Annotated in this window: 438 protein-coding genes, 6 tRNA genes, 8 pseudogenes, 3 riboswitches and 1 other annotated feature (1 of these 456 running past the window's edge); of the genes and pseudogenes, 249 read left to right on the forward strand and 203 right to left on the reverse strand. The window is 54.6% G+C overall.

The window, feature by feature from the left end; genetic code table 11:
• Positions 1–164 precede the first annotated feature (164 nt).
• The gene (locus FQ179_RS00005) at positions 165–452 is read right to left on the reverse strand and encodes a hypothetical protein (protein ID WP_149395248.1); all 288 of its coding nucleotides are present in this window, start codon (positions 450–452) and stop codon (positions 165–167) included.
• Positions 452–778: a helix-turn-helix transcriptional regulator gene (locus FQ179_RS00010; RefSeq protein ID WP_149395249.1), complete on the reverse strand. Its 327-nt coding sequence runs from the start codon at positions 776–778 to the stop codon at positions 452–454. Before FQ179_RS00010 ends, FQ179_RS00005 begins: the two co-directional genes overlap by 1 nt.
• Positions 779–1,043: 265 nt before the next feature.
• Between FQ179_RS00010 and FQ179_RS00015 the strand changes: the two genes are divergently transcribed.
• Both FQ179_RS00015 and FQ179_RS00020 read left to right on the forward strand, forming a co-directional pair.
• The gene (locus FQ179_RS00015) at positions 1,044–1,826 is read left to right on the forward strand and encodes a 3-hydroxybutyrate dehydrogenase (RefSeq protein WP_149395250.1); all 783 of its coding nucleotides are present in this window, start codon (positions 1,044–1,046) and stop codon (positions 1,824–1,826) included.
• A 92-nt stretch (positions 1,827–1,918) separates the two neighbouring features.
• The gene (locus FQ179_RS00020) at positions 1,919–2,299 is read left to right on the forward strand and encodes a VOC family protein (RefSeq protein ID WP_149395251.1); all 381 of its coding nucleotides are present in this window, start codon (positions 1,919–1,921) and stop codon (positions 2,297–2,299) included.
• 185 nt (positions 2,300–2,484) lie between these two features.
• On the opposite strand, the gene FQ179_RS00025 is transcribed toward FQ179_RS00020, so the two are convergent.
• The 8 genes from FQ179_RS00025 to ykgO all read right to left on the reverse strand — a co-directional run bounded on the left by FQ179_RS00025 (position 2,485) and on the right by ykgO (position 11,667).
• On the reverse strand, positions 2,485–4,041 hold the full coding sequence (locus FQ179_RS00025) for a glycosyltransferase family 39 protein (RefSeq protein ID WP_149395252.1): 1,557 nt from the start codon (positions 4,039–4,041) through the stop codon (positions 2,485–2,487).
• Positions 4,025–5,140 carry a glycosyltransferase family 2 protein gene (locus FQ179_RS00030; protein ID WP_149395253.1) on the reverse strand — a complete coding sequence of 372 codons (1,116 nt, stop codon included), beginning with the start codon at positions 5,138–5,140 and terminating at the stop codon, positions 4,025–4,027. The genes FQ179_RS00025 and FQ179_RS00030 overlap by 17 nt, the downstream gene beginning before the upstream one ends.
• On the reverse strand, positions 5,124–5,594 hold the full coding sequence (locus FQ179_RS00035) for a GtrA family protein (protein ID WP_149395254.1): 471 nt from the start codon (positions 5,592–5,594) through the stop codon (positions 5,124–5,126). Before FQ179_RS00035 ends, FQ179_RS00030 begins: the two co-directional genes overlap by 17 nt.
• A 473-nt stretch (positions 5,595–6,067) precedes the next feature.
• A complete protein-coding gene (locus FQ179_RS00040; RefSeq protein ID WP_149395255.1) occupies positions 6,068–7,351 on the reverse strand; it encodes a HAMP domain-containing sensor histidine kinase in 1,284 nt (427 codons plus the stop codon).
• Positions 7,351–8,058 carry a response regulator transcription factor gene (locus FQ179_RS00045; RefSeq protein ID WP_149395256.1) on the reverse strand — a complete coding sequence of 236 codons (708 nt, stop codon included), beginning with the start codon at positions 8,056–8,058 and terminating at the stop codon, positions 7,351–7,353. Before FQ179_RS00045 ends, FQ179_RS00040 begins: the two co-directional genes overlap by 1 nt.
• Before the next feature lie 139 nt (positions 8,059–8,197).
• Positions 8,198–9,730 carry an MDR family MFS transporter gene (locus FQ179_RS00050; protein ID WP_149395257.1) on the reverse strand — a complete coding sequence of 511 codons (1,533 nt, stop codon included), beginning with the start codon at positions 9,728–9,730 and terminating at the stop codon, positions 8,198–8,200.
• 257 nt (positions 9,731–9,987) lie between these two features.
• On the reverse strand, positions 9,988–11,367 hold the full coding sequence (gene dbpA / locus FQ179_RS00055) for an ATP-dependent RNA helicase DbpA (protein WP_149395258.1): 1,380 nt from the start codon (positions 11,365–11,367) through the stop codon (positions 9,988–9,990).
• Positions 11,368–11,520: 153 nt separating this feature from the next.
• A complete protein-coding gene (gene ykgO, locus FQ179_RS00060; RefSeq protein ID WP_149395259.1) occupies positions 11,521–11,667 on the reverse strand; it encodes a type B 50S ribosomal protein L36 in 147 nt (48 codons plus the stop codon).
• Positions 11,668–11,843: 176 nt separating this feature from the next.
• On the opposite strand from ykgO, the gene FQ179_RS00065 reads away from it, so the two are divergent.
• Positions 11,844–12,479: a bifunctional 2-polyprenyl-6-hydroxyphenol methylase/3-demethylubiquinol 3-O-methyltransferase UbiG gene (locus FQ179_RS00065; protein ID WP_149395260.1), complete on the forward strand. Its 636-nt coding sequence runs from the start codon at positions 11,844–11,846 to the stop codon at positions 12,477–12,479.
• Between the two features lie 66 nt (positions 12,480–12,545).
• Here FQ179_RS00065 and FQ179_RS00070 read toward each other — a convergent pair whose 3' ends face one another.
• From FQ179_RS00070 to FQ179_RS00080, 3 genes are all read right to left on the reverse strand, one after another.
• A complete protein-coding gene (locus FQ179_RS00070) occupies positions 12,546–13,469 on the reverse strand; it encodes a cation diffusion facilitator family transporter (RefSeq protein WP_149395261.1) in 924 nt (307 codons plus the stop codon).
• 20 nt (positions 13,470–13,489) lie between these two features.
• Positions 13,490–15,568, reverse strand: coding sequence for a methionine--tRNA ligase (metG, locus tag FQ179_RS00075; RefSeq protein ID WP_149395262.1), 2,079 nt, complete (start codon positions 15,566–15,568; stop codon positions 13,490–13,492).
• 243 nt (positions 15,569–15,811) lie between these two features.
• Complete coding sequence (locus FQ179_RS00080) at positions 15,812–16,066, reverse strand: hypothetical protein (RefSeq protein WP_149395263.1); 255 nt, start codon at positions 16,064–16,066, stop codon at positions 15,812–15,814.
• Positions 16,067–16,302: 236 nt separating this feature from the next.
• Here FQ179_RS00080 and apbC point away from each other — a divergent pair.
• The 9 genes and pseudogenes from apbC to gcvP form a co-directional block, all read left to right on the forward strand.
• A pseudogene (gene apbC, locus FQ179_RS00085) lies at positions 16,303–17,148 on the forward strand (iron-sulfur cluster carrier protein ApbC); the annotation flags it as partial.
• A gap of 4 nt (positions 17,149–17,152) precedes the next feature.
• Entirely contained in the window at positions 17,153–18,928 is a 1,776-nt protein-coding gene (locus FQ179_RS00090; protein WP_149395265.1) for an autotransporter assembly complex family protein, read from the forward strand.
• A 5-nt stretch (positions 18,929–18,933) separates the two neighbouring features.
• Positions 18,934–23,343 (forward strand): translocation/assembly module TamB domain-containing protein, encoded by a 4,410-nt coding sequence (locus FQ179_RS00095; protein WP_255474762.1) that lies wholly within the window; start codon positions 18,934–18,936, stop codon positions 23,341–23,343.
• Between the two features lie 91 nt (positions 23,344–23,434).
• Positions 23,435–23,998, forward strand: a complete 564-nt coding sequence (gene dcd, locus FQ179_RS00100; RefSeq protein WP_149395266.1) for a dCTP deaminase — start codon at positions 23,435–23,437, stop codon at positions 23,996–23,998.
• Between the two features lie 14 nt (positions 23,999–24,012).
• On the forward strand, positions 24,013–26,274 hold the full coding sequence (locus FQ179_RS00105) for an arginine/lysine/ornithine decarboxylase (RefSeq protein WP_149395267.1): 2,262 nt from the start codon (positions 24,013–24,015) through the stop codon (positions 26,272–26,274).
• A 176-nt stretch (positions 26,275–26,450) separates the two neighbouring features.
• A complete protein-coding gene (locus FQ179_RS00110; RefSeq protein WP_370459847.1) occupies positions 26,451–27,686 on the forward strand; it encodes an NAD(P)/FAD-dependent oxidoreductase in 1,236 nt (411 codons plus the stop codon).
• Positions 27,687–27,930: 244 nt separating this feature from the next.
• Positions 27,931–28,019: riboswitch (glycine riboswitch) on the forward strand.
• Between the two features lie 18 nt (positions 28,020–28,037).
• A riboswitch (glycine riboswitch) is annotated at positions 28,038–28,149 on the forward strand.
• A 49-nt stretch (positions 28,150–28,198) separates the two neighbouring features.
• Positions 28,199–29,347, forward strand: coding sequence for a glycine cleavage system aminomethyltransferase GcvT (gene gcvT, locus FQ179_RS00115; protein ID WP_149395268.1), 1,149 nt, complete (start codon positions 28,199–28,201; stop codon positions 29,345–29,347).
• 48 nt (positions 29,348–29,395) lie between these two features.
• The gene (gene gcvH, locus FQ179_RS00120) at positions 29,396–29,773 is read left to right on the forward strand and encodes a glycine cleavage system protein GcvH (RefSeq protein ID WP_149395269.1); all 378 of its coding nucleotides are present in this window, start codon (positions 29,396–29,398) and stop codon (positions 29,771–29,773) included.
• A 140-nt stretch (positions 29,774–29,913) separates the two neighbouring features.
• Positions 29,914–32,808 carry an aminomethyl-transferring glycine dehydrogenase gene (gene gcvP, locus FQ179_RS00125; RefSeq protein WP_149395270.1) on the forward strand — a complete coding sequence of 965 codons (2,895 nt, stop codon included), beginning with the start codon at positions 29,914–29,916 and terminating at the stop codon, positions 32,806–32,808.
• Between the two features lie 179 nt (positions 32,809–32,987).
• On the opposite strand, the gene FQ179_RS00130 is transcribed toward gcvP, so the two are convergent.
• Entirely contained in the window at positions 32,988–34,313 is a 1,326-nt protein-coding gene (locus FQ179_RS00130) for an aspartate aminotransferase family protein (protein WP_188074461.1), read from the reverse strand.
• Between the two features lie 212 nt (positions 34,314–34,525).
• Between FQ179_RS00130 and FQ179_RS00135 the strand changes: the two genes are divergently transcribed.
• A complete protein-coding gene (locus FQ179_RS00135) occupies positions 34,526–35,956 on the forward strand; it encodes a PLP-dependent aminotransferase family protein (protein WP_149395271.1) in 1,431 nt (476 codons plus the stop codon).
• Positions 35,957–36,198: 242 nt separating this feature from the next.
• Here FQ179_RS00135 and FQ179_RS00140 read toward each other — a convergent pair whose 3' ends face one another.
• From FQ179_RS00140 to FQ179_RS00150, 3 genes are all read right to left on the reverse strand, one after another.
• Positions 36,199–36,696 (reverse strand): dihydrofolate reductase, encoded by a 498-nt coding sequence (locus tag FQ179_RS00140; protein WP_149395272.1) that lies wholly within the window; start codon positions 36,694–36,696, stop codon positions 36,199–36,201.
• Positions 36,697–37,107: 411 nt separating this feature from the next.
• The gene (locus tag FQ179_RS00145) at positions 37,108–37,902 is read right to left on the reverse strand and encodes a thymidylate synthase (protein ID WP_149395273.1); all 795 of its coding nucleotides are present in this window, start codon (positions 37,900–37,902) and stop codon (positions 37,108–37,110) included.
• A gap of 10 nt (positions 37,903–37,912) precedes the next feature.
• Positions 37,913–38,335, reverse strand: coding sequence for an OsmC family protein (locus FQ179_RS00150; RefSeq protein ID WP_149395274.1), 423 nt, complete (start codon positions 38,333–38,335; stop codon positions 37,913–37,915).
• Between the two features lie 501 nt (positions 38,336–38,836).
• On the opposite strand from FQ179_RS00150, the gene FQ179_RS00155 reads away from it, so the two are divergent.
• The 14 genes and pseudogenes from FQ179_RS00155 (at position 38,837) to FQ179_RS22860 (ending at position 54,639) form a co-directional block, all read left to right on the forward strand.
• Positions 38,837–40,510: a cbb3-type cytochrome c oxidase subunit I gene (locus FQ179_RS00155; protein ID WP_149395275.1), complete on the forward strand. Its 1,674-nt coding sequence runs from the start codon at positions 38,837–38,839 to the stop codon at positions 40,508–40,510.
• Between the two features lie 2 nt (positions 40,511–40,512).
• Positions 40,513–41,091: pseudogene (locus FQ179_RS00160) on the forward strand (cbb3-type cytochrome c oxidase subunit II); the annotation flags it as partial.
• 241 nt (positions 41,092–41,332) lie between these two features.
• The gene (locus tag FQ179_RS00165) at positions 41,333–41,923 is read left to right on the forward strand and encodes a cytochrome c (protein WP_149395277.1); all 591 of its coding nucleotides are present in this window, start codon (positions 41,333–41,335) and stop codon (positions 41,921–41,923) included.
• A 53-nt stretch (positions 41,924–41,976) separates the two neighbouring features.
• Positions 41,977–42,600, forward strand: coding sequence for an SCO family protein (locus FQ179_RS00170; RefSeq protein WP_149395278.1), 624 nt, complete (start codon positions 41,977–41,979; stop codon positions 42,598–42,600).
• On the forward strand, positions 42,597–43,502 hold the full coding sequence (locus FQ179_RS00175; RefSeq protein WP_149395279.1) for a hypothetical protein: 906 nt from the start codon (positions 42,597–42,599) through the stop codon (positions 43,500–43,502). Before FQ179_RS00170 ends, FQ179_RS00175 begins: the two co-directional genes overlap by 4 nt.
• Before the next feature lie 93 nt (positions 43,503–43,595).
• Positions 43,596–44,279, forward strand: coding sequence for a 2-polyprenyl-3-methyl-6-methoxy-1,4-benzoquinone monooxygenase (coq7, locus tag FQ179_RS00180; protein ID WP_149396828.1), 684 nt, complete (start codon positions 43,596–43,598; stop codon positions 44,277–44,279).
• 433 nt (positions 44,280–44,712) lie between these two features.
• A complete protein-coding gene (locus FQ179_RS00185; protein WP_188074542.1) occupies positions 44,713–45,858 on the forward strand; it encodes a glycosyltransferase in 1,146 nt (381 codons plus the stop codon).
• Positions 45,859–45,920: 62 nt separating this feature from the next.
• The gene (gene tviB, locus FQ179_RS00190; RefSeq protein ID WP_149395281.1) at positions 45,921–47,195 is read left to right on the forward strand and encodes a Vi polysaccharide biosynthesis UDP-N-acetylglucosamine C-6 dehydrogenase TviB; all 1,275 of its coding nucleotides are present in this window, start codon (positions 45,921–45,923) and stop codon (positions 47,193–47,195) included.
• Between the two features lie 83 nt (positions 47,196–47,278).
• Entirely contained in the window at positions 47,279–48,304 is a 1,026-nt protein-coding gene (locus FQ179_RS00195) for an SDR family oxidoreductase (RefSeq protein ID WP_149395282.1), read from the forward strand.
• 1 nt (position 48,305) lies between these two features.
• The gene (gene murJ, locus FQ179_RS00200; RefSeq protein ID WP_149395283.1) at positions 48,306–49,655 is read left to right on the forward strand and encodes a murein biosynthesis integral membrane protein MurJ; all 1,350 of its coding nucleotides are present in this window, start codon (positions 48,306–48,308) and stop codon (positions 49,653–49,655) included.
• 101 nt (positions 49,656–49,756) lie between these two features.
• Entirely contained in the window at positions 49,757–50,851 is a 1,095-nt protein-coding gene (locus FQ179_RS00205) for a glycosyltransferase family 4 protein (protein ID WP_149396829.1), read from the forward strand.
• A gap of 142 nt (positions 50,852–50,993) precedes the next feature.
• A complete protein-coding gene (locus FQ179_RS00210; protein ID WP_149395284.1) occupies positions 50,994–52,133 on the forward strand; it encodes a glycosyltransferase family 4 protein in 1,140 nt (379 codons plus the stop codon).
• Positions 52,123–53,145 (forward strand): annotated as a pseudogene (locus tag FQ179_RS22855) (glycosyltransferase family 4 protein); the annotation flags it as partial. The gene FQ179_RS00210 and the pseudogene FQ179_RS22855, both read left to right, overlap by 11 nt.
• A 330-nt stretch (positions 53,146–53,475) precedes the next feature.
• Positions 53,476–54,639 (forward strand): glycosyltransferase family 4 protein, encoded by a 1,164-nt coding sequence (locus FQ179_RS22860; protein ID WP_370459848.1) that lies wholly within the window; start codon positions 53,476–53,478, stop codon positions 54,637–54,639.
• Positions 54,640–54,981: 342 nt separating this feature from the next.
• Here FQ179_RS22860 and FQ179_RS00225 read toward each other — a convergent pair whose 3' ends face one another.
• Positions 54,982–58,545 (reverse strand): indolepyruvate ferredoxin oxidoreductase family protein, encoded by a 3,564-nt coding sequence (locus FQ179_RS00225; protein WP_149395285.1) that lies wholly within the window; start codon positions 58,543–58,545, stop codon positions 54,982–54,984.
• A gap of 110 nt (positions 58,546–58,655) precedes the next feature.
• Between FQ179_RS00225 and FQ179_RS00230 the strand changes: the two genes are divergently transcribed.
• Positions 58,656–59,618, forward strand: a complete 963-nt coding sequence (locus tag FQ179_RS00230; RefSeq protein ID WP_149395286.1) for a LysR family transcriptional regulator — start codon at positions 58,656–58,658, stop codon at positions 59,616–59,618.
• Positions 59,619–59,628: 10 nt separating this feature from the next.
• Here the strand turns inward: FQ179_RS00230 and FQ179_RS00235 are convergent, their stop codons facing one another.
• Entirely contained in the window at positions 59,629–60,933 is a 1,305-nt protein-coding gene (locus tag FQ179_RS00235) for a phospholipase A (protein WP_149395287.1), read from the reverse strand.
• A 461-nt stretch (positions 60,934–61,394) separates the two neighbouring features.
• On the opposite strand from FQ179_RS00235, the gene FQ179_RS00240 reads away from it, so the two are divergent.
• Both FQ179_RS00240 and FQ179_RS00245 read left to right on the forward strand, forming a co-directional pair.
• Positions 61,395–61,471 (forward strand) — tRNA-Arg (locus FQ179_RS00240).
• Positions 61,472–61,670: 199 nt separating this feature from the next.
• Entirely contained in the window at positions 61,671–61,931 is a 261-nt protein-coding gene (locus FQ179_RS00245) for a DNA-binding transcriptional regulator (protein ID WP_255474764.1), read from the forward strand.
• Between the two features lie 74 nt (positions 61,932–62,005).
• Here the strand turns inward: FQ179_RS00245 and FQ179_RS00250 are convergent, their stop codons facing one another.
• Positions 62,006–62,551: a hypothetical protein gene (locus tag FQ179_RS00250; RefSeq protein WP_149395289.1), complete on the reverse strand. Its 546-nt coding sequence runs from the start codon at positions 62,549–62,551 to the stop codon at positions 62,006–62,008.
• Between the two features lie 350 nt (positions 62,552–62,901).
• On the opposite strand from FQ179_RS00250, the gene FQ179_RS00255 reads away from it, so the two are divergent.
• A complete protein-coding gene (locus FQ179_RS00255) occupies positions 62,902–63,963 on the forward strand; it encodes an acyltransferase (RefSeq protein WP_188074462.1) in 1,062 nt (353 codons plus the stop codon).
• A gap of 45 nt (positions 63,964–64,008) precedes the next feature.
• A complete protein-coding gene (locus FQ179_RS22525; protein ID WP_255474765.1) occupies positions 64,009–64,143 on the forward strand; it encodes a hypothetical protein in 135 nt (44 codons plus the stop codon).
• Positions 64,144–64,178: 35 nt separating this feature from the next.
• Here FQ179_RS22525 and FQ179_RS00260 read toward each other — a convergent pair whose 3' ends face one another.
• Positions 64,179–65,003 (reverse strand): TauD/TfdA family dioxygenase, encoded by an 825-nt coding sequence (locus FQ179_RS00260; RefSeq protein WP_149395291.1) that lies wholly within the window; start codon positions 65,001–65,003, stop codon positions 64,179–64,181.
• Positions 65,004–65,136: 133 nt separating this feature from the next.
• Entirely contained in the window at positions 65,137–65,871 is a 735-nt protein-coding gene (locus FQ179_RS00265) for an IclR family transcriptional regulator (protein ID WP_149395292.1), read from the reverse strand.
• 279 nt (positions 65,872–66,150) lie between these two features.
• On the opposite strand from FQ179_RS00265, the gene dctP (FQ179_RS00270) reads away from it, so the two are divergent.
• From dctP (FQ179_RS00270) to FQ179_RS00285, 4 genes are all read left to right on the forward strand, one after another.
• Positions 66,151–67,167: a TRAP transporter substrate-binding protein DctP gene (gene dctP, locus FQ179_RS00270; RefSeq protein ID WP_149395293.1), complete on the forward strand. Its 1,017-nt coding sequence runs from the start codon at positions 66,151–66,153 to the stop codon at positions 67,165–67,167.
• Positions 67,168–67,191: 24 nt separating this feature from the next.
• On the forward strand, positions 67,192–67,689 hold the full coding sequence (locus FQ179_RS00275; RefSeq protein WP_188074463.1) for a TRAP transporter small permease subunit: 498 nt from the start codon (positions 67,192–67,194) through the stop codon (positions 67,687–67,689).
• Complete coding sequence (locus FQ179_RS00280; protein ID WP_149395295.1) at positions 67,686–68,996, forward strand: TRAP transporter large permease; 1,311 nt, start codon at positions 67,686–67,688, stop codon at positions 68,994–68,996. The genes FQ179_RS00275 and FQ179_RS00280 overlap by 4 nt, the downstream gene beginning before the upstream one ends.
• Positions 68,997–69,065: 69 nt before the next feature.
• Positions 69,066–69,989: a ketopantoate reductase family protein gene (locus FQ179_RS00285; RefSeq protein ID WP_149395296.1), complete on the forward strand. Its 924-nt coding sequence runs from the start codon at positions 69,066–69,068 to the stop codon at positions 69,987–69,989.
• Between the two features lie 71 nt (positions 69,990–70,060).
• Here the strand turns inward: FQ179_RS00285 and FQ179_RS00290 are convergent, their stop codons facing one another.
• Entirely contained in the window at positions 70,061–70,567 is a 507-nt protein-coding gene (locus FQ179_RS00290; RefSeq protein WP_149395297.1) for a GAF domain-containing protein, read from the reverse strand.
• 286 nt (positions 70,568–70,853) lie between these two features.
• On the opposite strand from FQ179_RS00290, the gene FQ179_RS00295 reads away from it, so the two are divergent.
• The 4 genes from FQ179_RS00295 (at position 70,854) to FQ179_RS00310 (ending at position 75,047) form a co-directional block, all read left to right on the forward strand.
• Positions 70,854–72,314 (forward strand): FGGY-family carbohydrate kinase, encoded by a 1,461-nt coding sequence (locus FQ179_RS00295; RefSeq protein ID WP_149395298.1) that lies wholly within the window; start codon positions 70,854–70,856, stop codon positions 72,312–72,314.
• Positions 72,311–73,267: an ABC transporter permease gene (locus FQ179_RS00300; protein WP_149395299.1), complete on the forward strand. Its 957-nt coding sequence runs from the start codon at positions 72,311–72,313 to the stop codon at positions 73,265–73,267. Before FQ179_RS00295 ends, FQ179_RS00300 begins: the two co-directional genes overlap by 4 nt.
• 61 nt (positions 73,268–73,328) lie before the next feature.
• Complete coding sequence (locus FQ179_RS00305) at positions 73,329–74,276, forward strand: sugar ABC transporter substrate-binding protein (protein WP_149395300.1); 948 nt, start codon at positions 73,329–73,331, stop codon at positions 74,274–74,276.
• 6 nt (positions 74,277–74,282) lie between these two features.
• Positions 74,283–75,047 carry an ATP-binding cassette domain-containing protein gene (locus FQ179_RS00310; protein WP_149395301.1) on the forward strand — a complete coding sequence of 255 codons (765 nt, stop codon included), beginning with the start codon at positions 74,283–74,285 and terminating at the stop codon, positions 75,045–75,047.
• Here the strand turns inward: FQ179_RS00310 and FQ179_RS00315 are convergent.
• On the reverse strand, positions 75,037–76,227 hold the full coding sequence (locus FQ179_RS00315; RefSeq protein WP_149396831.1) for an MFS transporter: 1,191 nt from the start codon (positions 76,225–76,227) through the stop codon (positions 75,037–75,039). The two genes, FQ179_RS00310 and FQ179_RS00315, sit on opposite strands and share 11 nt — an antisense overlap.
• A gap of 247 nt (positions 76,228–76,474) precedes the next feature.
• On the opposite strand from FQ179_RS00315, the gene FQ179_RS00320 reads away from it, so the two are divergent.
• A complete protein-coding gene (locus FQ179_RS00320) occupies positions 76,475–77,266 on the forward strand; it encodes a helix-turn-helix domain-containing protein (protein WP_188074464.1) in 792 nt (263 codons plus the stop codon).
• Here FQ179_RS00320 and FQ179_RS00325 read toward each other — a convergent pair.
• A complete protein-coding gene (locus FQ179_RS00325; RefSeq protein WP_149395303.1) occupies positions 77,263–77,826 on the reverse strand; it encodes a LuxR C-terminal-related transcriptional regulator in 564 nt (187 codons plus the stop codon). The genes FQ179_RS00320 and FQ179_RS00325 overlap by 4 nt on opposite strands.
• 167 nt (positions 77,827–77,993) lie before the next feature.
• Between FQ179_RS00325 and FQ179_RS00330 the strand changes: the two genes are divergently transcribed.
• Entirely contained in the window at positions 77,994–79,520 is a 1,527-nt protein-coding gene (locus FQ179_RS00330) for a class I adenylate-forming enzyme family protein (RefSeq protein WP_149395304.1), read from the forward strand.
• A gap of 257 nt (positions 79,521–79,777) precedes the next feature.
• On the opposite strand, the gene FQ179_RS00335 is transcribed toward FQ179_RS00330, so the two are convergent.
• Together FQ179_RS00335 and FQ179_RS00340 are read right to left on the reverse strand one after the other, a co-directional pair.
• Positions 79,778–80,986: a PLP-dependent aspartate aminotransferase family protein gene (locus FQ179_RS00335; RefSeq protein WP_149395305.1), complete on the reverse strand. Its 1,209-nt coding sequence runs from the start codon at positions 80,984–80,986 to the stop codon at positions 79,778–79,780.
• 431 nt (positions 80,987–81,417) lie between these two features.
• Positions 81,418–82,701, reverse strand: a complete 1,284-nt coding sequence (locus FQ179_RS00340) for a serine hydrolase (protein WP_149395306.1) — start codon at positions 82,699–82,701, stop codon at positions 81,418–81,420.
• 403 nt (positions 82,702–83,104) lie between these two features.
• Here FQ179_RS00340 and FQ179_RS00345 point away from each other — a divergent pair, with 403 nt between their 5' ends.
• From FQ179_RS00345 to FQ179_RS00365, 5 genes are all read left to right on the forward strand, one after another.
• On the forward strand, positions 83,105–83,623 hold the full coding sequence (locus tag FQ179_RS00345; protein ID WP_149395307.1) for a pyridoxamine 5'-phosphate oxidase family protein: 519 nt from the start codon (positions 83,105–83,107) through the stop codon (positions 83,621–83,623).
• A gap of 220 nt (positions 83,624–83,843) precedes the next feature.
• Positions 83,844–84,095 (forward strand): AbrB/MazE/SpoVT family DNA-binding domain-containing protein, encoded by a 252-nt coding sequence (locus tag FQ179_RS00350; protein WP_149395308.1) that lies wholly within the window; start codon positions 83,844–83,846, stop codon positions 84,093–84,095.
• Positions 84,089–84,439, forward strand: a complete 351-nt coding sequence (locus tag FQ179_RS00355) for a type II toxin-antitoxin system ChpB family toxin (RefSeq protein ID WP_149395309.1) — start codon at positions 84,089–84,091, stop codon at positions 84,437–84,439. Before FQ179_RS00350 ends, FQ179_RS00355 begins: the two co-directional genes overlap by 7 nt.
• A 307-nt stretch (positions 84,440–84,746) precedes the next feature.
• A complete protein-coding gene (locus tag FQ179_RS00360) occupies positions 84,747–85,247 on the forward strand; it encodes a MarR family winged helix-turn-helix transcriptional regulator (RefSeq protein ID WP_149395310.1) in 501 nt (166 codons plus the stop codon).
• A 51-nt stretch (positions 85,248–85,298) separates the two neighbouring features.
• Entirely contained in the window at positions 85,299–86,510 is a 1,212-nt protein-coding gene (locus tag FQ179_RS00365; protein WP_149395311.1) for an MFS transporter, read from the forward strand.
• A gap of 144 nt (positions 86,511–86,654) precedes the next feature.
• Here the strand turns inward: FQ179_RS00365 and FQ179_RS00370 are convergent, their stop codons facing one another.
• On the reverse strand, positions 86,655–86,894 hold the full coding sequence (locus tag FQ179_RS00370; RefSeq protein WP_149395312.1) for a hypothetical protein: 240 nt from the start codon (positions 86,892–86,894) through the stop codon (positions 86,655–86,657).
• Positions 86,895–87,079: 185 nt separating this feature from the next.
• Between FQ179_RS00370 and FQ179_RS00375 the strand changes: the two genes are divergently transcribed.
• Positions 87,080–87,484: a Rid family hydrolase gene (locus FQ179_RS00375; RefSeq protein ID WP_149395313.1), complete on the forward strand. Its 405-nt coding sequence runs from the start codon at positions 87,080–87,082 to the stop codon at positions 87,482–87,484.
• Positions 87,485–87,670: 186 nt separating this feature from the next.
• Complete coding sequence (locus FQ179_RS00380) at positions 87,671–88,639, forward strand: SDR family NAD(P)-dependent oxidoreductase (protein WP_149395314.1); 969 nt, start codon at positions 87,671–87,673, stop codon at positions 88,637–88,639.
• A 151-nt stretch (positions 88,640–88,790) separates the two neighbouring features.
• Here the strand turns inward: FQ179_RS00380 and FQ179_RS00385 are convergent, their stop codons facing one another.
• Positions 88,791–89,702 carry a LysR family transcriptional regulator gene (locus tag FQ179_RS00385; protein ID WP_149395315.1) on the reverse strand — a complete coding sequence of 304 codons (912 nt, stop codon included), beginning with the start codon at positions 89,700–89,702 and terminating at the stop codon, positions 88,791–88,793.
• A gap of 180 nt (positions 89,703–89,882) precedes the next feature.
• Between FQ179_RS00385 and FQ179_RS00390 the strand changes: the two genes are divergently transcribed.
• From FQ179_RS00390 to FQ179_RS00405, 4 genes are all read left to right on the forward strand, one after another.
• Complete coding sequence (locus FQ179_RS00390; protein ID WP_149395316.1) at positions 89,883–90,875, forward strand: MBL fold metallo-hydrolase; 993 nt, start codon at positions 89,883–89,885, stop codon at positions 90,873–90,875.
• A 129-nt stretch (positions 90,876–91,004) separates the two neighbouring features.
• Positions 91,005–91,532 (forward strand): M48 family metallopeptidase, encoded by a 528-nt coding sequence (locus tag FQ179_RS00395; RefSeq protein WP_149395317.1) that lies wholly within the window; start codon positions 91,005–91,007, stop codon positions 91,530–91,532.
• 193 nt (positions 91,533–91,725) lie between these two features.
• Positions 91,726–91,980, forward strand: a complete 255-nt coding sequence (locus FQ179_RS00400; RefSeq protein WP_149395318.1) for a type II toxin-antitoxin system Phd/YefM family antitoxin — start codon at positions 91,726–91,728, stop codon at positions 91,978–91,980.
• Positions 91,977–92,405, forward strand: coding sequence for a type II toxin-antitoxin system VapC family toxin (locus FQ179_RS00405; protein ID WP_223146174.1), 429 nt, complete (start codon positions 91,977–91,979; stop codon positions 92,403–92,405). The genes FQ179_RS00400 and FQ179_RS00405 overlap by 4 nt, the downstream gene beginning before the upstream one ends.
• Positions 92,406–92,508: 103 nt before the next feature.
• Here the strand turns inward: FQ179_RS00405 and FQ179_RS00410 are convergent, their stop codons facing one another.
• The 3 genes from FQ179_RS00410 to FQ179_RS00420 form a co-directional block, all read right to left on the reverse strand.
• The gene (locus tag FQ179_RS00410) at positions 92,509–93,078 is read right to left on the reverse strand and encodes a c-type cytochrome (RefSeq protein WP_255474766.1); all 570 of its coding nucleotides are present in this window, start codon (positions 93,076–93,078) and stop codon (positions 92,509–92,511) included.
• Entirely contained in the window at positions 93,062–94,447 is a 1,386-nt protein-coding gene (gene soxC / locus FQ179_RS00415; protein WP_149395319.1) for a sulfite dehydrogenase, read from the reverse strand. Before soxC ends, FQ179_RS00410 begins: the two co-directional genes overlap by 17 nt.
• A gap of 298 nt (positions 94,448–94,745) precedes the next feature.
• On the reverse strand, positions 94,746–95,378 hold the full coding sequence (locus FQ179_RS00420; RefSeq protein ID WP_188074465.1) for a TetR/AcrR family transcriptional regulator: 633 nt from the start codon (positions 95,376–95,378) through the stop codon (positions 94,746–94,748).
• Positions 95,379–95,507: 129 nt separating this feature from the next.
• On the opposite strand from FQ179_RS00420, the gene FQ179_RS00425 reads away from it, so the two are divergent.
• Genes FQ179_RS00425 through FQ179_RS00435 form a run of 3 tightly spaced genes read left to right on the forward strand, consistent with a single transcriptional unit; the run spans position 95,508 to position 99,272 of the window.
• On the forward strand, positions 95,508–96,731 hold the full coding sequence (locus FQ179_RS00425; RefSeq protein ID WP_149395321.1) for an ABC transporter substrate-binding protein: 1,224 nt from the start codon (positions 95,508–95,510) through the stop codon (positions 96,729–96,731).
• A 1-nt stretch (position 96,732) separates the two neighbouring features.
• The gene (locus FQ179_RS00430; protein WP_149395322.1) at positions 96,733–98,196 is read left to right on the forward strand and encodes an NAD-dependent succinate-semialdehyde dehydrogenase; all 1,464 of its coding nucleotides are present in this window, start codon (positions 96,733–96,735) and stop codon (positions 98,194–98,196) included.
• A 17-nt stretch (positions 98,197–98,213) separates the two neighbouring features.
• The gene (locus FQ179_RS00435) at positions 98,214–99,272 is read left to right on the forward strand and encodes an alcohol dehydrogenase (RefSeq protein ID WP_149395323.1); all 1,059 of its coding nucleotides are present in this window, start codon (positions 98,214–98,216) and stop codon (positions 99,270–99,272) included.
• Positions 99,273–99,498: 226 nt separating this feature from the next.
• Here the strand turns inward: FQ179_RS00435 and FQ179_RS00440 are convergent, their stop codons facing one another.
• The gene (locus FQ179_RS00440) at positions 99,499–99,885 is read right to left on the reverse strand and encodes a hypothetical protein (RefSeq protein WP_149395324.1); all 387 of its coding nucleotides are present in this window, start codon (positions 99,883–99,885) and stop codon (positions 99,499–99,501) included.
• A gap of 490 nt (positions 99,886–100,375) precedes the next feature.
• On the opposite strand from FQ179_RS00440, the gene FQ179_RS00445 reads away from it, so the two are divergent.
• From FQ179_RS00445 to FQ179_RS00455, 3 genes are all read left to right on the forward strand, one after another.
• Positions 100,376–101,173 (forward strand): hydantoinase/carbamoylase family amidase, encoded by a 798-nt coding sequence (locus FQ179_RS00445; protein ID WP_149395325.1) that lies wholly within the window; start codon positions 100,376–100,378, stop codon positions 101,171–101,173.
• A complete protein-coding gene (locus FQ179_RS00450) occupies positions 101,160–101,498 on the forward strand; it encodes a hypothetical protein (RefSeq protein WP_149395326.1) in 339 nt (112 codons plus the stop codon). Before FQ179_RS00445 ends, FQ179_RS00450 begins: the two co-directional genes overlap by 14 nt.
• Before the next feature lie 245 nt (positions 101,499–101,743).
• Positions 101,744–102,427: a GntR family transcriptional regulator gene (locus FQ179_RS00455; RefSeq protein ID WP_188074466.1), complete on the forward strand. Its 684-nt coding sequence runs from the start codon at positions 101,744–101,746 to the stop codon at positions 102,425–102,427.
• Between the two features lie 95 nt (positions 102,428–102,522).
• Here the strand turns inward: FQ179_RS00455 and FQ179_RS22865 are convergent, their stop codons facing one another.
• Complete coding sequence (locus FQ179_RS22865) at positions 102,523–102,927, reverse strand: LysR substrate-binding domain-containing protein (RefSeq protein WP_149396834.1); 405 nt, start codon at positions 102,925–102,927, stop codon at positions 102,523–102,525.
• Here FQ179_RS22865 and FQ179_RS00465 point away from each other — a divergent pair.
• Positions 102,886–103,140, forward strand: coding sequence for a hypothetical protein (locus FQ179_RS00465; RefSeq protein ID WP_149395328.1), 255 nt, complete (start codon positions 102,886–102,888; stop codon positions 103,138–103,140). The two genes, FQ179_RS22865 and FQ179_RS00465, sit on opposite strands and share 42 nt — an antisense overlap.
• Positions 103,141–103,155: 15 nt before the next feature.
• Here the strand turns inward: FQ179_RS00465 and FQ179_RS00470 are convergent, their stop codons facing one another.
• The 3 genes from FQ179_RS00470 to FQ179_RS00480 all read right to left on the reverse strand — a co-directional run bounded on the left by FQ179_RS00470 (position 103,156) and on the right by FQ179_RS00480 (position 106,386).
• Positions 103,156–103,857: an IclR family transcriptional regulator gene (locus tag FQ179_RS00470; RefSeq protein WP_149395329.1), complete on the reverse strand. Its 702-nt coding sequence runs from the start codon at positions 103,855–103,857 to the stop codon at positions 103,156–103,158.
• A gap of 103 nt (positions 103,858–103,960) precedes the next feature.
• On the reverse strand, positions 103,961–104,848 hold the full coding sequence (locus tag FQ179_RS00475; RefSeq protein WP_149395330.1) for an NAD(P)-dependent oxidoreductase: 888 nt from the start codon (positions 104,846–104,848) through the stop codon (positions 103,961–103,963).
• Between the two features lie 62 nt (positions 104,849–104,910).
• Positions 104,911–106,386: an aldehyde dehydrogenase gene (locus tag FQ179_RS00480; protein ID WP_149395331.1), complete on the reverse strand. Its 1,476-nt coding sequence runs from the start codon at positions 106,384–106,386 to the stop codon at positions 104,911–104,913.
• A 272-nt stretch (positions 106,387–106,658) separates the two neighbouring features.
• On the opposite strand from FQ179_RS00480, the gene FQ179_RS00485 reads away from it, so the two are divergent.
• Entirely contained in the window at positions 106,659–107,627 is a 969-nt protein-coding gene (locus FQ179_RS00485) for a tripartite tricarboxylate transporter substrate binding protein (RefSeq protein WP_149395332.1), read from the forward strand.
• On the opposite strand, the gene FQ179_RS00490 is transcribed toward FQ179_RS00485, so the two are convergent.
• From FQ179_RS00490 to tcuA, 10 genes are all read right to left on the reverse strand, one after another.
• Positions 107,624–108,379 carry an N-acyl homoserine lactonase family protein gene (locus FQ179_RS00490; RefSeq protein ID WP_149396835.1) on the reverse strand — a complete coding sequence of 252 codons (756 nt, stop codon included), beginning with the start codon at positions 108,377–108,379 and terminating at the stop codon, positions 107,624–107,626. The genes FQ179_RS00485 and FQ179_RS00490 overlap by 4 nt on opposite strands.
• 65 nt (positions 108,380–108,444) lie before the next feature.
• Entirely contained in the window at positions 108,445–109,158 is a 714-nt protein-coding gene (locus tag FQ179_RS00495) for an ABC transporter ATP-binding protein (RefSeq protein WP_149396836.1), read from the reverse strand.
• On the reverse strand, positions 109,145–109,924 hold the full coding sequence (locus FQ179_RS00500; RefSeq protein WP_149395333.1) for an ABC transporter ATP-binding protein: 780 nt from the start codon (positions 109,922–109,924) through the stop codon (positions 109,145–109,147). Before FQ179_RS00500 ends, FQ179_RS00495 begins: the two co-directional genes overlap by 14 nt.
• Positions 109,921–110,901, reverse strand: coding sequence for a branched-chain amino acid ABC transporter permease (locus tag FQ179_RS00505; RefSeq protein WP_188074467.1), 981 nt, complete (start codon positions 110,899–110,901; stop codon positions 109,921–109,923). The genes FQ179_RS00500 and FQ179_RS00505 overlap by 4 nt, the downstream gene beginning before the upstream one ends.
• Before the next feature lies 1 nt (position 110,902).
• Positions 110,903–111,772 carry a branched-chain amino acid ABC transporter permease gene (locus tag FQ179_RS00510; protein WP_149395334.1) on the reverse strand — a complete coding sequence of 290 codons (870 nt, stop codon included), beginning with the start codon at positions 111,770–111,772 and terminating at the stop codon, positions 110,903–110,905.
• 15 nt (positions 111,773–111,787) lie between these two features.
• Positions 111,788–112,951, reverse strand: a complete 1,164-nt coding sequence (locus tag FQ179_RS00515) for an ABC transporter substrate-binding protein (RefSeq protein WP_149395335.1) — start codon at positions 112,949–112,951, stop codon at positions 111,788–111,790.
• 25 nt (positions 112,952–112,976) lie between these two features.
• On the reverse strand, positions 112,977–113,843 hold the full coding sequence (locus FQ179_RS00520) for an alpha/beta fold hydrolase (RefSeq protein ID WP_149395336.1): 867 nt from the start codon (positions 113,841–113,843) through the stop codon (positions 112,977–112,979).
• Complete coding sequence (locus FQ179_RS00525; RefSeq protein ID WP_149395337.1) at positions 113,840–114,226, reverse strand: hypothetical protein; 387 nt, start codon at positions 114,224–114,226, stop codon at positions 113,840–113,842. The genes FQ179_RS00520 and FQ179_RS00525 overlap by 4 nt, the downstream gene beginning before the upstream one ends.
• A 174-nt stretch (positions 114,227–114,400) precedes the next feature.
• A complete protein-coding gene (tcuB, locus tag FQ179_RS00530; protein WP_255474890.1) occupies positions 114,401–115,549 on the reverse strand; it encodes a tricarballylate utilization 4Fe-4S protein TcuB in 1,149 nt (382 codons plus the stop codon).
• A 64-nt stretch (positions 115,550–115,613) separates the two neighbouring features.
• Complete coding sequence (gene tcuA / locus FQ179_RS00535) at positions 115,614–117,050, reverse strand: FAD-dependent tricarballylate dehydrogenase TcuA (protein ID WP_149395339.1); 1,437 nt, start codon at positions 117,048–117,050, stop codon at positions 115,614–115,616.
• Between the two features lie 641 nt (positions 117,051–117,691).
• Here tcuA and FQ179_RS00540 point away from each other — a divergent pair.
• From FQ179_RS00540 to FQ179_RS00580, 9 genes are all read left to right on the forward strand, one after another.
• Positions 117,692–118,678, forward strand: a complete 987-nt coding sequence (locus FQ179_RS00540) for a tripartite tricarboxylate transporter substrate binding protein (RefSeq protein WP_149395340.1) — start codon at positions 117,692–117,694, stop codon at positions 118,676–118,678.
• 75 nt (positions 118,679–118,753) lie between these two features.
• A complete protein-coding gene (locus FQ179_RS00545; RefSeq protein ID WP_149395341.1) occupies positions 118,754–120,301 on the forward strand; it encodes an acyl-CoA carboxylase subunit beta in 1,548 nt (515 codons plus the stop codon).
• A gap of 2 nt (positions 120,302–120,303) precedes the next feature.
• The gene (locus FQ179_RS00550; protein WP_149395342.1) at positions 120,304–121,662 is read left to right on the forward strand and encodes an acetyl/propionyl/methylcrotonyl-CoA carboxylase subunit alpha; all 1,359 of its coding nucleotides are present in this window, start codon (positions 120,304–120,306) and stop codon (positions 121,660–121,662) included.
• A 40-nt stretch (positions 121,663–121,702) separates the two neighbouring features.
• Positions 121,703–121,918: an acetyl-CoA carboxylase biotin carboxyl carrier protein subunit gene (locus FQ179_RS00555; RefSeq protein ID WP_149395343.1), complete on the forward strand. Its 216-nt coding sequence runs from the start codon at positions 121,703–121,705 to the stop codon at positions 121,916–121,918.
• A gap of 2 nt (positions 121,919–121,920) precedes the next feature.
• Complete coding sequence (locus FQ179_RS00560) at positions 121,921–124,011, forward strand: 3-hydroxyacyl-CoA dehydrogenase NAD-binding domain-containing protein (RefSeq protein WP_149395344.1); 2,091 nt, start codon at positions 121,921–121,923, stop codon at positions 124,009–124,011.
• Positions 124,012–124,067: 56 nt separating this feature from the next.
• Positions 124,068–124,466 carry a Zn-ribbon domain-containing OB-fold protein gene (locus FQ179_RS00565; RefSeq protein WP_149395345.1) on the forward strand — a complete coding sequence of 133 codons (399 nt, stop codon included), beginning with the start codon at positions 124,068–124,070 and terminating at the stop codon, positions 124,464–124,466.
• Complete coding sequence (locus FQ179_RS00570; protein WP_149395346.1) at positions 124,463–125,638, forward strand: thiolase; 1,176 nt, start codon at positions 124,463–124,465, stop codon at positions 125,636–125,638. Before FQ179_RS00565 ends, FQ179_RS00570 begins: the two co-directional genes overlap by 4 nt.
• A gap of 21 nt (positions 125,639–125,659) precedes the next feature.
• Positions 125,660–126,352: a 3-oxoacid CoA-transferase subunit A gene (locus FQ179_RS00575; protein ID WP_149395347.1), complete on the forward strand. Its 693-nt coding sequence runs from the start codon at positions 125,660–125,662 to the stop codon at positions 126,350–126,352.
• Positions 126,345–127,016: a 3-oxoacid CoA-transferase subunit B gene (locus FQ179_RS00580; RefSeq protein ID WP_304654074.1), complete on the forward strand. Its 672-nt coding sequence runs from the start codon at positions 126,345–126,347 to the stop codon at positions 127,014–127,016. The genes FQ179_RS00575 and FQ179_RS00580 overlap by 8 nt, the downstream gene beginning before the upstream one ends.
• Before the next feature lie 428 nt (positions 127,017–127,444).
• Here the strand turns inward: FQ179_RS00580 and FQ179_RS00585 are convergent, their stop codons facing one another.
• The 4 genes from FQ179_RS00585 to FQ179_RS00600 all read right to left on the reverse strand — a co-directional run bounded on the left by FQ179_RS00585 (position 127,445) and on the right by FQ179_RS00600 (position 129,935).
• Positions 127,445–127,744 (reverse strand): CcdB family protein, encoded by a 300-nt coding sequence (locus FQ179_RS00585; protein ID WP_149395348.1) that lies wholly within the window; start codon positions 127,742–127,744, stop codon positions 127,445–127,447.
• Positions 127,744–127,992, reverse strand: coding sequence for a type II toxin-antitoxin system CcdA family antitoxin (locus tag FQ179_RS00590; RefSeq protein WP_149395349.1), 249 nt, complete (start codon positions 127,990–127,992; stop codon positions 127,744–127,746). Before FQ179_RS00590 ends, FQ179_RS00585 begins: the two co-directional genes overlap by 1 nt.
• A gap of 268 nt (positions 127,993–128,260) precedes the next feature.
• The gene (locus FQ179_RS00595; RefSeq protein ID WP_149395350.1) at positions 128,261–129,187 is read right to left on the reverse strand and encodes an alpha/beta fold hydrolase; all 927 of its coding nucleotides are present in this window, start codon (positions 129,185–129,187) and stop codon (positions 128,261–128,263) included.
• 103 nt (positions 129,188–129,290) lie between these two features.
• Positions 129,291–129,935: a GntR family transcriptional regulator gene (locus FQ179_RS00600; RefSeq protein WP_255474768.1), complete on the reverse strand. Its 645-nt coding sequence runs from the start codon at positions 129,933–129,935 to the stop codon at positions 129,291–129,293.
• 131 nt (positions 129,936–130,066) lie between these two features.
• On the opposite strand from FQ179_RS00600, the gene FQ179_RS00605 reads away from it, so the two are divergent.
• Both FQ179_RS00605 and FQ179_RS00610 read left to right on the forward strand, forming a co-directional pair.
• Entirely contained in the window at positions 130,067–131,056 is a 990-nt protein-coding gene (locus FQ179_RS00605; RefSeq protein WP_370459822.1) for a quinone oxidoreductase, read from the forward strand.
• Between the two features lie 12 nt (positions 131,057–131,068).
• Positions 131,069–131,851, forward strand: a complete 783-nt coding sequence (locus FQ179_RS00610; RefSeq protein WP_255474769.1) for a glutathione S-transferase family protein — start codon at positions 131,069–131,071, stop codon at positions 131,849–131,851.
• A gap of 353 nt (positions 131,852–132,204) precedes the next feature.
• On the opposite strand, the gene FQ179_RS00615 is transcribed toward FQ179_RS00610, so the two are convergent.
• The 4 genes from FQ179_RS00615 to FQ179_RS00630 all read right to left on the reverse strand — a co-directional run bounded on the left by FQ179_RS00615 (position 132,205) and on the right by FQ179_RS00630 (position 135,992).
• A complete protein-coding gene (locus FQ179_RS00615) occupies positions 132,205–133,188 on the reverse strand; it encodes a tripartite tricarboxylate transporter substrate binding protein (protein ID WP_149395352.1) in 984 nt (327 codons plus the stop codon).
• A gap of 46 nt (positions 133,189–133,234) precedes the next feature.
• The gene (locus FQ179_RS00620; protein WP_149395353.1) at positions 133,235–133,984 is read right to left on the reverse strand and encodes an enoyl-CoA hydratase/isomerase family protein; all 750 of its coding nucleotides are present in this window, start codon (positions 133,982–133,984) and stop codon (positions 133,235–133,237) included.
• Positions 133,985–134,055: 71 nt separating this feature from the next.
• Positions 134,056–135,258, reverse strand: coding sequence for a CaiB/BaiF CoA-transferase family protein (locus FQ179_RS00625; RefSeq protein WP_255474770.1), 1,203 nt, complete (start codon positions 135,256–135,258; stop codon positions 134,056–134,058).
• A gap of 35 nt (positions 135,259–135,293) precedes the next feature.
• Positions 135,294–135,992 (reverse strand): glutathione binding-like protein, encoded by a 699-nt coding sequence (locus FQ179_RS00630; protein WP_149395355.1) that lies wholly within the window; start codon positions 135,990–135,992, stop codon positions 135,294–135,296.
• A 91-nt stretch (positions 135,993–136,083) separates the two neighbouring features.
• Here FQ179_RS00630 and FQ179_RS22530 point away from each other — a divergent pair, with 91 nt between their 5' ends.
• Together FQ179_RS22530 and FQ179_RS00635 are read left to right on the forward strand one after the other, a co-directional pair.
• Positions 136,084–136,218 carry a hypothetical protein gene (locus tag FQ179_RS22530; protein WP_255474771.1) on the forward strand — a complete coding sequence of 45 codons (135 nt, stop codon included), beginning with the start codon at positions 136,084–136,086 and terminating at the stop codon, positions 136,216–136,218.
• Between the two features lie 284 nt (positions 136,219–136,502).
• Positions 136,503–136,862: pseudogene (locus FQ179_RS00635) on the forward strand (transposase); the annotation flags it as partial.
• Between the two features lie 9 nt (positions 136,863–136,871).
• Here FQ179_RS00635 and FQ179_RS00640 read toward each other — a convergent pair.
• Together FQ179_RS00640 and FQ179_RS00645 are read right to left on the reverse strand one after the other, a co-directional pair.
• Positions 136,872–137,255, reverse strand: a pseudogene (locus FQ179_RS00640) (transposase); the annotation flags it as partial.
• Between the two features lie 27 nt (positions 137,256–137,282).
• Positions 137,283–137,990 (reverse strand): GntR family transcriptional regulator, encoded by a 708-nt coding sequence (locus FQ179_RS00645; protein WP_370459849.1) that lies wholly within the window; start codon positions 137,988–137,990, stop codon positions 137,283–137,285.
• 113 nt (positions 137,991–138,103) lie between these two features.
• Here FQ179_RS00645 and FQ179_RS00650 point away from each other — a divergent pair, with 113 nt between their 5' ends.
• From FQ179_RS00650 to FQ179_RS00665, 4 genes are all read left to right on the forward strand, one after another.
• Positions 138,104–139,090 carry a tripartite tricarboxylate transporter substrate binding protein gene (locus FQ179_RS00650; RefSeq protein ID WP_188074470.1) on the forward strand — a complete coding sequence of 329 codons (987 nt, stop codon included), beginning with the start codon at positions 138,104–138,106 and terminating at the stop codon, positions 139,088–139,090.
• 40 nt (positions 139,091–139,130) lie between these two features.
• Positions 139,131–140,369, forward strand: a complete 1,239-nt coding sequence (locus FQ179_RS00655) for an aconitase family protein (protein ID WP_188074471.1) — start codon at positions 139,131–139,133, stop codon at positions 140,367–140,369.
• A gap of 35 nt (positions 140,370–140,404) precedes the next feature.
• On the forward strand, positions 140,405–140,938 hold the full coding sequence (locus tag FQ179_RS00660) for a hypothetical protein (protein WP_149395360.1): 534 nt from the start codon (positions 140,405–140,407) through the stop codon (positions 140,936–140,938).
• 94 nt (positions 140,939–141,032) lie between these two features.
• Positions 141,033–141,752 (forward strand): RraA family protein, encoded by a 720-nt coding sequence (locus FQ179_RS00665; RefSeq protein WP_149395361.1) that lies wholly within the window; start codon positions 141,033–141,035, stop codon positions 141,750–141,752.
• Between the two features lie 366 nt (positions 141,753–142,118).
• Here the strand turns inward: FQ179_RS00665 and wrbA are convergent, their stop codons facing one another.
• The 4 genes from wrbA to FQ179_RS00685 form a co-directional block, all read right to left on the reverse strand.
• Positions 142,119–142,712, reverse strand: coding sequence for an NAD(P)H:quinone oxidoreductase (wrbA, locus tag FQ179_RS00670; RefSeq protein WP_149395362.1), 594 nt, complete (start codon positions 142,710–142,712; stop codon positions 142,119–142,121).
• 129 nt (positions 142,713–142,841) lie between these two features.
• Entirely contained in the window at positions 142,842–143,813 is a 972-nt protein-coding gene (locus FQ179_RS00675; protein ID WP_149395363.1) for a glutathione S-transferase family protein, read from the reverse strand.
• A gap of 201 nt (positions 143,814–144,014) precedes the next feature.
• Positions 144,015–144,737 (reverse strand): pirin family protein, encoded by a 723-nt coding sequence (locus FQ179_RS00680; RefSeq protein ID WP_149395364.1) that lies wholly within the window; start codon positions 144,735–144,737, stop codon positions 144,015–144,017.
• A gap of 52 nt (positions 144,738–144,789) precedes the next feature.
• A complete protein-coding gene (locus FQ179_RS00685) occupies positions 144,790–145,200 on the reverse strand; it encodes a DoxX family protein (RefSeq protein WP_149395365.1) in 411 nt (136 codons plus the stop codon).
• Between the two features lie 122 nt (positions 145,201–145,322).
• On the opposite strand from FQ179_RS00685, the gene FQ179_RS00690 reads away from it, so the two are divergent.
• Positions 145,323–146,213, forward strand: a complete 891-nt coding sequence (locus tag FQ179_RS00690; RefSeq protein WP_149395366.1) for a LysR family transcriptional regulator — start codon at positions 145,323–145,325, stop codon at positions 146,211–146,213.
• A gap of 276 nt (positions 146,214–146,489) precedes the next feature.
• Here FQ179_RS00690 and FQ179_RS00695 read toward each other — a convergent pair whose 3' ends face one another.
• From FQ179_RS00695 to FQ179_RS00710, 4 genes are all read right to left on the reverse strand, one after another.
• Entirely contained in the window at positions 146,490–147,284 is a 795-nt protein-coding gene (locus FQ179_RS00695) for an enoyl-CoA hydratase (RefSeq protein WP_149395367.1), read from the reverse strand.
• A gap of 580 nt (positions 147,285–147,864) precedes the next feature.
• Positions 147,865–149,064, reverse strand: coding sequence for a CaiB/BaiF CoA-transferase family protein (locus FQ179_RS00700; protein WP_149395368.1), 1,200 nt, complete (start codon positions 149,062–149,064; stop codon positions 147,865–147,867).
• 24 nt (positions 149,065–149,088) lie between these two features.
• Positions 149,089–149,550 carry a MaoC family dehydratase gene (locus FQ179_RS00705; RefSeq protein WP_149395369.1) on the reverse strand — a complete coding sequence of 154 codons (462 nt, stop codon included), beginning with the start codon at positions 149,548–149,550 and terminating at the stop codon, positions 149,089–149,091.
• Between the two features lie 29 nt (positions 149,551–149,579).
• On the reverse strand, positions 149,580–150,548 hold the full coding sequence (locus tag FQ179_RS00710) for a tripartite tricarboxylate transporter substrate binding protein (RefSeq protein WP_149395370.1): 969 nt from the start codon (positions 150,546–150,548) through the stop codon (positions 149,580–149,582).
• Positions 150,549–150,706: 158 nt separating this feature from the next.
• Here FQ179_RS00710 and FQ179_RS00715 point away from each other — a divergent pair, with 158 nt between their 5' ends.
• Positions 150,707–151,621 (forward strand): LysR family transcriptional regulator, encoded by a 915-nt coding sequence (locus FQ179_RS00715; RefSeq protein WP_149395371.1) that lies wholly within the window; start codon positions 150,707–150,709, stop codon positions 151,619–151,621.
• 341 nt (positions 151,622–151,962) lie between these two features.
• On the forward strand, positions 151,963–152,313 hold the full coding sequence (locus FQ179_RS00720; RefSeq protein ID WP_149395372.1) for a DNA cytosine methyltransferase: 351 nt from the start codon (positions 151,963–151,965) through the stop codon (positions 152,311–152,313).
• 202 nt (positions 152,314–152,515) lie between these two features.
• On the opposite strand, the gene FQ179_RS00725 is transcribed toward FQ179_RS00720, so the two are convergent.
• Positions 152,516–153,394: a MurR/RpiR family transcriptional regulator gene (locus tag FQ179_RS00725; RefSeq protein WP_255474772.1), complete on the reverse strand. Its 879-nt coding sequence runs from the start codon at positions 153,392–153,394 to the stop codon at positions 152,516–152,518.
• Positions 153,395–153,415: 21 nt separating this feature from the next.
• Entirely contained in the window at positions 153,416–154,753 is a 1,338-nt protein-coding gene (locus tag FQ179_RS00730; RefSeq protein WP_149395373.1) for an aspartate aminotransferase family protein, read from the reverse strand.
• A gap of 148 nt (positions 154,754–154,901) precedes the next feature.
• On the opposite strand from FQ179_RS00730, the gene FQ179_RS00735 reads away from it, so the two are divergent.
• The 5 genes from FQ179_RS00735 to FQ179_RS00755 all read left to right on the forward strand — a co-directional run bounded on the left by FQ179_RS00735 (position 154,902) and on the right by FQ179_RS00755 (position 160,588).
• A complete protein-coding gene (locus FQ179_RS00735) occupies positions 154,902–155,720 on the forward strand; it encodes a carbon-nitrogen hydrolase family protein (protein ID WP_149395374.1) in 819 nt (272 codons plus the stop codon).
• A 65-nt stretch (positions 155,721–155,785) separates the two neighbouring features.
• On the forward strand, positions 155,786–156,805 hold the full coding sequence (locus tag FQ179_RS00740; RefSeq protein ID WP_255474773.1) for a tripartite tricarboxylate transporter substrate binding protein: 1,020 nt from the start codon (positions 155,786–155,788) through the stop codon (positions 156,803–156,805).
• On the forward strand, positions 156,802–158,298 hold the full coding sequence (locus FQ179_RS00745; RefSeq protein ID WP_149395375.1) for a M81 family metallopeptidase: 1,497 nt from the start codon (positions 156,802–156,804) through the stop codon (positions 158,296–158,298). The genes FQ179_RS00740 and FQ179_RS00745 overlap by 4 nt, the downstream gene beginning before the upstream one ends.
• Before the next feature lie 780 nt (positions 158,299–159,078).
• The gene (locus FQ179_RS22870) at positions 159,079–159,339 is read left to right on the forward strand and encodes a helix-turn-helix domain-containing protein (protein ID WP_370459850.1); all 261 of its coding nucleotides are present in this window, start codon (positions 159,079–159,081) and stop codon (positions 159,337–159,339) included.
• Complete coding sequence (locus FQ179_RS00755) at positions 159,326–160,588, forward strand: type II toxin-antitoxin system HipA family toxin (RefSeq protein WP_255474775.1); 1,263 nt, start codon at positions 159,326–159,328, stop codon at positions 160,586–160,588. The genes FQ179_RS22870 and FQ179_RS00755 overlap by 14 nt, the downstream gene beginning before the upstream one ends.
• Before the next feature lie 138 nt (positions 160,589–160,726).
• Here the strand turns inward: FQ179_RS00755 and FQ179_RS00760 are convergent.
• Positions 160,727–161,252, reverse strand: a pseudogene (locus tag FQ179_RS00760) (IS3 family transposase); the annotation flags it as partial.
• Positions 160,889–161,005, reverse strand: a sequence feature (AL1L pseudoknot). (Overlaps the previous pseudogene by 117 nt.)
• 303 nt (positions 161,253–161,555) lie before the next feature.
• On the opposite strand from FQ179_RS00760, the gene FQ179_RS00765 reads away from it, so the two are divergent.
• From FQ179_RS00765 to FQ179_RS00780, 4 genes are read left to right on the forward strand one after another with little or no spacing between them, the layout of a single operon-like run.
• The gene (locus FQ179_RS00765; RefSeq protein ID WP_255474776.1) at positions 161,556–162,539 is read left to right on the forward strand and encodes a tripartite tricarboxylate transporter substrate binding protein; all 984 of its coding nucleotides are present in this window, start codon (positions 161,556–161,558) and stop codon (positions 162,537–162,539) included.
• Between the two features lie 8 nt (positions 162,540–162,547).
• Positions 162,548–163,366 (forward strand): alpha/beta fold hydrolase, encoded by an 819-nt coding sequence (locus FQ179_RS00770; RefSeq protein WP_149395379.1) that lies wholly within the window; start codon positions 162,548–162,550, stop codon positions 163,364–163,366.
• Positions 163,353–164,552 (forward strand): CaiB/BaiF CoA-transferase family protein, encoded by a 1,200-nt coding sequence (locus tag FQ179_RS00775; protein WP_149395380.1) that lies wholly within the window; start codon positions 163,353–163,355, stop codon positions 164,550–164,552. The genes FQ179_RS00770 and FQ179_RS00775 overlap by 14 nt, the downstream gene beginning before the upstream one ends.
• Complete coding sequence (locus FQ179_RS00780) at positions 164,542–165,324, forward strand: enoyl-CoA hydratase-related protein (RefSeq protein WP_149395381.1); 783 nt, start codon at positions 164,542–164,544, stop codon at positions 165,322–165,324. Before FQ179_RS00775 ends, FQ179_RS00780 begins: the two co-directional genes overlap by 11 nt.
• Positions 165,325–165,339: 15 nt before the next feature.
• Here the strand turns inward: FQ179_RS00780 and FQ179_RS00785 are convergent, their stop codons facing one another.
• Positions 165,340–166,020 (reverse strand): GntR family transcriptional regulator, encoded by a 681-nt coding sequence (locus tag FQ179_RS00785; RefSeq protein ID WP_149395382.1) that lies wholly within the window; start codon positions 166,018–166,020, stop codon positions 165,340–165,342.
• Between the two features lie 243 nt (positions 166,021–166,263).
• On the opposite strand from FQ179_RS00785, the pseudogene FQ179_RS00790 reads away from it, so the two are divergent.
• From FQ179_RS00790 to FQ179_RS00835, 10 genes and pseudogenes are all read left to right on the forward strand, one after another.
• Positions 166,264–167,375: pseudogene (locus FQ179_RS00790) on the forward strand (IS3 family transposase).
• A gap of 120 nt (positions 167,376–167,495) precedes the next feature.
• Positions 167,496–168,296, forward strand: coding sequence for a hypothetical protein (locus FQ179_RS00795; protein ID WP_149395383.1), 801 nt, complete (start codon positions 167,496–167,498; stop codon positions 168,294–168,296).
• A gap of 178 nt (positions 168,297–168,474) precedes the next feature.
• On the forward strand, positions 168,475–169,920 hold the full coding sequence (locus tag FQ179_RS00800) for an IS1182 family transposase (RefSeq protein WP_149395384.1): 1,446 nt from the start codon (positions 168,475–168,477) through the stop codon (positions 169,918–169,920).
• A gap of 644 nt (positions 169,921–170,564) precedes the next feature.
• Entirely contained in the window at positions 170,565–171,302 is a 738-nt protein-coding gene (locus FQ179_RS00805; protein ID WP_149395385.1) for a GntR family transcriptional regulator, read from the forward strand.
• A 2-nt stretch (positions 171,303–171,304) separates the two neighbouring features.
• Positions 171,305–172,627 (forward strand): malonyl-CoA decarboxylase domain-containing protein, encoded by a 1,323-nt coding sequence (locus tag FQ179_RS00810; protein ID WP_255474777.1) that lies wholly within the window; start codon positions 171,305–171,307, stop codon positions 172,625–172,627.
• Complete coding sequence (locus FQ179_RS00815; protein WP_370459823.1) at positions 172,618–173,427, forward strand: enoyl-CoA hydratase/isomerase family protein; 810 nt, start codon at positions 172,618–172,620, stop codon at positions 173,425–173,427. The genes FQ179_RS00810 and FQ179_RS00815 overlap by 10 nt, the downstream gene beginning before the upstream one ends.
• Position 173,428: 1 nt before the next feature.
• Positions 173,429–174,961: a malonyl-CoA synthase gene (locus tag FQ179_RS00820; RefSeq protein WP_255474778.1), complete on the forward strand. Its 1,533-nt coding sequence runs from the start codon at positions 173,429–173,431 to the stop codon at positions 174,959–174,961.
• A 137-nt stretch (positions 174,962–175,098) separates the two neighbouring features.
• The gene (gene dctP, locus FQ179_RS00825; protein WP_149395388.1) at positions 175,099–176,103 is read left to right on the forward strand and encodes a TRAP transporter substrate-binding protein DctP; all 1,005 of its coding nucleotides are present in this window, start codon (positions 175,099–175,101) and stop codon (positions 176,101–176,103) included.
• A gap of 86 nt (positions 176,104–176,189) precedes the next feature.
• Complete coding sequence (locus FQ179_RS00830; protein WP_149395389.1) at positions 176,190–176,678, forward strand: TRAP transporter small permease subunit; 489 nt, start codon at positions 176,190–176,192, stop codon at positions 176,676–176,678.
• Positions 176,675–177,991: a TRAP transporter large permease gene (locus tag FQ179_RS00835; RefSeq protein WP_149395390.1), complete on the forward strand. Its 1,317-nt coding sequence runs from the start codon at positions 176,675–176,677 to the stop codon at positions 177,989–177,991. The genes FQ179_RS00830 and FQ179_RS00835 overlap by 4 nt, the downstream gene beginning before the upstream one ends.
• Positions 177,992–178,187: 196 nt before the next feature.
• Here FQ179_RS00835 and FQ179_RS00840 read toward each other — a convergent pair whose 3' ends face one another.
• Positions 178,188–179,645 carry a phospholipase D-like domain-containing protein gene (locus FQ179_RS00840; protein ID WP_149395391.1) on the reverse strand — a complete coding sequence of 486 codons (1,458 nt, stop codon included), beginning with the start codon at positions 179,643–179,645 and terminating at the stop codon, positions 178,188–178,190.
• 532 nt (positions 179,646–180,177) lie between these two features.
• Positions 180,178–180,534, reverse strand: a complete 357-nt coding sequence (gene tnpA, locus FQ179_RS22540) for an IS200/IS605 family transposase (RefSeq protein ID WP_370459824.1) — start codon at positions 180,532–180,534, stop codon at positions 180,178–180,180.
• 13 nt (positions 180,535–180,547) lie between these two features.
• Between tnpA and FQ179_RS00855 the strand changes: the two are divergent.
• Positions 180,548–181,306: pseudogene (locus FQ179_RS00855) on the forward strand (RNA-guided endonuclease InsQ/TnpB family protein); the annotation flags it as partial.
• 284 nt (positions 181,307–181,590) lie between these two features.
• Here FQ179_RS00855 and FQ179_RS00860 read toward each other — a convergent pair.
• Positions 181,591–181,666 (reverse strand) — tRNA-His (locus tag FQ179_RS00860).
• 391 nt (positions 181,667–182,057) lie between these two features.
• Here FQ179_RS00860 and FQ179_RS00865 point away from each other — a divergent pair.
• Positions 182,058–182,435, forward strand: coding sequence for a hypothetical protein (locus tag FQ179_RS00865; RefSeq protein ID WP_149395393.1), 378 nt, complete (start codon positions 182,058–182,060; stop codon positions 182,433–182,435).
• 32 nt (positions 182,436–182,467) lie between these two features.
• On the opposite strand, the gene FQ179_RS00870 is transcribed toward FQ179_RS00865, so the two are convergent.
• Positions 182,468–183,325: a neutral zinc metallopeptidase gene (locus tag FQ179_RS00870; RefSeq protein ID WP_149395394.1), complete on the reverse strand. Its 858-nt coding sequence runs from the start codon at positions 183,323–183,325 to the stop codon at positions 182,468–182,470.
• A gap of 150 nt (positions 183,326–183,475) precedes the next feature.
• On the opposite strand from FQ179_RS00870, the gene FQ179_RS00875 reads away from it, so the two are divergent.
• From FQ179_RS00875 to bamC, 4 genes are all read left to right on the forward strand, one after another.
• On the forward strand, positions 183,476–184,102 hold the full coding sequence (locus FQ179_RS00875; protein WP_149395395.1) for an L-threonylcarbamoyladenylate synthase: 627 nt from the start codon (positions 183,476–183,478) through the stop codon (positions 184,100–184,102).
• A 70-nt stretch (positions 184,103–184,172) separates the two neighbouring features.
• A complete protein-coding gene (locus tag FQ179_RS00880; RefSeq protein WP_149395396.1) occupies positions 184,173–184,823 on the forward strand; it encodes a site-2 protease family protein in 651 nt (216 codons plus the stop codon).
• A 119-nt stretch (positions 184,824–184,942) separates the two neighbouring features.
• A complete protein-coding gene (dapA, locus tag FQ179_RS00885; RefSeq protein WP_149395397.1) occupies positions 184,943–185,848 on the forward strand; it encodes a 4-hydroxy-tetrahydrodipicolinate synthase in 906 nt (301 codons plus the stop codon).
• Positions 185,849–185,863: 15 nt separating this feature from the next.
• Positions 185,864–186,976, forward strand: a complete 1,113-nt coding sequence (bamC, locus tag FQ179_RS00890; RefSeq protein WP_188074472.1) for an outer membrane protein assembly factor BamC — start codon at positions 185,864–185,866, stop codon at positions 186,974–186,976.
• On the opposite strand, the gene cysG is transcribed toward bamC, so the two are convergent.
• From cysG to FQ179_RS00920, 6 genes are all read right to left on the reverse strand, one after another.
• Entirely contained in the window at positions 186,960–188,429 is a 1,470-nt protein-coding gene (gene cysG, locus FQ179_RS00895; protein WP_149395399.1) for a siroheme synthase CysG, read from the reverse strand. The genes bamC and cysG overlap by 17 nt on opposite strands.
• A 10-nt stretch (positions 188,430–188,439) precedes the next feature.
• Positions 188,440–190,170: an assimilatory sulfite reductase (NADPH) hemoprotein subunit gene (gene cysI, locus FQ179_RS00900; protein WP_149395400.1), complete on the reverse strand. Its 1,731-nt coding sequence runs from the start codon at positions 190,168–190,170 to the stop codon at positions 188,440–188,442.
• A gap of 11 nt (positions 190,171–190,181) precedes the next feature.
• Positions 190,182–191,981 carry an assimilatory sulfite reductase (NADPH) flavoprotein subunit gene (locus FQ179_RS00905; protein WP_149395401.1) on the reverse strand — a complete coding sequence of 600 codons (1,800 nt, stop codon included), beginning with the start codon at positions 191,979–191,981 and terminating at the stop codon, positions 190,182–190,184.
• A 166-nt stretch (positions 191,982–192,147) separates the two neighbouring features.
• Entirely contained in the window at positions 192,148–193,335 is a 1,188-nt protein-coding gene (locus FQ179_RS00910; protein ID WP_149395402.1) for a cupin domain-containing protein, read from the reverse strand.
• An 88-nt stretch (positions 193,336–193,423) separates the two neighbouring features.
• Complete coding sequence (mutS, locus tag FQ179_RS00915; RefSeq protein WP_255474779.1) at positions 193,424–196,048, reverse strand: DNA mismatch repair protein MutS; 2,625 nt, start codon at positions 196,046–196,048, stop codon at positions 193,424–193,426.
• A gap of 493 nt (positions 196,049–196,541) precedes the next feature.
• A complete protein-coding gene (locus FQ179_RS00920; RefSeq protein WP_149395403.1) occupies positions 196,542–197,465 on the reverse strand; it encodes a pyridoxal-phosphate dependent enzyme in 924 nt (307 codons plus the stop codon).
• 129 nt (positions 197,466–197,594) lie between these two features.
• Here FQ179_RS00920 and FQ179_RS00925 point away from each other — a divergent pair, with 129 nt between their 5' ends.
• Complete coding sequence (locus tag FQ179_RS00925) at positions 197,595–198,998, forward strand: amidase (protein ID WP_149395404.1); 1,404 nt, start codon at positions 197,595–197,597, stop codon at positions 198,996–198,998.
• Positions 198,999–199,198: 200 nt separating this feature from the next.
• On the opposite strand, the gene FQ179_RS00930 is transcribed toward FQ179_RS00925, so the two are convergent.
• The 10 genes from FQ179_RS00930 to FQ179_RS00975 all read right to left on the reverse strand — a co-directional run bounded on the left by FQ179_RS00930 (position 199,199) and on the right by FQ179_RS00975 (position 211,681).
• The gene (locus FQ179_RS00930) at positions 199,199–200,476 is read right to left on the reverse strand and encodes an MFS transporter (RefSeq protein ID WP_255474780.1); all 1,278 of its coding nucleotides are present in this window, start codon (positions 200,474–200,476) and stop codon (positions 199,199–199,201) included.
• 424 nt (positions 200,477–200,900) lie between these two features.
• Positions 200,901–201,947 carry a nucleotidyl transferase AbiEii/AbiGii toxin family protein gene (locus FQ179_RS00935; protein WP_149395405.1) on the reverse strand — a complete coding sequence of 349 codons (1,047 nt, stop codon included), beginning with the start codon at positions 201,945–201,947 and terminating at the stop codon, positions 200,901–200,903.
• Entirely contained in the window at positions 201,910–202,335 is a 426-nt protein-coding gene (locus tag FQ179_RS00940) for a DUF6088 family protein (RefSeq protein ID WP_149395406.1), read from the reverse strand. The genes FQ179_RS00935 and FQ179_RS00940 overlap by 38 nt, the downstream gene beginning before the upstream one ends.
• A gap of 286 nt (positions 202,336–202,621) precedes the next feature.
• A complete protein-coding gene (locus FQ179_RS00945) occupies positions 202,622–205,477 on the reverse strand; it encodes an adenosylcobalamin-dependent ribonucleoside-diphosphate reductase (RefSeq protein ID WP_149395407.1) in 2,856 nt (951 codons plus the stop codon).
• Positions 205,478–205,651: 174 nt separating this feature from the next.
• Positions 205,652–206,386 (reverse strand): ABC transporter substrate-binding protein, encoded by a 735-nt coding sequence (locus FQ179_RS00950; RefSeq protein ID WP_149395408.1) that lies wholly within the window; start codon positions 206,384–206,386, stop codon positions 205,652–205,654.
• Between the two features lie 56 nt (positions 206,387–206,442).
• Entirely contained in the window at positions 206,443–207,549 is a 1,107-nt protein-coding gene (gene mnmH / locus FQ179_RS00955; protein ID WP_149395409.1) for a tRNA 2-selenouridine(34) synthase MnmH, read from the reverse strand.
• A complete protein-coding gene (selD, locus tag FQ179_RS00960) occupies positions 207,549–208,583 on the reverse strand; it encodes a selenide, water dikinase SelD (protein ID WP_149395410.1) in 1,035 nt (344 codons plus the stop codon). The genes mnmH and selD overlap by 1 nt, the downstream gene beginning before the upstream one ends.
• Positions 208,584–208,623: 40 nt before the next feature.
• On the reverse strand, positions 208,624–209,376 hold the full coding sequence (locus tag FQ179_RS00965; RefSeq protein WP_149395411.1) for a YggS family pyridoxal phosphate-dependent enzyme: 753 nt from the start codon (positions 209,374–209,376) through the stop codon (positions 208,624–208,626).
• Positions 209,377–209,388: 12 nt separating this feature from the next.
• Positions 209,389–210,375: an LLM class flavin-dependent oxidoreductase gene (locus FQ179_RS00970; protein WP_149396846.1), complete on the reverse strand. Its 987-nt coding sequence runs from the start codon at positions 210,373–210,375 to the stop codon at positions 209,389–209,391.
• A 616-nt stretch (positions 210,376–210,991) separates the two neighbouring features.
• Positions 210,992–211,681 (reverse strand): PRC-barrel domain-containing protein, encoded by a 690-nt coding sequence (locus FQ179_RS00975; RefSeq protein ID WP_149395412.1) that lies wholly within the window; start codon positions 211,679–211,681, stop codon positions 210,992–210,994.
• Positions 211,682–212,098: 417 nt separating this feature from the next.
• On the opposite strand from FQ179_RS00975, the gene FQ179_RS00980 reads away from it, so the two are divergent.
• Positions 212,099–212,314 (forward strand): glycine zipper 2TM domain-containing protein, encoded by a 216-nt coding sequence (locus FQ179_RS00980; protein WP_188074473.1) that lies wholly within the window; start codon positions 212,099–212,101, stop codon positions 212,312–212,314.
• Positions 212,315–212,351: 37 nt separating this feature from the next.
• On the forward strand, positions 212,352–212,498 hold the full coding sequence (locus FQ179_RS00985) for a lmo0937 family membrane protein (protein WP_149395413.1): 147 nt from the start codon (positions 212,352–212,354) through the stop codon (positions 212,496–212,498).
• A gap of 132 nt (positions 212,499–212,630) precedes the next feature.
• Here the strand turns inward: FQ179_RS00985 and FQ179_RS00990 are convergent, their stop codons facing one another.
• Positions 212,631–213,401 (reverse strand): IclR family transcriptional regulator, encoded by a 771-nt coding sequence (locus tag FQ179_RS00990; protein ID WP_149395414.1) that lies wholly within the window; start codon positions 213,399–213,401, stop codon positions 212,631–212,633.
• 158 nt (positions 213,402–213,559) lie between these two features.
• Here FQ179_RS00990 and FQ179_RS00995 point away from each other — a divergent pair, with 158 nt between their 5' ends.
• Positions 213,560–214,489, forward strand: a complete 930-nt coding sequence (locus FQ179_RS00995) for a tripartite tricarboxylate transporter substrate binding protein (RefSeq protein WP_255474891.1) — start codon at positions 213,560–213,562, stop codon at positions 214,487–214,489.
• 282 nt (positions 214,490–214,771) lie between these two features.
• Here the strand turns inward: FQ179_RS00995 and FQ179_RS01000 are convergent, their stop codons facing one another.
• A complete protein-coding gene (locus FQ179_RS01000; RefSeq protein ID WP_149395416.1) occupies positions 214,772–215,578 on the reverse strand; it encodes an RNA methyltransferase in 807 nt (268 codons plus the stop codon).
• A gap of 151 nt (positions 215,579–215,729) precedes the next feature.
• Between FQ179_RS01000 and FQ179_RS01005 the strand changes: the two genes are divergently transcribed.
• Genes FQ179_RS01005 through FQ179_RS01015 form a run of 3 tightly spaced genes read left to right on the forward strand, consistent with a single transcriptional unit; the run spans position 215,730 to position 218,987 of the window.
• Entirely contained in the window at positions 215,730–216,518 is a 789-nt protein-coding gene (locus tag FQ179_RS01005; protein ID WP_149395417.1) for an inositol monophosphatase family protein, read from the forward strand.
• Positions 216,519–216,540: 22 nt separating this feature from the next.
• Complete coding sequence (locus FQ179_RS01010; RefSeq protein ID WP_149395418.1) at positions 216,541–218,109, forward strand: TerC family protein; 1,569 nt, start codon at positions 216,541–216,543, stop codon at positions 218,107–218,109.
• Positions 218,110–218,111: 2 nt separating this feature from the next.
• On the forward strand, positions 218,112–218,987 hold the full coding sequence (locus FQ179_RS01015) for an undecaprenyl-diphosphate phosphatase (RefSeq protein WP_149395419.1): 876 nt from the start codon (positions 218,112–218,114) through the stop codon (positions 218,985–218,987).
• Here FQ179_RS01015 and FQ179_RS01020 read toward each other — a convergent pair.
• From FQ179_RS01020 to FQ179_RS01030, 3 genes are all read right to left on the reverse strand, one after another.
• Complete coding sequence (locus FQ179_RS01020; RefSeq protein WP_149395420.1) at positions 218,962–219,768, reverse strand: UDP-2,3-diacylglucosamine diphosphatase; 807 nt, start codon at positions 219,766–219,768, stop codon at positions 218,962–218,964. The genes FQ179_RS01015 and FQ179_RS01020 overlap by 26 nt on opposite strands.
• Positions 219,761–220,270, reverse strand: a complete 510-nt coding sequence (locus tag FQ179_RS01025; protein ID WP_188074474.1) for a peptidylprolyl isomerase — start codon at positions 220,268–220,270, stop codon at positions 219,761–219,763. Before FQ179_RS01025 ends, FQ179_RS01020 begins: the two co-directional genes overlap by 8 nt.
• 228 nt (positions 220,271–220,498) lie before the next feature.
• Positions 220,499–221,263, reverse strand: a complete 765-nt coding sequence (locus FQ179_RS01030) for a tetratricopeptide repeat protein (protein ID WP_255474781.1) — start codon at positions 221,261–221,263, stop codon at positions 220,499–220,501.
• Positions 221,264–221,479: 216 nt separating this feature from the next.
• Here FQ179_RS01030 and cysS point away from each other — a divergent pair, with 216 nt between their 5' ends.
• The 6 genes from cysS to FQ179_RS01060 all read left to right on the forward strand — a co-directional run bounded on the left by cysS (position 221,480) and on the right by FQ179_RS01060 (position 227,251).
• A complete protein-coding gene (gene cysS, locus FQ179_RS01035) occupies positions 221,480–222,928 on the forward strand; it encodes a cysteine--tRNA ligase (protein WP_149395422.1) in 1,449 nt (482 codons plus the stop codon).
• 14 nt (positions 222,929–222,942) lie between these two features.
• A complete protein-coding gene (locus FQ179_RS01040; protein ID WP_255474782.1) occupies positions 222,943–223,587 on the forward strand; it encodes a DNA-3-methyladenine glycosylase in 645 nt (214 codons plus the stop codon).
• 33 nt (positions 223,588–223,620) lie between these two features.
• Positions 223,621–224,583: an acetyl-CoA carboxylase carboxyltransferase subunit alpha gene (locus FQ179_RS01045; protein WP_149395423.1), complete on the forward strand. Its 963-nt coding sequence runs from the start codon at positions 223,621–223,623 to the stop codon at positions 224,581–224,583.
• 7 nt (positions 224,584–224,590) lie between these two features.
• Positions 224,591–225,610 carry a tRNA lysidine(34) synthetase TilS gene (gene tilS / locus FQ179_RS01050; RefSeq protein ID WP_149395424.1) on the forward strand — a complete coding sequence of 340 codons (1,020 nt, stop codon included), beginning with the start codon at positions 224,591–224,593 and terminating at the stop codon, positions 225,608–225,610.
• 178 nt (positions 225,611–225,788) lie between these two features.
• On the forward strand, positions 225,789–227,054 hold the full coding sequence (locus FQ179_RS01055; RefSeq protein WP_149395425.1) for an aspartate kinase: 1,266 nt from the start codon (positions 225,789–225,791) through the stop codon (positions 227,052–227,054).
• A gap of 104 nt (positions 227,055–227,158) precedes the next feature.
• Positions 227,159–227,251 (forward strand) — tRNA-Ser (locus FQ179_RS01060).
• Positions 227,252–227,491: 240 nt separating this feature from the next.
• Here the strand turns inward: FQ179_RS01060 and FQ179_RS01065 are convergent.
• Entirely contained in the window at positions 227,492–227,950 is a 459-nt protein-coding gene (locus FQ179_RS01065) for a hypothetical protein (protein ID WP_149395426.1), read from the reverse strand.
• Positions 227,951–228,236: 286 nt separating this feature from the next.
• On the opposite strand from FQ179_RS01065, the gene FQ179_RS01070 reads away from it, so the two are divergent.
• The gene (locus FQ179_RS01070) at positions 228,237–228,773 is read left to right on the forward strand and encodes a DUF2058 domain-containing protein (protein ID WP_149395427.1); all 537 of its coding nucleotides are present in this window, start codon (positions 228,237–228,239) and stop codon (positions 228,771–228,773) included.
• Between the two features lie 115 nt (positions 228,774–228,888).
• Here FQ179_RS01070 and FQ179_RS01075 read toward each other — a convergent pair whose 3' ends face one another.
• From FQ179_RS01075 to FQ179_RS01090, 4 genes are all read right to left on the reverse strand, one after another.
• Positions 228,889–230,817, reverse strand: coding sequence for a TRAP transporter fused permease subunit (locus FQ179_RS01075; protein WP_149395428.1), 1,929 nt, complete (start codon positions 230,815–230,817; stop codon positions 228,889–228,891).
• 22 nt (positions 230,818–230,839) lie between these two features.
• On the reverse strand, positions 230,840–231,832 hold the full coding sequence (locus FQ179_RS01080; RefSeq protein ID WP_149395429.1) for a TAXI family TRAP transporter solute-binding subunit: 993 nt from the start codon (positions 231,830–231,832) through the stop codon (positions 230,840–230,842).
• 76 nt (positions 231,833–231,908) lie between these two features.
• Complete coding sequence (locus FQ179_RS01085) at positions 231,909–232,268, reverse strand: hypothetical protein (protein ID WP_149395430.1); 360 nt, start codon at positions 232,266–232,268, stop codon at positions 231,909–231,911.
• Positions 232,268–233,632, reverse strand: coding sequence for an acyclic terpene utilization AtuA family protein (locus FQ179_RS01090; protein ID WP_255474783.1), 1,365 nt, complete (start codon positions 233,630–233,632; stop codon positions 232,268–232,270). The genes FQ179_RS01085 and FQ179_RS01090 overlap by 1 nt, the downstream gene beginning before the upstream one ends.
• Before the next feature lie 130 nt (positions 233,633–233,762).
• Between FQ179_RS01090 and FQ179_RS01095 the strand changes: the two genes are divergently transcribed.
• The 4 genes from FQ179_RS01095 to FQ179_RS01110 all read left to right on the forward strand — a co-directional run bounded on the left by FQ179_RS01095 (position 233,763) and on the right by FQ179_RS01110 (position 237,805).
• Entirely contained in the window at positions 233,763–234,704 is a 942-nt protein-coding gene (locus FQ179_RS01095; RefSeq protein ID WP_149395431.1) for a LysR family transcriptional regulator, read from the forward strand.
• Between the two features lie 267 nt (positions 234,705–234,971).
• Complete coding sequence (locus FQ179_RS01100; protein WP_149396851.1) at positions 234,972–235,934, forward strand: TRAP transporter substrate-binding protein; 963 nt, start codon at positions 234,972–234,974, stop codon at positions 235,932–235,934.
• A gap of 130 nt (positions 235,935–236,064) precedes the next feature.
• Positions 236,065–236,493 (forward strand): TRAP transporter small permease, encoded by a 429-nt coding sequence (locus tag FQ179_RS01105; RefSeq protein WP_370459826.1) that lies wholly within the window; start codon positions 236,065–236,067, stop codon positions 236,491–236,493.
• Positions 236,494–236,527: 34 nt separating this feature from the next.
• Positions 236,528–237,805, forward strand: coding sequence for a TRAP transporter large permease (locus FQ179_RS01110; protein ID WP_149395433.1), 1,278 nt, complete (start codon positions 236,528–236,530; stop codon positions 237,803–237,805).
• A 418-nt stretch (positions 237,806–238,223) separates the two neighbouring features.
• Here FQ179_RS01110 and otnI (FQ179_RS01115) read toward each other — a convergent pair whose 3' ends face one another.
• The 4 genes from otnI (FQ179_RS01115) to denD are packed head-to-tail and all read right to left on the reverse strand — an operon-like array spanning position 238,224 to position 241,912.
• Positions 238,224–239,003 (reverse strand): 2-oxo-tetronate isomerase, encoded by a 780-nt coding sequence (otnI, locus tag FQ179_RS01115; RefSeq protein WP_149395434.1) that lies wholly within the window; start codon positions 239,001–239,003, stop codon positions 238,224–238,226.
• Positions 239,004–239,043: 40 nt separating this feature from the next.
• The gene (gene otnC / locus FQ179_RS01120) at positions 239,044–239,676 is read right to left on the reverse strand and encodes a 3-oxo-tetronate 4-phosphate decarboxylase (RefSeq protein WP_149395435.1); all 633 of its coding nucleotides are present in this window, start codon (positions 239,674–239,676) and stop codon (positions 239,044–239,046) included.
• A complete protein-coding gene (gene otnK / locus FQ179_RS01125) occupies positions 239,673–240,941 on the reverse strand; it encodes a 3-oxo-tetronate kinase (RefSeq protein ID WP_149395436.1) in 1,269 nt (422 codons plus the stop codon). Before otnK ends, otnC begins: the two co-directional genes overlap by 4 nt.
• Positions 240,938–241,912, reverse strand: a complete 975-nt coding sequence (gene denD, locus FQ179_RS01130; protein WP_149395437.1) for a D-erythronate dehydrogenase — start codon at positions 241,910–241,912, stop codon at positions 240,938–240,940. The genes otnK and denD overlap by 4 nt, the downstream gene beginning before the upstream one ends.
• Positions 241,913–242,081: 169 nt before the next feature.
• Between denD and FQ179_RS01135 the strand changes: the two genes are divergently transcribed.
• The 10 genes from FQ179_RS01135 (at position 242,082) to FQ179_RS01180 (ending at position 254,379) form a co-directional block, all read left to right on the forward strand.
• Entirely contained in the window at positions 242,082–242,870 is a 789-nt protein-coding gene (locus FQ179_RS01135) for a FadR/GntR family transcriptional regulator (protein ID WP_149395438.1), read from the forward strand.
• Positions 242,871–242,928: 58 nt separating this feature from the next.
• Complete coding sequence (gene otnI, locus FQ179_RS01140; protein WP_149395439.1) at positions 242,929–243,711, forward strand: 2-oxo-tetronate isomerase; 783 nt, start codon at positions 242,929–242,931, stop codon at positions 243,709–243,711.
• The gene (locus FQ179_RS01145) at positions 243,704–244,510 is read left to right on the forward strand and encodes a fused MFS/spermidine synthase (protein ID WP_255474784.1); all 807 of its coding nucleotides are present in this window, start codon (positions 243,704–243,706) and stop codon (positions 244,508–244,510) included. Before otnI (FQ179_RS01140) ends, FQ179_RS01145 begins: the two co-directional genes overlap by 8 nt.
• Positions 244,511–244,850: 340 nt before the next feature.
• Positions 244,851–246,203, forward strand: a complete 1,353-nt coding sequence (locus FQ179_RS01150; protein ID WP_149395440.1) for an NAD(P)H-dependent oxidoreductase — start codon at positions 244,851–244,853, stop codon at positions 246,201–246,203.
• Positions 246,204–246,392: 189 nt separating this feature from the next.
• Complete coding sequence (locus tag FQ179_RS01155) at positions 246,393–247,775, forward strand: chloride channel protein (RefSeq protein WP_188074475.1); 1,383 nt, start codon at positions 246,393–246,395, stop codon at positions 247,773–247,775.
• Between the two features lie 150 nt (positions 247,776–247,925).
• On the forward strand, positions 247,926–250,814 hold the full coding sequence (locus FQ179_RS01160; protein ID WP_149395441.1) for a xanthine dehydrogenase family protein molybdopterin-binding subunit: 2,889 nt from the start codon (positions 247,926–247,928) through the stop codon (positions 250,812–250,814).
• Positions 250,811–251,365, forward strand: coding sequence for a (2Fe-2S)-binding protein (locus FQ179_RS01165; protein WP_149395442.1), 555 nt, complete (start codon positions 250,811–250,813; stop codon positions 251,363–251,365). Before FQ179_RS01160 ends, FQ179_RS01165 begins: the two co-directional genes overlap by 4 nt.
• Positions 251,362–252,621 carry a cytochrome c gene (locus FQ179_RS01170; RefSeq protein WP_149395443.1) on the forward strand — a complete coding sequence of 420 codons (1,260 nt, stop codon included), beginning with the start codon at positions 251,362–251,364 and terminating at the stop codon, positions 252,619–252,621. The genes FQ179_RS01165 and FQ179_RS01170 overlap by 4 nt, the downstream gene beginning before the upstream one ends.
• Positions 252,621–253,763, forward strand: coding sequence for an XdhC family protein (locus FQ179_RS01175; RefSeq protein ID WP_255474785.1), 1,143 nt, complete (start codon positions 252,621–252,623; stop codon positions 253,761–253,763). The genes FQ179_RS01170 and FQ179_RS01175 overlap by 1 nt, the downstream gene beginning before the upstream one ends.
• Entirely contained in the window at positions 253,753–254,379 is a 627-nt protein-coding gene (locus FQ179_RS01180) for an NTP transferase domain-containing protein (RefSeq protein WP_149395444.1), read from the forward strand. The genes FQ179_RS01175 and FQ179_RS01180 overlap by 11 nt, the downstream gene beginning before the upstream one ends.
• Positions 254,380–254,417: 38 nt before the next feature.
• Here FQ179_RS01180 and FQ179_RS01185 read toward each other — a convergent pair whose 3' ends face one another.
• From FQ179_RS01185 to FQ179_RS01195, 3 genes are all read right to left on the reverse strand, one after another.
• Positions 254,418–255,320 (reverse strand): NAD(P)-dependent oxidoreductase, encoded by a 903-nt coding sequence (locus tag FQ179_RS01185; protein ID WP_149395445.1) that lies wholly within the window; start codon positions 255,318–255,320, stop codon positions 254,418–254,420.
• A gap of 470 nt (positions 255,321–255,790) precedes the next feature.
• Positions 255,791–256,357, reverse strand: coding sequence for a YceI family protein (locus FQ179_RS01190; RefSeq protein WP_149395446.1), 567 nt, complete (start codon positions 256,355–256,357; stop codon positions 255,791–255,793).
• A gap of 278 nt (positions 256,358–256,635) precedes the next feature.
• On the reverse strand, positions 256,636–256,818 hold the full coding sequence (locus FQ179_RS01195) for a hypothetical protein (protein WP_149395447.1): 183 nt from the start codon (positions 256,816–256,818) through the stop codon (positions 256,636–256,638).
• A gap of 236 nt (positions 256,819–257,054) precedes the next feature.
• Between FQ179_RS01195 and FQ179_RS01200 the strand changes: the two genes are divergently transcribed.
• Complete coding sequence (locus FQ179_RS01200) at positions 257,055–257,423, forward strand: hypothetical protein (protein ID WP_149395448.1); 369 nt, start codon at positions 257,055–257,057, stop codon at positions 257,421–257,423.
• 47 nt (positions 257,424–257,470) lie between these two features.
• On the opposite strand, the gene FQ179_RS01205 is transcribed toward FQ179_RS01200, so the two are convergent.
• Positions 257,471–258,031 carry a transglycosylase SLT domain-containing protein gene (locus FQ179_RS01205; protein ID WP_149396854.1) on the reverse strand — a complete coding sequence of 187 codons (561 nt, stop codon included), beginning with the start codon at positions 258,029–258,031 and terminating at the stop codon, positions 257,471–257,473.
• A 261-nt stretch (positions 258,032–258,292) separates the two neighbouring features.
• Here FQ179_RS01205 and FQ179_RS01210 point away from each other — a divergent pair, with 261 nt between their 5' ends.
• The 3 genes from FQ179_RS01210 to FQ179_RS01220 all read left to right on the forward strand — a co-directional run bounded on the left by FQ179_RS01210 (position 258,293) and on the right by FQ179_RS01220 (position 261,350).
• Entirely contained in the window at positions 258,293–259,267 is a 975-nt protein-coding gene (locus FQ179_RS01210) for a hypothetical protein (RefSeq protein WP_149395449.1), read from the forward strand.
• Between the two features lie 123 nt (positions 259,268–259,390).
• Positions 259,391–260,323, forward strand: coding sequence for a carboxylating nicotinate-nucleotide diphosphorylase (nadC, locus tag FQ179_RS01215; RefSeq protein WP_149395450.1), 933 nt, complete (start codon positions 259,391–259,393; stop codon positions 260,321–260,323).
• 73 nt (positions 260,324–260,396) lie between these two features.
• Positions 260,397–261,350: a tripartite tricarboxylate transporter substrate binding protein gene (locus FQ179_RS01220; RefSeq protein ID WP_149396855.1), complete on the forward strand. Its 954-nt coding sequence runs from the start codon at positions 260,397–260,399 to the stop codon at positions 261,348–261,350.
• A 163-nt stretch (positions 261,351–261,513) separates the two neighbouring features.
• Here FQ179_RS01220 and FQ179_RS01225 read toward each other — a convergent pair whose 3' ends face one another.
• The 3 genes from FQ179_RS01225 to FQ179_RS01235 form a co-directional block, all read right to left on the reverse strand.
• The gene (locus tag FQ179_RS01225; protein ID WP_188074476.1) at positions 261,514–262,674 is read right to left on the reverse strand and encodes an alpha-hydroxy acid oxidase; all 1,161 of its coding nucleotides are present in this window, start codon (positions 262,672–262,674) and stop codon (positions 261,514–261,516) included.
• 160 nt (positions 262,675–262,834) lie between these two features.
• A complete protein-coding gene (locus FQ179_RS01230) occupies positions 262,835–263,767 on the reverse strand; it encodes a phosphoribosyltransferase family protein (protein WP_149395451.1) in 933 nt (310 codons plus the stop codon).
• A gap of 151 nt (positions 263,768–263,918) precedes the next feature.
• Positions 263,919–265,319, reverse strand: a complete 1,401-nt coding sequence (locus FQ179_RS01235; protein ID WP_255474787.1) for a nucleobase:cation symporter-2 family protein — start codon at positions 265,317–265,319, stop codon at positions 263,919–263,921.
• Between the two features lie 344 nt (positions 265,320–265,663).
• On the opposite strand from FQ179_RS01235, the gene FQ179_RS01240 reads away from it, so the two are divergent.
• The 9 genes from FQ179_RS01240 to FQ179_RS01280 all read left to right on the forward strand — a co-directional run bounded on the left by FQ179_RS01240 (position 265,664) and on the right by FQ179_RS01280 (position 275,105).
• Positions 265,664–265,987: a type II toxin-antitoxin system RelE/ParE family toxin gene (locus FQ179_RS01240; protein ID WP_149395452.1), complete on the forward strand. Its 324-nt coding sequence runs from the start codon at positions 265,664–265,666 to the stop codon at positions 265,985–265,987.
• Positions 265,984–266,259: a helix-turn-helix domain-containing protein gene (locus tag FQ179_RS01245; RefSeq protein WP_149395453.1), complete on the forward strand. Its 276-nt coding sequence runs from the start codon at positions 265,984–265,986 to the stop codon at positions 266,257–266,259. The genes FQ179_RS01240 and FQ179_RS01245 overlap by 4 nt, the downstream gene beginning before the upstream one ends.
• Positions 266,260–266,918: 659 nt before the next feature.
• Complete coding sequence (locus FQ179_RS01250; RefSeq protein ID WP_149395454.1) at positions 266,919–267,896, forward strand: ABC transporter permease; 978 nt, start codon at positions 266,919–266,921, stop codon at positions 267,894–267,896.
• Positions 267,897–267,900: 4 nt separating this feature from the next.
• Complete coding sequence (locus FQ179_RS01255; protein WP_223146176.1) at positions 267,901–268,731, forward strand: ABC transporter permease; 831 nt, start codon at positions 267,901–267,903, stop codon at positions 268,729–268,731.
• Between the two features lie 7 nt (positions 268,732–268,738).
• Positions 268,739–269,767 (forward strand): ABC transporter ATP-binding protein, encoded by a 1,029-nt coding sequence (locus FQ179_RS01260; RefSeq protein ID WP_149395455.1) that lies wholly within the window; start codon positions 268,739–268,741, stop codon positions 269,765–269,767.
• Positions 269,764–270,780 carry an ABC transporter ATP-binding protein gene (locus FQ179_RS01265; protein ID WP_149395456.1) on the forward strand — a complete coding sequence of 339 codons (1,017 nt, stop codon included), beginning with the start codon at positions 269,764–269,766 and terminating at the stop codon, positions 270,778–270,780. The genes FQ179_RS01260 and FQ179_RS01265 overlap by 4 nt, the downstream gene beginning before the upstream one ends.
• Before the next feature lie 37 nt (positions 270,781–270,817).
• On the forward strand, positions 270,818–272,485 hold the full coding sequence (locus FQ179_RS01270; protein ID WP_149395457.1) for an amidohydrolase: 1,668 nt from the start codon (positions 270,818–270,820) through the stop codon (positions 272,483–272,485).
• Positions 272,478–273,452, forward strand: coding sequence for a GTP-binding protein (locus tag FQ179_RS01275; protein ID WP_149395458.1), 975 nt, complete (start codon positions 272,478–272,480; stop codon positions 273,450–273,452). The genes FQ179_RS01270 and FQ179_RS01275 overlap by 8 nt, the downstream gene beginning before the upstream one ends.
• 45 nt (positions 273,453–273,497) lie before the next feature.
• Positions 273,498–275,105 carry an ABC transporter substrate-binding protein gene (locus FQ179_RS01280; RefSeq protein WP_149395459.1) on the forward strand — a complete coding sequence of 536 codons (1,608 nt, stop codon included), beginning with the start codon at positions 273,498–273,500 and terminating at the stop codon, positions 275,103–275,105.
• A gap of 443 nt (positions 275,106–275,548) precedes the next feature.
• Here the strand turns inward: FQ179_RS01280 and FQ179_RS01285 are convergent.
• Positions 275,549–275,625: transfer RNA gene (locus tag FQ179_RS01285), tRNA-Arg, on the reverse strand.
• Between the two features lie 183 nt (positions 275,626–275,808).
• Entirely contained in the window at positions 275,809–276,390 is a 582-nt protein-coding gene (locus FQ179_RS01290) for a DNA-3-methyladenine glycosylase (RefSeq protein ID WP_149395460.1), read from the reverse strand.
• 148 nt (positions 276,391–276,538) lie between these two features.
• Between FQ179_RS01290 and FQ179_RS01295 the strand changes: the two genes are divergently transcribed.
• Positions 276,539–276,748 (forward strand): cold-shock protein, encoded by a 210-nt coding sequence (locus FQ179_RS01295; RefSeq protein ID WP_149395461.1) that lies wholly within the window; start codon positions 276,539–276,541, stop codon positions 276,746–276,748.
• A gap of 245 nt (positions 276,749–276,993) precedes the next feature.
• On the opposite strand, the gene FQ179_RS01300 is transcribed toward FQ179_RS01295, so the two are convergent.
• Entirely contained in the window at positions 276,994–278,040 is a 1,047-nt protein-coding gene (locus FQ179_RS01300) for an adenosine deaminase (RefSeq protein ID WP_149395462.1), read from the reverse strand.
• A gap of 12 nt (positions 278,041–278,052) precedes the next feature.
• Positions 278,053–278,733, reverse strand: a complete 681-nt coding sequence (locus FQ179_RS01305) for a GntR family transcriptional regulator (protein ID WP_149395463.1) — start codon at positions 278,731–278,733, stop codon at positions 278,053–278,055.
• Between the two features lie 193 nt (positions 278,734–278,926).
• Here FQ179_RS01305 and FQ179_RS01310 point away from each other — a divergent pair, with 193 nt between their 5' ends.
• The 4 genes from FQ179_RS01310 to FQ179_RS01325 all read left to right on the forward strand — a co-directional run bounded on the left by FQ179_RS01310 (position 278,927) and on the right by FQ179_RS01325 (position 282,489).
• Positions 278,927–279,709 carry an SDR family oxidoreductase gene (locus FQ179_RS01310; RefSeq protein WP_149395464.1) on the forward strand — a complete coding sequence of 261 codons (783 nt, stop codon included), beginning with the start codon at positions 278,927–278,929 and terminating at the stop codon, positions 279,707–279,709.
• A 17-nt stretch (positions 279,710–279,726) separates the two neighbouring features.
• Entirely contained in the window at positions 279,727–280,665 is a 939-nt protein-coding gene (locus FQ179_RS01315; protein WP_149395465.1) for a 3-hydroxyacyl-CoA dehydrogenase, read from the forward strand.
• A gap of 126 nt (positions 280,666–280,791) precedes the next feature.
• Positions 280,792–281,724 (forward strand): 3-keto-5-aminohexanoate cleavage protein, encoded by a 933-nt coding sequence (locus FQ179_RS01320; protein WP_149395466.1) that lies wholly within the window; start codon positions 280,792–280,794, stop codon positions 281,722–281,724.
• A 9-nt stretch (positions 281,725–281,733) separates the two neighbouring features.
• Entirely contained in the window at positions 281,734–282,489 is a 756-nt protein-coding gene (locus FQ179_RS01325) for an SDR family NAD(P)-dependent oxidoreductase (protein ID WP_149395467.1), read from the forward strand.
• 27 nt (positions 282,490–282,516) lie between these two features.
• Here the strand turns inward: FQ179_RS01325 and FQ179_RS01330 are convergent, their stop codons facing one another.
• From FQ179_RS01330 to zwf, 3 genes are read right to left on the reverse strand one after another with little or no spacing between them, the layout of a single operon-like run.
• Complete coding sequence (locus tag FQ179_RS01330) at positions 282,517–283,491, reverse strand: glucokinase (RefSeq protein ID WP_149395468.1); 975 nt, start codon at positions 283,489–283,491, stop codon at positions 282,517–282,519.
• Positions 283,469–284,143, reverse strand: coding sequence for a 6-phosphogluconolactonase (gene pgl, locus FQ179_RS01335; RefSeq protein WP_149395469.1), 675 nt, complete (start codon positions 284,141–284,143; stop codon positions 283,469–283,471). Before pgl ends, FQ179_RS01330 begins: the two co-directional genes overlap by 23 nt.
• 1 nt (position 284,144) lies before the next feature.
• Complete coding sequence (gene zwf, locus FQ179_RS01340) at positions 284,145–285,605, reverse strand: glucose-6-phosphate dehydrogenase (protein ID WP_149395470.1); 1,461 nt, start codon at positions 285,603–285,605, stop codon at positions 284,145–284,147.
• Between the two features lie 231 nt (positions 285,606–285,836).
• Here zwf and FQ179_RS01345 point away from each other — a divergent pair, with 231 nt between their 5' ends.
• The 7 genes from FQ179_RS01345 (at position 285,837) to FQ179_RS01375 (ending at position 294,136) form a co-directional block, all read left to right on the forward strand.
• The gene (locus tag FQ179_RS01345) at positions 285,837–286,874 is read left to right on the forward strand and encodes a LacI family DNA-binding transcriptional regulator (protein ID WP_149395471.1); all 1,038 of its coding nucleotides are present in this window, start codon (positions 285,837–285,839) and stop codon (positions 286,872–286,874) included.
• Complete coding sequence (locus FQ179_RS01350; RefSeq protein WP_149395472.1) at positions 286,874–288,367, forward strand: sugar ABC transporter ATP-binding protein; 1,494 nt, start codon at positions 286,874–286,876, stop codon at positions 288,365–288,367. Before FQ179_RS01345 ends, FQ179_RS01350 begins: the two co-directional genes overlap by 1 nt.
• Before the next feature lies 1 nt (position 288,368).
• Entirely contained in the window at positions 288,369–289,373 is a 1,005-nt protein-coding gene (locus FQ179_RS01355; RefSeq protein ID WP_149396858.1) for an ABC transporter permease, read from the forward strand.
• Between the two features lie 130 nt (positions 289,374–289,503).
• Positions 289,504–290,469 (forward strand): substrate-binding domain-containing protein, encoded by a 966-nt coding sequence (locus FQ179_RS01360; protein ID WP_149395473.1) that lies wholly within the window; start codon positions 289,504–289,506, stop codon positions 290,467–290,469.
• A gap of 210 nt (positions 290,470–290,679) precedes the next feature.
• A complete protein-coding gene (locus FQ179_RS01365; RefSeq protein WP_149395474.1) occupies positions 290,680–291,741 on the forward strand; it encodes a sugar phosphate isomerase/epimerase in 1,062 nt (353 codons plus the stop codon).
• 55 nt (positions 291,742–291,796) lie between these two features.
• Positions 291,797–292,918, forward strand: coding sequence for a Gfo/Idh/MocA family protein (locus tag FQ179_RS01370; protein WP_149396859.1), 1,122 nt, complete (start codon positions 291,797–291,799; stop codon positions 292,916–292,918).
• A 153-nt stretch (positions 292,919–293,071) separates the two neighbouring features.
• Positions 293,072–294,136, forward strand: coding sequence for a LacI family DNA-binding transcriptional regulator (locus tag FQ179_RS01375; RefSeq protein WP_149395475.1), 1,065 nt, complete (start codon positions 293,072–293,074; stop codon positions 294,134–294,136).
• On the opposite strand, the gene FQ179_RS01380 is transcribed toward FQ179_RS01375, so the two are convergent.
• The gene (locus FQ179_RS01380; protein WP_149395476.1) at positions 294,104–294,415 is read right to left on the reverse strand and encodes a hypothetical protein; all 312 of its coding nucleotides are present in this window, start codon (positions 294,413–294,415) and stop codon (positions 294,104–294,106) included. The two genes, FQ179_RS01375 and FQ179_RS01380, sit on opposite strands and share 33 nt — an antisense overlap.
• A gap of 127 nt (positions 294,416–294,542) precedes the next feature.
• On the opposite strand from FQ179_RS01380, the gene FQ179_RS01385 reads away from it, so the two are divergent.
• The 5 genes from FQ179_RS01385 to FQ179_RS01405 all read left to right on the forward strand — a co-directional run bounded on the left by FQ179_RS01385 (position 294,543) and on the right by FQ179_RS01405 (position 298,645).
• Positions 294,543–295,214 carry an amino acid ABC transporter permease gene (locus FQ179_RS01385; RefSeq protein ID WP_149395477.1) on the forward strand — a complete coding sequence of 224 codons (672 nt, stop codon included), beginning with the start codon at positions 294,543–294,545 and terminating at the stop codon, positions 295,212–295,214.
• Entirely contained in the window at positions 295,214–295,867 is a 654-nt protein-coding gene (locus tag FQ179_RS01390; RefSeq protein WP_149395478.1) for an amino acid ABC transporter permease, read from the forward strand. The genes FQ179_RS01385 and FQ179_RS01390 overlap by 1 nt, the downstream gene beginning before the upstream one ends.
• Before the next feature lie 66 nt (positions 295,868–295,933).
• Positions 295,934–296,737: a transporter substrate-binding domain-containing protein gene (locus tag FQ179_RS01395; RefSeq protein ID WP_149395479.1), complete on the forward strand. Its 804-nt coding sequence runs from the start codon at positions 295,934–295,936 to the stop codon at positions 296,735–296,737.
• A gap of 24 nt (positions 296,738–296,761) precedes the next feature.
• Entirely contained in the window at positions 296,762–297,553 is a 792-nt protein-coding gene (locus tag FQ179_RS01400) for an amino acid ABC transporter ATP-binding protein (RefSeq protein WP_149395480.1), read from the forward strand.
• A 150-nt stretch (positions 297,554–297,703) separates the two neighbouring features.
• Positions 297,704–298,645, forward strand: coding sequence for a sugar kinase (locus FQ179_RS01405; protein ID WP_149395481.1), 942 nt, complete (start codon positions 297,704–297,706; stop codon positions 298,643–298,645).
• Between the two features lie 196 nt (positions 298,646–298,841).
• On the opposite strand, the gene FQ179_RS01410 is transcribed toward FQ179_RS01405, so the two are convergent.
• Both FQ179_RS01410 and FQ179_RS01415 read right to left on the reverse strand, forming a co-directional pair.
• Positions 298,842–299,456, reverse strand: a complete 615-nt coding sequence (locus FQ179_RS01410) for a bifunctional 4-hydroxy-2-oxoglutarate aldolase/2-dehydro-3-deoxy-phosphogluconate aldolase (RefSeq protein ID WP_149395482.1) — start codon at positions 299,454–299,456, stop codon at positions 298,842–298,844.
• Between the two features lie 130 nt (positions 299,457–299,586).
• On the reverse strand, positions 299,587–300,519 hold the full coding sequence (locus FQ179_RS01415; RefSeq protein ID WP_149395483.1) for a LysR family transcriptional regulator: 933 nt from the start codon (positions 300,517–300,519) through the stop codon (positions 299,587–299,589).
• Between the two features lie 257 nt (positions 300,520–300,776).
• On the opposite strand from FQ179_RS01415, the gene FQ179_RS01420 reads away from it, so the two are divergent.
• From FQ179_RS01420 to FQ179_RS01435, 4 genes are all read left to right on the forward strand, one after another.
• Positions 300,777–301,991 (forward strand): ABC transporter substrate-binding protein, encoded by a 1,215-nt coding sequence (locus FQ179_RS01420; RefSeq protein ID WP_149395484.1) that lies wholly within the window; start codon positions 300,777–300,779, stop codon positions 301,989–301,991.
• 35 nt (positions 301,992–302,026) lie between these two features.
• Positions 302,027–303,520: a CoA-acylating methylmalonate-semialdehyde dehydrogenase gene (locus FQ179_RS01425; protein ID WP_149395485.1), complete on the forward strand. Its 1,494-nt coding sequence runs from the start codon at positions 302,027–302,029 to the stop codon at positions 303,518–303,520.
• 73 nt (positions 303,521–303,593) lie between these two features.
• The gene (locus tag FQ179_RS01430) at positions 303,594–304,544 is read left to right on the forward strand and encodes a CysB family HTH-type transcriptional regulator (protein ID WP_149395486.1); all 951 of its coding nucleotides are present in this window, start codon (positions 303,594–303,596) and stop codon (positions 304,542–304,544) included.
• Between the two features lie 824 nt (positions 304,545–305,368).
• On the forward strand, positions 305,369–305,770 hold the full coding sequence (locus FQ179_RS01435) for a DUF2325 domain-containing protein (protein WP_255474790.1): 402 nt from the start codon (positions 305,369–305,371) through the stop codon (positions 305,768–305,770).
• A gap of 349 nt (positions 305,771–306,119) precedes the next feature.
• Here FQ179_RS01435 and FQ179_RS01440 read toward each other — a convergent pair whose 3' ends face one another.
• Positions 306,120–306,800, reverse strand: a complete 681-nt coding sequence (locus FQ179_RS01440) for a C40 family peptidase (protein ID WP_149395487.1) — start codon at positions 306,798–306,800, stop codon at positions 306,120–306,122.
• 404 nt (positions 306,801–307,204) lie between these two features.
• Between FQ179_RS01440 and FQ179_RS01445 the strand changes: the two genes are divergently transcribed.
• The 4 genes from FQ179_RS01445 to FQ179_RS01460 all read left to right on the forward strand — a co-directional run bounded on the left by FQ179_RS01445 (position 307,205) and on the right by FQ179_RS01460 (position 312,054).
• The gene (locus FQ179_RS01445; RefSeq protein ID WP_149395488.1) at positions 307,205–307,612 is read left to right on the forward strand and encodes a heme-binding protein; all 408 of its coding nucleotides are present in this window, start codon (positions 307,205–307,207) and stop codon (positions 307,610–307,612) included.
• Positions 307,613–307,623: 11 nt separating this feature from the next.
• A complete protein-coding gene (locus FQ179_RS01450) occupies positions 307,624–308,973 on the forward strand; it encodes an MFS transporter (RefSeq protein ID WP_149395489.1) in 1,350 nt (449 codons plus the stop codon).
• A gap of 110 nt (positions 308,974–309,083) precedes the next feature.
• A complete protein-coding gene (gene acs, locus FQ179_RS01455) occupies positions 309,084–311,069 on the forward strand; it encodes an acetate--CoA ligase (protein WP_149395490.1) in 1,986 nt (661 codons plus the stop codon).
• A gap of 97 nt (positions 311,070–311,166) precedes the next feature.
• Complete coding sequence (locus FQ179_RS01460; protein ID WP_255474791.1) at positions 311,167–312,054, forward strand: DMT family transporter; 888 nt, start codon at positions 311,167–311,169, stop codon at positions 312,052–312,054.
• A 186-nt stretch (positions 312,055–312,240) separates the two neighbouring features.
• Here FQ179_RS01460 and FQ179_RS01465 read toward each other — a convergent pair whose 3' ends face one another.
• Complete coding sequence (locus tag FQ179_RS01465) at positions 312,241–313,887, reverse strand: electron transfer flavoprotein-ubiquinone oxidoreductase (RefSeq protein WP_188074477.1); 1,647 nt, start codon at positions 313,885–313,887, stop codon at positions 312,241–312,243.
• A gap of 243 nt (positions 313,888–314,130) precedes the next feature.
• Between FQ179_RS01465 and FQ179_RS01470 the strand changes: the two genes are divergently transcribed.
• The 5 genes from FQ179_RS01470 (at position 314,131) to FQ179_RS01490 (ending at position 320,024) form a co-directional block, all read left to right on the forward strand.
• Positions 314,131–314,511, forward strand: a complete 381-nt coding sequence (locus FQ179_RS01470) for a thioesterase family protein (RefSeq protein WP_255474792.1) — start codon at positions 314,131–314,133, stop codon at positions 314,509–314,511.
• A gap of 121 nt (positions 314,512–314,632) precedes the next feature.
• Positions 314,633–315,340, forward strand: coding sequence for a CoA transferase subunit A (locus tag FQ179_RS01475; protein ID WP_149395492.1), 708 nt, complete (start codon positions 314,633–314,635; stop codon positions 315,338–315,340).
• 2 nt (positions 315,341–315,342) lie between these two features.
• The gene (locus FQ179_RS01480; protein WP_149395493.1) at positions 315,343–315,996 is read left to right on the forward strand and encodes a CoA transferase subunit B; all 654 of its coding nucleotides are present in this window, start codon (positions 315,343–315,345) and stop codon (positions 315,994–315,996) included.
• Between the two features lie 101 nt (positions 315,997–316,097).
• Positions 316,098–317,891, forward strand: a complete 1,794-nt coding sequence (locus tag FQ179_RS01485) for an aminopeptidase P family protein (RefSeq protein ID WP_149395494.1) — start codon at positions 316,098–316,100, stop codon at positions 317,889–317,891.
• Positions 317,892–318,362: 471 nt separating this feature from the next.
• Positions 318,363–320,024 (forward strand): CTP synthase, encoded by a 1,662-nt coding sequence (locus FQ179_RS01490; protein ID WP_149395495.1) that lies wholly within the window; start codon positions 318,363–318,365, stop codon positions 320,022–320,024.
• Between the two features lie 45 nt (positions 320,025–320,069).
• Here FQ179_RS01490 and FQ179_RS01495 read toward each other — a convergent pair whose 3' ends face one another.
• Entirely contained in the window at positions 320,070–320,768 is a 699-nt protein-coding gene (locus tag FQ179_RS01495) for an HAD family phosphatase (protein ID WP_149395496.1), read from the reverse strand.
• Between the two features lie 629 nt (positions 320,769–321,397).
• On the opposite strand from FQ179_RS01495, the gene FQ179_RS01500 reads away from it, so the two are divergent.
• From FQ179_RS01500 to ftsB, 4 genes are all read left to right on the forward strand, one after another.
• On the forward strand, positions 321,398–323,023 hold the full coding sequence (locus FQ179_RS01500; RefSeq protein ID WP_149395497.1) for an MFS transporter: 1,626 nt from the start codon (positions 321,398–321,400) through the stop codon (positions 323,021–323,023).
• Positions 323,020–323,508, forward strand: a complete 489-nt coding sequence (locus FQ179_RS01505) for a MarR family winged helix-turn-helix transcriptional regulator (RefSeq protein WP_149395498.1) — start codon at positions 323,020–323,022, stop codon at positions 323,506–323,508. The genes FQ179_RS01500 and FQ179_RS01505 overlap by 4 nt, the downstream gene beginning before the upstream one ends.
• A gap of 276 nt (positions 323,509–323,784) precedes the next feature.
• A complete protein-coding gene (eno, locus tag FQ179_RS01510; protein WP_149395499.1) occupies positions 323,785–325,071 on the forward strand; it encodes a phosphopyruvate hydratase in 1,287 nt (428 codons plus the stop codon).
• A gap of 42 nt (positions 325,072–325,113) precedes the next feature.
• On the forward strand, positions 325,114–325,440 hold the full coding sequence (gene ftsB, locus FQ179_RS01515; protein WP_149395500.1) for a cell division protein FtsB: 327 nt from the start codon (positions 325,114–325,116) through the stop codon (positions 325,438–325,440).
• 297 nt (positions 325,441–325,737) lie between these two features.
• On the opposite strand, the gene FQ179_RS01520 is transcribed toward ftsB, so the two are convergent.
• The 13 genes from FQ179_RS01520 to rpmB form a co-directional block, all read right to left on the reverse strand.
• Entirely contained in the window at positions 325,738–326,823 is a 1,086-nt protein-coding gene (locus FQ179_RS01520; protein ID WP_149395501.1) for a TadE/TadG family type IV pilus assembly protein, read from the reverse strand.
• Positions 326,824–326,890: 67 nt separating this feature from the next.
• Complete coding sequence (locus FQ179_RS01525) at positions 326,891–327,808, reverse strand: Hsp33 family molecular chaperone HslO (protein WP_149395502.1); 918 nt, start codon at positions 327,806–327,808, stop codon at positions 326,891–326,893.
• 96 nt (positions 327,809–327,904) lie between these two features.
• Positions 327,905–329,578 carry an acyl-CoA synthetase gene (locus FQ179_RS01530; protein WP_149395503.1) on the reverse strand — a complete coding sequence of 558 codons (1,674 nt, stop codon included), beginning with the start codon at positions 329,576–329,578 and terminating at the stop codon, positions 327,905–327,907.
• Positions 329,579–329,695: 117 nt separating this feature from the next.
• Complete coding sequence (locus tag FQ179_RS01535) at positions 329,696–330,214, reverse strand: RDD family protein (protein ID WP_149395504.1); 519 nt, start codon at positions 330,212–330,214, stop codon at positions 329,696–329,698.
• A 148-nt stretch (positions 330,215–330,362) separates the two neighbouring features.
• Complete coding sequence (locus tag FQ179_RS01540) at positions 330,363–330,545, reverse strand: hypothetical protein (protein ID WP_149395505.1); 183 nt, start codon at positions 330,543–330,545, stop codon at positions 330,363–330,365.
• Positions 330,546–330,670: 125 nt separating this feature from the next.
• Complete coding sequence (locus FQ179_RS01545) at positions 330,671–332,146, reverse strand: THUMP domain-containing protein (RefSeq protein WP_149395506.1); 1,476 nt, start codon at positions 332,144–332,146, stop codon at positions 330,671–330,673.
• A gap of 11 nt (positions 332,147–332,157) precedes the next feature.
• Positions 332,158–332,574: a CopD family protein gene (locus FQ179_RS01550; protein ID WP_149395507.1), complete on the reverse strand. Its 417-nt coding sequence runs from the start codon at positions 332,572–332,574 to the stop codon at positions 332,158–332,160.
• A gap of 8 nt (positions 332,575–332,582) precedes the next feature.
• A complete protein-coding gene (locus tag FQ179_RS01555; protein ID WP_149395508.1) occupies positions 332,583–333,875 on the reverse strand; it encodes a glutamate-5-semialdehyde dehydrogenase in 1,293 nt (430 codons plus the stop codon).
• A 73-nt stretch (positions 333,876–333,948) separates the two neighbouring features.
• Positions 333,949–335,010 (reverse strand): DNA polymerase III subunit delta, encoded by a 1,062-nt coding sequence (gene holA / locus FQ179_RS01560; RefSeq protein WP_149395509.1) that lies wholly within the window; start codon positions 335,008–335,010, stop codon positions 333,949–333,951.
• 6 nt (positions 335,011–335,016) lie between these two features.
• Positions 335,017–335,676, reverse strand: coding sequence for an LPS assembly lipoprotein LptE (gene lptE, locus FQ179_RS01565; protein ID WP_149395510.1), 660 nt, complete (start codon positions 335,674–335,676; stop codon positions 335,017–335,019).
• 9 nt (positions 335,677–335,685) lie between these two features.
• Complete coding sequence (leuS, locus tag FQ179_RS01570; protein ID WP_149395511.1) at positions 335,686–338,343, reverse strand: leucine--tRNA ligase; 2,658 nt, start codon at positions 338,341–338,343, stop codon at positions 335,686–335,688.
• 227 nt (positions 338,344–338,570) lie between these two features.
• Complete coding sequence (gene rpmG, locus FQ179_RS01575; protein WP_003810296.1) at positions 338,571–338,738, reverse strand: 50S ribosomal protein L33; 168 nt, start codon at positions 338,736–338,738, stop codon at positions 338,571–338,573.
• 35 nt (positions 338,739–338,773) lie between these two features.
• Positions 338,774–339,007: a 50S ribosomal protein L28 gene (gene rpmB, locus FQ179_RS01580; RefSeq protein WP_137236881.1), complete on the reverse strand. Its 234-nt coding sequence runs from the start codon at positions 339,005–339,007 to the stop codon at positions 338,774–338,776.
• Positions 339,008–339,683: 676 nt separating this feature from the next.
• On the opposite strand from rpmB, the gene FQ179_RS01585 reads away from it, so the two are divergent.
• Entirely contained in the window at positions 339,684–340,940 is a 1,257-nt protein-coding gene (locus FQ179_RS01585; protein WP_149395512.1) for a class I SAM-dependent methyltransferase, read from the forward strand.
• Positions 340,941–341,207: 267 nt separating this feature from the next.
• Here the strand turns inward: FQ179_RS01585 and FQ179_RS01590 are convergent, their stop codons facing one another.
• From FQ179_RS01590 to FQ179_RS01620, 7 genes are all read right to left on the reverse strand, one after another.
• Complete coding sequence (locus FQ179_RS01590; protein ID WP_370459851.1) at positions 341,208–342,632, reverse strand: MATE family efflux transporter; 1,425 nt, start codon at positions 342,630–342,632, stop codon at positions 341,208–341,210.
• A complete protein-coding gene (locus FQ179_RS01595; RefSeq protein WP_149396863.1) occupies positions 342,632–344,350 on the reverse strand; it encodes a glycosyltransferase family 39 protein in 1,719 nt (572 codons plus the stop codon). Before FQ179_RS01595 ends, FQ179_RS01590 begins: the two co-directional genes overlap by 1 nt.
• Positions 344,351–344,500: 150 nt before the next feature.
• On the reverse strand, positions 344,501–344,761 hold the full coding sequence (locus tag FQ179_RS01600) for a type B 50S ribosomal protein L31 (protein WP_149395513.1): 261 nt from the start codon (positions 344,759–344,761) through the stop codon (positions 344,501–344,503).
• A gap of 191 nt (positions 344,762–344,952) precedes the next feature.
• Positions 344,953–345,804 (reverse strand): tryptophan 2,3-dioxygenase, encoded by an 852-nt coding sequence (gene kynA, locus FQ179_RS01605; RefSeq protein ID WP_149395514.1) that lies wholly within the window; start codon positions 345,802–345,804, stop codon positions 344,953–344,955.
• 7 nt (positions 345,805–345,811) lie between these two features.
• The gene (kynB, locus tag FQ179_RS01610; protein WP_149395515.1) at positions 345,812–346,459 is read right to left on the reverse strand and encodes an arylformamidase; all 648 of its coding nucleotides are present in this window, start codon (positions 346,457–346,459) and stop codon (positions 345,812–345,814) included.
• A gap of 56 nt (positions 346,460–346,515) precedes the next feature.
• Entirely contained in the window at positions 346,516–347,193 is a 678-nt protein-coding gene (gene radC / locus FQ179_RS01615) for a DNA repair protein RadC (RefSeq protein WP_149395516.1), read from the reverse strand.
• A 114-nt stretch (positions 347,194–347,307) separates the two neighbouring features.
• Positions 347,308–347,817, reverse strand: coding sequence for a DUF1993 family protein (locus FQ179_RS01620; protein ID WP_149395517.1), 510 nt, complete (start codon positions 347,815–347,817; stop codon positions 347,308–347,310).
• A gap of 270 nt (positions 347,818–348,087) precedes the next feature.
• Here FQ179_RS01620 and FQ179_RS01625 point away from each other — a divergent pair, with 270 nt between their 5' ends.
• From FQ179_RS01625 to maiA, 3 genes are read left to right on the forward strand one after another with little or no spacing between them, the layout of a single operon-like run.
• On the forward strand, positions 348,088–348,564 hold the full coding sequence (locus FQ179_RS01625) for a peptidylprolyl isomerase (RefSeq protein WP_149395518.1): 477 nt from the start codon (positions 348,088–348,090) through the stop codon (positions 348,562–348,564).
• Positions 348,564–349,538 carry a 4-hydroxy-3-methylbut-2-enyl diphosphate reductase gene (ispH, locus tag FQ179_RS01630; protein ID WP_149395519.1) on the forward strand — a complete coding sequence of 325 codons (975 nt, stop codon included), beginning with the start codon at positions 348,564–348,566 and terminating at the stop codon, positions 349,536–349,538. The genes FQ179_RS01625 and ispH overlap by 1 nt, the downstream gene beginning before the upstream one ends.
• The gene (maiA, locus tag FQ179_RS01635; RefSeq protein ID WP_149395520.1) at positions 349,535–350,182 is read left to right on the forward strand and encodes a maleylacetoacetate isomerase; all 648 of its coding nucleotides are present in this window, start codon (positions 349,535–349,537) and stop codon (positions 350,180–350,182) included. Before ispH ends, maiA begins: the two co-directional genes overlap by 4 nt.
• A 345-nt stretch (positions 350,183–350,527) precedes the next feature.
• Here maiA and FQ179_RS01640 read toward each other — a convergent pair whose 3' ends face one another.
• On the reverse strand, positions 350,528–351,136 hold the full coding sequence (locus FQ179_RS01640) for a 2-hydroxychromene-2-carboxylate isomerase (protein WP_149395521.1): 609 nt from the start codon (positions 351,134–351,136) through the stop codon (positions 350,528–350,530).
• Positions 351,137–351,281: 145 nt separating this feature from the next.
• Here FQ179_RS01640 and FQ179_RS01645 point away from each other — a divergent pair, with 145 nt between their 5' ends.
• A complete protein-coding gene (locus FQ179_RS01645) occupies positions 351,282–352,730 on the forward strand; it encodes a YdgA family protein (protein ID WP_149395522.1) in 1,449 nt (482 codons plus the stop codon).
• Between the two features lie 49 nt (positions 352,731–352,779).
• Here the strand turns inward: FQ179_RS01645 and FQ179_RS01650 are convergent, their stop codons facing one another.
• The gene (locus FQ179_RS01650) at positions 352,780–353,160 is read right to left on the reverse strand and encodes a DUF4168 domain-containing protein (RefSeq protein WP_149395523.1); all 381 of its coding nucleotides are present in this window, start codon (positions 353,158–353,160) and stop codon (positions 352,780–352,782) included.
• Between the two features lie 428 nt (positions 353,161–353,588).
• Positions 353,589–355,490: a sodium:proton antiporter gene (locus tag FQ179_RS01655; RefSeq protein ID WP_149395524.1), complete on the reverse strand. Its 1,902-nt coding sequence runs from the start codon at positions 355,488–355,490 to the stop codon at positions 353,589–353,591.
• A gap of 415 nt (positions 355,491–355,905) precedes the next feature.
• On the opposite strand from FQ179_RS01655, the gene FQ179_RS01660 reads away from it, so the two are divergent.
• Both FQ179_RS01660 and FQ179_RS01665 read left to right on the forward strand, forming a co-directional pair.
• Positions 355,906–356,781 (forward strand): DUF4922 domain-containing protein, encoded by an 876-nt coding sequence (locus FQ179_RS01660; protein WP_149395525.1) that lies wholly within the window; start codon positions 355,906–355,908, stop codon positions 356,779–356,781.
• A 25-nt stretch (positions 356,782–356,806) separates the two neighbouring features.
• Positions 356,807–357,649 (forward strand): uracil-DNA glycosylase, encoded by an 843-nt coding sequence (locus tag FQ179_RS01665; protein ID WP_149395526.1) that lies wholly within the window; start codon positions 356,807–356,809, stop codon positions 357,647–357,649.
• 412 nt (positions 357,650–358,061) lie between these two features.
• Here the strand turns inward: FQ179_RS01665 and FQ179_RS01675 are convergent, their stop codons facing one another.
• Both FQ179_RS01675 and FQ179_RS01680 read right to left on the reverse strand, forming a co-directional pair.
• On the reverse strand, positions 358,062–359,234 hold the full coding sequence (locus FQ179_RS01675) for a thiolase (protein WP_149395528.1): 1,173 nt from the start codon (positions 359,232–359,234) through the stop codon (positions 358,062–358,064).
• Entirely contained in the window at positions 359,227–359,637 is a 411-nt protein-coding gene (locus FQ179_RS01680) for a Zn-ribbon domain-containing OB-fold protein (RefSeq protein ID WP_149395529.1), read from the reverse strand. The genes FQ179_RS01675 and FQ179_RS01680 overlap by 8 nt, the downstream gene beginning before the upstream one ends.
• Positions 359,638–359,803: 166 nt before the next feature.
• Here FQ179_RS01680 and FQ179_RS01685 point away from each other — a divergent pair, with 166 nt between their 5' ends.
• Positions 359,804–360,601: an enoyl-CoA hydratase-related protein gene (locus FQ179_RS01685; RefSeq protein ID WP_149395530.1), complete on the forward strand. Its 798-nt coding sequence runs from the start codon at positions 359,804–359,806 to the stop codon at positions 360,599–360,601.
• Positions 360,602–360,670: 69 nt separating this feature from the next.
• Here the strand turns inward: FQ179_RS01685 and FQ179_RS01690 are convergent, their stop codons facing one another.
• Together FQ179_RS01690 and FQ179_RS01695 are read right to left on the reverse strand one after the other, a co-directional pair.
• Complete coding sequence (locus FQ179_RS01690) at positions 360,671–361,384, reverse strand: 3-oxoacid CoA-transferase subunit B (RefSeq protein WP_149395531.1); 714 nt, start codon at positions 361,382–361,384, stop codon at positions 360,671–360,673.
• Between the two features lies 1 nt (position 361,385).
• The gene (locus FQ179_RS01695) at positions 361,386–362,051 is read right to left on the reverse strand and encodes a 3-oxoacid CoA-transferase subunit A (RefSeq protein ID WP_149395532.1); all 666 of its coding nucleotides are present in this window, start codon (positions 362,049–362,051) and stop codon (positions 361,386–361,388) included.
• Positions 362,052–362,490: 439 nt separating this feature from the next.
• On the opposite strand from FQ179_RS01695, the gene FQ179_RS01700 reads away from it, so the two are divergent.
• The 3 genes from FQ179_RS01700 to FQ179_RS01710 are packed head-to-tail and all read left to right on the forward strand — an operon-like array spanning position 362,491 to position 365,463.
• The gene (locus FQ179_RS01700) at positions 362,491–363,378 is read left to right on the forward strand and encodes an SDR family NAD(P)-dependent oxidoreductase (protein ID WP_149395533.1); all 888 of its coding nucleotides are present in this window, start codon (positions 362,491–362,493) and stop codon (positions 363,376–363,378) included.
• 19 nt (positions 363,379–363,397) lie between these two features.
• Positions 363,398–364,261, forward strand: coding sequence for a MaoC/PaaZ C-terminal domain-containing protein (locus FQ179_RS01705; RefSeq protein ID WP_149395534.1), 864 nt, complete (start codon positions 363,398–363,400; stop codon positions 364,259–364,261).
• Positions 364,258–365,463, forward strand: a complete 1,206-nt coding sequence (locus tag FQ179_RS01710; RefSeq protein WP_149395535.1) for a CaiB/BaiF CoA-transferase family protein — start codon at positions 364,258–364,260, stop codon at positions 365,461–365,463. The genes FQ179_RS01705 and FQ179_RS01710 overlap by 4 nt, the downstream gene beginning before the upstream one ends.
• Before the next feature lie 143 nt (positions 365,464–365,606).
• Here the strand turns inward: FQ179_RS01710 and FQ179_RS01715 are convergent, their stop codons facing one another.
• The gene (locus FQ179_RS01715; RefSeq protein ID WP_370459827.1) at positions 365,607–366,578 is read right to left on the reverse strand and encodes a Bug family tripartite tricarboxylate transporter substrate binding protein; all 972 of its coding nucleotides are present in this window, start codon (positions 366,576–366,578) and stop codon (positions 365,607–365,609) included.
• A 51-nt stretch (positions 366,579–366,629) separates the two neighbouring features.
• Positions 366,630–368,168: a class I adenylate-forming enzyme family protein gene (locus tag FQ179_RS01720; RefSeq protein WP_149395536.1), complete on the reverse strand. Its 1,539-nt coding sequence runs from the start codon at positions 368,166–368,168 to the stop codon at positions 366,630–366,632.
• A gap of 407 nt (positions 368,169–368,575) precedes the next feature.
• On the opposite strand from FQ179_RS01720, the gene FQ179_RS01725 reads away from it, so the two are divergent.
• Positions 368,576–369,766 (forward strand): acyl-CoA dehydrogenase family protein, encoded by a 1,191-nt coding sequence (locus FQ179_RS01725; protein WP_149395537.1) that lies wholly within the window; start codon positions 368,576–368,578, stop codon positions 369,764–369,766.
• 43 nt (positions 369,767–369,809) lie between these two features.
• On the forward strand, positions 369,810–370,931 hold the full coding sequence (locus tag FQ179_RS01730) for an acyl-CoA dehydrogenase family protein (RefSeq protein ID WP_149395538.1): 1,122 nt from the start codon (positions 369,810–369,812) through the stop codon (positions 370,929–370,931).
• A 267-nt stretch (positions 370,932–371,198) separates the two neighbouring features.
• Here FQ179_RS01730 and FQ179_RS01735 read toward each other — a convergent pair whose 3' ends face one another.
• The 4 genes from FQ179_RS01735 to FQ179_RS01750 form a co-directional block, all read right to left on the reverse strand.
• Positions 371,199–372,521 carry a hemolysin family protein gene (locus FQ179_RS01735; RefSeq protein ID WP_149395539.1) on the reverse strand — a complete coding sequence of 441 codons (1,323 nt, stop codon included), beginning with the start codon at positions 372,519–372,521 and terminating at the stop codon, positions 371,199–371,201.
• A gap of 139 nt (positions 372,522–372,660) precedes the next feature.
• Positions 372,661–373,488, reverse strand: a complete 828-nt coding sequence (locus FQ179_RS01740) for an alpha/beta fold hydrolase (protein ID WP_149395540.1) — start codon at positions 373,486–373,488, stop codon at positions 372,661–372,663.
• Positions 373,489–373,784: 296 nt separating this feature from the next.
• Positions 373,785–374,711: an ion transporter gene (locus FQ179_RS01745; protein ID WP_149395541.1), complete on the reverse strand. Its 927-nt coding sequence runs from the start codon at positions 374,709–374,711 to the stop codon at positions 373,785–373,787.
• 321 nt (positions 374,712–375,032) lie between these two features.
• Positions 375,033–375,108 (reverse strand) — tRNA-Thr (locus FQ179_RS01750).
• Between the two features lie 146 nt (positions 375,109–375,254).
• Between FQ179_RS01750 and FQ179_RS01755 the strand changes: the two genes are divergently transcribed.
• Together FQ179_RS01755 and FQ179_RS01760 are read left to right on the forward strand one after the other, a co-directional pair.
• Positions 375,255–375,629, forward strand: a complete 375-nt coding sequence (locus FQ179_RS01755; protein ID WP_149395542.1) for an MAPEG family protein — start codon at positions 375,255–375,257, stop codon at positions 375,627–375,629.
• 107 nt (positions 375,630–375,736) lie between these two features.
• On the forward strand, positions 375,737–376,090 hold the full coding sequence (locus tag FQ179_RS01760; protein WP_149395543.1) for a RidA family protein: 354 nt from the start codon (positions 375,737–375,739) through the stop codon (positions 376,088–376,090).
• A 64-nt stretch (positions 376,091–376,154) separates the two neighbouring features.
• Here FQ179_RS01760 and FQ179_RS01765 read toward each other — a convergent pair whose 3' ends face one another.
• Positions 376,155–377,225: an AI-2E family transporter gene (locus FQ179_RS01765; RefSeq protein ID WP_149395544.1), complete on the reverse strand. Its 1,071-nt coding sequence runs from the start codon at positions 377,223–377,225 to the stop codon at positions 376,155–376,157.
• 155 nt (positions 377,226–377,380) lie between these two features.
• A riboswitch (yybP-ykoY riboswitch) is annotated at positions 377,381–377,556 on the forward strand.
• Positions 377,557–377,568: 12 nt separating this feature from the next.
• On the opposite strand from FQ179_RS01765, the gene FQ179_RS01770 reads away from it, so the two are divergent.
• Complete coding sequence (locus tag FQ179_RS01770) at positions 377,569–378,249, forward strand: manganese efflux pump MntP family protein (RefSeq protein WP_149395545.1); 681 nt, start codon at positions 377,569–377,571, stop codon at positions 378,247–378,249.
• Between the two features lie 417 nt (positions 378,250–378,666).
• On the opposite strand, the gene FQ179_RS01775 is transcribed toward FQ179_RS01770, so the two are convergent.
• The 10 genes from FQ179_RS01775 to FQ179_RS01815 all read right to left on the reverse strand — a co-directional run bounded on the left by FQ179_RS01775 (position 378,667) and on the right by FQ179_RS01815 (position 383,794).
• Entirely contained in the window at positions 378,667–379,041 is a 375-nt protein-coding gene (locus FQ179_RS01775; RefSeq protein WP_223146177.1) for a hypothetical protein, read from the reverse strand.
• An 84-nt stretch (positions 379,042–379,125) separates the two neighbouring features.
• Positions 379,126–379,908: a DUF3108 domain-containing protein gene (locus tag FQ179_RS01780; RefSeq protein WP_188074479.1), complete on the reverse strand. Its 783-nt coding sequence runs from the start codon at positions 379,906–379,908 to the stop codon at positions 379,126–379,128.
• A gap of 695 nt (positions 379,909–380,603) precedes the next feature.
• Positions 380,604–381,665: a tyrosine-type recombinase/integrase gene (locus FQ179_RS01785; protein ID WP_188074480.1), complete on the reverse strand. Its 1,062-nt coding sequence runs from the start codon at positions 381,663–381,665 to the stop codon at positions 380,604–380,606.
• Entirely contained in the window at positions 381,640–381,906 is a 267-nt protein-coding gene (locus tag FQ179_RS22195) for a DUF4224 domain-containing protein (protein WP_188074481.1), read from the reverse strand. Before FQ179_RS22195 ends, FQ179_RS01785 begins: the two co-directional genes overlap by 26 nt.
• A gap of 16 nt (positions 381,907–381,922) precedes the next feature.
• On the reverse strand, positions 381,923–382,102 hold the full coding sequence (locus tag FQ179_RS01790) for a hypothetical protein (RefSeq protein ID WP_149395547.1): 180 nt from the start codon (positions 382,100–382,102) through the stop codon (positions 381,923–381,925).
• Positions 382,099–382,692, reverse strand: coding sequence for a hypothetical protein (locus tag FQ179_RS01795; protein WP_149395548.1), 594 nt, complete (start codon positions 382,690–382,692; stop codon positions 382,099–382,101). Before FQ179_RS01795 ends, FQ179_RS01790 begins: the two co-directional genes overlap by 4 nt.
• Positions 382,689–382,976 carry an ASCH domain-containing protein gene (locus FQ179_RS01800; RefSeq protein WP_149395549.1) on the reverse strand — a complete coding sequence of 96 codons (288 nt, stop codon included), beginning with the start codon at positions 382,974–382,976 and terminating at the stop codon, positions 382,689–382,691. The genes FQ179_RS01795 and FQ179_RS01800 overlap by 4 nt, the downstream gene beginning before the upstream one ends.
• Before the next feature lie 2 nt (positions 382,977–382,978).
• Positions 382,979–383,299: a hypothetical protein gene (locus tag FQ179_RS01805; protein WP_149395550.1), complete on the reverse strand. Its 321-nt coding sequence runs from the start codon at positions 383,297–383,299 to the stop codon at positions 382,979–382,981.
• Complete coding sequence (locus tag FQ179_RS01810; protein WP_149395551.1) at positions 383,286–383,537, reverse strand: hypothetical protein; 252 nt, start codon at positions 383,535–383,537, stop codon at positions 383,286–383,288. The genes FQ179_RS01805 and FQ179_RS01810 overlap by 14 nt, the downstream gene beginning before the upstream one ends.
• Entirely contained in the window at positions 383,534–383,794 is a 261-nt protein-coding gene (locus FQ179_RS01815; protein WP_149395552.1) for a hypothetical protein, read from the reverse strand. Before FQ179_RS01815 ends, FQ179_RS01810 begins: the two co-directional genes overlap by 4 nt.
• Before the next feature lie 265 nt (positions 383,795–384,059).
• Here FQ179_RS01815 and FQ179_RS01820 point away from each other — a divergent pair, with 265 nt between their 5' ends.
• A complete protein-coding gene (locus tag FQ179_RS01820; RefSeq protein ID WP_149395553.1) occupies positions 384,060–384,314 on the forward strand; it encodes a hypothetical protein in 255 nt (84 codons plus the stop codon).
• Here the strand turns inward: FQ179_RS01820 and FQ179_RS01825 are convergent.
• The 5 genes from FQ179_RS01825 to FQ179_RS01845 form a co-directional block, all read right to left on the reverse strand.
• On the reverse strand, positions 384,292–384,543 hold the full coding sequence (locus tag FQ179_RS01825) for a hypothetical protein (RefSeq protein ID WP_149395554.1): 252 nt from the start codon (positions 384,541–384,543) through the stop codon (positions 384,292–384,294). The two genes, FQ179_RS01820 and FQ179_RS01825, sit on opposite strands and share 23 nt — an antisense overlap.
• On the reverse strand, positions 384,515–385,192 hold the full coding sequence (locus FQ179_RS01830) for an HNH endonuclease signature motif containing protein (RefSeq protein WP_149395555.1): 678 nt from the start codon (positions 385,190–385,192) through the stop codon (positions 384,515–384,517). Before FQ179_RS01830 ends, FQ179_RS01825 begins: the two co-directional genes overlap by 29 nt.
• 27 nt (positions 385,193–385,219) lie before the next feature.
• Positions 385,220–387,034 (reverse strand): DNA cytosine methyltransferase, encoded by a 1,815-nt coding sequence (locus tag FQ179_RS01835; protein WP_149395556.1) that lies wholly within the window; start codon positions 387,032–387,034, stop codon positions 385,220–385,222.
• A 61-nt stretch (positions 387,035–387,095) separates the two neighbouring features.
• Entirely contained in the window at positions 387,096–387,851 is a 756-nt protein-coding gene (locus tag FQ179_RS01840; protein WP_149395557.1) for an N-6 DNA methylase, read from the reverse strand.
• A 353-nt stretch (positions 387,852–388,204) separates the two neighbouring features.
• The gene (locus FQ179_RS01845; RefSeq protein WP_149395558.1) at positions 388,205–389,104 is read right to left on the reverse strand and encodes a recombination-associated protein RdgC; all 900 of its coding nucleotides are present in this window, start codon (positions 389,102–389,104) and stop codon (positions 388,205–388,207) included.
• Between the two features lie 60 nt (positions 389,105–389,164).
• On the opposite strand from FQ179_RS01845, the gene FQ179_RS01850 reads away from it, so the two are divergent.
• Entirely contained in the window at positions 389,165–389,470 is a 306-nt protein-coding gene (locus FQ179_RS01850) for a hypothetical protein (RefSeq protein WP_149395559.1), read from the forward strand.
• Between the two features lie 224 nt (positions 389,471–389,694).
• Here FQ179_RS01850 and FQ179_RS01855 read toward each other — a convergent pair whose 3' ends face one another.
• From FQ179_RS01855 to FQ179_RS01900, 11 genes are all read right to left on the reverse strand, one after another.
• A complete protein-coding gene (locus FQ179_RS01855) occupies positions 389,695–389,949 on the reverse strand; it encodes a helix-turn-helix domain-containing protein (protein ID WP_149395560.1) in 255 nt (84 codons plus the stop codon).
• A 22-nt stretch (positions 389,950–389,971) separates the two neighbouring features.
• A complete protein-coding gene (locus FQ179_RS01860) occupies positions 389,972–390,298 on the reverse strand; it encodes a KTSC domain-containing protein (RefSeq protein ID WP_149395561.1) in 327 nt (108 codons plus the stop codon).
• 31 nt (positions 390,299–390,329) lie between these two features.
• Complete coding sequence (locus FQ179_RS01865; RefSeq protein ID WP_149395562.1) at positions 390,330–392,066, reverse strand: YqaJ viral recombinase family protein; 1,737 nt, start codon at positions 392,064–392,066, stop codon at positions 390,330–390,332.
• Positions 392,067–392,075: 9 nt separating this feature from the next.
• Complete coding sequence (locus FQ179_RS01870) at positions 392,076–392,954, reverse strand: RecT family recombinase (RefSeq protein WP_149395563.1); 879 nt, start codon at positions 392,952–392,954, stop codon at positions 392,076–392,078.
• Between the two features lie 81 nt (positions 392,955–393,035).
• Positions 393,036–393,185, reverse strand: coding sequence for a hypothetical protein (locus FQ179_RS22200; protein ID WP_188074482.1), 150 nt, complete (start codon positions 393,183–393,185; stop codon positions 393,036–393,038).
• Complete coding sequence (locus FQ179_RS01875; RefSeq protein WP_149395564.1) at positions 393,182–393,418, reverse strand: hypothetical protein; 237 nt, start codon at positions 393,416–393,418, stop codon at positions 393,182–393,184. Before FQ179_RS01875 ends, FQ179_RS22200 begins: the two co-directional genes overlap by 4 nt.
• A 136-nt stretch (positions 393,419–393,554) precedes the next feature.
• Positions 393,555–393,995: a hypothetical protein gene (locus tag FQ179_RS01880; RefSeq protein WP_149395565.1), complete on the reverse strand. Its 441-nt coding sequence runs from the start codon at positions 393,993–393,995 to the stop codon at positions 393,555–393,557.
• 121 nt (positions 393,996–394,116) lie between these two features.
• Positions 394,117–394,350 carry a hypothetical protein gene (locus tag FQ179_RS01885; RefSeq protein WP_223146178.1) on the reverse strand — a complete coding sequence of 78 codons (234 nt, stop codon included), beginning with the start codon at positions 394,348–394,350 and terminating at the stop codon, positions 394,117–394,119.
• Between the two features lie 553 nt (positions 394,351–394,903).
• Entirely contained in the window at positions 394,904–395,236 is a 333-nt protein-coding gene (locus FQ179_RS01890; RefSeq protein WP_149395566.1) for a hypothetical protein, read from the reverse strand.
• Complete coding sequence (locus tag FQ179_RS01895; RefSeq protein WP_149395567.1) at positions 395,233–395,646, reverse strand: hypothetical protein; 414 nt, start codon at positions 395,644–395,646, stop codon at positions 395,233–395,235. Before FQ179_RS01895 ends, FQ179_RS01890 begins: the two co-directional genes overlap by 4 nt.
• A 271-nt stretch (positions 395,647–395,917) precedes the next feature.
• A complete protein-coding gene (locus tag FQ179_RS01900) occupies positions 395,918–396,139 on the reverse strand; it encodes a hypothetical protein (RefSeq protein ID WP_149395568.1) in 222 nt (73 codons plus the stop codon).
• A 1,091-nt stretch (positions 396,140–397,230) separates the two neighbouring features.
• Here FQ179_RS01900 and FQ179_RS01905 point away from each other — a divergent pair.
• Positions 397,231–397,455: a hypothetical protein gene (locus FQ179_RS01905; protein WP_149395569.1), complete on the forward strand. Its 225-nt coding sequence runs from the start codon at positions 397,231–397,233 to the stop codon at positions 397,453–397,455.
• A gap of 38 nt (positions 397,456–397,493) precedes the next feature.
• On the opposite strand, the gene FQ179_RS01910 is transcribed toward FQ179_RS01905, so the two are convergent.
• The 4 genes from FQ179_RS01910 to FQ179_RS01925 form a co-directional block, all read right to left on the reverse strand.
• The gene (locus tag FQ179_RS01910; protein WP_149395570.1) at positions 397,494–398,243 is read right to left on the reverse strand and encodes a DUF1828 domain-containing protein; all 750 of its coding nucleotides are present in this window, start codon (positions 398,241–398,243) and stop codon (positions 397,494–397,496) included.
• A gap of 509 nt (positions 398,244–398,752) precedes the next feature.
• Positions 398,753–399,118: a hypothetical protein gene (locus FQ179_RS01915; protein WP_149395571.1), complete on the reverse strand. Its 366-nt coding sequence runs from the start codon at positions 399,116–399,118 to the stop codon at positions 398,753–398,755.
• Between the two features lie 328 nt (positions 399,119–399,446).
• Positions 399,447–399,752 (reverse strand): TM2 domain-containing protein, encoded by a 306-nt coding sequence (locus FQ179_RS22875; RefSeq protein WP_149395572.1) that lies wholly within the window; start codon positions 399,750–399,752, stop codon positions 399,447–399,449.
• A gap of 72 nt (positions 399,753–399,824) precedes the next feature.
• Positions 399,825–400,259, reverse strand: a complete 435-nt coding sequence (locus FQ179_RS01925; RefSeq protein ID WP_149395573.1) for a helix-turn-helix transcriptional regulator — start codon at positions 400,257–400,259, stop codon at positions 399,825–399,827.
• A 73-nt stretch (positions 400,260–400,332) separates the two neighbouring features.
• Between FQ179_RS01925 and FQ179_RS01930 the strand changes: the two genes are divergently transcribed.
• Positions 400,333–400,551 (forward strand): helix-turn-helix domain-containing protein, encoded by a 219-nt coding sequence (locus FQ179_RS01930; protein WP_149395574.1) that lies wholly within the window; start codon positions 400,333–400,335, stop codon positions 400,549–400,551.
• 148 nt (positions 400,552–400,699) lie between these two features.
• On the opposite strand, the gene FQ179_RS01935 is transcribed toward FQ179_RS01930, so the two are convergent.
• Positions 400,700–400,909 carry a hypothetical protein gene (locus FQ179_RS01935; protein WP_149395575.1) on the reverse strand — a complete coding sequence of 70 codons (210 nt, stop codon included), beginning with the start codon at positions 400,907–400,909 and terminating at the stop codon, positions 400,700–400,702.
• Positions 400,910–400,977: 68 nt separating this feature from the next.
• On the opposite strand from FQ179_RS01935, the gene FQ179_RS01940 reads away from it, so the two are divergent.
• The 11 genes from FQ179_RS01940 to FQ179_RS01985 are packed head-to-tail and all read left to right on the forward strand — an operon-like array spanning position 400,978 to position 405,567.
• Positions 400,978–401,496 carry a hypothetical protein gene (locus FQ179_RS01940; RefSeq protein ID WP_149395576.1) on the forward strand — a complete coding sequence of 173 codons (519 nt, stop codon included), beginning with the start codon at positions 400,978–400,980 and terminating at the stop codon, positions 401,494–401,496.
• A complete protein-coding gene (locus FQ179_RS01945) occupies positions 401,496–401,954 on the forward strand; it encodes a DUF1367 family protein (RefSeq protein WP_149395577.1) in 459 nt (152 codons plus the stop codon). The genes FQ179_RS01940 and FQ179_RS01945 overlap by 1 nt, the downstream gene beginning before the upstream one ends.
• Positions 401,955–401,968: 14 nt before the next feature.
• Positions 401,969–402,457, forward strand: a complete 489-nt coding sequence (locus FQ179_RS01950) for a hypothetical protein (RefSeq protein WP_149395578.1) — start codon at positions 401,969–401,971, stop codon at positions 402,455–402,457.
• A gap of 17 nt (positions 402,458–402,474) precedes the next feature.
• Positions 402,475–403,221, forward strand: a complete 747-nt coding sequence (locus FQ179_RS01955; RefSeq protein ID WP_255474796.1) for a helix-turn-helix domain-containing protein — start codon at positions 402,475–402,477, stop codon at positions 403,219–403,221.
• On the forward strand, positions 403,208–403,888 hold the full coding sequence (locus FQ179_RS01960; protein WP_255474797.1) for an ATP-binding protein: 681 nt from the start codon (positions 403,208–403,210) through the stop codon (positions 403,886–403,888). Before FQ179_RS01955 ends, FQ179_RS01960 begins: the two co-directional genes overlap by 14 nt.
• The gene (locus FQ179_RS01965) at positions 403,885–404,064 is read left to right on the forward strand and encodes a hypothetical protein (RefSeq protein WP_149395581.1); all 180 of its coding nucleotides are present in this window, start codon (positions 403,885–403,887) and stop codon (positions 404,062–404,064) included. The genes FQ179_RS01960 and FQ179_RS01965 overlap by 4 nt, the downstream gene beginning before the upstream one ends.
• Positions 404,061–404,387: a DUF1064 domain-containing protein gene (locus FQ179_RS01970; RefSeq protein ID WP_149395582.1), complete on the forward strand. Its 327-nt coding sequence runs from the start codon at positions 404,061–404,063 to the stop codon at positions 404,385–404,387. The genes FQ179_RS01965 and FQ179_RS01970 overlap by 4 nt, the downstream gene beginning before the upstream one ends.
• Positions 404,384–404,623, forward strand: coding sequence for a hypothetical protein (locus tag FQ179_RS01975; protein WP_149395583.1), 240 nt, complete (start codon positions 404,384–404,386; stop codon positions 404,621–404,623). Before FQ179_RS01970 ends, FQ179_RS01975 begins: the two co-directional genes overlap by 4 nt.
• On the forward strand, positions 404,620–404,955 hold the full coding sequence (locus FQ179_RS01980) for a hypothetical protein (RefSeq protein WP_149395584.1): 336 nt from the start codon (positions 404,620–404,622) through the stop codon (positions 404,953–404,955). Before FQ179_RS01975 ends, FQ179_RS01980 begins: the two co-directional genes overlap by 4 nt.
• On the forward strand, positions 404,952–405,080 hold the full coding sequence (locus FQ179_RS22545; RefSeq protein ID WP_255474798.1) for a hypothetical protein: 129 nt from the start codon (positions 404,952–404,954) through the stop codon (positions 405,078–405,080). Before FQ179_RS01980 ends, FQ179_RS22545 begins: the two co-directional genes overlap by 4 nt.
• A gap of 19 nt (positions 405,081–405,099) precedes the next feature.
• A complete protein-coding gene (locus FQ179_RS01985; RefSeq protein WP_255474799.1) occupies positions 405,100–405,567 on the forward strand; it encodes a hypothetical protein in 468 nt (155 codons plus the stop codon).
• Positions 405,568–405,955: 388 nt separating this feature from the next.
• On the opposite strand, the gene FQ179_RS01995 is transcribed toward FQ179_RS01985, so the two are convergent.
• A complete protein-coding gene (locus FQ179_RS01995) occupies positions 405,956–406,294 on the reverse strand; it encodes a hypothetical protein (protein ID WP_149395586.1) in 339 nt (112 codons plus the stop codon).
• Between the two features lie 400 nt (positions 406,295–406,694).
• Here FQ179_RS01995 and FQ179_RS02000 point away from each other — a divergent pair, with 400 nt between their 5' ends.
• From FQ179_RS02000 to FQ179_RS02130, 27 genes are all read left to right on the forward strand, one after another.
• A complete protein-coding gene (locus FQ179_RS02000) occupies positions 406,695–407,261 on the forward strand; it encodes a terminase small subunit (protein WP_149395587.1) in 567 nt (188 codons plus the stop codon).
• The gene (locus tag FQ179_RS02005; protein ID WP_149395588.1) at positions 407,248–408,726 is read left to right on the forward strand and encodes a DNA-packaging protein; all 1,479 of its coding nucleotides are present in this window, start codon (positions 407,248–407,250) and stop codon (positions 408,724–408,726) included. Before FQ179_RS02000 ends, FQ179_RS02005 begins: the two co-directional genes overlap by 14 nt.
• Positions 408,727–408,951, forward strand: a complete 225-nt coding sequence (locus FQ179_RS02010; RefSeq protein ID WP_149395589.1) for an aldehyde dehydrogenase — start codon at positions 408,727–408,729, stop codon at positions 408,949–408,951. It abuts the gene before it with no gap.
• On the forward strand, positions 408,948–410,306 hold the full coding sequence (locus tag FQ179_RS02015; RefSeq protein WP_149395590.1) for an anti-CBASS protein Acb1 family protein: 1,359 nt from the start codon (positions 408,948–408,950) through the stop codon (positions 410,304–410,306). Before FQ179_RS02010 ends, FQ179_RS02015 begins: the two co-directional genes overlap by 4 nt.
• Positions 410,290–411,216 (forward strand): phage minor head protein, encoded by a 927-nt coding sequence (locus FQ179_RS02020; RefSeq protein WP_149395591.1) that lies wholly within the window; start codon positions 410,290–410,292, stop codon positions 411,214–411,216. Before FQ179_RS02015 ends, FQ179_RS02020 begins: the two co-directional genes overlap by 17 nt.
• Before the next feature lies 1 nt (position 411,217).
• A complete protein-coding gene (locus FQ179_RS02025; RefSeq protein ID WP_149395592.1) occupies positions 411,218–412,528 on the forward strand; it encodes a hypothetical protein in 1,311 nt (436 codons plus the stop codon).
• A 2-nt stretch (positions 412,529–412,530) separates the two neighbouring features.
• Positions 412,531–413,220 (forward strand): hypothetical protein, encoded by a 690-nt coding sequence (locus tag FQ179_RS22400; RefSeq protein WP_223146179.1) that lies wholly within the window; start codon positions 412,531–412,533, stop codon positions 413,218–413,220.
• A 10-nt stretch (positions 413,221–413,230) separates the two neighbouring features.
• Positions 413,231–414,316 carry a major capsid protein gene (locus tag FQ179_RS02035; RefSeq protein ID WP_149395593.1) on the forward strand — a complete coding sequence of 362 codons (1,086 nt, stop codon included), beginning with the start codon at positions 413,231–413,233 and terminating at the stop codon, positions 414,314–414,316.
• A 10-nt stretch (positions 414,317–414,326) separates the two neighbouring features.
• On the forward strand, positions 414,327–414,737 hold the full coding sequence (locus FQ179_RS22205; protein WP_188074483.1) for a hypothetical protein: 411 nt from the start codon (positions 414,327–414,329) through the stop codon (positions 414,735–414,737).
• A 161-nt stretch (positions 414,738–414,898) separates the two neighbouring features.
• On the forward strand, positions 414,899–415,426 hold the full coding sequence (locus FQ179_RS02045) for a Rha family transcriptional regulator (RefSeq protein WP_149395594.1): 528 nt from the start codon (positions 414,899–414,901) through the stop codon (positions 415,424–415,426).
• 34 nt (positions 415,427–415,460) lie between these two features.
• Complete coding sequence (locus FQ179_RS02050; protein ID WP_149395595.1) at positions 415,461–415,868, forward strand: hypothetical protein; 408 nt, start codon at positions 415,461–415,463, stop codon at positions 415,866–415,868.
• Positions 415,865–416,203 (forward strand): hypothetical protein, encoded by a 339-nt coding sequence (locus FQ179_RS02055; RefSeq protein ID WP_149395596.1) that lies wholly within the window; start codon positions 415,865–415,867, stop codon positions 416,201–416,203. The genes FQ179_RS02050 and FQ179_RS02055 overlap by 4 nt, the downstream gene beginning before the upstream one ends.
• The gene (locus FQ179_RS02060; protein WP_149395597.1) at positions 416,204–416,599 is read left to right on the forward strand and encodes a hypothetical protein; all 396 of its coding nucleotides are present in this window, start codon (positions 416,204–416,206) and stop codon (positions 416,597–416,599) included.
• Complete coding sequence (locus tag FQ179_RS02065) at positions 416,589–416,969, forward strand: hypothetical protein (RefSeq protein ID WP_149395598.1); 381 nt, start codon at positions 416,589–416,591, stop codon at positions 416,967–416,969. Before FQ179_RS02060 ends, FQ179_RS02065 begins: the two co-directional genes overlap by 11 nt.
• Before the next feature lie 45 nt (positions 416,970–417,014).
• Positions 417,015–417,749, forward strand: a complete 735-nt coding sequence (locus FQ179_RS02070) for an Ig-like domain-containing protein (RefSeq protein WP_149395599.1) — start codon at positions 417,015–417,017, stop codon at positions 417,747–417,749.
• Positions 417,750–417,835: 86 nt separating this feature from the next.
• Positions 417,836–418,303 carry a hypothetical protein gene (locus FQ179_RS02075; protein WP_149395600.1) on the forward strand — a complete coding sequence of 156 codons (468 nt, stop codon included), beginning with the start codon at positions 417,836–417,838 and terminating at the stop codon, positions 418,301–418,303.
• Between the two features lie 76 nt (positions 418,304–418,379).
• The gene (locus FQ179_RS02080) at positions 418,380–418,973 is read left to right on the forward strand and encodes a DUF6246 family protein (RefSeq protein ID WP_149395601.1); all 594 of its coding nucleotides are present in this window, start codon (positions 418,380–418,382) and stop codon (positions 418,971–418,973) included.
• 1 nt (position 418,974) lies between these two features.
• Positions 418,975–421,893, forward strand: coding sequence for a tape measure protein (locus tag FQ179_RS02085; protein ID WP_149395602.1), 2,919 nt, complete (start codon positions 418,975–418,977; stop codon positions 421,891–421,893).
• On the forward strand, positions 421,890–422,354 hold the full coding sequence (locus tag FQ179_RS02090) for a hypothetical protein (RefSeq protein ID WP_149395603.1): 465 nt from the start codon (positions 421,890–421,892) through the stop codon (positions 422,352–422,354). Before FQ179_RS02085 ends, FQ179_RS02090 begins: the two co-directional genes overlap by 4 nt.
• Positions 422,351–422,833 carry a DUF1833 family protein gene (locus FQ179_RS02095; protein WP_149395604.1) on the forward strand — a complete coding sequence of 161 codons (483 nt, stop codon included), beginning with the start codon at positions 422,351–422,353 and terminating at the stop codon, positions 422,831–422,833. The genes FQ179_RS02090 and FQ179_RS02095 overlap by 4 nt, the downstream gene beginning before the upstream one ends.
• On the forward strand, positions 422,830–423,231 hold the full coding sequence (locus FQ179_RS02100; protein ID WP_149395605.1) for a hypothetical protein: 402 nt from the start codon (positions 422,830–422,832) through the stop codon (positions 423,229–423,231). Before FQ179_RS02095 ends, FQ179_RS02100 begins: the two co-directional genes overlap by 4 nt.
• Complete coding sequence (locus tag FQ179_RS02105; RefSeq protein ID WP_149395606.1) at positions 423,209–425,974, forward strand: host specificity factor TipJ family phage tail protein; 2,766 nt, start codon at positions 423,209–423,211, stop codon at positions 425,972–425,974. Before FQ179_RS02100 ends, FQ179_RS02105 begins: the two co-directional genes overlap by 23 nt.
• Before the next feature lie 68 nt (positions 425,975–426,042).
• On the forward strand, positions 426,043–428,139 hold the full coding sequence (locus tag FQ179_RS02110) for a hypothetical protein (RefSeq protein ID WP_149395607.1): 2,097 nt from the start codon (positions 426,043–426,045) through the stop codon (positions 428,137–428,139).
• Positions 428,140–428,213: 74 nt separating this feature from the next.
• Positions 428,214–428,576: a putative holin gene (locus tag FQ179_RS02115; protein WP_149395608.1), complete on the forward strand. Its 363-nt coding sequence runs from the start codon at positions 428,214–428,216 to the stop codon at positions 428,574–428,576.
• 3 nt (positions 428,577–428,579) lie between these two features.
• Complete coding sequence (locus FQ179_RS22880) at positions 428,580–428,846, forward strand: phage holin family protein (protein ID WP_149395609.1); 267 nt, start codon at positions 428,580–428,582, stop codon at positions 428,844–428,846.
• A complete protein-coding gene (locus tag FQ179_RS02125) occupies positions 428,843–429,439 on the forward strand; it encodes a lysozyme (RefSeq protein ID WP_149395610.1) in 597 nt (198 codons plus the stop codon). Before FQ179_RS22880 ends, FQ179_RS02125 begins: the two co-directional genes overlap by 4 nt.
• The gene (locus FQ179_RS02130; RefSeq protein ID WP_149395611.1) at positions 429,436–429,681 is read left to right on the forward strand and encodes a hypothetical protein; all 246 of its coding nucleotides are present in this window, start codon (positions 429,436–429,438) and stop codon (positions 429,679–429,681) included. Before FQ179_RS02125 ends, FQ179_RS02130 begins: the two co-directional genes overlap by 4 nt.
• Before the next feature lie 298 nt (positions 429,682–429,979).
• Here FQ179_RS02130 and FQ179_RS02135 read toward each other — a convergent pair whose 3' ends face one another.
• The 8 genes from FQ179_RS02135 to FQ179_RS02170 all read right to left on the reverse strand — a co-directional run bounded on the left by FQ179_RS02135 (position 429,980) and on the right by FQ179_RS02170 (position 437,362).
• Positions 429,980–430,867, reverse strand: a complete 888-nt coding sequence (locus tag FQ179_RS02135) for a DUF6236 family protein (protein ID WP_149395612.1) — start codon at positions 430,865–430,867, stop codon at positions 429,980–429,982.
• 193 nt (positions 430,868–431,060) lie between these two features.
• Positions 431,061–431,291 (reverse strand): hypothetical protein, encoded by a 231-nt coding sequence (locus tag FQ179_RS02140; protein ID WP_149395613.1) that lies wholly within the window; start codon positions 431,289–431,291, stop codon positions 431,061–431,063.
• A gap of 184 nt (positions 431,292–431,475) precedes the next feature.
• Positions 431,476–431,551 (reverse strand) — tRNA-Asn (locus tag FQ179_RS02145).
• Positions 431,552–431,629: 78 nt separating this feature from the next.
• A complete protein-coding gene (locus tag FQ179_RS02150; protein ID WP_149395614.1) occupies positions 431,630–432,178 on the reverse strand; it encodes a ferritin-like domain-containing protein in 549 nt (182 codons plus the stop codon).
• A 112-nt stretch (positions 432,179–432,290) separates the two neighbouring features.
• Complete coding sequence (locus tag FQ179_RS02155; protein ID WP_149395615.1) at positions 432,291–433,901, reverse strand: DHA2 family efflux MFS transporter permease subunit; 1,611 nt, start codon at positions 433,899–433,901, stop codon at positions 432,291–432,293.
• Positions 433,888–435,138, reverse strand: coding sequence for an HlyD family efflux transporter periplasmic adaptor subunit (locus FQ179_RS02160; protein ID WP_149395616.1), 1,251 nt, complete (start codon positions 435,136–435,138; stop codon positions 433,888–433,890). Before FQ179_RS02160 ends, FQ179_RS02155 begins: the two co-directional genes overlap by 14 nt.
• Before the next feature lie 17 nt (positions 435,139–435,155).
• Entirely contained in the window at positions 435,156–436,649 is a 1,494-nt protein-coding gene (locus tag FQ179_RS02165) for an efflux transporter outer membrane subunit (RefSeq protein WP_149395617.1), read from the reverse strand.
• 182 nt (positions 436,650–436,831) lie between these two features.
• Positions 436,832–437,362 carry a MarR family winged helix-turn-helix transcriptional regulator gene (locus FQ179_RS02170; RefSeq protein WP_149395618.1) on the reverse strand — a complete coding sequence of 177 codons (531 nt, stop codon included), beginning with the start codon at positions 437,360–437,362 and terminating at the stop codon, positions 436,832–436,834.
• 218 nt (positions 437,363–437,580) lie between these two features.
• Here FQ179_RS02170 and FQ179_RS02175 point away from each other — a divergent pair, with 218 nt between their 5' ends.
• The gene (locus tag FQ179_RS02175; protein WP_149395619.1) at positions 437,581–438,516 is read left to right on the forward strand and encodes a DMT family transporter; all 936 of its coding nucleotides are present in this window, start codon (positions 437,581–437,583) and stop codon (positions 438,514–438,516) included.
• Here FQ179_RS02175 and FQ179_RS02180 read toward each other — a convergent pair.
• The gene (locus FQ179_RS02180; RefSeq protein ID WP_149395620.1) at positions 438,513–439,409 is read right to left on the reverse strand and encodes a LysR family transcriptional regulator; all 897 of its coding nucleotides are present in this window, start codon (positions 439,407–439,409) and stop codon (positions 438,513–438,515) included. The two genes, FQ179_RS02175 and FQ179_RS02180, sit on opposite strands and share 4 nt — an antisense overlap.
• 102 nt (positions 439,410–439,511) lie before the next feature.
• On the opposite strand from FQ179_RS02180, the gene FQ179_RS02185 reads away from it, so the two are divergent.
• The gene (locus FQ179_RS02185; protein ID WP_149395621.1) at positions 439,512–441,212 is read left to right on the forward strand and encodes an acyl-CoA dehydrogenase family protein; all 1,701 of its coding nucleotides are present in this window, start codon (positions 439,512–439,514) and stop codon (positions 441,210–441,212) included.
• 164 nt (positions 441,213–441,376) lie between these two features.
• Positions 441,377–442,534 carry a CaiB/BaiF CoA-transferase family protein gene (locus FQ179_RS02190; protein ID WP_149395622.1) on the forward strand — a complete coding sequence of 386 codons (1,158 nt, stop codon included), beginning with the start codon at positions 441,377–441,379 and terminating at the stop codon, positions 442,532–442,534.
• A 43-nt stretch (positions 442,535–442,577) separates the two neighbouring features.
• On the opposite strand, the gene FQ179_RS02195 is transcribed toward FQ179_RS02190, so the two are convergent.
• Together FQ179_RS02195 and FQ179_RS02200 are read right to left on the reverse strand one after the other, a co-directional pair.
• Positions 442,578–443,759, reverse strand: a complete 1,182-nt coding sequence (locus tag FQ179_RS02195; RefSeq protein ID WP_149396869.1) for a patatin-like phospholipase family protein — start codon at positions 443,757–443,759, stop codon at positions 442,578–442,580.
• 776 nt (positions 443,760–444,535) lie between these two features.
• Positions 444,536–445,438, reverse strand: coding sequence for a LysR substrate-binding domain-containing protein (locus tag FQ179_RS02200; RefSeq protein ID WP_149395623.1), 903 nt, complete (start codon positions 445,436–445,438; stop codon positions 444,536–444,538).
• Between the two features lie 103 nt (positions 445,439–445,541).
• On the opposite strand from FQ179_RS02200, the gene FQ179_RS02205 reads away from it, so the two are divergent.
• A complete protein-coding gene (locus FQ179_RS02205) occupies positions 445,542–446,618 on the forward strand; it encodes a YeiH family protein (protein WP_149395624.1) in 1,077 nt (358 codons plus the stop codon).
• A 287-nt stretch (positions 446,619–446,905) separates the two neighbouring features.
• Here the strand turns inward: FQ179_RS02205 and FQ179_RS02210 are convergent, their stop codons facing one another.
• Entirely contained in the window at positions 446,906–447,280 is a 375-nt protein-coding gene (locus tag FQ179_RS02210; protein WP_149395625.1) for a SirB2 family protein, read from the reverse strand.
• Positions 447,281–447,443: 163 nt separating this feature from the next.
• On the reverse strand, positions 447,444–448,310 hold the full coding sequence (locus tag FQ179_RS02215) for an MBL fold metallo-hydrolase (RefSeq protein WP_149395626.1): 867 nt from the start codon (positions 448,308–448,310) through the stop codon (positions 447,444–447,446).
• 433 nt (positions 448,311–448,743) lie between these two features.
• Between FQ179_RS02215 and FQ179_RS02220 the strand changes: the two genes are divergently transcribed.
• The 6 genes from FQ179_RS02220 (at position 448,744) to FQ179_RS02245 (ending at position 457,022) form a co-directional block, all read left to right on the forward strand.
• Complete coding sequence (locus tag FQ179_RS02220; RefSeq protein WP_188074484.1) at positions 448,744–450,078, forward strand: porin family protein; 1,335 nt, start codon at positions 448,744–448,746, stop codon at positions 450,076–450,078.
• Positions 450,065–451,660 (forward strand): FecR domain-containing protein, encoded by a 1,596-nt coding sequence (locus FQ179_RS02225; protein ID WP_149395628.1) that lies wholly within the window; start codon positions 450,065–450,067, stop codon positions 451,658–451,660. The genes FQ179_RS02220 and FQ179_RS02225 overlap by 14 nt, the downstream gene beginning before the upstream one ends.
• Before the next feature lie 29 nt (positions 451,661–451,689).
• Positions 451,690–453,936: a CHASE2 domain-containing protein gene (locus tag FQ179_RS02230; RefSeq protein WP_149395629.1), complete on the forward strand. Its 2,247-nt coding sequence runs from the start codon at positions 451,690–451,692 to the stop codon at positions 453,934–453,936.
• On the forward strand, positions 453,936–455,459 hold the full coding sequence (locus FQ179_RS02235; RefSeq protein WP_149395630.1) for a mechanosensitive ion channel family protein: 1,524 nt from the start codon (positions 453,936–453,938) through the stop codon (positions 455,457–455,459). Before FQ179_RS02230 ends, FQ179_RS02235 begins: the two co-directional genes overlap by 1 nt.
• A 55-nt stretch (positions 455,460–455,514) precedes the next feature.
• Positions 455,515–456,315: a 3',5'-cyclic-AMP phosphodiesterase gene (gene cpdA, locus FQ179_RS02240; RefSeq protein ID WP_149395631.1), complete on the forward strand. Its 801-nt coding sequence runs from the start codon at positions 455,515–455,517 to the stop codon at positions 456,313–456,315.
• A gap of 332 nt (positions 456,316–456,647) precedes the next feature.
• The gene (locus tag FQ179_RS02245; RefSeq protein ID WP_149395632.1) at positions 456,648–457,022 is read left to right on the forward strand and encodes a tautomerase family protein; all 375 of its coding nucleotides are present in this window, start codon (positions 456,648–456,650) and stop codon (positions 457,020–457,022) included.
• A gap of 6 nt (positions 457,023–457,028) precedes the next feature.
• On the opposite strand, the gene norR is transcribed toward FQ179_RS02245, so the two are convergent.
• Positions 457,029–457,139, reverse strand: partial view of a nitric oxide reductase transcriptional regulator NorR gene (gene norR / locus FQ179_RS02250; RefSeq protein WP_149395633.1) — the 3' end only. Its footprint extends 1,557 nt past the window's final position; 111 of the gene's 1,668 nt are visible here — the last part of the coding sequence; the start codon falls outside the window, past its right edge; it ends in the stop codon at positions 457,029–457,031.

The following is a 457,139-nucleotide window of genomic DNA, read 5'->3' on the forward strand; positions in this document are numbered from 1 at the left end:
GAACCTTGTAACCTGAGACTCCTTTCAAGTACTCCTCAACTATTGCCTGCTTAAATTCCTCGTCATATTGCGCCATAAAAAACACCCCGAAGGTTGGATGGGTGTCCAACTTTTGGGGTGCAGTTCATAAAGGGGATGGGCATTCATCACATGGCGTAACCCTGTTACCGCCCAAGCAACGCAGCAGTCGCATCCATCTGCGCATGTTCGAAAGCTGCCGCAAAATCATCCAGCTCAAACGCATTAAGCCCCACCTCTTTGCCAAGAGCCACCTCCCGCCAGTTCACAATAGTGGCATAGACCTCGTTCAAGACGGCCAGCCAGGTTTCCTCAAAGGCGAAAGCACTGCTATCACGCCGGCCATGGCGTACGTACACGAGCGATCCGAGCGGCAAGCCAGCGTTGCCGATACATACTCGAACTTGTTGGCGGGTAGGTGCGGCGGTTGCCATCACATTGCTCCTGAAGAGCCGCCTGACTTATTGCGCACTCGCTTGGGCAAGTGCTCGTCCATCAGCGTTAGCCCGATCTCGTCGTTGGGCGTATCTAGCAGATGCTCGAGTGCCTGGATTTCGCCAAATACATGTAACGCACGGGCGAAGAAGTGAATGGGTACGCGCATGTCGCCTTTCTCCATGCGGCGTACGGTGGACAGGGAGGCTCCCATGCGCTCGGCCAGCGAAGCCTGGGAGATGTGACGTCGTCTACGGGCGAGGGAAATGTCGCTGCCTAGTTTAGCGATTGCGCGTTCGACAGGTAGTGGCGTGAATGATTTCATAATAATAACTCTCGTAAGAGTCTTATTATAGTTTAAGAGTTCCATTTAGAGTGCTTAAATACAAATAATGAACCGCCTTGAGACTGTTGCTGTGGCGGCGAGTTTGTCAGATACACTTGACCATGAGCGTGTGCTATATGACTAAGGTCTTGTTTAAAGGCTTCTGCGAGCTATCTGCCCGGCCATACCGTTTCGTCAACTGCAGGTTTCTGATCATCACCTACCGCACTGACCCCTAAAGACTAAATTTTACCGAGGGAACACCATGAAAATGCAAGACAAGGTCGCCATTATTACCGGTTCGGCTGCCGGCATCGGTAAGGAAATCGCCATCACTTACGCGCGTGAAGGTGCCAAGGTGGTAATCGCCGACATGAACAAGGCGGCTGCCGAAGCCACTGCTCAAGAGTTGCGCGATGGCGGCGGACAGGCCATGAGCGTGGCCATGGACGTAACAGACGAGGCGGCCGTCAATGCAGGTGTGGACGAAGTTGTTAAGGCCTGGGGTGGGGTCGATGTGCTGGTGAGCAATGCAGGTATCCAGATCGTGCATCCTCTGCAAGATTTCACGCTGGCTGAGTGGAAAAAACTGCTGGCTATTCATCTTGATGGTGCCTTTCTTACTTCCAAAGCCTGCCTGCCGCATATGTACAAAAGCGGCCGCGGTGGCAGCGTAATCTTTATGGGCTCGGTGCACTCCAAAGAAGCGTCCATGCTCAAGGCACCTTATGTCACCGCCAAGCACGGGTTGATCGGGCTATGCAAGGTCATCGCCAAGGAGGGTGCCGAGCATGGTGTGCGTGCCAACGTAATCTGCCCAGGCTTTGTGCGCACCGCGCTGGTGGAAAAGCAGATTCCCGAGCAGGCCAAAACCCTGGGTATTAGCGAAGCCGAAGTTATTAAAGACGTAATGCTGAAAGAAACCGTCGATGGTGAGTTCACCACAGTGCAGGATGTGGCTGAGGTGGCGTTGTTGTTTGCATCGTTCCCGAGCAATGCGCTCACCGGCCAGTCGCTGGTGGTGAGCCACGGCTGGTTTATGCAATAAACTCGGGCTGTTTATAAAGCGTGGCCTGGCAGCGAGTGCTGCTGGGTGTCACTCCTTGTTATCGTTATTTGGTTTTTGCAGCGGGCAACATCATGATCGACCACCTGGACCATCTCGTACTGACCACTTGCGATGAGCAGGCGTGTATTAAGTTTTACACCGAGCTTTTGGGCATGCGGCTTGAGGAGTTTGGCAATGGGCGAAAGGCGCTGTGCTTTGGCAATCAAAAAATCAATATTCATGTCAAAGGCCGGGAGTTCGAGCCCAAAGCGCATACGCCAGTTCCGGGCGCGCTTGATCTGTGTTTTATTGCCAGCCAGCCTCTTGATGACGTTATCGCGGCATTACAGCAGCGCGGGGCCACTATTATCGAGGGGCCTGTGATGCGCACAGGTGCTACCGGCCCCATCCGGTCTATCTATTTGCGCGATCCCGATCTGAACCTGATCGAAGTATCAGAGTTAAGTCTGTAGCCATGAAGTACGGTTTCCGCAATGCCGCATAGGCCGGTATCCGTAAACGGCGGGTTTCGGGGTTTTGGAGCTTAACGCGTTGCAGACGGAACTGGCCCGGTATCAACAGATACTGCATGAAGCCATGCCGTATCTGTTTTCGGATACTAAAACCTATACGTCGCTGTCATGCAGTGCGCGCAACGTTACCGCGATGAGACCGTCCTGGTTGCCTGTTGCGATAACTGGCAATTATGCTGGTCTCCTGTGACCTTAACGAGTACATATCGCTTATTGGCGTACAGCTGTTCAAGCGGCTTGCCGATGATGCCTGCGGCTTCCATTTGGGTTTTCTTTGGAATCGCCAAGTAAAATGGTGCAGCACACTCAGAGGCCAGCTTCAGTTCGTTTTTCTTTATTTCGTGTACTTTTCCCGCCGAATAAAATTCGGCAGAAAATGGCGGCTTCGACAGGTAAAGCAAAGGTGCTTCAGACGTGTCGTGTTGCTTTACGTAGTGAACCAGGCCGCGCTCAGAGTTGCGCAAATCAGGTTTAACCCACACGACCACACTAAAAATCAACACTACAGTTGGCACAATCGCTGCAACACCGAACAGATTCCGCCGAGACACAACAACTTGTTGGCTTAATTGGTCTGCAAAAATCGCAGCAATTACACTAAGCCCGGCCAGCGAAGGCAGTAAATATGTCCAGAGAATGTTGGCAGAAAAGGTAAAGAATAAGGGCGTGAACAGCACACTGGCCAGCCAATAGCATAAAAATGGATCGTTGCCCACAGCCTTGGTGGCCGAACGCAGGCGCATATTGCGCAGCGCGCCCAGCAACCCTGCCAACAAAGCAATACCCCACGGAAACGAAGCCTGCAACCAGAACAGCCATATCTCGCCGTAGGGACGCCTGTGGGCCGTACCATACAGGTCGCCTTTCCAGCCTGCGTCCAGAAAGCGGCGAAAGTGTTCGCCCACAATAAAGTAATCGAGAAAGCCGGGAGTTTTGATTTCGGCCAAGATGTACCAGGGCAGGCTAAGTGCGGCGGTTAGCACCAGCCCTTTTACCCAAGGTAGCGCCGCCCATAGTGTGGCGGTTTTGCGGGTGAAGGCATACCAGACCACGATGGGCGCAAAGCTCACCACGACGGCCAGAGGCCCTTTGGACAAGAGGCCGATGACTAGGCCTAAGAAGAAGCCATATTGCCACCACAGTGCGCCCCATTTCTTGAACGCACTGCTGGCTTGCGCGGGCTGATTGCCTGTGCCCGCTGCTATCAGGGTGTGATTGTGCACCGCCATGGCAAACGAAATCAGTGACAGCGTGGTTCCAAGTGCCAGAAACGGGTCGGTAAGCACGGCGCCCGAGCTTACGTATACAAGCCCAAACGTGCTGTAGATAATGGCGGCCAGTAGGGCAACACGCGGTGTTTGCAGTGTGCGCAATCCAGCAATAATGATGGCGTTGGATAAAAGCAGACATAGCCATGATGGGAAGCGCGCGGCAAACTCGGTGTAGCCGAACGCCTTCATGGACAGGGCCTGTGCCCAGAATGAAAGCGGTGGCTTGCCCCAGAAGGGTACACCGGGGCTGAACCACGGTGTGATCCAGTCTCCGGTCTGCGCCATGATGCGGGCTATCTCCGCATAGCGTGGCTCGCTGGTGTCATAAAGCGGCACAATGGTCATGGAAAGCAGTGGCAGCAGCAACACGGCCGTCAGCAAAAGCCACGCTGTTTTATTTGTACGTGGCATACGACTTTGTTCCTGCTGTGCTTGCTTTTGCTGTTATGGCTGCGGCTGCTGCGGCGACGGCAGCGGCGGCCGTTGCTGCTGTTTGCGCTTCGGCGTTTGCCGAGGCTGCAGCGCGTGCTGCGTGGCGTCGGCTCACGATGTCACGCACAAGGTAAACAGGGCGTTGCTTGGCCTCGTAATACGTTTTTCCTATGTATTCACCCAGCAAGCCGATGGACAGCAGCTGGGCGCCGCCAAGTATTGTGATCATGGAAATTAATGATGGATAGCCCTGCACAGGGTCGCCCAGTACCAGTGTTTTGATCACTATCCAAAGTGTAAACAGCACTCCGAACAACGCCGTCAGCAACCCGACACCCATCGCGATGCGCAGGGGGACAGTGGAAAATGATGTAATACCCTGAAAGGCCAGGTTAAACAGGCTGAGGTAATCCCATTTGGTGGTGCCTGCCGCTCGCGGCATGCGGTCATATTCAATAACCGTGGTTGGCAAACCGATCCAGGCAAACAAACCTTTCATGTAGCGATTGCGCTCGTTCAACTGCTTAAGCATGTTGACCGCCTTGCGGCTGAGCAAGCGAAAGTCTCCGGTGTCTGCTGGAATGTCCACGTCACTGATGGCATTGAGCACCCGATAAAATTGGTGCGCACTGTATCGCTTGAACCAGGTCTCACCTGCTCTTGACCGGCGACGCATGCATACCACGTCTGCGCCATCTTTCCATGCCTTCAGCATTTTTGGGATGAGCTCAGGCGGGTCTTGCAAGTCGGCGTCCATGATAATGACCGCCTCCCCCGTAGCATGCTCCAGCCCTGCGGTAAGCGCAGCTTCCTTGCCAAAGTTTCTGCTCAGAAACACAGCCGTAACGGCTGGGTCTTTTTTGGCCAGGCTGTTCATCATATGAGGTGTGCCGTCGCGACTGCCGTCATCCACAAGCACCAGCTCATAGCAGACGCCAAGGCTGATAAGCACGCCGGTTAATCGCTCGTGCATCATCATAATGACTTCGTGTTCGTTGTAGAGCGGCACCACAATTGATACTTCTACCTTGCGATCAATGTGAAACCCGGTGCGCCAGTTCTCAATTAATGCATTCATGGAACACCATCCTCTTATAAATGATGAAATTGATGATTGCGACGACAGCAGTCGCGCAGATTTGCGCCATATACAGGCCAAAATGAGCAAACGAAATCAAAAGATAGAAAATGCCTGCATTGACACACCAACCCAAGATCACGGCACAGACATACGCGGGGATGGCCTTGCCGTGCATGCCGTTGCCGCGAAACGTCCAATAAAACTGAAGTACGTAGTTCAAGAATGAGCCTGCAACGGCACCGATGGAGGTCGCCCAGACAGGCTGCATGCCTGCTTTGGCCAGTGCAGCCATGACTGCCCAGTGCAGCAGCGTCGCGAAACCGCCCGATATCAGGAAGTTAAGTACTTGGGTTGCAAGTGATGCGCCCTCGGTCGTGGTCAGACCGGGTTGTTTCTGTGTGTCGCTGTGCGCCGAGTACGCGGAAGGCGAAACAGGTTTCAATGCCGACATTCATTTCTTTTATTAATGCGTTGATGCAAGAATACGAATACGGGCAACAAGAAAGTGTCAATAAATTATCAAGATTTTGTCAAAATCCGATGGCGCACAACATTTTTTGTCTATGGCCCTTAACTGTGCGTATCTTTGAAAGGCTAGATAGGCGCAACATATGGATTGGTGCAACATTGGGCGTTGCAGCTATCGCTGCCCGTCTGGTGGCAGGCTGGAAGGCGAGCAATTGCGTGTGCGCGCTTGCTGGCCGCCCGCCCGCCCGCCCGGCAAGCGGGCGCGTTACGCGCAGCTATCGTGCTGCATCATCGCGCAGATGGAATGCGTATTTGATTCGCTTGTTTGGCGTGGGTGGCGAATAAGTGTGGTCGATGGTCGTGAGCCTTCCGCCGTTAAGCGGCAACGCATGCCAGGCACTGAGTCAGCTGGTGTGCGATCGCCCGTTGATCAACGAAATTAGTCTCTGACGGCTATCAAGACTGCCAGTCAGTCACTGCACCTTCGGGTGTCAGCCGTATTCTTGTTCCGATGGTGTCAGTTTGCGCGATTTCTAGCCCCCAACCCAATCTTTCAGCCATCAAGGTCACAATATAAAGACCCAGGCCGCTAAGCATTAAACCGTCAGCAGAGAGGTTTTTTTCTCCGCGAAGTATTGCTTGCTGCGTGGTGGTCAGCCCTGTTCCTTGGTCTTCAATTTCAACAATGCCTGCCGATATCGTGACCCGGATATTCCCTTTCGTGTGCTGGATGGCATTTTGTATGAGGTTACGCAGCAGCATGCGCACCATGGTGGGGTCGCTGTTCACCGTAAGCGCACCCCTGGCATCAAGTGTTACACGGTCTGCCGCATGAAGGCTGACCTTCAGATCGTCAATAACCTGTTGCGCGGTGGTAATTATGTCAAATATTTCGCGTACCTGGTTGCCCTGCTCACGGCGAGCCAACTTGAGCAAAATATCGACGTTGTCTCTCATTTCGTCGCACGACCTGCGTACCCGCGTCAGTGTCGCGCGGTCGTTTGGGTTTAACTGATCGCGTACTTCCAGAATATCCAGTGCGCCTGACATGACGGCAATAGGCGTGCGCAGCTCATGGCTGGCCAAGCTTAGCAGCGACTGTTCGCGGCGTACGTAAGACTCCAGTTCATCAAGAAAACGGTTAAACGTCGTGGCGATGGAGTTCAACTCGGCATCAACGTAATCGGTTTCCATCCGTGGCATGTTGGCCCCGACTGGAATCCTGCTTATTCTTTCTGAGAGCAGCGTCAGAGGTCTGACAATGCGGCGGCTGCTTAATAATGCGAGTAAGAAGCTCAGCGCAATAATGATCAGTGCAATAAAAACTAGCGCCAGTTGGAATAGCGTCTCGCGCTTTTCAAAGTGCGTAATGTTTTTTGCAACATACAACAGACCGGTGTCGACCGTGCGTATAGTGATCAGGTAGGTTTCACCCTCAAGTTCGATTTCTTCTGAGTAATTGTCTGGAAGACCACGAAATACACGCGGCAACACAGCAGGGCGGGGCTTGTCGTTGGGCACAAAAACAACTGCAAGATTGGGCGATTCCCACTGCAGCACGTCATCGCCTGTGTGGTTCATTAATATGAAGTCGCGTTCTTGTGCAAACTCTACCTCTAGCATGGTGCTTTCAAGGTCTTCGTTGACCAGCATCACGGTCACAACCATAGCAATCATGCTGATTACGCTTACCGTTAAGATGGCGCGATAAATTCTGAGCGAAATCGATTTTCGAGTCATCAGCTTTCTGTGCCCGGCGCAATAAGCCTGTAGCCCCGGCCATGCAAGGTTTTGATCATGGGGTAGTTGAACGTCTCTTGCAGCAATTTACGAAGCGAGTACACATGTGTGCGCAGTGTATTCATGTCGACCTCGCGCTCACCCCATACGCTGTCCTGAAGTTGGGTGTAGGAAACAAAATCAGGATACGTCTTGATCAGCACTTCGAAAATACGGGCAGCTGTGCCGGATAGCTCGATTTTAATACCATTGTCGGTGCGCACCGCGAACGAACCGGGGTTAAAGTGAATGCCGGGTATGCCAATTTCTGGTGTCTTGGAAAAACCCGCTTTGCGCCGGTAAAGCGCATCCACCCTTAATTGCAGTTCGCGCAAATTGAACGGTTTGACCAAATAATCATCGGCACCCACCGTAAACCCCTGCTCTTTATCCTGCATCTGGTCTTTGGCGGTCATCATGATGATGGGGGTAGAGCAGTGCATGTCGCTGCGGATGCGGCGGCATACCTCAAAGCCCGAGACGCCAGGCAGCATGACATCGAGAATGATGACGTCGTATTCGTTTGTGGCGATTAAATGTATCGCCGTCAAACCATCTGAGGCAAAATCAAGTATGTATTGGTTGTCGTCAAAATACTCCAGCAGGTTGGCTGCCAGGCCGGCATGGTCTTCTACGATGAGCATGCGTATAGAGTGCTTTAGAGACATGAATAAGTTTTCTGGGTGATGGGGGCGTCAGGTGAAGAAAGACCAAGCCCGGGTGCGAACTTAAGACGTGGCCTCTCGCAGTTATATACCAATAGATATCAATTGTTTATCAAATCAATATCAAAATATTTTCAAACTGTCAGGCTTTTTGCGCTGACTCAGGCACTTTCTCGCTCAACGACTCGTTCTTCAGAAGCAGCGTAAGAACAATCGACAGCAAGGCGATGGCAGCAGCAAGCATGTACACATTTTGAAATGACTGTTCGGCGATCTGCAACAGGCCGGTGCTGTCAATGTTGCTGTTGTCTGCGCCCGCATGAGTGATCAACGAGTTGATGATATCGGCGCCGTTCAGCTTGTCGCCAAACGCGTTTGCGCCGGCGCGCAGCCAGCCCAGTAAAAAGGCCATCAACAGCGCAATACCCATTGCGGCGCCCAGCGAACGGCAAAATGCGGATACCCCCGTCGCCACGCCTACATGGCGGAAAGGCACGGCGTTTTGTATGGCAACGGTTGATGTGGGTAGTTGCAGGCCTATGCCTAGACCAATAAAGGTCAAGCATAGTGCCGTGAAGAAGGTGGAGCTTGGCGATGAGAGGGCCAACAAAAAGGTCGCTACCGGTGCCATCAGTGCGCCCGTTAGTTGGATATGCTTGAACGTACCCCAGCGCGTCATGAGCCTGCCGCCGATTAAGGCGCCCAGAGGCACAGAAAGCGACAAAGGTATAAGACGCAGGGCGGCACCGTCAGCCCCGACTGAGGTCAGCATTTGAAGCTCCAGTGGCACCAGCACAGTTAGCGCGACTAGCTGCACAAACGCGATAAACAGAATAAGGCAGGAAATGGTAACTGTTCTGATGCGGAAAAGGCCCAGCGGGATAATAGGTTCGGCCGTGCGTCGTGCATGCCAGACAAAGGCAGACAGGCTGACAAGCGTGATGACGATCAGCCATGTGTTGATATTATCGAACCACGGCGTACCCTGACCGGTGCGTGTGATCGCCAGCAGCATGGCGCTTAGCCCTGCCGTGAGCAAGCCGGCACCCAGGTAATCAACCGCGCGTTTAACGTGGGGCACATGCAGTTTGGCCAAGGCGCGACGTGAAATCAGCAGCGCTACCAGGCCTATGGGCAAGTTGATCCAGAATACCCAGCGCCACGACAGATAGGTGGTTAATACCCCACCAAGAACGGGCCCGGAAACGCTGGCCACCGCAAACGCACCGCTTATATACGCCTGGTAACGACCCCGGTCGCGCGGGCTGACTACATCAGCAATCGTAGCCTGAGCCACTGATATCAAGCCGCCTCCGCCCAGGCCCTGCAGAATGCGGGCCCCAACCAGAACTGGCATGGTGGGTGCCAGCGCGCAGGCTACAGAGGCCACCAGAAAAAGCACAATGGCGCTGGACAGTACGATACGTCGTCCATAAAGGTCGCCCAGTTTGCCGTAAATGGGCGTAGCAACTGCCATGGCGATCAAATAACCCGATACCACCCACGCCAGCAGGCTGATGCCATCCAGATCGGCAGCCATTTTGGGTAAGGCGACCGAAATAATTGTCTGATCCAGCGCACCCAGCAAAATCGCCAGCATTAAGCCAATGATGATGGAGCGGATGTCATCATGGTTTAGAGATTGAGGAGGGGAAGAAGAGGCTGCTGATGACATGGGCTACAACGTGATTAATGTGGGCGAAGTTGATCAGTATATGCTGGCATGTTGCTTTGGAGGAGTAGGCCACCGCAGGCAGCCCGTGTAAGTGCCTTGAGAGCGGCTGGGTAAGGGGCGGCGTATGCGTCAGTGTGGGGGATCGACAACATGGTCGCAACCACTGATGCTAACTCTGATCGCCGGCGGTGGCGCTCCACGGGCATTGGGCATTCAGCACATGGTGCAAGCCGCCTGCAACTCGCCCTTGGCCTTAATTAAAGCAGCTTGATACGCTGGTTCTTGCCCTTTACTGTCAGCATGCCCAGGCGGCGAACCGTTGCGTGGGCGATTTTGCGGTCGAGCGCCACGTAGCTGACTTGTTCGGTAACATTGATTTTGCCGATTTTGCTGGGATCAACGCCGCCTTCTCCGGTAAGCGCACCCAATAGGTCACCCGGGCGCAGCTTTGCTTTCTTGCCACCCAGTACCAGCAGGGTTGCCATGGGGGCTTGCACAGCATGGTCACTTGTACGCTTTAGCGCACTAAGCTTGCTCCAACGCAGTGGCATGCCTTGGTATGCCTCAATTTTTTCGGCCACATGTTTTTCTTGCGGTGCACACAGGCTAAGGGCCAGACCGTTTTCGTTGACGCGGCCAGTGCGCCCTATGCGATGTACATGTACCTGTGGATCGCGGGCCAGTTCAACGTTGATGACGGCGCCCAGCAAGGGGATATCAAGCCCGCGCGCGGCGACATCGGTGGCAACCAGCACGTTACAGCTCTGGTTGGAAAACTGCATGAGCACGTCATCGCGGTCACGCTGGTCTTTGTCGCCGTGCAGGGCAAGCGCGCTAAAGCCTTGCGCCCGCAGGTAGTCGGTAAGCTGCGCGCACTGAGCCTTGGTATTGCAAAATGCCAGGGCCGACTCTGGCCGGTAGTGGCCAAGCAGTTGCGCGGTGGCCTGGTAGCGGTACTCGTCGTCAACTTCGAAAAAATGCTGTTCGATTTGTACTTCGGTGTGTTGCGTGTCGACTGTGACACGCACGGGGTCGTTAAGAAAACGGTCGGCATCGTCGCGAATGGTGGCAGGGTAGGTGGCCGAGAACAACAGGGTTTGGCGCTTTACGGGGCAGGCGTTAACAATGTCGACCACGTCGGGGAAAAAGCCCATGTCAACCATGCGGTCGGCTTCGTCCAGCACCAGGGTGTGTACGCCAGACAAGTCCAGGATTTGCCGGTCGAGCAGGTCAAGAATACGGCCTGGCGTGCCAACGATAATGTGGGCGCCATGTGCCAGCGATTCAATTTGAGGCCGGGCCGAGGCGCCACCCGTTAAGGTCAGTACTTTGACGTTGCCGTGGGCGCGAGCCAGACGGCGCAGCTCTATGGCAACCTGTTCGGCAAGCTCGCGAGTAGGGCAAATAACCAGTGCTTGAATCGAAAACCTGGCGGGGTTCAGCCTGTGCAGTACCCCAAGCCCAAACGCAGCTGTTTTGCCACTGCCTGTTTTGGCCTGTGCAATGAGGTCGCGGCCCTCGAGAATGGCCGGCAGGCTTTCGGCCTGTATGGGTGTCATAGCCTCGTAACCCATTTGCGTCAGGTTGGCGAGTTGAGCCGGAGATAACGGCAGGGTAGAAAATGCGGGCGAAGACACGGTACGGACCACCAAATTAGACAATATGAAAGTCTAGCACTGCTTTGGTGGTAGCCGTGCCCGCGTAGGCCTTCTTTGTGTAATACATAGACATACGCGGTCTGTATTGTGGTTTCAGGCCACGTATGCGGGCCGGAGGTAAGTGAACGGGCTTTACGATTTTTTGTTACGCGCGCCGCCTTGGCGGGCTTTGAAGCGGGGGTTGGATTTGCATATAACATAAATGCGACCGCGCCGTTTTACAACTTGGCAGTCGCGGTGGCGTGTTTTGGCGTCTTTGAGGGAGGAGAGAACCTTCATGGCGAGTATGTGTAAGAAGAAAAGGACGTTGCAAGGAGCTTGGGCGAAACTGAAAGAGAAACACTGCGGCTGGGGTTATAACTAAGCATGCTCGTTTTTTCAGCATCTACGTGATGTTATAACATAACAATTACTAGCTGAGTCTGTTTTCTTAATCTATATGAACGGAGTTTTTAATGATCATCGATGACAGTCTGCGTCAGATAAGCACACAGACGCTGGGCCACTATGGCGATAATGCAGAAAGTTTTCGTGCAGGCACGCTTGGTCATGATGTCAGCCAGAATATCGACGCGCTGTTGCGCCACATTACTGCTGCCGCCCCATATACCGTGCTTGATCTTGGTTGCGGGCCTGGGCGCGATCTGAAAACGTTCTCGTCTCTGGGGCACAAGGCCATTGGCCTGGATGGCTGCCCACGGTTTGTAGAGATGGCGCGGGCTGATTCAGGCTGTGAGGTCTGGCATCAAAACTTGTTTACGCTTGATCTGCCCGCCGGCTATTTTGATGGCGTGTTTGCCAACGCCGTGCTATTTCATGTGCCGGCACAGGTGTTACCGCGTGTGCTGCTTGAGCTGCACGCCACCCTCAAGCCAGAGGGCGTTTTGTTCTGTTCCAACCCGCGTGGTCAAAATCAGGAAGGCTGGAACGGTGACCGTTATGGTGCGTACCATGATTGGCCCAGATGGAGCGCATTATTGATAGAGGCCGGGTTCCAGCCTATTGAGCACTACTATCGCCCGCCAGGGTTACCAAGAGACCAGCAGCCCTGGCTGGCCAGCGTTTGGCGGCGCCCGGCGCAAGCGCTTTAAACGTTAACGCCTCTTGGTTTGCAACCGTCTACGGTTTACACAGAGCCTGTATACATGCCACTGTGTTCACTCCGGCGACTCTGCCTTCGCCGGATCGGTGGTACAGGGGGGCTTGACGGGGTCAAAGTGCGTCATTACATCCAGCACATGTTCGTGCGCCATAACACGCTCACGGGCGCGCACCGCAATAGCATGGCCTTGGGCAATGGTTAGCTGCCCATCCATTTCAAGGTCTACTTCAACCAGAATCATATCGCCGCTACGACGGGTTTTCAGGTCATGAATACCCTGTACGCCGGGCGTGCCTACCAACTGCTCATGGATACGTTCGACGGTTTCCTGGTCGACGGAGCCGTCCACCAGATCATGAAACGACGCGTAGGTAAACTTCCACCCCATGCGGGCAACCATGAGCCCGACAATAAGGGCGGCGAGCGGGTCGGCCAGGTGCAGGCCTGCCAGGTTGGCCACAATGCCCACTGCGACGACCAAGGAAGAGGCGGCATCTGAGCGGGCATGCCAGGCGTTGGCGGCCAGCATTGATGAGCGAACGCGCTTTGCTACACGCAACATGTAGCGAAACAACCCCTCTTTGGCGACCAGCGCGACCAGCGCGACAGCCAGGGCAATACCATGCACTTCGGGTATGGCCTCGGGGTTTTGCAGTTTGGTTAAGCTGTTCCAGAGCAGACCAATGCCCACGGCCAGCAAAATTAAGCCAATAGACAGTGAGGCAGCGGTTTCAAAACGCAAATGCCCGTGGGGGTGATCGGCGTCAGGCGCTTTCTGGCTGTGCTTGTTGGCGACCAGCACCACGCCGTCAGAGACCAAGTCAGAGAACGAGTGCAGGGCATCGGCGATAAGCGCCTGAGAGTGCGCAAATATGCCGATGAGAAGCTGCAACACCGATAAAACGATGTTGACGGCGACGCTGACCAGGGTGCTTACACGCCCTGCAGCCTGGCGATCCAGACTGTTGTGCGCATTCATAAATGACACCTGCCTCTTAGTTAATTGATGCGCATACCGGGTTGCGCACCAGGCCATGGCTCAAGTACATAAATACCTGCATCGGTCTTGTCATCGGCATGGCTGGCGGCCAGTACCATGCCCTCAGAAACGCCAAACCGCATCTTGCGCGGTGCCAAGTTGGCCACCAGTACGGTCAGCTTGCCGGCCAGATCAGCCGGTGCATACGAAGACTTAATGCCCGAGAAAACCTGGCGATGGCGGCCTTCGCCCACATCAAGTGTGAGTTTTAGCAGTTTGGTGGAGCCTTCAACTTCTTCACATTGCACAATACGCGCGATGCGTAGGTCGACCTTGCCAAAATCTTTGATGTCTATGGTGTCGGCAATGGGCTCACCACCCGGCACAATGGCAGGCGTTGCGTCGGCGGGTGGCTCAAACAGGTCATCAAGCAGCTTGGGCTCTACACGCGTCATAAGGTGCTTGAATGCGTCAATATGTGTGGGCAGAACGCTTGCGTCAGCCCACAGAAAGCTGCGCGGCCCACCAAACAGCTCTTTGGCTACGCGCTCGGTAAGAACGGGAAGCACTGGCGTTAGCATGACTGAAAGTGCTTTGAAGCCTGCCAGGGCGCGCGAACACACGTTTTGCAGCGCGGCCTTTTGCTCATCGCTGGCGGTAGCGATGCCTTTGGCCATTACCCACGGCTGAGCGGCATCAAACGCCTGGTTAATCTGGTCAGCCAAGGCCATGATGCGGCGTACGGCTTTGCCGTACTCGCGGCTTTCAAGCTCTTCGCGAACGTTGTCGGCCACTTGCTGGCACTCGTTTTGCAGGGCCTGCACGTCGCCTGTATAGGCCAGCTTGCCATCGAAATGGCGGCTGATGAAGCTTGCAGCGCGGCTGGCAATATTTACGTACTTGCCAATAAGGTCGCTGTTGACGCGGGCGATGAAGTCATCGGGGTTGAAATCGATGTCTTCGACATGCGAATTGAGCTTGGCAGCGATGTAATAGCGCATCCATTCGGCGTTCATGCCGATTTCCAGGTAGCGCAGGGGCGAAATACCCGTGCCACGGCTTTTGGACATTTTTTCGCCGCTGACAGTAATGAAACCGTGAACATGCAGGCCGTCAGGCGTTTTACGACCCGAAAACTTAAGCATGGCAGGCCAGAACAAGGCGTGGAAATAGACAATGTCTTTGCCGATGAAATGGTATTGCTCGGTGTTGCCGTTGGGGTCGAGCAAGGCGTCATAGTCAATGCCTTGCAGGGCGCAATACGCTTTGAGCGATGCCAGGTAGCCTACGGGCGCGTCAAGCCAGACATAAAAATACTTGCCGGGCGCATCAGGAATGGGAATACCAAAATATGGCTCGTCACGAGAGATATCCCAGTCGGCCAGGTTGGCTTCGCTGTCTGCATCGCCGGTGCCCAGCCACTCGCGGGTTTTGGCCAGCACTTCGGGCTGCAGGTGTTTGCGGCCTTGTGCGTTGCTGCCGGTAGTCCATTGTTGCAAGAATTCAACACAGCGCGGGTCGGACAGCCTGAAGAAAAAGTGCTCAGATGTTTTCAGTATGGGGCGGGCGTTGGTGAGCGTGGAGTAAGGCTCTATGAGTTCGGTGGGCGTGTACACGGCGCCACACGACTCACATGAATCACCGTACTGGTCTTTGGCATGGCAGCGCGGACACTCGCCCTTAATGTAACGGTCAGGCAGAAACATGCCTTTTACCGGGTCGAAAAACTGCTCAATTTCGCGGGTTTCGATCAGGTCTGTCGCTTTGAGGGCACGGTAAATGTCTTGCGACAACGTCACGTTTTCGGGGGTGTCGGTCGAGTGCCAGTGATCGAACTTAATGTGAAAACCGTTCAGATACTGTGGGCGCTCGCTGGCGTAGCGCTTGACCAGTTCTTGCGGGGTAATGTTTTCGGCTTCCGCCTTGAGCATGATGGGCGCACCGTGCACGTCATCAGCGCCTACGAAATGTACCGTATGGCCTGCCATTCGCATCGCACGCACCCAGATGTCGGCCTGGATATATTCCATGATATGGCCGATATGAAAGGAACCGTTGGCGTAGGGCAGGGCAGTGGTTACAAAAATCGTACGCGACATGTTTGTGATTTCAGCTTTTTGAGGGTGAAGAGAGGGTAAAGCTGGATTTTAGGGCTTTCCCTCAGATTGTGCTTGGGCGCGCCATGAAACCGGACGCGTTCGTATTGCTTTCATATACAACTTTGCCTCGGCCACGTGCGCAACGGTGTGCGCTCGTGGCCGAGGCAAGGTCAGGAAATGTGAATTTTGGCGGTTGGGTCTTGTGGCCCGCTCCGCTAGGCGGGACGCCGTACTGGTTTTGCGCTAAGGTATTTCGCGCATTTCGATGTCAGTGACATCTTTGGTCGGGAATATGGGTTTGCGCGCGGCTGGCGCAGCCTGGCGCCGTTGCTCCCAGTAAGCACGGGCACCGAAAGGGCGGCCCTTAACGCGGGCGACGATATACAGGATGCCCACTGCAATAGCGGTGGATATCATGAATATAAATGCCATCGCCATTCCGAATAGGGCGAGTGCAAAAAACAAGATGCCGCGGATAATTTGGTTAAATGTATTCATCGTATTTATGTTGACCATGATTGTGGAAAAAGATTCCTTCAATCCGTAATTCTTGACCTCTCAGTGTATTCTTCAGGGCGGGGTCTGTCGAACTCAGGGTAAATTCGTGGTTTCTTCCACTGTACATCCCGGCTTCTAGTTCTACAACAGCCAGTGACCACTACAGAAACGTACTGAAACGATTTTGGCGCCCAAGTGGCGTTACGCTTGTTTATTGATTTGGAGCAGTTATGCAGATTATCAGCCACGCGGTGCAACCCGGCCTCAGACCCATGCCTAATGTGCGCAATATTATTGCCATTGCCTCGGGCAAGGGTGGTGTGGGCAAAAGCACAACCGCCGTCAACATCGCTCTGGCGCTGGCGCGCTCGGGTGCGCGCGTCGGGCTGCTGGATGCCGACATATACGGCCCCAGCGTACCCATGATGTTGGGCCTGTCTGGCAAACCCAAGAGTGTGGACGGCAAATTCATGGAACCGCTTGTTGGCCATGGCTTGCAGGCAAACTCCATTGGCTTTCTGATCGACCAGGACGCCCCTGCCATCTGGCGCGGCCCTATGGTCACGCAAGCGCTGACGCAGTTGCTTACGCAGACCAACTGGCATGATCTTGATTATCTGATTATTGACATGCCCCCAGGAACAGGTGATATTGCACTGACCATGGCACAAAAAGTGCCACTAACCGGCGCTGTCATTGTGACTACCCCGCAAGATCTGGCGCTGGCCGATGCCCGCAAGGGGTTGCGCATGTTCCAAAAGGTTAACGTGCCGGTTCTGGGCGTGGTCGAAAACATGTCTACGCATATATGTACGCAATGCGGGCATGTCGAAGCCATATTTGGCGAGCACGGTGGGCGTAACATGGCAGCCGAATTTAACCTACCCTGGTTGGGAGCATTGCCGCTGCAAATGCGCATTCGCGAGCAGACCGACTCAGGCACACCCAGTGTAGTGGCCGAACCTGAAGGTGAAGCCGCCCGTGCCTATGTTGAAATTGCACAAAAGCTGGCTGCCAATGTAGCGGCATTGCCGCCCGATACGGCATCCAGTGGGCCCACCGTCATATCACGGAAGACCTGATTGCATGCAGAAAGAGGTAGCCGCTAGTTTGCTGGTGTTCGCGGGCGTACTGCAAGTCGCCCGCGCTGACGTTCCTGAGGTAATCATCGACCCTGGTGGTGTACCTCCGAAGGCACTGCAATCTATACAGAATGCGGTGGATGCCATCACGCGCCTGGCGGCTGATCAGGATGGCGGGGAGGTAACGCGGTTGCGCAGGCGCGCCTATCAGGCCACCCTCTCGGCCCTGGAAACCCAGGGCTATTTTTCGCCCGTTGTTACCTTAGAGGTGGGCGAGGACGTGGGCGGTGAAACCTGGGACATCACCATCGAGCCTGGGGAGCGCACCAAAGTCAAAGATGTGCAACTGGTGTTCAAAGGGCAGATCAATCAGCCTCAATTTGAATCCCGAGTCAAAACCCTGAAAAACGATTGGCCGCTAGATAAAGAAATGCCTTTTATCAACCAGGAGTGGCGCAATGCCAAGGTTGAGTTGCTCGATGGCGTAAGTCGCAAAGATTTTTACTTTGCACGTATTGGCAATAGCCAGGCGACTGTTGACGCCGAGGTGGCGCAGGCCGACCTGTTTGTCGAAGTCGACAGCGGCCCGCGTGTAACCTTGGGCCCCGTGAAGGTTAATGGGTTGAAACGGGTTCCGCGAAAGCTTATAGACCGCTATTTGCAGTACCACGTGGGTGACCCGTACAACCAAGATACGCTAGATGATTGGCAGCAAGCCTTGCAGTCAACGGCTTTTTTTCGCGGCGCGTTTGTTACGCTTGATGCCAGCGATGAAGCGCAGAAAGTAGGGGCAGATGGCGAGGTGCAGTTGCCCGTTCAGGTGCAGGTATCCGAGGCACCCGCCCGGCGCGTCACGGCCTCCCTCGGGGTCGACAGCGATTACGGCATACGTGCCGAAGGTTTGTATCGGCAAAACGTCGTATTCGGGCAGCCGGTCTGGATCGAAACCGGGGCCGGGGTCGACAAAGACCGGCAGCGTGCATTCTTTGATGTACACCTGCCGCCCACCCGAAAAGGTTATGTAGACAGTGTGGGTGTGCTGTTCGAGCACTCCGACATCGAAGGCCTGGATAACCGACGTGTCGGTATGGGCTGGAACCGCACGCACGCGTGGAAGGCGAAGGATGGCAGTCGCGTTGATTATGAAACAGAATATGGCGTAGTGGCCGCGCACGACCGCACCCGGATCAGCGGCGCTGACGGTTACGACGTACCCACCATGGTCGGAACCGCGCGCTGGATGCGACGCGATGTTGATGCCAAGTACGATCCGCGTGAGGGTAACCTGATCGAAGTGGGCTTGGGCGCGGGTGTCACCCTCGACAAAGGAGAAACCTTTTATCGTGCGGGTGTTCGCGGCCAGAAGTGGTGGCCCGTGGGGCCACGCGATGTGCTGACCGTAAGGGCTGAAGTCGGCCATGTCTGGACTCAAACCGATCGCCTGCCGCAAGATTTTGGCTATCGTACTGGTGGCGCGCGCAGCATACGCGGTTATCGTTACAAGAGCATAGGTCTGGATCGTGGTGATGCGGTGATTGGGGCAAATGCGCTGGCGGTTGGCAGTATTGAGTACACCCACTATTACACCGAGCAGCTCGGTATGAATGTATTTCTTGACGTGGGTGATGCGGCGCAAAGCTTCCGCGACATGCATTGGGCATTTGGGTATGGCGTGGGTTTGGCGGTGCGTACACCGGCCGGTCCGTTTTTTGTTGACCTCGCGTATGGGCAGCGTGATAAAAAGCTGCGAGTGCATTTTTCCCTGGGTATTGCGTTTTGAATGTAGTGTCACGTTGGCTGCGCACAGTCGTTATCTGGCTTGGGCCCCTCATCGTGTTGTTTACCATGGTGCTGTGCGGTTTCCTTTATTGGGTTATTGCCTCGCCTTCCGGTACGCGCTGGGCACTCGTCACTGCGGCACAGCAGTTCGACGGGCAAGCCAGCCAGGTCTCCGGCACGTTATGGGATGGGGTGAGCGTGGGCAGTTTTTCTGCAACGTTGCCTGATGTAGTGGTGAAACTAGAAGGGTTTCATCTGCAAGTCGACTGGCATGATTTGCTTAATCGCCGTCTGCATGTGCTTGAGCTTTCGGCGGGCGTGGTTGATGTTGACCTCACCGGCCAGGCTGAACCAGACCAGCCCAAGCAACCCTTTAGCATGCCCGAGCTTCCTGTAAAAATAATCGCCGACAATGTCGCGGTTGGGCAAGTGCGCGTTAGCCAGAACGGAGAGCCTCTGCTGCCCGTCGAGCTTTCAAAGATTGCGACCGCACTTTACCTGGACCAAGAAGGCGCTCAACTCTCACTTCGCAGCCTTGACGTTACCCATGAACAATTGGCCACATCCTTTGAGGGTGAGGCCCGCGTTTTGAGCCTGCATGCGCCATGGCCCATGCAGGTAGATCTCGATGTGCAGGCCACCGGCCGTACGCAAGACTCACCACTATGTGCCCGAAACTATCTTGCTACGCTGCCTGTAGAGCAGACCAAAAGTGCAGCGTCCAAGCCTGATGACAAGCGGGCAAACGGTGGGAAGCCAGGCTCCATCGGGAAGCAGGTCACTAACGGAAAACAAGACTCCAACGGACACTCGGCCTCCAACGGACACTCGGCCTCCAACGGAAAGCAGATCAATGACGGCAAACAGGCGAACGACAGCAAACGGGTCGCTGAAGAACAGCGAGCAGTAAGTAACAAGACGGCGCAACCTGCCAGATCCGCTGCAGACAGCAAAGCTTCAATAAACGAGAAGCCAGCTGCAGGCAGCAAGAATTCTCCTGGCGAGAAGCCAGTCGCAGGCAGCAAGAAATCCACCGGCGAGAAGCCAGCTGTAGAAAGCAAACCGTCGGCAGGCACTAAACCATTGGCGGGTAGTGGGCAGGGTAATGGTTCAGTCGAGGACAAGCGTATTGTCGATTCCGCTGCACCGAAGGTGGACGGGAAAACAAAGGCCGCTGCGGGGGAGGTGACGCAAAGCTTTACACCTTGCGTCCTTGACTTGCACACAGAAATAAAGGGCGACCTGAACGCGCTTGATATCACGCTGCGTGGCAGTGGCCAAGGCATGCATGTCAATGCTGACGCCCATATAACGCCTCAAGCCGCGTTTCCGCTGAAACACGCGGTGGCCGATCTTGAGCTGGCCGACGGCTCGACGCTGCGCGGTAAGGTCGACTGGGAGGCAGGCGTGCAGGGCGATGCCACGCTAGACCGCCTGTTTGGCTCACTGAATACGCTCAATCTCAACGTGGGCCAGCTGGTTGGCCCCGTCATCCCCGACGCCCTGCTTACGGTCGATGCTGATTTTGACCTCCTGCTTCAGAACCGCAGTGCGGTGCAGTCTGCCAAAGTGGCGATGAACATTGCACAAGGCTCACGCTGGAACAAACAGGCCTTAAGTGGCCACCTGAATACTCAAATAATCAGCAATAAAAAGACGTCACCCTCCCAGACAGCCGCGTCAGCCGAGACAGGCGCGCTATCCCAGACAGCTACAACGGCTGAAACCGCTGAGGCGTCTAATGGGGCCACGGCAGCGGAGACGGCTGGTCCATCCCGGACAGCCAAGACAGCGCCATCTCAGCCCGCCGCGCCGCCCACCCGTGCTCAGCCGATCAACCCTGCGCAGGCAGAAGCAAAGACGCCGTTTACGGCAACGACGGCTGGCAAAACCCCTGCGTCTGCCGGGCAGGCATCTCAAGGCCTTGAGCTGACGGCAATGCTTGACGGGCTGCAACTGGCCGCGCTCGACATGGATCTGACACTGGGCAAAAACCACGTGAAGGCCAAAGGCGCCCTCGGCGTTGCCGACAACAGTCTTGATCTGGATGTGGTGGCTCCCCAGCTTGACGCTTTCTGGCCCGATATACCGGGCGGCGTTACGGCAAAAGGCGTGGTGGCAGGTACGCTCGCCGACCATAAGGCTGATTTAAAGATCGTATATACGCCCAAAGACAGCAAGGCGAATGAGCTCGGTACGGCACCCGCCGATGTGCACGTTGTGCTGGATGGTCATTGGGGCAAGCGGCCAGGCTCGGATCGCGCCCCTGCCGCGGTCTCAGGGGGCGGCGGCACTTCGCCTGCTCCAAGTGCCAAGGCTAATAAGGCAGAAAAAGTTGTGGCCGCGTCAAATAGCGCCAGTGAGGCACGATTGCCGTCGAAAACGGCGGCGTCAGCTCTGGAGGGTTGGCGTGGCACCCTCAGCAAGCTCGACATCAAGCATGCCAAGTTTGCGGCTGATCTGAAGGCGCCTGTTGCTGTCAGCTTTTATCCCGGTACACAACCGCCAGCATGGGAATGGGAAGTGGGCGCTACAACGCTGGAGCTGTTTATGGGCTCCCGCAAGCTGGTTACTGTGGACCATGCTGGCTCGCGCGGTGGCGCCGGGCGCTGGGAAACCCGTGGCGATGTTAACCATTTGGTTGTGTCGCGTAAGCTTGTGGAAGAAGTGCAGCAGGCCTTGGGTACTTTGGTGGAAACAGCTGAAACCAAAGGCGGCATCAAAATACGCGGCGCAGCCAAGGCCAGCACGACTGAAATCGATCTTGCACTGGATTGGGATCTGAAATTTGCCGGCGCGCTCGAAGGCAGTGCTCACGTCAAGCGTGTTGCGGGCGACGTGATTGTGCCCGCTGAACCTCCTTTCCCGTTAGGCCTCAAAACACTTACACTAGGCATTGAGGCCAGCCGTACCAACAACTCAACCAGTCAAATTCTTCTTGACCTTGACGTTGACACCAAGAAGATGGGCAGCATTTCTGCCAAGGCCAAGACCTTGCTGCATGCTGATGGCATGCGGCTTTATCTGGAACCCAAAGATCCCAAGGCGGTGCAGCTCAAGGCCAACGTCAATGATCTGGGCTGGCTTAGCCTGTTCACCGGTGACGCCATGGAGTTTGGCGGCACCCTTACTGCCGATGTGCAGATGGATAGCAAGCCTGACGGAAAATGGGCGAGTAACGGCACCATTCGGGGTGACAAGTTGCGCGTTGTTCGAATCGATGACGGCATTCGGCTGCTCGATGGTACGTTGCTGGCCAGGGTCACTGATGACAAATTGGTGCTTGAGTCGCTGAAATTTCCTGCACGCCTGCGTACAACGCCTAAAGAATGGCGTACGGCCAAATGGGTCAGTAGCGATCCCGATGCCAAAGACGGCAGCCTGACAATTACGGGCGACTGGAATCTGTTCGAGTCTACCGGCGATATTGACGTGGCATTTCATCGCTACCCACTGCTGCAGCGCTCAGACCGCTACGCCATGATTACCGGCGATCTCAAAGTCGCCCTCGCCATTCCCAAAATTGACGTCACGGGCTCGCTGGTGGCTGATGCCGGCTGGGTAGACCTGGATATGCTCAGCTCAATCCCCACGTTGGATTCTGACGTCGTGGTGATTCGGGCGGGTGATGACAGAAATAAAAAAGAGTCGGCCTCACCCGTTCAGGTTTCTCTGGATATTGATGTCGACCTGGGGCCGCGTTTTTACATTACGGGCTATGGCGTCAACTCGGGTTTGGTCGGCAAGCTGCACATCACCATGATAGGTGACAAGCTCACGGCAATAGGTGCGTTGCATACGCGTGGTGGGGCAGTCGAGGCCTATGGCCAACGCTTGCAGCTGCGGCGAGGGACTATTACCTTTCAGGGCGACATTACCAGCCCCGTGCTCGATATCGAAGCGTTGCGCACAGGGCTGGCCGTCGAAGCCGGAGTGCGGGTCGCAGGCACTGCGCGGCGACCCCGTATTGATCTGGTGTCTTACCCGGCGGTCAGCGAGATCGAAAAGCTGTCCTGGCTGCTGATGGGGCATGGCCCCGATGACTCGGGGGGCGACGCCGCGCTGTTATTCTCGGTGGGCAGCTCCTTCCTCAGTGACGGTGAGCCGTTTTATCGTCGTTTTGGTATTGATGAGGTCACGATGCGCTCGGGCGAGCTTGGCGGCGCCGGCAGCATTTTGCCCGCCGACAGCGTGGTCAAAGGTATGGACTCAGGTAACAGTAATATTGAGCAGCGTTTTGTTGTGGCCAGCAAGGCGTTGTCGTCCGGCTTTACCGTCAGTGTGCGTCAGGCTTTGTCCGATACAGGTACGGTAGGTCATATCAGTTATCGCTTGGCGCGCGGTCTCACGGCTGAGCTCAGCGTGGGTACAGTTAATGGTCTTGCTTTGGTGTATCGCTGGTTCTCGCGCGATTAGCCAGGCAGGTCTGCGCGCTCTGTAGTGAGAGCTATGCGTGGGTGGCCTTATAAGGGGCTAAAATACGCGCCAACATATAAAAGGTAAGGTTATGAGCATTAAGAATGATCGCTGGATCCGGCAAGCCGCCGCCAACGGTATGATCGAACCCTTCGAGCCGGGCCAGGTGCGCTCTGTCGATGGCAAGCGTATTGTCAGCTACGGAACCAGCAGTTACGGGTATGATGTACGTTGTGCAAATGAATTCAAGATATTTACCAATATCAATTCAACGATTGTCGACCCCAAGGCTTTTGATGAAAAATCGTTCGTCGATTTCAAAGGCGATGTCTGCATCATTCCGCCCAATTCATTTGCCCTGGCCCGCACCATAGAATATTTTCGTATTCCGCGCACTGTGCTTACCATATGCCTGGGCAAAAGCACATACGCCCGCTGCGGCATCATCGTCAACGTTACGCCCCTTGAACCCGAGTGGGAAGGCCATGTAACGCTGGAGTTTTCCAATACCACGCCCTTGCCCGCCAAAATTTATGCGGGTGAAGGCTGCGCACAAATGTTGTTCCTGGAAAGCGATGAAGAATGCGAAACCTCGTATAAAGATCGTGGCGGTAAATACCAGGGGCAGACTGGGGTTACCCTGCCTCGCACATAGCTGGAGCAGTACTGATGAAATTTCGCTTCCCCATCGTAATTATCGATGAAGATTACCGCTCGGAAAATGCATCCGGGTTTGGCATTCGCGCCCTGGCGTCGGCCATCGAGGCCGAGGGCGTTGAAGTGCTGGGTGTTACCAGTTATGGTGACCTCAGCTCGTTTGCCCAGCAACAAAGTCGTGCCAGTGCGTTCATTTTGTCGATAGATGATGAGGAGTTCGTGGTGGCGTCGCCTGAAGACGTAGCCAATGCCATCAAGAATTTGCGCTCGTTTATTGGCGAACTGCGTTTTCGTAACGCCGATATCCCCATCTACCTGTATGGCGAAACGCGTACCTCGCAGCACATACCCAATGACATCCTGAAAGAGCTGCACGGCTTTATTCATATGTTCGAAGACACGCCCGAGTTCGTGGCCCGGCATATCATCCGTGAAGCGCGTTCGTATCTTGATAGCCTGGCGCCGCCGTTTTTCCGCGAACTGGTCAAATATGCCTCTGACGGCTCGTACTCGTGGCATTGCCCCGGGCACAGCGGTGGGGTGGCCTTTTTGAAAAGCCCGGTCGGGCAAATGTTTCACCAGTTTTTTGGTGAAAACATGCTGCGTGCCGACGTCTGTAACGCGGTAGACGAACTGGGCCAGTTGCTTGACCATACCGGCCCCATCGCCGAGTCTGAACTGAACGCCGCGCGCATTTTTCATGCCGATCACTGCTTTTTCGTTACCAATGGCACCTCTACGTCGAACAAGATTGTGTGGCATGCCAACGTCGCCAACGACGACGTGGTCGTGGTTGATCGAAACTGTCACAAGTCGATTTTGCACGCCATTACCATGACGGGTGCGATCCCGGTGTTTCTGCGTCCTACGCGCAACCACCTGGGCATTATTGGGCCGATTCCGCTCGAAGAGTTTGAGCCAGAAAATATCCGCAAAAAAATCGAAGCCAACCCGTTTGCCAGTCAGGCGCCCGACAAGAAGCCGCGCATTCTTACGCTTACGCAAAGCACGTATGACGGCGTTATTTACAACGTCGAAATGATCAAGGAAAAGCTGGGTTCAGAAATTGACACCCTGCACTTTGACGAAGCCTGGCTGCCGCATGCGTCGTTTCACGAGTACTACAAAGACATGCACGCCATTGGCGAGAACCGCCCACGTTCCAAAGACGCCATGGTGTTCGCCACGCACTCCACACACAAGCTGCTGGCCGGCCTGTCACAGGCGTCGCAAATTACGGTGCAAGATTCTGAAACGCGGCAGCTTGATCGCAACGTGTTTAACGAAGCCTATTTAATGCACATGTCGACCTCGCCACAGTACGCCATTATTGCGTCTTGTGACGTGGCCGCTGCCATGATGGAGCCGCCCGGCGGTACCGCGCTGGTCGAAGAAAGCATTACCGAAGCCCTGGATTTTCGCCGTGCCATGCGCAAGGTCGAGTCTGAGTTCGGCAAAGACGACTGGTGGTTCAAGGTATGGGGCCCCAACCGTTTGGTGGCTGACGGCATAGGCGAGCGTGACGACTGGCTGCTCAAATCGGGCGACAAGTGGCACGGCTTTGGTGACCTGGCCGAAGGCTTTAACATGCTTGATCCCATCAAGGCAACGGTGGTAACGCCGGGTCTTGATATCTCTGGCACGTTTGCCGACACGGGCATCCCGGCGGCGCTGGTTTCCAAATACCTGACGGAACACGGCGTGGTGGTTGAGAAAACCGGGCTTTATTCGTTTTTTATTCTGTTTACCATCGGCATTACCAAAGGCCGCTGGAACACGCTGCTGACAGCGCTTCAGCAGTTTAAAGACGACTACGACCGCAACAACCCGCTGTGGCGCATACTGCCTGACTTCTGCAAACAGCATCGTCGCTACGAAAAGCTGGGTCTGCGCGATCTGTGCCAGCAGATTCACGAGGCGTATCGCAAATATGACTTGGCACGCCTTACCACTGAGGTGTACCTCAGCGATATGGTGCCTGCCATGAAGCCGTCGGTGGCGTATGCCAAGATGGCGCACCGCGAGTCTGAGCGCGTTAGCATTGATGCCCTTGAAGGGCGTGTCACTGGCGTGCTGCTCACGCCGTACCCGCCGGGCATCCCGCTGCTGATACCGGGCGAGCGCTTTAACCAGCGCATCGTCAGCTATCTGCAGTTTGCACGCGAGTTCAACGCCACCTTCCCAGGGTTTGAAACCGATGTGCACGGGCTGGCACGTGACGTGCAGCCAGATGGTGAAGAGCGCTACTACGTCGACTGCATCAAAGAAGACTAACGGCCGTGGCGATCAGGCAAGGTGGGGTGGTGCAGGCCACCACCCACGACCCCGCCTCTGGGGGCGTACGGGCGAGCGCGAAAAAAACCGGCAATCGGGGCGCTCGCGGTTCGGCGTCGGGCGGTTCGCTTAATCAGGTGTTTGATGTGGCAGTGGTGGGTGCTGGCGCGGCCGGAATGATGGCTGCGGCCGTGGCAGGGCAGCGGGGGCTGCGTGTGGTGCTCATTGACCATGCCAAAAAGCTGGCTGAAAAAATTCGCATCTCTGGTGGTGGCCGCTGCAATTTTACGAACATCAACACCAGCCCTGCCAATTTTATTTCGCAAAACCCGCATTTTTGTCGCTCGGCGCTGGCGGCCTATACCCCGCAAGACTTTATCGATATGGTCGTCAGGCATGGCATAGCCTGGCATGAGAAACACCGGGGACAGCTGTTTTGTGATGAATCCAGTGAAGACATTATCACCATGCTGCAGCATGAGTGCGATGATGGTCGCGTGTCATGGCGCATGCCCTGTGCGGTGGAGCGCATTACGCGTGTCGATGACGACGTGTTTGTGCTGCATACGTCGCAGGGCGAGGTGCAGGCGCACCAGCTTGTGATGGCGACGGGCGGCATGGCCATCCCGCAATTGGGCGCGACTGATTTCGCCTTGGGTGTGGCGCGGCAGTTTGGGCTGAAGGTGATTGAACCCCGGCCTGCGCTGGTTCCGCTTACTTTTGATGCAGAGGCCTGGAAGCCGTTTTCTTCCCTGAGCGGTGTGGCGCTGGAAGTGCTGGTGCGCGCTGTCGGGGCTGGAGCGGCTGCTGCGAGAAAGGCGAACGGGCGTCAGAAACCCGGTGGCAAGGCGGCACAGACTGAGTTTCTTGAAGACCTGCTTTTTACACACAGGGGTCTGTCTGGCCCAGCTATTTTGCAGATATCCAGTTACTGGAACCCAGGCGAGGCGATTTCTGTTGATCTTGCGCCGGGGCGGGATCTTGCCCGCGAACTGCTTGAAAGCAAGCAGGGCAGCCGACAGAAGCTGGGGTCGGTGTTATCCGGTATGTGGCCCAAGCGTCTGGCTGACCAATGGCTGGCCAATGCGCAAACTACTGGTGATGGTTTGGGCGAGCAACGCCTGGCCGATGTGCCGGACAAGACTTTGCGCGAACTGGGCGCGTGCATCAATGCCTGGCAGCTGTTCCCCAGCGGCACGGCGGGTTACAAGAAAGCGGAAGTGATGCGTGGCGGGGTTGATACACGCTGCCTGAATCAAAAGACCATGGAGGCCAGTGCGGTTTCTGGCTTGTACTTTATAGGTGAAGCCGTGGATGTTACAGGCTGGCTGGGCGGCTATAACTTTCAGTGGGCGTGGGCTTCTGGTGTGGCCTGCGGCAAGGCATTGCTGCAGCATGGCGGCAAACGCTAGCCGACATTAAACTGCTTTTAACGCAGGGCAGAAGGGTGTAGCCCGCGGCAAGGCATTGTTACAGCACGACGGCAAACGCTAGCCGGCATTAATATACTTTCAGTGCAAAGCACGCAGGTGCCGTCTGCGGCAAGGCGTTGTTGCAGCACAGCGGCAAACGCGAGCCAACATTAATATATTTTCAACGCTGGGCCGAAATCTGTTTGTGGCTGCCTGGCTTTCGGGGTATGCTCTCGTTTGCTGTCGTCACACAGTGGGAGAGCGTCGATTTTTCGACCGCCGAAGGCGCAATTCGCCCGAAATCGCTCAGGCACCCCGTACCGCTCGTGTGTTGTCGCCAATTGGCTGGCAAGGCAGCATTCTGGAGAGACTCGTTCCATTGGCCCGCAGGCCTGGCATCGGGCGCCGAAGGTGAACCCCCTATATGGGGTCAACTCTCAGGCAAAAGGACAGAAGGGCGGCGCAAGGGCCAGGTGGCTCGGCGTCGTCGTTTCGTTTCCGGAGCCTCTCTCATGTCTACAGCACTAAAACATACCCCTCTGCATTCTGCCCATCTTCAGGCCGGCGCCAAAATGGTCGACTTCGGTGGCTGGGATATGCCTGTTTCCTATGGCTCGCAAATTGAAGAGCATCACACCGTACGCCGCGCCGCGGGTATGTTCGATGTTTCGCACATGCTCAATGTTGATGTACGTGGCAAAGTAGCCGCCGCGTCAACGTCAGCCGAGGCTCAGGATGCCGCCACGGGCGAACAAGGCGTGCGTGCCTTTTTGTCACGCTTGCTGGCTAATGACGTGGCCAAGCTTACGGTGCCAGGCAAGGCCCTGTACGCGTGCATGCTCAAGCCTGACGGCGGCGTCATTGACGACCTGATTGTGTACTTTTTTGATGAGACCAACTGGCGACTGGTGGTAAATGCCGGTACGGCAGACAAAGACATTGCCTGGATGCAGCAGGTTGCGCGCGATGAGGGCTTTGAGGTTCAAATTGAACCCCGGCGTGATCTGGCCATGATTGCGGTGCAAGGGCCCCAAGCCCGCGAAAAGCTCTGGGCAGCGCGCCCGCACTGGAAGGCACCCACCGAGCAGCTGGCGGCCTTTAACGGTGTTTACATCGATGCCGATACGCTGGTTGCACGCACAGGGTACACCGGTGAAGACGGCTTTGAAGTTGTACTGCCGGCCACCCAGGTGGGTGCTTTCTGGGATGACCTCGTCAGTCAGGGCGTGTTGCCTTGTGGTCTGGGCGCGCGCGACACACTGCGGCTTGAGGCGGGCATGAATCTATACGGGCAAGAAATGAACGAGCAGGTTAACCCACTGATCTCGGGCCTGTCATGGACGGTTTCTTTTAAAAACCCCGATCGTCGTTTTATTGGCCGAGACGCCCTTGAAGCCATTACCCCCGACCAAACGCTGGTGGGCATCAAACTGCTCGAGCGTGGTGTTATGCGGGCGCACATGAAGTTGCGCAGTGCTCAGGGCGACGGTGAACTCACCAGTGGCTCCATGTCGCCTACCATGGGTGTTTCCATCGGTATGGCGCGTGTGCCTCTGGGTCTGCAGCCTGGCGATGCCGTCGAAGTCGAGATGCGCGGCAAATGGATGCCTGCAGAAGTGGTAAAAATGCCTTTCGTGCGCAACGGCAAAATTTCGGTCTGATGCGCGCGCTCACTCTTATAACGAATACTGATTTTCACGGGGTACACCATGAGTCTTCCAACTGATCGCAAATACACGTCTTCCCATGAATGGGTCAAGCCTGAAGGCGACGTCTTTCTAGTGGGCATTACCGATGCCGCTCAAGACCAACTGGGCGATCTGGTTTTTGTGGGTGATGTTAACCCCGGTGCCAAGCTGTCTGCTGGCGATACCGCGGGTGTGGTTGAGTCAGTCAAGGCCGCTTCTGACATTTACGCGCCCGTCGATGGCGAGATTGTGGCCTTTAATGAGGCGCTGGGTGATCAGCCTGACCTTATCAACCAGGCAGCCTTTGATACGTGGATCTTCAAGATTAAGCCCAATAATCCTGACGACATCGATGACCTCATGGATGGCGACGACTACGAGGCGCTCGGCGCCAGCTAAGTGCCTTAAGGCGCCTGCCGGCGCCTTTTGGTGTCTGTCTTTTTGTGGCGGTCGGCGCTCTGAGGCGTAACGCGACCTCAGCGGGCCAACCGCCCTGATCATGCCCACATGCCCCGCATTTCTTTCTGTTTAGGTTGATTATGTTGCGAGATTTAGACCCTCACTCTGACTTTATCCCCCGGCATATAGGCCCGGGCCAGGCTGATCAGGCCCGCATGCTGGAAGCCATTGGGGCACAAAGCCTCGAGAGTCTGGTGCAACAGGTGGTGCCGGCCAGCATTCTCGACCGCAAGCCGCTTGATCTGCCGGCCTCGCGCAGCGAAACTGATGCGCTGGCTGGCCTGCGCGAAATTGCAGGGCGTAACCAGGTTTATCGCAACTATATTGGCCAGGGGTACTACGGTACGCATGTGCCGCATGTGATTTTGCGCAATATTCTTGAAAACCCGGCATGGTATACGGCGTACACGCCTTACCAGCCCGAGATCTCGCAGGGCCGGCTCGAGGCGCTACTTAATTACCAGACCATGGTCGCTGATCTGACCGGGCTGGATATCGCCAACGCGTCGTTGCTGGACGAGGGTACGGCCGCTGCCGAGGCCATGGCGCTTGCGCGTCGTAGTTCGCGTTCAAAAAGTAATGTGTTCTTCGCCTCGCAGCATTGTCATCCACAAACGCTTGAAATCCTCCGCACCCGCGCCAGTGGGCTGGGTATTGATCTGTTGGTCGGTGACGAGGCTGCCAGCCTGCCCGCTTGTTTTGGCGTACTCGTGCAGTACCCGCATAGCCTGGGCGATATTGCCGACTATCGTGCGCTGGCTGAGCAGGCCCATGCCATGGGCGCAGTGGTCTCTGTTGCGACAGACTTGCTGGCACTTGCTTTGCTGACACCACCGGGTGAGTGGGGCGCTGATATTGCTGTCGGCTGTGCCCAGCGCTTTGGCGTGCCCCCGGGCTATGGGGGCCCACACGCAGGCTTTATGGCGTGTAAAGACAGTTTTAAGCGTAGTATGCCGGGCCGTCTGGTGGGTGTGTCTAAAGACAGCCAGGGCGCACCCGCCTTGCGTCTTGCGCTGCAAACGCGGGAGCAGCATATTCGCCGTGAAAAGGCCACTTCCAATATTTGCACGGCACAGGTGTTGCTGGCTGTCATGGCCGGCATGTATGCGGTATGGCATGGGCCCGCTGGCCTTACCCGCATTGCCGAACGCGTGGCCACGCTGACCAGTTTTCTGAAAGGCGCGCTGGAGCAACTGGGCGTTACCGTCGTTAATAAACAGTATTTTGATACGCTGCTGCTCAATACGGGCGACGCTACGCAGGCAATTGTTGACGCAGCAAAGGCTGCACGCATAAACCTGCGCCAGCCTGGTGCAGGCCGCCTGGCCGTGTCGCTGGACGAAACCGTTACGGTGGCAGATCTTGACGTGCTGCTGTCCGTGTTTGCACAGGGCCTGGGTAAAACCTGGGACGCCGCCGCACAAAAAGCCAAACCTACCGCCTTGGGCATACCTGCAGGCTTGCGCCGCCACGGTGCAATTTTGTCGCACGCCATCTTCTCGCGCATTCAGTCAGAAACCGACATGCTGCGCTACCTGCGCAGCCTGGCTGACAAAGACCTCGCGCTGGATCGCACCATGATCCCACTGGGTTCATGCACGATGAAGCTAAACGCCACGGCCGAGATGATCCCGGTTACTTGGCCCGAATTCGGCAATATGCACCCGTTTGCGCCCGCTGATCAAGCACAGGGTTATAAAGAGCTTGTCGACCGTCTGTCATCTGCACTCTGCGTTATTACAGGGTATGACGCGGTCAGCCTGCAGCCTAACTCGGGTGCTCAGGGCGAATATGCTGGCCTTCTGGCCATACAGGCCTACCATCACGCCAACGGTCAGCCACAGCGTAATGTGTGTCTTATCCCCGCGTCAGCCCATGGCACTAATCCAGCCTCGGCGCAGCTGGCAGGCATGGATGTGGTGGTGGTGGCTTCTGACAGCAATGGCAATGTTGATGTTGAAGACCTTAAGGTTCGTATCGCTCAGGTGGGCGACCGTCTCGCGGCTTTGATGATTACCTACCCGTCTACCCATGGCATGTTTGAAACCGCCGTGCGCGAGATCTGCGCGCTGGTGCATGATGCGGGCGGGCAGGTGTACATCGATGGGGCCAATATGAATGCCATGGTGGGCCTTGCCCAGCCTGGCAAGTTCGGCGGCGATGTGTCACACCTTAATCTGCATAAAACATTTTGCATTCCTCACGGGGGCGGTGGGCCGGGTGTAGGTCCGGTAGCCGTGCGTTCGCACCTGGCGCCCTATTTGCCGGGTCTGGTCGATGAGACCGGTGTGCTGCCCGAAGGCGCGAAAGTCGGGCCGGTGTCTGCGGCACCCTATGGTTCGGCCAGCATTTTGCCTATTTCGTACATGTATATCTCGATGATGGGCGCTGAGGGGCTTAGAGAAGCGTCAGAAGTTGCTATTTTGAATGCCAACTACATTGCTGCGCGGCTGCGCGAGCATTATCCGATTTTGTATGCAGACAGCAACGGGCACGTAGCGCACGAGTGCATTCTGGATATCCGTCCCATCAAAGACCGTTGCGGTATTTCGGCTGAAGATGTTGCCAAGCGTCTGGTTGATTATGGCTTTCATGCGCCCACCATGAGTTTTCCGGTGGCGGGTACGCTCATGGTTGAGCCGACCGAGTCGGAAGGGCTGGCGGAGCTTGACCGCTTTATTGATGCCATGATTGCCATCCGCGAAGAAATTGCACAGGTGGAGCGCGGCGAAAAAGACGCAGAAGACAATGTGTTGCGCAATGCGCCGCACACGGCACAAATGCTCTTGGCTTCAGCGTGGCATCATGATTACACGCGTGAGCAAGCGGCCTATCCGCTTGCCAGTCTGCGCCACAACAAGTACTGGCCACCGGTATCGCGTGTGGACAATGCCTGGGGTGATCGCAACCTTATGTGCTCATGCCCCCCGGTGGAGTCTTATCTTGATGATGAGGCGGTTGTAAAGGTCGAGTAGTGGTTTAGGGCGTTTGTGGCAGGCGCTGTGGTTACGGGCGCAGCCGCCGCGACCGTATCCGCATGCCCCACGACCGTAAGCACAGCAGCCGCCTCCGTCGCAACGGCATAAAGCCTAAGCGCCCCGTATACCTCGAGATATTTTTGGGGTGTACGGGGCGCTGCCGTTGCCCGCTGGGACTATGCTACGGTATCAAGTACCTTTTTGATGGTGTCGAAGATATGCGCGATCTGCTCTTCTTCAATGATGAGTGGTGGTGATATTGCAATGATGTCGCCGGTATAGCGCACCATAACGCCCGCATCAAAGCACTTCCCAAACACTTCAGCTGCACGGGCACCCGGCGCGCCTTCACGCGGCTTTAATTCAATTCCGGCAACCAGGCCAAGGTTACGCACGTCGATGACGTGACGCGCGTCTTCCAGCCTGTGTGCGGCGTCTTCAAACGTTTGCGACATATCTTTGGCACGTTTGAAGAGGTGGTCACGCTCGTAGATTCCCAGCGTTGCAAGCATGGCTGCCGTGGCGAGGGGGTGGGCTGAGTAGGTGTAACCGTGGAAAAACTCGATGCCGTTGGCTGCTGCAGCCAAAATAGTGTCGTGGATCTCGCGCTTGACGGCGACGGCACCGGCTGGCACGGCGGCGTTGCTAATGCCTTTGGCCATGGTAATGAGATCAGGCGTAACACCAAACAATTCGCTGGCGGTATTGGCACCCAGGCGACCAAAGGCGGTAATGACTTCGTCGAAAATTAGCAAAATGCCGTGCTTTTCGGTGATGGCCCGCAGCTTTTGAAGATAACCTTTTGGGGGAAGAAGTACCCCGGTCGAACCCGCCAGTGGCTCGACGATGACGGCGGCTATAGTCGAGGCGTCGTGCAGTGCGACGATACGCTCGAGTTCATCGGCAAAATGCTCACCCCAGGCGGGCTGGCCGCGAGAATTGGCATTTTTCGACAAATCATGCGTGTGCGGCATGTGATCGACGCTGGGCAGTAGGGCACCTGAGAAGGTTTTGCGGTTGGGTGAAATACCGCCCACCGAAATGCCGCCAAAGCCTACGCCATGGTACCCGCGTTCGCGACCGATAAGACGCGTGCGTTGGCCTTCGCCGCGGGCGCGGTGGTAGGCCAGAGCGATCTTGAGCGACGTGTCTACCGACTCTGACCCCGAGTTGGTAAAGAAAATGCGGTCCAGGCCTTTGGGCATCAGTTTGGCTACAGCGGTGGCGGCCAGAAAAGAGTCTGTGTGGCCCATCTGGAAGCTTGGTGCATAGTCGAGCTCAGCCGTCTGCTGCGAGATGGCGTCAATGATTTCCTGGCGACCATGCCCGGCATTGACACACCACAGCCCCGCCGTAGCATCCAGAATTTGCTGGCCTTCGGTTGAGGTGTAGTACATGCCCTTGGCTTTTGCCAGCAGGCGCGGTTTGTCTTTGAATTGGCGGTTTGCCGTAAACGGCATCCACAGATTCGAGAGGTCGGGAAGATTGGCTTGGCTGGTCATTATCACCTCTGCACTGAAATAAAACCATGTTGGGGCTCCCTGCCGGTGGCTGGCCGCCCCTTACGAGGTGATGGCGCAAACTGTGCAGGAGAGAAAAGATTCTTGTGGAGCTATTCTCGTCCGTATATGATCAGGTTTAAATATACAGATAGATAATATCGACATGGCTGTATAGGCATTATTCATAAAACTGTACAGTTCAGGAGGCAACAGTGCGATTCTTCGAGCCCGTGCGTGATCGTACCGTGGGCGAAACGCTTTCAGATCAGGTGGTTGCAGCGATAGAGCTGGCAATACGTCAACAGCAACTCAGGCCCGGCATGCAGGTGCCATCGGTACGACAATTTGCGCGCACGCATGCCGTTAGCACCTTCACTGTATCGGCAGCCTACAGTCGTTTGGTTGCACGTGGCCTGCTGGTAGCGCGGCCAGGTTCTGGCTACCGCGTGCCGTCGTCGGCCAGGCAGGCACCGGTGCCAGAACGTGCGCCCGATTGGGAGCCTCCACGTCTGGGGGCGGCGTGGCTACTTGCCGACGTTTTTGCCGATCATTCCATACCCATTAAGTCAGGCTGCGGCTGGTTGCCGCCAGAATGGCTTAATGAAGCCGGCCTGCAGCAGTCAATACGGCAGGTGTCACGTACGCCCGTCACGCAATTGGGCGGGTATGGGCATCCTTACGGTTACCACCCCCTGCGCGAGTATGTGCGTCAGGCGTTGGGTCAGCATGGTCTGCAGTTGGATATCCGACAGGTGTTGCTGACTCACGGCGCTACGCAGGCGCTTGATATTGTTATACGCACACTGTTGCGGCCTGGCGATACGATTGCAGTAGAGATCCCCTGCTATGCCAACCTGTTGCCTGCGCTAAAGCTGGCCGGGTTGGTGGTGCGTGGGGTTGCGCGTAATGAAGACGGAATTGATCTTTATGCGCTCGAGGCCTTGGCCCAAGAAGGTGATGTCAAAGCACTGTTTGTAAATACGGCGCTGCAAAACCCTACCGGCACTACGCTGAGCATGAGTAACGCCTTCCGTCTGCTGCAGCTTGCCGAACGCTTTGATTTTTACATTATTGAAGATGATGTCTCGCGTGCTCTGCTGCCGGGGTTAGGGCCAATGCTGGCCGCCATGTCTGGAGCCGGCCGCGTCGTGTACGTGTCGGGCTTTTCAAAAAGTATTATGCCGTCGATGCGGGTCGGTTATGTGGCTGCCGACGCGGCGCTGACGCAAGAGTTTGCCAAAACCAAAATGGCACTGGGGCTGACGACACCAGAGATGATGGAGCGCACGGTGTATCAGGTACTGCGCCAGGGTAAGCATCAGCTTCATTTGCAGCGTGTGCAGGACAAACTGCGGCAGGCGCACGAAGAATTGGCTGGCTTGCTGGATGAGCACGGTTTTGAGGTGTTTGCGCGACCCCAGGCGGGCCTGTTTCTTTGGGCGCGCCCTGCCGGAAAATGGCGCGAACGCGGTAGCCGGCAACTGGCAGAGCTGGCGCTGAAAGATGGCATCTGGCTGGCGCCTGGCTCGTATTTTTACCCTGACCAGCCCGATACCGGCTGGATACGCTTTAACGTAGCGTATTCCCTAAGCCCAGCGCTCTGGGCGTTTATGCGCAAGGCAGGTGCTTGCAGCGAAAACTAGACAGCGCTTGAAACCGGGCGCAAACTCCTGCGCTTGGGCGGGTTTCGTAATAGGGCATGCTGCGTGGCGGGCGCACAGCAGTGTGAAGCAGCGCCATTACGAAGCTACAGAATGCGCCAGAAATAGCAGATGCTGGCCGAAAACAGCAAAACCAGCAAAAACAACAAAAATAGCAAAAATAGCAAAAATAGCAAAAATAGCAAAAATGGCAGAAAGCAGCAGATGCCTAGCCGTTTCGCAGATTAGATCTTGCGCTCATAGGTGACATAGTCGAAGGAAAGATCGTTTTCTTCGGGTTGAGTCAGCCGTTCGGTGACTTGCCATTCGTTGGAGTCTAGCTCCGGAAACCAGGCGTCGCCTTCAAATTTGGCATGGATCTCGGTGGCAATAATGCGATCGGCTATGTCGAGGGCGGGGCGGAAAATCTGCTCGCCGCCAATCACACTGATTTTTTCGACTGCGGCTTCTGCGCATGCAGCCAGGGCGTCGTCGAGCGAGGTGTATACGCTGGCGCCAGGCGGTTGATAATTGGGGTTGCGGCTGATGACGATATTAAGCCGGCCCGGCAAGGGGCGACCTAGTGATTCCCAGGTATTGCGCCCCATGATAATGGGGTTGCCAAACGTGGTGCGTTTGAAATGAGCCAGATCGCTGGGCAGACGCCAGGGCAAGGCATTGTCGAGTCCGATGACGCGGTTGTCAGAGTAGGCGACGACGAGCTGAACAAGTGGCATGGACATAGGCGTAGGTATAAGAGTGAAAGTTGGGGATGCTTCTTTATACCAGAACGATCCAAGCACAGTGATTTAACGAGAAACCAAGTCTTGGTATGAGCAGTGATTTGTCTGGGTCTGTTCGCGAGCCAAAGCAAAGCCAGAGCCAAAGCCAAACCAAAGCCAAAGCAAAGCCAGGGTCAAAGCAAAGCCAGGGTCAAAGCAAAGCCAGGGTCAAAGCAAAGCCAGTGCCAAAGCAAAGCCAGGGCCAAAGCCAGAGCCAAACCAAAGCCAGAGCCAAACCAAAGTCAAGGCCTAGCTATAGCTGCACCGAGCCCGAGCCCGAGCCAAACCTGGGTTGACGCAAGCATGAGGGCTGGTTAGCCGCCCGCACTCTCCGCCCGCATCAGCGGGAGAGAGTAAGGCGTGAGGCGGGTATCAGACGGCTACAGGCGCTTTGATGTGCGGATGCGGGTCGTAGTCAGTGATCTCGAAATCTTCGTATTGGTAATCGAAGAGCGAGTCGGGTTTGCGATGAATGACTAGCTTGGGATAAGCGCGCGGTTCGCGCGACAGCTGCTGTTCAACCTGTTCGAAATGATTGCTGTAAAGATGGCAGTCGCCGCCAGTCCAGATAAAGTCACCCACTTCAAGGTCGCACTGCTGTGCAATCATGTGGGTGAGCAGGGCATAGCTGGCAATGTTAAAGGGCACACCCAGAAAGATGTCGGCACTGCGCTGATACAGCTGGCATGACAGCTTGCCTTCGGCAACATAAAACTGAAAAAAGGCGTGGCAAGGCGGCAGGGCCATGCGCGGTATGTCGGAGACATTCCAGGCAGACACAATAAGACGTCGCGAATCGGGGTTTTGGCGGATCTGCTCGACCAGCTGAGATATTTGGTCAATGTGGCCACCGTCGGGCGTGGGCCACGAACGCCACTGCACGCCATAAACGGGGCCCAGTTCGCCGTCTGGCGCGGCCCATTCGTTCCAGATGCTTACTCCACGCTCCTGCAGCCAGCGCACATTGGAGCCGCCCTGCAAAAACCACAGCAGTTCAATGAAAATGCTTTTGGTGTGCAGTTTTTTGGTGGTGATGAGCGGAAAACCTTCGGCCAGGTTGAACCGCATCTGATAACCGAATACCGAACGCGTACCTGTGCCGGTGCGATCAGCTTTGTGAACGCCGTGCTCATACACATGACGCATGAAATCTTCGTATTGACGCATAAGGTAAGGCTCAGCCCTCGAGGACGGTAACAGAATGAGTGATCTCGGCAGTTTTGGCCAGCATAGCTGACGCCGAGCAGTATTTTTCGTGTGACAGTTGTACGGCGCGCTCTACGGCCGCCTGTGGCAGGTTTTTGCCGCTGACGGTAAACGCGAAATGAATCTTGGTGAATACTTTGGGGTCGGTGTCAGCCCGCTCGCTGGTAAGCTTTACTTGGCACTGCGTTACCTGGTGCCGGCCTCGCTTGAGAATGAGTACCACGTCATACGCCGCGCAGCCACCTGCTCCGGTAAGCATCATTTCCATAGGGCGCGGTGCGAGATTGTTGCCGCCGCCATCAGGGGCGCCGTCCATGGCTGTGACATGGCCGCTTCCCGTGCGTGCCACAAACAGCATGCCTTCGGAGCCACCCCAGTCGATCGTGCATTCCATGATTTTTCCTGGATTGAAGTAAGTCTCAATGATACCGAATAAATGTTACCGAATACGGGCACAAGTATTGAGCCGCAGAGTAAGAAGGCTTGACTGTTGCCTGGTGTAGTGGGGGTTTGCCGTGCAGCATGGGGAACAATGACGTCGATTTCACAGCGTTTGTTGGCGATGGACGTGTGCTTTTCACTGCTCCATGCTCAAGCATGCGCTGACATGGCGTTGGATACTGACCACAGTACCTCTCTGCCCCAATGTTGCCTTTTAGTACGCTCGGTTAACCGCGCTCTGCAAAGTGCTAATTTGTAATGAGCCCGCGCGCATGGGCGCGAAAATAACTGAATACGCCGAAAATTACTAGAAAGACAATATATATATCAGGGTTTTCACTCAGTACATCAAGCTGATAACGTATTATCTTAAACGTTTCAATCCAAAACAATTCCATATGTGCGTGCATGGCGCACCGGCTTTTGTTTTTCAGCCTCCGCCCGGGAATTCCACATGAATACCATCACCATACTGTTGCTGACCTTTATTGTGTCCGTAACAGGCTTATTCATCTTCATCTGGTCGCTGCGGCATCAACTATTTGATGACAATCCAGCGGCCGCCAACGTTATTTTCTCGGAAGGGGAAATTGGCCAGATCGAAGAGCCGGCTGCGACAGCCGAGCAGCATCGTGCACTACAAAAAACAGTCGATGCCACGCATACGGCTGAAATTGAGCCGGTGACAAAGGCGCAAGCCGAGGCGGAGCTGGCCGCGCGTGTGGAGGCTGACCAGTCATCCGCCTGGGTGGTTTTTGTGTTTTTGTCCTGTGCGGTGGTTTGGCTGATCTTTGCGTCAGCGGCCGGCCTAATCAGCTCGATCAAACTGCATTCGCCTGACTTTTTGACCGAGTACGCTTGGCTGACGTTTGGTCGTATACGCACATTGCATCTAAATGGTGTGGCGTATGGCTGGGCGCCTATGGCGGCGTTTGGTATCTCGCTGTGGATTATTCCTCGCCTGCTCAAGACCCCGCTGGTTGGCGCGCGTTTCGCGCTTCTTGGTGCCATGCTATGGAATGCGGCACTTATTGCCGGCCTGGGCAGTATTGCCGCCGGTTTTAACGACGGCCTGGAGTGGCTGGAAATCCCTTGGCAGATCGATATTCTGTTTGTAATCGGTGGCGCAATGATTGGCTTGCCGTTGGTGTTTACGCTGGCCAACCGCAAGGTTAAGCATTTGTATGTATCGGTGTGGTACATGGGGGCGGCGCTGTTCTGGTTTCCGGTGCTGTTTCTGGTGGGTAACTTGCCGGGCGTGCATTTTGGCGTTGAGCAGGCCACTATGAACTGGTGGTTTGGTCACAATGTGCTCGGGCTGTTTTACACGCCTATCGCGCTGGCCTCCATCTATTATTTTCTGCCAAAAATTATTGGGCGCCCCATACAGTCGTATAACTTGTCGTTGCTGGGCTTTTGGGCGCTGGCGTTTTTCTATGGCCAGGTTGGCGGGCACCACCTTGTGGGTGGGCCTGTTCCCGGCTGGCTGATCACGCTGTCTATCGTACAGAGCATGATGATGATTGTTCCGGTTTTGGCTTTTTCGGTGAACCAGCACATGACCATGCGGCATCATTTCAAAACGCTTATTTATTCACCCACGCTGCGTTTCATTGTGCTGGGCGGCATGATGTACACGCTAAGCTCGCTCGAAGGCTCTTTTGAAGCACTGCGCGCCGTCAGCACAATAGCCCACTTTACGCACTTTACGGTGGCCCATGCCCACCTGGGCTTGTACGCGTTTTTCTCACTGACCATGTTTGGGGCGATTTACTTTGTAATGCCACGCGTTATGTCCTGGGAATGGCCTTACCCAAAACTCATTTCCCTGCATTTCTGGCTTGTGGTCTTAGGTTTTGGCATTTATTTCGTGGGTCTGTCTATAGGCGGCTGGCTGCAAGGCCTGGCCATGCTGGATTCCACCCTGCCATTTATGGAGTCAGTCAAAATCACCATCCCTTATCTGGAAGCGCGCACGCTGGGCGGTAGCATTATGACGTTGGGTCACCTGGTGTTTGCCGTACACTTTGCGACCATGGCACTGCGATACGGCCGCAAGCGTATTGGCCCTGCAATGTTTCATGCACGCAGACTATCTTCTGACCACACAGTGGCTGGGGAGGCCTGATAATGGAAAGCGAATACAAACTTCTTAGTGGCGCCATGGTGACATTGGCGCTGGCAACCGCCACGCTGGTTGTGCTGCCGTATATGCAATTGTCTGACGTTAAACCGCCCGAGGGCCTCAAGCCCTACACCTCGCAAGAGTTGCGCGGGCGCCAGCAGTACATTGATAACGGCTGTGTTTACTGTCATACGCAGCAGCCGCGCTCGCAATCGCAGGCGCCTGACTTCAAGAGGGGATGGGGGCGCGCGCCGGTAGCGGGTGACTACTATTACGATCATCCTCATTTAATGGGTACCATGCGTACGGGGCCTGATCTGTTCAATATCGGAGCTCGCCAGCCCAGTGTTGACTGGAATCTTGGCCACTTGTATCAACCCAGGGCCTATACGCCAGGCAGCATCATGCCTTCGTATCCATTTCTCTTTGAAATCAAAGATAAGGCGGAGAAGGGCGATAAAGTCATCAACCTTCCACCCGGCTATGAGCCGCCTGGTAAGGTCGTTGTAGCCAGGCCAGAGGCGCTGGATCTTGTGGCTTACCTGATATCGCTTGACCATACTTACCCGATTGTTCCGCCTCCCGGCCTTATGGAACAGGCTCCGGCAGATAATGCAGAGGACGCCGAAAAGGCCGATAAGCCTGCGGAAGCGGGCAAGACGCAGGGTGCCGCCGAGCAGAACGAGGCGGGTCAGAAAAAGCTGGCGCAACAATCCGAAGGCGCGGTGAATCATAGCCCCGCTGCAGCGAATGCAGCCGGCACGAAGACGGCAGGCACGGACACGCCAGCTGCCGATAAACCGCTGGCAAGCAAGGGGTAACAAGATGTCTGATAAGTCTAAAAAAATTGATGCCCAGCGCCGCGAGATGCCTGAGCCATACGAGGGCAATCGTCCGGTTCCATGGGTGGTTATTCTTATCGTGTCTGGCCTGTTTATCTGGGCGATTTCCTATCTGGCCATTAACTATCAGAATGTGCCGGCACAGTATGGCGACAACCGCATCGCAGCTGATTTCCATGTGGCAGCGGCCGGCGGCAAGGTAGATGGTGGCCAACTCTACACGGCGCACTGTGTCGCCTGTCATCAGGCAACTGGTAAAGGCCTGCCGGGCGTGTTCCCGCCGCTGACTGCCTCCGAGTGGGTCACCGGCAAGCCCGAGCTAACGGTGCAGATTGTCTTGCACGGTATTACGGGTGAGTTGACGGTAGAAGGTACTAAGTACAACGGCACAATGCCGACCTTCAAAGATAAACTCAGTGACGCTGAGATTGCAGCTGTCGTCAGCCACGTGCGAACCAGTTTCGGCAATAGTGCGGATACGGTTGATGCAGATATGGTCAAGGCCGAGCGCGAGAAAACTGCCAGCCACGACGCTCCATGGAACGGCGATGCCGAGCTTGACGCAATGAAGTAGGCGGTTTTGGGTGGTGGTACGCACTGCGTGTCACCACCTTGCAGGGATATGTCATGAAGATGTTGATTGCCGTGCTGCTGGCGTGCCTGATGGGTATTGGCGCCCTGTATGCCCAGACAGACGGTTTTTCGGTACTGACGACCGAGGCTGCACGTCGTGCTGATGTTCGACGCCATCCACGACCGGTGCCGAACGCCGCATTGGTCTTTGCCGACGGCAATCATACTGACCTGGCGCAGGCCTTGCGTGATGATGGGCGAGTGACTGTCATCAACTTCATGTACACGCGCTGCTTTTCCATTTGTCTGGCCATGGGTTCGGAGCTCCAGCAGTTGCAAGATGAGCTTCAAACATTAGGCTTGGATAAGCGCGTACGTATCCTGAGTCTCAGTTTTGATCCGGCTGATACGCCTGACTATCTTGCCCGTTATCAAGCCAGCCAGCGCGCCAATTTACAAATCTGGTCTTTCGCCACGCTGACAGATGCTGCGCAACGCCAGGCTGTGCTTAAGGCGTTCGGTATTATTGTTGTGCCGGCGGCAATGGGTCAGTTTGAGCACAACGCGGCTTATCACGTGGTGACATCTGAGGGCAAACTGGTGCAGATTGTGGATATCGGCACTACCGACGCGCTTCTGACCTGGATTGAGCGCTACTTCAAAAAGAGAAGCCAATGAGACGGCCGGCGTGGCAATGGTTGCAGAGTGTGTGTGAGCTTATCGACAGGCTGCGTATAGCGGTCGGCGTCAGTCACCATGCAGCGGTACGCAGCAAGGTGCTCCTCTGGGGCGGTTGCGTAGTCCTGATTGTTGCTCTGCTGGGCAAGCAGTGGCTCACGCGTTCAATGTCCCTTCATATGCTGGTGCATATTCCGCTTATCTTGATAGCCGGCATCATGCTGGGGCGCGGCTGGGCGTTACGGGCGTTTCAGCTTGGGCTGCAGAGTCAGCAGAGTCAGCATGGGCAGCAGGGTCAGCAGGAGCCACAGAGACGGCAGGGACAGCTGTTACGGCATGAGGCGGCAAGGCTGGATGCGGAAGTAGGCCTGGCGGAGCAAACAGGGCAAACAGGGCAAACAGGGCAAACAGGGCAAACAGCGCGACAGGCGCCTACAGGTTTGTTGCTCAGTGCGTCTCGAAGATCTGCGACTGATGCATCGCAGGCTAGCGGGCCTCAGGCAGGGGGGCTGTGGGCACAGCTGAACCAGCACGGTCTTGCCGGGCTGTTGCTGTGTTCCTTTATTGGTGCTTACTGGATGATTCCCAAGGCGCTTGATGATGTCTTGCTCAGCGGGCAGGCTGATGTGTTCAAGTTTGTCAGTGTTCTGGCTGTCGGCTGGCTGCTGCAAGATTCGGCGTTGCGGGCCAACAACGTGATTCAGCTTTTTTTCCTGGGCAACTTTTGCTGGATGAGTGCCATTGTGGGCATGCTTTATCGCGAGAACCCCCAGCGCCTGTGCAACTTTTACTTGCTGGGTGATCAGGAAATCGCGGGTACAGGCCTTATCGTGCTGGCGATTCTTCTGCCCGTGGTGTGGCTCTGGATCCGTCGTCGCTACATCTGGCGCTTTTTGCAATAATGCAGGTATGCGTCGTACTGGCGTAAGCGGTTCAAACCGCAAGACGACACCCGCGTGTGTGAAACTAATTTATCAAGGAAAGCAGACATGGCCATGGAAAATGCTGCGCCAACTCAGTCTCCGGTTCGGTTCGAGCGCCGCCTTAATCCACTTGATCTTATGTTGGGCGAGTTGGGAAGGGCGGCACAGGTATTGAGCGGAGCGGCGGTTGCCACGCGTCCTAACCCGGCAGGCAAGTTCCCTGCAGCCGGTCAGGCTGAACTCACGCCCCAAGAGGCTCGTCACGCCGCTGGGCTTATGCGGGTAAACCATGTGGGTGAAATCTGCGCGCAGGCTTTATATCGCGGTCAGGCCGTTTTTTGCGGCGATGCAGCAATTAAAAACGTGCTGTATGCAGCGGCTTCTGAAGAGGTCGATCATCTGGTCTGGTGTGCCGATCGCATCGGCGAACTGCATAGCCGTCCTAGCTTGCTTAACCCCTTGTGGTATGTCGGTTCGTTCTCGCTGGGCTTGATCGCCAGTCGAGCAGGAACAGGAAAGAACCTGGGGTTCATGGCCGAAACCGAAAGACAGGTGGAGCAGCATCTTGACCGGCATTTGCACGAGCTGCCTCCGACAGATACCCGCTCACGCGATATCGTGTCGCAAATGCGAGACGACGAAATCCACCATCGCAACACGGCTGAGGAGCGCGGTGCCCATAAACTGGCCTGGCCGACACGGCTGGTAATGAAGGCGATGTCCAAAGTGATGACCGTAACGGCCTACCGTATTTGACGGCGCGTTAGCTACGCGCTAGTATGTAACATGTTCAAGGGTTAACCCCTTATTGCTTTTTTTGATGGGTTTGTAGCAAATACCCAACAAAGCAAAATTGTTACACATTTTTAGCTCTTTTATCTTGCATCGCACAATAGTCAGCTATACAATTCAGTTATCGGATGTCGCAACGTGATTGCAGCGGGTAAACCCCAGTCACACGGCTCAGGCAGCAAACAACTGCTTTCGTAGCCCGGCATGCCAAGGTTGTCTCCTCCACCCTCCTCCTTTGGTGGATTTAGCCCGAGATCTTACGATCTCGGGCTTTTTTTTTGTTTTTCTCCACAATTAGGTATTGTTACCTTTATTTCAGGCATCTACGGCAAATTGTTGCAAATGCAGCCGATAATAACGGCAATAGCTTATAACGACAGGTTTACATAGGAAACCCATCATCTTGCCCCAGCTTTCTGAATCTTTCACCTGGCTTTACATTTGCGTCGTGGCGTTCACAATTGGTGGCCTAATTGTGGCCTCCGAACGTTGGCATGGCGTATTTACCGGCGATAGCGATTTAAGCAAACCGCAGGCCAGTCATACACGCTCCACGCCCCGTGTAGGCGGGCTAGCGGTCGTGGCGGGCAGTCTGGCTGGGCTTTTGGTTCTTGGCCCCAGCAATATGACGCTAACCTGGCTTTGGCCTGTTCTGTTTATCGCAGCAATGCCAGTATTTGTGGCAGGGTTGCTTGAAGACATTACCAAAGACGTGGGCGCCGGCAAACGCCTGCTTGCCGCCTTTGCATCGGCCGCCATTGCATGGTGGCTGCTGGGTGGGGTGTCACGTGTAGGTATTTCATGGGTAGACGCCGTACTCGCTTTCTGGCCCATATCACTGTTGTTCACCATGGTCGCAGTGGGTGGGTGCACGCACGCACTTAATATCGTCGACGGCATGAACGGCCTGGCGGGCATGATTGCCACGTTAATGGCTATTTCGCTGGCGCTAGTGGCAATACAAGTACAAGACATTCCGATTTTTCTGATTTCTACCTCGCTGGCTTCGGCAACGCTCGGGTTTCTGGTCTGGAACTTTCCCTTTGGGCGCGTGTTTCTTGGTGATGGTGGGGCTTACTTTCTGGGTTTCATGCTGGCAGAGCTGGCAGTACAGTTGGTAGTGCGTAACCCCAGTGTGTCGCCGTTCTATGCTCTGGCAGTTCTTTTTTACCCGGTGTTTGAAACCCTGTTCTCTATATGGCGTCGGCGCTTTAAGCGCGGCACGCCGGTTGATCAGCCCGATGCCCTGCATCTGCATCAACTGGTGTTTCGCAGGCTGGTTCGGGTTACCTTTAGTCGTGACCGGCGCCATGCCGTACCGGCACTGTGTAATGCCATGACATCGCCGTATTTGTGGGTGCTGGCACTTATCGGCCTGGTGCCTGCAACCATTTGGTGGGATAACGCGTGGATGCTATGCGCGAGTATCTTGGTGTTCTCATTTGTATATTTGTGGCTGTATTCCAGGCTGGTGTCGTGGCGCCGTCCTTCATGGCTATTGCTGCCATCGATGGGACGTGATCGTGATCGAGGTCGCAAATAGCGACGGCCATCGAGAAACCAGCATATCAATTGTTCAGTTTGTTGTAGCGTGGGAGATACATTTTGCAGATTCAAGACGTGAAACTTGCAGTTATTGGCTTGGGCTATGTGGGCTTGCCGCTGGCTGTCGAGTTCGGTAAAAAACGGTCCGTACTGGGTTTTGACATTAATGCGCGGCGTATTGCCGAGCTCAAAGATGGGCGCGATCACACGCTTGAGGTCAGCACCGAAGAGCTGGGGGAGGCCAAGCACCTTGAGTTCTCCAATGAGGTCGAGCATCTGGCACAGGCCAACGTGTTTATCGTGACAGTGCCTACGCCTATTGATGAATACAAAAAGCCAGACCTCACACCGCTGGTGCGGGCCAGTGAGACCATTGGCCGGGTACTCAAACGTGGTGACATCGTAATTTATGAGTCCACGGTTTATCCAGGTGCGACCGAAGAAGAGTGTGTTCCTGTACTCGAGCGCATGTCAGGCTTGCGTTTTAATGAAGACTTTTTTGCCGGCTATAGCCCTGAGCGCATTAATCCTGGTGATAAAGAGCACAGAGTTGCCAATATTAAAAAGGTGACATCTGGCTCAACGCCCGAAATCGCCGACCTGGTCGATGCCATATACAAAGAAATTATCGTGGCGGGCACCCACAAGGCGCCTTCCATTCGTGTTGCAGAGGCTGCCAAGGTTATTGAAAACACCCAGCGTGACGTCAACATTGCCTTGATCAACGAGCTGGCGCTTATTTTCAACAAGCTGGGCATTGATACCGAGGCTGTTCTGACCGCCGCCGGAACAAAATGGAATTTTTTGCCTTTCCGTCCGGGCCTGGTCGGCGGGCATTGTATTGGCGTCGATCCTTATTACCTTACGCATAAGGCACAAGCCATTGGGTATCACCCCGAGATCATTCTGGCGGGGCGCAGGCTCAATGACTCCATGGGCAGTTATGTGGTCTCGCAGCTGGTTAAGGCAATGACCAAACGACGCATCCAGGTGCAAGGCTCCAAAGTGCTGGTCATGGGGCTGGCTTTCAAAGAGAACTGTCCTGATCTTCGTAATACGCGTGTGGTTGATATTGTGCGTGAGCTGGGCGAGTACAGTATTGATGTAGATGTTTACGACCCGTGGGTCGACGCAGATGAGGCCGTTCACGAATACGGCATCCGGCCCGTCGATAAGCCGGCTGATGGCGCCTACGATGCCATTATTCTGGCGGTGGGCCATGGGCAGTTTCTCAAGATGGGCGCCAAAGCCATCCGCGCACTCGGCAAACCTGAGCATGTGTTGTATGACCTGAAGTATTCGCTGGCGCCTGACGAGTCTGATCTGCGCCTGTAAGAGGCGCACCGCAATACATACATAGCGCGCCTGCGCATAGCGCGGGCGGTTTAACCAGAATGGCTTATACAAAAGGTTTATATATGAGTACGCGATATCAGGACATCACATCCAGTCTGCAGTCCGATTCCAAGGTATGGCTGGTAACAGGTTGTGCGGGCTTTATTGGCTCCAACCTGCTTGAGGCTTTGCTGCACTTTGGCCAGACCGTGGTTGGCCTGGACAATTTCTCCACCGGCCATCAATACAATCTGGATGAGGTTAAAAGAGTTGTTACGCCAGAGCAATGGGCCAAGTTCACCTTTCATGAGGGTGATATCCGTGACCTTGAAACCTGCAAAAAAGTTACGACGGGTGTTGATTACGTATTGCATCAGGCAGCGCTGGGCTCTGTGCCGCGCTCCATTCATGACCCCATTACCACCAATAATGTCAACGTCGATGGCTTCCTGCACATGCTGGTTGCCGCCCGCGATGCTGAAGTGAAATCGTTTGTTTATGCGGCGTCCAGCTCGACCTATGGTGATAATGAGGCCCTGCCCAAGGTTGAAGACCTAATCGGTCGCCCCTTGTCGCCCTACGCCGTTACCAAGTACGTCAACGAACTTTACGCAGACGTGTTTGCGCGCGCCTATGGTTTTGGCAGCGTAGGCCTGCGTTACTTCAATGTGTTTGGCAAACGCCAAGACCCTAACGGTGCCTATGCGGCGGTTATCCCCAAGTGGATCGCGGCCATGATTAAGGGCGAGGATGTCACCATTAATGGCGATGGCGAAACCAGCCGCGACTTCTGCTTTATTGAAAACGTGGTGCAGGCCAATATTTTGGCGGCACTGGCTCAGCCTGAAGGGGTCAACCAGGTTTACAACGTAGCCTACAACGCACGCACCAGCCTGAACGAGCTCTTTGAGTACCTGGCAAAGTCTTTGGCCAATAACGGCATTGTCTATGACAAGCAGCCGGTGTATGCAGAGTTTCGCGCGGGCGACGTACGGCATTCGCAGGCAGACATCAGCAAGGCGCAGCGTCTTCTGGGCTACGACCCTCTGCATGACATTGTGGAGGGGCTGGAAGTCTCCATGCCTTGGTACACGCAATTTTTGCGTTAACTTGAAGCCGCTTAAACAGCGACTCGCCAGCCTGCATTCTGATCACAGGCGCATCGCCCAAGGGGCCATGCGGGTTGCTTTCTTTTTGCTGCTGGGCAAAGCGGCCGGTGCCTTCAAAGAGATGGCAGTGGCGTATCGCTATGGCGTCAGTGATGTCGTGGATGCCTATCAGTTCACCATGGTCATGGCCAACTGGATCCCGGCAACGGTAGTTGGTGCGCTGTCTGTGGTGTTGATACCGGTGCTGGTGCGCATGCGCTACCAAAGCCGGCCTAGCAGGGCGCATTTTCTGGGTGAGCTGCAGGCCTGGATTATTCTCTTTGGCACGCTGTTCGCCGTCGCCTTGTACGTGGCCTGGCCCTGGGTGCTTGAACTGGCAGGGCGAGAGCTTTCGGCCGATGTGCGCCAGATGAGTAGCCAGTTGATGCTGGCCTTTGCGCCTGCCGCTGTGTTTACCTTGATGACGGGCATTAGTGCGGCCCGGCTGCGCTCCCATGAGCGTCATATCAATACCTTGCTCGATAGTGTGCCGGCAGTTGTTATTCTTGTCTGGGTCATGTTGGCCACGACTGTTGATGGGGTGGGGCCGCTGCTTTGGGGCACACTGGTGGGTTATTTTATCCAGTCGGTGTGGTTGCTCAAGCTGGCCGCGCGTGCAGACGGCATGTGGGGCAGGCCCCGTTTTAGCTTTAGTGCCGAGCAATGGCCTGCTTTGGTCAAGGCCGCAGGCGTTATGCTTGTGGGGCAGATAGCCATGAGCTTTGTCGGGCCAATCGATCAGTATACGGCCGCCAATCTGGGCAACAATGCCAATGCCACGCTGGGCTATGCCAGTCGCCTGCTATCGCTGCTATTGGGCGTTGGCGCTGCCTCGGTGGGGCGCGCTGCCTTGCCGGTGCTGGCCGATATTCAGGAACGCGGTGATGCCTTAAGGGCCCGCAGCACGGCGTTGAAGTGGTCTGTGTTGATGGTGGCGGCCGGCGTTGGCGTGACAGTGGTGGGATGGGTGCTGGCCCCGTGGGGCGTTGCGTTTCTGTTTGAGCGGGGCGCATTTACATCGCGAGACACACTCATTGTGGCCGATGTGCTGCGCTGGGGTATGCTGCAACTGCCCTTTTATTTTGGCGTGCTTATTCTGGTGCAATTGCTCGCCAGCCAGAACCGCTATCGCATCATGGCAGCTATTGCAGTGGCCAATTTCGGTGTCAAGGCCATCTTGAACCCCGTGCTCGCTCCCGTAATGGGGCCTGAGGGCATTATGCTGGCGACCAGTCTTATGTATGTCTCGTCATATACCTGCTATGTGCTGGTGGCGTTGCGCAAGCCTCCGCCAAGCTCGGCCGTGCCATAACATCGCCGCCGCGCCAGGGTTTTTTTCTACGATTTTTTTCTGTTAAAGAATTCCATCTATAGGTATTTGTCTTGAGTTACTCCCGTATTCAACCGCATCTGATGATCGTGATTCACTCGCTTGCGGGTGGTGGCGCTGAACGGGTTGCTGCTGATCTAAGCGCCTACTGGGTGCAGCGGGGCTATCGGCTTACTGTGGTTACACAAGAAGCTGAAAATACCGATGCGTATACCTTACACCCCAAAGTGCACCGTTTTGTATTGGGGACGGCGGGCGATAGTGCCGGCCCCGTCAGTGCAGCATGGTCGAACTTGCGCCGCATCTGGCGTTTGCGACGTTTAATGCGCAAAGAACGGCCCACGATTGTGTTGGGCATGATGACGACGTCGTCAGTGCTGGCGATTATTGCAGCGCGTGGCTTGAAGTGCCGGGTGCTGGCCACAGAGCATACCCATCCACCGGCTCAAAAACTGCCGCAGATCTGGCAGCGGCTTCGGCGTTGGGCCTACCCCAAGGCGACTGCTGTTGTGGCATTGACGTCGGGCACGGCATCGTGGCTGGAGCAGCACGTGCCGGGCTGCAGGCTCACTGTCATACCCAATGCCGTACGCTGGCCGTTGGAGCGTGTCGACCCGATTGTCGAGCCGCCACCGCGCCGCGGGCGGTTTAGGCTCCTGGCCGTGGGCCGACTTCATGAGCTTAAGGGCTTTGATGTGCTCATACACGCTTTTCAAGAGATTGCGGGCCATTTTACCGGCTGGGATCTCGTCATTCTGGGTGAAGGTGGGCTTCGCGACAGCTTGCAGCAACAGATTGATGAGGCAGGGTTGTCTGACCGCATCAGCTTGCCGGGGCGCGTAGGCAACGTTGCCGACTGGTATCTGCAATCTGACCTGTATGTGCTGAGCTCGCGCTTTGAAGGGCTGTCAAACACGCTGATTGAGGCCATGGCCAGTGGCCTTGCACCGGTGTCGTTCGACTGTGAGACCGGTCCGCGCGAAATCATACGACATGGCATTGATGGTGTGTTGGTTAGCCCGGCCAGTGACAGTGAGGCGCTGGCAGCCCACTTGTCTGACATGATGGCCCATCCAATACAACGCGAGGCCTATGCCCGTCGGGCTGTTGACGTACGCGATCGCTTTTCGGTTACACGCGTCATGGCGCTTTGGGGGCAGCTTTTTGAAGGCCGCTGAATGCGCGCCCCTGACGGGTGTGGGTACTGTTTCGGATGATGCAAAAACCTCGCGTTAAGTTGTCTGACTGGGCTTTCTTTTTTGGGAGTGTATTGATGACCCAAACCGGGCTTGAGCCTCACGGTTTACCGGGCGTGCAGCCATGAAAATTCTTTTTTTTGTCAGTTCCATGCACGCAGGCGGTGCGGAGCGGGTAGCCGCCACCTTGGCCAATGGCTGGGCGCAACGCGGCGATACCGTCATGCTTGTGCCTACGTATACGGGCCGGGGTGACTGCTTCTATACGCTGGACGAAGGCGTGCAGCTGACCTGGCTGGCGGATCAAATGAGCAAGCGATGCCCGGGTGTGCTGGCGCCTTTTGCCAAATGGTTTGCCATTCGCAAGCTGGTTCGCGACTTCAGGCCTGATGTCATCGTATCGTTTCTTACCAATGTCAACGTCACTGTTCTGATGGCGGCGCGGGGGTTGAACGTGCCGGTTGTCGTGTGCGAACGTACGAATCCGGCTTTTAGCAATAGCTCTGGCGCGGTGCTCAAGCGTTTGCGCAAACTAACCTATCCCTCGGCGTCGGTTGTGGTGCTTCAGTCTGAAGACAGCGTTGACCTTTTTCACGACATGGTGCCCGGCCTGGATGTGCTTGAGGTCATGCCCAACCCCTTGCCTCCCGATCTTCCCGATGCCCGTTATCGTACGCGCAGCCCGGGCGATAGCACGCGATTCCGGCTGATGGGCATGGGGCGGTTGGTTGCCATCAAGCGTTTTGATGTGCTGATCCGCGTGTTTGGCACACTTGCGCCACAGTTTCCGGATTGGGATCTGGTTATATGGGGCGAAGGCCCTTTGCGTGAAAAGCTTGAAGCGCAAGTGCGTGAGGCAGGCTTGGCGTCTCGGGTTAGCTTGCCGGGACGCACTTCTCAGCCATGGGAAGAATTGAGCGCCGCACACGTGTTTACCATGGTTTCGCAGGTTGAGGGCTTTCCCAACGTGCTGCTTGAGGCCATGGCGCTCGGGCGTGCCTGCGTGACGGTGGACTGTCCCAGCGGCCCACGTGAGATGACGCTGGATGGCGAGTATGCAGAGCTGGTTCCTTTGGGTGACGACACCGCATTGAGTGATGCACTGGCGCGACTGATGGGGGATGCGGTTTTACGCGATGTTCTCGGTCGGCGCGCGGCGGCGTCGGTGCGTGAGCGTTATGGGTTGCCAGATATCATGTTACGTTGGGATAAAGTGTTTACGCGTGCCGGCGTAAGGCCGCAGAGGAAGGTGAATGCAGAGTAGCGAGTTTGGCCGTAAAAAATTGAATGTTGTTCACATAATTTCGGGTCTGGGGCAGGGCGGTGCAGAAACGGTGCTCCATCGTTTGCTGACGGCACCTAGCCAAACTGATCATCATTGTGTAATTTCCATGGGCGATGAGGGCCTCTTTGGTCCTCGGCTGCGTGAAGCAGGCATCACGCTATACACGCTCAATATGCAGGGTGTAAAGGGCATGGCGGCCGGGTTGCTGCGCATGCACCGCCTGTTGCGCGAGCTAAATCCCGATGTGGTGCAAACGTGGATGTACCATGCCGACCTCATTGGTGGCATTGTTGCCCGCATGGCCGGCATACGTGCCGTGTCGTGGGGTATACGCAATTCGGGTGCTGACCTTGGCCTGAGCAGCCGGTCTGCGCGTATGTGCCTATGGGCGTGCGCGCGGGTGTCCGGCCTAGTGCCGGGGGTTATTGTGGCGTGTGCCGAAAACGCACGTGTGCGTCATAGGCAGTGGGGTTATCGTGATGATCGCATGCTGGTCATTCCTAACGGCTATGACTTGTCGCGCTGGCGGCCAGACCCCGACGCGCGCACCGCGATGCGGCAGCAGCTTGGCGTAGCAGATGGCACACCCGTAATCGGCAATGTAGCGCGTTGGAATCCACTTAAAGATTATGAAAACCTGATCGCCGCGTTTGCTATTGCCCTGCGGCGTTACCCGCAGATGCGGGGTGTGTTGATCGGCGAAGGTCTGGTTGACACCAATGCTGACCTTACCAGCATGCTTGATCGTTATGGTGTGCGTGAGCAATTTATATTGCTGGGTCGGCGTGATGATGTGCCGGCTCTCATGAACGCGTTCGACGTGCATGTGCTCGCCAGCCGGGCAGAGGGCTTTCCCAATGTGGTGGCCGAGGCCATGGCAACGGATGTGCTGTGCGTCGCGACCGACGTGGGCGATGCAAGGCTGATGGTGGGCGATGCCGGCTGGGTTGTTGCCCCTAAAGATGCAAAGGCTTTGTCACAAGGCATCGAGCAGGCGGTAGCCGTTCTGGGTACGTCTGAACATCGCGAGAGGGCTGAGCGAGGACGTGCCCGTGTTGAAAACCTGTTCAGTCTTGATGCCATGGTTAGTGCGTATCAAGTGGTATGGCGCAGGCTGGCGCAAGATTACCCCGCTGGCAGGGGCGTTGCTGGTAGTGGCCAAAAGGCAGCTTCAGGCATGTCGGGTGTGGCTGGGGCTGCAGGTGCTCGAGATGCCTCACGTACTCCAAATACAACCAGTACAGCCAGAGCTTCTAATGCCTCAAATGCATCCAGTGCATCCAGTACCTGGGATGCGTCGGGTACATCGAGTGCATCGGCTGTGCCGCCGCAGCAACGCAAAAAGCGCTTGTTGATCGTGGTGAACAACCCCTTGTTTTTTCTTTCACACCGACTGCAGCTGGCGCTTGATGCAAAACAGGCAGGCTATGACGTGCATATCGCCACCATGGATGGTTCCGCCGTGGCGGATGTTGTAAGCCATGGGCTTGTTCATCATGTGATTCCCATGTCGCGCAGCGGCAAGAACCCGCTGGAGGAAGCGCACACGCTTTACGCGCTGTGGGGGCTTTTCCGGCGCCTGCGCCCTGATGTGGTGCATGCTGTCACGATCAAGCCGGTGCTGTATGGCGGCATAGCCGCCCGTCTGGCTGGGGTAAAGGCGTATGTTGCGGCGATTTCGGGCCTGGGGTTTGTTTTTACCCGACAGAAGCAGGGGTTTGACTTCTTGCGGGTTGCCGCCATAGGCCTGTACCGCTTGGCTTTGGGTCACCCCAACAGCCGGGTCATATTTCAGAACACCAATGACCGAGATGTATTGCAGAATGCGCACGTGGTGCGAGCCGGCCAGGCGGTAATGATACGAGGGTCGGGGGTGTCGCTTGACGCATTCCCCGCCCTGCCTGAGCCCGAAGGCCCGATCGTGGCCATTATGGTGGCGCGCCTGCTGCGTGACAAGGGCGTCATGGAGTTTGTAGAGGCGGCGCGTATTGCATCGCGTCGCAGCGATGTGGCAGGTGGAAGAGGACTGCGCTGGGTGCTGGTTGGGGCGCCAGACCCAGGGAATCCGGCCAGTGTGTTGGCACACGATGTTGAGCGGTGGCGCCAGGAAGGCGTGGTGGAGTGCCTGGGCGAACGCTCAGATATCGCCAGTCTTTATGCAGACGCTCATATTGCGGTGTTGCCTTCCTACCGCGAAGGCTTGCCCAAGTCGTTGGTTGAAGCGGCGGCATGCGGTCGTGCTGTGGTTACCACGGATGTGCCAGGTTGTCGCGATGCGATCGAGCCTGGCGCGTCTGGTTTACTGGTGCCTGTACGCGATGCCAACAGCCTGGCAGAAGCCGTACTGCGCCTGGCAAATGATGATGCCTTGCGGCAACAAATGGGCGCAGAGGGCCGGCGCTTGGCAGAGCGTGAGTTTGATATTGAGCAGATTATTTCGGCGCACCTGGCTATCTATGATGCGCTGACTAATCGGACTGCTTGAGTTAGTTTCTTCGGTTTTAGTCTAGATGGCCGGCCTGAGTTCAACCCAGGCCGGCTCCTCGCACCCCGAACTCGATACAAGCAACGGCTGAAATCGAGGCCCAAGCCCCGAGCGCGAACCCAGACCCGAACCCGAGCCCGAGCCCGAGCCCGAGCCCGAGCCCGAGCCCGAGCCCGAGCCGGAACCCAGACCCGAACCCGAACCCGAACCCGAACCCGAACCCGAACCCGAACCCAGACCCGAACCCAGACCCAGACCCAGACCCAGACCTAAGCTGATGCCTCGGCCTACGTCGTTGCCCTATCTCAGCGCCTGCCGACGTCGGCGCTGAGGCTTCGCGTGTCAGGCCACGCGATCCAGCTGCTTGCCGCTGCGGTAAACGTCGAGCAATTCTTCCCGCCGCGTTTGTGCGGCCTGCATGTTTTTCTCTTTTACATGACCGAACCCACGTATGGTGTCGGGCAGTTCAGCGAGCTGGATGGCGCTGGCCAGGTTGTGTTCCGACAGGCTGTCTGCGAACTCGTCCAGCAGTTCAAAATAGTGCTGCACCAGTAAGCGTTCTTGCTGTCTTTCTTCTGTTTTTCCAAACAGATCCAACGGGGTGCCTCGCAGCCCTTTGAAGCGTGTCAGCATGGAAAAGGCTTTCATCATCCACGGGCCGTAGGCTTTTTTGACCAGTTCACCCTTGTCGTTTTTCTTGGCGAGCATGGGCGGTGCCAGGTGAACGTGCAGGGCATAGTCGCGACCAGGTTCACCTTCAAACTCATTGCGTAGCTTCTCAAGAAAAGCCGGATCGGTGTAAAGACGGGCAACCTCATACTCATCTTTGTAGGCCATCAACTTAGCGAGGTTGTTCGCCACAGCCTTGGCAAGCCGCTGGCTTTTGCCCGAGGGCAGGGTGGCTTCTTTTTGCTGGATGCGTTCGACAGCCTGTTGATATCGTCGTGCATAAGCGGCGTTCTGGTAGGCGGTGAGGTGGTCGATATTGCGCTGTATGCTTTGTGCCAGCGGTTCCGGCATGCTTACTACTTCGGCCTTGGCGCGCTGGCGTGGCAGGCCGCTGCTTACAGCGGCTGCGCCGTGATGGGCAACCGCACGGCCCCATTCAAAGGCAGCCAGGTTCTCTTCTACCTTGACGCCATTAAGCTCAATGGCGCGCAATAGGCTTTCGTAAGCCAGTGGCACCCAGCCTTGTTGCCAGGCAAAGCCCAGCAACAACGGGTTGGCGTAAATGGCATCACCCAGCAGCCCCAACGCCAGGGTGTTGGCGTCCAGAAACTTGCACGCATCGCCCATGGCGTCAGTAAGCTGGCGTACAGCTGACTGTGCCGGAAACTGCCAGTGAGGGTTGCTGATGAATTCGGCGGTGGGGGTAGGTGCATTGTTCACGGCTGCATGAGTCGTGCCTTTGAGGGCTTTGGACAACACTTCGGATGAAGTCGTGACCAGTGCGTCGCAGCCTATGATTAGCTGCGCCTCGCCTGTGGCAATGCGCGTAGCGTGAATATCTTCAGGCCGTGCCGCGATCTGCACATGGCTGAGCACCGCTCCGCCTTTCTGGGCCAACCCCGCCATATCGAGTACGGTTACACCTTTGTTTTCAAGGTGTGAGGCCATGCCCAGCAGGCCGCCTATGGTTACCACGCCGGTGCCGCCTATGCCGGTAACAATCACACCGTACGTGGTGTCAATGCTTGGAAGCTCAGGCATGGGCAGGTTGGCGGTTAGCGAGGTGTCAGCGCTGGCCTTCTGGCGTACGGGCTTTTTGACCTGCGCGCCTTCTGCCGTCACAAAGCTCGGACAAAAACCGTTGACGCAGGAAAAATCTTTATTGCAGGACGACTGGTTGATGCGACGCTTGGTACCGAAAGGCGTTTGCAGCGGCTCGACCGAAAGACAGTTAGATTTTACTGAGCAGTCGCCGCAACCTTCACACACGGCATCATTGATGAATACCCGACGGGCAGGGTCTGGATACGTGCCGCGCTTGCGCCGACGGCGCTTTTCAGTGGCACAGGTCTGGTCGTAGACCAATATAGAGGTGCCCTCGACTTCGCGCAGCTCGCGTTGCACGCGGTCGAGTTCATCGCGATGATAGACGGGCGGGTTGCCTGTCAGTTGCATGCCTTTGTATTTTTCGGGCTCGTCGGTCACCACAACGATTTTGCGTGCGCCTTCTGCATGCACCTGCGCGATAACGTCGGTGACTTTGAGCACACCGTCGACGGGCTGACCACCCGTCATGGCAACGGCGTCGTTGTACAGAATTTTGTAGGTGATATTGGCATTGGAGGCAATGGCCGCGCGTATGGCCAGCAAGCCTGAATGAAAATACGTGCCATCGCCAATATTGGCAAAAACATGTTTTTCAGAGGTGAAGTGATGCTGCCCTATCCAGGCTGCACCCTCGCCACCCATATGGCTGAATGTTTCCGTCTTGCGGTCCATCCAGATCGTCATGTAGTGGCAACCAATGCCTGCCAGGGCCCGTGAACCCTCAGGAACGTTGGTCGACGTGTTGTGCGGACAGCCTGAACAGAACCATGGCTTGCGCTCACCCACTTGTGAAGGTGTGCTCTGCTCCCGTTCCTTTGCCTCAATAATGGCCACGCGCGCATCAATGCGCGCTCTTAGCGCCGCCGGAAGATCAAGCTTTTTAAGGCGGGCGGCGATGGCCTTGGCAATGAGTGCAGGTGACAACTCGGCATGGGCAGGCAGCAGCCATTGGCCGCGTGGCACAGACCATTCACCGCCTGCATTATCTTTTTCATTGAACTTGCCGAACACCTTGGGGCGAACAGCGTCGTTCCAGTTGTACAGCTCTTCTTTTAGTGCGTATTCCATGATCTGGCGCTTTTCTTCGACGACCAGGATTTCATCAAGACCATGTGCAAAATCATGCGCATCCTGGGCGTTCAGTGGCCAGACGCAACCCACCTTCATGACACGTATGCCAGCCAGCGCACAGGCTTCGTCATCCAGACCCAGGTCGCCAAGTGCTTGCCGGGTATCAAGATAGGCCTTGCCCGCCGTCATGATGCCAAACCGCGGTGTGGGTGAGTCAATGACGATACGGTTTAATTTGTTGGCACGCACATAGGCCAGCGCCGCGTACCACTTATAGTCAACCAGCCGGGCTTCTTGATCTAACGGAGGGTCGGGCCAGCGTATATTTAGCCCGCCTTCGGGCATCTGAAAATCAGCGGGGATGACGATCTGTGCCCGATCCGGGTCAATGTCGACCGAGGCGGTAGATTCAACCACCTCAGTGACGCATTTCATGGCAACCCACAGGCCGGTGTAGCGGCTCATGGCCCAGCCATGAAGCCCGTAGTCGAGATACTCTTGTACGTTGGAGGGGTAGAGCACAGGGATGCCGGCTGCGATCAGGTCATGTTCTGACTGGTGGGCCACAGTGGATGATTTGGCACCATGATCGTCACCCGCCAGCAAGAGCACACCACCATGGGGGGCTGTACCTGCGGCATTGGCGTGTTTGAATACGTCCATGCTGCGGTCTACGCCTGGGCCTTTGCCGTACCACATGCCAAACACGCCGTCGCGGGTCGCGTCGGGGTAAAGCGTTACCTGCTGTGTGCCCCATACCGAGGTGGCAGCCAGGTCTTCATTAAGGCCCGGCTGAAAGACAATGTCGTTTTCTTTCAGGTGTGACTTGGCTTTCCAGAGCGCCTGATCAATGGCACCCAACGGTGAGCCACGGTAGCCCGAAATAAAACCGGCGGTGTTAAGGCCTGCCGCACGATCCCGGGCTTTTTGCAGCATGGGCAGGCGTACCAGAGCCTGCGTTCCGCTCATGTAGGCTCTGCCGCGTTCGAGGGTGTATTTGTCGTCCAGACTGGTCGTGGCGAGTGCCTTGAGCACCGCAGGGTCAAGAGGGGCGTTCATGAGACCTGTCTCCTGTGTTCGGTCATTTCTATTTGAGTATGGCCCAAGTGTATGAGTTTGCGGTGTTATCGTAAAATCAAATTTTCAGCTATCAGGTATCAGAAAATCAGATGAAGGACGAAGTAACGCTCCGGCAATTCCGGTATTTCATTGCGGCTGCGACGACAGGGCAGTTTTCCTCTGCGTCAGTGGCCGAGAACGTGTCGCAGTCAGCCATTACAGGCGCGGTGCAGAGCCTGGAACGCCAGCTTAAGGTCAGGCTTTTTGAGCGGCTGCCGCATGGCGTCGCTCTGACAGCAGAGGGCCAGGCTTTTTTCCATCATGCTCGCCATGTGATGGATTCGGTCAACGATGCCATGCGGCATGCAAGTCTGTTGCCCCAGTCTGCACAGGGCACCTTGCGGATCGCGGCAACCTACACGGTGCTGGGTTATTTTTTGCCCGATCTGCTCAGTCGCTTCAAGCGCAGTTACCCTCAGGTTGAAATTGATCTTGTGGATATGGACAGGCCCAAGATCGAGGCGGCGCTACTTGAGGGGAGTATTGATCTTGGTATTGGGCTGCTGTCCAATATTGAAAACGTGGATCAGTATGGGCACCGGCTGCTGGTGCGCTCGCGCCGCAGGCTTTGGGCGGGTGTAGGGCACCCGCTTGCCTCGCAGGCTGTGGTCAGTTTGGATGATATAGCGCAGCACCCACAGGTTTTGCTAACGGTCGACGACGCAGACGTGGCCATTAGCAAACTTTGGCCGCAAGGTGAACAAGGCCTTAACGTTGCCATGCGCACCAGTTCACTCGAGGCGTTGCGCGGGTTGGTTGCTTACGGGTTTGGTGTGGCGATACTGTCTGATCTGGTGTACAGGCCGTGGTCGCTTGAAGGCAAGAAAATTATGGCGATACCGGTGTCTGATCCGGTTACCGCCATGGACGTTGGGCTGCTGTGGCCTAAACACCATGTGCCTGTTGGGCTGGCAGATGTATTCAGGCAGTTTTTGCTCGATGCCTGCGAAGGCATGGGTGAGGGCCATCAGGCCGCCTCACCCACAGGCCGCAGCCGTCGACTGCGGGGGTAGGCAATGGCACTTAGGGTATGAGTGCCAGGCCCACTCTGAACTGCGAGCCGACCTTCTGGTTATACCCCAATATGGTTTCGCCATATCCCTTGAAGTACTGCACATGCAAGTAGCCATTCATGTTCAGAAAGGTACGACGCAGCGGCCATGCCGCCTCGATCTGGGTGCTGTTGCGCCCGGCCGTGCCCTGGCGATACAAGCCTGACAGCACCAGGCCGTTATCTTGAGCAAAGCGCAACTTCCAGTCTACGTGACCTGCATAGTCGGCGTAGTCGGGGTTTTTGTCGCCGCTACCAAAGTAAGCCTTGATCTTTGGTGCAAAGGTAAGTGTGCCGCCGCCATCAAATCGGTAGTTGAACTCAGGTTGGATGTAGCCAAAATTTATAGCACGCGAGTCGTCACCGTCTTTGCCGTTAGATTCATGCTCTACGCCTGTGGCCAGGCCAAGAAAGGCACTTTTTTCTGGTGAAAAAAACAGTGCATCTTTGCGCCAGAACAGGCTTGGTTTGAATGACGTGTCTACAAAAGGATGCGACTCGGCTGACAAATCCCACAGCGATGTTTGTGTGTACCCCAAATAGAAGTTGTCGATGAAGTCGGGGTTGATCGGGTCTTTGGGCTGAAACAATCGGTATTTGAAGCTGATCTGAAACCGCGCATCGGTACGCCCGTGGTTTCTGCCCGCGTCAAAATAAATGGGCTCATATGGTGAGATCGCATTACGAAACCGGTCGAATCCATCCGACGACGAACTTGCCATGGCCACGCTATTGTTGGGCGCTGGCCCCTGATTGGGCGACGCACCTGCTGCCACGACAACATTGGTGGGCAGCACGGGATCGGTCTGGCCCTGAACTCGGGCTGCCCCTGCGTCCACGACAGGCACGTCAGCCGCCGTACCGGCGATTGCACTCTTATCAAGCGGGCTGGTGTCCAAAGCCAGCATGGTGGGCGTACCCTCGATGTTGACGGCCTGAAGCCCGTGCACCGTGCTGGGTACGACGGCTTTCCAGGCTAGCTTCACAAAGGTGTTGACGGGCACCGTCACCGAACCGCCACCGCCAGCCAGGTAGGCGAGGCTGCGAATAGGCTGACCATTCTGGTTTCGCCACTGAACGACGAGGTTTTTGGGTGCGGTGTATTCGAGCGCGTTGTCGCCGTCATTAAACAGCACTGCCGTAATATCGACGGTTTCTCCCGCCGATGCGTGTGCCTGTTCGAGCTTGTAGGTAATGCCGCCGAGAGCGGGGCCTGAACCCAGGAGGGCGGCCGACAGCAACAGCATTCCTGAAAAGTGTTTGAGTGAAATCGCCATATGGTTTTTGCTTTGTTAGGTGGGCAAAACGTTAACATCCGCCTTCGGAGTTGAAGGCAGGGTATTGTAAAGGGGTTTGAACACTGCCCCGGGAGCCAGCACAGCGTGTGTAGTGCTCAAGTTGTAAGCAAGTAGCGAGCCCGGTAAGCGACGGTTTCTGAATAATCGGGCTGCATGGCATGCGTGGGGCCCCATTTTTTTGCGTTAACGGGTTAAACTGCGGCGCCGGTTAGTCATATAGCCAAATAGCTAGGTATCCTGTTAGCCGTTAGCAGGTGAACCCGTTAACCGGTCAGTCAGCCAGTTCGCGAGTGAGTCAGTCGGCTAGCCAGCGGGCCTTGGCTTTTTGTAAACGTATTGTGGCTGCACCTGCGGACTGTGTATGATGTGCCCGTCGTAGGCGCATGCGCAAGCAAACTTGGCAGCACATTATAATTACGCGTTGTACTGGTTTTTTCATCCCGCCCTTAGCTCAGCTGGATAGAGCAACGGCCTTCTAAGCCGTAGGTCGCAGGTTCGAGCCCTGCAGGGCGGACCATAAAATCTTGTTTTGTTTCAATGTTTTATGGCCGGTTCAATCAGTAGTCTTTAGCTGTTCTAGCTACGGCTGTGCCCTGAACGTGGCAGCATTTACGCGCTGCGCGACGTGTCCAACAGGCAACTCGCCCGGCTTTTTGTCATTTCGATAATTCTCCAGTCGCCCAATACTTTCAGTACGAAACACGGTACTCCACCGGGTGCGTTGCCTGTTGGGCATGTCGCAAAAACGCTTGGCTGACATGCTTGGCTCGACTGAGCAAACCGTTTCATTGTGGGAGCGGCATGGGCGTATGCCGGTTGGTTATGACCGCTTGATGCGTGCGTTCTACCTGGGATTTTTGGATGGAAACGTAAAGCTGCGAGACATGGTGGACCGGCTGGTCAACTTGGATCGGCCCTATCGGGACGAGAAGGCCGTGTTTGAAGATACCGACATTGGCTGGAAGATAGTCGCCTGATTATTTTTTGATGAGTCGGCCTTCCCATCCGTAGGTCGCAGGTTCGAGCCCTGCAGCTCGGTCCATTCCGGTCCTTATCTTCCGAACTTCTCTTCTAGAGCGGCTCGGTGCGGTGCCAAGGCGGGCAAGTCTTGCTCGGCATTCTGTCGTAGTGCAACGTTTCGTGCGTGGCCTTTTTCCATGCCTGCCAGCACAGCTCGTTTACTGGCTTCCGATAGCTTAGGGTCTTTATTTACATTGGCGATGCCTTGTTGATAGCCCTGTTCGACCTCGGCAAGCGTCAACTTTGAGCTAAGAATCACATAGCCATTCATGACGCGATCCCCGACGTCTGCCCACTCTTCGGGGCTCGAAAAGCCATGCGCTTTGGCTAGATTGCCCAGGTCTTCGTAGGCAGGCCCTGCCTTTTCCATCAACTCGATCCCAGAAGCCAGTGGGCGGGTGCGATCGATCTTTTTCCGTTTGCCATCATCGTGTTTCGCTGACAGCGCCTGTGCTTCTGGCATGCTGTTAAGGTAGCGTTCAACCTGTTGTTCTGTCAGGGGTGTAGCTAAGGCTGTGCCGATTGATTGGCCAAACAGAAAAAGACACCCAGCAAGAACAATAAGCTTTCTGATCATGTGAAAAACTCCGTGGATGCAACCGGTAAAAAAAGGTTGGAGCTTGGCAAGGCTCGTTGTGCAGAGACTGCAAGGCAGAACAAACTGGCAGTATGGTAAACGTTTGCCTACCTCGCGGCACCGTCTGTATGAACGGGCAACGAAATTGTAGCTGCCACAGGCCACGTTTGTCGCAACGGGCTCGGGGAGTGTGGCGTATGTTGCAGTGTGATGGCTGATGCGCACAAAGCTTTTTTGTCTTACTGGCCGTAACACGTTGAAAACTGCACTCGCACACCTCTTGCGCCGCTATGTTACTTATATACAAGCTTGTTGTGCCCAATATTCCGGGTGCGTGCATGAGGGAGTACATGAGTCAGAGCAAGAAAAATTTTAGCGTTGCGATAGATACAGCCAGGGTGGTGGCCTGCTTTATGGTCGTTGTGCTGCACGTGGCCGCCATTAATTTTTATTCGTTTGATGACCACGGGCAGTGGTGGGCGAGCAATTTTTATGATTCGCTCACACGCACCTGTGTGCCGCTTTTTTTGATGATTACGGGTGTGCTCTTAATGCGTAAGCAAGAGTCGTTACCCCAATTTTTCAAGAAACGGTTTGTACGGATTATTCCGCCCTTGCTGTTCTGGTCGCTGTTTTACATGGCGTGGAACAGTTGGCAGGGCGAGCATTATGGTCGCTGGTATGAGTGGATCACGACGATGGCCAATGGCCCGGTCACCTTTCATCTCTGGTATTTGTACGCCATTGTAGGCATCTATCTGTTCGTGCCATTTTTGCGAAAAATATGGCATGCTACAAAGCAATCTGAGCGCAAGCTTTATCTGGCGCTGTGGGCGGTTGCTTCCTGCTGGCCCACGATCAAAGTGTTGTTCGATATCGACGTAGATGCACTTGAGGTCTATGGCATTGGGCCTTTCTTTGGCCTGGTCGGTTATCTGTTTCTGGGGGCCTACGTGCATGATGTTTATGTAGAGCATCCTGCGAAGCGCCGGTATTGGCTGCTTAGCCTTGGCCTGTTTATGCTCTTTAGCGTACTCACCATGTTGGCCACGTATGTGTATTCTGCCCGTGAAGGCGAGCCTGATCCTTTGTTTTATGACTATCTGTCGCCGTTTGTGCTGGTGTCGTCGATCTACGCGTTTAACGTGCTTTATGGTTTGGGCATACGGTTGGGTAAGTCGTTGGATGTCGGTGTCGACGTGCCCGGGCTAAAGCAATTGTCTGCCTGCACGCTGGGTGTTTATTGCCTACACATTTTTATTTTGCATCGTTTTGACGCCGCTACGGGCATTATGGAAGGCGATGCGTCGTCGTGGTGGGCCATCCCGGTGACGGCTGTTGTTGTGTTCAGTGTGTCGATGGGGGCCATTATGTTGCTGCGCCGCTTTCGGGCGTTTGAGTATGTGACGTGAGGGGCTGGGGGCAGCAACCTTAAATTACTACCTTAGTGCTCGAGCATGGCCACCACACCACACCACACCACACCACACCATGCCAAGCTTAGCGACGAGTGTGCCGCTGAACGCGTCAATCGCATCGCCGAACAGGTCTGCGGAGACATTGTTCTTGCACGACGCATGCAGGCCACTTAACGCCAGCTTGCGTGACCATGACAGGTGCGCCTACATCAATAAGGACGATCCCCTTTGAGGGTAATGCGGTACATGGAACGGCGAAATCCGTGGTAGTCGTTGACCGGGTTGTGCATTGCACAGCGGTTGTCCCAAAAGGCAATGGCGTGAGGAGTCCAGGCAAAGCGACAGGTGAATTCGGGTTTTACCTGATGCTTGAACAGAAACTCTAGCAGCGGGGCACTTTCTTCGTTGGTCATGCCTTTGATGCCAGCCGTGTGTGCAATGTTCACGTACAGGCTTTTGCGGCCGGTTTCGGGATGGGTACGTACGACAGGGTGCTCTGCTAAGTAATCTTGCAACTTTTCATGCTTGCCGTCAGTTCTGATGCGGTCTTCGCGTGTACGTGAAACGTCGGCCTTGGCCGATGTACTGATGCCGATCAGGCCATCAAGCAATTTTTTCATGGTGTCGGACAGGGCGTCGTAGGCCAATTGCTGATTTGCAAAAAGAGTATCGCCGCCATAGGGCGGAACCTCCCGAGACAGCAGCATAGACCCCATTGGCGGCTCCTGCAGGTAGGTGGTGTCGGAGTGCCATATGCCCCCGAAGTTGATTGTTTCGGTTTCGAGTTTCTTGACTTCGATGATCTGCGGAAAGTTCTCTAAGCCCCGGACGAATGGATATTCGACGGGCTCCCCCATTGCATTGGCGAAGTCGAGAAAGCGTTGGGGTGAAATATCCTGATTTCGAAGAAAGATGACCTGGTGATCCAGCAGAGCCTGACGCACAGCCTGCGCCTGATCCGCAGCAAGTGGAGAAGACAGATCTATGCCGGAAATTTCGGCACCCAATGCGCCAGCGATTTGTCGTGTTTTCATGTGAACTCCAGTCTGTTGGTTCGTTATGTCTCTGTTCTTCAGCGCGGTTTGTATCCGACTGTCATCCGTTGAAAACATAGGGTGTCGTTGTCATATGCGTACGCCGGTGCGCAAACCATTGGTGTCGACAAACTCAGGGCTTGAGGCCTGCGGTGGTCGAGAGTAATAGCTGTGATATTTTTTCGGCGTTCTGCTCCACGCGCTGGCGCGGGCCCGCAACAGCTACGCCCAGCGTCATGGCACCAAAAGTGATGGGCGCTGCGATCGCCATGACGTCTTCCACGTTTTCTCCCCTTGTGATGGTGTAGCCGCGTTTTCGGCTGTCATCCAGGTCAGCCTGCAAGCGTCCGGCATCAGTAATGGTGTGTGGCGTGGCTTGCAACAATGCATGCGCTGTTAGCCAGGCCTGGCGTTGTTCGTCTGTCGCCCAAGCCAGCATTACTTTTCCGATGGAGCTCGAGTGCAGCGGCTTGAAGTCGCCCGCGCGGGACGAGTACCGTATCGTCTGCCCGCTTTCCAACACCAGGAGATAGAGCACGCGGTCGTCCTGACGCGTGCCCAGAATGACGGTTTCATTGGTGGCGTCACGCAGCGCCATCAGGGCGGGCTGGCATCGGATGGCGATGGGATCGTGGGCATTAATTTCGCTTGCCGTATCCCATAACCAGCGTGTGGGATACGACTCGCGGTTCGACAGGAAATACAGCAAGCCGTACTGCTCGAGTGAGCGGATCACGCTGTGGCAGGTTGACATTGGAATGCCGGCCATTTGAGAGATTTCAGACAAAGAAAGCGGCCGCTTTGCTTTGCGGAATGCTTCCAGCACGTAAAAAGGGCGTAAGGCAGAACGACTCAGTGTGGTGGTCATAGTTGCAGATGGTGTGCTCTACATAAAAAACTAGTCGGGACCATAATTCTATATGCAGAAATATAAGTGATAAAAATTCAATATACAGAATTCAAAATAACCATGTCAAGAAGTCTGGGCGGATGGGCAGGCATTAAGCCAGACAGGCGATCTCGTCGTATTCTTCCAGTTGTCACCAAGAATATTGCATGTATGAAAATTCTAAAGGTAAAATAAAAATCAATAATAATTCCGTATGCAGAATAAATGCACGGAAAAATCATAAAATTGGAGACAGACATGGATGCGAGCAAGAAACGGATTGTGGCACTTGGGGTAGCTGTCGGCGTGGGAGTATGTATGGCAACGCCCGCATCGGCCAAGGCAGTAACCTTGAAATTGGCCCATCAGTGGCCGCAGGCCGAATCGGATTACGTAATCGCCACGGCCATCAAGTTTGCGCAGGAAGTCGAAAAACGTAGCAATGGCGATATCAAGATCCAGTTTTTTCCTGCCGAGTCGCTGGTCAAGGCCAGTAATACGCATACGGCCCTGAAAAACGGTGCTGTGGACCTCGCTATTTATCCCTATATCTATGCCGCAGGCGCCATCCCCGAGATGAACCTTCTGTTGATGCCTGGCGTGTGGAAATCACATGATGACGTCTTCAACTTCCGGACGACGGCGCCGTGGCAGAAAATTGAAGCCAAGGCCGAAGCCTACGGATTCAAAACATTGTCCTGGATACAGATCTCAGGAGGTGTGGCGTCGACCAAGAAACCCATCGTGTCATCGGCAGATGTGGCCGGCGAGAAGGTGCGTGCGGCGGGCAAGTATATGTCGTACGCTCTGCAGCAGGCCAAGGCCAGCACGGTGTCCATGCCCTCTTCGGAAAACTACAGCGCCATGCAAATGGGGCTGCTCGACGCAGTATGGACTTCGTCCAGCTCATTTGGCGCCTACCGACTTTATGAAGTGAGCAAGTTTTACGTTTCGCCGGAAGAATACAGCATCTACTACACCATTGATCCTATCGCGATCAGCATGAAAACTTGGAACAAGCTGACCCCTGACCAGCAGCAGATACTTTCAGAGGTTGGAAAAAGCCTGGAGCAGTCAGCATTGGAAGGGGCGAAGAACGAAGACTCCCGCGTTGCCAAGCTGTTTGCCAGTAACGGCGTAGCCGTGCAACAGATGACGCTTGAAGACTGGAACCAGTGGCACGCTCTCTTCGAGAAATATGCCTTCACAAAGTTTAAGGAAGACAATCCATCCGACGCCGCCTTGTTGGATGAAATTCTCGCTTTGTACAAATAAATGGGCGTGGGCAGCAGAGGCCACTTGCGACGCGGCATTTTCGGTAGGCTCGTTGATATCTCGGGGATCTCGGTGGGCGTGGCCACCTTCCTGATTGGCCTGCTTGTGGCCTACGACGTCATTGCGCGAAGCTTGTTCCGCATGACGAATTCGTGGATATCTGAGGTAACGGTATACCTGATGGGTTATATCGCTTTCATGGGTGCAGCGTACGCACTCAGGGAAGGCGCCCACGTCAGCGTCGACATGCTGGTGCAGAAGCTGTCCGCGCGTCCCCGCGCCATCGTAGTGGCCATTGCCGATCTATGCATGGTGCTGATCATCTCAACCTTGACCTGGCTTAGCTTCGGGTTTTTTCTGGAAGCCTGGGCTAGTAACGAGGTCTCGGATACGATTTTTTCCATCAAACTGTGGATTCCCTATCTGTCCTTTTTCGTGGGCATGGCCTGGCTGCTGCTTGTTTTGATCGTCCAAATAGCCGGGAAGTTTTGCCATTGCGAGAATGACAAGGACATTGCATGATTGAGTTGTGGATAGGGCTGGCGATGTTTGTCGCGCTGCTGGGTGCCTTGCTAATTGGGATTCCCGTCGCCTTTGCCTTGATCGCCGTCGGTTTAGGGTCTCTTACTATCCTGGGTGGCGGGCTTGATGCGCTTGGGTTGGTCGCGCCTACATTATGGTCGTCCGTCGCCAGTTTTACGTTGACTGCTGTTCCGCTTTTTATTCTGATGGGTGCGATTATCTCGGCATCAGGAATGGGGGCGCGTCTTTATGGGGCTCTGGCGACATTGATGCATGGGGTCCCGGGCGGGCTGACCGTGGCCACTACGCTGGCCTGTACGATTATGGCTGCCGTGTCAGGCTCCAGTGTCGCCACTGCCGGCGCTATCGGGCGGTTTTCCGTGCTGGAGATGCGCCGTTTTGGCTACAAAGATGAGACTGCCTGCGGAGCGGTTGCCGCAGGAGGCACGCTGGGTATTCTGATTCCACCAAGCATTCCGTTGATTGTCTATGGCATCATCGCCCAGGAATCAATCGGGGCGCTGTTCATTGCAGGCATTGTTCCGGGCATCCTCATGGCGCTTGCCTTTGTTGCCTATCAGGTGTGGATTGCCCGGCGCGAATTGAAACGTCTTCCCGTTGTTGTGAGTGAACACGTTACGCTGCGTCATCGTCTTAATGCGTTGAAGCACATCGTGCCGGTGGCGGTTCTGATTTGGATCATTCTGGGTACTATTTATAAAGGTATTGCCACGCCTACTGAAGCTGCGGCGCTTGGCGTGATCGCAAGCTTGTTGTTGTCAGCGGTGATTTATCGGGAGCTTTCCTGGGCCAAGATGGTATTGATATGTCGAGAGTCGGCCAAGGGCAGTGTCATGGTGCTGATGATCATCGCCGGTGCGATGCTTTTTGGATACGCAATGACGACAAGCAACGTGGCACCGACGCTTTCGCGCGTGGTGGCCGATCTCGACGTTCCGCCGTGGGTCGCTTTCATCACCATCAACCTGTTGCTGGTGTTCTTGGGCTGCTTCATGGAGACACTGTCCATCATCGTGATCACCGCGCCCATACTCATTCCTATCATTATGGCGCTGGGCTGGGACCCTCTCTGGTTCGGTATTATCATGGTCATTAATATGGAGATGGCATTGATTACACCGCCTGTGGGTCTGAACCTGTTTGTCGTCCAAGGGGTGGTGGAGGATGTGCCGCTGACGAAGATTATTGCCGGCACGATGCCTTATGTGCTCATCATGGCGATTGTATTGGTGCTGGTGGGCGTATTTCCTGAATTGGCGACGTATTTACCCCAGCAATTGAAATAACACCGGTTGCCGATGATGCATGCGTCATCGGCATCTGCGACACAGTATTCTGTAAAGCAAAGGAGTGAAATGGCCAAGGTAGCGATTGTGGGTTGTGGTGCGATGGGGTCGGTTTATGCAGGCTTGATGGCATCTGCCGGTCACGAGGTTCACGGCATTACCTTGTGGCCCGATCACGTGGCGGCGATCCGGGCAAAAGGCCTGCACGTAACAGGTAAGAGCGGCGACAGAACTGTCGCGCTGGCCAGCGTGTCCACCACCACAGACGGCATCGGTCATTGCGATCTGGTGATCATTTCCACCAAGGCATTCGACGTGCTGGCTGCCGCTACAGCGGCGTTGCCGCTGGTCGGTCCGCGTACGGTGATTCAAACTATACAGAACGGCGTAGGGTCGCCCGAGCGGGCGGCACAGGTGTTGCCTGTTGATCAGATGGTGGTGGGCGTGGTCGGCGGCTATGGCGCGTCCGTACCCGAGCCGGGTCACGCTCACCATAATGGGCTTGAGGTGACGTGGTTCGGCAAGTATGGCAATGTTGCGAATGATTTGTTTGAGGGTGCTGCAGATATATGGCGTGGTTCAGGCTTCGACGTTAAGATCCACGACGATGTAAAAAGCATGGTGTGGCAAAAGTTGATCATGAATGTGGCGTACTCGGGCACGTCGTGCGTGACAGGCCTGACTATCGGACAGATCATTGATAACCCGCATGCCTGGAGCGTGGCGCGCGCCTGCTCGGAAGAAGCCGTGGCGGTATCCAAGGCGATGGGCGTGGTGCTGGGCTTTGACGACCCCATAGCGCATGTAAAAAACTTGGGTGGCAAAATCCCCAATGCCAAGCCTTCCATGCTGTTAGACTCGCAAGCCGGCCGGTATGGCGAGATCGACGCCATCAACGGCGCCATTAGCCGTTTGGGTGCGGAGCTGAATGTGCCGACGCCTGTCAATGATGTGGTGGTGGCGCTGGTTAGGGCAAAAGAAAGTTTGTTGTAGGTGTCAGCGTGCGATGACCTGGGGACTGGACGCGCTCTTAAAACGTTACGCCTTTTTTCATTAACCAGTACTCAGCCCTTGGCTGCCGCACCCTCAAGGCTGCTCATATAACACGCGCATAGCGCCTCCATGCCCTGGCGGTCATCTTCATCAAAGCGATCAGTAACGAAGCTGTCGCAATCCCACACGCCCAGCAGCGTGCCGTCGGTCTTGATCAGCGGCACGACGATTTCAGACTGTGATGCGGCATCGCAGGCAATGTGGCCGGCAAAGGCGTTTACATCGGCTACGACCTGAGTCTGACGTTTATTCGCTGCGGTACCGCACACGCCTGAACCGAGCGGGATACGTACGCAGGCGGGTTTGCCCTGGAAGGGGCCGACCACGAGTTCTTTACCGTCGAAAAGATAAAAGCCAGCCCAATTTAGTTTGGGTAGGCTGTTGAAAATTAATGCACTAAAGTTGGCGGCGTTGGCGATCAGGTCATGTTCGCCAAGCAGCAGGCCGCGAGCTTGCAGCAGCAGGTCGGCGTAATGCTGTGACTTGTTGTCGTATTGCTGTGATTCGATATGGAACATCTGTGAGTCCTGGAGTGCGGATGTCGAATTTGATGTCAATATTGTAGAGAGTATCTTTAAACGATAGATGTTGGGCCAGCCTGCTGAAGTCTGTGCGTGAATTTATTTCGCTGGCGAAGGCCTCTACGATGGAAGAGGCCTTTGTTCGGCATATAAGCGGTTGTGGCTTGGTTGGGGTGTAGGCCTGTGGCGACGGTTGATCGGCGCGGTAACGTCGGCCCGTTGCAATGCTTGTGGGCGGCAGACGTTAAAATCGTCAGCTTTGGCATTAGAGGGATAGACCGCAATGATAAATGCCGGCGATGCAGCGGCCTGCGTGAGCGACGGCGTGAGGGACGGAGACCATGAAGTGATTCTGGTGCTGGACTTGGGCTCGACCTGGCTCAAGGGCGGCCTTGCGCGTGCTGATGGTAGCCTTCTTTATATCGACCGCGTTGCGTCGCCCTTGCGAGGTGCCACTGCGCTGGATGCCGAAACTGTGTGGCAGGCCGTACTCGCCATGCTACTTCAACTACACGGTAAGGCCGGGCAAGGTAAGGCACTGGCCATTGCAATTACCGGGGCGACGCGAACCCATGTGTTTCTAGATGGTCAGGGTCAACCTTGCGGGCCGGTCATGCTCTGGAATGACCCCGCTGGCGCGCAGCATGGCGACTGTGTAGCCCAAGCCTATGGCGTAGCGGGCAGCAGCGCTGGGTATGGTGCTTTCCATCCCCTGTCGCGCGTGCTGCAGTTTGCGCAGGATCATGATGGTGTGTTGCCTCAGGCCATGGCCGAGATTAAAGACTGGCTGAACAGTCGTCTCACCGGGCGGCTCGTGACAGACACTGTGGCGTACGGCCGCATTGTGTCCGGGCATGGCGGCGATACCTGTTTGTTCGACGTGCTGGGTCGACTTGGTCTCCGCAAGTCGGTGGTTCCGTCTCCTGCCTCACCAGTCAGTGTGCTGGGCGTGGCCACTTGCAGTGGTTTGCAAGGTGTGCCCGTCGTCGTTGGCAGTTTCGATACTTGGTCATCCTGTCTGGGTATGGGTGCCATGCTCGATGGCGGCGTCTACGATATTTCGGGCACTACTCAAGTGCTGGGCACGTTCAGCGTTCGGCCACGCCCAGTTAAAGGCATGGTGTCCATGCCCTGGACCGATACACTTTGGCAAACCGGCGGCCCGTGCCAGACGGGCATGGGCTCTCTGGCCTGGTTTGCACGCGCCTTTCTGGGCAGCGATGATCCGGCTGACACGCTTGCTGCCGCGCAAGCCTCGAGCGCGAACGATGTGCCGCTCTGTCTTCCCTATTTGTCGGGCGAACGCATGCCTTTGTGGAACGATACACTTTCTGCCAGTTTCCACGGCGTAAAATCTCATCACGTTCGGGCCGACATGGCGCAGGCGTTGGTTGAAGGGCTGGTGTTGGCGCACAGGCTGGCGCTAGACGTCATGCAAGTACGTGGGCCCGATGCAGTGCTGCATATGAGTGGAGGCGGGGCACAATTGTCGCAATGGGTTCAGGCGCGCGCTGACGGTTTCGATATGCCCATAGAATTATGCGTGGCTGAAGAAACGGCGCTGGCCGGCGCCGCGCTAGCGGCAGGCGTTGCGACGGGGCGGTACGATAGCATCGCTGCGGCGCAAAGCGTCGTGGCGGCGGGCCACAGCCGCATTTTGCCCCGAAGGGAACGTGCCGCCTATTTTAAATCCAAGGCTGCCGCTTTTTCATCGATGTTGAGCAGGGATGTTTCTCTATCATGAGCACCACGCAGTTTCACACCTGGTTGAGCCGTTATGGCACCTGTATTGCAGGTATTGCCCTGTTCGTCTTTTTTGCGTTGGCGGCACCCAACTTTCTTTCCATCCTCAATCTTTCTAACATCGTCAAACAGATCAGCTTCATGGCTATCCTTGGGCTGGGGTTCTCGCTGGCGTTGCTCGTGTCCGAGCTTGATCTGTCCTTTGCCAATGTGTGCAGTCTTTGCGCTGTTTGCGTTGGCTGGTTCATCCACAATGGGCATTCACCCGAGGTGGCCGTGGCGGCGGGGCTGGTGGTTGGTGTTGGTGCGGGCCTGCTCAACGGTCTGCTCGTCACGTTCTTGCGCATTCCCTCTTTGATCGCCACGCTGGCCACCGCATCGGTGGCCAATGGCTTTTCGTTTATGGTGACCGAAGGCGTGGCCTTTGTCGGCCAGTGGGATCCGCGTTTCCTGTGGCTGGGCCGGGGTTTCCTTTTCGGCATACCGACGCTGATTGTTGGGTTGCTGGTCGTCAATGTACTGGCCTGGTTTATGCTCAAACAAACGCGGCTTGGATTCCGTATGTTGGCAGTGGGCGAAGCCACGGAGGCAGCCAGACTGGCGGGCGTGAATGTGCGGGCGATCAAAATCATTGGCCTGACATTGTCGGGGCTAGCGGCGGGTCTGACGGCAGTACTCATGACATCGAGTCTGGCGTCAGCTGCACCTAACTCTGCCGCCGACCTGATGCTCACGGCCATCGCGGCTGTATTGCTCGGCATGACCATGTTCGAGCCGGGCCGTGCCAATGTGCCGGGCACGCTTTTCGGCGCCATGATCATAGGTATGTTGGGCAATGGGCTGGTTCTCATGGGTGTCCAGTATTACTTTCAGGATATTCTTCTAGGTGTCATCATTGTGGTCTCGGTCGCGCTTTCTTCATCCGTTCTCAAGAAGGCTGCCTTTTCCATCTAGACCTTGTGTCGTCAGACTGTTCCAACTCTTATCAAGACAACCTCCTATTACAGGGAAAACCATGCGCACTTCTCTTTTCCGTCTTCTTGCCGCTACGGCGCTGTCCATAGGTTGTGCTGGTGCAGCCCATGCCACCAAACTGGCCATTGTCGGCTTCCAGATGTCGTCCGAAACCCATGCGCGCGTGGTCAATGCCGCCAAAGCGCAAGCCGAAGCTAAGGGCTGGGACGTGCAAGTGCTAAACAGCAAGGGAGATATGTCGACACATATCAACCAGTTGAACAACCTGATCTTGAGCAAGCCGGACGGCATCATTGTGGCCATGGGCAAGCCCCTGCAAGCGCAGGAACAGTTTAAGCAGGCCAAAGAGGCTGGCATTGCGCTGGTCACCGTCATGAGTGGCACCAGTTCTGATGCATTGGTAGATGTCGCCGTCAATGAATACTCTGCAGGCGCACAGGCTGCTCTGTATCTACTGGATCACTTGAACTATCAGGGCAACATTCTGACGCAGCGCTTCGAAGGCAATGTTGGCACCCGAATTCGCGGCAAAATTTTGGACGTTGTGCTGAGCGAGAATCCGGCGGTCAAGCAGGTCGGTTCCCATACCATGGCGCGCACGGCCTCTTGGCGCGACGATGTTCAGGCTGGCATGAACGCCTTGCTGCTCAAGAACCAGGGCAAGGTCGATGGTATCTGGGCATCTTTTGATGCGCAGGCTTATATCATTGATGACATTCTTCAGCAGCAGGGCGCCAAGAAAGGCAAGCCGGTGCTGGTCAGCATAGATGGCGGACCGGAAACCTATCGTCGAATTGCCGATCCGGCATCGCTCATGATGGCGACGGTAATGATTCCCTTCGAGAAGATGGGCGTCAAAGCGGTCGATGTCATTGATGCAGTCGCTGTCCAAAAAGTCGCGCTGAACAAGGTCGTTCACGGTCCATATCTCTACTTGGACGCCGAACTGGTCGATGCGGACAATGTGAAAGATTTTCTCAAGAACTGACTCGTTGTGAATAAAATCCTGGAATTGCGGCAGCTTACCAAGCACTACGGTGCAGTACAGGCTTTGCGCGGCGTTGATGTGGATGTCTATGAGGGCGAAGTGCTAGCTATCTGCGGCGACAACGGCGCGGGTAAAAGCACGCTGATCAAGGTGGTGTCTGGCGCTCATCCTATGACGTCAGGCCAGTTGTTGCTTTCCGGGCGTGCGGTACGCTGGGCCTCTCCGCATGACGCGCTATCCAACGGCGTGGCTACGATTTACCAGGATTTGGCCCTGGCACCTCGCCTGACTGTATGGCAGAACGTATTTCTGGGGGCGGAGTTGCGGCGCCGAGTCTTGCCAGGGCTGTCCGTGCTCGATAAGCGTTGCATGCGAGCGCAGACAGCACACTATCTTGAGCGGTTGAATCAGGATATTGATGATGTGGATCGTCCGGTGTCGGATTTTTCCGGCGGGCAGCGACAGGCAGTGGCAATTGCCCGTGCTTTGCGCTGGCAGGCCCGTATCGTCATCATGGACGAACCCACCGCGGCGCTGGGCGTCAAGGAAACGGCAAGAGTCCTGGCCTTGATACAGCAACTCAAGAGCGAAGGCGTGACCGTATTGCTGATAAGCCACAACATGGAAGATGTTGTGCACGTCGCCGACCGTGTGGTTATCCTCAAGGCGGGCAGGGTTGCAGCGCAAGGCCCAGTGCTGGGCCTGCGTCCAGCATCACTGGCGCAGGCCATCATGACAGGGCAATGGCCGCAGCTGCCGGCTACTGCCTGACCCGTCGTCGTTCGGGCAACAGAAAGGCGGCAAACCCCAGAATCGGCAAGAAGGAACACACCTTGTAAACGAACTCTATGCTTGTTGCGTCGGCCAGGTTGCCCAGAGCGGCTGCGCCAATACCGGCCATGCCAAAGGCCAGCCCGAAGAACAGGCCAGAGATCATGCCGGTTTTGCCGGGTACCAGTTCTTGCGCATAGACCAGAATGGCCGAGAACGCCGAGGCGATGACCAGGCCGATAATAAAGATAAGCACAATGGTCCAGGTCAGGTTGGCATAGGGTAAGGCGAGTGCAAAGGGGGCGGCGCCCAGAATGGAGCCCCAGATTACGCGTTTGCGACCGATGCGGTCGCCCACAGGCCCACCAACCAGGGTGCCCAAGGCCACGGCAAAAAGAAACACGAAAAGACAGTACTGTGCGTTCTGTATGGTCAGGCCGAATCGGTCCATAAGATAAAACGTCAGGTAGCTGTTCAGGCCAGCCAAGTAGAAGTATTTGGAAAAAATCAGAATCAGCAGTACGCCCAGCGCGCCCATGACCTGCCGTCTGCTCAACCCTGTTTCTGTGCGACCAAGGCTGGAACGGCCACGCACCGTGTTTACGTTGGCGGCATACCAGCGGCTGACCCGCATGAGGATTAGCATGGCGACCAACGCGGCCAGCGAGAACCAGGCAACACTGCCCTGGCCCAGCGGCACGATAATGAGCGCTGCCAGCAGTGGGCCCAACGAAGATCCAATATTGCCGCCAACCTGAAAAATAGATTGGGCCAGACCGTGCTGGCCCGCCGACGCCATACGCGCCACGCGTGAAGATTCAGGGTGAAAGACCGAGGAGCCCATGCCAATCAAGGCTGCCGCCGCTACAACGCTGGGAAAATTCCACGCCTGTGAAAGAAGCAGCAGGCCTGAAAAGGTGAACCCCATGCCGATAGGCAGCGAGTAGGGCTTGGGCCTCTTGTCTGTAAACGCGCCGATCAGCGGCTGAAGCAGCGAAGATGAAAACTGGAAAGCTAGGGTAATTATGCCAATCTGCGCGAAGCTAAGCGAAAAACTGCCTTTGAGCACGGGGTACAGAGCCAGCAGCACCGATTGCATCATGTCATTGAGCAGATGGGAAACGCTGATGGCTGCCAGGATTTTGTAGACCACACCAGTGTCCTGGCTGCTCGCCGGCATGTTGGGCGCTACCGGATCGGCCAGCGGCGCGCCGGCCTCAACCAGTGGGGCGTGCAGGTCTTGCGCGTCGGAGTTGGGGGAAGGGGGGATTGTTGCTGTGGCTGGATTCATGTTGCGGGTGGCCGACGGCCTGAAAGGGTGTAGCAATGAAATTTTAAATTTCAAAGACTTAAACACAAAATATAGACGCGTACGAGTTGGCTGTCGTTAGAATATGAGACATTCATCAGCGAATTTCGGCCAGCCCATGCCTCATACGATAGACCTGCTTGAACAAGCCGACCGCGATGTCGTGGTTGTGGAGTCAAGTTATCCCGATGGCCATGTGGTGGCCACTCACACACACAAGCGCGTACAACTGCTGCATGCGATCAGCGGCATCATGCGTCTGGAGACTGACGCAGGCACGTGGATTGTTCCTCCCGGGTTCGCTTTGTGGATACCTGCGGGAATACGGCATCAATTGCGTACGACCAGGGTAACCACGCGCAGTCTTTATTTTCGTTTGAATGCATTGCGCAATGCCCCGCAAGCCTGTCAGGTGATCGAAGTTTCGCCTTTGCTACGGGCGTTGATTGACGCAGCAGCCCAGGTGCCCGTGTTATACGACACCCGGCAGCGAGACGGCATGCTCATGCGCTTGCTGTTGCTCGAGGCCTGCCAATCGCCGGCCGCACCGTTTCATTTGCCCATGCCGCATGACAGCCAACTGGCGGCGCTGTGCAATGCGTTTTTTGCAGCACCTATGCAGACAGTTACCCCGTCGCAGTGGGCACAAGTACTGCATGTCAGCGAACGCACGTTTTACCGGCGGTTTCTGGCGGGAACCGGGTTGAGCTTTATGGAGTGGCGCCGAAAGGCTTGCGTCTTCGTCGCCATCTCCCGGCTCACGTTGGGCGATAGCGTGACGCGTATTGCACTGGATATGGGTTATGAAAGCTCGTCGGCGTTTTCGGCGATGTTCCGCAAAGAGACCGGCAAGCCGCCGAGCGCCTATGCGCGCCATGCGGTACAGGACCGCCTCAGCTTGCCAGCTTAATGCTCGGGCGTCGTCACCATGACAATCTTGGAGACGAGTTCGGCGGTATTTTTGGCGCCCAGTTTTTTCATGAGTCGTGCTCGGTGTACCTCTACCGTTCTATGCGAAATGCCCAGTACCTGGGCTGTCTCTTTGCACGTTAACCCATTGACGATATAGCCTGAAATTTCTTGCTCGCGCCTGGTGAGATCAGCCGTTTTGGTCTGGTTGTGATGGATGCGTTCAAAACTCCATATCATCAAGCTGAAGGGTTCTTCGGGGGTCAGGGTGACCCCTCGCGCTCGTGCCCAGAAAATCTGCCTGTCGCTGTGCTGCATAAAGCGTTCGTCTTCATACGTGGTCATGGTGCTTAGAGCCCGCAGACATCGCTCGCCGATCTGGTAATAGTCGGCACTGCTTGGGTAGAGCTTGAGGATCAACTCGCCTTCCAGATCTTGCACCTGATAGCCGAACAGCGTGGCAAATGCTTTGTTGCAGCGAAGAATGGTGCGGTTCTGGGTGATGATTTGCGGAGCGGGCGATTCTCGAAAGGCGAGTTCTTCGAGGTTGGATTCAAGCATGGTTTTCCCTAATAATACGTACGTGGTTACGTAGTTGCACGCATAGACATACGTATGCTACCGGGCGATTATAAAAAAAACAAATGCAAGGAGACATTCATGGCACCGCATACCGTATCGATTGTAGGCAGTGGTCACCTATTAACGCCGAGCGGGCGTAAGCGACCATGAATATTGCACAGTGGTTACAGGCGCGAGCGCTGCTTACACCCGATGCGCCGGCATTGTTCAGTGGCAGCGAGCTCAAGGCAGACTACCGTCAGTTTGCTGCACAAGCCAGTGGTCTGGCCGAAAGCCTGCAGCGTGATTACGGCATACAACAGGGGGATCGCATTGCCCTCTACATGCCTAATCGCATAGAGCTGCTTGTACTCATGTATGCAGTCTGGTGGGCAGGTGCTGTGGTGGTCCCTATCAATTACAAGCTACACGCCAAAGAGGCGGCATGGATTGCTGAAAACGCGCAAGCCTCGTTGTTGTTCAGTGACCAAGGGCAGTCCATGTCGGAGGTTGGAATGCCCGAAGGGTGTATGGAACTGGGTGTTGACACGTCTACCGTTCGCGCCATGCTTGAATGCAAAAAGATGTTGATTGCACCAGCCGCTCTGGCACCTCACACACTGGCCTGGCTGTTTTATACATCAGGCACGACTGGCCGACCCAAGGGTGTGATGCTCACGCATGACAATCTGGTGGCGATGTCGCTGTGCTACACGGTTGATGTCGACAACGTCAGCATCGACGACGCCATTTTGTATGCAGCGCCCATGTCACATGGCGCGGGTTTGTATAACTTTGTTTTTGTGCGGCTTGGCGCTCGCCATGTCGTGCCTGAGTCACGTGGTTTCGATAGTGTCGAGATACTTGATCTTGGCAAACGACTCGGCGGGTTGTCGATGTTTGCCGCACCTACCATGGTCAAACGCCTGATCAGTGTGGCAAAGGCTGCAGGGTCTGATGGAGAAGGCATAAAGTCGATTGTGTGCGGCGGCGCGCCCATGTATGCGGCTGACTTTGTCGAGGCCCTCGACGTCTTTGGCCCCAAATTTATGCAGATATACGGGCAGGGTGAAAGCCCGATGACGATTACGGCGATGCGACGTGAAATCATTGCTGATCGTGCGCATCCACAGTGGCATAAGCGTCTTGCATCAGTGGGTATCCCACAAGCGTGTATTGAAGTGCGAATTGTGAATGACACGTTGTGTGATGTGCCCACAGGTACGCACGGCGAGGTGTTGGTGCGCGGGATTACTGTTATGCAGGGGTACTGGCGTAACAGTGAAGCCACGCAAGATACGCTGGTCGATGGCTGGTTGCGTACGGGTGATATCGGCTTTCTCGACGAGGCAGGGTTCTTGACACTAACTGACCGCTCTAAAGACGTGATTATTTCGGGTGGCTCCAATATTTATCCACGCGAAGTCGAAGAGGTGTTGCTGCGCCATCCCCATGTTTTCGAGGCTGCTGTCGTGGGCAGTCCACACGCAGACTGGGGGGAAGAAGTGGTTGCCTTTGTAGTGGCATCTAGCGGCGCTCAGCTTGACGGTGCGGTGCTGGAAGCATGGTGCAAGGCGGAAATGGCCTCATTCAAAAAACCCAAACGCTACCTGTTTTGCCCCGAACTTCCAAAGAATAGTTACGGGAAGGTGTTGAAAACCGTATTGCGGGAAAAGGCCAGGGAGCCTGTATAAGAGGGCGGGTAAACGCCCGTCGTCATTCTTTGAGCGCAGCTGAAGAGTTGTTCACCGATGAAGAGGCGCTGGCGTGCAATTACGGCGCTTGCCGTTTCCCTGCATAGTTTTTGTCTCGGTGCCGGTGCTGGTCACCTAGCTTCCTGAAAACATGCTGGGTAAGTAAGCGACAGCCACACCGGTTTTTGGTGTGGCTGTTGCAGGCTTTCGCGAAGTGGCAGCGGTGACAGCCAGCTCGCGATATTTGAACGCAAGGGTTACAGTGCGCTCAGGCCGGCATCGAGATCCGCTTTCAGATCGTCAATGTGTTCCACACCGACTGACATCCGCACCGTGTTGCTTTCAATGCCGGCGGTTTCCATTTGCGCGCCTGTCATGGTGCCGGCCCACATAGCGGCGGTGTGCACCACCAGTGTTTCTACACCGCCCAGGCTGACGGCCTGTGTTGCCAGCTTTAATGACGATACAAACCGGCTGGTCGCTTCAAAATCGCCTTTTACCGAAAAGGCGATGACGGCACCAAAGCCTTTCATCTGACGGCAGGCCAGCGTGTGCTGTGGGTGGCTCTCGAGGCCTGGGTATAAAACCCGCTCAATGCCCGGCTGTTGCTCCAGCCATTGCGCCACTGCCAGCGCGTTGGCATTTATGCGTTCCATTCGCAGCGAGAGGGTGCGCAAGCCACGCAGCAGCAGCCACCCGTCCATGGGTGAGAGCACCGAGCCCAAGGTTGTGTGCATGCTCCAGATTTTTTCAGCCAGGGCATTGCTGCAGCAGACAGCACCCGCTGTGACGTCATGGTGGCCGCCAAAATACTTGGTGGCGCTGTGCACTACGACATCAACACCGTGCGCGTGCGGCTTCTGGTTAAGTGAATTGGCAAAGGTGTTGTCGGCCACTGTGATGATGTTGTGCTTTTTGGCAATCGCGGCAACAGCGTCAAGATCAGTGATGGACAGCGTCGGGTTGACGGGTGTTTCGAGCATGATTAGCCGCGTGTTGGGGCGTATTGCGGCAGCGAAGGCTTGCGGGTCGGTCTGATCCACGGTTGTGAAATCGACGCCAAAGCGTGGAAGTATTTCTTCGAACAGCTTGGACGTACTCATATAGTGGCGCTGCTGCGCAATCACATGGTCACCCTTAGACACCAGCGCCAGAATTGTGGTGCTGATGGCACCCATGCCCGAGCCCATCAGCAAGGCCGTCTCTGTGCCTTCAAGTTGGGCCAATATGGTTTCTACGTGCTCATGCACGGGGTTGCCGTAGCGGCTGTAAAAGGCGTGGTGGCGCGGCGTTGTGGCCATTTCGGAAAACGCCTCGGCGCTTTCGGCACGATAGGTGGCGCTGTAATAAATGGGCGGAACAACCGAAGACCCCTCCAGTATCGCCGCGTCTCCGTGAAGCACAGTTGTCTCTTCGTGCCAGGCGGGCGTGTTGGGTTTAGACGGGGAGGACGCAGCATCTTTCATTTCAAGAAATCCAGAGAGATTGGGTTATGACGTTATGGGTGGCCATGAGTAGACTAAGGGCGGTCACGATTGTGAAGCCAGCTTGGTAAGCCATGATACGCCTGCGGATTCTCATTGCCCAATCGACGTCAGATAAGCCAAAGCTGAAAAACACGAGGCGTCGTAGTAAAGCTCGTCGTTGTTCACGATGATGCCCGCATCTGCCGATTGCACGACATTGAGCTGCATGCCGTCGTCGAGCGAATGTACGTCAACGAAATGGCTAATACATCTTCAAAAAGAAAGGTGGACTTGTTGTTTGTCGACTCTATCGAGTCCTGACAACCTCCACCCTCCGTACAACCGATAAGCCCATCCCTTATTATCGCGGGGTAATGTTGTCCCATCGATAATAAGGGCACTGATCACGTTAGCTGCATTTGCTTGGAGAGTCAGCTTCCGCCGCCACTGGCTTTCTTGAGAACATCCAGTATCTCCAAAAGGTCGAAGGAGGGAATGTTGGGGTCGATGGCGATAGCGCGCAGGCGGTTGTTAAGCGTCCAGGTATCCGCCCCTAGCCTCGCGAAACGCACAAAATAGCCGGTGCGGACGTCGTGCCAGTATTGCTGATTGGCGCCATACGAGACGTTACGGGTACTGTCTCCCCAAGTCCAGGCGCCGCTGTGGCTTGTCTCATAACTGCCGACTGACCGCGACATGTGAGTGCCGATGCTATAGCCCGATACCATTGGCCAACTGGCAGGACCGAAGGCCCCCATCAGTTCGAGATCCTGATCGAGATAGCGCATCATTTTCGCGTAGTTGGCCGTGGAGAGCCAACAACCGGCATACGGCCCGCGATTGTCAGTATCGAAGTCCGTGATGCCCAGGGGCTTCATCACCAGGTCGAGTACTGCCTCGCGAAACCCCTGGGCAGTGAGCTGTTCGACGACCTTACCGAGTACCAGCATGTTGTTGTTCTCGTAGCTGTAGGTCATCGCAGCCTGCTGAGAAAAGACGATCAGCGCAAAGCGGTCATCGATGCTGATGTCGTAGGGATTGCCCTCGCCGAGGTCGCCGCGTATGCCGCTGGTGTGGGTCATTACTTGCGTGACAGTTAGGTTGCGAAACCAAGCTGGAAATGCGACTAAAACCGGAACGACGTGTGAAAGAGGCAGGAGCTTGCCGGCAACTTGCTTTGCCTTGACGTCGAAGACCTTTTGCTTGCCGACCTGTCTTTCGTCCACGGTGTATCGAGATAGGATATCAATGACTCGGGGTTCGCGCAGCTGAATGATCTCACGCAGATGTCGCAGCCCGATGCGGAAAAAGCGCCCAAAGACCTGTTCCATCGTCGTGTCCCATCCGAGCTTGCCGGCGCGAACGAGCTGGGCTACAGCCAGCCCCGTAATCAGCTTTGAGCAACTGGCGAACTCGTTACGGCTGCGTGCCGACTCACCGCCATAGGAAGCAACGCCCGCGACGTTGCCGCGACGTAGGACGGCAAAGCTGCCGCTCTCGAGCTGCTGATCGTCGGCCCAATCCTCGAAAGCTCGACGCATCAACGAGGTCACAGTCGCGATCTCGATATTTTGCTGCATTTCGCCTGGACGGATATTCTTAAAGTCTAACTTGAACCTGTTCAAGCTGGTTTTTCTGGATTCTCCCTGTGCGACCTTGCGTCCAGTACCGAGCGCCATTAGCTGGCTTACTGCTGCAATCAGATCTTCAGACATGTTGTACCTCGCTGCAAGGCTGTTATGCCAAGAATAGAAAATCAACAGATATCTTCTTGTTTGGCGTAGTCAAAAACCTTCTTTGCCATGCCATCAATAAGTGGTAGTTTTTTTGCCATTACCCCCTTCGAGTGCGAATTCGTGGCTATCGAGGTCCAACAGCGCGACCGCCCCTGTTTAGGGTTTGCCATACTGGGTTATCTGTTCTCCTGGTTGTAGCGAGTGCCAGGAAAGGCGTCAAACTTCTATCTTGCAGCATCTTTGAGCCTTCTCATATCCTTAGTATGCGGTGTTTCCCGATGTGTTTGACGACGGTAATTGTCTCCAATTGCATCTGCACCCCAGGAACGAAAGTTGCTCTTGAACTTTAGCCGCAGCTTTGCGCATTAACTTAGGATGAGAAATGACCAACAATCAGCAGCCAGCACATCAGCAGCTCAACGAGCTAATTTCAGATATACGCTTCGCCATGTTTACGACTGTCAACTCACAGGGCGTACTCACCTCCAGACCCATGACAGTGCAGAAAGATCCTGATGATGAAAAAGAAAATGCCCAAGCCGCCACACACCTGTGGTTTTTTATGTCGCGAACGAGCGAGACGGTTGCAGAATTTAGCTTATCGCCTTCTGTGAACGTGTCATTTGCGGATACTGGCGATGATATATACGTTTCGGTATCAGGCCATGCTCGCCTCGTGGAGGATATGGCTCTGAAACAGAGATTGTGGTCCAAGATGAATGAAGCGTGGTTTCCACAAGGCGTGACCGATCCAGATTTAGCGCTCGTACGCGTAGAAATCGAACAGGCTGAGTTCTGGAACGTAAAAGAAAGCAAGCTCGTTCAACTATTCAAGATAGCAAAAGCGGCCTTCTCAGATGAGCCGCCGACGCTGGGAACGCATGGAAGATTGACTCCTTAGTGGTTGTGGGGCTCTGCAGCGCTTCCTGAGGCATATCTGTCGACCCTAGATGTGCTGGGCTTGCCCCATCATGCGGCTCCTGATTTGGATCTTGGCCTCTCTATCAGGGCGATCTTACGGCTAAGGCACTCGTTGCACAGGCTGATAACATAAAACTTAGTTTGACTGAATTATCATTTTTGATTAAAGTTATACAATGTAAAACTAAGAGCAGTTGACCATGGAAACCACACTTAGAAAGTTCGGAAACAGCATCGGGCTGGTCATCCCGAAGGCATTGCGGGAAACCCTGGGCTTAGTAGAAGGGCAATCGGTGACGATTGAACAATCTGGGGATGGCTTCATCCTGCGCCAGGCGAAGCGGCGCTATACGCTGGATGAATTGCTGGCTCAATGCGATCCAGCGGCCCCTATGCCCGCTGCACTGGCAGAATGGGACGATGCCCCGGTAATAGGCGGTGAGAAATGGTGAGGCGTGGCGGTTTCGACCGAGGCGACATTATCCGTATAACGCTTAATCCTACGGTTGGGCATGAGTTACAAGGTGATTTCCGGCCCGCTCTGGTCCTCACAAAGCGTCAGGTCAATGCATTGGGCCTGACGATGATTGCACCGATCACGCAAGGTGGGGATTTTTCAAGAATGGCTGGGTTTACGGTGTCTCTGTCTGGTACGGGCATGGACACACAAGGCGTTGTCCTCGTCAATGGCGTTCGGGCGGTCGATGTCGAAAAGCGCGGGGCCAAGAAAATCGAGGTTGCGCCGGACTATGTCGTGGATGACGTTTTATCAAAGTTGGCAGCTTTGGTTGCATAAACACACGACATGCAGTCGGTCGCTGCCGGGTGCAGACTTAACGAAAAAATCCATATCTCGGGTGCTTTTGCGTGAATCATCGGACGTGATTAGCAACATGACCAAGGCTACGATCTGCAGATGAAGACCCTGGCGTAGCGGATCTCCTCAGGGCCAGCACGCTAACGTCGTGCACCAATAGGTCGGATATAAGATTGCTTTCGATCATGGTGTTACGTTCTTTGATATTGCTGAAGCTTATTGGTAAGGAGGAGGCATATGCATTCTCAGAACAGCGAACGGCTGAGCCCATGATAAAATACTTTGTATGCAAACAACCTCCCCGATTGCCCCCTATACCGCGCCTGACATTGTTGAGGCGCGTTCGCGTTTTGGGTTGTTGCTTGGCAGCGTATACAGGCAATGGCGCCGCCAGATCGATTTTGCTTTCAAAGACCTGGGCTTGTCCGATGCCACGCGCATGCCCCTGTTGATACTGTACGTACAGGGCGAAGCTTTGCGCCAGAAGGATCTGGCCGATGCCTTGTACCTGGACACGTCATCCCTGGTCCGTGTGCTGGCGCATTTGCGCAAGGCTCAGTTAGTCGATTGGGCCAGTGACCCCGCCGACCGGCGCACCAAATGCATTGCCTTGACTCCTGCGGGGCGCGAAACTGCCAAATTGATCCTGGCCAAGAGCATGGAGATCGAGCGGGCCGTTCTGGATGGTCATTCTCTGCAAGATTTGGAAACCACTTACCGCGTACTAGGCACGATTTCACGGCAATTCAGCGCAGGGGAGTCTTCACCTCGCAATATCAAGTTCTGAGCCTCCCTTAACCTCCTTCCTCGGCTTATCGCCATCAAAGACAGTTCAAAAATGAAGTTGAGATTTTCGCCCTATGCTTGGGTGAGTTTTGCCATGATCGTCGGTGTCATGGGCACTGCGCTCATCAGCCCCCTATATGCGCTATACAAAGAAACATGGCAGCTGCAAACGAGCGACATCTCGCTCATTTACGTGCTTTACATGGGCGGTGCATTGTGTGGCTTGTTATTTTTGGGGCGCTTGCCTGATCGTGTGGGATTTCGCCCCATGATGCTATGGGGCCTGGCACTGGCGGTGATGGGCACGCTCATCAGTCTGATTGCCTGGGACATGGCCAGTCTGGGTGTTGGGCGCGTTATTGTTGGCGTTGCCTCCAGCATGCTGACGACCAGTGCCACGCAGGGCCTGTCCAAGTTGTCCCGATCTGGAGACATGCAGCGCGTAGCCATGATGACAGGTTTTCTCATGGCTTTTGGTTTTGGTCTGGGGCCCTTGGTGGGTGGCCTCTTTGGCCAGTGGGCGCCCGCCCCATTGGTAAGCACGTACGTTCCCACCGTGCTGTTGGGCGCGTTAGGCTTCACCGCCTTATATCGCCTGCGGCTGCCGCACAGTGCCAGGCCGCAGACCGCCCAGCCTTTGAGTGTGCGCGATGTCCTGCCCAAGCTGACCTGGCCGGAATCAACCACCTCCATGGCTTTTGTGCTGACGTGTTGCTTGCCATTTCTGGCATTTGGCGTGTTCGGCCTGTATGCGTCCATGGCACCCTTGTTTCTCGATCAACTGGTGCCCTGGCATGGCCCAATTGTCAGTGGCACAACCATTGCATTGATCTTGTTTGCCTCAGCGGCTGTCCAGGTAATGGCGGCGCGCATGCCTGCTCACTATTGCGGTACGGCCGGGCTGATTAGCCTGGCGTTAAGTAATGCGGTACTCATGATGAACCTGTGGGCGAGTTCAGCTATTTTGTTCGCCTTGGGCGTGCTGTTCACCGCAATGGGGCACGGTATGTGCATGCTCGCTGGCATAAATATGGTTAACCGTCTTGCCACATCCAACAATGGCTCGGGGTTGCTAGCCACTTACCTGGTCATCGGCTACTGCGGCAGCATGGTGCCCATGATGGGCATCGGATTGATCGCCGACCATTGGGGTTTGGACGTTGCGGTGTACATATTCTGCACGTTCGTCATCGTGACGTCGGCTATTGTGGCTGTGCTTTTCCATCGTCACCCACGCATCCGGATGTCGATCGCTTCGGCTTGAATTTGCCCGTGTTGTTCTCAACATGACGAATCGCCACGATCGAACCTGCCACGTCTGAAAGCTCGTTGGGGTGACAGCGGCGCCTCAGTTTCCGCGCCTTGGATACAACAGGCGACGGGCCGCCATCACCCCAAGGCTGAGGCTTTATGAGTCTGCGCACTTAAAGGCCGACTCGAAGTCGAGCATATCCGTACCACGAAAACCCAAGCTTTTTGCCAGAATGCGCCAGCTATTCAAAGCTTGAGAGACTTCATTCCAGATCGTGGTTGCTCGTTCTGCATCTAGTCTGAAGTATTGCGCAGCCTCCAGCAGCATGCTGCGGCTGTCAATAGGGCCTGAGTCTTCGGTCAGCCACGTTTTGCTTTCGCGGCGGCTGCCCGGCATAGGGTTTATGTCAAAGACTGGTGAGGACGGTACCACCTGTTAAGTCTGCTCGCTATGCCTGGATTGTTCTGATTCTATAAACAGTGATGACATGTTTTCCATGTTTATTAAGTTACCTGGAATATATACAGTGGGGGCTCCATCAACTAAGAGCCCGTTTTTGGCTCGCTCAATAAGGAGCTTTCATGTCAAGCCGCGACGTAGTATTTCCAGCCGGGGACCGCACGCTTTATACGCGTAATCGATATTCGCCAGCAGTTCGTGCCAACGGCTTTCTATTCGTGTCGGGCCAGGTGGGAAGCCGAGCAGACGGCTCGCCGGAGCCAGATCTGCAGACTCAGGCCAGGCGTGCTTTCGAGAATCTTAATGCAGTGCTCGTCGCAGCAGATTGTTCGTTCGACGATGTTGTGGATGTCACGGTGTTTGTTGTTGATCCCGAGACAAACCTTGAAACGATCTGGCAGATCGTTCCGGAATACTGGGGTGAGGCGCCATATCCAGCGTTGACCGGTGTGGGCGCAACATGGCTGTCTGGTTTTCAGTTTGAAATAAAGGTAATCGCGAAACTGCGGGAGCCAGCTGCGCTGTGAACGCCTGACCTTTCAAGCATTGGCGTTGCTTATTCGTTGCGCAAGTTGCATGCCGGGTTTTTTAGCCAGGCCAGAACGGACGACAAGCCCGACGTGAGCGATGGCGGCCAAATTGAACGAAAGTTTCTGGGGCGAGCCAGCACCTCTCGTCTGTTTTAAATCCTTTTTTTAGTCAGAGATGAAATCATGAATCAACCATTTGGCCCCAAGACCACGGCCGACGAAGTGCTCACCGGCGTTGACCTTAAGGGAAAACGATTTCTCATTACAGGTGCATCATCTGGCATTGGGCTTGAAACCGCTCGCTCGCTGGTCGCTCACGGCGCCGACGTGATCGGCACGGTCAGGAACCTCGCAAAAGCTGAGCTGGCCACTGCATTGATTCGTGACGCCGCAGCGCAAGGACGGGGCAGCCTGGAATTGATCAAGCTAGATCTGGCATCATTGCAAAGCGTTCTAGACTGTGCGGATAAGCTGTTGGCTGATGGCCAGCCGTTTGACGCCATCATCGCCAACGCTGGCGTTATGGCAACGCCGTTCGAGCAGACAGTCGACGGCTTCGAAGTGCAATTTGCGACGAACTATCTTGGTCATTTCGCCCTGATCAATCGGATCGAGCCGCTGCTTGCCAATAACGGGCGCCTGGTGATGCTGTCGTCACAGGCTCACCGGATCGCCGATCTTGACCTAAACGATCCAAATTTCGAACAGCAGGCCTACGACCCGTGGGTCGCCTATGGACGGTCGAAAACAGCCATTTCTCTCTTCAGTGCCGAATTCGATAAACGGCATCGAGATCGCGGCATCCGAGCTGTCTCAGTAATGCCTGGAAATAGTTTCACTGATCTCGTACGTCATCTGGCACAGGAAGATTTGCAGGGTCTTTTCCAGACCATTGGCAAAGCGCGGGCCGAAGCGGGTCTTGCGCCCGCAGAGCTGAAAGAAATCCCGCAGGCAGCCGCAACTTCAGTTTGGGCTGCAGTCGTGGCCAACAAGGACGAAATCGGCGGGCACTATCTTGAAGATTGTGCAGTCGCGCCGATCAATGACACACCTAACCCGTTTGCTGACGGCGTCAGGTCGTATGCGCTCGATGCTGACGTAGCCAGACAGCTATGGGTGAAAAGTGAAGCGTGGGTGAGTGCTGTGTCGTGATGGTCGAGTGATGGGCCGACAAGCGTTCATGATGTCATGGATTTGATAAGCATTCGGGGACGGCTTTGGTTTTGTGAAATATTCTCACCAAGGTTCAATGGGCTAATCAAAAAGCATCGTCCAAAGAAACCGAAATTAACACAACAAGAAATTAGCTGATTAAAGCCGCTGCGTCGGTAAAACATTTTCTTAACCAGCAATGGCCATCGTCGAACTGTGCTCGGGCGTGCCAAGCCATGCCCAAGTTGAAGGGCGGGATATCGAAAGGGAGATCAAGAATGTCGATAATCGACGAATAACGCTTGAGTAACTGAATAGGAAGCGTTGCCACACATTCGCTGTGAGCGAGCACCACCGCTATCTGGTTGTAATTCGGCACGACGACAATAACATTTCGGGATTTGTGCAGCGTCGCGAGAACGTCGTCTACCGGGCTATGGAATTGAGCAGTCTGTGACACCATTACATGAGGTAGTGCACAGTATTCGTCGAGCGTTGCACACGTATTGCCCCGAGGGTGTCCGATTTTTTGGGCCATCCGGAAATGGTCGCTGAGCAAAAAACGGACTTTCAGCGAATCTGGCGCTTTGGCGATATCACCCAAAAAGAGATCGACCTCACCACGCTCCATTTGCTCGGGCAGTTGAGCGCTGGTTGCAGGGATGACTGCAATGCGTAAACTGGGATTATGCTGAGCGACCACAGCTTCCAGAGCGCCCAGGCCGACCATGGTGAAGACGCTGTCATGTGCAGCGACGACGAATGTACGACTGGCAGTGGCTGGGTCGAACAACGGAACAGAGTAGACCGCGTCGCGTAGATGGGCCAATGCATCTCTTAAACGTGGCCGAAGATCAATGGCGCGTTGCGTAGGCACCATTCCACGGCCGCTCTCTGATGGAACCAGAAGGCGATCATTGAAGAGGTCTCGAAGGCGTACGAGCTGCCCTGAAAGCGCGGATTGGCTTATGTTCAGACGCTTGGCCGCCCGAGTGACATTAAGCTCGTCAAGTAAAACATCGAGTGAGATCAGTAGCGGAAGGTCAGAACGCTTTATATCCATATAGGTGATACCTCGTATCGGGAAATCCAACTAACTGTCGGCGCGGATCAAGCGTAGATTAGGACATGTTTTTTTAACACGGGACACCATCATGATTAGCTTTTATTACCACCCTTCGCCGAAATGGCCAATTGGCGACCTGTTCGCGACCAATAATTCTCAATTGTCTTAGGAATACTAATGCGTTATTACTTGCAACCGTTCGCCACTGCATTGACAGCGATGGCTTTGATCACCAGCACATTTTCCGTTGCCGCGACAGCTTCCGAAGTACAAACGCCAAGCGCCGGGGTTGCAGCGCAGGCTCAGCAAAGTGGCGTTTATCGTTATCGTCTTGGTGACTTCCAAATCACGGCACTGTCCGACGGTACCGTTCCGCTGGATTTGCACGATTTGCTCCAAGGCGTAAAAAAGGGATCTATTGATGGCCATCTGCATCACGCTTTTCTAGCTAACCCCGTTGAGGAGTCGATCAATGCATTCGTGATCGATACAGGGAAAAGGTTGGTTTTGGTGGATACCGGTGCGGGTGATTTTTTTGGGCCTGAGGCAGGTGGAAAACTGATTGCTAATTTGAGAGCAGCTGGGTACGAACCGAGCCAGATCAGTGATGTCTTATTGACCCATGTTCACACCGACCACAGCGGCGGCCTGGTTCACAATGGCAACATTGTTTTTTCGAACGCAGTCATTCATGTGGGCAAACCGGACGTCGATTTTTTTCTTGACACTGCGAACCAGAATGGCGTCAATGGTTACCCAAAGGAATACTTTGAACAGGCAACTGCCTGCCTTACGCCTTATTTAAAATCTGGGCAGCTGCAGCCATTTTCAGGCCCCACACAAATTCTACCCGGCATCCGTTCAGTCCCAACGCCGGGGCACACGCCTGGTCATAGTTTTTACCGTGTGGAGAGCAAAGGAGAATCCATTACGTTTATTGGCGATCTTGTTCACGTTGAATCGATTCAGTTTGAAAAGCCCAAGGTCACCATACAGTTCGATGTGAATCAGGCCGAGGCTGCCAAGCAGCGCATCAAACAGTTCGGTAGTTTCTCCAAGAGCCGTGAGCTGGTAGCGGGCGCACATTTTCCTTTTCCAGGTATTGGCCACGTAGACACAAATAATCACGACGCCTATCGGTTCGTACCTGTCAATTACAGGAACAGGTAGGCGTTGTTCAATCATGCTGCTCCTGATTTGAATCCTGGCCTCTATCAGGGCGATCTTATGGCCAGGGTTCGCACTGCACCGGATGATGACCATGACTTCTAGTCGATACTATATTTATTTGGAGCATGCATGAAATACCTTAAAGGCTACCCATCCGACCTGCAGGCCAAAGTGCAGCTGCTGGTCGAGCGCGGGCAACTGGGCGATGTATTACGCAACCGTTATCCGACCAGCCATTCAGTGCGTACCGATAAAGCGTTGTACGACTATGTTGTAGGCTTGAAAAACGAATACATTCGCAACGGCGCGCCCATCAGCAAGGTCGCATTCGACAGCAAAATGCAGGTGGTTGCTCACACCTTGGGCACGCACACCACCATTTCTCGGGTGCAGGGCATGAAGCTCAAGACCAAGCGCGAGATACGCATAGCCACGGTATTTCGTTCGGCACCCGAAGCATTCCTGAAAATGATCACCGTGCACGAACTGGCGCATTTAAAGGAAAGTGAACATAACAAGGCGTTTTACAACCTGTGCGAACGCATGGAACCGAATTACCATCAGTATGAATTTGACCTGCGCTTGTACCTGACGCATCTGGACTTGCCTGATGGTCAGGGTTTGTGGGTCAACGGCACCCTCAAAGCTGGGCACTGATCTGGCTGTTGATAAATCGTGAAGTCATCGTGCGAAATTTCCGCTGATACTGCTTCAGAAAGCTCTACTTCTACGGCGGTTAATGTACGGGAGGAATGCCGTACGACAATAGACCGTCAGCGATTTTAAAAGCTTGCCTCTTTATTGTGTTGTAGTAACATGCCTACATAAGTCACATTTTAGAGGTGCCATTATGACCATCACAACTTTGACAAGCCGTGAGTTTAACCAAGGGGCGAGCGAAGCAAAGCGGGCCGCAAATAAGGGCTTGGTATTCATTACAGATCGAGGCCGCCCGGCTCATGTTCTTATGAGCTTTGAAGAATACCAACGGCTTACAAAACAACGTCGCAATATTGCTGATGCCCTTGCAATGCCGGGCGTTGCTGACATCGAGTTCGAACCGCCGCGTGTGAGCATCAACCCCAAGGCGGCTGACTTGTCATGATGTACGTGCTTGATACCAACGTCGTGTCCGAGCTGCGAAAGGTTCGACACGGCAATGCCAATAAAAACGTAATAGCGTGGGCAGAAAGCGTTGATGCTGCAGAGCTTTTTGTGTCGGCCATCACCATCATGGAGCTGGAGCTTGGCGTGCTGGCGATTGAACAAAAGGACGCCAAGCAGGGGGCTGTGTTGCGCTCATGGCTAGAGCAACACGTACTGCCCGAGTTTGCCGGTCGCACGCTGCCCATCGATACGGCCGTGGCACAACGCTGCGCACGGTTGCATGTGCCTGACAAGCGTGGCGAACGTGATGCCCTGATCGCTGCAACGGCGCTGGTGCACGGCATGGCAGTCGTTACTCGCAATGTTGCTGACTTTAAACCTACTGGCGTCACTATCATCAATCCGTGGGACGTGTCGCAGTGACGGCCAGTGAGCCAATTCAATCGTGTTCTTATTTTGCCCAAATGTCTTTAATACAGTGTGCTGGCAAGATCATTGCCTGCACACTGCTCGCGCCAGGTTCTTATTAACGGTTGGCGGGAGTGAATCCGTCGCGGTTGGGCATTTGAACTTTGGGCATGGAGTCCTGATCAAGTGTTGCATCAGCCGGAATGATATGTGCCTGAGAAAGAATATAGGCCGTGACGGCGTAGACGTCATCGTCCGACATGCTGTTTGGCGTCGTGAATGGCATTGCCCTTTTAACGTAATCGAACAGCGTTGTAGCATAAGGCCAGTAGCTTTCCACCGTTTTAATGGGTGCCTGGACACCATCTTTAATAGTCAGGGAGCCACGCCCGCCGATTAGCCGGTCGCCGATTCCACCTTCCAGTTTTGCGCCATGACAGGCCAGACATTGCTGCATGTAAATTTTTTCGCCCTGCATGACCGTGCCGGTGCCTTTAGGCATCCCGCGCCCATCAGGCAAGGGCGATGTGAACTCTTTAAGATCGGCTTCGGTAATATTGGTGCCAAATCCGTAAGCGTGATTGGTGGCCGTTTGTGTTTTGGTGTCTTGCGCGACAGCGCCAGTCGACCAAAGGCCGGCCAGCGCCATGGCTGCACAGGCGAGCCCGGTTTTAGTAGTGATGTACATTTGACACCTCCCCGGTTGCGGCAACCTTCCAGCTTTGAATGCCGTTCAAGTGGTAGACCGATGACAGTCCGCGTTCGTCGACAAGTTTTTTAATGGTGGGCTGAACATAACCGGTATCGTCGGTGCAGCGGCTTTGTAAAATGGCCTCTTTTCCGTCCCATTCCCAAGGCAATGAAAAGCGGGTATGGCATATGGGCAGAACCGGGCCGTGCAATACGGCGTCGTGCCATGTTTTACCGCCGTCGGCCGTCACTTCCACGCGCGTGATCGTGCCTTGGCCTGACCATGCCAAGCCGGTAATTTCATAAAACCCAGGTTTTTGCAGCAGCATTTCGCCTGAGGGGTAGGTAATAACAGATTTGGGCTGCATGCCGAACGAAAACTGCAGGGCTGTGCCGTCGGGCAGCAGGTCAGTGTATTTAGCTGTTTCTTCCCGCGTCATGAAAGGCTTGTCGGAAACCTCTAAACGGCGCAGCCACTTGATGCACATATTGCCTTCGTAGCCAGGAACGATCAGACGCACGGGATATCCTTGCTCCGGGCGTATTGCCTCGCCGTTCTGGCCGTATGCCAACATACAGTCTTTAAGGGCTTTTTCAATTGGAATGCTACGCGTCATGACCGCCGCGTCGCCACCTTCGGCTAACAGCCACTTGGCGCCAGGGCGCAGGCCGGCCTCATTCAAAATGGTGGACAGCGGCACTCCCGTCCATTCTGAGGTTGAGGTCAGCCCATGTGTTCCTTGAACGGTTTTAAGCGTGGGCTTGGCCCATTCGGTCAACCCGTTGCCCGAGCATTCCAGAAACATGATGCGTGACACAACGGGATAGCGCTTAATGTCGGACATCGAAAACTTTTTGGCCTGCTTGACCATGCCGTGCACATACAGCAAATGTTTGCTGGGATCTATGGTTGCAATGCCACCATGGTGCCGCTCATAATGCAGGCCCGATGGCGTGATGATGCCCATGCTGGTTTGCAGAGGGGTAAAGCTCCAGGAGGATTCTGTTGTTTTGGTTGCATAACGCGTACGGACTTCGGTTTCGAACTGCGAGCGAAAACCATAGCCGCCGTCGTCGGTGGCCACCCCTACCCCTTGTGTTTTGGTTGCATCAGCTGGAACCGGGCGCTCTTTGGAACCAGGAGAGGCGGCAAACGCGGTCTGGGCGCCTGCAACCCCCATGCTCGCGATAGCCCCTAGCATGAAGCGTCTGCGTGGCGCCGCTTTGATTTGGTCAGATTGCCCCCGAAAGTACGGCGACTGCGGGTCTTGTTGTTCGACTTCAAGAAAGTGTTGTTCTTGCTGCTGCAGTAACTCTGGCTTTATTTTTATCGAAAAGGATTGTTTGCTGCTCCGAGATTTATTCATATAACACTCCGTAAAACAGATTCTGCCAGGACGGAAAAGATTACTGAACTAAAGTAGTGGATATACAGCAACTGCGGTAAAGAGGAATAACGAGAGAGTTTGGAGGGATAATAAAATGGCAAAGAGCGCCTTTTAATAGTAAAGATATTACTTGGCATAACTGCCAGACTCAAGGTTGAATGCATACTTCGAGCTGAGGGTGGGGCAAACATGGCCGCTCCTTAGCCAGACACAATCAAAGTCAGCTCACCATGGAGATAAGCCAACTCGACTCAACCTTACATTGCAAAACCAAGCGTTAATCAATGTTTAAGGGAGGCGACGACGGACTTTGGTTGGCGCCTATTCCCTGCAAGACTGTATCCACTATTGTAAGAATGTAGTCATCCATATGCCCGGCAAAGCGATCACGCAAACGGGCGGGGGTGTTGCGAACATGATTTGACACTGCCCCAGCAATCAAATCTGCGACAAGCGCAATCGAGGTTCTCGAGGGAAGTTCGCCACGTTCGATGCCACGGCGGATGAGTGCTCGGGTGCTGCGCGAGTGGTCTGGGTAGGGCTTCGCGCCCAGCGCCTTACGCAAGTCAGGGTAGAAGCGTGCATCTATAGTCAGTCGGTAGGTGAGTACCCCTTCGTCAGTTTCCAGGTGCGCATGCCAGCGCCGAGCGAATTCGATGAGATCAGTGCGTACATGCCCGGTGTCAATGCCTGCGATGAAGTCTGTCCGCGACTGAACGAGTTCGAAGAGTAGCTGAGCCTTGTTGTGCCAGCGCAGATATAAAGATCCTTTACCAACTTTGGATCGCCTGGCGACCTCATCAAAGTTGAAGCCAGCCCACCCGCGCTTGGCGTAAAGCGCGCAGGCCGCTACGAACACTCTCTGCTCTAAACCGCCCGCTCGAGGACGTCCGACAGGTCTTGATTCCATGTGTGAGCTCCTGTTTTCGTATTGCATTAGAAGGTCTTTTTTTTTTGGACGGAAACCGTCAGGAAATGATAGACTAAAAAAAACTAAAAAACATTGTTAATAAAATTTATAACAACCAAAGGAGTAGACATGAGACTAAATCTGATAATGGCTGGATTACTGACGATTATGGGAACCGGAGCGGCACTGGCAGCAACCCCGGGAATTTCAGATGACGTCATAAAAATTGGCGTCATGACCGACTTGAGCGGGCCCTATTCGGCAACCGGCGGACGCGGATCTGTAGTCGCGACAGAGATGGCCGTAGCCGAGTTTGGAGGGGAAATCAATGGCAAGAAAATAGAAATAATTACTGCTGACCACCAGGGCAAGCCTGATATCGCGGCAGGCACTGCGCGCAAGTGGCTAGACGTGGATCACGTTGACGTTATCACCGAGATCAACAACAGTGCGGTTGCGTTAAGCATCTACAACTTGGCAAAAGAAAAAAATGCTCTGGTGCTGGCAACCGGCCCTGCAAGCGATGCCCTAACGTATACCAGCTGCATTCCAACAGGCATTCATTACACCTATGACACATTCGCCTTCGCCAACAGCTCGGTAAATGGCTTGGCACAAACCGGCAAGAAAGACTGGTTTATGATCGCTGCGGACTACGCGTTCGGGAAGGCAGGTGAAGAAGCCACCCGGGCTGCGCTAGCCAAAGTGGGTGGAAAAGTGGTTGACGGGCTGAAATTTCCACTCAATACGACCGACTTCTCGTCCTTCATCTTGTCGGCGCAAAGTTCCAATGCTTCGATAATTGGGCTGGTAAGTGCCGGTGCTGACACCGTCAATGCGATTAAGGCTGCGAAAGAATTTGGCGTGACCCAGATTGTTGCGCCGCAGTTTCTCTTCATACAGGATGTGCATGCGCTCGGGCTGGAGACAGCACAAGGTGTGGTATTTGGAACAGCCTTTTATTGGGACAGAACCGCGGAAACACGCAAGTGGTCTGAAGAATTCTACAAGAGGATGAATCAGACATCGATGCCGTCACAGGAGCATGCAGGCCAGTACTCGGCTGTTTATCAATATTTAAAATCGATTAAGGCATTGGGTACGGACGATGCACGAGCGATCGTCGCCGATTGGCGAGGAAAGCCGATCAATGACATGTTTGCGCAAAATGGTCATCTGCGCGAAGACGGCCGCTTTGTGCACGATATGTACGTGGCCAAAGTGAAGTCTCCGGCTGAATCGAAAGCGCCGTGGGACTATTACGACATCATCGCGACCGTGCCGGGTGATCAGGCGTTTCGACCCATGGATCAAGGGAAATGCGACCTGAAAGCTCAAGCGTTGGGGAAATAATATGTCGCAGCATGTGAACTATCCGAAGTTGGAAATGCTTATCGACGGGCAATGGCTTGATTGCACGGGGCGAGATTCCGAACCCGTGATCAATCCTGCAACCGGTGAAACCATTGCTCAGTTGCCGCATGCAACGCAAGCTGACCTAGATCGTGCAGTGAAATCGGCGAGTGCGGCGCTCCCTCTATGGCGAGCACGCGCGCTCGCAGAAAGAGTGGCTATTCTCAAACGTGCAGGGCAACTGATTCAGGAGCGCAGCGGAGACATCGCGCGGTGGCTAACCCTGGACACCGGAAAACCGCTTAAAGAGGCGACTGGTGAAGTCATGGCCGCGGGCACGACACTTGAATGGTATGCAGAGGAAAGTCGGCGTCTTTACGGAAGGACGATCCCTGGCAAGAACCCGGAGCACACCCTTTCCGTCTTGCTGCAGCCCGTGGGGGTTTGTGCGGCTTTTTCTCCGTGGAATTTCCCTGCCACCTTGAGCGCACGAAAGATCGCAGGAGCGATCGCGGCAGGATGCAGCTTGGTTATAAAGCCCGCTGAAGAAACGCCATCTGCCGCCATCGCAGTCGCGCGCGCACTGATGGACGCCGGGCTGCCCGCCGGCGTATTGAATGTTGTGTTCGGGGCGCCCGCAGAGATATCAGACTACCTTCTGAGCAGGGACGAAATCCGGAAATTCTCATTTACGGGTTCTACCGCCGTGGGGAAGATCCTGGCAGAAAAGGCAGCCCGAGGGTTGAAAAAGGCAACGCTAGAATTAGGTGGCCATGCTCCCACGATCATCTGCGAAGACGCTGATCTTGAGAGTGTCGTGGAGGCTTTGGTACAGGCTAAATGTCGAACGGCAGGCCAGGTATGCATTGCTCCAACCCGGGTTATGGTTGCCGAGCCCCTCTACGAGAAATTCATCGCCGCAATAGTACCGAGGATGGAGCGCGTTCGGGTGGGTGATGGCCTGAATCCAGAGTCTGAAATGGGACCGTTGATCGGGCCCAGGCGAGCCAGCATCATGAAGGAGCTTGTTGAAGACGCTCAATCGAAAGGTGCTCGGGTCCTATGCGGCGGAAAGGCACCGGACGCCCAGAAGCGTGGTTATTTCTGGATGCCGACGGTTCTGGCAGACGTGCCGCACGAGGCCCGTGTGATGAACGAAGAGCCGTTCGGGCCCATCATGCTCGTGCAGAAATATAAAACACTGGACGACGCCATCAGCGAGGCGAATCGCCTCCCGTACGGTCTGGCTGCTTATGTATTCACGCAGAACAGCATCACACGCCGCAGGGTTGTGAACGAAATCGAAAGCGGCGCGATAGGCATTAATAGCTTTTATGTTTCTATGAACGAGGCACCCTTTGGTGGAATCAAAGAGAGTGGCTACGGTGTGGAAATGGGCAGCGAAGGCTTGCGAGAGTACCTGAACATTAAGTTGGTCAGCGAAGATTTTCTCGGGCTACGTTAGGTTGAAAAGGAGCCACGATGATTAGTTATAAATTGTTTGGATATGGTGAATCCCTGCGACGGATCGAGTCCGATTTGCCAGAAGTCGGTGAGAACGAAATCCTGTTGCAGGTCAAAGCAGCCGGCGTGTGTCATTCTGACTTGCACATACGGCACGGCTCTTACGACCTAGGCAATGGGCGGCAGCTGAGTATGGCAGACCGGGGGCTTCCATTGCCTTTAACCCTTGGGCACGAAATAGCTGGTACTGCAGTACAGGCAGGCGCAAAGGTGCTCGGTATCGAGCTGGGCCGCAATTATTTGGTTTACCCGTGGCAGGGGTGTGGGTCATGTGCAATGTGCACATCAGGGCACGAAAATTTATGCCCCAATGCAAATCGCTCGATGGGTGTGTACCAGCAAGGGGGTTACTCGGATCATGTCCTTGTCACCGATGCGCGGTATCTCATTGACATTGGCGATATGAAGCCTGCTGAAGCGGCCCCTTATGCATGCTCAGGTGTCACAACCTATTCAGCCATGCGCAAATTCGATGCCGAAATCTTCTCCAGAGAATCGTTAGTCGTCTATGGCGCAGGCGGGCTCGGGCTCATGGCGGTAAGCATCGCCAAGGCAATGGGGTGTGCTTGCATCGTGGTCGTAGATCCTGATGTGCGCAAGCGCGACGCGGCACTTCATGCGGGGGCAAGCACGTTTGTCAGCGCAAGCGGGCAGGACGCAGCCGAGCAGATCCGTACGGGGGCGGGCGGCAGGGTTTATATGATCCTGGATTGCGTCGGGTCGAGTGACACGGTTCAACAGGGGTTAGATTTGCTTGCGAAGGGCGGCAAGCTGGTACAAGTGGGCCTGTTCGGCGGGCACGTCGATGTGCCCACGCCGAGTATGCCATTGGGCGTCAAAGGTTACCAGGGGAGTTATGTCGGAAGTATTGATGAGACCAAAGAGCTCATTGCACTTGTCCGCGACAAGAAGATACCGCAAATTCCCACAACACTACGGAAGCTGGAAGAAGCGAACGATGCCCTGGAAACCTTGGAGAAAGGCAACGCAGTGGGACGACAGGTCTTGGTCCCGTAATCCATTAGAAGATCAACTGAAGCAGTGTGATTGTCAATGGAAACTGGCGGGTTAAATAGCGTTGTATGTGTCCGACAAACCATGAATAAATAATTAAATTGGTCAAATAAAGCACAGCAGCGGATGCCCATCTGTACCAGAATACTCAGGTAAGTTTTCCTGTTATGCGAAGCTTCGCATAACAGGAAAAACAGCATTTATCACAATGCTGGTTAAACGTTGTCTATTATCTAAAACCCCACATGCCACCCCATGGACCAAAATCGAAAGCGTTATCGTCCATCGTAGCCGTCATCTGCTGCTCGTTAGCCAGATTTTTCTGGAATACCATTTGACTATATTTGGAATACGCAGCTTGATTGCCAGAGTAAACGCATTGGCAAACAATAGGATCTGCATAGAGGTAGACAATCTGATTGTTTTGATTCTGCTGAAGAAATTTGTTCGGCGGTAATTTTTTTAGTGCGGCTTGTTGCTGGGGGGACGTCGCTGACTTTGCTACAAACCCCGCAGCGGATAATAAATCTTCCTTCCCTGAAACCACCTGTGAAGGTGACTGACAACCAACCAGGAAAAGCCCGAGACAAATAGTAACAGCCATACGTATTTTCATTTTCGTCTCCAAGAGATTTTTGTCATTGAAAACACACTTGCCAGTGCAAGGCTGACGGCGGTGTGGGGGCTACTGGGGAACTTTTTCACGATAATTGCTCCTGATCCAGATACTAATCTGATCACAGAAAACCACCACGGTGAATTGTCCTTTGGGGCAAAAAGGCGGGCGAGAAAATGTGGGCATGACATTTTGGTTAGCTATTGCGCACGAGCCGCTTGCTGGTATCGCAGGCGTGCTGATGCCGTCCAGCATCTGGCAAGTTGGCATCGCTATCTTTCGTGAAGTTCTACTTGTTGATTCTTGGACTGCCCGGAGAACCGTACTCACTTCCGGCCTATGATTGTACTGACGCGGATATTGTGATTTTGAAACCCGAGAAGTATCGTTTTTATCCCTCGATCAGCCAGTCCGCAGTAACGTGGAGATCTTTCGATGATAGAAAGTTCACGTTCAAGGTTGCGGCGACATCTGTGCGCGGCAGCCCGGCATGGGATGGGACCAGTATCGTCAAGGGATAAGACGTATAGGCGGAGATCCGTCTGCTTTGCCTACTACTAGCAAGGAGGCAGCGGATTCGGTTGCTGCGTTTGTCGAGCTTCACATCGAACAAGGTCCGGTGCTAGAAATCGAGCAGTTGCCCATCGGCGTGGTCACGAATATTGTCGGTATTCGCCGTTATAGGGTGGTGCTCAAGGGGCAACCGGATCATGCTGGCACGACTCCCATGACTGTTCGTAGTGATGCGTTTGTCGCTGCAGCGCGCATTATCGATGCTGTCAGCTCGAAGGCGCTGGCAATGCAAGTAGGGCCGCACTATGTTGTTGCGACGATCGGACATCTTGTGTTGACGCCTAACGCGTCCAATGCCGTGCCGGGGCGCGTTGAAATGATGTTGGAGGTGCGTAGCGATAGCGGTGATGTGTTGCAGACGTTCTGCGAACCATGGCTTGAAACATTCCGCCCGCAAGTCGATGCGCTGCGCGTGCACTTAAGTTGGACGGAGATCAGTCGATCGGACCCAACGGATTGCTCCGCATCTGTGATGGTGCAAATCGAGGAGGCATCTCGCATGCTCGGCCATCAATACAAAAGAATGCCTAGTGGTGCGGGTCATGACGCAGCGTATCTGGCTAAGGCCGGTCCTGCGGGGATGATTTTCATACCGTGTTTGAAAGGGCGCAGCCATTGTCCGGAAGAGTGGGTTACAGCGGATCAACTGCAGGTAGGTTGCCAGGTCTTATATCAAACTATTCTCAAGCTGGATCAAGCTATTGCCCGCCCGTGAACGCTTCGGCGTCGAATCATTCGATACGGGCAGGTATTTGACCGAAGCCTGTATTGCCCCCAGCTCAAAAGCGATTGGCATGGCGCTGTACGAGACCGAGACCGAACAGAAGGGCACCGATGCCCAGGTCATCAGCCTCGTTTGCAATGAAGTCCGGTTAACGGCGCCTCACACTGCAAACGCCTTGCGAAACGGCGATATCGTCTTGATCGAAGCCAATCCCGAGGCACTGGCCAGCGCGCTCGATAGCCTGAGTCTGATGTTCGGCAAAGGAAAGCCCAAGGACAAAGACGAAGAGACAGAGGCCGACGAAAGAGGAGCGTGAGCGCATTCAGCGAAGAATCGTTTTCAGGAGCCCATCGGCGAATACGATAGGGCACGGTACCGCGGATGGTGATCTGCTCGACGGTACAGGGTCTGTGCGGGGCGTAGGGCGGGGGTTGCATGCTCATGAGTAAGTTGTAAGCTCTACTCTCGCGCTAATAGTGTAGGGTTGGATTCTCCGCGTCCCTGTGTATACTCGCATTCGTACCTCGAAATCACGCACAAGTATGAACCATGGAGAGTGTTTTGCCCAAGCGGAATGAAACCACCACTGCACTTAACAACTCCCGTTCTGTGTCCCGTGCGGAATTTGTTTATTCGCGACTGCGGGAAGAAATTAGCCAACAGTCTTTAAGGCCGGGAGATCGTCTCCGAGAGGTCGAGGTATCAGACAGATTGGAGGTCAGCCGTACGCCGGTACGCGAAGCCTTGAAACGTCTTGAGGCTGAAGGTCTTATAGAAACGAATTCGGCCAGAGGCCTGTGCGTCACTACGCTTTCGCCTGCTCGTGTAATGGAACTGTATGCCATGCGGGAGCTTCTGGCAGGAGCGGCGGCGCGCTTTGCGGCGACCCAGGCGTCTGCGTTCGAAGTTCAGTCTATGCAGCATATGGTCGAGCGAATGGCATTGGCTCAAACTGCTGAAGAGGCGGCTGAAGGCAACCGGCGGCTGCACATGGCTATTGTGGATGCGGCCCATAACGCTTATCTCACAAGTGCTTTCAACGTGTTATCAAATGCACTGATTTTGCTGGGCAAGACAACGTACCTGGAACCAGGACGAATGCAAAGCGGGCTTGAAGAGAATCGGGCAATTGTCGATGCGATAGCCAGCCACGACCCTGCTGCCGCCGAGAAAGCCGCTCGAGAGCATATTTATAATGCCGGCCAGGTGCGGCTGCAAATCATGTTTGCCACCCAACTGAAATAGACGCTGGCGTGCAGGGCAGAATTTCAATTTCACGCCCAAGAAATCGTTAAGCCAGAGCACGGAGCTGCCTACTATATAAGGTGTTTTGCGAACTCTTAGTCATTGTTGCTCAGTATGGAATATGCGGCCTTTATCGCCGGATTATCGTCGTTCCAGCGCTGTGCGCAATATAGGACGATGGCAGCTATATTTTCCTCCTCCACCAGTGGCAGGTAGCGCAAGCCACCGGGCCGGAGGCTGGAACCAGAAGCTGGTACCAGAGCTAACCCCATACCTGCTTCGACCAGCGACAAAAGTGTTGGCGTGACGCTTTTGTGAACGATGCGAGGTTGAATCTGAAAATGGGCAAAGATACTTTGTATCCGTTCACGGAAATATAGAGCAGCATCGGCGCTAAAGCCTATGAATGGCAGGCCGTGTAATTTTTCCGGCTCGATGCTCGCAAGCGCAGCATAGGGGTGGATGCCGTCTTGTATCCGGCTGCGGCAGGTGAGGCCGATGAAGGCCTTGCCTCGGCAGGAGACCCTCGGTTTGGCGTTTTATGGACTTTACTTCACTTGCCATCTGTATTGTTCCCCATCGATCTTGGTCCCAAGGGCTTGCCATTGGGTTTGCAAATGATTGGTCGCTACGGGCAAGACACCGGATTGCTGGCGGTGGTGAATGCGGTCACCAGACATGTCGGGCCGGTAGGCCCCGACATATCTGGATAAGTAAAAATGGGTGGGCTATGGTTTGGGCCAGCGCCCGCCCAAGGTTAACGTGGCTTTTTCGGCTGCCTGTAGTGCCATCTTCGACATTTTCTTTATTGCGGCGGGCGTAAATCGCTCTTTTGGTCCGGACAGTGATATTGCGCCGCAAAATACGTTGTCAGCACCGAAAACTGGACTCGCGACGGCAGCACAGATGGGGTCGCGTTCGCCCATGGACAAGGTAAGGAGCTCGGTCTTTTTAGGAATGCTCTCACTGTACAGGGTGATCAGCTTTCCAGCGGCACCCCGGTCCAGAGGAAGGAGTTCACCGACCCTTATGCGGTCAAGCGTGGAATGGTGAGAGTCGACACGTAGCAAACAGATGCGCAAGCTAGCGTCGTGATAGGTGTGGAAAGACGCGCTTTCGCTGCCATTGTCGACCATGTCTTGCAGCAAGGGTAAAACCACTTCGGATAGTCTGTACGCTGCCTCATAAGCGCGGCCCAGTTGATGGGCGTAGGAGCCTATCGCATAGCGTCCGTCGCTGCGCCGAATTACCAGCCTGGCTCTTTCGAGCGATGAGATCAGGCGCAGGAGCGTGCTTTTATAAAAGCCGGTTGCGCGCGACAGGTCGGCCAGGGTCATGGGTTCGTGGTGCTGCGATACAACGTCAACAATAGCCAGGGCGCGATCTACCGCAGCGACGCCGTCATTTTCCGGAACAGAGTTGGTGCTCATGAGGTAAGTATTTGAGAGATTGATGGCATTAGGTTCTGATTATGCCATGCGACCCGCAAGGGCAACAGCAGTCCGACGAATGCCGGGCTCTGTTAGCTGACGTTTATTTCCCTTCAAAGACAAGTGAGATGGCGGGCGCATACTTGTCGCCGTGTCCGGCTGCGATGGCTTTATCAAAACACGCCACCAGGTTTTTCGCGCCTGTTGCTTCGACACCGACTTGTTCAGCCAGACCCACGGCATACAGTAAGTCTTTTCTTGCATAAGAAACTGGAAAAGCCTTCTCGGGAAAATTCTGAGGTGCGATCGCTTTCATGCCGTGGTTACGAAGGGCAAAGCTGTCTGCCGAACCCGTCGACATCGCTGAGAAGAGCATGTCGGGATTCACCCCGGCGCGTGCACCGATTGCCCGGGCTTCGGCGAGGGCAAGAACGGTTTCATACAAAACCATGTTGTTCAGGATTTTGACGACTTGGCCGGCGCCGATTCCGCCCACATGCGTGACGTCTGAAGCGAAGGTATCGAGCAAGGGCTTTATGCTAAGGAAAACATCGTCGTCGGCGCCGACCGGTACCGCCAACGTGCCGGCTTCGGCCGCTGCGCGTGTGCGCATGACGGGCGCATCTGCAAAACGCATGCCATGTTTTGCGAGCTCTGCCGCAACCCCGCGACTGAGGTCGACAGGTGAGGTGCTGAGGTCGACGATTAGTTGGTTCTTGCGGCCATTGTGCAGCAAGCCGTTTTCCTGGCTACCCAAAATGACTTTCTCGACGATTTGACCGGACGGAAGAGACAGGAAAATAATATCGGCCTGGGCTGAAATGTCATTTGCTGTGGCGATTTGCACACCGTGTTGGGCCAGGCGCTGCAAGGGTACTGAGTCATGATCGTGCGCGAGTACTTTCAAGCCACTTTTCGTGGCGAGGTGGCGACAGATAGGTTCGCCCATGACACCGACGCCAATGAAACCTATGGTTTTAAATACTGACATGGATTGATTTCCTTTTCTCGCTTGTCAATTGATGCTGTGGTTGTTCATGAGACATGTATGCGTCAACCCATGTTGTTGGGGTCCATGCTCCAGTAAATGCCTTTGCTTTGCTGGTAAAGACGCAAGCCAGTAACACCTTTTTCACGCCCAATGCCACTGTCTTTGAAGCCACCAAAGGGCGTAGAAATTGACAACTGTTTGTAGGTGTTGATCCAAACCAGTCCGGTTTCCAGTGCACGAGCAACACGCCATGCGCGTTGATAATTAGCTGTCCAGATTCCGGACGCCAGCCCGAATGCGCTGTCATTGGCCTGAGCGATCAGGTCAGCCTCATCTTCGAACCGCAATACACACAAGACCGGACCAAAAATTTCATCTCTGACTGCGATCGCCTGATTGTCCAAACCGGTAATGATTGTGGGTAGAAAAAATGCGCCATTTTCAAACTGAGAACCTTCTGGACGTTTTCCTCCAAGTGCGATCTGGCCGCCTTCTGCTTTGGCGGATTCGACGAATTTTTCGATACGCGCCCGGTGTCCGAAGCTGGAAAGAGGGCCCATTTGGGCGCCGGCGACTTCTGGTTGATCGACCTTGATAGTGCTACTGCGCTTTACCAGCAGAGCGATGAACTCGTCGTAAATACTGGCCTGAACGAATAGGCGTGAACCTGCAACGCAAGACTGCCCGCTACCTTCGAAAATACCGCCAATAATGCTCTGGACTGCTGCGTCAAGATTGGCATCTTCAAACACGATATGCGGGGATTTTCCTCCCAGTTCTAAAGCAACAGGGATTAAACGCCCGGCAGCTATCATGCCGATACTGCGACCTGTTGCCGTACCTCCGGTAAAGGACACCATACGCACGTCGCGATGCTGGACCAGCGCTTTGCCGGTTACTGCACCGTCACCGGTCAGCACATTCAGGATGCCAGGAGGCAAGCCTGCTTGCAGGCCGATTTCTCCGAGAAGCAAGGCAGGCGAAGGGGTGATTTCAGAAGGCTTGAGAATGACAGCATTTCCGGCGGCCAGAGCGGGCGCGACCTTTTGTGCTTCCATGGTCAGGGGCGAGTTCCAGGGGGTAATCGCTGCAACGACACCGTAGGGTTCGTATGCGGTCATGGATAAATAATTGCCGCGTGATGGGGTAATTTCGGAACCCAGTGTTTCGCAGACGGACGCAAAGTAGCGGAAGGTTGCTGCGGCACTGCTGGCTTGTGCCTTGCATTCAGACCATACCTTGCCGTTCTCTTGCATTTGCAAGCGCGCGAATTCATCTCCATGCTGGACGATGAGGTCTGCCATGCGCACGAGCAGCTGTGCCCGTACATGGGGCAGCATATTTTTCCAGGCAGGCTCGGCAGCCGCAGCCTTGGCGGATGCGACCGCTGCGTCGACCTGCGCGTGCGAAGCCACTTGCAATGCGTAATTGACTTTCCCGTTTGCGGGATTGATCGAATCGAATGACTCGGTCGCGCCTGATACCCATTCACCGTTGATGAGCAGAGGTTTGGGATCTTGGTCGGGCTGTTGCGACATGTGTTGTGACTCCGAAGGAATGCAGGTGTTCTTTGAGGTTGTATGCATTGTTGTTCTTTCTAGCGGTACGATCGTTCTATTTTATGGCTTGGCTACAGCTGATGTCAATCATGGAATGGACCAGGTGTCGCTACTATTTATTTTCTTTGCGAGTTTGATAAAGATATGCGAGAATTCTTTCTGATAGAACGTATGTTCTGTTTATGAGAAGTCCACTAACCTGCGCAATGACGTGGGGGTGTGCTCATCGGAATACTCAACAAGGAAAATCAATGACGTTCAAAAAATTATCCGTATTCGCGGGCCTGAGCTGCGTTCTGTTCAGTACACTGGCCAATGCAGCCGGCTACCCGGATCAGCCGATCAATCTGGTGGTGCCTTATGCTGCGGGCGGGGCGACGGATGTCATCGCGCGTCTGGTCGCCACCGATATTTCCAAAGACCTTGGGCAAACCATTGTCGTTGTCAATAAGCCTGGCGCGGGTACTACCGTGGCCGCCGCAGAAGTCGCGCGTAGTGAGAGCGATGGGTATAAGCTGTACATGACGACGGCCGCGCATACCATTAGTGGCAGCCTTTACAAAAATCTTTCTTACGATCCTATCGCCGACTTCACGCCCATTACCCTCGTTGCCCGTATTCCTATTGTTCTGGTTACGGCGCCCGAACTTAACGTAAAAACACTGGACGAGTACATCAAGTACGCGAAGAACCGTCCTGAAGGCGTGACGGTAGGTTCGCCTGGAAATGGCTCCCCTCAGCATTTGACGCAGGCGTTGTTTAAAGAACGCACCGGCACTAAATTGGTACATATTCCTTACCGCGGCGATGCGCCCATGATTAATGATTTGCTTGGCGGCCAGGTGGAATCGGCTTTTGTAACGCTTTCTGCCGCGTTGCCATATATTCAGAGCAACACGCTCACCGCTATTGCCGTCGCGAACCCAACACGAATTGCAGCCATCCCCGATGTGCCCACAATGACGGAGGCGGGCCTGAACGACTTTAGCGCAGCAACGTGGTTTGGCTTGTTCGGACCCAAAAACTTGCCGGCTAGCGTGTCTGAGACAATTTTCAAGTCTTCGCATAAAGCGGTTGCAGAGCCCGAGTTCACGAAACGTCTGGAGGCTATGGGTGCGGAAGTGGTAAACAGCGCACCAGCCGACTTCCAGAAGCTTGTGGTGAACGAGGCAGCCCAATGGGCTACGGCAGTGAAGGCATCCGGCGCCCAGGTCGACTAAACCGACAACCCTGGCGCCACATGTAGCATGACGGTGTCGGGGTTTTCTTGGCATATGGGCGGGTATAGTTGCATGACCATGGGATCATGCCCCGGCACGATGTGGTCCATGCTATCGGCCGCGCCCGTCAGTCGGGCGTAGCCTGCAAGCATGTCAGCAACGTTGTGCACGATGGGAAACGGCCGTTGTTTCTCCATGTTTTCGTAGTAATGCGAGGCATCGGAAGCGAGAACGACCCATCCTCTCGCTGTATTCACCCTGACGGACTGCAAGCCCTTGGTGTGACCGCCGATCTTAAGCACGCTGACGCCCGGCACTACGGGCTGGTCGCCCTCATGAAACACTACCCTATCGTCATACACCTTCCTGATCAGTGTGACGACGTCTTCCACTGCATAGGCATGGCGCAAAGGCTGGAAACACATGCAGCGCCCCGTTGCGTATTCCACCTCGCCATCCTGCACGTGAAAACGCGCATTGGGCAGTTTGTCCAGATTGCCGGCGTGATCGTAGTGCAGGTGGGTCAGAATGACATCTTGAATGTCGTCTCCCCGAACTCCGACGTCGGAAAGGGCGTCGATGGGACAGCGTATGAGTGCGCGTTGACGCACTGCGGCAGTCTGAGCATTGAAGCCCGTGTCCACCAGTACGACGCGCTCAGGCGAACGCAACACCCATACAAAGAAGTCCATGGGCATTGGCCCGTCATGGGGATCTCCGCCCAGGAAGTTATCCCGCCGGACGCGAGGCATATGGGCATACCGCAATGCATAGACCTCGTACTCGGGTATCGGCTTGGCATTTAGGTCAGACAAGATCAGACTCCCAGGTAAGATTTTTGTATGATGGGATCCGACAGAAGCTCATGGCCCGGACCGCTGCGTATGATCTCGCCATGTTCGAGTGCGAAGGCATAATGCGATAAACGCAATGCCAGACGGGCGTTCTGTTCGACCAAGATGATGGACATCTTCTTATCGCGGTTGATGCGCTCGATGGCCGCAGCGATCTCGGCAACGATTTTTGGCGCAATGCCTAACGAAGGTTCGTCGAGCATGAGCAGTCGGGGGTTCGCCATTAGCGCGCGCCCAATGGCTACCATTTGCTGCTCGCCGCCCGAGAGCGAACCGGCGAGCTGGCGCCGCCGCTCCAGAACTCGTGGGAATAATGCGTAGATTTCATCCAGGGTCCGATTGATGATGCTGCGCGAACGAACGCCGTGCGCGCCGGTCAGCAGGTTTTCCTGGACGGACATGCGTCCAAACAGTCGTCGGCCTTCCGGCGAAAGGGCGATGCCTGCCTGCACGCGAGTAGCGGCGCCGACGCGGGTGATGTCCTTGCCCTCAAGCAGAATCTGGCCGCCAGCGACCGGCGTCAGACCGATAATAGATCGCAGGGTCGTGCTCTTTCCTGCGCCGTTGGATCCAATCAAGGCAACGATATGACCCGCCTCCACGTTGAAACTAATACTGCGCACTGCTTCCAGGGGGCCATAGGATACCGTCAGGTTCTGGATATCAAGCATGGGCATAATCGGGTGCTCCGAGATAGGCTTCAATAACGGCGGGGTCTTGGCTGATTTGTTCCGGCGTCCCCTCGGCTATTTTTTCGCCTTGAACTAGTACGACGATGCGATGGCATAAATCCATCACAAGCGCCATATGATGTTCGACCAACAGCAACGTTAACCCGTCGTCGCGCAGCCGACGTAGCAGTCGGGTCAGGTCACGGCATTCTTCATGGTTCAGGCCGGCAGCGGGCTCATCGAGCAGCAGCATGCGTGGTTGAGTGGCCAGTGCCACAGCGATTCCGAGCTTCTTCTGCAAGCCATAGGGCAAGCTGCCGGCTGCTGCATTGCGCCAGGACTGCAGGTCGGTTACGCCGAGTATCTGATCGATCTCCGCCGGGATAGAAGTTGGGCTTAAATTTCGGTTGCGGCGCCCGGTCAACAGGCCGACAGCAGATCCTGCGATGCGTGACAGCATGCCTCGATAAACGTTTTCTGCAACGGTTTCGTTGGGGTAAGTCGATGTCGATTGGAAGGTGCGGGCGAGTCCGGCGGCGACCACGCGGCTGGGCGGCCCACCCGAAATGTTAATGCCGTTAAAGTGCACGGTACCTGACGAAGGTGGCACGGTGCCAGTGATTGCATTGAATGCCGTGGTCTTGCCTGCGCCATTGGGGCCAATCAGGCCGATGATTTCGCCTTCTTGTACAGAAAAGCTGAGGTTGTTTAATGCGATCAAGCCACCGAATCGACGGGTCAGACCACGAACAGCGAGTAATTCAGAACTCATGGGTTTCTCCGTGTGGCCAGGCTTCGTACAGCCTGCGGTAGTGCAGCCAACCCGCCAGGCAAAAAGCGCAGAATGAGAATCAGCGCAGCACCGTAGAAAATATGCTGTGTCTGGACTGCTCCCCGGAATAATTCGGGCAACGGGGTAAGAACAATGGCGCCTACCAAGGGTCCCCAGTTTGAGCGCCGCCCTCCTATCACCAGCATAATGATCAGGCCCACGGAAATGCTGATATTGAAAGACTCCGGCGAGATGTAGCCAATATACCGGGCCAGCAAGTTGCCACCAAATGCGGCCATTGCGCAACCGCACACAAAGGCAAACACCTGTAGACGATGCACGCTTAAGCCTGTGGATTCGGCGAGTCCGGCGTTGTCAGCGACGGAGTCGATGGCGTGCCCGAGCGGCGAGCGGAACAGACCGTGCATGATCAGGACGGATAGCAGGGCGACGACAAGAGCCAAGGCGTAGAAGGAAGCGCGGGTATCGAAGGTAAAGCCCAGCAGCGCTGCGGGATCAATCCCGGTAATGCCGTTTGCGCCGCCAGTAAACGCTGAAAAGTCCAGCAGGACCAGGCGGACCAGCTCGCCAAAAGCGAAGGTGACCAGAACGAAGTACACCCCCTTGAGGCGTAAAATAATCCAGCCAAGCACTAGTGCGATGATGGCGGTGGCCACTGTTCCCACGAGTGCTGAGCTCCAGAAAGCCAGGCCAAAGTGTTGGCTGGCCAAGACGCCGACATAGGCACCGATAGCTATAAAGGCCGCGTGGCCCAAGGAGAGTTGGCCCGACCGGCTGATGAGAGCAAGTCCATTGACCACGAGTACATTGAGCGCTGTCAGGACTGCCAGGTGAAGCACAAACTGGCTGGCGAACCAGGGCAAGATGACAATAATGGCCAGAACGGCCAGACCCAAGGCCAGCATTCCGTGGCGACGGACTGGGGATTGAGTGTTGATGCTGAGCGAAGTGCTCATGTCAGACTTCTCCTTGTCCGAGCAAGCCTTTGGGGCGAACCACCAGCATTGCAATAACAATCATAAAAATAAGCATGTCTGCGGTGCTGCTGCTGAAAAACAAGCTGCTGTAGCTTTCCAGTAGGCCCAGCGCCAAGCCTGCGACGGCTGCGCCGGGTATGCTGCCCAAGCCGCCCAAAATTACAACGATGAAGGCTTTTAGCAAAGGTGCAGCGCCGACGAAGGGGGATACCGAGAACAGCGGTGCCATGAGCGCGCCGGCCACTGCCGCCAGCCCGACGCCAATGCCAAAACCGATGGGATAGTAGATGCGCGCACGTATGCCCTGTATGGAGGCGATTTCGAAGTCTTCGACCACGGCGCGCAGCGCGCGCCCCGGTCGGGAGTGCTTCAGGAACGCATATAACAGGGCGAGAACTACCAGGGCAAAGATAACGACATAAATCCGCGAGGTTGGGATGGCGATCTTGCCAAAGCGGGTTGCCCCTTGTGCGAGGGAGGGCATGGACAAAGGATCGGGACCGAAGAACATCAGTGCAAGGTTTTGAAGAATCATTGCCAGGCCGATGGTCGCAATCATGCCGTTCAGCTCGTCATTGCGAAACGGTTTGAGCACCATCCATTCAATGACGGCACCAAACAGTACGGCGCCAAGGAACGTAATGGCTAGGGCGGGTAAGAAAGACAGCCCCAGTCCCGCAGTCAGAAAGTAGGCGCCGAACGCGCCTAGCATGTAGAACTCGCCGTGGGCAAAGTTCACCATACGCATGACGCCGAACACCAGAGTAAAGCCGACTGCCATCAACAGGTAAAGCAAGCCGACGATCAAGCCATTGACCGTCGCCTGCACGATGAGAATACTCCAATCCACAATCTGTCCTTTAGCTTACTTGCAGCCGCTTACTGTGCAGCGGGCGCGTATGACTTCTTTTCCGTCTTTGACTTCCGCGACATAGAAGGGCGCATTCAACTGGTGGTTGCTGCCATACATCTCTTGGCCCGTCCAGTTCAGCTTGCCCAGTGAGCCCGAAAAATCAGTGATCTTTTCGAGTTCGGCGCGCACCTTGTCAGTATCGGTGGTTGTACCGGCACGCTTCATGGCTTCAAACAGCATGCGTGTGCCGTCGTAGAACGCTGGGCTGAAGCCGTTCATTGAAGTCTTGTATTTGGTCGCATAGGCTTCGGTGTAGGCTTTGGTGCTATCCAGTTCGGCGTCAATCGGCGTATGCACAAACATGCCTTCCGCAGCCTCCTTGCCGGCTACGTTAACGATTTCCTGAGTGGCCGGGCCGCCAGTGCGAATAATGTTTCCGGTGAATCCGATTTCGCGTGCTTGCTTCACAATGAGGCCAGCCGTCGTGGGCGAATTACCATCGAGTTCGATCGCGTTAATGCCGCGAGCGGCCATGCGGGTAAGCAAGGGAACGAAGTCCACTCGGTCGCGTTCAAAGAACTCCACAGCCGCCAGATCGGCACCTGCATGTTTGTAGGCGGCCTTAAGGTCGATCGCGATCTGCTGTCCGGTTTCATCATTTGGAAATAGCGCTCCGACTTTCTTGATCCCTTGAGACCCGACGACCCAGTCGATTTGCGGCTGAGATACCTCGGCGGTAGTGACGTTAGGACGGAAGGTGAAAGGCTTTTCTTTTTGCAGGGCCTTCGAGGTGAAGCCGAGCGTCATGACGATGACTTTGTTCTTTTCCGTGATGGGCTGGATAGCTAAGACTGGGGCTGAACCCACAGGGCCAATGATGTACTGAACCTTGTCTTCGAAGACCAGACGGTTGGCTACCGTGACTGCTTCATTGGCTTGGTACTTGTCGTCGTAAGCAATGACATTGACTTTGTACTTCTTGCCGCCAACTTCGAGGCCGCCCTTTTCATTGACTTCATCGGCGGCGATTTCAGCGGCGTTTTTCATGCCTTGCCCCCACGATGCGCCAGCGCCGGACAGCGTCACGAGCGCTCCAATATTGAGAGTCTCTTGGGCAGAGACGGAAAGCGGGGCGGCCAGACAGGCCAGCAATACGACAGTGGTTTTGATTTTCATGTGTAGTCTCCAGGAATAGTTCGGTTCAAACCGGTGGAACAGCTGCGCTGTCACGGATTTCTTCCAGGACAGGCATAAGATATTTGCGAAATTGCTGCGGGTTTTCGCTCATGGGGAAGTGGCCGACCTCAGGCATGATGGCCACTTTGGCACCCGGTATGGCGTCAGCGGTGCGTAATGTGTCGGCAGGCGAGCAGGAAAAATCGTATTCGCCAGTCAGCAGATAAAGCGGACAACGTTCCGTATCGATGTTGTTCAGCTTGCCGCGCAGATCGCTGTCTACGCGATAGAAATACAGATCGCCACGAAAGACGCCAGGCCCGCCTTGCATGTACTGCCACAGCGTCTCGTGCCGGTGCAAGGCAGGGGATTGCGGAGCTACCAATCCTGAAACCAGCGCGGCACAAACTTCGCCGCCGTGCACGTCACCCCGATGCAGCCAGGACGTGTCATACCAAGGCTGCTGGTAGTCGGCGCTTTCAACACCGATCAGGGCTCGAAATTTAGCGCCATGGTTGTTGGCGAGCTGAAGGACGATGCGCCCACCGATCGAGCACCCGATAAGGACTGGAGCCTCGAGATCGAGAGCCCGGCAGAACGACAGAATGGTTTCTACGTAGAGTTCGGTTGTGAGGCGATATTCTGTGTCTTGCCAGCCTTCCGGTGGATACGACTTGCCATGCCAAGGCATGTCAAACGCCAGCACTCTGTATTGGCTGGTGATGTCCGGGTCGCACAGCATATGGCGATACTGGCGGTTGTCGGCTCCCGCCGTATGCAGGCAGACCAAAGGAATGCCTTCGCCCGCTTCTTCAAAATAGACTCTACAACGTTTGCCTGCGACATCGAACGACACGTAGCGGCCTGTAATAGGTTCAATCTGCGCGGTCATTCAGCAGCCCTCCGGCCCAATGCCAGCAGGTCTTTCATGTATTGCAGATGAGCCATAAGCGGATGCAGATTGCCTTCAATGCGCATGTGGCCGTTTTTGGCCAACGCAAAAATGTCGTGACTGCCGGCCTCGGGTATGACTTGCCAGAGCCGTGACCAGGTATCGGCGTCGGCCTTGATTGCGAAATCCCAGGAGGCCAGCGGCGGGAAGGTGTCAAGAACTTCGGTTACGCGTCCGTCTTGAATTTGCACCAGAAGCTGAGCCTGTTCAAACTGGAGGAGCACGATGGCATTGACAGATCGGTTCCGCGCATGGCCGGCGGCGACGTGCGCAAAGTGCTGTGCTAATGATGTGCCGCTGCTTGCGGTCTTTGTGTCTCCCATTTTTCCTCCGTGACGCTAATTTTAGTTCTTTCTGAGAGAACGCTTATTCTTAGAGATAGAACATTCTAGTGAGATGTTATTGAACGTGTCAATATGGGGATGACACTAGGATGTCGGGTTTTGCAGTCTGGATATCGCGGAAAAAAGGAACACCACGTGGGTGCTCCTTTAGGCTTAGTTTGAACTTGATTTCAGATTTAAGGGTTGCCGTTTTTCAATTGCCCACTTTAGCAGGGCTGCACTGCGGAATATGCCATGGGCAAACTTGCCATAAGGCATGGTGAGAAACAAGGCCATAACAAACCCCAGGTGTATGGCCAGCAGCAGACCCATATAGCGGGTATCGCGCCATCCGAGCAGCATCAGGCCAGTCAGGCTGATCATGAACAGTAATACGATAAAGCCGCGGTCCATGGGCTTTTGTTCTGTATCGCCATGCAAAGGATGCCGTTTGATGTTCAGCCATAGCAGGCCAGCAGGACCGATCAACAGACCAATTCCGCCCAAGGTGCCCAGAATGACCGGGATGCTGAAGAAAGGATAGGGCGCATGGGAATCCAGCAGATAGTGGTATAGCGTTGCCACACTGGTGGCAGCAAAGCAGAGCATAAAGCCATAGAACGTGAAATGATGAAAGCGCTTACGCCATAGGGTGAACGCATCGTCTTCATTGTTGCAACCCTTGCCATGGCCTCCGTCCAGATAACGCAAGCGCAAGACGTCGCTGGTAGTTTCCGCAATGGCGGTTCCACTTGCCCGTCCCGGCTCCACTTCGCGCCAGAATTTTCTGACACCCATGGCAAGTGCGAAGATGGCAAAACCAAACACTGCGCCAAACATGAGCGCCATCATATTGTGTGGGAATATGGCGTAAAAGTTGCCGGCGAGTGGTTCGTGTATGAGACTGCCTGCTAGTACCAGGGCGAGCACCAAAAACAAGATCAAACCGGCTGCGGTCGCAAGCGACACAGTTAGGCCATTTCTTTTGTACAGCACCCCCAAAGCCGGTGGCCACGCGTAGTCTGTATAGGTTTGCGCCCGCACCTTGGCCATAGCTTGCGGCACGTTAACGGCAAACTCGTGGGGAGGCGCATACTGGCACGCATGCAGGCAGTCACCGCAGTTGTGGCACAGGTTGGACAGATAGTTGATATCGGCCTTGCCGAACTCCAGTCGGCGCGTCATGGCCGGAAAGACTGCGCAGAAGCCTTCGCAATAGCGGCAGGCATTGCAGATCTGCAAAATACGATCCACCTCAGCCTCGTTGGCTGTCAAGAGCCCTAAAGTTGTAGCCGTGCCATTACAGGCGGCATCGTGAACGATGGGGGAGGGGGAAGAGTTGGAGTCTGACGTAACCGCCAGTGACTGGGCTTCCCGAGTCAATTGATCAAGCGACGTCACGCTGTGCTCCTGCAGGATTATTTGCTTTATTGAGGGCGGCTGCTGCGGCACGGTCGCCGGCGATACGACCGAAGGCGGTGCCGATGGACATGCCAACCCCGGCGGTATAGCCCTTGCCTAGTACGTTGCCCGCCATCATTTCTCCGGCTACGAACAGGTTGTCACTGGGCTCACCGTTAAAGTGCACCGCAGCATCGTCGTTGACCTTAAGCCCCAAATACGTGAAGGTGATTCCAGGGCGTAAGGGGTAAGCAAAGAAAGGCCCGGTGTCTATAGGGCGCGCCCAATGTGTTTTCTGTATCGTCAGACCTTCAGTGTGGCAGTCATCCAAAATCGTGTGGTCGAACGTGCCAACATGACAAGCGGCGTTATACGACTCCACCGTTTGTACAAAACGATTTTGGTCCAGCCCTAGCTTCTGTGCCAGTTCTGATAGTGAGTCGGCGCGCGTGCCAGGAAAGACCGGAGGCATGAAGCTGCCAACGGCCTGGCTGTCAATGATGGAGTAGGCGATCTGGCTGGGTTGGTGCGCCACCAGCCGGCCCCAGATGGCGTAGCGCTTGGGCCAAAAGTCTTCACCCTCGTCGTAGAACCGTTCGGCGTTGAGATTGACCACCACGCCCAGGGAGACGCAGTCTATGCGCGTACAGATGCCCCCATCGTATAAGGGGGCTCGTGCGTCGATGGCGACGCAGTGAGATTGGGATGGATCGCCGATGGCATCTGCGCCGGCGTCCAGCATATAGCGCAGCAGCACGCCTTGGTTAAAGCGTGTGCCCCGAATCAGGAAGTTGTCTGCTGGCCACTCGCCTCGCTCGTTCTGGCCCCAGGCTTCGCGCAGCCATTCTCGATTAGATTCGAAACCGCCTGCGGCCAGCACACAGGAGCGCGCGGTGATGCGCTCTGAGCCAATGCGCGCCGCAACGAAGCGTCCGTTGTCAAGTTCAATGGCGTCTACGGGGGCGTTGTACCGCACGTCCACACCCAGATTCTGCGCGCTGCGGAAATACGCGTTGACCAGCGCCTTGCCACCACCCATGAAAAAGGCGTTGGTTCGGGCAACGTGCAAGGCACCCGACAGCGGGTTCTGGAAATTGACGCCGTGTATGCGCATCCAGTCGCGGCAAGTGGCGGTGCTGCGTATCACCAGCCGTGCAAGGTGTTCGTTGGTAAGGCCGCCAGTTACTTTGAGAAGGTCTTGCCAATATTCTTCTTCTGGATACGCCTCCACCAGCACGTCTTGAGGCTCGTCGTGCATGCAGCGCAGATTGCGGGTGTGAATGGAATTGCCGCCGCGCCATTCTTTAGGGGCGGATTCCAGCATGAGAACAGAGGCGCCTGCTTCGCGGGCGGTTAGTGCAGCACACAGGGCGGCATTGCCGCCGCCAATCACTAAAACATCATAGTCTGGCGAGTTTTTCACCCTGCCTCCTGAGTAAAACGGACGTGAGACTGTTATGACCAAGACCGAGAATCGAGGGCATGTTCTAAAATGAATACAAAAGTATACATTCAAAATGAATAAAAATGCGAGCGCTATACCCTTGCTATGGTGCCCCTGTTGTGATCTGGGGTATCTGGTCGGCAATTGCATGCGCTTCATATTCAAGAAACTGGATGCTCTCGCACAAGTCGTGGTTGTTCTCCAGTGTTGTTTCACTGTCCCGTTTTGCCCCGACGGGCAAGTGCGTCTCGAAGAGCACTGCGCGCGATTTGAGTGACAGTCGCTCTTCTCTGTTCTTGGATAGCCTCAAAAGATCGTCGCATCGATGGTGCTTAGCAGCGCGTCCTCGCAGACACACTGTCCCGCATGATGCCATGCATCTCACAGCAGGCGCAGATTTTTCCCACCGGATTGAACAGGTCGGTGTGAGTCTTGTTGTTGTGTAGTTCGACAGAGCGGTTACGCCGATGCACTCTTGATCCGGAGATTCAATTGAACGCCACCAGCCGATCAATACGTATTGACAGCCTACTGCCTATTCCATAAAATAGAATATACGTTCTATCTAATAGAACGATATGTGAAGTGCTAAGCCAATATAAAAAATTCAGGAGTGGACAATGAAATCGTTGCAAAAAATTGTAGCCGGCGCCGCTTTCGCGGCAATAGGCTTCGCGCCCATGCTGGCGACTGCGGCAGACTACCCAAACCAACCAGTTAGACTGATTGTTGGGTTTAGTCCCGGGAGCACAATTGATACCGTCGCACGGATCATTGGTGAGGGGCTCACCAAGCGCATGGGAACCACGTTTCTCGTGGATAACAAGACGGGTGCAAACGGAATGATTGCAGCTCGCAGTGTTGCACAGGCAAAACCTGACGGGTATACGTTACTAGTCAGTAACTCTAGCTCAATCACCGTCAATCCATTGCTGTATGCCGATTTGCAATATCATCCCCTGAAGGATTTTGAGCCTATCACCACCGTCATTTCGGTCCCGTTCGTGCTTGCAATGAATCCAAACAATTCCCGGCTCAAATCAGTTTCTAGTGTAAAAGATCTGATTGATATCGCCCGTAAAGAACCCGGAAAACTAACCTATGGTTCTGCGGGTAATGGCAACCTGATGCATCTTGCAGGGGCGCAGCTTGCTGCTATGTCAAGCACTGATATGGTCCATGTGCCCTACCGCGGTGCAGCACCCATGGAAGCCGCACTTTTGGCGGGAGACATTGATTTCGGATTTGACACCCTGTCTGGCGTTCCGTTGATGAATTCAGGAGCACTCAAGCCGCTGGCAACGTCCACCAAGGAGCGGTGGCGTGATCTGCCCGACGTCCCAACTGTTGCTGAACAAGGTTATCCCGACTTTGATATTTCATTTTGGGTAGGGACTTTTGCGCCTCACGGCACACCTAAAAAAATAGTAGAGCGCCTAAATAAGGAAATCGCCGAGGTGGCTCGTGATCCTGAGATTCAAAAGAAGCTGATGGCACAGGGGAACATTTTGACGCAGAGCCCACAGGAGTTCTACAAGAAGATTGAAACGGAATTGACGCAAAACGGTGAGCTGATAAAGCGTGCCAATATCAAAATTGAAAAATAAAAGTTGTTCTGCGAAGGCCCTGCCGTAGAAATGGCAAGGCCTCGCCGACGTGAAGAGTGTGTTGAGGAGTATCGAATGTCTTGGCAAAAAGAGCTAGACGAGCTTGAGCGTCGTAAGCAAATGGCCTACAAAATGGGAGGAGACGAGAAGCTTGCCCGGCATCGAGAGAAGGGCAGGTTGCCAGTGCGTGAACGCATTGAGCAATTGGTCGATGCGGGATCCTTCCAGGAGGTGGGAGCGCTAAGCGGTAGCAGTGTGTATGACGAGCACGGTGTGTTAACGGATTTCACGCCCTCAAACTTCCTTACGGGCCGTGCACGTATTGACGGTCGACCCGTCGTCCTGGCCGCTGACGATTTTACCGTTAGAGGTGGGGCCAACGATGGAGCGGTTGGGGACAAGCTGATGGCTTCTGAGCGTATGGCTAGAGATTTGCAGCTACCACTGATTCGAATGGTGGACGGGACCGGCGGCGGTGGCTCAGTCAAGAATATAGAGAACCAGGGCTACACCTTGCTGCCGAAGCTGCGAATGTGGCCAGCAATGGCAGAGAACCTGGCAACAGTGCCCGTCGTGTCGATGGCGTTGGGTTCTGTGGCCGGATTGGGTGCGGCACGTGTTGCGACCAGCCATTATTCGATTATGGTCAAGAACACCTCTCAGCTATTTATTGCGGGCCCGCCTGTTGTCGCTCGGATTGGCCAGGTCCTCGATAAGAATGAATTGGGTGGTAGTAGCATACACGCCCGCAATGGGGTAGTTGATGACGAGGTGGCGAGCGAGGCACAAGCATTCGCGAAAGCGCGCAAATTTCTATCTTACTTGCCGCGTTCCGTCCATGAACTGCCCCCGCGTTCCGAGCAAGTCGCTCCTGCCGCGAGCGACCAGAGTTGGTTGCGGACTGCCATCCCTACCGAGTCTCGCCAGGTCTACAAGATGAGGCCAATTGTCGAATCGGTTGTGGATCACGGTTCGTTCATGGAAATCGGCAACAAGTGGGGTAGGTCACTGATAGTGGGGTTGGCCAGAATTAAAGGTTGGCCTATCGCTGTATTCGCCAGTGACCCGTATCACTATGGTGGTGCGTGGGATAAACAGGCATCCGAAAAATTTATCCGGATGCTGGACCTCGCTGAAGTATTTCACTTGCCTGTGGTGAATCTTGTTGACGTTCCAGGGTTCCAGATCGGCCTCAGTGCTGAAAAAGAAGGAGCTATGCGCTATGGCGTCCGTGCCTTGACGGCGGTAGCGCAGTCGACGGTACCGTGGTGCACCTTCATTGTTCGGAAAGCATTTGGGGTGGCCGCTGGTGGCCACCAAAGCGACGCGAGATTCAATTTCCGATACGCGTGGCCTTCGGCACAGTGGGGTTCGTTGCCGATAGAGGGCGGACTCGAAGTTGCCTACAAGCGTGAAATTGAAAGTGCCGAAGATCCCGATGCGAAACGCCGGGAAATAGAGGAACGCGTACGGTCGCTTACCTCACCTTACCGTAGTGCTGAAGCGTTTGTGGTGGAAGACATTATCGATCCAAGCAACACACGAGATTTGCTCGAAGAGTTTATTGACGTGGTCATTCCGCTGCGTAAAGCTGGGGCGCGTACTTTCGGATACAGGCCTTGATTATGAGGCTATCGGTAAAGAAAATTAGCCGCGTGTTGGTGGCAAATCGTGGGGCAATCGCTCGCAGAATCATACGCGCTTCGCGCGCGCTGGGGTTGGAGTCAGTTGTCATTTATTCCGAGGCAGATAAAGACCTATCTTATTTGCAAGAGGCGGACTTCTCCGAATGTATTGGGCCAGCAGCGCCCGTGACGAGCTATCTGAACTCGGAGATTATCCTCGACGTGGCCCGCAGATATAAAGTTGACGCGCTGCATCCAGGTTATGGTTTTCTGTCGGAGAACGGCGATTTTGCACAGGCGGTGCAAGATGCCGGTATCTGCTTCATTGGGCCAGCCCCGCGACTGATAAGGATGCTTGGGCACAAGACCAAGGCCCGTGATGCAATGCGAAAAGCCGGCATGCCGATGGTAGAAAGTAGCGACGTGCTTTCAGGCGATATCCACGAAGTACGAGCCGTCGCGGAAGCATTGGGGTTTCCATTGCTGATCAAACCAGCAGCTGGCGGTGGCGGTATAGGAATGCTCCCTCTGTACAACACGGGTCAGATCGATACAGAATGGGAGCGCGCGAGAGCTATTGCCGAACGCAGCTTCGGCCGAACGGATTTGTACTTGGAACAGTTGCTGCGAGCTCCCCGTCACATAGAGTTCCAATTTCTCGCTGACAAGTATGGTGGGGTGCGGTGCATATTTGAACGTGATTGCTCTACTCAGAGGCGCCATCAAAAGGTACTTGAAGAAGCTCCCGCGCCGCTGTTGGACCGTGCCGTAGTTTCTAAAATGGGGAAGCAGCTCGAAGAGATACTTGCCGCTCTTGCCTATGATGTGATCGGCACGGTGGAAATGCTTTACACCCCTGAGCGGGGGTTCTCCTTTCTGGAAATGAATACCCGTCTGCAGGTCGAGCATGCAGTGACAGAGGAGGTCACTGGTATCGACATGGTGACATCACAGATTCGCCTGGCCGCAGGTGAGTCTATCGCGGAGGTATTGCCAAACAGAATTACTTTGGAGGGACATGCTATAGAGGCACGAGTCTACGCCGAGGATCCGCTGCGTTTTATTCCATCGCCGGGCATTTTGAAAGAATTTCGACCGCCTGTCATGCAAGGGATTCGAATCGAAACTGGTTATGAAGAAGGAGCCCGAATCTCGAGCTACTACGACCCTTTGGTCGCTAAGGTCATCGCCAAGGCGCCAGACCGCATAGCAGCCATCGATAAATTGTCGACAGCGTTAGACGCGTTTTCGATATTGGGCGTGAAAACGAACATTCCGTTTATACAACGTGTACTCAAAGATGCAGATTTCAGGCGCGGGGTAGTGTCTACCGAAATAGTTCACCGAATACTCGCCTAAGGCGAAAACAATATACAGAGATTAGATAAGGGGAGCATAAATGGAAAAGATAGAGGCTACCGTAAGTGGTCGCGTGTTGGCCATACTGGTGAAGGTTGGAGATAAGGTGGCAGTGGGTGATGACGTTGCCAAGATTGAGTCTATGAAAATGGAGATTCCGGTCAGCTCCGACTTTGAAGGTACTGTCTCGAATATTGCCATTACCGTGGATGAACAGGTGGAAGAGGGCCAGCCTATTATTGAGTTGGACGACTGACTATGATTGAACAGCACTCTATTGTCTTTCCGCAAGGCACAGTAGTCGTACTTCAGTTACAGAATCCGCCGGTCAATAGTATCGGCAGCGCAGTTCGGATTGCTTTGACCGAGGCGCTAGATCGAGCTATTAATAATCCGGACATACAAGCAATTATCTTGACGGGCTCAGGGAAATTCTTCTCCGCCGGAGCGGACATACGCGAATTCAATACGCCTTTTGCCAAACAGAAGCCTGTTTTGGCCGATATCATTAGTCAGCTTGAAAACTCACCAAAGCCGACTGTTGCGGCGTTAAACGGTTCCGCGCTGGGAGGTGGGTTGGAGCTGACGCTAGGTTGCCATTTTCGGATCGCGCTGAGCGGAATTAGTATGGGTTTGCCTGAGGTAAAGCTTGGCGTTCTACCTGGAGCAGGAGGTACTCAGCGCCTGCCCAGACTCGTGGGCGTCGAGCCGGCGCTTGAGATGATCGCTAGCGGCGAAATGATCGATACGGAGCAGGCATTGAAGTGGGGCCTGGTAGATAAAGTGGTAGAGGCTGACTTGCTCACTGAAGCAGGCCTTCTTGGTTTAGAAGCAGTAGCCAACTTTCAGGGCGCTCCTGCGTTAAGTCGCGGAGCTGTCTCGGAAGTCGTGGCTCCAGATGTTTTCGAGGCGGCTCGCAAACAAGCATCTAAACGCTTTCGCGGTTGTATCGCGCCACTAGAAGCGATTGCATGTATAGAGAAGTCTTTAGTATGTGATCTTGACGAAGGCTTGGAGTTTGAGCGGGAACGATTTCGTCTGTTGGTCGACGGAGATCAGTCCAAAGCGCAGCGGCATATTTTCTTTGCCGAACGTGCTGCGACGAAGTTGCCGAAAATCACTGCTAGTTCGCCTGAGATTGAATCCGTAGGCGTTGTCGGTGCGGGCACGATGGGCGGCGGAATAGCAATGAGCTTGGCGAACTATGGAATTCCGGTCATTATGCTTGAGCGGGACAAGGCGGCACTTGATCGGGGTATGCAAACGATACGATCCAACTACGCAGCCAGCGTTAAAAGACGAAAGCTGACTGACGTGGATATGGATCGTCGCTTGGCGTTGATTCAGCCCTCGTTGCGTGATGCTGATCTTGCTAACGTTGACTTGGTCATTGAGGCAGCCTTTGAGGACATGGACGTAAAGAAAGAAATCTTTGCGCGTCTGGACTCCATTTGCAAGCCTCAGGCGATTCTTGCATCGAACACCTCTCGTCTTGATATCAATGAGCTTGCTGAAACGACCTCGCGTCCCTCCCAGGTTATTGGTACTCATTTCTTCAGCCCCGCAAATGTGATGCGATTGCTGGAAGTTGTTCACGGTCGACACACAGCTGACTCAGTGGTGGCAGCGCTTTTCAAACTGGCCAAGCGGATCGAAAAAATACCTGTGTTGGTGGGGATTTGCGACGGGTTCGTCGGAAACAGAATGGTAAGCCCTTACACGCGTGAAGCACATTTTTTGCTTGAAGAGGGCGCATCGCCCGCGCAGGTTGATGGTGCGTTGCGTCAGTTTGGTATGGCCATGGGACCTTTGCAGATGGGCGATATGGCTGGCCTGGATATCAGTTGGGCAGCACGAAAACGTCTGGCACCGACGCGTCCTGCTCACATTCGCTATAGCCACGTAGCGGATCGGATTTGTGAAATGGATCGGTTTGGCCAAAAGACGCTCGCCGGCTTTTACCGGTATGAGGCGGGTAGCCGAAATCCTATCTCGGATCCCGCCGTCGACGAGATTATTGAGTCATGTGCCCGCGAGTCTGGAATTGAGCGGCGAGTGTTGACTGATATAGAAATCGTGCAACGGACGATCTATGCGTTGGTGAATGAAGGCGCACGGATACTTCAGGAAGGCATTGCTCAGAGGTCCTCTGACATAGATGTGATTTATGTGTCGGGTTATGGCTTTCCTGTTTTTCGTGGTGGGCCTATGTTCTATGCCGATACCGTTGGCCTTGCAGAGGTGCTGGCCACGATTGAGCAGTTTCATAAAGTGCACGGTGAGTTATGGACACCTGCTCCGTTGCTTCAAGAGCTGGCCCAAAACGGCGGAAAATTTTCTGATCTGTAGCGCGTCGGCTATCACTGTGCACTACGGTGTCTAGTCCCAATAGCACAAGGATAAAAATGGATAAGTTAAGTAGTGAGCTGGAATCGTTAGGCCCGCAGGCGCGGTATTTTCAACGCTTGAATCAAGGGGTATTCGAAATTCAGGAATGCCGAGCTTGTTCCTGCCATCAATTTTTCCCACGCACGCTTTGCCAATATTGCGGATCTGTGGACCTGGACTGGGTCCAGCCTAGCGGGAAGGGGACTGTCTACTCATTTAGCGTGGTTCGTCGTAAGGCGGAGGCGGGCGGAGACTACAACGTTGTTCTTGTCGATCTTGATGAGGGAGTCAGATTAATGAGCCGCGTTGACGGCGTTTCGAATGAGGATCTTCGGATCGGCATGAAAGTGTCAGCGCATGTGCAAGTGGAACATGAAAAGGGATTGTTGGTTTTTCTGCCCGGAGTTGAGCAATGAAATCTTTGGGGGTTTTTCGCGGCAGTGTCGCGATTGCGGGGGTGGGCGTGGCTGGCCTGGGCGATGCTTCAGGCTATACCGAGACTGAGATTCTTGCTCAGGCGGCAGTAAGGGCGGTGGCCGACGCAGGACTTACGATGCAGGACATCGATGGGCTTGCCACGTGTAGCTCGTCCGCGACGATGTGGGCGATGCCTGTAACGGAATATTTAGGACTGCGACCTCGTTTCATTGAAAGCACGATGTTGGGTGGCTCTAGTTTCTTGGCGCACTTGCTTCCGTCAATTTTGGCACTAGAATCCGGTCAATGCAACGCTGTTTTGGTTTGTTATGGCAGCACGCAGCGCAGTGCGACGTTTGGGCGCAAGGAAGGCGTAAAAGCTCGTATGCTATTGGACCCTCAGCCTTTTGAACAGCCGTACTCCCCCATTGCTCCTATCACTTCTTATGCACTTGCAGCGGCGCGGCATATGCACGAGTATGGAACGACACGGTCCCAACTGGCAGAGATCGCGGTGGCAGCCCGACAGTGGGCGCAGCTTAACCCCGAGGCAATCATGCGCGAGCCTCTTTCGATTGAGGACGTCATAAATGCGCGGATGGTGTCTGACCCACTTTCCACGCGTGATTGTTGCTTGGTTACTGATGGTGCTGGTGCCTACGTTCTCGTCAGGTCCGATAGAGCGAGAACGCTCAAGCGCAAGCCTGTTTACGTGTTGGGCTCAGCGACTGCGGTGTGGAACAGGCAAATTTCTTCCATGGCTGATCTTACAACCACTGCTGCGGTAGAGTCAGGGCAACGTGCATTAGCCATGGCGGGCGTTAATCTTGCCGACATTGATGTTGTTCAGCTTTATGACGCATTTACGATAAACACACTGCTGTTCCTTGAGGATTTAGGCTTCTGCAAAAAAGGTGAAGGTGGTGCTTTCGTTGAGAATGGTGCGATTGCACCGGGGGGACGCTTACCGGTTAATACGAATGGAGGTGGCTTGTCATGCTTGCACCCCGGCATGTACGGCATATTTCTGTTGATCGAGGCGGTCCGCCAGCTTCGTGGAGATTGTGATTTGCGCCAGGTAGATGGGGCAGAGCTGGCGTTAGTCCATGGGAATGGTGGAACCTTATCTAGCCAATCCACAGCAATTCTCGGTACCGAGGCTACTTTATGAGTCATCAGCAAGGAAGCTGTCATGCTTGATAAAATCGTTCCAAGCTTGGAGGCGGCGGTTGCCGATGTGCATGATGGTGCAACACTGTTGATCGGTGGGTTTGGCGCGTCAGGCGTTCCTACTGAATTAATCTGTGCTTTGCTGGACCAGGGTGCAAGAGAGCTCGTGGTGGTAAACAACAATGCCGGTAACGGCCCGGTGGGCCTGAGCCAACTGCTGGCTGCCGGAAGGGTTCGCAAGATGGTTTGTTCGTTCGCACGCTCTTCAAATAAGGCTCAGCCTAATGCGGTGGCTTTCGCCGAGCTTTATCATGATGGCAAGATTGAGCTTGAATGCGTGCCGCAAGGAACAATGGCAGAGCGTATGCGCGCTGCCGGTTCTGGTCTAGGGCCGTTCTTCACGCCAACATCTTACGGGACTGCTTTGGCTGCTGGTAAAGAAACGCGTGTCATCGACGGCGTGGGCTATGTCCTTGAGAATCCCCTTAAGGGGGATTTCGCATTTGTTAAGGCTCAGTTCGGTGACCGATGGGGAAACCTGACATATCGATACGCAGGTAGGAACTTTGGGCCAGTGATGGCCATGGCAGCGACGACAACGATTGCCCAGGTTGATCTGATCGTAGAGCTTGGCGATATTGCTCCGGAGCACGTCGCAACGCCTGGCATATTCGTTCAGGGCGTGGTTCAGACAGGAAAGCAGAATAATGGCTAAGAAATTAACCCGACATCAAATGGCGGAACTACTTGCCAAGGATATACCTGACGGGTTTTACGTCAACTTGGGTATCGGAATGCCGACATTGATTTCACGCTACTTGCCCTCTGACAAGGATGTCATTCTGCATACGGAAAATGGTATCGTAGGCATGGGTCCGGGCGACGCTGAAGTGCCACTAGACTTAGATCTAATCAATGCGAGTAAAGAGCCGGTAACATTACTGCGGGGTTCTTCGATTACAGATCATGTTGTGTCGTTTGCGATGATGCGTGGCGGCCACCTGGATCTGGCCGTTTTGGGGGCATTTCAGGTTTCAGAACGTGGCGACATTGCCAATTGGGATACGGGCCTTGCGGGTACTATTCCCGCCGTTGGGGGTGCCATGGACTTGGTTGCGGGCGCAAAGCAGCTATTCGTGATTATGGAGCATGTAACAAAAAACGAGGAGCCCAAAATAGTTCAGGAATGCAGTTATCCGCTGACAGGTTCCGCCGTAGTCAGCCGAATTTACACTGATCGGGCCATTATCGACGTGCGGAAAGGCGGCTTGCTCGTTACTGCAATGATTGAAGGAATGGGTTTTGAGCAGCTTCAGGCAATGACGGGTTGTCACTTGGAACTCTGTCCCAATTGGAGAGTGTTACCGTGTGCATCGTAACCGCTTTTAGGGATGATTCTCGCCTAAATGGACGCTCCGGGTTTATCAAGCGTTAAGTTCATATTGGCTGAAGGTAAAGGGTGCTGATCGAAGCCCCCATGTTCAAGGCCTACGCTCCCAATATCACGCCAGATCCCAAGAGAGGTATCGGTAGGTGGTACAGGCTTCTTCAACCATTTTTCAGGTCATCTCGTTCAGCATCTTTTGCAGTCATGGTTGCAACGGCACTTCAGGGTGAAAGTCTCTGCAGAAGCCTCGGGATGCTCGTCGCGTTTAACCGTTCGTCCTGTGGCTTCCGTAACGCGAAAGGGCAAGCAGTAGGATTTCATCCCGATCTGGTACGTGCGGCATTTGAACCGCTTAGTATTAAAGACATTGAATTTGTGATTTCCGACTTTGGACCTTGTTAATTTACGGGAGGCTTTCCGTTAGAACCCGTGAAACAAGAAGTCTATTGCGGCCACGATATCATCGTGGCGATTTTGAACGCTGAATGCCGCTACTTTCAGGTCTTTGACGGGAACCGCAGCCATGTACTGGGTCACCATTGAGTACTGAACACCCTCTATGTTAAACAAGGGGTTAAGTGTTTTTGCGGGCTTTGGCGCCTCGGAGAGGGGCAGCAATGGAACCACCATTCGCGTATTGAACGGGCGCATAAGGTCGGCTTGGACATTAATAAGATACCCGGGTCCTGACGGATTAGGATAGACGCTGAACCGAGCCATCAGAACATCCTGTACTTTGCCAGTGGCAGCCCGTGCTTATCGACGAAAGCGTTAGAGCTATCAATTGCCTCTTTATTTTCCTTCAACCAGAGTTCTGCGCGCTTGTGTGCAATAGCTTGTGCGAGTCCAGCTTCAGCGGCATGTGAAATATTAATGTGCAGTAATTTGGCTTCGGAGAGCAGATGTTCTGTCAGAGACACATTAGTTGCTCGCTTGAGCGTACTGCTGGGTCCACGTAACGCGGGCATGAGTTGACTCCTTTTAAAACATATTTAATGGTGTCATACATGCGCATTTTTCACAACATTATTTGCAGGCAAATAAACGCACACATCTTGCTGCTACCACCGAGGAGCGTGAGCGCATCAATGTGTTAGAGCGAGAGAGCAAGGAGTTACGTCGAGCCGAATGGCGCCGGAAGCGCGTGACTCGACGCCACCTTCCCAAAACACTGACATTATTTTTGCGCTCAAAGCGAAGCCGGTAAAGCGCACGCTTGATATGAGAATGCAGGCTTTATCTGGAAAGGAAGCTCTCTATAGCCACAGCCAATGCTTCGGGCTGATCAAGATGAATCATATGACCCGCTTGATTGATAATCGTGCGTTCAACGGACTGCACCTTGCTTAAGCGGTCTTCAAATTCGGAACGAGGGTATGCGCCACTGCTGCGGCGTTCCTGGGCAGTCTGTTCACCTTCTACCCAAAGGACGGGCGCCTGAATCTCTGCCCAAGTGGCAACTGCTTCATCGCTCCGATACAGAATGGGATTGACGCGTTTGTGCGCGGCATCGGCCGAGATGTGCCAGCGGCCGTCCTGCCCAGGCTCTGTCCATTGACGCGCGAGCCAGCTTCCAAACTCTTGCTCCAGCCGCGGGCTTCTGCGTTTTAAATGATCAACGACATCTTGCTCACTTGCGAAAGATCGCAATGACGTGGGTGATTTTAGCTCTGACAGCCATTGAGCCAGCCGGGTCGGTGCCTTGGACGGATCGGACTTAGCAAGCCCAAAACCCTCGACATTGATTAACCGGCGAATTCGCGCGGGGCATGTGCCTGCGTAGGTCATCGTAATGTTGCCGCCCATGCTATGACCAAGCAAATCAATGGGATGTGTCGGTGATATGTAGTCGACTACGGCATCCAGATCGCCGTAGTAGTCATAGAACCAGTAGCTGTCGACGGGCTGGGGATTTCTGCTTCCGCCGAAACCCCGCCAGTCCAGTGCGATAACTTCGCGACCAGCGGAAAGATAGTCGACGCAACGTTGAAAAGAGGCGCCAACATCCATCCAGCCATGAGCAAGGAGGAGCGGGGGCGCATTCAGCGAAGAACCGCTTTCAGGAGCCCATCGGCGTATACGATAGGGCACGGTACCCCGGATGATGATCTGCTCGACGGTACAGGTTCTTTGCGGGACGTAGCGCGGGGGTTGCATGCTCATGAGTAAATTGTAAGCTCTCTTCCGAATTGGCCAGACTTGTACAGACAGCCATGAACGCCGAAGTGGTGGCCGTCGATAGTGAGGGAATATTTCACCGTATAGCCTATTCATTGAGCGAGTCTGCGGCGCGCACAAGTGCCGCCATAGCCTCGCTTCCAACATTAATATGTAAGCGCATCGCTTGCTCAGCCTCTGTTGGGCTGCCCGCGCAAATGGCTGCCACGACTTGTTGGTGCTCAATCGCGGAAGTGGCCAGCCGCCCAGGCTCGTCAAAGCCGCGCTGCCGATATGCGGCCAGCGCTTTGCGTACGCTCCGTACATGACGGACAAGGACGGGGTTTCCCGCGGCCTTATAGATCGCTTCATGGAGCACAGTATTGGCCGCTTGATAGCCATTTCGATCTGAAGCTTCAGCACATGCTGTGGTTCGTGCAACAGCCTGCTCTAATTCTAGACGTTGCACAGGGGTTGCCCTTTTTGCGGCCAGTCGGGCAACTGCTGATTCAAGCTCGCATAACGCCTCTAGATTAGCAATTAATTCGCTTGCGCTAGCACGCCGTACGAAGGTTCCCGAGCGCGGTGCAATATGAACCAGACCTTCAGTAGCAAGTACAAGCATGGCCTCACGTACAGGTGTTCGTGATGTGTTGAAGTCCGCAGCGAGCGCCTTTTCGTCAATCAAACTGCCAGGCTGTCTGATTCCACTTAGTATTTCGTCCTCCACAATGACACGAATACGTTCCTGCATACTTGCGGGCTGGGACCTAAGTGGTCCGCGTGACAAACTAGAATCCATAGTCTAATATATCAAAAAATAAATCAAATATATCACGAGGCTTTGTGACTCATACACAATGGCCTCGAAATTGGGAAGATACTATGGCCATTATGCACGTTCCTGCTGTTCTTATACGTCGTCACGGCGGCGTAGAGGTACTTGAGTACGATTCGATCAACGTTCCTGATCCCGGCCCGGGCGAGGTTCGGGTTCAACAGCAGGCCGTTGGCCTCAATTATGCAGATATTTATCAACGAGAAGGAGCCGCAGGTCCTCATGAAACGAAAAGTTTTCCGATCGTGCTCGGCTCGCAAGGAGCAGGTGTTGTAGAGTCGATTGGGGAAAACGTATATGACATAAAGGTGGGAGATCCAGTGGTGTATGTACATCCCGGAGCTTATGCCGCCGCCAAAGTTCTGCCTGCTGAACGGGTCGTCCCCTTGCCCGACGGGCTGTCTCTGGAAACGGGGGCGGCCAGCTTGCTCCGTGGTATGACCGCAGAGTACTTGTTGCATCGCCTGTTTGTGGTGAAACGGGGGGATTCAATATTAGTGCATGCTGCTGCCGGAGGTATGGGCCAGCTGCTTTGCTCTTGGGCCCGCGCTCTTGGCGCTAACGTCATTGGGACTGTCGGCTCTGACAGCAAGCGTGAGGTAGCCTTAGAGCATGGCTGTCATCATGTGATCAATTACCGGACTCAGGACTTTGTGAGCGAGGTAGCTAGTATTACTGGCAAGCAAGGTGTGGCAGTTGTTTACGACGCAGTAGGCCGTGATGTATTTCTGCAATCGCTAGACTGTCTAGAACCTGGGGGCATGGCAATTAACTTTGGCACAGCCTCGGGAGACGTGCAAGCTTTCGACTTGCAGTTACTGCATGCCAAATCGCTTTCCGTTTGTAGACCTACGCTAAAGACGTTTATTTCAACACCTCAGGCTTTGCGTAAGTCTGCAGCGAAATTTTCCCAAGCGGTTCGTGATGGCGTGGTATCTGTTCATGTTAGCCATCGCTATGCCTTGTCTGATGTTCGTGCTGCTCATCTTGCATTGGAGAGCAGAGCAACAACGGGCTCCGCAATATTATTACCCTAATAGAGAGAAGGTATGTCTTCAGAAGTGATGAACAAATCATACGTCGGGCAGCCATTTATTCTTTACCATGGTTGGCGCTCCAGCGCATCCAGGCGCGTGCGGCTTTGCCTCGCTGAAAAGGGTTTAAGCTATGAGAGTCGGCTGGTTAATATGCTCAAGGGCGAGCAACATAGCCCTGAGTATCTATCTATCAATCCAAACGGGGTTGTTCCAGCGTTGCTACACGGTGATCGAGTGCTTTATGAAAGCTCGGCGATTGCAGAGTATCTCGATGAGTTATTTCCAGAACCCTCTATTCGGCCTCGCGACGCTTACGACCGGCTGGTGATGCGCAACTTCGTTCGATGGGTGGATGACTACTGCTTGCCGCGGTTGATCGTATTCAATTGGAGCCAAGCGATGCAGGCTGCAGCGACCCAATGGAGTGACCGTGAGCTTGCTGAGCGAATCGCGCGTGTGCCATCCGCATCCAGGAAGGAAGCATGGACGCGTGTTGCGCGCAAGCCGTATTCAGACGAAGAGAAGGCGGATGCTATGACGGGGTTGCTCAAATTACTAGAGAAAATGCAGGCTATGCTGGCAAACGATCACTCATGGATTGTGGGTGAAAGACTATCAATTGCAGATCTTGCGGCGATCCCATTTGTGATGCGTATTAACGAGTTAAATCCGTCGGCTATTGCCAACTTTCCTTTTGTAGAGTCGTGGTGGAATCGTGTGCGTCAGCGTCCTTCATTTTCCGAGGCACGTATTTGCGCATTTACTGCAACAGATGCAGAGGTCGAGGCTTTATAGCTAGGGGTTGAATGCATCCTCGTGAGCATTTAATAATTGTGCGTATTATCGCGAGTATGCGTTGCCTGTACCGAACGTCTTTGAACTGTGTGGGAGTTTGAAGCAGGCGGCCGACAGTTTTGGGGCTCTCAATATCTGACGTGTTAATTGAACTCTAAATGGGCATGCGTTGTCGATGGCCACCCAGCAGGGTCTAGCCACTTCGCTTGCCGGCAAGTTTTGGTTTTAGAGTGTCATGGTTTCATCGATGAAATCCATGAATGGCCTGCGGATGTTTATTATTTCTTAGAAAGTTGCTGTCTACTGGATTGAGTGAAAAACCAACCTCAACTCAATCCAGTAGATGAAATCGATTATTGCACTTTAATGCCAGCCTCTTTTACTCGCTCTAGAACAAACTCACCGTATTCCTCGGCCCAGTCTTTAAACTCTGCCTGCGTGGCAAACGGGGAAACTTCGTTACCACTTGCCAGAAGTGAAGCTTTAACCTTTGGGTCATTTAGTGTTTTGTGCGTGGCATCAAGTAGTTTAGTTTGGACACTTTCTGGTAAATCAGCGGGCCCAAAGAGCCCAAACCAGAACGTATAATCGAATCCTGGCAGTCCCAAGTTTGCCAATGGCTTCAAGTCTGGAGCGACTGCTGAAACTTCGGAGCTAGAAACACCCAACGCACGTATCTTGCCACTGTGGACCAGGGGTAGCACAGAGGACGCCGTTCCAAATGAAAACTGGACGGTTCCGGCAGCTACAGCTTGTAGGGCTGGTGCTCCGCCTTTATAAGGAACGTGTGTCATCGGGACACCGACCGATTTCTCAAACATAGACCCAGCAACATGTGGTGAGCCGCCTATACCGGACGAAGAGAAGTTCAACGTACCGGGGTTCTTCTTGGCCTTTTCCATTAATTCAGGAACGGTGGAAACATTAATGTCATTATTAACTGCCAGAATTAATGGTGAAACGGTAAGGCGCATTAGTGGCGTAAAGTCGGCGGGCGTATAGTCCACTTTATACAAATATTGATCAATCCCGAATAGCGTGGCGGTCGCCAATCCCAGCGTATAGCCATCGGCATCTGAGCGTGCCAAGGCGCGCGAGGCTAACGTGCTACCTGCTCCAGGTCGGTTTTCTACAATTACTGTCTGTTTTAAATTGCGGCTTAGTGCCTCTCCAAATACACGTGCGATCAGGTCAGCCGCACCTGATGGGCTGTAGCCCACCAGTAGCCGGATAGGCCTATTTGGATAGTCATCTTTTTGTGTTGGTGCTGCTGAAACCGCCGCTGACGTCAGTAGTATTGCGCTAAAACATAATGTTAAGGTCTTTTGGATTTTCATTGGGTGTCTCCTCTGTTATTTGACCAGTTAGGCAAAGTGTTTTTATTTACTTGCCAGTGAAAAGTGGCTTGCGTTTCTCTAGCCACGCACTTCGACCCTCTATAAGATCGGATGAAAGCGAGATCTTTTTGATGGTGGCATGAACCGCATCGAGTTCCGTTGGGCGCCCTTGGGCTATTAGGTTCAAGTATTGCTTCATGCCGAGAAGTGCCATCGGTGCCATCCCGACTAATCTGGTTGTCAATTCCACAGCGGTGTCGGGTAATTCTTCGGGTTCTACCAAATGAGTAAGAAAGCCGATTGCTTTCATTTCTTTTGCATCCAAACGTTCGGCAGTTAGGAATAGGCGTTTAGCCGCATTGACGCCCAGACGGGAGACATAACGCTGCATACCTGATGGGTAATAATGCAAACCTAATCTTGCCGCAGGCATGAACATTTCTATGTGCGAGGCCCCGATGCGAAAGTCACACGCTAATGCGAGGTCGGTAGCCCCACCATAGACACCGCCTTGTATTAACGCCATGGTTACGGGGCGAGCAGTCTCAAGGGCATCAGCAACCTGATCAAACCCGACTGTCTTAGCCTCCCCCAACTGTGCTATGTCGTATCCGGCGCAAAATGTCTTACCGTTTGCCTTTAACTGTAATACCAGTACGGATGCGTCTTGGTTTACCGTATTGATGTGATCAGCGAGAGCGATAAGATCCTCTGGGGTAAGGCGATTGGCCTTTTCTGGACGTCGTAACGTAATGGTGGCAATTGCATTCTCAATTTCTAGTAGAGGTGTACCCATAACTGTTCCTTTTGCTGGGGATGGATGAGGTTGAATCAGCGGCAACGTGCGTTCTCGTTGCTCTTGGAAGGTCAAGCGACAATGCCTCCATTTCGCATCTGCTGGATTTCGTCGTTGCCATATCCAAGCTCTGTTAATACTTGGTCCGTTTGCTCGCCTGGATCCGGTGCGGCATGGTGGAAGCGCTCAGGGTGTGGAGATGCTGACAGATTGATTGGTGACCGAAGAAGTGGCAGTTCCCCAAGCTCGCGGTGATGTGCTGGCCGAGTCATTCGCAGATACTTGGTCTGGGGGTCTTCGAATGCTTCTCCTATCGTATTGATCGGACCGCAAGGCACGCCTACGTCATTTAATCGAGTCACCAATTCATCCATTAAGAACGTAGCTGTCAGGGCATTGATTTCTGCGTTTAGCTGATGGCGGTTGCGAAACCTTGAAGCGCGGTTGGCATAATCTGGATTGTTCTTCAGTGATTCGGCGCCAAGAGCCTGGCAAAAATTGGCCCACATCCGGTCGGTACTGGCAGCAATGTTAATAAAGCCATTGCTCGCATCGAAGGTGCCCATCGGCGCTAAGGTGGGATGGAAATTCCCAGCTTTTTCTGCGACTTCACCGTTGACGGTATAACGGGCCGCCTGGAAATCAAGTTTGTTTAGCATGGCCTCGAGCAACGACGTGTGGACCCATTGTCCTTGGCCAGTCTTTGCTCGATGCAAAAGTGCTAGCAATATCCCTTGGCCAAGGAAGAGCCCAGACGTGGTATCAGAAATAGCGATGCCAACGCGCGTCGGTGGCCCACCAGGCTGTCCCGTGACGGACATTAGGCCTGACATACCTTGCATGATCTGATCCACGCCCGGTCGAGCACTGTATGGACCTGTTTGCCCAAAGCCCGAAATGCTCGCCAGAATGATGTCAGGCTTAACCGCTTTCAGTTGCTCATAGGTAAGGCCGAGCCTCTCCTTGACGGAGGCGCGAAAGTTCTCCACCACAATGTCAGTCTTGAGAATCAGGCGGCGTAGTACTAGGCGCCCTTGGTCTGACTTAAGGTTAAGGCAAAGACTAACTTTGTTGCGATGCAGATTTTGTTCATCCGGCGCACGACGTCTCCCAGTGACAGACCCCGGATCGTGTTTGGGCGGAGCTTCGATACGAATGACGTTGGCCCCCCAATCTGAGAGTAGGCGTACTGCTGACGGGCCGGCTCGAGCCACTGTGAAGTCGAGGACAGAATAGCCATCTAACGGTAAATTTGTTGGCTGGGGGTTATTCACAATTTCTATCCTAAAAATTTAACAAGATAATGTTGTCAACCTTGGAGAGATGCCGGCTTTGTTGACGTTAAAGTTTGTCGACGGGTATGTGCAGCAGCGCTAGAGGGGTTTATCTCGAGACTCAGAGCATATGCACGCTTTATCGCCTTTCGTGTGCCCAGCAATTCGAACCACCTACGCACGTTAGGGAAATTGGCCAAGTCCTGACGCTGACGCTCGTGAAGGTATACCCAGGGGTAGATCGCCATGTCGGCAATGGAATATTCCCCTGCTACATAAGGGCGATTTGACAATTGATGATCTAGTACGCGGTACAGACGCTCGGTTTCTGTAACGTAGCGATTGATTGCATAGGGAATCTGTTCTGGTGCATAAACGCCGAAATGATGATTTTGGCCGGCCATTGGGCCGAGCCCGCCAACCTGCCAGAATAGCCATTGCATGACGGTGTGGCGGGCTTGTAAATCAGTCGGTAGAAAGGCGTCGGCTTTTTCTGCCAGATAGGTGAGAATCGCTCCAGACTCAAACAAAGAAAACGGAGCATCTCCTGAGGCTGGTTCGTGGTCCACGATGGCAGGAATACGATTGTTCGGTGAAATGGTGAGAAAGTTTGGGGCGAACTGTTCACCTTTGCCTATATGTATTGGACAAATTTGGTAGTTCATCCCGATCTCTTCGAGAAGAATGGTGATCTTGTGCCCGTTAGGCGTAGTCCAGTAGTAGAGATCGATCATTGAATACGTTTTTTAAACAAGGATTGATAAATTTCTGTTCGTTGTTCAAATATATCACAGAATAAAATAGAAATATCAAAACGGATTTAAAATGTTTTTGGTCTACACCAATCCATGGGCGATTTCTGCTGAGGCGTGGTTGTCATCCTGGGATGTCTTTGGCCACTTTCTTATGGCGGGTATATGCGAAACAGTGGCGGTCGATGATGAAGATGAGCCGAACTGATGCAGAACGAAACGAGGTGCTAGCTCGCAAGTCTGATGGCTTATTCAAATTTGAAAAGATCAGCTACACAACTTATGCGCATGCAAAGCACAGGTGGATAGGTAATCCCCCCGCAAATTCGCAGTGATCGAAGGTAGAATTTCCATAGCAAGGAAATTCGCAATGAAGACATCACGATTCACAGACAGCCAGATTGACCTAATGGGATGGTCACCCCTGCCCGAAACGGCATAGATGTGCGAAAGTGACGATGAACCTCCACTTGAACGCAAGGAGCGACCGTCATGAAAATTACTACGATTGGGATCGATTTAGCCAAAAACGTGTTTCAAATCCATGGTGCTGACGCGCGCGGGAAGATGGTGCTGCGTCGGCAATTGAAACGCGCTCAGATGCTGGCATTCTTTGCCAGGCTTGAGCCGTGCAAGGTTGCGATGGAGGCGTGCTCTAGTGCCCACTACTGGGCACGAAATCTTAACACTCAGGGTCACACGGTAATGCTCATTGCACCGCAGTATGTCAAACCCTTTGTTAAGCGCAATAAGAACGATGCGGCCGACGCTGAGGCGATTTGCGAGGCGGCCACGCGCCCCGAGATGCCCACAGTACCCGTGAAGACCGCCAGCCAGCAGGCAATTCTGAGCCCCCAAGATTTAGGCACAAGTCGTTGTAGAGTTTGTGGCTAAGTTGATGTGACGAGCAGCAAACTCGCACGGGGTTAAATTATTCAGAGAGCTATGGGGTCGAGTCTGATTGTAATCTTGATGCCAAGATTCAATCAGCACACGCGCTTCACACAAACTCGTGAACCAATTGTCGTTGAGGCATTCGTCGCGGAATTTCCCATTAAAGATCTCGATATACGCATTTTGCGTGGGCTTGCCCGGTTGTGTAAATGCCAGCTTCACGCCGCGTTGATGAGCCAAGGCATCCATGGCCGACCCCGTAAATTCGGGATCGTGATCAACACGTAGCCGGCGAGGTAAGGGTCGGAGTAAGGCGATGCGATCCAACACGCGCGCTACACGTAAACCAGTCTCCATAGCAGCTGTGGTGATGAACCGTTATGTTTCCGCAGAGCTCTGCACCCGCCTTTTGGAGCGCGTAGGTGTTTTTGCTGGCTCAGACTCAAGTTCGGCCAATCGGGCCAACGCAATAATCTTTGCGCGCTCGTTGTATAGGATGACTGCGGCGTTGGCTGCTTCAGGATTGCGCGCCTTGATTGTCTCCAATAAGGCCATAAGATCCTTGATACTTGCCGTAGGTCGGCCAGGAACCCGTAATGATGAGGCCCACATAAAGCTGAGCTGGGCATTTAGCTGTCTTAACAAATCGGGCAACGCAAAATTGCCCGAACCCATCATAAAACACTCGAAAAAATCATTTTTGGCCACTCGAATGCGGTGCTCGTCTTCGTTGACCAGCGCTTGGTCCATTGCGTGAATGCATTTTTCCAGCGCCAAGATTTGCGCATCGGAACCGTGGAGCGCAAAACGCCTGGCGGCCAGACATTCAATGGTGGTGCGAATATCCCATAGGTCTAGGAATTCCTTGGTACTTAGGCGCCGTACCACTGGACCCTTATTTGGGATGATTTGAACCAGCCTCTCAGCTTCTAGTCGTCGTAGAGCTTCGCGAACAGAGGTGCGACTTACTTGCAGACGGTCACACAACTCGCGTTCGATCAGGCGGTCGCCGGGCTTGTAAACGCCTTCGATGATCAGAGTGGAAAGTCGTGTGAGGGTATCTGAATATACGCTTTGTTTTACAATTTTCGTTGATGCTTTTTTTCAATTGTCATACAATATGTGTTCTTAAGGCGGTAATTAGAAGAAATATAGGCTTATTAACTAATGTTTGTCATACAATTAAACACGAGGAAGCTATGAGATTCTTTAAACTATTGTGTCATGCTTGGGTTGCCTTGGCAGCGTTGAGTTCTTTCTCTGTCGCTACCGCCCAGTCAGCCTCGTCGTACCCTGATAAACCCATTCGGCTTATCGTGCCTTTCGCACCAGGCGGAAATACCGATGTAGTAGCCCGCGTTGTCGCCGAAGGCTTGGGGCAGAGGCTGAAACAGTCCATAGTAGTTGAAAACCGGGCCGGAGCTGCCGGCATAGTTGGCACTGAATATGCAGCCCGCGCGGCGGCGGACGGATATACGTTATTAGTGGGTCACATCGGCGCGTTGACGATCAACCCGTACATCTACTCTTCCTTGCCTTACGATACTTTGAAGGATTTTGTGCCTATCAGCTTATCTGCAAAGACAGCATTAATTTTGTGTGCAGCACCCAAAATGGGGTTCAAAACAGTTAGTGATTTAATTGCGGCGGGCAAGAAGAACCCTGGGTCGTTAGCCTTTAGTACGGCAGGTGTTGGCAGTGCCGCATACATGGCTTCGATATTGTTCAATAACCAGACGGGAATCAGCGCGTTGGATGTGCCCTATAAAGGTGCGACGCCCGCCACAACTGCAGTGGTCAGTGGTGAAGTGTCTTTTACTTTTGGGGGCTTGGCACCTTCGCGAGGGTTAGTTGAATCGGGTCGGTTGAATGCCCTAGCCGTTACCAGCATGGAACGGAGCCCATTATTTCCGGATGTGCCCACAATGGCAGAGGCTGGTGTTCCGGATTTTGAGATAGAAGATTGGAATGGCATCCTGGCCCCAAAAGGAACGCCACCCGCCATCATTGAAAAACTGAACAAGGCAATGGTAGCCTTGTTGAATGACCCCGCGACAATGAACAAGCTGGTTTCACTGGGTTTCACTCCTGCGCCGACTACGCCTGACGAGTTTTCCGAATTCATCAGAAGTGAAATGAAAAAATGGGCGGCGATTGCTAAGTCGGCCAACGTCAAAGTCAATTAAACGCATTTTGGACGGTGGATGCGATAAAGGTGGAATGCATATGGCTATGACATCAGCCGAAAAAATTCTGGCGAGAGCCTCGGGCAAAGACAAGGTTTCGCCGGGCGATATCGTCCAGCCAAATCCTGAACTTGTAATCATGCACGATGGCTATGTCAACATGGCATACGAGCAACTGTCGCAGCTTGGCTACCGCAGAATTACTGCGCCCGAAAAGGTAATGATCATTACGGACCACAAAGTGCTCCATTTGACATCCGAAGCAATCTTGGACGCTAAAAACCATAGACACGTTGCGGAAAAATGGGGTGTCCGATATTTTTTTGGAGCGGGCCAGGCTGGGCACGGTCACATTTACCCGATGGAGGTCGGGCTGGTAAAGCCGGGAATGTTTCTGTTTTCGTACGACATGCATTGCACAAACTTTGGAGCGGTGGGTGCGTATGCTCATAGGGCAGGGCCCGATATCATTACTGTGTTGGCTACCGGATCATTGTGGGTAACCGTGCCGGCCACGATTCGAATTGAATTGACGGGCCAGTTTGCATTCGGTGCGCATCCGCGCGATCTGGGTTTCTGGTTGTCTTCGCAGTTGTCGCCGGAAAGGTTGGATATCGATTTTGACTATAGAGTTGTCGAGTTTTCCGGTCATGCTGTAGACGAAATGCCCCTTTCGTCTCGAGTAGCGTTGTGCAATACGCTGACCGAAATTGGCGTAGCCAACGTGTTGTTTCCGTCTCAACAGTTGACGGGCGGTTGGCAAACGCAAATCAGCGATGAAGATGCCCATTTCGAAAACAAGATTACCCTGGATATCGGCGAAGTTAGCCCACAGGTCGTATTGCCAGGCGCGCCGGACCAGGGCGTATCGATAGACGAGGTGGTCGGCTTGAAGATAGACCATGCCTTTATCGGAGCGTGTGGCTCTGGCATGTATGACGACTTTCGGATAGCTGCGGACATCCTGAAAAATAAGAAAATTGCACCGCATGTGCGGATGTTCGTTGTGCCGGGTACGGTCGCCGTAGCCAAACAGTTATCCGACAGTGGCTTGTCCAACATTTTTGCCGATGCGGGCGCCATTCAGTTGCCTCCTGGTTGCGGCCTCTGTGCCGGCGGGTTGGGTGGCCCTCTGGCTCCAAATGAAGTGTCTATTTCCACGGCGGCAACTAACGGCGCGGGCAGGATGGGCGCCAAAGATGCTAAGTGCTATTTAGGCAGTCCCATCACCGTTGCGCGCTCTGCGATCGAAGGGTGCATAACCGATCCTCGCACGTAAGTTCCTGAACTTTTATTAAAGGCGTCCGATAAATCATGAACTGGATCCAACGAGGTTATGCGCACGTGCTGGGAGATAACATTCCGCACGATGGCGGAGTGATTAGTTTTGACAAGGTGATTGGGCGGGTTACCGATCCGGCTGAACTCATGCCCTTGTTGTTTAGGGAGATCGATCCCGAATTGGCACAGCGCATTCAGCGAGGGGATTTTATTGTTGCTGGAAAAAATTTCTTAGCTGGCAAAGCCCACAATAACGGTCTGTACGCATTGAAGGCGTTGGGTGTTGGAATACTCTGTGAGTCCATGGGTGTGCGCGCCTCTCAGGGCGTTTACAACTTGCCACTGCTTTGTCTGAAAGACTGCAACGATATCAGCAAGAATATCCAGAATGGTGATGATCTACAGGTCAACTATCAGAATGGGGAAGTTCAAAACCTGACGACAGGAGAAGTCTTTTTCTATCCCTCGCCACCGTTGAGTATTCAGCAGATCATCCAGCAAGGCGGGTCAATAGGGATGCTCGTCGAACATCTGAAAAACAACCCTCATTTAGGTGAACCGGCTTAATTGCGCCGACCATTAATTCCGCCGAATCAATAGCTCCTAATAGCCTGGCAGGATTGTTGACACTGCACGGCTCAGAGCGCATGGAAGAACACGAATGACTATAGAATTAACAGGAAGAATTGCTCGGGAGAAGATTAAACTGCTAGAGCTGCCCCACACTGACCCAACAATTCTGGCGGAGTTTGAGGCACTAGGAGACGCAACATCTGCCGTATCCGATGCATTGGACTCCTTGGGTATTCCAGGAGCGATAAGTGCGTCCAAGCTTAGATGCATTATGCCCAATAGGCGTATGGTCGGCACCGCGTTAACGCTTAAGAATGTGGCGCGGGAGGAAGATCCATTTTTACTCGCCCAAGCTAATGACAGCCGGATGGCTGAAATTGAATGTCACAACCTTGCCAAACCGGGCGACGTTCTTGTTATTCAGGGAGTGGCTGGCGCATCAAATATGGGAAGCGTGGGAGGGCGTATGGGAAAGCGTCAGGGCGAAGTTGGTGCCATTGTTGATGGCGCAGTTCGCGATGTGCCCGATTTCATCGCCATTGGATACCCTATTTGGTCCACTGAAATTACTCCGATAACAGGCAAGTGGCGGGTTGAGTCCGTTGAAATCAACGGCATGGTCAATATATGCGGTATCGAGGTTCATCCAGGCGACTTAGTTGTGGCCGACGGCGCTGGCGTATGCTTTATTCCACGCAGTCATATTCTTGAAGTGCTGGCGTTCGCCAAGAGAAAAGTGCAGTATGAAATAGACAAATGTGCGGAAGTCGACGGCGGAAAACGTATCGTCGATTTGGCGAAGTCGTAGGATGCTAAAGCGGACACATGCTTTTCCACCACATACACCGGATCCACCGGTAATAAGCTGTTCGATATCAGCTTCGGTGCATTGAGGGAGCCCAGATGTTCAGTCAGCCTATCGGTTAGGATAGAACACCCCTGGTGCAGCGCCTGCTCTAATGCCACCAAAACGAAGTCCGTTATCAAGCGCTTTACAGATGCTGATTGATCAATAACCAGGACCCGGCCACCGGACGGGGCCTTGCCGGGCCCGGCAGCTCGGTGCTCAAAAGGCGAAACCGTCAAGATTACGCTGAGCGGGCTACTTTTTGCGAATAAGCAAGGAACAGGCGGAACTCTTGCTTACGGCAGGAGATTGTACGATCAGGCTTACTCATCCACTGATTTTTTCAGCGACGTCAATCAAGCGGCGAGTCTGATGGCTAATCGCGGTTTTCACATCTTCGGTAAATTCCTCGCCTTGTGTGTGACTGTAGCCATAGGGGTTGCCGCCTACCTTGAAAATTGATGGATCGGTATAGCCAGGCGTCACGACAATTGCACCCCAGTGAAACATCGATGTATAAAAGGAAAGCAGGGTCGCTTCCTGTCCGCCGTGCCGGTTTTGAGCGGATGACATCGCAGATACGGCTTTGTCGGCAAGGCCGCCTTTGCTCCATACGCCTCCGAGGGTATCGATAAAAGCGCGCATCTGGCTTGCCATAACACCGAAACGTGTCGGAGCCAAGAACAGGTAGGCGTTCGCCCATTCCATGTCTTCTACCGTGGCAGTGGGGATGTTGGCAACCTTGTCGGCTTGTGCTTTCCAGGCCTCTTGGCCCGCAACGACCTCCTCTGGTGCCGTCTCGGCGACTTTCAAAAGTCGTACTTCCGCGTTCGTCGTTTTTGCTGCTTCGGCCGCAATCGAGGCCATTTGATGGTTGGTGCCATAGGTAGAGTAAAAAATAATAGCAAGCTTGACTGCCATGATGTGTTCCTTCTTGAGTAGTTAGCTAGAGTGTTCTTCGCATGTACATAAATGCGTTTCCTGACGCCTGGGTGTCTGTTGGGCTGCAGGGAAATGTTATCTGGTTGCACCGCAGACACGCCCCCCGAACTATCGCCGACTTGGCGGGCGATCCAAGTCTAAAACAGGGCCTGCGGGGACTATGCCGTTGGGATTGATGGTGGCGTGGCTGCGGTAATAGTGCTGCTTGATGTGATCGAAATTCACGGTACCCGCAACGCCCGGCCATTGGTAGAGCTCGCGCGTGTAGCTCCACAAGTTTTCGTAATCGCTCAGACGCTTCAGGTTGCACTTGAAATGACCGTAATACACCGAATCGAAGCGGATCAAGGTCGTGAATAAACGCCAGTCGGCTTCGGTGATCTGCTCGCCCACCAGATAACGCTGCTGATCAAGCTTGACTTCAAGTTTGTCCAGTGCGGCGAAGAGATTACGCACTTCGTCTTCATACACGCTCTGTTCGGTGGCAAAGCCTGCCTTGTAGACACCATTGTTAATGGCATCGTACGTGTAGGCGTTAATGGCATCGATTTCGGGCAGTAAGTCGGCGGGTGAATAATCGCCGTCCTTTGTCGCAAAGCCATCAAAGGCTGAGTTAAGCATGCGCATTATTTCCGCCGACTCGTTATTAACGATAGTTTCGCGCTCCAAATCCCAAAGCACCGGGACCGTGACGCGACCACTGTACTCTGGCTTGGCTCGTAGATAGACTTCGTACATGTACCGGGCCCGTGCGACGGGGTCGGCGATCACGCCGGGGCCGGGCTCGAAAGTCCAGCCGTCTTCTGCCATATAAGGGTTGACCACGGATACACTGATCACGTCTTCCAGACCTTTGAGGGCACGAAGGATCAGAGTGCGGTTGGCCCACGGACACGCGAGCGAGACGTACAGGTGATAGCGACCTGCCTCGGCTTTAAAACCCTGGCTGCCCGTCGGGCCAGCGGAGCCATCGGGTGTGACCCAATTGCGAAACTGTGCATCACTGCGTACAAAGCGTCCCCCGGTGCTTGAGGTGTCATACCACTGGTCATGCCATGTTCCATCGACTAAAAGTCCCATAACGTTTTTATCCTTTTAAAAACGGGTGCACGATCGCCTTCAATTCTAATGTGTCAGCCCTTTTCCAATACTGCTCCAGCCCAATTTAAGGGTGATGCTCTACCTAGGCCGTACCCAGTGCTACTTCGTGTTTCATGACGGAGTTCCTTCTTTTAGACGAGTATCGGCCGTGCGTCGACGCGTCCTACGGTTTGCAACATCTCACGGCATTTGCGGCAACTCCTGTGAGCGCAGATCGAACACGAGTACCTCGGCACCCTTACCGCCGGTGAGCTGAAGTGACTGCGGATTGCGCAGGCGCACGCCGTCACCGGCTTCCAGCTTTACACCATCCAGTTCAATGCTGCCGCGAGCCACATGCACATAGGCATGGCGGTTCTTGTCCAGCGCCAACGTGGCACTTTCATCGCCGTCGAACAGGCCCGCGAAGACGCGGGTGTCCTGCTGAATACGCAGCGAGCCATCGAGGCCATCGGGTGAAATAATCAGGCGCAGACGCCCACGCTTGTCCGCTTCATCAAAGTGCTTCTGCTGGTAGGCCGGTGCACCCCCTGTGTGGTCCGGCACGATCCAGATTTGCAGGAAATGCACCGGTGCCTCTTTGGAGCCGTTAAATTCGCTGTGGGTAACGCCGGTACCGGCACTCATAAGCTGTACGTCGCCGGGCTTGATCTGTGAGCCGGTGCCCATGCTGTCGCTATGCGCCAGGGTGCCTTCCAACACGTAGGAAAAAATCTCCATGTCTCGGTGCGGGTGCGTGCCAAACCCCTGGCCCGGCGTTACGCGATCTTCATTGATCACGCGCAGATCCGAAAACCCAATCTGGCTGGGATCTCTATAGTCTGCAAACGAAAAGGTGTGGCGCGAGCTGAGCCAGCCGTGTTCGGCCACGCCGCGCTCAGAAGCCTTGCGTACTTGCATCATTATGGTTCTCCTTGGTAATGTGAAATGGAGGAGCTTTCCTCACCCGAAGCGATCAGGCAGTCTGGCTGCGACGTACACGTAGGGCATCTAGCCCTAAGCCGCCGGCGCCATATACTGCCACCTGCAACAAGCCACCGGCGATAGCAATGTTTTTCAAAAAATGAGTCATCTGGTTCGGGTCGGCGAACTGCGCATGAAAGACGAATGCGGTAACCAATGTAAACATGGCCAGCAGGCTTGCCAGCACGCGAGTGCGGTAACCGGCTAACAAACCCAGGCCCAGCACGATCTCAACAAAAAGGGCGGCCAAATAAGCGAGATCTGGTAAAGGCAGGCCAGTCGAAACGATGTAGGCCTTGGTCGCGGCTGGCTCGGCCAACTTGCCGAAGCCGCTGACGACAAACAGCAAAGCCAGTAGCACACGGGCTGCGGCAGAAACGTTGGACGATTGACCGTTTATCATGATAGCGCTCCGAAGTGAGAGAAAATGCAGTCGTTGCTGCATCGATAAAGGGTTATCATAAAGTCCCTATGCGATTTGATAAATAGGCTCAAACGCTTAACACTGTCAACTAAAGAGAGACAATGAGCCAGCTCGAAGACATGCGGATCTTTGCAGAAACCGTGGATGCGCAAAGCTTTACGGCAGCGGCTGATCGGTTGGGCCTGTCCAAACAGTTCGTCAGCAAGCGCATCGCCGCGCTGGAGAAGCGGCTGGGTGCGCGACTGCTGGAGCGCACCACGCGGCAACTACGCGTCACCGATCTGGGGCTGGCTTATTACGAGTGCACTCAGCGCATTCTGCTGGAGGTCGATGCCGCCGAACAGATGATCACCAACCAAACGGCAACGCCTCGCGGCGTGCTGCGGTTAAGCGCGCCAATGACGTTTGCCACCATGTATCTGGGCCCATTGATACCCGCTTTCATGCAACGCCATCCCGAGGTGTCAGTGGAACTTGAGCTTAGTGACCGCATCGTAGACGTAATCGGCGAGGGCTATGACATGGCCTTACGCATTGGTACATTGGCTGACTCCAGCCTGATCGCACGACGGATCACCGCCGTGCAACTGATTACCTGTGCAAGCCCTGGCTACTTGCGTCAACATGGCGTACCGACGGCGCCGCAGCAACTTGCCGCCCACACATGTCTCATCTACGGGCATACGCCTCAAGCGCAGTGGACCTTTCGTATCGGCGAGCGCATGCGCAAGGTCTCGGTGAGCGGGCCGATGCGCTCGAACAATGGCGAGATGCTGCGCGACGCCGCAGTCGCCGGCCTGGGTCTTACTATATTGCCTGACTTCATTGTTGCCGGTGCGCTGGCCGAGGGACGACTGGTGGAGGTGCTGGAGGCTTTTCGCCCCGAAGGTTTCACCCTATATGCGGTTTATCCGCAGCATCGACAGTCATCGTTAGTGGTGCGCGCATTTACCGAATTCTTAGTAGAGAGCTTCCCTCAGGACGGCGCGTAAAGTACTCACAAGTAAGAATCAGGGCAGGAAAGGATATAAAGTATCTGGTTCTGCCATTTTTGTATTCGGTAAACCGAGTGTTAAGAGGCTGCCCTAGCTCGCACGTCCTACCGATGTGTCAGAAATTGAGGCAATAAACAAGAGTCCACACCAGTCCGACCAGGTACCTAACCCAATGCTGTTTCGCAGTGCTGCCGTAAATCGACGTGACCGACAGGCATCTCATCGATGTTATATCGGCCGCACGCGCGTCATCCAGGATGCCAGCGGTGCGGATTATTGCGTTTCCGGTCGTTGTTTGCGGGCTACAAAAGGAGCCATGTACTCATGGGGCTCGGAGGTCGTGAAAGCGTGGCTGAAGGCGTCAACACTGCGATCCAGCCCTGCCTCTACCGTCGATGTGCTCCAGTAGCGCAGCAAGGCTTTCTGCGAGCGCACGGCGCGCGGGCCGCTCGCGATGATGGGCGCAACGCTGCGTTCGATTAGAGAATCGAGACCCTGTGGCTCGCAGGAAAATTGTAGGAAACCCCAGCGCAGCGCTTGTTCCGCGTCAATGGTCTCGCCGGTGAGCAGCAGCCAGTTAGTGGCGCCGGAGCCGATCAGATTGGGTAGTAGCAAAGCATGGATAACTGAAGGTATCCCCACCCGAACCTCCGGCATACCGAAAACGGTATCGCGCGAGCCCAGACGAATATCACAAGCTGCAGCTAGCTCCATGCCAGCCCCCAGGCAGAACCCCTGGATGCGCGCGATGGTAGGTACAGGGATATCGGCTACTGCTTCGCAGAGCTGGCGCAAATTCGTGATGAACGTACGAGCGCCTTCTGGATCAAGCTTTGCCATTTCATAGATATTGGCTCCTCCCACGAAAGCTTTCTCACCCGATCCCCGAATAACCACTACGCGCGCATCATCCTGGGCTGCGATCCAGCGTACGGCCTTAGTTAAGCTCTGAGTAACTGGTGTTGCCAGGATGTTTAAACTTTTGGCATCGCGTATTTGTAGCGTATAAACGCCGCGTTCATCGCGCGCGATCAGGCTGTGAGCAAAGATAGGAATGGCTGCGGTCATCGTAGTGAGGCTCCGACAATAGTTGAACGAGTAAGGTATGGGCTTTTGTTAATCACAACAAGCAATCAGTTTTTATATATTCAGCTCGCTTTAGAACACATAACGACAGTATCGCGACCCTTCCAACCCCAGGGATAACAGTGATGGGCATCTCGTTGAGCCAGCTTAGGGTCTTGCGTGCTGTCTATTAGTTAAGAAATTTTACGCGTACCATCGAGGCATTTAGTTCGACCCAATCTGTGGTGAGCAAACTGTGCTCGCATCTCGAGAAAACCGTTGGATTTGAACTGTTCTGGCGTGCAGCGCGCGGCGCGCAGCCGCGCGCGAGAGTTGACGATCTCTACGCTTATGTACAAGGGGTATTGGACTCGCTGAGCGCAGCGCAGTCCCGTCAGTGACGCCGGGCTGGAAGGCGGTGAGGTAGCCAGTGCTGCGTTGCCTGTCCTGATATGCTCGGCGGTGCTGCGCTTCGCAATACCAAGGACGTCGTAGGCTCGATCCAAGCGTCGCTGGGGTCCCTGTAAAACAATGGGTGTGCCCGCCACAAGGAGACCGATTTGTCATGCTTACGGGGCCGCGCTCATTTACCTTCGTACTGAGCGATGACTCCTTGGGAGAGGAATCGTTCTATCTCGGATTGATCATACCCAGCCTGCAGCAGCACCTCTTGAGAGTGTTGGCCTAAGGTGGGTGCAGCAGACTTGACGCCTCGAGGCTGTTTGTTAAATGTGACAGGGTATGCAATGTGTGAGACTTCGCCCAGCGTTGCATGAGCGCTTTTCACAACAATATTTCGTGATTTGACCTGCTCGTGATTCAATGCCTCGGCCAGGGTCTGGATTGGTGAAACTGGAACACCTGCAGCGCGAAGAATGCTGATCCATTCTTCTGTTCCGCGCGTGCGAAGTCGCTCTTCCACCAACGCGCAGGTTTGGGCGAAATTCTTTACTCTGGCGGCGTTGGTCGCAAATCGCGGATCGGCCATGTACGGTCCAAGATCAGCGCTGCTACAAAACTTTTGCCATAACCTATCATTACCCACCCCAAGCATGAGCGAGCCATCTAATGTGGCAAATGTCTGATATGGACAAAGTGAGGGGTGGCTCGTTCCCATCGGAGTTGGGACCCGCCCAGACGCCCAATAGTTGTGCGCCATATAACCCATGTATCCCATTGCTGTATCAAGCAGCGATACCTCTACATAAGAACCTTGACCTGAGTTTTTTTTGTGAAGAAGTGCGGCGAGTATGCCCGATACGGCGTGCATGCCCGTCCCCAAGTCCACCGGGGAGAAGCTGACGCGTGCGCACTCGCCACCCGCTTGACCTATGCTGCTGATCATGCCGCTGAACGCCTGGAGCATCACATCATAGCCGGGCTCTGAGCCCATAGGGCCATCGCGACCATACCCGGAAATTTCGCAATAAACGACGTCGGGAACAATCGCCTTTAACGTCTCGTAATCGACACCCAAGCGCCGGGCTGTACCCGATCCGAAGCCCTGAATAATGACGTCGGCGTTGCGCGCAAGACGATGAAAGATCTCTTGCCCCTGCTTTGCCTTCAGGTCAATTGCCAGACTCTTTTTGTTGTGATTGACCGCCAGAAAACTGGCGGATTCATCACCGTATTTTGGGGTCCAAGCCCTGGCGTCATCACCCACTCCTGGCGGTTCTATTTTAATAACGTCCGCGCCCAGATCCCCCAGTGACTGCGCGCACAGCGGGCCAGCCAATACTTTACTGAGGTCCAGGACCTTTACACCATTGAGAGGCAACATAGCTCTGATTCATCCATGAAAATGTTAATTAGGTCGTTTGCGCAGTAGATATTTTTGCAGACCATCCATAACAGTCTCGCTACGCTGATTCTTGATTTCAGAGCGCATAACTAGTACGCCAGTCGTATTGCCAGCAGTCATCTCAGCCACCTCGAGTGAGGGGTACAGGGTATCGCCTACGTATACCGGTTTCAGAAAGCGACTGCTTTGTTCAATGAACGCCTTTAATGACGCTTCGACCATATGGGGAAACATGCCAGCACCGGCAGCCGACTGGATAAGCACCTGAAATCCATGCGCAAGCATATGTGGCATTCCGAGTGCACGGCAGTATTCAACATCATAATGAACCGGATGGTTATCTCCGCTGGCCATTTGAAACGCTGCGAATAAGGCATCGGTCATAGTGCGGGAGGGGATGTTAAAGCGTTCTCCTAGCTGGAAATCTTCAAAGTATCGTTGTTCGCAAAGCTGATGTGAAATCATGTTCATACTCCAAGTGTCATTTATAGTAATTAGTTTTTTGACATGTCCGATGTCTTTACCACATCACGCCATTTATCGATTTCCGCGCTGATGAAAACATCCAAATCAGCCGGGTTGGGCTCACTTTCCAAGAGTAGGCCCATCATATTGGCTTTCTCTTTAAGCGCTGGATCTTGCAATGACTTCTGCAGGGCGGATCTAATTTGTTCGATGACCTCTGCGGGCGTTCCTGTAGGCACAAGAACCGCATTCCATGTGTAGGCTTCGTATCCAGGCAAGTATTCGGCTATTGCGGGAGTATCCGGCGTCAGTGGCAGACGGTCTTTCATTGTCGTTGCTAGAAGCCTGACGGTACCCGCTTTGACTTGGGCTAACCCAGTGGGAGCGCTATCAATCATGAATTCGGCATGTCCGCCAATTACATCGGCCATAGCAGGCGCACTACCGCGATAAGGGACATGAATGGTCTGAAATTTGCCTATATGATTGAGCAACGCACCACCTAGATGGGGTGCACTTCCAATTCCTGCAGATGCGTAGTTCACTTTGCCTGGGTTGCTTTTGAGGTAATCAAAGAACTCAGTGACTGTGTGAGCAGGCAAGTCATTGTTAACCACTAGTACGAGCGGTGCACGCGCGGCAAGCCCAACTGATGAAAAGTCTTTGATGGGGTCGTAACTAAGGCTCTCGTGCAGACTGGGGTTAACTGAGTGAGCCACAGTGGAAAGCAAAATGGTGTAGCCATCGGGTGCTGACTTGGCCACAAACTCAGTCCCTAGCATTGTTCCCGCCCCAGACTTGTTTTCGACAATCATGGTGGCACCGAGGTTTTTCCCCCACACCTCGGTAAGTACTCGTGCGAATGTGTCGGTTGGGCCGCCTGCAGCGTAGGGCACTACGAGCTTTACGGTGCGCTCAGGGTAGGCGGCCAGAGCGACACTTGAAGCGAACAGAGCTAAAAGACCGGAAGCTATAGCGAGGCGAGCAGGAAAAGTCATTTTCTACGTCCTTTGAATATTCAGAAGTGAGTTATTAGACTCACTATAGGCGTGAGTATTTCACACGGTCCAGTTGAAATACTCACCAGTAGCATTAGAAAAATTCGAATTGAACCTATAATGCTGAGTCATCTACGCGTCATTGATAGGAGATGGGCGTGCGATACGAACTCACAGATCTACGTGTATTCATGGCCATTGCCAATGCCAAGAGCCTAACCAATGGTGCGCTTGACATGCATATGACGGCTCCCACCGCCAGCTATAGATTAAAAAATTTAGAACGCGCTATGGGTGCTTCCTTATTCAACCGTACGCCAAAAGGCATGGCGCTTACGTCGGCCGGTGAAACTGTTTATCGCTACTGCCAGAGCGTCTTGTCCAACATCGACCAATTGCATGGCGAAATGAGGCGCTACACCTCGGGAGTGGTGGGGCAGGTCCGTGTGTTTGCCAACAGCAGCACCCTAAGTCAGTTGCCAATTCCACTAAGCCGTTTTCTTGCTGCGTACCCCAATGTGAATATTGATTTGGAGGAGCATCTGAGCGACGAAACTGTCAGAGCAGTGCATGACAATATGGCTGATATCGGGCTGGTAGCCAGCGTTGTTCATTTGCGTGGACTTGAGTCGATTGAATACGGACATGATGAGTTAGTGGTGATCACTGTGCCTGGTCATCCATTGACGAAACGAGAACGAGTCACACTAGACATGATGCTGCAGTACGACATCGTGTCTATCGGAAGAAACAGCAGTAACTTTTTGTACTTGCAGCAAATGGCTAACAGCTTGAGCTGTCACATGAACGTTCGAGTGCATGTGCCCAACTTTGGCGCTGCGCTGCGCTGTGTTCAAGAAGGAGTGGGGATCACGCTGATACCGGCGACTCTCGCGAGGCCCGCAGTCGAGAAGGGTTTGGTCGACTGGGTTCGGCTCGACGAACACTGGACTTTACGCCAGCAAATGATCGTAGTCAGGTCATTTGCTGCATTACCTGACTACGTTAAAGCCTTCATCCAGTATTTGCAGGACTATTCCACTGAAGACCCGAATGCGAAGCTGAGTATTTGAAGCGATTGGGAATCACTGAAGGCGTGCATCAGCGAAATCGAAACATTATATTAATCATTCGACTGCGCCGCGCTCCACTCATCTACCGACGTACTATTAAAAACGGTCCACACGGCTCGACGTTTGCCTTATAACTAGAGACTCTGGGTGCGTACACTGGATGTACGCAGGTACAGTGGCCGTTAGCATCTTGGAGGTATGGACCTCGTCAAAAAAAACCTGGCCCAGGGGAGGATGTAGACCCATCTGTGGTGGCGCCTGTGGGCGACCCCGTTTAGGAAATTGATCAAATCCGAGCCCCCTCCTGCGTATGACTCTAGGGGAGGTAACCATGCCAAAAGATGGATCCATATCCAAGCCCACAGGGCTCTCCGTCACGCACCGATTCGCTGCCAGTATTTCCAACAGGTTATAATTTTTCTGGCTCTCAATGTTCGATTTTTAAACAAATCGGTAATGCGGTTCCATGTAGGTTCGCCTATGCGATTGCGCGTGCCGTTAGGGGTTTCGGTCAAGATAAAGTTGACATGTTTGAGGCGGATTTTCATGAAGGCAATTTGAGCCTGGAGCTTATAAAAGTTTTAGGATTGATAAGTGTAAATGCCCTTCATGGCTACCTGAAGTTACAGCGCGAGCACGAGGCTGTTGGGATGAACATCGAAGGCAGCGTGATTGCCGGCCGCAGCATATAGTCCATCACGCTAACTATGTTGGCTCGGTGTGTACTAAATCTGTTGCTCTCTCCAGGCTGTTGGTAAACAGGAAGTCTATGATCCCTGTGACGTTTTGCTGATTTTTGAGGAGGTCATGGGCCGCACCCGGCCTACAAGCACCAATCCACCATTAAAATAAGTGGTTGGTATCACCCAGTTAGGCCGTGCCCAGCCTGCCAGGTTACTTCCCTTGCTGCGTATAAACCGAAAAGTCACGCAATTGTTCTTCACTTTTTTCTATCTCTCTTAAGCTTTTTTTTCCGCCACTTGCGATCAGAAGAGCAACTATTGTTTGTGCAACTGCCATAGCAGGCACCACAGAGGGAAAAAATGAAGGGGTGGCATTCGGCACCACTATGGCCACTGTTGCGTGGGTGGCAATGGGTGACAAAACGCTGTCTGTGATGGCTATGACGCGCATGCCTTTTCCTTGTGCAAACTTCGCAGCAGATAGGGCGTCCCGAGCATACGGGTCATAACTGAATATCACCAACGCATCACCCTTTCGGGCATGGCGAAGGTCATCAGCAAAAACACCCGCAATGCCCGTTAGCAGGCTGGTGTTGTGCATGAACATATTACAGGCGTAATTGAAGTAAAACGCCGCAGGAAACAAACTTCGAAGCCCAGCCACAAAAATATGTCGCGTCTCAACAAGAACATCGTGCGCGATCTTCAGGCCTTTCAATGCTGTCTCATCGCAGATCTGCTCAAGGTTCTGTCTGTCTTCTTGGATAATCTCCTGGATTAGACTCTCTGTTTTGTCCGCCGCTTCCCGTTGTTGTAGCGCCGTCGCGCGTTCGGCAAATATGCCACCTCCTTGCGATAGCCATTTTCGATAAACAGCACGCAGCGGTTCATAACCCTCGAAGCCTAACTGTCGCGCCAAACGATTCATAACGCTGGGAGACAAGTCTGCGGCTGCGGCAACTGACCGCATGGAACTCATGGCAACGGCCTTGGGATTATCAATGACATAGCGCGCTGCTTGTCGCAGTTTGAGAGGCAGGTTCTGATATTGCTCTTTGATTAGTTTGTCGACCGCACGCTTGTCCATCATATAACCAGCTTCCAAAAGTGCTCATTTTACGGGTAAAGCTTGAACTGCTTTATCGATAGCCGCTCCCAAAAGTTCAACGCATGCTTCAAGCTCCGTGCGGTTGGTGAGATACGACGGCGCAAGCAGAACATGATCGCCGTTCGCACCATCAATAGTGCCGCCTCCTGGGTAACACAACAACCCCAGTTGTAATGCTTCATGTTTTATGCGGGCATGCAGCTTCAGTGTTGGGTCAAACGGCATGTCAGGGTCGCGACTGACAACCAGCTCCACGGCTCTAAATAAGCCGCGTCCACGAACGTCTGAAACATGTGCATGGTCGTGAAATCGGGCTCGCAGCAGTTCGTTGAGATAACCCCCAAGCACGTCACTTCGCTCCACGAGATTGTCACGTTCGATAATGCTTTGCACAGCTAGAGCGGCCGCGCAAGCCGCAGGATGTCCTACGTAAGTGTGACCGTGTTGAAACGCTCCTGTGCCGTCCGTGATAGTGCCCACAATCTTTGTAGAAGCCATGATCGCTGCAATCGGCTGGTACCCACCCCCCAAGCCTTTGGCAAGTGTCAGAATATCTGGGACGATGCCTTCCTGTTCGAACGCGTGATATGTCCCCGTTCTACCAACACCGCACATGACCTCGTCAAGAATCAACAGCACCCCATAACGATCACAGATCTTACGTATTTTTTTAAAATAGCCAGGCACCGCCGTGACAGCGCCAGCGGTTGCACCCACCACAGTCTCTGCAACAAACGCGCTGACTGTTTCAGGCCCTAATGAAAGAATCGTCTGCTCAAGCTCGGTTGCCAATCGGGAGCCATAAGTGTCATCCGATTCGCCCTCTTGGCGATAATGCAAAGCAAAGCAAGGAGATACATGCCGCGTGTCGGCAAGAAGCGGCTGATAAAGGGCACGGCGACCCTTGTGACCACCGATTCCGAGAGCACCCAATGTATTGCCGTGATAACTTAGTAAACGCGCCAGCGTGTGGCGGCGCATCGATTCGCCACGCTCTACATGATACTGACGCGCCATTTTTAAAGCGGCTTCGATCGATTCGGAACCGCTAGAGACAAAATACACGTGTTTCAGCTCGGGCGGCGACCGACGTGCCAGCAGTTGAGCTAATTGCTCGGCTGGCTCAGAGGTGAAAAAGCTTGTGTGCGCATATTCTAATTTTCGCATCTGCGCCACGACAGCATCAATGACCTCAGGGTGGGCATGTCCTATGCAGGACACAGCCGCTCCGCCAGAACCATCAAAATAACGCTTTCCCTCGGCATCCCAGATAAAACTCCCTTCTCCCCGCATAGCTAATGCTGGCGGGCTCTGGGGGTTACGATGAAAAATGTGTGACATGGGTTTTTACCACCTAAAGAGATCAATTTGTTTTATTTTTGAATCATATGGACTATGATAGTCCAAAATAAATCATTTGGTTCTCTCATGTTGTATCTGAGGCGTCCACTTGAAAAATTAGCGCTAACCGCGCAAAGGAGACTGCCGGATGAGAGTTGCTTGTGTTCAGATGTGCAGTAGTGAAGACGTTTTCGAGAACCTGGAAAAGGCTATCAACTATATCGAACAGGCCGCAAAAGAGGGTGCGGAACTGGTTGTAGTACCTGAATTCTTCAATACGATTTTCTTTGCGCAGTACCGCGATACCCAGTACTACTCACTGGCCGAGACCGAGGCTGGGCCATCCATCTCGGCAATGCGTCAAACAGCGGAGCGCAATGGCATTGCCATTGTCGCTACTATTTACGAGAAGGTTGAAGCTGGTTTGTACTTCGACACAGCCATGCACATTACGGCTAGTGGCGAAATCATTTTCAAATATCGAAAAGTTCATCCCGCTGGTGTGTTGAGTCTGGAAAAGCTTTACTTTCGCTACGGCACAAAATTCAGCACGTATGCCATAAACAATTGGAAGGTAGGCATCGGCATCTGCTATGACATGGGGTTTCCAGAGACCGCGCGCTGCTTGTCACTAGCAGGAGCCGAACTCCTGATTGCGCCATACGCCACGTCCCGTGTAAACATGTTCCAGGAGACTTTACGAACGCGCGCTTTCGAGAACGGTTGTTATCTTATAGCGGCTAATAAAGTGGGACGGGAGGGTGAATGGGATATGGGCGGAGGTAGCCTGATCATTGCGCCAGATGGCTCGATACTGCAAAGTGCAGACACAACAACCGAAACCTTCCTGATTGCTGATATTGATCGTGACCATGTCGAACGTGCCCGCATCGCGTATCCCTCGCGACGCGACCGGCGGCCTGATCTTTATCAATCGCTGATTAGAGAATCAGACACCGGTCTTTGAGTTCCATTTTCTGCACGCGTGCAGAAAATTACCAAAAAGCTCCCGTTCATCTAAGGAAACCTATCATGAAAACAACGACCATGAATACGTATCGAACTGCCTTGCGTCTAGCCATTACTTACCTTCTCGCCCCGACCACCCTAGGGGCGGCTGCAGGTCTGCTCGCACTCCCAGCCGCAGCAGCGGATAGTTGGCCGACAAAACCAATTTCCTTGATAGTGCCTTTCGGCCCTGGAGGCACAACGGACCTGCTCGCACGGCTAGTGGCTAATGGAATCTCCGAAGAACTCAAACAGCCCGTGATTGTGCAAAATAAACCTGGTGCCGGGGCCAATATCGGCGCAGCAGAGGTGGCACGTGCCGCCCCCGACGGATACACCTTGCTCATGGGCACGCCAGGACCCTTAGCAATCAATCCGTACATTTACAATGACATGACATTTGATCCTGCCAAAGACTTCACGGCGGTTTCCTATGTCGCCGACGTACCCAATGTCATTCTTGCCAATCCCATGGCTAACATAAAGAGCATTCCAGACTTGCTGGAACGCGCCAGGGCGAAACCCGGAGCCCTCAATTGGGGATCTCCAGGAATTGGCAGCACTGGTCACATTCAACTCGAACTACTCAAGCAAATGACTGGCGTCGATATCGCGCATGTGCCCTATAAAGGTGCCGCTCAGGCTACGACTGATTTAATTGCCGGACATATACAACTGGCGGGTGATAACGTACCAACCGCATTGGAGAACATCCGTGCAGGAAAGGTTGTCGCAATTGGCGTCGCCAGCAAAAACGAACTGGAAGTGTTGCCTGGCGTAAAACCGGTGGCAGACACTATTCCGGGCTATCTCATGCCTTCATGGTTCGTTATTGTCGCACCTGCAGGTACGCCTGCTGATATTACTGAACGCATAAGTCAGGCCATCGACAGGTTCGAGAAGCTCCCATCCACCATTAAGCGCTTTCGGGAACTCGGAGCTGTGCCAGTAGGCGGAAAGCCTGAAAAGCTGGCCTCGCATTTGACGAGTGAGCGAGAGCGCTTTGGCACGGTACTGCAGCAAATGAAAGGTGCTGGAAAATGAAAAGAAAACGTCTGGCGGTCGCTCGGCTCTGGTTCGAAGGTAACGCGTTTAGTCCAGTGCCAGTTGACCTGGCTGCGTTCGAGTCATACGAGTGGCTAATCGGACCGCAAGTACTGGAGGTCATGCGAGGCACTGCAACTGAGCTAGGCGCTGTGGCTAAATTTAGCGATGAGCATCCAGAATGGGAGGTTGTTGTTTTGAGATGCGCAGCGGCATTACCGGCAGGTCACATCAATGCGCAAGTATTTGATCAGCTTGTGGAAGAAGTATTGGATGGGTTGCGCGTTGGGATTGAAGAGGGTGGGTGGGATGCGGTTTATCTGTCACTCCATGGTGCAGCAATCACGACAGACCGTGAAACGCCGGAGCTAGACTTGGCATGTAAGGTTCGGGAACTGTTGCCTGACGTCCCTGTTGGCGCGAGCTTCGATCTTCACGGCAATATGCCGCCGCAGTGGGCAGAGGTTTTAGACGTAGCTTCCGCCTATCGAACACATCCTCACATCGATATGGCTGAGACCGCCGATCGCGTTATAAAAAGTTTAGTGCAATGCGCAGATAATGATTTGAAGACGCGACGTACAGTACTGAACGAACGCATTATCTTGCCAAGCATTAATATGCGCACCGCAGCAGGGCCAATGAACGAACTTGAAAAGGCAGCACGTGAGGCGACCACGGGGTCCATCCTCGACATCTCTGTGTTCGGCGGCTTCCCTTATTCCGACACTGAGTACACTGGCGCGTCCGTATTTGTCAGCAGCGATGCAACAAAAGATCCAAGCGGCGACCAGGGGCGAGATGCTGCCCTCCAACTCATGAACCGTGTGCGTGAACTTACATCGGAATTTCGAATACAACTTCCAAGCGCTGCCGAGGCGCTCACGCAGGCGATGGCCATTAGTCAGGCGGGGTTGATTGCTGTCACGGACTCCGGAGACAACCCTTTGTCTGGCGGAGGCGGCGACACACCCACGCTGTTTCGCGAAATGATCGCTTCATCTCCGCAAGTTGCCTGTTTGTTTGCGAGCTTCGTCGACGGTGATGCCGTCAACCTGGCAATGGAAGTGGGAGTGGGTAATGCTATCGACATAAAGCTTGGTGGTCGGTATGGTACGCACTTCGGAGAAGGAGTAAATATCTCGGCAACTGTTGAACGGCTTACGCCCGGTCGCTTCGTTAATACAGGGCCCATGCAAACTGGGGTTGAACGCCTGTGCGGAAATACCGCGCTGCTTCGTATAAGCGGCTTACCTGCTGCACGAGTAATCATAACTGAGCGTGTGGTGGCCGGAGACGACCCTGCTTTCTATGATCTGCACGGCGTAGACCTGACGACGCTGCGCTTGCTGTGCGTTAAAGCTAAGAATCATTTTCGAGCTGCTTTTATAGGCCGATGTGTTGAGATCATCGATTGTGATGCGCCCGGACCTGCATGCCAAGACCTATCGCAGCTCCCCTTTAGTCACAAACACATATCCGCCGACTACTGACTAATGGCCCATACCAAAGACATTGGCTTTCCATCTTGGGCTGAGCCGGAAAAAAAAGGCAGAAGCTAAGTCGATGCCCACAAACTATTCGGCCGGCCGGATGATGTCCAGACTTGCGAGCAATTGCCAGCGCGTGATACCCAGACTGATGAGCCGACGCGGCAATTGCTGGGATGATGCAGTAGTGGAATCCTTTTTTGGTAGCTTAAAGAAAGAGCGGGTGCGTAGCTGAGCAGCTGGAGCAGTCCAGCATCCTGTTGCAAACAATCGAGGCAAATACAAACGGCTCAGCAGTAAGGAGCGTCGGTTATTAAAAAAACGTTCTGCGATAAAACTGATCATAGGACACTTGAAAAGCGATCACGGGATGAGCCGCTGTCATTTGAAAGGTGAAAGGGGCGATGCGATTCATGTTGTGCTGAGTGCGGTTGGTTTTAATATCAAGTGGCTGTTGCACATGATTGCGAGCAAGGGGGTCCGCCCAGTTTTTTTAGCCTAGTCGCAGCAGCGAATTCAATTATGAGTCCCAGGGGGTAGTTTCACGTCCACGCCAACGGGGCAAATCATGGAATGGCTTGAGCAACAGACCGACAATTATGGCCACGTGGCTGAGCCATATGGGCCGCAGCGTCAATGGTTGACAGACTAAAAAGCCAGAATAGACCATTTATAGATAATGTTTTACAATGCATAATACGTTATCTATGAATGGTAATTGGTGTGCCAAAGAAAAAATCTACGATCCATATTGTCAACATGAACGCCCATGAAAAGACCATCATGTGGGGTCGGTGTGTACGTGCGCAACGCGTAAGACAACGAATGCTCGCCAGGGATCTGTGTAAGCGAATTTCGATTTCGGAGTCGACGCTGCGCCGTTTGGAGGCTGGAGATCCTGGGGTGGCCGCCGTGGCTTACCTATCAGCGCTGGACGTGCTGGGCTTGCTCGATCATGCAGTTCCTGATTTGGATCCCAGTCTGTATCAGGGCGATCCCCTGTCCAGGGTTCGTACCACACCGGATGACGATGATGACTTCTAATCGATACTATATTTATCTTGAGCATCCTGAATCAGGTAAGTGGGTCACCGTCGGGCGTTATAGCGTGGAGGCCGAGCAGCGAGTTGGGCAATTCATATACGCGAAAAGCTATCTGCAAAGTGATGCGCCAATCTCCATTGACCCGGTAAATCTGCCTTTATTAAACATGCCTTTTGCCTCGGAGCGCTACGGGGGCTTGCACGACGTGCTACGTGATGCCTGCCCAGACTCCTGGGGCAGGGCGCTGTTGCAAAGAGAGCATGGGCTGTCGGATCAGTCGCCGCATGTGTCGTTCTTATTGAAGGCGAACAACGCAGATCGCTGGGGGGCTCTGGCCATTGGGACTTCCAAGACCCCGTCAGTATCTCATCTGGCAAGCCCCAAGCTACCGCAGCTTGATGTGTTGGCCTCTGAACTGCTGGCAATGAGTCAGCGTTTGCCGCCGGTCGACGCCAGGTTGCGCCGTCGATTGATGGCCACACCTAGCTTAGGAGGAGCACGGCCTAAAGCGACAGTACAGGATGGAAATGATTTCTGGCTGATCAAGCCTGTATTACCGTCTGATGTTTTAGACGTTCCGATGCTCGAACACGCCATGGCGCAGTGGGCCAGAGTAGCGGGTCTACGCTTTGCCACAACACGCCATGACAGCGTTGCGCAGGTGAAGGGAACGGGTATCTCGGTGCTGCGCTCTTTGCGTTTTGATCGAAAGAATGGGCGCCGGCTAATGACCTTAAGCGGCGCAACGATGCTGCAGACGCAATACCCGAACGCCGCGCCCGAAGATCAGCTGCGTTGGAGCTATCCGCGCCTGGCTAACACTCTCGCAAAGATGAATGTGCCCCCTGAGGATCAACTCGAACTATTTGACCGTATGGTATTTAATGCACTCATTGGCAACGATGACGATCACCCGAGAAACCATTCGGCAGTGTATGTTCCGAAAGAGGGCACTTGGCGCCTGGCCCCGGCGTATGACGTGGTGCCAGAGCTGCAATTTATTCCTAAGCGGCTGTCGATGATGCTCAGTCAGGGCTGCTTCGAAATTTCGCGCGAAAGTGTGCTCAGTGACGCAATGAAGTTTGGTTTCGACAGCCAGCAACTGGCTCAGGTGCACCTTGATGCGTTGCTCGTGAACCTGGTGGATACGTTTGAGTCGATCGAACCGCTACTCACAGATGCTATGCGTGAAATGATGATCGACAGGATTGCGCACAATATGAAAATACTTGGTCCTATTGCAAGCTGATCCACTTACGCACCCCAAGCCCCTGCGGCGTTAAGATCGGCAGGACGCATCAGCTAGCGAGCTGACTTCTGCTTGAGCTGCGACGTGGCTAGTTTTTGCTCGTCATTCGTAATGTTCCGGTGAAGACACCTTGAGCGCACCCTTACGATTCATCTGCTTCCAGACTTTGCGCGCACCGTATACGCGAAAGTTCTTCTCCCATACTCGATAGATCTGCGGCTTCAACTGGTCGTCCTTTCGGGCCCGCTGGCTGCGTAGCTGTGGTTGTCGAGCCCGGGCGGCATGCCGTCTGTAGGCTGACGGGGCAACCTGCAAAACCTTGTAGATCGGCTCGACCCCGTACAAGTCCCGGTACTGATCGATATAGGCGTTTATTTCTTCAGTTCGCGGTCGAGCGCCGCCTGGGCGAAAAAAGCACTGGCCGTCTTCAGGATCTCGTTGGCGCGACGCAGCACGCGGTTCTCCCTCTCCAGCGCCTTGATGCGCTCACGCTCCTCGGTGGTGACACCAGAACGGGCTCCCTGGTCGATCTCGGTGCGCTTCACCCAATCGAGCAGGGTGCTTGGCGTGCAGCCGATCTTCGGTGCAATCGGTTCTACCGCCGTCCACGGTGATCGATACTCACCGCGATGTTCCTGCACCAATCGCACGGCACGCCGCGCACTTCAGGGGAAAATTTGTTGGTCTTGTGCGTACCTCCATTCTCTCAAGATTTGGAGCCTCCTCAAAACCCGGTTCGATTCAACAAGCATCGCACGTTTGCGCTGCGACGTTACTGTGAGATGCTTGGTCGACTTGGGGCATATTTAGCCTCGTCAAAACCTGATCCGATTCTGAGAGAGCAGGAAGGGGAGGAAAAGACAAAGAGTAATGATGCCAATTTCATTGCTTCTACTGCTTACTAAAATGTATCTTGCGACTAATGTATACATTGAATACAATGACCTTCCTAACTAAGGAGACAATAGTGAAAAAAATCATCGGAACGTCAGCGTTTGCGCTTGTAACAAGCGCCCTTGTTATTGGTCCGGCATCAGCGCAGGATTACCCCAATAAACCGGTCACGGCCGTAATACAAATGGCTCCGGGTGGGCCAACAGACTTAATTGTTAGGGTTATCCAGCAAAAGATGGGGGAGGAGTTAGGGCAGGCTTTGATTATTGAAAACAAGGCAGGTGCTGGAGGGTTAATTGGCATTAAGAACGTGCTCAGTGCCCACGCTGATGGATACACACTAGGTATCGCAACGGGTAGCTCGCATGGCGTAGCCCCCAACATTTACGAAAATCTTCCATACAATCCCACAAAAGATTTCCGCCCGGTAGGCACTTTAGTTATGGCGCCCGGGGTGTTAGTCGCAAGTAAAGCTGCTGTGCCAGACTGTAGATACGAAACTTTCATAAAAAAATTAAAAGAAAATCCTGGAGAAATGAAATATGGCTCAGCGGGTATTGGTACGCTTGCTCATATGACTGGCGCCTATTTCCTAGCAGAAACAGAAACGGATATGTTGCACATCCCGTATCGTGGCTTAGGTCCAGCAATGATCGATTTGCAAGGTGGTTCGATAGACGCGCTCTTTGATAACATCAGCTCGGCTCGCGCACATTTAAAAGGTGGGAAGATTTGTGCTTTAGCCATTCAATCTGATAAGCGCTTGGAAGAATACCCCTCTATACCAACGTATGCCGAGTTAGGTTTACCGCAACTTAATAAGCCAACATGGTACGGTCTAATTGCAAGAGCAGAAACCCCCGATGCCGTCATTCTTGAGCTCAACGCAGCGTTGAACAAAACCTTGGATTCCGAATCGGTGGCCAATTTATACAAGGGTATGGGCGTCCAACCGTTCAAATCTACTCCAGAAGAGTTTTCAGCACTTATGCAGGAAGAAAACGAGTTTTGGAAGAATGTGACTGAGAAAATTAATTTCGCGAAGCTAAAGCTGTAGGACGCACCATGCCTTATATCCAGACCCCAGACATGAACTTCTATTTCGAGGAGTGCGGTAAGGGAGAGCCAATTCTCTTCATCCACGAAATGGCAGGGAATTACGCCAGTTGGGAACCCCAGATGCGTCGATTCGCACGTAGTAATCGGTGTATTACATATAGTGCACGTGGTTATCCACCATCTACGGTCCCGTGTGATTCGTCAAGCTATTCACAGCGACAGTCTGCTTCTGACGCGATTACCGTTTTGGATGGTTTGGACATAAGCAAGGCCCACATCGTCGGGCTGTCTATGGGCAGCTTTGCAACGGTCCAATTAGGTATTGATCATCCAGAAAGAGCCCTGAGCCTAACTATTGTGGGATGTGGCTCGGGCTCGGAGCTCGCTATACACGAGAGCCGTAAGAAAGACTATGTAGCAATGTCCAACTTAATCAGATCCGAAGGGCTGCAACGTTTTGTTGACGAGTATGGTTCAGGCCCTTACAGACAAACCTTCATGCGGAAAGATCCGCGCGGCTGGCAGGAGTTTCGCGATCGATTTTTGCTTAATTCAGCAGAAGGAACGGCCGACTCTCTAGCGCAAATACAAGCGAAACGTCCTTCTCTTTGGCACATGCATGAGGAGATAAAGAGAATCACTCTCCCCACTCTTGTTGTTTGTGGCGATAAGGATCTTCCTTGCATTCAACCAAGCATATTCTTGTCTCATACCATTGAGAATGCGCAGCTGCATTTATTCGGAGACACAGGCCATGCCGTAAATCTCGAAGAGCCTGACTTGTTTAATCGTATTTTGCAGGGGTTTTTATATGACCAAAGATAGTAACCAATCACGCTTGCCTCTGTCTCCATTTGTAGTGCTGGATTTGACACGCGTGCGAGCAGGCCCAACCGCAGTGCGTCAACTGGCTGACTGGGGGGCAGATGTAATCAAAATAGAGGCACCCGTCGATGCCGACCACGAAACTGAAATGGGTGGAGTTCGCTTAGGACCCGATTATCAGAACCTTCACCGAAATAAACGTAGCTTAACTGTCGATTTGAAAACAGCTCAAGGCAAAGAGGTGTTGTACCGGCTGGTCAAAACTGCCGATGTGATTGTTGAGAACTATAGACCGGACGTAAAACATAGGTTGAGCATAGATTATGAAACTCTTAGGGCTATAAATCCGAAATTGATATACGCAAGCATATCAGGCTTTGGACAGGATGGCCCTTACGCTAACCGACCCGGCTACGATCAAATCATTCAGGGTATGACTGGAATGATGTCGGTAACCGGGATTCCAGGGCAAGGCCCAGTTCGAGCAGGTATCGCCATCGCCGATACTACTGCAGGTTTATACGGCGCAATGGGAATAATGATGGCGCTGATAGATCGTGAGCATACTGGATTGGGCCAATGGGTTCAAACATCGTTGTTGGAATCTCTGTTGGCAGTGATGGATTTTCAATCTGCGCGCTGGCTGGTCGCTGGCGAGATACCAAAGCAGGCTGGGAACGATCACCCAACTATTATTCCTACGGGCGTATTTACAACACAAGATGGTCAAGTAAACATTTGCGTCTCAGGTCAGGTTATGTGGGAACGCCTATGTAGGACTTTGCGCCGTCCTGAATGGTTAGTTGACGAAAAATATCTTACTAATAAGGCACGCTCGAAAAATCGAGAATCATTAAATTCAGAATTAAATGAAATATTCGCTCAGAATACAAACACACACTGGATTGAGTTGCTTAACCAAAGCGGTTTGGCTTGCGGAGCCGTTAACAATGTCGCAGAAGCATTTGCTGACGAGCAAGTGCAGCACTTGGGTATTAGATGGCCAATACAACATCCACAGCTAGTTGGCGCCAGCATAGTAGGTCAACCTTTTCGAACCAATCTCCATCGAGCAAGTGTAAAGAGCTACGCCCCATCGCCAGGTCAACATAATAACGAAATTCTATCGAATATTGGCTTTTCAAACGAAGAGATCCAAGCATTGAAGGACTGTCATGTCATCTGACACTGTTTCAGAAATTATTGTAGATAAAGACGGTTTTATCGGTCGATTGAAAATCAGCAATATCGCAAAACATAATTCATTGAATTTTGATATGTGGGCTAGTATTCCATCTAAGCTACAGGAGCTCGCTGATGACCCTCAAATTCGAGTGATCGTGCTGCAAGGTGATGGTGAAAAAGCATTCGCGTCAGGTTCAGATATTTCGCAATTTCAGCAGCGTCGTAGCTCTGTTGAGGATGTAGGCGTTTACAATAGGACTGTGGAAGCTGCGGTGCACGCGTTAAGCAACATTAAAAAGCCAACCATCGCTCATATTAAGGGCTATTGTTTTGGAGGCGGTGTAGGTATCGCCTTACATTGTGACTTACGCTACGCTGACGAGACCGCTTTGTTTTGCATACCAGCAGCCAAGGTAGGGGTTGGATATCATCCAGCCTGGCTGCAACGATTGACGTGGCTTGTAGGCCCCGCTCGTGCTAAGGAGATGATGTTCACTGCTGGTCGTTACAACGTTAAGCAGGCACAACAAATGGGTTTGATTAACGACATCGTGGGTCCGGACGCTTTTAACGATTTAATAGCTTCCTTAATTGCCTTGGCGCCGTTAAGTCAATTGGCTAGTAAGCTTTCAATAGACCAATCGACTTCGCTTTTAGGATTTGATCACGAGCTTTGTGCGGAAGCCGTCACTAATTGCTTTAACAGTGCTGACTATATTGAGGGGAGATCCGCCTTTACGGAGAAGCGTTCTCCCAAATTTACAGCGAGTTGACGTCCGGTTTTGCGGCTATGAATGAGATCGTTTAGCCCGCATTTGCTTTAAACGAGCGGCAAAGTTGGTTTTGGTGTGCTTGCGAGATGCCGCCGCAGCTCCTTCGGCATCTCTATTTTTAATCGCTTCAAAAATTATTTTATGCTCTTCGTGCGCTAAGCGTGCTCGCTCGATGTCCGTGAGAGTACTGCGTCTAAATACTGTAACTGCATCTCGAACAACTGCCATTAACTTGATCAAGAAACGATTTTGGGTTGCTTGACAAATCATGTCATGAAACTCATCGTTTAAGCGAACTACATTATCTACGTCCTGTGCGCTTAATGCTTCTCGCTCTTCATTAAGAATTTCTTCGAGTTGGGCAAGCTGTACCAAACTAGCATTTCGTGCGGCTTGTGCAACATTCATAGCTTCCATTTCTTCCCGCACGAAATAAAGCTCGGATAATGCTACGTCATCATAACTAGTGACGGTTACACCTCGATGGGGAGCGTGTGTAAGCAATCCTTCACTGATTAGCCTACGTAAAGCCTCTCTTACTGGCGTGCGACTCATTCCTAATTTCTTGGCTATATCAATTTCGAGAAGACGCTCATTGTCAGGGAAATTATTCCCTACGATTAACTCCCGAATTCGGGAATAGGCGATATCGCTAAGCGTGGCGTGCAGATCATCTGTAGAGCGCGAATCTTTCATTGATGGATAGAATTGTCTGTTATGCAAGAGATCTTTTGCTAAAAATCCATAGGTGGCTTTAGTGATTTTTGCGATTTTTAATGGTTTTTATTGATTGTAATGTATTTTATTTTTTCATCAAACCACGATGTTCGCTACTGTTAGAAAGGTATGAAATTCTACGTTTACTGTATGGTGCGTGGAATGACCTGCCCCCAAAGTTAGGTACAAAATCATGTAAAGTCCGTTTGAAGGAATACAGACATGACGAAACGGTTTACTGAAGAACAGATCATCGGTTTCATCAAGGAAGCCGAAGCGGGCTTAGCTGTGGATGCGCTGTGCTGCAAGCATGGGTTTGGCAGCTCTACTTTTTACAAGTGGAAAGCCAAGCTTGGCGGCATGGATGTCTCCGATGCTAAGCGACTCAAGGCGCAGGAAGATGAAAACGGTCGATTGAAACGTCTTTTGGCTGACAGCATGCTCGATAACGCCGCGCTCAAGGATATCGTTAGCCGAAAGTGGTAAGCCCACAGGCTCGTCGTGACGCTGTGCAGCTATTAAAGCAAGCATAGCAGCTGTCGGAACGACGCGCTTGTGTGCTGATGAGCATCTCGGTGTCGGTACTACGCCATCAAGCGCGGGCTGACCGTAATGGCGAACTGTGCGAGCGTATGACGGCGCTGGTTCAGGAGCGTCGCCGCTTTGGTTATCGTCGTATTCACGTGCTACTTGAGCGTGAGGGCTGGGCTGTGAATGTAAAGCGTACCTATCGAATATATCGACAAGCAGGATTGGTTGTACGCCAGCGCAGCCGGAAACGTATCGGCCCAACGGAGCGGATTGCGCTGACCTTACCTGATCAGGCCAACGATACGTGGTCGATGGACTTTGTGCACGATGGTCTGGCCGATGGCCGGCGTATTCGTTGCTTAAACATTGTGGACGATTACACCAAAGAGACGCTCGCCATTGAAGTGGATACGTCGCTATCGGGCGTCCGTGTGGCGCGCGTACTGGATCGCATTGCCCTGCACCGCCCCTTGCCTCGTCGACTTCGTGTTGACCATGGGCCGGAATTTACGGGTTTGGCGATGGATGCGTGGGCCCAGCAGCGAGGCGTGACACTGGCCTTTACTCAGCCTGGTAAGCCTACACAAAATGCCTACATCGAGAGCTTTAATGGCAAATTCCGCGACGAATGCCTCAACGACAATTGGTTCACGAGTTTGTGTGAAGCGCGTGTACTGATTGAATCGTGGCGTCAAGATTACAATCAAACTCGACCCTATAGTTCTCTGAGTAATTTAACCCCGTGCGAGTTTGCTGCTCGTCACATCAATTTAGCTACAAACTCTACAACGACTTGTGCCTAAATCTTGGGGGCAGGTCAGTACAGCGCGTTAATGAGCTGGAACAGGTTGAACCGAGCCTGTGCCGTCATTGGCAGGTAGCCCTTTGTGGTTCGCATTTATGGCAGTCGGAGAGGTACGTGAGTGAATAAAAAGTCCAATTCTGCGGAAGACAAACATAATGGTATTCGACACCTGATCAATACCGGTGCAGAGATTGCGGGCGGAGCTGTAGGTGGTGCTCTCGGCTTTCTCGCTGGCGGGCCTGTCGGCGCTGCGCTCCTCGGAGCCGGCGGCGCGGCCGCTGCAACAGCGCTCAGGCATATCGGGGAAGAGGCATCCGAACGCCTTCTCGGTCCGCGAGAGCAGGTGCGTATTGGCGGTGTCCTAGCTATCGCGGCTAGTGAGATTCGTCAACGTTTGGAAAAAGGCGAGTCGCTCCGCAATGATGATTTCTTCGAGCCGAAGGGGGCATTGCGGTCTGACGCCGAGGAAGTTGCAGAGAGCGTGTTGCTCAAGAGTCAGCGGGAACCTGAGGAAAGGAAGCTCCCTTATATGGGCAATCTATTCGCCGCAGTGGCATTTGACTCGCAGATCAGTGCTCAGCTGGCGCATCAAATCACCAAAGTCGCAGAGCAGCTTACGTACCGCCAACTATGCATTCTCAAGCTTGCAACTGTAAAGGAGTCGTTTTCCCTCCGAGCAGACGACTACCGTAACCACGGCGGTGGCTTTGCGAAAGAACTTTATCAAGTTTTGTATGAATGTCTGGACCTCTATTACAGAGGACTCATCAATTTCGGAGGAGAAGTTGCGTTTGGCCCCACAGATGTGAAACCTGGAAGCTTGACGGTTCAGGGGCTTGGCGTGGATATCTTCAATCTGATGAAGCTTGCATCCATCCCCGAGTCGGATCTCACACCGATTACTGCTCAGCTCAAGTAGTGAAGAAACATGATTGTTCGATCAAGCAGAAAACCAAAATCGTGCTTTGCACGCGTTTGCATTCTGCTCATGTCCAACATTATTCGAACTTCCGCTTAGGGTCGAGGCTGTGTGAAAACGCTTCACTGGTCGCCTGATCCCAATTAAAATAAGCCAACCCGTTTAAGCGAGGTGGCCGATGAAGCGATTTATCGAAGGCGAGGAGCGAAGTCAGATCGCCTTGCTCCCAGAGCGTCTGGATGATTACGTCACTGAGGAGAACCCGGTTCGCGTCAATGAGGTCTTCGTCGACGAGCTGGACCTGTGCGAACTCGGCTTTAAGGGCATGCAACCCGCATTGACCGGTCGCCCTTCCTATCACCCGTCTGCTCTTCTTAAGCTTTATCTTTATGGATACCTTAATCGTGTCCAATCCAGCCGGCGCCTGGAGCGTGAGGCTCAGCGCAATATTGAACTGATGTGGCTCATTGGACGGCTGGCCCCTGACTTCAAGACCATTGCCGACTTTCGTCGTGATAACGGTGTTGGCATTCGAAATGCGTGTCGGCAATTTATCGTGATGTGCCGCCAACTCAAACTATTCTCACAAGCCATTGTTGCGATTGACGGCAGCAAGTTCAAGGCCGTCAATAACCGGGATAAAAACTTTACCCCCCACAAGCTTGATCACCGAATAAAGCAAATCGATGAGAGCATCGAACGCTATCTGGGTGCATTGGAAACCGCCGATCGAACTCAGCCAATGGAGGTCGAGGCTACAACACAACGACTGCAAGAGAAATTAATCAAGCTTAAGCAACAGATGCAACAACTGCGTGCGGTTGAAGAACGCCTGAGCCAGCAACCCGATAAACAGTTATCCCTAACCGACCCGGATGCGCGATCAATGGCGACCAGCGGCGGGGGTACCGGCATGGTCGGTTATAACGTGCAAGCAGCAGTCGATTCCGAGCACCACTTAATTGTTGCACATGAGGTCACTAACGTTGGTCATGACCGATCACAGCTCTCGAATATGGCTTTTAAAGCACGAGAGGCCATGCAGGAAAATACCTTGGAGGTGATTGCCGATCGAGGCTACTTCAAAGGCACAGAAATACTGGCTTGCGAGCAGAGCGGCATCAAGACGTATGTCCTCAAGCCCATGACGTCCAACAGCAAAGCTCAGGGACGATACAGCAAACTGGATTTCACCTACGTTGCCCAAGACAATGAGTACCAATGTCCGGCTGGGCAACGACTCACTTATCGGCATTCAACAATCGAAGAAGGCATGAAGATCGATGTTTACTGGACGTCTGTCTGCCAAACGTGCCCCCAGAAAATGCAATGCACAACGGGCAAGGAGCGTCGAGTCAGGCGCTGGGAGCATGAGGACGTCCTAGATGCCATGCAAAGTCGTTTGGACAGCACGCCAGGGAAGATGAAAGAACGGCGCTGTACCGTGGAGCATGTCTTCAGAACGCTGAAGTTCTGGATGGGATCAACACACTTCTTAATGAAGTCGCTCGCCCATGTGGGTACAGAAATGAGCCTGCATGTGCTGGCCTATAACCTGCGACGGGTAGTAAATATTCTTGGGATTACCGAGACTATCAAGGCGATACGACTGGTGGGGGCATGAGGCCCCTTTTTTACATGTTTTAGAGCTTTGTGCAGCACCTATATTAGCCATCAGAAGCCTTAACCTAGCCCACTACAATATATAAGCTGGGTTGCAGGAAAATCATGACGCAAACCTGCTCCAACCGCCGGACTGGGGAACTCAAAATGCGTTTTCACACAGCCTCGGTCAAATGGAGTCGCTAGCCAAAGGCATCCCCAGGAATTTCAAGCTGGTCGGTGTTCAGCCAAGTTTTCTGTAGATAATACTGGAAGTGATGTAGCGCAAAGTGAGCCGAACTCTACTTGGAGTGCGACGTGCCTAGTTTTTGCTCTTCGTTCAGCCACAACGAGCCACTCAATTCGTTGGACATACCGTCGATAACTCAGCGTTTGACCTGAAAAGATTAGGTCTGCCTAAAAAGCATTTCTTGAAATGACCGTAGCAAACTTAGAGAAGCAAAGCACGTAAAATTCTTAGCTGTCTCGACGGTTAACTGAAATTGACGAATTTTCAAGCGTTTTTGACTAATAAATAAGCGATAAAGTCGTATTTTACAAATCGACAGACTTTATTCCCAGTCGACAGACTTTATTTATTATCTTCAGGATAACCCTCAGATCGAACGCTTGTATTCACCCCATAAATCGTCATAATTATGAATTATGGCTACACGTATTGTTCAACAAGTGCTCTACCTGGAAGTCGCCAACCGGCTGCGTGCCTTGATTCAGGCGGGCGAGCTGGCGGCTGGCGAGTGGATAGACGAAGTGCGTCTTACCCAAGAAATGGGTATCTCACGCACCCCTTTGCGCGAGGCGCTGAAGGTGCTGGTGTCAGAGGGCCTGGTCAGGCTTGAGCCGCGTCGAGGATGTTTCGTTAACGAGCTTTCTGGGCGCGATCTTGACGATATCTTCCCGCTTATGGCCATGCTTGAAGGCCGTTGCGCCTATGAGGCGGCCCGTAAGGCCACCGACGCTGATCTGCAGCAGCTTGAACCTTTGCATGATCGCCTGCGCCAATTCGCGGCAGGTGGTCAGGTCGATCAGTATTACGCCGCCAACGCTGTCATTCACGAAGCCATTCAGGCGTTGGCCGACAACCGCTGGCTTTCTGATCTTATCGATGGTCTGCGCCAGGTATTAAGTCTGTCGCGGCATAAAAGCCTGGCCTTGCCGGGGCGCGTAGCTCAGTCATGCGCCGAGCATCTGGCCATTTTTGCCGCCATCAAGGCGCGTGACCCCGAAGCCGCTGACACGCTCACGCGTGCGCATTTAATGCGCCAGCTCGATGCCTTGCATGTGCTTGCAAAAGACGATGCCCTCGCTCAAGACCCTCTGCCATCAGGCACCGTGATGCAAGGCGGCGTATCCGAGGCGGCAACCCAGAACACAGGAGAGTAACGATGGCTGAATCTGATACGCAATCGAGCCCGGTAGCCGAAGAGGCAGCCACAAAGCGAGCAGGTAAACAAGTGGATAAGCAGGCCGTTAAGGCGAAGCAGAAGGCACCTGAAGGGTTGATGGCACGGCTAGGGCGATGGCTGGAGCGCGACCACAGTGGCGATATTGCAGAAATTCGGCCCATGTTTACAGCCCGGCTCACTGATGTGGCGGCCAACAGGTTTGCCAAGCAATGGGGTGAGCGCTACCTGGCTGGTGAGGGCGACCTTAGGCGCACCATGCTGGCGGGGCTGGCTCAAGCCAGTGCAGAGATTGAACCCCGGGGCGAGCAGGGGCTGCGGTTGTTCCGGCGGCTTTACGCGCAGGCCGATAACTTGCGTCTGTTGGTCGACGTGCGGGCTGACATGCTGCGCTGGCGAAATCAGGTGGCCGGGTTGACAACGCTTGAGAGCGAGCTGGGCAATCTGTTGTCCAGCTGGTTTGATGTGGGCATGCTTGAGCTACAGCCTATTAACTGGGATTCTCCCGCTTCATTGCTCGAAAAACTCATCCAGTATGAGGCGGTTCACGAGATCCGATCGTGGGAAGAGCTCAAGCACCGCGTAGCCGCCGACAGGCGTTGCTATGCGTTCTTTCATCCGCGTATGCGGGGTGTGCCGCTAATTTTTGTCGAGGTCGCTTTTGCGGCTGACATGGCGGGTGATGTGCAGGTTTTGCTCGACCCGCTGGTGCCGGCCGACGATCCGCAGAATGCGCGCTGGGCCATTTTTTATTCCATATCGAATACTCAGCCGGGCTTGCGTGGCATCAGTTTTGGCAATTTTCTGCTCAAGCGTGTCGTGGACGAGTTGCTGCGTGAACTGCCCAAGCTTAAATCGTTTGCCACGCTTTCGCCCATTCCTGGTTTTGTGGCGTGGCTGTCCAAGCAGGACGGCAAGGCGCTGCAACCGCTGCTGCACGAAAAAAGCGACAGACAAGAGGCGCTGGACGATGCAGAGGCTGGCAAGAAGTGGGTAGAGCGCTTGCAGGCAGCTGCGGGGCACGGGGCATCTGACGCTGTGCGACGCTCGGGTCTGCGCATGGCATTTCATTACTTAAAGTCCATGAAAGACGGGCACCCGCTTGATCCGGTTGCGCGCTTTCACTTGGGCAATGGCGCGCGCATCGAGAGGCTTAACTGGTCGGCAGATAGCTCGTTAAAAGGCGTCTCTCAGTCGTGTGGAATTATGGCCAATTATCTCTATGAGCTTGACGAGCTTGATGACAACCTGGCGCAGCTTGCCGCAGGCAAACCTCGAGTAGGGCGCAACATGCGATGGCTATGACTTTATCTACAACAGCTCCCATAAGTAAGGTGGATCTTGAGGTCGACGGCGCGGTCGCGTTTGTGACCTTATCTCACCCCGGCCGCCTCAATGCCATCACCGTGGCCATGTGGCAATCAATTGGTGAGGTCTTTACGCAACTGGCAGAGCAAGACCATTTGCGCTGTGTTGTTTTGCGTGGTGATGGCGGCAACTTTGCGGCGGGTGCTGATATTTCCGAGTTTCCGCACCAGCGTGCTGATAAGGCAGGTGTCATCAATTACCACACGCGCATTCTGGCGCCAGCGCTGGCAGCCGTTGCGCGCTGTCCTCATCCTGTGGTGGCACAGATTGAAGGGGTATGCGTTGGGGGCGGGCTTGAGCTGGCCAGCCAGTGTGATCTGCGTATTGCGGGCCGCTCTGCGCGCTTTGGTGTGCCCATTAACCGACTGGGTTTCCCGATGGCGCCTGATGAAATGCGCGGGTTGCTCGCGCTCGTGGGCCGGGCTGTCACGCTGGAAATTTTGCTGGAAGGGCGTGTGTTTGGTGCCGATGAAGCCATGGCCAAGGGCTTGCTTACCCGCATCATGCCTGATGACGAGGTTGCGGCAGACGTATTGCGTTGCGCCCGGCGTCTTGAACATGGTGCGCCGCAGGCGGCCCGAATCAACAAAAAAACGGTAGCGCTTTTGAGTGCGGCACCTGATCCGCTCAGCGAGGCTGCGCTGAACACATTATTTGATTATGCAGAAACAAGTGATCATCGGGAAGGTGTGGAAGCCTTTCTTGCTGGTCGACCCCCCGTATTTACAGGAGATTGATGTGGGCACGAATGCCAACCTTTACGCCATTCTGGCAACGGGGTTTCCCGAGGATAATGCCAAAGTCGCTATCGAAACGCCTGGCAGGCAATATAGCTGGTCAGACATTGATGAGATGAGCGGCCGAATTGCTAACCTGCTGCAGGCGCTTAATTTGCCGGCGGGTGCGCGTGTTGCGGTGCAGGTAGAAAAGTCACCAGAAGCCTTGATGCTGTACCTTGCCACCATCAGGGCAGGCCTGGTTTATCTTCCGCTGAACACCGCGTATAAGGCGGGTGAGGTTGAATACTTTTTGACGGATGCCGAGCCCTCTGTGGTGGTGTGTGACAGCAAAAACCAGGGGTGGGTTGGCGAGCTAGCGGTCAAAACAAACACCCCTCATGTGTTTACCTTGGATGCTGACGGCAGCGGCAGCCTTGCTGTGGCGGCCTCCAGCCAGGGTACGGCGTTCAGTACCATACAAAATCAGCCCGATGACCTTGCCGCCATTTTGTATACCTCTGGTACAACAGGGCGCAGCAAGGGGGCCATGCTGACACACCAAAATCTTTCTTCCAATGCGCAAGTGCTTCACACGTATTGGGGGTGGCGTGCCGACGATGTGCTGCTGCATATGTTGCCGATTTTCCACGTGCACGGTCTGTTCGTCGCATCGCATGGCGCGTTGCTGGCTGGTGCCAAAATGATCTGGCTGCCTCGGCTTGATATTGACCAGGCATTAAAGTATTTGCCGCAAAGCACTGTGATGATGGGCGTGCCTACCTATTACGTACGTCTGCTGGCCGATCAGCGTTTTACACGCGAGGTCTGCAAAGACATGCGCCTGTTTATTTCGGGGTCGGCACCTTTGCTTGATGAAACGTTTATCGCGTTTCGTGAGCGTACGGGGCACACCATACTTGAACGCTATGGCATGAGCGAAACCATTATGCTCACGTCCAACCCCTTTCACCCGGCAGATGGCGAGCGACGGGGAGGCACAGTAGGTAAGGCGTTGCCCGGTGTGTCGGTGCGCGTGGTTGATGACGAGGGGCAGGCCATTGCCGTGGGCGAGATTGGTAATGTGCAGGTGCGTGGGCCCAATGTTTTTTCGGGCTACTGGCGCATGCCTGAAAAAACGCGTGAAGAGTTCACTGCAGATGGCTGGTTTAAAACTGGCGACGTGGGCAAGTTTGGCGGTGACGGCATCCCTGATGACTATGTGTCTATCGTGGGGCGCAGCAAAGACTTGATTATTTCGGGTGGCTTTAATGTTTACCCCAAGGAAATCGAGCTGGTCATTGACGCGTTGCCCGGTGTTAATGAGTCAGCGGTTATTGGCGTGCCACACCCCGATTTTGGTGAGGCCGTTGTGGCGGTCGTGGTGCCGCGTGAAGGCCAGACGCTGGATGCCGACGCGATGTTGCTTAGCTTGAAAGCCAGTCTGGCTAATTTTAAGGTGCCCAAACACATTTACTTTGTTGATCAGTTGGTGCGCAACACCATGGGTAAGGTTCAGAAGAATGTGCTGCGTGATCACTACAAAAATGTCTGAAGCATGCATCTAAACACCTTAACGGAGGCGCTTACCATTAATACTCTAGGAAGGAATCAACTCAGTACAACAAAAACGACAAAGCATTAAACCAGTAGTAAAGACAGTCATTATTCTTATAAATCAAGGAGACAACCATGCAGAGTCTTTTACGTAATGCAGTTGCGGCTGCAATGTTGATCGCCGTGGGAGCGGCATCAGGAGTAGCGAGCGCGGAGACAACCCTGCGCGCTTCACATCAGTTTCCGGGCGGGCAGGGTGATCCGCGCGACGAAATGGTGCAGATGATCGCGCGCGATGTGGGGGCCGCCAACGTCGGTCTGAAGATACAAGTGTTCCCTTCTTCTTCGTTGTACAAGGCGAACGAGCAATGGGGGGCTATTACGCGTGGCCAATTGGACATGTCAGCGTTCCCGCTTGATTACGCTTCCGGGCGCGTGCCTCAGTTTTCGGCAACACTAATGCCCGGGCTGGTACGAAATTATGACCATGCCCAACGTCTGAACAAGTCTGACTTTATGAAGGAGATAAAGCAGATTATTGAGGACAAAGGTGCGGTCGTGATCGCTGATGCCTGGCTGGCAGGTGGCTTTGCATCGAAGGAGCATTGCATTACCAGCCCTGACACCATCAAGGGCCAGGTGATCCGTGCTGCAGGCCCCGCTTTTGAGCAGATGCTGTCGGCAGCTGGCGCGTCGATTTCATCCATGCCCTCGTCTGAAATCTATACGGCCATGCAGACGGGCGTACTTGATGCCACCAACACCTCAAATGACAGCTTTGTTTCTTATCGGCTGTACGAACAGGTGAAGTGCCTGACGGCGCCTGGCGACAATGCGCTGTGGTTTATGTACGAACCCGTGATTATGTCGAAGAAGGTGTTTGACAAGCTCACCCCCGAACAGCGTGATGCCATTATGGCCGCTGGTAGCAAAGCCGAAGCGTATTTCGTCGGTGAGTCGCGCAAAGGTGAGCAGAAAATGATCGATACGTTCAAGAAGGCGAACGTTGAGGTCGTTTCCATGAGCAAAGACGATTTTGATGCATGGATGGAAGTCGCCAAGGCTTCTTCTTACAAGAACTTTGCCGAGAAGGTGAAGGGCGGCGACGAGCTGCTGAAAAAAGCATTGGCCGTTCAATAACGCGGTTCCGTAAACCCGGCCGTCCAGCAAGAAGTTTTGCATGATGGACGGCCGGCCTTGCCGTCACTTTCTGACAAGGATGTTTCATGACTCGACGATATATCGCGTTGGTCGAGATGTTGTCACGCGCCTGCGGCGTGTTATCAGCACTGCTGCTGATTGCTGCCATGGTTGTTGTGTGCGAAATGATCGTCATGCGCTATGTGCTTCGCGCTGCCACGATATGGCAGACGGAAGCTGTGGTGTTCAGCGCGACAGCAGCCATTTTTCTGGGTGCGCCGTATGTCTTGCTGAAAAAAGGCCATGTGGGCGTTGACGTCATCCAGTTGCTGGTTACGCCCAAGATCCGACGAAAATTGGAATGGATTGGCGCAGTATTCGGTTTTGTATTTTGCGCCATTATGTCGGTCGCAACCGCCATTCATCTGCTCGAGGCCATCGAAGGCGGCTGGACCACGCCGAGTGTGGCGGCCGTGCCGCTATGGATGCCGCTTTCCCCTATGTTTGTGGGGCTGCTGTTGCTGTGCCTGCAATACACGGCTGAATTTGCCAAGTTGGCTGGAGATCAAACATGAGCCCAACTCTTGCGGGTATTTCAATGATTGTGGGTCTGTGCCTATTGCTGGGCACGGGCATGCCCATCGCGTTTGCACTCGGGTTGGCGGCCGTGACCGGTCTGTTTTTTGACATGGGGTTTGACGTGATCTACGTGCTTACGGAAACCATGTTTGCCGGCATTGCCAACCTGGCTTATGTGGCCATACCCATGTTTGTGTTGATGGGTGCCATAGTTGCCGGAACGCCGGCGGGTGGCGATTTGTACAAGGCCCTGGATCGATGGCTTTACAAGGTGCCCGGTGGCCTGGTGCTGTCCAATATTGGCGCCTGTGCCATATTTTCAGGCATGACAGGGTCCAGTCCTGCTACCTGCGCAGCCATCGGCAAAATGGGCATCCCCGAGATGGTCAAGCGAGGCTATCCGAACTCTGTCGCCACGGGCTCGATTGCGGCAGGCGGTACGCTGGGTATTTTGATTCCTCCTTCTGTCACTATGATTGTGTATGGCATAGCCACCCAGACATCGATAGGCCGATTGTTTCTGGCGGGTGTGGTGCCGGGCATTATGCTGGTCGTAATGTTTATGGCTTGGTCGCTGTTTGACGCCAAACGCAAGGGGTTTCATTTCAGGGTTGATTCGCTGCATTACACCCTGAAAGACAAGCTGGCCACGCTCCCGCGGGTACTGCCGCTGCTGCTTATTATTATGGGCATGCTGTTTGTGTTGTACGGGGGGGTTGCAACACCGTCTGAGGCGGCAGGTGCTGGCGCGATGCTGACGCTGCTGGTTGTGGTGGTGGTCTATCGTCTTGTGCGTATCCGCGACTTTACCGGCATATTTGGCTCTGCCATGCGCGAGAGCGTCATGATCATGATGATTATGGCATCGGCAGAACTGTTCGCCTTTGCCTTGTCATCGCTTTACATCACGCAAAGCCTGGCGGCGACGATCGGGGCGCTGGACATCAACCCCTGGATGCTCATGCTGGTTATAAACGCGTTTTTGCTGGTGGCAGGCATGTTTTTGCCGCCGGTAGCAATCATCGTCATGGCCGCACCTCTGCTGTTTCCGATCATTACGCAGGCAGGTTTTGACCCATACTGGTTTGCTGTTGTATTAACCATAAACATGGAAATCGGTCTAATTACCCCACCTGTGGGGCTCAACCTTTTTGTGATCAACTCGATAGCGCCCGACATACCTACCCGAGACATACTGCTGGGCGCATTGCCCTATGTGCTGGTAATGATGCTGGCTATTGTATTGCTCTGCATCTTTCCCGAGATTGTGACGGGATTGCCCGAGCTGGTAATGGGGCCGGCGATTTAATCGTTGCAGATGCCGGATGCCGGATGCTGGATGCCAGAGGCCAGAGGCCAGAAGGCAGAAGGCAGAAGTCAGAGGGCAGGTAGCAACTAGCCAGTAGCAGCTGGTAAGTAGTAGCTAGTAAGTACCAGCTAGCAAGTAGTAGCTAGCAGGTAGTAGCTAGCAGGTAGTAGCTAGCAGGTGGCGAGGCCAGCCCGTTTTACAGATAGGGGCTGGCCAGCCAGATAATGCGGTTGCGCAGACGTTTTCGAAACGGCGTAGCGGCGAGGCTTTCAAGCGAGACCAGTGTGGCGTTTTCAATTTCGTGTTCGATCAGCCTCTCGATTTCGCCGGCGGTTTCGCGGCTGTAGATTTCCATATCAAGCTCAAAGTTTAGCCGCAGGCTGCGAGGGTCAAGGTTTGAAGAGCCTACGTAAGACCATGCGCCGTCGATGGTGATGAGTTTGGAATGGTTGAAGTTTCCACGCGAGCGCCACACCCTGCAGCCTGTGCGTATGATTTGGTCTAATTGCGCCGTCATGGCGTAATTGATAAGACGCAGGTTGTTGCGCCCGGGTATGACGATGTCAACGATAATGCCGCGCCTTGCCGCCGTATTGATGGCGCCCATTAGCACTTGATCAGGCAAAAAATAGGGCGACTGAATACGTATATGTTTTTGCGCCACAGCAAGGGCACCCAGCAGCATGTTGTGCGTGCCGACAAGGTATCGGTCTGGGCCTGAGCGTATGCAGCGTGCAGGTGCGCAGGGGCCTGGTACACGCCAGGCGTCGCACGACCAGGTTTGGTACGGAAGTATTTCTTTGGTGGTGTAGGCCCAGTCGTGTGCAAAAACAGCCACCAATTGCAGCACCACTGGTCCATCAACCCGAAAATGCGTATCAATGGCTGTGTCTTCGCCGGCGTAGTCGGTGACAAAGCCTTCGCGAATGTTCATCCCGCCCGTAAACGCGGTGCAGCCATCAATAACCAGTATTTTTCGGTGGCTGCGCAGGTTTGCGTACGGCATGCGCATAAAGCCCAGCGGGTTGGTCATAAACAGGGCGCAAGGGATGCCTTGTTTGCGCAACAGTCGAATAATGGGCGGGTGCGAGTACTTTGAGCCGACAGCGTCGATAAGTACACGTATTTCGACGCCGCGCTCGTGGGCGCGGCTTAGCGCGTCAACAAAAGCTCTTCCGGCCCTGTCGTTGTCAAAGATATAACTTTGCAGCGCGACCGATTTCTGGGCTTGTTCGATGGCTTCGATCATTGCAGGGTAGGCCTCGTCGCCACCACGCAAAATTTGTATACGGTTATCGTCGCGCAGCGGGAAGCGGCTGACCCGGTCGCCCAATACCCGCAAGGATGTAAACTGCGGCGCACCTAAATCGCCGATATCTGCTTCGGGCAGATCAGGGTTAGCGAAGTAATCTTGCAGGCTGCGGTTGCGTTCTTCTGAAATGTGCTCCTGGCGTACCCGATTAATGCCCGCGATAAGGTAAAAAAATGGCCCAACCAGCGGTGACATCAGGCAAATACCTACCCAACCGATTGCTGCTCGTACATCGTGTTTAGTCATTGCCGCATGCACGGCGGCGGTTCCGCCAGCAGCCAGGCCCAATATAAAGGCCAGGTGTGGCCAATACGCTTCAGCCAGCGATTTTAGCGAACCCATGTCGAGCATATTTGTATTTTTAAGTAGGGGGGTGGGCGGGCCTATGAGGCCCGTCAGATGGATGGTTAGCGCTAAGTATATCGGTTAGATGACGACGCGTCAGGATGCCTGAGTTGGGCGTTCGCTTAATGTATCAAACCAACGGCTGTTGGGCTGGCCTTGGCAGGCGAATTGCTGCGCTCTTGATGGCGACCGCCATATGCCGCCTCCGGCCCCCAGTATGGGTTGAACCCGGTACCAGAACCAGCGCCCGTCTTCATCCTGGGCGACCCAGTTCCACCCGGGTGGTGCGTCAGACCAGGATGGGCAAGTTTGATTAGTTGTCATGCCCGTAATGATATGGGTTAGGGTGGTGTAAATACACAAAGCCCCCACGAGGAGCTACAGCTAAGGGTGAGCAGTCGTTTCGCCGTTGAGGATGGACGGGGTGTTAACTATTGAACATGACGTTAAACGAGAATATTTGGCTTTGCAGGGCTGCAATTTAATTTGGGCTGATTCAGCTACGCGTTGGCGCCAACGTATGCTTTGCTTAAGCAAGGGTATATGGACGTATCAGGCTTTCGGCCGGGATGCCAAGCTCTTGATGCAATTTCCAAATCATAGGTGGGGTCAGGGCCCCACAGCTACCCGTAAAGTAGGACGGTGACCACAGGGCACCACCCCACAGTTTCTTGCGGATGCTCGGGTAGCTCTTCTTACGAATCATCCGGCTGGACACACCCTTGAGGCTGTTCACGAGATTGGAGACGGCCACTTTGGGTGGGTAGTTCACCAACAGGTGAACGTGGTCGTCCTCGCCGTCGAACTCCACCAGTTCGGCCTCGAAGTCGGCGCAGACGCTGGAAAATAGGTCACGCAGATCGTCGAGTATTTCCTTTGTGAACACCTCTCGCCGCGAGAAGAAGTTGGGCTATGCCCGGTTGTGCAAGGAACTCACTGCGTGGCGCAATGGGTCTGAAACGCCGTGGCTCAAGGATGCGCCAGTGCATCCGCTACAGCAGACGCTCAAAGACCTTGAGCGCGCCTATGCCAACTTCTTCGCCAAGCGAGCAGACTTCCCGCGCTTCAAAAAGAAAGGCCAGTCCGACAGCTTGCGCTACCCCGACCCCAGGCAGATCAAGCCCGCGTCCAGCGCATCCATTCCCGCATCGGCCACACCCGCCGCGACTACCTGCATAAAGCCACGAGCACGATCAGCCAAAACCACGCGATGGTGTGTATCGAGGACTTGCAGGTACGGAACATGTCCAAGTCGGCGGCAGGCAGTACCGAAAAACCGGGAACAAACGTCCGGGCCAAATCGGGCCTGAACAAGGCCATTCTGGATCAGGGCTGGTTTGAGTTTCGCCGCCAACTGGACTACAAGCTGGCATGGAACGGCGGTTATCTCATTACCGTACCGCCACAGAGCACCAGCCGCACCTGTCCGGCTTGTGGGCATGTGTCCAAGGATAACCGGCAAACACAAGCGCAGTTTGCGTGTGGGGAATGCGGTTTCGAGGAAAATGCTGATCTGGTCGGCGCGATCAATATTCTAAGGGCGGGACACGCCCGGTTCGCCTGCGAAGTGAGCGATGCAGTAAGGTCGCCAGCAGCAGGAACCCGCCGAGGTGAGTCAGTCCTTGCGGACTGAACACGGTAGGAACCCCCTCACTTAAGGGAGGGGGGGATGTCAAGTAAAGTGCTGATCGCTATCACACGCATAGATTGATTTTAGTCCCAAGGCGGGACTGTTGAAATGGGTTTCCATTATGTATCTATTGCATGTGTTTCTGAGTGGCTGGCACTCAGTTGGACGCTGAATTTGCCCGGTGCTTCGGCTACCATATTGCAGACACAAAAAAGCCCGCACGAGGCGGGCTGGTTTGCGGAGCGTGTCACCATTATGTGGACATGTCACCATTTTTGGGTTTTGAGTAAGACTCAAAACTTAAGTGTTTGGTGGGGTGACCGATGGGGCTCGAACCCACGACAACCGGAATCACAATCCGGGACTCTACCAACTGAGCTACGGCCACCACTGAAGTTAAGCTTTAACCAGAAAGTATATCATTTTTTCTGGAGAACACTAAGCTAACAACTGAGAGCAGAATTCTAGCACGAAAATTGCTGACCGTCTTTGGTGAGCAGGTTTTGTTGAGTTTTCGGGGGTGTAGGCCAGCCATGAAGAAGCGGGTTACACGGCTTTTCCAACGCTAACCGCGCTTGTTATTGGCTGATGGCCCGTGAAAACTGCAACGAGCTGTGACAGGCGTTTTTAGACGAAATCGTTCATCGTAGGGATAACCCGGATATTTTGGTTGGCTTGGAGTATGCCTGTCACGAACGGATACGTTTGCCGGCTTACAGCCTGTTTTGTTTCATCTACGATGATTATTCAGCGATCTTAATAACCAAGGAGCTGTTACCGTGAAAATTCTTACTAAAACTTTACTGTGTTCAGTGCTGATCATCACCCCCATAGTGGCCGTGCAAGCACGAGAAACTGAATCGCAGCATGAAGCATGGATCAGGGCGCAGAAAATTGATATTCAGCCGACGCTCACCATTACGGAAACCCAGATACCCGCGAGCTCAGCACCAGGCTCATATAGCCAGCCGGGCGCGCAGCCCTCGGGAGGGCAATCGGGTTATACCGTGCCGGGCATGGGCAACCATCAGTCTATGCCCGGCAGTGCGCCCATTGAGAATCACTCTGGCATGCAAAACCAAGGTGGTATGCAAAACCAAGGTGGTATGCAAAACCAGGGTGGTATGCAAAACCAGGGTGGCATGAGGACGCAATAGCGGTTGCCCGGCGCATGCACCGCCCTTACTAATTAGAGGGTTGATGCGCCGAAGGTATCGCAACGTGCAGGGTCGCCGCTCTCAAAGCCTTGCTTGAACCAGCGAACGCGCTGGGCAGAGCTGCCATGGGTGAATGAGTCGGGAACAACATACCCTTGTGCCTTTTTTTGAAGCCTATCGTCACCAATGGCGGAGGCGGCGTTGAGGGCTTCCTCAATGTCGCCGGCTTCGAGAATGTTGCGCTGCGAGTCAGAATATTTGCCCCATACGCCTGCCAGGCAATCTGCCTGAAGCTCAGTACGAACTGAGAGCTGGTTGGCTGCTGAACCACCGCTGCGCTGGCGGGCGTGTTCAATTTGATCGGTTATGCCGAGTACGTGCTGTACGTGGTGGGCAACTTCGTGGGCTATTACATAGGCGCGGGCAAAGTCGCCCGGTGAGTTCAGTTGTTGTTCCATTTGCTGGAAGAAGCTGAGGTCCAGGTATACCTTGCTGTCTGCGGGGCAATAAAATGGGCCCATGGCCGATTGCCCCGTGCCACAGGCGGTGGGTGTGGCGCCGTTAAACAGTACCAGCTTCGGTGCTGGGTAGGTTCCCCAGCCTTTTTCGTTAAAGATGGCAGTCCAGGTGTCTTCGGTTTCGGCAAGTACCTTGGCAACAAACTGAGTTTCGGCTGTGGCCTGGGGCGGCTGGCCTTCTTCGCTGACATAGCTGCTGCCGGGATCTGTGGTATTTTGCAGAACAACGCTGGGGTCAATGCCAAAGTACATGGCAACAAGTGCCAGCACGATGGTGCCCAGGCCTATCTTTCCGCCGCGCCCACCCAGGCGCATGCGGCGGCCTCGGCGGTCTTCGATGTTTGAGCTTTCGCGTGAGTTGTCCAGACGCATGATGATCTCGCAGGCTGTAGTATGAAAGGGTTAGCGAACGCCGACAGCATTTAACAAAGGCTGGTCGGCACGGGTTGCAGAGCTTATTCTATTTGCCTGCGCGATGTTTGACCCGTAAACTTGCCTTATAAAAGTGTTAGGATACGTTAAATGGCCCAACTATTCGTTGTACATCCCGAAAACCCGCAATCCCGTCTGCTCAAGCAGGCTGGTCAGCTGCTAGCCGATGGCGCGCTGGTCGCCGTGCCTACCGATTCCAGTTATGCCGTTGTAGCGCGTCTTGACGACAAGCAGGCAGCCGACGCGTTGCGCAGGCTGCGTGGTCTTGATGATCGCCATCATCTTACGCTGCTGTGCCGCGATCTGGCCGAAATCGGTCATTTCGCGCGGGTAGACAACCGACAATACCGATTTCTCAAAATGGCCACCCCAGGGCCCTGGACCTTCATTCTCGAGGCAACCAAAGAGGTGCCTCGCCGCGTGTCCCACCCATCTCGTAAAACCATAGGCATCCGCGTGCCCAATCATCGTGTCACGCTGGCGCTTATCGAGGCGGCTGGGTCTCCCTTGATGTCCACCACGCTTATCCCGCAAGGCGAAGAAGATGCCCTGAACGACGCGCAGGCTATTTTCGAACGCTATGGCAACGAGCTGGCGGCGGTTATCGATGGCGGAGCATGTCCACTCATGTCTACTACTGTTATCGATTTGACGGGCCCGGCACCCGAAGTCGTACGCCGCGGTCTGGGCGATCTCTCCGCTTTAGGGCTCGATTGACGAACTTTTTCCCCAGGCTGCAGCCTTATCCTTCTGGCCGCTGCAGTCGTAGTGGCAATTTCGAGCCCCTATGGATTCTCTGATACAAACAATTGCCGTTTACGCTCTGCCTGTACTCTTTGGTATTACGCTGCATGAGGCCGCCCACGGCTATATTGCACGCATGTTTGGCGACCCCACGGCCTACGAGGCTGGCCGCATTAGCCTTAACCCAATACGCCATATAGACCCCGTCGGCACGATTGTTGTGCCTCTGGTGCTGCTGTTTGCCACCAAGTTTATGGGTGGCGGCGGCTTGCTGTTCGGTTGGGCCAAGCCGGTACCGGTCGACTGGAGCCGGCTGCGCCGACCCAAGCGCGATATGCTGTGGGTTGCCTTGGCGGGCCCTGCGTCCAACTTGATCATGGCTGTTATCTGGGCGGTCGGCCTGCGTCTGCTTTCAGAAGCAGGCGCCATGCAGGGCGAATTCTGGGTGCAGATGAGCATCGCCGGCATACAGGTCAACCTTATTCTTATGGCGCTCAACCTTGTGCCGCTGCCGCCGCTGGACGGTGGCCGTATTGTGTTCAGCCTGCTCCCCGCGCGCATGGCATGGCAGTATTCCCGTATTGAGCCCTATGGCCTGCTGATCGTCATTGTTCTTATGGTTACGGGGGCTTTGTGGGTCATATTGCAGCCTTTCCTGGCTCTCGGGCAGCTGGTGGTTGGCTGGTTTTTATAAATACGGCCACGAATCCGGTAAACTTGCATGTTAGCTGACCAACCACCCGATTCACATTATTATTTAGGCCTTTCAGGCGCAGTCACCCACGCGGTGAGTTCACGGAGATTATTCCTATCATGTCAACAAGTACGGATTCGGCCATTCCAACGTTTCGCGGAAGCCTTGTGGCGCTCATTACGCCAATGCACCCCGATGGCACCCTGGATTTCGAGGCCTACCGAAAACTTATCGACTGGCATGTTGCCGAAGGCACCGACGGCCTGGTAGTTGTGGGCACAACGGGTGAGTCGCCTACGGTCGATGTCGATGAGCATGCAGAACTTATCCGCGTTGCGGTCGAGCACGCGGCCGGGCGCCTGCCGGTTATCGCTGGTGTGGGCGGCAATTCCACATCAGAGGCTATAGATCTTTCGCGCCATGCGCTTGAGGTGGGTGCCCAGGCGGGTCTTTCTGTGGTTCCTTACTACAACAAGCCCACCCAAGAGGGCCTGTATCAGCATTTTCGTACCATTGCCGAAGCAGTTGAACTGCCGATGGTTCTGTACAACGTCCCGGGCCGCACGGTTGCCGACATGGCTCACGATACCGTTGTAAGGCTGGCGCAGGTCCCTGGCATTGTTGGCATTAAAGAAGCTACAGGCGACATGGGCCGTTGTGTATTGTTGTTGCGTGATCTGCCCGAAAGCTTCCAGGTATTTAGCGGTGACGACCCTACTGCTGCCGCCCTCATGCTGTTGGGCGGCCACGGCAACATCTCGGTAACTGCCAACGTGGCTCCCCGTCTCATGCATGACATGTGCATGGCGGCCATCGCAGGCGATGCGCTGCAGGTACGTAAGCTCAACGCGCAGTTGGCGCAGCTGAACAAAGTGCTTTTTGTCGAAGCCAACCCTATACCCGTCAAATGGGCAGTGGCCCAGCTAGGTCTTACCCAACTTGGCTATCGCTTACCCTTAACACCTCTGAGCGAGCAGCACCATGACTTGGTGCGCGCCTCGTTGAACGATGCAGGCTTAATTTAAATGGTGACTACGCGCATGAAGAAACACTACGCGAGCATGGCCGTGGGGCTAAGCTTCCTGTTGATGTCAGGTTGCTCCACATTCAACCAGCTTACGGGCGGTGAAGAAGCGGTCGATTACAAAAGCACGGTTCGTGGCGACCCTCTCAGCATTCCACCTGACCTGACTCAGGCCAACCAGGATGCACGCTACAAGGCACCAGAAGGTACCGCAACATTCAGCGATTACGCACAAAATCAACAGGCGCAGCAAGGCATTAGCGATCGCGACCGTGTGTTGCCACAAAGTTCGGGCATCTCGGTTATGCGCGACGGCGACCTGCGTTGGCTGGTCGTTGATCAGTCAGCCGAAGCGGTATACGCCAAAGTGATCGATTTTTGGGGCGATCAGGGCTTTACCATACAGTCGCAAGATCCAAAAGCTGGCTTGATGGAAACCGACTGGGCCGAAAACCGCGCCAAAATTCCTGAAGGCTGGATTCGAAGTGCACTGGGTTTTGTTTTGGATCAGGTCTTTGACAGCGGTGAGCGTGAGCGCTTCCGTACTCGTCTTGAGCGCGTCAACGGCAAAACTGAGGTGTACATTAGCCATCAGCAAATGGTTGAAACCCCCACGCCTGATGGTGCAACATTCAAATGGGTGTTTGGCAAAGAAGATCCGGGCCTGAATGCCGCCATGTTGGCACGTTTGGTGGTGTATCTGGGTACTGATGTAAAACGCGCCCAGACGCTGGTAGCGCAAGCTGAACAAGATCCTAACGCGGTGCAGGCGGTTAAGCTGGCAGGCGATCAGGCCACCATTTCGCTCAATGAGCCCTTTGACCGTGCGTGGCGTCGTGTTGGTGTGGCTATAGACTCGGCACGCTTCCAGGTTACAGACCGTGATCGTTCAACGGGTGACTACTACGTACGTTATCTCGACAGCGATTCTGGCGAAAAAATCGAGCAGCAAAACTTTATCGGTCGTTTGTTTGGCGGCAAAAATACGGCCGAAGCTGCAACTTACCGTATTCACGTCGGCGACCAGGGCGGCAACACGCTGGTGTCAGTACTCGACGATAAAGGGCAACCACAGTCTAATGACACTGCCCGCCGTATTATGTCGGTGCTGGTTACGCACATGCAATAAGGCAGTCGGCCTCGCTGCGTGAACCCGGTTCATGCAGCAGGTCTGCTTCACCCGCTTCACCTGCTGCGGCACTGGTACCAAACCATTCCAGTTTTGGTGCCAGTGCCGTAACTTCTCCTATAAACACCATGGCAGGCGACACAATGTGGTGCTCGCGGGCGGCATCGGCCATTCCTTCAAGCTTGCCGTGCAACACGCGTTGTTCAGGGCGTGTGCCATTCTCGATAATGGCAAATGGTGTGTTGCCCGGTTTTCCATGCTTTAGCAGTTCTTGCTCCAGCCATTCAAGCTGGCTTACCGCCATGTAAAACGCAAGTGTCTGTTTTTCATGCAGCATTGAAGCCAGTTCGTCGGGCAACGTGTCCTGGCGGCAGTGGGCGGTGGCCAGCCGTACAGACTGGGCGTAATCGCGATGTGTCAGAGGTATGCCTGCATAGGCTGCACAAGCCAGCGCGGCAGTCACGCCGGGCACAACTTCGTAGGGCACATCGTGCTCACGTAAAAACTCCAGCTCTTCTCCGCCGCGCCCAAACACGAAGGCGTCGCCACCTTTTACCCTGGCCACGAGCTGGCCTTGGCGGGCATGGCTTAGCATCAAAGCATGAATGCGAGCCTGAGTGTAATCATGGTTTTCGCCAAGGTTTTTGCCCACCTCTATCTGTACGGCGTCGCGTCTGGCTAGATCCAGAATCGCCGGGCTCACCAGGCGATCATACAAAATGACATCCGCCTCGTTGAGCGCGCGCAAGGCGTTCAGGGTTAACAGACCAGGGTCACCGGGGCCGGCGCCTACCAGTATTACGCGGCCTTGCGGTGATGCCAGTGGTTCAGATAGGGCCGTCATAAGCAGCTGCTCTGCCTGTTGTGGTTGCTGCTGGCGCAAGGCTGCACTTACAGGCCCATCGAGCAGCCAGTCGTAAAATTCGCGGCGTTGGCGCAGATCGGGCCGGGCTTTGCGGATAGACGGTCGGTAACGTGCAGCCAGCGAGACCAGTGAGCCTATGCTGTGATCGAACAGGCTTTCGATGCGTTCGCGCACGCGGCGCGCCAGCACCGGTGCATGGCCTGCTGATGATATGGCAATGGTGAGCGGTGCGCGGTCAACGATGGAGGGCACCTGAAATGTCGACAGAGCGGGGTCGTCGACCACATTGATAAACAGTCGGCGGTTGGCGGCAAGTGCTGCGATGTGGTGGTTAAGCTCACGATTATCGGTGGCCGCAATCACCAGCCATGCGGCTTCAAGCCATTTTGGTTCGAAGTAGCCTTGGACGTAATCGATTTGATGCTGTTGTGCATGGGTGCGCAAGGTGTCGGTCAGCGTGGGTGAACCCACAGTCACTCGTGCTTCTGAGGAAAGCAGGCTTTTGACTTTGCGCTCGGCGACGGCACCACCGCCAACCACCAGCACGCGCCGGCCGCGTAGATCGGCAAATAGGGGGAACAGTTTCATGATGTCTTGTTTAACTTCGTGCCACAACACGCGGCATGTGTGTAGCGTTACGGTCGAGCACAATAGGTATAAGCTGCTGCGAAGGTGCAGCAAGAGTGCCCTGGCGGATGAGGAAATCCCCAAATTTTTCGTCTGATTCGCGCTCTGAAGCCCATTTTTCAAACAGCGTATCAAGTGCCTCCAAAATACCCACTTCGTCCATGTTTTCACGGTACAAGGTATTAAGTCGCTCGCCGGTAAAGTCGGCACCCAGTCGCAGGTCGTAGCGTCCGATTGCGCGGCCCACCAATGCAATCTCTCCCAGATAAGGGCGTGAACACCCATTTGGGCAACCTGAAATGCGCAGCACAATGGGCTCATGCAGCAGGCCGTGGCGATCAAGCATGGATTCGAGTTTTGGCAGTAACACGGGCGCATAGCGCTCACTTTCTGCCATGGCCAGGCCGCAAGTGGGCAGGGCGACGCAGGCTATGCTAAAGCGACGTATGCCGCTGTAAGATTTATAACCGTCCAGCCCATAGTCGTGCACCAGGCTGTCGATAGTGTTGCGGTCTTGCGCGTGCACATTGGCAATGACCAGGTTTTGATTACAGGTCATGCGAAACTCGCCCTTGAGTATTTTGGCGATCTCGCGCACCCCTGTTTGTAGCTGGCTTTCTTCAGTGTCCCACAGCCGGCCTGCATCAATATATAGGCCCAGATGCCACTGGCCATCTTCGCCTTGATGCCAGCCGTAGCGATCGCCATTATGCTCGAAGTGATACGGGCGCAGCGCTTGCAACGTAATGCCTGAACGGGCTTCGATCTGCTCTGCAAACCAGTCCAGCCCTTTGCTGTCGATCGTGTACTTAAGACGCGCGTGCTGGCGCTCCACGCGATTGCCGTAGTCGCGCTGTAGCGTGACGACAGCTTCGGCTACTGCTATCACTTGCTCTGGAGGCACAAACCCGATCAGGCTACCCAGGCGCGGGTAGGTGCTTGGATCGCCGTGCGTGGCACCCATGCCGCCACCGATGGTAACGTTAAAGCCTTGCAGCACACCCTTTTCGATAATGGCAATAAGTCCAAGATCCTGCGCAAACACATCAATATCATTAAAGGGGGGCAGGGCGATGCCAATCTTGAATTTGCGCGGTAGGTACGTGTCGCCGTAAATAGGTTCGTGCTCGGGCTCATCGGTAATTTTTTCGCCATCGAGCCATATCTCATGATAGGCGCGGGTGCGCGGAATAAAGTGATCAGAAAGTGCTTGCGCCCATTTCTGTACCAAGGCGTGCTGGTTTGATAGCAAGGGGTTTACCGAGCAAACAACCTGCCTGTTGATGTCGCCGCAGGCCGCTATCGTGGTGGCCATGGTTTTGTTGATGTCTTGCATGGTCGCCTTGAGGCGGCGCTTGATGATGCCATGCCATTGAAACGTCTGGCGTGTCGTAATGCGTAGGCCTCTGGATGCATAAGTGCGTGCTATGTCATCGAAGGCCAGCCACTGCTGCGGGGTGACCACGCCGCCCGGCAGGCGCGCACGGATCATGAACGCGTAGGCTGGCTCAAGTTTTTGTCGACGACGCTCGTCACGGATGTCGCGATCGTCTTGCATATAACTGCCATGAAATTTAAGCAGCTTGGTGTCATCATCGCTGATGGCACCGGTCAGGGGGTTGGCCAGACCATCTTCGATGGTTCCGCGCAGATGCCGGCTTTTTAGCTTGATGTCTTCAAGTGGAGAAAGTGTATTGCTCATTGTGTTCCTGATCAGTAAACGTCACGGGCATAGCGGCCTTGCGCTGCCAGTTGATCCAGCCATGCCTTGGCCTGTTCTGCGTCAAGCCCGCCTTGCGCTTGTGCAATGCTTAGCAGTGTTTGCTGCACATCTTTGGCCATGCGTGTGGCGTCGCCACAAACGTACACATGTGCACCACCCTGTATCCATTCATACAGTTCGCGGGCGTGTTCCTGGAGGCGGTGCTGCACATAGATTTTTTCTGGCTGATCTCGCGAAAAGGCCACGTCTAGCCTGTGCAGGCTGCCTTCTTGCAGGGCGCGCTGCCATTCGGTTTGGTACAAAAAGTCGCTATCGAAGCAGGGGTTGCCAAAGAACAGCCAATTGCGGCCGGTCGCGCCCACCGCACTGCGTTCCTGTATGAATGCGCGAAAGGGGGCAATACCGGTTCCTGGGCCAATCATGATGATGTCGCGTGCAGTATCTGTGGGCAGCCGAAAGCGATCATTTTCTTCAACAAATATGGGTACTGTCTCGCCTTCGCCGAGCTCAGCCAGAAAATGCGAGGCGACGCCCCAGCGCGCTTGATCTTCGCGGGTGTAATGCACATGGGCCAGCGTCAGGTGAACCTCATCGTCAACGGCCTGCCGACTGGATGCAATGGAGTACATGCGCGGGGTTAGCGGGCGCAGCGCGGTGACAAGGTCGTGGGCGGTCCATGCGGCTGGCCAAGTTTGCAGCACATCGATTAATTGCCGGTTTTTCAGCAGGTTGCGCAAGGCCTCGGCATTGCCCGGTTCAAGCAAGGCGCTCAGCTCTGTGCTGCCTGAACGCTGTGCGTGAACTGTCAGAAATGGTCGTGTCAGTACGGTCAGTTCACGGTGATGGCGTAGCCACTCCCCAAGCGGGTGTGTGACGTCGCCCAGCGTGATGGCTTCGTCCTTATCCAAGTCAAGCTGTTTGATGATCTGCTCAACCAGCGTTAGTGACTGTGTGGGCCACACGCCCAGAGCATCACCGGGCTGGTAGCTGATGTGGCTGCCTTCCAGTGAAAGCTCCAGGTGGCGAATGTCTTTTTGGCTGTCTCGCCCTGTGACGCGTTGGTTAAGCAAAAGCTCGGCATGATAGGGATGTTCGCGTGTCGCGACGGCGGTTTTCGGGCGCAGGGCGGTAATGCTGGCTTTGTGAGGTTCAGTCTGGGTGAGCGTTTGTCGCGCCAGTGTGATGGCGGCATCTCGCCAGGGCAAGGCCACGGTGTCGATATCCAGATCAGCCAGCCCGGTTTCATGTAATCGCTGTGCGCCCAGTTGGGTGAGGCGCTGGTCAAGGCTTTGCGCAATGCCACAGAAGAAGGGATAGCTCGAATCACCCAGGCCAAGCACCGCGTATTTGAGTTGGGGCAGTTTGGGTGCACGGCGGCTATTCAAAAATTCGACAAAAGCCAATGCATCATCAGGCGGGTCACCATCGCCTTGCGTGCTCATAACAATGTACAGCAGGCGTTCATCTTTGAGTTCGCGAGCGGCATATCGGTCGGCGCGTACCAGGCGCGCGTCCAGGCCCTGATCGCTCAGGCGTTCTGTCAGCGACTCGGCGACACGTTTGGCATTGCCTGTCTGGCTGCCGTACAGAACGGTCAGCCGCTGGCTCGTTGCGGCTTCGGGCGTGACTGCAACGCTCGTCAGATCCTGGGCTAAGGGCGGAACACGTTGACCTTGTGCAACACCAGCGAAATAGCCGGAGAGCCAGCTGAGCGCACCGGGCTCGAGGCCGTCGGTCAGCTGGGAAATCAGCGTGTGTTTGGATTGAGGAAGATAGGAAGGGGCAAGCATCGGACACTCATAAAGAATAAGTATCTGATCATTCTAGGGATGACACGGGCCAGACGAAACGACTGCTTTATTATTTCTATATAGCGTCTGGCCGTATATTTAGAGAAAATACATAAGAAATTCTAATTATATATATGAATATTATTGATTGTTTGAGGGTGAGTTTTCAGTCTTCGTGATAGTGAGCCCAGCCATCGTCCAGCCACGCCAACAGGGTCTCCAGCTCTGCTTCAGAAAGCCGCCGCGACGCCGGGGCATGACAGGGCAGCTCACGATCATCTGCCAACTGACGCAGTGTTTTGGTGGCCCCGACGGGTGCGACTTCACCATTAATAAACAGTTCACGTTCGCGGTACATCATGCGGGTGCAGCGGTCTAGCGTGATCCGGCCGGTTTTGGGTAAGCCGCCTGTAATGTCAGGGATGTCATCGCCAGGCGCAAAGTAGGCATTCTCGGGCAGATCGGTTAGCCATTGGCCCAAAAAGCGCGAGGCCAACGCGCTGTCGAAGCGTACTTTGCTAATGGCCGCCAGTGTGGCGTCGATCAACGATTGTGGCATGGATGCGGGAGCATCAGTGGCCGCGATGCCACGGTCTTTATAGGTGGCCGATAATTCTGGCCCTTTGATGACGGGGTAGCTATACATGCCCTTTGGGGCTCCCAGGTTAGCCATAATCTGGTCGTTGGCCGCTTCAAGCAAGCCGCAGGCCAGTGTGGCCTGGGTCGGTGCACGACAGCCGATAGAGATAGTCATGGAGTCGCCCAGCGCAACGCCGTCTTGTGCTACATGGGGTGGCAGGTAAAGCATATCGCCGGGCTCGATCACGTACTCTTCGTCGGGCTGGAAATTGGCCAAAATATTGAGAGGCAAACCGGGTTCGAGTGATAGGCCCTTTTGCTGGCTGATGCGCCAACGGCACGTGCCATGCGCTTGCAGCAAGAAAACATCGGCGCTGTCAAAATGCGGGCCCACGCCACCGCCGTCGGTGGCAATGCTAATCGTGGCATCGTCGAGTCTGGCATCTGAAATAAAGCGAAACTGATGCATTAGCGCGGCCGTAGCGTCATCGTGAAGGCTTACATTTTGTGCAAGTAAAGTCCAGCCAGATTGGGTAGCGGCAGGCAGGCGCGAATGTGGGCCTGCCTTCATCTGCCACACGTTCGCTTCACGCCAGACCAGCTGTGACTCGACCTCTTCGCGCCGTACCAGCTTGCGGATGTCAGCAATAGACAGGGTATGCTTGAAATCAGGGATGGCCTGACGGATCAGCAGCGGCTTGCGTTGCCAGTACTTTTGCATGAATTGGCTGGGCGTAATGCCACCCAACAGGGTGAGAGGCTGATTGATATCCATGGCGTGGGCGAATCCAGATTATTTACGGTTGTTCTGCACCGCTTCGTCTTGCAGCTGAAGTGGGCGGATGGGCGGTTGCTTCAACAGGTTAAAGAAACTCGTTGCGTAGCCGGTACAGTACTTCAAGCGCTTCGCGCGGGCTGAGCTGGTCGGGGTCTACATCGCTCAATGCGTCACGCAGGGCGAGGGCGTCGATGCGAGCGTCATCGGCTTCTGGCTCAGAAGGCGATTCGGCAGCGGGTGCCGCAAACAGGTCAAGCTGGGGCGTAGGCGCGCCCTGCGCCTCCAGGCGAGACAACTCACGACTGGCGTGGCGTATGACTGCGGGCGGAATACCTGCACGCTGTGCAACCTGTATGCCATAGCTGCGGCTGGCCGGGCCCGGCTGAACCTCATGCAAAAAGACAATGCCCGCTGAAGACTCGGCCGCTGCCAGATGCACGTTGGCCGCCGCCGGTGATTCAGCGGGCAGTCGTGTAATTTCAAAGTAATGGGTGGCAAATAGTGTGAGCGCCTGGTTATGTGTAAGCAAGCGGTAAGCGATTGACCATGCCAGCGCCAGCCCGTCATAGGTAGACGTGCCGCGCCCGATTTCATCCATTAACACCAGGCTTTGTGGCGTGCTGGCGGCAAGGATGGCGGCGGCTTCGGTCATTTCCATCATGAACGTGGATCGCCCGCCCGCCAAGTCGTCAGCAGCCCCTATACGCGTGAAAATGCGATCTATAAGGCCGATGCGCGCAGCGCGGGCGGGCACAAAGCTGCCCACACGAGCCAGTAGTGCGATGAGCGCAATCTGGCGCATATAGGTTGATTTACCACCCATATTGGGGCCAGTAATTAACAGCATCCGGCGCTGGGGGCCCAGTTCGCAATCGTTGGGTGTGAACTGCTCAATGCTGTGTTCAACCACCGGGTGGCGTCCTGCCTCGATCATGATGTCTGCGCTGTCGACCAACTCGGGTGCTACCCAAATATTGCTGCGTGCATGCTCGGCAAGCGCAGCCAGAGCATCGATGGATGCCAGCGCCGAAGCACACAGCGAAAGAGGCTGGGCATATTCGGCAAACTGTTCAAGCAGGCTCTCGAATAGCCATTTTTCGCGACTAAGGCTGCGGTCTTTGGCGGATAGTACCTTGTCTTCCCAGGTTTTCAGTTCAGGCGTAATGAAACGCTCGGCGTTTTTCAGGGTTTGGCGACGGCGATATTCAGCGGGTACTTTTTCGGCCTGGGCACGCGACACTTCGATGAAAAACCCATGCACGCGGTTGTACTCAACACGCAGTGTGGCTATGCCGGTGCGCTCACGCTCGCGGGCCTCAAGTTCGACCAGGAAGTCGCCGCTATCGCTTGCCAGGCGGCGTAACTCATCAAGTTCTGCATCGTAGCCCGTGGCCACAACACCACCATCGCGTATTAGCAGAGCGGGTTCTTCGGCGATCGATGCTTGGATTAACGCTGTAATAGCGGGGTCGATATCGATGCGTTCAATAAACCCCGCCAATTGCGGTGTAGAAGGAAAGGCCTGTTTCAGATGCTGGCTGAGCTCGGGTAACTGGGCCAGTGCGTCGCGCAGGCTTGCCAGTTCGCGCGGTCGTACGGTGCGCATGGCCATGCGCGTGGCAATGCGTTCAAGATCGGGGCAGCGATCAAGCATGCGGCGCAGTACGTCGAGCGATGGTTCGGCGTTTAGCGCATCACGGTCAGGCGGGGCAGAAAGAAAGGCGGCAATAACCTGTTGGCGCTCACGCGCAGGTTGATTGTCGCGCAGTGGGTGATGCAGCCAGCGCCGCAGCAAGCGGCTGCCCATGGGGGTTTCACAGTGATCCAGCGTGGAAAACAGCGTGGGGCTGGCTTCGCCGCCTATGGTCTCGGTAAGCTCCAGGTTTTTTCGGGTGACGGGGTCCATGACCACGTACTCACCGGCATGATCGACCTGTATCGTGTGAATATGCGTTAGTGACTGTGTTTGCGTGCGGCTGACATAGCGCAGCAGGGCACCCGCTGCACACATGGCTGCAGGCAAATCAGTTAAGCCGAAGCTACCCAGCGTATCGACCGAGAAATGGTTTTGCAGTACGTCGCGTGCGCCATCGGTATCAAAGTGCCAGTCAGGCACGGGGCTGAGGGCAAAGCCGTCGTGTGACGCAGGCCGGACGCTTTCGGCACACACCAGTTCAGCAGGATCAACGCGGTGCAGTTCGGTGTCGAGCATGTCGGGCGTGCATTCACACACGCGGAAGTCGCCGTTTGCCAGATTCATCCAGGCCAGCCCCGCGCGCTCGGTGCGGTTAATGCGGGTAACCCACAGCGCCGCAATGATGCGGTCGGCCTTGGCCGGCAGCAGGGCATCGTCGGTGAGCGTGCCGGGGGTAACAATGCGAACAATTTTGCGCTCAACAGGCCCTTTGCTGGTGGCAGGGTCACCAATTTGTTCACAGATGGCCACTGACACGCCCATCGCAACCAGCTTGGCCAGGTAGCCTTCCATGGAGTGCACTGGCACCCCGGCCATGGGGATAGGCACGCTGTTCGAAGAACCTCGCTTGGTCAGCGTGAGGTTAAGCAGTTTGGCACCGCGCTCGGCGTCTTCGTAAAACATTTCATAGAAGTCACCCATGCGATAAAACAGCAGATGCGGGCCAGCCTCGGCCTTGAGCCTGAGGAATTGCTGCATCATGGGGGTGTGCGCACTGAGATCGGTGTTTGTCATTAAGAAATCAATGAGTTACTTGGGCTGATGGTGGCAGGCTGTAGCAGCCTGCGGGCGTTCAAGGCGTCGTGACGCGCTGGGCACGCAAGTGGTTGGCGTGCGCTTGAATCAACATTGTAGTATGCGGCACTTTTTGCTTGGCTGCAGATCTTTTGGAGTCAAGTAAGCGGCGACATACATGTACCATCCAACTACAATTTTCGAGTAAGTGGATGCTAGTTGTTGTCGGGGGGGGCTACGCCAACAAAACACCGCAGCTAGCACGTATAAGCACCACGTTGCGTGTTGACGGCGTTGTTTGCGAAGTATGCAGAAATTGATCGGGCGGAAATAGGGTTTCCGCCTGACTGGAATACTCGCGCTGGTTGGTGCTAAAGAGAAGCGCGCTAGGTCCAACACGATCATCGACGTCGACGTTTACTAGCTCCCGCTTTCCAGCAGGCCGAAAGTTTCTACGCAACTGCTCGTTAGGTACGCTAAATACCCGCCCACATCACCGCATCACCGCCGCATTCCACTTCCGTATTTGATCAATGCTGGCAGTGACGCCACCGCAGACGACAATCACTATGGTTCCAAACCCTTGCAGGACAGTGGCTTGTTCATAGGCCAGCGCCAGGCTGGCGCCACAAGCAGGTTCGACCAAGATGCGATGGTCGTCGAGAAAGTGTTCGCAGGCATTTAGTGCGGCATGGTCGTTAACAACGGCACTGAGTGTGGGATACGTTTGTGACAGCCTCCAGGCCTGCTCACACACTTGCTCTGCACCCAACGAAGTGGCAATGCTGGTAATGCTGTCTAGCGTTATTCGCTTGCCTTGTTGTATTGATTGTGCCAGAGAGTCGGTCCCAATGGTTTCGGCCGTAATAACGGGTATGTCGCCCCAATTATTGCGGCGCAGCCCTTCAACGACGCCGGCATACAGGCCACCACCGCCCACTGACAGCATGATGGCATCAGGCTTGACGCCTTCGCTGACAAGTTCATCGACCAATGTGGCGTGGCCTTTCCAGAGCAGGGGGTCATCAAATGGGTGAAGGAAAGCATCGTCCTCACCCATTAGCGACAGCGCCAGTGTATTGGCCTCATCCCAGGCTTTGCCGTGCACAATAACCTGCGCATGTTCTGCCTTGATGAGTGACCGTGCGCGTTCAGTTGTTGTTTCGGGCACGACTACCGTAACGGGTATAGACAGGCAGCGTCCTGCGTAGGCCACTGCAATACCGGCATTACCGCCCGATGACGAGATGAAGCGCCGCTTGCCACGCCGTGCATACTCCTGGCATGCAGCGCCGATGCCGCGAATCTTGAACGACCCCGTTGGCTGTAATGCTTCGATCTTGAGCCATATCTGGCTGCCAGTAATGAGACTGAGGGGCCGGGACTCAATCAAGGGGGTGTGAATATGTAAATTCAAGGCTGACTCCTGAAGAACAATCCGATATTACGCTGCTTTGTTGCTGCCCGAGATAAAAGGCCTGTCGTCGTAATGGCGCCGTTTGCTATATTGCGGTAACTACGTAGTTAATACTAAAGGCGGGAGACAATGAGCGAATTTTTATTATGGGACGCAGTGGACCAGCGGCGTGCCATGCTGAACGGCGAAATCGGTGTTCGTGAACTGATCTCGGCGTATATTGCCCGGATCGAGGCGCACGATACAACGATAAACGCCGTTGTCACGCGCACATTCGAAACAGCACTTGAACAGGCCGATGCGGCGGACAAAAAGCGGTTGCGTGGCGAGGCAGATGGAGCACTGTTCGGTCTGGCTGTTGCTCATAAGGATACCCTGCCTACAGCCGGTGTGCGCACCACCTTTGGTTCACCACTATTTGCTGACTCTGTGCCTGCCATCGACCATGCAATCGTTGCCCGCCAAAAGAAGGCGGGGGCCATCTCGCTGGGCAAGACCAATGTGCCCGAGTTCGCGGCAGGGTCGCATACTTACAACCCTGTTTTTGGTGCAACACATAATCCTTACGACACTTCACGTTCGGCAGGTGGCAGCAGTGGTGGGGCGGCAGCGGCGCTCGCCAGTGGCTTTGTTTCGTTGGCCGATGGGACTGACATGGGCGGTTCATTGCGCAACCCTGCCAGTTTCTGCAATGTTGTTGGCCTGCGTCCAACTCCGGGTCGTGTGCCTAATTTTCCGTCCGCCATGCCCTACAACGCGCTGAGCGTGGCAGGCCCAATGGGGCGCTCAGTGCAGGATGTGGGGCTGCTGCTAAGTGCCATTGCGGGTGAACATCCGTATGATCCGCTATCTTTCGGATCTGATTCGGTGTCGTTTACTCACTTGCGCGCGCGTCAATGCAAAGGTCTGCGGGTGGCCGTCAGCCGCACGCTGGGAGGTTTGCCCTTTGAGGCTGCGGTACGCAAGGGGCTCGATGACGGGGTGGCCACCCTGGTCGATATGGGGTGTGTTGTTGATGAGGCCGAGCCTGATCTTAATGGCGCTGATGATGTGTTCGATGTCATGCGCGCGTTGTCGTTTGCAACGGGTTATGGTCCGCTGCGTGCAAGCAATGGCGATCGCATGAAGGAGTCGGTACGCTGGAATATCGATATGGGGCTGGCCCTGACGGGCGAGCAACTAAGCCGTGCCGAACGCGAACGTACGCGCTTGCTGGCTGCGGCGCGTAGTTTTTGGGATACCTACGAATTCTTGGTGGCACCGGTGTCGCAGGTGCTGCCTTTTGCAGTGGGCGAAGATTACCCCCGTAGTATCGATGGGGTACAGATGGAAAATTACATTAGCTGGATGCGTTCAAGTTCGCGTATTACCGTTCTGGGCTTGCCGGCAATATCGCTGCCCTGTAGTTTTACGGATGACGGGCTGCCTGTCGGCATCCAGATTATTGGCCGACCCCGTCAAGAACACGCTCTGCTAAGTTTTGCACTGGCTTTCGAAACGGCCAGGCCAACAGGCAGGCGTCGTCCTTTCTGAAGCACCTGTGGCTGCTTATGCCATTGGGGTGGCAGAGCAGGCCGCAACGCCACGTTGGCCACCCGTCGCTTCAAATAACTGCGGCTACGGCACACTCGCAGTGATCGCAGAAGCATTCCTGCCAGGCCTCACTGGGTGGGTATGCCGACGTTCACTGCGCTTAACAGTCGATTGTTGAACTGCCGTCGGTTCTTCAAGAATCAGGCGATAGCCGCCTGGCGGGCTGGCAGGCAATAACCCTGGCGCGGCAAAATCAGCGCAACACCGCCGGCAACAAACAGGAAAAATGCCGCACTGCCAAACGCAAGCCAGTGTGTGCCAAAGGTTTCATAGCCCCATCCGCCCAACCATGAGCTGATCATGCCGCCCACCTGATGGCCGACATAAGAGGTGCCATACAACACACCTACCAGTTTTACACCGTACACATCGGCCAAAATGGCCGAAGACAGCGCGACGCTTCCGGCCCAGACAATGCCGCCAACCGCTGCAACCGTATACAGTTGCCACTGTGTGCCGGCAATCAGCAAGCCGAGAAAGCCCAGACCCCGAACGAAGTAAATGGTGGAAAGTATGTGCTTTCTGGGCAAAATGTCGGAGATTCTGCCTAGTATCAGGGTACTGAAAATGGCGACCAGGCCAATCAGGCCGATGCCCAGCGAGCTTGTGGTGGCATCAAAGCCGTGGTCAATAAGCATAGGTACGCCGTGCGTGCCGAGCAAGTTCATGCTATAGCCACAGGCAAACAAACCCAGCGTGATTTTCCAGAAGGGGCGTGTAACCAGCGCCTCACGCAACTTCAGGCTGGGCGCTGCGGCCCGGCTTGTGGCCGATGAGGCCCCGCTAGTTGCTCCGCTCTGACGGCTAGGCGGCAGGTCGGCATTTTCTGGTGCATTTTCACGCACGACAAATACCGTAGTGGGTATGGCAATTAACGCGAAAACGGCGGCATACCCCATAAGCGTAGATTGCCAGCCAAACATGCCAATCGACCAGGTAAACAGCGGGGTGACGACAGCAATGCCTGCCATTGAGCCCGTGGATAGAAAAAACAAGGCCATGCCTCGTTGTCTTACAAACCAACGGCTCAGTATTGGGGTCAATGCCACCGGGCTGACAAAGGCCAGCCCGATTGAAAGAAATATGCCAAAAGCCATAAAAAAGCTTAAGGGGGTATGGGCATTGACTGTCCAGATGGCGCTGGCCACCACGATAATGGTGCCCAGCAACAGCACGGATCGTGTGCCGATACGTGCGACCAGATAGCCTGCTAACGGCATGGCAAGCCCATAAAACAGCATACCAATGGCGATAATGCCGGAAAGCAGGCTGCGGCTAAAACCCAGGCTTTCTATCATGGGCAGAAAGAAGGGCCCGATGCCCATGCGCAGACCGACTGTAAGTAGCGTGAGTGTTGCCGCTGCTGCGACGATGTTCCAGCCAAAATACCACTGTCTTGCGCTACTGGCGTTACTCAAGGTGTTCTCCTGCCCTGTTCGGCTGCCGTGCCTCGCGGCACCAAAAAATACTGTCTGGAAACGGATCAGGCGCCTGCGATTCTGAATCGCAGACGCCTGTTTTTATGCTGAATGCTACCTTATTACTTTACTACATTACTAAATTACCCGTACAGCTATAGACGCAAAAGTACTTAGCCGCATGCGCCTATAGCCCCGCAGGCCGTGCAGAATTCGCAGCCATCTTTTTTGTAGGTTTAAGCGTAAAGTTAAACTTCTCTGCCTGTTTCAGCACAGGCCACTAACGGATCCAACATTGTTATTCGTGCGGGCACCCATCTCCGATGCCATTTTGGGCGGATATCTTTTGGAACCATTTTTGCTTTTTGAACAAGTCAACCGCTTGTCGTTTTCGTCCCTGATAACAATGGACGATGGTGGGACGCTAGCAGGCTGCAAGGAAGTCCATTGCCACGGTTTCAAACGAAGCAAATGATTCCTCGAAAGTTGGCCGGTTCGTATCATACACGAGAGGTATTAGGTGTTTAGAGTACTGTTTCAGCAGTTCTCCATTTGTTTTAGCGACGTTCAGAGTACGCTTAAGAACGCTAACAGGGTCGGAGTCAAACTCGGGGTTCTGACCGTGGAATTCGTTTTGGTCGCTCTGCACCAGCTGTGGAAAAATGCTTCGTGCGCTGGCTAGTGAGTCTCTCGAATGCTCAAAGATGCGCGCAACGTCGTAGACGTGGCGAACCAATGTAGGGTCAATGTCCCCCTTGATTTGGTGGCCGTCCCATTTGTATGCATAGCGGCGCAACAATGACAGCACCTTCTCGGCGGCAGTCTCGGCAACGGAGACGCAATCAATAGCAACCGTCGAAGTCGCTTGTAGGCCTGCAAGTGTCTCGTAGAGGTAGCCAAATTCACGCCGCTCCAGCGGCAGTAATGGTTGTCTTTGAATAAGCTCAAGCTTGAGTTCGGGACGAAGGCTTGGAAATTCTGAGTAGGTGGATTTATATCTGGCCCCGACGACATAGTACCGATGCGCATCTCGGATGCTAGGGTTAAGCTCTCCGTTCAGGTACTCGAGAGGCGGAAAACCCAGACCGTTTAAGAGCGATGGAATGTGCTCATGTAGCGACTTGAGCCGCACCCGGTCTCCCCGGCCTTTCTTTAAAGGACTTTTGGTGGCTGACAATACTACCTTGATGTCAATGTCTTCAGACATTCGGTTGATTAGACCGTGGGCCTTAGATAGGCATGTACCGCCCGCGAAGATGAGCCGAATACCCTCATCATGGCGGGTATGCTCGGCTCGACGCGGGTCGATATCGCTAAAGTGGTTGTGGTGAACCTGGAGTTTGCTCAATTTCTTGAGCAACTCAGTTATGTGGATGTCTTTTTCAGCAGTCTGTACCGGCAGTCCTCGTAGAAGGCCTTCTGCTGCCAGGTCTTCAAGCGCTTGCTTCTGGGCGGCTGTAATTATTCTCATATACGACCGAGCGGCCTCCAACTGCAATCTTTCTACTGATGCGGCGTTGCCCAGTGTTAGCCACGAATGTTCCCGGCAGCTGTGTTGTCTGACCTGAGTTGTATGCGGCAGCTGCGCTTCCAGCACTGACTGAAATACCTAGTTTTCTGAGAGTTTCAGCGGCAAGTGTTTCTAAACTACCTGCAGGGATAGTCGAGCCCGTGAATGAGCTTTTGCGGGTCTTGGCATACACCCCCGTCCCGATACGAACTAGTACACCCTTGCTTTGGAGTTCTTTGAGGGCCCAAGAAACCTGGGAAGGACTGCCCATCTTAGCGACATCCGCCCTAAGAATAATGTTGCCAGTTCGCTGCTTGATGGACCGCAGCATTCGTTCTTGCAGTCTCATAGTAATATTTCCTTTTTTGAGCTATTTAAGTATATGGTAACTTGCTCTTTTATATCAATATTAATGATTATATAACAACTACTTATGCCTTCAAGATTTGCCGGTGTTCCGGCAAGGTTTGAATTTCATTCAGGGTTTATTAACCCCTTTTTTGTCGACACGTACGTTTACTCGCTTGTCGAAATCTGCTGCTGGAACAAGAGAGCAAGCTAATTGGCACGCCGTGTCGATGACCTTCTCTCAGCAGATATTTTGCAGGAGTTTCCAGCCATAGACGCAAAAGTACCTAGCCGCATGCGCCTATAGCCCCGCAGGCCGTGCAGAATTCGCAGCCATCTTTTTTGATGACGGCGAGGTTGCCGCATTCGGCGCAACGCTTTCCGTTCATGGGGGTGGTTTCAAGCGCAAGCCGGCCTTGTCTGGGGTCTTCAGCCACCACACCCATGGCGTTTACGGGCATGCCTTCTTCGGTAAGAATGCCCAGCATGGCGTAGCGGTGGATAACAAGCTGTGCAATATAGGCAACCGTAGAGGGGTAGTTGGCTTGTTTCTCGCTGCCGGGCACTCGCGCCAGAAAGTCGCCGCGCGGCTCGGCGTAGTTGAGCAGCTTGCGCAACTTCATGGCGATCCAGGCCGGGTCGATAACGCGCATGTCCAGGCTAAGCAGCTTGCACAACCCATCGAGTGCGCGCGGGTGTGCGCCGGTTAGCCACATGCTGTAGGGGCGACGGCTGCCGTCGGGCATTTGCAGTTCTTTCAGCATGAGCACAAAGTCGTCGTCGGTCGCCGGGTTGCGCACGTCTGCCACCCAGGCCAGGGTGCCGTCGGTACCGGTCTTGGGCTCGCGCGGCGCAAACAGGGCATTTAGAACAGGTGAGGGGTCATTGGCGCGGGGTTCGAGTGCGCCTAGGCTGTGGTAACGCCATTCAACCAGACGTGCCAGGGCCGCGGTGGCACTCGGTACGGCTACCGGTTCGCCTTCTGGCGGCATGGGCATTTTAAAACCGTCGCCATAGGCACTGGCCAGCACGGAAAGCTTTTTGCGCAGCCAGCCACGGTCGTTGGCACGCATATCGCTTGACAGTGTTTTTGCGATGGCATCCAGCCCGCGCGGGGGTTGGCCACCCAGCACCCAGACTTCGAACGGCACCTGGTCTTGATCGGCCACCACAATGGCAAATTCACCTTGGGGCGTGGCAATGGTTTCGCTGACCCATCCTGACGCGCCAGCGGGCAGGCTGGGCCGTGAGGGCCAGCGCAGCGATGCCAGGGGCGGTGACATGGCGACTTCGGTGAGCACGATACGTTTGTCTTGTTCGGACAATGTAATGGGTTTGGGTGCCAGAGCGCCGGGGTCGGCAGTGGTAGAAAGCACGGCGCCCAGAATAGTGTTGGGCCTATAGGTGGTGATGCCCTTCAAACCTTTATGCCAGGCTTGTGTATAAAGATTTTTGAAGTCTTCATAAGGGTAATCGACGGGTACGTTGACGGTTTTGGAAATGGCGGCATCCACGTAGGGTGCGACGGCCGCCACCATGAGCATATGATTAATGGCTGAAATATTGAGTGCTGATACAAATGCTTCAGGCAGGTTGTCAACATCGCCATCCATAGCGCGATAGACGCGGTAGGCATGATCTTCGACGGTGTAATCTTTTTTGCTGCCGTCATGCATGCGTTTGGTGCGCGTATAGGCCCACGAAAAAGGTGGTTCTATTCCGTTGGAAGCATTGTCGGCAAATGCCAGTGAAATCGTACCTGTGGGTGCGATGGATGTAAGGTGCGAGTTGCGGATGCCATGTTCGCGGATGGCAGTCTTCAGTGCCTCGGGCAGGCGCGAAGCGAAGCCGCTGGCCAGGTATTTTTCGGCATCAAACAGCGGGAAGGGGCCGCGCTCTTTGGCCAGCTCAACCGACGCCTCGTAGGCTGCGTCGCGTAGCTCACGAGCCATACGGGCTGCCAGCTCGCGCCCTTGCTCGGAGTCATAACGTATACCTAACATGATCAGGGCATCTCCCAGCCCTGTAAAGCCCAGGCCGAGACGACGCTTGGCATCGGCCTCGCGCTTTTGCTCGACCAGCGGCCAGTTTGTGACGGTGAGTACGTTGTCGAGCATGCGCACGGCCAGCCGTGCTGCTTTAGTCATGCTGTCGTAGTCAAAGCTGGCTTTGTCGGTAAATGGGTTGTTGACGTAGACGGCAAGGTTAAGGCTACCCAGGCAGCAGCACCCATGGTCAGGCAGGGGTTGTTCTCCGCAAGGGTTGGTTGACTCGATACGCTCGCAATAGTCGAGGTTGTTGTCGGCGTTGATACGGTCCATGTAAAGCACGCCGGGCTCGGCCGCGGCATAGGTGCTTTGCATGATGAGATCCCACACTTCACGTGCACTTACGCTGCGATAAACCCACAAGCCGTCGTCACGCAGGTATGCACCCTGCTTTTTCAGATCTTCATTGGGTTCGGCGACGTGCACCAGTTCGAAGTGGCTGTCGGCTTCGACAGCATTCATGAAAGCGTCGGTAACGCCGACGGAAACATTAAAATTGTTGAGCTGGCCGCGCTCTTGCTTGGCAACGATGAACTCGGTAATGTCAGGGTGCGTAACATCAAGCACCGCCATTTGTGCGCCGCGCCGGGCACCGGCCGATTCAACGGTTTCGCATGAACGGTCAAAAACCCGCATGTAAGAAATAGGGCCAGAAGCACTGCTGCCCGTGCCTTTAACCAGCGCGCCCTTGGGGCGTATGGCAGAAAAGTTGTAACCCACGCCGCCGCCACGACGCATGGTTTCGGCGGCCTGGGCCAGTGCCGTATAAATGCCTGGTTTGCCGTTGTCATCTTCGGTGATGGAATCGCCCACCGGCTGTACAAAACAGTTGATCAGCGTGCTGTGCAATTGTGTGCCCGCCGCGCTGTTGATGCGACCGGCAGGTATAAACCCATGCCGCATGGCCCACAAAAACTCTTCCGTATAAATTTTTCGCTGTTTGGCCGGTTCTGCTTCGGCAAGCGCGGCGGCAACACGTGCGCGTACTTCGTCAATGGTAGTTTCGCCGTTTTTGGCGTATTTTTCGATCAAGACTTCGATGGAAATGTCTTGCGGCTGAGCCAGTGAAATGGCTATGTTTTCAAACTGTTGCATGGCTGGTGGGCTCCTGGGGCCCGGTGGCGCGTGCGTGATGCAGCACGCCAGTGTTCGGGGCGCTATGGTTAGGTGCTCAATCATACGAATACGCCTGCGGCAGCGCATTGACCTGCATTAACCTCACAAGCACACGGTTGCAGAATTCAAGGCGCGTGCCTGGCTTTAGTTGGCCTATGCGGCCGGGGGGGCTGCAAATACACCTTGTATCTGATGGTTTTTCAGGGCTGTTTGTACGGTGCCGTTTGACTTCATCTCTTCGATAAAATCGCACAAATAAGCAATAGCTTCGGGGCTGCGGCTTTTCGGCATGCCCATGGCCTGCCGGATCACCATGAAATGTCCGTCTAGCACTCGAAGGCTTCCGAGCCGTTTGGCGTCGGCCTCCAGTTGCTGGCGCACGCCAGCGGCCACGTCAGACTGTGTCGCCATAAATGTATCGACAACCGTCGGTGACGAGGGGGCGTGTTCAATCATAGCCTGCTTCAGTTCTCGAGTAAGAAACAGGTCGTAAGCGCTGCCTTTGCCCACAGTAACGCGTATGTCTTTGCGGTCGACTTGGTCCATGTGAGTGATTGGGGAGTCTTGACGCACCAAATACGTGCCTTCGATATGCACGTAGGGTGCCGTAAAGGCTATCTGTTCGCCACGTTTGGGGTCAATGGCAAAGAAGCCTATGTCGGCATGCTCTGTGGCGACAGCATCGACAGATTCACGAGCTGTTTTGAAGATGACAAGTTCAAGCTCTACCCCTAAACGACCAGCAAGTTCACGAGCCAGGTCGACGGAGACGCCTTTGGCGCCGGCCCCGGCAGGATCAGCGGCGGCCAGAATGGCATTGCCGGTATTGATGGAGGCGCGAAGTTTGCCTGTTGGCGCAAAGGCCGCGCGAAGTTCCGGGTTCGTCATAGCATCATGCTCCGATGGTTGGTTATGAGGAAGACGGCGTTGCGGCGTCGGTGGGGTTAGCCCCTGCGCCGCTGCGCGCGCGCTAAGAGATACTCTACCACCTCTTCGTGGCTGCCACTAAACACGGTGCGGTCGGCCTTGGTATTGCGTTGATACGCGTACATGGGGTCATAGTACTCAAGCAATAACGCGCTGATCCATTCGCGGTGAAGGTCGAGATCGCCATCTCGTTGTTGCCGTACCAGCGCGTCATCCATAATTGCCGCCAGGCGTTCGTATCGTTCATGGCCCAAGCGTTTGACGATTTTTAGAAGGCTTTGCCGCAACTGCTCCGCAAAGGCCTCGAATCCAGCCTCTTCACCGTCACGTGCAGTAAATTCTGCAGCAAGGTCAATGACATAGTCGCGCAAAATGCGGTTGATACGGTTTTCTAGTGTGTCTTCGAGCCACACTCGCGGGTAGTTTTGCATACCGGCGTGCAAAGAGGGCGGTACAAAACAGCGGCCCACTGTACGGCTTTCTTCTTCGAGCACAAACTCGTCAAAGCCTTGTGCGCGTTTTTTTAGAAAATCAATGGCCAGCCTGTTTTCAAAATCAATTTGAGCCGGCTGCGGGGTGGCGTGTTTGCCAAAGCTGGAGCCGCGATGATGAGCATGACCTTCAAGATCAATGGCGTGGTCCAGACGGTAAAGCAGTTCTGTTTTGCCCGAACCTGTTAGCCCGCCAACGAGGATGAAGCTGCATTCGGCGGCGGCAGCTTCATTGGTCTCTACCAAAAAACCGCGTAAGGCCTTATAGCCCCCCTCGACACGAGGATAATCAACGCCTGATTCGGCCAGCCACTGCTGGGCGATACGGGACCGTAACCCGCCTCGAAAGCAGTACAGCATGCCGTTGGGGTGCTGGCGGGCGAAGCGCTGCCATGCGTGGATGCGTTCGTCGCGCTTGGCGCCGGATACCAGACGGTGCCCCAGTGCGATGGCTGCTTCCTGGCCCTGCTGCTTGTAGCAGGTGCCAACCAGATGGCGCTCTTCGTCGTCCATGAGGGGCAGGTTGATGGTGTGCGGGAAAGCGCCTTTCAGATACTCTGCCGGTGCGCGCAAATCGGCCATCGGTGTGTCAGCAAGAAACAGATCGCGATAACAGTTGGTGGTGTTATCCATCAGGCGATGACCACTCCGTGTTCTTGTCGGGCCATCATCTCGCCAATGGGCGAGAGGCTGAGCCCGATATCATTGGCCATAGACAGAAACTGGTCTACGCCCTCGGGCGCAACCGCCACGAGCAGCCCGCCACTGGTTTGCGGGTCGCATAGAAACTGTTTTTGAGGCTCTGTGATGGTGCCTACACCATGCCCATAGCTGTCGAAATTGCGCAGTGTGCCACCCGGTACGCAACCCTCGGCCAGATAATAATCTACACCTGCCAGGCGCGGGACCGCATCGTAGTGCAAGCGGGCAGTAAGCCTGCTGCCGTCGGCCATTTCGAGTAAATGACCGAGCAGACCAAAACCTGTGACGTCGGTCATGGCCGTTACGGCGTCCAGCTTGGCAAAGTGGCTGCCTGCGCTGTTGGGTGTGCACATGCACTCGCATGCCACGCCCAGGTCTTGATGGCGTAACTTGCCCTTTTTTTCGGCCGTGGTCAGTATGCCTATGCCCAGCGGTTTGGTCAGAAACAGAATGCTGCCTTCGGTGGCGGTATCGTTGCGCTTCAGATGGCGTCGGTCGACCGTGCCCGTAACGGCAAGCCCAAAAATAGGCTCAGGCGCATCAATGGAGTGGCCGCCGGCCAGGGCGATACCTGCCGCGTCACAGGCCGCGCGCCCGCCACGAATAACGTCGCGTGCGACCTCGGGCGGCAGCACATTAATAGGCCAGCCCAGAATGGCAATGGCCATGATGGGGGTGCCGCCCATGGCGTAGATGTCGCTGATGGCATTCGTGCCCGCGATACGACCGAAATCGTAGGGGTCATCGACAATGGGCATGAAAAAATCAGTGGTAGAAACAATGCCACGCTCATCGTCCAGCCCGTAAACGGCGGCGTCGTCACGCGAGGTATTGCCTACCCACAATTTGGGATCGGCAGTTTGCGAGCCACTGCCTGCCAAAATGGTGTCAAGAACGCGGGGTGAAATTTTGCAGCCACAGCCCGCGCCGTGACTGTATTGGGTGAGACGGATGGGTTCGTTCATGAGAAAGCTGGCCTGTGGTGTCAGTGGGTGGTGTATACCGTTATTTTACAGGTGGGGTTTCCGTCTCTGGCCAGTAGTAGTCATCGTTGTAAATACGCCCGCCAAAGATGGCCGTGCCGATGCGTACTTCGGTAGAACCTTCCTCAATGGCGATTTCAAAATCGCCGCTCATTCCCATAGACAGGCGTTCCATTTCAACCCCGTCTACGGCTTCTTCGCGCATGCGGTCGCGCAGCACACGCAATGTTCGAAAGCAGGCGCGTACGGCGTCCTGATCGTGCAGATTGATGGCGAGTGTCATCAGGCCCCGTATGCGCAGCGTGGGCATGTCGCGGGCCACCTGGCGCAAAAACGGAAGCAGCTCGTCGGGCGGCAAGCCATACTTGGTGGGCTCGGTCGATGTCTTGATTTGTACCAGTGCGTCGATGGCACGCCCTTCATGCTGAAGACGGCGCTCAAGCGCGACAGCCAGGTCGAGACGGTCAAGCGACTGGATCTCGGAGGCCATGCGGGCAATGTCTTTGGCTTTATTGGTTTGCAGATTGCCAATCATGACCCAGTCAATGCCGCAGTCTGCCAGCGGTTCGAACTTGCTGCGTATCTCTTGCGCCTTGTTCTCGCCCAAGCGCCGCACGCCAGCAGCCACAGCCTCTCGAATGGGTGCTTCGCCAAAGGTTTTGCTGACCGGGAGCAGGGTGACTGAGCCTGCAGCCCGCCCGGCGCGCTGTGCGCTGTCGTCAATGCGTTGCCGGATGGCGGCTAATCGCGAGCTGATTGAGTCTTGATGTGCCATGGTTATAGGTGTTTATGCAAAAGTGGGAAGGCTCGCCGTGATTTCATACGACTTGAGCCTGGCTTCAAAGTTGAATGTGTTTGACGTGATCATGAGCTCGTCGGCGCCCGTGCGGTCGATGAAGGCCTGCAACTGTGAAGCGACGGTATCGGGTGCACCAACGGCTGAACACGAAAGCGTGTGGTCGAGCAGGGCTTGTGCCTGTGGGCCCAGGTTTTCCAGGTAGCCGTCTACGGGCGGTGGCAGCCGGGAAGGTCTGCCACTGCGCAAATTTACAAATGACTGCTGCCACGAGGTGGCCAGAAAGCGCGCCTGCTCGTCGGTGTCTGCGGCAAATACATTAAAGCCCAGCATGACGTAAGGTTTGGCAAGCTGAGAGGAAGGCTTGAAGGTGCTGCGGTACAGCTGTATGGCCTGCATCATTTGTTGGGGGGCAAAATGTGAGGCGAACGCGTAAGGCAACCCGAGTGCGGCGGCAAGTTGAGCGCCGAATAGGCTGGAGCCGAGTATCCATATAGGAACATTAAGGCCTTTGCCTGGCACAGCCAGTACAGGCTGACGCGGCTCGTCTGACATGTAGTCCATGAGTTCGACCACATCGCGCGGGAAGGCGTCGGGGTCGGAGGAGAGATTGCGACGCATCGCCCGTGAAGTGACTTGATCTGAACCGGGAGCCCGACCCAGCCCCAAGTCGATACGACCAGGGTAAAGCGACTCAAGCGTGCCGAATTGTTCGGCAATAACAAGAGGAGAGTGGTTGGGCAACATAATGCCCCCCGCCCCAACGCGAATGGTTTTGGTGCCAGCGGCTACATGCGAAATTAGAATGGCAGTGGCGGCGCTGGCAATACCAGGCATGCCATGATGTTCGGCCATCCAGTATCGCTTGTACCCCCACTGTTCGGCATGCTGCGCCAGGCTTAGCGTGTTGCGAAATGAGTCAGCGGCGGTACCGCCCTCAATAATAGGGGCAAGGTCAAGTACGGAAAAATGCGTCATGGATACGTAATGGCTACCAAAGCAAATGGGGTGGGCGGAGAAGTAGAGAGGTTGGTCAGGCAGTGTGCCAGCGTATGCCGACAAGCGTGCTGAAAACCTTCTTGATAATCCAGTTTATCAGTAAGGAAGTATAGGCTTCCTGGCTATTCTTTTTGCCCTGAGCGTGGTTGGCACCTAAAACTGGTCATGAGATACGCAACCCGAGTTAAGGAAATTGGGCATGAATTACGGAATTCGAGCTAGAAAGTTGGGCATGAGCGACGGAATCCGAGTTAAAGAAAATGGGGTGCTAACGGATACTCGTGGCATAAGGCCGGCGTCTTGTAGCCGCGCATAAATCTCGCTGTGATCAGGTCGATAGGGGCTTTGTAAGACTGCTGCGCAAACGACGGCTACGGTACAAATTAAGGCTACTGCAAAAACAACGGTCACTGCACAAATCAAACCGGTCGCTGGCAGCACCTGGCTTTGGGCTTGCGGCGACCGGTTTCACGTTGGGAGATGAGCCCCACAGCCTAGAAGGTCAGACTAAAGGCCATTCTTTGAAGAAGACCTATCTGCTCTTTATTGAAGGCCGGAATATTGAAAGCTCGGATATTGAAGGTTTGGATCAAACTTACCCTTTGACTTCCACTTTAGGAAGGGCTTTCAGCTGATCTTTGGTAAACCCTGGCAAAACCATTTTGTCGCCATTCTGTTTGATCTTCTCGTAGGGGATGGCAACGTTATGTTCGCCCAAACCGAGAAAACCGCCTGCACCAACAATAAAGTAAGCAGCCTGGCCATCGGCAGCAAGCACGACATCACTGATGTCACCGATTTTTTCGTCGGCTTCGTTGTATACCGCCTTACCCATAATCGTCTTTTTGACGCTTATGCCCGAGATGGACTGCTTCTCCATATCTGCCTTTTCATCCTTCATCGGCGCTGTCGCTGCCGCGGCAGGGGCCGAAGCGCCTGGCATTGGCTCGGGTGCAGTATAGGGCGGCGTTTTATCGCTGCTGGGGTCAGGGGCGGGTGCCGCAGGGGCCGATGCTGCGGGGGTGGAAGCTGCTGGTGCGGATGCTGCTGCAGCTGGGGCCGCAGTGGCTCCCGCTGCACCTTGGCCGCTTGAGCCTGCTGTTCCCTGGCCCGTCGACGGAACGTCCGACGCCGAGGTGCCACTCTTTGCCGAATCGGCAGTGCCGCTAGTGCTCGCAGCAGCAGGATCCGTCTTCATGGTATCAGCGGCTTTGTCTTGCGCGTATAGCGTAGATGCAAAGACCATAGGCATTGTGCAAGCGGCGATAGCGATAAGCTTTTTCATGAGTTTCTCCTATTTGGCGACAGAATCTGTCCTTTTCAGTCATAGCAAATACTGTGCCACCGGTTGGGTAGTGCCAGGTTTCAATGGCGATGCTGCTGCACATAGCATGCCGTTTTCAATACCACTGTCCTGGCCCGGAGCATGCGGTGTTTAGTGCCTCTGTACTGGTCCCGAGCATCCCTTATTTAATACGAGTACAGGTCGGGAGCGCGGCATGTTCAACTTCCGCCCGGCCGCCACGGGGCTCATCATGTTCTATATGCGTATTGGTGCTTCGGATAAATCATGCTTATGGCCTGTGGCGCAAGATAGATACAGAATGCCCAATACCCGTCAGGCACGCCGCTTGCTACATGGCTGGCGATCCGGTTTTTTCCGGTGTGAACTTGAGCTAAACACTAGCAAGGGGTATTCAATATGAATCCGATCAAACGAATAGCGAGTGCTACCGTTATAGCGATGATGCTAGCGAGCCTGGGCGCATGTAGTGGTATGTCGCGTCAGGGTAAAAATACCGCGATCGGCGCTGGCGTAGGTGCGGCGGGCGGTGCGGTGTTAACCGGCGGTAGCGCGCTGGGTACTTTAGGCGGTGCTGCTGTCGGTGGCGTAATTGGTCACGAAGCCAGCAAGTAATTAATACAAATTACCAACAACAACATAGGGAGTCTCTATGCTCTACACCATTGCAGTTATTCTTCTCATTTTGTGGCTACTCGGTATGGTCACGTCATATACCGTGGGTGGCTTTATTCACATTTTGATAGTCGTAGCCATAGTAATGGTGCTCGTGCGTCTGATTACCGGTCGTTCGGTTTAACGTAAGGCAGTGGTTGAGGGCGGCGAGTGTCTCCCTTGCCCGGTGCTGGCCCAGTTTAAAAACTGGGCTGACCTCGACCACTGCCTTGCGCCCGTCACAAAAACGGGTCGCAGTGAGTGACAGTACAGGTTGTTAAAACTTACCCGCAATCGCTGCCAGACCTTGCGATATAAGACGGGCAATTTCTTTTTGGCGTGCTACCGGCATGCGATCCGTGATGGCCGTTGCGCTAATGGAAAGTATGGGCACACCCTGGGTATCGCACAATGCGCAGCCCACGCCCAGGGCGCCCCGCACTGCATAGTTTCCTACTACTGAGTAACCGCGACTGCGCGTGTTGTTGACCAGCTGGCGCATTTCACGCGCGGTCATACCGCCATACTGCTCTAGGCTGTCGGCGTTGTGGTTGACGATTTCCTCAACGGTGGCGTCATCCAGCTTTGCCAGTAATGCCATGCCTCCCGAGCCTACGCCCAGAGGCTGTCTTTTTCCCGCATACGTGGCCAGTATCTGCACCGGGTAAGGCCCGATCTCGCGCCACAGGCTTACTGACTCGTAGCCTTCTCGCACCACCAAAAAGACAGCATCGCCGGTTTGTTGTGCGAGCTTTCGCATAACAGGCAAGGCGATCTGAACGCGCCGGTCTGTGGTGATGATGGAGGCGGAGGCAACCGGCCGATTGGCGCTATAGCGCTTTGAGCCCGCCACTTGGTGCGCGAATCCGCTATCTTGAAGTGCGGCGAGCAGGCGATAGATGGTAGGGCGTTGAAGACCCGTCTCTCTGGATAAAGCGGTAATCGTCAGGCCCTCATCCGGGCCGCTTTGTAAGGTTTGCAAAAGCTGCAAACCCCGCCTCAGCGTGCGTGGCCCAACATTGCTCTCTTCGGTTTCGGAAGTGTCCATTCTGCGTACGTGCGGCTTGGTAAAAAGTCGGTCCTAAACAAAAATGCTGCTGCCATTATAGATTCGTCCGAATCGTGGACAGAATACCGGAGACCTTTCTAATGTTGAAAACACTCAATTGCGCCAGTCGCTATCTTACAGCCGTGTCGCTGGGCCTTATGACACTTGGCGCGGCCGCACCCGCATCTGCTGCTTACCCAGAAAAGCCTGTTCGGCTGGTGGTAGGCTTTTCAGCCGGTGGTACCACTGATGTAACTGCACGCATTCTTTCCAAAGAATTGACTGAAGCGTTGGGCCAGGCTGTTATTGTCGAGAACAAGCCAGGCGCTGGCAGCAATATTGCCACCGATTACGTCAAGCGCGCAAAACCTGACGGTTATACGTTGCTGATGGTTGCCGTAACCAGCACTATCAACCAGACACTGTACAAAAATGTGTCTTTTGACCTGAATACTGACTTTGACCCTGTTGCGCTGGCTGTGCGCGTACCGAATATTCTGGTTGTAAACCCCAATGTGCCAGTAAAAAGCGTAAAAGAACTGGTCGACTACGCTAAAGCCAATCCGGGCAAGTTGAATTTTGCTTCGTCGGGCAGCGGCACCTCGATTCATATGGCCGGTGAGCTTTTCAAGATGCTGGCCGGCGTAGACGTTCAGCACATCCCTTACAAAGGTAGTTCGCCCGCTGTTACCGATCTGATCGGTGGTCAGGTTGACTTCATGTTCGACAATATGCCGTCGGCATGGCCGCAAGTCGAAGCAGGCAAACTACGTGCACTGGCCGTCACGACCGAAGCACGTGCCGAGAACGCGCCTGATCTTCCCACCATGCAAGAATCCGGGTTTCCAACGTTTGATGTGTCATCGTGGTTTGGCGTGATTGCACCCAAAGGCACACCAGCTGACGTCGTTGAAAAATTGAACGCAGCTATTCGCGCTGCGCTGAAAAAAGATGATGTGAAGGCGCGTCTTGCTGATCTGGGCGCTGTACCTGCCGACACCACACCTGCCGAGTTCGGCCAGTTCATCAAGAGCGAAGTTGAAGGGTGGGCACCCGTGGTAAAAGCATCGGGCGCCACGGTAGATTGATAAGTCGCTAGAACTTGGGTCGCTGGGCACAGGCCTGGCGGCGCATAGGTATACCGCAGCCTGGCCAGGCACCTATGGACCTGCCTTTTTTATGTTGGACGGGGCAGCCATTGGGGTTGCGGGCAGTCAGGTGCGGCGAGGCAGCCAGTAAAAACAAGGGTGCCAGCTTACGCTACCACAGGCACAGCTGAAGCGTTACACAAAAACTCCGGCAGTCGAGCCGGAGTTTTTGCATTACGGTGTGCACCGTAAGGTGGCGTGATAATGCACCTGGTCTGCTCGTTAGCTATCGGTTCGAGTTTTTCGGGCAGTTTTAATCATGGCGGTACACAAGCCGCGCATCATGTCGACTTCATCCCTGCTCATGGCGTTGCGCCCGAACATATGGCGCATGCGTGGCACCAGTTTTTTCGGGTGGGCTGGGTCTAAAAACCCTACCTCGGTAATGGCTTGTTCCCAATGCACCATCAAGGCTTGGATTTTTTCGTTGGGCGCCGGTTCGTTGCCCGCGTCGGGCTTACCTTCAGTTGTTGGAAGCAAGGCCATACCGGCGCTGCTGGCCAGCGCGTAGCGCATTTCCCAGGCACAGAGCTGCAAGGCTTGGGCGACGTTTAGCGAACTGTATTCGGGGTTGGCAGGTATGTGGCATACGCGCTGACACAGGGCGATATCTTCATTGGTAAGGCCTGAACGCTCGGTGCCCAGCACAATGGCAATTTTACGGTCAGCCTGCTGCAGGTGTTCGCTGCTCAGGTGTGCGGCCTCACGAATGTCGCAGGCGGGCGGGCCGATGATGCGGGCACGAGCTGTCAGGGCAAATGCCATGGTTACTGGTGCCAGGGCCTGTTGCAAGGTATCTACAATACGTGCAGAGGCCAGTACGTCAGTGGCGCCGCTGGCCAGCGATATAGCATCAGGTTGTTGCAGCACATCGGCAAAGCGGGGCGCCACCAGGCAAAGGTCATGAAAGCCCATGGTTTTGATGGCTCGCGCGGCCGCACCCACATTGCCTGGATGGCTGGGGTGCACCATGATGAAGCGCACATGCTGGAAGGAAGAAGAAGTCTCGATGGAGGTGTTTTGGCTCATTTTTTGCAGAAATCTGCGCCTGACGGAGTAAGGACAAGGAAAGAGAGACGGAAGTAAATTAAAATAGAAGGTTTATAGTGTCAATTGCCTGCTGCGGCTTGCTTTTTTTTGCCCTGGCAATGACAGAAATTGTTTAAAAATACGGAATCTTATGCACCCGATGCTCAATACCGCCATCAAGGCGGCACGCCGTGCCGGCACAATTATCAATCGTGCCAGCCTTGACCTGGAGCGCGTGCAAGTATCGCGTAAAGGGCCCAAAGATTATGTCACGGAAGTGGATCACGCTGCTGAAGAAGCCATTATTGAAATCTTGCACACAGCATATCCCGGCCATGGTTTTCTGGGCGAAGAAACCGGCTTGCGCCTGGCGCAGGGGCAGGGCGAGGGCGAGCAGGCCGAGTTTCAGTGGATTATTGACCCTCTCGATGGCACCACAAATTTTATTCATGGTGTGCCCATTTATGCCGTCTCCATTGCGCTCGCGCACCGGGGGCAGGTAACACAGGCCGTGGTGTACGACCCGTCGCGCAACGAGCTGTTTACAGCCAGTCGCGGGGGCGGTGCGTTTTTGAACGATCGCAGGGTACGTGTATCGGGCCAAATGCGTTATCACGATGCGCTGCTGGGCGCGCACGTGCCTCGTTCTGCCTCGGGCAGCACGGGCACCCGCTTCGAAAACCTGTTGTCCGAGTGTGCTGCGGCGCGGCGTCTGGGCTCGACAGTGCTCGATCTAGCCTATGTCGCGGCAGGCCGTCTTGACGGTTTCTGCGGCTACAAGCTCAAGCCCTGGGACATGGCTGCGGGCAGTCTGCTCGTGGTTGAGGCTGGCGGCCTGGTCGGCGATTTCGAAGGTGAACAAAGCTGGATGAACACCGGCAGCGTCGTGGCGGCTGCGCCAAAGCTCTTCCCGCAAATGCTGGGCCACCTGCAGAACTAATGCCTCTGTCGGGAGCTTTCTGATGGAGTGGATGCTCGAGCCTGCCGCATGGGTGGGCCTGCTTACCCTGGTGATTCTTGAAATCGTCCTGGGTATCGACAACCTTATCTTCATCGCCATTCTGGTTGACAAGCTGCCCCCTGACCAGCAGGACAGGGCGCGGGTGGTTGGGCTTTCGTTAGCCCTGCTCATGCGCTTGGGCCTGTTGTCCATCATGTCATGGCTGATCAAGCTTACCAAGCCACTGCTGGTAATTGGGCCGCTTGAGTTTTCAGCACGTGATCTCATCCTTATTGTGGGCGGCTTTTTTCTGCTGCTCAAAGGTACCCTTGAGCTCCACGAGCGTGTCGAGGGGCGCACCGCACACTCGTCGGGGGCGCGGCAGCATGTCGGTTTCGGGGTAATCGTTACCCAGATTGTCATTCTTGATGCTGTATTTTCCATGGACGCGGTTATTACGGCTGTGGGCATGGTTGATCATCTTGCCATCATGATGGCCGCCGTGGTTATCGCCATCGGCCTCATGCTGGTTGCCTCCAAGCCGCTAACGCAGTTCGTCAATGCTCACCCCACCGTGGTTATTCTTTGTCTGGGCTTTCTGCTGACCATTGGTTTTTCACTGTTAGCGGAAGGTTTCGGCTTCCCGGTGCCCAAAGGTTATCTTTACGCTGCCATTACCTTCTCGGTACTGATTGAAGTGCTCAATCAAATGACCAGGCGTAACATGCGCAAGCTTGATGCGCGCCGTCCATTGCGGGAGCGCACGGCTGAAGGGGTACTGCGCATGCTGGGCAAGCAGCCAGTCGTTCGCGCCGAACGACAGCCTGTCGGGCCTGTTCCGCCGATGCAAGTGTTTGGCGATGAAGAGCGATATATGGTCAGTGGGGTGCTGACGCTGGCCGACAGGTCAATTCACTCCATCATGACGCCGCGCACTGAGGTCTCATGGATTGATCTTGACGACACTGCCGAACAGCTGCGAGCACAAATCATTAAGTCACCGCACAGTTTCTTTCCAGTCTGCCGCGGCTCGCTTGACGAGGTTATTGGCATAGGCCGTGCCAAAGAGATGATCGCCGATCTGATCAGTCAGGGAGAAATACGCCTGAATCGTTTGCGTGATCCTGTCATTGTGCATGAGTCCATCGGTGTGTTGCGGCTTATGGACATGCTCAAACGCTCGCGTGGGCAGCTGGTGCTGGTTACCGATGAGTTTGGCACCATAGAAGGCGTGGTTACGCCCATTGATGTTTTTGAGGCCATCGCGGGTGACTTCCCCGATGAAGACGAAGCGCCTGACGTTACGGCTGACGGTGAAAACCGCTGGCGCGTAGACGGGGGCACTGATCTGCATCACCTTGAACTTTTGCTCGATATCGACGGGCTGGTCGAGGATGATGAAGCCTATTCAACCCTGGCAGGGTATTTGCTCGAGCGTTTCGGGCATTTGCCGCGCCCTGGCGAAAGTTGCGAATTGAAGCAACCTCATGCCAGCTTCCGGTTTACAGTACTGCGGCTGGATGGCCGGCGTATCGCAACCGTGCAGATAGAACGTCGGTTTACTCCCGATGCTGAAATGGAATCACACTAGTTATGACTGATGGCACCCTGTACATGCTCAAGGCTTTATTCTTGGGTTTTATTGAAGGTTTTACCGAGTTTATTCCCGTGTCGAGCACAGCCCACCTGCTGTTAATCGGCGACTGGATCAATTTTGATTCGGGCAATGGAAAAGTGTTTGAAGTGGTGATCCAGTTTGGGTCTATTCTGGCAGTCATCTGGATATACCGCCAGCGTTTATGGACGCTTATCGAAGGCACCCTAAGAGGGGTGGCCAGTGAAGTCGCCTTCACGCGCAACTTGATCATTGCGTTTTTGCCGGCCGCCATTATTGGCGGCCTGTTCATCAAGTACATCAAGGCACTGTTCCACAGCCCGGCTATTTTTGTGGTCATGCTTGTAGGAGGCGGTTTAATCATGCTGTGGGTGGAGCGCAAGCCCCAATACGCCAAGCATGGTGCGCCTTCTGAGCACAACGATGCCGCTACCGAGACGGTAGCAAGCCAACATGCCACCGCTTTTGCGCTTGAACAGATCACCTGGAAACAAGCGCTTGTCGTAGGGTTTGCGCAGTGCATAGCCATGGTGCCAGGTACCTCGCGTTCGGGGGCGACCATTATCAGCGGCATGATGGCCGGCATACAGCGAAAGACCGCCACTGAGTTTTCGTTTTTTCTTGCCATGCCCACCATGTTGGCGGCCACGGTTTATGACTTGTACCGTAACGCCGACGCACTCAATGACACGCAGATTAGCGCAATTGTTATTGGGTTTATTGCCGCGTTTTTCAGTGCGCTGATTCTGGTGCGTGCTGTGCTGCGCTTTATCTCACGACGCACTTACCGGCCGTTTGCCTGGTATCGTATCGCGCTGGGTATTGTTGTTATGCTGTGGCTGGTATACCGCTAGGGCCTTGGTCAAACAATGGCGCTTGGTGCAGGTGCAGGCCATTCTCATCAATAATCAGCCAGCCACCGCGCGGTGCCCCGCTGTGGTCGTAATCCCAGTCGGGCAGCACAAAACGTTGGCATGGTTGGCCGTCTATATCAAGCGCGTGGATAGCGGGGCGGTGAGTGTGCCCGTGCACCATATAGGCAACACCCGCATCGCGAAACGCCTGCTCCACCGCAGATGTGCTCACATCCATAATGTGTGCAGACTTGTATTGGTTGGAGGCTTTGCTGCGCTTTCTCGCCATGTTGGCAACACGGCGTCGCACGCCAAGGCTCAGCTTCAGAAATACTGACTGGATCACCGGGTTGCGAACCAGGCGGCGGAAGCGCTGATAGCCAGCGTCGTCTGTGCAGTACTCGTCACCGTGAGACAACAGCACGCGCCCTGCGTCGGTGTCCAGACAGACAACATCAGGAAGCATACGTGCGCCGACGGTATCGGCGAATGGCTTTCCGAGCAGAAAGTCGCGATTACCGCGGCCTAGCCACAAGGGTATGCTGGCCGAAACCTGCCTGAGGTTGCTTAGTGCTTCGGCCAGCCAGTCTGGAGGGCACGTTGTTGCCACATCGTCGCCTATCCAGGCGTCGAAGATATCGCCACACAACATCAAGGCGTCGGCGTTGGCACGTGCCTCGTCCAGAAACTGGTAAAAAGCGCGGGCGGTGGCGGGTACGTGGGGCCCCAGATGAATATCAGAGGCGACCCACACCTTGCCCGCGATGGCCAGGTTATTCAACGACCGTGGCTTTCTCGATGATGACGTCTTCGACGGGTACATCTTGGTGGAAGCCTTTAGAGCCGGTTTTTACACCCTTGATGCTGTCGACCACTTCAGTGCCTTCAACGACTTTACCAAAGACGGTATAGCCCCAACCATTAGGCGTCGGAGCGGTAAAGTTGAGGAAGTCATTGTCGGCGACGTTAATGAAAAACTGCGCCGTGGCAGAGTGTGGGTCAGACGTGCGAGCCATGGCCAGCGTGTACTTTTCGTTTTTAAGGCCATTGTTGGCTTCATTTTCGACGGGGGCATGCACTGTTTTTTGTTTCATGCCCACTTCGAAACCGCCGCCCTGGACCATAAAATTATTGATGACACGATGGAAAACCGTGCCGTCATAAAAGCCTTCCCGTACATAGGTGAGAAAGTTTTCGACAGATTTTGGGGATTTTTCTGCAAACAACTCGATGACGACGTCGCCTTTGCTGGTTTGCAGGTTTACACGTGGGGATGTGCTCATGGTATTACCTTGGGTTGGGGTTGATGATGCGGCCTGCGCTGGCCCGCAAAGAGCCATGGAGGTTGCGCAGACAAGACCGAATACGCGTAGTGGTTGACTCAGCGTACGAATGATAGTGATTAATGAAGACATGATGGTAGCCAGGTAAAAAAGTAAAAGAGTGCTTCAATGGGTGACGTATACCGAAAGGCAGAACCTCAAGCGGGGCTTGCTGCCCGGCGTACCGGGTTAATGCTTGAGAACCGAGCTGGTTTCACTGGCGCGAGCGGCTGCATTGCGGGCCCCCAGGCGGGCTGCCTCAGCGAAAGAGCGCTGCGCAAGCATTAACTGCACCTCGCCCAGGTTGGCCTGTGCCGTTGCGTAATTGGGCGCGGCCTTCAGTGCCATGGTAAGGGCATCGACAGCCATGTCAAGCTTGCCCTGCTTGACGTATTCGGACGCAAGGTTGTTCCAGGGCTCGGGTAGCTCGGGGTACAGCGTTGTCATGTTCAAATACGTAGAAATGGCTTCATTGTGCCGGCCCAGAGCTGATAAAGCACGCCCACGCAGAAACAGCAGTTGTACATCGGTGCCGATGGAACCCTGTTCATTAAGCTGGGCCTGGCGTCGCTCAATGATGTTTAGTGCTTCGTGGTTTTGGCCGTGATCAAGCATGGTGCTGATGCGGTCGGTAATTTGCGATGAGGTCAGCGGAGCGCTGGTGTCGATGTTGGGGGTAAGGGCTTCGAGCAAACCGGCCAAACCCTTCCACCCACCTTCTTTTGGAGACGATTCGTCAAACAGATTTTCATTGCCTGGGGTGGGTGCGTGCCTGATGGGTAGCCATACGCCTCCCGCGCTGGTGTCGAAGGAAGAGAGGTCTAGACCGTGCTCGATCGACGCGCTAAGATCAACGTGCTGCTGTAGGCTGACAGCCTGGGTAGCGGCATGGCCTGCATGCGTTATGCCCATCGATAAGGCTATTGCCAACACATGAGAAAAGTTCCGAAGCACGACTTGCACACCTATAAGTGAGGGTTAGCGGGCAGGCCGGGTTTGATAGCCTGCAGCTTGATTGGTACGTTGGGGGCACAGCGCCACTTTGGTCGGCTTGCTATACTTGTCGACCACCATTTTAGCCTTGTCTGCTGTTTCGCTTCGAGTTTAACGCAAGCGGCACGTCGCCGATGCCGGCCTGCCTTGGCTGGTTTTATAAAGATATTTTCACGCATGCTGCACATTTATAACACCCTTTCCCGCACCAAAGAGCCGCTTAAAACCGCAGAGCCGGGCAAAGTACGCATGTATGTATGCGGCATGACCGTCTACGACTTCTGTCACCTGGGTCACGCACGTATGCTCGTCAGCTTTGACGTGGTACAGCGCTGGCTGCGTGCCAGTGGGTATGCGGTGACTTACGTACGCAATATCACTGATATCGATGACAAGATCATCCGGCGTGCAGTTGAAACCAATCGCAGGTTAGGCGAAGTAACGCGTTTTTACATCGATGCCATGCATGCTGACGAACTGGCACTTGGGGTTGCTCCGCCTGACGCCGAACCGCGCGCGACCGAACATGTGGGTGACATGCTCTCCATTATTTCGCGTCTCGAAGATAAAGGCCTGGCCTATCGGTCCGAAGACGGTGACGTCAATTTTGCAGTGCGCAATTTTCCGGGCTACGGCAAATTGTCTGGTCGGTCTCTTGATGACCTGCGGGCAGGCGAACGCGTCGCTGTGTCGGCGGGCAAGCATGATCCGCTTGATTTTGTGCTCTGGAAGGCCGCCAAGGTCGATGAGCCACCCGAGTCAAAATGGGATTCCGACTACGGACAAGGCCGTCCCGGCTGGCATATTGAATGCTCAGCCATGAGTAAAGCCCTGCTGGGCCTGCCGCTTGATATTCATGGCGGTGGCCCAGATCTGAAGTTTCCGCATCACGAAAACGAGATTGCCCAGTCTGAAGGGGCTTTCGGGGGCGCACTGGCGTCCATCTGGATGCATTGTGGCCCGCTCATGGTCGATGCCGACAAAATGTCGAAGTCACTTGGCAACTTTCGCACCATACGCGCCACTATTTCGGCCGAAGCCAGCTTGCCCGACGATCAGGCAAACTACAACGCAAACCCGCGCGAAGCTGAAATGCTGCGTTTTTTCATTGTCCGCAACCATTACCGCAGCCCGCAAAACTACACGCCAGATAATCTGCTCGATGCGCAGAACGCGCTCGACCGTCTGTATCAGGCACTGCAAAACGTGCCACCGGCTCAGGTAGAGATCAACTGGGATCACCCTTCGGCCAAAGCCTTCCGGCAGGCCATGGACGACGACTTCAACAGTTCTGGCGCGATTGCTGTGCTGTTTGAGTTGGCGTCAGAAGCCAACCGCAGCGGTTCGGCTGAGGTGTCTGGCTTGCTACGCGCGCTTGGTGGCCTTCTTGGTTTGCTGCAAAGCGACCCAGCAGCCTATCTCAGGTCGGCCAGCCGGTATCAACGGGGCGTGGCCGCCGCTTCTTCGCTGTCGGCCGAAGACGTTGACGCGCTTGTGGTAGCTCGTAGCGTAGCCAAAAAGGCGCGTGATTTTGCCGAGGCTGACCGCATTCGCGACGTACTCCATGCTGAAGGCATAGAGCTTGAAGATAAACCGGGCGGCATTACGCAATGGCGTCGGGCATGAAAATGGGGGAGGTAATGTCGCAAAGTCTAGATGCTCGCGAAAAACCAGGTTTTTGGGACGAAGCAACCACCCAACTGAAAGGTCGCGACCGTATTCTCAAAAAATTAATACCGCGTCATGAAAGTGAGTGGCTGGGGCCTTCTACCACGCCGTTCGTTACTCTGGCGCGGGCTATTGTGGGGCATCAAATCTCCGTGAAGTCGGCTGACACCATGTGGAAGCGTTTCACAGAGGCCTGTGGGCGCCACCCATCGCCGCGCAGCGTCATTGAGGCGGCCGAAACCGATATCAGCCATACTGGGCTCTCTAAACGCAAAGCAGAGTACATTCTCGATCTTGCAGTGCATTTTTCTGAAAAAAAGGTCGTGCCCTCGCGCTGGCAAACTATGGAAGACGAGGCTGTCGTTGCAGAGCTGTGCTCAATTCGTGGAATAGGGCGCTGGACTGCCGAGATGTTTCTCATTTTCAACCTGCAGCGACCTGACATCCTACCGCTTGACGATGCAAGTCTGCTAAAGGCAATTTCGTTACACTACTTCAGTGGCGAGCCCGTTTCGCGCTTCGAGGCACGAGAAGTGGCACAGGCCTGGGCTCCGTGGCGCACGGTGGCAACCTGGTACTTGTGGCGCAGTCTCGACCCCGCATGCGTGCGTTACTGACTATGCAAGCCTCTATCTGGAACCCTGGATCTTATGCGTAATACATACCTGGAATTCGAACAGCCGCTGGCCGAGCTTGAAAACAAGATCGAAGAACTCCGATTCGTTCAGACCGATTCGGCTGTCGATATCTCTGAAGAAGTCGGGCGCCTGCAGCAAAAGAACCAGGCGCTCGCCAAAAGCATTTATGCCAAGCTCACGCCGTGGCAAACCGCACTGGTAGCGCGACACCCGCAGCGTCCCTATACGCTCGATTATGTGCGTGAAATCTTTACTGATTTCCACGAACTGCACGGCGACCGCATGTATGCCGATGACCTGTCCATTGTGGGTGGGCTGGCTCGCTTTAATGGCATGCCCTGCATGGTTATCGGGCATCAGAAAGGCCGCGACACCAAAGAGCGTGCCATGCGCAACTTTGGCATGCCCAAGCCCGAGGGCTATCGCAAGGCCTTGCGTCTTATGAGGCTAGCTGAAAAATTCCGGCTGCCTATTTTTACTTTTGTTGATACCCCGGGTGCATACCCAGGCATTGGTGCCGAAGAACGTGGCCAGTCTGAAGCCATTGGCCATAATCTGTATGCAATGGCTGAGCTTAAGGTGCCCATTATCGTTACTATTATTGGTGAAGGCGGATCAGGCGGCGCCCTGGCACTTGCCGTCGGCGATGTGGTCATGATGCTGCAATATGCAACCTATGCCGTCATTTCACCTGAGGGTTGCGCGTCTATTTTGTGGCGCAGTGCCGATAAGGCCTCAGTGGCGGCCGAAGCCCTTGCCATTACTGCACCGCGTCTTAAAGAGTTCGGTCTTGTTGACCGCATCGTCAACGAGCCAGTAGGCGGCGCGCATCGTGACCCTTCCATGATGGCGCGTCAGCTTAATCGTGCGTTGGCCGATGCCCTAAGACAGGTGTCAGGCATGGAGCCCGATGAGCTTATCGAACACAGGCTCGAACGACTCATGTCATACGGCCGCTTCCAGGAAGCGCACTAGGTACTCCATGAGTACCGGCAACCTTTCCAAGGGGTTTGGTGACACATCCATTCTAAAAGCCATTGACGGGGCGCTCAATGGCTTGTCTGGGTTGCCGGTACGGTTCGCCGTTGCGTTGAGCGGCGGCGCCGATTCAGCCATGCTGGCTGCACACGCCGTGTTGGTTGCGCAGCAGCGCGGTATTGAACTTCATTGTTTTCATGTTCACCATGGATTGCAAAGCCATGCCGATGTGTGGCAGACGCATGTGCATGATCTGTGCCAACTGTTGCGAGTAGGCTGTCACAGCGTTTGCATAGAGGTTAAGGGTGCAGGCCGCGACGGCATTGAGTCTGCCGCGCGTGACGCACGCTATGCATCGCTGGCGGGCCTGGCTGAACATGTGGGTGTTGACACCATCATGCTGGCCCATCATCGCGACGATCAGGCCGAAACCGTGCTGCTGCGTCTGTTGCGTGGGGCTGGCCCTACTGGGCTTGCTGCCATGTCACCCGAATCGCTGCGTCAGGGCGTAAGGTATCTGCGCCCATTGCTCGACATTGATCGTGCTCGTATTCTTGAACAGGCCGAGCGCTTTTCACAGCTTACTGGCTGGCGGCCTGTGCATGACCCAACTAATAGCGATGACGCCTACACCCGCGCGGCCGTACGCGAACGCCTTGCGCCTCATTTGAATGAACGCTGGCCCGGCTGGCAGGGCATACTTGCACGGCATGCTCGACAGACTGCCGAGACAGCCCAGGTGCTTGACGAGGTGGCCGCCGTCGATTTCTCGGGGCTTGAACCTGACAGTGAACAACGGAGCTTTTCATTGGCAGCATGGCGCAGGCTGTCGCCACCTCGCCAGGCCTTGGTGTTGCGCTACTGGCTGGCGCAGGTGGGGTTGCGTATGCCCAGCGATGCGCGCCTGCACGATTTAATGCGACAGATGCGCGGTCTGCATGCCTTGGGCCATGATCGCCAGATGCGTGTCAAGCACGGGGGGCACTTTGTGTGTTGCACCCGTGGGCGTGTGTTTCTCGAGTAACCCATCATATTGACCGTGGGCCGCACCCACCACGTCACGGCTCCTGACCCGTCCTCTTAAAACACGTTAAAATAGTCCGTTTTTGCCCGTCTGCGTAGCGATTTGGCGTTTTACGCTGTCGTTGACGATGCGCGGATCTGGTCTTGGCAACACGTCAACCATTAACGCAGAGTAAAAGATGTCCCTGATTGTTCAAAAATATGGCGGTACGTCGATGGGCTCGGTTGAGCGCATTCAAAATGTCGCGCGTCGCGTAGCCAAATGGCATGCCGCCGGGCACCAGGTTGTGGTGGTACCGTCAGCCATGTCCGGCGAAACCAACCGTCTGCTGGGCCTTGCCAAAGAGCTTTCTTCGCAACCCGATACCCGCGAGCTCGATATGCTCGCCAGCACGGGCGAACAGGCGAGCAGTGCGCTCCTAGCCATGGCCTTGATGGCGCAGGGCGTTGCAGCCCGCAGCTACACAGGGTGGCAGGTTCCGGTACGCACAGATTCCAGCTACACCCGTGCGCGCATCCGCTCCATTGACGACGTCCGCATCCGCACCGACCTTGACGCAGGCAGGGTGGTTGTTGTCACCGGCTTTCAGGGTGTTGACGACGAAGGTAATATCACTACACTGGGTCGTGGTGGTTCTGATACCTCTGCCGTGGCCGTGGCCGCTGCAATGCAGGCTGACGAATGCCTCATCTTTACCGACGTTGATGGTGTGTACACCACTGATCCGCGCGTAGTGCCAGAGGCCCGGCGCCTTAATGTTGTCTCGTTCGAAGAAATGCTCGAATTGGCCTCGTTGGGCTCCAAGGTGTTGCAGATTCGTTCGGTCGAATTTGCGGGCAAGTTCAAGGTGCCAGTGCGTGTACTGTCATCACTAACTGACCCCCTGATTTCGCTCGAAGAAGAAATGGCTTCGGGCACACTGATTACTTTCGAGGAAGATAAAAAGATGGAATCTGCCGTCGTATCGGGTATTGCCTTCAGCCGCGATGAAGCCAAGATTACCCTGCTTTCCGTGCCCGACACCCCGGGTGTTGCGTATTCAATTCTGGGGCCTGTCGCTGCCGCCAACATTGACGTCGATACCATTGTGCAAAACCAGTCTGTGCGCGGCACAACTGATTTCTCGTTTACCGTAAACCGCAATGATTTTGCGCGCGCACTAGACCTGCTTAAAAATCAGGTAGGGCCGGCAGTCGGTGCGGCTGACATCGTGCCTGATGAAAATGTGTGCAAGGTTTCTATCGTCGGTATCGGTATGCGCAGCCACGTGGGAGTAGCCAGCCTGATGTTCCGTACGCTGTCCGAAGAGGGCATCAATATACAAATGATCAGCACCAGCGAGATCAAAACCTCGGTCATCATCAACGACAAGTACATGGAACTCGCGGTGCGTGCGTTGCACAAGGCTTTCGGTCTTGATCAGGAAACGCCTGCCGTTATTTAAGTACCAGGCATAGGCTAATTGTCTCTACTAGATACCAGCCTATGCAGAAATTTGGGCGTCGCAAGCCAGCATGAAATTATCGTGCTAGAATGGCGTCCTGTTTCGGAGACGTGGCCGAGTGGTTGAAGGTACTCCCCTGCTAAGGGAGCATACGGCTTATACCCGTATCGAGGGTTCGAATCCCTCCGTCTCCGCCAAACAGCGAGCAAAAATGCGCCCCTTTGGGCGCTTTTTTGTTTCTGCTCATTAAACTGTCACTGGTTTTATCATTGGCGCACCAGCGTTACGCTATTAGCCGTTGACGGGGTTGCTCGGAAACTGTTGCGCCGCATCGGATGAACCCAATAAATGCGGCTCTTCGCCATTAATGAAGGGGGATGGGCACTCATCACACACGGTTAATCACACCGTTCCAACCGCCAAGTGCCAACGTTTTGTTACAGCCCGTAATAGCTTTTGGCGTACTTCCATTCTGTGATGGCTTTTCCCATAAAGCCATACAACTTATCATTACCCGTTTTGCAATCCTCCGGCACTCTGATCGCCGGGTCATTGACGGTATTCCGTATGTCTTGTGTCAGCTCACCCTCTAGTTGCATGAATAGTTGCGCGAGTTCTGAGGTGGTTCTTGCCGGGAAGGTTTGAATCAGCTCCTTCTTCACCGCTGGCAGGTATCTTGGCCATGCGTCGTGGTTTACTAGATAGCGCTTGCACGGGCCTTTCGTCATTTCGTCTGCCATGATGACTGCCCCTATGTAAGCGCCTACTTTTTCAGCCAGAATCAGTTCCTGTGCGTTGGACATTGGCTCGGCAGATGCGTAGCGCATTGCTAAGAAGAGCAAGAGCGCAATCATGGACACCAGCCAGTTTTTATTTCTAATGCGTGAAATACCCATGTCTGGCCCTCAATGGTATCGACGTTGTTTTTGTTGGATGACGTTATCTCAATGAACGATGGCAATATTCTGATGTTGAGGTTATCACTTGGGCGCGACCTCGTGCCACGTTTTGGTGCGCAGATGGGGTTTAATGTAAATGTGGCTCAATAAATTGTGGATAATTGCAGCTTGAGCAGATGTATACCAATTAATGCCGGTAGGCTGGCTAAATAGGCACGGGCCAGCAAGCCTTTACGGCCGTAAGTCGGCCACGCGTGTTGCTGTTATATATGGAGTGGTAAAGATGGTGTCGTTGCAAGAGCAATTTTTAAAGGCTGGTCTGGTTAACAAGAATAAAGCCAAACGGGTTAGCCACGAAAAAACAAACCAGAAGAAGGCTGACCGCCAGGCTGGCATAGCCAGCGTTGATGAGGCACGCGTGGCGGCGCTTGCTGCACAACAAAAAAGTGCGGAGCGTACTCGTGAACTCAACGCCCAGCGCGTTGCTGCCGCGAACGAGAAAGCGATTATGGCGCAAATTACGCAAATGGTGCAGCAGAGCCGCCAGCCCAAGGGCAGGGGTGACATCGCCTACAACTTTACCTATGGCACCAAAGTTGAACGCATGTATGTGTCAGCCGAGATTCGCGAGCAGTTAATCGCAGGGCGCCTGGTTATTGTGCGCCTGGGCGAGGCTACTGAACTGGTGCCTAGTATCGTGGCCGATAAAATCGCAGAGCGTGATCCTTCGCTGATTGTGCGTGTTAATAAAACCAGCACTAAAGTTGATGAAGATGATCCATACGCAGCGTACAAAATCCCTGATGATTTGATGTGGTAGCCGTAGCTGACTCGCCAGTGCATACTGGCTTGCGTGTATCGTCGCTGTCCGACACGGCTGTGAGTTGTGCCTCCCGCCTGCAACCTCACCGAGTGGCAGGGCACATGATTCAGGCTTATGCTGCCGATTGAAGCGCGCTTGGCCGCCTCCGATGCCGAAACCAGATCATTGCGATCAGACCTGAGGCCGACAACACCAGACCCGCCTCGCTTGGAATGGTGGCAACGATGGCAATGGCCAACCAGACGATGATGTCCACGAACCGCCAGCGGCTGATGCGTGCGCCGCCAAACAGGTACGCAAACGAAGCCACAAACACGGCGCCACTGAGCGCAGCCTCAAAGTAACCCATGCTAAAGCCCGGGCTGAGCATATTCGGATACAACAGAAATAGAAACGGAATAACGTAGGTGACAGCGCCCAGCATAACTGCACGGCGTGCCACGGCCACCCAGCGCTCTCCCGCCAGGCCAGCTGCCACAAAAACGCCTACGCACACGGGTGGCGTAATGACTGACAACGTGGCGTAATAAAAGACGAACATGTGCGCTGCAATCGGGCTGACCCCAATTTTGATCAAGGCAGGGGCCAGGGTTGCAGCAACTAGCACATAGGCAGCAGTTGTCGGAATGCCCATGCCCATCACCATGCAAACCAGAGCTACGACCAGCCCGATCACCAGTACAGGCGCGTTGCCATCACCAACAATCATCGATGACAGCGTTACGCCGACCCCAGTCAGATTGATCATGGAAACCAGAATCTGGGCACCTGCAAGCAAAATGCCGACAATGATCAGACCGGTTGCGCCTTCATCCAGTGCAGTGCGAGCCTGGCGCAGTATTGGTTTGAGTATGCTTGGGTGATTTTCCGTAGCAGACTCTTTCTCGTCTGAGGATGACTGTAGTCGCTGAGCAACTGCCGCAACGAACATGCCGGCCACTGCTCCGGCTATGCCGTAAAACGCCGCCGTCTGCAGCGACATGCCTTGCAAAATCCCGATGGTGAGCCCACTAATCGATAAAACAATGGACGCGAGCCGATCGACACGCAAAATGGATTTCCATTTTGGAATTTGATCGTCAGGTACATGCCCCAGATGTTCTTCCTGCGCCGTGACGTGCACGGTGGCAAACACGCCCCAATAGAACAGTGCGGCTGGCAATACGGCGGCTGCGGCGATGGACAGGTAGTCAGTGCCAATAATTTCCGCCATGATAAATGCGGCGGCCCCCATGATGGGTGGTGCCAATTGGCCACCCGTCGAGGCTACGGCTTCGACGGCTCCAGCAAGGGCGGCGGGGTAGCCCAGACGCTTCATCAAGGGGATGGTAAAGGCCCCGGTGGTTGCGACGTTGCCCACAGCACTGCCGCTGACCATGCCGAACAGCCCCGAAGCAATTGTCGCGATCTTGGCCGCACCACCGGTGGATCGACCACTGACGCGAAGTGCCAGATCCATAAACGTCGCGCCGCCGCCTGAATGCAGCAGAAAAGCACCGAACAGTGAGAAGATGGCAATAATGGTTGCCGCTACGCCGAGCAACGAACCCCATAAGCCGATATCGCTCAGAAGGAGGGTTTCGGTAATGAAATACACATCAAAACCGCGATGCCCTAATGGCCCCGGAATGTACTGACCCAGCAGCGCATAAGCCAGACCCACGGCAACCATGGCGGGGAAGATCAACCCGATCGCCCGCCGCGATAGTTCGAGCACGGTCACGACGAGCACAATGGTCATGCCGATCTCTAGCGTTCCCGCCGTGGGCAGGCTGTTCATGATGGTGTTTGCGTTAAGTGTGACCCACATACAGCTTGCCGTTGCCATCAGTCCTAGCGCTACATCGATCACAACCCCCAGCCCCCACCATCGTGAGCCCTTAAACAATGGGTACCTGAGCAGCGCGACGAGAATGACCAGGCCCAAAAAGAGGGATCGCTGAACCAGTGCGTCCCGTGCGCCGAAGATCGCAGTGCCCAGAACGAATAGACTCAAAATGAGGGTGAGGGCGGTTGCCGCCTGGGAGCGCAAGGGATTCATCGCTGTTTCTTTCCTGTCGCGATCAGTGGGCTATGAGTCGATCAGGAATGTCCAGGCCGCGTTCCTTGAAATAGCGGATTGCACCTGGATGCAGAGGGGAGGCCGCATACTTTAATGTCATCTCGGCAATATCCACACCTGCTACGTCGGCGAACGCGGCAGCTTGTGCGGTTTTATCTTCGCACACCGCCTTGACGATTTGGTAGGCCGTTTCTTCGTCCAGTTGCGTAGAGGCGGCTGCGCCCACACCAAAGCCCCACGTTGTGTAGGCCGCAGTTCCTACGGAGCTGTCCACAGGCACGTCGACCATCGACAGTTCAGGCATGGCTTCTTTGATCTTGTCGCGCTGGGTGTCGTTTAAGCCCAGGATCTGAATTGGCGTAAAGGTCGCTATCTCGCGCGACGAGGCATCCAGCTTCATGCCTGCACCTGATTTTACGTAACCAATCGCGCGATTGTCCTTGACGGCATCGACAATCTCACCGGTTGAACCCCGCACCACGTCGGGTTTGATGTTGAGCGCTGCAAAAACGGCGTCGGTGGTTTTTTCGGTGGCTGAACCCTTGAGCCCTGTGTTGAGTTTTTTGCCGTTAAGTGCTTCCAGATTGGCAATGTTGGCATCCTTTCTGACAATCGCATTCTGGGGCGCGATGGTATAGATCCACATTAATCTGCTGTTATTCGGCTTGCCTGCAAAGTCACCGGTGCCTGCGTTGGCGTGATGGATCACATTGGTTGTCACCAGTGCAAAGTCGACTTGGTTGCGGTCCATGCGCCGCAGGTTGTCCATGGTCGCACCTGTCTCGGTCACGGATGTGTCCACGCCTTTTATTTGTTTATTAATGACTTGCGAGACAGCAACAAAATATCCATAGTGGCTCGATGACGACGAGGTCGTGCCGATCAGCAGTTTTTTGTTTTGTGCATTTGCAGCCAGCGGAAGCAGGCTCAGGCAGGTGGTGGTGGCAGCTGCCACCAGTAGGGCACGTCGCCATGCAGAGTGAGTTCGTTTCATGTTGGTCTCCTTGCGGTTTTCAGCCTTTGTGGGCCGTTATAAAAATAGGGTAGCCTGAATGCCTTCAAGCCCCGGGTCAGTCAGTGTCGTTTTCGCCGATCAGTATTGCAGCCAGTTCATCGGGGATGTGGATAGGCAGATCGAGCAACAGGTAAGACAGGCTTTTGCCATGGCTATCCAGGTTCAAAGAACTGTTAACACCCCCGTCCAATACACCGTCAAGTACCAGGTTCATGGCCTGCAGCTGGGGTAACAGGTAGCGCTGAACACGGGTGGGGGATCGATAAGCAAATAGTTCAGCCACAGCTGTTTCAGTCACCTGTTCCACCAACACATCCCAGAATTCAGGTCGCCAGGCGATGATGCTTATATTAGAGCGATCACCTTTGTCACCTGTGCGGCCATGAGCTGCACGATACAGAGGTACTGTAATCATTAGGTTTCGTCCTCGATGAAGGCATACCGCATGTGAATATGGTCACGCGTTACGGTGCAGCTTTCCAAGCCCAGGCGTGCCCGTATGCTTGTGCGCACGCCACCGCCGCCCGCGGGGCCGCAGGTATATAGGGCGTTGACTTCTCGTGTCAGACGTTCTGCCGCTGTCCGGTCTTGATGGCTAAGCGCCACGCGCAGACGCACGTCGCGTCCATGGCCCGGCTGGCGTTGTGAATAGCTTTTCCCGCTGTCATCCGCAAATACACTGAATACACCGATCAGGTCTACGCGTAGCAGGCCTAACCCTTTGAGGCGCTCGCGCAAGATATCTGCGGCCAGCCGGGCTCTGGCCTCGGCTCTTGCACCGGCGTAGGAGATTTCTCCTTCAGCCAGCCACCCATTTTCGTAGCAAATATTGACCTTGAGTTCATCGGGGCGAGGATGCCCTCGCACGCCCGTGAGGCGGACCCGGTCTGGCCCGACTTCGGTGACAGTTGCCGAACCAATGTCAGCAACGACATCGGGTGTCAGATAGGCTTTGGGATCGTGTATTTCATAGAGCAATTGCTCCTTTACGGAGTGCGTATCGATACGCCCGCCCGTGCCAGACGGTTTGCCGATAATACAGCTGCCATCGGCATGGATCTCAGCCACCGGGAAACCGATGTTTGCCAAACCAGGCACATCCTTGAATCCGGGGTCAGCGTAATAGCCACCGCTAACCTGTGCTCCGCATTCGAGCAGATGGCCAGTCATAGTGCCCCCGGCTAGTCTGTCCCAATCATTCATGGCCCATCCAAAATGTGCGAGCGCCGGGCCCAACACCAGTGATGGATCGGCGACCCGGCCGCAGACCACGATGTCTGCCCCGGCGCGTAATGCATCGGCAATCGCCTCTGCACCTAGGTAGGCGTTGGCGCTGACCACGCTGCGATCAGGTAGGCGAGCGCGCCATAGCGACTCGTCTTCCGCGAGCAGGTCGTCGCCGAGGACCACAGCCACGCGCGGATTTCGAAGCCCTAGCCGTGCAGCCATAGCCAGAATGTGACGCGCAGCCCCTTGCGGATTGGCGGCGCCGAAGTTGCTCACGATCCGAATGCCATGCTTTAGGCAGCGCCCGAGGATGGGTTCGAGCAGATCGTCGAGCAGCGGCTCATAGCCGGCTGAAGCGTCCTGACGTCTGGCCAGTTGAGCGAGGGCTAGCGTGCGTTCGGCCAAGGTCTCGAAAATTAACACGGCGGGCCCGGCGGCCTCGATGAGCGCATCGACGACCGGGCCGGTCGCATCAGTGCGATCGCCCGAGAACCCGGCGGCACTACCTACATAAAGCACGTCGCTGCGCCCGGTGGCTATGGGTTGAGGCAAAGGGAAGGTCTCCAAATATATGCGCTCGGCGAGCGCTCGTGCTTTGAATCGAAGCTGTGCACGTTTGACATCAAGATTAGGGTACCGGGTATATGTTGTAAAGTTGAATATTTGAATTCATTTATAGATAATGCAAATAAATAGCGCCAGACTGTCTGCGCACCAATTGCGTGCCTTTGTTAACTTGGCCCAGCTTAAAAGTTTTACGCGTGCCGCAGCCGCATCCCATTTGTCACAACCTGCGTTCAGCGCTTTGATTCGTGCGCTCGAAACAGAGGTTGGTGCACGGCTGTTCGATCGTAGTACTCGGCACGTGGACCTGACGGTCGAGGGGCGAGACTTCTTTGATGGCGCTCAGCGCGTCCTCGCTGAAATAGAGGCTGCCCTGGCCAGTGTACGCGAGCGGGTGGAGCTCAAGCGTGGGCGTGTAGCCCTTGCGTTGTTGCCTTCCCTGGCTGCGGGCTGGTTGCCGGATGTGCTGGCTGCTTTCCATGCACAGTTTCCCGATATTGAGCTAGAAGTATTCGATGTTCTGTCAGAAAACTGTATCGAGAGTGTGCGCTCGGGGCGGGCAGACATTGCGATTGCCGCGACACGGGTGGATACGCCAGAGTTGCGCGCGGAACCGTTTCAGACGGATGAGTTCTATCTGGTTGCGCGACGCGGGCACCCATTGCTCGATCGCGCTAATCTCAAACCCCGAGACCTTCAGGCCTTCGACTTTATTCATTTGTCGCGTGACAGCAGCGTGCGGCAGTATCTTGATGCGGCCACGTTGCCGCTAAAGATGCGTACGCTGATTGAAGTTGATCAGTTGGCAACAGTCATGGGCATGGTGCGCGCGGGGCTCGGCATTAGCGTGGTGCCGGCACTGACGCTATTTCATTTTCAACACCCCGAAATCGAAACGCGCCTGCTACGGTGGCCTGGCCTGCGTCGATCTATTTACTTGATTAAACGGCGAGATAAAGGCCTTTCGGTCGCCGCGCAGGCGCTTTATGAGCGGCTTGTGAAAGGTCGCAAGGGAGAGTCAGTTGTGAAAACATCGCGCACTGTAAAGACCAAAGAATAGCCAAGGGCAGTCCTGCGGTGAACCATGAGTAAGTAGTTCGGCGGCACTGAGCATGCAGCCTAGTAGCCTTGAGCGATGCAGACCACCTTGCATGCTCAAGAAATCAAGGGTTTACCCCTGTGTTTTTAGCATCATCAAGTTTGCAAAAGTTGTAATACATATGTTGTAATTACTCAAGTTGTAATACAGCTTAAGTGTGATAATTATTCCGCGAATCTATTCCGGGTTATTCAGGGGGCATCTATGAAATCGTTTCACCGCAGCACGATGGTTATTGCATTGTCGTTATTGACTACTAGTTTTGCCGTAGGTGTAGCATCGGCACAGACGGTTATGCGTATCAGTATTTCTTCACCACAAAATTCCCATCAAGGCGTCGCAATCGACACCTTTGCGAAAGAAGTAGAAAAGCTTACCGATGGTCGCTATGTCATCAAAACTTTCTATGCCAGCTCGCTGGGAGCCGAACGTGAAGCGATGGAATCGGTTCAGATGGGCACGCAAGAGTTGACTTGGACATCTAGCGGTCCAGTGCCAAATTTTGTCCCTGAAGTAAAGATACTAGATGTGCCTTTTTTGTTCCGTGATTACGCCCATGCGCGCGCTGTACTGGACGGCCCCATTGGCGACGATCTATTGAAGAAATTTGATGCCAGGGGGTTCAAGGCTCTTGCCTGGGGCGAAAATGGCTTTCGTCACATGACAAACAACAAGCACCCGATTAAAGTGCCGACCGACATGCAGGGTCTGAAGATGCGCACCGTCGAAAACCCCGTGCACATTGAGGCGTACAAGGCATTTGGTATTATCCCCACGCCGATGGCCTTCAGCGAAGTGTTTACTGCTTTGCAGCAAGGTACAGTTGATGGGCAAGAGAACCCCATTTCGGTAATTACGGCTTCCAAGTTCGACCAAGTGCAAAAATACTTAACGCTTACCGGCCATGTTTATTCTCCCGGTATGTACTTAATGAACAAAGCTTCATTCGACAAACTGTCTGACGCTGACAAGAAGGCGTTTATTCAAGCTGCGAAGGTTGGGGTTCAAGCCAACCGTGACCGCATTGATTCGGACGAAAAGAACGCGGTGGCCGATTTGACTAGCAAGGGTATGGAGATCGTTGAGACGATAGACAAAGCCCAGTTTCAGGAGGCTTTAAAGCCCGTCATGGCGAGCTTTGAGAAGCAGTTCGGCAAGGACAACATGGACGCTATCCGAGCCGTGCAATAAGCTGAGAAGTATAAAGTGCCCCTTGTTCGGGGCATTTTTCCAACATTTTTTCTATCGGCCAGACGTGAAATCCGCATTCCTAAGTTTAGAACGCCGTTTGACCTCGTTATCCCTCAGTCTTGCATGCCTAATGATGGTAATTGCGGTATGCATGGGCATGGTGCAAGTACTAATGCGTTTTGTGTTCGAACTCCCTTCAGAGTGGAGCGAAGTTAGCGTGCGCATATCCTTGGTGTGGATGGTGTTTTTAGGCATCCCAGCTGCCTTTCGTTTTGGCTCCATGATGTCAGTTGATTTGATGCATCGGCTGGCTCCTCCTCGGTTTCAACGCTTCTTGGAAGGCGTAATCGCAGTGTTATCTCTAACTATGCTGGGCATTATTGCCTGGTATGGCTGGGACTACGCTCAACGCGGCGCCGTACAAACAATCATAGGTCTGGAGTATTTTTCCATGTTTTGGGCGTTCTTGGCCCTGCCTGTGGGGGCAATATTTGCCATGTTTGGTGTTGTCGGTAATTTCCTCGAACCGCGACACGATGAGCTGTCTACGGCCCTATAGCCCTTCATAAGAAACATCTAAACTCAGAGCGTTCATGTCCACAGCCATGCTTTTTACGATGATCGCCTGCTTCGCGATCTCGGTGTCAATTGCGGTATCAATCGGACTTGCCAGCGTAGTAGGTGTGCTGGTAGCCGAAGCCAACATGTTGTTGGTCGTTAAGGAAATATTTAATTCAATAAATAAGTTTCCCTTGGCCGCTATTCCTTTTTTCATCTTGGCCGGCAACCTCATGGAGACGGGTGGCATATCCCGACGATTGGTTGAGTTTGCAAAATCATTGGTCGGTGGTGTTCAAGGCGGGCTATCTGCCACATGTGTTCTCACATGCATGATTTTTGCAGCCGTTTCAGGCTCATCGGTTGCGACGACTTTTGCCATCGGCGCAATTTTGATACCGGCTTTAATCAAGCATGGCTATCCAGTCAGTTATGCTGCCGCACTACAAGCCACCTCAGCAGAGCTCGGCGGCATTATTCCTCCGTCGATTCCATTGATTCTTTATGGCGTATCCGCCGAAGTCTCTATTGGTGAATTGTTCATTGCCGGGATCGGTCCAGGTATCTTGATCGGCGTCGCGCTGATGGCTTTTACCTTGATCTATGCGCGAATTTACGGCTATGGCAAGAACGACGGCGTGGGCAAACTGAATGTGCTGGCGGCAACAAAACATGCTGGGTTCGCGCTTCTAATGCCTGTCATCATTTTGGGCGGGATTTATGGCGGAATTTTCACTCCCACAGAAGCGTCTGTGGTGGCAGTGTTCTATGCCTTGATCGTTGGTTATTTCGTTTACCGCGAAATTGATTTACCCAAATTAAAATTAGTGCTGAAAAAATCAGTGCTGTCTTCCGCAGTGATCATGTTTATCATTGCAAATGCGGGCTTGTTTAGCTTCATGCTCACTCGGGCGGGTATACCTGACATGATAGGGCGGTATCTGGCGGAGCATTTGACCAGCCCAACCTTGTTTCTGCTAGGCGTAAATGCCGCGTTATTCGTTATCGGCATGTTCATCGAAACATCCGCATCCATCATCGTTCTGGCTCCTATTCTCGCTCCGGTCGCAATGTTGTTTGGTGTTGATCCGGTTCATTTCGGCCTGATCATGGTGGTAAATCTGGCTATGGGCATGATTACACCGCCGTTCGGTGTTAATCTGTATGCTGCTTGCGCCGTCGCAAAAATATCGCTCGACCAGATCGTCCCCAAGCTTTTACCCTTTGTTCTGGTGGTGATGAGCTGTGTGCTAATAATTACCTACTTCCCGTCAATCTCGTTATTATTGCGCGATATTGTGTATCACAAATAACCCAAGGCGCAGCTAAACCATTTAACCTGCCTTACACAAGACAGAATAACTTGGTTTAATAGAACGACAAGGCGTGTCAGTGGCCATTATTTTTGACCGCACGTTCTAGGTAGGTACGGAAATAATCTTGGACTACGTGGAAGAGTAGTTCATGTATTCGTATGAAGATCGCATACGGCGATGCGGCTGTGCATCAAGCACGACAAACGCACGGCGCCAGTGATTCGGGAGCTGGGGCATCCCTCACGCAACACTCTGCCGCGCTGGTGCCGTACCCACATCAATGTTGCAGATTCAGTTAGACGCGCGTTAAGACTTTTTGCATTTTTGTCTCAGCGCTTGAGGCTGGCTTGGGTAAAAAAAATGCCTGTAACGGCGCTGAGCAGCCGTACAGGCATTTGGACTGCTCTTTGTGTATTTAGAGCTGGAGCGTTTTCACCCAACCCAGGCCGTCTGCTGTCTCTTTGGCAGGCCTGTATTCACAGCCGACCCAACCGTCATAGCCCAACTCGTCTAGCAATGAGAACAAATAAGCGTAATTGACCTCTCCCAGATCGGGTTCGTGGCGGTCGGGTACGCCTGCGATCTGAACATGGCCAATATGAGGCTGGTATTTCCGGAAGGTAGTGGCAATGTCGCCTTCCATGATTTGAACATGATAGAAGTCCATCTGGACTTTGAGGTTGAATGCTCCGACCTCTGCGCGGATGGCATGGGCCTGATCTTGATAGTTAAGAAAATACCCAGGCATATCGCGGGTATTGATAGGCTCTATTAATACGGTGATATTGTGCGGGGCGCATTCTGCACATGCATACTTCAGATTTTCAATGAAGATGGCGCGGCATTCTGCTACGTCTGAGGCGGCAGACAGCAGGCCTGCCATGGCGTGAATATTGGGAGTGCCTAGCACTTTGGCATAGGCGATGGCCTTGGCTAACCCAGCTCGAAACTCATCTTGGCGGCTAGGCAGTGCGGCTATGCCGCGCTCGCCTGCAGCCCAGTCTCCAGGCGGCATGTTGAACAGAACGTTCTTGATCTTATGGGCACTCAATTGCGCCGAGATCTCTTGCGTCGTATGTTCGTAGGGAAATAAGAACTCAACGGCGGCAAAGCCAGCGTTGGCAGCAGCCTGGATGCGATCCAGAAAAGGCTGCTCGGTGAACATCATGCTTATGTTTGCAGCAAGCTTTGGCATTGTTTTCCACGGTGATTGATATCGTAAACCTTCACGAAGCTTAGAGCTTGAATACGGCTTTAAGCTCGGCGATCTGTTCTTCGGTCAGCACCCTAGGGTTGTGCCCTTGCAATAGCAGGAAGAGTTTGGCGGTTTCTTCGAGTTCTTCGATAGCGTAAACAGCTGATTCGAGTGTATTGCCGGACACCACAGGACCATGATTGGCTAACAGGACGGCGCTGTGCTTCCCGGCCAGGCCGCGTATGGCATCGCCCAGATTTGGGTCACCGGGCCGGTGATAAGGAATCAGCGGGAGCTGGCCTATCTTCATGACGAAATAGGGCGTAAGAGGTGGGATACAACTATGGTGGTCTAGGCCGGACATACAAGAAACGGCTGCAGAATGCGTTGAGTGCAAGTGCACAATCGCCCCCGCCCCCTTGCGCTCATCGTACATGGCCCGATGCAGGAAAGCTTCTTTGGAAGGAGGGTCTCCTGCCAAAAGTTTGCCGTTCCAGTCTAATTTAGAAAGACGTGCGGGATCCAGTGTGCCCAGGGAACTATTGGTTGGCGTCAGTAGCCAACCATCGTCGGTGCGCACGCTAATATTGCCGCTGCTACCGGCGGTCAGGCCGCGCTGATGCAGGGAGGCGCCGAAGCTGCAGATTTGTTCACGTAGACGTGCTTCACTCATGGTAGAAGCTTCCATGCCTTGCTGAAAAAATCCACGCTGCCGAAGTTGCCCGATTTTAAGGCTAGCGCGATCGATGTTTCGCCCAAGCTAACTGTCCAAGGTACCCCGGGATCAATTTGTGGCCCGATGCGCAAGCTGTGGATGTTCAGTTTAGTTACCACCGCGCCTGATGTCTCGCCACCCGCTATGATCAGCTGACGTACGCCTAGCGTGACTAAACCCTGAGCGATCCTGGCGAGAGCGTCTTCAACCAGCGCGCCGGCCTGTTCAACACCCAATTGCTTTTGAGCGTGCCTTACATCATGGGCAGTAGCAGTTGCGTAAACCACCACAGGGCCTTTTTGTAGCAAAGGCTCGGCCCATGCCAATGCATCGGCCACAGCGCTTTGGCCGGCGGCCAGGCGCATGGGGTCAATGGCGTAGGCTGGTGTGCCGCGCGCGATTAGATCGGCGAGTTGAGCCTGCGTCGCCTGCGAGCAACTGCCGCAGATAACGGCACGTAGCCCGCTGGTTTGCGGCAGATTTTGCGTGGCATCCTGAGACTCCAGCACGCCTTGTGCGCGAAAGTTTTGAGGCAACCCCAGCGCAATGCCCGAACCGGCTGTGACCAGGGGCAGTTCGGAACATGCTGCACCGATCTGCAGTAAGTCGTGGTTTGAAATAGCATCGACGATGGCGATGTGTGTTTCTTCAGCCTGCAGTTGCTGGATGCGGTCACGAATGGCGGAGGTGCCCGCGGCCACGGTACTGTGCTCAATCAGCCCCACCGTTTTCTTCGTTTGTCGTTGCAGGACACGGACCAGGTTTGAATCTGTCATGGGGGTTAACGGGTGCTCGCGCATTCCGCTTTCGGATAGCAACGTGTCCCCCACGAACAGGTGGCCCTTAAATATCGTGCGTTTGTTTTCGGGAAATGCGGGGCAGGCGATGGTAAAGGTAGTTTTGAGCGCGTCCATGAGCGCATCAATTACCGGCCCGATATTTCCTTGATCAGTCGAATCAAACGTAGAGCAGTATTTGAAATAAATTTGTCGACAGCCGACATCGCGTAGCCAATGCAGTGCAGCCAACGAGTCGATGACTGCTTCGGACGCCGGATTTGTACGAGACTTAAGCGCAATAACCACCGCGTCAACATCGTTGGACAATGGCTGCGATGGCACACCAATAATTTGTACGGTTCGCATACCGGCTTGCACCAGCATACCTGCCAAGTCGGTCGCGCCAGTGAAATCATCGGCAATGCACCCCAGCATAATGGTCATGCTGCTGACTCGTCCTGAATGTGGGCACGGATAACGCTGATGAAGTCGGTGTCGGCAGTGAAGCCCATGGCTTTGGCTCGGGTTGCTTCGAAATCGCCAGGCCAGGAATTGACGATGCGTTTGACTGCGTCATCTTCAATCCACTGAATACGCTGCGTCACTTCGGTACCTGCTACGCTTTCGAGCGCGTCGACCATTTCGCGTACAGTGACTGACAACCCGGGCAGGCTGACGATGCGTGAATTTGCAAATTGTGTCGCATCCACATTGTGTCCATAAATCAGGTTTTGTACAGCCTGGCGCGGCGACATTAACCATAAGCGTGTATCGCTGCTGACCGGACATACCGCATTCTGGCCATTTATCGGTTCGCGCAGAATGCCACTGGCAAAGCTGGATGCCGCCTTGTTAGGCACACCTGGGCGTACGGAAATAGTGGGCATACGCAGAACACGACCGTCGATGTAACCCCTGCGGCTGTAGTCGTTGACCAGTAGTTCACACATGGCTTTTTGCGCGCCATAAGAACTCTGAGGCATCAGACCCATGTTGTCTGGCACCTTTGCGGGAAGATCGCCGCCAAACACCGCGACGGAACTTGTAAATACCATGCGCGGTTGCGTACCCAGGGCTCGCGCTCTGTCCAGAATTTGACGTGTGGCATCGAAATTGATCTTCATGCCCAGATCGAAATCGACCTCGGCATGGCCACTGACGATTGCGGCCAGGTGAAAGATGCTGTCAATTGAGGGAATGATTATTGCGTCAACGATTTTTGGATCAGAGATGTCGCCTTCAATGATCTCGACGCGCGAATCTGAAAAGCCGACGGGTGCGACAACGTCTACCAGAGTCATACGGGTGATTTTTTCAGGTTGGCCACTGGGCCCGATCAGCGTGCCGACATCCAATAATGTTCGGGCAAGCTTATTGCCTAAAAAGCCCGCTGCCCCTGCGATGACGATATGCATCTGCGTGTTTTCCTGAAAGTTGTCATACAAATTAATACGCAGTTTATGGATTAATCTGTATGATGTCAACACCAAAAAAACTGTTTTATCTAGCGGGAATTCGTTATAAAACCATGTGTAAATGGTCTGTGGCGGGCCCTCTAATTAACTGATACATAAGGGCTTTTTCATGGGTGATATGCACGGACCTGGAATCGAAAAGGTGCAAAAATCAGGCACGCTTGCAGACCAGGTAACTGATGTGCTGCTGCACGAAATTCAAGAGAATAAGTTTCCTGTGCACTCGCGTCTTCCTTCCGAGGCCGAGCTGACCAAGCGCTTTGGGGTAAGCCGCACGGTTATTCGTGAGGCTGTTTCGCGCCTAAAGTCAGAAGGTTTGGTCGGTTCCCGCAGAGGCAGCGGTACACGCGTACTCGAAGCAAATATTGCCAAGCCGTTTCGGCTTGACGTGAATCTTCAAGACTCTGTTCTGGCTGTGTTGCGCGTCATCGAACTACGCCGTGGCGTTGAAGCTGAAATGGCTGCGCTGGCGGCCGAACGTCGTACTTCTGCGCAAAACTCGCGTATAAAAAAAGCGTTCGACAATATAAGGAAGGCAGAAATCGAAGGCCGTGACGGCGTGGATGAAGACGTAGCTTTTCATACCGCCATTTCACAGGCTAGCGGAAACCCGCTGTACACCTCATTGCTTTCTTTTTTAAGTCAGTATTTGCGGACCGCGATGCATGTGACGCGCACCAACGAAGCGCAGCGCCAAGACTTCAGTCGACAGGTTCATAGTGAGCATGCCGCGATCATGAAGGCGATTTCGCGCAAGGACCCTGCTGCGGCGCGTGCGGCCGCCCTGCATCACATGGAAAACGCCGCTATCCGTATTAAGGCGGCCGATGCCACGTTCTGGACCCCCGACATGGGCAAGGTGGCGCAACGGTTGATAATACCCGGCGACACGCGTTGATACGTCAGCGTCAAGCTACAAAAAATTAAAAAACTGACCCCTCTCACTTGGATTTTCTATGCTGAAGTTTTCTGCCAACCTCACCATGATGTTTACGCATCTTCCTTTTATTGAACGTTTCGAGGCAGCCGCCAACGCTGGTTTCAAGGCAGTAGAGTTCTGGTTCCCCTATGCGCATACCCCAGAAGAGATCAAAGCGGCGCTTGATGCTAATGGGTTGTCGTGTGTGCTGTTCAACATGCCTCCGGGTGATTTCGACGCCGGTGAACGCGGGATCGCCTGCCTGCCCGGGCGGCAGGTTGAGTTCATGGATAGCGTTAGCCTGGCAATCGAATACGCTTCGATCATAGGCACGCCGCGTCTGCACGCGATGGCCGGACGAATGCCCGATGGCGCTGATCGTGCCAAATACGAAGCTGTCTACCTAGAAAATTTGCGATACGCTGCCGCTGAAATCGGTAAGTACGGCTTTAAACTTATGTTGGAAACCGTTAATACGCGTGACACTCCCGGCTATTTTTTAAACTACCTGTCTGACGCGGAGAAGATCCGTCAGGACATCGGCAGCGATAACGTTAAATTGCAGTTGGACATCTACCACGTGCAGGTTATCCAAGGCGACATCACCATGAATCTGCGCAAACATTTCGCGCAGATTGATCACATTCAGTTTGCCGGCGTCCCCGATAGGGCCGAACCAGATGTGGGCGAGCTGAACTACCCTTATATTTTCAGGCAGCTAGAAGAGCTTGGCTATGATGGTTGGCTAGGATGCGAGTATCGACCGACCACAGGAACCATGGAGGGGCTAGGATGGATCAAGCCTTGGTTAGTTGACTGAAGACCAAAAACTCACCTATATCATGCAGCACGTCTTTAACCCTGTTGCCCAGCCAAGTGCAACCAGCGCGGGCAGCATTAAGCTGCTCGAAGAGGAGGGCGTGCGCTATCTGCATTTTGGGACGCCCTGGGTTCAGGGCGCGATGCGTCTTGATGCCCCGTACGCCCTCGAAATTGAATACATCCAGCAAATGATGATGTGGATGCTGTTTATGGATCAGCCCAGGCATATCGTGCAACTGGGTTTGGGGGCGGCTAGTCTTACCAAGTTTTGCTGGAAGCAGTTTCCAAAAAGCCGGGTAACGGCCGTTGAGCTCGACCCGGCTGTCATTGAAACCTGTCGCACACACTTTGGCCTGCCCAGTGATGATGAGCGGCTGACCGTGTTGGCCATGGACGCTCTGGACTTTGTTCGAGACCCGGCCCGGCATGGCACCATCGACATACTGCAGGTAGACCTTTACGATGCCCTAGCCGTTGGCCCGGTGTTAGGTTCTGCCGAGTTTTATCAGGCGTGTGCTGACTGTCTGACGCCTGAAGGCATACTCACTATCAATCTTTTCTGTGATTACCCCGAACATCTCGATCACCTGAATGTCATCGGTGATGTTTTTCATGCCACAGCCAATCTGCCTGAGGTTCACGACGGCAATATTGTAGGCATTGCCTTCAAGAGCGCTCCGTCAATAGATTTCAGCGATTTGTACTGGCGAGCACATTGCATCGAAAAAAAATATGGCCTGAAGGCTGAGTCGTGGGTTGACGGTTTAGAGGCCTGGATGGCGGGCGTTGATCGGTAAAGGTTATTCCTTTGTAGGACACCGGTTTGGTCGTGTGTTTGATTAGGTTCTGAGAAACACTGTTCATAAGGTTACTCCTTGGCGTTTTCGCGCTGGTTGATAAAGTCTCGCTCATTTATCAAACCGGGTAACCTCACTACCTCAGCAAATCAAAACCACCACGGAAAATATTCTGGCTAGCGCGGGCTGCCGCTTTTTATATCAGGCTAGAGCAAACCCCTAGTTACCAAATAGGGGAATGCAGAATACCGTATCGGACATTATTCATTTATTGTGCCGATCTTATGCGAGCTCGGTGCACCGACACTATCCCAGGCCTGCTTGGGTGGAGACCTAAGTTATGAGCCTTTATCAGAAGTTGTTGCAGCGCGCCGAAGAGGGACGCCCGGTTCGTGTGGCCTTAATTGGTGCCGGTAAGTTCGGCGCCATGTATCTTGCCCAGGTTCCGCGTACACCGGGCGTGCATGTGGTGGCCATTGCCGATCTTTCGCCTGTCGCTGCACGTGCCAACCTGCAACGTGTGGGGTGGGAGGCTGAACGCGCTCAGGCAAGCTCAATGCAGCAGGCACTGGCGCAGGGCACCACCTGGATTACTGACGATTGGCAAGCGCTGATGCGCGAAGATGCCATCGATATTATTATCGAATGCACAGGCAACCCCATCGCCGCCGTCACGCATATATTGGCGGCCTTCGAGCACGGCAAGCACGTTGTAAACGTAACGGTCGAGGCAGATGCTTTTTGCGGTCCGTTGTTGGCAAGCCGTGCAGCCGAGGCAGGGGTTGTTTATTCGCTGGCCTTTGGTGATCAGCCTGCCTTGATCTGTGATCTGGTTGATTGGGCACGCACCTGTGGGTTTCCGGTGGTGGCAGCGGGGCGGGGCCATAAGTGGCTGCCTCATTTTTCTGAGTCAACCCCCGAAACCGTATGGGCAAACTACGGCCTCACGCCTGAGCAAGCTGCCCGGGGCGGGCTAAACCCCAAGATGTTCAACAGTTTTCTTGATGGCTCCAAGCCATCGATTGAAAGTGCTGCGGTGGCTAACGCGACGGGCTTGACCGTGCCGTCCAACGGATTGCTGTATCCGCCAGCAAGCGTAAAAGATATTCCGTACGTCACCCGGCCGATCAGCGAAGGCGGTGTGCTGGAGCGCAAGGGTATGGTCGAGGTGGTGTCTTCACTGGAGCCCGACGGGCGCGTCATCGACTATGACATCCGCATGGGGGTATGGGTTACGGTCGAGGGCGAAACAGAGTACATCCGCAACTGCTTTGAAGAGTACAACGCACACACGGATCCCTCGGGGCGTTATTTCACGCTTTATAAGCGCTGGCATTTAATTGGGCTGGAAGTAGGCATGTCGGTCGCCAGTGTCGCGCTGCGTGGCGAATCGACCGGTGTCGCTCTTAGCTGGCAAGCGGATGTCGTGGCAACGGCCAAGCGTGATCTTCAAGCCGGAGAAATGCTTGATGGTGAAGGCGGGTATACGGTGTGGGGCAAGCTCCTTCCAGCCGAGCGCTCGTTAGAACTGGGCGGGGTGCCTTTGGGTCTGGCGCATGGCGTGAAGCTGCTGCGGCCAGTTAAAAAGGGGCAAAGCCTTTGCTGGGACGATGTAGACATGGATGTGTCGACACCTGCCTATAAGCTGCGAAGAGAAATGGAATCGATGTATTCGATGGAACCGTCGTCATAGGCGTTTTTTGGTAGCGTAGCAGTTAAGACGTGACTGCGTTCTTTGTTGTGGATTGGCAGTGGCGCTGCGCTGAAAGAAGTGTTTTTATTATGCGGTGAATGGCAGGGCGACGAGTAGTACGAGCATACTTTTGGTTAAAGGTTAAACAAGAATGCGCGATAATGCGGTATTCCTACTTTAAGCCTAACAATGCCTCGTTTCCGCTTCAATTACATCGAACCCCTGGTAATGCTGGCCACCGTGCTGCAGTGGGTGGTGCTCGCGACGGTAACCGGAACCATTGTCGGAACCGGCACGAGTCTGTTCCTGCACGGGCTATTCTTTTTTACCGATCGTGCCACGTTGGTGCCGTTGTGGGCGCAGGTCATATTGCTTCCCTTGGGTGGTTTGCTTAATGGCTTGCTGCTTTACTACGGTTATCGTCGTAATAAAACGGGGCTTAAAGATTCGGTCATTACAGCCGTGCATCAGCAGGCAGGGCGCATGCCGTTCAAGACCATGGCTATTAAGCCCTTGGCCGCTATTATCACGCTTTCGTGCGGCGGCTCTGCAGGTAAGGAAGGCCCTTGTTCCCATATTGGCGGGTCGCTGGCCGCAGGCTTGGGGCGCGTGCTTGGTTTAAACCCAGAGCTGCAAAAGCGTATTGTTGCCTGTGGTATTAGCGCAGGTTTTGCCAGTGTGTTTGGCACACCTATCGCAGGTGCTATTTATGGCGTAGAAGTGCTGGCCATAGGCCGCATTCGTCATGATTTTCTGTTCCCGGCCATTATTGCGGGCGTGGCGTCGTTCGAGATTAGCAAGCTTTGGGGCATTCCTTATCAGTATTACGTAATACCAGGGTTGCCTGATTTTTCAGAAATTATTTTTCTCAAGACCATACTAATCGGCATCGCGTGCGGTCTTGCTGCCTGGCTGTTCGTGGACCTCATTCGTTTTTCCCGCAGCATGTTTGACCTGCTGCGTTCACGATTCAATATCTGGCCGCCGCTTATGCCTTTCATAGGCGGCTGTTTGCTTACGGTGCTTGTGCTGTTCATACCCACCGATTACCTGGGGCTGAGCCTGCCACTCATGGATCATGCACTCGAAGGGCAAATCATGCCCTATATGGGCTTCTTCTGGAAGACGTTGCTCGTTGCCATTACGTTAGGCTCGGGGTTTTATGGCGGTATTGTGACACCACAGTTTGTCATTGGTGCACTGGTGGGCAGCGCGTGTGCGCCGATGCTGGGGTTAAGCCCTGCGCTGGGTGCAGCAGTAGGGCTAGTATCTGTTGTGGCGGCGGCGTCCAATACGCCTGTAGCAGCCATACTTATGGGTGTAGAGCTATTTGGGGGGCCTACAGGAACAGTCTATGTAGCGGGTGCCAGCATTGCGGCTTACCTGGTGATTGGTCATCGCAGCGTTTATCCTGATCAGTTGATTGCGTACTCAAAATCTACCTGGATGCAGTTGCCGCCAGACCAGCCACTTGGGCAGGAAAAGGCCCGTCTTTCTTATGGCTTATTAAAGTGGATAAGCAAATACCAGATTGGCCGAGTCTTGGAGCACTTGCTGAAACGCCGACGCTGAGCGGGGCGCTGTTAAGGCGTGCCATCTCGTCTTAAGGCACTTTTAATCTGTACAAGTCTGTACTGGCGTATTATTGAAGAATAAAAGGTCTGTGGCAGGCGGGAATGCTAGTTGCTGGCCACTCTTACAGATTTGCAGGAGTTTCAAACAATGGCCCGCCCCACGTTATCAAGACGTCAGTTTCTCAAAGCCGCAACTATTGCCGGCATCACAACCTACATTGCCCCCTTCGGTTCACCTGCCTATGCCGCGTTCATGGAGCAGAAGCTCCTGACGCCCATGCAGTGGGATCCTGCCACCGGCCTGGCCAGGTTTCGGGTCGATGGCATCGCCAAAGTAACAGGCAGCAAGATTTTCGCACGTGATATTCGTGCTCGCGATTTACCCAACTGGCCAGACCAACAAAGCCATGCCCTGATTTTGCGCACCGCGCGCGCTGATGCACGCTATACCGGCCTTGACCTTTCACGCCTGGATGAAACTACAAAACCCGATCGCGTGGTCACGGCCGCAGATCTCGCGCGCGACGGCGTGGCGTTTTCTGATTTTTATGGTGAAGACATGCTGCTGCCGGAAGGCCAAACGCCTGCCTATCTGGGGCATGCCGTCGCCATTTTGATCTTTCATGATTTTGCGCGCTTTCGGCTTGCCAAGGACGCGCTGCAGTTTCAGGATGATGTCGTCAAATACGGCGAGCATACTGGCCCGCTGGTTCGTGACCCGTGGGGTACGTTTCGTTATGTGCGTGTCGGCGGCAAGAGCGGCTATGACGAGGATGTGTTCTCCAGCCTGAAAGATGCGCCGGTTTTTCCCAGCCAAATGCGTAAACAACTGCCAGTCTGGCCAGACGGCAAGAACCATGGCAAGTTGGGTGAGGAGGGCATGTACCATGCGGGCCAGTTGCGAGATGAAATGAGCAACCCGCCTGAAAATTGGCTTGTGCTTAACCGTCGGTATCAAACTCAGTCGGTGGATACGGCTGCGCTCGAACCCGATAACGCCAACTGCTGGTATGACGAACCAAACGCCACCATGCACATGGTGGTACCCACCCAGTCGCCCACTGAGGTGGCAGCGACAGCGGCAGGCATGCTGGCCAAAAGCAATTTCAAGACCAAAACGCTGGTCATGCACCCCTGTTATACCGTGGGTTACGGTTCCAAAGACCATTGCAACATGCCTTTTTACGGGCTGGTCTGCGCGCTGTATGGTGATGGCAAGCCCGTGCGTATTGCCAATGATCGTTATGAGCAGTTTCAGACGTCTTTGAAGCGGCATGCCTTTGATATGGATTACCACATCGGCGTGGACCGCAAGACAGGCCTGATTCAGTCTTGTGTGATTGATATGGTGGCCAATGGCGGCGGGCGCTCCAATTTTTCGCCTTCGGTTGCCATGGTGGGTGCGACGGCCGCGCAGTCTATTTATTACCTGCCCAAGTCAGACATGACGTCCAGAGCCGACGCCTCGCGCGCTGTCGACTGTGGTTCGGCGCGAGGTTACGGCACGCTGCAATCCATGGCCGCCACAGAGATGCTCATGGATGAGCTGGCACACGAACTTGATATGGATCCTATTGAGTTTCGGCTTAAAAATGTGCTGAAAAGCGGCATGAAAAATACCCAAGGGGCCATCCCTGCCGGGCAAATTCGTGCCGAAGAAATTCTTGAAAAAGCCCGCAATGACCCAGTATGGGTGAACCGTGCACGACGCAAGGCAGAGTTTGAGGCAGATCACCCAGGCAAACTTTACGGCGTGGGCTTTGCCTGTGTGCAAAAGGATTTTGGTACGGGGGCAGAAAGCTCGTTTGCCAAGGTTGAAATCTCGCCCAAGGGCGAAATACTGCTACGTCATTCTGGCACGGAAATCGGCACAGGCATGAGTACCTCTCAGGCGCTGGCCTGTGTGCGCTGGCTGGGCCAGCCAGCAAGCAATATTGGCGTGGCTATCACCGACTGGCCTGATCTGCCCATGATCTCATCAGGCGATCCTTATCTGATGAGTCAGGACGATCAAGACAAGCTCTCGGCCAACCCGGCCTGGACGCCTGCGCTTGCGTCACCCGCCAGTGCATCTAACTCTGCGTTCTATTACACGCACACCACCCGGGAAGCCGCGCGTTTGGTTTTTGTGCATGGAGTATGGCCGGCTGCACAGGCTATCTGGTCTAGTGGTTTGGGGGGCGGCCAGGCCGCGCCCTACGTGGTGCGTCGCGAAGATGCGCGCTGGGAAAAAGGGTTGTTGACCGCAAATGGTATGCAGCCGCTCAGTCTGGAACAGCTGGCAGCCAAGGCCCATGAGATGGGGCTGTTGGTCGGCGCAGTGGTGCATGGCTTTAATCGCTGGCAGTGGACAGAGGCAGATTTCGACGTTGGCGAACAGACGGAGCGGTTGCCCTTGGACGGCATCGCTTTATGCTTTGGTGGGGGTGCGCCTTCAGGAGGAGAGGGGCAAGGCGGCGTGCCAGCAGTAGTTAGTATTGATGCGGGAACAGATGATTCCCTGGGTACGAGGAGCATATCGGCCGGAAGCTACAAGTTCATAAACCGAAAGACCGTTTACTACCCGCCAGTTCAACGCAACAATGCCGCCGTCACCTATTACTCTGCGATGAGCGCCTTGGCTGAAGTGTCTGTGAATCGCGGCAGTGGTGAGGTTGAATTATTGAATCACCATTCGATTATCGAGTGTGGCAGCCTGTTGTCCCCCGAGCTGGTATCGGGCCAGATTCAGGGCGGCATCGCCATGGGTATAGGTCATGCTTTGTACGAGTCGCTGCCGCTGTATGAAGAAGGCCCGGGCAACGGCACGTGGAACTTCAATCGATACCATCTTCCGCGCGCCAAGGAAGTTGCGCTCTGGAAACAGACGGCTGAGGTTTTGCCGCCGTTATCAGAAACTGACCCGCCCAAAGGCATGGCCGAGGTTGTGATGATCCCCATTGTGGCCGCTATCGTTACAGGCATTACGCATGCCACAGGGCAGCGATTTTATTCTCTGCCTGTCACACCCGAAAAGATTCAGGAGGCCCTGGCATGAGTGCAGCAAACATCAAAATTTCCATGACCATCAATGGTGAGGCGGTTGGCCCGATAGAGGTGCCTGAGACCTTGATGATGCTGGATTTTCTGCACGAGTATGTAAACCTCACCGGTACGCGTCTGGGCTGTGGCCAGGGGGTATGCCGTGCCTGTGTGGTGATTCTTGATCGTGACAATAGTCACAGTGAAGAAATTCGCACCTGTATTACCGGGGTGGGCTACTTCAATGGGCGCAAAGTGCGGACAGTAGAAGGGCATGCGACGCGAGACGGTGAGGGCGCCGTCACCGCATTAACCGCAGTGCAGCAGAAGTTTCTGGATTTCTACAGCTTTCAGTGCGGCTACTGTACGCCTGGCTTTGTCAATGCCGCCACGGTGCTGGTCGAACGCCTCCAGCGCCAGCCCATCGCCCGTGATCAGGTAGAGAGTTATGTGACGGATGCCCTGAACGACCACATCTGTCGTTGCACCGGCTATGTGCGTTATCACCAGGCCGTAAAAGATGTCATCCTGAATACACCAGGGTTGATCATTGAGGAGCGCTCATGAAAGCATCTACCGCACTGGGGGGGATAGTTATCCTGGTACTTATCGTGGGCGGCGCAGTTCTGTCGGGGATACTTGATCCGGATTACGACACCTCTGCCATTGATACGCAAGGGCAGGCTCCCGACCAGCAACTGCTGGTGCGCGGAAAATACCTGGCGCAAGCGGGTGATTGTGCAGCCTGTCACACAACGAAAGACGGTGCTCCGTTTGCTGGCGGGGTGCCGGTGCCCACACCTTTCGGAACCATTTACGGTACAAACATTACGTCGGATCAGGAGCATGGCATAGGCGACTGGACCTCCGCTGATTTTTACAAAGTGCTGCACGATGGCATCTCGCCCGAGCACCCGCTATACCCGGCCATGCCCTATACCTCTTATCGCGGTGTGTCGCGGGCCGACAGCGATGCCATCTTCGCCTACCTGCAAAGCGTGGAGCCAGCACCCACGCCTAACCGTGAAAACACCATATCCTTTCCGTTCAACATAAGGGCGTTGATGCGTGGCTGGAATCTGCTCTTTCTCAAAGATACGTTGCCGTCGGTGTCGAAAGGAGATTCTGATGAATGGGTGCGGGGCCGCTATCTGGTCAACGCGCTGGGGCATTGCACCGAATGCCACACACCCCGAGGTGAGCTGGGGCAACTGAAACTGGGCAAGAGCTACCAGGGCGGAGCGGCGGAGGCGATTCATGCGCCGGACATAACGCCTGAGGCTCTGGCAGCACGAGGCTGGACCGTCGAAGGCTTGCAACAGTTTCTCGCAAAAGGCATCGCACCACAGGGCTCTGCTTATGGGGGCATGTATGACGCCTTCCATCACAGTACGCGCTTTCTGTCCGAAGGTGATAACAAGGCCACGGTAAAATTCCTTACTGGCGATACACCCAAGCAGGCTGCCGTGTTCAAACCCGAGCCCGCAGCAGAAACACCTGAAAATTTGCGTGCTGGCCGCAGCCATTATTTGGCGCTGTGCGCCGGATGCCATGCCGCCAACGGGCAAGGCAAGCCCAATGTGACGGTTGCCCTTGCTGGCAATTCAACGGTTCGAAATCCTGATCCGCATAATCTCATTCAAGTCGTACTGCATGGATTGGACGCCAAGTCTTTCCCAGATCAACAGGGCCGGCAGGCCATGCCAGGGTTTAGCGACAAGCTGGATGATGAAGAGGTTGCAGAACTCGCCAATTATCTGCGAGGAGCGTTCGGTGGGCAGTCCTCTGACGTTACGGCCAAGACCGTTGTGGGAGCACACTGATGAGCCATACCATTCCGGGAGAAGCGCGCACAGAGTCTGGAAACATACCCATGCACGCCATGAATAATCAGGTCTTGGCACATGTGCAAGCCTGGATCGAGCAGGGCAAGGCAGTGGCGCTGGTTACCGTGGTGCGTAACTGGGGGTCTGCGCCACGACCGCTTGGTTCATTGTTTGCGGCAACGGATGCTGGCGATTTTATCGGGTCTGTTTCGGGTGGTTGCGTCGAAGACGATCTTTTGCGGCAGTTTTCCCAGGCGTTTCCGCAGACCTTTGCCATCGTTCGATATGGTGTCTATGCAGAAGATGTACGCCGTTTCGGCCTGCCCTGCGGCGGCACGCTGGAACTGTTCGTGGAGCGTGTCACTGATCTGCACAGCGTCAAGGCTGCACGTGCCGCCATGGCTGGCGGGCAACTGCTGGAGCGGCATATCAACCTGCTGACTGGCGAGGTGTCTACCTGTACAGGCAGCCAGGACTTCTTTGTGCGCTATGACAAAAATGAAGTGGTGCAATTGTTTGGCCCCCGGTGGCGCCTGTTGATTATTGGCGCAGGCGCGGTGTCTGAGTACTTGGCCAGTATGGCGCCTGCACTTGATTTCTCTGTGTACCTCAACGATCCGCGCGAGGCCCAGCGAAACAACTGGCGTGCCCCCGGCGTGCAGTGGCTAGATGGCATGCCAGATGACGCAGTGATTGGGTTTCGGCCAGATTGCCGCACCGTCATTGTCACGCTCAGTCATGACCCTAAAGTGGACGATATGGCACTGATGGAAGCATTGAAAACCGATGCGTTTTATGTGGGGGCCATAGGTTCTATCGCCAGCACCCGTGCGCGCCGAGAGCGCCTGCTGACACTTGATGTCAGTGAGCATGAAGTAGATAAGCTGCATGCGCCTGTGGGCTTGCCCATACATAGCCGTGCACCGGCAGAGATTGCCATAGCCATTTTGGCCGAGTTGATCGCAGCGCGTAATACACAGTGTGTTCCGCAGGGTGTAGTTTGCCAGACTGAGACTCAAAACCAGGCACAAACACTACCACATGCACGGACGCAAGCACAGACACAGACACAGACACAGACACAGACACAAACACCAACACCAACACCAACACACCAACCCATACATAATGTCGGATAAGAAAGCTTCTGTGCTTGCCGCAGCAAGCATTATTCTTGCCGCTGGACGCTCTATGCGATTTGGTCGTGATAAACGACTCGAATGCATAAACGGCAGGCCCATGTTGCTGCATGCTGCTTTGCTGATGGCCAGTGTGGTGCCTGACACCCTGGTAGTGCTCGGTCCCGACGATCACGCGCTCGCATCAATTCTGGCGGCCGAAGGTCTACGCGCTACCTTATGCGAACAAGCACGATCTGGAATGGGGCACAGCCTGGCCCATGGGGTTGTTCAACGGCCCGACGCGGCAGGGTGGTTAATCATGCCTGCCGATATGCCTTTTATGCAACGAGAAACCATACAGGCCGTCATGGATGCTGCCTGTAGTCATGATATGGCTGCGCCGCGTCATGCGGGGCGTCGCGGGCATCCGGTGTGGTTCTCACATAGATTTGGCGCAGCGCTGCGCGCGCTTACCGGCGACGAAGGCGCAAAAGCCCTGGTCAAGGCACACGTGCCCTGTACCGCTGGCAACACGCAAGCGGCACAGGCCGGCGGCCTATGGATGGTGGACGTGCAAGATGCCGGCTGCCTGCTTGACGTCGACACACCCGACGATCTTATTGCCAGGCCCTAGGAGGCTGCCGGGACGCCTGCGCACCGGTTTGGCCTGAGCTATGTGGCTGTCTGGTCCCCGGCTTGCGCAAGAATATCGATGAGCGTTGGCACTGTGCCCAGTGATGATTTGGCCTGCACGCCCAACTCGAACGAAGCGCGAATTGCCTCTGCAGTGATATGCGAGGCACCTAGCTCTATCGCCATGGTGTTGTAGTAGCTCATGTCTTTGAGGGCATTGGCGAGCGAAAACTGCATGCCTGAGTCATCCTTGCCGGTGATATAAGGTTTGAGGCGGTCAAGCACAATGCCGCCGCCACCGCCCGTGGCCAGAATATCAACCATGGTCTCGGTGTCTATGTTTGCGCGTTGGGCACAAGCGCAGGCTTCAGCCAGTACGGCCGAGAACCCAAGCGATACGAAGTTGTGGATAAGTTTCATCTGATGGCCCGCACCCACGGGCCCCGCATGCACAATGCTTTCAGAAAATGAGCGCAGTAGCGGCCGACATCTTTCTAGCAATTCTGCGTCGCCACCGACAATAAGGTTTAGGCGCCCTTGTGCGGCTTCTTTTGGGGTGCGTGTCATGGGGGCGTCAAGGTAGTGACCGCCCGCAGCCTCAATCGATTTTGACACCTTGCTGGTGGATGAAGGCAGTGCGGTCGAGCAATCGATGACGATTTTTCCTGGTGCCATGCCGGCCAGCAGGCCTTCTGGTTCGTTTACCACAGCCTCGACCTGCGGGCTGCCGGTTAGACAGAGAACGATGAAGTCGGCGGCCTGTGCAACGGCAGCAGGTGTTGGCGCGGTGGTTGCCCCGGCAGCGATTAGGTCTTCGACGGGTTGATTTCCGGGATGGTCAAGAATAATCAATTGATGACCATATTTGACGATATTGGATGCGATGCCGTGGCCCATCATACCCACGCCGATCAGGCCAACTTTCAGTTTCTTCTTCGTCATCGTTTACATTTGTCCTTGGGTTGCTGCCACACGTTGGCGTGCCAGAAATACATTACACCGCCAGCCGGCAGCGCGGTCTAGCGTTTATCACAAAGATTAAAGTTTATCCCGATCACAGTATTGGTGTGTGGCGCACCCTTCGGCCTGCGCATGCATATAGCGAGTAACACGTCCATCAACGTCGCGCATGCAGTTGTCCACTGATCCTGTGGATAAGTCTGTGGGTAGTGGCTTGAAACAATGCTGAGGGGCTTATGACTGGAGGGTGACGTGTGGCGTGTGCAACGATTGTTCACCGCCAGTGGTGCAGCGCCTGGTCGGCAGATGTCGCGGTCTCGCGTGCGTTGCAGTATGTAGTGCACATACTGCTGGCGCGTATACCGTAACCAACGTCTATTTCTCGCGCAGGCGTCTCGGGCCTGTATAGGCAAGTAGCTGTGTTGCCCATGGTGTTTTGGGCTAACGGGGCGTCAGCGCTTTAACGCTTCTATCTGTATCAGAATACGGATCTCGTCGGGGATCCCCGGTAGGCCGAATGTCATGCCGTAGTCGCTGCGCTTCAGTGTGGTCTCGAAGTCGCCGCCGCAGGCTTCGGTTTTTTCCCTGGGGTTGTCGTAGCAGTTAAAGCGTAACGCCTTCAGTGTTACGGGTTGTTGTTTGCCCAGCAGCGTCAGCGTGCCTGAAACGGACTTGACCTGGTTACCTTCAAAGACGAAGTCGTCTCCTGTAAACAGTGCAGTCGGGAAGGCCTCGACGTGCAGAAAGTCAGCGTTGCTCAGGTGCTTGTTGTATGACTCTATCCCAGTGTTGACGGAGTCGGGACGCACCACGATGTCCACCCTTCCTTTTTTCCCATTACGGTCAAACATCACCGTGCCTTCGACAGTGTCGAATCTGCCGCGATTGGTCGAGGTGCCTGAATGCAGAGCCTCGAAATGGACAAAGGTATGAGTGGGCTCGATATCGTAGATGGATTCTTGGGCACCAGCGACGTGGGACGCGGCCAAAATTGCCATGGCAAACAGTGTCTTGTACATGAATCAATCCTTTAATGAACGTCGGGCGGCGCGTGTACGTTCGTACTCCTGCCGCTCGCGTCGCGCCGGTAGTGGGCGTATGTTCATCAGTCTAGTGTCAGGAGTTGATTCGGCCTATGGTTTTTGATGGAAACTGTGATTTATATCAATGTTATTAAACAGTTATATCACTTAGATGTGTTTTGTGGGTGATCCCGGCCGCGAATAATATAGGCTGTGCATAGCGTCTAAGCTTAGTTTGCATATATTTAAGGCGGCCCAGGGGTTAAATAATTAAATTATCGCTGCGCGCCGCCACCTTTACGATTGCGTTGACTCGTCTGATCCTGACCACTGCCTAGCTGCGTTGCGTGACCATCTTTCTTGCTGCGATGCTGTTGATCACCGTGGCTTTTTTGGCTCTCTTTGGCCTGGTCGTCGGCCTGAGGAGCTTGTTCTTTGTTGTCTTTTGATTCTGTCATGATCGGTATTCCTCAATAGTGGTTGGGTAAGCCTGAAACAGCAAGGGTCATGCCTGACCGAAGATTGGTGTCACGTGTGGCGCCGCCCGAGTACAAAGGGCTGGCCTTGGGGTGCTACGTACTCACGATGGCATGAGGCTTGCTGATGCTGAGCTGGCCGGCGAAAAGCATTAATCAAACCAGTCGTTGATGTATGCCGCCCAACTTCGATAACCCGTGCCAGTAAGGAGAACCAGATGCGTGAGTATGATCGCAGCCCAAAAACGAATGACCCTCGCGATTTTGAGATTTCCGATCCACCCTCACCAGACGTTCGCAAGCGTCGAGCTGCCGAGGTGAATCATCCGGATCAGTCGAGGGATGAGGCTAAGTCCGATGGCGCAGCTGACGGTGATAAAAACAGAGACGGTTTTCAGGAACCCCGCCATCCTCAGGGAAAAGACACTGAAGTTGACCGCCGCCACGTCGGCCGTGGCAACCAGTTTGGCGAGGCTGGGCGGCACGCCAGGGTACAAGATCGCGCTAACGACAAGCCGGCAGACCCCGACGATACGCCCAAGATACTTCGTCCAGACGTTGGTGTTCAAAAGAGCAAGCGGCCGTGACGGGTTGGTAAGTAAACCCGTCCGGTTCGGTGTGCTGTTCGCAGCCTTTAGAGGCTTTTTTCACAGCTTCGATACTGTGCGCCAAAGCGCTCGGCGCGCGACTGCACGGTCGTCGCCGTACGCAGCAGCCAAGCTTTGCTTTTGTGGCTACCGTTGCGGTAGCCGCCCCAGCCTTCGTGATAATTAAGGTATTGGGCGTAGGCGTCCCATTTAGACGTGCCGTTTACGCGCTGGGTTTTGTCCATATACCAGCCCATAAAATCCAGTGCGTCACCAAAATTGTCGCGGCTGGCAAACATACCGCCGGCTTCGCGCTTGTAATCGGCCCAGGTTTCATCTTTAGCTTGAGCATACCCGTAGGCAGTGCTGACCCGCCCCCATGGAATAAAGCCCAGAAGATACCGGCGCGGTGGGTGCGCATCATGACGAAAGGATGACTCTTGGTACATCATGGCCATGGCCACTTGAGGTGGAACACTCCACTTTTTTTGCACTTTTAAAGCTTGCTTGTGCCAGCCTGGTTTCTCGCGGAAAATTTGGCACAAGTTTTCGGGACTGGATGGCGGTGTGGTGGCACAGCCAGCCAGAAGACATAGCGGCAGCAGCAGTGCAGCCGTTGGCCACCGCCAGGCTGCCGGCGAACGGGGCGTGACCGTTGTTTGGACCAATGTAGCGTTTTTGCTCAAGATAAGGTTTTTAAAGCGCCGAGAGACATCGGTGTTGGGGCTGCGGCCATCAGTGCGCCACGCTGGCATAGGGGGAATTGTTCTCATTAAAACCGTGCACTTCCGCAATCTGAAAAATGTTGTTACCGTAGCACGGCGTCTGTTCCGTATTCAAGTTCGGCGTGTCTGCTTATCCTTCCTATAATGGCAGTTTTACGTGTGCCTATGCCCGATTCCATTGCCCGTCATGTTGCTAGCCCGGTAGATTCAGTCGAAACTGAACTGGTCGCCGTATTGGTGTCGGTTACCCAGGGTCAACCCAGAGTGCTTACCCGTGACTGCAGTCAGGCCTTGCCGGCGGGGCCTTTTGAGTCATCGCATCGGTCGCTGCAGGCAGGTCTGCGCGCCTGGGTAGAAACGCAGACACACCACCCGCTGGGCTATGTCGAGCAGCTGTACACGTTTGCCGATCGCGATCGCGCCAATCTGCAGGGGCAGCGCATTATTTCGGTCAGCTATCTGGGGTTGACCAGAGAGTCTCCCAAGCTGGATGACGAAAGTGTAGGCTGGCAAGATTGGTATCGTTATTTTCCGTGGGAAGACTGGCGAGAGGGCATGCCCGCCATGCTGAACGACACCATTATGCCTGCGCTGCAGGCTTGGAGCTGCGATACGTCAGATGCTATTGGCGGTGATCGACAGCGTCGCCAGCGGGTGGAATACACTTTCGGGCAAGATGAATCTTCCTGGAACGAAGAGTTGGTCTTGCAACGTTATGAGTTGCTGTTTGAGGCAGGGCTTGTGCCCGAGGCCAAACGTCGTGAAAGTGCGCTGCCTGCGCCACTCGTGCCAGGAGAGGCCATGCAGCACGACCATCGCCGCATATTGGCAACCGCCATGGCACGGTTGCGCGCAAAAATACGCTATCGCCCCGTCGTCTTCGAACTGATGCCGCCCAGCTTTACGTTGCTGCAACTTCAGCAAGCATTTGAAGCCGTGGCAGGGCGTAATCTGCACAAGCAGAATTTTCGTCGTTTCATTGAGCAGCAGACCTTGGTCGAGGAAACAGGGCAAATGACGCGTGGCACGGCCGGGCGCCCCGCTAAATTGTTTCAGTTTCGGGGCGATATCATGCAAGAGCGCGCCATCGCTGGCAGTAAGCTTCCTTTGGCCCGTTAGTCGGATTGCGCACTTGACGATTACTTATGCTCACTGTTAGCATAATTAGACGTCGCGTTGAAATAACACGCTGCGTTGATGCGGCAATAGTCCGCTTATTTTTTCACTCTATAAATACTCAAAATGAGCATAAATAGTTTTTCTTCTCAGGCTGAAAGCGTGGATACAGCGGCAACCCAGTCAGCATCAAAAAACACCCACCCGAGAACACCGCCGCTACCGCGTCTCATGCTTGAACCCTTGGTAAAGTCGGCCTTGCTGGAAGATCTTGGGCGTGCCGGAGACCTCACCTCGGATGCCATTATTCCTGAGCACACGTCTGCCAGCATGCGGCTGGTAGCCCGGCAAGAGGGTGTGTTGGCAGGGCTGGATCTCGCCCGTATGGCTTTTGAGTGCATGGACCCGCAGGTTCAAATACGTATAGTGCGGGAAGACGGCGCACGGTTGTCAGCGGGTGACCAGATCGCCATTTTTAAAGGTAACGCCCGGGCATTGCTGGGTGCCGAACGTACGGCGCTCAATTTTCTATGCCATCTTAGCGGTGTCGCCTCTGCCACGGCTTCTATTTCCGACGCCATTCGTCCTTACGGCACCCGCATAAGCTGCACGCGTAAAACCGCGCCAGGGCTGCGCGCCATACAAAAATACGCGGTGCGTGTTGGGGGCGGCAGCAATCATCGTTTTGGCCTGGATGATGCCGTGCTCATCAAGGATAATCACATTGTGGTGGCGGGCAGTGTGCGCGAGGCCGTGCAACGGGCTCGCCTGGGCGTAGGGCATATGGTGCGAATTCAACTTGAGGTCGATACGCTGGCACAGCTTCAAGAGGCATTGGATTTGGGTGTTGACGCGGTATTGCTGGACAACATGTCGCTCGACATACTGCGTGAGGCGGTTGCACTGGTCGATGGGCGTGCCATCACCGAAGCCTCGGGGCGCATCACGGCTGAAACAGCCCCCGCCGTTGCTCAGACAGGCGTTAATTTGATTGCCGTAGGCTGGATTACGCATAGTGCGCCTATTTTGGATATCGGGCTGGATGCAGATCATGACTAAGAGCACAGCGTGGCGTAAGGTCGCCCAGCTTGCGATGGGTATTGTGGCAGTGGCTGTTCTGGGGCAGGCTGTGATGGCAGGCATACGTCCGTCCACCGATGCGTCTGCGGGGGCAGTGTTGCAGGGCTTTCCCATCAGGCCGGTGGTGCTGGTGGTTACGTTTCCGCCCGGCGGGGGTACTGACTTGCTGGCACGCCGCCTTGCCGCAAAACTTGAGCGTCGGTTTGGGCAGCCTGTCGTGGTCGAAAACCGTGCAGGTGCAAGTGGCAATATTGGGGCCCAGGTTGTGGCACGCGCCAAACCTGATGGGTACACCTTGCTGGTTGCAAACAGCAGTTATGCCATTAACCCCGGTGTTTTCAGCGAGCTGGGGTTTTCGCCGTTAAACGACTTGACGGGGGTTATTAATGTGGCGTATGTGCCGTCTGTTGTGGTGACGGCGGCAGATTCGAACTGGCAGTCGCTACAGCAGGCTTTGCAAGTACCACAACAGCAGACGCCAGATGCTGCCCCTACGTTTGCGTCATGCGGTAACGGTACGCCCCAGCATCTGGCTGGAGAAATGCTAATGCAGCGTAGCGGCGTGTCATGGCTGCATGTGCCTTATCGTGGTTGCGGCCCGGCGCTGACTGGGGTTAGGGCGGGTACGGTCGATATGGCTATTGTGACAGCGTCGTCGGCCATGCCCTTGATTGAGGCTGGCGTTTTGCGCGCATTGGCTGTAACTTCACCACAAAGATCGTCACTGTTGCCCGATGTGCCAGCCGTGGCCGAGTTGGGCTTTGAAGGCTATGAACTCGATCAATGGCATGGCCTGCTTGCACCGGCAAAAACGCCGAAACCGATTGTGGCCCGTATTAATGCCATGGTTACAGCGGTTATGCAGGAGCCCGAAACCCAACGTGATCTGAAAGCACTGGGGTATGAAACTACAGTCAGTTCGCCTGAAGAATTTCAGGCGATTATTGAGAACGACATTGCGCGATTCGGTGCCTTGACCACAAAAATAGGCCTGAAGGCTGATTGACTGCGGGGCGGTAAGACGACGCAGCCTTAGGACGACGAGGATGTCAGGTGACGAGACCATAAGAATAGGGGGCGGCGTCGAGGGATGCCAGTGGCGTATCGGGGCGCCACGACTGTGACGATACCCGAGTTGTCGTTGGCCCCGCTGGCTCTGCGCGCAGTGGTTAGTCGAAGATGTTGCCGTTGAGCAAAATGGAACGATCAACATCAGCAATGTCGGTACGACCACAAAACGCCATGGTGACATCAAGCTCGTTGGCCATAAGCTGCAGGCAACGCGTGACCCCTTCTTCGCCCATGGCACCCAGTGCATACAGAAAAGCCCGACCTATCATCGTACCTTTGGCGCCCAGTGCAACCGCTTTGAGTACGTCTTGGCCCGAGCGTATGCCGCCGTCCATCCACACTTCGATATCGTTGCCAGCTGCCTGCGCGATGGCGGGCAGTGCCGAAATGGAGGAAGGGGCACCATCGAGTTGCCTGCCGCCGTGGTTGGAGACGATCAGGGCATCAGCGCCTGAGTCGACCGCAAGGCGGGCGTCTTCAGCATCCATGACACCTTTGAGTATCAGCTTGCCGCCCCAGCGGTTTTTGATCCACTCGATATCTTCCCAGCACAACGAAGGATCAAACTGCTCTGCCGTCCAGGAGGAAAGCGAGGAGAGGTCAGAAACCCCTTTTGCGTGGCCCACGATATTGCCGAACGAACGACGTTTGGTGCCCAGCATGTTGAGGCACCATCGCGGCTTGGTGGCAAGGTTGATGAGGTTGATGAGGGTAGGCTTGGGGGGTGTGGAGAGGCCGTTTTTAATGTCTTTGTGTCGCTGGCCAAGCACTTGTAGGTCGAGCGTAAGTACAAGCGCTGAACATCGGGCTGCTTTGGCACGATCAATGAGGCGTTCCATGAAATCGCGGTCTCGCATAACATACAGTTGGAACCAGAACGGCCGGCTGGTATGGGCGGCGATATCTTCTATGGAACAGACGCTCATGGTAGAGAGCGTAAATGGTATGCCGAATTTTTCAGCGGCTTTTGCAGCCAGAATTTCGCCATCGGCGTGTTGCATGCCGGTTAGGCCGGTAGGCGCCAGGGCAACCGGCATGGATACATCGATACCGATCATTTTGGAGTGCAGGCTGCGCTTTTCTATGTCGCAGGCGACGCGCTGGCGAAACTTGAGCTTGTGAAAGTCAGTTTCGTTAGAGCGATAGGTGCTTTCCGTCCAGGAGCCGGAGTCGGCATAGTCGTAGAACATTCTTGGAACCCGGCGTTCGGCGAGACGACGGAAATCTTCGACGCAGGTCATTTTGGATAGTGTGGGCACGTCGGTTAGCTCCTGGCGAGAAAAAATGATCAGCACCAATGTGGTGCAGGTTAAACGATTAGCGTCGGCGCTACGTGCGACGAACTTTTTTGAATGGGCTGTATTATGCCTGTGGTCGGCCGGTCTGACCATAGGGGTCATCGCGTAGTTAGGGGGTTTATTAAATAAGATGTAGGTGAGTTGCTGCACTGGCCTGCACCAGCATGGCTTGGCCGCCATTCCACCAGATGATTTTTGCGACCGTAGCCAGTTGTGCAATTTCAATAGCCTGCGCCGCGTCGCTTTCAATGAAATGTGTGTGACAACGCGCCAAAATGGCTTCTGCCTTGTGTTGTGCCGTTTCGGGTACACTGTGGCGCAACTCGTCACGCATGACAAGTGGGCCATGAAACCCATGTTGGTTCAGCCATGCGGCAGTGCGTGCACGATCTTGTTCTGGACGGCCGGTAATAATGCTGATCTGAGAAAGATCCAGCCCTGGCAGCAATGTATTGGGCACGAGTTGGTCACGTTGCGCCAGCGTTTCTTGCAGCGCCCGTGCATACTGCTCTTCGGGTAAGTCCATTAACAGCACCCCGTCCAGATCAATAGCCCATGATGCGTATTCGAATTCGGCTCGGTCGGGATGGTTGTGGACGGCATCGAACTGCGGCGTGACGGATGTGCGTTCCCACGGAAACCAGGCTCTGTAGCCATTGGGTATCAGCATGCCAAAGTCGGGGCGTATGCGAGACTGGTCATCGTAGGCCAGCGTGAATACGGACACCCTGAACCCCAGGTTTCGCAAAAATTCGATGCTGTCGGAAAGTGTGGTGCCGCGCCCGGCGATATCTTCGATTAGCAGTACATGCGCTCCCTGCTCAGGGTAGGCAGCCGTAAACCAGGATACTTTGCGGTCTGGACGCGAATAGCTAACGGCGTACAAAGGCAGAGAGAGCTCGGTCGATGCCATCATCCCGGCGACAAGCCCGCCTCGGGCTATAGCCACTACAGCGTCGAAACCGGCCTGCCTCCATTGGCTTATATAACTAGCAACAATCGATTCAACGCGGGTGTAGTCGTAACTGTAAGCACGACGAGGAGGGAGTGTCATGGCAAGCTCGGGCAACCAGGCAAGAGCCGCCGTGAAAATCGGCGGCCTGATACAAACATATAAGCATCAAGTTTACCGGGGTTTTCGTGAGCTGGGCTTTCCTTGCCAGCCTAACTGTATATAAGGAGCCCAGACCATGTATTACTCGTACTTAGTCTTCGAGCTCTTTTACTATGCGGTTTGTGCCCGCCACGAATACTGATTGCTGGTCTGAGTTACCAAACTTGATATGGTTGAAAATCAGGTTCAGGACGACAGCCATGAGCGCTGTTGAGCTGATGCCGGAGTGAAAAATAGTAGAAAACCAAGCGGGAAAGTGATCGTAAAACTCTGGCTTGACGATGGGTATCATGCCAAAACCCACTGAGGTTGCCACAATAATCATGTTCATATTGTTCTCATACTTAACCTTGGTGAGCGTACGTATACCGCTGGCGGCTACAGTACCAAACAAAACCAGGCCTGCACCACCCAGTACGGCGGGTGGTACGGCGGCGATAATGCGTCCCACGCCAGGCAGCAGCCCCAGTGCCAGCATAATCATGCCGCTGGTGGCCACGGCATAGCGGCTTTTTATACCAGTTACGGCGACCAGGCCGACATTTTGCGCGAATGCACTCTGCGTAAATGACCCAAATATCGGCGCAAGCGCGCTCGAAAGCATATCGGCGCGCAGGCCATCGCCCAGTCGCTTCTCATCAACACGGGTGCCGACGATGTCGCTGACGGCGAGAATGTCTGCCGACGTTTCTACCATAACGACCAGAATGACAATCACCATGGATGCAATGGCGGCAAGTTTGAAAGTGGGTAGCCCAAAATGAAACAAGGTTGGCAATGCCATAAGGCTACTTCCAGCTGAGCCTGAAAAATCTGTCATGCCAGTAAGCAGGGCGATGAGAGTGCCCAACACCATGGCCAGCAAAATAGAGAGCCGCGATATTGCCGCATTGCCCAGTTTGCTCAGCAGCAGCACAATAAATAGTGTTACGGCGGCCAGGCCGATATTGCTCAGGTTGCCATAGTCGTTTGCTTTAGGATGGCCACCCATGGCCCACTGCGCGGCCACAGGAATAAGTGACAGCCCAATTATCGTAATGACCGAGCCCGTGACCAGTGGCGGAAAGTATTTTATAACGCGGGAAAACACGGGAGTGATCAACAGCCCTATTACCGAAGCCACCATGACGGCACCAAATACCGTCTGAATGTCTCCGCCTCCCTTAAGAATGGCAATAATGGTCGCGACACTGGCAAACGAAACCCCCTGCACCAAGGGCAGACGGCAGCCAAGAAAAGGCAGACCCAAGGTCTGCAGCATGGTTGCAAGGCCACCCATAAACAGGCACGCTGCGATGAGAATGCCGGTTTCGGCGCCCGACATACCAGCCGCCTGCCCAACAATTAGGGGTACGGCAATAATGCCGCCATACATGGTCAAGACATGCTGCAGCCCGTACAAGAAGTTGGCACTAACACTGAGGCGCTCATCTTCAGGGCGTGTCGCTAGGGCGCGGTCTGGCGCTAGCGTGGGGTGTGTCTTACTGGTCAAAATCGTCTCCTGCCGACCTTCATTTCAGGGAGCGGCCAGGCACAGCGTCTTCATTTGTGGGATCGCCGACTGTGCCAGGGCAGTCGTGGTCGGTTGCCACGTTGATTCTGCAAGCCTGCGTTGTATTTTGGCGTAGTTGAGGGCGCTGCGGTACTGCTCAACGCAATACCCCGTATGGCCGAACAAAAATGACGAGAGCCGTCTATTGGTGTTTCTACTGGCCCGACGAAGCCTATGAGTTTTGGGACCTGATGGGGGGAAGGATGGCTGTTTCGGGTAATCGACATAGCGCCGAGAGAGAGTTATCATATATGATAATTTGTGTATAGATTCATTCTGGGCATATGAAATGGCAAATTGATTTTTACTCTGGGGTGGAAGATCAAATCCTTGAGATGCCACCTAATATTCAAGCCCGCATGATTAAACTGCTTGAGCTGATGGCGAAACATGGGCCTCATTTAGGAGCGCCTCACACCGAGGCTATCGGCGATGGTTTGTTCGAAATACGCGCCAAAGCCAGTGAAGGAATAGGCCGAGGGTTGTTTTGTTATTTGAAAGGTCAGCGCATTTATGTGCTGCATGCTTTCGTAAAGAAATCTCAGAAGGCGCCAAGAAAAGATTTGAATCTGGCCCGACAGCGTAAGAAGGAGGTAAGTCAACAATGACTCTGCAATCTCTGAAAGAGCGCGCTTTGCGCAATCCCGAAGTCAATACCGAATATGAAAGATTGCACGATGAGTTTGCCCTGATCGACCAGTTGATTGCGATGCGCAGCCAGGCGGGTTTAACCCAAGAGCAGGTTGCGGTGCGTATGAATACGCAAAAAAGCAATATTAGTCGTCTGGAGCGTGGTAACGGCAACCCCAGTTGGGCCACCTTGGTCAAATACGCGCATGCTTGTGGCTTTAGCTTGTCGCTGCAAGCATTGAAAGAGTAATACGCCATTTTCTTGATAGGGCAAAAACCATAATTAAGCGCCACCTAGGGGTTTTGTGAGTTGCTCTCAGTTGCGCCACAACATGACCCCTAACCAAAAACCACCCACCGCCGTTTGCCAAAAAGTCCTTAAGCCGTGCTCGCTGCGTGTGCAGCGGTTTTAGCCCAGTTGGACATAGCGCTTGGTTTCGATCCGAGGGTCGTGGGTTCGATTTATGAGCGTCCGAGAACAAAAGCTCACGCTCGTATTAGGGTTTACTGAAGACTCACTTTATGAGACTAAAAGTGCCAATTTTTATATTTAAATGATGGACGCTTGTGCGCTGAGTTTACTCTTGTTTCAAATAGCATGTTTGTGCCTATATACTTGTTTATTAAGAAAATATTGTAAAATTACACCCCTTTTTATTCTCGGCGAATAAATAATAATTAGCGTAAATCTGACGCCGGCTGATTAGATCTATGCATAAAACGAGACATACAGATCCATTTTTAAGGGTAATCACGCATATAGTCTCGCGCCCTATCAATGCGATGATGAACCTACGTTTTGAATCGTCAGCACTTATGTAGTTTTTCATCTCAGAAAAGCCGCTACTGCTGGGTGTTTCGTGTTCGAGCATAGGCTTGTGAACGACCGAAAGGTCAGGTACTCAATTTATGAATTCAGCAGGTTTTGTTTTCCGTCGTGCGCGAGACGGAGTGCTTTTAATTATCGCGGTTGTCGTGCTCAATTTCTTCTTGCTCAGTGCGGCGCCGGGTGATATCGCTGACGTGCTGGCCATGCAGGCAGGTGGCGCAACCAGTGAGCAGGTTGAAGGCATCCGCAAGGAGCTGGGCCTGGATAAAGGCGTATTTAGTCAGATGATTACTTACGTTACCAAGGTGGCACAGGGAGACCTCGGTCAATCGCTTTTTTACAATGATTCGGTTGCCGGGTTGATCGCAGAGCGTCTGCCAAACACACTGCTTCTAGTCTTGCCTGCCATGACGATTGCCGTCGTGCTGGGAACGCTACTGGGCGTTCTGTCGGCCTACCGTCCTCGTGGCCTGTTCAACATGGGTGTTACTTTATTTTCTCTGGTGGGCTTTGCGGCGCCTGTGTTCTGGAGCGGCATGGTCTTGCTTATTGTTTTCGCCTATTGGTTTCCAATTTTTCCAGCGTCAGGCATGTATGACATCGGAGCATACCCCAGCGGGTTTGACGCGGTCTTGCAAGTTGCCCATCACCTCGTTTTGCCGGTTATCTCGTTAAGCATGGTGTATCTGGCTCAATACAGCCGCCAGGCACGGGCCACCATGCTGGATGTGCTCGGTTCCGACTACGTGCGTACCGCACGTGCAAAGGGTTTGCGCGAAAAGGCGGTGGTTTACAAACACGCGCTCAAAAATGCGGTGTTGCCGGTCGTAACGCTTGCTGGCTTGCAGTTTTCGCATGCGGTAGCAGGGGCTGTGCTGGTTGAAACCGTATTTAACTGGCCTGGACTGGGTCGCTTGGCATTTGATGCTGTATTGAATCGCGATTTTCCTCTCATGCTGGGCTTGCTGCTCGTTTCGAGTGTGCTTGTGGTGATCGTAAACATTCTTGTGGACTGGCTCTATAGCGTTCTCGATCCACGTATCAAGATGGAAGGGTAAGACCGTGAATTCAGGATGGAAACTATTTTTAGCCAACAAGGGCGCGGTTGCCGGTGCAATATTGCTAATCATTATTGCTTTTGCCGGAATATTCGGCGGCATGCTCTACCCCGTAAGCGCAACGGAAATTGTTGCCGCCCCGCTGGAAGCGCCAAGCATGGCACTCCCCATGGGTGCTGACTATTTAGGTCGGGATGTCTTTGCAGGCATTATGCACGGAGCAGGGACGACGCTGTTGATCAGCCTGGCCGCAACGCTCACTACCGTCATTATCGGGCTTTTCCTTGTCGGTGCAGCATCCGGATTTTTCGGAGGAAAAGTCGACAACATACTAATGCGCATCACCGAGTTTTTTCAGGTCTTGCCTCCCATATTGCTGGCCATGGTGTTGGTTGCGGTGTTCGGCACAGACATTTGGATCGTGATTTTGGTCATTGGTCTGGTTAGCTGGCCGCCACTGGCGCGACTGACGCGGGCTGAGTTTCTCAAGCTCAAGCAACGCGAGTTTATACGTGCTGAATACTCTATAGGCTCGAGCAATCTGAACATTATGTTTAGGGTGTTGTTGCCCAACGCCTCGCCACCACTGATTGTGGCAACCGCATTAACGGTGGGCACAGCCCTTCTGTTTGAGTCAGGCTTGTCGTTTCTCGGCCTTTCGGATCCAGACGTAATCAGCTGGGGCTACATGATCGGCTCGTCACGCGACTACATATTTGATGCGTGGTGGTCGGTTATTTATCCCGGCACAGCCATATTTCTGACTGTGTTGTCCATTAGTTTGCTTGGCGATGGTCTGAACGACGCGCTTAACCCAAATCTTCGAGAGCGATAAGCGCATCATGACTGAAAACCTTTTAGAAGTTAAAGATCTGTGCGTGGAGTTTGGTAGCAAAAAAAACCCCGTACGTGTCCTTGATCATGTAAATCTTCACGTGGCGCCGGGCGAGGTGCTGGGTATTGTGGGCGAATCGGGCTGTGGCAAAAGCATGACCAGCCTGGCAATTTTGCGCCTTATCCCTCAGCCGCCCGGACGGATTACCAAAGGCACCATTACCTTAAACGGAACCAACCTTCTCGACCTGTCACAGTCCAAAATGCAGGATGTCAGAGGCAAAGATATTGCCATGATCTTTCAGGAGCCTATGACGGCACTGAACCCTGTGTTTACGATCGGGCAGCAAATTATCGAGACGGTTCGCAGGCATGAGCGAGTCAGTGCGAAACAGGCCCGGGAACAGGCTTTTGAGCTACTTAAGTCTGTACGCATTCCAGAGCCAGAAAGACGCCTGGATCAGTACCCGCATGAGTTATCAGGCGGTATGCGGCAACGCGCCATGATAGCCATGGCGCTGGCCTGTCGCCCCAAGGTGTTAATTGCCGATGAACCCACCACCGCACTTGACGTTACGGTGCAGGCACAGATTTTTGATCTGCTGCTCGACCTGCGAAAACAGTACAACACAGCCATCATTTTAATTACCCACAACATGGGTGCGGTAGCCGAGCTCGCTGACCGTGTGATGGTGATGTATGCGGGTCGAAAAATTGAAGATGGATCCGTCGAGCGTGTTTTGCTCAATCCAATTCATCCGTATACCAAAGGCTTGCTCGGTTGTGTTCTTAATGTGGAGCATGACGCCGACAAGTTTTCGGAAACCGACCTGCTGCCTGAGATCCCCGGCGTTGTTCCTCCTTTGAGCGAGCTTGGGCCTGGCTGTGCGTTTGCACCACGCTGCAGCTACGTCATGGAAAAATGCCGCCACGAGCGCCCACCGATGTTGGGGCGCAAAAACTGGGAAGCAGCCTGTTGGCTAAACGTTGAAACTGCGGAGCAAGAAGTTTCAGAGAACGAGAAGAGTCCAGTATGACGCAGTCAACAACGATGTTAGAAGTTCGTGACCTGAAGGTGCACTTTGCCTTGAAGAAAGCGGGAATGTTTTCTGAGCCTGCACATGTGTATGCAGTTGACGGTGTGTCGTTCGATGTGAAGCAGGGCAGTGCGTACGGCATTGTTGGCGAGTCTGGATGCGGAAAATCCACAACCGCTTTGGCCCTGGCTAACCTTATCGTGCCGACCAGCGGTGAAATCATTCTGAACGGCCAATCGTTAACCGCCCGTACCAGAAAGGAAATGAAAGAGATCCATAAAAATCTGCAAATGATTTTTCAGGACCCTTATTCATCGCTGGACCCACGGCAACGCGTCGAAAATATTATTGCAAAGCCCATGCGTCAATTGACCAACATGGACGAAGCGGCGATCAGTCGCCGTGTTGACGAGTTGATTACGAAAGTGGGCTTGAGGCCTGAACAGAAAAAACTGTTTCCCCATCAGTTTTCGGGCGGACAGCGTCAACGTATCGGTATTGCTCGCGCATTGGCCGTTAACCCAAAGCTGATCATCTGTGATGAGCCGGTCTCGGCCCTGGACGTGGCCATACAGGCGCAGGTGATTAACCTGCTAAAGCTGCTGCAAAAAGAACTGGGGCTTACCTACGTTTTTATATCGCATGACTTGGCGGTGGTGCAACGCCTGTGCGACGCATTAAGTGTGATGTACCTGGGGCGTGTGGTGGAGCAGGGTGATCGTCGGGAGATTTTTTCCAGACCCTTGCACCCATACACGCACGCATTGCTAACTGCGGACCCGGTGAAAGACCCGACGCAACGCGGTCAAGTTAAGCGTTTACGCATTGAGGGCGACCCACCGAGCCCGATCAACCCCCCGTCGGGTTGTCATTTTCATACACGTTGCCCTTATGCCCAAGAAATCTGTAAGCAGGAAACGCCGATTTTGCGTGATGTGGGCGAGGGGCAGCGCGTGGCCTGTCATCTTGTGGAAATCGTAAATAACAAGCCGGTTAGCCCCGTTTCGTTGTAACCGTACCGGGTTTAGTTTGAGTTTTATTGGAAGCACTATGCAACAGTCTAACGACATTACCATCTTTAAAGCGCGCAGCATCATTACCATGAACCCCATGCAGCCCCGGGCAACGCATGTGGCTGTTCGTGAAGGCCGTATTCTTGGCGTAGGCGATGAGGCCTCGCTAAAAGGCTGGGGAGCAGCAACGCTTGACGAAACATTCGCCGATAAGGTGCTTATGCCCGGTTTGGTCGAAGGGCACTGTCATTTGCTTGAAGGTGGCATGTGGAGTTACGTCTATGTCGGATTCTACGATCGGCGAGGGCCCGACGGCAAATTGTGGACGGGGCTTAAGAGCTTTGACGAGGTTATTGGACGGCTGAAAGAAGCGCGCGCCGCTGCCGCCGATGACTCCGCACCCATTTATGCGTGGGGCTTTGATCCTATTTATTTTGACAATCAACGCATGACGACGGAGCATCTGGATCAGGTCTCTGATACGCAGCGTGTCGTCCTGCTGCATGCCAGCGCGCACTTGATGAATGTGAATAGCGCAATGTTACGCGAAGCAAACATTACTAAAGAGACAGCGATTGAAGGCGTTGTGCTGGACGAAAACGGTAAGCCTTCGGGTGAGCTTCAAGAGTTCGCTGCCATGTATCTGGTTTATCGCAAGATCGGAAACATCTTTTTTGATGCCGGCCAGACAGAAGAAGGTATCTGGAATTTTGCAAGGGTGGCGCAGCTGGCCGGGGTAACAACCGCCACAGACCTGGTTAATGATTTAAGCGATACCACGATAGCGAATCTGTCTAAGGTAACGCTGCTGGACGATTACCCGTTGCGCATTGTGCCAGCCTACGCGCCGTCACGTGATGCCGAGAACAAGGCCTTGCAGCGAGTGCTTCCGGCCATGGATAACAATAACGACAAGCTGCATTTTGGTATTGTAAAACTGGTTATTGACGGCTCTATTCAGGGTTTTACCGCGCGTGTCAGATGGCCTGGTTATTACAACCCGCCAAACGGCGTGCAAAAAAACGGTATCTGGATTGTGCCGCCGCATCAACTCAAAGATCTGATCAAAACGTATCATGATGCCCGGCTAACCGTTCACATCCATACCAATGGCGATGAGGCAACAGAGGTTGCACTCGATGCGATAGAGCAACTGCTTGAGGAAAGCCCGCGCTGGGATCACCGCCACACGCTGCAGCATTGCCAAATGGCAGATGCGTATCAGTTCAGGCGCATGGCGAACATGGGTGTATGTGCAAATCTGTTTTCCAACCATTTGTACTATTGGGGTGATGCACACTACGCACTGACCATGGGACCAGACCGCGCGAACCGCATGAACGCAACGGCCACGGCAAAAGCGACGGGAGTTCGTTTTTCCTTGCACTCAGATGCACCGATTACGCCGTTGGCACCGCTGTTTACCGCGTGGTGCGCGGTCAACCGTCAGACGGCATCAGGTCGTGTGCTCGGCGACAGTGAAAAAATATCCGTGCAAGATGCGCTTTCTGCCATGACGCTGGGTGCAGCCTATACGCTGAAGCTGGATGAGAAAATCGGCAGTATCGAGGTAGGCAAGCTGGCTGACTTTGCCGTGCTCGACGATGATCCACTTGAAGTCGCACCAGAAGCGCTAAAAGACGTTCGTGTCTGGGGAACGGTTTTGGGCGGCAGAGTATTTCCGTGTGCCACTAAAAATGCTTGAATCCAAAAAGCTTCCCATGACGGTGCTTGGGGGGTTTCTTGGGTCCGGAAAAACCTCTCTGCTAAACCACATTTTGCGATCCCCGCATGGGATGCGCATTTTGGTGATGGTTAACGATTTTGGAAGCCTGAATGTTGATGCGTCGCTGATTGAGTCGACGAATGAAACCGAAGGCGTCATCAACCTGACCAATGGCTGTGTCTGTTGCTCTATGGGCAGTGAGTTGGTCAGGGCTTTGCTGCAAATTGAAGCCATGGTACCTGAGCTTGATTGGCTAATTATTGAAGGCAGCGGCGTCAGCGACCCAAAAAGCATTGCCCGGATTGGACAGGCAGGTGGTGCTTTCGAGCTGAGGTCTATCGTTACCCTGGCTGATGTAAGCACGATTCAAAAAATGGCCAAAGATCGTTATGTAGGCGATGTCGTATTGCAGCAGCTGACTTCAGCAGATCTGATCTTGTTGAATAAAACGGATCTGGTTGATGATAAGCAGCGCCACAGTGTGATGGACTGGTTACGTGAAAAGGCACCTACGACACCGTTGCTTGAGTCTGTGCACGCTGAAATTGCCTGGCAGCATATATTGAACACCGCACAGCCCGGGCAGGTTGCCGGGTGGGACACGAGCGAGGATAGGTTTCGCTTGTTGCATGGGTTTAATGACGAAGAGACGCACAGCGCGCGTAATTTTTCGACGCTAACGGTTACCCAGGGCGCCGCGTATGACGAGGAAAAACTGAGGGCGATTTTGGATAACTTGCCCGACGAGGTTTTTCGAATTAAGGGCTTGATTTATGTGGGGCCTGAGGCTGCACTCACTTGGTTGCAGTATTCCCCTAATAAAAAGCATGAGCTGGTGGCGAGTTCGGGCGACGATGCAGAGCTGGCAGGCAACGTCATAGTTATTGCACCCAAGGCCCTGAATACAGAGCCACTGGAACAGCTTTTTCGCTCGGCAGAGTTGTAGCGAAACAAATCATTATTATCAATACCTATTAATTAAAGGGAAATTATGTCAAACCCCAGACGTCTGATTAAGTTGGCTTTGGCCGGCCTGTTTTCGATGTCGGCCGTTCTTGCAAGCGGTGCTCATGCCGAGCAAACCGCCAACGTCAAGAAGGGCGGCACGTTGACGGTGTTGTCAAATTCGGCCATCAACTCACTGAACCCGGCAATACAGTCAGGTGCAGCCACGGCTGTGCCCGGCTCCCAACTATTTGTCAGCCTGGTCATCGCTGACGATAAGTGGCAGTTTCAGCCTTATCTTGCAGACTCCTGGGAAGCTTCAGAGGATGGCAAGACATATACGTTTCATCTGAACAAAGATGCAATCTTTCATGATGACAAGCCAATTACCTCTGAAGACGTTGCCTTTTCTGTGAAGACGGTTGCAGAAAACCACCCATTCGGCAAGGCGATGTATGCCAATCTTGAAAGCGTAGAAACACCGGATGCACATACGGTTGTTGTGAAATTTGCAAAGCCCAACCCAGCCTTTCTGCTAGAGGTGTCAACACCCGCTTTGCTGCCAATTTTGCCCAAGCATATTTATGCTGAAGGCTCGATCCGCACTAACCCATATAACAATAAGCCGATTGGGTCAGGCCCTTTCAAGTTTGCCGATTACAAGGCCGGTGAATATTTGACGTTAGAAAGGTTTGACAAGTTTTTCAAGGGGCCTGCCAACCTGGATAAGATCACTGTTGTGATCATAGCCGACCGTAATGCCGCCACTTTGGCCCTGCAGCGCGGCAATATCCAGTACGCTGCATATCCGCCCTTACGTTTGGCTGATATTGATCGTTTGGGCAAAAATCCTAATTTGATCGTCTCTCAGAAAGGCTACGAGGGTGCTGGCGCGTTGGTCTGGATGGAGTACAACCTGGTCAAAGAAGGGCCGTTGCAAAACGTGAAGGTAAGGCAGGCAATTTCGTATGCCATTGACCGTAAGTTCGTTACCGAGAAGCTTCAATCTAACCACACCAAGCCTATTTTCGGGCCTCTCCATCCATCCAGCCCCTTTTACGATAAAGATCTGAACGAGTACGGTCTGGATCTGGATAAGGCCAATAAGCTTTTGGATGAGGCTGGTTACCCGAAAAAAGATGACGGGACTCGATTTGATATTACGCTGGACTATATCCCGACTGGTCCTGATACGAGCAAAACCGTGGCCGAATATTTGCGCCCTCAGTTGGCAAAAATAGGCGTAAAGGTAGAGCTGCGTCCATCACCTGATTTCCCCACATGGGCTCGTCGTATCTCTAATTTTGATTACGATATGAACATAGACGTTGTCTTTAATTGGGGAGACCCGATTATTGGTGTCGAGCGCAGTTACATGAGTACCAACATCAGGAAAGGGGTGGTTTGGGCCAACATGAGCGGCTATGACAACCCCAAGGTTGACGAAATTCTAACGCAAGCGGCCGTCGAAAATAATCCTGAAAAGCGTAAAGCGCTTTATCAAGAGTTTCAGAAAATCACCAACGAAGAGCTACCTGTTGCGTGGTTGACAACGTACCCGGGAAATACTGTTTACTCTAAAAAACTGGTAAATGTGCCAGAGGGTATTTGGGGCGCATTTGCACCATTTAATGAGATGGGCTGGGCTAAATAGGGCTAGTTTGCGGCACAGTAAGCAACGTTCCAGTTTCGCTTGTTGCTTGTAGCCCATTTCAGGAAGTAGCGAGTGGCCTTCATGCCGATGGGGTGTGAAGGCCATTTTTACATGGCTTGCCGAACTCTTGCCGGGCTTCAGCCATCTTGGCCGGCTCCAAGTAAATTGTTGCTGAACAAACGCTACAGATATAAAAATAAAGATGGGTATTGGTCGTTCGCTACGCTTTAGTGCTCGAATCTACGCTCGCACCATTATGTGGATCGCCAGCCAGGGCGAGAGCGTCTTGAAACTGCGCGCCCATCTCCTCTTAATAGGGAAGAACCGTGCCTATCGCGCTTTATTGAGAAAGAGCTTGTAGCCATGAGAATCAGAAAAAAGAAAACCCCGTAAAGCAGTTAAGCTTTACGGGGCTTCAACTAGTTGATTTAACTAGCTTGTTCTGGCGCGGCTGGCAGGATTCGAACCCACGACCCCTTGGTTCGTAGCCAAGTACTCTATCCAACTGAGCTACAGCCGCTGCAAGTGAGGCGTAACTATAACATAGAATTTGAACTTGTCCAGTCGAACCCAAGAAAACCTTTTCTGGAAGTCAGGGATTGGACGTTTTTTCGACACAGGGCCAGCTTTTACCCAGATACGGGACAGAGTGGGGCAAGTGTGCCAGAGTGTCTGTCCTTTTAATGGGACAGCAACTACAGGGTTAGCGCCTGGATACATAGGGGTTGCCCTCTATATAGAAGCGTAAGGGCTTGGCTGCCCATTCCCCAGCGTAATCGACGCCAATACGTGGTCGTTCGATGATAGTGAATGCTGGCTGCTCGTCTGGTGCGTTCGCAATATAGAGTGTGTCGCTGCAGAAGTCATGGCCGTAGAGGGTAAGGTCGATACCCAAGGCTTTACATAGCCGCCCCGGTCCGCGGGTGTTGTCCGAAAGGTTTGCTATAGGCTCGACGGCACGCAGCAGCACGCCTGTGCCTGAGCCCTCAGGCTCGGTTACTACATTCATGCAGTGGTGCATGCCGTAGATTAGATATATATAGGCATGGCCAGGCGGCCCGAACATGGCACGTGTGCGTTTGGTTAGGCCTTTTGACGCGTGTGCGGCAAGGTCTAGAGGCCCCAGGTAAGCCTCGTTTTCAACAATGCGCCCTATACGGGCTTGGCCGTCAACGACATGCACCAAATACTTCCCCAGCAGTGCTTTAGCCACAGTAATTGTGTCACGCGCGTAAAACTGGCGGGGCAGTGCACAAAGTGATAAAAATTTGTTGACTGGCTGCATTATTATCCTTACTATACATGGCTAGATTTTCAAGTTCGTCGAAGTTAGTTCAATCAGTACCCGTTACAGTACCGTTTTGCTCAATCTCTACACCTTGACAGTCTTCCTTCCAGGGCATGTCGCTCGTTTATCTTAGGGATTGCAAAAAATGCAAACAGAATTCGGTATTGTAAAGTGGTTCAACAACGAAAAAGGCTACGGTTTCATCAAGCCTGAGTCGGGTGGTAAAGATTTGTTCGCTCATCACAGCGACATCATCGGCACCGGCTTCAAGTCGCTCGAAGAAAACCAACGCGTTTCTTTCGTTGCAGCTGAAGGCCAAAAAGGCCCACAAGCTAAAAATATCGAAGCTGCCTAATTAATTAGTCAGTCAGGTATTAAGAAGAGCCCACTTTAATCGGTGGGCTTTTTTCTGGGCGGTCGATATCCAGTGTTCAAGATAGATTTCGTCGGCGTCCACCCGTATCGTCTCGCGGTCTGCTGCGTATACTGCACAACAGCGCATTGCAGTGCCGCCATTTAGTGACGGACACGGCGCGCTATATAAAAAACTGTCTCCGTGACTCACTGCTTACAGTCGCAACCGCTGTGACCTCGAACTACTTATAGGCCTTCATCACCCGACGCAAGCACTTGCTTAAGTTGCCCCAGCAGCACGGCCTTTTGTGACGATGGCAAAAACGAAGCCTTGATGCTGTTGCCGGCCAACGTGGCAACTTCATTGTGGTCAAGCGCCAGTGCCTGTACACAGGCTTCATAATTCTCAGCGATGTATCCGCCAAAATAAGCCGGATCATCCGAGTTTATTGTGACCATAAGGCCCAACCGCAGAAGGCGCGCCAGGTTGTGTTGCTGCATATCATCGACTACACACAGTTTCAGGTTTGAAAGTGGGCATACCGTCAACGGAGTCTGAGATTCCACCAGGCGTTTCAGCAGTTCAGGGTCTTGCTCACAGGCAACGCCGTGGTCAATTCGCTCGACCTTGAGCAGATCTAGTGCGTCGCGCACATACTCAGCCGGCCCTTCTTCACCTGCGTGGGCGACAAGCCTAAAGCCCAACTCACGCGCTCTGGCATAAACACGTTCAAACTTGGCAGGAGGGTTGCCACTTTCGGCCGAGTCGAGCCCGACCGCGATCCAGAGATCCTGATACTGCTCGCGCAGGCCCAGGGCGGCTTCGAGGGTGTCGAAGGCTTCGGCTTCTGACAGATGACGCAAAAAACTTAATATAAGATAACTGCTTATTCCTTCAGCAGCACGCATTTCGCGCAATGCGCGGGCGATGCCGGCAAACACCGTCTCTATGGGTACGCCCCGTTGAGTGTGGGTTTGCGGGTCGAACATGATCTCGGCATGCACTACCCCATCGGCGTGCGCCCGGCGCATATAGGCCATGGTCATGTCGTAAAAATCGCGTTCGGTAATCAGTACGCTGGCGCCGGCGTAATAGAGGTTAAGAAACGATTGCAGGCTGTCAAATTGGTAGGCGGCGCGCAGCACCTCCACAGAACCGTACGGCAGCACGACGGCGTTGCGTTCGGCAAGTTCAAAGAGCAGCTCGGGCTCCAGCGTACCTTCGATGTGCAGATGCAGCTCTGTTTTGGGCAAGCGGCGGATGAAATCGAGACTGGGCAGGCCGGTGTGCATTGAAGCTTCTCTTTACGAAAACTGTTTTTGATAAATATGCTCGAAGGCGCTGCGTATGTCACTTTGCAGTGCATCGCGTGCTGAACGGGCGTCCCCGGCCTCAAGTGCGTCTATCATTTTTTCATGATGAGCCACAGCGATTTTGTTTTCGGTTCTCTCTGAACCGATATGCAAATCGTAGTTGAGAATGGGGCCTATTCTAAGCCACAGGCTTTCAATAATTTTGACCAGCATGGGCATGCCTGCGGCTTCATAAATCGCAAAGTGCAGGTTTTTGTTTAATTGCACGACGTTGGCCATGTCTTTGCCTGGCGGGCCCATTTCATCAGCCAGCGCTTTATTCAGCCTGCGTAGCTCACTTAACAAGTCGGGCGTTACATGTTGCGTCGCCTGTTTTACCGCGTAACCCTCAACCTGCAGGCGTATTTCTGAAATTTCACTGAACTGCTCTGCACTGAGCGTGGGCACGCGCACTGAACGATTGGGCGCCACCTCAAGCGCCTGGTCGGCCACCAGCTGATAAACCGCTTCGCGTACAGGCATCACGCTTACACCAAGTGCCTCTGCCATTGAGCGCAAAGAAAGCTGCTCACCGGGCATGACGCGTCCTGTCAGCAAAAGTTCTTTAATTTGTGCGAGCGCATTGGAGCCCAGTGTCTCTCTTCGCGGAGGTGGTTTAAGTGCGACGGTCATACATTTGGCCCTAGGGTAATTACTGGCTGTGATCTGTGATCACAGTTGGATAGTATAACGAGGATATTTACTCTTTAGTGTTGAATGTGAAGAACGTAACGGCTAACGAAGACGCACAACGCATAGCGATAGCTCGCCTGCAGTTGGTAAATCTTGATTTTCGAAAACAAAAACTCTGGTGTGAGGAACGGCAATGTTTGAAGACGTAAGTATGAAGGGTAAAAAGGTACTGATTACTGCAGGGGCAGGTGGTCTGGGCCTGGAGATGGCGCGGGTATTTGTGTCGGCCGGTTCTGACGTGTTTATCTGTGATGTTAATGAAGAGCTGCTGGCTCACGCCCGCAAAGAACTGCCACATGTTCATACCTGCGTGGCAGATGTGTCGGATGAAAAAAATGTTGCCGCGCTGTTTGATGCTGTGCAAACCAGTCTCGGCGGGCTAGATGTACTGGTGAACAATGCCGGTATTGCCGGGCCGACAGGGTATGTCGAAACCCTTAGCCTCAGCGATTGGGAGCGTACTCTCGCTGTCAACATCACGGGCCAGTTTCTTTGTGCACGTTTGGCCGTGCCCATGCTCAGAAAGTCAGATGCAGGGGTAATGATTAATCTTTCTTCGGCGGCAGGGCATCTTGGCTTTGCAGGGCGGTCGGCCTATTCAGCCTCCAAGTGGGCTGTCGTGGGCTTTACCAAAACCCTGGCCATTGAACTGGGGAAAGATGGCATACGCGTCAATGCGATTTTGCCGGGTGCGGTTGAGGGGCCGCGCATACGCGCCGTTATTGCGGCCAAAGCCAAAACGCTCGGGCGTCCGGAGCAAGAGGTCGCTGACCAGTATGAGCAGCAAGCTTCACTGGGCCGCATGGTGACAGCACGCGATATTGCCAATATGGTCTTGTTTACGGCCAGCGGCGCGGCTGCAAGCGTGAGCGGTCAGGCTCTGGTGGTCGATGGCCATACGCAGTCCTTGGTCTGATCCCGGAGAAACTTACCATGCAAATTGCTGTTATTGGTGCTGGCCTTATTGGTCAGGCATGGGCTATTGTCTTTGCGCGAGGCGGGTGTGAGGTCAAACTGTGGGATGGCAACTCCGCCGCCCTGGCTCAGGCTGTAAAGCTTATTGATCAGCTTGCCCAAACGCTGCAGGATCGCGGTCTGTTGGGTGATGCCTCAACGGTTGTAAACCGAATTGTTGCGGCGAGCTCGCTCGAGCAGGCGTTGGAGGGTGTCGATTATGTACAAGAAAGCCTTCCTGAAAAAGTCGAAATAAAAAAAGAAATTTATCGCCGCATGGATGCACTGGTGGGGCCTGAAGTCATACTGGCTAGTTCTACATCAAGCATACCCGCGTCAGCGTTTACGCAAGACTTGCCCGGGCGTGGCAGGTGCCTGGTCGCGCATCCGGTCAACCCGCCTTATCTGATTCCTGTGGTTGAATTGTGCGGGGCGCCATGGACGCAGGCAGATGTCATTGACCGTGCGTCCCGGATCATGACTGAGGTCGGCCAGAAGCCCGTGCGGGTTAATCACGAGGTGGAAGGCTTTGTGTTGAACCGCCTTCAGGGTGCCTTGTTGCGCGAGGCTTTCAAACTGGTGCAAAGCGGTTGCGTTAGCGTCGAAGACCTTGATGTAACCGTCAAAGAAGGCCTTGGGCTACGCTGGTCGTTTATGGGTCCGTTTGAAACCATTGATCTGAACGCCCCGGAGGGTGTTCGCGATTACTGCGCCCGCTACGGCGATATGTACACATCAATCGGACAGCAGCAAACCTCAACCGACGCGTGGAGCGAAGAAACCATAGCCGCCATCGACGCCCAGCGCCGCGAACTGTTAGCGAAAGAGCGCTTGCTCGATAGACGCGTCTGGCGCGATGAGCGCTTGATGGCGTTGATGCAACACAAAAAACACATGAATGAGTCTGAACGCACGTGATCGTGCGCCGGGCTCATCCGAGTTCGAGGATTGGATCAGCGACTACGTATAGCCCCGGGCGGTTACACAGAGCTATTTACACCCTCGGCTCATCACACTCTATTTAGCTTCTTATTAGGAACGACCATGGCCAGCAAACGTAAAGTAATCATTACCTGCGCCGTAACCGGCGCAATTCACACCCCAAGCATGTCGCCAAACCTGCCTGTTACGGCGGACGAGATTGCCGACGCAGCCATTGCTGCCGCCGAGGCGGGGGCCGCTATTTTGCATCTGCATGCGCGTGATCCCAAAGATGGCAAACCCACTCAAGACCCCGAAGCGTTCAGGCCATTTTTAAACAAAATCAAAGCAGCCACCACCGCCGTGGTCAATATCACGACAGGTGGCAGTCCGCACATGACGGTTGAAGAGCGCATGCGACCGGCCATGGAGTTCAAACCCGAAGTAGCGTCACTGAATATGGGGTCGATGAACTTTGGCCTTTTCCCCATGCTTGAGCGTTTCAAGACGTTTGAGCATGATTGGGAGCGTCAACACCTTGAAAACAGCCGTGACCTGATCTTCAAGAATACATACAAAGACATAGAAACCATTTTGCGTAAAGGTGCTGACAACGGCACGCGTTTCGAATTTGAGTGTTACGACATTAGCCACCTTTACAATCTTGCACACTTCATGGATCGCGGGCTTGTCCAGAGCCCACCGTTTATCCAATCTGTGTTTGGTATTTTGGGCGGCATAGGGCCCGACCCCGAAGACCTCATGCACATGCGTCGCACGGCAGACAGGCTGTTTGGTGACAACTACCTGTGGTCAATACTTGGTGCTGGCCGTAACCAGATCCCCCTGGCCACCATGGGTGCGGCCATGGGCTCCAATGTACGAGTGGGGCTTGAAGACTCATTGTGGATAGGCCCCGGGCAGCTTGCCTCATCCAATGCCGAGCAGGTAAAGCGCATTCGCATTATTCTTGAGGCGCTCAATCTTGACATCGCCACGCCCGATGATGCACGCGCCATGCTGCAGCTTAAAGGCGGCGACAAGGTTAACTTCTGAGGACGGTGTATGTTTAATTTTAGCGGGCAGGTCGCCCTGATTACGGGTTCATCGCGCGGCATAGGTTTAGCGGCGGCCCGCGCGCTGGGGCAGCAGGGTGCTGAAGTGGTGCTCAATGGGCGCGATGCTGCACAACTGGACGCGGCTGCAGCCAGTTTGCGCGATGAGGGTATTGCCGCACATGTGGCGTGTTTCGATATCGCGGAAGTTGACAAGGCTATTGAAGCTGTCGAGCGCGTCCGAGAAAAACTCGGAAAGATAGACGTGTTTTTTGCCAATGCGGGTATACAACATCGCGAACCACTGCTGTCTTTTCCGCTGCAGGACTTTGAACGCGTTGTCTTTACCAACCTTACTGCGCAGTGGGCCTTGGCACGGCATATCGCTGCGGCTATGGTGGCACAAGACTATGGCCGCATTGTGTTCACAGGTTCAATTACCGCGATATTGGGGCGTAAAGATATCACTGCCTATACTGCAGCCAAGGCAGCCATGCATGGTTTGGTGCGGCAGTGGTCTGCGGAGTTTGCCGACTCGGGCGTCACCGTCAACGCGATAGCACCGGGGTATATCAAGACTGAGTTGACTAAAAAGTTGTGGGACGATCAGTCATTTAATACTTGGTTGCAAGGCCGTACTCCTCAGCAACGATGGGGCGACCCTGACGACATTGCGTCGGCGGTTGTATTTCTGGCTGCTCGTGAGTCTCGCTTTGTGACGGGACAGATACTTGCGGTGGACGGCGGGCTGTCTTCGACGATGTAAACGGTAGTCGTTGAACAGTTTGCAAGCTTAGCCGTCAGCGCTCTCATACGCGGCGGCGCCCAGCAGTGCGGGTTGTTTGCTTTGAATGACGTATACCGGGATGGCAGCCAGGTAAGATGAAAATCGGCCCTTGTTTTCAAACCGGGCACGAAAGGGCGACTGCGCAAAATAGCTGCCCAGTCGCTTGATGATGCCGCCACCAATGTATACACCGGCGCGTGCGCCCAGGGTAACGGCGAGGTTGCTGGCAACCGTACCCAGTATGGCGCACAGTGTGTCCAGTGCTTCGCGGCACAGGGGGTCTGTGTTGGCAATGGCGAGTTCACTGATATCAGACGGCGTGTATTTTTCTGGTGATTGCTCTTGCGCACGGCACAATGATTCATAAATAAAAACCAGGCCGGGCCCCGAAACCAGGCGCTCAACCGATACGTGACCATATTCGTCACGCGCCTCACGCCAGAGTATGAGTTCTTGCTCGTTTTCTGGCGAAAAGCTGACATGACCACCTTCAGCCGCCAGTGGCACAAAGTTGCCTTGTGGCGTGGGTATTAGGGCAGATACCCCCAGGCCGGTGCCAGGCCCCAGTACGGCCATGGGTGTGTTTTTAGCGCCCGGGCCACCACCAACCTGCGTTAGTTCGTTGCTGGGTAAATGGGGCAAAGAAAGGGCGAGTGCGGTGAAGTCATTGATGACGTGCATATGCTTCAGGCCGAGTGCCTTGCGCGTTTGTTCGATGGAAAATGACCATGGGTGATTCGTCATTTTGATCTGGTCGCCAAGTACTGGGTTGGCAATGCCAATGACGGCTGTTTCTACCCTTGGGTTGCCATGTTGGCTGAGGTAGTGGTGTATGGCAGCGTCGATGGATGGGAAGTCGTCACTTGCCAGCACACTGATTTGTTTAATATCGTGTACCGACGAACACAAGGCAAAGCGGGCATGGGTGCCGCCAATATCAGCCACAAGGCGTAGAGGTTTAGTTGTGCCAGTAGATATCACAGGGGACTCCGGTTTGGGTCACTACGTAGCTGATAGGCAGGGCGGGTGTTGGCTTGATGCTGGCCTTTTCGAGTACCTGGCGTTTGACCGGGCCATTGATGGCAATCACGATTTTCTGGGCTGAAAGAATGGCAGGCAATGTCATGCTGATGCGTTCGTGTGGTGCACTGGGCGGGGTAACGTGCAGATAGCGCTGTGTGGTGTCGGGAGCAAGGCCCTCATGCAGTTGTGGGGCCTCCGGAAACAGCGAGGCAGTATGGCCATCGTCGCCCATTCCCAGTATGGCCAGCGTAATGTTTTCATGCCGCTGGCTGTTGGCCAGGTTTACACACTCCGCCAGGTTTGTACTGGTGACCAGACCATAAAACCGTGCATTGGCCGCTTTGTCACGTAATAGGTGCAATTGCACCAGGTTTTCATTGCTGTCGGGGTCGTCTACCGGCACAAAACGCTCATCGACCAGCATGATGTCGACGGCGGGCCAGGGCAGGTCTATGGTGCTTAATGCCTCAAAGAGGGGGATAGGCGACTTGCCGCCTGAAACGGCCAGCCCGGCGCGCCCTGTTTTCTCGATATCTGCTTCCAAAGAATTGGCAACATAACGAGCAAGCGCATTAATGTAGTCGGACGCTGAGGCAAACTCATGCCACATTTTAGGTCTCCTCTTGCCAGGTCGCGCCTGCGCGCGACAGCAGCCCGCTGGAGGCTGCGGGCCCCCAACTGCCGGCAGTATAGGTTTTGGGAGCAATAGAATGCCTGTCCCAGCAGGCCAGTATAGGCTCTACCCAGCTCCAAGCCTGGGCCTGCTCGTCGCCGCGCATGAACAGGGCGAGACGGCCGCGGATGACATCAAGTAGAAGACGTTCGTACGCGTCGGCGCGCGGCGTCTTGAACATTGTCTGAAAATCAAGATTCAGATAGGTGGATTGCAGGCTCATGGTGTCACCCGGCTTTTTGGTCATGAAATGCAGCCGTACGCTTTCGGTAGGCTGCAGCCTGATCACCAGCTTGTTGCCGGCTTGCTGATCTACAGGAGCCGGAAACAATGCATGCGGTACATGGCGAAAATTGATCACAATCTCGGCCACTCTTTCTTGCATGCGCTTTCCGGTGCGCAAGAAAAACGGTACACCAGCCCAGCGCCAGTTGCTGATTTCGGCCTGCAGCGCTACAAAGGTTTCGGTGTTGCTGTCTGAAGCCACGTGGGGCTCGTCAAGGTATCCGGTTACGGCTTGACCACGAATGGCGCCGTTGCGGTATTGTCCGCGCACGGTCTTGGTTAAAACATCTTCTGTACTGAAAGGTTTAAGTGACTTGAGCACCTTGAGCTTTTCATCGCGCACGGCATCTTCTGACATACTGGCTGGTGGCTCCATGGCCACCATGCACAGCAACTGCAACAAGTGGCTTTGCAGCATGTCGCGCAGGGCCCCGGTGCGGTCATAAAACTCTCCGCGTTCTTCAACGCCAAGCTCTTCGGCAATGGTAATTTGTACGTTGTCTATCCATTCGCGTCGCCACAGCGGCTCGAATAGCGTGTTGCCAAAACGTATGGCCAGCAGGTTTTGTACTGACTCTTTGCCCAGATAATGATCAATGCGGTAGATTTGGCTTTCAGTAAACCACTGGCCAACCGCCTGATTAATGGCCGTCGATGACGCCAGGTCGTGGCCCAGAGGTTTTTCGAGCACTAGGCGTGTACCGGGGTGGTTAAGCCCGGCCTTGGCAAGATGCCCGCAGATCCCAGTAAATAAGTGTGGTGCGGTTGCCAGATAGTGCACGGTGACGCGGTTGCTGTCGCAGCCCAAAATACCTGCCAGATGCGTGTAGTCTTCAGCGCGGTCGGCATCCAGCTTCAGGAAGTGGATACGGTCGGTAAAGCCTTGCCAGGTGCTTTCGTCAACGCCGTCTCCCAGCCTGGGCTTGACGCGCTCTTCAAGCAGCGCCAAGTACGCTTCGTTGTTGACGGCTTTGCGACCAAGGGCGTAAATACGCCCGTCTTTATTAAGCGTGCCCGATTGATGGGCGTAAAAGAGCGCAGGGATCAACTTGCGCAGGGCCAGGTCGCCGGTGCCCCCGAAAAAAATGATGTCAAAGGCGGGTGTGGTGGCCATGAGTCTCCTTTTTAGGCGGCGTGACGCTTTGCAGCGTACTAATGCAAACTCACCTACTGTCTGATTGTAATTTGATGACAGACATAGAACCAGTGGGGTTCGTCGTTTCAGGGTAAGTCCGCATGGGTGGGGGGCTCAACCCGATGTAATAATGTAATCGATTACATTTTGATGAGACAAGAGGGTGATAACCCCTTGCCATAGAAAAAGTGCAGGAGACAATTTCTCGCCATGGCAAAGCCATACTCTCGATCTGATCCGCGTGGCCGACACGATCGCAGCGTATCGATAGCGCAAGTCGCTGAGCACGCCGGTGTTTCGGTGGCGACGGTTTCGCGTGTGCTAAATAGCAGTGAGGCCGTTCGCGAACATACCCGTCAACACGTTATGGAGTCGGTGCAGGTGCTGGGGTATAGGGTCAACCAGCTGGCACGCAGTCTGCGCACTGACGAAAGCCGTTTATTACTTGCATTGGTGCCTGATATCGACAATCCGTTTTATGCGCCTATCGTCCACGGTTTTAACGCGATTGTGCAAGAAAAGGGGTATTCAGTACTTTTGTGCGAGACGGGTGGCGACGCGCTGCGCGAGCGTCGTTACCTTGACCTGTTGTATTCGCGGCGTGCTGATGGTGCTGTCTGCCTTGACCCCGACACAGTGCAGAAGGCCATGGGTGGAGCCGCCATGCATTTTCCCTGGGTGGCCTGCTGTGAATATGATGAAAGCGTGGCTGTGCCCTATGTTGGCATTGATAATTGCACCGCGGCGCATGACGCCGTGTCTTATCTGGTAGGGCAGGGGCATACACGTATAGCCTTCGTCAATTCTGACACCCGATTTATGTATGCACGCGAACGTTTAAAGGGCTACCAAGACGCCCTGCAGCAAGTTAATATTGCCTGTCGGCCTGACTACTGTGTTCAGGTGCAGAGCCTGGATTTTGCTGCGGGTCGGCAAGCTGCCGCCAGCTTGTTGGCCCTTGATCAGCGGCCAACGGCTGTTTTTGCCGTGTCAGACACCCTGGCCATAGGGGTTATGCGCGGGCTTTACGATGCAGGCCTGCGTGTGCCAGACGACATGGCTGTCATGGGCTTTGACGATATTGCCCTGGCACAGCAAACATGGCCGGCCCTGACAACAGTGGCCCAACCCATGCGTACGCTGGGCGAGCAAGCCGCATGGTTGCTGCTAAAACGGTTGGATGACGGTACGGGCACCCAGGGTGGTGTTGTGCTGCCGCATCGTCTTGTTATACGGGAGAGCGCGTAATGAGCCTGTCCGCCAGCTTCAACTCGGTAAGCAAAGACTTTGGCCCTGTACGGGTGCTGCATGACGTCGATATAAGCTTTGAACGTGGCCATGTATATGGCCTGCTCGGCGAAAATGGCGCGGGCAAGTCTACCCTTATGAAAATACTGTGTGGCTACGAGCAGCCCAGCCAGGGTAGCCTGCTTATTGATGGGCGCCCCTGCCACTTTGCCTCATCGGGTGAGGCCGAGAGCCTGGGCATAGTCCTCATCCACCAAGAAATCAACCTGGCTGATGACCTTACCATTGCGCAAAATATTTTCCTGGGCCGTGAAAAAAAGCGTGGCCTGTTTCTTGACAGCGCATGGATGCGCCGCGAAACCACTGCGCTGCTGGACCAGGTCGGGCTGCGTGCAGACCCTGATACCAAGGTAAGCCAGCTTATCGTTGCTGAAAAGCAATTGGTGGAGATTGCCAAGGCGCTGTCCAAAAATACGCGGTTGCTGGTTATGGATGAGCCTACGGCGACACTGACCCCGACAGAAACCGAAAGGCTGTTCGGGTTAATCAGCCGGTTTCACGAGGCGGGCACGACGGTTATTTATATATCGCACAAACTAGACGAGGTCGAGCGAGTTACCGATCGTATTGTCGTCATGCGTGACGGTCGCTTTATCACCGCGCGACCCACCGCAGGTACCTCACGACGTGAAATGGCCAATTTAATGGTGGGCCGCGAACTCGAAGATCTGTTTCCCGAAAAAATACCGGCACCCTCAGGCGTGGCCCCTGCGCTAGAGGTAAAAAACTTCAGCGTGCCAGGCTGGGCACATGACATCAGCTTCTGTGTGCGTCCGGGCGAAATCCTGGGCTTTGCAGGGCTGGTGGGAGCAGGGCGTACCGAATTGTTTGAAGGTCTGCTGGGCTTGCGGCCCAGTGAGTCGGGCCAGGTATTTATGCAAGGGGTGCCTCACCGTTTTCGCAACCCCCGTGATGCCGCGCGGTGTGGGCTTACTTATTTAAGTGAAGACCGTAAAGGCAAAGGCATATTGCTGCACTTCGGGTTGCGACAGAACCTCACCTTGATGGCCCTGGAGCGTTACGCCAAGCCGTTTATCGACTCTGCGGGCGAGCGTGAGGCGCTCAAGACGGCAGTGAGCGAGTTTGGCATACGTACCGGCAGCCTGGACGTGCCGGCTTCAGCGTTATCGGGCGGCAATCAGCAAAAGCTGGCGCTTGCCAAAGTGTTGCATCCCCACCCGGGTGTTGTCATTCTCGACGAACCGACACGCGGGGTCGATATCGGTGCCAAGCGCGATATTTATTTTCTGATCCAGAAATTGGCCAGCAATGGGCTGGCGGTGGTTGTGATTTCTTCTGAACTGGCCGAGCTCATCGGGCTTTGCCACAGAGTGCTTGTGATGCGTACCGGGCACCAGCAGGGTGTGCTGGAACAAGATCAACTGAACGAAAAGGAGCTGATTGCGCATGCAACCGGAACACAAACAGCCTGATATGCCACCAGGTGCGGAGGGTGGAGTGGGTCAACGATATCAGAACGGCGGTTGGGCCAGGCATTTGCATGGGCTTGGGCCTATTGCTGGCCTGGTGCTGCTGTGTATTGCGGGCACCATGCTCAACAGCAATTTTGCGGACATCGACAACATTCTGAATGTGCTGACGCGTACCTCGTTCATAGGCATTATCTCGGTGGGTATGTGTTTCGTGATTATTTCGGGGGGCATTGACCTCTCGGTTGGGTCAATGGCGGCCTTGATTGCCGGCAGCATGATTTTGGTCATGAACGCGCTCACGGGTGTGGTCGACTCCATGATGCTCATTATTGTGCTGGGCATGGTGTTCGCCATCGTGATGGGAGGGCTGCTGGGCCTGGCGCATGGGTTGCTGATTACGCGCGGGCGCATTGAGCCGTTTATTGTCACGCTGGGCACGCTGGGTATTTTCAGGGCTTACCTTACTTACCTTTCGGATGGGGGCGCGATCACGCTCGACATGAACGTGTCAGATGCCTACAGCCCTGTGTATTACGGCAGTCTATTGGGCATGCCGGTGCCAGTATGGGTGTTTCTGGCCATTGCGATCATGGGTGGCATCGTGCTCAACCGTACCGCATTCGGTCGCTATGTGCAGGCCATAGGCTCCAATGAACAAGTGGCACGTTATGCCGCCGTAAACGTTGACCGATGCAAAACGCTTACCTATGTATTGCTTGGCATGTGTGTGGGTATTGCGACGGTGCTGTACGTGCCCAGACTGGGGTCAGCCAGCCCCACCACCGGGTTGCTCTGGGAGCTCGAGGCCATTGCAGCCGTCATTGTGGGTGGCACGGCCTTAAAGGGGGGCTCCGGGTCTATGACTGGCACGGTGGTCGGCGCCATTTTGCTTTCGGTTATTGGCAATATTCTCAATCTTACCAGCATTATCAGTGTGTATCTGAACGCGGCGGTGCAAGGCTTTGTAATCATTATCGTGGCCTTTATGCAGCGCAGGCGTTCGTGAATACAGCAGGGTGAGGGGCACATTTTGGCCCGCAAAGGGTGTAGCAACGTGGCACGGTCGTTGGTGACATCAACGGCCATCAATCTGGCCGAGCTTGGGTTCGGCATTTATGAAAATATGGAGACACAGCATGCAATTCTCTTTACGTAAACTCGCTGTCGGGCTCTCCGCCGTGGCGGCCTTTGGTTTTTCGGCAAGCACACTGGCTCAGGAGAAAGTGACTCTCGGCGTATCCATACCGGCCGCCACCCATAGTTTTACGGCAGGCATTGTGTGGTGGTCGAACGAAGCCAAGAAAGAACTCGAAGCGGCACACCCCAACCTGAAAGTCATCGTCAAGACGTCCAGTGGTGCGCCTGAGCAAGCAAACCAGCTGCAAGATTTACTTACCGTCAACAAGATCAATGCTCTGGTCATTATGCCGTTTGAGTCTGCTTCGCTGACACAACCCGTCATGCAACTGAAAAAGAAGGGTGTGTATATCACCGTGGTCGACCGGGGCCTTACAGACACCAGCGCACAAGACGCCTACGTGTCGGGTGACAACACGGCGTTTGGCAAGCTGGCGGCCGAGTATCTGGTGAAACAGCTGGATGGCAAGGGCGATATCGTGGCCTTGCGCGGCATACCTACTACGCTTGATAACGAACGCATGGATGCGTTCAAGTCGGTTATTGATAAGCATCCTGACATCAAGCTGCTGGACGCACGGTATGGCAACTGGAATCGCGATGATGCGTTCAAGGTCATGCAAGACTACCTCACCCGATTTCCACACATCGATGCCGTCTGGGCTGCGGACGACGACATGGCAGTGGGCGTATTGAAGGCAATCGAACAGGCCAAGCGAAGCGACATCAAGATCGTATTTGGCGGTGCTGGTGCCAAGGATATGGTCAAGTCCATTCTTGAGGGCACTAATCCCTTGCTTCAGGCCGATGTGTCCTATTCGCCCAAGTTTATTTACGAGGCCATCAAGCTTACAGCTGAGGCCAGGCTGAAAAACGAGAAATTGCCTGATATGACGATTGTGCCTTCGGTACTCATTACCAAAGAAAACGCCAAAGACTTTTACTTCCCTGATTCTCCGTTCTGATCAGGCGTGCCGGTTTGCAGCCTCCCATGTAGATGGGTGTTACGTCTGCAAACCGGCATAATATATTTAAAGCCCGTCGCATATACAGGCCTTTCATAAGAGGCGTGCAGGTTGCGGGCGCACTTTGCCTGGCCTCCCTAAGCTCGCCAAACATGCGCGTACAAGCATGGGCGTGCAGCTGCCGGGAACACCAGCTCAAGCGAGTGAATCATGAAGACAATTAAAGGGCCGGGTATTTTCCTGGCACAGTTTATCGGCGAGAAAGCGCCGTTCAATACGCTGGAAGGCTTGGCGGGCTGGGCAGCTGGGTTGGGCTACAAGGGAGTACAAATACCCACGAGCAATACCGCACTATTTGATCTGGAGCTGGCTGCAAACAGCCAGACATACTGTGATGACGTCGCGGGTATGCTGCAGGCGCACGGGCTTGCCGTTACCGAGCTCTCCACCCATTTGCAAGGCCAGTTGCTGGCTGTACACCCTGCCTACGATACCTTGTTTGACGGGTTTGCCGCACCTGAGGTGCGAGGTAATCGCGCAGCGCGCCAGCAATGGGCGCATGAACAATTGATGCTGGCGGCAAAGGCCTCGCAACGTCTGGGGCTGTCGGCGCATGCGACGTTTTCAGGTGCACTGGCCTGGCCCTATATGTATCCGTGGCCGCAACGTCCTGCTGGCCTGGTAGAGGAAGCGTTTGCGGAACTGGCACGACGCTGGCGCCCGGTGCTCAATGCGTTTGACGAGGCGGGTGTTGATGTGTGCTACGAGCTGCACCCCGGCGAAGACCTGCACGACGGCACCAGCTTTGAGCGCTTTCTCGAAGAGGTAGGCGGGCATAATCGTGCCGCGATTTTGTACGACCCCAGCCATTTTGTGCTGCAGCAGCTCGACTACCTTGCCTTCATTGATATCTACCATGAACGCATTCGCGCCTTTCACGTTAAGGACGCCGAGTTTCGATCTTCGGGTCGCCAGGGTGTATACGGTGGCTTCGCGAACTGGGTAGAACGGGCCGGCCGTTTCCGGTCGCTGGGCGACGGGCAGGTTGATTTTCGTGCCATTTTTTCCAGCATGGCACAGTATGATTTTGCGGGCTGGGCCGTGCTGGAATGGGAGTGTGCTCTGAAGCATCCTGAGCAAGGTGCTGCCGAAGGCGCGGCCTTTATTACGGACCATATCATCCAGGTCGCCGAGCATGCGTTTGATGATTTTGTCAAAAGCGGCACCACGCAAGCGCAGAACCGGGCTTTGCTCGGGCTCACGAGCACGTAACCAGGCAATTTTGGATAAGCGGAGAGAAGTTGTGCGATCACGATTAAAGCTAGGCATGGTTGGGGGCGGAAAGGGAGCCTTTATTGGCGCGGTACACCGCATGGCAGCGCGACTCGATGACCGCTATGAGCTGGTCGCTGGTGCGCTGTCGGCTGATGCCGCGCGGGCAGCGCAAGGGGCTGCCGAGGCGGGCATTGCTCCTGAACGCAGTTATGCAGACTGGCGCGAGATGGCGCGTTGCGAAGGAAATATGCGCCGTGCCGGCCAGGGAGGCATTGACGTGGTTTCCGTTGTTACGCCCAACTATCTGCATGCACCCGTTGTCAGGGCGTTTCTGGCCGAAGGCATTCACGTCATCTGCGATAAGCCGCTCACGACTACGCTGGCTGACGCACTTGCCCTGCAAAAGCTCGCCGAGCAAACTGGCCTGATCTGTGTGCTGACGCATACGTACACCGGTTATCCCATGGTGCGACACGCACGGGCACTGGTTGAACAAGGCGTAATTGGCGATTTGCGCCTGGTGCAGGTTGAGTATTCGCAAGACTGGTGGGCCGAGGGCCAGGCCTTGACGGGAGAGGGTGGCTGGCGTGAAGATCCGGCACTGGCCGGGCCTGCCGGCACATTGGGAGATGTTGGTATCCACGCTTACCAGCTTGCCAGCTATGTTACGGGTCGCGAGCCTGAAGAAATCGCCGCCGAGCTTCATACTTTTGGCCCCGGTCGTCTGCTGGACGATCATGTCCAGGTCATGATGCGGTACGCTAACGGAGCGCGCGGAACACTGTGGGCAAGTCAGGTGGCGACGGGGTGTGAAAATGCCCTAACCTTGAGGGTGTACGGCACGAAAGCGCAGTTGCGCTTTGAGCAGGAACACCCCGACGTGCTCTGGCTAACGCCTCAGGGCGGTGCGGCGCAGCGCCTTACCCGAGGGCGAGTGAGCAACGACGAGGCTCAGCATGCTACGCGCATTCCGGCGGGACATCCTGAGGGCTATATTGAGGCGTTTGCTCAGCTTTATCGCGATGCGGCAGATCTGATCGAAGGCCAGCAGGTCAAGGGCCGCCTGCCCGATTTTACCGATGGCGTGATGGGCAGTCGCTTTATCGAAGCGGTATTGCAAAGTCATCGCAGTAACACAGCATGGGTCAGCATCGCGACGCAGCCAAGGTCCTGAGCGCTGCTTGGCCTTACGAATACAGATGATTGCCTGGCCCGGTTTTGCATACTCCGATAGGTTTTTTTAATGTGCTTTGTCCCAGACGAGGGTGATGGCTAAAATGACCTCGAGACAGCACACCTACGATGCTCACGTTATTGGCCCGACTAAATGAAAAAAAATATACCGCGCAATACGATTGCAGACGTTGCGCGTCACGCTGGGGTATCAAAAGCCACCGTATCGCGGTTTCTTAATCATCGCGAGAAACTGCTGTCACCGCAGATCGCCGAGCGCGTCGATGCCGCCATCAACGAGCTGCGCTATGTACCCAGTCCAATGGCCCAGGCGCTCAAATGGGGCCGATCCAAGCTAATTGGCCTTGTGGTGGCCGATATTACCAATCCTTTTTCCGTGGCCGTGCTGCGTGGGGCTGAAGAAGCGCTCCGCAAAGCGGGGTATCTGGTCATGTTGTTCAACCTTGGCAATGAAAGCGAACGTGAAAGCGCTGCACTGCAGGCGTTGTCGTCTTACAAGGTTGAAGGCTTTGTCCTGAACGCTATGGGGCACGATACTGGCGCATTGCTCGAGGCAGCAAGCCAGGGTAAGCCCGTTGTGTTGATTGATCGCTTACATCCGGGCCTGGACGTTGACATTGTGGCGCTCGACAATCGGCATGCCATAGAAGAATGCTGTAGACACCTGATTGACGCAGGGTATGGCGAGTTGATGCTGGTTACTGAGCCAGTTGGCAAGGTCAGTTCACGCATGGAGCGTAAACAGGCCTTTACTCAAATGATGGCAGACGCAGCGATTCCTGGCGTCTGTATAGAGCAGCTGCAGAATGATTCCCAGGCACTTATACAAAATTTACGCCAATTTAAAGACGAGGCGCGCGCGGCACCCGCAATTATCTGTGCCAATGCGGTGATAACACTGCAGGTAGTGGCTGCCGCAGAATCGCTGGGTTGGCGGCTGGGTATTGATGTGGGCCTGGTCGGCATCGATGACACACCTTGGGCACCCTATGTCGGCCCAGGCATTACCGCGCTGGCTCAGCCCACTGACCAGATCGGCCAGTTGGCGGCAAATTGCCTGCTGCAACGCCTTGGCGGTCTTGACTCGCCGGGCAGAAATTTCCGCCCCCAGGGCACACTCATGATAAGAGGGTCTACAAGAGGCCCCGGCATATCTGCCGACAATTTACGTAAACGTGAAAATAGTGAGAATGGTTGAGCTGCCGATGATCGCCAAGGCCGCGCGGGCTATCAGTCTGTCGATAGTCGTAAAAGCGACGCGAATTGTCAGGCTGCCGGTAACCATCAAGGCGATGCAGGCGGTCAGGCTGTCAATTGACTTGAAGGTGAGATCGACAAATAGGAAGAGAATATCGATGGACACACCAAAGCAACCTGCTGATATACTTTGTGCACACCTCACTGAAACCGGTTTCATAATGGGTTTTAAACCAGAAAGGCGATGTTGGCGCGTGATGGCCAGTTTTCCTCGACGCATACCAATTCAACATCTATGCTTTCTGTAGAGGTGTCTGTAAGCTGTGCCATAAATGGCCAGACGGCAATATCTATTCTGACAGTTGGTATGCACAGCGTGCCGGCATTGACTGGGTTCAAGTAATCGCGTGAACTATACATTTCAATTCGGTCCGGTTTTTGAAGCCTGGCCCTTGTTGCTCCGAGGCACCTGGATGACCATTCAGCTGTCATTTCTTGCGATGGTGCTTGGGCTCCTGATTGCAGTGGTTTGCGCTTGGGGCAAAACAGCCGGCCCCAGGCCACTGCGCTGGGTTATCAATATTTACATTGAACTCATTCGCAACACCCCTTTTCTGGTGCAGCTGTTTTTTTTCTTTTTTGCCTTGCCCGCCATTGGTGTGCGTTGGTCGCCCTACACGGCAGCGCTCGTCGCCATGACGGTAAACCTTGGCGCCTATGCCACCGAAATTGTTCGGGCTGGCATAGAGTCCATACCCAAGGGCCAGATTGAGGCAGGTTTGGCCCTTAATCTTTCGCGCGCAGAAACGTTCAGGTTTATTGTGCTCAAGCCCGCTTTGCGGGCTATTTACCCGGCCCTGACCAGCCAGTTTATTTTGCTTATGCTGGCATCCAGTGTTGTTTCGGTTATCTCGGCCAATGACCTTACTTCGGTCGCCGCCAACCTGCAGTCTGAAACCTTCCGCAGTTTTGAAATCTATATCGTGGTCACGGGTATATACCTGCTGCTGACCTTGCTGTTTTCCTATGCCTTCCGGCTCATCTTTCAGCGCACCCTCAATTACCCGGGGGGAAGATAATGCGTACGTTCGGTTATTCAGATTTCTGGTTTATTCTTCAGGCGGCTCAGTGGACGATTGCCCTGTCGTTAATGGCATTTATAGGTGGGGGTGTGGTGGGGCTGATTGTGGCGCTTTCCCGCAGCTCCAGAAACCGGGTGGCGCTGGCTTCGTCCATGGGCTTTATACAAATTTTCCGCGGCACACCACTGTTATTGCAGTTATTTCTTGTGTTCTTTGGTGCACCGGTGCTGGGTCTTGATATCAATCTCTGGGTGGCCGCTGCGCTTGCGCTTACCTTGAACAGCGGCGCGTTCCTGGGTGAAATATGGCGCGGCTGCATACAAGCCATACCACAAGGCCAATGGGAGGCTGCCGACGCACTGGGCCTGTCGTACCGCAGCAAAATGCGCGACGTCGTCTTGCCACAGGCCCTGAAAATTGCCGTGCCGCCAACAGTGGGTTACCTGGTACAGATCATCAAAGGCACATCGCTGGCGGCTATTATTGGCTTCACCGAGCTTACGCGTGCTGGCCAAATTATTAACAATGCAACGTTTCAGCCTATGCTAGTGTTTTCGATTGTGGCCACTATTTATTTTTGTATTTGCTGGCCACTTTCGCTTCTGGCTGGGCACATGGAGCGGCGCCTGGCGGCGTCGCTGTCAAGGTAACCGATGCGGTCGTACTATTTAGTGTGCGACAACATTCGGATCTTATTTTTAACGGGGAGACATATTATGTTTTTAACAACAAAATTAAAGCAGCTGGCGCGTATTTCGCTTGTGGCGGGGTGCATGTCGATGGCGCTTGGCGTTGGTACCGCAACGGCAGAAACCATAGACAAAATCAAAGAGAAGGGCGAAGTCGTTATCGGCATGCTGGTAGATTTTCCACCCTATGGCATTTTGAACACTGACAACAAACCCGATGGCTATGATGCCGACGTAGCTCGCCAGCTGGCAAAAGACATGGGCGTCAAGCTGCAAATTATGCCGGTGACGGGGCCTAATCGCATACCATTTCTGTTAACTGGCAAGGTCGATCTGCTGGTTGCGTCGCTGGCCATTACGCCCGAACGCGCCAAGCAAGTGCAGTTTTCACATCCATACTCTGCCGCGCAAATTGTGCTGTTTGGCGGTAAAGATGAAAAAATTACCGATGCCAAAGACCTTGCGGGCAAACGCGTGGGCGTGGCACGAGCCAGCACACAAGATATCGCCGTGACCAAGATTGCACCTAAAGATGCTGAGATCAGGCGTTTTGATGACGATGCGTCAGCCATGCAGGCCTTGCTTTCTGGCCAAGTTGATGCCATTGGCTGCTCGACAACGGTGGCGGCACAGATAGCCAAGCGCGAGCCTGGACGCTACGAGAACAAGTTTGTGTTGCTGCAGCAGGAAATGGCCGTGGCGATGCGCCCGGGTGAACCTGAAACACTCAAGGCCGTTAATGCTCTTATCGACCAGAATATCGACAATGGCAACTTCAGCAAACTGTACGAAAAATGGCTGGGTTCCCCATTGCCCAAACTTTCCAAGTAGTAACAACAATAGCCTTTGGTGAACATGTCTGACGTTAACAGCAATCGTACAGCGCCCGTGGCCCGGGCGCTTCCTGAGGGCCAACCAATTATCGAGATCGAAAAACTCAATAAGTGGTATGGCGATTTTCATGCGCTCACCGACATCGATCTGACGGTCGCTTCCGGTGAACGCATTGTCATCTGTGGCCCTTCAGGGTCAGGCAAGTCAACGCTAATCAGGTGCATCAATGCCCTTGAAGCAATACAGAAGGGCCGTATTGTAGTTAATGGCATTGATTTAACCGCCAATGCACGCAATGTCGAGGCAGTGCGTCAAGAAGTGGGTATGGTGTTTCAGCAGTTCAATCTGTTTCCTCATATGACTGTGCTGCAAAACTGCATGCTGGCACCCATGCGTTCACGCAAGATCAGCAAGGCAGCCGCTAAAGAGATTGCCATGCAGTATCTGACGCGTGTGCGTATTGCGGATCAGGCAGAAAAATACCCCAGCCAGCTTTCAGGTGGCCAGCAACAGCGGGTCGCTATTGCGCGCGCTTTGTGCATGACGCCCAAGATCATGCTGTTTGATGAACCCACGTCGGCACTTGACCCCGAAATGGTCAAAGAAGTGCTGGACACCATGATAGGCCTGGCGCAAGACGGCATGACCATGCTGTGCGTCACCCATGAAATGGGGTTTGCTCGCAGTGTGGCCGATCGGGTTATTTTCATGGCAGACGGGCAGGTTGTAGAACAGGCACCGCCAACCCAGTTTTTCAGCAACCCTCAGCACGACAAGACGCGCAGCTTTCTGGGTCAGATACTTAATCATTAATCATCGGATGGTACCGGTCCGGGCTTGTGGTGCAGCTTGGTGCCGTGCTTGATGAGGTGTGGACTTATGTCTGCCATGTCTTGCCACGTGCCTGGCGAAGTTTGGCCTTGAGTCTGCCATGCCTTGTCCCTGAATAAATCGGAGAGTAGTTTGAATAACAAGCTGGATGTGGTCACGTTTGGTGAGGCCATGATGCTGTTGGTGGCCAATGAGCCAGGGCCGCTTGAAGATGTCGACGTATTTCACAAGCGTACGGCAGGGGCAGAAACCAATGTTGCCATAGGCCTTGCCAGGCTAGGGCTTAGCGTAGGCTGGGCTTCCAGATTGGGCCAGGACTCCATGGCGCGCTATTTGCTGCAGACCATGCAGTCTGAGGGCATTGACTGCTCTCACGTTGTTTGCGATCCCACGCAGCGCACTGGCTTTCAGTTTAAAGGGCGCGTTCACGATGGCAGTGACCCTCCCTATGAATATCATCGCAAAGGCTCGGCAGCCAGCCTCATGCGCGTGTCAGACATCGACAGGCAATGGCTGTGCTCGGCGCGTCACTTGCATGCGACGGGTGTGTTTTCGGCCATTTCCGAAAATTGCTTTGAGCTTCAGCGCACTGCCATGATGCTCATGCGGGAGGCCGGCCGTACGGTTTCCTTTGATCCCAATCTTCGCCCTGGCCTGTGGGCATCCACTGAAGCCATGCGTGATGGCATTAATCAGCTGGCGTCCATGGCGCACTGGGTGTTTCCAGGCCTTGACGAAGGAAGGCTACTTACGGGGCATAACCGTCCTGAAGACATAGCCGCGTTTTATCATGCCCTCGGCGCAAAAGTGGTAGTTATCAAGCTTGGCGCCGAAGGTGCGTTTTATTCCGCGAGTGACGGTAGCGGCTATGTGCCCGGGGTCCGGGTTGAGCGCGTTGTCGATACCGTGGGAGCGGGAGACGGTTTTGCCGTGGGCGTGATCAGCGCTCTGCTTGAAGAGCTGCCTTTGCGCCGCGCGGTAGAGCGGGGTACCTGGATTGGCGCCAGGGCGGTGCAGGTGCTTGGCGATACTGAAGGGCTACCTACGCGAGCAGAGCTGCTGGCGGCGCTTTGATACTCAATTCACCCTCAACGGTTGATAAGCCGTTGAGGAGAAAGGGCAAGGCCCACTTTGACATCGCGTGTCCGTTATTTTGGCCGCAGGGGTTATGGAACAACCCTCATTCAGCTGCACACGTGAATTAGCCTGCGAGTCTGAGAGCAAACTGCAGTTTATGGCTGATAGTCAGAGAAAGACCGTATACACCGGGTTATGTACAGGCTTCACGGGCCAGTGCGGCAATGACGTCCCAACGTTTTTCAGCAACAGCGGCCTCGGGCGTTAACCATGAGCCGCCCACGCACTTAACATTGGGGAGCGCCAGATACTGGCGGGCATTTGTGGCATTAATACCCCCAGTGGGGCAGAACACGATATCTGGCAAGGGGCCATACAGGGCTTTTAGCAGCCCAACACCGCCAACTGCTTCGGCCGGAAACAGCTTTTGCACGCTAAACCCCTGGTCTGCGGCAAACATAGACTCTGAAGCCGTGGCGATGCCGGGTAAAAAAGGTACCCCAAACTGATGCGCAGATCTGGCCAGCGATGGCGTCAGGCCCGGGCTGACGCAAAAGGCTGCCCCCGCCTCAATGGCTGCTTCAAACTGAGCCGGTGTGCGTACGGTGCCGGCACCCACCAATGCGTCGGGCACTTCCTGGCTGATCAGCCGTATTGCGTCCAGCGCGTGCTCTGAACGTAGGGTAATCTCAAGTGTGCGCACACCACCTTGAATTAATGCGCGCGCAAGATCGACGGCAGTTGTTATGTCTTGGATCACCATAACTGGCATGACCTGGCTTTGTTCAAGCAGTTCTAGGGCATTCATTGAAACGTTCTCGCTACGTGGGAAGGCCCGCGGCCGTGAAAGCCTGGGCAACTGGATATACATGCCGGGTTGAGCAGTGTCGTCAGCGTGTGCATTCTATTGTAGACGGGACGCGAGACATCGTCGGCGACTACAAAGCGTCGCCTTCAAGATACAGCAATTGTCCCGAGTTGCCCTGAAGTAATGCTTTGTTTAATTGCACGGATTTTTTCAGATAGTCCCACAAGGCCATGACTCGTGTGGAGTGCCTGAGGTCTTCGTGGCAGTACATCCAGAAGCTGCGGGTAATGGTGATTTCGTCATGCAGCACCGGTGCGAGCCTGGCGTCTTGTTCGGCCATAAAACAGGGCAAAATTGCCAACGAGCGGCCTTGCAGCAAGGCATGATACTGAGCGATGACACTGGTGCTTTTGAAGATGACGCGGTCAGTGGGTACGATGTCTTCCAGATAGCGCAGCCTGTCACTGAAAAGCAGTTCTTCAACGTAGCCGATAAAGTCGTGCGCGGCCAGATGTGCCTTGCTGCGTATAGGAGCGCATTGCGACAAGTAGGTTTTGCTGCCGTAAAGCTTTAACGAATAATCCAACAGTTTGGTGCAGAGATAAGGCCCGCGTTGAGGACGCTCTAGTGAAATGGCGATGTCAGCCTCTCGCTTGGAAAGGCTGATAAAGCGTGGCACAGGCATAATGTCCAGTGTAAGTGCAGGGTAGCGACGCTGAAAATCCATCATAAGTGGGGCCAGCACATAGCTGCCGAAGCCTTCAGTAGACCCTACCCGCAAGTGGCCTGACAGGGTCTGCGATTGGCCCGATACCTCTTCACGAGCCTTGAGCACCGTGCCTTCTATTTGTTCTGCATAGGCAAAAAAACGTGTGCCCTCCTCAGTGAGTGTGAAGCCGGTAGCCTTAGACTTGTCAAAAAGACGCGTGTTAAGTTCGCGCTCGAGCGTCTGTATGCGGCGCGATACGGTGGTGTGTTGCACCCCCAACCGCAGCGCCGCCGCACTGACTCGCTGAGTGCGGGCAACTTCGAGAAAATACCGCAGACCATCCCAGTCAAGCATGTGTGTTCCGTTGTGCAAAAATTAGCATTGAATGTGCAAATATTGTGATGGTAAATACTTTTTTACACAACTACACTGGTTACATCAGCCTAAAACAGGCTGAGTCGCTTCGGCAATATGCCAATGCAATGCTACACGGTTGAGCATGCGCATCATGGCTCACGCCGGTACGGCATAACGCATGGCGTGGGTGCCATGTCTGAATACAACGAGAAAGCGCAAAATAAATACATAGCGCAAAGCAAACAGGAGACAAAATGAACAAGTTCACTGTGTCAGCAACAGCTGCTCTTTGCATGGGCCTGGGCGGAATCGCCCACGGGGCCGATAAGCCACCCGTCACAATAGGCGTGCTCACTGATATGTCAGGCACCTATGCCTCAATGGGTGGGCCCGGCTCGGTGGTCGCTGCTCAGCTCGCCATTGACGATTGTCTGGCTGCCGAATGCAAAGGTATGAAAATCGATCTGGTGTCGGCTGACAACCAGAACAAGGCTGATGTAGGGGCCGCGAAGGCGCGCGAATGGTTTGACAGAGATGGCGTAGATGCCATTGCCGACCTGACCAACTCTGCCGTGGCACTTGCCGTTCAGGCAATTGCCAAAGAGAAGGATAAAGTGGTGATGTTTTCAGGCCCAGCGACGACTGGCCTGACCAACGATCAATGTTCGCCGGTCGGCTTTCACTGGATGTTCGACGTGTACTCACAGTCGGTGGGTGGCGTCAAAGCCATGATCGACAAGGGCGGTAAGTCGTGGTATTTCATTACTGTTGACTATGCATTTGGCCACTCGCTCGAAAAGGGTGCAGCCGGTATGGTCAAAAAGCTGGGCGGTACTGTTGTAGGTTCGGTGCTTCATCCGCTCAATACATCTGACTTTGCGTCGTACCTGCTGCAGGCACAGAGCTCAAAGGCTGATGTGGTGGCACTGGCTGACGGCGGCGGCGACGTTGTCAACGCCATCAAACAGGCCCGCGAGTTTGGCATCGTAGCCGGCGGTCAGCGACTGGCAGCGCTGCTTGTGTTCTTGTCAGACCTTCGCGCATTGGGGCTTCAAACCGCGCAAGGCCTGAGCTATGTTGATGGGTTCTACTGGGATTTTGACGACGCGTCACGAAAATGGTCTGCCCGTTTCGCTGAAAAATTTGAAAACAAAAAGCCGACCATGACCCAGGCTGGCGTGTATTCCAGTGTGCTGCATTACCTGAAGTCTGTTGCCGCCAGCGGTTCGGTTGAGGGCAAGGTGGTGGCTGACCAAATGCGCCAAATACCAATTAAAGATCCAATTATGCATAACGCGTCCATTCGAGCCGACGGTCGCGTCATACACGATATGTATTTGTATGAAGTAAAAACACCGGAAGAGTCTAAGGGAGAATGGGATATGTCCAAACTGCTGGCAACCATACCCGCCGCAGACGCGTTCCAGCCTTTATCTGAGTCAACTTGCCCACTGGTCAAGAAGAGCTGATTGTTTAAATACATAATTTGTCCAAGGAGACAACAATGAGTGCAGTCCCCCGTATCCCATTATTGATCGGCGGCAAGCTGATGCAGTCGAAAACAACTGAATGGAGGGATGTGCTCAATCCCGCTACCCAAGAAGTTGTTGCGCAAGTGCCGTTTGCCACCCAAGAAGAGCTGGACCATGCAGTCGCGAATGCCAAGGAGGCGTTTAAAGCCTGGCGCGAGACCAGCCAGTCTAAACGCACCCAGATCATGATGAACCTGGCGCGTTTGGTTCGTGACAACATCAAGCCTCTGGCCAAGTCAATCTCGCTTGAACACGGAAAAACCTTGCCTGATGCTGAAGGCGAAGTTGGGCGTGGTCTTGAAGTTATTGAGCACGCCTGCGCCATGACCTCGCTGCAGCTGGGCGAATACGCCGAGAATGCTGCTACCGGTATCGACGTTTATACGCTGATTCAGCCACTTGGCGTGTGTGCGGGCATCACCGCATTTAACTTTCCCATCATGCTGCCGTGCTTTATGTTCCCCATGGCGATTACGGCAGGCAATACCTTCATACTGAAGCCCTCTGAGCAAGACCCCAGCTCGTCATTGATGCTGGCTCAGCTAGCCCTCGAGGCCGGTCTGCCACCGGGCGTACTCAACGTCATTCATGGTGGCCCCGACACCGCCAACGGGCTGTGCGATCACCCTGATATCAAGGCCATCTCATTTATTGGTTCCACCCATGTTGGCACGCACATTTATGAGCGCGCCTCAAAAGCAGGTAAACGCTGCCAGTCCATGATGGGCGCCAAGAACCACTGCGTCATTTTGCCCGATGCCGACAAAGAGGTTGCCCTGAACCAGTTGGTAGGAGCAGCCTTTGGTGCTGCAGGCCAGCGCTGCATGGCAACCTCCGTGGCCGTACTGGTGGGCGAGGCCCGCGACTGGTTGCCCGATTTTGTCGAGCGCGCCAAAAAGCTGAAGGTAAACATTGGATCCGATAGCAGTGCAGACCTCGGCCCGCTGGTGTCACCCACTGCTCAGAAGCGGGTAGAAGGACTGATCCAGAAGGGCGTAGACGAAGGTGCCGAGCTTCTGCTTGATGGTCGAAACCTGACGGTGAAGGGTTATGAAAAGGGTAACTTTGTCGGGCCGACCATATTCAATGGTGTCACGGCTGACATGACGATATATCGCGAAGAGGTATTCGGGCCGGTTTTGTGTGTGGCGGGGGTAGATACGCTTGAAGAGGCGGTCGACTACATCAACCAGAACCCCAACGGCAACGGCGTGGCGATATTTACGCAGGATGGCGGCGCAGCCCGCTATTTTCAACACAATATAGATGTTGGCCAGATCGGCATCAATATCCCCATCCCCGTGCCAGTCGCATGGTTTAGTTTCACGGGCTCGCGCGCTTCCAAGTTGGGCGACCTTGGCCCCAATGGCAAACAGGCTGTTCATTTTTGGACACAAACAAAAACCGTGACGGCACGCTGGCAGGCACACGCGCAAGGCGTGAATACCACCATTTCCATGAAGTAAGCTTATAACCAATAACTATATATTATTCTTTCTATATTACATATAATAGCCCTTCCTAAAGGGCTATTTTTTTATGAATCTTCAGCAATTTCGCTTCGTACGCGAAACAATACGACGTAATTTCAATCTTACCGATGCGGCACGTGCGCTTTTTACCTCTCAGCCGGGTGTATCCAAGTCTATTATTGAGTTCGAAGACGAGCTGGGCATCAAGATATTTGAGCGTCATGGCAAGCGCATTAAGGGCCTTACCAAACCTGGTCAGTCAGTCGCCCTGGTTATAGACCGCATCATGCGCGAAGTCGATAACCTCAAAAAAGTAAGTGATGAGTTTGCCCGACGCGATGAGGGCAGCCTGGTTATAGGCTGTACCCACGCACAGGCGCGCTACATTCTGCCAAAGGTTATTCCACAGTTTCGCAAGCGCTTTCCGAAGGTGCACGTTTCGCTCGCTGAGGGCAACCCACCCCATTTGGCCAAGCTGGTGCTGCACGAGCATGCCGATGTAGCAATAGCCACAGAAACCCTGGCACATACCCCGGGCTTGGCCGCCATGCCCGTGTACTCATGGGAACACACCATTGTTGTCTTGCCTGACCACCCGTTGGCTCAGCTTAAATCCAGCGAAGCCAAAAACATCACGCTTGAGGCCATTGCCAAATACCCTATTGTTACTTACGACCATGCTTTCTCTGGTCGCAACTCCATAGACCAAGCGTTCTCGGCTGTCGGGCTCGTGCCTGACATCGTTCTTGAGGCCATTGATGCAGATGTCATTAAAACCTATGTCGACGTAGGGCTGGGCATTGGTATTATTGCCGGCATGGCGTACGACCCACGCCGTGACAAGGGCCTGGTTGGTCTTCCGGTAGGGCATCTGTTTGGTACGCACACCACCCGCGTAGCGGTCAAGTCTGGCGTGTTTCTACGCGATTACGTGTACGTGTTGCTCGAAATGCTGGCGCCAGCACTTACACGCGAAGTGGTGCAGGAAGCCATAGATCGCAGCCCCAAGGCCGAATAGCAGCCCTGGCGTTGGCGCCTCGCCGCCCTGACGTCGCCTTCTCGCCGCAGCCATGCTCTTCTTACGCGTGGCGTGGTGCTGCGCTGCCGCGCAGCACCTCTGTCGCAACGCATAAGCCATATCGAATACTTACCCCGAGTTGTTCCACGGTACGCTAATAGCGGGGCTGTCAGCCGTCGCGAGCAGGCAGCTTCCCGGCAGTATTCGTATCATTAATGTCGCGTTGCCTTACCTAGCCGCCGTAGCTCCCAAATCGGCACCGGCAAAACAACCAAAAAATACATGTAACAGCCACCCCGAATAGACACCCCAAATAGACGCACCGCAGCCTTCGTGCGAGCTGGGGCTGTTTGCCGGCCGTCATGCGGTCGGGCAGTGCCCGACTTCCCACACGCCCATACCTGATCGGGGCGGCCGCAAAACTCGCGGGGTCTGGAGCCCACTGGGCTCCAGACAAGCGTCCCGCTCGAACAGTTGCGGCCTTGCATCCCCGCTCAGGCACGTGCGCGCGGCGCATTCCTAATCCCGGCAAACAGCCCCAGCTCGCAGGAAGGCGTCAGAAGAACCAATCGCAGCAATAACCGGTTTGCGGCCACCCTAACAATGCACGCGCGTTCGGGAAGTCGGACACCGCCCGAACGAATCACAGTCATAAACCACCCCCCGCTCACCCGAAAGCGACCAACTTGTAGGTCGCCGCATCGTGACTTGACGTCGATTTCTCAACTTTAACGCCCTCGATGTAGTTTTTTACAATCACACTGATTGACAATCTTAATAAGAATGATTATCGTTACGTCACCTTCTTGTTTCGGAGCACATTTATGTCTCAACCAGTCAGCGCAATCGTGGTCGGTGCAGACCGTCTAGGCAATATCCCCGAACTATTAAAAGGGCACAACATCGCTATTCGTCACCACATCAGTGGCCGCGATCCCTCACACCAGAAAAAAACCCTGCAACTTCCCTCTGGTACTGATCTACTCATTTTGCTTACCGATTTTCTCGGGCACAACGTCATGAAGACATTCCGGTCGGCTGCACAACGTGCTGGTATACGTGTATTGGCTTGTCGGCGTTCGGTTTGCAGCATGAAACAGGCGCTTACCCAATGTGGTTACTGTGAGGCCTGCTCACTCGAGCCGCGTGCAGAGCAGCCTGTGCAGTTTATCTCCAAGTCAGGCAACGCTGGCAGCAAACGCGCAAGATTACGGCAGGCCCATTAGTGCAGGCTAAACCTCGACATAATGCGAGCATCAGTTTTAAGGCGGCGTAAGCCGCCTCTTTTTTATGTGTTCAGCAACGTGCTTTGTTTCAAGAGCTCACGGGCCTGCATGCGCAGGCAAGGGTGCATGCCAGCTACCGGTTTGTATTGCGGCAAAGGCCTACGTTTTTCACACCCGGCCCCTAGGGTAACGAGATACAGACCTTAAAAAACGCAAAAAAACGCCTGTTTGCACTGGCTGCTCGAGGCGTTCTTTGATTAGATACTGCTTTTTAAAGACGTTTTCAGGCTATATGGGCTAACTACGCGATCTTTGCAGTGGCCGTGTTTGTGTTTTGGCGCACGCTATGTCAGGGTTTATGCAGACGTTTGCGGGTATGTACGCTTACCTGCGATGCCTGCTTATGATCGCTACTTGCATCAGCTAACTTGTTGGCCTCTATGGCCAGGCGGTCGGCATCGTTGTGGCGAATGGCAAGCCGGCGAGCACCGTTATAGCGTTTGCGCCAATAATTGATATCCATGCTTTCAATGCGTACTACAGCACCGCTACGTGGGGCGTGCAAAAACTTGGAGTTACCCAGGTAAATACCCACATGTGAAAAACGTCGGCCCAGGGTGTTGAAGAACACCAGATCACCGCGCTTGAGTTCATCAAGATCTATCGATTCGCCTTGGCGAGCTATGTCGGCAGACTGGCGGGGTAGCTTCAGACCAAGCGATTTTTCAGCTGCATAAATGACAAGACCGCTGCAGTCAAAACCTGTATTGGGGGCGTCGCCGCCATAGCGATATTTGATGCCCAGCATTTTGAGGGCTGTGGCGACCATGGCCTCTTTCTGGGGTTTGTTTTGGGGTGTGGAGTACCGGCGCTCTTTGGAGGCCAGGTAGGCACCTAGTGGATCAGATTGGGTTTGCGACAGGTAGTTGTCGCGAATGAGGCGACTGGCGCTGAGGTCGGCCTCGGCTGTTTGCAGCGAGTTATCCGTTGTGGCGCAGCCGGCAAGTGCCAGCGCAGACAGTACGAGCATCGCCCGAACACCGCGCAACAAGTAACTGGAAAGAATGTATGAGGATGGGCGATATGAGTATTGTGGCGGCATGAGCTAACGGTTCGCACTTGGGCAATTGGGTGATTTTGCGTTGTGTTGCGCGAATTTAATGCTATTTAGCAGAAAAAAGCTGCGAACTGCGTTTAAATCACCGTCTTTGCACAAATTAAACTTTAAGGAATCCGGCAAGTTTAACGAAACCTTTTGCATGCGTAAAGGTCTTTTACCAGTTTCCTTGGAAAGTCCGGCCATCCGGGTGGTTGGCCATTGCAATTTTCTGCTGACTTTACTCAAGCCCAGAGGCGAGATAGTCTATAGTCCAATTGTGGTGACGCATTGGGTGTCATCATGTAATAAGTCAATATTTTTCAGGAAGTTTGTTCATGAACACCAAACCCGTATTGTCCCTCTCCGATGTGCAATCCATGCTGGCCGCCGCTGAAAAACACGCAATTCAAAATAAATGGCCAGTTACCATCGCGGTCGTTGATGACGGTGGCCATATGTTGGGTTTGATTCGTCTTGACGGCGCGGCGCCTATATCCGTAAAGATCGCAACGGCCAAGGCACATATCGCTGCAGTAGGGCAGCGCGAATCGGGTGCTTACGAGAAAGTCATCAATGATGGCCGCACTGCATTTCTGTCTGCACCAGGTATCGAAGGCATGCTCGAAGGCGGTGTGCCTATCGTGGTTGACGGGCAGGTTGTTGGCGCAGTGGGCGTATCGGGTGTCAAATCTAATGAAGATGCAGAAACTGCCCGTGTAGGTATCGCGGCGCTTAAGCATTAATGGTTGACGGCATGCCGCCTGAACAGGGCGATGCCGAGTCGTGTAGCGGGGGCTTCGTGCCCCCGTCTGTGTTGCAGCAGGCGCTAAAGCCGGGTGTTACACGGCGCGAAGTCTGGGCTTGGGCCATGTACGACTTTGCCAACTCTGGTTACACCACGGTTGTACTCACAACCGTATTTAGCGCTTATTTTGTAGGCGTGGTTGCCGAAGGCAAAACATGGGGCACATTGGCATTTACTGCGGCGCTGTCTCTGTCGTATTTGTTGGTTATGTTAACCATGCCGGTGCTTGGCGCGCGGGCCGACGCCAGGGCAGGCAAGCGGCGCCTGCTGTTTACCAGCACGGTGGGCTGTGTCATCGCCACCGCGTTATTAAGCTTTTCCGGGCCGGGTAGCATAGCCTGGGGCCTTATTATTCTCGCCATATCAAATTACTGTTATTGCGTAGGCGAATCTATCGTGGCGGCATTTTTGCCGGAAATCGCTCAGCCGCAGGCTTTGGGGCGCGTATCGGGTTGGGGCTGGAGCTTCGGGTATTTTGGCGGCATGCTGACCCTGGGCTCATCACTGGGCATTGTTTCGTGGGCGACTGCTGCCGGGTACCCGGCAAGCGAGTATGTGGGCTATGTCATGCTGCTTACGGCTGCTGTATTTGCGGTGGCCGCAGTGCCGTCATTTTTGTTTCTGCGTGAACGCACTCCTGCAACACACAAGCCGGTGGAACCAGTGGCCGCACGATTGCGCGCTGCCTGGCGTGATACCAGCCAGAATTTTCCCGACTTTCGTTTGCTGCTGTTTTGCGGCGCATGCTATTACGCCGGCATCTCCGTCGTAATTACCTTATCGGCCGTCTATGCCACGCAAGCCATGGGCTTTACCATGGCGCAAACCATGCTGTTAGTATTCACTGTCAATATCGCGGCAGCAATCGGTGCCTTTTTGTTTGGTTACGCGCAAGACAAAATCGGCCACAAAGTCGCCTTGTCCATCACGCTGGTGGGCTGGGTGGTCATGATACTGATCGCCTTTCTTGCGATCCAAGTGTGGGTATTCTGGATTGCGGCTACGCTTGCCGGTTTGTGCATGGGAACCAGCCAAAGTGCGGGCAGGGCCATGGTAGGCGCGATGGCGCCAGAGCGTCGTCTGGCAGAGTTTTATTCTTTGTGGACATTTGCCACGCAGCTGGCGGCTGTGGTGGGGCCTTTGTGCTATGGCTTGGTTACGTGGAGCACAGGTGGCAACCACAGGCTGGCACTATTGTTTACGGGGCTTTTTTTTGTTGCCGGGCTAGCCGTGCTTTCGCGTCTGAATTTTGCGCGCGGGGCCGCCGCACGCGATATTATGGTTTATTCGTCCGACTAAAGGGCGGTCAGCTGCCCCAAAATTTTTAGGCTGTCAGGCTGAAGTAAGTATTGCGCGCTAGGGTTAGTAACGAAGCAGATACCAGACTAAAAGCAACCAGGAGGCAGACCATGTCCACAGAAATCCAAATTGAATCCGTGCTGACGGAAAACCGGGTGTTCCCGGCGTTCCCAGAACTTGTCAAAGACGCCACCATATCGGGTATGGACGCCTACCAGGCCCTGTGCGATGAGGCAGACGCTGACCCGGACGCCTTTTGGGCACGACTTGCGCGCGAGAACCTTGTCTGGAATAAGCCCTTTACACAGGTGCTAGATGCCAGTGAGGCGCCGTTCTATCACTGGTACCCCGATGGCGAACTTAACGTGTCGGCCAATTGTCTTGATAGGCATCTTGGTACGCCCACCGCCGACAAAAATGCCATTATCTTTGAGTCTGATGACGGGAAGGTGTCGCGACTTACCTATAAAGAGCTCCACGCGCGCGTGTGCGAGTTTGCCAATGGTCTGACGGCATTGGGTCATGGGATGGGCGAGCGCGCCATTATCTACATGCCTATGTCGGTTGAGGCGGTTATTGCCATGCAGGCATGCGCACGCCTCGGCATTATTCACTCCGTAGTGTTTGGCGGGTTTTCATCCAAAAGCCTGCATGAACGGGCGGTTGATGTTGGCGCAACGCTGGTCATTACGGCCGATGCACAGGTGCGCGCAGGCAAACACATACCGCTTAAAAGTGCAGTAGATGAAGCGTTGGCAATGGGTGGCTGCGAAGCCCTACGCCATGTGGTGGTCTATCGCCGTACAGGCGGAGACGTGGCCTGGCAAGAAGGGCGCGACCTATGGATGCATGAGGTATCTGCTGGCCAGGCCCAGACACACACGGCTGCACCGGTTAATGCTGAACATCCGCTGTTTATTCTGTACACATCCGGGTCAACGGGCAAGCCTAAAGGGGTTCAGCATGCCTCGGCCGGGTTTTTGTTGTGGGCGCTCATGACAGTTAAGTGGACGTTCGACGCCAAGGACAGCGATGTGTTCTGGTGCACGGCCGATGTGGGCTGGGTTACTGGCCATACCTATGTAACGTATGGTCCTCTGGCAGCAGGGCTGACGCAAATTATTTTTGAAGGGGTGCCTACCTATCCCGACGCAGGCCGTTTTTGGGACATGATAGAGCGTCACAAAGTGACCGTGTTTTATACCGCGCCCACGGCCATACGTTCGCTGACCAAGGCGGCAGAGACTACGCCAGCGGTGCACCCACGCGAATATGATTTGTCCAGTCTGCGCATTTTGGGTTCTGTCGGTGAACCCATCAACCCTGAGGCCTGGGTCTGGTATTACAAGCAGGTGGGGGGCGAGCGGTGCCCTGTGCTCGATACTTGGTGGCAAACAGAGACTGGGGCGCACATGATTACGCCTTTGCCCGGCGTTACCCCTATGAAGCCAGGCTCTTGCACACTGCCTTTGCCTGGCATTGATGCGGCGGTGGTCGACGAAATGGGCGAAGACGTGGCACGTGGCACAGGTGGCTTTCTTGTTATCAAGCGCCCGTGGCCAGGCATGATTCGCACCATCTGGGGTGACCCCGAACGTTTCAAGAAGAGTTATTTTCCGCCGGAACTCAAGGGTTATTATTTGGCGGGCGATGGCGCGCAGCGCGACAGCGACGGCTATTTCTGGATTATGGGGCGTATCGACGATGTGCTCAATATATCGGGACACAGGCTCGGCACCATGGAGATCGAATCAGCACTGGTGTCGCACGAAATGGTGGCTGAAGCGGCGGTGGTCGGGCGTGCCGATGCCACGACAGGCGAGGCGGTTGTGGCCTTTGTGGTGCTTAACCAGTCATTGCCAGAAGGTGAGGAAGCGATCCGGATCGCAACTGAACTGCGAAACTGGGTGGCCAAGGAAATTGGCCCTATCGCCAAACCTAAAGAAATACGCTTTGGCGAAAATCTGCCCAAGACGCGGTCCGGTAAAATCATGCGACGTCTGTTGCGTGTGGTAGCCAGTGGCGAAGCGGTAACGCAAGATGTCTCAACCCTCGAAAACCCCGCCATCCTCGACCAGCTCTCTCAGGCCAGGTAGTACTATTCAGCCTTGAGCTATGGGGCTCGAGGCATGGAGCATCATGTTGCGATAGCCAGGCACGCGCCTGGCTATTTTTAATTCTTGGAGCAGTAAATTGAACACAGGATCTGACCAGTCAGATCGCGGCGCGCTGTTGTTAATGGCTGTCACGGTTGTATTGTGGAGTTTCAGCTGGATCGTCATGAAGTCTTTGACGACTTTGATTGGCCCGTTTGACCTGGTGATGGCCCGCTATATTATTGCGTTTGCTGTACTGTTTTTGATTGCGCTGGTGACCCGAAAACGGATCAAATTTACTGCTTTCTGGCTCACGCTGGGTGTGGCCGTGTTTCAAACTGTGGCGTTTCAGTGTCTCAGCCAGCTTGCCCTGATGTCGGGTGGCGCGGGCCATGTCGTTATGCTGGCCTATACCATGCCGTTCTGGCTGGTCTTGTTTGCCTGGCTCATTCTTGGCGAACAGCCGTCACGAGGTCAGCTGGTGGGGTTTGTGTTTGCCGCCATGGGGCTGGTGGCCATTATCGAACCCTGGAAGGGGCTGGGGTCGTTGACGGGGTCTTTGCTTGCCTTGGCCGGTGGCATGAGCTGGGGTCTGGGTGCGGCGCTGTCCAAGGTCATTTTCAAGCGCGACCGGCCTGACGTACTCAGTTTGGCTGTCTGGCAGATGTTGCTGGGCGCGGTGCTTACCTGGCCGCTTACCCAGTTGTTCCCGCAGCCGGCAGTGGTGTGGGGTGCACCGCTGTTCTGGGGGCTGGCCTATATGGGGGTTCTGGCCTCGGCCTTGGGCTGGTGGCTGTGGCTATCGGTGGTCAAGCGTGTAAGCGCGTCGGTCGCAGGCATGTCCAGCCTGGGCGTCCCGGCCCTTGCGGTGGTCTTTGCGTGGCTTATTTTGGGTGAGCGCGCGACGCCCTGGGAGCTTAGCGGCATTGTGCTGATTATGGCTGGCCTGGTAACGGTTACGCTTGCCGGCGTGAAACGCGTCTAAGTACCATGGCCCTCTGAGCAGTACCCAAGCGCTCGCAATTTCGCTGCAGGCCATAGCCACGTACCGTGGGCCTCAAAGCGTTTTATAAGGCTAGTGCACTTCATCATGAAAAACACCCCAGAGTCTGGATGCGTTTCCAGGTTCTGGGGTGTTGTCTTAAATGGCGAGGCCACTCAGGCGGGTCAATTACATACCGTTGTAAACCGGGCCTTCGCCCCCCTGCGGTGCCACCCACACAATGTTCTGCGTGGGGTCTTTGATGTCGCAGGTTTTACAGTGCACGCAGTTTTGTGCGTTGATCTGCAAGCGGTCTTCGCCACTGTCGGTTTTGATGAATTCATACACGCCTGCCGGGCAGTAGCGCGCCTCGGGGCCAGCGTACTTGGCAAGGTTGACGGTCACCGGTACCGAGTCGTCTTTGAGCGTGAGGTGAATCGGCTCGTTTTCGTCGTGGTTGGTATTGGAAATAAAGACAGAGCTTAGTCGGTCAAACGTTAGCTTGCCGTCTGGCTTGGGGTATTCAATTTTGGCGCAATCGGCCGCTGGCTGCAGACAGGCATAATCGGGTTTGGTGCGATGAATGGTCCAGGGCATGCGCCCTTTAAGCAGCCATTGCTCGATCCCCGTCATGAGGGTACCGATTGTGCGGCCTTTTTTGAACCATTGCTTAAAGTTGCGAGACTTGTTCAGCTCGGCGTGCAACCACGACTGTTCGAATGCTGCAGGGTAAGCAGTTAGTTCGTCATGGCTGCGTCCCGCCGTTAGCGCTTCAAACGCCGCGTCAGCCGCCATCGAGCCGGTTTTGATGGCGGAGTGGCTGCCCTTTATGCGAGAAGCATTGAGCACCCCCGCTTCGCAGCCCACCATGACGCCGCCAGGGAAACACATTTTGGGCAGCGACAACAGGCCACCGGCGGTCAGTGAGCGTGCGCCGTATGCAATGCGCTTTGCACCTTCAAAGGTGGGGCGTATGGCCGGATGCGTTTTATAGCGCTGGAATTCTTCAAAAGGCGACAGCCAGGGGTTGGCGTAATCCAGGCCAACCACCAGGCCCACTGCCACCATGTTGTCGTTCAGATGGTAAAGAAAAGAGCCGCCATAGGTGTCAGAATCTAACGGCCAGCCGGCGGTGTGCACAACCAGGCCGGGCTGCGCCTGAGAAGGGTCGACTTCCCACATTTCTTTGATGCCAATGGCATAGCTCTGGGGATCACGGCCGGCATCAAGCCGATAGCGTTCGATAAGCTGGCGGCCAAGCTGGCCACGTGAGCCTTCGGCAAAAATGGTGTAGCGCGCATGCAGTTCCATGCCAGGCTGGTAGTGATCAGTATGCGTGCCGTCACGGGCCACGCCCATGTCGCCGGTGGCAACGCCTTTCACGGCGCCGTCTTCGGTGAAAAGCAACTCTGCCGCCGCAAACCCAGGGAATATATCAACGCCCATGGCTTCGGCCTGCTCGCCGAGCCAACGGGTAACATAACCCAGGCGTACCACGTAATTGCCGTGGTTCTGAAAGCACGCAGGAAGCAGCCAGTTGGGCGTGCTGCGTGATCCTTTCTCGGTCAGGAATAAAAACTTGTCCTCAGTAACCTCGACATCAAGCGGGGCACCTTTTTCTTTCCAGTCTGGAATCAACTCGGTCAGGGCGCGAGGATCCATGACGGCGCCGGAAAGAATGTGGGCGCCGATTTCAGGGCCCTTTTCCAGTACACAGACGCTGATTTCTTGCCCGCGCTCGGTGGCCAACTGCTTAAGTCGTATGGCAGCAGAAAGGCCAGCAGGGCCTCCGCCTACCACTACGACGTCGTATTCCATTGATTCACGTTCAGACATAATGTGAAGATCTCCCTTTAATGCTTGCCCCGACCCTAAGGGCCGACTAATTAGGGTCGATTGTATTGCAGTCTGCCTTTAGCGTCTGCGAAGGGGGCGAGCGGGCCTTTGCAAAAGGCCTGTTGCTGCACGGTATACTGACTCACACTTATTGCTTAGCGTAAAAAACAAAGGATTTTGTCGATGCAGTCAAACAATGCGCCATCTCGGGTGCCTGCCGCGGGCGCGCAATTTCGGTGTGTCATGCCTGTTCGATGGGGTGATCTGGATGCGCTCAATCATGTCAACAATACGGTGTATTTCAGGTTTGTTGAAGAGGCCAGGGTGCAAATGCTTGAAAGCATGGGCGCGTTTGGCAGCAGAAAGGTAGGCGTTTTGGCGCAAACTTCTTGCGACTTTCTAAAGCCCGTGCTGTATCCGGCGTCGGTGCAGGTGATTCTGACGCTGGCCCGGTTGGGGCGTAGCAGCCTTCAAATGGATTTTGTCATTGAGCGCGAAGATGAGCCAGGCGTGCCTTATGCCAAGGGTAGTTACGTCGTTGTTGGCTGCGACCCTGAAACAGGGCGAGGGTCGCCCTGGACGTCTGAAGAGCTCGCCATGATGTCCAAGGTTCTGGCTGCATAGTATTACACTACAACAAGAATAAATATTCGCCAAAGGTTCTGGTTCTTTCTCGTAGTTGAGTCACGGTGTGGGGCAGCCTGCACCGTCATGGCATGAAATATTGGAAATAAGGATAGGATTAATGGATAAAGTCTATGCAAGCGCCGAAGAAGCGCTAAAGGGCGTTGTCGCTGACGGCCAGACCATCGCCGTTGGCGGGTTTGGCCTTTGCGGTATCCCCGAGGCGCTTATTGCAGCGCTGCGTGATTCTAAGGTTAAAGAGCTGACCTGCGTTAGCAATAATGCGGGCGTTGATGGCTTCGGTTTGGGCCAGTTGCTCGAAACCCGGCAGATCAAGAAAATGATCGCTTCATATGTGGGCGAAAACAAAGAGTTTGAGCGCCAGTTTCTTGCGGGCGAACTTGAGCTCGAGTTTACGCCGCAGGGTACCTTGGCTGAAAAACTGCGTGCCGGCGGTGCAGGCATTCCGGCCTTCTTCACGCGCACAGGTGTGGGCACCATCGTGGCCGATGGCAAAGAAATACGCGAATTCGACGGCGATCAATTCGTCATGGAGCGGTCTATTTCTCCCGATGTCTCGCTGGTCAAGGCATGGAAGGCCGATCGCAGCGGTAACCTGGTCTTTCGCAAAACGGCGCGCAACTTTAACCCCAATGTAGCGATGGCGGGCAAACTCACCATTGTCGAGGTTGAAGAAGTGGTTGATACGGGGGCGATTGATCCTGATCAGGTTCATCTGCCGGGTATTTATGTGCATCGGATAGTGGTAAATGCCAACCCCGAGAAACGCATTGAACAACGTACTGTCCGCAACGCGCAAGGAGCTTGAATATGGCCTGGAATCGTGACCAAATGGCGGCGCGCGCGGCGCGCGAGCTGAAAGACGGTTATTACGTTAACCTGGGTATTGGTATGCCCACGCTTGTAGCCAACCATGTGCCTGAGGGCGTAGAGGTTTGGCTGCAGTCAGAAAACGGCTTGCTGGGTATCGGCCCGTTTCCTACTGAAGACCAAATCGATGCTGACTTGATCAACGCTGGCAAGCAAACCGTTACCACGCTGCCGGGGTCGTCGTTTTTTGCATCGGCTGATTCTTTTGCCATGATCCGTGGCGGCAAAATCAATCTGGCCATTCTGGGTGCCATGCAGGTTTCCGAAAAAGGCGATCTGGCCAACTGGATGATCCCCGGCAAGATGATCAAAGGCATGGGCGGCGCCATGGACCTGGTGGCGGGCGTTGGCAAGGTTGTTGTGCTGATGGATCACGTGGCACGCAAGAAAGACGGTACGGAAGACATTAAACTGTTGCCCGAGTGCACGTTGCCATTGACCGGTGTTGGTGTGGTTAATCTCATCATTACTGACCTGGGCGTGTTGGAGGTGACCGACGATGGTCTCAAGCTCCTCGAACTTGCCACTGATGTGACGGTCGAAGAGATTCAATCCAAGACGCTGGCCAAACTAGATGTGTCTGCGGTCAGCTGACCGCACAAAATGCAGCCTGGCAGGTGTGTTCTGCGCGGGCTGCTAATGCTCAGCAGGCGTCTGCCTTTCAGGTAGACGCCATTTTTTTCCAGAGGCTACCCGTGAATCCCTCATCCAGTGTCGACCGCCTGCAGGCGTTGCGCGCAGCGATGGCAGTGCGCAATATTGATGCCTGCATTATTCTTACTTCTGATCCTCACCTGTCTGAGTATTTGCCTGATCACTGGCAGGGCAGAAAATGGCTGAGCGGGTTCGGTGGGTCTGCGGGTACGCTTGTCGTGTCGGCCGACTTTGCAGGGTTGTGGACAGACAGTCGTTACTGGGAGCAGGCTGACGCCAGCCTTGACGGTACAGGCATACAAGTAATGCGCTCGGGTGCCCCCGATGTTGCCGAGCCTATTGCCTGGCTTGCCGAGCAATTACCGCGCGGCGCTTGCGTCAGTGTTGACGGCCAGGTACTTGCTCTGCGCTCGCAGCAGCAATGGCAGCGCGACCTAACCGCCCACGGCATAAAGCTCTCGTGCGATGCTGATGTGCTTGACGATATCTGGACCGATCGGCCGCAGCTGCCACACGAGCCCGTCTATGAGCACTTGCCACCTTTTGCCTGCCGCAGCAGGGCTGAAAACCTCGCGGCAGTGCGCGGTCAGATGAAAGAATACGGTGCAAGCTGGCATTTGGTGTCGACACTGGATGATATTGCCTGGGTGCTTAATTTGCGTGGCAATGATGTGCCGCATAACCCGGTTTTTCTGGCGCATTTGCTTATCGGCATGGATACGGTGCGGCTGTTTGTTGCGCCAGACAAAATCGATTCGGTCTTGGCAGAGCGGCTTGCTCTGGACGGTGTGCGTATCGAATCCTACGACGGCGTGGCAGGTGCGCTGGCTGCTTTGCCCGAGAAGGCAACGCTGCTTATTGATCCGGCCCGCGTAACCTTTGGCACGGTAGCCGCTGCCGCCTATGTTGGCAAAACCGAAGGCGTCAACCCTTCGCATTTGTTCAAGTCGCAAAAAAACGCTGCCGAAGCCGATCATGTACGAACAACAATGGAGCAGGATGGCGCCGCGCTTTGCGAGTTTTTTGCCTGGTTTGAATCAGCGCTGGGCACTGAGCGCATTACTGAAATTACGGTTGACGAGAAGATCACCGCTGCACGTAGCCGTCGTCCGCATTTTGTGACCACAAGCTTTGGCACGATTGCAGCATTTAACGCCAATGGCGCGATGCCACATTATTCGGCCACACCCGAGTCTCACGCCGTGATTGAGGGAGATGGGTTGCTGCTAATTGATTCGGGCGGGCAGTATCTGGGCGGTACTACTGATATCACCCGGGTCGTACCAGTAGGGCAGCCCAGTGCAGAGCAACGGCACGATTACACCGCCGTGCTCAAGGGCATGATTGCCTTGTCGTGCGCCGTATTTCCCAAAGGTACGCCGTCATCGGTGCTCGACACTCTGGCGCGTACGCCCATATGGCAGACTGGCGCTGACTATGGGCACGGAACAGGGCATGGCGTGGGGTATTTTCTGAATGTGCACGAAGGCCCCCAAAGCATCTCCTATCGGGCACGACCCAGCCCTCACCTTGCCATGCTGCCAGGCATGATCACGTCTAACGAACCGGGCCTTTATCGCCCCGGAAAATGGGGCATACGCATCGAGAACCTGGTTATTGCCGTACCTGCGCTACAGACTGAGTTTGGCGAGTTTCTTAAATTCGAAACTTTAACGCTGTGCCCCATTGATATCCGTTGTATTGAAATTCAGCTGCTGTCCCCGAGCGAGCGAGCCTGGCTTAACGCGTATCACCAAGAGGTGCGCTTACGGCTAGCCCCGCTGCTGCAAGGAGAGGCGCTTGACTGGTTGCAGAGGCGCACAGAGCCTGTTTGAGTCGCTACGCGGCAACGTTCCGCTTTAAGTGGCTCCGCAAGCCGTGTTCTATGCGGCGAAGGCCATTAAGACAGGAGCTTGTTGCGCCACATAGAGCACAGCTTGCTACGCCTGAGTACCGTTAAGTTACTAGCCTCAGCTTGGCCAACAAGGATTTCCACGCTGGTGGTGCTCGGGCAGTACCCCACTAGCGTGGCCCGCCACGTTCGCGTATTGCTTGCATCGCTGGTCTTCAACACGTCACTGTGTGCTTGGGCGACAGTCGGTTTCTTCAAGTTGGTGTCCAGTGTGGTTGGCGTGTACTGAAAATCAAAGACTCTCTGGCGCTGCGCTAGAGAAATACCGATCAACGCGCCTGGATCTGCATACGGAAGAGTGCTTTGTCGTTTTGTAACGACGGAACGTGTGCATGATCGGGCTATAATCTCAATTTCCCGCTCCTGCCCGGTCGCCCCGGGCACGTATCACACAATGACCAAATATGTATTTGTCACGGGGGGTGTTGTATCCTCCCTGGGTAAAGGTATAGCCGCTGCGTCCCTGGCTGCCATCCTCGAATCGCGAGGGCTGCGCGTTACGATGCTCAAGCTCGATCCCTACATCAACGTTGACCCGGGCACCATGAGCCCGTTTCAACATGGCGAAGTCTTCGTAACCGAAGACGGCGCTGAAACCGACCTTGACCTTGGCCACTACGAGCGTTTCATCTCCACCAAGATGCGCAAGGTCAATAACTTCACCACTGGCCAAATCTACGAATCGGTGCTGCGCAAAGAGCGTCGCGGCGATTACCTTGGCAAGACGGTGCAGGTCATTCCGCATATCACCAACGAAATTCAAGATTTCATCGCCCGGGGCGCCAAATCGGCTTGGGACGGCGCCGCCGACGTGGCCATTGTTGAAATCGGTGGTACGGTGGGTGACATCGAGTCGCTGCCTTTCCTTGAGGCCATAAGGCAAATGAGCCTGCGCCTTGGGCGCAATAATGCCGCGTTCGTTCACCTTACTTTGGTGCCTTTTATCGCTTCAGCGGGCGAGCTTAAAACCAAGCCCACCCAGCACTCGGTCCAAAAGCTGCGCGAGATCGGCATTTACCCAACGGCATTGCTATGCCGGGCCGATCGCCCGATCCCAGACGAAGAGCGCGCCAAGATCTCGCTGTTCTCCAACGTGCCGCTTGATGCGGTTATCTCTGTGTGGGACGCCGAGTCTATTTATCAGATCCCGGCCATGCTGCATGCGCAGGGGCTTGATAATCTTGTCTGCGATGCCCTAGCCATTTCGCCGCCACCAGCCGACCTCACCATGTGGGAACGCCTCGTCGACGCCCTTGACCATCCTCAGCATGAGGTTCGCATCGGCATGGTCGGCAAGTATGTAGATCTTACCGAGTCGTACAAATCGCTCAGTGAGGCCCTGGTGCATGCAGGTATTCATACGCGTTCGCACGTATCTATTGAGTATCTTGATTCTGAGCAAATCGATGCCACAGGCACTGACTGTCTCAAGGGGCTTGATGCCATTCTGGTGCCAGGTGGCTTTGGCAAGCGCGGCACTGAAGGGAAAATCAAGGCAATACGCTACGCTCGCGAAAACGGTATCCCATACTTGGGTATTTGCCTGGGTATGCAGTTGGCAGTGGTTGAGTTTGCCCGCCACGTGGCAGGCTTGGGCGGCGCCAACAGCACCGAGTTTGATCCTTCCGCTCCGCATCCGGTTGTTGCATTGATTACAGAATGGCAAAACAGCGAAGGCAAGATCGAAAAACGCAATCACGACTCAGACCTGGGCGGCACCATGCGCAAGGGCGCACAGCGTTGCCCGGTCAAGCCAGGTACACGTGCTGCTGATATCTATGGCAGCGAGGTTAACGAGCGTCATCGTCATCGTTATGAAGTCAACAATGTGTACGTTTCGCGTCTTGAAGAAGCGGGTATGGTAATTAGCGCCCGCACACCCACCGAGAACCTGCCTGAAATCATGGAGATTCCTGCTCATCCATGGTTTATGGGTGTTCAGTTTCACCCCGAGTTCACGTCAACACCTCGTGATGGGCACCCTTTGTTTACCAGCTTTATTCGTGCAGCCATCGCGTCAAAAGATAAACGCGATACGGCCGTTTCAAGCGTTTAGGTGGGCGTAGCCTGATGGCTTAGGGGTAAACGTGGCGTGGCCCGTTTACCTCGCCACGGTTTCTGGCCGCCACTGGGCAAGCATATCGGGCAACTCAGCCATACTGGTAAATACATGCTGTACCCCGGCTTCACGTAGCGCCTCGGCGCTGTCGTGGCCTGTACCGCCGGGGCTGTAGCCAAACACCACCGCACCCGCTGCCAAACCGGCACGGGCGCCGGTGGCAGTATCTTCTACCACTGCACACCGTGAGGCGTCTACGCCCAGCGCGTTTGCGGCCGCCAGATAAACGTCGGGGTAAGGTTTGCTGCGAGGCAGGTCCTGCCCACTGAATACGCGGTTTTCAAAGCAATCTGCCATCCCCGTCTTTTGCAGCTGTAGCTTAACCTTATGTAGATCGGCGCCCGATGCCACGGCGATGCGACCATCGAGCAGCTTGTGCAGCTGTCGCACTGCTGCAGGCGCGCCGCTGATTTCAGTCAGCTCGTTTTCCAGCGCCGCGTTACGTCGTTGCCTGAATTCTTGCTGCCATGCGTCGCCAATGCGAACGCCTGTTTTAGATTCAATCAGCGCGATTTCGTCTCTTACCGCTTTACCGACAAAAATCTGCAGGCACTCTTCAAGCGTGAGGTGCCAGCCGAGCTCGCCGAGCATTTGTGTAAGTACGCGGTTGGTGATGGGCTCGGAGTCTACGAGTACGCCATCGCAATCAAAGAGAACGGCATCGAAAGAAAGTGCGGTCATTGCGCTGTCCAGGTTGTATGAATGAAATCGGGTCAAGCATACACGTTTCAGTGTCGAGCCCCCGGGTAGTACCTGACTTGCTACGCGCCCACATCTGATCGGGGCGGCCGAAACAGCAGTTAATGGTTGCGCTTGGTTCTTCTGACGCCTTCGTGCGGGCTGGGGTTGTTTTCCGGCCGTCATGCGGTCGGGCGGTGCCCGACTTCCCACGCGCCCAAATCTGATCGGGGCGGCCGCAAAATTCACGGGGTCTGGAGCCCACTGGGCTCCAGACAAGCGTCCCGCTCGAACAACTGCGGCCTTGCATCCCCCGCTCAGGCACGTGCGTGCGGCGCATTCCTAACCCCGTCAAACAACCTCAGCCCGCACGAACGCTGCAGTACGTATGCGCGGTGTGTTGTTTGGTAAGTCGTTTGTTTCTATCTTTTTCGAAATTCTTCAAGCGCTTGAGTCTGTGAACTCAGTGGCTTTGATCTACTTAGCCAGCGGGCTGCCGCGGGAAAAGCCTTGGCCGCCTACAAACAATAGTTAACCGCCGTACCAGACTCCATAGACGCCTTGGATGAATTGCCTGGTTGCTTGTATGGATGGCATGATCTACGATAGAATCGTTGACTTATCAATCATTGATGAAGTCAAAGGTTAACTTGACCTCGAATTCTGCCGAAAGCGCACAAACCGGCCGCGTGCTTAGTGTGCGCCAGTCCTTTCTGGCCATGCTGGGGCTTTGCTTCGTTACCATGATGGTTGCCGTCGATCAGACCGTGGTGGGTACGGCTTTGCCTACCATCGTGGCGGAGCTCAATGGGTTTGAACTCTATGCGTGGGTCGCTACTGGCTATTTGCTGGCATCGGTAATTACGGTGCCGATATTCGGGCGGCTGGGTGATTATTACGGTCGCAAGCCTTTTGTTGTGGCGTCGGTCGTCGTGTTTATCAGTGCCTCGGTGCTGTGCGGTATGGCCAACTCCATGTTGCAACTGGTTATCGCTCGTATTCTTCAAGGCATAGGCGGGGGGATGCTGGTCGGCACGGCATTCGCCTGTATTCCAGATATGTTTCCCGACTCTCACGTTCGATTGCGCTGGCAAATGCTGATTAGTGCGGCTTTTGGCATCGCCAATGCATTCGGCCCCACCCTGGGTGGGGTGCTTACGCAGCATGCAGGGTGGCGGGCTGTGTTTTTTGTAAACCTGCCGCTGGGCCTTATCAGTCTCTTTTTTATCTGGCGATATCTTCCCCACATTCGACACATAAAGCGCGAGCATATTCAGCTCGACTGGCAGGGTGCCATTATTGTTGCACTGGGCCTTGGAAGCCTGCAGTTTTTTGTTCAGCTCTTGCCGCAACAGGGCGCCAATCTATATATGGTGTTGCTGGGTAGTGCGGCGGTTTTGCTTTTTGCAGGGTTGATCTGGTGGGAGAAGCGCTGCGCACAGCCGCTTATTCCACTGGAGATGTTCAGAAACAAGAGTCTGGCTGCGCTGTTTTGTCTGTCTTTCTTTCTTGGCTTTATTTTGTTTGCGCTCTTGATTTACATTCCATTGCTGCTGCAAGGCGGGTTGGGGCGGTCGCCACAAGAAGTGGGGCTGCTGATCACTCCTTTGGTGGTTTGTATCACCTTGGGCAGCCTGGTCAATGCTCGCATCATCATTCGCCTGCCAAGCCCAAATTACATGCTCTATGCCGGTTTCGCGCTGTTGGTGCTCTCGTGCTCGGGTATGTTGTATGTAGACAGTGATACTTCGCGCTGGGTGTTGCTGGTTTTTATGGTGCTTGGCGGGTTGGGCCTGGGGTTCACCATGCCAAACGTAACGGTATTTGCGCAAGAAACGGCGGGTAGGTCGCTTTTGGGCATATCCACCGCCATGCTGCAGTCGGTGCGCATGATAGGTGGCATGTTGGGTACAGCCATTGTGGGCACGCTGGTCGGGCATTATTATGTCAGCGGTGTACGGGGTCTGGTGCCAGAAGGGCAAGGTGAAAGCTGGCTGGCACTGCTCCAAGATCCCCAGGTACTCGTGAACCACACGGTTCAGAGTGAGTTTGTTCAGCATCTTCAGCGTCTTGATCTCCATGGCGAGTACTACATTGATCTGGCGCGCGAGTCACTGGTTACCGCCGTGCACTGGGGCTTGGCTTCCGCCTTGCTCATGGCCATATTGGGCTTTTTCTGGGTATATCGCGTGCCACCCATTCATTTCACCCGTACTGTTGGCGTGACGCCAACGCAGGCAGCCGGAGACGAGGCATGAGTGACACAATGGCTCTGCGCGCCATACAACAATTGGGCCAAACCTATCGTGCGCTGATGGCGGGTTTTGAAACCAGTATTGGCTACAGTGTGCCGCGCTGGCGTATTTTGCTAAGTCTGTACCATCAGGGCGAGATGTCTCAAAAACTGCTCGCTCAGCAGTTGCGTTTGGATCCGGGGGCGCTAACGCGACATATCAAGGCTATTGAGTGTGACGGCTTGGTTGCTCGCAACAATGACAGTACCGATAATCGTCTGACCAACGTTGTGCTGACAGACGAGGGGCGCAAAAGCGTGCAACATACGCTTCCTCGCCGCGCGGCATTTTTCGAGAGTGCATTTGGTGATCTGTCCGAGGCACAGGCTGAAGAGCTTATTATCGTGTTGCGCAAGCTTGAAGTCCGCATGCAGAGCGAAAGCAGTGAAGCGGTCGTTGATCAAGGGCCGATTGAGGTCGCACAGCCAGGCGTTTCGCAACAGGGTTAACGCCGAGCCTGGGTGGGCATTGGTCTGTATAAGCGCCGCGCTCAAGGCTGCGAACACCACCTTCAACCAAGGTTCTGAACGATGAGCATAAATAGGCTCTTGGCCATTGCAGACACGCAAATAACTATTCGTTTAAACTCAGGCTGATATGCGGCCGGGCGACGAAGTACAATCACTCGTTTGCGTGGCATGCAAAAGTGGCCATTTCCCTCGGTCACATTGCTACACCCGTTATTTTTAGCCTAACCATTACATTCAGGCAGGTAGTCAAACATTATGAGTGCAATTGTAGATATCATTGGACGCGAAATACTGGATTCGCGCGGCAACCCCACCGTTGAGTGTGATGTGTTGCTGGAGTCCGGCGCCATGGGTCGCGCGTCCGTGCCATCAGGCGCGTCGACCGGCTCGCGCGAGGCCGTTGAGCTGCGCGACGGTGATGCGTCCCGTTATCTGGGCAAAGGTGTACTGCAGGCCGTAGAAAACCTCAATACAGAGATCTCCGAAGCGCTGATGGGCCTTGATGCGCAGGAGCAAACTTTTGTCGATCGCACGCTCATCGAGCTCGATGGCACCGAAAACAAAAGCCGCCTGGGTGCAAATGCCATTCTGGCAGCCAGCATGGCTGTAGCACGTGCAGCGGCAGATGATTCAGGCTTGTCGCTGTATCGTTATTTTGGCGGCAGTGGCCCGCTGCAGATGCCGGTGCCCATGATGAACGTCATTAATGGCGGCGCGCATGCCAACAACACGCTCGACATGCAAGAGTTCATGATCGTGCCTATCGGCGCACGCAGTTTCCGCGAAGCGCTGCGAATGGGTGCTGAAGTTTTTCATGCGCTCAAAAAAATCTTGAACGACCAGGGCATGTCTACGTCTGTCGGTGACGAAGGCGGTTTTGCACCTAACGTGGCCAACCATGAAGCGGCCATACAGCTAATTCTCCAGGCTATTACTGCGGCAGGCTACGAGGCTGGGTCACAGATCGTGCTTGCGCTCGATTGCGCCAGCTCAGAGTTTTATCGCGATGGCATGTATCACCTGGCAGGCGAGGGCGGCATTTCGCTTTCAGCTCAAGACCTTACCAACCTGCTTGCAAGCTGGTGCGATAAATACCCTATTATTTCCATTGAAGACGGCATGGCCGAAAACGACTGGGAAGGTTGGAAGCTGCTAACTGACCAGCTGGGCAAAAAGGTGCAACTTGTAGGCGATGACCTGTTTGTTACCAACACCGCTATTCTCAAACAGGGTATTGATCAGGGTGTGGCCAACTCCATTCTTATCAAGATCAACCAAATCGGAACCCTTACCGAAACGTTCGCTGCTATCGAAATGGCCAAGCGTGCCGGCTATACCGCTGTTGTGTCGCATCGTTCGGGCGAAACCGAAGATTCCACCATTGCCGATATTGCCGTAGCGACCAATGCCATGCAGATCAAGACGGGCTCGCTCTCGCGCTCTGACCGTATGGCTAAATACAATCAGCTCCTGCGCATCGAAGAAGAACTGGCCGAAGTGGCAAGCTACCCGGGCCGCGACGCCTTTTATAATTTGCGCTAGGCCTCGGCCCGGCGTTACGCCGGGCTGTCGTCGCCATCCTGAATGCGACTAATCTTTATTGTCCTGGTCATGCTGACCGCTATTATCCAGTACCCGCTTTGGCTTGGTAAGGGTGGGTGGCTGCGCGTGCGCGAGCTCGAACACATGCTGGCAAGCCAGCAAGAAACCAACGAGGCGCTGCTGGCACGCAATGCGGCCATGCAAGCCGAGGTGCAAGACCTTAAAACAGGCACCGACGCGGTCGAAGAGCGTGCCCGTGCCGAGCTCGGCATGGTTAAAGACGGTGAGATCTACGTGCAGATACTCTCGCCTAATGATGGTAAACGCCGCGTTACCACGCCCACCATTACTAAAAAGCCTGGTAATTAATAAACGCGCCGGTTTGGCGCGTTTATTTGTATATTTCTGACCACACCTTACCGTGAATTGCTTCCGCGTTGCTTCCGCGTTGCTTCTACGATGCGATGTGTTGACGGGCAGCACATAACGCGCGGCAGGCAACGAGCAATGAGCAACGAGCAACGAGCAATGAGCAACGAGCAACGAGCAATGAGCAACAAGCAACGAGCAACGAGTAACGGGCAACGAGTAACGGGCAACGAGTAACGAGCAACAGGCTACTAGCAATGTACAACGGAAAACCGGCAACAGGCAGAGTCAACCGCCTTAGTGCTGTGCCGTGTAGCGTTTTAAAGAAGGCTCATGCCGCCGTGTGTCTGGTTTTAGCGGCTTCTCGGTGCCTGACGGCCTGATAAAGCTGCCGTTGGCGGGTAACGGCCACAAGCCTGGGTGTGAATGCATCATCATGGCCATGTCGCGCCTGATGGGCAGGTATCCATGACTAAATAGCTGTTGGCTGTAGGGGTTGGAGGACTCAGCCAGTGTGCGCAGCAAGGGTTTTACACCCGGCGCCAGAGGCGCATAGGCATAGCGTAAGCGCAAGGAAAGGGTGTTGGCTTCGAAAATGTTCATGCCAGACTCGGGCCCACGGCCATCAGCACCCCAAATACGATGGTAGTGCGCGTTTTGCTCAACCAGATAGTAATTGTTGATTTTTGATGGAGGCGTGGCCGAATGCCAGGCACCCATAGGTACGGGTGACTTTGCGTGGGAAAAATCGCGATACGCTGCTGCGCTGGGCGATAGAATTTCTATTTGCCATGGCGGTGTGCGGGCAGTATTACTGAGGGTTTGAGCAAATTGCCGTACCCTCCGCTGCGAGGCTGTGCCATCTGGGGCTACGAATAAAGCACGCGCGGCATGCTCGAAGGCAATGCGCATGGCTTTGGGGTTGGCGTGGCTGACGACGCCTGCGCGGGCCGCTTCTTGTAGGGCAAGGCCTAATACCTGTCGCTCGGCCATCCAGCGAGCGACGTCGAACGTGCCAAGGGCCAAAAAGATAAGTGGTATTGCCATTACCAAAAACTCAACGCTGCCGGCACCTTTTTGATTGCCTTTATATGCCGACCAGTGCGGGCACCTACGTTTGATTAAGTTAAAACGGTGCACAGGCCGGGTTTGTACGCGTTGAGCATAAGCCCGTGGCTTACTTGTATTCGAACACTGGGGCTGGGAAGTACGCGGGGTTTGAGTGGCTTGAGCGCAGCTTCGCCGCTTTAAAAAGTGCGAATACCCAGGCTGTGGCGCATGGGCACACAGTCTGTTTGATTGCCTGCGGCTAGTGGTGCCTGCCTGCGCAAGAGGTTTGCCGACCACACAATAAATGGGGTAGAAGATGAGTAACAGGTGCATGCGCCACAGTGTGGCCCATGCCTTGTTTGCTGTCGATTGCGAAAAATACGGTTATTGTGTGGGCACTTTAATGCACGGAGTCATCGCCACCGTGCATGGCGCCAGGCGGCTCAATGAAGAGGCTGGCGCAATCAATGGCATCAAATTCGTATGGCTTTCCGCAAAAGTTACAAACGATGTGAACATTACCGCGCTCGCTCAGAATGCTATCGATTTCGTCGCGGCCCAGAGCATGGAGCATGCCTGCAACGCGTTCGCGGTTACAGGGGCAATGCCAGCGCACGTCTTGAGGTTCGTAGGCCAACAATGTTTCTTGCCAGAAAAGGCGATGAATAAGGGTGTCGGTGTCGAGCTCAAGTAGTTCGTTTGGCTTAAGTGTAGTTGCCAACTGCGTCAGACGCGACCAGGTTTCGGCCGAAACCTCGAGACTTTCGGAGGCAGACTGGCCCGGCAGCCGTTGCAATAACAAGCCGCCAGTGTGTTCGTTGTCTGAAGCAAGCCACAGACGGGTCTCGAGTTGCTCAGAGTCGCGCATGTATGACTCTAGGACTTGTGCGACCGTGTCGCCTTCGAGTGGCACAACGCCCTGGTACGGAGCCATGCCTGATTCCTTGCTGTTGGGGTCAAGCACGACGATGAAGCGGCCTTCTCCGCGCGTATTGAGTAGCGACTGCAAGGTGCCATCTTCGGGCACCTTATGGTCTTCACGCAGCGTGGCGGTGGCGCGAATAGACAAGTCTGATGTGCATTCGACGACAATGAGCGCGATGGGCCCGTCTCCTTGCAGCTGCAATACTAACGAACCGTCAAATTTAATGTTGGAAGCCAGTAACACGGCTGCCGAGACGAGTTCGCCCAGCAGCTTTTGCACGCAAACGGGAAAATGCTGATGAGCCAGGCCTGTTTGCCAGGCGTTGGTGAGTTTTACCACTTGCACACGTGTACTGTGGTCTGAAGTCAGGTATTTTTTGAATTGATCGGTCATGAGCAAATTTTAGCTCATAAATGTCGCGTGGCTTGGGTGGCCACGCCAGTTGTACGTACACTGGCCGCCGCAGACAGTGTGGCACTGAAAGATGTGTCAGTGGCCAGAGACCGACGACCCGCCATGTCGTTGAGCTTCTCGCGCACGAAGCACACTACGGCGTATTTTACCTGTGCTGGTGAGGGGTAGTTTGTCCACAAATTCTATCTCGCGGGGCGTCTGGTGCGAGGCTAGCTGGCTTCGAACGTATTCTTGGAGCTCGGCCTGTAGGTCGGTGCCATCGGCAGGCCGTACGCCGGGTTTAAGTACAACGTAAGCCTTGATGAGTGCGCCGCGTATGCTGTCGGGTTTGGGTACAACGGCAGCGCTGGCTACGGCAGCGTGATGCATAAGACACTCTTCGATTTCGTCCGGGCCGATTCTGTATCCTGAGCTTTTGAATACGTCGTCGCGACGGCCTGCATACCAGTAGTAGCCGTGTTCGTCCACACTGGCCAGGTCACCTGTAAGAAACCAGTTATCGTCAAATTTTTCTTTTGTCGCGGTTTCGTCTTGCCAGTAGCCGAGAAACAGTGCTGGGTCGGGGTGGCCATGTATGTCATACCGATTAATGGCGATCTCGCCTACCACGCCGGGTTGGCAGGCCTTAGCGTTTTTGTCGAGAACAGCGACCTGATGTCCGGGATAAGGGCGGCCAATACTGCCTGCAAGGGCTGGCCAGCGCCTATGGCTGTTGCCGATGACATAATTGAGCTCAGTTTGCCCAAACATTTCGTTAGGGATTACGCCCAAGGCCTGTTCGCACCATTTGAAGGTGTCGGGCTTGACGGGCTCGCCCGCGCAAGCAATGGCACGCAATCGTAAAGGCCACCTGTCGCGTGGCGCTGGTGTCTCGGTCATCATTAAATGCAGCAGGGTCGGTGGCAAGAGCACGTTGCTTACCTGATAACGTGCCATGATTTCCATAGCCTTGACGGGTGTATAACGCCCTTGTGCGCCGACGATGGCTTGACCGAAATAAAGCGTAGGCAGCAAGGCGTCCATAATGCCGCTGCCCCATGTCCAGTCGGTAGGGGTCCAGAAAATGTCGCTTTTTTGCGGAAACCAATTCTGGGATGCAACGAACCCTGGCAGGCTGCCTATGAGGGCGCGGTGAGCCAGCAATACGCCTTTGGGTTCTCGTGTTGTGCCCGAGGTATACAGCAACAGGGCTGGGCTGTCAGACGAGGTTGGGATGGGTTTGAAAATGCCGGGCTGACGGGCCAGCAGCGTACGCCAAGGAATGACAGACTCGTCTTCGAAATCGATACCAACTATCTGGGTGAGGGCGGGGCAACGGCCTTGTGCACTGACCACGTCGGGTGCCGTAATGGCATCAACAATGGCTACATGTGCGCCTGCGCTTTTAAGCCGAACAGCTAGCCCGTCTGCGCCAAAACGGCTGCTAAGTGGCAGCGCAATGGCGCCCACACTGAATATGGCCATGTAGCTGGCAACGGTTTCGGGTCTCTGCTCAAGCACGACAGCAACGCGGTCGCCACGTTGCACACCCATGCGGATAAGTGCGTTAGCCAGTTTTTGTGTGGTGTCAGAAAGCCGGGTGTATGTCCATACGTCGCGTATGCCAGCTTCATCTTCATGAAAAATGGCAATGCGGCGGCCTTCAAGCGTGTTTTCCGCCCAGCGGTGCACGCACGCCTGTGCGATGTTGAACTGAGAGGGCACTAACCACTGGAATGACTGGTACAGATCCGGGTATTGATCGTTCATTATCGTTTGGGTTCTGCTGAGCTCGGGACGGCATAGGCGCCAACCCGAAGCATGAACGACAAGCGTGATCTGTGCAATGGCTCAGATTATGAAAGCCGGAGATAATAGGGTTTTTACCTAGGTGCGTGCAGGTTTTGGTGTGTCAACCAGACGTGTGCCAACCAAACGATCATGCAGAAACAGGCCTTCGCGATCGAACCAGGTATAAATAAACCCGGCAAATGGTGCAAAGACGATAAATAAATCAGTAGAACTGTAGCCCGTTGCTCGAGAGGCGGTCATGACGGCAAATGCCATCATCAAGGGTAGTGCCCAGGCAAGCACATAGCGCGCAATAAGCCGTGGCAGTGAAATGGCTGCGCCGACAGCGTCTTGCAATCGGATATTCCAGGTTTTCATGGGCAGGGTCTGGCCGCGCAGACGCCAACAGAGAATGAAATACACGCCCATGGCTACAAACAGTATGACCTGCCGCATATGGCGCAGCATCAGCGCATTGCGGCTTTGCGTTAACGTGTCAAACAGATAGCCGGCCAGAAATATGACACCGAAGAGTAGAACCCCTTCGTACATCATGCAGGCGAATCGACGCCAGCGACTGGCAAGGGGTAGGGTGGGGGAGATAGTGGGGTGCATTGAAGAAGTAGTCAGGCTAAGTGACCGCTATTATCGTGCAAATTTGCCAGGCATGAAAAAGCCGCCTGAAAATGTGGCGGCTTGGCGGTATGGGCTGACGCTGATTAGGCAGCCACATAACCCTTTTTACCTAAGGGCCAGGCTGACGTCAGGCGTGCTTGACGGAGCTGTGAACAGTCGTCGTGCTGCGTGGTGCGGCCTGGAAAAGCTTGGCGAACAGGTTTTTAAGGGCTACAACAGGCTTGAACCGGAACTGCTCTTCGATGGCCTGGGCCAGCAACTGGCGCTCGAGTTCGTCGGTTAAGCGGGTTTCTTTGCCTACGTAGATCATTGACTTACCTTTTGTGAAAATTACTGAACGTTTCGTTCAGGGTTAACCCTATTGTAGGGTTAACCCGCAGTAATGGCAAGTTCTATGTTGCGCCGCAGCGACGTACCTAGGCTATTTACGTTTTTTTACGTCTGGTCGGAGTCTTGTTTCTTGTTTCTATAACCCGCTTCGACCATTTCAAAGCTGAAAAGCCGGCAATCCAACGCGCCATTGTGTAGCGGATAGCGTCTCAGGGGCTTGAGACGCATTTGGCTGGGCAGGTCGAGATCGCTTGAAATAACGTTAATAGACCATCCGCTGTAGTTACGCTTCAGGTTTTGTGACCAATCGGGCCAGAGTGAAACGTCTTCGGGCATGCGCTCGCCGTAGGGTGGGTTGGTAACCAGCCAGCCTGTGTCGGCGGGAGGTGGCACCGTGCGGGCGTCGCCCAGCTCAAAACGGATGGAGTCTGGCGTAAGCCAGGCGCGTTCGAGGTTGGCCCGCGCCGCTTCGAGCGCTTGCGGGTTCAGGTCGTAACCGACCAGCGGGCTGTCGAGTTGTGTGGCAATGCGCGACCGCGCCTCTTCTTTGATATCACGCCAGTGGCGTGCGTCGTGGTTGCGCAAACGCTCAAAACCAAAAGGTCGCCAGATACCCGCAGGCACACCCAGGGCGATCCAGGCTGCCTCGATGAGTATGGTGCCGCTACCGCAGAACGGGTCGAGCAATGCCGCAGAGGGATCCCAACCGGAAAGCGCCAGCAAGCCCGCAGCGAGGTTTTCACGCAATGGCGCTTCACCCTTGTCGAGACGCCAGCCGCGTTTGAAAAGTGATTCGCCTGAGGTATCCAGATATAGCGTGGCGCTGGTTTCATCGAGAAACAGATGTACGCGTGCATCGGGGCGCACGGTATCGATACTGGGCCGCGCCCCTTCATGGTCGCGCAGCCGGTCGCAAATGCCGTCTTTGGCGCGCAGGTTGCAGTATTGCAGGCTTTGCATGGGGCTGCGTATGGCCGAGGTGTCGACGCGCAAGGTTTGCTCTGCACCGAACCAGCGTTCCCAGGGGGTATTTTGCGCGAGCTCGAGAATATCGTCTTCTTGTCTTACAGGGGCCTTGGCAACCTGGACCAGTATGCGGGTGGCCAGACGAGAATACAGGTTGGCCCGCAAGACGCCGGCCCAATCAGCATGGAAACGGCAGCCGGCGCGGTCAGCCTGTGCATCGTCAAAGCCAAGTGCGTGCAGCTCACTGGCCAGCGCAGCCTCGAGCCCGTGCGGGCAGGGAGCAAACACCGGGAAAATTTCGGTATGGGTGCGTTGGGAGTGTTCTTGGCGCTCGCTTCGGTCAGTGCGGGCCGGCAGTTGTGCACGCTCTGTGCGGCCGCGCATGGCGCTGCCGTGTTGGGAAGGGGCGGTGCCATGGTGTTGTCGGCCAGAGGGGGGCTCAGAAGCGCTCTGCTGCCTTGCTGGCGCCGAAGGCTGCTTGGCGCGCTCACGCTCAAGCTGTGCCACCTGGCGGGCTCGACTGCCACTGCGCTTGCGCTTTTGCTCACTGTCGATTTCGACAGCGTCAGGCTTTTTTTTGAGGGTCAGCGTTTTATTTGATTTGGAATCGGTCATGGGTAAAAGACTTAGAAGGGCCGCACGACCACAAGGGTGACCACGATAAGCAGCAGGATGACGGGTATTTCGTTGAACCACCGATAAAAGCGATGGCTGCGGGTATTTGCCTGGCGCTCAAATACCTTGAGCAGACGGCCGCAGGCGAGATGATACGCGATCAGAAGCACAACAAAAAACAGTTTGGCATGCATCCAGCCCTGGCCGCTGCCCAGGCCGTAGCCCAGAAACAACCAGAGCCCGAACACGATGGCCAGCACGGCCAATGGCGTCATGAAACGATACAGGCGTTGCGCCATGCCTAACAGACAGGCCGACGACGCCGGATCTTGTGCCTGGGCAAGGTTGACATAGATGCGCGGCAAGTAGAACAGCCCCGCGAACCAGGATGTGATGAAAACGATGTGAAAGGTTTTTACCCAAAGCATGAATTTACTTACCCGCGTAGTTGGCCGTCGCCATCAAGAACCCACTTGAGCATGGTGAGGCCTTCGAGGCCCACGGGCCCGCGCGCATGCAGGCGGTTGGTAGATATACCGATTTCTGCGCCCAGCCCGTACTCAAAACCGTCGGCAAAACAGGTTGGAAGGTTGACGTAGACCGAGCTTGAGTCAACCTCGCGCTGAAAGCGTCGGGCGGCCTGCAGACTTTCGGTGACGATGGACTCAGTGTGTTCTGAGCTGTAGCGAGCGATATGATCCATGGCCTCGTCGAGGCTGTCGACCACTCTGATTGCAAGTATAGGGGCCAGGAACTCGGTTTCCCAATCAGCTTCGACAGCAGGCAGGGCGCTAGGCACCAGAGCCCTGGTGCGTTCACATCCACGAAGCTCAACGCCTTTGGCGATAAGCGCGTCAGCCAGCCTTGGCAGGAAACGCGCAGCAATGCTGGCGTGCACGAGCAGGGTTTCCATGGCCCCGCAGATGCCATAGCGATAGGTTTTGGCGTTGAAGGCGATATCGTGTGCTTTGTCGAGGTCGGCATCGGTATCGACGTAAATGTGGCAGTTTCCGTCGAGATGCTTGAGCAGCGGAACTTTGGCGTCGGCAGCTAGCCGGGCAATAAGCCCTTTCCCGCCACGCGGCACGATGACGTCGATATAGTCGGTAAGCGTAATCATTTCGCCTACAGCGGCACGGTCAGTGGTACCCACGACTTGAACCGCATTAACGGGCAGGCCGGCATCGGCCAGCCCCTGGCTAATGATGTGCCCCAACGCCACGTTGGAGTGAAAGGCTTCGCTGCCACCCCGCAGTATGGTTGCATTGCCTGATTTAAGACAAAGCGCGGCGGCGTCAATGGTGACGTTGGGGCGTGATTCGTAAATAATGCCGATGACACCCAGCGGTACCCGCATTTGTGCTACCCGCATGCCGTTGGGACGCACGGTAGAGGGCCCGATGCCCCCAATTGGGTCAGGCATGTCGGCGATCTGCAACAAGCCCTTCGCCATGGTGTCGAGCGCCTTGTCTGACAGCTTTAGCCGGTCTAGCAGGGCGGGCTCGAGCCCGTTGGCCTGCGCAGTAGCCAAGTCGCGAGCATTTTCGGCTTGCAGTGTTTGTTTTTGCTCGAGCAGGCGGCTCGCCATGGCGCGCAGGGCCACGGCTTTTGCCTGGCCTGAAGCATTGCGCATGAGGCGTGCTGCCTGGCGCGCCTGTTTGCCTAGCTGCTGCATATCTTGATGGTTAGTGCTTGCGGCAGTAATGGCCGTTGCGGTAGTGGATGTCATGGCAATAGAAAATAAGTGGTGCTTGGTCTGATTATCTCAGCATTTGCAGCACAGGGTGCAAACAGATGGCTTTTTAGCGTGTGGTGCGAGGTCGTGACAGGGCAATGCGCAGGATTAAACGAGCAAGTTCTTCCCAAGGGTCTTCGAGTCGGCCCGGAACTTTAAGGCCTTTGATCAAGCGATCAATATCGTGCGCATGCTGTAGTGCTGCAGGCCAGCTGCGCGGCGGAACGCGCCCCAGAGTCTGGCGCAACAGGTGCTCACGCGGACCAAATACGCGCTGACGGCGCATTTCGGCGTTGAGGTCTTGGCCGCTGGCCTGAGCGGCGGCCAGGCGGGTTAATACTCTGATCTCTTCACCTACCGCCCACAGCACAAGCACCAATGCCTCGCCTTCTGCGCGCAAACCGGCCAATATTGACATTGCTCGGGGAGCATTGGCAGACAACATGGCGTCACGTAGGCCAAATACATCGTAGCGAGCAACGTTAAGTACCGCACGCTCGACATCTTCAGCACTGATTTGACCCTCTGGGTATAACAGCGACAGCTTCTGCACTTCCTGGAAGGCAGCCAGCAGGTTGCCTTCGACTTTATCGGCCATCCATTCGAGCGTGGCGTTATCGAGTTGTTGGCCTTGTCGTGCCAGACGCTGAGATATCCAGCGTGGCAGGGCGTTGCGGTCAACGTTAGCAACTTCGACCAAGGTACCGGCCGATATCAGCCCTTGAGCCCATTTGCTGTTGCGTGTGGCCTTATCAAGGCGTGGCAGGTTGATGAGTACCAGTGTATCGGGCAGGGCGTTGCTTTCAGCCATGCCGGCCAGCTTGATCAGGGTGTCAGCCCCGGTTTTTCCGGGCTTGCCTGAAGGGATGGCGACATCTACCAGCCGACGGTCGCCGAATAGTGACACGTTTTGGGTAGCGCCAATGATTGCCGACCAGTCGCCACGGGCATCCAGTGTTAGGCTGATGCGCTCGGCGTAGCCCTCGCGCACAGCCGTGGCACGCAATGCATCGCTGGCCTCAATGGCCAGCAATGGCTCGTCGCCTGACACGATATAAAGCGTGTCGAGACTGACGGGAGACTTGCTGAGCTGGCCGACAAAGCTGTCGGCATCCAGACGGCGCCCCATGGCCACCTAAAAGAAGCCAGAGCCCGAACGCTTGCTCGGGTCGCTCCAGGGAGTTGGGGTTTCGGGTTCGTGAGCAGGTACGTCAGGTACCTGAATGTCGTTGAACGGCAGTATTTCGGGGTTGCTGAATGCTTCGCTGACATCTGGTGAGGAGAGATGGCGCACGATGCGATCGATGAGCGACTGCCGCATTTGCATGAATACGACCCCAATTTCGCTTTGTTTGGCTTGCACCTGCTGGGAGTCATAGGGAACTTCTCGCGTTACGCGCAATGTAGTGGGCGGAAGCACCTGATTGCCCTGGGCGTTAGTTAGCTGAAAAACGAATTCAATATTGAGTTCGTACTCTTCAACCTGGCCGTCGGTATCGAGTGAAATTTCACGTAGAGTTTGCCGGTTGCCGAGTTGTTCGAGCCTGGCCTGCGCCTGTGCGGGTTCGGAAACAAAGCGCGTTGCCGGTGAGCTGGCAATAATGGCTCGACGCAGCCCAGCGCCAAACTCGGAGTTTTCAGGGATGTTGGTGTACAGCGTGGTAAACGGCAGTGGCGACACGCCCTTCAGGTGGAAACCGCATGCTGCAAGCAGCATGAAAACGACGGCGCAGACAAAAACACGAATGCTTGTCTGGGGCAAGTTGCTGAAGGGAATGGGCCGTGTGCTGTGCATGCGCTGATTCTACCCGACTACGTTTACGAGTTTGCCCGGAACCACAATGACGCGTTTGGGAGGCCGGCCTTCCAGGAACCGGACCACTGCTTCATGGGCGACGGCAGCCTGCTCGATGGCTTCTTTGGTGGACTGTGTGGGTACTTTGAGTTCACCGCGCAGCTTGCCGTTGACCTGCAGTACCAACTCGATCTCATCAGCGACCAGCGCCTCTTCGTCTACCTGAGGCCACGGTGTGTCGAGAAGTTCGCCTTGACTGGCTTCGAACCCAAGATCACGCCATATCTGCCAGGTTATATGAGGTACCACTGGGTACAGTACACGCAGCAAAATAGAGCTGGTCTCGGCAAGCGAACGGGCGTCGGCAGCGTGGGTGGTGATATCGGCTGACTCAAGCGCATTGAGCATTTTCATGCACGTGGAGACCACCGTGTTGTACTGAATGCGCTGGTAGTCGTAGTCGGCAATCTTGAGCAGGGTGTGAATGTTGCGGCGCAATGACTTGGCTGCTTCGCTGGCCTCGTTAAAGCTGGCTGTTGTCGCCAGGCCGCTGCGGATTGTGCTTTGGTGGTTGTGGCAGAACGACCAGAGGCGGCGCAGAAAGCGATTTGCGCCCTCGACGCCTGAGTCAGACCATTCTAGGGTTTGCTCTGGCGGGCTTGCGAACATGACGAACAGGCGCGCTGTATCGGCACCCATGGAATCAATGAGTGACTGCGGATCTACACCATTGTTTTTGGACTTGGACATGGTGCCGATGCCGCCGTATTCAATGGGCGAACCGTCGGCCAGCAAACGTGCACCCGTGACTGACCCCTTGGCATCATGGATGTCTTCGACGTCTTCAGGCCAGAAGTATTCGATCGCACCTTTTTCATTTTTGCGCGAATAGATGTGATTGAGCACCATGCCCTGGCACAGCAGCTTGGTAAACGGCTCGTCGAACTTTACTAGCCCCATGTCACGCATGACGCGGGTCCAGAATCGTGCATACAGCAGGTGCAGCACGGCGTGCTCGATGCCCCCGATGTATTGATCCATGGGCATCCAGTAGTCATTGCGCGCGTCAACCATGGCGTTATCGTTGCCTGGTGAGGTGTAGCGCATGAAATACCATGATGAATCAACGAAGGTGTCCATGGTGTCGGTTTCGCGGCGCGCTGCAGCCCCGCATTTGGGGCAGGAACACGACAGAAAACCTTCATGCTTGGCCAGCGGGTTGCCACTGCCATCCGGGATGAGGTCGTCAGGAAGTATAACGGGCAGGTCTTGCTCAGGCACCGGAACGGGCCCACATGACGGGCAGTGAATAATGGGGATGGGTGTGCCCCAGTAGCGCTGACGGGAGATGCCCCAGTCGCGCAGGCGCCAGGTGGTCTGTTTTTCGCCCAGACCCAGTGCTGTCAGGTCTGCCGCAATGGCATCGACGGCATCGCCGTGCGACAGGCCATCGTATTTGCCAGAATTTACGGTGTGGCAGCGCTGCTTGTCGCCGTACCATTCTTGCCAGGCTTGAACCGAATAGGTTTTATCTTCGACAGCCACCACTTGTTCTATAGGCAGGTTGTACTTGCGCGCAAACGCAAAATCGCGTTCGTCATGCGCCGGCACGCCCATAACGGCACCGTCTCCGTAACTCATCAGTACATAGTTGCCGACCCATACCTCGACCTCTTTGCCGGTGAGCGGGTGCGTAACGGTGAGGCCAGTGCGCATGCCTTCTTTTTCGCGCGTGGCAATTTCAGCCTCTGTGGTGCCGCCTTTTTTGCAGGCTTCGATAAAGGAAGCCAGTTGAGGGTTGCTCTGGGCCGCATGGGTAGCCAGGGGATGCTCTGGAGCAACGGCGCAAAACGTGACGCCCATGATGGTGTCGATGCGTGTGGTGAACACATACATGCGACCGTTCTGGATCAACTGCCCCTGGCCGTCTTGGATGTTGTGGGTAAAGGCAAAGCGCACACCTTCGCTGCGCCCTATCCAGTTTTCTTGCATCAGGCGCACGCGCTCAGGCCAGCCCTGCAGCCCGTTCTTGACCTGATCAAGTAGCTCGTCGGCATAGTCGGTGATGCGCAGGTAGTAGCCCGGAATTTCGCGCTTTTCTACCAACGCACCCGAACGCCATCCACGACCATCAATGACTTGCTCATTGGCAAGCACGGTTTGATCGGCGGGGTCCCAGTTGACGACCTGTGTTTTGCGGTAGGCGATGCCCTTGTCGAGCATTTTTAGAAACAGCCACTGGTTCCACTTGTAATAGCTGGGGTCGCAGGCACACATTTCACGCGACCAGTCTATGGCAAGCCCCATCGCCTTCATCTGCTTTTTCATGTACGCGATATTGTCGTACGTCCATTTGGCAGGTGGTACGTTTGACTTGATGGCAGCGTTTTCGGCGGGCATGCCAAAGGCGTCCCAGCCCATGGGCATAAGCACGTTATAGCCGCGCATGCGTAACTGGCGCGCCATCATGTCATTGATGGTGTAATTGCGCACATGCCCCATGTGCAGCTTACCGCTAGGGTAAGGCAGCATTGAGCATGCATAGAACTTGGGCTTGGGCGAGCCGTCGGCCGCTTTGGCGTGTTCGGTGACCAGATAGGCCTGCTGCGCTTCCCAGTATTGGTGGGCGGCTTTTTCGACGTCGGTGGGGCTGTAGCGTTCCTGCATGAGATCCGGGTAAGAAAGTGTGGCGTTGCAAACCACGCATTATAGGCGTTTACGGTTGTGGCGCACCCACTCGTGCGCTGATGAGTGCGGCCGACGTCAGCAAGCTGGTCGAAGTGATCAAGCTGGCTGCTGGCAAACCTGCGCAGAAATCGTCGGCAGACTGCAAACGGAAAAACCCTGCCGGGGCAGGGTTTTATGGAATCCAGGCAAATCGGATTGAGCTCGATTTACTTGAGCTTGGTTTCCTTGTAGTCAACGTGCTTGCGAGCGACGGGATCAAATTTTTTGATCAGCATCTTTTCAGGCATGTTGCGCTTGTTTTTGGTGGTCGTGTAAAAGTGACCCGTGCCGGCGGTGGACTCGAGTTTGATTTTCTCGCGAATACCTTTTGCCATGATTCAGCTCCTTGAATTTAATTGACGAGAAGCGATCAGGCTTCGCCGCGAGTGCGCATGTCTGCCAATACGACTTCGATACCGAGCTTGTCGATAGTGCGAATAGCATTGGTGGAGACGCGAAGGCGAACCCAGCGGTTTTCGCTTTCGACCCAGAAACGGCGCGATTGCAGGTTAGGAAGAAAGCGACGCTTTGTTTTGTTGTTTGCGTGCGAAACATTGTTGCCCACCATTGGGCCTTTGCCGGTAACTTGGCATACGCGTGCCATGGTAATACCCCTTGATAATTTGCCTGAAATGCCTGGCCAGTTGCTTAAAGTCGCCTTAGCGACACGGGCGCGCGCCCTAAAGTGTTTTTTAATACACCCCGGTGCATGCCAGCCCGAAGAAAAAACGCTTATGCAAAACACGTGTCGCGCAAAGCGGTTGCCTCGCAAGCCATGCCGTGTTTTTAAGCGACGCCTCTTTGCCGGGAAGCCAAGCCTGGTAATCTGTAAAGCCTAGTATTCTAATATAAAAATGCTGTTCAGATCAAGCGGGCAGAAGGGCGATGCGTCGAAATAGCCACGAAAAGCGTGCTGCTGCGGCAAGTATACCCGTTGGCGAGGGGCTTGGCGGGCATTTTAGGGCAGAAACTTATGGTCGCCGCATGGGTTCGGGGCCGTCCGGCGCAGGTCAGAGCAGAACGCGACGATGCACGAATGCTAAGCGAGGCCATGCCGTAGCTAATAGTGATGCCTTATTGCAACAAATATGAGGAAGAATCTTCATGAATGTTGTATGTTGTATAACAGGTGTGTCGAGTGGCTGATTCCGTTCTTCTCTGCCCTGGGTGAAACCGACCTTGTTGTTCAACGGCAGATTGGTGTGTGGGCCTGTCAGAAGGAAATCGTTTCTTTGTATCTTTGAGTGTACGCCCATTGGCGACATGCTTTAGGGGAGAGAATGTTAAGTCCGGTCTTATCTGCAGTGGAAACCAAACTTGCAACCTTGCCGTTGCCCATACAATTGGTTATGCCTGACGGGCAGCAGCTAGGCGCGCCCAATGCGTCAATTCGCCTCATGGTCAAAGATCGAAGTACGCTTGCGCACTTAGTGGCCGGGCAGGTCGGTATGTTGGGCGAAGACTTTGTCGAAGGTAAATTTGATGTCAGCGGGTCTATGCGTGATCTTATGCGCGTAGCAGCCGCAGTCTTGCCAGGCTCACCTATTGAAGCGGCCCGTGTGGGCCGTCTTACCGAACTGATACACCGGCTGATGTCGGTGTGGCGACATTCAATAGAGCGGGACGCGAGGCAGATACAGTTCCATTATGACTTGTCTGATGAATTTTACGCACTCTGGCTGGATCCTCTCAAAGTGTACTCGTGCGGGTATTTCAAAACGCCTGATACAACGTTGGCACAAGCGCAGGAAGCCAAGCTCGACCATATTTGCCGCAAGCTCAGGCTCAGGCAGGGGGAACGCTTTCTGGATGTCGGTGCAGGTTGGGGTGGGTTGCTTTTGTGGGCAGCCGAAAACTATGGCGTTGACGCTACCGGCATTACGCTCTCAAAAAACCAGCACGCCTATGTAAATCGTATGATTGAAGAGAAGGGGCTGGGCGGGCGGGTACGCATGGAGCTGCTCGATTATCGCAAGCTGGATGAGTCTGCACAGTATGACAAAATCGCCTCGGTAGGCATGTTCGAGCACGTGGGTCGGGCCCAGTTAGATGAGTATTTTGCCAAGCTGCACCGCTTGTTGCGCCCTGGCGGTCTGGTCATGAATCATGGCATTACGGCGGGCGGCATTGATAATAATGGCCTGGGTGCCGGCATGGGCGAGTTTATCGAGAAGTATATTTTTCCGGGTGGTGAGCTTACGCATATCAGCCGGGTGCTTGAACACATGACAAATGGCGGCCTGGAAAACCTCGATATTGAAAACCTCAGGCCTCATTATGCCCGCACGCTGTGGGAATGGAGTGACGCGCTTGAAGCCAGGCTGCCCGAGGCCCGACAAATTCTTTCGGGTGAGCAGGGTGAGCGCTCGCTGAGGGCCTACCGCATGTACCTGGCGGGTTGCGCCATGGGGTTTGAACACGGATGGACCGCACTGCACCAGATTCTGGCGCAACCAAATAGTGGTGGTCGGGCTGATGAACTAGATCATCCACAAGATCTAGCCTATCCGTGGCGACGCGATTACATGTACAAGTAATTTTTGGAAGAGACGGTAACCAGAGTCACGCGGCTCAGCCGATATATGGGGGACGCCGTGTGCAGCGGCTTTACGAGCACCTGCATTGCGTTCATTTATCTGCTGAGAATGATCTACGCCGCAGCGTGTTTTTTGTCTTTGTGTCTGCGCACGTGGGGAGGGCGAAGTGCAGCAGGGCGTTATCCGACGCGGTTGTTTTCACGTTGCTTAGGCGCACTCAATTTGTCAACGAGAGAGGGTAGCACTCATGTGATCATGGGTTTGCCGTCACGCCGGCGATGGACGAGCTTGCTGATTTTGCCGCCTGAACTGTGCTGCGACGTGGCGGTACCAGACAAACAGCAGGCAGGCCGAAAGCGCAAGGCCGAGCATGGCCATTAACCACATGCTTGCCGCCCCAATAGGGGCGCCTGGCGCAATTTGATCCAGTACGGGTTTTAATGCACCGGCTGCGGGCCCAAAGCCTAGCCACCAGCCGCCGATCAGGCCCAGCCCGGTCAGAGCCACAACTTGAAGAATCATGGGGACTACGGCAACTTTATACGCCCTGAGCAGATAGCAGCCTATGCATTGCATGGCATCACAAAGATGGAACCAGGGCAGCAACTGCAGCAGGGCAGCAGCTACGAGTGCCACCTTCACATCGTCGGTATACAGGCTGATGATGGATGATTTGCCCATGGCCAGAGCGAGTGCCGTAATGCCCGCCCCGATGATGACAATGACCAGGCCCGCATTGGCTGTTCGGCGGGCTCGTTCGGCGTCTCGCGCTCCGATGGCCTGTGCTGTAAGCGCAGCGGTGGCAATACCGACCGCCATGGGCATCATGTAGCTGAGCGCAGCCAGGTTGGCCATAACTTGATGCCCACCTGTGACATACATGCCTTCGCGCGCAACAAGCAGTGCCATGAAACTGAATGCGGCCACTTCAATAAGATACGACCCGCCCATGGGAATGCCCAGTCGCAAGAGTTCTTTCTGGCTAACCCATTTTGGCTTGCTGATATGTGGACGGAAGCGGGCAAAATAGGGGTCATGATAAATGGCCCACAGGCCTGCTGCCAGCGTGACCCATGCCGTTAATGCTGTAGAAAGCCCGGCACCTACAGCGCCCAACGCGGGCATGCCAAATTTTCCAAACATGAATACCCAGTTGAGCAGAAGCTTGATGCCGATGCTTGCCAGGTTAATGGTCATGACCATTTGAGGCCGTGACACCGCTGAGCCCAGAGCATATATTGTCCGGAAGACCAATGTGGCGGGCAGCGCCAGCACCAGTGCCCGAAGATACCAGGTAATGCTGGTACGGACGGCAGGCTCAATATTGCCTGAGAGTGAAAGCCACGCGTCGGGAAACAGCATGATGACGGTGCCCACCAGCGATAATGCTAATGCTACCCACACCCCTTGGCCCCAGGCGTGGCCGATGTCAAGATGGCGTCCCGCTCCGAAGTGTTGCGCAATAATGGGAATAAGTGCATGCACAACGCCCATTAGCCCGACAAAAACAGTAATGTAAATAGAAACGGATAAAGCCATGGCTTGCAGATCTGCCGCACTGGCGTGCCCGGCCATGGCAGTGTCCATAACGCCAAACGCTATGCCGGCCCAGGAGCTGATCAATACAGGCCACGCCTGTTTCAGTATCTCTTTGATGTCGTGAGACAGCCTGGAACGCCAGGCGGGGGCGATCACGGCTGGCGCAGACGTATCAGACGAAAGATCTCGTGGCGATCGGCACTACGCCTGCCTTGCCACAACACGCTGCCGGTGTCGGAATAGGCAGCAGTGCCTTCGCGGACACTGTCGTTTGAAGTTTGCTGCAAGACCAGTGCGCAATCGGAGCCATAGCTGAAGTCAATATTGTCAAATACCAGAAACGAGGCGCGCTGGCCTGTGCCCAGCCCTTGTGCACGCACGCACTCTTGAGGGCCCACGTAAGTGGCAAGTGCGGTAGCAAGTTGACCCGATACCGTACGGTAGCTACGCACGTAATCGAGTGCAGGCATCCAGAGCGTGACCAGCAGTAGCCAGGTTACGATGAGGCCGCCTGCCGAAAGTACTGTGCCTCGCCAGAGACCGGCGGGCTTGGTGTGCAGACGCCAGCGAACCAGTACGAACCATGCCAGCGTGCCCGCAACGGCAAAGCCTACCGCTGGCCATGATATGAAAACATCATAACCACGCGTTTGACGAGCGATATTGCGGGAGATTTGGCCGGGCCACCCCGTTTGGAGGGCGATCCAGCCCAGCCATACGGTAGCGGTGGTTAGCGAAAAACACATGACGGCAAACCAGTCGAGCGTGTTCACAATGCCCCGACGTAGCGTGGGTAATGAGAACGCAGCAAGAACGGCGGCAGGAACTGCCATCAGACTGTATTCGGGCTCGAAGGCGTCGACCAAGCAAAGCATGACCACCAGCGGCCACACCAGGAACATGAGCGGAATCCAGATATGCGGGGCTGCCAGCCACTCGCGCCAGCGCCAGATGGCCAGCAGCGCCAGCGGCCAGGTTGGCCAGAGAAACCACGGCAGATCACGGAAGACCTTGAGCGTTTCGCCTAAATGTGGCCAGGTAAAAGAGGTGGTGTTCCAGAGCAGCCATGTGTCAGTCCAGTAGGGGCCGGCTTGTCGTGCCGGTATCCACCATAACAGGATGAGCGCAACGCACAGCCCGGCCGTCACGATAAGCCATTTTTTATTTGCCCAGAGAGGGCTGCGCGACCAGAATATGCACGGCACGGCCAGCATAATGGGCAAAGCGCCGATCCAGCCGCGTGTTAGGAATGCGGCGGCCAGGGCAAGGCCCAGTGTGACGGAGCCAGATGCCGGATGGTCAAGCATGCGTGCCACCGAGTAAAACGCGAGCGCCTGGAAAGCAATAATGGCGGGTACTTCGGAGGTTTCATGCATGCGCCATACGATGCCTACCGTGGCAACGATAAGCAAAAGCGCTGCGTCGGCGATCATGCGGCCATAGTCACGTACGGTAGGTTCGCCACCAAACGGCAAGGGCAGGGGTTGGGGTTCGGGCCGTCGCCCCAGAAGATAGGTGCCATACCACACCGATGCCGTCAGCAGGCCAAACCAGATAAAGTTTGGAAAGCGCGAGGCGATAATGGCGGCGTCAATTTGCGTAGGGGTGAACAGGCTGATGATGGGTGAGAACAGCCAGATGCAAAAGGCACCGACCCACATAACCAAAGGCCCGTCCTGAGCGTGTGCGAGCACCCCGATTTGTGGAAGCAACCATGCCTTGCCACCGTGATCAATTGCGGTAAGCATGGTGGCCAGGCCGACCACATCGTCGGTTTTCCATGGGTCACGAAAAAACAGGCCGGCCAGAATGTAAACAAGGCCGACCAGCAGTAGAAAACGCCTGGGCAGTTTTACGGTTGCCGTGGCCATGAGGCGGGCGGGGGTGGAGGCAGGGTCGCTCAATGACACGGGGCAGACGCCAAGAAAAAAGGATGAGGGTATCTTAAAGTAAAAAGGCAGCCCGGAGGCTGCCTTTCTGGAACGACGCAGATGCGTAAAGCCGCTGCGAAGGCAGGCTGGTTACTTGCGTACCGTGCCAGCTGTACGTGCAAAACGGGCGCGAAACTTTTCAACGCGACCGGTTTCAACGATACGGGTTTGAGCGCCCGTGTAAAACGGATGCGACTCAGACGTTACGTCGCACTTAAAGAGCGGGTAAGTTTTGCCTTCAAGCTCGATGGTTTCGCGGCTGTGAAGCGTAGAGCGCGAAATAAACGTCGTGCCGGTTTGCTGGTCCAGAAATACCACTTCGCGGTATTCGGGGTGCACGCCTTGTTTCATGATTGGTTCCTGTTTGTTTCAAATAGCGGGTCGCCAGAAAGTGCCACCGCTTGCAGGCCCAGACTGCGGGCCGTTCTTGGTAATGGCACAAACCACGTATCCAGGATAACGGATGATTTTAGCTGATTGCAAATAGGTCTGCAAGCGCTGTGTGTATTGCCACATCTGGCAATGCGGTTCGATAGTGCTGCTCAGAGATCGGTACGCAGTCGCCACAGTTCAGGGAACAGCACGACGTCAAGCATTTTACGCAGATAAGAGACGCCTGAGGTACCGCCGGTGCCACGTTTGAACCCAATGATGCGCTCGACCGTAGTGACGTGGCGAAACCGCCACAGACGGAAGGCATCTTCAATATCAGTAAGCTTTTCACCCAGCTGGTAGAGATCCCAATATTTGTCGGGTTGACGGTACACGGTAAGCCAGGACTGTTCGACTTGAGCGCTTTCTGTGTAGGGCTGGGTCCAGTCACGCTCCAGGTATTCAGCAGGAACGGGTATGCCTTGGCGATGTAGCGCTTTCAGTGCTTCGTCATAAAGTGACGGCGAGTTCAATGCCTCTGTGACTTGAGCCAACAGATCTGGGCGGTGTGCATGCGGCTTGAGCATGGCCGCATTTTTATTGCCCAGACAAAATTCGATCTGGCGGTACTGATAGCTTTGAAATCCGCTCGACTGGCCCAGGTAGGGGCGCAGGGCGGAGTATTCAGGTGGTGTCATGGTGGCCAGTACGTCCCAGGCATGTACCAGTTGCTCCATGATTTTGCTGACGCGGGCCAGCATTTTGAAACAGGGCTGTAATCTATCTTGAGCCAGATTGTTCAGGGCACCTCGTAATTCGTGCAGCATGAGCTTCATCCACAGTTCACTGGTTTGATGCTGCACGATAAAGAGCATTTCATTGTGCTCGGGAGAAATGGGGTGTTGCGCGCTCAGTAATTCGTCTAAATGCAGGTAGTCGCCGTAACTCATATCTTTGGAGAAATCGAGGCGGGCCTTTTCCTGATCAACAATATCAGAGGGGTCAATATGGGGTTCAGTCATGGCTTGATCAGCTGGAAACAGGGTTGGGTAGCATACGCAGTATGGCGCGTACAGGGCTGGCATCGGCCTGAACCAAAGCCAGTGGCAGGGCGATAAGCTCGTAGTCGCCGGCAGGCACGTTGTCAAGTACAAGGTTCTCAAGTACGCGCATGTCGTGCTGTCTGATCGCCTGATGGCTATCGAGTGTTTTGCTGGCGGCGGGATCAATGCTGGGTGTGTCGAGACCAATTAACACGACGCCCATGCCTGCAAGATAATGGACGGTCTCAGGGGCAAATGCGGTAAAGCTGTCGACCCACGCGTCGACGGTTGCTTTTATGCACGTGCGGACCAGAATGCGGCTTGGCGCTTGGTGCATGTACGGGGCAAGATCAGCGACGGTGATCAGGGGATGTGAGCCCAGCACGTGAATGACCCGACAGGGCCCGAGAAAGGGCTCCAGCGCCAATTGACCAACGGGCAAGCCGTCTGGGCTGTAATGTAATGGGGCGTCAGCGTGAGCACCAACGTGAGGCGAAAGCGTGATGGCGCTGACGTTGACGGGGCAGTCAGCGCTTAGCCGGGCGCTCCAGCGCTGGGTGTAGGGGGTATCGCCGGGGAAAACAGGCGATGCGGTAGAGATTGGGGGAGAGATGTCCCATAGCATTTGTGACATGGCGGTTTCCATTGCAGCGCGAGGCGCTGCAAACCATGCTACTACAGTTTGAAAACTTAGATCTGCCCCCGTTCGGCTAGCGAGATGGCGTCGGTGCCTGCGATGATCAGGTGATCAAGCAGGCGAATGTCGACCAGCGCCAGGGCGTGCTTGAGGTGACGGGTAAGTGCCAGATCTGCCTGGCTGGGCTGGGCCACGCCCGATGGGTGATTGTGGGCAAGAATGAGGGCGGCAGCGTGGTGACGCAGGCCGGCCTTAATGACCTCACGCGGGTAGATCGAGGCCTGAGCCAGCGTGCCGCGCGATACCTCTTCGGTGGTGATCAGCCGTAGCTGGTTGTCTAGATAAAGGGCAATGCAATGTTCGATCTGCAGATGGCCTAGCTTGGCGGAGCAATAGTGCTTGACGCGTTGCGGCTGATCTAACGCCTGACCAGTTTTCAGGTCTTCTTCTAAGGCACGGCGGTTCAGCTCATTGATTGCCAGTAGCTCGCAGGTTTTGGCTGCGCCCAGGCCATGAATGCGCATCAAGGCTTGTGGGTCAGCCGATAGCAGCCCGCGCAAGCCATTGAATTGTTCGATTAACCGGTGCCCCAGGGCAACGGCATCGCAGCCCTTGATGCCCGTGCGCAGTATGATGGCCAGCAGCTCGGGCGAGGTTAATACATGAGCGCCGTGAGTGAGCAGACGCTCTCTTGGGCGCTCGGTTTTCAGCGATGTTGTGTGGGATGTCATAAGAGGCTCCAGATTTGGAGATCAGTAACAGCCCACTACAGTGACAGATTTTGGCCGCAGATTCTTGCGCAGTGAAAGCTTTTATCCGCCCCGAAGCCTACCCTGGTATTGCAGTTAATAGCTACCCATGTAGTCACGTTTGCCTATGGCCAGCCCGTTATGGCGCAAGATACCGTATGCAGTAGTTACATGAAAGAAAAATTGCGGCAGGCCGTAGCTGACCAGATAGGTTTGCCCACTGAGCTTCTTTTCTTTAGGGGTGCCTGGGCGCAATACGATTTCGCGTGTTTCGCTGCCTTCAAACTGTGACGCGTCGACGGTATCCAGAAACGCCAGGGTTTGGTCTATAAGCGCACAGAGGTCGGCAAAGGTTTTCTCTTTGCCGTCAAACACGGGTACTTCAATACCTGCCAGGCGGGCCGTGACGCCACGCGCAAAATCGGCGGCAACCTGTACCTGCTTTGCCATCGGAAACATATCAGGATACAGACGCGCCTGTAAGAATGCGTCTGGGTCTATCGATTTTTCAGCCGAATGTGAGTCGGCCTTGTTAAGTATGGTTTTGAGCGCTGTCAGCATTTGCTTGAAGACAGGAACAGACTGGGTAAACATCGCGCTAGTCAAGATAATTCCTTGGTTGGGATGAGGGCGGCGGGCATGCAAAGACCGCACGACTAAAATGCCAGATGACTATAGCAGAAGCGGATTTCACTGCTTGTCGGAACCCGCAAAAATTGTTTAAAGCTCGATGACCGTTCACTTAGGGCGGCAATGTGCACGCGTTGTGGGCCAGCAGGCGCTTGCGTGGCCGCCGGCGTTTTGGGGATGAAATGTGCATTGTTCTAAGTAGCTCTAAAATAGGGCCATGCAAACCTCTCTCTACGGTGACAGATTTTGACCACGACGACTGATTCAGTAAACGCAATTGTCCGCCCTGATTCTTACCTGACGCTGCATTACCGCATACTGCTGGTAACGGGCCCTGCCGCGGGTTCAGTATTTGCCGATACGTTTGATGGCAATCCGGCCACGCTGCAAATGGGCTCGGGGCAATGGGCCCCAGGTATAGAAAACGCTCTGCTAGGTCGTGCCGAGGGCGAGCGGTTTTCCGTCGATTTGGTGGCTGCTGATGCGTATGGTGATCGCAACGCTGATCTTATTCAATGGGTTAGTCGCAAAACCGTCGACCAGAATGCCGAGCCAGGCACCGAGTTCGAGGCTGGCGACGTGGTCGAGTTTGTGGCGCCCAATGGTGGTCGCTATTCGGGCGTGCTCAAGCAACTGAACGAAGACGCGGCACTATTTGACTTTAATCACCCGCTTGCGGGGGCCAATCTGCATGTTGAGATGGCTTTACTGGGGGTTTTGTAATGGCTGGTGTTATCCCTCGCCAAGTGGGGGCTGAGGTTGTTCTGGCTCAGCCTCGTGGCTTTTGCGCTGGTGTAGACCGCGCCATCGATATCGTTGAGCGCGCGCTCGAACTGCATGGTGCGCCCATCTACGTGCGCCATGAAATCGTGCACAACCGCTATGTGGTGCAAGATTTGCGCAATAAAGGCGCTATTTTTATTGAACAGCTGGAAGAGGCGCCTGCGGGTGCTATTGTGGTGTTTTCGGCGCATGGGGTTTCCAAGGCCGTGCGCGAAGATGCTGAAAAGCTTGGCCTTAAAGTATTTGATGCTACGTGTCCTCTGGTAACAAAGGTACACATGGAAGTGTCACGCATGCGAGCTGCAGGGCGCGAGATCATCATGATTGGCCACCGGGGGCATCCCGAAGTTGAGGGTACCCTGGGCCAGGCTGATGGTGGCATGTATCTTGTCGAAACGCCTGCTGATGTGGCGGCTCTTCAGGTTACCAACCCTGAAAACCTGGCCTTTGTCACCCAAACCACCTTATCGGTGGATGACGCGGCCATTGTGGCCCAAGCCCTGCGAGATCGCTTCCCTGCTATTGTTGAACCCAAGAAGAGCGATATCTGTTATGCGACGCAAAACCGCCAGGATGCCGTAAAAATCATGGCACCAGCTTGCGATCTGGTGCTGGTGGTGGGCAGCCCGAACAGTTCTAACTCAAACCGACTGCGTGAGGTGGCTGAACGCAAGGGCGCCGCTGCTTACCTTATTGATGACCCTGCTCAAATTGACCCAGCCTGGTTGGGCGGTGTGAAGCGTGTGGGCGTCACAGCTGGTGCATCAGCGCCTGAGGTGTTGGTGGAGCAGGTTATTGCGCGTCTGAAAGAACTGGGGGCAGTATCGGTACGTACGCTTGAAGGGGCACCTGAAAACGTAGCCTTCCCGCTGCCCAAAGAGTTGTCGCGCAAGCTTGTAAAGGCCGAATCATGAAGCTCTATAGCTTTTTTCGCAGCTCGGCGGCCTACCGTGTGCGTATTGCGCTCAATCTTAAAGGGCTAAGCTACGAAACCATACCGGTGCACCTGACCAAGCAAGGTGGTCAGCAGTTTTCAGAGACTTACCGGCATCTGAATCCGGCGCAACTGGTTCCTACGTTGATCGATGATGAGCTTGCCATCGGGCAGTCTGTGGCAATACTCGAATACCTCGAAGAAACGCATCCGGAGCCCGCGCTGCTTCCTAGCGACGCAGCCGGGCGCGCCCGTGTGCGCGCCATCATGCAGTCCATTGCCTGCGATATTCATCCACTTAATAATTTACGGGTGCTTAAGTATCTGAAGCATGAGCTGGGCGTCGGTAATGAACAACGCGATGACTGGTACAGGCACTGGATTGCCATAGGCCTGGAAGCCGTCGAGCGTATGTTGGCTGACAGCGCCGACACCGGGCTTTTTTGCCATGGCGACACACCGGGGCTGGCTGATACGCTGTTGGTGCCCCAAATGGCCAATGCGCGCCGCCTGGGCTGTGATGAGAACGCCATCCCTACCATCGTGCGCATCGACAAGGCCTGCATGGAGCTGGAGGCATTTCGCCTTGCAGCGCCAGATAATCAGCCAGATGCCGAAGTTTAAATGCTTGCCTAACCTAGCCCGAGCGGCAGTTGGCCCTAAACTAGCTTGAGCTGAGCTCGATTTGGATTAGGAGTGCAGCCTAATCTAACGTGGTCTGAGCCAGAGTGCGTCTCTGGCTCAAGTTTTATGTTGAGCTGGAGTCTGAGCAGGAGCCTGGCCCAAGCTTAGCCTGAACTTGAGCCTAACTAACTTTGAGTCTAACTAACTTTGAACGTAACTAACTTTGAACGTAACTAACTTTGATCCTAATCTGACCTTGGGCTTAGCCTGACCTTGAGGCGAGCCTGTTTAGGCCTGAGGCTTTTGATCTGGTCGAATCAGGCGTAAGGATCAGACGCGAGCAGTTCAGTTTGCGCTTTGTTGGTTTGCAGCCCACATTTTGATGTGTGGGAAGCGGTCAAAACCCCAGAAGGCCTCGTTATCCATAATTACAAAGGGTGAGCCAAATACGCCGCGGGCCATCGCGTCGGCCACGTCCTGTTTTAGCTCGGTTTTGATGCTGTCGCTGGCCATACCTGCGGCCACTGCTTCGACATCCGCACCGGCTTGGGCGGCCACATCCAAAACAACCGGCCCCTCCCGAATGTCTTTGCCTTGCGCAAAATAGGCGCTGAAGATGCGTTTGGCAAAGTCGGCGGCCAGTTCCATGCTTTGACCGCGCAGAAACACGGTGGCGCGTGCAGCGGCTAGCGTGCTGATCGGAAATGACTCGGGGGTCGCATAGGGGATATCAAACAGGCTGGCGGTGCGAGCGAAGTCGTGCAATGCGTACTCACCCTTTAGCGGCACCTGAATCAGCGGCACGCTGCCCATGGCCTGGAACATCGGCCCCAGCAGTATCGGGCGCCAATTGACACTGCGCCCCAGTTCGGCGGCCAACGCCTCTATTTGAGTACTGGCCAAATAGCCATAGGGCGACGAAAAATCAAAGTAGAAGTCCAGGTGTTTTGTCATGAGTGTCTCGTTATGGTGTTGGCTGCAGGGGCAGCAGATTATGGGAATGAAAGGCCAACCGACGCGATGCGCTCATGCCGGTGTTTCGCCGCGCTCGCTTTGTCTGTGATAATACCGGATTAACCATTTAGTTCTGCGGGGAATCATGAAAAAGACAACGGGCGTTATTGCGGTAATCGTTGTGCTGGGTGCTGGCTATGCCGGTACTACCTGGTACATGGGAAAGCGTATTCAGAGCGAGTATGAACGCGTTATCGCCACGGCTAATGAACGTATGAAAGAATTCGCCGGAATCGGCCAGCCAGCCAGTGCACCTTCGCTTGCGCTGACCAGCTACGATCGCGGGTTCTTCTCCTCTGAAGCGGTTTACACCATTACGGCAACGGCAGAAGAGGGCAAACCGCTTGAGTTTCGTCTGCACGATCACATTTCGCACGGGCCTTTTCCGGTAACTGCACTTAAGGCTGGCAAGCCTGCTCCCATGCTTGCCGATATTACGTCGCAGCTGGTATCTACACCGTCTGTGCAGCCGTGGTTTGATGCGGTTACCAATAAAAATCAGCCGCCGCTGCATGCTGCAACGTACCTCGGTTTCTCTGGCACGGGGCAAAGTGTCTGGACGGTAGAACCGGCCTCGTTCTCTCAAGATGGCGTAGCCATTGAGCTTAGCGGCGGCGCTTTTACCATCGACTTAAGTAACCAGTATCAAAACACTGATACAAAAGGCAAGTTTGGCTCAGTGGTCGCGGTTGATGAAGAGGCAGGTGACACCATGCGCGTCGCCAATATTGAGTTCGCAGGTACTTCTGAACAGGCCGAAGAGAAGTCTGTTCGCACGCATAACAGGGCCACTGTTGAAAGTGTAGTCATCGAGAACCCCGACAAAGACACTGTCACGCTCAAAAACCTGGCTATGCAAGTTAATGGCGAGCAAAAGGGAGACCTTATCGATGCAACCGTAGCCTACACCTTCGGTAGCATTCAGTCGGGCGCGGCCGAACTGGGTAGCATTTCTGTCAATGGCGAACTCAAACGTCTGGACATCAAAGCCTTCGTCGATTTAGGAAACACCTATGACGCCATGATGGTCAGGCAAGGGGTTACCAGCCCGGATGACCTGGATCTCACACCCGAAGACGAAGCGGTGCTGCGCGAAAAATCACTGGTCTTGCTAAAGCCCAATCCATTGGTCACTGCCGGTCCTATCATTTGGAAAAACAGCAGCGGTCAAACTGAAGCGATGCTGTCGCTCGATATGGTTGAGCCTAAAGACGGCGACGCTGCGGCGGGCTTTGATGTGCTGTTGCCGCAGATCGTGAAAAAAGCTGATCTGAACGTAAGCGTTTCAAAATCGATGATGGTTCAGGCATTTAGCCAAACTGGCACTGATGACGCAGAGCGTGAGCAGTTGGCCGCCATGGGTGGCATGCTCTATGACCAGTATGTATCGCGCCTGCAGGGCTTGGGGTTTGTCAGTGTGCAGGATGACACCGCCAAGCTTGCAATCGTTTACGAAAAGGCGATGTTCAACGTAAACGGTAAAACGATGACGCCCGAAGAGTTCATGCAGCGGGCAATAATGCTCGCCATGTAGTGTGCTAAAGAGCAGGGCGGCCAGCAAGTGCCGCCCTGTTAAGCAGTATTTACTTCACCATACCTTTTACGCGCTGTGCCAGCTTGGGGTCTTGCTGCAGTGCCTGGTTGATGCCGTTAAATTGGTCTACCGTCATGCCTTCGTCGTGTACCGCCTTGACCATTTTCTGGTCGGCCTCTTCAAAAACTTGCTTTTTGGTTGGCTCATCCGGTGCTGACTGCAGCTTGGGTGTGTATTCTTGAGAAAGCATTACAACCTTTTGCGACGCACTCACAAAGCGTTCAAGTTGCGCATCGGAGTAATCTGGAGCGGGCACCGTTGTGGCTGGCAGGTTTGAGTCGGGCGCGGCTTGTTGCGCCATAGCGGCTCCGCTTGCCAGGCTGGCTGCGAGCAGGCATGAAGTAATGGCGATGCTGATCCGTTTTTGCATGGAATCTCCTTTCATGCGGTAAGTGAGCTTCCATGATGACAACAAACGGCGCCATTACAAGGTATACGGTGTGCGCAGACTTATCGAGGGGCAACCTCAAGTAACGTCATCATCCCGAAAAGCGGTCAAACCGTGACCTCTCGTCGGAAATCGGCATAACTCTTACGTTTGGACAACATGCTCACGTGTTGTTCCCAGGGTTATACACAGCCTCTGTGGATAAGAATGGCTGTGCTTGCCCAGCCCGGCGAAGCCGAGCCGAGCCGAAGCCGAAGCCGAGCTGAAGCCGAGCTGAAGCCGAAGCCGAGCCGAAGCCGATCTGAGCTGAAGCAGAAACCGAGCCGAAGCCGATCTGAGCTGAAGCAGAAACCGAGCCAGGCCGGGCCGGACCTAAGCCGAAGCCTAGCCCAAGCCCACCCCAGCTCAGTTCAACCTTGGTGTGGCGCTCCAGCGTCGCTGGAGCTTCGGCGTGCTGCCTCAGCTTCGGTAGCATTGCGGCGCGCCGCTTCTGCCTCGGGAGAAGAAAGGCTCACGATGGTCCAGCCGCTTTCGGGCTCCAGTTCGCGGTCGAGCGTGAACGGACGGGCGTAGCCTTTTGGGTTAATGGCAAATAAAGGGGTAAGCCCGTTGCCTTGTGTTTCGAGGTAGTTTTCGAAGGTATATGTGTCGGTGAGCGTTGTGGCGTGAATTGCGCCGCCTTGTGACAATATGGTTGAAAGCTTCCAGTAGCCCAGATCGGCGGCGAACAAGGCGCGGCCGCGATATTGCGGCGAGGCCGAATGCTTTTCTTTTGGGGAGGGTTTGCCGTTGTTCTCAGGATCGTTGGTGAGGTTGGCCTGTGGCAGTGAAAACACCTTGTTCTTTCCGAACTCATCGCGGTAGCGTAGGGTAACCAGCTCATTGAAATGATCCCAGGCACCTAGTGCGAGCAGGCGGCCGATTCCGGCAAGGTCTAAGTTGCGATGTGCATGCTCGGAGATGGGGCTGCCATAATACGTGGGTAGCCCTGCCATGCGGGCCTTGGCGATGCTGTCCCAGTCACTGTCGCATAGCCTTACCTGTATGTCTTGCTCTTGCAGTGCCAAGCCAATGGCGCGCGCCACCGGGTTGGCGCCAACGATAAGAAAGCCTTCAGGCTCGGGTTCGGCCACGCCCAGCGCAAGCGCCATGGGGCGTGCGGTGGCACTCTGAAGAACAACCGTGCCGATAATGACTACAAATGTTAAGGGTAATAATTGGTCTGCATGCGGCAGGCCCAGTTTTTCAAGCTTGAGTGCAAAGAGTGCAGAAACAGCCGCCGCCACGATGCCACGCGGTGCAATCCACGTAATTAGCGTGCGTTCTTTGAGCGTAAGTTTGGACCCCCAGGTCGACAACAATACCTTGAGCGGCCGGGCGACAAAAAGCATAATGGCCAGCACGGCGCCCGCCTGCCATCCAAGGGCTCCCAGGCTGTCTGTTTGCATGCGTGCCGCCAAAATAATAAACAGCACTGACAGCAGCATAAGGCTGAGCGTTTCTTTGAATTCGAGTATGTCTTCGACAGACACGCCCTTGCTGTTGGCCAGCCAAATACCCATGATGGTAACGGTGAGTAGGCCAGATTCGGCGTGTATTTCGTTGGAGAGGGCGAAGGCGGCAAACATGACAGCCAGCACGGTCATGTTGATTAGGTAGTCGGCAAGTAGGTTGCGACGCAGTATCTGGCTGACAAAAAAACCTGCCACCACGCCAGCGATCAGCCCGGTGGCTATGGTTTCTCCGAAGATAAGAAGTGCGTGCTGTATTGCGTGGCTGGTTTGCAGAGCAACGATAAATTCGTAGGCCAACACCGCAAGCAATGCGCCTATGGGGTCGATAAGTATGCCTTCCCAGCGTAGCGTGTTGGCGATGGGTGCAGTGGGCCTGACAGTGCGCAATAAGGGGGTAATGACGGTAGGCCCTGTGACGACGGTAATCGCGCCAAACAGAAATGCCAGCTGCCAGGGAAAGTCCATGAGCCAGTGCGCGGCGATGGCGGTAATGGCCCAGGTAATGAGCAGGCCAGTACTGACCATACGCCGGACAACGCCTTCCAGCCCCCTGATTTGATGAAACTCGAGCGTGAGGCTACCTTCAAAAAGTATGACGGCAACAGAGAGTGAGATAAACGGGAACAGTAGTTCCCCAAACAGTGCGTCAGGGTCGAGCCACCCGGCGACCGGGCCGATTAGCAACCCCGCGAGCAATAGAAAAAGAATGGCGGGCAGCCGCAGTCGCCACGCGATCCACTGACAGAACATGCCAATAACGCCTATGGAGGCAAGCAGCAAAACGTTGTGTTCACCCATGTACTGTCCTGTTGTTTTTGGAGGGGGACGCGTGCTGCGTCGTAACCATATGCCTGTGGCAGTTTAATTCTGGGGCAAGCGTGGTGCTTCGGTCAAGTTGGTGACGGCTAAATTCGTATTTCTGCAGGCGCTGGCTTGCTTGTAAATGCAGCGTGCCTGTAGTTCACCGGGTTAGGATGCATGCGTTGATTCGCCGTGCTTTGGGCTAGCGCGCGATGATCTGACCTACAATGAGCGGCAAGCAAGCAAGCAAGCAAGCAAGCAGGCAAGCCTGTCGGCAGTTAGGTAGGCAAGCAAGCAGCTCGGCAAGAAAGTGGGCTTTCAAACAAGCGAGTCTGTAAGCTGGCAGACCTGTAGATAGGCAGAAAGACGGATAACGGCTAGAAAGACAGGCAGTTAAGGAGGATGACCAGGCATGGATATTGATTTTCTTCAGGCGGTTGATCAGTCTCGGGATACAGCGCTTGCGGCGGGTGCGCTGGTGCCCAATCGCTCAGAGTGCGTCACGATGGACGATCATGGTCTGCAATTTTCGGTGTGCTGGGTGGCTGTGCTGTCTGACAAAGATGCCAGCAAACCGGTAATGCCTGGCGGTCCGCGTGACCCGAATTTTAATCCTTTCCTGCCACCTGATCCCTTGCTTACCGTGGGCAAAGCGGGCGAGCACCATAATGTCGTGCTTAATAAGTTTCCGGTGTGTGACCGGCATTTGGTGGTAGCGCGCACCACCTTTGAAGAACAGCGACTGCCGCTTGATCTGAAAGATTTTCGAGCGCTGGCTGGCATTTTTTCTCAATGTGGTGGTTTCGGCTTTTATAACGGCGGCGCAGAAGCAGGGGCCAGCCAGCGGCACAAGCATGTGCAATGGACGCCACACGCACCAGGTAACCCAGGGCTTGCGTATCTGGCTAAAGGTCTACCGCAGGGGCTTCCAGAACACGCAACCATTTGCCACCCGGCTTTCGGGTTTCGGCATGTGTTTGTGCGAACGGTGTCAGGGCTTGATGTTGACTCCGAACAGTCGGCCCAAAGCCTTTATCAAGCGTTTCAACTGGCATGCCGCACGCTACATCTGGAGCCCGATGAGCAGGGGCTGCTGCCACCGTGCAATATGCTGACAGATGACGGCTGGATGCTACTGGTCCCTCGTCGACGGGAACATGCGTATGAGGTGTCGGTGAACGCGCCGTCATACGGCGGTGTGTTGTATGTGCGTGGGCCAGACCAAATCGACGCCATTCGCAAAGTAGGCCCGCTTGCTGTGCTGGCTGAGGCCGCTTTTCCTGAGTAATGAACTTCGACGGCAACGACACCCTATGACTAAAAACGCGTTGGGCGATACAGATTCTTCCGTACAGAACGCCTTTGAGGGGAATCTTGTCGCGCATGTGGATGCATTGCCCGTTTCATGGCGACAGGCATTTTCCGACCAAGACGTTGAGTCTGCGCTGGAAAGCATTGACGCGTTTTTGGCACGTCGGCTTGCTGGAGGTGCTCTGATCTTTCCAACGCGCCCGTTGCGGGCGCTTCTTGAAATTGCGCCTGAAGATGTGCAGGTGGTGGTGATCGGGCAAGATCCTTATCACGGGCCAAATCAGGCTCAGGGGCTGGCGTTTTCGGTACCCAATGCCTGCCGTACACCTCCAAGCTTGCGCAATATGTTTGCCGAGCTGGCTCGTGAGTTTCCCCAAACCTTTGTGCCTCAGCACAACAGCTTGGTGCGGTGGGCGCGGCAGGGTGCGCTAATGCTGAACACCTCACTGACGGTGGAGGCACATCAGCCGGCCTCCCATGCCCGTTGTGGCTGGCAGGCCGTTACCGATGCCATTTTGCTGCATGTGCTGCGACAGCCGCGCCCCAAGGTGTTTTTGCTTTGGGGGGCGCACGCCCAGGCCAAAGAAGCATTGGTGCAGTCGCATGCGCCACAGGGCCCGGTGTTGGTACTAAAGGCCAATCATCCCTCGCCACTTTCGGCCACACGCCCACCCGTGCCTTTTATGGGGTGTGGGCATTTTGCTACGGCCAACGAGTGGCTGCACCAACATGGGCAGACGGGCATAGACTGGCTGGATAACCGTGTGCCCGGTGAGCCCTCTTCGGAATTCACCGATGCGGATGGCAATAGCCTGCCGCCAGCACAGGGAAGCCTGTCGCTGTAAGCATGGAAAGTGTTGTTTTGTGCTGTTGTTGCCGCAAGCTGTGTGCAAGGCAAGGCAAGGCAAGGCAAGGCAAGGCAAGGCCTAGGCAAGGCCTAGGCAAGGACAAGGCAAGGACAAGGCAACGTAAGGCAACGCAAGGATATGGCAATGCCTTCCACGGTTGCTGGCTGCCATGTGCCACAGTAAGGGTGACGGATAACGTCCGGCTCAAACTGAGCAGTTTGGCGTGCAGCAGCTTTGGATGAAAAGTGGCTATTGCTCAACAATCGACTCTTAAGTGCAGTGAGCGTCGGCACATCCACCCGGTGGGGCTGAGCGGGGAAACTTCTACGACCTGTGTTCTGACCTGCGCTTGAACCTTTGGGTTTATATCCAAATTTTGAGACGCAGGCCAGTACCAACAATTACCCGTTTAAAGCGTTGCTTCTGTGCCAAGAATGGCGGTCGACTGGCTTGACAGCGTGCCACCGTTGCCATGGACAACAGCCAGATTGGCGTTACTGATCTGACGGTCACCCGCCTCACCGCGCAACTGGCGTACGGCTTCGATCAGAATGAAAATGCCGTACATGCCGGGGTGTACACATGAAAGGCCACCGCCGTTGGTATTGACGGCAAGATGGCCGCCCGGTGCAATACCGCCATTGCTTACAAACTGGCCGGCTTCGCCTTTTTTGCAAAAACCCAAGTCTTCGAGAAACAGCAATGTGTTGATGGTGAATGCGTCGTAGCACTCAAGCACATCAACGTCTTTGGGTGTGACGCCTGCCATCTCGAAGGCGATTTTGCCTGACTGGCTAGCAGCCGTAACCGTCAGGTTTTCCATAGACGAGATCTGGCGATTCCAGACGGCAGTCGAATTGCCCAGTACATAGACGGGCTTATGTTTCATTGACTTTGCACGGTCTGCGCGCACCAGCACATAGGCGCCAGCGCCGTCGTTGACCAGACAGCAGTCGCGTACGGTCAGCGGGTCAGACACCATGCGTGCCGACAAAACGTCTTCAATGGTTAGCGGGTCACGTGCCAATGCTTCAGGGTTAAGCTGTGCCCACTTGCGCGCGGCGACCGCCACTTCGGCAAGTTGCTCGCGCGTGGTGCCAAACTCATGCATGTGGCGTGCCGTTGCCAGCGCATAGGCACTTAGCGGGTTCAGCGGGTTATAAGGTGTTTCGTAGGGCTGAGGGTCAAGCAGCTTGCGGGCCTTGCCGATTTCAGCGCGGCTAAGGGTTGATGTGCGCTGCGTGCTGCCGTAGCAAACCAGCACGGCGTTGCACTGGCCAGATTCAAGTGCCTGAATGGCAGGCATCAGGTGGGCCACAAAACTTGAGCCACCCAGCATGGTGCTGTCGATAAATGTGGGCTTTATGCCCAGATGCTCAATGACGGGCATTGCCCACATGCCGGCAGCTACGCTTGCCGTGGCGATGCCGTCGATGTCCTGCATGGTGAGCCCGGCATCGGTAACGGCGCGATGCGCAGCTTGCACCAGGATTTCCATTTCGGTAAAGCCTGTGGCAAAGCCAATGCCTGCATGCCCGACACCTGCAATGGCTGCAGCGCCGCGAAGTCGTTGATCAATCATTTTTTGGCTCCGCAGGGTTAAATACAACAAGCTTGCCGCTCTGGTCGTCGACAAGTACCGCCTGGACGGGTTGGCCAATACGGACTGCATCGGGTGCGATGCCTTCTACACGACTCATCATGCGTGCGCCTTCTTCGAGATCGATAAGCGCAACGTTGTAGTCGCCTCCATGTTCGGGTTTGCGCCGCACAGTGGTGGTTGAGTACACAGTGCCTCGCCCCGACGGCGAGAACCACGACAGTTTGTCTGAGCCGCAGTGCGGGCAGATCATGCGTGGGTAGAAAATACTGCGATCGCAGTCGGTGCAGCGCTGGATCTGGAAGTTTCCTTGATCAAGCTGGGTTCGGTAATACAGGTCGGCGCCGGTTGAATCGGCGGCCATTGTAGGGTTGGGTGTTGTCATTTTTTTTGCATGCTTCCATTTAAAGGCTGCCCCAGTGTCGTTCATTACCCGCTGGCAAGGCAATTTTGTTTTGCTTAGGTGGGGCTTTCGGTGAACTTAATGGCGCAGCGTGGCGCACAGCGGCTAAGCTTACGGTGTTTGTTTAATATGCTTTCTGCGAGGCAACATGGCACATACTTATCAACACATTACGTTCGACTACAGCGACGGTGTAGGGCGTATCGTACTTAATCGTCCTGACACGCTAAACAGTTTTACCCAGATCATGCACGATGATCTGAAGGCGGCATTGTCTTTTCTCGAAGCCCAAAATGGCCTGCGTGGTCTCATTCTTACCGGTGCAGGGCGTGGTTTTTGCGCAGGTCAAGATCTTTCTGAACGCAAACCCCTGCCTGCCGGAGAGAAACGGGATCTCGCCGAGGGCATCGAAAAAAACTATCGGTCATTGGTGCTGCGTCTGCGTGCTTTACCGGCACCAACCGTTTGCATTGTCAACGGTGTGGCGGCAGGGGCTGGCGCAAGTGTGGCCCTGGCCTGCGACGTCGTGATGGCGGTGAAGTCATCACGATTCATTCAGGCCTTTGCCCGTATAGGTCTTATGCCCGACGCGGGCGGTACCTTCATCTGGCCGCGTATGGTGGGTACCCAGCGTGCCATGGGTGCCGCCTTGTTTGGCGAACCGGTCAGTGCCGAGAAGGCCGAAGCGTGGGGGCTGATCTGGCGCTGTATCCCCGACGAAGAGCTGGGGGCCACGATTGAGTCCGTGCAGACCTGGCTGGCCAATGGTGCGACACGCGCGTTTGCAGCCACCAAGCATGCCATTTACGCGTCCGGTGACAACTCGCTTGAAGAACAGATCAATCTTGAGCGTGACTACCAGCGCGACTTGGGATACTCCGATGATTACCAGGAAGGTATGACGGCATTCCGGGAAAAGCGCCCACCGCGCTTTAGCGGGCAGTAATGTTGCTGCGATCAGTGTGAGCAAGCGTAGGCGGCTCATGGCCGCCCACGCTTTTTATCCGCTGTGGCGTTATGTCAGGCTAGCTTGTGACAAGCGTGCATGGCCGTTGCTGTCGAGCGTGATGGTGCGGCAGTCATTTGACGCTTGCAGAGGTGCGCCGGTTTTTTCTTGCAGTTGCTGAAGGCTCAGGCCTTCGACGATGGCGCGGGCGATGAAGCTTCCATTGTCTACATCAACAATGGCCAGGTCTGTGTATATGGTGTTTACAACCCCAACGCCGGTCAGGGGGTAGCTGCACTGTGACACAAGCTTAGGCTCGCCTGACTTGCTTGTATGGCTTAGCATCACCAGTACCTGTCGTGCGCCCACGGCAAGGTCCATGGCACCGCCTATGGCTGGTATGGCATCGTCCGCGTCGGTGATCCAGTTGGCGAGGTCGCCATTGCTGGCCACCTGAAAGCCCCCTAGTATTGAATAATCCAGGTGCCCGCCGCGCATCATTGCAAACGAAATTGTGTGCTCTGAAATGGAGGCGCCCTGGATGAGCGTTATGGGTTCGCGACTGGCGTTGATGAGGTCGCTGTCGATGTCATCGCCCAAAGCGATAGCACCCATTCCCAGTATGCCGTTTTCACTGTGCAGCAAGACTTCATGCTCTGCGGGCAAAAATTCGGCAACAAGCGTTGGCATGCCGATTCCGAGATTGACGGCCGAGCCGGGCGGGATATCGAGCGCCACCAACTGTGCGATCTGATTGCGATTCAGGGTCAGATGATTGCTCATGTTAATTTCCAACTAAAGCGACAGACTGGACAAATAGGGCGGGCGTCATCACATGTTCGGGTGGGATGTCGCCGACGTTCACAATGCTGTCCACCTGGGCAATGGCATGTTTCGAAGCCATGCACATGACGGGGTTGAAGTTACGTGCAGAATACCGGTATGTCAGATTACCCATGCGGTCGCCCTGATGTGCGCGTATTAGCGCGAAGTCAGCCGAGAGTGGTTGTTCGAGTACATAACCAACACCGTTGACGACACGCTGTTCTTTGCCTTCGGCAACGAGGGTGCCATAGCCGGTCGGGGTGAAGAATGGCCCCAGGCCCGCCCCTGCAGCGCGCATGCGCTCCGCCAGCGTCCCTTGTGGCGTGCACTCCAGCTTCACTTTTCCTGCACGATAGGCATTGGCAAACACTTCTGATCTGGGAGGGCGTGGGTGGGAGCAAATAACTTTGCTGACGCGGTCAGCAGCGATTAGCGCGGCGATGCCGCGTTCTCCTGAACCGGCGTTATTGCTGATAATGGTCAGGTCACGCGCTGGCGTCTCAAGCAGGGCTTCGATAAGCTCGAAAGGAATGCCGGCATCCCCGAAGCCCCCAATCATGATGCTCGCGCCGTCAGGGATGATGGCGACGGCCTCGGCCAGTGAAGCTTTTATTTTGTTGATCATAATGTTAGTTGCTGATAGCGAGATTGGCGTTGTCGACGATGTCAGCCCTTCGTTGCTGCTCGTCGGAAACAAACTGAGTGAACGGTTCCTGTTCCGCTAATTGTCGGTCTAAAAGCAGTGTGAGTGGAATCTTTATTTCATGAGGCGCGTGTTTGCCTTGAGTTAAGGAAGAGGCCAAAGCCAGCAAAACGGGGAGGGGTTCTCCCGATTGTTTGACGAGACTTGTTGCTGTTAGCGCCGCAGCGTTTTCGTTCTTAATGGGCTGTTAAGGCATACTTTCTGAAAATAGAGTTGTGAGTAACGTTGATTTCTTCTACCGTAGGCAGTCCATCCCTGGCTTGAGGGAGGCGCTGCGCATGGCGCACAACAAAATTTTGCAGGCAGACCAGATTGTGTATTGGGTATGCTGCGTTTGAATGATAAATCGGAGATTGAACACATGAGCGATATGGTGGCAGGTAAAGTAGCCGTGGTAACAGGTGCTGGCGGCGGCATCGGCAAAGGGATTGCATTAGCGCTTGCCGCATCGGGCGGGCGTGTGGTGGTCAATGATATTAGCGCTGAGGCTGCACAGGCAGTGGTGGACCAGATCGTGGCAGCAGGTGGCAAGGCAGTGGCCAACACCGACAGCGTCGCTACGCGCGCCAGCGCCGAGAACATTGTGCGTAATGCCGTTGATCTGTACGGAAAAATCGACATCGTGGTCAACAATGCAGGCAATCTGCGCGACCGTCTGTTCCACAAAATGAGCGAAGAAGAATGGTCGCAGGTTATTGATGTGCACCTGAACGGCTCGTTTTTCGTTAGCCGCGCCGCTGCTTCACACTTTCGCGAACAGGAGTCGGGTGCTTTCATACACATGACCTCGACGTCGGGTCTTATCGGCAACTTTGGCCAGTCTAATTACTCGGCAGCCAAAATGGGCATCGTCGGGCTATCCAAATCTATCGCACTCGACATGGCACGTTTCAATGTCAGGTCTAACTGCATTGCGCCATTCGCGTGGACGGCAATGACTAGCTCGATTCCAGCCGAAACGCCCGAAGAGAAAGCCCGTGTGCAGAAACTGCAGAAAATGGAAGCAGGTAAAATTGCACCGCTGGTGGTCTACCTGGCCAGTGATGCAGCCGAAGAAGTGACTGCCCAGATTTTCGGTGTACGCGCCAACGAAATCATGCTGTTTAGCCAGCCCCGTCCGATTCGTTCCGTACACATGTCTTCTGGTTGGACGCCTGAAGATATTGCCGAAGTCGCCATTCCTGCAATGAAGAATAGTTTCTTCAAGCTTGAGCGCTCCCCCGAAGTTATTGGCTGGGACCCCATCTGACATTGCTAAAGGTTTACTAATGCCTCTGGATTACAAGCTGATCAAAGACTGGCAGTTTGACGACGTACGTCAGTCTTACACCGAGAAAGACAGCATTCTTTATGCACTTAGCATTGGGCTTGGTTTCGACCCGCTCGATCCCTTGCAGTTGCCATACGTTTACGAAGCCAATTTGCAGGTTTTTCCGACTATGGCGGCCGTGCTTGGCTATCCTGGTTTTTGGATGCAAGACCCGAAAGCTGGGATCACGTGGGTTAAGTTGGTGCACGGCGAGCAGCGCATGGCTTTTCACAGGCCGTTTCCGGCGGCCGGTGAGGTCATTGGCCGTAGCCGTATAACGCATGTTATCGACAAAGGTGCGGACAAAGGCGCCTTGGTGGTGGCCGAGCGCAAAATCTATAACGCCGCAGATGAAAGTCTGCTGGCCACCGTAGAGCAAACCACGTTCTGCCGGGCCGACGGTGGGTTTGGCCAGGGCGATACCCCGCCCCAAGCTTTACCTAAAGTGCCCGAAACGAAACCCGATTACGTGTGCAGTCTGGCAACCCTGCCTCAGGCCGCGCTACTGTATCGGCTTAATGCAGACCCTAACCCGCTGCATGTCGACCCGCAGGTTGCCATCAAGGCGGGTTATCCCAAGCCTATTCTGCATGGTCTGTGCACGTATGGTGTTGCTGCACATGCCATCGTCAAGACCCTGTGCGATTACGATGCCAGCCGGCTTACTCGTCTCGATACGCGTTTCTCCTCGCCCGTTTACCCTGGCGAGACGCTGGTCGTTGAAATGTGGCAGAGCGAGGTTGGGCGTGTGCAGTTTCAGGCCAAAGTGGCAGAACGCGATGTGGTTGTGCTAAGTAACGGCGTGGCCGAGGTGAAATCATGACGCAACGTCACTCCCCCCTGCATGACATCAAGGTGCTGGACCTTTCTCGTGTATTGGCCGGTCCTTGGTGCACGCAAAATCTGGCTGATATGGGCGCCGACGTTATCAAGGTAGAGCGGCCGAATGGCGGCGATGATACGCGCGGTTGGGGCCCACCCTTCCTCAAGGATGAAAACGGCGCCGATACTAGCGAAGCCGCATACTACCTCAGCACCAATCGCAACAAGCGTTCTATTGCTATTGATATTGCCAGCCAGGAAGGCGCCGATCTGGTGCGGGAAATGGCCAAACGCTGCGACGTGCTGGTCGAAAATTTTAAGGTTGGTGGTCTCAAAAAATATGGCCTGGATTACGAGTCGCTGCGCAAGATCAACCCAAGCCTGATCTATTGTTCAATTACCGGGTTCGGGCATTCTGGGCCGCTTGCGCATTTGCCGGGTTATGACTTTATGATTCAGGGCATGGGCGGTTTAATGAGCATCACCGGTGAGCGTGATGATTTGCCTGGCGGCGGCCCACAAAAGGCTGGTGTGGCCGTAACTGACCTGTTTACCGGCATGTATGCGGCACTGGCCATTGTGGGTGCCGTTCGTGAACGCGATAGCAGTGGGCTGGGCCAGCATATTGATATGTCGTTGTTAGACTGTCATGTGGCCATGCTCGCCAATCAGAACCTCAACTACATGACTTCGGGTGTTGCACCCAAGCGCGCGGGCAACGCGCACCAGAACGTCGTTCCGTATCAGGTGTTTGCTTCCAGCGATGGTCACCTTATCGTGGCGATAGGCAATGACAGCCAGTATCGGGCTTACTGCAATGTCTTGGGCCGCCCTGAACTGGGGGCGCATGCTGATTATGCGACCAACAGCCAGCGTCTCAAAAACAGAGTTGCGCTGATCAAGTTGCTCGAAGCTATCATGCTTACCCGAACACGGGATGAATGGATAGAAAGCCTGCAACGCGTCGGCGTACCCTGCGGTCCCATCAATACACTGGATCAGGTGTTTGAAAACCCTCAGGTCAAAGACCGCGAGATATGGAAGACGATGCCGCACCCCCTGGCCGGCAGCGTGCCCACAACAGCAAGCCCAATCCGTTATTCAGAAACGCCAGTTCAGTACCGCATGGCGCCGCCTTTGCTGGGTCAGCATACGCGCGAAATTCTCGAAGAGTTGGGTCTGGAAGATCGGGCCGGCTCTTGAGATGAGAGCATCTGGCAGGTTAGACAGTTGACATCAAGATCAGCCACTAGCCGTCAACGATAGCCAGACTGAAAACCTACAAGGCCACGCCCAGAGCAATACTGAGCGTGGCCTTGTGCATAGAAACGACTGCTTGCAGGTCTTTAATTGGTTTCGATACCTGCTTTTTCGATTACCTTGCCCCACATGGCGTATTCGTTTTGCGCCTTGGCGAGAAATGCCTTGCCGTCCAGCGTATGCAAGGTATAGCCGCCGCGCAGCATTGTTTCATCGAACGCCTTGTTCTTGGCTACGTTTTGCAGCGCGTCGGAAATTTTTTGCTGCACATCAGCAGGCAGGCCGGCAGGGCCGATCAAACCATACCAGCCTGTAACCTCATAATCCTCCACCCCTGCCTCAATCATGCTTGGAACGTCGGGCAGCCCGGCATTACGGTCGCGTGAAGTGACGGCTAGTGCACGGACTCTGCCGCTTTCAATATAAGGAATCGCGGTGCTGGTAATGTCGAACATATAGGTGATCTTGCCGCCGATCACGTCCATCATTGCCGGTGCGTTGCCACGGTATGGAACATGCAACATTTCTGTACTGGTCTTCTGCTTGAGCAATTCGGCCGACAGATGGTTAGATGCGCCCACGCCGGCAGAGCCAAATGTGACGGTATCCGGGTGTTTTTTTGCATAATCGATCAGCTCGCTGATGGACTTGACGGGGACATCATTGTTAATGACCAGCACATTGGTGTAGTCAGCAATCAGCCCCAGATACGTAAAATCTCTGGCCAGATTCAAACTGGTGTTGTTCTGGATGTGCGGGGTAATCGTCAGCGTCGGGCTGGCGACGAAATTTAGCGTATAGCCGTCAGGCCGCGCACGGATGGTGGATTCAGCTGCAATCATGCCGCTGGCCCCGGTGCGGTTCTCGACGATGACGGCTTTGCCCAGTTCATCGCCCAGGTATTTGGCAAAAGTGCGGGCGCTTGTATCCACGGGGCCGCCAGGTGCATAGCCGACTACGAGCTTGATTGGCTGAGATGGGTACGCGGACTGGCCGTGTGCGGCGCCAGTCATGCAGAATGCGCCGATGGTAACCGCAGCAAGAATGTTCAGTTTCAAAATTGAGTCTCTATTTATGATGGTTGTATAACTACTGATATAAGCTTGGCCCTATGCGCCCAGCTCGCATCGCAGAGGGGCTTTCTGGATTTTTCCACTGAGTGTGGTGGGGATCTGTGTGGTATGGATGAGCCGTGAAGGGCGCTTGTAAGGTGCAAGCGTTTCGACCAGATAAGCAGAAAGTTCTTCTTCGTTGATGTGCACCCCTTTTTCAGGCTCATAAAAGGCCACAATTTGTTCGTTGCCATCGTCTTGTTTTTTGCCTACAACCGCCGAAAGACGGATGCCCGGAAATGCATTGATGACAGCCTCGACTTCCAGAGGGTAAACATTAAAGCCCGAACGAATAATCATGTCCTTGCTGCGACCTGTGATAAACAGGGCGTTGCTGGCGTCGACATAGCCGATATCCCCGGTTTTCAGCCAGCCGCCGGGCAGTAGGGTGTTTTCTGTTTCTATTGGGTTGCGGTAGTAGCCCAGCATGACGCCGGGGCCTCTCAACATGACATCTCCGCGTTCACCTGGCTTGATCACGGGTTTGCCATCCTGCAGAATCTCGATCTCTACCCCTTCAACAGAACACCCCGCCGAGCAGTCTTCGCGCGGCTTGTCGATGTCAGTAATGCACACTGAACCTGCGTATTCGGTAATGCCATAGCCGTGATGCAGGGGTAGGCCGAACAGTGCCTCCACTCTGGATTTCATGGCGGGGTCCAGCGCCGCTCCACCGGTGTACACATAGCGCAATGCAGGCGCGCCGATGCGCTCCTCTCCAGCCCATGCCGACAGCATACGTATGAACATAGTCGGTACACCCTGCAATATGCTCAGGCCCGGTGATGTCAGCGCCCGCCTTACGTCTTGCGTGTCGAAGCGAGAGCGCAGCACCAGACTCGCGCCAGCACGAAAGCTAGCCATCAATACGGTTGCCAGGCCAAAAATATGCGAGATAGGTAGTGCAGCGTAGGCAATGTCGTCGGGGCCAAGCCTTCGGCTCGAAGCGGAAATGCCAGCAAAATGCAGCAGACCCTTATGGCTAACCATGACACCCTTGGGTGAGCCGGTTGTACCGGAGGTGTATACCAATTTAGCGACGGCCTGTGCTGTGGTCTCGTCCTCAGGCGGAATGTTTGGCGAGCGTCGAACAAAATGATTACCGCAGCGCAGTGCAGCAAGTGTCGAGATTTCTGCACCCAGCTGCTTGGCGTGGCCCATCGCTGAATCTGAAACACGTGAGGTAAAGAAGATGAGCGTGGGCGCACAGTGTGTCGCTATGACGTCGACCTCGCGAGCGCTAAGCCGCGCGTTGACGCATACCGGCCATGCATTGAGCCGGCTGCAGGCAAACAGCAGCGTAATCATTTCGGAGCAGTTTTCACTAACCACCATGACACGATGGCCAGCGCATACTCCCATACTACTTAGCCACTTGGCTGTCGCTTCAATAGACTGCCAGAGCGATTTGTAGGTAATGGGAGTGCTGTCCGGCCCGTCTCCCTCGGGGTAGAGACAAATGGCATCGGGGTTGTGTGTGGCCTGGTGTTCAGGTATTTCGTGGATATAGCGAAAGGAGGTCTCGTTTGTATGCATTTTTTTAATATCGTCGCTGTCATCGGCCATTGTGACACTGGCGATGTAGCTGGTGTGTTTGGTAGCCCGGCCATCAATGGCGTGCCGCGCTGAAGAAGGTGTATCGGGCTAGTCTGTCTGTAAACGTCGTCTAGCGCAATTTGATTTTGTTTAAGATGGGCTTTTGCATAGCGGTAGTGTGAAGGGCAAGGTCATTGTCACGGGATGGGATGGGAGACGGGTTGAGCCGCCACAAAAACTTCCTTCTTTAAGTTCGTACGTTTCTTGGCGCCGTGTGCCCGATATTTAGCCAGTGCGCAAGCGATGAGCAGTGCAGGCTTTGGTTATGCTGAAGACCGGGTTTCAGTAATTTGCATTGTGGCGGGCGTCCGCGCTTGCTAGATTTGAGTCAAAGGAGATGCACTCACATGGATTTAACATGGACCGCCCACGAAAGGGCATTCAGAGATGAAGTAAAGGAATTCGTGCAGGCTGAATTGCCCGCCGATATCCGCGAAAAAGTTCTGAAACATCAACGACTGATCAACACAGACTACATCCGCTGGCATCGCGTTCTTGCAGCCAAGGGCTGGGGTGCGCCCAATTGGCCTGTCGAGCATGGCGGTACTGGCTGGGGGCCGATGCAGCGGCTTATTTTTGAGATTGAAACCTTTAAAGGTGGCGCGCCGCGTCTATTGCCTTTCGGGTTGGGCATGATCGGCCCCGTGTTAATGAAGTATGGCAGCAAGGCCCTGCAAGACCGATTTATAAAGCGCATGATCACGGTTGAAGACTGGTGGTGCCAAGGGTATTCAGAGCCTGGCGCAGGCTCTGATTTGGCTTCGCTGAAAACCCGTGCGGTCAAAACGGCTGACGGATACGTCGTCAGCGGTCAAAAGACATGGACCACGCTTGCGCAGTATGCCGACTGGATGTTCTGTCTGGCGCGCACCGACCCAGACGTCAAGCCACAACGCGGTATTTCCTTGCTGCTTATTGACCTGCGCCAGCCGGGCGTTACCGTTAGGCCTATTCGTACACTTGATGGCGGTGTTGACGTCAACGAGGTCTGGCTTGATGAAGTAAAAGTGCCTTTCGAAAACCTGGTTGGCAATGAAAATGAAGGCTGGACATACGCCAAGTATTTGCTTGGGCATGAGCGCACAGGCATTGCAGGCATAGGGCATTGCCATCGCGAGCTCAAAATTCTCAAGAACATGGCCGATGAAATGCGCGTGGACGGCAGACGGGCGATCGACAATCCGCGTCTCAAAGAGAAAGTCGTGCGCATTGAAGCCGACATCCGGGCGCTTGAAATGTTGCTGCTGCGTGTTGCAGCCAATAGTGCGCAAGGGCCAGGGCCTCAGGCATCCATGCTGAAGGTGCGTGGCTCTGAAATACAGCAGGATCTGGCGATGCTGCAAATGGAAGTAATGGGCATTGATGGCTGGCCTTACGATTCTGCATGGCGCGAATCGGATGCGTCATTTTTCGGCCCAGGCCCCGAGCCTGCAGCCGCTGCATCGGGCGGGTATTTCGACATGCGTAAAACCACCATTTACGGTGGAACGACTGAAGTGCAGAAAACCATTATCGCGAAAATGGTTCTGAGCAGCTGAACGCTCCGCACATTGGTTTGTCACGATTTCACAGGATAAAGACATGGATTTTACGTATGACGAACAGCAGCGCATGCTGACAGACAGCCTGCGCAGACTGGTTAAGGATAAATTTACATTTGAAGCACGGCGTGAGCAAAGCCAGCAGAGCGGGTTGAACGACGCATCATGGCAGTCTTTGGCTGAGGTCGGTGTGACTGGCCTGCTGATCCCTGAGCAGTACGACGGGTTTGGCGAATCCACGGCCACGCTGGTGGCTACCCAGTTAGAGCTGGGGCGCGGGTTGGTTTCCGGGCCGCTTATTCCTAGTGCGGTCATTGCAACGGCTGTGCTGCTGAACAGCGGCAATGACACATTGAAAGCAGACTACCTGCCGCAAATGGCGGCGGGCTCAGCCGTGCTGGCGCTCGCGTATCTGGAGGGCGAGCAGCAAAACGATATCGAACCTTCTGCTACGCGTGCCAGCGAAACTGGCGACACATACACGCTGCAAGGCGATAAAAAGCTGGTGTGGGCGGGCGGTAGTGCTCATGCCTTGATCGTTTCGGCAACGCTGGAAAACGAGCTGGCCCTTTTTGTGGTGGCGACTGATGCAGAAGGCCTTACTCTGCACGATTACCCGACTATCGATGGCTACCGTTGCGCCACGCTGCAGCTAAATAACGTGCAGGTGCCTAAAAAGGCATTGCTTGCACGGGGTGAGCAGGCACGCCAGGCGCTTGAGTCTGGGCTTGATTATGGCGTAACCGCGTTGTGTGCACACACGGCAGGTGCCATGGAAAAGCTGGTGGAGATTACTGCAGAGTACATAAAGACGCGACAGCAGTTTGGCAAGCCACTGGCTGAGTTTCAGGTGCTGCAGCATCGTTTGGCCGATATGATGATCAAGCAGGAGCTGGCCGCGTCCATGGCGTATGTGGCTGCTACGGCGCTGGGTGAAGAAGACATTGCCGAGCGTCGCCGCATGTTGTCATCGGCGAAAGTGCTGGTGCCAGAGTATGGCCGTTTTGTTGGCGAAAGTGCAGTGCAAATGCACGGCGGTATTGGCATGACCGATGAGCTTGAAGTGGGTGATTATTTCAAGCGCATTACCTTTGTCGATTATTTGCTGGGTAACCATGACTACCACCTTGACCGGCTGATGGCGCTGTTCGATAACGCGTAGCCCCGTCATGTGTCGGGCCACGGCCCGACACATGATATTGATAATGGCATTTGGCATTTGGCGTAGTGGCTGTGGCAGTGGCAATAGCAATAACAGCAGTAGTAGCAATAGCGGCAATAGCAACAGAAGCACTAGCAACAAAAGCACTAACAACAGTTGCAATGGCAGCAACAGCAGTAGCAGCAACAGCGTAACGCTTTGCGTGCTCCTCAGTACGACATTGCAATCATCACCCCTGTGGGGCGGATTGCAACGTTTGTGCCCGCTTTACTTGTTGGTGGCCGTCATGACGGGCAGAGGGGCCGGGCTGGTTCGCGTTGCCAGCACCTGGTCCACGCGATAGGTATCCACATCCATCACTTCAAACTTGAAATCACCCAGGGTCACGGTGTCTGTGCGTCGTGGGACGCGACGCAGCGCGTCCATCAGAAAGCCGGCCAGTGTTTCGTAATCATCATCGTGCAACAGCTCTTCGACACCCAGTGCGCGCCTGACATCCTGTATGGGGGTGTTGCCATCTATCAACCATGAGTTCTCGTCACGCTGAACAATCTGCTCTTCATCCCAGGGTGAAACCAGGTCCCCCATGACGGTGCTCATAACGTCGTTCAAAGTGACCACCCCTACCACCAGACTGTATTCGTTGACAATAATGGCGAAGTCTTCGCCAACCTGACGAAACTGCTCAAGCACCTCGGCCAGTGTAAGGCGGTCAGGCACGACCAGGGCCTTTTGGATTAAATCGCCCTTGGCCAGCGCAATAGGTTGGCCATTGAGTACACGCTGAAACAAGCCATGCGCCTCGACATAGCCGACGACGTGATCGATGTCGCCCTTGCATACCGGGTAGGTCGAATACGGCTCGGCCGAGATCCGCGCACGTATTATGTCGTCCGGATCATCAAGGTCAAAATAGGCAATACGGTCGCGCTGCGTCATGGCGCTGGGCACGGTGCGTGTATTGAGCTCGAATATGTTTTCAATGATTTGCTGTTCATCCCGGTGGAGTGCACCGGACAGGGCACCGGCCTCGGTCAGCGCCAGAATATCTTCTGAGGTTACGCTGTCATCGCGTTTGGTGGGCAGTCGCAATGCTTGCGTGATCAACTCGGTAAGACGTGCATAAAACCAGACAATTGGCTTAAAAACCTTCATTAGCACCAGCATGGGGCCAATGGCGCGCACGGCGAATCGTTCAGGGGCGGCCATACCGGCCTGTTTCGGGACCAGATCAGTAAACAGAATGAATATGGATGTGACGAGTATGAAAGAGGTCAGAAAGCCAAGCGTGTTTGCAGTGTTTAGCGGAAGCCAAAGCGAATAAAGCTGCGTGAGATGTGGGCTGAGTAGACCTTCACCCACGATACCGCCCAGAATGGCCAGTGCATTGACACCGATTTGTATAACCGTAAAGTAGTGGCCTGGCTGCTGCTGCACCCGTATGACGTTTTCTGCGCGTAAGTCACCCCCATCAGCCATGCGCCGCAGGCGCAGCCGGCGCGATGCGGCAAGGGAAATTTCTGCAATAGAAAAGAAGGCTGCCGCAACGACAAGCGCGGCCAGCAGCAGAAGGTTTTGACTGAAACTCATAGAAACCGTAAATAGCCCATAACCTTGCTATGGTAATGCGTTTTCTGAGGTAAGGGCAGGCTTGGGCTTTAAGGCGGTGTTTTAACTGGCGGGCGCTTGAATTGCCGGAGCAATCTCCGGCCGTCATTCGGCCGGGGGGTTATTCCAAACCGTGTATGAACGCGGCGGTCTCTGCTATGACCATGTCAGGCTGGTCGCGGTGCGGCGAGTGCCCGCACTGGGGAATAACAAATAGCTCAGTTTGTGGGGCGCCGCGCTGTATGCCGTAAACTTGATCAAGCGAGGCATATTCGTCGCTGTCACCCTGCATGGCCAGTATCGGGCAGCTGATGGCAGGCAGAAATGATTCAATATTCCAGTTGCGAAAATCGGGGTTTAGCCAGGCGTCGTTCCAGGCCCAGAACGCCGAGTCGGGGTCGCGGTGGTAGCGCTGCAGTTTGTCGGCAAGATCGGTCTGCAAATAGGTTTCTCGAGCCTGCATGATACTGGCCACGGTTATGTCTTCCACAAAAATGTGCGGTGCAGCAACCACAATGCCACAAATACGCTCAGGGTAAATGGCCGCATACAGCAGGGCGATTGTGCCGCCGTCGCTGTGACCAAACAGCACAAGCTTTTCAGTTTGCAGTCCCAAAGCCTTCAAGAGTGCCGGCAGTGCTTCTTGAGCCTGCACTTGCAGGTATTCGGGCTGCCATGTTTCTTCGTGGGGGCGAGGTGTGCTGCTGCCATACCCATAGCGCGAAAACACCAAGCCGCGACAGCCAGCGGCCTGACAAAGCTGCAGTGGCCAGTCTTTCCACATTGCCACCGAGCCCAGGCCTTCGTGCAAAAACACAACCAGCGGTTGGTCGTGGCGTTCGGGGAATATCCATTGATACTCGATATCAACGTGCCGATCCATGAACGGTATGGTGACATGCTGTGTGACGAGGTGTTCTGCGAGGGTAGGCGGCGTTGTCTCTTGCATGGTCGGCTATTTTATTGTTGATGAAGGGTACGGACGTGCGCCCGGGCCTGATCTGACCAACCGCGTCTGCGCGCGAAGTTTGCTGGGTCGTTTAGAGTGTATCGCGTCGTTTGTGGTTGTGCAGGAGGTTGATGGTTCTGGCGGTCGCTTGGGTGGCGCGATCGCTACCGCGCCATAAGTATCCGACAGTCAGTTTCCATTCATCTGAAACCACTCCGCCCTGCGACTTTCCGAGGGCGAGCTCATTGTCGTCTCGTCAAGCCGGAACCCTATGCTTTGCTCTGAATAAGGCAGATTCAATTTGGGGGTTGGGCGGAAGGTGACTGAGCAAACAGAGGAAGCTCCTGGCCACAGTTTTCGCAGAATTTCGCATACTTATGCAATCCTGTTGCCAGGCACTCTGGGCATGTCCGGGTGTTAGGTTTGGCGGCAAATCTCTGTGCGGTCATTTCTGACGTGATGATTCCGGTCGGAACCGCAAGAATACTCCATCCGACGAGCATACTGATTGAAGTAATTGCACGCCCCAGATCAGTTTGTGGCGTTATATCGCCAAAACCGACCGTCGTTACTGCAGTGATGGCAAAATAGACAGACATCGGGATGCTGCTAAATTGCGAGTTGGGCCCCCCCTCTACAACGTAAAGCAACGTGCCATTCACAATTACGACAATCGCGACCACAGACAGAAAGATCACAATCTTGCGCATGCTCGCTAACATGGCGCGACCCAATACTGAGTACTCTTCGACGTAGGCTGCAAGCTTTAGAAGCCGAAACATTCGCAGCAATCGCAAGAGACGAATGTCGAACAGGGTATGTAACTCAGGTATGAAAAAAGCGGCGTAGGTTGGAAGAATTGCCAGAAGATCTACGATTCCATAAAAGCTTCTGACATAGCGCATCGGATGTTTGACGCAGCTCAGGCGGACAATATATTCAATAGTAAAGATGACGGTGAAAACCCACTCTAACGTATGTAGAGTGGCACCCTGGCTGTTGTCCCTAATTTGGGAAACGCTATTAAGCATCACTACAGCCACACTCAGCAAGATTGCGGCTATCAGGGAGAAGTCGAACCAGCGCCCAGCACGTGTTTCTGCCTCAAAAATAATGATAAACAACCGCTCACGGATTCCTGGCTCCGGCCTGCCAAAATAAGCCACCCCATCAGGTGTGCGAGGCGTTCGTGGGACTGGCTGATCTTGTTCTTGTGCCTTCATACGTACACCTAGATTAGTTACCTAGCTAAATCGCGTTATTTTACAGCGTAGCTCGCAGTATTAATGCTTTTACTCAGTCGCTCAGAAAAACAACATTGCTGCAGCAAATGAGCCGAGCAATTGCCCGCCACGAGTTGCCTCTTTGGTCAAATGATGCCATCACATCTCCAAATTTTGGGGGACATCATGGAGGCAGTCACGCCGTTTGCGTAGGGGGGAGGAAAGGTAGTCTCCGGGAAGATGTACTGTCCCGAAGGAAATGGATAAAACGAAAAAAGCCATACAAATCAATTATTTGTATGGCTTTTTTGGATATCAGTTTGGTGCCGCTTGCCGGATTCGAACTGGCGACCTTTTCATTACGAATGAACTGCTCTACCAACTGAGCTAAAGCGGCGTGCCTGGCGTTGCCGCTAAAGCTGCGACATGGTGCCGGGTCAAGGCCGTTATTATACATATTTTTGGGGTGGGGCCCTGACGCGAAGGCGCTCCGTTACTATGTCGTTTTGAAAGCTGCTCCAGGTGGGGCCAAGGACGCATTGTATGACTTTGCTTGCAACACTTTTATTGTTGGCTGCATTGCTGCCCTATGTCGCGGCTGTCTCAGCCAAGGCAGGGGGCCAGCGCTTTGACAACAACGATCCGCGGGCGTGGCTGGCTGCCCAACAAGGGTGGCGGTCTAGGGCCAACGCGGCGCAGGCCAATCTGTTTGAGGGTTTGCCATTTTTCTATGCAGCTGTTTTGTTTGCACTTTACGCCCAGGCTGACCCTGCCAGGCTGATTGGGCTGATGATCGCATGGATTGTGCTCAGGCTGGTTTATATACTGATGTACATAAGTGGGCGGGGTATGCTGAGGTCGCTGGTATGGGCGTTAGCACTGGTTGTCAATATTGTGATACTGTTTTCGGCAGTGTAGGGCAGACGGGGCAGGGTTTTGCACTGCCCCTTCTGCCCAAGCATCCACGTTGGCCAGTTCATATTCGTTCGGGCCAGTTATTTATTTTTATCTAAAAGGAAAGATCAATGAGTGATATTCAGCGTAGCGGTAGTGGTGGGCGATTTAGTAGTACCGTCGTTCACGGCAACATTGTTTATTTGTGCGGCATCACCGCGAAAGATCTGGCGGCCGATGTTACCGCCCAAACGCGAGATATCCTAAACCAAATTGACGTCGCGCTTTCCGAGGCAGGGTCTGATAAGTCACGCATTCTTACAGCACAGATCTGGTTGCAAAACATTGACCGTGATTTTGCTGCAATGAACCAGGCCTGGGACGAATGGCTTGACAAGGCAAACATGCCCACCCGCGCTACTGGCGAAAGCAGGCTTGCCTCACCAGAAGTGCTTGTCGAAATTATTATTACTGCGGCCAAATAATCGCCTAGGCGGTTTTGCTTGCAGTGATCAGGTAATAAAAAACGCGGGCTGTTGCCCGCGTTTTTTATCGCTGAGAGTCTTGATTGTTCATGCGTATGGCATCGGGGAAAAGATCCCAGCAGGCCATGAACAGTGCAGCAAACATCGGCCCCATGACGAAGCCATTAAGCCCAAACACGGCCAGACCGCCCAGGGTCGATATAAGAATTACGTAGTCTGGGATTTTAGTGTCTTTGCCTACCAGCAGTGGCCTCAGGACGTTGTCAACCAACCCGATGACCAGCACGCCGAACAGTGTTAGCGTCACGCCTTGCCAGATAGCGCCGGTTACCAGAAAGTAAATTGCCACAGGCACCCAGATCAGTGCTGCCCCAACGGCAGGCAGCAGCGATAGAAACGCCATTAGCACGCCCCACAGCAACGAAGCCTGTATGCCCAGCGCCCAGAATATAAACCCACCCAGAGCCCCCTGGGTGACCGCCACGACGATGTTGCCCTTTACGGTGGCTCTGACAACCGTCGTGAATTTTCGGATAAGGTGCTGCTGGTGGGCTTCGCTAAGGGGTATGAGCTGTTTGCTGTGACGGGCTAGCTCCATACCGTCGCGCAGCAGAAAAAACAGCAGGTAAAGCATGACGCCCAGCCCAACCAGGAACTGGAATGTGTTCTGGCCAATGTTGACGGCCTGTGTCGCCAGAAATTTGCTGCCTTGCAGGGCGCCCTGCGACAGCTTGTCGCGCAGGCTGAATATGTCGCTAATGCCAAAACGGGCCAGCAGATCATGCAGCCAGGGCGGAAAAACGCTGAAAACCTGTTCTACGTAGGTACCCAGGTTAAGCTCGCCCGTGTCCATGCGTTTATAGACATTTGCCCCTTCCGATACCAGTGAGAGCGTAAGCAGAATGACGGGCAAAATAACAATGAGCAGCACCGTCAGCAAGGTAACCAGTGCCGCAAGATTACGACGACCACCAAACTTCGATAGCAGGTATCTGTGCAGCGGCTGAAAAATAATGGCGAGAATGGCGCCCCAGAATATGGCACCGTAATACGGCAGCAGCACCGAAATAAAGGCGATGCTGACGGCCACCAGCAATAATAGGAAAGCGCGAAAATAAAGACTGGAATTATTCATGTGAATTCAGTTTGCTGATGCGCAACCACCTGCGGGTGGGCCAGGCCAGCCTCGGTCAAGGTATAAGCTTGAATTCTATGCGAAAGACGACGCCAGCGCTGCTTGTTGGTCAGTCTAGTGGTAACAAAGCATGCATTGTTCAATACTGCTAAACTTGATCCGTCTTTGGGGAGTAGTCTGCTTCCAATCTCCGGAAGCGCCCGCGTCAACATTCTCGGCATGCCACTCATGCCGTGGCGCCGGCAGCCTGAACAGGCCTGACGAGACCAACGACATGCCAACGCAATGTGGTCGGGCGCGTCTGGCGTGTCGTGGTTGCGTCGCCCGGCCTGGAAACTGCTTCATGGATTTTCTCCCCACACTTCTGCTGGCCCTTGCCATGTCTGCCGACGCTTTTGCCGCTGCTGTCGGCAAAGGTGCAGCGCTGCACAAGCCGCGATTTGCAGAGGCCTTACGTACAGGCTTGATCTTTGGCGTGATCGAAGGCTTGACGCCCGTTATGGGCTGGGCCATGGGTCGCGTTGCCGCGCCTTATGTTGTGGCCTGGGATCACTGGATTGCCTTTGTTCTGCTGGTGGGGCTGGGTTCCGTCATGATCTGGAATGCCTGTAAGAGCGGAGTAGTAGAAATATTGCCTCAAAAACACTGTCAGGACGCCACCGAAGTAAATGATGGCGGCCTGCTCGCTGACGGCGGGCATGCAGCAGCGACACATGCAATACAAAAACGCACCAGGCATTCTTTCTGGTTGCTGGCAATTACCGGTTTTGCTACCAGTATCGATGCGATGGCTGTGGGTGTTACCTTGGCATTTCTGGATGTGAGCATTGTCGGAACAGCCATAGCCATAGGCTTTACTACTCTGGTCATGGTTACATTGGGCGTCATGCTGGGTCGAGTGCTTGGCACCATGGCTGGAAACCGGGCAGAAATCGTGGGCGGTTTAATTCTTATTGGCATAGGGGTGTTTATTCTTTATGAACATGCCGGCGGAGCCCTAACGTCACTCATCACGCAGTTGTGATCCAGCAGCTTTATACCCCTGAGTATGCACCGCAATAACGTATTTAGCGTTTCCCTGCGATAGATATTTACCTGTACATGTCTGTATGTAACAGGTTTAATTCGAATTGTCGCGTCTTGCGACAAATTCATCCTCAAGGGGATAGCTCATGTCTTCAACAGATTCGCATGTTGTTTCGTACAAGAGAAAAGCCCAGACCCGGTCAGTGGGTAAGGGCTTGATTTCTTTAATGTTGGGTGACTTCCCGAACTGGGCTTGAAGCAATAATTTTCAGGCTATCAGTTCGGGTCGCCAATGTAGAAATGAAAAAGCCGTGAAATTCAATGATCTGCAAATCATTCAGGTTATCGATATATAGCCTCAATCACCTTGGATTGCTCGTCATACTTTATCGTGAAAAACACTCTGGAGAGGTATTTAGAACCAGATGCCTTTTCGGTCATTTAGGCAGATGAAGCCGCGCACTACCCGATAGATATACCAGATGCCAGTGCCGATAATAATAAGTGGCCCGATATAAATGAAAGTGGCCAGTGCACCAATAATACCCAACGCCAGGCTGATCCAGAACGTACGAATGAGCATGCTCATGTGCCCGTGATAAATGGTGCCTGTCATTTCATTACGCTTGACGTAAGCCATGATCAGCCCAACGATAGAGGGCAACCCACCCAGCAATATGCCAAGGGCAAAAGCCGCATACACGACGATTGAGTAAGTACGTAGGCTGTCGTTTGGGGCTGTGCCTGGTTGCTGTACTTCTGTGAAGGATGAGCTGGATTCAGTGTTCACGTAAAAAAACCTCGCTGAAGATAAATGGCAATTGCTATTAGATTACTAAACTATTGCTGGCTTTGCTCTGCGCCCTAGGTGTGGCTACTTTGACGTGTCGGTGAGTCGGTAATCCATGCTTTTTAACGTAGCGACCACGTTCAGAAGTCTACCTTCTTGGTGTTCGATTTTGACCAGTAAATAATCCAGGTCAGGGGCCACGTAAAGCCGTGTCTGACGTTTTTTGCTATCTCGCACTCGCTCTACGATTAGTGTTTCAAATTCTCCTAGCCCGGTTTCTACTTTTTGTGTTCCGATCACCTTATAGGTTTGGGTGTTTTGGCGGCCCTTGTTTATGAGCGAATAGGAAAACTGCTTTTTCCCGGCCATGAGATCACAACGAGCCTCAAAAAAGAAGCTGATGGGGTCATACACGGCAGTGTCTAAATTAAAGCTTTTTTGTTCGTCTTTGCCTTTGTATTCTGCTTTTTTATGCGTCCAGTCAAACTCTAGCGTTTGCCTTGTTTCTTCTTTTAAGGGACGTTTGCTGGTGGCAACATACGATATGGGCCGCACCTTGCAGTGATCCATTTCAAATGTTGCCTTTTGGCTTGCCGAGGCTAACCAGTGATCCAGTTCAAAATCGACATCATATCGATGATGGTCTCGTTTAATTTTTAAGAAATTTTTGCCATCAGTTGGCGTGTTGTTGAACTGGACAGAAAATTTTGCATCGACAAAATCAATGCTTTGAGCATGGGCGGGTTGAAAGAAACACAGTAGTACGCCACATAGCAAACCATAGCCTTTCAAAATGGCTTTTGTCGAGATTGGTGAGCGTACCTTAAGTGTGCGTGGATGTGCCAGGGAAGGAGGGAAGGGGGTCATCGCATTGAACCAGTTGTTCCCCATTAAATAAATGGGTTATCTGCTGATAAATCATAGTGTTGATTGCGGCGTTAAGCAACGAGAAGCGGGTAGTGTGTTTAGCGGTACTTAACTAGCTTGGTCGGCTAGGATGGTTGACATCGCTCGGGCATTGGGTGGCAGCCGTGTGGCGACGGAACGCTGTGTGGCGTAGCGCGCCTGCATGGTGGATTACGCCTAGGACCGCTGCTACATCGTTTCGAGAGCCACCAAGCGCCTGGCGCTGCGGTCACTGCCGTCCTTGGGTTGCTAAGAGGGCGTGCAGCACCGTTGAGGCTGTCAGGTAAGGTCTATATTGCCAGCGCTGACGTTTGCGGCGCGCTGGCTGTCACACAGAGCCCCATTGGTGCAGCTATTGTACGAGCGCGACGGCAGGCTGAAACTACTGGATATGTGACGTGCCTCATACTCCGTCTTGTAAAAGCAAAACGCCAACCCCGAAGGATTGGCGTAATTACTTGATACCGCTATATATTCTTGGCTCCCCGACCAGGGCTCGAACCTGGGACCTGCGGATTAACAGGCCCAGCCTCGAAACACCTTGTAATGCGCATGAAATAACGATCTTGCATCAGTTCGCGTCTAATAAAAGCAATCCGTTTCGTCATCGGTGCCGTAGGGCGATATCCGCCTGTATAGCTGGATATTGGACGGGCTCACGCGCCGATTGTCAGGCTGTTAGATGCTACCGATTCCCGCCAGCGGGACTTGACGTAGATCTCGGTGGTCGTTTTGTCTTTGTGTCCACACAAGGCTTGAATGCGCTCAATAGGCTCTCCGCCCAGCCACATGTCGGTTGCTCCTTTGCCCTTGATGTCTCGAAATCCAAACGGCTCAAGGCTTGGAAGCTTTTTTCGGGCTTTGGTTTGGGCGCGCCGAAGCATTGAGTCCAGGCCGCTATAGGTGTACGGTTTTCCTCTTGCTGTGTGGACTATGGGTCGACGCAGGATCGGGATTTCTCCGATAACTGACTCGATAAGCTCCAGTAACCGGCCATCCATGGTGATTTCCAGCACACGCCCAGTTTTATTCTGCTTTACACGCAAAACCTTGCCTGCGCCTTTAATCCGGACATCCGCTGGCGTCCAGCCTAAAATATCGCTTTCTGGCCGCTGCAAGGTACGATACGTCAGCTCCATCATCAGTTTTACAGTGTTTGGGGCCACCGCGTAGACCGCGTTGTATTCATCATCAGTGACATAGCGATCGCGAGATACTTCTGGATTACGCTTGACCCCACTGGCTCGCATGCATGGATTGACGATAAGTGTCGATTGCCCGGTGCGGATCAGCCAGGATAGACAGGACGATAGGCATGCCCGTTCTCTATTTGCCCTGGTGGGGCGTCCAGCACGCTTTCCTTCTTCAAGATACATCTGTACGGAAGCTGGCGTGATGGATTCAGGTGATAGTTTTCCAAAGAATACCTTTAGCTCAACGACGTTTTTTTTGTAATCATCAAGAGTGCGTTGAGCGCGGCTGCCTGCTTTAACTTGGGCTTCATAGTCAATCAGGAACATGTCCAACCAATAGCCGACGGTGCCGTAAATCCCATCGGGATCATTGTAAAGCGCGGCTCTGCGTTTAGCTTCGTTAACATCCGTGCCAACATTCTCCCACCTTCCGGTTCTGTGGAAGTACCAGAACTTGTTGCGTTTCCATACTAGCCGGGTGCCGGCCAAGCCCATCGGATCACCGTTTTTGCGTTTGCGTCCCATTTTTGCTTGCCCATCGCTGTCGTAATGCGGCTATGTCCCCACCTATTTCGGGGGCCGAAGTCATCCTGGCTGCACCCAGAACCCGTTCAAACTCTGATCGAGCAACTAGCGCCCGACCATTGGGCTTCTCTTTCACGAGTAGACCCAGGCTTTTAAGATGGCGTCTCTGCGCCGCTGGCATAACCAGAGGGTCGCAGATGGCAGCGATTTCGTAGTCCGTCAGATACGGCGGCTGCAGCATGTTTGCACCTCCAAATTCAAATAATCCACCAAGCCACCCAAGCGACCACAGATACAATCGCGGCGTTCAGGTAGTAAGCAGCGCGGACAATGTATTGCGTGGACTCGCTGTAGTCCGCCCCGTCGCGCTCCGATAGGACGTGAGCGAGTAGGGCAGATAGGGCAGTGAAGGCCACCGGGATTAGGATTGTTTTCATTGGCTCTCCTTTGGAAAGGCCCATTTCGTCGGCTCGCCGTTTGCGTTGTATTCAACTGGTGCGTAGCCTGCTCGGGCCGCTTGATCAAGCATCTTGTGAGCCTCGCCTAGCGTTAATGGGCCTCGTGCTTGGCGTCGCTCCAGTTCGGCCCATGCCTCGTCTTCTTCTTGCGTGGCTGGCATAGCGTCAGCCGTCAAGGAATCCTTTACTACTGGCTCAGCTGGTTGTGGGGCAGCGTAGATAGGAACGCAAGCAAGTCCCTTGGCGGCCTTATAGATAGTAGTGCCCACGTTTGACTCTGGATGTCTGCCTGGCTCTGAAAGCCAGTTAATCGTGCTTGGTGCTAGATATCCCACCGGCTCACCCCACTGCTTGCGTTCTAATTGCTCGACAAGTTCCTCTATACGCTTCACGTATACCTGAATGATCCCCTCCCATTCTTTTTTCATTTTCTTGTTAGTGTGTGTTGTGGCGGCTTGCCATGCCTGAAAACGCAACGCATCTGAGTCACCGTAGTACCACTCGCCATGTTCGGCTTTGAATTGCTCCCGCCAAGCCTCGAAATCTGCGCGTTCGGTTTCTTTGGTCATGCTTGTTTCCTCAAATGAATGGCATACACACGCACCGGCTCGGGCCCGAAGTGCGGATGCGTGATGGTTTTGATGGTGTAGCCACGCCACGGAAGCTCCAGGCGGCGAGCGCTGTCGTCACGGCGAGGGTATCCGCGTGTTAGCACTACTTTGTCAAACATTCCGGACGCGGTGGCAAATCGCCTTTGCCAGTAGGCATTGCACAGCCGGTATTCCTCAGTCTTCGTTCCGGCTTTGATGGCGTCGAAGTATTCACCCTTGAGCGCTAACGTCAGGCTAGGCATGCTCAGTCTCCTGTAATGCGGCGGCGGGCGTGGGTCATGACAGCTTTGTAAGCATCAAGCGCGTATTCACTTCTTTTGCTTTCACTCGCCTCTATATCTCCGTAATCAAGAACTAGACGGGTCATTTCGCGCAGCCATGCTTCTTGTGGAGCATGAATCGCATTCTGCGCTCCACAAGCCGCGTTGTCGTTAACGGGCGATGCGCCATGCTCAGCAAGCACAGCCCGAGCAAACGCCGCAATGTCAGCGTACATATCGCCGTTGCCTGGAATCTCAAGCCAGATAGAGAGTAGAGCTTCGTCGGTTGGCTTATTGGCTATCATGGCTTTGGCCCTGCTGGAGTGGTGTTACATGGCTCAAGAGATAGCAGCCGCTGATGCCTTTCATCCAGACGACTGCGGAATGCCCGCTTAGAATTTGCGCCTCGCTGATCGTCGTTGTGATTTTTGATTCGTCCACGAAATCTAGCTTCACAGCCACTTGACCGCCGACCATGCACTTGGCATTAAAGGCGTCACACTCAGCCTGAAGCTGCTTGATGTTTGGTTTGCGGCATGTCATTCCCTTTCCTCCCGTATCCACTGATCATCACACCCCGTAGTAGACGCGCCCATCATGGATATACCGCCAGCTCCTATGGCTCGCTCCTGCTCGATAAGCTCGGCGATGCGGTCGTCGCGATTTAGCGCAACGCCGACCAGCTGCGCATGCGTGAGCGATTCGTAATAGTGGCGGGCGCTAGGGTTGGCTGCGACCGGCAAAGATTCGCCCACGCTACCGTGGACTGGCGCGGCTATTGCGCTATCGGGGTTTGTCATTGGATTGTCCATAGGGTTATTCACAGGTTCTGGGGATAAGTAGAGGCTAGTGACCACTCGCATGGATTCGCGCACATTGCAGCTTGCAGCGACCAGGGCGATCATCCGGGCCGTTGTTAGCACGCCGACTCCGTGGTTATTGAAAGAGGAAATCAAGTACGATCAGTGATCTTGTTTGGAGAAGATATGGACTACATGTACAAGGGCGTAGTAATTTTTCTAACGCCTAGACAGCACGACGACGGCTTCTACGTCGATATAAGCCTTGGGAGTATCATCCCGCTTGGGGGTGGCCCAGGCCGAAAACGAGCTTCATTCGGGCTTGGCGCAGTCGGCCCGTTTGCTAGTGAGTCTGACGCTGTATCTCACGCTAAAGCTCATGCTCAGCAGTGGGTCGACGACAATCCGGGCGCGGCTCTGTAATTACGCTGTCCTATATGCTTTGGGTGGTGGTGTATACGGCACCATCATCATGCCCACCATTGATTTGATTGCGCTCATCCTGCAATTCTGTGCTTGATAATGCCAACTACGCCATTCGGCAGCTTTTCTGGCTCAGCGCTGTTAAGAAAGGGTGATTCGTTGCCGCTTGTGGCCTTGATGTACTCGACCTCGATCTTGGCGCTGTTGATGATGACCTGGCCAACGTCGCTCATGGCCTTGGCCTGCTCGACGGTGATGTCTCCAGAGCGCAGCCCTGCCAAGGTATCGAACATGGCCCTACGCAGATCGTTGATGTTTTTTGACACTGTTAATTCTCCTGTTCAATGCTGCGCGGGCAGTCATGGCGCCCTTAATCTCTGGCGGATAGTTGTGAATACTGTTGCGTTTCATGTTTTCGGCGCGGGTGATGCATTCGAGCCGATCAGCGGTTATCTCTTCGCGGGCGGCGGTGAGCTGACCGGGCTTGAATACGACGATATGTTTTGGCGGAATCGGGCCGTGAGCCTCTTCCCAGACCAGGCGGTGCACAGCCACCCATCGTTTTGATGGGTACAGATCGGGATCGTCCGTAACCTTGAGCTCCAGATACCCGTCTTTGCTGATGCGTGTAGACCCGATTGGCACGTAGTTGCTCTGCGCAGGTCCGGTCATTCCGCCTTTCTTGAAACGGGTTTCATGGCTTCGGCCACCGGCTTCGAACGGCTTGCCTTTGTTCCAGGTCTTATGGCCGGGCTTAAATTGCGTGGCGGTGTTTTTCTTCTGGCCTTTCTGGAATCGGCCGGCAGTCTGTCCGGCAAGATATGCGGCAGACTTCTTTAGCCCAAGCTTGGCGGCTTTGCTGTACACCTGCCTGACGGTGCGACCAAACTCTTCGGCTAGGGCCTCTGTGGTGTGGTCTGGGTAGGCTTGGCGTAGACGCTCTGTATCTGCCTCTGTCCAGTGCTGGTTGGTCATGAGAAAAGCTCCATTTGTTTTGATTGGCTACGCGACCATTCGCATGGATCCCTGCGCATTCCAATTGGCACGCACTAGCGCGGTCGCCGGGGGCGGGCTCACGCTATTGCCACACATCTTGACCTGGGCTGATTTGCTGAACCTTCGCCCATCATGCCCATGAGTGATGATGTAGCTCTTCGGAAAGCCTTGGGCCGCATAAAGCTCGTGCGGCTCGAGCATTCTCAGCTTGATATCGACGATGACGTAAGGTGTGCCTTGAATAATGACGGTCACTAGTGCCAGACGATCTTTAGTGGTGAGCGTGTGCATCGGTTCGCGCAAGTCGCCCCATTGACCGCCTTCGCCGTAGTAGCGGATAAGAAAAGAGGCGACCCCTAAGGCCCCGGCCTCGTCGCTGGACGATAGATCGCATTCAACCAGTCCAAGTCGGTTCTCCGTGGTCACTGTTGCGGTTGGGTCACGCATATCTCGACAGCGGTTTGCTTCGTCGGTGTAGTAACTCGAAAGAAAGGCGGTTGTTAGACCGTGATGTTGTCCGCCAGCGCTAACCGTCATCAATGGGTCGTCAATGTCACGCGCATCACAGTTGCCGCGTAGGTGCGTGAGGTGCGCTGTCACCAGCTGCTGTTGGCTGCCGGTGTTGGTCACGGTTGTCATTGGGCTATCAAGGCTGTGGCCGGGGGTTGTGTTGAAGCCGCCGTTCATTTGGGCGAGATATGCCGTAGCTACCGCCTGGCCGCCACTGCCTGTAGCGGTTACCGTGTTTAGCGGATCGCGAACATCTTTCACGCCAGAGCCCCAGCGCTGCACGCCGCCAGGCTTGCCTTCGCCATGAGCGGCCTGCACAAGCACCGGCGCAGCAACTCCCATGGCGTGCGCATTCCCTGCTGGCCTGGCTGCGCCCGCTCCAGACGTAATTGTTGGCAGCGGGTCATGAATAGATGCGCCATGACTGTCGCCGCGAAATTTTACAATGAATGGATCGCCACTATCCAGCACGTAGCGCTTTACACCTCTGGCAATCCTGCGCATGGTTGCCTCAGCCAGTGGCCTGGGCCGATCAAAAATAGAACGGCCCGGAATCGACCAATCAATACACTCAGCGGCGGCCCGCCATTTCTTTTGCTTTTTAGCCGGCGCTTTAAAATGGGTCGGCTCCGGCCAAACGATAGGCTGACCGTCGCATCGGGCCAGCATGAAAAGACGATCCCTGGTGGTGGGGGCACCATAATCAGCAGCAATAAGACGCTCCCACTCAACCTCATAACCCATGCCGTGTAGTACCGCCACAAACCGCCGCCACGTCTGGCCGACGCGCTTAATGTCCGGCACAAGAAACTGCTGATCGATGGGTGTGTGCTCGCCTTTGAGCGCGACGGTGCCGTCAAGCCGCATGACTCGCCCGGTGGCTTTATCGCGCTTAGCGACCAGCGGGCCCCAGTTAAGAATCTGCTTTACGTTTTCTAGGCTGAGGATGCGGGGTCGTACCTGCCCAGCCCAACGAACACCGACCCACGATAGCGCGCGTAGCTTGCGATCACGCGGCTGCCCGCCTTTTGCCTGACTATGGTGAGTGCAGTCCGGGCTTAGATGCAGCCAGCCGACGGGCATGCCGTCCGTGGCCTCATGTGGGCACACCTCGTAAATGTCGGCCTGATAGTGCTTGGACTGAGGGTGGTTCGCCTCATGCATGCTGATCGCGTCGGAATCGTGATTGATAGCTATATGTGGGTGCTGGCCCGTAGCGGTTTCAAAGGCGCTAGACCAGCCGCCGCCGCCCGCAAAGAGGTCGACAATAATCTCGCCCGCCAACGGCAGGACGAATTGAGGGGTGAGCATGTGTGGTTCCTTCGGATAATATGGAAACGGCCTGCAGCTGAAGGCTGATTGGCGTAGCGGGTTACGCGAAAAGCTCTATCTGCCCCTCTGGCATAGCCTCGCGAGGTGTGTTTGCTAGGCCATCTAACGCCACCTCTGATTCCCTAGCTCGCGCCTTGCGCCTAAGCTTCATGCCCCAGCCACCCAGAACATGAAATGGCGTATACCAGCGCCCGTATTCTTTTAAGGTCAGTGTGTTGCCATGAATGACGATGGCCGGCAGCCCGATCAGCGACATTTGTATGTACGCCATGTGCACGGCCTTGATATCCACGTCTGTGGCGGTGGCGTGGCATTGCTGCTGGAAGTTGTGGCCATGGCGGCGCATAACATCAGCGAAGGCCAGAATCGTGCAGCCAGCACCTACAGCCGGGTCGTTGACGGTGATGTATCCGCGCTCAGCAATCATTTCTGCCAGCTCGTCATCGATCTGCGTTTGAGCCATAACCACACTCAGGGAGTAGGGCGTGAAGAACTGGCCCCGGTCGCTATTGCTAATCTCCAGATCCATGAAGATTTCGCCCAGATAGTCACTGGTGCTTATTTCGAAGGCCGTGACCAGGTGCGAATAGATATGCGCGATCTGTGTGAGCTCTTCGCGCGTGTAGCGCTTGGCCACATTAAGGTATTGCGCCTCTCTAGCCTCACACTGCTCACGGTCGACGCGGTTAGAAATGGACAGCGCGATCATTTCCATGCTGTCGCTGAATACGCGGTATAGGTCATGCTGATGGCCCAGGCCGCGCATGATCTTGACGATTTCTTTCTTGTGATCCACGCGTGATTAGCTCCCACGCCTTATTGGGGCGCGGGCCTCAAGGTAGTGGGTACATGTTGAGCTTTCCCCCGTCACGGCCTATGATCCCCATAAAAGTAAATAAGGAAGGGGTAAGAGATGCACGGGTGGTGTTGCGCCTTTGATTTGGCTTTGGATGAATTTAAATCAATGAAAGCTGAAGAGGCTCTTTTGCTTTCATGCCTCAAAGAGGCGGAGCGCAAGGTGGGCGTGATGGGGGCGACCGAGGAGCGTGCGCGATGGTTTTCATCTCGTGAGCGGGCTCGATACATGAATGAGTGCATCGTTCGCCACATAAGCCGCGCACCAGCAGGGTCAGAGACCTGTCTTGATGCTCAGATGGGCTGACGCTCGCCGCCCAGCGCATCAACCAGATCAGCCAGCAGGCGGGATAGCTCGCCCGTCATTAGCGTAAAGTAAGAATCAAACTGCTCGGCGTCGCTTTGCGTCAGGTCGCTGCCTTCTTTCAGGATATCGAGCGGCGTAATGCGCCTTACCTCAAGCCCTTCAGTCAGCACAAGCGACACGCGGTCAGCCCACGTCAACGCCAGCCGCGTAACCTGCTTGCCGGACTGCACATGCTTTTGCACGTCGGCCACATCAACGCTCTGGCGCACGTACCGGACCTTTGCGCCGCTGTCTGATGTTGACTGCAGATCCGTGTCTTGGTCGATAGTGAAGTTGGCCGGGGCCTCATCATCCAGCAGCCAGCTTGTCATGGCGCCGGCAGGGGATTGCTCGACGTACAGGGGCGACACAGGGAATGGATCCACCGACTTGGCAAGCAGGCCCAGCACTTCGTCGCACTTGGCGTCTGATGTTGCGTCGATCACCAACCACCCGTTGCGGGTGTCCAGCCATACGTGGGTATCGCGATATTGGCTGAATGCCTTGGGCAGAAGATCATCAGTGACTTGCTCTTTGATTTCCTTCAGTTGCTTGCGCCCGGGCTTAAATCCCTGCTGTTCTTCGATTTCCCGGGCTTTGGCCTGCATGAACTGGTTGACGACCGTGGCGGGCAGTAGCTTGGCCTCGGTGCGCATAGTAATTAGCAGCTGCCCATCGAGCGCGTAGACCATGCCGCTATCTTCGCGGGGAGATATCCAGCCAATGCTTTGCATTTCGTTGGCCGCGCCTGGTTGGAACTGGCGCTTTTCTAGGGCTTGCTCAAGCTGCTCGATAGAGGGCAGGGCACCTGACTGCAGGCGGTAGATTTTTAGGTTTTTGAACCACATAAGCATTGTCCTTATTGAGGCTATGATTGCGTGTTGCGCCGCAAGGCGCGGGAGAGCGTAATGACAGTAGAGAAAACACAAAAAGAGATCGAAAACCCTTTGGTGCTTAATTTTTTGTCTCAATTAAAATCGTCGGCCTCGGTTTCATCTCAAGGCAACAAGGCGAAGTTGACGATTTCAGCCAAAGAGACAGAAGGGGATGTTGTTACAACATATAAAATATCGCTGGAAGGGCGCGCCATATCGGGGATATTTGCGGCCCTTGTGGATCACCAAAATAAAGAGGCCGTAGCGATGGCGCTGAAAGGCTCATCGCGTGATCTAGCCTTGCTTGCCGCAATCGCCTCTAGTATTGATGAAAAGTAAGATCACCAGTTATCAGGGGCGTGCATTTCAGATTCTCCCCACGTGCAAACGCCGCACATATCACCGGAATACACTTGCTTGCCGCCCTTCCAGCCAGTGACAACATGATCAGCGCCGCACACCTCACATGAGCGGGAGTAGTCGGGCTTGAATTCGTCTATCTCTAGAACTTCCATATAGTTAGGCGGCGCGGTTATTGGCCTCGCCGCGCCTTGATGGGCGCACTACATGCCCATGTGCTTGCGGTACTTGCTGTAGATGCCGCGCAAGGTATTGAAATTCATCCCAAGCTTTTCAGAGACTTGCTTTAAGGGCATGCCTTTGGCGTGAAGCCTGTGGATGCGCTTGCCATGCGTGATGACTGACGGCACTACGGATGGCGTCGTTGGCGGCTTCTTCACCGGCTCCTGACGGACGGGCATGGCCTTTATCGGCTGCGCCGCCATCATATCCCTGACTATGTGAGAAAGATCATTCATTGAGCATCCCCTTAAAAGACGGCTACTCGATGGCCTGAGCGTCTACGGTTGGTTGCTCAGTGGCGGCTTCAGACCCATAAAGCGCCGTCACATTCTCGTAGGGGAACTGGTCGGCGCAGCGCTTGATATTCTTGCCAAAATACGAGCCCTTGGACTCGGCGGCCTTAAAGGCCTCAAACTGCTCGGCCGTGAAGTTGGCGTAGTGGTACACGCTGCAGACGCCCTTACGGTTTGCGGGAAAGCGGATGGCAAGCGTGTTGGTTTGTGGGTCGTGGCCGATAGCGGCAACCTGTGAGGACTCTACCGAGTCCGTTGCAATAATTGGGCGAGTAGTGATGCTGGTATCCATGGCTATCTCCGTAAATTTAAGTGATGCGTGCTTATGCCGCTACTGTCTGGCTGATGGCTTCGATGTGCCGCATCAGGGCGGCGCAGATGCGCGGGAAGTCGCATTCTCGGTACAGCCTGGCCGACTTGTCGGTGGCAACGTGCTCAAAGCCAAGCTCAGATAAGCCTTGCGACGTTATGTTGAGGGGCGCAAGTAGCGCGTTGATTTCACCCAGGCGCAGTCGTGTGCCATCGTCTTTCGCTGTTTCAGGGGCGGGGGCATGGCTTCTGTACCCGCCGCCGTGGCCTATGTATCTGGGTGGCTCAGGCGTGGCTGATAGTGTTTCCTGATTCGCTGGCTTGGCGTTCGTGTCCTGCACGCCCTGGATGACTGTCCGTGCGGCCTGGGCTTCTTTCTCTGTCTGCGCATCATCCAGTGCTTTTTGCTTGGCCAACTTGTCAATTTCTTCCAAGCGTATTTTTTCCCGCTCAGAGTCTAGGCGGGCCTGTTCCTCTTGCTTGTGATTATTGATGCGAGCATTAATGAGCAAAACAAGGTCGTCGTTGTCTTTGAGCACTAGCTGCTGTGCGTCAGCGAACAGAAACGAATAGTCCTCCGTCATCTTGCAGAGCGTGTCAAGATTTTCGGTGATCTTGTCAGTAATCATGCTGGCTTGGATTTTGGCAGCGGCGACGGTGCTATCAGCGGCGTCTTGCAGCGTGGCGATGGTGCGCTTACCCTTCATGGCGACGGCGATATCGCACGCTATTTCAGGCAGACGTACGGTGCCGAGACGCTTGTTTAACGCAGCGACGTGATCGGCAAACGCCTTCTTTCCGGCCATTAGAATCTCATTGCGCCGGTTTTCCTTCATCGTGGTGACCAGGCGGTTAAGCTCTAGGCGAGTCGCACGCGCCTCCTCTCCAATTTCATCAAGCGTGCGGAACAGCGCGTCGATGCTGGCGGTCTGGCTCAGTGCGTGTTGCTTGGCCGCTTCGAGCCTATCCTCGACCTCTTTGCACCACTTGATCGTTTTATCGGCGTCGGCAAAGTGCTGGTCAGTCACCAGTTCGCGGTTTATAGACCCGATGACGGCAAGGGCATGCTCTTTAAACGCAACCAAATTGCTGTTGGTGACCATGCCGGTGACTTCAATGCGCAGCGCGGGCAGGTTCTCTGGGGTGCGCCCAACGGCTTTGGGCTTTTCCTCGACGACATGATAGGCGTTAAGGTCTGTTTCAAACTGAGCCCATCCTGCTACCAATTGCAGTGCGCGCCCGTCAAGAGGCCGGTATTCCATCCATACAAAGTTTTCGCGGGTGCCGTCTGAAACGACAAAGATAGCCTTTTCGGCCTTGCTCACAAGCAGTTGCTGTTCCAGCTGCCAGTAGTATTCGGCGGGTAGGTTTTTATCCCGCACGGCCTGGGCTAGTTCCTCGTTCCACATTTTGTGCTCGAACACAATCTCACCCAGCATGGTGATTCCGTCGAACGAGGCCAACAGGCGTACTTCGTCGTCGGTGGCCGTGGTCGGGTAGAGCTCTTCGCCAATCATTTCTTCCACAATTGGGCGGGCAAGTGCCTCATATTGGTGGCCCTTGTCAAAGAGATTTTTTTGCACCCAATCGCTGTACTCCCGATCCGCGCCGGTTGCCTTCATACGCAACAACTCGCTGCGCATGAGTTTGGATGACGCAGCCATCATTACTGGAGCCTCGCTGGCTGTTAAACACTTAAAGCGCAAGGCCAGCCATTCAGCCGTGCCTTGGATTACGTTATGGATTTTCATTTGGTTTCCTTACGCCTGGATGGCTTCCAGATTTTGAATAGTGCGAAGCTGCTGTTCGCTCAGCGTGTACTTCGATTGGATGTTTGCGATCAACTGGTCGGCTTTCAACCGGCCAGAGTCGATTGCCTCTTGCCACTTGGCCTTGTTCTCTTCGATGCTCTGGTCGGAATAGGGCGGTAGCTCTTTGCGCTGTTCTTCCGTGGTTGCAGGCTCTGCGCGGCCCATATCGCGCATGGTGTGTTCGCCGGCCTCGGGCATTTCGTCATCCGTATAGACGCCAAGAATTACGTCCGGCGCATAGCGCCTGGCCCACTTCCTTACCGCCAGATACGTGATCTGCTGCTGGGGGTCGGTTGCCCATTGGGTTGAGAATCGCGGGTAGGCCTGGGTCATCATCACTGTGATTTCTCGGGGCACCGCCTCGCCTTTTAATAGGCAGCTACAAATAACGCCGAGGCCCGCTTCTTCAGATGGCTTCCAGCCTGCGACGTAGTACTTTCCACCCTTGTCTGACTTGCGCTCTTCGACGCGGCCAAGAATCTTGCTCAAGTCGCCAATGAACGTAAATTCAGGGCGCGTTTCAATGGGGGCGCGGGCTATGACAACGGCATTGACCAACTGGCCTTCGTAGCCAAGCATGCCGCCTTGCGTCACATGGGTTTTCTGCGCTACCGCAAAAGGGTTCATTTGCCATTGCATAGACTGCATGACGACGGCAGCGCAGTCAGCTGAATTACCTCGCAGATGTTGGGGCACGGTGGCGTGGCCTTTTGCCATGACTTCAGCAAAAGCCATAACCTTTTCGAACGAGCTAGGGTCAAGGATCAGCGATGTTGTGCTTGCTAGCGAATGATCGGCGGGTTGTGCGATTGTTTGAATGTCAGACATTGTTTTCTCCGTGCACTGCTGTTAACGCAGTGGCTTGATTGCATTGATCAGTTGTAAAAATTCCCCAATGGCGCTTACACATCAAAACCCCGTCGCATCCAGCGTCTGCATCACAGCAATGAAGCAGCAAAAGGCTATTACTCCAAGCGGGTACGCATACCAAGGCGCTTTGCTGTTATCGCCGTCTTGGCGCGTGTGCTCCAGGGTCAGTCGTGACCAGATCGTTTTCATGGCTGCTCCATATATCGAATGGCCCACATTTCGTACTCTTCGGGGTCAGCTTCATCGGCAAGCTCTTGCGCCTGCTCAGCGATTAGGTTGCGCCAGTAGTGGGGCGGCTTGCCGAGGAATGTGAGGTTGTCTTTGAGGTGCGAGGCCAGCTCCCCGTACACCTTCTCGGGGTTAAGCGTCACGCACTCTTGGTCGACGACGCCAGAATCGGGGTCGCGTGTGATGGTGATCATGTGATTTGCTCCGAGATAGTGCTAGAGGCCAGCTCGCCCGTTTAGGTTTGCCCCGCATCGTGGCCTTTGATGAAGGGTTGTCCCATGCGGGCGGCTGGCGTTGCACCCGGCTGGCTGAGCCGGACAGTGAAACTTGTTAGGTGGTGGCTTTGGTTATTGCTGCATCAAATAAGCGCAAAGCCTCTTCTTGTGACGGCGTTTTAAATTTCTTGCTAAAGACGCGGCAATCATAAAAGCAGCCAGACCCGCCCATACCAGACACTCTCATCGGGCACTTAACATCCGCGCCGCAGCTTAGTGCGCTCATTCTTCCGTGATCAACAAAGGCCATAGGAAATGTATGTAGCTCGGGGGACGGGTAATGTTCTTTTAGTTCGCTGCATAAACCCCAGTTGCTAGCGGTGTATTTGTCGCCGGGAGTATTGCTATCAACCGCCGCCAGGGGCGCGTCGGCTATGGTTTTTCGTATGCGCCGAAGGGTCGCCACATACTGGTCGTTTGAAAGCTCGTCATTGTTGTTGATGACAATGCTTTTGTGCGCCCCTTCTCGGCAGTATGATTTGAACTCTTCCTTCATTGCTCACTCCGTATATATAGCCACCACAAGTAGCCACCCGGCCAAGCCGCGCAAGCACACGGCCCATGCATTAGAACGGGAGGGTATACAGCCAGGCGGCTGCTTGAGATTGCTGGTTAGGTTATTTGGCGGCTCTGGCTGCCAGCATGGCATCGGCCATTTCGTAAGATATCTCTGCGTAGCTGATCGGCGGGGCTTCGCGGGGCGGCCTGTCTTGAGATAAATACACCTGCATCGCCTTAGCTGCGAAGTAATCGCGCACGGATATTCCAGCCTCTTTCTGGCGTATATCTGCGTGGTAGCCGATTTTGTGGTCAAGCACTGGAAATGCAGGCCCACCATCTTTGTGATCCATGTTTATCCTCTTTGGTTGGTTGGCGGGAGTATCGTTCTCCGACGCGAAGCTGCACCGCTGCGCTATAGGCTCGGCCACGACAGTCGCAACCCGTTATGTGCCTACCATCGGCATCCGCTTCGATTGCTGGCGATGACCGCCAAAACAACGCACTCAGTTACGTTTAAAAGGTTCCTTTCAAAGAAATAAATTAATCGGAGAGTGCGCTGTTTTTGTGGTCATAAAGCGAGGCGACTCGATCCCAAGCTCATCCAGGCTTGCGGCCCGGCATATAGTCGGCGGGACTGAGGTAGCCGACTTTCGTTGAATCGCCTCGCTTGATAACCATCACAAAGCCCCTCTCTTCCCCCATTAAGCACTGGGTCAGGATTCACACCACATGTATGTCCTATACGCCAACAAACCCAACAAACAGGACAGGCTATAAATAGCAGGCCCTTTATGATCGGTAAGTTATTACAGGCCGCTGACGCCTGCTGAAAGAGAGGGGCTATGTGAAGGCCCTGCCTATACAGGGCGACCGCGTTACGACTGGTCAGGCCGGGAGACGACTTTATTTGATTAAGGCGCGTACTTTCATCGTCGCGTCAGATATTGCCAACGCGCGCTCTAGGCAAGATTCGTTCCATCCTTCCTCATCCTCACTCTCTGGCACGCGGGCCTTTATTGCCTCGGTATACATTTCCATTAATATCGACTGCGCGGATTCAAGCGCCTCCCGCACCCTTGCTGCGGAGTAGGCTTCGGCCTGGTCGGTGGTGATAAGGGAAACTGACTCTGCGCCGTATTTCTTTTCTGGGTAAATGCGCTCGACCGAATTGCCTCGTCGCAATATATCGCGGTGCGCGTAAGCGACAGGCTCGAGCATCGTTGTTTGCTTGCTCATGACCGCCCCTTAATTCCGGCGGTTTTCGCAGGGCTGTCTGGATGCAAGGCATCATGAAGATCAGCGAGCGCATGGACTCGCACTGTCACCGATTCGCCGCAGGGGAGCGCCTCACGCACTGGCGGGCGATGCTTGGCCTGGGTCCAGCTGAGCACATCAAGCGCCGCCTTTTCGATATTGCGCAGCCGCTGCACCTCAGGCGATTGCAGGACGGCTTTAATCGCCGCTTCGCTGACCTCTCGCAGGCGGTCTGAATCTTCCGTTATTAGCGAGAAGTCATCCCGCCCCATCGTGTTGTAGCTCCACGCCTCCCATACGCGGTTGCAGTCATATGCGTCACCAAGGGCGTGAGCGACAGCCTCATCAACAGCCTCTTTCGTGGCGTCCGTCAAAACTGATTCAGTGGTCATGGCTGGTCCCTTGTGTCAGCTCCGCAGAAAGGACAGTAGCTGGCGACCATGCTCATATTTTTGCCGGATGCGGTTGCGACCCCCTTAACGCTACCCTTGACAGTAAAAGGAATGCAGATCGCCGTGCCCATGCTGCTGCGGGACAGAGTGAAGCCAACCGCCGCGCACTCTACTGAGTCGATCTTGCCGTCATGCTTGTCTTTTAATAGATCAAGAATCCTTTCTTCAGTTTCTTGGATGCAATTGCAATTCATGCTTTCCTCTCGTTGGGTTACTGAGGCCGCGCCGTGCCAATCTCACCCAGCAGCGCCTTGCGAGCCAGCTTCGCGCCGGGGTAGCCGCTGTACTGGCTCTTAATGTCTTGGCGGAAATAATCAGCCTTGCGGCGTTTCTTGCCGGGCGCTGCATATGACTCTGGCGTGATATTCATTGCGCCTATGCCGCCCATCGAACGGCCCAGTAGTGCCGCCAATAATGCTCGTGCGTTAAACATAATTCCTCGCTTTCGGAAACGCCCCACATGGACGCTTTCCAAAGCGGCCCATTGCTGAGCCGTTGGATTTACTGCCGAGCTACACCTGAATAAATCAGCTCTCGGTCTACGTGCTGACAATTACCCGCCATTGTCAGTAGGCGTCCAGTCGTACGAGAAAACCGTACAACTCGATCCCCGCTCATATCGTGTGCTGCGTCCATCTCTCCCGATGGCTCACCACGACGGTGCGGCTTTCACTCGTTTTGCTTCTACCCGAGTGGGTTACAGGTAGCCGCGCAATCGCTTGTCATGGACAGGGCGCGGTGTTTATCGATTTCAAGTTGTTAAAGAGCGATCTTTCTGTGTCGCATTAGTACTTGGCTGCCTTTGGCTTAACCGTGTTCCTGATGCGATGTATGCATTATCGGCAAACCGATATTGAATGTCAATCGGTATTCCGATATTAATTTGTAACGGGGTGGGAAGTTTTGGATTTAGTAGGCAGAAAGGGAGGGGTTACCTGTTCGGCTGGTCGGCGGCGAGAATCGCGCGCAGCGCTTGCAGCCGCTTAATGGATCTCTTTGATATCACGCCTAAAGATGCCAAGCCTATCGCCTCGTCAAGGGCGTCTGTAAATTGCTGATGATTCGCTGTGGTGACGATGCGGTCCCCAGGCGGTGGAGTGCAAGCATGCTGGCCTAAGCGCGTAAGCTTCTTATTGTTTATGTTTTTGTTCATCCGGCCATGCCTTATAGAGCAGTTGCTGCGCGAGCGCCCCAATGGGGCCACGTTTCGAAGCGCTTCTTATTCCATTTATAGTACTGTAATTTTATACAGTACCAACCCATTGCAAATAGATAAATCCTGAAACCCGCGTCATACATGACGCTCGAGCAATCTTGTCGTTTTCCCTAGTTTGCTAAACGATATGCTATCGGTATAGACCGGATGTCGTCAAGCTAAAATATACGAAAAATGCTTTGATTTCAAAGAGTTAGGTATTGGTAGGCTATTTCTTGTTATTGAATTTCAATCAGGATTGGTATCCACAAGAAGACAAGGCAGGGCGGACTTTGGCGCGTATGATCAGCCTATCACCGGGAGGGCATATGAGCGACACATACCCCATGATTGCGCTATTTGAGGCCCAGGCCGAAGTGCTGGACGCAGCCGGCCAGCGAACGAGCCTGGATGACGCCATCGTCAAGCTGGCTGCCTGGATGGGGCTAACTCAAGATCAGCTCAGCGACGACGATATGGCCATACTGGCAGAGGTTGGGGCGATCATGTACCGGGATGGGCTGGCGCGGCGGATGGGCGGGTGGGCAAAATAAAAGCCCCGTGAAGGGCTGGTGATAAAAGTGGGGCGAGATTAATTGACGGCTTCGGAGGCGTGAGAGGCTTTAATCAATCTGCTCATCGGCATAATGGTCGCCATGCTGGACAGGATCATCCCTTGCGTTTTGGCGGCCTCAGCGTCTACCCTGTCATCAATCACAACTCTAAATTTCACGCTACGATCGTGTCCGGCGATATCGACCATCTTACGCAATGCGTTCCCGACAGAATAGGGATGCGGCCTGATTGCTATTACAGCCTCGCCATCCACTTCGAAGTCGAGCAGATATTTAGTTTTTGACATTCCCGTAAACGGTGGCGAAGAGGTTATCTTGTGGCCTTTTTTCCACGCCTCTAAGCAGAGGGCTACCTCTTCAACAAGGTAGCTGGAGTCAATGCCCACTCCTTGGTTATCGTGCTCCCACCCAACCACAGCCAGCAAGCCGCTCATGTATCGAGCGAATGCTTGTTTTGAGTGTTCCTGGTCAGCCCACACTTCAATGACATTTTCATCGTTCAGAGAAATCCCATACGGTGCAATGGCAGTTTTTATGAATCTTGTTCTAAGGCCGCCAATAGAATCACCCAGGCCTCGTCCTAGGAAGTGGAAAACAACCTCGTTATCATCAAAAAATCTGATGCTTTTCCCTACTTTTTCGACGAACACAGGAAGATCATCCCCGTCCTCGAATGTGAATGGAGTGTCAATAAGGGCTACGCTGCCATCATCGTTGAGCGGATGGCAAGAAAAGCCGAGAATAGTAGAAATATCGTCGCAGATCATGATGGCCTCAGCCTAAAGTCGAACGGACTTTCAAGGGCGGGTTTGAATTCTATATTAGTTCGTTTCTTGAAATGTGCCAATACTTCAGCGAAACCCCATCGGCTCCAAACGACATCGCCAAATATCCTAGCGTCACCTATGTGCTCATGCGGTCGCTGATGCTTATCCTTCAATGATTTCGGGGAAGTGCGGATCTCAAGTTGATAGATTCGACTTTCAAACGGCTTGTAGCGCAGGACAGAGAACTTATAGTGACGGATGTTGGTTTTCCGTGATTCTTTCACAAGCAACTCCACGTACATTCTGACATACGATCCGCTTTCATCAAGAAGCCCACAAGCCAATCGGTGTGATTCAGGCGACGCTCTGGCCGGCGCCCAACCGCCGAAATCTTCGCATATATATTTGTGTTGAAAAAGCGCTCTTGCCTCTTGCTCAGGAACATCGTTCAAGCCTCTTCCTCCTGACGCCTACGCATCAAACTACTCCTTTCCGTAGCCTATTACCGATCACGGCGCTACAAATGCCTTTGCAGAGCCTTCGCCCAGATGGGCGCATCCATACCTGTTGGGCCCCCTGATATTGAACTCAAATTCAGCGATGCCGGTTGCGTCCCTTGCAAGCGCGGCTACCATCAAATCATTGGTGATCATTTCTTCGTCAGGGTCAACGTCCATGCCTCTTTTCTTGCACCGCATGGCATCGACGGTTGTTATCTGAGTTGCGCCTGGCGGCACGGTCTCGTAGACCTTCACAGCTTTTTTTGCCTCCCGCAGGTCCAAGACGCTCACGGCTTCGGTGGTCGGTCGCTGGTAGCTCGGGGCTGTGCATCCGCCAAGCACGCCCAGCGCAACGATCAATACAGCGATTCTCATTCCTTTTCCTTACAAAACCTAATCAAGCCAAGCTTCCGTTGCTTGCGGGATGCCTAAACCCAGGCACGGCGCCACATCACCGCCCGACTAGTGACAATGCACCTCTCCCTTCTTCTTATCCATATGGCAACACTTGCCCGGCGGCGAGCTTTTGCGGCACCCGCCTCCATGTGAATAAGCCTGGAAAGGGTAGGCAAGTACGCTGAACAGCATGGTTGCAACGAGTAACCGTATTGTTTTCATGCTTTTGTCTCCTTTTTTATCTTTGTCTCAGCCCAGCTCCAGCAGCTGATGAGTCATTACAAAATCACATCAAACTAAACTTTCGCTATCGGGCTCGCGAGCGAATGCCCGCGGCGGTCTTCAAGTTGCTCGTTCGCACCATCGAAGGTATTAAGGCCGCATCAATCAAAACCCAAATACCCAAAAATATCAGTGCGAGAAATCCAGCGCCTTCTACCGCGATCACCCGGTACCATCCAAAGCATGCCAAGGCCAGCATTAGAGCTCCACTTAGCTTGTACCCGGCATAAAACCGATGGGCGCCAACCCAGCCGAAGAAAAACCACAACACGTAAGTCGCCGTGATGCTGCGCTTGCCTGCGTCATACAGTAAAGAGTTTGATTGCTCCATTACATTTCCATATAAGAATAAACTTTCGTTACTTCGCGCCCGCAAATAGTGAGGGCTCACTATAAGTGGAGGCTAATTATTATCCAGCTCGTTTGGGTCGGCGCGGGCCATCTGCTCACTGATTAATTGGCGCGCATTTTCAATTGAGGCAGCCGCGCCCAGGCTCATCCAGGATGGTCGCGAGAAGTCTGGCCCGCCAAGCAAAAAATCCACCATTGCCTTTGTCGCCTCATCCTGCCCTGAATAGGCATTCCATACGCGCATAACATCCGGGTCATCCAAAATTTCTGATGATGACGCCTCGCGCGGCCCTTTGCCTTCGGCCAGCCACCGAGCGCTGACTTTATAGAGGTACGCGAGCTTTGTTGTGAATCCAGACGTTGGGTATTCATTGTTTTCGAGCTCAGATAACAAAGGCTGAGACATGCCTATTCGCTTAGCCACATCCTTCTGAGTGAGCTTGGCTTGCTTGCGTGCGTCACGGAGTCGTTCACCAAAAGTATTCATATCGGCATTCTGATATAGAACTGCATCGGTTTGCCGATTGCGTTAATATCGGTAAGCCGATATCATGTGCGGTATGGACTGGAAAAACAAAATTATCGAGCTGATCGCGACCGGTATGACGCAGGCGCAGATCGCACAAGAATCGGGCGTATCGCAGCCAACTATTGCTGGGCTGGTGGCTGGCGATCAACGCGACATGAGGTGGGCAAATGGGCATCGCCTTCTGGCTCTGCATCGCAGGGTAATGCGTGCAAAAAAAACGCCTGACGCCAAAGAAGTTGCCCATGACTAACCCCATGCCCACCCCTCACTCTCATTTTGTTGATTTTGATTCTCAGAGCGCAAGGGCCGCCATGATGCCCACTTTACGTCTACAGAGTCGAAACCGTCAGTGTCCATTTGTACTAAGCCCTTCTGATGCTGTGGATATGGACAGTAGGTCAGTGCACCGTAACCGCGCCCGCATCCCCAGCGCCGCCAAGGTGGTTAAACACCAGGCGCAGGTACACGCACTCAATGTGATCGTCAGTCGGATCGGCAAACGCCTGATAGACCAGATCGGCGGCCTGATCAAACAGGGCGTCTCGCGTTGTCTCGGCCAGCAGGTCGACGGGCAGCGGGGTAGTGGGGTGGGTTTTTATTTTGTTCATGACGCCACTGTATTCGCTGGCGCGCAAACACGAAACGCTGAACGCAGCGGCATTTCAAGGCACATCACATGACCTGCAGATACACCAACACCGATTGGCTTGACGTTTTGTACAACTGCGTTCGCCGCACCTCTGGCGGCGTTGTTGATGCAGCCCGGTTCTTAACTGAGCGTCGCGGCAAGAATCTTCACCCTGAAAGCTTGCGCGCCAAGCTGCGCAGCCATGACGATGCAATCAGTGTCGAAATGGCGTTGCTGCTTAAAGAATGGATGGAAGAAAAAGCTGGTGGCTCCGATTACTCGGGCGATTGGCTTCAGGCCCTGGTCGCTCAAGAGGGTTTGCATGTGGATTACGTTCCGCCCGCACCTGTAGGCGGCTGGAAGAATGAGGCGGCAGCGCTGCAATCAAAGTTTCTGGACATCAGCATGTCTATCGGGCAGATCGCTGGCGTCACAGCAGAGACCGTCGCTGACGGCGTAATTTCGCAAGCGGAAGCCGACAAGCTGGTGCCCTTGCTGCGTGATGCTCGCGTCATTCTGCATCGCATGGAGCGTAACGCGCTGCGTGCGGCGGGGGAGGGGCAGTAATGGAGCTGCTTCTTATCAAAACACCGCAAGGCGCGTTTATCCCATTTGACGACGACCAGGCAGAGGCATGCAAGCGCTTCAAGGTTGGTGCGACGATCAAGGCCAACGTGTCGGCAATGCGCAACTACCAATTTCACAAGAAATTCTTTTCTATGCTGGACGTCGGGTTTGATGCGTGGGAGCCACCAGAGGCTGAGCATCGCGGCCTGCCAGTCCAGAAGAACAAAGAGCGGTTCCGCAAAGACTGCATCATTGCCGCTGGCTTCTATGAGCCGGTAGCAAATATTAATGGCGACGTTCGCGCCGAAGCCAAAAGCATCAGCTTTGCCCGCATGGACGATATTGAGTTCGAGCGTGTTTATTCAGCAGTGGCGGACGTGATATTGCAGCGAGTTCTGCGCAACTACACCCGCGCTGATCTGGATGCGGTGGTTGATCGCATGATGGGGTATTTGTAATGCGGCGTACACCCATGACCAGAAGGACGCCGCTGCAGACGGTTAAGCCTATGAGCCGACAGGGCGCGAAGAAGAGCCCGGGCCTTGCTCAGCGCGTCGCCACGGCTCTCGGCACAGCCTTGCAGCACCAGCGTAGCGAGTCGTCAGTATTTCGCAGCAAGGCGCACCGACAAAACGTCGCGGCTTTGGCGTGCGTCTGCTGTGGGCTGGAAAAGCACAGCCAGGCCGCGCACCTGAACTTGCTGGCCCTTGGCAAGGGCATGGGGCTCAAGACCTCTGACGCGCTCACCATTCCGCTGTGCTGCACCCGCATTGGCGCCATAGGCTGCCACGTTCGGCTGGATAGCTCGGGCCAATACGACAAAGCGACATCAGAAGGCCTGCAGATCGGCTGGCTGCAAAAGACCCGCACCCGGCTAATGGTCTTGGGCCGATGGCCTGCCGACGCTGAGGCGGACGTGGTGCGCCTGGTCGGCGCTTATCTAGCAAGGAGGGCGGCGTGAGCATTAAGGTCATGTCAATGGTGTTTGATCGTTATCACGCGGGCGGCGGCGAAATGCTGCTTGCGTTGGCTATTGCTGACCACTCGAACGATCAGGGCGGAGACATCTTTCCGTCGATCAAGATGTTGGCTGAAAAGACCCGGCAATCTGAACGCACTGTTCAGTATCAACTGCGAAGAATGGAAGAGTCTGGCTGGTTGATTCTGGTTAATTCTGGAAATGGCGGCAGGAATCAGCGTCGTGAATACATTATTTCGCCTGATTGGATGAAGGGTGCAAATATTGCGCCCCTAGAAAAGGGTGCAATCCACGACACAAAGGGTGCAACTGACGACACTAAAGGGTGCAATCCACAACAAGAAAGGGTGCAGCCCGTTGCACCCGCATATAACCGTCATAGAACCATCAAGGAACCGTCATATAACCATCAAGCATGCGAGACGCCTCAGTTGTCCGTTGGGTTTGACGATTTCTGGAATGCCTACCCGAATACATCTCGACGTGTAGCGAAATCAAAATGCCGCGACTTGTGGAAAGCCAAAAAGCTTGACGCAGTAGCGGATGAGATTTTGAGCCACGTTAAGACCTTGGCAGCCACTAAGCAGTGGCTTGATGGCTATGAGCCTGCGCCACTTACCTACCTCAATCAAAAGCGCTGGGAGGATGGCGTTCCGGTCAATCCTGCCGCCACTGGAGCATCAAAACATGCAAACTTTGGGAAACAGGATTACCGAGCTGGGGTTGCCGCAGATGGCTCATTCTGACACGCACGTCGACGGAGCTAAGGCGATTCAGGACGCAATCGGTGCAGCACAGCGCGAGGCTGCGGCAGGGCGAACAGACGCCTATGCCAAGCAGGTGTTCAGTCGCGCAGCAATCCCCCCAAGGTTTGCTGATAGACGCTTGGCAACCTTCGAGCCACATTGCGCCGGCGCAGAGCTGGCCCTGAGACAAGCCCAGAACTATGCCGACAAATTCACGGAAGTGCTAAAGCTGGGCCAAAGCCTGATCTTTGTAGGCGACGTGGGCTCTGGGAAGACGCACTTGGCCAGCGGTATCGCTCATTCAATCATGGGGCAAGGCTACACGGCGTTGTTCTCTTCGGTGATCGCCGCCGTGCGCAGCGTCAAGGAAACCTACCGAAAGGACAGCAATATTACCGAGTCAGCGGCGATTCTCCGGCTGATTGAGCCGGATCTTCTGGTTCTCGACGAAGTTGGCCTTCAGTTTGGCACTGACGCGGAGAAGCTGATCTTGTTCGAGATTATCAACGGCCGGTATGAGCACATGCGCCCGTCGATCCTGATCAGCAATCTCGCCATGAAAAGCCTGGACGAATACCTGGGCGCCCGAGTTGTTGACCGGCTGCGAGAGGGTGGCGGCAAGCAAATCATTTTTGACTGGGAAAGCTACCGAAGGAAGATCACATGACGTCAGCGCAAACAGAGCAGCATCGACGCGAGTGTGAGGCCCGTTTCATCCTGGGCCTGCCATTCCATGAGCGTGAGCCACGCCTAGCGTTAGTGGCAAAGCGACGCGGCGAACCTGGTCGTAAATATCTTGAGGTGGAAATTCACAGGCAACACAAAGCGAGGCGGGCGGCATGAGCAAGTACGGCAACAAGAAAACCGTAATTGATGGCATCGAGTTTGACAGTCGCAAAGAGGCCAAGCGCTACAGCGAGCTAAAGCTGCTGGAGAGGGCTGGCCAGATCGACACGCTGAGCTTGCAGCCAAAGTTCGAGCTGATACCCAAGCAGCGCAACGCAGACGGCAAGGCAATTCGACCATGGGCATACGTCGGCGATTTCATGTACCGGGAAAACGGGAAATTCATTGTTGAGGACGTCAAGGGCATGAAGACACGCGAGTACATCGCCAAGAGCAAAGCCATGTTGCATTTTCACGGCATCACAGTGAGGGAGATATGAAACACAGCCATTACCATCGCGACGTATCACACTTAAAAACGATCGATATTTACCGTATCTTCCAGCTGTATGACGTAACAGACCCTTGTGCGCAACACGCCATCAAAAAGCTAATGTGTGCCGGCGAGCGTGGGGTCAAAACCGAAGAGCAGGATATACGCGAGGCACACGATACGCTGGCCAGGCGCTTGCAGATGTCTGCCGAAGACGACACGGCGCTGGAGGGGGCGGAGTGACCGACAAGCAAATGAAAGCCGCTGCGATTCGTCAGCTTCGCAGACAGGGCAAAGTGATCGCAAGCGAGGCCACGATGGTAACGATTGCGTCAATGATCCTGGGCAAGCAGCCTAATAACGCGCCGTCGCTGGTTATACGTAACTGGCTGGCAGCCAATCCAGAAGCGCCCAACAAAGTGCGGCCAGCTGCTGCGATAAAGACAAATGGAAAGCGCGAGGACTACAAGTGGGAGCCTACGCGCATGAATGAGATTAACGCTGGCCAGCCTCCAATGATGACGCCATGCGGCACCGGCAATGATCGTGAGCTTTCAAAGGGGTTACTCCGATGACCTACACGCAAGGCCTTGTTATCGCAGGCGTCGTGCTTCTTGCGCCGCACTTAAGTAATCGCACCGCGTCAGTGCTGGGCGTGATTCTTGTGGCCGCCCTGGCTGCGCAGTGGGTGTATGCGTGAAAGGCATGGATATGCGCAAATGGAGAAGGACGCAGAGCAGGAAATCTCGCGACGCCGTGTCATCGATGGAAAAGCTATTCAGCCTAATGCGTCGGGATTACGAGCGATTCATCAGGAGCGGCAGCCGGTGAGCAAGAGAATGGATGCAGACGACCTGATTTGGAACTGGGCCCGCTGGAACTGGTCAGGCGAGACGGTAGGTAATATGGCGCCGTACATCTCATGGGAGGATGACCCCAGGCCCATCAACCACGATCACGCCCTGGCTGTCGACGCGCTGCATAAAGCGTTGCCGCATCACGAGAGCATGGTGATTACAGCCGAATACCCGCAAAAGAACGCACGCTTCGGTGGGCTGCATGCCAGAGCCAGGGCCGAAGCTGCGCGGCGCTGGATAGGCTGCGTGACTGGGGTGTGGCTGAGCGAGCAGGAATACGCGTTGTATCTGGGTTTTTTTAGAAATGAAGTTGGGAGGCGGTTGCTGTGAAGTATGCGCATGAGGTTTTGGAATTACTGGCACCTTATCCTGGCCGGCAGTTCAGGATGGCAGAGATAGTCCGGTATGTAGATCCCGGCGCCAAAGGTGTCTCGCGTCAACGGGTGCATAAGGGTGTCCTGCGTGTTTTGAAGGCGCTGGAAGAAAACGATCATATCGAAATTCAACCCGCCGCAGATTCGGGAGGGTTTGCGCGGTATTCATGGAAAGCGAGACATCAAGTGATTGCGAACCGGGACAGAAACCACGACAATATTGGCAGGACGCTTGCGTCTTGAGTTTTCGAAGCCTCGCCATGTGCGGGGCTTTTTGCTTTTACACGTCTGGCGATTGCGACCAGCCTGAAGCGGCGCGACTAATTTATCGCAAGATATACGCGCTAATCGTCTGGATGGGATCCTTCTCTGTCAATATGGCCTGTCTTCGACTCTTCGTGACAGGCTAATGCCAAGCTCAAATTCTCGATGATGACGTTCCACGTTAGGCTTAACAGAAACTCATGCCATTCATCCGGGGCCAGGCAATGAAGCTTGCCGCCCACTTTCCAAACCACTGCGACCGGCGTATTTGCTAGGCCTGATTTTGTCGCTGATTTCTGAATTCGTTTCAGGGCATCGTTGCGCTGCCATGGCGGCCTGGCTTCGAAGCTGCAATCTAGCGGCACGACGATGATCTTTCGGCCTTGATGGCTAAAGATGGCTATTCTGGTTTTATACATACGGCCTCCTTCGGTGAGGTGCCGGCGCTGGATACTTCAAGCTACTACTATCTCTTAAACCGGTCAATCACGGGTTTGGCCTAGGCTATTCGTTGTCTACCTTTCGGGCCCTGCTGTCTCACGATGGCGGGGCCGTCCGTTTTTGCTGGCCCATGACACCATTCTCGCTCTTAACCAAGATTAACTATCGCACTGTCAAGAAATTAAAACGTGGCAATTATTTGACACAACTGTGACATAGCATCCTTCCATATAAGAGCGAACAGGCTAAAAATAATATGATCGGATTCATTATCGGGGTGGTCGTGGGGATGGGAATTGCTGAAGTGGCATGCCAGTATGTGGCTGACTTTAGTCTGGCTCGTGCTGTGTGGGATGCTTTTAAACAATAGGGATTTATATGGCGCTGACAAACAAGCAGCGCCGTTTCGTGGAAGAGTATCTTGTTGACCTCAACGCCACGCAAGCGGCGATAAGGGCTGGGTACTCTAAGAAGACCGCCGGGCAGATAGGCGACGAGAACCTTAAAAAACCTCAAATCGCCAAAGCTGTGCAGGAAGCGCAGGCTAATCGATCAAATCGCGTACAGGTTGATGCTGATTATGTGCTTGCCCGGCTGGTCGAGATCGACCGCATGGACGTGCTTGATATCCTGACCGACAGCATGAGCCTAAAGCCTGTTAGCGAATGGCCGAAGGTTTGGCGGCAGTATCTATCCGGATTTGACCTGTCAGAGATATTCGAAGGAACAGGCGATCAAAGAGAAATGGTCGGCATCCTGAAAAAGATCAAGTGGCCAGACAAGGTGAAGAATCTGGAGCTTTTGGGCAAGCATGTCAGTGTCCAGGCATTCCGAGATCAGGTCGGCCACGGAAGCCCCAATGGTGGCCCTATTGAGGTAGCCACATTAACCAAGGACGAATACAAGCAGGCACGAAAAGAGATGCTGGCCAATGACGACTGCTGACCAAAGAGCCTACGCCCGTAAGATTGAGTGCGAAGAATCAGGGTTGTATTTCGCCCGGTACTTTTTCAAACAGCGCATGGGCGCCAAGATGATCGTGGCCCCGCATCACCGGGTCATACAGGAAACGCTGCAGCGCGTCGTTGATGGCGAGATTACACGTCTGATCGTCAATGTTCCGCCCGGATACACAAAGACCGAGCTTGCCACTATCAATATGATTGGGCGCGGCCTGGCGCTGAATAATCGCGCCCGGTTCATGCACTTGTCGTACTCGCATAACCTGGCGCTGCTGAACTCCAGCACATCGCGGGGGATTGTGAAATCATCGTCGTACCAGTCCATGTGGCCCATGACGCTACGCGATGATGCGGATAGTAAGGCTATGTGGTGGACGGAACAGGGCGGCGGGGTTTATGCGTCATCCGCAGCAGGGCAGGTTACAGGCTTTCGGGCCGGGCACATGGAGCCGGGCTGGCAAGGCTGCTTGATTCTGGATGATCCGGTTAAGCCTGATGACGCCCATAGCGAGACGGTGCGCGATGGAGTCAACGACCGTTTCAACGAGACGATTAAAAGCCGCCTAGCGTTGGAAACGACGCCCATGATCGTCATCATGCAGCGGATCCATTACAAAGACCTGAGCGGCTATTTGTTGCGCGGCGGGTCTGGCGAGCAGTGGCATCACCTGTGCCTGCCAGTCATTATCGACAGCAACGAGCAATACCCAGCAGAAAATACGCACGGCATTCATATCCCTCACGGTTTGCCTGATGGCTGGCTCTGGCCGGTAAAGCACAACGAGATACATAGGACTGCGCTTTTCTCGCATAGGCGTACGGCAGAGGCGCAGTACATGCAGCGCCCGCGCCGATTCAATGCGGAGGGTGCGCTGTGGACTGAATCGCTTATTGCTGCGGCCCGTGCGCTGGTTATTCGACATGAGCGTGTGCGTACTGTGGTCGCGATAGACCCAGCAACAACTAGCTCGGACGAAAGCGACGAAACCGGCATTGTTGCAGCGTCGTCGTACGGCGCAGGCGATGCTAAGCAGTATTCGGTCGATGGCGATTACAGCGGCAGGTATAGCCCTGCTGGGTGGGCCAAAAAGGCGATGGATGCCTACAGCCAACACGAGGCTGACGCAATTGTGATCGAAACGAACCAGGGCGGCGATATGGCAGAGGCCACGCTTAAAAATGCCGGATTCAAGGGTCGCGTTATCCGGGTGCATGCCAGCAAGGGAAAGTTTGCTCGGGCTGAGCCGATATCCGCACTTTATGAGCAGGGGCGCGTTTCTCACAAAGGCAATTTATACGTACTGGAAAACCAGTCGATGGAATACGTGCCAGCAACCGCTAAAAAGTCGCCAGACCGCCTTGACGCCATGGTGTACGCACTCACTGAGCTGGGCGGCGCACAACCAATGGGAATGATGATCCCCAAACGTCTCTTACAGAACAGATAAATGTCCATATTCAAGGTATTCGCTCGTGACGGCTCGATCACGCTGGTGATCCGTGCGCGTTGCATTTCCTGTGCGCGTCAGCTGGCAGCCGAGCGATCACCTGCCGCTGAGTTTGCGCTGTGGGTGAACAAAGAGTTGTCTGGCGTTGAGTGGATGCCCAGCCCGGAGGCCGCTGGCTATCTGAGCGACGGTAAGACCGGCATTATTGAACGGGTGCACGCATGAGCGATAACCTACAGCTTGCGGTCAATGCGGCCCTGAAGGCCAATGCATCCATCAATGACGCCCGCATGGCACGCGTCCGCGAGGGGTTGCTGGGCCACGGGCTGGACGATAAGCGCAAGTGTTCCGCATGGGCCGAATACGGCTTTCCTCAAACCGTCACGTACGAAATGCTGGTGGGCCTGTACCGGCGCGGCGGCTTGGCCCATGGCGCGGTCAATAAGATCGTTGGCGCCTGCTGGAGCACAAACCCTTGGATCATTGAAGGGGATAAGCAGGACGACAGCAAGAAGGAAAACACCCGAGAAAAGAAGTTCACGCAAGTCCTGACCGCTCGCATATGGCGATCATTCGCAGAGGCCGATAAACGCCGCTTAGTGGGCCGATACTCGGGCCTGCTGCTGCACATCAACGATAACAAGGCATGGAATCAGCCGGCGACCAAGGGCAAGAGCCTGGTTAAGGCCACGCCAGCTTGGGCGGGAGCACTTAAGCCCACAAGATTTGATACGGACGAAAAATCGCAGACCTACGGCCAGCCGACTGAGTGGCAGTATTCCGAAGTGGCGGCAGGCTCTGGTGTTGCGGGTCGTCGCGTCAAGATTCACCCTGATCGCGTATTCATTCTGGGCGACTATGCGCCTGACACCATAGGGTTTCTTGAGCCCGCGTATAACGCGTTTGTGAGCCTGGAGAAAGTCGAGGGTGGTAGCGGCGAGTCGTTCTTAAAGAACGCAGCCCGGCAGGTGTCGGTCAACTTCGACAAAGAAATCGACTTCGCAAGCCTTGCCGCGCTCTATAACGTCAGGATTGACGAGCTTCAAGAAAAGTTCAACGAAGCCGCGCTCGAAATGAATCGCGGCAACGATCAGATGCTGATCACGCAGGGCGCGACGGTGGCGCCGCTGGTGTCAGCTGTCTCTGACCCGGGACCAACGTACAACGTAAACCTGCAGACCGCAGTAGCCGCGCTGGACATGCCTAGCCGCATCTTGGTCGGCAACCAGTCCGGGGAGCGATCCAGCACTGAGGATAACCGGTATTTCAATGGCCGCTGCCAGTCTCGGCGCAACGGTGATCTGTCGTTCGACGCCGAGGACTTGGTCGATCACCTGATCCGCATCGGCGTGGTTGATCCTGCAGGCGAAAAAACGGTCATGTGGGATGACCTGAACGAGCAGACTTCCACCGAGCGTCTGGATTCAGCCAAAAAAATGAGCGAAGTTAACCAGGTTGCCATTGCTACCGGTGAGCTTGTTTTTGATCGTGACGAGATTCGCACAGCAGCCGGGTTTGATCCGATTGATGGCGAGCCGTCGGGCGAAGATGATGAGGATGAGGATGGCGAGGAAACCTAGCCCGCCGATTCTGCCGGGGAACTGGGCCGATCCTACTGGCATAGACCGCCTTGAGCGTGGCGCAATCCGGGAGCTTGCAAGACGTGTACGCAAGATCGGCAGAGCATACAAGGCGGCGCTTGAGCGTATCCCTGTCGAACCCACCGTGAACCGCAAGTACGTGTTTGCGCTTGATTCGTTCCTGTTGCGTTCGATCTTGGATGGGCTGGACGCGGTAGTTGACGCAATCCTGCTGGAGGGCGGCGAGGATCGTCTGTGGTTTCTGCGCCAGTACGTCGAGGTGGCCACAGTGCGCGGCACCGCCCAAGAGTTCGCCAACCTATCTCAGCAAAGCCCCGCTTACAAGGCAGGGCGCGAGTCACTGCAGGAAATACTCAGAAGCGCCCCGTACCGTAGGCGCATGGCGTTAACCCAGGCTCGCACGTTCGAGGAAATGAAGGGCTTGGCTGCCAAGGTTAAGGCCAGCATGAACCGGGTGTTAACCGAGGGCATAGGCCGGGGCCAGAACCCGCGAGAGATTGCGCGAAACCTGACCAGTCAGGCCGGGATTGAAGCCAAGCGCGCCCGCCTGATTGCAAGAACAGAAGTGCCCATGGCGTTGCGACAGGCCAGGTGGGATGAGTCCGAGGATGCGCAAGACGCGTTCGGCCTGGTCATGAAGGAAATGCACCTGTCTGCGCTGAGTTCGACCACCAGGGTCAGCCACGCCGCGAGGCATGCCAAATTATTTACGGTCGACGAAGTGCGCGAGTGGTACAGCCAGGACGGGAACCTTTTTAATTGCAAATGCAGTCAGGTCAGCGTCATGGTCGATGACAACGGCAAGCCCATCGTGCCGGCCATCGTTGAGCGAGCCAAGCAGGCCAAACAGAAAATGGAAGAGCGCGGCTACGGCTGGGCGAAGGATTGATATGAGCAAAATACGTTTGCATGTGAATCGTGCCGACAGTGCTAGCGGCCAGATTCAGGTCAACATCACCACGCAGGTCAATGCATCCAAAATTCGCAAGGCCGTGCACAACGGGCGAGAGCATTGGATTCTGCCAAGCTACACGCTGCCGGCCAATGTGATCATGAATAATGGCTTGTACCCGGCATCAGAGATTGACGCCCATTACGCAGGCCTTGAGGGCACGTTGGCCCCGCTCGGGCACCCTACGGTCGACGGGCAGTTTGTATCGGCCTTTTCCCCCGAGGGCATCAATGCCGCTCACGTAGGCGCGTTCAACCGTAACGTCAAAAAGTCCGGCAATCGCATCTACGTCGAAAAGTGGGTAGACGTGGAAGTCGCCAAACTCACCGACGGCGGGCGCGAGCTGCTGGAGCGGGTCGAGGCGCTGGAAAAGGGCGAAGATGTGCCACCCATCCATACTAGCGTGGCTGTGTTCCTTGAGCAAATGGAAGCCAACGAGCAGCAGCAAGCAGCTGGCGCTCAGTGGGTCGCCAAGATTCACGGCATGGACCACGACGCCATCCTGTTAAACGAAGTAGGCGCAGCAACCCCTGAGCAGGGCGTGGGCCTGATGGTCAACGCAGACGCGGCAACGCCCTTGAAAGCCAACGCAGGCGTACTGGCTGGCGAATCATTCCGCGAACGTGAGCAGCGTATAGACCGTGCTGCCCGCGAGCGTTTCGCGCCTGGCCCTGACGATTACGCATGGGTGGCCGACTTTACTAGCGAGCAGGCCATCATTGTGCGCAACGGTGGATCCGCTGAGGTCTACGGCTACTCCATCGAAAACGGCAAGGTCACGTTCACCGACACCGGCTCACCTGTTGAGCGCCAGGAGTCGTGGGTGGCCACCGTCACTAATTCATTCAAACGTTTTTTTACCCATCAGGCCCGGCCTGATAAAACCATGGAGGGCGATATGCCTCTTACCACTGAAGAAAAGGCCGGTCTCGTTACTGATATCGGCGCGGCTGTCGCTGCAAATATTGCAGAGCAGATAAAGCCCTTGCAGGATGCTGTAACTGATCTGCAAGCCAATCACAAAGCGCTTTCCGAGTCACTCACGGCGAACCAGAAGGCTGAGGAAGCCGAAAAGCGCAAGGCTGTCGCCGCTAAGCATGGCGATGTCGTGGCTAACGCGCTGTCTGGCGATGCGTTGGACGTGATGTTTAAGAGCCTGGGCGAAGCTGCACCCCTGGGCACCAACGCCGCTCAGGATAGTGCCGAAGATGGCGCACCTGATCCCGCCACCTATTTTGGAGGTAAGTAATCATGCCAACCCGCTATCGCCGCATTAATATTGACGGCAAGTCGCTGTATAAAACAGAGACCCGGCTTGCTGCCGTAGACCTTCGTCCCGGCACCTTTGCCATCATCGACAATGACAACAAGTTCGCCCTCGCCGCCTCTGGCGCTGTCGGTCGACTGTACGTAATCGATGTTGCTTACCACGAAGGCCTGACGATTACCGATGTTGTGCCTGCCGGCCATTCAGCCATCGGCAACTACGTCGAAGAAGGCCGTGAGTTTGCAGTTTACGTCGCTGCAGGCACCTACAAAAAAGATGACCCCATCTATGTAGGCGCCAATGGCCAAGCAGCACCATCGGGCACGAACATTATCGGATTCAGTCAGGACGATGTCGTTCTTGGCGCCGACGATTACATTCGAATCCGTTGCCGCACGCTTGGCACTGCCCCGGCCATTGCATCGGTAACCATCGATCAGGACGCGCAAACTCTGGATATCTCCGAAGGCGAAACGCTCACGCTGACCGCGGCTGTTGCGCCTGCCGAGGCATCCAGTGCAGTTACGTGGACTTCGGGCACGCCAGCGAACCTCACCATTGACGCTGCCACGGGCCTGGTTACCCCGCTTCTTGTGGGTAGCTCAGTCATGACCGCAACCAGCGTGGCTGACGGAAGCAAGACCGACACCGTCACCATCACCGCTCAGGCATAAGGAGCCGAACATGTTTTTTACACCTGAAACGCTGGCTGCGAATAGCCGACTGCGTGGGCACTGGGCCGAGCTCTGGGCCAACCGCAACATTCACAATCGCCAACAAGCGGCCATGGTCGAGGCTAACCGTGCCGCGATGACGCCGGAAATGCTTGCCGCTAATGCAGTGGGCGGCTTTGGTCGAGACTTCTGGGCTGAGCTGGACCGTCAGGTCATCCAGATGCGCGATCAAGAGACTGGCATGGAGATCGTCAACGACCTGATGGGCGTTCAGACGGTGCTGTCAATCGGCAAAACCGCCAAGCTCTATAACATGGTTGGTGATATCGCCGAAGATGTGTCGGTGAGCATCGATGGACAGGCGCCATATTCGTTCGACCATACCGAGTACAGCTCGGACGGCGACCCGATCCCAGTGTTCACTGCTGGTTACGGCGTGAACTGGCGCCACGCAGCCGGCCTGAATACGGTTGGCATTGATCTGGTGCTTGACTCGCAATCCGCGAAGATGCGCAAGTTCAGCAAGCGCCTGGTGTCCTATATCTTGAACGGCGATGCGTCGATTCAAGTGCAGAACTACCCCGCGCAAGGCCTGAAGAACCACCGTAATACCATCAAGGTCGATCTCGCATCTGGCGGCGCAAATATCGATCTAACCACGGCGACTCAAGCTGACATTGCCACGTTCTTCACTTCTGGAGCATTTGGCCAAGCTGCTCGCGACAACTTCGTGGAGGCTTACGATGTGATGTGGGTTTCGCCCCAAATCATGGCCAACCTGATGAAGCCCGCAACGGTCAGCATCGGCGGCGACACTATCCTGTCTGGCGGCACGGTTCTGAGCGTCATCCAGGGCTTTGTACCTGCTCGCTCCATTCGCCAATCCTTCGCACTGTCCGGCAATGAGTTTATTGCCTACCAGCGCCGCCAGGACGTGGTGTCGCCTTTGGTTGGCATGGCAACGGGCGTTGTTCCACTGCCTCGCCTCATGCCTCAGGCCAACCACAACTTTCAGATCATGGCCGCAATCGGCCTGCAGATCAAGAAGGATGGCGCGGACAAATCGGGCGTGATCTACGGCGCAGACCTAACCTAAGGAGGGTGATATGGCGAAATACCAGGTAACCCGCCCATGGCATGGCGTGAAAATGGGCCAGATTGTGGATCTGAAACAGGTCCACCCTGCGCTGCGTGCGAACGTCATGCTTGTAGGCGAGGGCGTTTCTGATAAAGATCAGGCGTCCAGCATCATCGCCCAGGCACAAGCCTCCGCCGAGACACTTCGAAAGGACACTGAAATGGAATTGTCGAAGCAAATCGAAGCCGCTATTGATGGTGCTCGCGGAGAGGCCAAGGCCATTGTCGAAGCGGCAACGGCAGAAGCTCAGCGAATAGTGGATGACGCTAATAAGCGAGCGGCTGAGATTGTGCCGATGGTCGAGGGGAAGGGGCCAGAGCTCACGCCAGCAACCCCGGACGCCACGACCGATAAGGTCAAAGCAACCAAAGCCAAGTAACGCCACCTCTCGGTGGTTTTTTTACGGCCCTGCATTCGTGTGGGGCCGTTTGCATTCTAAGCATCCTTAAATCGGAAGATGCCGAGCCAGCGATGGTGGTCGAGCTTTGAAAGGTCCGGGGCTGTCCTTTTTGGGCGGCCTTTTTCTTTTCGGGGATTGATATGAAAAACGTACCGGTTCTTAATTTTCAAGACTTCATTGCCGCTGATGGTGATTCACTCACGACAACGTCGCAGCAGATCGCGGCTGTGTTTGGCAGGCGTCATGATGATTTGCTTAAACGCATTCGCGCTCTTTCGGCGAGCTTGCCTGATGACCGTCTCGGATATTTTGCGGAGTCGGTTGAAATGCGGTCAAACCCAAGTGGTGGAGCAATGATCCCATCAGCGGCTTATACGATTACGCGGGATGGGTTCACTTTGCTTGCGATGGGGTTTACTGGAAAGAAGGCGCTTGCATTTAAGCTTGCGTACATCGATGCATTCAATGCCATGGCTGCCTACAGCAAAAACCAGCACGAGGGCCTGCGGTACCGCTACATGCAGAAAGAGCTTGAGTGCAAGGATAGTGAGCAGCGTGGCAGCTTTCATGGTCGAGGCCTAAATCAGCGAAAGCAAGAAAAACCAGTGCTTGAGGCTGAGCTTGCCGAACTGATAGCCCTAGCGCAGCCGGCCCTTCCATTTCATTGACCCGCTTCGGCGGGTTTTTTAATGAGCCAAACCTATGACAATCACCGTCGAGCAGGCGACCGAGTATCTGGCCTCTGTTGGCGTATCGTTGCCTGACTTTATTCTTTCGGCCATCGTTGACCAAGCCAATTCCGTACAAGCCTGCCTAGACGAACACTACACGCCGGGTGTTGCGCTGCTCATCCAGTGCTATCTGCTGGGTTTGATGGGCTTGAGCCAAGGCGACCGCTATGTAAGTAGCCAGACAGCCCCGTCCGGCGCGTCTCAGTCGTTCCGATACCAGTCGTTCGCTGACCGCTGGCGTGGCCTCATGGGCCTCTTGCGCGGGCTGGATACGTTCGGCTGTGCTGCTGCGCTGATCCCGCAAGACCCGACGACTGTCGCCCATGGTGGCATCTGGATCGGCAAGGGCGGAAACTTCGCGTGCGGGGGTGGGCGTTGAGCAAGATTGCGGCCTGGTCGTACAAAAACACCGCCAAAGTTCGCCCGTTCGTGTCGCGTGATGACTGGAACGGCACGACGAACTATGGTACCGAGTACGAAATTGCGTGCAACTGGACGGCCAATGGTGAGCAAGTGCGCGAAATGGGCGGCAAGGCCGGCGCAGGGGGCGCTGAGTTTGTCTCAAAGCACATCATCTATACCGAAGACGCGAGGCCGAAATACCTTGACCTGATTATGTTTGACGGGTCGGATGGCTGGGAAGAAATTCGGGCCGTGATGGCCTGGGATATGGCGATGTTTAACGACACACCCGACTACAAGCTGGCGACCTAAATGCCTGTACGCGGAATAGATCAAGTCAAGCGCAATATCAAACGCGCCTTTGAGGATATTGAGCGCACCAAGACCAATACTGCTGTCTACGCTGTCCTGTCACAAGGCGGGGCAATGGCAGCAACGATGATTCCCGTCGATACGTCTACGCTTATCAATAGTCATTTTGTGGATATTCAGGCGAGTGCAGGAAAGACCGTAGGCGTCACCGGCTACACAGCCGGGTATGCCTCTGCGGTGCATGAGGCCTCCGGCGTACTGGCTGGACAGCCACGCATGAACGGCAACGGTCAGTATTGGGATCCATCCGGCGAACCAAAATTCCTAACCAAGGGCTTCGAACAAATACAAGCATCGATCCCTGCCATATTAAAGGCTGCATACCGTGTTAGATGATGTCAAGGCATGGATCCAGGCGATTATCGGCTCGGGGTATGCATATTCGATGGGCATGTGGGTCGATAACGCCTCAAACAGCGCGTCGAAAATATGCAGCATCCAGGCTGGTGGCGGATCACCGCCTGTCGTCGACACCCGGCATCAGCGCATTCGTGTGGTGCTTCTGGGTGGGCGAGAGCAAACACCAGGCGGCGCGTCGGACAAAGCCACGATCATGACCGATGCAAACGCTCTGGTGCGCGCCACGCTAAATGGCCCGGTGCCGTGCGGTACCGCCACCATCAACACCATATCCGAGCCAATAGGCCCAGGCTACACAACCGAATCTCGCCCATGGGTCGAGGTTTCCTTTGAAATTCTGTTTTAACCACCGGCAGGCCGACTGCCAAAACCACCTGATAGGAGGCCTGTAATGGCTAATTGCATCCCAGCGAACTACGTCGGTAAAGACGTGGTTCTTGAATACTTTATCGACTGCGGCAACGACACGCCGCAAGAGGGCGACTGGAACCTGCTTGGCTCCATGCGCACCAAGGGCTTTGATGGCGGATGGGACACCGACGACGCGACTGATGACGCGACCAAAGGCTATCTGTCCGAGTCTGTCGCAACAGGCCAGACCTTTTCCGTGTCGGGCGATGGCACTTGCAAGCGCGGGCCAGAGTCTGCCGCATTGTCCGAACTGACAAAGCACTTTTTCAATCCCATCGCTACGGGTGGCCAGCCCCTGGTGTGGATGCGCCTCACGTACCCAGACCTGACATTCACCGTCTTGACGCTGCTTACCTCGCTGGGCCGTACGGGCGAGAGTCGCGGGGGCGTGACGTTCAGCCTGGAAGCGTCCGGCACCGCATCGACGCAAGGTGTGATTGTCGAGGATACGCCAGCCGAAGTTCCCGTTACCAGCGTCACTATGTCAGCGTCTACGCTTGCCATCAGCACATCGGAGATTCTGGCGCTGACCGCTACTGTGGCCCCCGGTGGCGCACCGCAAGGCGCGGTGTGGAAGTCCAGCGCACCATCCAAAGCCACGGTTGACCAGAACGGCCACGTTGTCGGGGTTGCGACGGGCACAGCCAATATCACGGCGACCAGCACATCAGATCCTTTGATGTCCGATACCTGCGTAGTGACTGTCAGCGCTTAGCGGCGCGAGGCCGGACGCCTTTAGTGGCGCCGGCCTCCACACTGAGTGGGGTATAGTTTCCGTAATAATTATTTACGGAGGGTGGCATGGAGCCAGAGAAGGGGCAGTACGGGCTTTGGTACGCAGGGACTGTTGGGTTTGCAACCAAAGATGAAGCGCAGGCCTATATTGACCGAGGGATGAAGCACAACGACTACTCACAAGAAGCCGAGCGTGCTTTGCCAAAGCCTCAAAAATCTGACTCTATAGCGGGATACCCGAAAGGCGAATGGATTGCAGCGATAGTTGTCGGCCTGGCCATTTTGGGCGGGGGCTATTGGTTTATGTATGGATCGGAAAGCAAAACGCACCGGGTTGGACGCGAATTCGTCTCAATGGATCAGTGCTTGGAATTCATTGCTAATGACACTGGGGATCAGCTCAATGTTATTTCAGACGAGCTGGGTGACGTGTCTGGAAAAACGGTGCTCGATGGGCTTTTCTTCCGATGCGAGGCGCGCACCACAGGAACAAGAGGGTTGGTTCTTGAGGGGAGATGGGACCGCTTGAAATAGAAGCCAGCAACAAAGCCGCCCCGAGCGGCTATTTTTTCGCCCTGCTATTTGCGGGGCTTTTTTATGGACGAGAGATATGCAGGTTTTGGCCGAGGTTGGTGAGATCGGTGTGCATGCGGGCGATCAGATATACCTATTGCGCCCATCCCTGCATGCCATGTCGAGCCTGGGCGAGCCTGATCAGATTGTGGATGTATATGCACAGGTTATGGCCGGCAGCGTTGTTGATGCACTGGCTGTGATATATGCGTGCGCCGGCGATGACGTATCAGAAGTGTTCGGCTGGTTTGATTTAGAGCAAAACAAGTTTGTTGGCGGCAAGGTATCGCCGCATGATGTTGTGGCGATCGCGCAGTGCCTGTGCAAACACGGCATTACCGGTGCGCTGCCACCATTGCCCCGCAGTAACGATGATGACGAGCCTGAGTATGTCAGCGTATTTAATGCTCGTGAGCATGTGGCGCTGGCTATGGCTCATCTCGGGCTTTCCGAGCGTGAGGCGTGGAGTATGACAATGACGGGTCTAGTTGGTGCATTGCGAGCCAAGTTTCCGCCATCCGCCAAAGATTCGCCAGCAGGCCGTGCGCCTACGCTTGACGAGCACGATGCGACGCTTAACTGGTTTGAGCGCATAAAAGCAAACAGAGCACCACAGCAGGGGGCGCGTTGATATGCCGGAAGGATTAAATACAGGCTCTGTTTATTTCACGGTCGAGGCCGATACGTCCAAGCTGCTTGGCGCAAATACGGACGCCGACAGGTCATTGGACAGCCTGAATAAGCAGTTCGCCAAGACCGACAAGGCGGCGAATGATACGCAGTTTCAGATGACCAAAACAGCTACGGCTGTTAAGTCTATTGGCGCAGAGTCGAATGCCGCCCGCTCTGGCGTGGCCGGCCTGTATGGCGCACTGGCCGGGCTAGTGACACTGCGTGCGGCTGGCAGCTTGATTGAGATGGCCGACGCATACAACGAAATGGCTGAGCGTATCAGCATGGCCACGGCCAGCCAGGAAGAGTACGAACACGTCCAGCAGCGCTTGCTGGCGACCGCTAACGGAACATATCGCAGCCTGTCAGAGGCTCAGGAACTGTACGTTTTAACGTCAAGCACGCTGAAGTCGTTGGGCTACGACACAGATCAGTCCATGGATATCGTGGACTCGCTGTCGTATTCGTTTGTGAAAAACGCGACCGCAGCAGACCGCGCGAAAGGCGCCATTAATGCCGTAACCGGATCTCTGAATAAGGGCAAAGTCGATGCGCAGGCGTGGCAGACGATTCTTGCCGCCACACCTTCGATAGTTGATGATCTCGCTGCCGCAACAGGGCGTACGACCAAAGAAATACTGCAGCTTGGCGCACAAGGCAAGCTCACGGGGCGCGATCTGTCCGGCACGCTACTTAAATCGCTGGACGCGAACAAGAAAGCCGCCGATGACATGGCGACCACTGTTGCGGACGCATTTACGAACCTGCGTAACAACCTGTCAGTATTCATTGGTGAAGCGAACCGCTCCAGTGGCGCTACGCAGATTCTCTCTGGCGCGCTGGTTATGCTCGGGGAGAATATTGACACCATTGTGAAGCTGCTGATGGTGGCTGGCGCCGGCGCACTGGCAAAATATATTGCGCAAATGGGCGCTGCTGCGATTGCATCCGGGCGGGCAATGCTTGCGGCTAGGGCGCAGGCGGCTGAAGAGCTGCGATTGGCTACTGCGCACCGCGCAACTGCCTCGGCAGCCCTGGCTAACGCGACCGCAAATAGAGGCCTGACTGTATCGCATGGGCAAGCCGCCGCTGCCGCAACGGCCCACGCTGCCGCTGTAAGCAGGGCTGCCGCCGCTCAGGCTGCCGCTGTGGGGGTTGCGCGCACGTTGCTGGGCGTGCTTGGTGGTCCAATTGGGATCATCGCATTGCTTGCCTCTGCGGCAGTGGCTGCTGTGACGTTTGGACGCGACTCCAAGAACGCCTCTAGTTCGGTTAATACCCTGTCTGGCGCTGTGAATGGACTCACGGCGTCATTGAAAGAGCTTGACCGCGCCGGGCTTGAGTCAGCGGCGTCATCGATTCAGGGCCGTATTGAGCAATCTGCGCGCTTGGCGGTAACCGCACAAGATGAGCTGCAAAAGCTGCAGGCACAGTTGGCAAATGAGACTCCAGGCTCTGATGCGTCCAAAAATGTAATACGCCAAATGGAAGGCTGGGGCGCAGCGTACGGCGAAGCACAAAAGCAGCTTGAGGTTTTGCGCAAGCGCCAGGACGAAATAGCGGAAATGGGCAAGCGGCGTGCTGATGCCGCTGCCGCCCCTGTCGGCCAAGAGGCTGATCCAGAGGTAGCGAAAAGCCTGAAGTCGATGCGCGAGCAATTGGAGCTTGCCAAGCTTACAGGCGCAGCTAGGGCGCGCTTGCAGGCCATCCAAAGGCTTGGCGCGAACGCTACTGCCGAAGAGCGTGCCGAAGCTGAAAAGCTCGCGACCCAGATATATGAGCTTGAAAAAGCACAAAAGGGCGTAGGCGCTGCAACAAAAGAGTCAGCCGCAGCGGCAAAAGAGAACGCCAAAGCGATTGCAGATATGCGGCAAGAGTTAGCGTTTGCGGCTCTTTCTGGTATGGATTTGGCAAAAGCGAAAGCTGAGGCAAAACTAAACCCGTTTGCAACCCCTGAAGATGTTGCAACACTGCGTGCGCTGGCAGAGCAGCTGTACGAAATAGAGGCCCTCAAAGAGCTTCAGAAAAAAGTCGGCGATGATCCAAACAAATACGTTCAGGGCGACGTATCCCCGTTATCTGGCGGCGCGTTCGATGACCAAACCGCCCGATACGAAGCTGAGGCAGTGGCAGAGCAGGAGCGGTACACAGCACAGCTTGAGCGCCTGCGCGAAGCAATGGAAGCGCAAAAATTCACGCTCGAAGAGTATTACGCTGAGTTCGAGAGCTTGACGCAAACCCACGCTGACCGCATGGCACAGATTGACCAGGCAAAGACCTCGGTAATGCTGATGTCTGCCAGTAATGGCTTTGGTGCACTGGCGGATATGCTCAAGCAGTCTCAAGGCGAGCAGTCGAAAGCCTACAAGGCGATGTTTGCAGTCAGCAAGGCATTTAGCGTGGCCAATGCTTCACTGGCGCTGTTCACGGCGATATCAGAGGCATGGAAACTGCCGTGGCCTGCCAATATCCCCGCGATAGCGGCGGCGGCAACCGCGATGGGCACGGTTATCTCCAGCGTGTCATCTGTGAGCATGGGGGGCGCGCGCCAGTACGGTGGGCCTGTTGCTGAAAATACCATGCACCGCATCAACGAAGGCGGCAAGCCCGAAGTGCTGAACATGGCCAATGGCAAGCAGTTCTTGCTGCCAAATGGCCGTGGTGAGGTCGTCTCGAATAGAGATGCCACAAGTGGCGGCGGGAACGCACCTAACGTGACGGTAGTCATTAATAATGCGCCGGAAGGGACGCGAGTAGAGCAGCGTCAGATCAGCGATGCAGAATTTATCGTAGACGTGATGATTGCTGATGTGGCAACGGAAGGCCGATTCACCCAAGCGGGAAGTGGCGCCCTAGGATGGCGCAGGACAGGGCAATGATAGAAACCGATCTCTACTACCCCGCAGGCCTGCCGGGCCCATTGCGCGCTGGGCATACGGCAAGCCGGGTTTCGCCGTTTGCTCGAACCAACATGCAATCAGGCAGAGCCAGGCAGCGGCGCACGTTTACCAGCGTGCCGAGTATCGACACGTACAACTTCATCTTTACCGAGAATCAGGCCGCAGCGTTTGAAAAGTGGTTTGAAGAGTCTATTAAAGACGGCACCGAGTGGTTCAACATTCAGCGCAGAACGCCGCTGGGCTTGACGATGTTGGTGTGCAGGTTTGTCGATATGTACCAAGGTCCGAACCTGTTTGCCATCAATCGCTGGCGGATATCTGCGGAGCTGGAAGCGTACGAGCGCCCGCTGATGCCGGATGGCTGGGGTGATCTGCCCGGATTTCTGATTGAGGCCGATTTGTTTGATATCGCTATGAATCGTGAGTGGCCTGAAGCATGACAATACTTTCTGTTGTATACGCTAGCGCGCCGGCGGGCGAAACGATTATCCCGGCCATCAAGATTGTGGTGCCCGGCCGCCCCGCGATCCGAATTTGTGCGGACTTTGCGGATCACATGCTGGGTCTGGATGGAGTCTACGAATCGTTTGAAGGCGGCTCGCTGTCGGTTTCTCTGCCGGCCAAGAACGCAAGCGGCCAGCAAACGCTGAGGTTTGGCGTGGGCAACGTCAACGGGCAGGCGCAGCGTTATGTTGATGACGCGCTCGAGGCGGGCAGCAAGGTCACGCTGATTTACTTTGAGTACCTTGAGAGCGACAAATCAGCGCCTGCTCGTCGCCCTTACACCATGACGATAGTGGGCGGCAAGTTTGAGGGCGTTGAGGCGCAATTTGATGCGTCATACCAAGACCTGCTTAATTACGCATGGCCACGCGAGCGCTACACCGCCGAGAGCGCACCGGGCCTTAAATACACATGATCAATCGCTATCTTCAAACCCGTTACGTGAAGTACGGACGTGGGCCTGTGGACGTCGATTGCTATGGCCTGGTGCGTCTCGCACGCCATGAGTTATTCGGGCGGGCAATGCTACCGAGCTACAGCGAAATAGACCCTGACGACAAGCAGGCATTGACGGCTGCAACCCTGCTGGTGCGCGAAGAAGGTTGTTTTTTGCCCTGCACGGCTCAGCTCGGTGCAATTGCCACGGCCTGGCGCGCGCGACTGTGCGTGCATGTGGGGTTGGTTGTTCATGCCGACGGCAGGTTGTGGGTGCTGGAGACGAACGAAGGAAAGGGCCCTTGTCTGACCTCGATATGGGATTTTGAGCCGCGCTACACGCAGGTTATTTATTATGACGATACGACTTTATCCTAGCCTGATGCCGGGCGAACCCATTGAGACGCACGAATGGGCCGGCACCGTGGCCGGGTGGTTTGCGCACAAGGGTATTGATTACACCACGTACGAAAACCAGCCCGTTGTGGTGAGCATCAATGGCGTTGATCTGCCCGTCGACTTGTGGCCAGAGCGTCGCCTACACGCTGACGATGATGTTGAAATGCGCCTGCTGCCCCATGGCGGCGGATTCTCCAAAGTTCTCGGGATCATAACCGGCACGTTCTTCGATGTTGTTTTTGGCTGGCTGATGCCGCGCGGTCGAGGTGGCAGCGATTACAACGCACCAGGCCAAGGCCAGAAGCTCGAAACATCGCAAGCCAAAGCCAACACTGCCAAGTTGGGCGAGGTCGTGCCTGAGCTGGCAGGGCGCTTTAAGCGGCTCCCGGATTACCTGACGCCTCCACATCGGTATTTTAAGAGCGAGCGCGAACAGTGGCTGGAATTCCACGCTTGCATTGGCCCTGGCCACTACGACATTCAGCCTGAGGATGTGCGCGTTGGAAATACTACCTTTGATTCGCTTGGAGAGGACGGATCTTATGCGCTCTATGGTCCAGGCGCTGATCTATCGGCGGTGAGCACAAATGAACACTGGTACACCGCCGACGAAGTGGGCGGCACCTCATCGGGCACGGCTGGCCTTGAGTTGAGTGTGGATCCGGCCGCCAAAGACTTTGCAGGCGCGACCAGCTATGTATTCGATAACGATACCGTTGTGTTGCCTGAAGAGGCGGGGGAATTTCCCGAAGGGTGGGGCGCTGGAACGGTCGTAAAGATCGCCGTGCCGCGCACTTATGACGTCACGCTTGAGAATCTCGGTGGGCCTTTCCCGTTTGAAGATATCTTTATAAACAAGTTTGATGGCGACTTCAGGCATGCAATGCCGTTTGATGTGGGTGATGCGCTGGACGTGTCAGGCGCGGGTCTCGCGGCGCAGGCGTACAAGGTTCACTCAATGAGCGTCAACGCCACGACCGGACAAGGATGGGTTCGCCTGGAAACGTTTGAAACGCCCGGCCCCGGGTTCGAGGATCCGCCAACACCTGGTGCGCCGGTAATGGATGCCGACACAGGCTCAAAATCAATGCGCTTCACGCGCGCTGACTCGTCATTTAGGGTCGTGACCGCGCAAGTAGACACGCTTGCCGTGCAGCGTCTTCTCAATGGTTCTGTCGATAATGACTGGCTTGGCTTTTCCTCATTCACAACCGGTTCGGCCTCATCAATAGCTTACCTGTCTGGATTGGTGTACGGTGAATGGACTTCGATCATAGGCGCATGCCCGCCTGGAGAGACCACCAACACCATTGAGGTGGACTTCTTCTTTGCCAGCGGTCTAGGAAAGATAAAGGATGACGGCGATCTTGAGGCGTATTCGGTCACGGTAGAGATTCAATACAAGGACGCAACAGCCGAAGAACCCTTTATTTCAGTGATGAAAGCCTATTCAGCCGCAACGCTGGATCAGATCGGGTACACGGAAACGATCAACGTTGATGGCCGCACGCCCATCGTGCGTGTTCGCCGGGCTACGCTGGCCTCGACCTCGACGCAGGTGCAGGACAAGATCAACTGGTTCGGCTTGAAATCAAAGCTCAAGACACGCAACAGCTATCCGAACTGGACGACAATGGCGGTCAAGTTTCGCTCTGGCGGCCGGCTCGCTGCCCAGTCAGAGAACCAAGTCAATGTGGTCGCCACACGCCGCCTACGCACCCTCCAGCCAGACGGATCATGGAGCGCTGCGCTTGAGCCAACGCGCGATATATCCGCATTTGCAAAGTACGTCACAGACACAATTGGCTATACGGACGACGACTGGAACATTGCGGAGCTGCTCAGGCTTCACAACGTTTGGGTGCCGCGCGGGGAGACCTTCGACTTCGTCTTTGACCAGACGACCGTGAAAGAGGTAATGAACACCGTGTTAAATGCCGGCATGGCTGAGTTGACCGTGGATGACGGCCTGATACGGCCTGTGCGTGATGAGCCTAGAACGGTATTTGAGCAATCCTACTCGCCGCAGAACATGACGAAGCCTCTGAGCCGTCAGTTTGTGGGGCCAAAGCCAGACGATGCCGATGGGGTCGAGATGGAATACATCGATGGCCAGACGTGGACTAAGCAGACGGTGCGGTGTCTGCTGCCTGGCGATCAGGGTTTCAAGCTCAAAAAAGAGCGACTTGATGGCGTCACTGACAAGACCCGGGTCTGGCGCATCGGCATGCGACTTCGACGCCAGCTTCGGTACCGACGATGGGCATATAACTTTGCCACCGAAATGGATGCCCTGAACAGCCGGTACCGCAGCTACGTCGCGCTGTTTGACGATATACCTGGGTATGGCAAGTCCGCGATTCTTGAGCGCATTGAGGCCGTGTCTGGCGGCGCGCTGCTGCATGCCAGTGAGCCGTTTGAATGGGAGCCTGGTGTCGATCACGTTGTCGCCTACCGCGCTACTAATGGGTCGCTCGTAGGGCCCTTCGCCGCCTCGCCTGGTGTGGACGATTGCAGCTTGATTGCGGACATACCGCATCCATGGCCGATAGTCACGCTCACTATGGAGCCGCCGCACCTGTATTTCGGCACCGCAGAGCGCTGGTCGTTTCCTGCGCTGATCACCGACATAAAGCCGCAAGGCATCGGTGCTGTATCGGTAACTGCCGAAAACGACGATGTGCGCGTGTACGCCGACGACAACAACAATCCCCCAATCTAAATAACTGAACCATCCACCAACCGCAAGACCCCGCCAATGAGCGGGGTTTTTGTTTATGGGTATAAGCAATGAGCAAATTTAACACCGGCAATCCTGTTGGCAGCACTGCGGTAAAGGATCTGTACGATAACGCGGAGAACCTCGATATTGCGTTGAATGACATAAAGACGAAAATCTGGAAAGACAGATTTGGAGAAGCTCGCTCCACGTGGTTCGCGGTTGACAACTCGCTTTCTAATTTCGAAACCTACGCAGCGGCCGCGCTGGCTGGGTCTGGATATGAAGTGGCTGTTTTGTATCAGTCAGGGCTTAATATGGTTAGGCCGTCTCAGGCAATTTCATACGGCGGTGAAGATTACGCGCCGCTACCATCTCAATTGCCATTTACGACTGAAGCTACCTTCGATCCATCAAGGTGGAAAAAAATATCCGGGGTTAGTGGAGCTGATCTGAAATCAGATTTTGGGCTGGCTATGGTCGGGGGAAAGATTAGTGCTGCTGACTCTATTTTCAGGCTGTTATCACAAAGCTCCGAGGACTTGATTACGCCAGCTTGGTTTGACGGCGTTCTTGATGGGACTGCTGACGACACTGCGGCGATCAATAAAGCGGGAGCGTATGCAAAGTCTGTAGGTGGGTCAATACGGATTGAAAACGGCAAGCACGTATATATTAACGGGCCGGTTGTTCTTGACTGTTCAGTTGTTGGCGGCTCGTGGTTTGTGGGGCCATCAGGGTCGATACGCATTGAAATTGATGACGTTGACGCTCAACGGGTCGTCGATATTGAAGTGACGAACCTATCAGGCAATGAAGAGCTTGCCGCTGTATTCGCCACATCGTCAAATATTGCAGAACGACGCGGCATGGTGTTTGGGCGACTGAAGCTGTACGGATTTTTACGCGGCTTTCGAGGGCAGTATTTGAAGGTTGCGGCGGTAGAGGACTCCTTTGCACAATCGCTCAACACGACTCCAGGGCGCTATCAAGAAGCTCACTTCTCCGCCGTGATGACGGATGTTTGGGTGGTTCGCAACAGCTTGTCTATTGGCGGCGTGTTGGCATTTAACAGTGCGGCGGGAGTAACCCGAGAGTTTTACGACAACTGCATAGCATTGGATACCTATGACCACGGATTTTATTCTGCATCACCTAGTGGCAAAGAATTTAGTTCGTTCGCATCGTGTCGCGCGCTTAATACTGGCGGTGACGGCATTAAATGCTTTTCAAATGGCACATTGACAGTGGGTGAATGTTTCGTAGACGGCACAGGCACCAACGGCATTATTCCAGTAGCTGACAAAGCTTATATTTCCGGCAGCACGTTTATCAACTGCGGGCAAGATGGAATTTATCATCAAGGCAAGCCTGTTGGTGCTGGCGTTAATACATTCTCATTGCTTCAAATTGACAACTGCACAACGTCCGGAATAACCAGAGAGGCCATCAGGGTTTCTGGGCCAGAATCGTTAGATCGGGTCGTTATAAACGGCGGCAGTCATGAGGCACTTGGGGCTGCCTTGAAGCTGTTGGGCGCGACGATGGTAGTCCAGTCAATCGAGGTTAATGGGGCAAGCCTCCGCACCCTATCATCAACCGATCAAGTTATATCCAATCTGGAAGGAACAACTGGAGAACTATCGGTCGTTCGATCCACTTTGGGCGCGGATTCCACCAGCGCATCTCTGATTGATGGTCGCCAAGGCTTGTTGCGCCTACGAGATGTGCGCTTCGCTGCTGCCTCATGCTCACGCTTCGCTAGAAATCGAACAGGCGACATTGATGAAAAAGGCAGCATTCTTGACGGGGCCACTACGGGAGGCACTGACTTTCTCGCTGACGCAGGAGCTTTCCGGTCTAGGCTTGATGTCGCCAAAGCAAATGGACTAAGAAAGTCTGTGCGCCCCGGCCTAGCAGCGCCATCTTCTGACGCTAGTGTTAGAGGGGATATCGTCTTTAATGACAGTCCAACAGTAGGGCAGCCTACGGGATGGGTATGCACATCCGCAGGCAGTCCAGGCACTTGGCAGCCTTTCGGTCAGTCGGGGTTCTTGTTGCCGATAGGCGCAACTCCTTCGTTTATAGGCCAGTTGGCGGTAACTGGTGGACAGGGGTTTATAGCGACAGGCACAACAAGCCCAGCTGACTGGAAACAAATCACTTAAGGCTTTGCGCTGTCGTTATTTAAATAAACAAACCACCTTCGGGTGTTTTTTTACGCCCATAACAAAGGAAAAAAATGGAACCAACATCGAGCGCGGTCAGCCAGGCCGTTGTTACCTGGGCGCCCGTTGCGCTCGCCGCATTGATGCCCGGCGTCGACGGTGGCGCTCTTATCGGTGCATTTGGCGGATCCGTTGTTTTCGCGCTGCATACCACTGACGTGTCGATCTTGAAGCGGTTCATCTACATGATCGTTTCGCTCGTTATCGGCTATCTGGCCGCTCCGGAGGTGGCGCACTTGGCTGGAGTTGAAAGTACAACCGTACCGGGGTTTCTCGCCTCAGCGTTCGTTGTCACCGTGGCGCTAGCCGGCATCGAAAAGATTAAGGCCTTTGATGTTATGTCATTCGTCAGAGCCGTTATTGGCAAAAGGGGGTGAGTCATGTGCACGCTTGTCTATGTCGTTTCAAACCTCATCACAGTTGCCGTTCTGCTGAGCTATCGGCCACGCGGGGCAACGTACAGACCCTGCATGTCGATCATCGCGTACGTCGTGATCTGGTACAGCGGGGCGCAGGCTATTCACGTTGTGCTTAACCACATATCGATACCGACGTGGCAGTCGAGTATTGCGGTGTTGGTTGCGGCGCTTCTTATTAGAGCTAGAGGTAATGTGGCGCGCGCGGTGCGCCTGGAGAGATATCGATGATTGATTTTCTGAAAAGGCTGTTGATGCTTCTGTCTGGTTTGAGCGCAGCACCAGCAAAAAGCGAACCCGTGTTAGAAGTTAGGCCTGAGCCAACGCTAGAAATTACGCCCGAGCCTGTCACCATGGGCGACGAAGGCCAGAAAGTACTGAAGTACTTCGAGCAGTGCAGGCTTAAGGCCTACTGGGATGCAACGGGCAAGGTGTGGACGATTGGCTGGGGCCATACGGGGCCTGACGTCTATGAAGGGCTCGTAATTACACAGGCACGTGCAGACCAGCTATTGCGCGATAGGTTGGCCCGCGAGTTCGTGCCTGGGGTACTCGGCGCCGTTACCTGCAGCATGGCACAGCACGAGCTCGATGCCATGGTTGATCTGGCCTACAACATCGGCGTGGTCGCATTTGCCGGATCTACGCTTGTTCGCAAGTTCAATGCAGGCGACGCCGCCGGCGCAGCCGATGAGTTTCCGCGCTGGAATAAGTCTGGTGGCCAAGTGCTGCTGGGCCTGCGTCGTCGTCGCGCAGCTAATCGGGCGCTATTCCTTGGTGCATCGGGCGATGCGGCGATAAAGATTGGGGTGGCCGTCACATGATCAGCCTCTGGTTATCGAAGGTATGGGGCTGGCTGCTGCTGATCGGGGCCATCATTGCTGGCCTGTTCGCCGTGCGTCAGTCAGGCAAGACGGCGGGCAAACAAGAAGCCAAGGCGCAACAGGCCGAGGCAACTATTAGAGGAATGGAGGCGAACCGTGAAGCTCGTGTCGAAATTGATTCGCTGGATGATGATGCTATCCGTGATCGTGCTCGTCAGCGGATGCGCGACACCAAGCGGTGATTACTGTGCTGTAACGCAAAAGCCGTTCGGATGGCGATCTGATGCTGAGATTGACGCTACTCCTATCAGGCCGCTGCGGTATATCGAAGAGGGGGCTGCGCTACATCGTAGACAATGTTCTGGCTGACCGTCTTCAAGTAGCAGGGCTTGCGTGTGAGCGGTCATATGATGGGATGCGTGCGAACTGATTTCTCTTTGCTCGATATTTAAGAAGTGGAATATGAAGATTAAGATATTCGATGGAAACTGGGTGCTTGCTATTCTGATAATTGTTGCTTGTATGCGGCACGCCGATGAGCTAGAACAGATGATCATGGAAGCTGTAGACATATTGATAAGCAGATGATCGATCACGGATGGGTTGGCGCTTTATGTCGGCAGTGATTTTAAGGCCTGAAACTGCGCTGCTAACTAGCGCGCCTACAAATGGCATGCCCACAGCGATGTCTCCGAATGCGTAGACTCCCAACGATACAGGAAGCGAGAATTCATAACTGCATTTGAGGTCGGCCAGCCTCACGGGGAATTTCCATTCCTTTGCCACTTTCAGTAGATCTACACAACACTCTTCAATTATTGCTTTCTGCCTATCCAGTTGAGCCCCCGGGTTTTCCGATGATTTTACGAGTGCCGCTAACCGGTCGATTTCTGCGAGTAGTCTTTTTCGCTCATCAACGCGGCGACTTTTAAACTCCAGTATGTCTTCCAACGCAACGTCTTGATCTGGAACGGGTATGGCGTGGATCAGATCAAACGAAACATTGGGGGCTTCCCCAGCCGGCATCCCGAGCCATTGAAATGATTTTTCGCCGGTTGCCAGCGACCATTTTCCGGGCTCTTGTTGCTCCAAGTATTCGAAAGCAGGAATATGTATATCTTGAAAGTTTCCCGGTCCCAGCCTTTTCATTTGTATCTTGACTTCCTCCAGTATTCCAGCTTTCTTGAGAAAGTCAGCTTCGGGGCCAGGATCAATCTGGATCAGGTTGTTGCTAGATATGGCCAGCCTATCCCAAAACAGAAGAGAATATCTGAGCTCTTGCGGATCTAAGCGGCCGGACGTTGAAATGGAGCTGTCCGTTATTGTTATTGGCGCTGAGATCAGCACACAACGCTCTTGTGTTAAGCCATTTTTTGGGAAAGTCCCATATAAAGGATCCTCAGCTTTCCGATGCTTAGCCTCACCCATCACCCGTCTCCACTGGTTATTAATGGAAGCGATTGTAACCAGAGTTTCATGTTGGTAGGTATGTCGTGTGAATGCCTATCCCACAACCGTCAGAAGAGAATGCTGTAGCTGTAACTCTGCGTACCAGCTAAAAAGGCGGTGCTTCGGCAGACTGCTCAGCCTGCATAACAGTCCAAATAGTAGCGTTGTGCGATTAAAGACGCCTAGTTTCATCTGCCATCAGCAGTCGCAGGCGATGTAAGGCGGACAGCGTGCTATCCGTCTCCGCCTTCCAAGCCTTATCTATAGCGTCCCGCAGGTGCTCTATTTCGAGCATCGCATTGTGCATACGCTTTATTTCGCGCAGCAAGGTGCGGATATCCTCGTTGCGTCGATTGCCGTCTCGTATGGCGATCAGGTCATCGCGGGTTAGTGGTGGTTGCATGATGGTTTACTGGATTTATATACAGTATTTGTACCATATCGCAGACGCAAAAAAGCCCCAGGGCGAAATGCCGAGGGGCTGATCTAACTACTGGATATTGGACGGTGTCTAATATCGCGTCTAATACAGGCAAAAAATAAGCCCCTACGTTTTCACGTAAGGGCTTGATACTGCTATGTGTTCTTGGCTCCCCGACCAGGGCTCGAACCTGGGACCTGCGGATTAACAGTCCGTCGCTCTACCGACTGAGCTATCGGGGAATTGGAGAAGCAAGACTATAGCAAGTATTTTGTTGCGGTGCAAGTCGACTGCCCCTGCAGCTCACACTTAGGCGTTTTTTAGCCGTTACCTTCCAGTAAATCTTTCATGTCATCGGCATGTTCTTCTTCTACAGCCATGATGCCGATAAGCATATGCTTGGTCGTTGGGTCTGTGTCACCGATGCGTTCAATCATCTGGCGGTACGACTCAATGGCCACGCGCTCGGCGATCAGGTTTGCCTTGATCATGCTCTTGATGTCGCTGCTATCGTCGTATTCAGCGTGGCTGCGATCGGTAAGCGTGGAGGGGTTGAAATCTGGTTCGCCGTTTAGCTGCACGATGCGTTCGGCGATGAGGTCGGCATGATCCGCTTCTTGTTGTGCGTGCTCGAGAAACTCGGCCTTGATAGGCTCATTGAAAATTCCCGTTGCTGTGTAGTAGTGGCGCTTGTAGCGCATCACACAGACTAGCTCGGTTGCCAGAGCGGCGTTAAGCATCTCAATAATTTCCTCTCGGTTTCCTTGGTACCCGGAAGGAACCGCCCCATTATCCAGATTGCGAGCACCTTCTCGTATGGCTTTGACGTCGATTGGGTCATGGTGTTTGGCGGGCTGTTTTGTGCTCATGATTGTCCTTTTCTTTGGTTAATACAGATGCCACGAGGCAAAGCAGTGCTTTGCCTTGAGGAAAGCCTCAGCAATAAGCATACCTGAGATGGCGAGGGGCGATCGTCGCTACCTAGTGAGCACCCGCCCCCGAGCTGTTGGACGCTGAGGAATGAGATTTTTTTGCCACCCAGATGAGGGCAATGAGGAACAGAAACAGTATGCCAGAGGCATAGAAAATGTCGGTGGCCGACATGGTGTAAGCCTGTTGGTTAATGATCTGGTCAACAATGAGCGCAGACTGCTGCGACCCGATTCCACCGTTGTGCAGCCCATGCATAAGGGCGTCGAAGGCAGGCTCGCCTGGGCGCGCAAGTTCGGTCAATTGCGCATGGTGGAGTACGGCACGGTCTTCCCACAGGGTAGTGGTAATAGAGGTTCCAAATGCCCCCATGAGCAGTCGGGCAAAGTTTGACAGTCCTGCAGCGGCTGGAATACTGCTGGCCTCCAGGCTTGTCAGCGTGAGGGTCGTTAGGGGTATGAAGAACGTTGCCATGGCTGCGCCCTGAATAAACGTTGGCAGCATAATGGTGTAAAGATCGGCTTCGGTGTTGAAGTTGGATCGCATGAAGCTGATCAGGGAGAACACCAGGAAGGCAAACGTGGCGATGATACGCGGGTCATGTTTGGCCAGCAGTTTGCCGACGATGGGCGAGATGATGATGGCGAGTATGCCGACGGGGGCTGATGCAATGCCTGCATACGTGGCCGTATAGCCCATAAAGTTTTGCATCCATAACGGCAGCAGGACCACGGTGCCGAAAAACACCCCATAGCCGATAGACGTGGTAATGACACCAACCGTAAAATTGCGGTTCAAGAACAGTTTGAGTTCGACTACGGGGTGATGGGCTGTCAATTCCCAGATCACAAAGTAGACAAACGCCACGACAGCTACGATCGCTAGCAGAACAATCTGGGAGCTGCTGAACCAGTCTAGCTCTTTGCCCCGATCAAGCATGATTTGCAGCGCCCCTACCCATATCACCAATAAGGCCAAGCCTATGGTGTCAATAGGTAGTTTCGTCTTGGGCGAATCGCGAAGCTTGTAGATTTGCCATGAGGCCCAACCGGCCAGCAGGCCTACCGGCACATTGATATAGAAAATCCATGGCCAACTGTAGTTGTCGGAGATCCAGCCGCCCAGTAACGGACCGGCAACCGGCCCCACAAGAATCGTCATGGACCACAGCGCCAAGGCCATCCCTGCCTTGGCCTTGGGGTAGGACCCCAGCATCAGTGATTGTGAAAGCGGGATCATAGGCCCGGCCACAGCGCCTTGCAGTACGCGAAAGGCCACCAGGGACTCAAAAGACCAGGCAAAGCCGCACAGCCATGACGAGACGACAAACAGCAGCACAGACAAGACAAACAGCCGGACCTGACCGAAGCGCTGCGTTAACCAGCCTGTCAGAGGTACCGTGATCGCATTGGCGACTGCAAACGAGGTGATTACCCATGTGCCCTGTGTGGAACTTACGCCCAGCGTGCCAGCGATGGTCGGAATAGACACGTTGGCGATCGACGAGTCGAGCACATTCATGAACACGGCGGCCGACAACGCAATGGTGCCGTACACACGTGCCCGCCCTTCTAGCGGAGGGTATGACGCCTGCGGTGCCGGACGCACGGGTGCAGCAGGCGGAGCTGGCGTGATGTCAGCCTGTATCTCAGTCGTTGCCATGGGCTTTTGCCTGAGAAGCGTTACCGTCCATGGCTGAAACCAGGGCAGAATTTGAGTTTTCAGCAATAATGCGCGCAATCAGCGCATCAGCTTGCTTGCTGGCATTACCGTAAACGTCGGTACTCAGACCAAGGTTGTTGGTGGTAGCAATCGCTGCTTCTTGTTTGGGACTGTCTAGTTTGACTTTTACCTGCATTGACAGGCCGACGCGCAGGGGGTGGTCGGCGAGTTCTTTGGGATCAAGGCTGATGCGCACGGGGACGCGCTGTACGACTTTGATCCAGTTGCCGCTGGCATTTTGTGCGGGTAACAGGGCAAATGCGGATCCAGTGCCAGCGCCCAGCCCTTGAATTTTGCCGTGGTATGTAACGCTGTCGCCATAGATATCGGCCGTGAGCGTGGCATTTTGGCCCGCTTTCATCTGCCTGAGCTGGCTTTCTTTGAAATTGGCCTCTACCCATAAATGATCCAGCGGCACAACCGTCATGATTGGCGTGCCGGGCGCAACATGTTGACCCAACTGGGTATGGCGCTGTGCAACCATGCCAGTAACGGGGGAGGGAATGCTTGTGCGTGATTGTTCAAGCACCGCCTGACGCAGTTTGTCTTCGGCCATCAATACGTCTGGGTGGCGCTCTACAGTGGTGTTGGCGGTAAGGGCTTCGTTGGTGGCCAGTGTGGCTTTTGATGCGGCGAGGGCAGCACGGGTTTGTGCCAGCCCTGATTCGGCCGCCTTGAGGGCCGTGCGGGCATGCAGAATCTCTTCACCGCTGACCCCGCCTGATTTAGCCAAGCTCTGGCGCCGATTCAGATCGCTGCGTGCTTTTTCGAGATCAGCAGTTGCGCGTTCGATATTGGCTTGGCGCATGGCAATATCGGCTTCGAGTGCATCATTTTGCACGAAAATAGTGCGGGTGCGACGTATTGCCTGTGCCAGCGCGGCTTCTGCCTGGCTCTGGGCGATTTTGGTGTCACTGGGGTCGAGCTGAATAACGCGTTCGCCCTGTTTGACCAGTTGTGTTTCGTCGGCGTTGATGGCGATGACGGTACCCGGTATTTCTGACGTAAGCTGCACAAGGTTGCCGTGTACGTAAGCGTTGTCGGTTGACTCATAGTGCGCGCTGACCAGCAGCCACCAGATACCCCAAGCAATACCCAGAATAAGAAAGGTTACGGTGACAATAATAAGCAGTGGTTTGCGGGCTGCTTTCGGTGCTGTTTTCGGCGCTGCAGACATAATTGGATCTCTTGAAATCAGTGTGTCAGGGTATTGGTGACGGTATTGGCTGGGATGCCGGTGTTGGCCGGCGCAGTGATTGTGGCGTGGGGTGGCGTTGCAGTGTTTGTTAAGCCTGTGTCTGCCGTTGCGCCGTATCCGCCGCCCAATGCAGTGGCAAGCTGGGCGTCAAGCTTGTATGCACGCGCCCTTAGGTCGGTGGTCAGAATGGATTGTTTTTGCATCTCGTTTTGAGCCAGCAAAACCTGCACAAAGTTTCCCAGCCCAGATTTGTAACGGCTGACAGCAATGTCATAGGCCTGAGAAATGGCTTTCAGGCTTGCTTCCTGATCTACGGTTTGTTGCTGCAGTGCCTTGATTGATGTTGTGGCGTCTGCCACTTCGCGCACAGCAGTCAGCAGCGTTTGGTTGTAATTGGCGATGGCCAGATTGCGCTCTGCCTGCGTGGTGTCAAGCTGCGCGTTAAGGGCACCACCATGAAATATGGGCAGTGACACTGCAGGCCCTATGCCATAGATTTTGCTGCCTCCCTCAAGCAGGCTGGCTAAACCCAGCGACATAAAGCCGGCGAATGCGGTCAGGTTTACGTTGGGGTAAAACTCGGCCCGTGCCGCTGAAACCTGGCTGGACGCTGCCTCAACACGCAAGCGGGCGGCAACAAGGTCTGGTCGCCGACCTAGCAGCTCTAGCGGTATGGTTTCAGGCAGGCGCGTGGGTGCATGCACTAGTGATGCAGACTTGATTTGCGCGCCGCGTTCAGGACCTGATGCAGTGAGTGCGGCCAGTTGGTTGCGCAGCAGGTCGGCATTGGTGGTGGCCTGGTTGAGCTGCACTCTGGCGGCAGACACCGCTGACTCGGCCTGTTTGACTTCCACAGCCGTATCCAGACCGGCGCTGACACGCTGATTGGTAATGCTAAGCACATTGTTTTGTTGCTTGACGATGTCGGTAAGCACCTTAGACTGCGTTAGCGCATTTTGCAGATTGAAATAGCTTTGCACGACGCTACTGATAATGGCATTGCGTGCCACCTGCAAATCAGCCTGCGATGCCTGGCGGTCAGAGACGGCAGCCGCGTAGTGCGCGCGATTGCGGCCCCACAGGTCAAGGTCGAAGCTGGCGTTAAGCCGCAGGTTGGTATCAGTAATCATGGCGCCACCATAGGGGGGCGGGTAAATGTAATTGGCCGAGTATCGTTCACGCGTAAGTGTGTAGCCGGCATCAACCTGGGGCAACTGCACAGCGTGGGCGCCGCGTACCGCTGCGTTGGCCATGCTCAAGCGGGCTTGTGCGGCATCCAGAGAGGGGTTGCCTGCCAGTGCCTGAACGATCAGTTTGTTTAGCTGAGGGTCTTGGTAGCGCAACCACCATTGCTCTGAAGGCCATGTAATGACGCTGTCGTTCAGCCCCAGCTGTTGTCCATTTAAAGGCTTGTGCGTGGGCTCGCCAGGAACAATGGCAGCACACCCCGCAAGCGTGGCACTGAGAAGCAGGGGAAGAAGTAATTTCATGGGTAAGGAGTAAGTAAAGGCGCTGCCGACAAGCTGACAGAAAGCTGAATATAGTTGCCTAGTAAATAACTGCCTAGGCAATTAAATTATATAAAAATGATGCTTGCACTGACAAGTCGACAGTGGGTTTTTTTTGTTACCAGATCGCGCAGTGGGTGTGGCTATTTATGATCTGAACGATGTCAATCTGTGTCATCGGGGTTTCGCCCGTTTAACAGCATACGGTTCAAAAAGCCGACCAGCTGCTCGACTTCATCTTTGTTGAAACCCTGCATGTGCTCGTTAAGCGTGTCGGCAAGGGCGGCAGGAATCTGCTCTGTGGCTTGCATGCCCTGGTCGGTTAGCTCAAGCCTGACGACACGCCTGTCTTCAACACAGTGACTGCGGGTAATTAAATTTTTTGCCTGCAGCCGGTCGAGCGTGCGCGTCATGGCACCGGTGTCGATATGGGCTTGCCGGGCCAGCTCTGCTGGCGTGTCGACATTGCGGTATCTGATAAGCGCCAAGGGCCGCCATTGCATGGCGGTAAGGCCCAGCGGCGTTACCTTGCGGTCTATCATGCGGTTAAATGATGTGTGCAGAAGCTTGATCAGATAGCCAACATTGTCGTCGGCAGTAATACATGCCGCCGTGGCCTGATAAATACCTTGCTTGGTGTGCCTTGGCTCTTTTTTTACAGAAGTGCCGCAGGCGGGGATATCGGATTGAGTCATGCAAAAATTGTACTCTTCCATAACTGCCTAAGCAATTACTGCCTATATGTATTTTTGGACGTAGCGCAGAAGTTCAGGCAAAATTAGCGAGTAGTTTGACGCTACAACCCTCCCGTGTACAGTGCAGCTCAACCAGGCCACCGCCACGGCTGGCTTAATGCGCAATCTCTTCTTAAACTTGCCGGACTCGTTCGGTTTATTAACCTTTTGTAGCTTTCATGACATCACCTGTTGCCGGTACCGCTTCATCCGTAAATAACAATGAATTCTGGACGGGGTTTATGCTTGCGGGCCTGGGGGCCGTTTTGTTTTCGGCCAAGGCTATTGTGGTCAAGTTTACCTATCAACATGGGGTTGATGCACTGACCGTCATCGGTTTTCGCATGATGATGTCGTTGCCGTTTTTTGCAGCCATTGGCTTTTATCAGGCACGCAAGGCACGCCAGGGCAGGTTGCCGCGTCTTACGCGAAAAGAATGCCTGCAGCTTGTTTTCCTGGGGTTTATTGGGTACTACCTGTCGAGCTTTCTTGATTTTCTGGGGCTGCAATACATTTCGGCGGGCCTCGAGCGGCTGATTCTGTTTCTTTCCCCCACTTTTGTGCTTTTGTTGTCGGCCTTGCTGCTCAACAAGCCCATTAGCGGAAGGCAGTGGCTGGCATTGGGCCTGTCTTATTTGGGCGTGGTCTTTGTTTTTGTACAAGACCTGTCGTTCAGTGGGGCCAGCGTGCTGGTGGGGTCGGCATTTGTGCTGGCCTCTGCCTTCTCGTATTCGTTTTATCTGATCGGCTCTGGCGAGCTTATCAAGCGCGTAGGGTCAACCCGGCTAGTGGCGTATGCCATGTCGGTATCTTCTGTTATTAGCATGGTGCATTTCTTTGGCGTGTATGGCTTGCAGGGGCTGGAGCAGTCTGCAGCTGTTTATCAGTTGTCGCTTATACACGCCATTGTTAATACCGTAGTACCCACCTTTATGATTATGTGGGCGGTGGCGCGCATTGGTGCGCCCATGACCGCGCAGTTGGGCTTGCTTGGGCCCGTATCGGTGCTGTTTCTGGCGGCATGGCTGTTGGGCGAGCCCATTACTACCTTGCAGTTGCTGGGCACGGTTATTACGTTGTCCGGGGCTGTGGTGTTGAGCAAACGCAGGGTTTAGGTGTGTGCGCCGCTGTACGCGGCGCGAATGAGCGCCACGTGGTTGGCTTTGATCTGGGAAAACGGTGCGGTTCGCCATATTAGACTGGTAACCGATTGCTGCTGATGGCGAAAGGGCAGCAACCGTATGCCTGACATGCCGCTGCGCGCAAGGCATGACGGCACGATAGATACGCCCATTTGCTGGGCAACCAGTGACACGACGCTTAGCCAGTGTCGGGCTTCGTACTTTACGGCAGGAAAAAACCCCGCTTTCAGACACATGGAAAACAGTGTCTCGTAATAAACCGGGGAAAGCGCCCTCGAAAAGAAAACAAAGTCTTCCTGGGCGACATCGACCAGGTCGATGTGTTTTCGCTCAGCCAATGGATGAGATGCGGGCAGGCAAATCGAAAATGGTTCAGAAACAAGCTCTGTGCAACTAACTGAATCAGGCACGGGATTGGCGTGGATAAAGCCGATATCGAGCCCGCCACGCTCGACCAGTTCAATTTGCTCCGCCGAGTTGAGCTCCAGCAAAATATGCTCGACGTCAGGGTATTGCTGCCTGCACTGGTGCAGCACGTCGGGCAGATTGCGATAGAGCGCAGAACCTACAAACGCAATTTTCAGCTGACCTTGCAGCCCTGCATCTATACGGGAAACCAGTCTTTTTACATCTGCGTTGCGTTGCAGCAGGTACTGTGCCTCACCGTACAGTGCCCGACCCGCTGGCGTCAGCACGACCTGACGGCTGGAGCGCACGAACAATTGCGCCCCAAGGTGCAGCTCAAGCTGGCGTATGGCGTAGCTAAGTGGCGGCTGTGAAATATGCAGGCGCTTGGCTGCCCGGCTGAAGCTGAGCTCTTCAGCCACCGCAATAAAGTAGCGCAGCAGGCGCGGGTCGAGATCCATGGCGTTTCATCTATATTTGTTTTGTATAGATGATAACAAAACAAGTATTTGTATGAATACATAGAACTTTCTACTATTAGAAAATACCGGAGACAAAACACCATGAATACTGATATCCCTACCTCGAACGCCGCACTTAATATTCCCGACTCACGGGGCATTAATTTATTTTCCACAGATGCTTTTGCCGAGGCCCTGCTGCGCGCTTACCTGCCGCAAGATCTGGCCAGCCATCTGGTGCCGCATTTTGCAGAGCTGGGCAGGCGCGCCGGTGATGAGCTGGATGAACTCGCCAGCGTGGCTGACAAGCATCCGCCTGAGTTGTCGGTAAGAAATCGTGCCGGGCAAGATGCATCGACGATTAGCAAGCATCCCGCCTACGTTGATCTGGAACGAGAGGCATACAGCACGTACGGGCTGGCGGCCATGTCGCATAGGGCGGGGGTGTTGGGGTGGAATGCACCCATGCCTCCCGTCGCCAAATATGCGTTGAGCCATTTGTTTGTGCAGGCTGAGTTCGGGCTTTGCTGCCCGGTTAGCATGACAGACTCGCTGGCGCGTACGTTGAGAAAATATGGTGACCCGGCCCTTGTTGAGCAAGTGCTGCCACAGATAACGTCGCTGGATTTCGACACTCTGCGTCAGGGCGCTATGTTCATGACGGAGCAGGGTGCAGGTTCGGATGTCAGCGCCACCGAAACCCAGGCCGAGCAAGAGGCAGATGGCCGCTGGCGTTTGCATGGCGATAAGTGGTTTTGTTCAAACCCCGACGCGGGCTTTGCCATGGTGCTGGCGCGCAGCGAAGAGGCGGCTGATCTGGCCGGTATTTCGCTGTTTTTGTTGCCGCGTGAGCTTCCGGATGGCACACATAATTATTACCGTATCCTCAGGCTGAAAGACAAGCTGGGTACGCGCTCCATGGCCAGCGGTGAAATCCGTCTGGAAGGCGCCTATGCATGGCTGGTGGGTGAACGCGGGCGCGGCTTTCAGCAGATGGCCGACATGATCAACAACTCTCGCCTGTCTAACGGCATGCGGGCGGCAGGCCTGATGCGGCGTGCTTTCACGGAGGCTTTGTTTTTTGCGCGCAACCGTCGTGCCTTCGGTAAAAGACTGGTAGACATGCCGCTGATGCAGCGTCAGCTGCTAAAAATGTTGGTGCCCACCGAGCAGGCAAGATCGCTTATGTTCCAGACGGCAAAGGTTCTTGACCGTGCTGATCACGGCGAAGCGCAGGCCAAAAAGCTTGTGCGTATTCTCACGCCATTGATTAAGTTCAGAGCTTGCCGTGACGCGCGCAAGGTCACGGGTGACGCCATGGAAGTGCGCGGTGGTTGCGGCTACATCGAAGAGTGGGTTGAGCCGCGGCTGGTTCGTGACGCGCATTTAGGCTCTATCTGGGAAGGCACCAGCAATATCGTGGCGCTGGATGTGCTGCGCGCCATACGACGTAACGGCTGTCTGGAGCCACTGCGCGACTACGTTGAACAGTTGCTTGAAGATGGGGTGCCTTGCGATGTTTCACGGCGCGACGCCCAGCAGCAGGCCGTGGACGGCGCCTTCCGCCTGGCCGCTCATGCCGCACCTGATGAAAATTCCTCGCTTGCCCGGCAGGCTGCCTCTGCGCTCTACCACGTTGTGTCTATGGCAGCCATGCGCTGGGAAGCCCGCCACGAAGGCCTGCAGGCCAGGACGCTGCTGGCCGATCTGGTGCTCGTCCATAAGCTTTCAGTGTCTGATCCGTTCGCAGTGCCGGAAGATGCAGGCGTTTATTTAGAACTGTTGAAATCGTCCGAAAAATAGTCGGTACAGAGCCCGTCGACTTCGTCGCTCGCCAACACGCTGAAAGTTCAGGGTATTGTGGTGGCTGTAGACAGAAAGCCTGATGGGCTACGGATGTTTATTGACACAGAGGTCAATAAATGGAAAACAGTAATTGAAACTGCAGGCATAACGCTTGATTAATTATGACTATCACTGAAAAGAACTCCTCCGGTGCGCTGGCTGGTTGCAAAGTTATCGATCTGTCGCGCGTGCTCGGCGGCCCCTATTGCACGCAAATTCTTGGCGATCATGGTGCCGAGGTGTTCAAGGTCGAGCCACCGTCTGGCGACGAAACACGCGGCTGGGGGCCACCATTTCTGGATGGCACAGCGTCTTATTTTATTGGCGTAAATCGTAATAAATATGGCCTGTCGCTTGACTTGTCGCAGCCTGACGGTCAGGCATTTCTGAAGAACCTGTTGCAGGATGCCGACGTACTTGTTGAAAACTTCAAGCCAGGCACACTCGAAAAATGGGGTTTGGGTGTTGACGTGCTGCAAGCGCAGTTTCCCAGGCTGGTACATTGCCGTATTAGCGGCTTTGGTGCAGATGGCCCTCTGGGCGGCTTACCGGGTTATGACGCCTGTGCGCAGGCTATGTGTGGCCTGATGAGCGTTAATGGAGAGGGCGACGGCGAGCCTACGCGTGTAGGTCTGCCTGTGGTCGACATGGTCACCGGGCTAAACGCGGCGCTGGCTATTTTGCTGGCCATTAACGAGCGGCATGCCAGCGGTAAAGGGCAGTTTTTGGACATCACACTGTTTGACTGCGCGATTTCGTTGCTGCATCCGCATGCTGCCAATTATTTCTATAGCGGGAAGGTGCCTGAGCGCACCGGAAATGCCCACCCCAATATTTCTCCTTATGATTCATTTCCGACGGCAGAGGGCGAAATTTTTCTCGCCGTCGGCAACAACCGTCAGTTTGAAATCATGGCGGGCGTACTTGGGTGCCCAGAGTTGGCATCAGACCCACGCTTTGGTACGAATGCCGACAGGCTAATAAACCGGGCCGCGCTAAGGGCCATGCTTGTGCAGCAGCTTTCCGGCCATGTGGCCGCCGATCTGGCGCAACGGCTATTGCAAAAAGGGGTACCCGCAGCACCTGTGTTGAACGTAGAGCAATTGCTGCAGCATCCGCACACCCGGCATCGCAACATGGTGCTTGAACAAGGGGCTTACAAAGCCATAGCGTCGCCGATTAAACTGTCAAGAACACCCGCTACGCTGCGCCGTCTTCCGCCCGATTTCAGCGAACATACTGAGGTGGTGAGGGCGTGGCTGGAGAAGCCGAAGCACTAAATGACAGCAGATCAGCAGGTCAGTTGGCCCGTAGGTCGGCAGTTCAACTTGCGCCGGCGATGGGGACGTCGGCGTTTTGCCGCGCCTGCTCGGTTGCATCGCGGTGGATGTCATGGGTAATAAAGCCCGAAGCATTCTGCGGCATGTCTAGAATGCCTTGTCGTGCCAGCGTCTGGTTGATGTCGTCCAGCCCGCTTGACCAGTGAGTTCGCATGGTTGAAGGCCCAAACTGGAAGTCTTTGTAGTTACATTCGTAAGGCTGATTGCGATAGATCAGGTGTATGACGTTATAGCGTTTTTGGCTGCCCAGGTCGGCTGCCAGATGGCGGTACAGGTTTACGTCATCGCCCCCTTCGGGCAATTGCTTCAGAAGGCTGTGCACCATGTGTCGAAGGTGTTGTTCCCAGCGCATCTGCTCGGTAATCATGCGAGTACGGCTCGAGTATTGAATATCTTTGATGCGGTCAGATACTTCACCCATATTGTCGGGAACTTTGCCTCGTGCGCTCCAAAGGTCAACCTGAAATACCAGCGTGTCGCGCGGAGGTCGTGTGCTGAGTATCTGACTAAGTGGCGTGTTGGAAACCAGCCCACCATCCCAGTAAAATTCGCCATCGATTTCAACGGGCGCAAAAGCCGGCGGCAAGGCGCCTGAGGCCATAAAGTGTTCAGGCAGCAGGGTGATTTCTGTATTGTCAAAATATACAAAGTTGCCGGTGCGGACATTGACGGCACCCACTGAAACACGCTGCTGTCCCGAGTTGATGCGATCAAAGTCGCACACACGTTCGAGCGTGGCCTTTAGTTCGCGGGTGTCGTAGTAGCTGGCTTGTTCGGGGCGGCCTGGCAGCGCCATGGAGGGCGGTGGAAACCGAGGCTTGAAAAAGCCCTGTTGGCCACCCAGCATGGCACTGCCGGCCTGCAGAGCGCTCAATGCTGTTCGTGTCGTGTCATTGATGCCAAATAGTGTCCCCTCAATAAACGGTATAAGGCCAAAGTCATTGTTGGGCTGACAAATGGTTTCCCAGAAGTCGCGCAAACGTTCAATGCGTTTTTCGGGTGGGTTGCCCGCGATAATTGCTGTATTCAGCGCGCCAATCGAAATGCCTGAGATGAAATCGGGTTCTATCTTTGCATTGAGCAGGCCCTCAATAACCCCTGCCTGGTAGGCACCTAGAGCGCCGCCACCCTGCAACACAATTGCCACGCTTTCGTAGGGTGGCATGCCATTGGGGCGTGGTGTGGCGTGTTCAGGTAAGCGGCCAGTGGCGTTGTCAACGCTGGCCTTGGTGGGTGGCGCAGGGTTTTGCAGTGTGTTTTCAGTGGTTTTTGTGTCAACCACCAGTGTTTTACTGGCACGCTTATGTACCGTATTACTGGCTTGTGGCGAGAGCGTTCGTGAAGTTTGGGCGGCAGGTTCAGGTTTTTTGCTGCGTACCGGCGTTGCAGAGGCAGCCTTGGCTGACGCCGGCTTTGCCTTTCGGGGTTGTGTTGTATCTGCCTGGTGCCTTGCGGCTTTTTTTGCAGACTGCTTGGTGGCTGTGGCTGTGGCTGTAGTTTTGGTAGGCTTTTGCGGCTTGCTGGCCTCTTCCTCTTTGACGGTGGATACTTTTTTCGCCGTGCGAGGTTTTTGAGAAGCCTGCGCCGCCTGTCGCTCGCGGCGAACGGCAGAAGTGCTGCCAGGCTTTTTGAGAAAGAGGTCTTGTTGGCTCATTGCAAGGGGCCCGCCACATCAGTGAAAGAACAACAATACCATTTTAGGTACGCCGAGTTCGTCATACCTCACTTGGCGCAAAAGGCAATATCACGTTAGTCATTGCGGCGGTGCGTGCTCAGGTTCGGGGTTATAGGTCCGTGGCGAAATGCGAGCGCTTAGCCCCGGTGTTCTGAGGTTGTGGCGTAAATGCGGGTGCTTAGCTGCGGTTTTCTAGAGCTGTGGCATAAATGCGAGTGCTTAGCCCCCCCCCCCGTGTTCTAAGGCCGTGGCATAAAAGCCGGTGCTTAGCCCGCAGCGTCAGAAGGTGTGCCAAGCAAGCTGCTGAGAAAACATTCGATCAGTGCGCCGCGATAGCGTGATTTATGCAACACCACCGAGAGCCGTCGGCGCAGATCAAGAAATGGCGTATGAAGAATGCACAGACGGCCGACCGCTACGGCGTCGGTAATGGCAAATTCGGGCAGGCACGCAATGCCCATGCCTGCGATCACAGCCTGCTTGATCGCCTCGACCTGGCCAAGTTCAAGCACGATTTGTCCCGGGGGCAGTACGCTGAGTGCCTGCTCGGTTTGTGTCCGCATGGCGGAACCGGGCTCGCGCAGTATCCAACGGGCATCTTTGAAATGATGGGCCTTTAATGGCTTTTTGCCAGCCAAGAGATGGCTGGGTGCGGCGCAGACCACAAGCGCATCTTCTCGCCACGGAAAGGACTCAAGCTGGGGATGGTTAATCGGGCCCTCGATACAACCTACATCGAGTCGATGCGCCACCAGGCCGGCAGCAATGGTGGCGGTGTTTTCGACACTGACCTGCAGCGAAACGTTGGGTTGGCTGGCAGCAAAGGGGCCTAGCAAGTCGCCGACAAGATAATTACCAATGGTATTGCTGGCACCGACGCGCAACTCGCCTGACAGGCTGCGGTTGTCGGTGTCGGAATATTGCGAAAGCTCATGCACACGTTCTATGACTTCTTGAGCCATAGGAAGCAACTCTTTGCCCCGTGAGCTGAGCCTTAGCCGACCGCGTTCGCGGTCAAAAAGCTGCACGTTAAGCAGACGTTCAAGTTCGGCCAGCGCCATGCTGACGGCGGGCTGTGTGACATACAGGCGCTCGGCCGCTGCGCGTACCGTTCCGGTCGACGCAATGGTCACAAAAACCTCGAGCTGTTTGATGGAGATTGCTAGCATAAATAAAGTTTATACGATAAATAAAAAAACATGAATTTATTTATTGAGCGCGCGATCTTAAAATTACTTATCGTTATTAACATATATAGCATCGGGCTCATACATGACAACCTACAATTCAGCGCAGCCGCTGGACGCATCGTCCCACACGGCGAAAAAAAAGCAGGCGCATCGCCAACATTCAGCGCCGAAAGTACCTTCGCTCGTTTACGGACTTGCGCTGGCCATGCTGCTGGGCCTCGTAGCCATGGTGCTGGGCAGATGGATGCCTATTATCGGTGGCCCGGTGTTCGGCATTGTGCTGGGGATGGCCATCCGCAACACAATGGGGGTCGGCACTATGTTCCAGCCAGGCCTGCGCTTTGCGTCCAAACAGATACTGCAGTGGTCTATTATCGCGCTTGGCTTCGGTCTTAGCCTTCAACAGGTAGCCAAAACCGGTGCAGAGTCACTGTGGGTGACGTTAATTACCATTACTGTGGCCTTTGTGTCGGCGGCGTTGTTGGGCAAGTGGCTGGGTATCCCTTCTCGTCTCAAGATACTGATTGGTGTTGGCACGGCTATTTGTGGCGGTTCGGCCATTGCCGCGGTTACGCCCATCATCAAGTCTGAAGATCACGAAACGGCATTCGCTATTTCGACAATCTTTCTCTTTAATGTGGTCGCCGTCCTCACCTTTCCATTAATGGGGCACTGGCTGGGCATGTCTGACACGGGGTTTGGCATGTGGGCCGGCACCGCGATCAACGATACGTCATCGGTTGTTGCAGCGGGTTATAGCTACAGCGTGGCTGCGGGTGATTATGCAACCATAGTCAAGCTCACACGTGCGACGTTGATTATCCCTATTTGTATTGTGCTGGCTGGCATCATTGCCTGGCGCGAAAAGAAAAGCGGTGGCGCCAAGGTGGGGCTGCGTCGGATATTTCCGTGGTTTATCTTGTGGTTTTTGGTAGCTTCGGCGGTGCGCTCATCCGGCTTGATCCCCGAGAGTCTTGATTTTATTCTGAAGTTTCTTGCGCAGTTTCTTATTGTCGTGGCACTGACTGCCATCGGGTTGTCGTCAGATCTTCGTAACATGGTTCGTGCAGGTTTCCGGCCTATTGTTCTGGGGCTGGGTGTTTGGGTAGCCGTGGCCGGAAGCAGCCTGGTGGTGCAGCACTTTATGGGCACCTGGTAAGTAGCTTAAGCCCTAGTTGTTAACAAAAAAGCCAGAGCTTCCTGGCTTTTTTGTTGCTTAATGGCCGATTATTGCGGCCGTTCAGGGTGCAGAAAACGCGGAGTGATGGGCACGGCCAGGTTTTGTACGGGCCCCTGGCGATGCACGCTAAACTCTGGGGCACTGTGCCCAGTGAGGCTTACCCGGCGCGTCGGTGCCCTCAGGCAAATCAGACCGTGAGCCTTGTCCCGTTCGCAGGCGCGATCAGGTAAATCAGACCGTGAGGCTTACCCGGTACACAGACGCGATCAGGCAAACCAAGATAAAGGGCTGTGGCTCAAGGCAATGCCAATAATGTACGCAAAAATAGCGATGGCAATGATGGCGGCAATGGCACGGCTCTTTGGCGTCTTGCCGCGTTTTATGGCGATCGTGCCAACGCCGATATAAAACAGCAATCCCACAATTTTTGCGAGAATCCAGGGCTGTTCTGGCCCGATGACGGCAGCCAGCGTTACGCCAGCCACCAGCAAAATCGTATCAATGATGTGGGGCAGTATTCTAACTGCCTTGTTTCGCAGCTTGTCCGAATCGATAACTGACCAATAAGAACGAAGTGCAAAGAGCAAAATACTGAGCGTCACGGCAGTGACGTGCACGTGTTTGATAAGTAGATAATTCATGAAAAAGGCAGGCTGCTTTAGATAAGTGGTCGGAGGGTGCTGTGGCCTTGCGCGCAATGGGCAAGCGCCTGCAGCAAAACAGCCGTAATGCTAACAGTTAAGCATAGACCACGCTAAAAAACCCTAAACCTGCAGGGGCCAGCTCTGACCTCATCGGGCTAAGTTAAAGCTGGTTTAGTGGTATTTTCAAATAGCTGACACCATTGTCTTCGGGCGGTGGCATCTTGCCTGCGCGAATATTGACTTGAATCGCGGGCAAGATTAGCGTAGGCATACCCAGCGTTTCGTCGCGTGCAGTGCGCATGCTGACAAACTCGTCTTCGCTGATGCCATCACGCACATGGATATTGTGTTGTCGCTGATCAGCCACCGTGCAAGTAAACGTCGCTTTGCGTGTCTCTGGCGGGTAGTCATGGCACAGAAACAGACGGGTATCATCGCCCAGTGCCAATAGTCGTCTAATGGATTGGTATAGTTGCCGAGCATCACCATCAGGGAAATCGCATCGTGCTGTACCGACGTCAGGCATGAAAAGCGTGTCACCGGTAAACACGCCCAGGTCATGCACTTGGTACGCCATATCAGCCGGAGTATGCCCCGGTACATGCATGACGGTCGTGGTCAGGCTGCCTATGCTAAAGCTGTCGCCCTCTGCAAACAGGTGGTCAAACTGCCCACCCGTCGGTGAAAACTCGTCCTCGAGATTAAAAATCGCTTTGAAATTGCCCTGTACCTGACAGATGTGCTGGCCGATGGCAGTGCGACCGCCCAGCTTGCGCTTGAGGTAGGCGGCGGCAGAAAGATGGTCAGCATGTGCATGCGTTTCAAGTATCCATTGCACAGTCAGCCCGTTTTCCTGGACGAAGTCTATGATTTTGTCGGCAGAGTGCGTGGTGCTGCGGCCTGATTTAGGGTCGTAGTCAAGCACCGAGTCAATGATGGCGCACTGAGGTTCACCTGGCTTGTACACGACATAAGAAAAGGTAGAGGTCTCGTCGTCGAAAAAGGCCTGTGCGCAGGGTGAAGTCATGAGCAAACCTCTGTAAATTCAGTGCGAAGCATCTGAGGCGGGAGAGCGAGCGGTGGGCCGATGTGTGGAAACCAGATGCACCACCGTCAGGCACGCCTTTCATCTGACGCCTTTCATTGCCCAGCCATTCACGTCGAAAAATCCCCCCAGATTGCGGGACACCTGATGTGTCAGCCACAGCAGGCGAAATTTCTATATTTCGTTTAGGTATTAGCAAATTTATTGTAGCTATTAATGCACGGGCGTGAAAGTGCCGGGTTTTTTCTAATGGTTTTCCTGTATGCCACCGGTCTTTATCGTGTCATATTGTGGAATTTCGCCTTTCTCCCGTCTGTTTGAACGGGGCCATTTGTGTATCTATGTCCTACTATGCCCCGGTCGCGCGCCATACGTTTGAGCAATGGCATGCATTACAGAACGCTGGAGCAAATCGATGAGCAGGTGGAAGTTTGGCTGGGCCCTGTGCCTGATGTCGGTGGCGGCGCATGCAGCGCCGGCACCTGCAGACACTGAGTTGCTGGCACGTGCCCAGGACTGGTTGCAAAATGGTCAGGGGCGTACGGCCTATGGCATGCTTGAACCGCATGAGTCTGAGCTGGCTGGCGTGCCGGCTTACGACTACCTGCTGGGGCAGGCTGCCCTTGCAGCAAAACAGCCCACGCGCGCCGCTTTGGCGTTTGAACGCTGTCTGGCGGTTCAGCCGCTTAACGGTACCTGTAGGTTGGGCATGGCCCGGGCACACATGGCACTGTCTGAAGTGGACAGTGCCCGCATCGAACTTGACACTATTTCTCGCTCGGCGCCACCTGAGCCGGTGCAGGATGCGGTATCCCACTATCTGGGCCTGTTGTCGAACACCAAACAATCCAATAATGATCGTCGACTGTCCAGCTACCTCGAGGTGGGCATGGGTTACGACAGCAATATCAATAGCGCGACGTCAACCGCAGATATGGCACTGCCGGCCTTTGGTGGCGCGGTGTTTACCTTGAGTCGTGATGGCCGCAAGCGCAGCAGCGGCTTTAACCGGGCGGCCTTTAACCTGCGGTATTCTGCGCCGCTGTCCGAAAATTGGCGTTATTTACTGGAAACCAATATTGCTGGCACGGGCAACTGGGCAACACAAGACTACAACACCATAGTTTCTGACGTGTCGGCCGGCGTGGTCCGGCAAGCTGATCGGCATCAGTTCAGCGCCCGCCTGTTGGCGCAGCACTATGCCCTGGGTGGCCACACGTATCGCAATACGGTAGGCGTGTTGGGGCAATATGCCTATGCAGTGTCTGAGCGCAGCGAATTTAGCGCCTTTACTCAGGCCAGCCAATTAAGCTACCCCGACCAGAATCTGCGCAATGCCAATCGTTACACCGGCGGCGTCTCCTGGTCGCAGGCGTTTGCCAACGACCGCGCTGTCGCCTATGGCAGCGTATATGGCGGCTGGGAAGATACCCGTCGTAGTGGCGCACCCCAAGATTTTGCCTACGGCTTTTCGGGGGTGAGGGCAGGTGGTCTTTATTTGTTTACCCCGCGCATCAAACTTGAGGCTGGGGTGGGTGCCGAGCGGCGCATAAATGACGGTAAAGACGCGCTGTTTGAGACGCGCCGTCGTGCAACGCTTTACGACGCCTTTTTGGGGCTTGACTACGCCATCAATCGTAAATTGTCGCTGAGGCCACAGTATCGATTCAACCATAGCGATGCCAACACCCCTTTGCGCGATTTTCAGCGTCATGTATTTACTATGAATTTACGCTATGAACTATTTTAAATTCGGGCGCGGGCTGTTATTTGCAGGCCTCATGGTTTTTGGCACCAACGTGTCAGTGGCCGAGACAGTGGCCTCCGTTCGGTTTGCCAGCGGGTTGGTGACGGCAACTGCAGTTTCGCAGCCTGCACGCACGCTTGCCAAAGACGACGGTATTGAAAACGGATCGCGTATTGAGACCGCTGCAAACGGCCGGGTGCAGATGCGTTTTACCGACGGTGGTCTGGTATCGCTAATGCCGGACAGCACGTTTTCGGTTGATGATTATGCATACCAGGAAGGCGCCGACGACGGCTCACTGGTGTTCGGCCTGCTGCGAGGCGGGTTGCGCACCATGACGGGCGCCATCGGGAAAACGCGGCATGAGGGATATCAGCTGAATACGCCCGTAGCCACGCTGGGTATACGCGGCACGCAGTTTACGGTAGTGCTGAACCCGCCAGACACCCTGCGGGTGCATGTTGGCGAAGGTAAGGTGGTGATCACCAACGCCAGCGGCACGCTTGAAGTACCCGCAGGACGCAACGCGGTTGTGACCTTGGGCTCCGCGCCCGAGTTCACTGAGCAGGGGCCTATGTATAGGGCGACTGCACCGATGGGCGATAGGTTGGTGGCGACAGGGGTTGTGAGGCACGACGTGCTGATTGGTCCGCCGCTGACTGATCAGGACATTCTCAGAAGTATCGATGATTTTAAACCCTTGCCGCCTGAGTCACCTTCTGTGAATCCAGCACCGGTAGAACCGGGGCCTATAGCCCCGACGCCGATAGACCCAATACCTGTAGACCCAACACCGATAGATCCGACACCGATAGATCCGACACCGATAGATCCGGGGCCCGTCGGACCTCCGCCGAGTGCCTTCTTGTCTGACGGGCCGGGCTATACAGCAGCTGGTGCACTCTACAGTACATCCACGGGGCCGGGCACGTGGCAGCAAGGCATGTCTGGTAGCGGCCTGACGGCCGAGTTTGATCCTGCAACAGGCGGCTTGCTGTCATTGGGCGACTTCCCCTCTTTGCCGGTGGTCTCGCCGGGAGAGTTTGAGACCTCCCATGTGGTAACGCGTGGTGCGTTAAGCTGGGGAGACTTCAGCTATGGGTCCGGTACCATAGCTGGCAATTCGGTGTCCATGGTGGATGGCGGCCAGTACATGCCTTATGTTGTAGGCTTGGCCGCAGACAATATACCCACCACAGGCACGCTTTATTACAGCCTGGATGGCGCGACATCAGTGCGTGGCATGCAGGGCGAACCTCTGGCGGAAGCACTGCTTGAACAGTTCGATCTAGGCCTGAATCTGAGTAACCAGACGTATACACTGGACATGCGTCTGAACACCAGCGATTTTGGCATTTATAACGCGGTGTCCAACGGTGGGTCATGGACCGGATCGCCCAACGGCTTCCGGTTTGATGACAGCGTGGTGTCCAATGCCGATGGCTGCAGCTATGGTTGCCGATTAGAGGTCGAAGGGTTTGTCGCTGGCCATAACGCGACGCAGGCCGGAGTGGGGTACCTATTGATCGACAATGACCATGCCTTTATAGGTGCCGCAGGCTTGGTTGGGGGCGAAGGGCTATAAATGGCCTATGAAGGCACGTACACTTCGTCATGACGCGTGCGGCCGCCTTCCGGTTTGCCGTGCGGCAGCATCAGACTGTGCTGGGCAGTCTTGTGTTGCTGATGGTGTGCCTGTTGCTGCAGTTGGCTACGTTATCGGCCCCCTCGCGAGGTGCCGTACCCAACCGGCTCGACGCCTTGCTGTACGACTGGCGTTTTCAGTTGCTGCCCCCGCAGCGCGCGCTGCAGCTTCCCATAGTTATCGTCGATCTTGATGAGTTTACCCAACAGCGCGAGGGGCGCTGGCCCTGGGACAGAGCGAAAGTCGCCCAATTACTGGATGCGCTGCGCGCAAACGGGGCGGCGCTGATCGGGCTGGACATGGTTTTTTCCGAACCAGGTGCCAACCCGGTTGAGTCCGTGCTGGCCACGCCTGAGCTTAGCCATGCGGCTCGTGCAGAACTGGCGGTGGTCGCTGAGCATTACGATGGCGATGCAACGCTGGCACAGAGACTGTCCCATGACGTCGTGCTGGGGTATTTTCTGCACGCCGAAGGGGTGCGCAGCGGTGAATTGCCGCTACCGTTTCTCGAGCTTGGGTCAGACAGAGACCTCTTGTCACTGCCCAACATGCCTGACTACACGTCCAATTTGCCCGTTCTGACGGAGAGTGCCCCCAACGCGGGTTTTATTACGGCTATTCCGGACGCGGATGGCATTGTGCGACGCGCACCTCTGGTCATGCGACAGGGCGATGGCGTCTATGCTTCGTTAACCCTGGAAATGGCCCGGCTTGCATTGGGTGCACCGTGGGTCAGGCTAAGCCTTGCGCCCAGTGCCGGGAATTCACTGGTCACTGGCGTACATCTCGGCAAGCAGGTCTGGGCACCGCTGGACACAGACGGCAATATGCTGGTTCCCTATCGGGGCGCAAGCAAATCGTTTACCTATATTTCTGCGACACGTGTGTTGCGCGGCGATGCGCTCGCGCCAGAATTGGCAGCTCTGGACGGCGCGCTGGTGCTGGTGGGTACATCGGCGCTGGGGTTGGCTGACCTGCGTACCATCCCCCTGCAAACCGCCTATCCGGGTGTTGAGGTGCATGCCAACGTGCTTGATACGCTGCTGCAGGCAGGGCTGGGCCATGATGTTTTCTACCACAGGCCTGACTGGGAGCCAGCGGCGACGCTATCAATGCTGTTCGTCTCGGGGCTAGCCCTGGCATTGCTTCTGGCGGGGCGTTCGCCAGCTGCCATGCTGGGCATATCGGCCATATGGCTGGCCATGACCATAGGCATCAATTTCGTCTTTTGGCACTATGGGCGCATCGCATTGCCTCTGGCCATGCAAACACTGCTGGTGCTGTTGTTGGCCGGTTTCAATATTGCCATGGGTTTTTTGCGTACCAGCCGTCAGAAGCGCGAGATCCAGGGCATGTTTGGCCAATATGTACCCCCCGAGCATGTGGAACGCATGTTGGCCAACCCTGAGCTGGCCTCCTGGCAAGGCGAGCACAAGCAAATGACGGTGTTGTTCGCCGATATCCGCAACTTTACGGCCTTGTCGGAAGCCCTGTCTCCGGCGGAGCTAAAACATTTGCTCAATCGCTACCTGACCGCCATGACCGCCATTATTTTTGAAGCGCGCGGCACCATAGACAAATATGTGGGTGATATGGTCATGGCTTTTTGGAATGCACCGCTCGAAGATGCGAATCATGCGACCCATGCCGTCGCCGCCGCGTTAGCCATGCAGGAGCGCATGAAGACACTTATGCAAGAATTCGAAGCCGAGGGTTTGCCTGTTTTTGCCATAGGCATAGGTATCAGTACCGGCATGATGAACGTCGGTGATATGGGTTCGGATTACCGTCGCGCCTACACTGTGCTGGGTGATAGCGTCAATCTGGGGGCCCGGCTTGAAGGCTTAACCGGTTATTACCAGACACCTATTTTGGTCAGCCCCACCACGCGTGATAAGGCACAAGGTTTTACTTACCGACCGGTTGATCTGATACGCGTAAAAGGAAGGCAAGAGCCCGTACTAGCCAGCCAGCCTGTATGTGCAAGTGATGAAACAGACCCCAAGACGCGGGAGCACATTATGCAGTTCGAGCAGGCGCTAAGGTGTTACCAGGCGCGCGACTGGGACGATGCCCGAACCGTATTGCAGGTGCTGCAACAACAAGACCCGCCCAGGCGCAGGCTGTACACCATTTATCTTGAGCGCATGTCTGCACAAAACCCCAATAATCTGCCCACGCACTGGGCGGGTGTTTTCGATCATGAGGCCAAATAATGAGCCCTATGCTGACTGTTTTCGCCGGGTATCTGTCTGATGCATGGAGGCCTTTTTACTGGCCGCTGATTGTCATCAATCTGATATTTGGCATGCTGCTATGGCGTGTTGCACGCCGCATGTTGCTGTACACATTGCAGGGCCTGTTGTTGTTCGTGCTTTTGCTGGTGTTTAGTGCGTGGGCAGCCATGGCAGATTCCCCGGGGCTGGCCCATGGTCTGGGCGAAGCGGCCACCATTGTGCTGGGTATTTTGCTAATCCGTCTGGCGGCTTTAGCAGTGTTTCGTCTGGTTATGGTGCGCATGGGCATGCACCCACCGCGCATTCTGGAAGAGTTGCTGATTCTGGTTGCCTCGTTGGGCTGGCTGGTGGTGCGCCTGGCCCATGCAGGGCTGGATCTCAGTGGTCTGCTGGCCAGCACGGCCGTTATTACTGCCGTGCTGGCCTTTGCCATGCAGGATACGCTGGGCAATATTCTTTCAGGCTTGGCTTTGCAGCTGGATCACTCCATACACATTGGCGACTGGGTACAAACGGAGACGGTAAGCGGCAGGGTAATGCAAGTGCAGTGGCGCTATACAGCCGTGCGTACGCTGTTTGGCGAAATGGTGCTGATCCCCAACAGTACACTGATGAAGTCGCAGGTAATGCTGACCGGAGGACAGTCAGTGCCCCGGCGACTTCGTACGGTCCTGTTTTATTCTGGCTTCGAGCTGGAGCCCAATAAGGTGGTTGAAGCCGTTGAGCATGCTTTTGCCGCAACTGAAATACCTCATGTTGCCCGTGTGCCGTCACCTGTCTGTGTGGTGCACGATTTTGCCAATGGGGTGGTGTGTTATGCGGTGCGGTACTGGCTGACGAACCCTGAGGCGCCTGGCGGCTCCGACTCGTTGATCCGCCAGCATTTGTATGCCTTGTTCAGACGTCAAAACTGGCGCCTGGGTGCGCCATCGCAAGACTTGCGTGTCAGCAGCCCGCAAGGCGCAGTGCCTGACGATGAGCCTGAGCAAGCTATTAAGCAGCGCCTGGATATGTTGGGCGGCATCTCATTGCTTAACCCGCTTACTGAAGATGAGAGACGGGAGCTTGCCGTAAGGCTACGCTTTTTGCCCTACCTTAAGGGCAGCATTATTGCCAGTCAGGGAGACGTTGGCGACTGCCTGTTTATTATTACTGAGGGCACGGTCAAGGTTGATGTGGAGGCCAATCATCAACGCCGTGGCGTTGCGACGCTCGGCGTTGGCGACGTCATGGGCGAAATGAGTGTCATGACGGGGGAGCCTCGCCGCGCAACCCTTCAGGCTGGCACCGATGTAAGCTGCTACGCGTTAAGCAAGGATGATTTTGAATCAATACTGCACGGTCGCCCCGAGTTGGCCGATGCCTTTGCCCAGTTGCTGGCGCAGCGTAGCCAAGAGCTGCAGCAAGTAAAAACCAGCATGCCTGTCACCAATGTTGCCGTCCAGAAAGCCGCCATACTTGATCGAGTACGGCGTGTCTTCGGGCTGGCCGGTGATGGTTAGCCCACCTTTTTAAATTATGTCTGGCGGCGCTGAGGCGCCAGCAGGCTCGAGTTACATGCAATCATCTTTTTTTGTGGTACAGATCTCCGACCCCCATTTGCTTGCCGACCCCGAGGGGTGTCTGCTGGGCGTCAATACGGATCACAGTTTGCGCGGCGTCATCGACGATATCAAGCGTCGGGAGCCCCAGATTGACGTGGTGCTAGCCACCGGCGATATCGCGCAGGACGGTTCAGTGCAAGCCTACGAGCGCTTTTTGCATCATGCCAGTGATATCAATGCGCCCGTGTACGGCCTGCCTGGCAATCATGATGACGGCGACACCTTGCGGTCGGTTTGGCAGGCACGACTTGATCCGGTGGTTGAACTTGGTAATTGGTGCATTGTTCTGCTGGATTCCAGTGTGCCGGGCTCTAATAGTGGGCATTTGGCGCAGAGCCAGTTCGATGTATTGCAGACAGCGGCAATGCAGGCGCACGACCGCCACATACTGGTTGCGGTGCACCACAACCCTGTGCCCACGGGTAGCCCCTGGCTCGACAGTATGACGATAGATAACGGTGATGCACTATTTAAAATGCTTGAGCGCCTGCCCAATGTGCGCTGCCTGCTCTGGGGGCATATTCATCAAGAATATGACGACGTCCATCAATACAGCCCGACCCATGGTTTGCGCCTGCTGGCTTCGCCTTCGACCTGTGTGCAATTTAAGCCTTACAGCAAGACTTTCGAACTGGATACGGTATCGCCGGCCTATCGCTGGCTGCGCCTGCATGCCAACGGCGATGTGGAAACCGGCGTACAGCGAGTAGAAGGCCTGGGTGTTTACCCCGACCTCGGCGGTACAGGGTATTAATACCTGAAGCGGCTATTTGGTCTATATTTCAATAACCCAAACACGGCGGCACGAAGTATTACTGATCTCATTTGATCTGGTGGGCATGCAGTGTGCTGCTCCCAGGCCAGGCCCGGTGCGCGACAAGCTGCACCAGCGCTATTCATGAGCGCGTTGATGCCGTGCCTGACTGAGGTAGTCAACGATTGCCCTTGTCGTGTTCCATGCGTCCAACAGATGGTGAGGGCTCGCTCAATGGTTTGCCTGCTGCACAGCTAGACGGCTTTGCCTTTAGCGCTCAAGCGGCGATAATCGCTTGCTTAACGTTCAAATTAAACTAATCAAGGAGCATCATGCCGTACGTCATCATATCCGCCAGTCAGGGTCTGCCTGCCGATCAGAAAAAACAGTTGCTGCAAGGCGCCAGCGATGCGGTTGTCGAAAGCATAGGCGCTCCGCTCACAAGCGTGCGGGTCATGCTGCACGAACTGGGTAACGGGCATTATTTAAATGCCGGCGTATTTGACACCCAGGCGCTTATGTACCAGGTTGACTTCATCGAAGGCCGAACCGAAGAGCAAAAAAGTGCATTGATCGCTGCCCTGAGCCGTTCAGGCAATGCCGTTACCGGCATGCCAGAAAGCGAGGTCAGGGTGAGGGTGGTTGATTACCCCAAAGCCAACATGGGCATGGCTGGGGGCGTCAGCGCCAAACAGGCTGGTCGCTAAGCCGTACTACTTCAGGCCCAGCTTTCGGGCCAGCTTGTGCAGGTTGCTGGAGTCGAGCTCAAGCGCTCGGGCGGCCTGTGCCCAGTTGTTTTGCGTGGCCTGTAGCGCGTGCTCTAT

It is taken from the genome of Pusillimonas sp. ANT_WB101 (genome assembly GCF_008369125.1).
Lineage (GTDB): Bacteria > Pseudomonadota > Gammaproteobacteria > Burkholderiales > Burkholderiaceae_B > Allopusillimonas.

Excerpts from the sequence above, each read along its gene's own strand:
- FQ179_RS00005 (WP_149395248.1), bottom strand. The coding sequence starts at position 452 with ATGGCAACCGCCGCACCTACCCGCCAACAAGTTCGAGTATGTATCGGC.
- FQ179_RS00010 (WP_149395249.1), bottom strand. The coding sequence starts at position 778 with ATGAAATCATTCACGCCACTACCTGTCGAACGCGCAATCGCTAAACTA.
- FQ179_RS00015 (WP_149395250.1), top strand. The coding sequence starts at position 1,044 with ATGAAAATGCAAGACAAGGTCGCCATTATTACCGGTTCGGCTGCCGGC.
- FQ179_RS00020 (WP_149395251.1), top strand. The coding sequence starts at position 1,919 with ATGATCGACCACCTGGACCATCTCGTACTGACCACTTGCGATGAGCAG.
- FQ179_RS00025 (WP_149395252.1), bottom strand. The coding sequence starts at position 4,041 with ATGCCACGTACAAATAAAACAGCGTGGCTTTTGCTGACGGCCGTGTTG.
- FQ179_RS00030 (WP_149395253.1), bottom strand. The coding sequence starts at position 5,140 with ATGAATGCATTAATTGAGAACTGGCGCACCGGGTTTCACATTGATCGC.
- FQ179_RS00035 (WP_149395254.1), bottom strand. The coding sequence starts at position 5,594 with ATGTCGGCATTGAAACCTGTTTCGCCTTCCGCGTACTCGGCGCACAGC.
- FQ179_RS00040 (WP_149395255.1), bottom strand. The coding sequence starts at position 7,351 with ATGACTCGAAAATCGATTTCGCTCAGAATTTATCGCGCCATCTTAACG.
- FQ179_RS00045 (WP_149395256.1), bottom strand. The coding sequence starts at position 8,058 with ATGTCTCTAAAGCACTCTATACGCATGCTCATCGTAGAAGACCATGCC.
- FQ179_RS00050 (WP_149395257.1), bottom strand. The coding sequence starts at position 9,730 with ATGTCATCAGCAGCCTCTTCTTCCCCTCCTCAATCTCTAAACCATGAT.
- ykgO (WP_149395259.1), bottom strand. The coding sequence starts at position 11,667 with ATGAAGGTTCTCTCCTCCCTCAAAGACGCCAAAACACGCCACCGCGAC.
- FQ179_RS00065 (WP_149395260.1), top strand. The coding sequence starts at position 11,844 with ATGATCATCGATGACAGTCTGCGTCAGATAAGCACACAGACGCTGGGC.
- FQ179_RS00070 (WP_149395261.1), bottom strand. The coding sequence starts at position 13,469 with ATGAATGCGCACAACAGTCTGGATCGCCAGGCTGCAGGGCGTGTAAGC.
- metG (WP_149395262.1), bottom strand. The coding sequence starts at position 15,568 with ATGTCGCGTACGATTTTTGTAACCACTGCCCTGCCCTACGCCAACGGT.
- FQ179_RS00080 (WP_149395263.1), bottom strand. The coding sequence starts at position 16,066 with ATGAATACATTTAACCAAATTATCCGCGGCATCTTGTTTTTTGCACTC.
- FQ179_RS00090 (WP_149395265.1), top strand. The coding sequence starts at position 17,153 with ATGCAGAAAGAGGTAGCCGCTAGTTTGCTGGTGTTCGCGGGCGTACTG.
- dcd (WP_149395266.1), top strand. The coding sequence starts at position 23,435 with ATGAGCATTAAGAATGATCGCTGGATCCGGCAAGCCGCCGCCAACGGT.
- FQ179_RS00105 (WP_149395267.1), top strand. The coding sequence starts at position 24,013 with ATGAAATTTCGCTTCCCCATCGTAATTATCGATGAAGATTACCGCTCG.
- FQ179_RS00110 (WP_370459847.1), top strand. The coding sequence starts at position 26,451 with ATGATGGCTGCGGCCGTGGCAGGGCAGCGGGGGCTGCGTGTGGTGCTC.
- gcvT (WP_149395268.1), top strand. The coding sequence starts at position 28,199 with ATGTCTACAGCACTAAAACATACCCCTCTGCATTCTGCCCATCTTCAG.
- gcvH (WP_149395269.1), top strand. The coding sequence starts at position 29,396 with ATGAGTCTTCCAACTGATCGCAAATACACGTCTTCCCATGAATGGGTC.
- gcvP (WP_149395270.1), top strand. The coding sequence starts at position 29,914 with ATGTTGCGAGATTTAGACCCTCACTCTGACTTTATCCCCCGGCATATA.
- FQ179_RS00130 (WP_188074461.1), bottom strand. The coding sequence starts at position 34,313 with ATGACCAGCCAAGCCAATCTTCCCGACCTCTCGAATCTGTGGATGCCG.
- FQ179_RS00140 (WP_149395272.1), bottom strand. The coding sequence starts at position 36,696 with ATGTCCATGCCACTTGTTCAGCTCGTCGTCGCCTACTCTGACAACCGC.
- FQ179_RS00145 (WP_149395273.1), bottom strand. The coding sequence starts at position 37,902 with ATGCGTCAATACGAAGATTTCATGCGTCATGTGTATGAGCACGGCGTT.
- FQ179_RS00150 (WP_149395274.1), bottom strand. The coding sequence starts at position 38,335 with ATGGAATGCACGATCGACTGGGGTGGCTCCGAAGGCATGCTGTTTGTG.
- FQ179_RS00155 (WP_149395275.1), top strand. The coding sequence starts at position 38,837 with ATGAATACCATCACCATACTGTTGCTGACCTTTATTGTGTCCGTAACA.
- FQ179_RS00165 (WP_149395277.1), top strand. The coding sequence starts at position 41,333 with ATGTCTGATAAGTCTAAAAAAATTGATGCCCAGCGCCGCGAGATGCCT.
- FQ179_RS00170 (WP_149395278.1), top strand. The coding sequence starts at position 41,977 with ATGAAGATGTTGATTGCCGTGCTGCTGGCGTGCCTGATGGGTATTGGC.
- FQ179_RS00175 (WP_149395279.1), top strand. The coding sequence starts at position 42,597 with ATGAGACGGCCGGCGTGGCAATGGTTGCAGAGTGTGTGTGAGCTTATC.
- coq7 (WP_149396828.1), top strand. The coding sequence starts at position 43,596 with ATGGAAAATGCTGCGCCAACTCAGTCTCCGGTTCGGTTCGAGCGCCGC.
- FQ179_RS00195 (WP_149395282.1), top strand. The coding sequence starts at position 47,279 with ATGAGTACGCGATATCAGGACATCACATCCAGTCTGCAGTCCGATTCC.
- FQ179_RS00205 (WP_149396829.1), top strand. The coding sequence starts at position 49,757 with ATGATCGTGATTCACTCGCTTGCGGGTGGTGGCGCTGAACGGGTTGCT.
- FQ179_RS00210 (WP_149395284.1), top strand. The coding sequence starts at position 50,994 with ATGAAAATTCTTTTTTTTGTCAGTTCCATGCACGCAGGCGGTGCGGAG.
- FQ179_RS00225 (WP_149395285.1), bottom strand. The coding sequence starts at position 58,545 with ATGAACGCCCCTCTTGACCCTGCGGTGCTCAAGGCACTCGCCACGACC.
- FQ179_RS00230 (WP_149395286.1), top strand. The coding sequence starts at position 58,656 with ATGAAGGACGAAGTAACGCTCCGGCAATTCCGGTATTTCATTGCGGCT.
- FQ179_RS00235 (WP_149395287.1), bottom strand. The coding sequence starts at position 60,933 with ATGGCGATTTCACTCAAACACTTTTCAGGAATGCTGTTGCTGTCGGCC.
- FQ179_RS00250 (WP_149395289.1), bottom strand. The coding sequence starts at position 62,551 with ATGATCAGAAAGCTTATTGTTCTTGCTGGGTGTCTTTTTCTGTTTGGC.
- FQ179_RS00255 (WP_188074462.1), top strand. The coding sequence starts at position 62,902 with ATGAGTCAGAGCAAGAAAAATTTTAGCGTTGCGATAGATACAGCCAGG.
- FQ179_RS22525 (WP_255474765.1), top strand. The coding sequence starts at position 64,009 with ATGGCCACCACACCACACCACACCACACCACACCATGCCAAGCTTAGC.
- FQ179_RS00260 (WP_149395291.1), bottom strand. The coding sequence starts at position 65,003 with ATGAAAACACGACAAATCGCTGGCGCATTGGGTGCCGAAATTTCCGGC.
- FQ179_RS00265 (WP_149395292.1), bottom strand. The coding sequence starts at position 65,871 with ATGACCACCACACTGAGTCGTTCTGCCTTACGCCCTTTTTACGTGCTG.
- dctP (WP_149395293.1), top strand. The coding sequence starts at position 66,151 with ATGGATGCGAGCAAGAAACGGATTGTGGCACTTGGGGTAGCTGTCGGC.
- FQ179_RS00280 (WP_149395295.1), top strand. The coding sequence starts at position 67,686 with ATGATTGAGTTGTGGATAGGGCTGGCGATGTTTGTCGCGCTGCTGGGT.
- FQ179_RS00285 (WP_149395296.1), top strand. The coding sequence starts at position 69,066 with ATGGCCAAGGTAGCGATTGTGGGTTGTGGTGCGATGGGGTCGGTTTAT.
- FQ179_RS00290 (WP_149395297.1), bottom strand. The coding sequence starts at position 70,567 with ATGTTCCATATCGAATCACAGCAATACGACAACAAGTCACAGCATTAC.
- FQ179_RS00295 (WP_149395298.1), top strand. The coding sequence starts at position 70,854 with ATGATAAATGCCGGCGATGCAGCGGCCTGCGTGAGCGACGGCGTGAGG.
- FQ179_RS00300 (WP_149395299.1), top strand. The coding sequence starts at position 72,311 with ATGAGCACCACGCAGTTTCACACCTGGTTGAGCCGTTATGGCACCTGT.
- FQ179_RS00305 (WP_149395300.1), top strand. The coding sequence starts at position 73,329 with ATGCGCACTTCTCTTTTCCGTCTTCTTGCCGCTACGGCGCTGTCCATA.
- FQ179_RS00315 (WP_149396831.1), bottom strand. The coding sequence starts at position 76,227 with ATGCCGGCGAGCAGCCAGGACACTGGTGTGGTCTACAAAATCCTGGCA.
- FQ179_RS00320 (WP_188074464.1), top strand. The coding sequence starts at position 76,475 with ATGCCTCATACGATAGACCTGCTTGAACAAGCCGACCGCGATGTCGTG.
- FQ179_RS00325 (WP_149395303.1), bottom strand. The coding sequence starts at position 77,826 with ATGCTTGAATCCAACCTCGAAGAACTCGCCTTTCGAGAATCGCCCGCT.
- FQ179_RS00330 (WP_149395304.1), top strand. The coding sequence starts at position 77,994 with ATGAATATTGCACAGTGGTTACAGGCGCGAGCGCTGCTTACACCCGAT.
- FQ179_RS00335 (WP_149395305.1), bottom strand. The coding sequence starts at position 80,986 with ATGAAAGATGCTGCGTCCTCCCCGTCTAAACCCAACACGCCCGCCTGG.
- FQ179_RS00340 (WP_149395306.1), bottom strand. The coding sequence starts at position 82,701 with ATGTCTGAAGATCTGATTGCAGCAGTAAGCCAGCTAATGGCGCTCGGT.
- FQ179_RS00345 (WP_149395307.1), top strand. The coding sequence starts at position 83,105 with ATGACCAACAATCAGCAGCCAGCACATCAGCAGCTCAACGAGCTAATT.
- FQ179_RS00350 (WP_149395308.1), top strand. The coding sequence starts at position 83,844 with ATGGAAACCACACTTAGAAAGTTCGGAAACAGCATCGGGCTGGTCATC.
- FQ179_RS00355 (WP_149395309.1), top strand. The coding sequence starts at position 84,089 with ATGGTGAGGCGTGGCGGTTTCGACCGAGGCGACATTATCCGTATAACG.
- FQ179_RS00360 (WP_149395310.1), top strand. The coding sequence starts at position 84,747 with ATGCAAACAACCTCCCCGATTGCCCCCTATACCGCGCCTGACATTGTT.
- FQ179_RS00365 (WP_149395311.1), top strand. The coding sequence starts at position 85,299 with ATGAAGTTGAGATTTTCGCCCTATGCTTGGGTGAGTTTTGCCATGATC.
- FQ179_RS00370 (WP_149395312.1), bottom strand. The coding sequence starts at position 86,894 with ATGCCGGGCAGCCGCCGCGAAAGCAAAACGTGGCTGACCGAAGACTCA.
- FQ179_RS00375 (WP_149395313.1), top strand. The coding sequence starts at position 87,080 with ATGTCAAGCCGCGACGTAGTATTTCCAGCCGGGGACCGCACGCTTTAT.
- FQ179_RS00380 (WP_149395314.1), top strand. The coding sequence starts at position 87,671 with ATGAATCAACCATTTGGCCCCAAGACCACGGCCGACGAAGTGCTCACC.
- FQ179_RS00385 (WP_149395315.1), bottom strand. The coding sequence starts at position 89,702 with ATGGATATAAAGCGTTCTGACCTTCCGCTACTGATCTCACTCGATGTT.
- FQ179_RS00390 (WP_149395316.1), top strand. The coding sequence starts at position 89,883 with ATGCGTTATTACTTGCAACCGTTCGCCACTGCATTGACAGCGATGGCT.
- FQ179_RS00395 (WP_149395317.1), top strand. The coding sequence starts at position 91,005 with ATGAAATACCTTAAAGGCTACCCATCCGACCTGCAGGCCAAAGTGCAG.
- FQ179_RS00400 (WP_149395318.1), top strand. The coding sequence starts at position 91,726 with ATGACCATCACAACTTTGACAAGCCGTGAGTTTAACCAAGGGGCGAGC.
- FQ179_RS00405 (WP_223146174.1), top strand. The coding sequence starts at position 91,977 with ATGATGTACGTGCTTGATACCAACGTCGTGTCCGAGCTGCGAAAGGTT.
- FQ179_RS00410 (WP_255474766.1), bottom strand. The coding sequence starts at position 93,078 with ATGTACATCACTACTAAAACCGGGCTCGCCTGTGCAGCCATGGCGCTG.
- soxC (WP_149395319.1), bottom strand. The coding sequence starts at position 94,447 with ATGAATAAATCTCGGAGCAGCAAACAATCCTTTTCGATAAAAATAAAG.
- FQ179_RS00420 (WP_188074465.1), bottom strand. The coding sequence starts at position 95,378 with ATGGAATCAAGACCTGTCGGACGTCCTCGAGCGGGCGGTTTAGAGCAG.
- FQ179_RS00425 (WP_149395321.1), top strand. The coding sequence starts at position 95,508 with ATGAGACTAAATCTGATAATGGCTGGATTACTGACGATTATGGGAACC.
- FQ179_RS00430 (WP_149395322.1), top strand. The coding sequence starts at position 96,733 with ATGTCGCAGCATGTGAACTATCCGAAGTTGGAAATGCTTATCGACGGG.
- FQ179_RS00435 (WP_149395323.1), top strand. The coding sequence starts at position 98,214 with ATGATTAGTTATAAATTGTTTGGATATGGTGAATCCCTGCGACGGATC.
- FQ179_RS00440 (WP_149395324.1), bottom strand. The coding sequence starts at position 99,885 with ATGAAAATACGTATGGCTGTTACTATTTGTCTCGGGCTTTTCCTGGTT.
- FQ179_RS00445 (WP_149395325.1), top strand. The coding sequence starts at position 100,376 with ATGGGATGGGACCAGTATCGTCAAGGGATAAGACGTATAGGCGGAGAT.
- FQ179_RS00470 (WP_149395329.1), bottom strand. The coding sequence starts at position 103,857 with ATGAGCACCAACTCTGTTCCGGAAAATGACGGCGTCGCTGCGGTAGAT.
- FQ179_RS00475 (WP_149395330.1), bottom strand. The coding sequence starts at position 104,848 with ATGTCAGTATTTAAAACCATAGGTTTCATTGGCGTCGGTGTCATGGGC.
- FQ179_RS00480 (WP_149395331.1), bottom strand. The coding sequence starts at position 106,386 with ATGTCGCAACAGCCCGACCAAGATCCCAAACCTCTGCTCATCAACGGT.
- FQ179_RS00485 (WP_149395332.1), top strand. The coding sequence starts at position 106,659 with ATGACGTTCAAAAAATTATCCGTATTCGCGGGCCTGAGCTGCGTTCTG.
- FQ179_RS00490 (WP_149396835.1), bottom strand. The coding sequence starts at position 108,379 with ATGCCTCGCGTCCGGCGGGATAACTTCCTGGGCGGAGATCCCCATGAC.
- FQ179_RS00495 (WP_149396836.1), bottom strand. The coding sequence starts at position 109,158 with ATGCCCATGCTTGATATCCAGAACCTGACGGTATCCTATGGCCCCCTG.
- FQ179_RS00500 (WP_149395333.1), bottom strand. The coding sequence starts at position 109,924 with ATGAGTTCTGAATTACTCGCTGTTCGTGGTCTGACCCGTCGATTCGGT.
- FQ179_RS00505 (WP_188074467.1), bottom strand. The coding sequence starts at position 110,901 with ATGAGCACTTCGCTCAGCATCAACACTCAATCCCCAGTCCGTCGCCAC.
- FQ179_RS00515 (WP_149395335.1), bottom strand. The coding sequence starts at position 112,951 with ATGAAAATCAAAACCACTGTCGTATTGCTGGCCTGTCTGGCCGCCCCG.
- FQ179_RS00520 (WP_149395336.1), bottom strand. The coding sequence starts at position 113,843 with ATGACCGCGCAGATTGAACCTATTACAGGCCGCTACGTGTCGTTCGAT.
- FQ179_RS00525 (WP_149395337.1), bottom strand. The coding sequence starts at position 114,226 with ATGGGAGACACAAAGACCGCAAGCAGCGGCACATCATTAGCACAGCAC.
- FQ179_RS00540 (WP_149395340.1), top strand. The coding sequence starts at position 117,692 with ATGAAATCGTTGCAAAAAATTGTAGCCGGCGCCGCTTTCGCGGCAATA.
- FQ179_RS00545 (WP_149395341.1), top strand. The coding sequence starts at position 118,754 with ATGTCTTGGCAAAAAGAGCTAGACGAGCTTGAGCGTCGTAAGCAAATG.
- FQ179_RS00550 (WP_149395342.1), top strand. The coding sequence starts at position 120,304 with ATGAGGCTATCGGTAAAGAAAATTAGCCGCGTGTTGGTGGCAAATCGT.
- FQ179_RS00555 (WP_149395343.1), top strand. The coding sequence starts at position 121,703 with ATGGAAAAGATAGAGGCTACCGTAAGTGGTCGCGTGTTGGCCATACTG.
- FQ179_RS00560 (WP_149395344.1), top strand. The coding sequence starts at position 121,921 with ATGATTGAACAGCACTCTATTGTCTTTCCGCAAGGCACAGTAGTCGTA.
- FQ179_RS00565 (WP_149395345.1), top strand. The coding sequence starts at position 124,068 with ATGGATAAGTTAAGTAGTGAGCTGGAATCGTTAGGCCCGCAGGCGCGG.
- FQ179_RS00570 (WP_149395346.1), top strand. The coding sequence starts at position 124,463 with ATGAAATCTTTGGGGGTTTTTCGCGGCAGTGTCGCGATTGCGGGGGTG.
- FQ179_RS00575 (WP_149395347.1), top strand. The coding sequence starts at position 125,660 with ATGCTTGATAAAATCGTTCCAAGCTTGGAGGCGGCGGTTGCCGATGTG.
- FQ179_RS00580 (WP_304654074.1), top strand. The coding sequence starts at position 126,345 with ATGGCTAAGAAATTAACCCGACATCAAATGGCGGAACTACTTGCCAAG.
- FQ179_RS00585 (WP_149395348.1), bottom strand. The coding sequence starts at position 127,744 with ATGGCTCGGTTCAGCGTCTATCCTAATCCGTCAGGACCCGGGTATCTT.
- FQ179_RS00590 (WP_149395349.1), bottom strand. The coding sequence starts at position 127,992 with ATGCCCGCGTTACGTGGACCCAGCAGTACGCTCAAGCGAGCAACTAAT.
- FQ179_RS00595 (WP_149395350.1), bottom strand. The coding sequence starts at position 129,187 with ATGAGCATGCAACCCCCGCGCTACGTCCCGCAAAGAACCTGTACCGTC.
- FQ179_RS00600 (WP_255474768.1), bottom strand. The coding sequence starts at position 129,935 with ATGCAGGAACGTATTCGTGTCATTGTGGAGGACGAAATACTAAGTGGA.
- FQ179_RS00605 (WP_370459822.1), top strand. The coding sequence starts at position 130,067 with ATGGCCATTATGCACGTTCCTGCTGTTCTTATACGTCGTCACGGCGGC.
- FQ179_RS00610 (WP_255474769.1), top strand. The coding sequence starts at position 131,069 with ATGTCTTCAGAAGTGATGAACAAATCATACGTCGGGCAGCCATTTATT.
- FQ179_RS00615 (WP_149395352.1), bottom strand. The coding sequence starts at position 133,188 with ATGAAAATCCAAAAGACCTTAACATTATGTTTTAGCGCAATACTACTG.
- FQ179_RS00620 (WP_149395353.1), bottom strand. The coding sequence starts at position 133,984 with ATGGGTACACCTCTACTAGAAATTGAGAATGCAATTGCCACCATTACG.
- FQ179_RS00630 (WP_149395355.1), bottom strand. The coding sequence starts at position 135,992 with ATGATCGATCTCTACTACTGGACTACGCCTAACGGGCACAAGATCACC.
- FQ179_RS22530 (WP_255474771.1), top strand. The coding sequence starts at position 136,084 with ATGTTTTTGGTCTACACCAATCCATGGGCGATTTCTGCTGAGGCGTGG.
- FQ179_RS00650 (WP_188074470.1), top strand. The coding sequence starts at position 138,104 with ATGAGATTCTTTAAACTATTGTGTCATGCTTGGGTTGCCTTGGCAGCG.
- FQ179_RS00655 (WP_188074471.1), top strand. The coding sequence starts at position 139,131 with ATGGCTATGACATCAGCCGAAAAAATTCTGGCGAGAGCCTCGGGCAAA.
- FQ179_RS00660 (WP_149395360.1), top strand. The coding sequence starts at position 140,405 with ATGAACTGGATCCAACGAGGTTATGCGCACGTGCTGGGAGATAACATT.
- FQ179_RS00665 (WP_149395361.1), top strand. The coding sequence starts at position 141,033 with ATGACTATAGAATTAACAGGAAGAATTGCTCGGGAGAAGATTAAACTG.
- wrbA (WP_149395362.1), bottom strand. The coding sequence starts at position 142,712 with ATGGCAGTCAAGCTTGCTATTATTTTTTACTCTACCTATGGCACCAAC.
- FQ179_RS00675 (WP_149395363.1), bottom strand. The coding sequence starts at position 143,813 with ATGGGACTTTTAGTCGATGGAACATGGCATGACCAGTGGTATGACACC.
- FQ179_RS00680 (WP_149395364.1), bottom strand. The coding sequence starts at position 144,737 with ATGATGCAAGTACGCAAGGCTTCTGAGCGCGGCGTGGCCGAACACGGC.
- FQ179_RS00685 (WP_149395365.1), bottom strand. The coding sequence starts at position 145,200 with ATGATAAACGGTCAATCGTCCAACGTTTCTGCCGCAGCCCGTGTGCTA.
- FQ179_RS00690 (WP_149395366.1), top strand. The coding sequence starts at position 145,323 with ATGAGCCAGCTCGAAGACATGCGGATCTTTGCAGAAACCGTGGATGCG.
- FQ179_RS00695 (WP_149395367.1), bottom strand. The coding sequence starts at position 147,284 with ATGACCGCAGCCATTCCTATCTTTGCTCACAGCCTGATCGCGCGCGAT.
- FQ179_RS00700 (WP_149395368.1), bottom strand. The coding sequence starts at position 149,064 with ATGTTGCCTCTCAATGGTGTAAAGGTCCTGGACCTCAGTAAAGTATTG.
- FQ179_RS00705 (WP_149395369.1), bottom strand. The coding sequence starts at position 149,550 with ATGATTTCACATCAGCTTTGCGAACAACGATACTTTGAAGATTTCCAG.
- FQ179_RS00710 (WP_149395370.1), bottom strand. The coding sequence starts at position 150,548 with ATGACTTTTCCTGCTCGCCTCGCTATAGCTTCCGGTCTTTTAGCTCTG.
- FQ179_RS00720 (WP_149395372.1), top strand. The coding sequence starts at position 151,963 with ATGGATCCATATCCAAGCCCACAGGGCTCTCCGTCACGCACCGATTCG.
- FQ179_RS00725 (WP_255474772.1), bottom strand. The coding sequence starts at position 153,394 with ATGATGGACAAGCGTGCGGTCGACAAACTAATCAAAGAGCAATATCAG.
- FQ179_RS00730 (WP_149395373.1), bottom strand. The coding sequence starts at position 154,753 with ATGTCACACATTTTTCATCGTAACCCCCAGAGCCCGCCAGCATTAGCT.
- FQ179_RS00735 (WP_149395374.1), top strand. The coding sequence starts at position 154,902 with ATGAGAGTTGCTTGTGTTCAGATGTGCAGTAGTGAAGACGTTTTCGAG.
- FQ179_RS00740 (WP_255474773.1), top strand. The coding sequence starts at position 155,786 with ATGAAAACAACGACCATGAATACGTATCGAACTGCCTTGCGTCTAGCC.
- FQ179_RS00745 (WP_149395375.1), top strand. The coding sequence starts at position 156,802 with ATGAAAAGAAAACGTCTGGCGGTCGCTCGGCTCTGGTTCGAAGGTAAC.
- FQ179_RS22870 (WP_370459850.1), top strand. The coding sequence starts at position 159,079 with ATGTGGGGTCGGTGTGTACGTGCGCAACGCGTAAGACAACGAATGCTC.
- FQ179_RS00755 (WP_255474775.1), top strand. The coding sequence starts at position 159,326 with ATGATGACTTCTAATCGATACTATATTTATCTTGAGCATCCTGAATCA.
- FQ179_RS00770 (WP_149395379.1), top strand. The coding sequence starts at position 162,548 with ATGCCTTATATCCAGACCCCAGACATGAACTTCTATTTCGAGGAGTGC.
- FQ179_RS00775 (WP_149395380.1), top strand. The coding sequence starts at position 163,353 with ATGACCAAAGATAGTAACCAATCACGCTTGCCTCTGTCTCCATTTGTA.
- FQ179_RS00780 (WP_149395381.1), top strand. The coding sequence starts at position 164,542 with ATGTCATCTGACACTGTTTCAGAAATTATTGTAGATAAAGACGGTTTT.
- FQ179_RS00785 (WP_149395382.1), bottom strand. The coding sequence starts at position 166,020 with ATGAAAGATTCGCGCTCTACAGATGATCTGCACGCCACGCTTAGCGAT.
- FQ179_RS00800 (WP_149395384.1), top strand. The coding sequence starts at position 168,475 with ATGAAGCGATTTATCGAAGGCGAGGAGCGAAGTCAGATCGCCTTGCTC.
- FQ179_RS00805 (WP_149395385.1), top strand. The coding sequence starts at position 170,565 with ATGGCTACACGTATTGTTCAACAAGTGCTCTACCTGGAAGTCGCCAAC.
- FQ179_RS00810 (WP_255474777.1), top strand. The coding sequence starts at position 171,305 with ATGGCTGAATCTGATACGCAATCGAGCCCGGTAGCCGAAGAGGCAGCC.
- FQ179_RS00815 (WP_370459823.1), top strand. The coding sequence starts at position 172,618 with ATGGCTATGACTTTATCTACAACAGCTCCCATAAGTAAGGTGGATCTT.
- dctP (WP_149395388.1), top strand. The coding sequence starts at position 175,099 with ATGCAGAGTCTTTTACGTAATGCAGTTGCGGCTGCAATGTTGATCGCC.
- FQ179_RS00830 (WP_149395389.1), top strand. The coding sequence starts at position 176,190 with ATGACTCGACGATATATCGCGTTGGTCGAGATGTTGTCACGCGCCTGC.
- FQ179_RS00835 (WP_149395390.1), top strand. The coding sequence starts at position 176,675 with ATGAGCCCAACTCTTGCGGGTATTTCAATGATTGTGGGTCTGTGCCTA.
- FQ179_RS00840 (WP_149395391.1), bottom strand. The coding sequence starts at position 179,645 with ATGGGTTCGCTAAAATCGCTGGCTGAAGCGTATTGGCCACACCTGGCC.
- FQ179_RS00870 (WP_149395394.1), bottom strand. The coding sequence starts at position 183,325 with ATGCGTCTGGACAACTCACGCGAAAGCTCAAACATCGAAGACCGCCGA.
- FQ179_RS00875 (WP_149395395.1), top strand. The coding sequence starts at position 183,476 with ATGGCCCAACTATTCGTTGTACATCCCGAAAACCCGCAATCCCGTCTG.
- FQ179_RS00880 (WP_149395396.1), top strand. The coding sequence starts at position 184,173 with ATGGATTCTCTGATACAAACAATTGCCGTTTACGCTCTGCCTGTACTC.
- dapA (WP_149395397.1), top strand. The coding sequence starts at position 184,943 with ATGTCAACAAGTACGGATTCGGCCATTCCAACGTTTCGCGGAAGCCTT.
- bamC (WP_188074472.1), top strand. The coding sequence starts at position 185,864 with ATGAAGAAACACTACGCGAGCATGGCCGTGGGGCTAAGCTTCCTGTTG.
- cysG (WP_149395399.1), bottom strand. The coding sequence starts at position 188,429 with ATGAAACTGTTCCCCCTATTTGCCGATCTACGCGGCCGGCGCGTGCTG.
- cysI (WP_149395400.1), bottom strand. The coding sequence starts at position 190,170 with ATGAGCAATACACTTTCTCCACTTGAAGACATCAAGCTAAAAAGCCGG.
- FQ179_RS00905 (WP_149395401.1), bottom strand. The coding sequence starts at position 191,981 with ATGCTTGCCCCTTCCTATCTTCCTCAATCCAAACACACGCTGATTTCC.
- FQ179_RS00910 (WP_149395402.1), bottom strand. The coding sequence starts at position 193,335 with ATGGATATCAATCAGCCTCTCACCCTGTTGGGTGGCATTACGCCCAGC.
- mutS (WP_255474779.1), bottom strand. The coding sequence starts at position 196,048 with ATGACAAACACCGATCTCAGTGCGCACACCCCCATGATGCAGCAATTC.
- FQ179_RS00925 (WP_149395404.1), top strand. The coding sequence starts at position 197,595 with ATGAGCGAATTTTTATTATGGGACGCAGTGGACCAGCGGCGTGCCATG.
- FQ179_RS00935 (WP_149395405.1), bottom strand. The coding sequence starts at position 201,947 with ATGAGAATAATTACAGCCGCCCAGAAGCAAGCGCTTGAAGACCTGGCA.
- FQ179_RS00940 (WP_149395406.1), bottom strand. The coding sequence starts at position 202,335 with ATGAGACTGCAAGAACGAATGCTGCGGTCCATCAAGCAGCGAACTGGC.
- FQ179_RS00945 (WP_149395407.1), bottom strand. The coding sequence starts at position 205,477 with ATGCAACAGTTTGAAAACATAGCCATTTCACTGGCTCAGCCGCAAGAC.
- FQ179_RS00950 (WP_149395408.1), bottom strand. The coding sequence starts at position 206,386 with ATGACGAACCCGGAACTTCGCGCGGCCTTTGCGCCAACAGGCAAACTT.
- mnmH (WP_149395409.1), bottom strand. The coding sequence starts at position 207,549 with ATGGATAACACCACCAACTGTTATCGCGATCTGTTTCTTGCTGACACA.
- selD (WP_149395410.1), bottom strand. The coding sequence starts at position 208,583 with ATGAACGAACCCATCCGTCTCACCCAATACAGTCACGGCGCGGGCTGT.
- FQ179_RS00965 (WP_149395411.1), bottom strand. The coding sequence starts at position 209,376 with ATGGCACATCAAGACTCAATCAGCTCGCGATTAGCCGCCATCCGGCAA.
- FQ179_RS00970 (WP_149396846.1), bottom strand. The coding sequence starts at position 210,375 with ATGACGCATTTTTCCGTACTTGACCTTGCCCCTATTATTGAGGGCGGT.
- FQ179_RS00975 (WP_149395412.1), bottom strand. The coding sequence starts at position 211,681 with ATGAAAAAGCTTATCGCTATCGCCGCTTGCACAATGCCTATGGTCTTT.
- FQ179_RS00980 (WP_188074473.1), top strand. The coding sequence starts at position 212,099 with ATGAATCCGATCAAACGAATAGCGAGTGCTACCGTTATAGCGATGATG.
- FQ179_RS00985 (WP_149395413.1), top strand. The coding sequence starts at position 212,352 with ATGCTCTACACCATTGCAGTTATTCTTCTCATTTTGTGGCTACTCGGT.
- FQ179_RS00990 (WP_149395414.1), bottom strand. The coding sequence starts at position 213,401 with ATGGACACTTCCGAAACCGAAGAGAGCAATGTTGGGCCACGCACGCTG.
- FQ179_RS00995 (WP_255474891.1), top strand. The coding sequence starts at position 213,560 with ATGACACTTGGCGCGGCCGCACCCGCATCTGCTGCTTACCCAGAAAAG.
- FQ179_RS01000 (WP_149395416.1), bottom strand. The coding sequence starts at position 215,578 with ATGAGCCAAAACACCTCCATCGAGACTTCTTCTTCCTTCCAGCATGTG.
- FQ179_RS01005 (WP_149395417.1), top strand. The coding sequence starts at position 215,730 with ATGCACCCGATGCTCAATACCGCCATCAAGGCGGCACGCCGTGCCGGC.
- FQ179_RS01010 (WP_149395418.1), top strand. The coding sequence starts at position 216,541 with ATGGAGTGGATGCTCGAGCCTGCCGCATGGGTGGGCCTGCTTACCCTG.
- FQ179_RS01015 (WP_149395419.1), top strand. The coding sequence starts at position 218,112 with ATGACTGATGGCACCCTGTACATGCTCAAGGCTTTATTCTTGGGTTTT.
- FQ179_RS01025 (WP_188074474.1), bottom strand. The coding sequence starts at position 220,270 with ATGAGCACATCCCCACGTGTAAACCTGCAAACCAGCAAAGGCGACGTC.
- cysS (WP_149395422.1), top strand. The coding sequence starts at position 221,480 with ATGCTGCACATTTATAACACCCTTTCCCGCACCAAAGAGCCGCTTAAA.
- FQ179_RS01040 (WP_255474782.1), top strand. The coding sequence starts at position 222,943 with ATGTCGCAAAGTCTAGATGCTCGCGAAAAACCAGGTTTTTGGGACGAA.
- FQ179_RS01045 (WP_149395423.1), top strand. The coding sequence starts at position 223,621 with ATGCGTAATACATACCTGGAATTCGAACAGCCGCTGGCCGAGCTTGAA.
- tilS (WP_149395424.1), top strand. The coding sequence starts at position 224,591 with ATGAGTACCGGCAACCTTTCCAAGGGGTTTGGTGACACATCCATTCTA.
- FQ179_RS01055 (WP_149395425.1), top strand. The coding sequence starts at position 225,789 with ATGTCCCTGATTGTTCAAAAATATGGCGGTACGTCGATGGGCTCGGTT.
- FQ179_RS01065 (WP_149395426.1), bottom strand. The coding sequence starts at position 227,950 with ATGGGTATTTCACGCATTAGAAATAAAAACTGGCTGGTGTCCATGATT.
- FQ179_RS01070 (WP_149395427.1), top strand. The coding sequence starts at position 228,237 with ATGGTGTCGTTGCAAGAGCAATTTTTAAAGGCTGGTCTGGTTAACAAG.
- FQ179_RS01075 (WP_149395428.1), bottom strand. The coding sequence starts at position 230,817 with ATGAATCCCTTGCGCTCCCAGGCGGCAACCGCCCTCACCCTCATTTTG.
- FQ179_RS01080 (WP_149395429.1), bottom strand. The coding sequence starts at position 231,832 with ATGAAACGAACTCACTCTGCATGGCGACGTGCCCTACTGGTGGCAGCT.
- FQ179_RS01085 (WP_149395430.1), bottom strand. The coding sequence starts at position 232,268 with ATGATTACAGTACCTCTGTATCGTGCAGCTCATGGCCGCACAGGTGAC.
- FQ179_RS01095 (WP_149395431.1), top strand. The coding sequence starts at position 233,763 with ATGCAAATAAATAGCGCCAGACTGTCTGCGCACCAATTGCGTGCCTTT.
- FQ179_RS01100 (WP_149396851.1), top strand. The coding sequence starts at position 234,972 with ATGGTTATTGCATTGTCGTTATTGACTACTAGTTTTGCCGTAGGTGTA.
- FQ179_RS01105 (WP_370459826.1), top strand. The coding sequence starts at position 236,065 with ATGATGGTAATTGCGGTATGCATGGGCATGGTGCAAGTACTAATGCGT.
- FQ179_RS01110 (WP_149395433.1), top strand. The coding sequence starts at position 236,528 with ATGTCCACAGCCATGCTTTTTACGATGATCGCCTGCTTCGCGATCTCG.
- otnI (WP_149395434.1), bottom strand. The coding sequence starts at position 239,003 with ATGCCAAAGCTTGCTGCAAACATAAGCATGATGTTCACCGAGCAGCCT.
- otnC (WP_149395435.1), bottom strand. The coding sequence starts at position 239,676 with ATGAGTGAAGCACGTCTACGTGAACAAATCTGCAGCTTCGGCGCCTCC.
- otnK (WP_149395436.1), bottom strand. The coding sequence starts at position 240,941 with ATGACCATTATGCTGGGGTGCATTGCCGATGATTTCACTGGCGCGACC.
- denD (WP_149395437.1), bottom strand. The coding sequence starts at position 241,912 with ATGCATATCGTCATCGCAGGGGCAGCGGGCTTTTTAGGCAATAAGCTT.
- FQ179_RS01135 (WP_149395438.1), top strand. The coding sequence starts at position 242,082 with ATGGGTGATATGCACGGACCTGGAATCGAAAAGGTGCAAAAATCAGGC.
- otnI (WP_149395439.1), top strand. The coding sequence starts at position 242,929 with ATGCTGAAGTTTTCTGCCAACCTCACCATGATGTTTACGCATCTTCCT.
- FQ179_RS01150 (WP_149395440.1), top strand. The coding sequence starts at position 244,851 with ATGAGCCTTTATCAGAAGTTGTTGCAGCGCGCCGAAGAGGGACGCCCG.
- FQ179_RS01155 (WP_188074475.1), top strand. The coding sequence starts at position 246,393 with ATGCCTCGTTTCCGCTTCAATTACATCGAACCCCTGGTAATGCTGGCC.
- FQ179_RS01160 (WP_149395441.1), top strand. The coding sequence starts at position 247,926 with ATGGCCCGCCCCACGTTATCAAGACGTCAGTTTCTCAAAGCCGCAACT.
- FQ179_RS01165 (WP_149395442.1), top strand. The coding sequence starts at position 250,811 with ATGAGTGCAGCAAACATCAAAATTTCCATGACCATCAATGGTGAGGCG.
- FQ179_RS01170 (WP_149395443.1), top strand. The coding sequence starts at position 251,362 with ATGAAAGCATCTACCGCACTGGGGGGGATAGTTATCCTGGTACTTATC.
- FQ179_RS01175 (WP_255474785.1), top strand. The coding sequence starts at position 252,621 with ATGAGCCATACCATTCCGGGAGAAGCGCGCACAGAGTCTGGAAACATA.
- FQ179_RS01180 (WP_149395444.1), top strand. The coding sequence starts at position 253,753 with ATGTCGGATAAGAAAGCTTCTGTGCTTGCCGCAGCAAGCATTATTCTT.
- FQ179_RS01185 (WP_149395445.1), bottom strand. The coding sequence starts at position 255,320 with ATGACGAAGAAGAAACTGAAAGTTGGCCTGATCGGCGTGGGTATGATG.
- FQ179_RS01190 (WP_149395446.1), bottom strand. The coding sequence starts at position 256,357 with ATGTACAAGACACTGTTTGCCATGGCAATTTTGGCCGCGTCCCACGTC.
- FQ179_RS01195 (WP_149395447.1), bottom strand. The coding sequence starts at position 256,818 with ATGACAGAATCAAAAGACAACAAAGAACAAGCTCCTCAGGCCGACGAC.
- FQ179_RS01200 (WP_149395448.1), top strand. The coding sequence starts at position 257,055 with ATGCGTGAGTATGATCGCAGCCCAAAAACGAATGACCCTCGCGATTTT.
- FQ179_RS01210 (WP_149395449.1), top strand. The coding sequence starts at position 258,293 with ATGGCAGTTTTACGTGTGCCTATGCCCGATTCCATTGCCCGTCATGTT.
- nadC (WP_149395450.1), top strand. The coding sequence starts at position 259,391 with ATGAGCATAAATAGTTTTTCTTCTCAGGCTGAAAGCGTGGATACAGCG.
- FQ179_RS01220 (WP_149396855.1), top strand. The coding sequence starts at position 260,397 with ATGGCAGGCATACGTCCGTCCACCGATGCGTCTGCGGGGGCAGTGTTG.
- FQ179_RS01230 (WP_149395451.1), bottom strand. The coding sequence starts at position 263,767 with ATGACACTCCCTCCTCGTCGTGCTTACAGTTACGACTACACCCGCGTT.
- FQ179_RS01240 (WP_149395452.1), top strand. The coding sequence starts at position 265,664 with ATGAAATGGCAAATTGATTTTTACTCTGGGGTGGAAGATCAAATCCTT.
- FQ179_RS01245 (WP_149395453.1), top strand. The coding sequence starts at position 265,984 with ATGACTCTGCAATCTCTGAAAGAGCGCGCTTTGCGCAATCCCGAAGTC.
- FQ179_RS01250 (WP_149395454.1), top strand. The coding sequence starts at position 266,919 with ATGAATTCAGCAGGTTTTGTTTTCCGTCGTGCGCGAGACGGAGTGCTT.
- FQ179_RS01260 (WP_149395455.1), top strand. The coding sequence starts at position 268,739 with ATGACTGAAAACCTTTTAGAAGTTAAAGATCTGTGCGTGGAGTTTGGT.
- FQ179_RS01265 (WP_149395456.1), top strand. The coding sequence starts at position 269,764 with ATGACGCAGTCAACAACGATGTTAGAAGTTCGTGACCTGAAGGTGCAC.
- FQ179_RS01270 (WP_149395457.1), top strand. The coding sequence starts at position 270,818 with ATGCAACAGTCTAACGACATTACCATCTTTAAAGCGCGCAGCATCATT.
- FQ179_RS01275 (WP_149395458.1), top strand. The coding sequence starts at position 272,478 with ATGCTTGAATCCAAAAAGCTTCCCATGACGGTGCTTGGGGGGTTTCTT.
- FQ179_RS01280 (WP_149395459.1), top strand. The coding sequence starts at position 273,498 with ATGTCAAACCCCAGACGTCTGATTAAGTTGGCTTTGGCCGGCCTGTTT.
- FQ179_RS01290 (WP_149395460.1), bottom strand. The coding sequence starts at position 276,390 with ATGCAGCCAGTCAACAAATTTTTATCACTTTGTGCACTGCCCCGCCAG.
- FQ179_RS01295 (WP_149395461.1), top strand. The coding sequence starts at position 276,539 with ATGCAAACAGAATTCGGTATTGTAAAGTGGTTCAACAACGAAAAAGGC.
- FQ179_RS01300 (WP_149395462.1), bottom strand. The coding sequence starts at position 278,040 with ATGCACACCGGCCTGCCCAGTCTCGATTTCATCCGCCGCTTGCCCAAA.
- FQ179_RS01305 (WP_149395463.1), bottom strand. The coding sequence starts at position 278,733 with ATGACCGTCGCACTTAAACCACCTCCGCGAAGAGAGACACTGGGCTCC.
- FQ179_RS01310 (WP_149395464.1), top strand. The coding sequence starts at position 278,927 with ATGTTTGAAGACGTAAGTATGAAGGGTAAAAAGGTACTGATTACTGCA.
- FQ179_RS01315 (WP_149395465.1), top strand. The coding sequence starts at position 279,727 with ATGCAAATTGCTGTTATTGGTGCTGGCCTTATTGGTCAGGCATGGGCT.
- FQ179_RS01320 (WP_149395466.1), top strand. The coding sequence starts at position 280,792 with ATGGCCAGCAAACGTAAAGTAATCATTACCTGCGCCGTAACCGGCGCA.
- FQ179_RS01325 (WP_149395467.1), top strand. The coding sequence starts at position 281,734 with ATGTTTAATTTTAGCGGGCAGGTCGCCCTGATTACGGGTTCATCGCGC.
- pgl (WP_149395469.1), bottom strand. The coding sequence starts at position 284,143 with ATGTGGCATGAGTTTGCCTCAGCGTCCGACTACATTAATGCGCTTGCT.
- zwf (WP_149395470.1), bottom strand. The coding sequence starts at position 285,605 with ATGGCCACCACACCCGCCTTTGACATCATTTTTTTCGGGGGCACCGGC.
- FQ179_RS01345 (WP_149395471.1), top strand. The coding sequence starts at position 285,837 with ATGGCAAAGCCATACTCTCGATCTGATCCGCGTGGCCGACACGATCGC.
- FQ179_RS01350 (WP_149395472.1), top strand. The coding sequence starts at position 286,874 with ATGAGCCTGTCCGCCAGCTTCAACTCGGTAAGCAAAGACTTTGGCCCT.
- FQ179_RS01355 (WP_149396858.1), top strand. The coding sequence starts at position 288,369 with ATGCCACCAGGTGCGGAGGGTGGAGTGGGTCAACGATATCAGAACGGC.
- FQ179_RS01360 (WP_149395473.1), top strand. The coding sequence starts at position 289,504 with ATGCAATTCTCTTTACGTAAACTCGCTGTCGGGCTCTCCGCCGTGGCG.
- FQ179_RS01365 (WP_149395474.1), top strand. The coding sequence starts at position 290,680 with ATGAAGACAATTAAAGGGCCGGGTATTTTCCTGGCACAGTTTATCGGC.
- FQ179_RS01370 (WP_149396859.1), top strand. The coding sequence starts at position 291,797 with ATGGTTGGGGGCGGAAAGGGAGCCTTTATTGGCGCGGTACACCGCATG.
- FQ179_RS01375 (WP_149395475.1), top strand. The coding sequence starts at position 293,072 with ATGAAAAAAAATATACCGCGCAATACGATTGCAGACGTTGCGCGTCAC.
- FQ179_RS01380 (WP_149395476.1), bottom strand. The coding sequence starts at position 294,415 with ATGCGTCGAGGAAAACTGGCCATCACGCGCCAACATCGCCTTTCTGGT.
- FQ179_RS01390 (WP_149395478.1), top strand. The coding sequence starts at position 295,214 with ATGCGTACGTTCGGTTATTCAGATTTCTGGTTTATTCTTCAGGCGGCT.
- FQ179_RS01395 (WP_149395479.1), top strand. The coding sequence starts at position 295,934 with ATGTTTTTAACAACAAAATTAAAGCAGCTGGCGCGTATTTCGCTTGTG.
- FQ179_RS01400 (WP_149395480.1), top strand. The coding sequence starts at position 296,762 with ATGTCTGACGTTAACAGCAATCGTACAGCGCCCGTGGCCCGGGCGCTT.
- FQ179_RS01410 (WP_149395482.1), bottom strand. The coding sequence starts at position 299,456 with ATGAATGCCCTAGAACTGCTTGAACAAAGCCAGGTCATGCCAGTTATG.
- FQ179_RS01415 (WP_149395483.1), bottom strand. The coding sequence starts at position 300,519 with ATGCTTGACTGGGATGGTCTGCGGTATTTTCTCGAAGTTGCCCGCACT.
- FQ179_RS01420 (WP_149395484.1), top strand. The coding sequence starts at position 300,777 with ATGAACAAGTTCACTGTGTCAGCAACAGCTGCTCTTTGCATGGGCCTG.
- FQ179_RS01425 (WP_149395485.1), top strand. The coding sequence starts at position 302,027 with ATGAGTGCAGTCCCCCGTATCCCATTATTGATCGGCGGCAAGCTGATG.
- FQ179_RS01430 (WP_149395486.1), top strand. The coding sequence starts at position 303,594 with ATGAATCTTCAGCAATTTCGCTTCGTACGCGAAACAATACGACGTAAT.
- FQ179_RS01435 (WP_255474790.1), top strand. The coding sequence starts at position 305,369 with ATGTCTCAACCAGTCAGCGCAATCGTGGTCGGTGCAGACCGTCTAGGC.
- FQ179_RS01440 (WP_149395487.1), bottom strand. The coding sequence starts at position 306,800 with ATGCTCGTACTGTCTGCGCTGGCACTTGCCGGCTGCGCCACAACGGAT.
- FQ179_RS01445 (WP_149395488.1), top strand. The coding sequence starts at position 307,205 with ATGAACACCAAACCCGTATTGTCCCTCTCCGATGTGCAATCCATGCTG.
- FQ179_RS01450 (WP_149395489.1), top strand. The coding sequence starts at position 307,624 with ATGCCGCCTGAACAGGGCGATGCCGAGTCGTGTAGCGGGGGCTTCGTG.
- acs (WP_149395490.1), top strand. The coding sequence starts at position 309,084 with ATGTCCACAGAAATCCAAATTGAATCCGTGCTGACGGAAAACCGGGTG.
- FQ179_RS01465 (WP_188074477.1), bottom strand. The coding sequence starts at position 313,887 with ATGTCTGAACGTGAATCAATGGAATACGACGTCGTAGTGGTAGGCGGA.
- FQ179_RS01470 (WP_255474792.1), top strand. The coding sequence starts at position 314,131 with ATGCCTGTTCGATGGGGTGATCTGGATGCGCTCAATCATGTCAACAAT.
- FQ179_RS01475 (WP_149395492.1), top strand. The coding sequence starts at position 314,633 with ATGGATAAAGTCTATGCAAGCGCCGAAGAAGCGCTAAAGGGCGTTGTC.
- FQ179_RS01480 (WP_149395493.1), top strand. The coding sequence starts at position 315,343 with ATGGCCTGGAATCGTGACCAAATGGCGGCGCGCGCGGCGCGCGAGCTG.
- FQ179_RS01490 (WP_149395495.1), top strand. The coding sequence starts at position 318,363 with ATGACCAAATATGTATTTGTCACGGGGGGTGTTGTATCCTCCCTGGGT.
- FQ179_RS01495 (WP_149395496.1), bottom strand. The coding sequence starts at position 320,768 with ATGACCGCACTTTCTTTCGATGCCGTTCTCTTTGATTGCGATGGCGTA.
- FQ179_RS01500 (WP_149395497.1), top strand. The coding sequence starts at position 321,398 with ATGAAGTCAAAGGTTAACTTGACCTCGAATTCTGCCGAAAGCGCACAA.
- FQ179_RS01505 (WP_149395498.1), top strand. The coding sequence starts at position 323,020 with ATGAGTGACACAATGGCTCTGCGCGCCATACAACAATTGGGCCAAACC.
- eno (WP_149395499.1), top strand. The coding sequence starts at position 323,785 with ATGAGTGCAATTGTAGATATCATTGGACGCGAAATACTGGATTCGCGC.
- ftsB (WP_149395500.1), top strand. The coding sequence starts at position 325,114 with ATGCGACTAATCTTTATTGTCCTGGTCATGCTGACCGCTATTATCCAG.
- FQ179_RS01520 (WP_149395501.1), bottom strand. The coding sequence starts at position 326,823 with ATGCACCTGTTACTCATCTTCTACCCCATTTATTGTGTGGTCGGCAAA.
- FQ179_RS01525 (WP_149395502.1), bottom strand. The coding sequence starts at position 327,808 with ATGACCGATCAATTCAAAAAATACCTGACTTCAGACCACAGTACACGT.
- FQ179_RS01530 (WP_149395503.1), bottom strand. The coding sequence starts at position 329,578 with ATGAACGATCAATACCCGGATCTGTACCAGTCATTCCAGTGGTTAGTG.
- FQ179_RS01535 (WP_149395504.1), bottom strand. The coding sequence starts at position 330,214 with ATGCACCCCACTATCTCCCCCACCCTACCCCTTGCCAGTCGCTGGCGT.
- FQ179_RS01540 (WP_149395505.1), bottom strand. The coding sequence starts at position 330,545 with ATGATCTACGTAGGCAAAGAAACCCGCTTAACCGACGAACTCGAGCGC.
- FQ179_RS01545 (WP_149395506.1), bottom strand. The coding sequence starts at position 332,146 with ATGACCGATTCCAAATCAAATAAAACGCTGACCCTCAAAAAAAAGCCT.
- FQ179_RS01550 (WP_149395507.1), bottom strand. The coding sequence starts at position 332,574 with ATGCTTTGGGTAAAAACCTTTCACATCGTTTTCATCACATCCTGGTTC.
- FQ179_RS01555 (WP_149395508.1), bottom strand. The coding sequence starts at position 333,875 with ATGACATCCACTACCGCAACGGCCATTACTGCCGCAAGCACTAACCAT.
- holA (WP_149395509.1), bottom strand. The coding sequence starts at position 335,010 with ATGGGGCGCCGTCTGGATGCCGACAGCTTTGTCGGCCAGCTCAGCAAG.
- lptE (WP_149395510.1), bottom strand. The coding sequence starts at position 335,676 with ATGCACAGCACACGGCCCATTCCCTTCAGCAACTTGCCCCAGACAAGC.
- leuS (WP_149395511.1), bottom strand. The coding sequence starts at position 338,343 with ATGCAGGAACGCTACAGCCCCACCGACGTCGAAAAAGCCGCCCACCAA.
- rpmG (WP_003810296.1), bottom strand. The coding sequence starts at position 338,738 with ATGGCAAAAGGTATTCGCGAGAAAATCAAACTCGAGTCCACCGCCGGC.
- rpmB (WP_137236881.1), bottom strand. The coding sequence starts at position 339,007 with ATGGCACGCGTATGCCAAGTTACCGGCAAAGGCCCAATGGTGGGCAAC.
- FQ179_RS01585 (WP_149395512.1), top strand. The coding sequence starts at position 339,684 with ATGTTAAGTCCGGTCTTATCTGCAGTGGAAACCAAACTTGCAACCTTG.
- FQ179_RS01595 (WP_149396863.1), bottom strand. The coding sequence starts at position 344,350 with ATGGCCACGGCAACCGTAAAACTGCCCAGGCGTTTTCTACTGCTGGTC.
- FQ179_RS01600 (WP_149395513.1), bottom strand. The coding sequence starts at position 344,761 with ATGAAACAAGGCGTGCACCCCGAATACCGCGAAGTGGTATTTCTGGAC.
- kynA (WP_149395514.1), bottom strand. The coding sequence starts at position 345,804 with ATGACTGAACCCCATATTGACCCCTCTGATATTGTTGATCAGGAAAAG.
- kynB (WP_149395515.1), bottom strand. The coding sequence starts at position 346,459 with ATGTCACAAATGCTATGGGACATCTCTCCCCCAATCTCTACCGCATCG.
- radC (WP_149395516.1), bottom strand. The coding sequence starts at position 347,193 with ATGACATCCCACACAACATCGCTGAAAACCGAGCGCCCAAGAGAGCGT.
- ispH (WP_149395519.1), top strand. The coding sequence starts at position 348,564 with ATGGCTGGTGTTATCCCTCGCCAAGTGGGGGCTGAGGTTGTTCTGGCT.
- maiA (WP_149395520.1), top strand. The coding sequence starts at position 349,535 with ATGAAGCTCTATAGCTTTTTTCGCAGCTCGGCGGCCTACCGTGTGCGT.
- FQ179_RS01640 (WP_149395521.1), bottom strand. The coding sequence starts at position 351,136 with ATGACAAAACACCTGGACTTCTACTTTGATTTTTCGTCGCCCTATGGC.
- FQ179_RS01645 (WP_149395522.1), top strand. The coding sequence starts at position 351,282 with ATGAAAAAGACAACGGGCGTTATTGCGGTAATCGTTGTGCTGGGTGCT.
- FQ179_RS01650 (WP_149395523.1), bottom strand. The coding sequence starts at position 353,160 with ATGCAAAAACGGATCAGCATCGCCATTACTTCATGCCTGCTCGCAGCC.
- FQ179_RS01655 (WP_149395524.1), bottom strand. The coding sequence starts at position 355,490 with ATGGGTGAACACAACGTTTTGCTGCTTGCCTCCATAGGCGTTATTGGC.
- FQ179_RS01660 (WP_149395525.1), top strand. The coding sequence starts at position 355,906 with ATGGATATTGATTTTCTTCAGGCGGTTGATCAGTCTCGGGATACAGCG.
- FQ179_RS01665 (WP_149395526.1), top strand. The coding sequence starts at position 356,807 with ATGACTAAAAACGCGTTGGGCGATACAGATTCTTCCGTACAGAACGCC.
- FQ179_RS01675 (WP_149395528.1), bottom strand. The coding sequence starts at position 359,234 with ATGATTGATCAACGACTTCGCGGCGCTGCAGCCATTGCAGGTGTCGGG.
- FQ179_RS01680 (WP_149395529.1), bottom strand. The coding sequence starts at position 359,637 with ATGACAACACCCAACCCTACAATGGCCGCCGATTCAACCGGCGCCGAC.
- FQ179_RS01685 (WP_149395530.1), top strand. The coding sequence starts at position 359,804 with ATGGCACATACTTATCAACACATTACGTTCGACTACAGCGACGGTGTA.
- FQ179_RS01690 (WP_149395531.1), bottom strand. The coding sequence starts at position 361,384 with ATGAGCAATCATCTGACCCTGAATCGCAATCAGATCGCACAGTTGGTG.
- FQ179_RS01695 (WP_149395532.1), bottom strand. The coding sequence starts at position 362,051 with ATGATCAACAAAATAAAAGCTTCACTGGCCGAGGCCGTCGCCATCATC.
- FQ179_RS01700 (WP_149395533.1), top strand. The coding sequence starts at position 362,491 with ATGAGCGATATGGTGGCAGGTAAAGTAGCCGTGGTAACAGGTGCTGGC.
- FQ179_RS01705 (WP_149395534.1), top strand. The coding sequence starts at position 363,398 with ATGCCTCTGGATTACAAGCTGATCAAAGACTGGCAGTTTGACGACGTA.
- FQ179_RS01710 (WP_149395535.1), top strand. The coding sequence starts at position 364,258 with ATGACGCAACGTCACTCCCCCCTGCATGACATCAAGGTGCTGGACCTT.
- FQ179_RS01720 (WP_149395536.1), bottom strand. The coding sequence starts at position 368,168 with ATGCATACAAACGAGACCTCCTTTCGCTATATCCACGAAATACCTGAA.
- FQ179_RS01725 (WP_149395537.1), top strand. The coding sequence starts at position 368,576 with ATGGATTTAACATGGACCGCCCACGAAAGGGCATTCAGAGATGAAGTA.
- FQ179_RS01730 (WP_149395538.1), top strand. The coding sequence starts at position 369,810 with ATGGATTTTACGTATGACGAACAGCAGCGCATGCTGACAGACAGCCTG.
- FQ179_RS01735 (WP_149395539.1), bottom strand. The coding sequence starts at position 372,521 with ATGAGTTTCAGTCAAAACCTTCTGCTGCTGGCCGCGCTTGTCGTTGCG.
- FQ179_RS01740 (WP_149395540.1), bottom strand. The coding sequence starts at position 373,488 with ATGCAAGAGACAACGCCGCCTACCCTCGCAGAACACCTCGTCACACAG.
- FQ179_RS01745 (WP_149395541.1), bottom strand. The coding sequence starts at position 374,711 with ATGAAGGCACAAGAACAAGATCAGCCAGTCCCACGAACGCCTCGCACA.
- FQ179_RS01755 (WP_149395542.1), top strand. The coding sequence starts at position 375,255 with ATGACTTTGCTTGCAACACTTTTATTGTTGGCTGCATTGCTGCCCTAT.
- FQ179_RS01760 (WP_149395543.1), top strand. The coding sequence starts at position 375,737 with ATGAGTGATATTCAGCGTAGCGGTAGTGGTGGGCGATTTAGTAGTACC.
- FQ179_RS01765 (WP_149395544.1), bottom strand. The coding sequence starts at position 377,225 with ATGAATAATTCCAGTCTTTATTTTCGCGCTTTCCTATTATTGCTGGTG.
- FQ179_RS01770 (WP_149395545.1), top strand. The coding sequence starts at position 377,569 with ATGGATTTTCTCCCCACACTTCTGCTGGCCCTTGCCATGTCTGCCGAC.
- FQ179_RS01780 (WP_188074479.1), bottom strand. The coding sequence starts at position 379,908 with ATGACCCCCTTCCCTCCTTCCCTGGCACATCCACGCACACTTAAGGTA.
- FQ179_RS01785 (WP_188074480.1), bottom strand. The coding sequence starts at position 381,665 with ATGGGACGCAAACGCAAAAACGGTGATCCGATGGGCTTGGCCGGCACC.
- FQ179_RS22195 (WP_188074481.1), bottom strand. The coding sequence starts at position 381,906 with ATGCTGCAGCCGCCGTATCTGACGGACTACGAAATCGCTGCCATCTGC.
- FQ179_RS01790 (WP_149395547.1), bottom strand. The coding sequence starts at position 382,102 with ATGAAAACAATCCTAATCCCGGTGGCCTTCACTGCCCTATCTGCCCTA.
- FQ179_RS01795 (WP_149395548.1), bottom strand. The coding sequence starts at position 382,692 with ATGACCAAAGAAACCGAACGCGCAGATTTCGAGGCTTGGCGGGAGCAA.
- FQ179_RS01800 (WP_149395549.1), bottom strand. The coding sequence starts at position 382,976 with ATGCCTAGCCTGACGTTAGCGCTCAAGGGTGAATACTTCGACGCCATC.
- FQ179_RS01805 (WP_149395550.1), bottom strand. The coding sequence starts at position 383,299 with ATGATAGCCAATAAGCCAACCGACGAAGCTCTACTCTCTATCTGGCTT.
- FQ179_RS01810 (WP_149395551.1), bottom strand. The coding sequence starts at position 383,537 with ATGACATGCCGCAAACCAAACATCAAGCAGCTTCAGGCTGAGTGTGAC.
- FQ179_RS01815 (WP_149395552.1), bottom strand. The coding sequence starts at position 383,794 with ATGACAAACCCCGATAGCGCAATAGCCGCGCCAGTCCACGGTAGCGTG.
- FQ179_RS01830 (WP_149395555.1), bottom strand. The coding sequence starts at position 385,192 with ATGACCAACCAGCACTGGACAGAGGCAGATACAGAGCGTCTACGCCAA.
- FQ179_RS01835 (WP_149395556.1), bottom strand. The coding sequence starts at position 387,034 with ATGCTCACCCCTCAATTCGTCCTGCCGTTGGCGGGCGAGATTATTGTC.
- FQ179_RS01845 (WP_149395558.1), bottom strand. The coding sequence starts at position 389,104 with ATGTGGTTCAAAAACCTAAAAATCTACCGCCTGCAGTCAGGTGCCCTG.
- FQ179_RS01850 (WP_149395559.1), top strand. The coding sequence starts at position 389,165 with ATGACAGTAGAGAAAACACAAAAAGAGATCGAAAACCCTTTGGTGCTT.
- FQ179_RS01855 (WP_149395560.1), bottom strand. The coding sequence starts at position 389,949 with ATGAATGATCTTTCTCACATAGTCAGGGATATGATGGCGGCGCAGCCG.
- FQ179_RS01860 (WP_149395561.1), bottom strand. The coding sequence starts at position 390,298 with ATGGATACCAGCATCACTACTCGCCCAATTATTGCAACGGACTCGGTA.
- FQ179_RS01865 (WP_149395562.1), bottom strand. The coding sequence starts at position 392,066 with ATGAAAATCCATAACGTAATCCAAGGCACGGCTGAATGGCTGGCCTTG.
- FQ179_RS01870 (WP_149395563.1), bottom strand. The coding sequence starts at position 392,954 with ATGTCTGACATTCAAACAATCGCACAACCCGCCGATCATTCGCTAGCA.
- FQ179_RS22200 (WP_188074482.1), bottom strand. The coding sequence starts at position 393,185 with ATGAAAACGATCTGGTCACGACTGACCCTGGAGCACACGCGCCAAGAC.
- FQ179_RS01875 (WP_149395564.1), bottom strand. The coding sequence starts at position 393,418 with ATGATCACCATCACACGCGACCCCGATTCTGGCGTCGTCGACCAAGAG.
- FQ179_RS01880 (WP_149395565.1), bottom strand. The coding sequence starts at position 393,995 with ATGAAGGAAGAGTTCAAATCATACTGCCGAGAAGGGGCGCACAAAAGC.
- FQ179_RS01885 (WP_223146178.1), bottom strand. The coding sequence starts at position 394,350 with ATGGATCACAAAGATGGTGGGCCTGCATTTCCAGTGCTTGACCACAAA.
- FQ179_RS01890 (WP_149395566.1), bottom strand. The coding sequence starts at position 395,236 with ATGAGCAAGCAAACAACGATGCTCGAGCCTGTCGCTTACGCGCACCGC.
- FQ179_RS01895 (WP_149395567.1), bottom strand. The coding sequence starts at position 395,646 with ATGACCACTGAATCAGTTTTGACGGACGCCACGAAAGAGGCTGTTGAT.
- FQ179_RS01900 (WP_149395568.1), bottom strand. The coding sequence starts at position 396,139 with ATGTTTAACGCACGAGCATTATTGGCGGCACTACTGGGCCGTTCGATG.
- FQ179_RS01905 (WP_149395569.1), top strand. The coding sequence starts at position 397,231 with ATGAGCGACACATACCCCATGATTGCGCTATTTGAGGCCCAGGCCGAA.
- FQ179_RS01910 (WP_149395570.1), bottom strand. The coding sequence starts at position 398,243 with ATGATCTGCGACGATATTTCTACTATTCTCGGCTTTTCTTGCCATCCG.
- FQ179_RS01915 (WP_149395571.1), bottom strand. The coding sequence starts at position 399,118 with ATGAGAATCGCTGTATTGATCGTTGCGCTGGGCGTGCTTGGCGGATGC.
- FQ179_RS22875 (WP_149395572.1), bottom strand. The coding sequence starts at position 399,752 with ATGGAGCAATCAAACTCTTTACTGTATGACGCAGGCAAGCGCAGCATC.
- FQ179_RS01925 (WP_149395573.1), bottom strand. The coding sequence starts at position 400,259 with ATGAATACTTTTGGTGAACGACTCCGTGACGCACGCAAGCAAGCCAAG.
- FQ179_RS01930 (WP_149395574.1), top strand. The coding sequence starts at position 400,333 with ATGGACTGGAAAAACAAAATTATCGAGCTGATCGCGACCGGTATGACG.
- FQ179_RS01935 (WP_149395575.1), bottom strand. The coding sequence starts at position 400,909 with ATGAACAAAATAAAAACCCACCCCACTACCCCGCTGCCCGTCGACCTG.
- FQ179_RS01940 (WP_149395576.1), top strand. The coding sequence starts at position 400,978 with ATGACCTGCAGATACACCAACACCGATTGGCTTGACGTTTTGTACAAC.
- FQ179_RS01945 (WP_149395577.1), top strand. The coding sequence starts at position 401,496 with ATGGAGCTGCTTCTTATCAAAACACCGCAAGGCGCGTTTATCCCATTT.
- FQ179_RS01950 (WP_149395578.1), top strand. The coding sequence starts at position 401,969 with ATGACCAGAAGGACGCCGCTGCAGACGGTTAAGCCTATGAGCCGACAG.
- FQ179_RS01955 (WP_255474796.1), top strand. The coding sequence starts at position 402,475 with ATGGTGTTTGATCGTTATCACGCGGGCGGCGGCGAAATGCTGCTTGCG.
- FQ179_RS01960 (WP_255474797.1), top strand. The coding sequence starts at position 403,208 with ATGGCTCATTCTGACACGCACGTCGACGGAGCTAAGGCGATTCAGGAC.
- FQ179_RS01965 (WP_149395581.1), top strand. The coding sequence starts at position 403,885 with ATGACGTCAGCGCAAACAGAGCAGCATCGACGCGAGTGTGAGGCCCGT.
- FQ179_RS01970 (WP_149395582.1), top strand. The coding sequence starts at position 404,061 with ATGAGCAAGTACGGCAACAAGAAAACCGTAATTGATGGCATCGAGTTT.
- FQ179_RS01975 (WP_149395583.1), top strand. The coding sequence starts at position 404,384 with ATGAAACACAGCCATTACCATCGCGACGTATCACACTTAAAAACGATC.
- FQ179_RS22545 (WP_255474798.1), top strand. The coding sequence starts at position 404,952 with ATGACCTACACGCAAGGCCTTGTTATCGCAGGCGTCGTGCTTCTTGCG.
- FQ179_RS01985 (WP_255474799.1), top strand. The coding sequence starts at position 405,100 with ATGGAGAAGGACGCAGAGCAGGAAATCTCGCGACGCCGTGTCATCGAT.
- FQ179_RS01995 (WP_149395586.1), bottom strand. The coding sequence starts at position 406,294 with ATGTATAAAACCAGAATAGCCATCTTTAGCCATCAAGGCCGAAAGATC.
- FQ179_RS02000 (WP_149395587.1), top strand. The coding sequence starts at position 406,695 with ATGGCGCTGACAAACAAGCAGCGCCGTTTCGTGGAAGAGTATCTTGTT.
- FQ179_RS02005 (WP_149395588.1), top strand. The coding sequence starts at position 407,248 with ATGACGACTGCTGACCAAAGAGCCTACGCCCGTAAGATTGAGTGCGAA.
- FQ179_RS02010 (WP_149395589.1), top strand. The coding sequence starts at position 408,727 with ATGTCCATATTCAAGGTATTCGCTCGTGACGGCTCGATCACGCTGGTG.
- FQ179_RS02015 (WP_149395590.1), top strand. The coding sequence starts at position 408,948 with ATGAGCGATAACCTACAGCTTGCGGTCAATGCGGCCCTGAAGGCCAAT.
- FQ179_RS02020 (WP_149395591.1), top strand. The coding sequence starts at position 410,290 with ATGGCGAGGAAACCTAGCCCGCCGATTCTGCCGGGGAACTGGGCCGAT.
- FQ179_RS02025 (WP_149395592.1), top strand. The coding sequence starts at position 411,218 with ATGAGCAAAATACGTTTGCATGTGAATCGTGCCGACAGTGCTAGCGGC.
- FQ179_RS22400 (WP_223146179.1), top strand. The coding sequence starts at position 412,531 with ATGCCAACCCGCTATCGCCGCATTAATATTGACGGCAAGTCGCTGTAT.
- FQ179_RS02035 (WP_149395593.1), top strand. The coding sequence starts at position 413,231 with ATGTTTTTTACACCTGAAACGCTGGCTGCGAATAGCCGACTGCGTGGG.
- FQ179_RS22205 (WP_188074483.1), top strand. The coding sequence starts at position 414,327 with ATGGCGAAATACCAGGTAACCCGCCCATGGCATGGCGTGAAAATGGGC.
- FQ179_RS02045 (WP_149395594.1), top strand. The coding sequence starts at position 414,899 with ATGAAAAACGTACCGGTTCTTAATTTTCAAGACTTCATTGCCGCTGAT.
- FQ179_RS02050 (WP_149395595.1), top strand. The coding sequence starts at position 415,461 with ATGACAATCACCGTCGAGCAGGCGACCGAGTATCTGGCCTCTGTTGGC.
- FQ179_RS02060 (WP_149395597.1), top strand. The coding sequence starts at position 416,204 with ATGCCTGTACGCGGAATAGATCAAGTCAAGCGCAATATCAAACGCGCC.
- FQ179_RS02070 (WP_149395599.1), top strand. The coding sequence starts at position 417,015 with ATGGCTAATTGCATCCCAGCGAACTACGTCGGTAAAGACGTGGTTCTT.
- FQ179_RS02075 (WP_149395600.1), top strand. The coding sequence starts at position 417,836 with ATGGAGCCAGAGAAGGGGCAGTACGGGCTTTGGTACGCAGGGACTGTT.
- FQ179_RS02080 (WP_149395601.1), top strand. The coding sequence starts at position 418,380 with ATGCAGGTTTTGGCCGAGGTTGGTGAGATCGGTGTGCATGCGGGCGAT.
- FQ179_RS02085 (WP_149395602.1), top strand. The coding sequence starts at position 418,975 with ATGCCGGAAGGATTAAATACAGGCTCTGTTTATTTCACGGTCGAGGCC.
- FQ179_RS02090 (WP_149395603.1), top strand. The coding sequence starts at position 421,890 with ATGATAGAAACCGATCTCTACTACCCCGCAGGCCTGCCGGGCCCATTG.
- FQ179_RS02095 (WP_149395604.1), top strand. The coding sequence starts at position 422,351 with ATGACAATACTTTCTGTTGTATACGCTAGCGCGCCGGCGGGCGAAACG.
- FQ179_RS02100 (WP_149395605.1), top strand. The coding sequence starts at position 422,830 with ATGATCAATCGCTATCTTCAAACCCGTTACGTGAAGTACGGACGTGGG.
- FQ179_RS02105 (WP_149395606.1), top strand. The coding sequence starts at position 423,209 with ATGACGATACGACTTTATCCTAGCCTGATGCCGGGCGAACCCATTGAG.
- FQ179_RS02110 (WP_149395607.1), top strand. The coding sequence starts at position 426,043 with ATGAGCAAATTTAACACCGGCAATCCTGTTGGCAGCACTGCGGTAAAG.
- FQ179_RS02115 (WP_149395608.1), top strand. The coding sequence starts at position 428,214 with ATGGAACCAACATCGAGCGCGGTCAGCCAGGCCGTTGTTACCTGGGCG.
- FQ179_RS22880 (WP_149395609.1), top strand. The coding sequence starts at position 428,580 with ATGTGCACGCTTGTCTATGTCGTTTCAAACCTCATCACAGTTGCCGTT.
- FQ179_RS02125 (WP_149395610.1), top strand. The coding sequence starts at position 428,843 with ATGATTGATTTTCTGAAAAGGCTGTTGATGCTTCTGTCTGGTTTGAGC.
- FQ179_RS02130 (WP_149395611.1), top strand. The coding sequence starts at position 429,436 with ATGATCAGCCTCTGGTTATCGAAGGTATGGGGCTGGCTGCTGCTGATC.
- FQ179_RS02135 (WP_149395612.1), bottom strand. The coding sequence starts at position 430,867 with ATGGGTGAGGCTAAGCATCGGAAAGCTGAGGATCCTTTATATGGGACT.
- FQ179_RS02140 (WP_149395613.1), bottom strand. The coding sequence starts at position 431,291 with ATGCAACCACCACTAACCCGCGATGACCTGATCGCCATACGAGACGGC.
- FQ179_RS02150 (WP_149395614.1), bottom strand. The coding sequence starts at position 432,178 with ATGAGCACAAAACAGCCCGCCAAACACCATGACCCAATCGACGTCAAA.
- FQ179_RS02155 (WP_149395615.1), bottom strand. The coding sequence starts at position 433,901 with ATGGCAACGACTGAGATACAGGCTGACATCACGCCAGCTCCGCCTGCT.
- FQ179_RS02160 (WP_149395616.1), bottom strand. The coding sequence starts at position 435,138 with ATGTCTGCAGCGCCGAAAACAGCACCGAAAGCAGCCCGCAAACCACTG.
- FQ179_RS02165 (WP_149395617.1), bottom strand. The coding sequence starts at position 436,649 with ATGAAATTACTTCTTCCCCTGCTTCTCAGTGCCACGCTTGCGGGGTGT.
- FQ179_RS02170 (WP_149395618.1), bottom strand. The coding sequence starts at position 437,362 with ATGACTCAATCCGATATCCCCGCCTGCGGCACTTCTGTAAAAAAAGAG.
- FQ179_RS02175 (WP_149395619.1), top strand. The coding sequence starts at position 437,581 with ATGACATCACCTGTTGCCGGTACCGCTTCATCCGTAAATAACAATGAA.
- FQ179_RS02180 (WP_149395620.1), bottom strand. The coding sequence starts at position 439,409 with ATGGATCTCGACCCGCGCCTGCTGCGCTACTTTATTGCGGTGGCTGAA.
- FQ179_RS02185 (WP_149395621.1), top strand. The coding sequence starts at position 439,512 with ATGAATACTGATATCCCTACCTCGAACGCCGCACTTAATATTCCCGAC.
- FQ179_RS02190 (WP_149395622.1), top strand. The coding sequence starts at position 441,377 with ATGACTATCACTGAAAAGAACTCCTCCGGTGCGCTGGCTGGTTGCAAA.
- FQ179_RS02195 (WP_149396869.1), bottom strand. The coding sequence starts at position 443,759 with ATGCCACCCTACGAAAGCGTGGCAATTGTGTTGCAGGGTGGCGGCGCT.
- FQ179_RS02200 (WP_149395623.1), bottom strand. The coding sequence starts at position 445,438 with ATGCTAGCAATCTCCATCAAACAGCTCGAGGTTTTTGTGACCATTGCG.
- FQ179_RS02205 (WP_149395624.1), top strand. The coding sequence starts at position 445,542 with ATGACAACCTACAATTCAGCGCAGCCGCTGGACGCATCGTCCCACACG.
- FQ179_RS02210 (WP_149395625.1), bottom strand. The coding sequence starts at position 447,280 with ATGAATTATCTACTTATCAAACACGTGCACGTCACTGCCGTGACGCTC.
- FQ179_RS02215 (WP_149395626.1), bottom strand. The coding sequence starts at position 448,310 with ATGACTTCACCCTGCGCACAGGCCTTTTTCGACGACGAGACCTCTACC.
- FQ179_RS02220 (WP_188074484.1), top strand. The coding sequence starts at position 448,744 with ATGAGCAGGTGGAAGTTTGGCTGGGCCCTGTGCCTGATGTCGGTGGCG.
- FQ179_RS02225 (WP_149395628.1), top strand. The coding sequence starts at position 450,065 with ATGAACTATTTTAAATTCGGGCGCGGGCTGTTATTTGCAGGCCTCATG.
- FQ179_RS02230 (WP_149395629.1), top strand. The coding sequence starts at position 451,690 with ATGACGCGTGCGGCCGCCTTCCGGTTTGCCGTGCGGCAGCATCAGACT.
- FQ179_RS02235 (WP_149395630.1), top strand. The coding sequence starts at position 453,936 with ATGAGCCCTATGCTGACTGTTTTCGCCGGGTATCTGTCTGATGCATGG.
- cpdA (WP_149395631.1), top strand. The coding sequence starts at position 455,515 with ATGCAATCATCTTTTTTTGTGGTACAGATCTCCGACCCCCATTTGCTT.
- FQ179_RS02245 (WP_149395632.1), top strand. The coding sequence starts at position 456,648 with ATGCCGTACGTCATCATATCCGCCAGTCAGGGTCTGCCTGCCGATCAG.